The sequence below is a fragment of the Microbacterium sp. NPDC055312 genome, assembly GCF_053645675.1.
In genome coordinates, this window is record NZ_JBSHMU010000003.1 from 1 (window position 1) to 329,073 (window position 329,073).

At 69.5% G+C, this 329,073-nt stretch carries 284 protein-coding genes, 9 tRNA genes and 2 pseudogenes; 187 read left to right on the forward strand and 108 right to left on the reverse strand.

All coding sequences use genetic code 11. The features are described from left to right. Positions 1-199 precede the first annotated feature (199 nt). Complete coding sequence (recQ, locus tag ACWIDW_RS08645; protein WP_454124526.1) at positions 200-2,242, forward strand: DNA helicase RecQ; 2,043 nt, start codon at positions 200-202, stop codon at positions 2,240-2,242. A 46-nt stretch (positions 2,243-2,288) separates the two neighbouring features. On the opposite strand, the gene ACWIDW_RS08650 is transcribed toward recQ, so the two are convergent. Continuing rightward, on the reverse strand, positions 2,289-2,615 hold the full coding sequence (locus ACWIDW_RS08650) for a hypothetical protein (RefSeq protein ID WP_454124528.1): 327 nt from the start codon (positions 2,613-2,615) through the stop codon (positions 2,289-2,291). Between the two features lie 299 nt (positions 2,616-2,914). Further along, the gene (locus ACWIDW_RS08655; RefSeq protein ID WP_454124530.1) at positions 2,915-3,328 is read right to left on the reverse strand and encodes an OsmC family protein; all 414 of its coding nucleotides are present in this window, start codon (positions 3,326-3,328) and stop codon (positions 2,915-2,917) included. Between the two features lie 96 nt (positions 3,329-3,424). Here ACWIDW_RS08655 and ACWIDW_RS08660 point away from each other — a divergent pair, with 96 nt between their 5' ends. From ACWIDW_RS08660 to ACWIDW_RS08860, 41 genes are all read left to right on the forward strand, one after another. Continuing rightward, positions 3,425-4,237: a methionine ABC transporter ATP-binding protein gene (locus tag ACWIDW_RS08660; protein WP_454124531.1), complete on the forward strand. Its 813-nt coding sequence runs from the start codon at positions 3,425-3,427 to the stop codon at positions 4,235-4,237. Beyond that, the gene (locus tag ACWIDW_RS08665; RefSeq protein WP_454124532.1) at positions 4,234-4,905 is read left to right on the forward strand and encodes a methionine ABC transporter permease; all 672 of its coding nucleotides are present in this window, start codon (positions 4,234-4,236) and stop codon (positions 4,903-4,905) included. Before ACWIDW_RS08660 ends, ACWIDW_RS08665 begins: the two co-directional genes overlap by 4 nt. 38 nt (positions 4,906-4,943) lie before the next feature. Further along, entirely contained in the window at positions 4,944-5,762 is an 819-nt protein-coding gene (locus ACWIDW_RS08670) for a MetQ/NlpA family ABC transporter substrate-binding protein (protein ID WP_454124534.1), read from the forward strand. A gap of 151 nt (positions 5,763-5,913) precedes the next feature. Further along, positions 5,914-7,980, forward strand: a complete 2,067-nt coding sequence (locus tag ACWIDW_RS08675) for an acyl-CoA dehydrogenase family protein (RefSeq protein ID WP_454124536.1) — start codon at positions 5,914-5,916, stop codon at positions 7,978-7,980. Positions 7,981-8,086: 106 nt separating this feature from the next. After that, complete coding sequence (locus ACWIDW_RS08680; RefSeq protein ID WP_454124537.1) at positions 8,087-8,656, forward strand: DNA-3-methyladenine glycosylase I; 570 nt, start codon at positions 8,087-8,089, stop codon at positions 8,654-8,656. A gap of 101 nt (positions 8,657-8,757) precedes the next feature. Beyond that, positions 8,758-9,879 (forward strand): serine/threonine-protein kinase, encoded by a 1,122-nt coding sequence (locus ACWIDW_RS08685; protein WP_452322469.1) that lies wholly within the window; start codon positions 8,758-8,760, stop codon positions 9,877-9,879. Beyond that, on the forward strand, positions 9,879-15,797 hold the full coding sequence (locus ACWIDW_RS08690) for an Ig-like domain-containing protein (RefSeq protein WP_454124539.1): 5,919 nt from the start codon (positions 9,879-9,881) through the stop codon (positions 15,795-15,797). Before ACWIDW_RS08685 ends, ACWIDW_RS08690 begins: the two co-directional genes overlap by 1 nt. 46 nt (positions 15,798-15,843) lie before the next feature. Next, complete coding sequence (locus ACWIDW_RS08695) at positions 15,844-16,809, forward strand: AAA family ATPase (RefSeq protein WP_452322467.1); 966 nt, start codon at positions 15,844-15,846, stop codon at positions 16,807-16,809. Continuing rightward, a complete protein-coding gene (locus ACWIDW_RS08700; RefSeq protein ID WP_454124541.1) occupies positions 16,806-18,179 on the forward strand; it encodes a DUF58 domain-containing protein in 1,374 nt (457 codons plus the stop codon). The genes ACWIDW_RS08695 and ACWIDW_RS08700 overlap by 4 nt, the downstream gene beginning before the upstream one ends. Beyond that, positions 18,176-20,716: a transglutaminase domain-containing protein gene (locus ACWIDW_RS08705; RefSeq protein ID WP_454124543.1), complete on the forward strand. Its 2,541-nt coding sequence runs from the start codon at positions 18,176-18,178 to the stop codon at positions 20,714-20,716. Before ACWIDW_RS08700 ends, ACWIDW_RS08705 begins: the two co-directional genes overlap by 4 nt. Further along, a complete protein-coding gene (locus ACWIDW_RS08710) occupies positions 20,713-22,266 on the forward strand; it encodes a DUF5684 domain-containing protein (RefSeq protein WP_454124545.1) in 1,554 nt (517 codons plus the stop codon). The genes ACWIDW_RS08705 and ACWIDW_RS08710 overlap by 4 nt, the downstream gene beginning before the upstream one ends. Next, entirely contained in the window at positions 22,263-23,090 is an 828-nt protein-coding gene (locus ACWIDW_RS08715; RefSeq protein ID WP_454124546.1) for a PP2C family protein-serine/threonine phosphatase, read from the forward strand. The genes ACWIDW_RS08710 and ACWIDW_RS08715 overlap by 4 nt, the downstream gene beginning before the upstream one ends. 1 nt (position 23,091) lies before the next feature. Continuing rightward, a complete protein-coding gene (locus tag ACWIDW_RS08720) occupies positions 23,092-23,691 on the forward strand; it encodes a hypothetical protein (RefSeq protein WP_454124548.1) in 600 nt (199 codons plus the stop codon). A gap of 198 nt (positions 23,692-23,889) precedes the next feature. Further along, positions 23,890-29,919, forward strand: coding sequence for an Ig-like domain-containing protein (locus ACWIDW_RS08725; protein WP_454124549.1), 6,030 nt, complete (start codon positions 23,890-23,892; stop codon positions 29,917-29,919). A gap of 63 nt (positions 29,920-29,982) precedes the next feature. Beyond that, complete coding sequence (locus ACWIDW_RS08730) at positions 29,983-30,954, forward strand: AAA family ATPase (protein WP_454124551.1); 972 nt, start codon at positions 29,983-29,985, stop codon at positions 30,952-30,954. Beyond that, on the forward strand, positions 30,954-32,216 hold the full coding sequence (locus ACWIDW_RS08735; protein WP_454124553.1) for a DUF58 domain-containing protein: 1,263 nt from the start codon (positions 30,954-30,956) through the stop codon (positions 32,214-32,216). Before ACWIDW_RS08730 ends, ACWIDW_RS08735 begins: the two co-directional genes overlap by 1 nt. Continuing rightward, on the forward strand, positions 32,213-34,600 hold the full coding sequence (locus tag ACWIDW_RS08740) for a transglutaminase domain-containing protein (RefSeq protein ID WP_454124555.1): 2,388 nt from the start codon (positions 32,213-32,215) through the stop codon (positions 34,598-34,600). The genes ACWIDW_RS08735 and ACWIDW_RS08740 overlap by 4 nt, the downstream gene beginning before the upstream one ends. Next, positions 34,597-35,862 (forward strand): RDD family protein, encoded by a 1,266-nt coding sequence (locus ACWIDW_RS08745; protein ID WP_454124557.1) that lies wholly within the window; start codon positions 34,597-34,599, stop codon positions 35,860-35,862. The genes ACWIDW_RS08740 and ACWIDW_RS08745 overlap by 4 nt, the downstream gene beginning before the upstream one ends. Beyond that, on the forward strand, positions 35,859-36,668 hold the full coding sequence (locus tag ACWIDW_RS08750) for a PP2C family protein-serine/threonine phosphatase (protein ID WP_454124559.1): 810 nt from the start codon (positions 35,859-35,861) through the stop codon (positions 36,666-36,668). The genes ACWIDW_RS08745 and ACWIDW_RS08750 overlap by 4 nt, the downstream gene beginning before the upstream one ends. Further along, entirely contained in the window at positions 36,665-38,035 is a 1,371-nt protein-coding gene (locus ACWIDW_RS08755) for an FHA domain-containing protein (RefSeq protein WP_454124561.1), read from the forward strand. Before ACWIDW_RS08750 ends, ACWIDW_RS08755 begins: the two co-directional genes overlap by 4 nt. Continuing rightward, positions 38,032-39,675, forward strand: a complete 1,644-nt coding sequence (locus tag ACWIDW_RS08760) for a serine/threonine-protein kinase (RefSeq protein WP_454124563.1) — start codon at positions 38,032-38,034, stop codon at positions 39,673-39,675. Before ACWIDW_RS08755 ends, ACWIDW_RS08760 begins: the two co-directional genes overlap by 4 nt. Beyond that, positions 39,672-40,385 carry a hypothetical protein gene (locus ACWIDW_RS08765; RefSeq protein ID WP_313358298.1) on the forward strand — a complete coding sequence of 238 codons (714 nt, stop codon included), beginning with the start codon at positions 39,672-39,674 and terminating at the stop codon, positions 40,383-40,385. The genes ACWIDW_RS08760 and ACWIDW_RS08765 overlap by 4 nt, the downstream gene beginning before the upstream one ends. Next, positions 40,382-41,740, forward strand: a complete 1,359-nt coding sequence (locus tag ACWIDW_RS08770; protein WP_454124565.1) for an RDD family protein — start codon at positions 40,382-40,384, stop codon at positions 41,738-41,740. Before ACWIDW_RS08765 ends, ACWIDW_RS08770 begins: the two co-directional genes overlap by 4 nt. Positions 41,741-41,762: 22 nt before the next feature. After that, positions 41,763-46,271, forward strand: coding sequence for an FtsK/SpoIIIE domain-containing protein (locus ACWIDW_RS08775; protein WP_454124567.1), 4,509 nt, complete (start codon positions 41,763-41,765; stop codon positions 46,269-46,271). 165 nt (positions 46,272-46,436) lie between these two features. Beyond that, positions 46,437-46,724 (forward strand): WXG100 family type VII secretion target, encoded by a 288-nt coding sequence (locus ACWIDW_RS08780; RefSeq protein WP_083428829.1) that lies wholly within the window; start codon positions 46,437-46,439, stop codon positions 46,722-46,724. A 73-nt stretch (positions 46,725-46,797) separates the two neighbouring features. Next, complete coding sequence (locus tag ACWIDW_RS08785) at positions 46,798-47,136, forward strand: hypothetical protein (protein ID WP_454124568.1); 339 nt, start codon at positions 46,798-46,800, stop codon at positions 47,134-47,136. Next, a complete protein-coding gene (locus ACWIDW_RS08790) occupies positions 47,133-48,380 on the forward strand; it encodes a hypothetical protein (RefSeq protein WP_454124570.1) in 1,248 nt (415 codons plus the stop codon). Before ACWIDW_RS08785 ends, ACWIDW_RS08790 begins: the two co-directional genes overlap by 4 nt. Positions 48,381-48,400: 20 nt before the next feature. Beyond that, complete coding sequence (locus tag ACWIDW_RS08795; RefSeq protein ID WP_454124572.1) at positions 48,401-48,907, forward strand: hypothetical protein; 507 nt, start codon at positions 48,401-48,403, stop codon at positions 48,905-48,907. Next, the gene (locus tag ACWIDW_RS08800) at positions 48,904-49,482 is read left to right on the forward strand and encodes a hypothetical protein (protein ID WP_454124573.1); all 579 of its coding nucleotides are present in this window, start codon (positions 48,904-48,906) and stop codon (positions 49,480-49,482) included. The genes ACWIDW_RS08795 and ACWIDW_RS08800 overlap by 4 nt, the downstream gene beginning before the upstream one ends. A 47-nt stretch (positions 49,483-49,529) precedes the next feature. After that, the gene (locus tag ACWIDW_RS08805; protein ID WP_454124575.1) at positions 49,530-50,036 is read left to right on the forward strand and encodes a hypothetical protein; all 507 of its coding nucleotides are present in this window, start codon (positions 49,530-49,532) and stop codon (positions 50,034-50,036) included. 192 nt (positions 50,037-50,228) lie between these two features. Further along, positions 50,229-50,516, forward strand: a complete 288-nt coding sequence (locus ACWIDW_RS08810) for a WXG100 family type VII secretion target (protein ID WP_083428829.1) — start codon at positions 50,229-50,231, stop codon at positions 50,514-50,516. 89 nt (positions 50,517-50,605) lie between these two features. Further along, positions 50,606-50,977 carry a hypothetical protein gene (locus tag ACWIDW_RS08815; protein ID WP_454124576.1) on the forward strand — a complete coding sequence of 124 codons (372 nt, stop codon included), beginning with the start codon at positions 50,606-50,608 and terminating at the stop codon, positions 50,975-50,977. A gap of 12 nt (positions 50,978-50,989) precedes the next feature. Next, positions 50,990-52,234, forward strand: coding sequence for a hypothetical protein (locus ACWIDW_RS08820; protein ID WP_454124578.1), 1,245 nt, complete (start codon positions 50,990-50,992; stop codon positions 52,232-52,234). After that, positions 52,231-52,866, forward strand: a complete 636-nt coding sequence (locus ACWIDW_RS08825) for a hypothetical protein (RefSeq protein WP_454124580.1) — start codon at positions 52,231-52,233, stop codon at positions 52,864-52,866. Before ACWIDW_RS08820 ends, ACWIDW_RS08825 begins: the two co-directional genes overlap by 4 nt. Then, the gene (locus ACWIDW_RS08830) at positions 52,863-53,678 is read left to right on the forward strand and encodes a hypothetical protein (protein WP_454124581.1); all 816 of its coding nucleotides are present in this window, start codon (positions 52,863-52,865) and stop codon (positions 53,676-53,678) included. The genes ACWIDW_RS08825 and ACWIDW_RS08830 overlap by 4 nt, the downstream gene beginning before the upstream one ends. Further along, positions 53,675-54,316 carry a hypothetical protein gene (locus ACWIDW_RS08835; RefSeq protein WP_454124583.1) on the forward strand — a complete coding sequence of 214 codons (642 nt, stop codon included), beginning with the start codon at positions 53,675-53,677 and terminating at the stop codon, positions 54,314-54,316. The genes ACWIDW_RS08830 and ACWIDW_RS08835 overlap by 4 nt, the downstream gene beginning before the upstream one ends. A 117-nt stretch (positions 54,317-54,433) precedes the next feature. After that, a complete protein-coding gene (locus ACWIDW_RS08840) occupies positions 54,434-54,622 on the forward strand; it encodes a hypothetical protein (protein ID WP_454124585.1) in 189 nt (62 codons plus the stop codon). Next, positions 54,619-54,900, forward strand: coding sequence for a hypothetical protein (locus ACWIDW_RS08845; protein WP_454124587.1), 282 nt, complete (start codon positions 54,619-54,621; stop codon positions 54,898-54,900). The genes ACWIDW_RS08840 and ACWIDW_RS08845 overlap by 4 nt, the downstream gene beginning before the upstream one ends. A gap of 3 nt (positions 54,901-54,903) precedes the next feature. After that, entirely contained in the window at positions 54,904-56,463 is a 1,560-nt protein-coding gene (locus ACWIDW_RS08850) for an EI24 domain-containing protein (RefSeq protein WP_454124589.1), read from the forward strand. Beyond that, positions 56,463-56,960, forward strand: coding sequence for a hypothetical protein (locus ACWIDW_RS08855; protein ID WP_454124591.1), 498 nt, complete (start codon positions 56,463-56,465; stop codon positions 56,958-56,960). Before ACWIDW_RS08850 ends, ACWIDW_RS08855 begins: the two co-directional genes overlap by 1 nt. A 2-nt stretch (positions 56,961-56,962) precedes the next feature. Then, on the forward strand, positions 56,963-57,607 hold the full coding sequence (locus tag ACWIDW_RS08860) for a hypothetical protein (protein WP_454124593.1): 645 nt from the start codon (positions 56,963-56,965) through the stop codon (positions 57,605-57,607). A gap of 11 nt (positions 57,608-57,618) precedes the next feature. Here the strand turns inward: ACWIDW_RS08860 and ACWIDW_RS08865 are convergent, their stop codons facing one another. Together ACWIDW_RS08865 and ACWIDW_RS08870 are read right to left on the reverse strand one after the other, a co-directional pair. Continuing rightward, positions 57,619-58,077, reverse strand: a complete 459-nt coding sequence (locus ACWIDW_RS08865; RefSeq protein ID WP_454124595.1) for a recombinase family protein — start codon at positions 58,075-58,077, stop codon at positions 57,619-57,621. A gap of 77 nt (positions 58,078-58,154) precedes the next feature. After that, positions 58,155-59,144 (reverse strand): malate dehydrogenase, encoded by a 990-nt coding sequence (locus ACWIDW_RS08870; RefSeq protein ID WP_454124597.1) that lies wholly within the window; start codon positions 59,142-59,144, stop codon positions 58,155-58,157. A 98-nt stretch (positions 59,145-59,242) separates the two neighbouring features. Between ACWIDW_RS08870 and ypfJ the strand changes: the two genes are divergently transcribed. Further along, entirely contained in the window at positions 59,243-60,121 is an 879-nt protein-coding gene (gene ypfJ, locus ACWIDW_RS08875; protein WP_454124599.1) for a KPN_02809 family neutral zinc metallopeptidase, read from the forward strand. A 2-nt stretch (positions 60,122-60,123) separates the two neighbouring features. Here the strand turns inward: ypfJ and ACWIDW_RS08880 are convergent, their stop codons facing one another. Further along, on the reverse strand, positions 60,124-61,893 hold the full coding sequence (locus tag ACWIDW_RS08880; protein ID WP_454124601.1) for an aldehyde dehydrogenase family protein: 1,770 nt from the start codon (positions 61,891-61,893) through the stop codon (positions 60,124-60,126). A gap of 37 nt (positions 61,894-61,930) precedes the next feature. Further along, on the reverse strand, positions 61,931-62,194 hold the full coding sequence (locus tag ACWIDW_RS08885; protein ID WP_454124603.1) for a glutaredoxin family protein: 264 nt from the start codon (positions 62,192-62,194) through the stop codon (positions 61,931-61,933). Positions 62,195-62,329: 135 nt separating this feature from the next. On the opposite strand from ACWIDW_RS08885, the gene ACWIDW_RS08890 reads away from it, so the two are divergent. Further along, positions 62,330-63,523, forward strand: a complete 1,194-nt coding sequence (locus ACWIDW_RS08890; protein ID WP_454124605.1) for a glycosyltransferase — start codon at positions 62,330-62,332, stop codon at positions 63,521-63,523. Positions 63,524-63,526: 3 nt separating this feature from the next. Here ACWIDW_RS08890 and ACWIDW_RS08895 read toward each other — a convergent pair whose 3' ends face one another. Next, a complete protein-coding gene (locus ACWIDW_RS08895; RefSeq protein WP_454124607.1) occupies positions 63,527-63,904 on the reverse strand; it encodes a hypothetical protein in 378 nt (125 codons plus the stop codon). 130 nt (positions 63,905-64,034) lie between these two features. Here ACWIDW_RS08895 and ACWIDW_RS08900 point away from each other — a divergent pair, with 130 nt between their 5' ends. Both ACWIDW_RS08900 and ACWIDW_RS08905 read left to right on the forward strand, forming a co-directional pair. Next, positions 64,035-64,544 carry a MarR family winged helix-turn-helix transcriptional regulator gene (locus ACWIDW_RS08900; protein ID WP_454124608.1) on the forward strand — a complete coding sequence of 170 codons (510 nt, stop codon included), beginning with the start codon at positions 64,035-64,037 and terminating at the stop codon, positions 64,542-64,544. Between the two features lie 113 nt (positions 64,545-64,657). Further along, a complete protein-coding gene (locus ACWIDW_RS08905; RefSeq protein WP_271638677.1) occupies positions 64,658-64,915 on the forward strand; it encodes a DUF6458 family protein in 258 nt (85 codons plus the stop codon). Positions 64,916-64,997: 82 nt separating this feature from the next. On the opposite strand, the gene ACWIDW_RS08910 is transcribed toward ACWIDW_RS08905, so the two are convergent. The 6 genes from ACWIDW_RS08910 to ACWIDW_RS08935 form a co-directional block, all read right to left on the reverse strand. Beyond that, a complete protein-coding gene (locus tag ACWIDW_RS08910; RefSeq protein ID WP_454124610.1) occupies positions 64,998-65,918 on the reverse strand; it encodes an NADP-dependent oxidoreductase in 921 nt (306 codons plus the stop codon). A gap of 131 nt (positions 65,919-66,049) precedes the next feature. Then, entirely contained in the window at positions 66,050-67,525 is a 1,476-nt protein-coding gene (locus tag ACWIDW_RS08915; protein ID WP_454124612.1) for a deoxyguanosinetriphosphate triphosphohydrolase family protein, read from the reverse strand. A gap of 38 nt (positions 67,526-67,563) precedes the next feature. Next, the gene (locus ACWIDW_RS08920; RefSeq protein WP_454124614.1) at positions 67,564-69,330 is read right to left on the reverse strand and encodes a sulfatase-like hydrolase/transferase; all 1,767 of its coding nucleotides are present in this window, start codon (positions 69,328-69,330) and stop codon (positions 67,564-67,566) included. 40 nt (positions 69,331-69,370) lie between these two features. After that, positions 69,371-70,624 carry an MFS transporter gene (locus ACWIDW_RS08925; protein WP_454124616.1) on the reverse strand — a complete coding sequence of 418 codons (1,254 nt, stop codon included), beginning with the start codon at positions 70,622-70,624 and terminating at the stop codon, positions 69,371-69,373. A gap of 152 nt (positions 70,625-70,776) precedes the next feature. Beyond that, entirely contained in the window at positions 70,777-72,162 is a 1,386-nt protein-coding gene (locus ACWIDW_RS08930; RefSeq protein ID WP_454124617.1) for an aldehyde dehydrogenase family protein, read from the reverse strand. Next, entirely contained in the window at positions 72,159-72,803 is a 645-nt protein-coding gene (locus ACWIDW_RS08935) for a TetR/AcrR family transcriptional regulator (RefSeq protein ID WP_454124619.1), read from the reverse strand. The genes ACWIDW_RS08930 and ACWIDW_RS08935 overlap by 4 nt, the downstream gene beginning before the upstream one ends. Before the next feature lie 132 nt (positions 72,804-72,935). Here ACWIDW_RS08935 and ACWIDW_RS08940 point away from each other — a divergent pair, with 132 nt between their 5' ends. After that, a complete protein-coding gene (locus ACWIDW_RS08940) occupies positions 72,936-74,135 on the forward strand; it encodes an alanine racemase (protein ID WP_454124621.1) in 1,200 nt (399 codons plus the stop codon). After that, on the forward strand, positions 74,132-75,475 hold the full coding sequence (locus tag ACWIDW_RS08945) for a D-arabinono-1,4-lactone oxidase (RefSeq protein ID WP_454124623.1): 1,344 nt from the start codon (positions 74,132-74,134) through the stop codon (positions 75,473-75,475). The genes ACWIDW_RS08940 and ACWIDW_RS08945 overlap by 4 nt, the downstream gene beginning before the upstream one ends. Positions 75,476-75,543: 68 nt before the next feature. Here ACWIDW_RS08945 and ACWIDW_RS08950 read toward each other — a convergent pair whose 3' ends face one another. After that, positions 75,544-76,977, reverse strand: a complete 1,434-nt coding sequence (locus tag ACWIDW_RS08950) for a glycoside hydrolase family 1 protein (RefSeq protein ID WP_454124625.1) — start codon at positions 76,975-76,977, stop codon at positions 75,544-75,546. Between the two features lie 218 nt (positions 76,978-77,195). Here ACWIDW_RS08950 and ACWIDW_RS08955 point away from each other — a divergent pair, with 218 nt between their 5' ends. After that, positions 77,196-79,289, forward strand: a complete 2,094-nt coding sequence (locus tag ACWIDW_RS08955; protein ID WP_454124627.1) for a galactose-binding domain-containing protein — start codon at positions 77,196-77,198, stop codon at positions 79,287-79,289. 8 nt (positions 79,290-79,297) lie between these two features. Here ACWIDW_RS08955 and ACWIDW_RS08960 read toward each other — a convergent pair whose 3' ends face one another. Continuing rightward, complete coding sequence (locus tag ACWIDW_RS08960; protein WP_454124629.1) at positions 79,298-79,924, reverse strand: cyclodeaminase/cyclohydrolase family protein; 627 nt, start codon at positions 79,922-79,924, stop codon at positions 79,298-79,300. A gap of 321 nt (positions 79,925-80,245) precedes the next feature. Here ACWIDW_RS08960 and ACWIDW_RS08965 point away from each other — a divergent pair, with 321 nt between their 5' ends. Next, a complete protein-coding gene (locus ACWIDW_RS08965; protein WP_452322421.1) occupies positions 80,246-80,728 on the forward strand; it encodes an Lrp/AsnC family transcriptional regulator in 483 nt (160 codons plus the stop codon). A gap of 122 nt (positions 80,729-80,850) precedes the next feature. Here ACWIDW_RS08965 and ACWIDW_RS08970 read toward each other — a convergent pair. From ACWIDW_RS08970 to ACWIDW_RS08980, 3 genes are all read right to left on the reverse strand, one after another. Beyond that, positions 80,851-80,923: transfer RNA gene (locus ACWIDW_RS08970), tRNA-Phe, on the reverse strand. 69 nt (positions 80,924-80,992) lie between these two features. Next, positions 80,993-81,066: transfer RNA gene (locus tag ACWIDW_RS08975), tRNA-Asp, on the reverse strand. Positions 81,067-81,092: 26 nt separating this feature from the next. Beyond that, positions 81,093-81,165 (reverse strand) — tRNA-Glu (locus tag ACWIDW_RS08980). A gap of 227 nt (positions 81,166-81,392) precedes the next feature. Between ACWIDW_RS08980 and ACWIDW_RS08985 the strand changes: the two genes are divergently transcribed. Beyond that, positions 81,393-82,793 carry a M23 family metallopeptidase gene (locus ACWIDW_RS08985; protein ID WP_454124630.1) on the forward strand — a complete coding sequence of 467 codons (1,401 nt, stop codon included), beginning with the start codon at positions 81,393-81,395 and terminating at the stop codon, positions 82,791-82,793. Between the two features lie 106 nt (positions 82,794-82,899). Here ACWIDW_RS08985 and ppa read toward each other — a convergent pair whose 3' ends face one another. Continuing rightward, entirely contained in the window at positions 82,900-83,391 is a 492-nt protein-coding gene (gene ppa, locus ACWIDW_RS08990) for an inorganic diphosphatase (protein ID WP_454124631.1), read from the reverse strand. 43 nt (positions 83,392-83,434) lie between these two features. Continuing rightward, complete coding sequence (locus ACWIDW_RS08995; RefSeq protein WP_454124633.1) at positions 83,435-84,055, reverse strand: TMEM175 family protein; 621 nt, start codon at positions 84,053-84,055, stop codon at positions 83,435-83,437. A 52-nt stretch (positions 84,056-84,107) separates the two neighbouring features. Here ACWIDW_RS08995 and tilS point away from each other — a divergent pair, with 52 nt between their 5' ends. Then, complete coding sequence (gene tilS, locus ACWIDW_RS09000; protein WP_454124634.1) at positions 84,108-85,100, forward strand: tRNA lysidine(34) synthetase TilS; 993 nt, start codon at positions 84,108-84,110, stop codon at positions 85,098-85,100. Positions 85,101-85,103: 3 nt separating this feature from the next. Here tilS and ACWIDW_RS09005 read toward each other — a convergent pair whose 3' ends face one another. Then, entirely contained in the window at positions 85,104-85,640 is a 537-nt protein-coding gene (locus ACWIDW_RS09005) for a DUF937 domain-containing protein (RefSeq protein WP_454124636.1), read from the reverse strand. An 84-nt stretch (positions 85,641-85,724) separates the two neighbouring features. On the opposite strand from ACWIDW_RS09005, the gene hpt reads away from it, so the two are divergent. From hpt to ACWIDW_RS09055, 10 genes are all read left to right on the forward strand, one after another. Continuing rightward, the gene (gene hpt / locus ACWIDW_RS09010; RefSeq protein WP_454124638.1) at positions 85,725-86,276 is read left to right on the forward strand and encodes a hypoxanthine phosphoribosyltransferase; all 552 of its coding nucleotides are present in this window, start codon (positions 85,725-85,727) and stop codon (positions 86,274-86,276) included. Between the two features lie 198 nt (positions 86,277-86,474). Then, positions 86,475-88,481 carry an ATP-dependent zinc metalloprotease FtsH gene (ftsH, locus tag ACWIDW_RS09015; protein WP_454124639.1) on the forward strand — a complete coding sequence of 669 codons (2,007 nt, stop codon included), beginning with the start codon at positions 86,475-86,477 and terminating at the stop codon, positions 88,479-88,481. A 1-nt stretch (position 88,482) separates the two neighbouring features. Next, positions 88,483-89,127: a GTP cyclohydrolase I gene (gene folE / locus ACWIDW_RS09020; protein WP_454124640.1), complete on the forward strand. Its 645-nt coding sequence runs from the start codon at positions 88,483-88,485 to the stop codon at positions 89,125-89,127. Further along, on the forward strand, positions 89,124-89,918 hold the full coding sequence (gene folP / locus ACWIDW_RS09025) for a dihydropteroate synthase (protein ID WP_454124641.1): 795 nt from the start codon (positions 89,124-89,126) through the stop codon (positions 89,916-89,918). Before folE (ACWIDW_RS09020) ends, folP (ACWIDW_RS09025) begins: the two co-directional genes overlap by 4 nt. A 1-nt stretch (position 89,919) precedes the next feature. Continuing rightward, positions 89,920-90,288 (forward strand): dihydroneopterin aldolase, encoded by a 369-nt coding sequence (gene folB, locus ACWIDW_RS09030; RefSeq protein WP_454124643.1) that lies wholly within the window; start codon positions 89,920-89,922, stop codon positions 90,286-90,288. Further along, positions 90,288-90,827 (forward strand): 2-amino-4-hydroxy-6-hydroxymethyldihydropteridine diphosphokinase, encoded by a 540-nt coding sequence (gene folK / locus ACWIDW_RS09035; RefSeq protein ID WP_454124645.1) that lies wholly within the window; start codon positions 90,288-90,290, stop codon positions 90,825-90,827. Before folB ends, folK begins: the two co-directional genes overlap by 1 nt. Continuing rightward, complete coding sequence (locus ACWIDW_RS09040) at positions 90,824-91,288, forward strand: DUF3180 domain-containing protein (protein WP_454124647.1); 465 nt, start codon at positions 90,824-90,826, stop codon at positions 91,286-91,288. The genes folK and ACWIDW_RS09040 overlap by 4 nt, the downstream gene beginning before the upstream one ends. Continuing rightward, positions 91,272-91,850 carry a PH domain-containing protein gene (locus tag ACWIDW_RS09045; RefSeq protein ID WP_454125300.1) on the forward strand — a complete coding sequence of 193 codons (579 nt, stop codon included), beginning with the start codon at positions 91,272-91,274 and terminating at the stop codon, positions 91,848-91,850. Before ACWIDW_RS09040 ends, ACWIDW_RS09045 begins: the two co-directional genes overlap by 17 nt. Next, positions 91,847-93,634: a PH domain-containing protein gene (locus ACWIDW_RS09050; protein ID WP_454124648.1), complete on the forward strand. Its 1,788-nt coding sequence runs from the start codon at positions 91,847-91,849 to the stop codon at positions 93,632-93,634. The genes ACWIDW_RS09045 and ACWIDW_RS09050 overlap by 4 nt, the downstream gene beginning before the upstream one ends. Next, positions 93,631-94,332: a DUF2520 domain-containing protein gene (locus ACWIDW_RS09055; protein ID WP_454124650.1), complete on the forward strand. Its 702-nt coding sequence runs from the start codon at positions 93,631-93,633 to the stop codon at positions 94,330-94,332. The genes ACWIDW_RS09050 and ACWIDW_RS09055 overlap by 4 nt, the downstream gene beginning before the upstream one ends. A 19-nt stretch (positions 94,333-94,351) precedes the next feature. On the opposite strand, the gene ACWIDW_RS09060 is transcribed toward ACWIDW_RS09055, so the two are convergent. After that, entirely contained in the window at positions 94,352-96,160 is a 1,809-nt protein-coding gene (locus ACWIDW_RS09060; protein ID WP_454124651.1) for a DUF2207 domain-containing protein, read from the reverse strand. 91 nt (positions 96,161-96,251) lie between these two features. Between ACWIDW_RS09060 and lysS the strand changes: the two genes are divergently transcribed. Beyond that, positions 96,252-97,775 carry a lysine--tRNA ligase gene (lysS, locus tag ACWIDW_RS09065; RefSeq protein ID WP_454124653.1) on the forward strand — a complete coding sequence of 508 codons (1,524 nt, stop codon included), beginning with the start codon at positions 96,252-96,254 and terminating at the stop codon, positions 97,773-97,775. Between the two features lie 13 nt (positions 97,776-97,788). Next, the gene (locus ACWIDW_RS09070; protein WP_454124655.1) at positions 97,789-98,976 is read left to right on the forward strand and encodes a MarP family serine protease; all 1,188 of its coding nucleotides are present in this window, start codon (positions 97,789-97,791) and stop codon (positions 98,974-98,976) included. An 11-nt stretch (positions 98,977-98,987) separates the two neighbouring features. On the opposite strand, the gene ACWIDW_RS09075 is transcribed toward ACWIDW_RS09070, so the two are convergent. Beyond that, positions 98,988-100,100 carry a DUF4192 family protein gene (locus ACWIDW_RS09075; RefSeq protein ID WP_454124656.1) on the reverse strand — a complete coding sequence of 371 codons (1,113 nt, stop codon included), beginning with the start codon at positions 100,098-100,100 and terminating at the stop codon, positions 98,988-98,990. Between the two features lie 163 nt (positions 100,101-100,263). On the opposite strand from ACWIDW_RS09075, the gene ACWIDW_RS09080 reads away from it, so the two are divergent. The 3 genes from ACWIDW_RS09080 to ACWIDW_RS09090 are packed head-to-tail and all read left to right on the forward strand — an operon-like array spanning position 100,264 to position 102,719. Continuing rightward, a complete protein-coding gene (locus tag ACWIDW_RS09080) occupies positions 100,264-100,437 on the forward strand; it encodes a hypothetical protein (RefSeq protein WP_452322401.1) in 174 nt (57 codons plus the stop codon). 53 nt (positions 100,438-100,490) lie between these two features. Continuing rightward, positions 100,491-101,945 (forward strand): cardiolipin synthase, encoded by a 1,455-nt coding sequence (cls, locus tag ACWIDW_RS09085; RefSeq protein ID WP_454124658.1) that lies wholly within the window; start codon positions 100,491-100,493, stop codon positions 101,943-101,945. A gap of 60 nt (positions 101,946-102,005) precedes the next feature. Continuing rightward, the gene (locus ACWIDW_RS09090) at positions 102,006-102,719 is read left to right on the forward strand and encodes a hypothetical protein (RefSeq protein ID WP_454124660.1); all 714 of its coding nucleotides are present in this window, start codon (positions 102,006-102,008) and stop codon (positions 102,717-102,719) included. Between the two features lie 13 nt (positions 102,720-102,732). On the opposite strand, the gene ACWIDW_RS09095 is transcribed toward ACWIDW_RS09090, so the two are convergent. Beyond that, on the reverse strand, positions 102,733-103,731 hold the full coding sequence (locus tag ACWIDW_RS09095) for a diacylglycerol/lipid kinase family protein (RefSeq protein ID WP_454124661.1): 999 nt from the start codon (positions 103,729-103,731) through the stop codon (positions 102,733-102,735). 75 nt (positions 103,732-103,806) lie between these two features. On the opposite strand from ACWIDW_RS09095, the gene serS reads away from it, so the two are divergent. From serS to ACWIDW_RS09125, 6 genes are all read left to right on the forward strand, one after another. Beyond that, positions 103,807-105,123, forward strand: a complete 1,317-nt coding sequence (gene serS / locus ACWIDW_RS09100; protein WP_454124663.1) for a serine--tRNA ligase — start codon at positions 103,807-103,809, stop codon at positions 105,121-105,123. Continuing rightward, positions 105,120-105,914 carry an HAD family hydrolase gene (locus tag ACWIDW_RS09105; protein WP_454124665.1) on the forward strand — a complete coding sequence of 265 codons (795 nt, stop codon included), beginning with the start codon at positions 105,120-105,122 and terminating at the stop codon, positions 105,912-105,914. The genes serS and ACWIDW_RS09105 overlap by 4 nt, the downstream gene beginning before the upstream one ends. Before the next feature lie 121 nt (positions 105,915-106,035). Then, a tRNA-Ser gene (locus tag ACWIDW_RS09110) sits at positions 106,036-106,120 on the forward strand. A gap of 23 nt (positions 106,121-106,143) precedes the next feature. Further along, on the forward strand, positions 106,144-107,412 hold the full coding sequence (locus ACWIDW_RS09115) for an LCP family protein (protein WP_454124667.1): 1,269 nt from the start codon (positions 106,144-106,146) through the stop codon (positions 107,410-107,412). A gap of 55 nt (positions 107,413-107,467) precedes the next feature. After that, positions 107,468-109,027: a sialidase family protein gene (locus ACWIDW_RS09120; protein ID WP_454124669.1), complete on the forward strand. Its 1,560-nt coding sequence runs from the start codon at positions 107,468-107,470 to the stop codon at positions 109,025-109,027. Between the two features lie 76 nt (positions 109,028-109,103). Then, positions 109,104-109,192, forward strand: a tRNA-Ser gene (locus ACWIDW_RS09125). 118 nt (positions 109,193-109,310) lie between these two features. On the opposite strand, the gene ACWIDW_RS09130 is transcribed toward ACWIDW_RS09125, so the two are convergent. After that, positions 109,311-109,619, reverse strand: coding sequence for a DUF222 domain-containing protein (locus ACWIDW_RS09130; protein ID WP_313355249.1), 309 nt, complete (start codon positions 109,617-109,619; stop codon positions 109,311-109,313). Between the two features lie 57 nt (positions 109,620-109,676). Then, positions 109,677-110,831, reverse strand: a complete 1,155-nt coding sequence (locus tag ACWIDW_RS09135) for an ROK family protein (RefSeq protein ID WP_454124671.1) — start codon at positions 110,829-110,831, stop codon at positions 109,677-109,679. A gap of 209 nt (positions 110,832-111,040) precedes the next feature. On the opposite strand from ACWIDW_RS09135, the gene ACWIDW_RS09140 reads away from it, so the two are divergent. The 6 genes from ACWIDW_RS09140 to ACWIDW_RS09165 are packed head-to-tail and all read left to right on the forward strand — an operon-like array spanning position 111,041 to position 117,175. Next, entirely contained in the window at positions 111,041-112,318 is a 1,278-nt protein-coding gene (locus ACWIDW_RS09140; protein WP_454124673.1) for an extracellular solute-binding protein, read from the forward strand. 34 nt (positions 112,319-112,352) lie between these two features. Beyond that, positions 112,353-113,330, forward strand: a complete 978-nt coding sequence (locus ACWIDW_RS09145) for a carbohydrate ABC transporter permease (protein WP_454124674.1) — start codon at positions 112,353-112,355, stop codon at positions 113,328-113,330. Further along, positions 113,330-114,241, forward strand: coding sequence for a carbohydrate ABC transporter permease (locus tag ACWIDW_RS09150; RefSeq protein WP_454124676.1), 912 nt, complete (start codon positions 113,330-113,332; stop codon positions 114,239-114,241). The genes ACWIDW_RS09145 and ACWIDW_RS09150 overlap by 1 nt, the downstream gene beginning before the upstream one ends. Beyond that, complete coding sequence (locus tag ACWIDW_RS09155) at positions 114,238-115,464, forward strand: family 20 glycosylhydrolase (RefSeq protein ID WP_454124678.1); 1,227 nt, start codon at positions 114,238-114,240, stop codon at positions 115,462-115,464. The genes ACWIDW_RS09150 and ACWIDW_RS09155 overlap by 4 nt, the downstream gene beginning before the upstream one ends. After that, positions 115,461-116,951: a sulfatase family protein gene (locus tag ACWIDW_RS09160; RefSeq protein ID WP_454124679.1), complete on the forward strand. Its 1,491-nt coding sequence runs from the start codon at positions 115,461-115,463 to the stop codon at positions 116,949-116,951. The genes ACWIDW_RS09155 and ACWIDW_RS09160 overlap by 4 nt, the downstream gene beginning before the upstream one ends. A gap of 2 nt (positions 116,952-116,953) precedes the next feature. Continuing rightward, on the forward strand, positions 116,954-117,175 hold the full coding sequence (locus tag ACWIDW_RS09165) for a multidrug transporter (RefSeq protein ID WP_454124681.1): 222 nt from the start codon (positions 116,954-116,956) through the stop codon (positions 117,173-117,175). Between the two features lie 63 nt (positions 117,176-117,238). On the opposite strand, the gene ACWIDW_RS09170 is transcribed toward ACWIDW_RS09165, so the two are convergent. Next, on the reverse strand, positions 117,239-117,745 hold the full coding sequence (locus tag ACWIDW_RS09170) for a fasciclin domain-containing protein (protein WP_454124683.1): 507 nt from the start codon (positions 117,743-117,745) through the stop codon (positions 117,239-117,241). On the opposite strand from ACWIDW_RS09170, the gene ACWIDW_RS09175 reads away from it, so the two are divergent. From ACWIDW_RS09175 to ACWIDW_RS09215, 9 genes are all read left to right on the forward strand, one after another. After that, complete coding sequence (locus ACWIDW_RS09175; protein WP_454124685.1) at positions 117,690-118,214, forward strand: anti-sigma factor; 525 nt, start codon at positions 117,690-117,692, stop codon at positions 118,212-118,214. The two genes, ACWIDW_RS09170 and ACWIDW_RS09175, sit on opposite strands and share 56 nt — an antisense overlap. 79 nt (positions 118,215-118,293) lie before the next feature. Next, positions 118,294-119,913: a sodium-dependent transporter gene (locus tag ACWIDW_RS09180; protein WP_454124686.1), complete on the forward strand. Its 1,620-nt coding sequence runs from the start codon at positions 118,294-118,296 to the stop codon at positions 119,911-119,913. Next, positions 119,910-120,044: a methionine/alanine import family NSS transporter small subunit gene (locus ACWIDW_RS09185; protein WP_313355270.1), complete on the forward strand. Its 135-nt coding sequence runs from the start codon at positions 119,910-119,912 to the stop codon at positions 120,042-120,044. The genes ACWIDW_RS09180 and ACWIDW_RS09185 overlap by 4 nt, the downstream gene beginning before the upstream one ends. Positions 120,045-120,113: 69 nt before the next feature. Then, a complete protein-coding gene (locus tag ACWIDW_RS09190) occupies positions 120,114-120,773 on the forward strand; it encodes a GntR family transcriptional regulator (RefSeq protein WP_454124688.1) in 660 nt (219 codons plus the stop codon). Between the two features lie 54 nt (positions 120,774-120,827). Then, a complete protein-coding gene (locus ACWIDW_RS09195; protein WP_454124690.1) occupies positions 120,828-121,460 on the forward strand; it encodes an asparagine synthase in 633 nt (210 codons plus the stop codon). A gap of 73 nt (positions 121,461-121,533) precedes the next feature. After that, positions 121,534-121,606 (forward strand) — tRNA-Arg (locus ACWIDW_RS09200). Positions 121,607-121,938: 332 nt separating this feature from the next. Next, entirely contained in the window at positions 121,939-123,603 is a 1,665-nt protein-coding gene (locus ACWIDW_RS09205; RefSeq protein ID WP_454124692.1) for an L-serine ammonia-lyase, iron-sulfur-dependent, subunit alpha, read from the forward strand. 44 nt (positions 123,604-123,647) lie between these two features. Next, positions 123,648-124,406 carry an ABC transporter ATP-binding protein gene (locus tag ACWIDW_RS09210; RefSeq protein WP_454124693.1) on the forward strand — a complete coding sequence of 253 codons (759 nt, stop codon included), beginning with the start codon at positions 123,648-123,650 and terminating at the stop codon, positions 124,404-124,406. Next, entirely contained in the window at positions 124,403-125,137 is a 735-nt protein-coding gene (locus ACWIDW_RS09215; protein ID WP_454124695.1) for an ABC transporter permease, read from the forward strand. Before ACWIDW_RS09210 ends, ACWIDW_RS09215 begins: the two co-directional genes overlap by 4 nt. A gap of 5 nt (positions 125,138-125,142) precedes the next feature. On the opposite strand, the gene hrpB is transcribed toward ACWIDW_RS09215, so the two are convergent. The 3 genes from hrpB to ACWIDW_RS09230 all read right to left on the reverse strand — a co-directional run bounded on the left by hrpB (position 125,143) and on the right by ACWIDW_RS09230 (position 130,311). After that, the gene (gene hrpB / locus ACWIDW_RS09220) at positions 125,143-127,698 is read right to left on the reverse strand and encodes an ATP-dependent helicase HrpB (RefSeq protein WP_454124697.1); all 2,556 of its coding nucleotides are present in this window, start codon (positions 127,696-127,698) and stop codon (positions 125,143-125,145) included. Between the two features lie 508 nt (positions 127,699-128,206). Further along, complete coding sequence (locus ACWIDW_RS09225; RefSeq protein ID WP_454124699.1) at positions 128,207-129,826, reverse strand: SPFH domain-containing protein; 1,620 nt, start codon at positions 129,824-129,826, stop codon at positions 128,207-128,209. Positions 129,827-129,882: 56 nt separating this feature from the next. Next, positions 129,883-130,311 (reverse strand): MarR family winged helix-turn-helix transcriptional regulator, encoded by a 429-nt coding sequence (locus tag ACWIDW_RS09230; protein ID WP_454124701.1) that lies wholly within the window; start codon positions 130,309-130,311, stop codon positions 129,883-129,885. Positions 130,312-130,624: 313 nt separating this feature from the next. Between ACWIDW_RS09230 and ACWIDW_RS09235 the strand changes: the two genes are divergently transcribed. Further along, positions 130,625-131,785, forward strand: coding sequence for a polysaccharide deacetylase family protein (locus tag ACWIDW_RS09235; protein WP_454124703.1), 1,161 nt, complete (start codon positions 130,625-130,627; stop codon positions 131,783-131,785). Positions 131,786-131,836: 51 nt separating this feature from the next. Here ACWIDW_RS09235 and ACWIDW_RS09240 read toward each other — a convergent pair whose 3' ends face one another. The 8 genes and pseudogenes from ACWIDW_RS09240 to ACWIDW_RS09275 form a co-directional block, all read right to left on the reverse strand. Next, positions 131,837-132,502: a response regulator gene (locus tag ACWIDW_RS09240; RefSeq protein WP_454124705.1), complete on the reverse strand. Its 666-nt coding sequence runs from the start codon at positions 132,500-132,502 to the stop codon at positions 131,837-131,839. Next, complete coding sequence (locus tag ACWIDW_RS09245; protein WP_454124707.1) at positions 132,499-133,782, reverse strand: sensor histidine kinase; 1,284 nt, start codon at positions 133,780-133,782, stop codon at positions 132,499-132,501. The genes ACWIDW_RS09240 and ACWIDW_RS09245 overlap by 4 nt, the downstream gene beginning before the upstream one ends. A gap of 17 nt (positions 133,783-133,799) precedes the next feature. Next, positions 133,800-134,645, reverse strand: a complete 846-nt coding sequence (locus tag ACWIDW_RS09250) for an ABC transporter permease subunit (protein WP_454124709.1) — start codon at positions 134,643-134,645, stop codon at positions 133,800-133,802. 109 nt (positions 134,646-134,754) lie between these two features. Continuing rightward, positions 134,755-135,391 (reverse strand): annotated as a pseudogene (locus tag ACWIDW_RS09255) (ABC transporter ATP-binding protein); the annotation flags it as partial. Between the two features lie 119 nt (positions 135,392-135,510). Next, positions 135,511-137,247: a malto-oligosyltrehalose trehalohydrolase gene (treZ, locus tag ACWIDW_RS09260; RefSeq protein WP_454124711.1), complete on the reverse strand. Its 1,737-nt coding sequence runs from the start codon at positions 137,245-137,247 to the stop codon at positions 135,511-135,513. Continuing rightward, entirely contained in the window at positions 137,247-139,595 is a 2,349-nt protein-coding gene (gene treY / locus ACWIDW_RS09265; RefSeq protein ID WP_454124713.1) for a malto-oligosyltrehalose synthase, read from the reverse strand. The genes treZ and treY overlap by 1 nt, the downstream gene beginning before the upstream one ends. A gap of 1 nt (position 139,596) precedes the next feature. Then, positions 139,597-141,801 (reverse strand): glycogen debranching protein GlgX, encoded by a 2,205-nt coding sequence (gene glgX / locus ACWIDW_RS09270; RefSeq protein ID WP_454124715.1) that lies wholly within the window; start codon positions 141,799-141,801, stop codon positions 139,597-139,599. Further along, positions 141,798-142,112 carry a hypothetical protein gene (locus ACWIDW_RS09275; protein WP_454124717.1) on the reverse strand — a complete coding sequence of 105 codons (315 nt, stop codon included), beginning with the start codon at positions 142,110-142,112 and terminating at the stop codon, positions 141,798-141,800. The genes glgX and ACWIDW_RS09275 overlap by 4 nt, the downstream gene beginning before the upstream one ends. Positions 142,113-142,322: 210 nt before the next feature. On the opposite strand from ACWIDW_RS09275, the gene folE (ACWIDW_RS09280) reads away from it, so the two are divergent. Genes folE (ACWIDW_RS09280) through ACWIDW_RS09295 form a run of 4 tightly spaced genes read left to right on the forward strand, consistent with a single transcriptional unit; the run spans position 142,323 to position 145,809 of the window. Beyond that, positions 142,323-142,976, forward strand: a complete 654-nt coding sequence (gene folE, locus ACWIDW_RS09280) for a GTP cyclohydrolase I (protein WP_454124719.1) — start codon at positions 142,323-142,325, stop codon at positions 142,974-142,976. 29 nt (positions 142,977-143,005) lie between these two features. Then, the gene (locus ACWIDW_RS09285; RefSeq protein ID WP_454124721.1) at positions 143,006-144,145 is read left to right on the forward strand and encodes an NAD(P)/FAD-dependent oxidoreductase; all 1,140 of its coding nucleotides are present in this window, start codon (positions 143,006-143,008) and stop codon (positions 144,143-144,145) included. Positions 144,146-144,164: 19 nt separating this feature from the next. Beyond that, the gene (gene folP, locus ACWIDW_RS09290; protein ID WP_454125302.1) at positions 144,165-145,043 is read left to right on the forward strand and encodes a dihydropteroate synthase; all 879 of its coding nucleotides are present in this window, start codon (positions 144,165-144,167) and stop codon (positions 145,041-145,043) included. A gap of 16 nt (positions 145,044-145,059) precedes the next feature. Next, on the forward strand, positions 145,060-145,809 hold the full coding sequence (locus tag ACWIDW_RS09295) for a dihydrofolate reductase family protein (RefSeq protein WP_454124722.1): 750 nt from the start codon (positions 145,060-145,062) through the stop codon (positions 145,807-145,809). Here the strand turns inward: ACWIDW_RS09295 and ACWIDW_RS09300 are convergent. The 3 genes from ACWIDW_RS09300 to ACWIDW_RS09310 form a co-directional block, all read right to left on the reverse strand. Continuing rightward, positions 145,794-146,951, reverse strand: coding sequence for an FUSC family protein (locus ACWIDW_RS09300; RefSeq protein WP_454124724.1), 1,158 nt, complete (start codon positions 146,949-146,951; stop codon positions 145,794-145,796). The genes ACWIDW_RS09295 and ACWIDW_RS09300 overlap by 16 nt on opposite strands. A 177-nt stretch (positions 146,952-147,128) precedes the next feature. Next, a complete protein-coding gene (locus tag ACWIDW_RS09305; RefSeq protein WP_454124725.1) occupies positions 147,129-148,031 on the reverse strand; it encodes a sigma-70 family RNA polymerase sigma factor in 903 nt (300 codons plus the stop codon). Positions 148,032-148,062: 31 nt separating this feature from the next. Continuing rightward, the gene (locus ACWIDW_RS09310; RefSeq protein ID WP_454124727.1) at positions 148,063-148,521 is read right to left on the reverse strand and encodes a carboxymuconolactone decarboxylase family protein; all 459 of its coding nucleotides are present in this window, start codon (positions 148,519-148,521) and stop codon (positions 148,063-148,065) included. A 141-nt stretch (positions 148,522-148,662) separates the two neighbouring features. Between ACWIDW_RS09310 and thrC the strand changes: the two genes are divergently transcribed. Next, complete coding sequence (thrC, locus tag ACWIDW_RS09315) at positions 148,663-150,081, forward strand: threonine synthase (RefSeq protein ID WP_454124729.1); 1,419 nt, start codon at positions 148,663-148,665, stop codon at positions 150,079-150,081. 105 nt (positions 150,082-150,186) lie between these two features. Here thrC and ACWIDW_RS09320 read toward each other — a convergent pair whose 3' ends face one another. Together ACWIDW_RS09320 and ACWIDW_RS09325 are read right to left on the reverse strand one after the other, a co-directional pair. Then, a complete protein-coding gene (locus tag ACWIDW_RS09320) occupies positions 150,187-150,594 on the reverse strand; it encodes a VOC family protein (protein ID WP_454124731.1) in 408 nt (135 codons plus the stop codon). Positions 150,595-150,854: 260 nt separating this feature from the next. Continuing rightward, positions 150,855-151,622, reverse strand: a complete 768-nt coding sequence (locus ACWIDW_RS09325) for a siderophore-interacting protein (RefSeq protein ID WP_454124733.1) — start codon at positions 151,620-151,622, stop codon at positions 150,855-150,857. Positions 151,623-151,706: 84 nt separating this feature from the next. On the opposite strand from ACWIDW_RS09325, the gene ACWIDW_RS09330 reads away from it, so the two are divergent. From ACWIDW_RS09330 to ACWIDW_RS09345, 4 genes are read left to right on the forward strand one after another with little or no spacing between them, the layout of a single operon-like run. Continuing rightward, on the forward strand, positions 151,707-152,699 hold the full coding sequence (locus ACWIDW_RS09330) for a siderophore ABC transporter substrate-binding protein (RefSeq protein ID WP_454124735.1): 993 nt from the start codon (positions 151,707-151,709) through the stop codon (positions 152,697-152,699). Between the two features lie 52 nt (positions 152,700-152,751). Continuing rightward, a complete protein-coding gene (locus tag ACWIDW_RS09335) occupies positions 152,752-153,768 on the forward strand; it encodes an ABC transporter permease (RefSeq protein WP_454124737.1) in 1,017 nt (338 codons plus the stop codon). Between the two features lie 10 nt (positions 153,769-153,778). Continuing rightward, entirely contained in the window at positions 153,779-154,819 is a 1,041-nt protein-coding gene (locus ACWIDW_RS09340; protein ID WP_454124739.1) for an iron chelate uptake ABC transporter family permease subunit, read from the forward strand. Next, on the forward strand, positions 154,816-155,571 hold the full coding sequence (locus tag ACWIDW_RS09345; protein ID WP_454124740.1) for an iron ABC transporter ATP-binding protein: 756 nt from the start codon (positions 154,816-154,818) through the stop codon (positions 155,569-155,571). The genes ACWIDW_RS09340 and ACWIDW_RS09345 overlap by 4 nt, the downstream gene beginning before the upstream one ends. 155 nt (positions 155,572-155,726) lie before the next feature. On the opposite strand, the gene ACWIDW_RS09350 is transcribed toward ACWIDW_RS09345, so the two are convergent. Then, entirely contained in the window at positions 155,727-156,668 is a 942-nt protein-coding gene (locus tag ACWIDW_RS09350) for a DNA-3-methyladenine glycosylase family protein (protein ID WP_454124742.1), read from the reverse strand. Between the two features lie 165 nt (positions 156,669-156,833). Then, positions 156,834-157,523, reverse strand: a complete 690-nt coding sequence (locus ACWIDW_RS09355) for a winged helix-turn-helix domain-containing protein (protein ID WP_454124744.1) — start codon at positions 157,521-157,523, stop codon at positions 156,834-156,836. A gap of 337 nt (positions 157,524-157,860) precedes the next feature. Between ACWIDW_RS09355 and ACWIDW_RS09360 the strand changes: the two genes are divergently transcribed. The 3 genes from ACWIDW_RS09360 (at position 157,861) to ACWIDW_RS09370 (ending at position 162,481) form a co-directional block, all read left to right on the forward strand. Then, positions 157,861-158,169, forward strand: a complete 309-nt coding sequence (locus tag ACWIDW_RS09360) for a GNAT family N-acetyltransferase (RefSeq protein WP_454124746.1) — start codon at positions 157,861-157,863, stop codon at positions 158,167-158,169. Between the two features lie 74 nt (positions 158,170-158,243). Beyond that, positions 158,244-159,404 carry an exonuclease SbcCD subunit D gene (locus ACWIDW_RS09365; RefSeq protein ID WP_454124748.1) on the forward strand — a complete coding sequence of 387 codons (1,161 nt, stop codon included), beginning with the start codon at positions 158,244-158,246 and terminating at the stop codon, positions 159,402-159,404. Next, on the forward strand, positions 159,404-162,481 hold the full coding sequence (locus ACWIDW_RS09370) for an AAA family ATPase (RefSeq protein ID WP_454124750.1): 3,078 nt from the start codon (positions 159,404-159,406) through the stop codon (positions 162,479-162,481). Before ACWIDW_RS09365 ends, ACWIDW_RS09370 begins: the two co-directional genes overlap by 1 nt. Here the strand turns inward: ACWIDW_RS09370 and ACWIDW_RS09375 are convergent, their stop codons facing one another. Continuing rightward, positions 162,482-163,039: a phosphorylase family protein gene (locus ACWIDW_RS09375; RefSeq protein ID WP_454124751.1), complete on the reverse strand. Its 558-nt coding sequence runs from the start codon at positions 163,037-163,039 to the stop codon at positions 162,482-162,484. 49 nt (positions 163,040-163,088) lie between these two features. On the opposite strand from ACWIDW_RS09375, the gene nadE reads away from it, so the two are divergent. Continuing rightward, complete coding sequence (gene nadE, locus ACWIDW_RS09380; RefSeq protein ID WP_454124753.1) at positions 163,089-163,907, forward strand: ammonia-dependent NAD(+) synthetase; 819 nt, start codon at positions 163,089-163,091, stop codon at positions 163,905-163,907. A 76-nt stretch (positions 163,908-163,983) separates the two neighbouring features. Next, positions 163,984-167,505 (forward strand): TM0106 family RecB-like putative nuclease, encoded by a 3,522-nt coding sequence (locus ACWIDW_RS09385; protein ID WP_454124755.1) that lies wholly within the window; start codon positions 163,984-163,986, stop codon positions 167,503-167,505. 88 nt (positions 167,506-167,593) lie between these two features. On the opposite strand, the gene upp is transcribed toward ACWIDW_RS09385, so the two are convergent. The 3 genes from upp to ACWIDW_RS09400 all read right to left on the reverse strand — a co-directional run bounded on the left by upp (position 167,594) and on the right by ACWIDW_RS09400 (position 169,764). Further along, positions 167,594-168,226, reverse strand: coding sequence for a uracil phosphoribosyltransferase (gene upp, locus ACWIDW_RS09390; protein ID WP_454124757.1), 633 nt, complete (start codon positions 168,224-168,226; stop codon positions 167,594-167,596). 99 nt (positions 168,227-168,325) lie between these two features. After that, a complete protein-coding gene (gene tadA / locus ACWIDW_RS09395) occupies positions 168,326-168,781 on the reverse strand; it encodes a tRNA adenosine(34) deaminase TadA (RefSeq protein WP_454124759.1) in 456 nt (151 codons plus the stop codon). Positions 168,782-168,792: 11 nt separating this feature from the next. Beyond that, positions 168,793-169,764: a cation diffusion facilitator family transporter gene (locus ACWIDW_RS09400; protein WP_454124761.1), complete on the reverse strand. Its 972-nt coding sequence runs from the start codon at positions 169,762-169,764 to the stop codon at positions 168,793-168,795. A gap of 77 nt (positions 169,765-169,841) precedes the next feature. Here ACWIDW_RS09400 and proC point away from each other — a divergent pair, with 77 nt between their 5' ends. After that, entirely contained in the window at positions 169,842-170,681 is an 840-nt protein-coding gene (proC, locus tag ACWIDW_RS09405) for a pyrroline-5-carboxylate reductase (RefSeq protein ID WP_454124763.1), read from the forward strand. Positions 170,682-170,908: 227 nt separating this feature from the next. Here proC and ACWIDW_RS09410 read toward each other — a convergent pair whose 3' ends face one another. Together ACWIDW_RS09410 and ACWIDW_RS09415 are read right to left on the reverse strand one after the other, a co-directional pair. Beyond that, positions 170,909-171,571, reverse strand: coding sequence for a potassium channel family protein (locus ACWIDW_RS09410; protein ID WP_396654444.1), 663 nt, complete (start codon positions 171,569-171,571; stop codon positions 170,909-170,911). Position 171,572: 1 nt separating this feature from the next. Next, the gene (locus ACWIDW_RS09415; RefSeq protein ID WP_454124765.1) at positions 171,573-173,003 is read right to left on the reverse strand and encodes a TrkH family potassium uptake protein; all 1,431 of its coding nucleotides are present in this window, start codon (positions 173,001-173,003) and stop codon (positions 171,573-171,575) included. 76 nt (positions 173,004-173,079) lie between these two features. Here ACWIDW_RS09415 and ACWIDW_RS09420 point away from each other — a divergent pair, with 76 nt between their 5' ends. The 13 genes from ACWIDW_RS09420 (at position 173,080) to ACWIDW_RS09480 (ending at position 181,442) form a co-directional block, all read left to right on the forward strand. Then, positions 173,080-173,496 carry an ArsR/SmtB family transcription factor gene (locus ACWIDW_RS09420; protein WP_454124767.1) on the forward strand — a complete coding sequence of 139 codons (417 nt, stop codon included), beginning with the start codon at positions 173,080-173,082 and terminating at the stop codon, positions 173,494-173,496. Positions 173,497-173,595: 99 nt separating this feature from the next. Further along, positions 173,596-173,787 carry a helix-turn-helix domain-containing protein gene (locus ACWIDW_RS09425; RefSeq protein ID WP_313356687.1) on the forward strand — a complete coding sequence of 64 codons (192 nt, stop codon included), beginning with the start codon at positions 173,596-173,598 and terminating at the stop codon, positions 173,785-173,787. A gap of 113 nt (positions 173,788-173,900) precedes the next feature. Then, entirely contained in the window at positions 173,901-173,999 is a 99-nt protein-coding gene (locus ACWIDW_RS09430; RefSeq protein ID WP_003792170.1) for a 30S ribosomal protein bS22, read from the forward strand. An 81-nt stretch (positions 174,000-174,080) separates the two neighbouring features. After that, on the forward strand, positions 174,081-174,374 hold the full coding sequence (locus ACWIDW_RS09435; RefSeq protein ID WP_454124769.1) for a rhodanese-like domain-containing protein: 294 nt from the start codon (positions 174,081-174,083) through the stop codon (positions 174,372-174,374). Next, a complete protein-coding gene (locus tag ACWIDW_RS09440) occupies positions 174,371-174,634 on the forward strand; it encodes a glutaredoxin family protein (protein WP_454124771.1) in 264 nt (87 codons plus the stop codon). Before ACWIDW_RS09435 ends, ACWIDW_RS09440 begins: the two co-directional genes overlap by 4 nt. Beyond that, entirely contained in the window at positions 174,631-174,930 is a 300-nt protein-coding gene (locus ACWIDW_RS09445) for a Dabb family protein (protein ID WP_454124772.1), read from the forward strand. The genes ACWIDW_RS09440 and ACWIDW_RS09445 overlap by 4 nt, the downstream gene beginning before the upstream one ends. 127 nt (positions 174,931-175,057) lie before the next feature. Further along, on the forward strand, positions 175,058-175,864 hold the full coding sequence (locus tag ACWIDW_RS09450) for a basic amino acid ABC transporter substrate-binding protein (RefSeq protein WP_454124774.1): 807 nt from the start codon (positions 175,058-175,060) through the stop codon (positions 175,862-175,864). A gap of 28 nt (positions 175,865-175,892) precedes the next feature. Beyond that, the gene (locus ACWIDW_RS09455; protein ID WP_454124776.1) at positions 175,893-176,684 is read left to right on the forward strand and encodes an amino acid ABC transporter permease; all 792 of its coding nucleotides are present in this window, start codon (positions 175,893-175,895) and stop codon (positions 176,682-176,684) included. Next, complete coding sequence (locus ACWIDW_RS09460) at positions 176,681-177,436, forward strand: amino acid ABC transporter ATP-binding protein (protein WP_454124778.1); 756 nt, start codon at positions 176,681-176,683, stop codon at positions 177,434-177,436. Before ACWIDW_RS09455 ends, ACWIDW_RS09460 begins: the two co-directional genes overlap by 4 nt. 61 nt (positions 177,437-177,497) lie before the next feature. Then, positions 177,498-178,322 carry a TSUP family transporter gene (locus ACWIDW_RS09465; RefSeq protein ID WP_454124780.1) on the forward strand — a complete coding sequence of 275 codons (825 nt, stop codon included), beginning with the start codon at positions 177,498-177,500 and terminating at the stop codon, positions 178,320-178,322. 157 nt (positions 178,323-178,479) lie between these two features. Beyond that, positions 178,480-179,724: an ABC transporter substrate-binding protein gene (locus ACWIDW_RS09470; protein WP_454124782.1), complete on the forward strand. Its 1,245-nt coding sequence runs from the start codon at positions 178,480-178,482 to the stop codon at positions 179,722-179,724. Between the two features lie 12 nt (positions 179,725-179,736). After that, on the forward strand, positions 179,737-180,621 hold the full coding sequence (locus tag ACWIDW_RS09475; RefSeq protein ID WP_454124784.1) for a carbohydrate ABC transporter permease: 885 nt from the start codon (positions 179,737-179,739) through the stop codon (positions 180,619-180,621). Further along, complete coding sequence (locus ACWIDW_RS09480; RefSeq protein ID WP_454124786.1) at positions 180,618-181,442, forward strand: carbohydrate ABC transporter permease; 825 nt, start codon at positions 180,618-180,620, stop codon at positions 181,440-181,442. Before ACWIDW_RS09475 ends, ACWIDW_RS09480 begins: the two co-directional genes overlap by 4 nt. Positions 181,443-181,463: 21 nt before the next feature. Here ACWIDW_RS09480 and ACWIDW_RS09485 read toward each other — a convergent pair whose 3' ends face one another. The 6 genes from ACWIDW_RS09485 to aspS form a co-directional block, all read right to left on the reverse strand. Next, positions 181,464-181,976 (reverse strand): N-acetyltransferase family protein, encoded by a 513-nt coding sequence (locus ACWIDW_RS09485; protein WP_454124788.1) that lies wholly within the window; start codon positions 181,974-181,976, stop codon positions 181,464-181,466. An 81-nt stretch (positions 181,977-182,057) separates the two neighbouring features. Then, positions 182,058-183,149: an ABC transporter ATP-binding protein gene (locus ACWIDW_RS09490; RefSeq protein WP_454124790.1), complete on the reverse strand. Its 1,092-nt coding sequence runs from the start codon at positions 183,147-183,149 to the stop codon at positions 182,058-182,060. Next, the gene (locus ACWIDW_RS09495; protein WP_454124792.1) at positions 183,146-183,940 is read right to left on the reverse strand and encodes an ABC transporter permease; all 795 of its coding nucleotides are present in this window, start codon (positions 183,938-183,940) and stop codon (positions 183,146-183,148) included. The genes ACWIDW_RS09490 and ACWIDW_RS09495 overlap by 4 nt, the downstream gene beginning before the upstream one ends. Next, entirely contained in the window at positions 183,937-184,854 is a 918-nt protein-coding gene (locus ACWIDW_RS09500; protein ID WP_454125303.1) for an ABC transporter permease, read from the reverse strand. Before ACWIDW_RS09500 ends, ACWIDW_RS09495 begins: the two co-directional genes overlap by 4 nt. 5 nt (positions 184,855-184,859) lie before the next feature. Continuing rightward, positions 184,860-186,002, reverse strand: a complete 1,143-nt coding sequence (locus tag ACWIDW_RS09505; protein ID WP_454124794.1) for an ABC transporter substrate-binding protein — start codon at positions 186,000-186,002, stop codon at positions 184,860-184,862. A 213-nt stretch (positions 186,003-186,215) separates the two neighbouring features. Then, positions 186,216-187,991, reverse strand: a complete 1,776-nt coding sequence (gene aspS, locus ACWIDW_RS09510) for an aspartate--tRNA ligase (protein ID WP_454124795.1) — start codon at positions 187,989-187,991, stop codon at positions 186,216-186,218. Between the two features lie 200 nt (positions 187,992-188,191). Between aspS and ACWIDW_RS09515 the strand changes: the two genes are divergently transcribed. From ACWIDW_RS09515 to ccsB, 5 genes are read left to right on the forward strand one after another with little or no spacing between them, the layout of a single operon-like run. Further along, positions 188,192-188,833 (forward strand): histidine phosphatase family protein, encoded by a 642-nt coding sequence (locus tag ACWIDW_RS09515; RefSeq protein ID WP_454124796.1) that lies wholly within the window; start codon positions 188,192-188,194, stop codon positions 188,831-188,833. 51 nt (positions 188,834-188,884) lie between these two features. After that, entirely contained in the window at positions 188,885-189,505 is a 621-nt protein-coding gene (locus ACWIDW_RS09520) for a TlpA family protein disulfide reductase (protein ID WP_454124798.1), read from the forward strand. After that, positions 189,502-190,278, forward strand: coding sequence for a cytochrome c biogenesis CcdA family protein (locus ACWIDW_RS09525; RefSeq protein ID WP_454124799.1), 777 nt, complete (start codon positions 189,502-189,504; stop codon positions 190,276-190,278). Before ACWIDW_RS09520 ends, ACWIDW_RS09525 begins: the two co-directional genes overlap by 4 nt. Beyond that, positions 190,259-191,989 (forward strand): cytochrome c biogenesis protein ResB, encoded by a 1,731-nt coding sequence (resB, locus tag ACWIDW_RS09530; protein ID WP_454124801.1) that lies wholly within the window; start codon positions 190,259-190,261, stop codon positions 191,987-191,989. The genes ACWIDW_RS09525 and resB overlap by 20 nt, the downstream gene beginning before the upstream one ends. A 2-nt stretch (positions 191,990-191,991) precedes the next feature. After that, positions 191,992-192,981 (forward strand): c-type cytochrome biogenesis protein CcsB, encoded by a 990-nt coding sequence (gene ccsB, locus ACWIDW_RS09535; RefSeq protein ID WP_454124802.1) that lies wholly within the window; start codon positions 191,992-191,994, stop codon positions 192,979-192,981. A 272-nt stretch (positions 192,982-193,253) separates the two neighbouring features. Here the strand turns inward: ccsB and ACWIDW_RS09540 are convergent, their stop codons facing one another. Together ACWIDW_RS09540 and ACWIDW_RS09545 are read right to left on the reverse strand one after the other, a co-directional pair. Continuing rightward, a complete protein-coding gene (locus tag ACWIDW_RS09540) occupies positions 193,254-195,308 on the reverse strand; it encodes a YhgE/Pip domain-containing protein (RefSeq protein WP_454124804.1) in 2,055 nt (684 codons plus the stop codon). Then, positions 195,305-198,046 carry an efflux RND transporter permease subunit gene (locus ACWIDW_RS09545; RefSeq protein ID WP_454124805.1) on the reverse strand — a complete coding sequence of 914 codons (2,742 nt, stop codon included), beginning with the start codon at positions 198,044-198,046 and terminating at the stop codon, positions 195,305-195,307. Before ACWIDW_RS09545 ends, ACWIDW_RS09540 begins: the two co-directional genes overlap by 4 nt. Positions 198,047-198,150: 104 nt before the next feature. Between ACWIDW_RS09545 and ACWIDW_RS09550 the strand changes: the two genes are divergently transcribed. Beyond that, complete coding sequence (locus ACWIDW_RS09550; RefSeq protein WP_454124806.1) at positions 198,151-198,762, forward strand: TetR/AcrR family transcriptional regulator; 612 nt, start codon at positions 198,151-198,153, stop codon at positions 198,760-198,762. Here ACWIDW_RS09550 and ACWIDW_RS09555 read toward each other — a convergent pair. Beyond that, positions 198,759-199,745: an o-succinylbenzoate synthase gene (locus tag ACWIDW_RS09555; protein WP_454124808.1), complete on the reverse strand. Its 987-nt coding sequence runs from the start codon at positions 199,743-199,745 to the stop codon at positions 198,759-198,761. The two genes, ACWIDW_RS09550 and ACWIDW_RS09555, sit on opposite strands and share 4 nt — an antisense overlap. 104 nt (positions 199,746-199,849) lie before the next feature. Here ACWIDW_RS09555 and ACWIDW_RS09560 point away from each other — a divergent pair, with 104 nt between their 5' ends. After that, positions 199,850-200,185 carry a PadR family transcriptional regulator gene (locus ACWIDW_RS09560; RefSeq protein WP_454124810.1) on the forward strand — a complete coding sequence of 112 codons (336 nt, stop codon included), beginning with the start codon at positions 199,850-199,852 and terminating at the stop codon, positions 200,183-200,185. A gap of 1 nt (position 200,186) precedes the next feature. After that, positions 200,187-201,143 (forward strand): permease prefix domain 1-containing protein, encoded by a 957-nt coding sequence (locus ACWIDW_RS09565; protein ID WP_454124812.1) that lies wholly within the window; start codon positions 200,187-200,189, stop codon positions 201,141-201,143. A 26-nt stretch (positions 201,144-201,169) separates the two neighbouring features. On the opposite strand, the gene ACWIDW_RS09570 is transcribed toward ACWIDW_RS09565, so the two are convergent. After that, a complete protein-coding gene (locus tag ACWIDW_RS09570; protein ID WP_454124813.1) occupies positions 201,170-201,865 on the reverse strand; it encodes a peptidylprolyl isomerase in 696 nt (231 codons plus the stop codon). 70 nt (positions 201,866-201,935) lie between these two features. Here ACWIDW_RS09570 and ACWIDW_RS09575 point away from each other — a divergent pair, with 70 nt between their 5' ends. The 8 genes from ACWIDW_RS09575 to ACWIDW_RS09610 all read left to right on the forward strand — a co-directional run bounded on the left by ACWIDW_RS09575 (position 201,936) and on the right by ACWIDW_RS09610 (position 209,984). Then, positions 201,936-202,847, forward strand: a complete 912-nt coding sequence (locus tag ACWIDW_RS09575; protein ID WP_454124815.1) for a 1,4-dihydroxy-2-naphthoyl-CoA synthase — start codon at positions 201,936-201,938, stop codon at positions 202,845-202,847. Beyond that, positions 202,847-203,962: an AMP-binding protein gene (locus ACWIDW_RS09580; RefSeq protein WP_454124817.1), complete on the forward strand. Its 1,116-nt coding sequence runs from the start codon at positions 202,847-202,849 to the stop codon at positions 203,960-203,962. Before ACWIDW_RS09575 ends, ACWIDW_RS09580 begins: the two co-directional genes overlap by 1 nt. Positions 203,963-204,555: 593 nt before the next feature. Next, positions 204,556-205,770 carry a sensor histidine kinase gene (locus ACWIDW_RS09585; RefSeq protein ID WP_454124819.1) on the forward strand — a complete coding sequence of 405 codons (1,215 nt, stop codon included), beginning with the start codon at positions 204,556-204,558 and terminating at the stop codon, positions 205,768-205,770. A 27-nt stretch (positions 205,771-205,797) separates the two neighbouring features. Next, on the forward strand, positions 205,798-206,433 hold the full coding sequence (locus tag ACWIDW_RS09590) for a response regulator (protein ID WP_454124821.1): 636 nt from the start codon (positions 205,798-205,800) through the stop codon (positions 206,431-206,433). 102 nt (positions 206,434-206,535) lie between these two features. Beyond that, positions 206,536-207,297, forward strand: coding sequence for an ABC transporter ATP-binding protein (locus tag ACWIDW_RS09595; protein WP_454124822.1), 762 nt, complete (start codon positions 206,536-206,538; stop codon positions 207,295-207,297). Between the two features lie 80 nt (positions 207,298-207,377). Next, complete coding sequence (locus tag ACWIDW_RS09600; RefSeq protein ID WP_454125305.1) at positions 207,378-208,763, forward strand: FtsX-like permease family protein; 1,386 nt, start codon at positions 207,378-207,380, stop codon at positions 208,761-208,763. Positions 208,764-208,785: 22 nt separating this feature from the next. Beyond that, on the forward strand, positions 208,786-209,457 hold the full coding sequence (locus ACWIDW_RS09605) for a 2-phosphosulfolactate phosphatase (RefSeq protein WP_454124823.1): 672 nt from the start codon (positions 208,786-208,788) through the stop codon (positions 209,455-209,457). A gap of 152 nt (positions 209,458-209,609) precedes the next feature. Then, complete coding sequence (locus tag ACWIDW_RS09610) at positions 209,610-209,984, forward strand: DUF3054 domain-containing protein (protein ID WP_454124824.1); 375 nt, start codon at positions 209,610-209,612, stop codon at positions 209,982-209,984. Positions 209,985-209,990: 6 nt separating this feature from the next. On the opposite strand, the gene ACWIDW_RS09615 is transcribed toward ACWIDW_RS09610, so the two are convergent. The 4 genes from ACWIDW_RS09615 to ACWIDW_RS09630 all read right to left on the reverse strand — a co-directional run bounded on the left by ACWIDW_RS09615 (position 209,991) and on the right by ACWIDW_RS09630 (position 213,328). Further along, on the reverse strand, positions 209,991-210,479 hold the full coding sequence (locus tag ACWIDW_RS09615; protein WP_454124826.1) for a SprT-like domain-containing protein: 489 nt from the start codon (positions 210,477-210,479) through the stop codon (positions 209,991-209,993). A gap of 34 nt (positions 210,480-210,513) precedes the next feature. Continuing rightward, entirely contained in the window at positions 210,514-211,044 is a 531-nt protein-coding gene (locus ACWIDW_RS09620) for a hypothetical protein (RefSeq protein WP_454124828.1), read from the reverse strand. Between the two features lie 105 nt (positions 211,045-211,149). After that, complete coding sequence (locus tag ACWIDW_RS09625) at positions 211,150-212,019, reverse strand: spermidine synthase (RefSeq protein WP_454124829.1); 870 nt, start codon at positions 212,017-212,019, stop codon at positions 211,150-211,152. A gap of 70 nt (positions 212,020-212,089) precedes the next feature. Continuing rightward, positions 212,090-213,328 carry an LCP family protein gene (locus ACWIDW_RS09630; protein WP_454124830.1) on the reverse strand — a complete coding sequence of 413 codons (1,239 nt, stop codon included), beginning with the start codon at positions 213,326-213,328 and terminating at the stop codon, positions 212,090-212,092. 162 nt (positions 213,329-213,490) lie between these two features. On the opposite strand from ACWIDW_RS09630, the gene ACWIDW_RS09635 reads away from it, so the two are divergent. The 4 genes from ACWIDW_RS09635 to ACWIDW_RS09650 all read left to right on the forward strand — a co-directional run bounded on the left by ACWIDW_RS09635 (position 213,491) and on the right by ACWIDW_RS09650 (position 218,980). Continuing rightward, positions 213,491-215,167: an ABC transporter substrate-binding protein gene (locus ACWIDW_RS09635; protein WP_454124832.1), complete on the forward strand. Its 1,677-nt coding sequence runs from the start codon at positions 213,491-213,493 to the stop codon at positions 215,165-215,167. A gap of 119 nt (positions 215,168-215,286) precedes the next feature. Next, positions 215,287-216,291: an ABC transporter permease gene (locus tag ACWIDW_RS09640; protein WP_454124834.1), complete on the forward strand. Its 1,005-nt coding sequence runs from the start codon at positions 215,287-215,289 to the stop codon at positions 216,289-216,291. After that, on the forward strand, positions 216,291-217,238 hold the full coding sequence (locus tag ACWIDW_RS09645; RefSeq protein ID WP_454124836.1) for an ABC transporter permease: 948 nt from the start codon (positions 216,291-216,293) through the stop codon (positions 217,236-217,238). Before ACWIDW_RS09640 ends, ACWIDW_RS09645 begins: the two co-directional genes overlap by 1 nt. Then, positions 217,235-218,980: an ABC transporter ATP-binding protein gene (locus ACWIDW_RS09650; protein WP_454124838.1), complete on the forward strand. Its 1,746-nt coding sequence runs from the start codon at positions 217,235-217,237 to the stop codon at positions 218,978-218,980. The genes ACWIDW_RS09645 and ACWIDW_RS09650 overlap by 4 nt, the downstream gene beginning before the upstream one ends. A 12-nt stretch (positions 218,981-218,992) precedes the next feature. Here the strand turns inward: ACWIDW_RS09650 and ACWIDW_RS09655 are convergent, their stop codons facing one another. Further along, a complete protein-coding gene (locus ACWIDW_RS09655) occupies positions 218,993-219,496 on the reverse strand; it encodes a hypothetical protein (RefSeq protein ID WP_454124840.1) in 504 nt (167 codons plus the stop codon). Positions 219,497-219,700: 204 nt separating this feature from the next. Between ACWIDW_RS09655 and rpoB the strand changes: the two genes are divergently transcribed. The 4 genes from rpoB to ACWIDW_RS09675 all read left to right on the forward strand — a co-directional run bounded on the left by rpoB (position 219,701) and on the right by ACWIDW_RS09675 (position 228,298). Further along, on the forward strand, positions 219,701-223,201 hold the full coding sequence (gene rpoB, locus ACWIDW_RS09660) for a DNA-directed RNA polymerase subunit beta (protein ID WP_454124841.1): 3,501 nt from the start codon (positions 219,701-219,703) through the stop codon (positions 223,199-223,201). 46 nt (positions 223,202-223,247) lie between these two features. After that, positions 223,248-227,123, forward strand: a complete 3,876-nt coding sequence (gene rpoC, locus ACWIDW_RS09665) for a DNA-directed RNA polymerase subunit beta' (RefSeq protein WP_454124843.1) — start codon at positions 223,248-223,250, stop codon at positions 227,121-227,123. 102 nt (positions 227,124-227,225) lie between these two features. Next, on the forward strand, positions 227,226-228,131 hold the full coding sequence (locus tag ACWIDW_RS09670) for a carbohydrate kinase family protein (protein WP_454124845.1): 906 nt from the start codon (positions 227,226-227,228) through the stop codon (positions 228,129-228,131). An 86-nt stretch (positions 228,132-228,217) separates the two neighbouring features. Beyond that, positions 228,218-228,298, forward strand: a tRNA-Tyr gene (locus ACWIDW_RS09675). Between the two features lie 71 nt (positions 228,299-228,369). On the opposite strand, the gene ACWIDW_RS09680 is transcribed toward ACWIDW_RS09675, so the two are convergent. Next, positions 228,370-228,687 (reverse strand): DUF2249 domain-containing protein, encoded by a 318-nt coding sequence (locus tag ACWIDW_RS09680; protein ID WP_454124847.1) that lies wholly within the window; start codon positions 228,685-228,687, stop codon positions 228,370-228,372. Between the two features lie 56 nt (positions 228,688-228,743). On the opposite strand from ACWIDW_RS09680, the gene ACWIDW_RS09685 reads away from it, so the two are divergent. The 14 genes from ACWIDW_RS09685 (at position 228,744) to ACWIDW_RS09750 (ending at position 245,204) form a co-directional block, all read left to right on the forward strand. Beyond that, the gene (locus ACWIDW_RS09685; protein ID WP_454124848.1) at positions 228,744-229,403 is read left to right on the forward strand and encodes a helix-turn-helix transcriptional regulator; all 660 of its coding nucleotides are present in this window, start codon (positions 228,744-228,746) and stop codon (positions 229,401-229,403) included. 155 nt (positions 229,404-229,558) lie between these two features. Next, a complete protein-coding gene (locus ACWIDW_RS09690; protein ID WP_454125307.1) occupies positions 229,559-230,737 on the forward strand; it encodes a hypothetical protein in 1,179 nt (392 codons plus the stop codon). Continuing rightward, entirely contained in the window at positions 230,734-233,400 is a 2,667-nt protein-coding gene (locus ACWIDW_RS09695) for a multicopper oxidase domain-containing protein (RefSeq protein WP_454124850.1), read from the forward strand. The genes ACWIDW_RS09690 and ACWIDW_RS09695 overlap by 4 nt, the downstream gene beginning before the upstream one ends. 208 nt (positions 233,401-233,608) lie before the next feature. Further along, positions 233,609-234,100, forward strand: coding sequence for a nucleoside deaminase (locus ACWIDW_RS09700; RefSeq protein ID WP_454124852.1), 492 nt, complete (start codon positions 233,609-233,611; stop codon positions 234,098-234,100). A 9-nt stretch (positions 234,101-234,109) separates the two neighbouring features. After that, positions 234,110-234,601 (forward strand): FBP domain-containing protein, encoded by a 492-nt coding sequence (locus ACWIDW_RS09705; RefSeq protein WP_452322184.1) that lies wholly within the window; start codon positions 234,110-234,112, stop codon positions 234,599-234,601. A gap of 68 nt (positions 234,602-234,669) precedes the next feature. After that, complete coding sequence (locus tag ACWIDW_RS09710) at positions 234,670-235,461, forward strand: enoyl-CoA hydratase/isomerase family protein (protein WP_454124854.1); 792 nt, start codon at positions 234,670-234,672, stop codon at positions 235,459-235,461. A 74-nt stretch (positions 235,462-235,535) separates the two neighbouring features. After that, complete coding sequence (locus ACWIDW_RS09715) at positions 235,536-236,849, forward strand: hypothetical protein (protein WP_454124856.1); 1,314 nt, start codon at positions 235,536-235,538, stop codon at positions 236,847-236,849. Further along, the gene (locus tag ACWIDW_RS09720; RefSeq protein WP_454124857.1) at positions 236,846-237,640 is read left to right on the forward strand and encodes an inositol monophosphatase family protein; all 795 of its coding nucleotides are present in this window, start codon (positions 236,846-236,848) and stop codon (positions 237,638-237,640) included. The genes ACWIDW_RS09715 and ACWIDW_RS09720 overlap by 4 nt, the downstream gene beginning before the upstream one ends. A gap of 200 nt (positions 237,641-237,840) precedes the next feature. Then, positions 237,841-239,085: a M23 family metallopeptidase gene (locus ACWIDW_RS09725; protein WP_454124859.1), complete on the forward strand. Its 1,245-nt coding sequence runs from the start codon at positions 237,841-237,843 to the stop codon at positions 239,083-239,085. Positions 239,086-239,151: 66 nt separating this feature from the next. After that, a tRNA-Thr gene (locus ACWIDW_RS09730) sits at positions 239,152-239,223 on the forward strand. A 32-nt stretch (positions 239,224-239,255) separates the two neighbouring features. Then, positions 239,256-239,329, forward strand: a tRNA-Met gene (locus ACWIDW_RS09735). Between the two features lie 238 nt (positions 239,330-239,567). Continuing rightward, a complete protein-coding gene (locus ACWIDW_RS09740; protein ID WP_454124861.1) occupies positions 239,568-241,037 on the forward strand; it encodes a DUF3375 domain-containing protein in 1,470 nt (489 codons plus the stop codon). Then, the gene (locus tag ACWIDW_RS09745; RefSeq protein ID WP_454124863.1) at positions 241,030-241,860 is read left to right on the forward strand and encodes a DUF4194 domain-containing protein; all 831 of its coding nucleotides are present in this window, start codon (positions 241,030-241,032) and stop codon (positions 241,858-241,860) included. The genes ACWIDW_RS09740 and ACWIDW_RS09745 overlap by 8 nt, the downstream gene beginning before the upstream one ends. Further along, complete coding sequence (locus ACWIDW_RS09750; RefSeq protein WP_454124865.1) at positions 241,857-245,204, forward strand: ATP-binding protein; 3,348 nt, start codon at positions 241,857-241,859, stop codon at positions 245,202-245,204. The genes ACWIDW_RS09745 and ACWIDW_RS09750 overlap by 4 nt, the downstream gene beginning before the upstream one ends. 188 nt (positions 245,205-245,392) lie before the next feature. Here the strand turns inward: ACWIDW_RS09750 and ACWIDW_RS09755 are convergent, their stop codons facing one another. Beyond that, a complete protein-coding gene (locus ACWIDW_RS09755; protein ID WP_454124867.1) occupies positions 245,393-246,781 on the reverse strand; it encodes a DUF222 domain-containing protein in 1,389 nt (462 codons plus the stop codon). A gap of 172 nt (positions 246,782-246,953) precedes the next feature. Between ACWIDW_RS09755 and truA the strand changes: the two genes are divergently transcribed. Beyond that, positions 246,954-247,802, forward strand: a complete 849-nt coding sequence (gene truA / locus ACWIDW_RS09760; RefSeq protein ID WP_454124868.1) for a tRNA pseudouridine(38-40) synthase TruA — start codon at positions 246,954-246,956, stop codon at positions 247,800-247,802. A gap of 63 nt (positions 247,803-247,865) precedes the next feature. Next, entirely contained in the window at positions 247,866-248,534 is a 669-nt protein-coding gene (locus tag ACWIDW_RS09765; protein ID WP_454124870.1) for an endonuclease/exonuclease/phosphatase family protein, read from the forward strand. Positions 248,535-249,133: 599 nt separating this feature from the next. Here the strand turns inward: ACWIDW_RS09765 and ACWIDW_RS09770 are convergent. Next, a complete protein-coding gene (locus ACWIDW_RS09770) occupies positions 249,134-250,279 on the reverse strand; it encodes a hypothetical protein (RefSeq protein WP_454124872.1) in 1,146 nt (381 codons plus the stop codon). 207 nt (positions 250,280-250,486) lie between these two features. Here ACWIDW_RS09770 and rplM point away from each other — a divergent pair, with 207 nt between their 5' ends. The 3 genes from rplM to glmM are packed head-to-tail and all read left to right on the forward strand — an operon-like array spanning position 250,487 to position 252,827. Then, positions 250,487-250,933, forward strand: a complete 447-nt coding sequence (gene rplM / locus ACWIDW_RS09775; protein ID WP_454124874.1) for a 50S ribosomal protein L13 — start codon at positions 250,487-250,489, stop codon at positions 250,931-250,933. A gap of 26 nt (positions 250,934-250,959) precedes the next feature. After that, positions 250,960-251,445: a 30S ribosomal protein S9 gene (gene rpsI / locus ACWIDW_RS09780; RefSeq protein WP_071640480.1), complete on the forward strand. Its 486-nt coding sequence runs from the start codon at positions 250,960-250,962 to the stop codon at positions 251,443-251,445. A 17-nt stretch (positions 251,446-251,462) separates the two neighbouring features. Continuing rightward, positions 251,463-252,827 carry a phosphoglucosamine mutase gene (gene glmM, locus ACWIDW_RS09785; protein WP_454124876.1) on the forward strand — a complete coding sequence of 455 codons (1,365 nt, stop codon included), beginning with the start codon at positions 251,463-251,465 and terminating at the stop codon, positions 252,825-252,827. A gap of 281 nt (positions 252,828-253,108) precedes the next feature. Here the strand turns inward: glmM and ACWIDW_RS09790 are convergent, their stop codons facing one another. After that, positions 253,109-253,711: an acyltransferase gene (locus tag ACWIDW_RS09790; RefSeq protein WP_454124878.1), complete on the reverse strand. Its 603-nt coding sequence runs from the start codon at positions 253,709-253,711 to the stop codon at positions 253,109-253,111. A 487-nt stretch (positions 253,712-254,198) separates the two neighbouring features. Here ACWIDW_RS09790 and ACWIDW_RS09795 point away from each other — a divergent pair, with 487 nt between their 5' ends. The 8 genes from ACWIDW_RS09795 to ACWIDW_RS09830 are packed head-to-tail and all read left to right on the forward strand — an operon-like array spanning position 254,199 to position 262,998. Continuing rightward, entirely contained in the window at positions 254,199-255,248 is a 1,050-nt protein-coding gene (locus ACWIDW_RS09795) for a Gfo/Idh/MocA family protein (RefSeq protein ID WP_454125308.1), read from the forward strand. Further along, on the forward strand, positions 255,245-256,264 hold the full coding sequence (locus ACWIDW_RS09800; RefSeq protein ID WP_454124880.1) for a dTDP-glucose 4,6-dehydratase: 1,020 nt from the start codon (positions 255,245-255,247) through the stop codon (positions 256,262-256,264). Before ACWIDW_RS09795 ends, ACWIDW_RS09800 begins: the two co-directional genes overlap by 4 nt. 17 nt (positions 256,265-256,281) lie before the next feature. Continuing rightward, positions 256,282-257,406, forward strand: a complete 1,125-nt coding sequence (locus ACWIDW_RS09805) for a DegT/DnrJ/EryC1/StrS family aminotransferase (protein WP_454125309.1) — start codon at positions 256,282-256,284, stop codon at positions 257,404-257,406. Then, complete coding sequence (locus tag ACWIDW_RS09810; RefSeq protein WP_454124882.1) at positions 257,403-258,029, forward strand: NeuD/PglB/VioB family sugar acetyltransferase; 627 nt, start codon at positions 257,403-257,405, stop codon at positions 258,027-258,029. Before ACWIDW_RS09805 ends, ACWIDW_RS09810 begins: the two co-directional genes overlap by 4 nt. Then, on the forward strand, positions 258,026-259,135 hold the full coding sequence (locus tag ACWIDW_RS09815; RefSeq protein WP_454124884.1) for a DegT/DnrJ/EryC1/StrS family aminotransferase: 1,110 nt from the start codon (positions 258,026-258,028) through the stop codon (positions 259,133-259,135). Before ACWIDW_RS09810 ends, ACWIDW_RS09815 begins: the two co-directional genes overlap by 4 nt. A 35-nt stretch (positions 259,136-259,170) precedes the next feature. Further along, a complete protein-coding gene (locus ACWIDW_RS09820; protein WP_454124886.1) occupies positions 259,171-260,376 on the forward strand; it encodes a glycosyltransferase family 4 protein in 1,206 nt (401 codons plus the stop codon). After that, complete coding sequence (locus ACWIDW_RS09825) at positions 260,360-261,832, forward strand: oligosaccharide flippase family protein (protein WP_454124888.1); 1,473 nt, start codon at positions 260,360-260,362, stop codon at positions 261,830-261,832. Before ACWIDW_RS09820 ends, ACWIDW_RS09825 begins: the two co-directional genes overlap by 17 nt. Then, positions 261,829-262,998 (forward strand): glycosyltransferase family 2 protein, encoded by a 1,170-nt coding sequence (locus ACWIDW_RS09830; RefSeq protein ID WP_454124890.1) that lies wholly within the window; start codon positions 261,829-261,831, stop codon positions 262,996-262,998. Before ACWIDW_RS09825 ends, ACWIDW_RS09830 begins: the two co-directional genes overlap by 4 nt. A gap of 17 nt (positions 262,999-263,015) precedes the next feature. Here the strand turns inward: ACWIDW_RS09830 and ACWIDW_RS09835 are convergent, their stop codons facing one another. Both ACWIDW_RS09835 and ACWIDW_RS09840 read right to left on the reverse strand, forming a co-directional pair. Continuing rightward, the gene (locus ACWIDW_RS09835) at positions 263,016-264,263 is read right to left on the reverse strand and encodes a rhamnosyltransferase WsaF family glycosyltransferase (RefSeq protein ID WP_454124892.1); all 1,248 of its coding nucleotides are present in this window, start codon (positions 264,261-264,263) and stop codon (positions 263,016-263,018) included. Positions 264,264-264,309: 46 nt separating this feature from the next. Further along, positions 264,310-265,584: a hypothetical protein gene (locus ACWIDW_RS09840; RefSeq protein WP_454124894.1), complete on the reverse strand. Its 1,275-nt coding sequence runs from the start codon at positions 265,582-265,584 to the stop codon at positions 264,310-264,312. Positions 265,585-265,776: 192 nt separating this feature from the next. Here ACWIDW_RS09840 and ACWIDW_RS09845 point away from each other — a divergent pair, with 192 nt between their 5' ends. From ACWIDW_RS09845 to ACWIDW_RS09855, 3 genes are read left to right on the forward strand one after another with little or no spacing between them, the layout of a single operon-like run. Continuing rightward, positions 265,777-266,508 (forward strand): hypothetical protein, encoded by a 732-nt coding sequence (locus tag ACWIDW_RS09845; protein ID WP_454124896.1) that lies wholly within the window; start codon positions 265,777-265,779, stop codon positions 266,506-266,508. Next, positions 266,505-267,302 carry a hypothetical protein gene (locus tag ACWIDW_RS09850; RefSeq protein WP_454124897.1) on the forward strand — a complete coding sequence of 266 codons (798 nt, stop codon included), beginning with the start codon at positions 266,505-266,507 and terminating at the stop codon, positions 267,300-267,302. The genes ACWIDW_RS09845 and ACWIDW_RS09850 overlap by 4 nt, the downstream gene beginning before the upstream one ends. Further along, on the forward strand, positions 267,299-268,726 hold the full coding sequence (locus ACWIDW_RS09855; protein ID WP_454124898.1) for an O-antigen ligase family protein: 1,428 nt from the start codon (positions 267,299-267,301) through the stop codon (positions 268,724-268,726). Before ACWIDW_RS09850 ends, ACWIDW_RS09855 begins: the two co-directional genes overlap by 4 nt. A gap of 17 nt (positions 268,727-268,743) precedes the next feature. On the opposite strand, the gene ACWIDW_RS09860 is transcribed toward ACWIDW_RS09855, so the two are convergent. The 6 genes from ACWIDW_RS09860 to ACWIDW_RS09885 are packed head-to-tail and all read right to left on the reverse strand — an operon-like array spanning position 268,744 to position 274,068. Continuing rightward, complete coding sequence (locus ACWIDW_RS09860) at positions 268,744-269,604, reverse strand: glycosyltransferase (protein ID WP_454124899.1); 861 nt, start codon at positions 269,602-269,604, stop codon at positions 268,744-268,746. After that, the gene (locus ACWIDW_RS09865; RefSeq protein WP_454124900.1) at positions 269,601-270,365 is read right to left on the reverse strand and encodes a PHP domain-containing protein; all 765 of its coding nucleotides are present in this window, start codon (positions 270,363-270,365) and stop codon (positions 269,601-269,603) included. The genes ACWIDW_RS09860 and ACWIDW_RS09865 overlap by 4 nt, the downstream gene beginning before the upstream one ends. Continuing rightward, entirely contained in the window at positions 270,362-271,549 is a 1,188-nt protein-coding gene (locus tag ACWIDW_RS09870) for a hypothetical protein (RefSeq protein ID WP_454124901.1), read from the reverse strand. Before ACWIDW_RS09870 ends, ACWIDW_RS09865 begins: the two co-directional genes overlap by 4 nt. Beyond that, complete coding sequence (locus tag ACWIDW_RS09875) at positions 271,546-272,238, reverse strand: polysaccharide deacetylase family protein (protein WP_454124903.1); 693 nt, start codon at positions 272,236-272,238, stop codon at positions 271,546-271,548. The genes ACWIDW_RS09870 and ACWIDW_RS09875 overlap by 4 nt, the downstream gene beginning before the upstream one ends. Continuing rightward, positions 272,235-273,233, reverse strand: coding sequence for a glycosyltransferase (locus ACWIDW_RS09880; RefSeq protein ID WP_454124905.1), 999 nt, complete (start codon positions 273,231-273,233; stop codon positions 272,235-272,237). Before ACWIDW_RS09880 ends, ACWIDW_RS09875 begins: the two co-directional genes overlap by 4 nt. Then, complete coding sequence (locus tag ACWIDW_RS09885; protein WP_454124907.1) at positions 273,214-274,068, reverse strand: glycosyltransferase; 855 nt, start codon at positions 274,066-274,068, stop codon at positions 273,214-273,216. The genes ACWIDW_RS09880 and ACWIDW_RS09885 overlap by 20 nt, the downstream gene beginning before the upstream one ends. Before the next feature lie 45 nt (positions 274,069-274,113). On the opposite strand from ACWIDW_RS09885, the gene ACWIDW_RS09890 reads away from it, so the two are divergent. Continuing rightward, positions 274,114-274,557: a VanZ family protein gene (locus tag ACWIDW_RS09890; protein ID WP_454124908.1), complete on the forward strand. Its 444-nt coding sequence runs from the start codon at positions 274,114-274,116 to the stop codon at positions 274,555-274,557. Here the strand turns inward: ACWIDW_RS09890 and ACWIDW_RS09895 are convergent. The 5 genes from ACWIDW_RS09895 to ACWIDW_RS09915 all read right to left on the reverse strand — a co-directional run bounded on the left by ACWIDW_RS09895 (position 274,554) and on the right by ACWIDW_RS09915 (position 281,159). Then, complete coding sequence (locus ACWIDW_RS09895) at positions 274,554-275,375, reverse strand: WecB/TagA/CpsF family glycosyltransferase (RefSeq protein WP_454124910.1); 822 nt, start codon at positions 275,373-275,375, stop codon at positions 274,554-274,556. The genes ACWIDW_RS09890 and ACWIDW_RS09895 overlap by 4 nt on opposite strands. Continuing rightward, entirely contained in the window at positions 275,375-276,907 is a 1,533-nt protein-coding gene (locus ACWIDW_RS09900; protein ID WP_454124911.1) for a sugar transferase, read from the reverse strand. Before ACWIDW_RS09900 ends, ACWIDW_RS09895 begins: the two co-directional genes overlap by 1 nt. A gap of 812 nt (positions 276,908-277,719) precedes the next feature. Further along, the gene (locus ACWIDW_RS09905; protein ID WP_454124913.1) at positions 277,720-278,178 is read right to left on the reverse strand and encodes a VanZ family protein; all 459 of its coding nucleotides are present in this window, start codon (positions 278,176-278,178) and stop codon (positions 277,720-277,722) included. Positions 278,179-278,246: 68 nt separating this feature from the next. Further along, complete coding sequence (locus tag ACWIDW_RS09910; RefSeq protein ID WP_454124915.1) at positions 278,247-279,701, reverse strand: polysaccharide biosynthesis tyrosine autokinase; 1,455 nt, start codon at positions 279,699-279,701, stop codon at positions 278,247-278,249. A 66-nt stretch (positions 279,702-279,767) separates the two neighbouring features. Then, on the reverse strand, positions 279,768-281,159 hold the full coding sequence (locus tag ACWIDW_RS09915; protein WP_454124917.1) for a polysaccharide biosynthesis tyrosine autokinase: 1,392 nt from the start codon (positions 281,157-281,159) through the stop codon (positions 279,768-279,770). Between the two features lie 118 nt (positions 281,160-281,277). On the opposite strand from ACWIDW_RS09915, the gene ACWIDW_RS09920 reads away from it, so the two are divergent. From ACWIDW_RS09920 to ACWIDW_RS09960, 9 genes are all read left to right on the forward strand, one after another. After that, a complete protein-coding gene (locus tag ACWIDW_RS09920; protein WP_454124919.1) occupies positions 281,278-282,513 on the forward strand; it encodes a hypothetical protein in 1,236 nt (411 codons plus the stop codon). A gap of 122 nt (positions 282,514-282,635) precedes the next feature. After that, on the forward strand, positions 282,636-284,075 hold the full coding sequence (locus tag ACWIDW_RS09925; protein ID WP_454124920.1) for a sugar transferase: 1,440 nt from the start codon (positions 282,636-282,638) through the stop codon (positions 284,073-284,075). Between the two features lie 106 nt (positions 284,076-284,181). After that, positions 284,182-284,895: a WecB/TagA/CpsF family glycosyltransferase gene (locus ACWIDW_RS09930; protein ID WP_454124921.1), complete on the forward strand. Its 714-nt coding sequence runs from the start codon at positions 284,182-284,184 to the stop codon at positions 284,893-284,895. Then, on the forward strand, positions 284,892-286,019 hold the full coding sequence (gene wecB / locus ACWIDW_RS09935) for a non-hydrolyzing UDP-N-acetylglucosamine 2-epimerase (protein ID WP_454124923.1): 1,128 nt from the start codon (positions 284,892-284,894) through the stop codon (positions 286,017-286,019). The genes ACWIDW_RS09930 and wecB overlap by 4 nt, the downstream gene beginning before the upstream one ends. Positions 286,020-286,551: 532 nt before the next feature. Next, entirely contained in the window at positions 286,552-287,121 is a 570-nt protein-coding gene (locus ACWIDW_RS09940) for a glycosyltransferase (RefSeq protein WP_454124924.1), read from the forward strand. An 8-nt stretch (positions 287,122-287,129) separates the two neighbouring features. Continuing rightward, a complete protein-coding gene (locus ACWIDW_RS09945; protein WP_454124926.1) occupies positions 287,130-288,491 on the forward strand; it encodes a hypothetical protein in 1,362 nt (453 codons plus the stop codon). Between the two features lie 52 nt (positions 288,492-288,543). Beyond that, on the forward strand, positions 288,544-289,542 hold the full coding sequence (locus tag ACWIDW_RS09950) for a polysaccharide pyruvyl transferase family protein (protein WP_454124928.1): 999 nt from the start codon (positions 288,544-288,546) through the stop codon (positions 289,540-289,542). Continuing rightward, on the forward strand, positions 289,526-290,443 hold the full coding sequence (locus tag ACWIDW_RS09955) for a beta-1,6-N-acetylglucosaminyltransferase (RefSeq protein ID WP_454124930.1): 918 nt from the start codon (positions 289,526-289,528) through the stop codon (positions 290,441-290,443). Before ACWIDW_RS09950 ends, ACWIDW_RS09955 begins: the two co-directional genes overlap by 17 nt. Before the next feature lie 143 nt (positions 290,444-290,586). Then, the gene (locus ACWIDW_RS09960; protein ID WP_454124931.1) at positions 290,587-291,636 is read left to right on the forward strand and encodes a hypothetical protein; all 1,050 of its coding nucleotides are present in this window, start codon (positions 290,587-290,589) and stop codon (positions 291,634-291,636) included. 437 nt (positions 291,637-292,073) lie between these two features. Here the strand turns inward: ACWIDW_RS09960 and ACWIDW_RS09965 are convergent. The 6 genes and pseudogenes from ACWIDW_RS09965 to ACWIDW_RS09990 all read right to left on the reverse strand — a co-directional run bounded on the left by ACWIDW_RS09965 (position 292,074) and on the right by ACWIDW_RS09990 (position 299,394). Further along, positions 292,074-293,374 (reverse strand): annotated as a pseudogene (locus ACWIDW_RS09965) (ISL3 family transposase). 719 nt (positions 293,375-294,093) lie between these two features. Beyond that, a complete protein-coding gene (locus ACWIDW_RS09970) occupies positions 294,094-294,876 on the reverse strand; it encodes an arsenate reductase/protein-tyrosine-phosphatase family protein (protein ID WP_454124933.1) in 783 nt (260 codons plus the stop codon). A gap of 24 nt (positions 294,877-294,900) precedes the next feature. Beyond that, the gene (gene galE / locus ACWIDW_RS09975; protein ID WP_454124935.1) at positions 294,901-295,926 is read right to left on the reverse strand and encodes a UDP-glucose 4-epimerase GalE; all 1,026 of its coding nucleotides are present in this window, start codon (positions 295,924-295,926) and stop codon (positions 294,901-294,903) included. 224 nt (positions 295,927-296,150) lie between these two features. Continuing rightward, positions 296,151-296,528: a response regulator transcription factor gene (locus ACWIDW_RS09980; protein WP_454124937.1), complete on the reverse strand. Its 378-nt coding sequence runs from the start codon at positions 296,526-296,528 to the stop codon at positions 296,151-296,153. A 59-nt stretch (positions 296,529-296,587) separates the two neighbouring features. Further along, positions 296,588-297,748 (reverse strand): hypothetical protein, encoded by a 1,161-nt coding sequence (locus ACWIDW_RS09985; protein ID WP_454124939.1) that lies wholly within the window; start codon positions 297,746-297,748, stop codon positions 296,588-296,590. Then, positions 297,745-299,394 carry a sensor histidine kinase gene (locus tag ACWIDW_RS09990; RefSeq protein ID WP_454124941.1) on the reverse strand — a complete coding sequence of 550 codons (1,650 nt, stop codon included), beginning with the start codon at positions 299,392-299,394 and terminating at the stop codon, positions 297,745-297,747. The genes ACWIDW_RS09985 and ACWIDW_RS09990 overlap by 4 nt, the downstream gene beginning before the upstream one ends. Positions 299,395-299,479: 85 nt before the next feature. Between ACWIDW_RS09990 and coaA the strand changes: the two genes are divergently transcribed. Next, positions 299,480-300,430 carry a type I pantothenate kinase gene (gene coaA / locus ACWIDW_RS09995; RefSeq protein ID WP_454125310.1) on the forward strand — a complete coding sequence of 317 codons (951 nt, stop codon included), beginning with the start codon at positions 299,480-299,482 and terminating at the stop codon, positions 300,428-300,430. A 36-nt stretch (positions 300,431-300,466) separates the two neighbouring features. On the opposite strand, the gene ACWIDW_RS10000 is transcribed toward coaA, so the two are convergent. Beyond that, on the reverse strand, positions 300,467-301,495 hold the full coding sequence (locus tag ACWIDW_RS10000) for an LCP family protein (RefSeq protein WP_454124942.1): 1,029 nt from the start codon (positions 301,493-301,495) through the stop codon (positions 300,467-300,469). 248 nt (positions 301,496-301,743) lie between these two features. Here ACWIDW_RS10000 and ACWIDW_RS10005 point away from each other — a divergent pair, with 248 nt between their 5' ends. After that, on the forward strand, positions 301,744-306,960 hold the full coding sequence (locus tag ACWIDW_RS10005) for a DUF7927 domain-containing protein (protein WP_454124944.1): 5,217 nt from the start codon (positions 301,744-301,746) through the stop codon (positions 306,958-306,960). A 72-nt stretch (positions 306,961-307,032) separates the two neighbouring features. Here the strand turns inward: ACWIDW_RS10005 and ACWIDW_RS10010 are convergent, their stop codons facing one another. Continuing rightward, positions 307,033-308,667, reverse strand: coding sequence for a response regulator transcription factor (locus ACWIDW_RS10010; RefSeq protein ID WP_454124946.1), 1,635 nt, complete (start codon positions 308,665-308,667; stop codon positions 307,033-307,035). 94 nt (positions 308,668-308,761) lie between these two features. Between ACWIDW_RS10010 and glmS the strand changes: the two genes are divergently transcribed. Next, the gene (gene glmS / locus ACWIDW_RS10015; protein WP_454124948.1) at positions 308,762-310,609 is read left to right on the forward strand and encodes a glutamine--fructose-6-phosphate transaminase (isomerizing); all 1,848 of its coding nucleotides are present in this window, start codon (positions 308,762-308,764) and stop codon (positions 310,607-310,609) included. Positions 310,610-310,750: 141 nt separating this feature from the next. On the opposite strand, the gene ACWIDW_RS10020 is transcribed toward glmS, so the two are convergent. Beyond that, the gene (locus tag ACWIDW_RS10020; protein WP_454124949.1) at positions 310,751-311,584 is read right to left on the reverse strand and encodes an endonuclease domain-containing protein; all 834 of its coding nucleotides are present in this window, start codon (positions 311,582-311,584) and stop codon (positions 310,751-310,753) included. Positions 311,585-311,846: 262 nt separating this feature from the next. Between ACWIDW_RS10020 and ACWIDW_RS10025 the strand changes: the two genes are divergently transcribed. From ACWIDW_RS10025 to tsaE, 3 genes are all read left to right on the forward strand, one after another. After that, the gene (locus ACWIDW_RS10025; RefSeq protein ID WP_454124951.1) at positions 311,847-312,209 is read left to right on the forward strand and encodes a holo-ACP synthase; all 363 of its coding nucleotides are present in this window, start codon (positions 311,847-311,849) and stop codon (positions 312,207-312,209) included. A gap of 145 nt (positions 312,210-312,354) precedes the next feature. Beyond that, the gene (gene alr / locus ACWIDW_RS10030; protein ID WP_454124953.1) at positions 312,355-313,464 is read left to right on the forward strand and encodes an alanine racemase; all 1,110 of its coding nucleotides are present in this window, start codon (positions 312,355-312,357) and stop codon (positions 313,462-313,464) included. Beyond that, positions 313,461-313,943, forward strand: coding sequence for a tRNA (adenosine(37)-N6)-threonylcarbamoyltransferase complex ATPase subunit type 1 TsaE (gene tsaE / locus ACWIDW_RS10035; RefSeq protein ID WP_454124954.1), 483 nt, complete (start codon positions 313,461-313,463; stop codon positions 313,941-313,943). Before alr ends, tsaE begins: the two co-directional genes overlap by 4 nt. A gap of 571 nt (positions 313,944-314,514) precedes the next feature. Here the strand turns inward: tsaE and csrA are convergent. From csrA to ACWIDW_RS10115, 16 genes are all read right to left on the reverse strand, one after another. Next, positions 314,515-314,760: a carbon storage regulator CsrA gene (gene csrA, locus ACWIDW_RS10040; RefSeq protein ID WP_454124955.1), complete on the reverse strand. Its 246-nt coding sequence runs from the start codon at positions 314,758-314,760 to the stop codon at positions 314,515-314,517. A 4-nt stretch (positions 314,761-314,764) separates the two neighbouring features. Next, a complete protein-coding gene (locus ACWIDW_RS10045) occupies positions 314,765-316,840 on the reverse strand; it encodes a flagellar biosynthesis protein FlhA (RefSeq protein WP_454124956.1) in 2,076 nt (691 codons plus the stop codon). Positions 316,841-316,883: 43 nt separating this feature from the next. Next, complete coding sequence (locus ACWIDW_RS10050) at positions 316,884-317,966, reverse strand: EscU/YscU/HrcU family type III secretion system export apparatus switch protein (RefSeq protein ID WP_454124958.1); 1,083 nt, start codon at positions 317,964-317,966, stop codon at positions 316,884-316,886. Then, positions 317,963-318,724: a flagellar biosynthetic protein FliR gene (locus ACWIDW_RS10055; RefSeq protein ID WP_454124959.1), complete on the reverse strand. Its 762-nt coding sequence runs from the start codon at positions 318,722-318,724 to the stop codon at positions 317,963-317,965. Before ACWIDW_RS10055 ends, ACWIDW_RS10050 begins: the two co-directional genes overlap by 4 nt. Before the next feature lies 1 nt (position 318,725). Beyond that, positions 318,726-319,001 (reverse strand): flagellar biosynthesis protein FliQ, encoded by a 276-nt coding sequence (gene fliQ, locus ACWIDW_RS10060; RefSeq protein WP_313356730.1) that lies wholly within the window; start codon positions 318,999-319,001, stop codon positions 318,726-318,728. Further along, positions 318,998-319,948: a flagellar type III secretion system pore protein FliP gene (fliP, locus tag ACWIDW_RS10065; RefSeq protein ID WP_454124961.1), complete on the reverse strand. Its 951-nt coding sequence runs from the start codon at positions 319,946-319,948 to the stop codon at positions 318,998-319,000. Before fliP ends, fliQ begins: the two co-directional genes overlap by 4 nt. Continuing rightward, positions 319,945-320,457 carry a flagellar biosynthetic protein FliO gene (locus ACWIDW_RS10070; RefSeq protein ID WP_454124963.1) on the reverse strand — a complete coding sequence of 171 codons (513 nt, stop codon included), beginning with the start codon at positions 320,455-320,457 and terminating at the stop codon, positions 319,945-319,947. The genes fliP and ACWIDW_RS10070 overlap by 4 nt, the downstream gene beginning before the upstream one ends. Continuing rightward, complete coding sequence (gene fliN / locus ACWIDW_RS10075; RefSeq protein WP_454124965.1) at positions 320,414-321,073, reverse strand: flagellar motor switch protein FliN; 660 nt, start codon at positions 321,071-321,073, stop codon at positions 320,414-320,416. Before fliN ends, ACWIDW_RS10070 begins: the two co-directional genes overlap by 44 nt. Next, positions 321,070-321,984, reverse strand: coding sequence for a flagellar motor switch protein FliM (locus ACWIDW_RS10080; protein ID WP_454124967.1), 915 nt, complete (start codon positions 321,982-321,984; stop codon positions 321,070-321,072). Before ACWIDW_RS10080 ends, fliN begins: the two co-directional genes overlap by 4 nt. A gap of 48 nt (positions 321,985-322,032) precedes the next feature. Next, the gene (locus tag ACWIDW_RS10085) at positions 322,033-322,842 is read right to left on the reverse strand and encodes an OmpA/MotB family protein (RefSeq protein ID WP_454124968.1); all 810 of its coding nucleotides are present in this window, start codon (positions 322,840-322,842) and stop codon (positions 322,033-322,035) included. Next, on the reverse strand, positions 322,839-323,678 hold the full coding sequence (locus ACWIDW_RS10090; protein ID WP_454124970.1) for a motility protein A: 840 nt from the start codon (positions 323,676-323,678) through the stop codon (positions 322,839-322,841). The genes ACWIDW_RS10085 and ACWIDW_RS10090 overlap by 4 nt, the downstream gene beginning before the upstream one ends. Further along, the gene (locus tag ACWIDW_RS10095) at positions 323,678-323,902 is read right to left on the reverse strand and encodes a flagellar FlbD family protein (protein WP_313356737.1); all 225 of its coding nucleotides are present in this window, start codon (positions 323,900-323,902) and stop codon (positions 323,678-323,680) included. Before ACWIDW_RS10095 ends, ACWIDW_RS10090 begins: the two co-directional genes overlap by 1 nt. Before the next feature lie 996 nt (positions 323,903-324,898). Beyond that, the gene (locus ACWIDW_RS10100) at positions 324,899-326,476 is read right to left on the reverse strand and encodes an MFS transporter (RefSeq protein WP_454125311.1); all 1,578 of its coding nucleotides are present in this window, start codon (positions 326,474-326,476) and stop codon (positions 324,899-324,901) included. A gap of 105 nt (positions 326,477-326,581) precedes the next feature. Next, on the reverse strand, positions 326,582-327,034 hold the full coding sequence (locus ACWIDW_RS10105) for a DUF2871 domain-containing protein (RefSeq protein WP_454124972.1): 453 nt from the start codon (positions 327,032-327,034) through the stop codon (positions 326,582-326,584). 28 nt (positions 327,035-327,062) lie between these two features. Then, positions 327,063-327,680 carry a response regulator transcription factor gene (locus ACWIDW_RS10110; protein ID WP_313358033.1) on the reverse strand — a complete coding sequence of 206 codons (618 nt, stop codon included), beginning with the start codon at positions 327,678-327,680 and terminating at the stop codon, positions 327,063-327,065. After that, a complete protein-coding gene (locus ACWIDW_RS10115; protein WP_454124974.1) occupies positions 327,677-328,927 on the reverse strand; it encodes a sensor histidine kinase in 1,251 nt (416 codons plus the stop codon). Before ACWIDW_RS10115 ends, ACWIDW_RS10110 begins: the two co-directional genes overlap by 4 nt. Positions 328,928-329,073: the final 146 nt, after the last annotated feature.

The window sequence follows — 329,073 nt, forward strand, 5'->3', positions numbered from 1 at the left end:
ACACTCCAGATGTCGGACCGTTTCCGCGAGAACGTCCGACATCTGGAGTGTCGGCCCCCGAAGTGGCACGGCCCGCGGGCGGTTCCTGGGCGGTATCGGGCGGTATCGGGACGGTTCCGGCGGGCGGAGCCGGCGGCGGTCCGCGCGGCGGCTGTGGACGGCCGGCCACGGTGTCGGCGCCGGTGGCTACGCTGGAGGGATGCGTCGATCGAATGGGGTCCCTGAGCCTGTCGAGGGGCCGTATGACGACGTGCCCTACCCCGACGACCCCTATGACGACCTCCCGCCCGAAGAGCTCGACTGGGTGCCGCCGGAAGACGGCTGGGAGCCGCCGCTCGACTGGGGCTCGGGTCCGATGACGCCGGCCGCGACAGGCGGACGCGCCCCGGCATCCGGAATCGCGCCGTCGAAGTTCCCGACGCCGATCGAGGCGCTGCGCACGGTCTTCGGGTACGACGCGTTCCGCGGCGATCAGGCCGCGATCGTCGACCACGTCGTCGGCGGGGGAGACGCCGTCGTGCTCATGCCCACCGGCGGCGGCAAGTCGATCACCTATCAGGTGCCGGCGCTCGTGCGCGAGGGCACCGGGCTCGTGATCAGCCCGCTCATCGCGCTCATGCACGACCAGGTCGACGCGCTGCGCGCGAACGGGGTGCGGGCGGCGTATCTGAACTCGACGCAGGCGCCCGACGAGCGCCGCGAGGTCGAGCGCGCGTACGTCGCCGGCGAGCTCGACTTGATCTACGTCGCCCCCGAGCGGCTGTCATCGGCACAGACCACGCAGCTGCTGCAGCGCGGCGCACTCAGCGTGATCGCCATCGACGAGGCGCACTGCGTGTCGCAGTGGGGGCACGACTTCCGACCCGACTACCTCGCCCTCGGTGATCTCGCCGAGCGGTTCCCCGGAGTGCCGCGCATGGCGCTCACCGCCACCGCGACCCGCGCGACGCACCGGGAGCTCACCGAGCGCCTGCAGCTGCCGACGGCGCAGCACTTCGTCGCGAGCTTCGATCGCCCGAACATCCAGTACCGCATCGTGCCCAAGGTCGAGGTGCGCCGGCAGCTCGTCGACTTCATCTCCTCGACCCTTCGACCGGCTCAGGGGCCCAGTCCTCAAGGCTCAGGTATCGTCTACGCCCTCAGCCGCAAGTCGGTCGAGCAGACGGCCGAGCATCTGGCATCCAAGGGTTTCGACGCACTGCCCTACCACGCCGGCCTTCCCGCCGAGGTGCGCGCGGCGAACCAGGCCCGGTTCCTGCGCGAGGACGGCGTCGTCATGGTCGCGACGATCGCGTTCGGCATGGGAATCGACAAGCCGGATGTGCGCTTCGTCGCGCACATCGATCTGCCGAAGTCGGTCGAGGGGTACTACCAGGAGACCGGTCGTGCCGGGCGCGACGGCGAACCGTCGGTCGCGTGGATGGCGTACGGGCTGGGCGACGTCGTGCAGCAGCGCCGGATGATCGACCAGAGCCCCGGCGATCGCACCTTCAAGATGCGGATGGGGCAGCACCTGGATGCCATGCTCGCGCTGTGCGAGACCGTCGCCTGCCGGCGGCAGAACCTGCTGCGCTACTTCGGGCAGGACAGCGACGCCTGCGGCAACTGCGACACCTGCCTCGAGCAGCCCGACACCTTCGACGGACTGGTTCCCGCGCAGAAGCTGCTGTCGACGATCGTGCGGTTGAAGCGTGAGCGCAACCAGGCGTTCGGTGCCGGGCACCTGATCGACATCCTGCGCGGAGCCTCGAACGACCGCATCCGCAAGATGCGCCACGAGCAGCTCGCCACCTACGGCATCGGCGCCGACCTGTCCGACCAGGACTGGCGCAGCGTCGTGCGGCAGCTGCTGGCGAGGGGCATCCTCGTCGCGCAGGGCGAGTACGGCACGCTCGCGCCGGGGGAGGCGGCGGCCGGCGTGCTGCGCGGCGAGACCGCCGTGCCGCTGCGAAAAGACACCATGGGGCGCGCAGGCGGTTCGTCGCGCGTGCGCAAGGCGCCGGCATCCGCCTCGCTGGATGCCGAAGACCGCGACCTCTTCGAGGCGCTGCGCGCCTGGCGTGCGGCGACCGCCCGCGAGCAGGGTGTGCCCGCGTACATCGTGTTCGGCGACGCGACGCTGCGCGCGCTAGCGGAGCATCGACCGACCACCGTGTCGGGTCTGGGTGGCATCAGCGGCATCGGCGAGAAGAAGAGGGATGCCTACGGCGCCGCCGTGCTCGAGGTGATCGCGGCGCACTGACAGGGTCGTGGCCGGAGTCGCGCGGTCGATGTCGGAAGAAGTGCGCTCATTTCGTGTTGATCTGACCGGCCAGCAGCACGACCCCCAGCCCCACAAGCAGCAGGGAGAGCGGCAGCAGCACCCAGCGACGTGTGATCGCGGCGGCGACGGTCGTCGCGCTGCACACCAGCGTGATCACCAGAGCCGCCGCGCGCATCGCATCCGCCGCTTCCTGCTCCATCCCCTGCCCGGTGAGCGCCAGCCGCAGCCCGGAGCTGAACAGCTCGAGGACGATGAGCACCCAGCCGATCGCACCCAGCGCGACGGCGGTCCAGCAGATCGAGACGCACCACCGTCTGAGCCGCTGCGTGCGCACCGCGCGCTCGTCGTCCATGCGCACACCGTAGCCGCCGTCACCCGGTGCCCGGGCTCGCCTGGCTCGGAGAGCGTCGTCGTTCGTTATCGTGTTGTGATCTTTTGTGCCGGGATCGACCCACCACCCCGACGCTACAGACCGGCCATCGCATGACCAGGTGTGCTGGAGCACGGACCCGGATCTGCGCACACGCGATGCGCTGATGCGGCGATGTCGCGAGCACCGCTGGATGCTTCACTCGCCTCGCAACTCGAACGCCCAACCGAACCGGCGCACACCGGGGCGCGCCAGCACACCCGAATCCGGCGGGCACGCCTTCAGCCGGCGAACTCCTCCGCGTGCACCCGCGCCGTCGTCGCTCCGCGCAGCAGCTTCGACACCGGGCAGCGCGCATGCGCGCGAGCCAGCAGATCCGCCGTCTCGTCCAGCGTCAGATCCTCCGCCGACAGAAACGTGTCGACGTGGAATTCGTAACCCGGCCCCTCCGACGCGTCGTGCAGCTCGACCTCGATCCGCACCGCCGTGCGGCGCTCGCGCTTCACCAGCGCCTGCGCCGTCGCGTTCAAGCACGTCGACCACGCCAGCGCCAGCAGCTGCTCGGGGTTCGAGGCATCCGGGTCGGGGTCCGGCGCCAGGGGTGACGCCACAGCGACCTCCATGCCGCCGGTCACGCGCGCCGTGCCCGTGCCGCCGTCGCCGTTGATCGCTTCCGTCCGGTACCTGAGGCTCATAACCCAACTATAATTTGGATCACGTACAGAAAAGGCCGCTCGGCCTGCCCTGGGGCCCTGACAGACGGCCCGCCACCACCGCACCTGAAAGACACGATGGCCACCGACCTGCCTGCGATCGTGGAGTTCCGCCACGTCACCAAGCGGTTCCGCCCCGCCACCGACGAACGCCCGGCGCTCGACGACGTGACCCTCAGCATCCGGTCCGGCGAGATCTTCGGCATCATCGGCGAGAGCGGCGCGGGCAAGTCGACCCTGCTCGAGCTGATCAACGGACTCACCCGCCCGACCGGCGGCGACGTGCTCGTCCGCGGCGCGTCGGTCGCGGACCTCGACGGCGCGGCCCTGCGCTCCCTCCGCCGCGGCGTCGGAGTCGTGTTCCAGGGCGTCCACCTGCTCAGCAACAGCACCGTGCGCGACAACGTGCGCCTGCCGTTGCGTCTCGCCGAACGCGCCGCGCCGGGCAGCGCCGAACGCGCCGCGCCGCGCTTCCCGAAACGCATGACGGCGGCGCGACAGCGCGATGCCGTCGACGAGATCCTCTCGTTCGTCGGCCTCGCACACCGCGCCGACCACTTCCCCGCCCAGCTCTCCGGCGGCGAGCGCCAGCGCGTCGGCCTCGCCCGCGCCCTCGTCTCGAAGCCGCCGCTGCTGCTCTGCGACGAACCCACCTCATCCCTCGATGCGTCGACGACCGCCGACGTGCTGCGCGTGCTCGCCGACGCCCGCGACCAGCTCGGCACCACGGTCATCGTCATCACCCACGACCTCGACGTCGTCAAAGCGATCTGCGACCGCGCCGCACTGCTCGAGAACGGACGCCTGCGCGAGCTCTTCGAGATCGACGCCGCCGGGCCCCGCTCGCTGCCGAGCTACTACGAGCAGGTCAAGCGAGAGCTGACGGCATGACCTGGCTGACCGACCTGCTCGCCGAATACGGTGCCGACATCGCCGAGTCGATGGCCGAGACCGGATACATGGTGCTCGTCTCGCTGCTCGCCGCGGTGCTCATCGGCCTGCCGCTCGGCACCGTCGTGTACCTCACCGAACGCGGCGGCATCGCCGAGAACCGCGCCGTCAACACCGTCGCGAACCTGTACATCAACATCGTCCGCTCGTTCCCGTTCCTGCTGCTCGTCGTCTTCCTCATCCCGTTCACCCGTGCGGTGATCGGCACGAGCTTCGGCACCCAGGCGGCGACCCTGCCGCTCTGCTTCGTCGCCGTGGCGATCTACGCCCGCCTCACCGAGCAGATCCTGCGCGAGATCCCCGCGGGCATCTCGAAGGTCGCCGTCGCGTCGGGCGCGACGGTGCCGCAGGCGGTGTTCCGGATGCTGCTGCCCGAGGCGCGCTCGGGACTCGTCTACGCCCTGACCTCGGCCGCGATCAGCCTGCTGTCGTACTCGACGGTGCTGGGCGTCGTGGGCGGCGGCGGCATCGGCGACTTCGCGATGCGCTACGGCTACCAGGTCTACAACGACAACCTCATGTACCTCACGATCGTCATCATCATCGTCTGCGTGCTCGCCATCCAGGCCGTCGGGCACCGCACCTCGGTGCGGCTCGACCACCGCTGAATCCCGCATCCGGAACCTCATTGAAACGGAAGACACCCATGAAGAAGTCACGCCTCGCCTTCGCCGCCGCCGGTCTCGGCCTCGCGCTCGCCCTCACCGCCTGCGCGCCGGCAGCAGATGAGAAGACGGATGCCGGTGCCGGCGAGCCCACCGTCCTCACGGTGGCCGCCGTGCAGGCGCCGATGACCGACGTCGTGAAGGCTGCGGGCGAGGCGATCGACGACGGCTACGAGATCAAGCTCGTCGAGGTCGCCGACTACATCACCGCGAACACGATCCTGAACGGCGGCGACGTGTACGCGAACTTCTCGCAGCACGTGCCCTACATGCAGACGTTCAACGAGGGGAACGACGCGAACCTCGTCGGCGTGCAGCCGGTGTACAACTTCGTCATCGCCTTCTACTCGAAGACGCTCGACGACATCGCCGACCTGCCCGAGGGCGGCAAGGTGGCCATTCCCGACGACCCGTCCAACACCGGCCGCGCGCTCAAGCTGCTCGCCGCGAACGACGTCATCACCCTCGACCCCGAGGTCGACCCGTATGCGGCGACCGTGAAGGACATCACCGAGAATCCGAAGAACCTCGAGTTCGTGCAGGTGCCCATCGCATCGCTGAACGCCGCGTACGAAGAGGCCGACCTCGTCTTCCAGTGGCCCTCGCACATCAAGGCGCTCGGCCTCAACCCCGACGACGACGGCCTGATCACCGAGCTCGACGACCGGTTCGCGCTGAACCTCGTCGTGCAGCAGAAGGACGCCGATTCGAAGGCGACCAAGGCCCTCGCGAAGGCGTTCACGAGCGACGCGGTGCGCGAGGTCATCGAGGGCAACGGCACCATCACGACCGCCTGGTGATCCCCGGAGACGGTCGCCGACTGTCGCCAGGTGACAACGGGAGGCGCGGTCGGCGCCGGATGCCCTTGTGCATCCACCACAGTCGACTTCGCCTCTCGTTGTCGGACTCCTACGGTTGAAGGACACCTGCTCCTTTCTGAGAGGAACCGCCATGGTCGACGCAGCCATCCGTCCCACCCCTGCCGCTGACGCCCCCACCGCGGCGCCGGCGCCCCACACGATCGACGTCGATCGAGTGAACGAGCTTCTTCTCGGCACCTGGGCCGAGACCCGCCGCGAGGCCCGCGAGATGATCAAGGACCCGGCCTTCTGGCGCGACGACAGCCTCGCCAAAGACGCGCACCGCGAGCGCGTGCTCTCGCAGCTGCACCTGCTCGTCGAGAACCGTGCCGTGCACCGCGCCTTTCCGAAGCGCTTCGGCGGCGAAGAGAACAACGGCGCCAACATCGCCGGATTCGAAGAGCTCGTCGCGGCCGACCCGAGCCTGCAGATCAAGTCGGGCGTGCAGTGGGGACTGTTCGGCTCGGCGATCCTGCAGCTCGGCACCGAGCAGCACCACGAGAAGTGGCTGCCCGGGGTGATGGACCTGTCGATCCCCGGCGCCTTCGCGATGACCGAGATCGGTCACGGCTCCGACGTCGCCGCGGTGGGCACCACCGCCACGTACGACCCCGAGACCGAGGAGTTCGTGATCAACACGCCGTTCCGCGCGGCGACGAAGGAGTACCTCGGCAACGCCGCCCTGCACGGCATCGCGGCGACGGTGTTCGCGCAGCTGATCACCAACGGCGTCAACCACGGCGTGCACTGCTTCTACGTGCCGCTGCGCGGAGACGACGGCAACGACCTGCCCGGCATCGGCCGCGAGGACGACGGGCTCAAGGGCGGGCTGAACGGCATCGACAACGGCCGCCTCAGCTTCGACCACGTGCGCATCCCACGCACCAACCTGCTCAACCGCTACGGCGACGTCGCCGCCGACGGCACGTACACCAGCGAGATCGAGAGCCCCGGACGCCGGTTCTTCACCATGCTCGGCACCCTCGTGCAGGGGCGCGTCTCGCTCGACGGCGCAGCGTCGTGGGCATCCGCCCTCGGTCTGCACATCGCGATCACGTACGCCACCCAGCGCCGCCAGTTCGACGGCGCGAACGGCGAAGAGACCGTGCTGCTCGACTACGGCAAGCACCAGCGCCGGCTGCTGCCGCGCCTCGCCACCACATACGCGCAGATCTTCGCGCACGACGAGTTCCTGCAGAAGTTTGACGGCGTCTTCTCGGGCCGCACCGACACCCCCGAAGACCGCGAAGACCTCGAGACCCTGGCCGCCGCGCTCAAGCCGCTGTCGACCTGGCACGCGCTCGACACCCTGCAGGAGGCACGCGAGGCCTGCGGCGGCGCCGGGTTCATGTTCGAGAACCGTCTGGTCGGCCTGCGCGCCGACCTCGACATCTACGTCACCTTCGAGGGCGACAACAACATCCTGCTGCAGCTGGTCGGCAAGCGTCTGCTCACCGACTTCGCGAAGCAGTTCAAGGGCGCGGATGCCAGGAAGCTCGCCCGCTACGCCGTCGGTCAGACGGCCGGCAAGGTGTTCCACGGTGCGGGGCTGCGCGCCCTCGGCCAGGCCGTCGCCGACTTCGGCCAGGTCGCCCGCTCGGTCGAGCTCGGCCTGCGCGAAGAGCAGCAGCACGAGCTGCTCACCGAGCGCGTGCAGCAGATGGTCGCCGACATCGCCGGACGCCTGCGCGCCGCGGGCAAGGACAAGGTGCTCGGCGAGAAGCTGTTCAACGAGAACCAGGCCGAGCTGATCGAGGCCGCCCGTGCCCACGGCGAGCTGCTGCAGTGGGAGGCGTTCACCGACGCCATCCGCAGGATCGACGACGCCGGCACCCGGCAGGTGCTCACCTGGCTGCGCGACCTGTTCGGCCTGTCGCTGATCGAGAGGCACCTCGCCTGGCACATGATCAACGGCCGCCTGTCGACGCAGCGCGCCGCCGCGGTGTCGAGCTACATCGACCGCCTCTGCGCGCGCCTGCGTCCGCACGCCCTCGAGCTCGTGCAGGCCTTCGGTTACGAGCCCGAGCACGTGCGCGCCCCGATCGCGAGCGGCGTCGAGCAGCAGCGCCAGGACGAGGCCCGTGCGTACTACGCCGCGCTCGAGGCGTCCGGCGAGGCGCCCGTGTCGGAGAAGGCTCTCAAGCAGAAGAAGCGCTGAGCCAGAAGAAGCGCTGAGCGCCTCGCGCGCAGATGTGCGCCTGCCGCGGACGGATTCTCGGATCCTGTCCGCGGCAGGCGTCTTCCTCCGCCGGTAACGTGGCGGCATGGCATCCCTCCTCACGGCGTCTGACGGACGCGCCCGTTGCGCCTGGGTCGGCGACGACGCCGAGTACCGCCGCTACCACGACGAGGAGTGGGGCCACCCGCTGCACGGCGACCGCGCACTGTTCGAGAAGATGGCGCTCGAGGGGTTCCAGGCCGGGCTCAGCTGGATCACGATCCTGCGCAAGCGCCCGCGGTTCCGCGAGGTGTTCGCCGGGTTCGACCCCGCAGCGGTCGCCGCATTCGGCCCCGACGACGTCGATCGGCTGATGACGGATGCCGGCATCATCCGCAACCGGGCCAAGATCGAGGCCACGATCTCGAACGCCGCGCTGGTGCGAGACATGGCCGAGGGGGAGCTGGATGCCCTGATGTGGTCGTTCGCGCCGCAGGCATCCCGCCCCCGACCGCGCGACTTCGCCGACGTGCCCGCGGTCACGGCGGAGTCGACGGCGCTCAGCACGGCGCTGCGCGCCCGCGGCTTCCGGTTCGTGGGGCCGACGACGATGTACGCGCTGATGCAGTCATCCGGGATGGTCGACGATCACGTCGAGGGGTGCTGGCGAGCCTGACTCGCCCTCCGTCTCCGCAGCCGGAGCGCGGAGTGCCGACCGGATATGATCAACGCCGGGGGGTGTCTTCCTGCGCCTCGCGCCTAGTGAGGGAGGGACTCGTGGCGAAGCGCATCACGTCGCCGCCTCCCACGCTGGCCGGCTACAGCTACGTGCGGCCCCTCGGCTCGGGCGGGTTCGCCGACGTGTTCCTCTACGAGCAGGACATGCCCCGTCGCGTCGCCGCCGTGAAGGTGCTGCTCGCCGACGCCGTGAACCCCGATGTGCTGCGCGCGTTCAACGCCGAAGCCGACATCTCGGCGCGGCTCAGCGCGCATCCGTCGATCGTCACGATCTACCAGGCGTCGATCTCGGCCGACGGACGCCCGTACTTCGCGATGGAGTACTGCCCCGACACGATGAGCGCCCGCTACCGCACGGCGCCGCTGCCTCTGGCGGAAGTGCTCGACACCGGCGTGCGCATCGCCGGCGCGCTCGAGACCGTGCACCGCGCGGGCCTGCTGCATCGCGACATCAAGCCGTCGAACGTGCTGATCAACTCACTCGGCTCTCCGGTGCTCGCCGACTTCGGCATCGCCGCCGCGGTGGTGGATGCCGGTGAGAGCGACGTCTTCGCGATGTCGGTGCCGTGGAGCTCGCCCGAGGTGCTGCAGGAGCGTGTGACCGGGTCGGTGCCGAGCGAGGTGTGGAGCCTCGCGGCGACGCTGTACACGCTGCTCGCCGGGCGCAGCCCGTTCGAGCTGCCCGACCGCGAGTCGAACTCCCGAGACCAGCTGCGCCAGCGCATCATCCGCGCGCGCTACACGCCGATCCCGGGTATGCCGCCGATCATCGATCAGGTCCTCGCCACGGCGATGCATCGCGACCCCGCGCAGCGCTTCCCGACCATGGCTGCCTTCGCCGATCGCCTGCGCTGGGCCCAGTACGAGCTCGGCATCGCCCCGACCGCCTTCGAGGCTGCATCCGCCGAGTGGGCGGCCGCGGCTCCCGTCAGCTTCGCGGATGCCGGTCACCGCGGACCCGTCATCACCACCGTCGCCCCGGACTCCCGACGCGCCGCGCGCGCCGAGAAGCAGCGCACGAGCCTCCGCGACCGCGACGATCTTCCGGCCCCGACCCGCACGCGCTCGCCGTGGACGGCGGGCGTCATCGGCGCGCTCGTCGGGGCGGCCGCGATCGCGACGATCGGCGTCGTCGTGCTCACCGTGACCGGGATCCTCTGATGGCGATCGGCAGACAGGCGCAGCCGGCTGCGCCCGCACGCTCCCGCGGGCGTCTCATCGCCTGCATCGCCGGGGCCGTCGCCGTGCTGGTCGTCATCGTGCTCGCCGTCACCGCGCAGGGCTACCAGGCGCAAGAGGTCCCCCGCCTGGAGTCGTCGGTGTGGGTGATGCGCGAATCGGGCCAGTACGCACGCGTCAACACCGAGCTCGCCGAGATCGACACGGTCCGGTCGGCGGATTCGCCCGAAGCGGTCTGGCAGAGCGGGCAGTCGGCAGTGCTGTTCAGCCAGGGCGGCCGGCAGCGCTGGGACATCGATCCGGCGAGTCCCGGCGATCTGCTCGCGGATGCCGGAGACGACGGGGCCCCGTCGGCATCCGTCCCCACTCCGGCCGGCACCCGCCAGATCGTCTCGGCCGGGTCTTTCGTCGCCTACCGCACCGACACCGGCCAGGTGTCGGTGTCGTCGCTCGATCCCGGAGCGGCGACGGCGCTGGTCGACCCGTTCGCCGAGGTCGAGGTCGAACAGGGGGAGGACCGGCCGACGTACGTCGCCGATGCGATCGGTCTCTCACCCGCCGGCCTGCTCGCGCTGTACTCCGCCGACGAGGGCGCCGTGCGCCTCTTCGACGTCGGCGAGCATCGCTTCATCGGCGCGCAGTCGCCGCTCGCTGCGGCTCCGGACGGCGACGCCGACCTGGCCATCGCGGTCGTCGGCGAGCGCTGGGCGCTGCTGCAGCGCGGTGCCGGCAGACTGTGGATCGCGGGCCGTGACGACGCCGTCGAGGTCGACATCGCCGAAGACGCGGTGCTGCAGGGTGGCGCCGCACGCGGCGACGACGTGCTGATCGCCGACTCGAACGGGCTGGTGTCGGTGACGCTGCGCAGCGGTGAGGTCGAGCGCCTCGCCGACGCCGACGGCGTGCCCGCCGCCCCCGTCGTGGTCGGCTCGACGCGATACGCGGCGTGGGTCGATACGGGTTCGGCGACGCTGTGGTCGGACGGCGACGTCACCGCGCTGACCGTGCCCGGCGCGGCGCTCGAATCGGCTGACATCCAGCCGGTCTTTCGCGCCAACGGCGATCGCGCGGTGCTCACCGAGCTCGCGACCGGGCTCATCTGGACGGCTCCCGACGGCCGGCTGGTGCCGCTCGAGCAGTGGGATGTCGACGACGAGACGCAGGAGCAGGAGGGCCGGGTCGTCGTCGAGGACGTCGCCGAGCAGCTGCCGCCGAACGCGGTCGACGACACCTTCGGGGTCAGGCCGGGGGAGCAGGTCGTGATGCCCGTGCTGCTGAACGATCACGATCCGAACCGCAAGGACGTGCTCACGATCGACGCGTCCTCCATCGAGGGCGGACTCGCAGACCCCGCGTTCGGCGAGCTGTCACTGGTGGGCAACGGTCAGTCGCTCGTGGTCGACGTGCGGGCGACATCCGGCCAGACCACCTTCAGCTACACGGTGACCGACGGCGCGGCGGTGTCGCAGCCGGCGACGGTCACGCTCACTGTGGCCGCAGACGACGCGAACACGGCGCCCGTCTGGTGCGGCGTCGACGGCTGCCGGCAGGACTGGCCGTCTCCCGAGCTGCTGCCCGGGGGCAGCACGATCGTGCCGGTGCTCTCGGGATGGGTCGACCCCGAGGGCGACCCGTTCGTGCTCAGCGACGCGTACGAGGTCGACAGCGCCGCTCCCGTCATGGTCGTGCCGACCGCAGACGGGCGCGTCGCGATCCGGCACACCGACCCCAACGCGGCGGATGCCGTGATCCCCGTCACGGTCATCGTCGCCGACTCCCGTGGTGCCGCCACCGAGAAGACACTCGAGGTGCGGGTGAGCAGCAGCCCCGCGATGCAGGCCTCGCCGGTGGCGATCACGGCGCGCATCGGCGAGCCGCAGGTCGTGCGCATCGGCGATCATCTCACCGGGGGATCCGGCTCGTACCGGCTCGTCGACGCGGTGCAGACCGCCGCGACCGCCGAGGGGATGACGGTGGTGCCGAACACGGCATCCGGCGACGTCGAGGTGATCGTCCCCGAAGCGGGCCAGTACGTCGTGACGTACACCGCGCAGGACACGACGACCCAGGCCGAGCAGTCGGCGGTCATCCGGATCACCGCCGTCGACGGTGCCGCGTCGCTGAGCATGGCGCCGGTGACCGCCTTCGTCCGCGAGGGTGAGGACACGACGGTCGACGTGCTGCGCGCCGTGCAGAACACGAGCGGACGCGTGCTGATTCTGGCCGGGGCGGTGAGCGCGACCCCGCAGCTGACGACGAACGTGGTCGGCAACGAGCGTCTCCGCGTCAGCGGCACGACCCCCGATGGCGAGCCGGGTGTCATCGGCAAGGCCACGGTGACCGTGGCCGACGGGTCGGGGGCCGCGGTCGAGGGGACGGTGACGGTCTTCCTCGCTGCGCCGTCGACCGTCATCCGGCCGATCGTGTTCCCCGACGCCGTCACGGTGCGCGCCGGTGCCCTGACGCGGATCGACGTCACCGCGAACGACGTCGCGCCGCGCGGAGAGCCGCTGATCGTGCGACCCGACGTCGGCGGATCCGACCAGGAGGGCGAGCTCGTGTTCGCCGACGGCGGTGCGTTGCGCTACCTCGCACCGGCCACCCCCGGCACGTACCGCCTGACCTACGCGGTGTCGCTCGAGCGCCGCCCTGAGCTCTTCGACAGCGGATCGGTGACGGTGACCGTCGTCCCCTCCGGCACCAACCGCGCACCGAATCCGCCGCCGCTCACCGGACGCGTGCTGAGCGGGCAGACCGTGTCGCTCACCGTGCCGGCGAACGGCGTGGATCCGGACGGCGACCGCGTGACCCTCGCGAGCGTGGATCAGCCCGATCGCGGCCGGGGGACGGCCACCATCTCCGCCGCCGGTGACGCGATCGTCTATCGCGCCCCTGCCGGCGGGGTGGAGGGCGGGCAGGTGACGTTCCGGTACTCGGTCCGCGACTCGCAGGGCGAGACAGGCTCGGGCCGGATCCGCATCGGCGTGCTCGACGCAAGGGTGACGGATGCCGCGCCCGTCGCGTACAGCGACTACGTCCGCGTCGAGGCGGGCTCGGCGACGCCCGTGGTGCTGCACCCCGCGGCGAACGACTCCGACCCGGGGCAGGGTGAGCTCGAGATCGTCGATCTCGTGCCCAACGCCCCCGCGGTGCCCGGCAACCCGCTGCACGCGCGACTCGACGCGCTCATCGACCCCGCCACGTCGCTCGACGACGGACGGATCGTGCTGCGCGCGGGTGACATCGCGGGCACGAATTCGTACCTCTACACGGTGCGCTCGACCCGCACGGCGAGCACCGCGCAGGGACTCATCGTCGTGTCGGTCACCGACGGCGCCGTCGTCGATCAGCCGGTCGTCTCCGACACGGTGCTCACCGCCCGCGACCGGGCCGAGCTGGCGTCGGGCGGCATCGACGTGCTCGGCGACCGCGTGCAGTGGGCGTCGGGCGACGTGCGGTCGCTGAAGCTGAGCCTGTGGGGCGATGCCCGCGGATACACGGTGAAGGGCAGCCGGATCATCGGCACGGCCCCGCAGGACGGCGATCTCGTGCCGTTCCAGGTCACCGGCACGTCGCCTGCCGGGCGCGACGTCGTCGGGTACGGGTTCCTGCACATCCCCGCGTTCGACGACATGCGCGTGCAGCTGAAGCAGGGTGTGAAGCCGGTGGTGGTCGACGAGGACGCCTCGAAGACCTTCGACGTGCGCGAGCTGCTCGATCTGCCGGCATCCGACGATGTCGACCTCGGCGACGGACCGTTCCTCACCCAGCGTGCGGCCGCCGGCTGCACCGCCGGTTCCGGCACGACGGCGGTGTACGCGGCGGGACGCGACGCCCCGTGGTCGGACAGCTGCCTCGTCTCGGTGCGCCTCGACGGGCAGCGCGCCTGGTCGTACGTCGACGTGCCGGTGGGCATCCGCCCGTCGGCGCCGCAGCTCGTGCTGTCGTCGATCTCGCACACGGTCGCTCCGGGTGCCACGACCGACATCGACCTGTACACCGGGATGGCCTCGTGGGAGGGCGGACGCGAGGGCGACCGCTCGTCGCTGCAGTACCGGATCGCGTACGCGGGACCGTCCTTCATCGTCACCCAGCAGGGTGCGACGCTGAGCGTCGAGGCGCGAGCGGATGCCCGCTCCGGCGCCGTCGAGCAGGTCACCGTGACGGTCCCGTCGGACGGCGAGCCGACGGCCGTGCTGCGACTCGTCGTCGGCGCTGCGCCCCCCGACGCCCCGCGTGGCGCCACCCTCACCCGGCAGTGCGTGGTCACCAGCGGCGGATGCTCGATCGACGTCGTCGATGTCGCCGGCGAGTACGACCCGTTCGCGGGCAAGCCGGGAGCCGGACTGCAGCTGGTCTCGCTGGGCGCCGGAGCCCGTTGCGACGTCGCCGCTCTCACGGCGGCGAACAGCCGAGCCGTCACCGTCAGCTGGCCGGCCGGCGGCCAGGCGCCCGGCGGCCAGTGCACCGTCCCGTTCACGGTGGCCGACGCCCAGGGCCGCACCGGCGGGGGCACTCTCACCCTCGACCTGCAGGGCTTCCCCCAGCCGCCGGCGAGCCTGACGACGATCGGCTTCGGCCGATCGAGCGTCGAGCTGGAGGTCGCGCTGGGCGAGGCGGCGCGTGCGCATCCGTCACTGACCGGCGTGACGATCCTGCGCGACGGCGCACCGGCGGGCGCCGCCTGCCGGCCGGCGGGCAGCGCATACCGGTGCACGGTGAACGGCCTGGTGAACGGGGTGCCGCACGCGTTCACGGCAGCGGCGGTCAACGCCGTCGGAACGTCGGCGACCACCTCGGCGCACACCAGCTGGGCGTACCAGGCGCCCGAGATCTCGAACGCCACCGCGACCCCCGTGTACCGGCACGGCAGCAGCGACCGCGGCAAGGGAGTGGTCTCGCTCGCCGTCACCGCGGCGAACGACGCCCGCGCGTTCCGGGTGGCCGAGACCGGTGACGTGATCCAGCGCACCGGGGCCACCACGACCGCCGAGCTGAAGCTGGCTCCCGGAGCGCAGACCATCACGCTCGTGCCGGTCAGCCAGTTCCAGCCGCCCACCGGCGGTGGCAACGAAGGGGCCTCGTACCCCGTCTCGGTCACGGTCGCCGGCGCCCCGTACTTCGATCCCGCTCAGACCCAGGCCACCGCCGTGTCGAACACGGCCGTGAACGTGTCGGGCATCGCGCCGCAGGCCAACGGCAGCGCCGAGCCGCTCGAGGTCGTGTACCTGGCGTGGCGATCGGGCAGGGTGACATGCAGCGCCGACGATTCCGGTGCCCTGCAGGTCTCCGGAGCGGACGTCACCTCGTCGTCGCCGTCGCTGCAGGGTCTCGAGGCGTACCAGGCGTACAACGTGAAGGCCTGCGTGTCGAACGGCTACGGCGTCGCCGAGTCGACCACCGCGCGGGTGTTCACCTTCACCTTCGTCGACGGCCCCGGCGGCGACACCACGTACAAGGTCGGCGAGAACCCCACCCGTCACGGTGATCGGTACTCGTACCCGCTCGCATCGGCACCCGCGATCGACGTCGAGCCGGGCTTCGTGGCCCAGTACCAGATGTACGGGTCGTGGCGCGGCGACTTCACGCTGAGCGCGGACGCCTCCCCGGGGCAGGTCCGCGCCCGGGCCTGCCACGCGACCGAGACCGAGCGATGCTCCAACACCGTGAACATCACCGCCACCACGGCGCCCACCATCGTCGAGGTCGACTTCGCACAGTGCCTGCCGGTCGCCGACCCGTCCGCCGCCGTGCGGGTCTCGTCCGCCGCGCGCGGCTCGTACCGGGTGATGTCGGTCGAGCTCGCCGACGAGCCGGGCTCGTTCGACGTGACGCTCTCGTGGAACGGCGCGTACGCGACGCTGTCTCCGATCACCCAGAGGATGACCGGATGCCCGTGACCTTCGGCGGCGCACCCGCCGCCCGCCCCCGTCGAGAGGATGCTGCATGACCATCGCCCCCGAACAGGCCTCCTGGTTCGCCGAGACGTTCTCGCTCCTCTCCGAGAACGTCGAGCAGGCCATCCTCGGCAAGCGGCACGTGATCGAGCTCGTGCTCGCGACCGCGGTGACCGGCGGCCACGTGCTGCTCGAGGACTTCCCCGGCACGGGCAAGACCGCGCTCGCACGCTCCATCGCCCAGACGGTCACGGGCACGAGCACGCGGATCCAGTTCACCCCCGATCTGCTGCCCGGCGACGTGACCGGCATCACGGTGTACGACCAGAAGGCGGGCGAGTTCGAGTTCCACGCCGGTCCCGTGTTCGCCAACATCGTGCTCGCCGACGAGATCAACCGGGCGAGCCCGAAGACCCAGTCGGCTCTGCTCGAGGTGATGGAGGAGGGAACGGTCACGGTCGACGGTGTCAGCCGGGCCGTCGGCTCGCCGTTCGTCGTGCTGGCCACGCAGAACCCGATCGAGCAGGGCGGCACGTACCGACTGCCCGAGGCGCAGCTCGACCGCTTCATGATCAAGACCTCGATCGGCTACCCCGACGACGCGGCCACGATGCGGATCCTGCAGGCGGCCCCCGAGGCGCAGAAGAAGCTCGCGCCGCTGGTCGGCACCGACACTCTGCTGACGATGGGCGAGATCGCCAGGGGCGTGTACGTGAACCCGCTGATCTCCGACTACATCATGCGCATCGTCGATGCGACCCGCCGGGCATCCGAGGTGCGCCTCGGTGTCAGCGTGCGCGGCGCGCTCGCCCTGTCGCGGCTCGTGATGACCTGGGCGGCGAAGAGCGGACGCACGTTCGTCACCCCCGACGACGTGCGCGAGCTGGCTGTGGTGGCGCTCGCCCACCGCCTCGTGCTCGAACCCGAGGCGGAGTTCGACGGGGTCACGGCGGTCGCGGTGATCGGGCAGATCCTGCTCGACGTCGACCCCCCGCGCGAGAACGGCACTGCGTGAGCTTCAGCACCGAATCGCGGATCACGAGGACGGCGGCGCGCACCAGCACGTCGACCCGCACCTCCACGGTCACGCGGTACTCCACCACGACGCAGCGCGGTGCCGTCCGCGGTGCGGTGTCCGGCCTGCGCCGGACCGCGCGCGCCCTGGGTCGGGCAGGCCGCATGGCCACCGCGTGGGTGCAGGAGACGGTGACCGCCGCGGGCGCGCTCGTCGTGTGCGCACTCGTGCTCGGGGTCGCCGCCGGACTGGCCTTCGGATGGGTGGAGGCATGGGCGGTCGCCGCGATGTCGCTCACGCTGCTCGTGCTCTGCATCCCGTTCGTGCTGGGTGCGCACGACTACCGCATCGGACTCGCGCTCGACCGTGACCGCGTGGTGGCCGGCTCCGAGATCGCGGCGACTCTCGATGTGCACAACCACGGCACGCGCCTGTCGCTGCCCGGCGTCGTCGACGTGCCGGTCGGCGACGGGCTGATCGAAGCGCATGTGCCGCTGCTGCGGCCGGGCGCGCAGCACGGGGAAGAGCTGACGATAGCCGCACACCGCCGCGGGGTGATCGACGTCGGCCCGATGACCATCACTCGCGGCGATCCGATCGGACTGCTGCGCCGTGAGCTCAGCTGGCCCGACGTGCAGCGCATCCACGTGCATCCGGTGACCGTCGCCATCCCGAGCACCGCAGCCGGTCTCATCCGCGATCTCGAGGGCACGCCCAGCACCACGCTCGTCGATGCGGATCTCTCGTTCCACGCGGTGCGCGAGTACGTGGTCGGCGACTCTCAGCGCCACGTGCACTGGAAGTCGACGGCCAAGACCGGCCGGCTGATGGTGCGTCAGTATGAGGAGTCGCGCCACGCGCGCATAGCCGTCCTGCTCGACCTCGCCGCCGACTCGTACGACGGCGACGACGAGTTCGAGAACACGGTCAGCGCCGCGGCGTCCCTCGCCCTGCAGGGCGTGTTCGAGGGCCGCGACGTGCTGTTCGCCGTCAGCGGGATCGTGTCCGAGCACGACGCCACGACGACGCAGTCGATCCGGACGCTGTCGACCCTCACCCCGCGCACGCTGCTCGACGGCACGTCGACGCTCGATCTCGCCGACGACGTGATGCGCCTCGAGGCGGTCACCGCGCTGACCGCCCAGGCCTACCCCGACCTGTCGATCGCCTTCCTGCTGACCGGATCGCGGATGCCGACAGACCGGCTCCGCCGTGCCGCCGTGCGGCTGCCCGCGGCGGTCGAGGCGGTGGCGGTGCGCAGCGAGCCGGGCGCGGAGCCGACGCTGCGCAACGCCCGCGAGCTCTCGGTGCTCACGCTCGGCGCGCTGGGCGACCTGCCGAAGATGCTGGCCAGGGGAGCGCTGCGATGAGCGGGACGGATGCCGCCCCGCGGGCCCGCCGTCGACCGCCGGCCTCGCGTGCCCTGACCCTATGGGCTCTCGCCTACCTGCTCGTCGGAGTGGCGCTGACGACCGCCGCCGCATGGCCGGTCTACGAGTCGCCGCGAGCGATCGTCGTGACCGCGACGGGTGGACTGATCGGCATCGCCGTCGGGCTGCTCGTGCGCACGCGCCGGGTCGGGCCGGTGCTCGGCACCATCGCGGTGGTCGGCGCCTACCTGGTGCTCGTCGTGCCCCTCGCGGTGCCTTCGGGCCTGACCTCAGGTGCCGCGTTCGGTGCGGCGCTGCGTGACGCGGTGCTGGGGGTCGTCGTCGGCTGGAAGCAGATCCTCACCCTCGCGCCACCGCTCGGCGACTACCAGGCCGTGCTCGTCCCGCTGCTGGTCGTCAGCCTGTTCGGCGCGTTCCTCGCGAGCCTCCTCGCGCTGCATCCCGGTCGGCGCGCGGCGGCTGCGGTCGTCGTGGTCGCCGGGATGAGCGTGTTCGGTATCGCGTTCGGCCTCTCGGCGCCGAGCCCGACGATGACGCTGGGGCCCGTCTCGATCCCCGCGCCGCGGGAGCTGGCCGTCGGTGTCGCGCTCTTCACGGCATCCCTCGCCTGGCTGATCGGACGAGCCCGGCTGCAGCGTGCTGCCGCTCTGCGCGCTGTCGCCGCTCGCGGCGTCGCACGCCGCGGCACGCCGCTCTGGCCGACCGTGCGTCGTCGTCTGCTGGCCGGCTCTCTCGTGGTCGTCGCGCTCGCCGCGGGCGCGCTCGTCGCCCCTGCGGCGGCCGACTGGTCGGATCGCTCGGTGCTGCGCGATGCGGTCGAGCCGATGATCGTCGTGCGCGAGCAGCCCAGCCCGCTCGCCGCGTACCGGTCGTGGTTCGCCGGCGATCGCCTCGACGCGACCGTGCTGAGCGTCGACGGCGCCGCGGGCGCGATCGACCGCATCCGGCTGGTGACGCTCGACCGGTACGACGGTCAGGACTTCCACGTCTCACCCGAGGCCCGCTTCAGCCGCCTGCCGCGCACGAGCGCGCCGGGGCCGGGCAGGTCCGAGCTGGAGATCACGATCGGCGACGCGTACCGCGGCATCTGGATGCCGGTGCCGGGCGCCCTCGTCGCGGCGCCGCAGTTCGCGGGAGCGCGTGCGGACGTGCTGGCCGACGGCTTCCACATCGACGACGGCGGCGACACGGCCATCACGATCGCCGACGCGCCCGACGGCGGCAGGGGTCTGGTGCCCGGAGATCGCTACACCGTGCTCGCCGAGGCCACCACCGCAGATCGTGATCGCTTCTCGACGGCACAGGGTGGCGAGTCGCTGCTGGATGCGCAGGCGCACCCCGAGCTCGTCGACTGGGCCCAGCTTCAGAAGCAGCCGCGCACCGGCGCGGGGTATCTCGAGCTGATCGACCGGCTGCGCTCGCGCGGCTACCTCAGCCACGCTCTGCTCGACGACGCGGCCGCCGCCGGGTGGATCACCGACCTGAAGTCGGAGGGGTACTCGTTCGCGGCCAGCTACGCGGGGCACTCCTCGGCCCGCGTCGAGGAGGTGTTCGCCTCGCTGCGCCGGCAGGAGGTGAAGGTCGGCCCAGATGCGTCGCCCGAGATGCTCGTCTCGGCGGTCGGCGACGACGAGCAGTTCGCCGCAGCGGCGGCCCTGCTGGCGCGGTACTGGGGTCTGGAGTCGCGGGTCGTCATCGGCGCGCGCCTCGCCACCGCCGAAGAGGTTCCCGGAATCGCACCGTGCACCGATGTCTGCACCGGCGCCAGCATGAGCGCCTGGGTCGAGGTGCGCGCACCGGGAGCCGAGTGGGTCGCCGTCGACGTCACACCGCAGTTCGCGCTGCTGCCCAGCACGATCACCGAGGGCGAGCAGCTTCCCGAGCATCCGACGATCCCCGAGCAGCCCCGCAGCGAGGCCCTCGACCCGCCCCAGGCGCAGAACGACTCGCAAGCCGATGCGGCGCCGCTCGAGCACAGCGACTCCCCGCTGCTCGGCGGGTTCCTGCCCGTCATCCGCACGATCGCGATCAGCCTCCTCGCGGTGCTGCTGCTCGCGCTGCCCCTGCTGACCCTGCTCATCGCGAAAGCGGTGCGTCGGCGCCTCCGCCGCACCGTTGACGATCCCGAGCTCGGTCTCGTCGGCGCCTGGGAGGATCTGGTCGACCTCTACGTCGACAACGGTGTGGCGATGCCGGGTGACGGCACGCGGGTGCAGCGTGCCCGGTCCGCGGGACGGCCGGCGGCCGAAGAGCTCGCCCGACTCGTCGACACCGCCGTCTTCGCTCCGCATCCGCCTGCCGAGGCCGATGTCGCGAGCGCGTGGGCGATCGTCGACCGCGAGCGGTCGGAGATCGAACGGGCCGCCCGACGGTGGCAGCGGCTTCGCAGCCGTCTGCGCATGCGGTCGCTGCTCGAGCGGATCCGGCCGCGCCGGGGATCCGTGTTTTCGGTTCGCAGGCCGGTGCTCGATACGCTCACAGTGGCCGGCGCGCGCCGGCAGGAGGAGGACGCATGATTGCGCTCGCAGACCCGCGCTCGTTCGCGACGGTGGCCGGGCCGGGGACGCCGTTGCCGATCGTCGTGATCGGCATCGCTCTCATCGTGGGTCTGGGCTGCTACCTCTGGTACGCGATCGCCCTGTCGAAACTGTTCGCGCGGCTGGGCGAGGAGGGCTGGAAGGGCTGGATCCCCGTCCTCAACGAGGCGACGATCCTCACGCTCGGCGGCAAGCCCGCCTGGAACGCCGTGCTGCTGTTCATCCCGATCGTGCAGCTGTACGGGCTGTACGTGAAGATCGTCGCGGTGCACCGCATCAACAGGCGATTCGATCGCGGAGCCGGCCTGACGGTGTTGGCCGTGCTGCTTCCCCCGGCGTGGGCCACCGTGCTGGTCGTCGGGCCGCTGCCGTACCCCGAAGGTGATCGGCTGGCGGGAATCCGTCCTGGTCCTCTGCGCAAGCCCGCGGATGCCGGATCCGCCGATTCGCACGAGTTCCTGGCGCCGCCGATCCTGCCGCCCGGGTCGGTCGCCCCTCCCGCACCCGCCTATGGCGGGGGTGGGGCCGTGCCGGGCGTCTCCGGGGCGCCCGCTCATGCGTCGTCGTCGGTCGTCCCGCCGCTTGCGCCTCCGCTCGAGCCCGCTTCGGCGGCTGGCGCGGCTGCCCCGGCCGGTCGGCCGCCGGCACCTGAGCCCGTCGGCGGCTCGGCGCCTCTGATCGAGTCGGTTCCGTGGACGTCCGGGCAGCCGGGGGTCACGGCACCCGCACCGCCGCCTCCTGCGGCAGCGCCTGGGGCACCCGCACCGCCTGCCGCATCCATCCCGCCGGCTGCTCCGGCTCCGGCTCCTGCGGCATCGGCTCCGGCTCCGGCACCCGCGCCGCCTGCCGCATCCGTCCCGCCGGCTGCTCCGGCGCCGGCTGCCGAGGCCGCACCGGCCACGCCTCTCGTCCACCCGGCGCCGGCGGCTCCTGCCGCTCCCGCGGCAGGTTCCGTGCCGTCCGACTTCGCGACGGCCGACACGGTCGACGCACCGCCCGCCGTGCTGCGCACCAGAGGCACCGCCTCGTCCTTCGCGCCCCCGGCGGATGCGTCGAGTCGTTCCCCGGTCACCCGGGCCGACCTGGCCGCGCAGGTCCGCCCGGCGCCGCTGACGACCCCCGCCCCGCCTGCACCAGCCGCAGCAGCAGAAGACGACGACGAGGAGTTCGACGCCACGGTCGTCGTGTCCCGCCGACGCGGAGCACGACGCGTGCTCGTGCTCGACGATGGTCGGCGTTTCGCGCTGTCGGCGACGAGCATCGTGATCGGCCGCAACCCGGAAGGACAGCCGGGCGAGCAGCGCCTGCCGATCCCCGACCGCACGCGCACCCTCTCGAAGACGCACGCCCGGCTGGTCGTGCAGGGCGACGAGTGGCGCCTCACCGACCTGCAGTCGACGAACGGCGTCGTCGTCGTGGCGGACGACGGCGCCGAGACGCTGCTCGATCCCGGTGAGAGCGTGATCGGCGCCGGGCGCTTCATCCTCGGCGAGGTCGGGATGCACGTGGCCGTGGAGTCCGCTTCGTGACGACCGGCGTGGTGCTCAACGTCGCCGCGCTCACCGACGTCGGCCTGAAACGGGCGATCAACGAAGATGCGGTGCTGGCGCAGTCGCCGGTGTTCCTCGTGGCCGACGGCATGGGCGGGCACGAGGCCGGAGATCAGGCCAGCGCCGCCGTGGTCGAGGCGTTCGCCCCGCTGGCGGGATCCCCCGTCTCGATGGAGGGGATCGGCGCGGCGCTGGCTCGCGCGAACGAGTCGGTGTCGGCGATCTCGGCGCAGCACGCCCGCGGTGCGGGAAGCACCGTGGCGGCGGTCGCGCTGGTCGAGCACGACGGCGCGCCGCACTGGCTGGTCTTCAACGTCGGCGACTCCCGCGTGTACCGCCATCACGGCTCGACCCTCGATCAGCTGACCGTCGACCATTCCCTCGGGCAGGAGCTGGTGGATGCCGGCGAGCTGCGCCCCGAGCATCTCGCGAACTTCTCGAAGCGCAACGTGATCACCCGCGCGGTGGGCGCGGCCGACAGCGTCGCCGACAGCTGGCTGGTGCCGGTGGTCGACGGCGAGCGGCTGCTGATCTGCTCCGACGGGCTGAGCGGCGAGATCAGCGACGAGAGCATCCGCGCCACCCTGACGATGTGCGGCCGGCCCGAGACGGCGGCCGATGCTCTGGTGCGCCGCGCGAAGGAGGCCGGTGGCCGCGACAACATCTCGGTGATCGTGATCGACGTGGTGGCGGGCGGCGCGGTGGGCGCGTCGGACGGCACGACCGACAGCCGCCTGCCGTCCGGACCGCACACCGAGTCGATGCTCGAGAGCACCACGGTTCCCGTGCGGAGACGCAGCTGACATGGTCGAACGCGATCCCGACTCCGCGACGGCCGGAGGGCTGACCCGCCGCGCGCGTCGCGGACGCGACGCCGACGTCGACCCGCGCGAGGCCGAGGCCCCCGCTGCGCCGCCGGAAGAAGACGCGCCCGACGAGCGCACCGTGGTGATCGACCGCGGCGAGGCCGACGAGCGCACGGTCGTGATCGAGCGCGGCGGCGCAGACGAGCGCACCGTGGCGATCGACCGCCGGGCGACGTCGCATGCCGCCCCCGCGGCATCCGGAAACGATCTGTCGACGGCCGACACGGTCATCGTCAGACAGCGGCATCCGCACTCCGAACCCGATCTGTCGACCGCCGACACGGTCGCCGCACCGCCGCGTCGCAGCCAGACCGAACCGGCACCCGCGATCTACAAGCCGCGTCCCGCACCGATCGTGCCGCGCCGGCCGCCGGCCGTCGTCGGCGGCGCGGCACCGACGCGCGACACCGACGCCGTTCGGGCCTCGGTCATGCGCCGCGACCGCCGGACGGGGATGGTCGCCGTGGCCGCGGTGGCCGTCTCCTGCGTGGTCTCCGTGGCGGGTCTCGGCGGCTTGGCCGTCGCGCTGCTGAGCTGACGCACGCTCGGCGCATGGGGATCTCTCCCCATGGGGAGCCGGAACACGCCCGAGTTAGGATGAACCGGTATGCCCGCCACGCGGTGACGCGGGGGCGGACCAGAGCTGTGATTCCGGGGGAAATTCATGAGGGCGCTGTCGTGGGTGCGATCTCGACCGAAAGCCGCAGCATCTGTGGCCGGTGTGGCGATCGGGGCGGTGGCGCTGACGACCATGGCGATGGCGTACGACGGACTGCCCACCACGAAGGTCGACCTCAACGATGCCGGCGTCTGGCTCACGAAGTCGTCGAGCTTCCTCGTGGGGCACTTCAACCACGAATCCACCGTGCTCGACGGCGGCATGCGCGCGGCGAGCGACGACTACGACATCCTGCAGGACGGCGGCACGGTGCTGGTGGCCGACAAGGGCGCCGGCACGCTCACGGCGGTCGACCCCGCGCGGATGGCACTGGGCGACAGCGCATCGGTGCCGGGCAGCGCGAAGGTCGCACTGGGAGCTGCGACCGTGGCGATCCTCGACCAGAAGTCGGGTGACCTGTGGGTGACCGCGGCGAAGGCGCTGTCGGGATTCGACATCAAGGGAGCCGATCCGACGGCCGAGCTCGGCAAGGGCGCCGACGTGACGGTCGGGCGCGACGGCACCGTGTTCGCCCTGTCGGGTGAACGCGGCGAGGTCGTCGAGGTACCCGTCGACCCGGACGGGCTGCCCCAGGAGCCGACGTCCCAGTCGGTCGGTGAGATCGACATCAGCAAGACACCCAGCATCACCGCGGTGGGCTCGACGCCGATCGTGCTCGACGCCGCTGCCGGCATCCTGACCACACCGGGCGGGTTCCGCACCGAGATCGATCAGGCCGCCGACGCGGTGCTCCAGCACGCATCCGCGCAGTCCGACGCCGTCGCTCTCGCCACGCCCACCGCGCTCGTGCAGGTGCCCCTCGACGGCGGCGAGCCGGTCGAGACGCAGGCCGACGGCACCGGCAACCCCGCCGTCCCCGTGCAGCTGCGCGGCTGCACCTACGGCGCGTGGGCCGTCTCGGCGACCTTCATCCGGGACTGCTCCGGTGACTCCCTCGACGTGAAGGAGACCATCCCCGGCGCGGAGGATGCCGCCGCGCTGACGTTCCGCGTGAACCGCGACGTGATCGTGCTCAACGACATCATCGGCGGCGCGGCGTGGCTCGCGAACAAGAGCCTGCAGCGCGTCGACGACTGGAGCGTGCTGGTCCCGCCGGAGGGCGACAGCGAAGACGACGAGAACACCACGCAGGAGACCGTCGAGACCTCGCTGCCCGACCGCAAGGAAGAGAACACCCCGCCGACGGCGGAGGACGACCCCGATCTCGGGGTGCGTCCGGGCGGCACGACCCTGCTGCCCGTGCTCGACAACGACAACGATCCCGACGGTGACGTGCTGGTCGCGTCGCTCGTGGGCAAGCAGCCGTCGGTGGGCGAGGTGCGTCCCATCCTCAACGGCGCAGCCCTGCAGATCTCCGTTCCCGACGACGCGACGGGCACCGCGTCGTTCGAGTACGAGATCGACGACGGTCGCGGCGGCAAGGACACGGCGATCGTCACCGTCTCGGTGCACGACGAGAAGACCAACGGCGCACCGCGAGCGAAGCGGGCGAGCAAGCTCGCGGTCGAAGCCGGCGGCACCGTGTCGTACAACGTGCTGCCCGACTGGAGCGATCCCGACGGCGACGACCTGTATCTGAGCGGCGTGGTCGCGGCCGAGGGCGACGAGGTCGAGTTCACCACCGACGGCAAGATCACCTACCGCGCCGTGGCCAGCCTGCAGGGGCGCAAGGAGATCACCGTTCTGGTGTCGGATGCCATGGGTAAGGGCACCGAGGGCAAGATTCTGCTCGACGTCAAACCCGAGGGCTCGACGAACCCGGTCACCAACGCCGATCACGTGGTCACCCGCGTGGGCGAGTCGGTGACCGTGTCGCCGCTGGCCAACGACACGAGCGCGGGCCGGGAGCAGCTGCGTCTGGCCCGCGTAGAGGACACCCCCGGCGCGGAGCTGGATCGCGACTACGCCAACCGCAAGTTCACGTTCAAGGCGCAGGCGGCCGGCACCTACTACGTGCAGTACCTGGCGACCGCCGGCCCGAAGCCGGCGAAGGGGATCGTGCGGGTCGACGTGCTCGACAAGCAGCAGAGCGAGCTGCCGCCTGTCGCGGTGCGCGACGTCGCCATGCTGCCCAGCGGCAGTGAGGCGCTCGTCGGCGTGCTCGGCAACGACAGCGATCCGGCCGGCGGTGTGCTGGTCGTGCAGTCCGTCACCGTCCCGCCCAGCAGCGGGCTCAACGTCTCGGTGCTCAACCACGAGACGCTGCGCATCAGCGATCAGGGAGGTCTCGAGGATCCGGTGCGCATCACCTACCGGATCTCCAACGGCACCGCGTCGGCGGAGGCCGATGTCGTCGTCATCCCGATCCCCGCGCCGACCAAGCTGCTCGCCCCGGTCGCCAAAGACGACGAGGCCGTCGTGCGTGCCGGTGACGTCGTGACGATCCCGGTTCTCGACAACGACGTGCACCCCAGTGGCGACAAGATGCACGTCGCTCCCGACCTGGTCGAGCCGCTGGTCGAACCCGAAGACGGCGAGGCGTTCGTCTCGCAGGATGCCGTGCGCTTCCGTGCGAGCGAGAAGCCGGGCACCGTGTACCTCACCTACGAGGCCGTCGACTCCCGCGGACAGAAGGCCGGAGCGCACGTCGCCGTGCAGGTGCTGCCGGTCGACGAGGACGGCACCAACGCCGCGCCGCGTCCGCGCGACCTGACGGCCCGCACGCTCGCGGGGTCGAAGATCAACATCCCCGTGCCGCTCGACGGCCTCGACGCCGACGGCGACTCGGTCGAGCTGATCGGCGTCGACAGCGCACCCGCCAAGGGCCGCATCGTCGAGCAGGGTGCGAACTACCTGACATATGAGGCGTACGACGACGCCAAGGGCGTCGACGCCCTCAGCTACCGCGTGCGCGATCGCCTCGGGGCAGAGGGGCGCGCGACCATCCGCGTCGGCATCGCACCGCCCGAGGCGACCAACCAGGCCCCGTACGCGGTGAACGACTCGGTCGTGGTGCGACCCGGCCGCTCCGTGGCCGTGCCCGTGCTCGCGAACGACTCCGACCCCGAGGGCGATCAGATCGGTCTGATCAAGTCGGGCCTGACGCTGCCGCCCGACGTCGACGGGATGTCGGCGAAGATCTCCGGCGACCGGATCATCGTCACCGTGCCGGACAAGGCCATGGAGACCTCGCTGCAGTACACGATCAGCGACGCGAAGGGCGCACGGGCGACCGCGGCGATCTTCGTGAAGGTCGACGAGGACGTCCCGCTGATGAACCCGATCGCGCGCGACGACCGCGTGCAGGTCGAGGACGTCGAAGAGGATCTCACCGTCGACCTCGACATCCTCCGCAACGACGAGGATCCCGACGGCACCATCGAGGGCGTCGACGTGACCCTCGAGGACGGCGCCCGGATGCTCGGCGACGGCAAGGTCCGCGTGACGGTGGGGGAGCAGCGGCAGCTGCTGCGCTACGTGATCACCGACCAGGACGAGCTCAGCTCGTCGGCCTTCATCTTCGTTCCCGCGCTGAACGAGCTGCGCCCGCGGCTGAAGTCGACCAAGCCGCTCGAAGTGAAGAGCGGCGAGACCAAGGAGATCCCGCTCGACAAGTACGTCGTCGTCGCGGGCGGTGGCGATGTGCGTCTGACGGAGGCATCGAAGGTGAGCGCCTCGTTCGCGAACGGCGACTCCCTCATCAAGGACACCACGACCCTGGTGTACACCTCGAAGGACCGCTTCTTCGGTGAGGACGCGCTGACGTTCGAGGTGACCGACGGCGACGGGCCCGAGGATCCGAACGGGCGCAAGTCCACCCTGACCATCCCCATCACCGTGCTGCCGCCCGATAACCAGCCGCCGACGCTGAGCAGCGCCGAGATGCAGATCGCACCGGGCGAGAAGGCGACCGCGCTCGACCTGTCGGGCCTCGCGACGGATCCCGACCCGAAGGACGACGGCAAGCTGCGCTTCTCGGTGACGTCGAAGCCGGGCAAGGGCATCGATGCGCGCATCGACGGCACCACGCTGTACGCCGAGACCGGCTCGGACACGCCCAAGGGCACGACGGCGACGATCGGCATCAGCGTGACCGACGGAACCACCGAGCCTGTGCAGGGCACGGTGCAGGTGGCCGTGACCGCGTCGACGCGCTCGCTCGCCGTCGCCAGCCCCGACTCGGTCGACGAGGCCGACCAGGGCGAGACGATCACCGTGCCGGCCCTGGCCAACGACATCAACCCGTTCCAAGCCGAGGGCAAGGCGCTGAAGATCCTCTCGGCGACCGTCGAGAGCGGCGAGGGGCAGGCGAAGGTCGCCGGAGAGGGCGTGCAGGTCACGTCGAGCAAGTCGTTCGTCGGCGTGATGGTCGTGCGGTACCGCGTTCAGGATGCCACCAAGGATCCCGACCGGGAGGTCGACGGGCGCATCACCGTCACCGTGCAGGGCGTCCCCGATGCGCCCGGCCGGCCCACGGTGACAGCCGTCGAGGACCGCACGGTCGTGCTCAACTGGTCGGCGCCCTCGAACAACGGCGCAGACATCTCGGGGTACACCGTGAAGTCGGTCTCGGGCAACCCGTACACGAAGACGTGCACGTCGACGACGTGCACCCTCGACGGACTCACCAACAACGTCGAGTACACCTTCGCTGTGACGGCGACGAACCGCGTCGGCGACGGGCCGGCGTCACCGGCATCCGGGATCGCGCGTCCCGACACCCGTCCCGACACCCCGCTGCCGCCCAAGCTGAAGTTCGGCGACCGCGCATTGGACGTGACGTGGACGACGCCGACGTCGAGCGGCTCGCCGGTCGAGTCGTACACGCTCGAGATCTCCCCCACTCCGCCGTCGGGGATGGGCCAGAAGACCGGCGTGTCCGGTAACTCCCTGCGCTGGGAGGGACTCGAGAACGGCACGAACTACACCGTGCGCATCCAGGCGCACAACCGAGCTCCCGACCCCTCCGGCTGGAGCATGTACTCAGCGCCCGAGATCCCCGCAGGCCCGCCGGCCGCGGTCGCGGCGCCTCGCGTCAGCAGCGCTCCGTCGGTCGGCTCCGAAGCGCAGATGACCGTCAGCTGGGACCAGCCCGACACGAACGGTGCCCCCATCGAGCAGTACGAGCTGGTGACGTACCGCGGCGGCGCGGAGGTGTCGCGGACGGCGACGGGCACGGCGACCTCGCAGGCGGTGCGCGTGCCCACCAGCACAGCCGACTACACGTACGCGGTGCGCGCGAAGAACAAGGCGCCGCAGTGGGGCCAGCTGGGGCCGCGATCGGCTCCGCAGCGCGCGTTCGGCCAGCCGGGCGCACCGTCGAGCGTCACGGCGACGCCGAAGGACCGCGCGATCGCCGTCAGCTTCACCATGACGGACGCCGCCCGCAACGGTGCCTCTCCCGGCGAGATGCGCTACCAGTACCAGCTGAACTCGCAGGCCTGGCAGGCGTGGGACGGCCGCTCCGACATCAGAGCCGACAACGGCAGCCCCTACACGGTGCGCGTGCGCGCCTACTCCGTCGTCGGCGGGCAGCAGTCCAACACCGGGCCGTCGACCGCGTCGAACTCCGTGACCCCATTCGGCGCGCCGTTCGCCCCGACCGGAAACGCGACCCCATCGGGCGACCGGTCGGTGCAGGTCACCTGGAACGCCAAGGGGTCGTACAACGGACGACCCATCACCACGTACATCAGCGTGGACGGCGGCGGCTGGCAGAAGGTGGCCGAGAGCGGCAGCAAGATCGTCGGCGACACCTACAGCACGCAGCACACCATCAGAGTGCGCGCGACCGCCTCAGAGGGCGGCTCCGCGGAGTCCGGCACCTACAGCGCGACCTCGGGCCCCAAACCCGACACCACTCCGAAGGCGTGGCTCTCGGCCGGATCGGTGGTGCCCGGATGCAGCGCGGTCGGCGGCGGTGCATGCCACTACTACAAGGTGTCGACCAACCAGTACTTCAAGGCCGGCAGCTACAACATCGAGTGCCGTGTGGGCGGCAAGTTCCTCGGCAACAACGCCGGTTACCCCGTCGATATCCCCTCCGGCGGCAGCAAGGAGCTGCAGTGCTACTCGGGGTACTCCAATGACAAGCATCTCGTCATCAAGGGCGGCAACCCGGGCAACGCCTACGGCACGTTCTACTGACGGGCGACGACCTCTCCCCGCCAGATCTCGACACGACGCACGAACAGAAGGACATCGACGCACATGAGCATGACCCCCGAACAGGCAGCCTGGTTCCAGGGCACCTTCCACCGCCTCGTCGAGAACGTCGACAAGGCACTGCAGGGCAAGAGCGAGATCGTCAGCCTCGTCGTCGCCGCGATGCTCGCCGAAGGACACGTGCTGCTCGAGGACGCACCGGGCACGGGCAAGACCAGCCTGGCGCGGGCGCTGGCCGCGACCGTGCAGGGCACCAGCTCGCGCATCCAGTTCACGCCCGACCTGCTGCCGTCCGACGTCACCGGCGTGACGATCTACGACCAGCGCGAGCACCGCTTCGAGTTCCACAAGGGGCCGATCTTCGCGTCGATCGTGCTCGCCGACGAGATCAACCGCGCGTCTCCGAAGACCCAGTCGGCGCTGCTCGAGGTGATGGAGGAGTCGCGGGTCACCGTCGACGGCGTGACCCACGAGGCGGGGCGCCCGTTCCTGGTCATCGCCACGCAGAACCCCGTCGAGCAGGCCGGAACGTACAAGCTCCCCGAGGCCCAGCTCGACCGCTTCCTGATCAAGACGTCGATCGGGTACCCCGACCTGGAGGTCACCGAGCGGATCCTCGCCGGCGCCTCGCAGCGCAACTCCTCGGCCGGGCTGGCCGCGGTGATCACCACCAGCGCGGTCGCCGACATGGCGGATCTGGGCGCCAGCGTGCACGTCGAGCCCGCGGTGCTGCGCTACACGGCCGAGCTCGCCGAGGCGACGCGCGCCGACTCCGCCATCCGTCTGGGCGTGTCGGTGCGCGGGGCGATCGCGATGATCCGCATCGCGAAGGTGTGGGCCGCAGCGCACGGCCGGCACTACGTCCTGCCCGACGACATCAAGTCACTCGCCCGCCCCGTCTGGCAGCACCGTCTGCTGCTGGATGCCGAGGCGGAGTTCGCCGGAACGACGGCCGACAGCGTGATCGGCCGCGTTCTCGAGAACGTCGCAGCTCCCCAGGCCCGCGCCGCGGTCTGATGTCGCAGGCGACGGTGACGGAGGGGCGGGCCTCCGCAGGGCGGCAGGCGGGCTGGCGGGATGTCGCCGCCGTGCTCGGCGTGCGTGCGCTGCAGCGACTTCGGGTCGTCGCGCGCGTCGTGCGTCCGCTCGGATGGATGCTGATGGCGCTCACGCTGCTGTTCTGGATCGTCGGCGCCGCGCAGGGCTGGCGCGAGCTGGTCGTCGCCGCCTGGGTGATGGCGTTCGTGCTCGTGATCTGCGCGCTGTTCCTCATCGGCCGCACGCAGTACGACGTGTCGCTCGACCTCGCACGCACCCGCGTCGTCGTCGGCGAACGCGCGATCGGCGCGTTGAAGCTCGAGAACCGCGGCACCAGGGCGATCCTGCCGTCGCGCGTGGTGCTGCCCGTCGGCGCCGGCCGCGGGGAGTTCTCGATCCAGCGCCTCGCCGCCGGTCAGAGCGCCGAAGAGCTGTTCGCCATCCCCACGCAGCGCCGCGGTGTGGTCGAGGTGGGGCCGGTGAGCGTGGTGCGCGGCGACCCTCTGGGCGTGTTCGAACGCGCCCACCGCCGCGACGACCCCGTCGACCTGTTCGTGCACCCACGGACGGTGCTGTTCGGCGGGCAGTCGCTCGGCTTCCTGCGCGACCTCGAGGGTCTTCCGGCCGCCGACCTCTCGCGCGACGACGTGTCGTTCCACGCTCTGCTCGAGTACCAGCCGGGAGACGACCTGCGGCACGTGCACTGGCGCTCGACGGCGCGCACCGGCACCATGATGGTGCGTCAGTTCGAAGAGACGCGCCGGTCGCACTTCGTGATCGGGCTCTCGCGCTCGCGTGGCGACTACCGGGACGACGACGAGTTCGAGCTCGGCGTCTCGATCGCCGGCTCGATCGGCCTGCGCGCGCTGCAGGACTCGCAGCGCGTCGACGTGCGCGTGCAGGGCCGCGAACTGGCATCCGGCACCGGAAAGCAGCTGCTCGACTCGCTCTCGACCGTCGAGCAGTCCAAGGCGCGCGAGGGAGGCATCGCCGAACTCGCCGGCGTGGTCTCGGCCGCGATGCCGCTGGCCAGCGTCGTCGTGCTCGTCTGCGGCGATGCCGTCGACGTCGAGGATCTGCGCCGCGCCTGCGCCCGGCTCCCCTTCGGTGCGCGCGCCCTCGCCGTCGTCGCCCGGTCGGGTCTCGACAGTCCCGAGCTGCGCCGCATCGGCGACGCGGATGTCGTGACCGTCGGGGCCCTCGACCAGCTCCCCGCCGCACTGCAGAGGGTTCTCGCATGACCGCTCCGAAGACCGTCCCCTCCCGCCTGCACCGCGGCTGGATCATCGACATCGCCGCGGTCGGGACGCTGCTGATCGCCGCGCTCGTCGGCTTCTGGACCACCTTCGCAGGTCCCAGCTTCCTGCTCGCCGCCATCGGCGGGGTCGTGCTCGGGCTCGCCGTCGCGGCTGTGTGCGCGTGGCGCGGCTGGGGCATCCTGATCGTCACCGGCGCGACGGTCGCCGTCTACTTCGTCTTCGGCGGCGCCCTCGCGCTGCCGCACACGGCGCTGCTCGGCGTCATCCCCACGGTCGACACCCTGGTGGGCCTGGCGACGGGAGTGGTCACCTCGTGGAAGCAGCTGCTGACCACCGTCGCTCCCGTCTCGGCCGCCGACGGCCACCTGCTCGTGCCCTTCCTGATCGGCCTGGTCGCGAGCGTGCTCTCGGCGTCGCTCGCGCTGCGGCTGCGCCATCTCGCGTGGTCGCTGCTGCCCATCGTCGGCGCGCTGTTCCTGGTGATCGCGCTCGGGGTGCCGACCGCCGCCTTCCCGCTCGTGCAGGGCATCGTGATCGCCGGCGTCGCGGCCGGCTGGCTGTCGCTGCGCTCGTGGTGGGCGCCGCAGTCGTCGGCGGTGAACGTGAGCGAGGCGGATCCCGCTCGTGCCAGGTACATGCGCACGCGCCGGCTCGTGGGCGGCCTGGCGGTCGTCGCCGTCGCCGCGGGCGCCGGTGCGGGGGTGAACGCCGTCGTCGCCGATTCGGCGCCGCGCCACGTCTTCCGCGACGCGATCATCCCGCCGTTCAACATCCGCGACTACGCGAGTCCGATGCAGGGCTTCCGCAAGACGGTGCGCGACCAGAAGACCAAGACGCTGTTCACCGTGACCGGGCTGCCCGAAGACGGCCGGGTGCGGCTGGCGGCGATGGACGGCTGGGACGGCGTGGTCTACAACGTGACCGACGGCGGACCCGGGTCGTCCAGCGCCTTCCTGCCGTTGCGCAGCGACATGGCGACCGAGGTCGAAGGTGTTCCCGCCCGGCTTCACTTCGAGATCGCCGACTACTCGGGGGTGTGGCTGCCCGGCACCACGATCGTCGACGACGTCACCTTCGAAGGTGCGCGCGCAGATGAGCTGCGCCGCAGCGCGTACAGCAACCCGGCCACCGACACGACGGTCGTCACCGCGAGGCTCAAGAAGGGTGACGCGTACACCGTCGACGCGATCATCGCGCCGAAGGTCGGCGACGAGCAGCTCAAGGACGCGAAGTTCGCGAACATCACGCAGAAGGTCTCGTCGTACTCGCCGGAGGATCTTTCGGCGACAGCGGCCGACATCGTCACCGACGCCGAGACTCCCATCGAGCAGGCCAGGGCGCTCGAGACGTACTTCGCCGAAGGCGGGTTCTTCAGCCACGGGCTCGAGGGTGAGGTGCTCTCGCGGGCCGGGCACACCGCCGAGCGGATCAGCACACTTCTCGGCGGCGACCAGATGATCGGCGACGACGAGCAGTACGCGGTCGCGATGGCGCTGGCCGCACAGGAGGTCGGCATCCCCGTGCGGGTGGTGATGGGCTATTACCCGGATGCCGATCGCAAGAAGGAACCGGTGTTCGCGGCGACCGGCGACGACGTGCACGCCTGGGTCGAGATCGCTTTCGAGGGATTCGGCTGGATCCCGTTCGACCCGACGCCTCCCGAGGACAAGGTTCCTCAGGACCAGAACACGAAGCCGCGCGTCGACCCGAAGCCGCAGGTGCTGCAGCCGCCGCCTCCGCCGCAGGAGCCGGTCGATCTGCCGCCGACGGTGCCCGACGACCGCAAGCCGGAGGACGACAGCCTCAACGTGCTCGGCATCATCGGCATGATCCTCGCGATCGCGGGCGTCTCGCTCGGCGTGCTGCTGCTGCTCGCGTCGCCGTTCATCGTGATCGGGGCGTGGAAGGCGGCGAAGCGTCGTGCCCGGCGCAACGCCGAGCGCCACTCCGACCGGATCAGCGGCGGCTGGGACGAGCTCACCGATCGCGCGATCGACCACGGGGCACGCATCCCCCCGGGCGGCACCCGTGTCGAAGAGGCCGGCGTCGTGTCATCCGCCCTCACCGTGCCGGCTGCCACCGCCCTGGCCGAGCGGGCCGACGGCCAGGTCTTCGGACCGGGCGAGCCGACCGCCGAGGAGGTCGAGGCGTTCTGGCGCGAGGTCGACGAGGCGGTGAGCGGCATGCGCGGCGCGACCACCTTCTGGGGTCGGATGAGGGCGCGGCTCAGTCTGCGGTCGCTGACCGGAGACGGCCGGATGAGCGAGCGCCTGCAGGATCTCAGGGATGCGGCGGCCGCGCGCGTGCGCCGTGAACCTGGCAACATCGACAAGAACAGCCCGACGTCCGAGAGCGAGACCCCATGACGACGATTCCCCTCGGCGGTGTGGCGCCGATCTCGCGACGGGTCATCGCCTACATCATCGATGCGCTGATCGCCGGCGTGCTGCCCGTGCTGGCCATGATCGTGACCGTGACCCTGACGGTCGGCGCGCTGCAGAACCCCGAGTCGGCCGCCGGGGCGATGCTCTCGGTGGCGGTGGCCTCCGGTGTGTTCGGTCTTCTCATGCTCGCGTGGTTCGTGGTCTACACCCTGATGCAGACCGGACGCGGGTCGATCGGCATGCGCGCGCAGCGCATCCGTCTCGTCGGAGCCGACGACCTCGCCCCGATCTCGTTCTGGCGTGCGCTGCTGCGCAACGTCGTGTTCGCGGTGACCGGAGCGTTCGTGGTGGGGATGTTCTCGCCGCTGTTCGACGGGTCGGGTCGCTATCAAGGCTGGCACGACAAGGTCGGCGGGGCGGTGATGCTGGATGCCGCGGCCGTGCCCGCGCGCGACGCCGCAGCGCCGGCGACCGCCGCCGATCTGCCGCTCCCGAGTCCACCGGCTGCCGGCGGACGCACCGGCTTCGCGACGCCTCCCGCGACGCCTGCGCCGGGTGCCGCGCCGAGCGCCGTGCGGCTTCCGGATGCCGTCGACGAGACGGTCGTCGCACCCCGGCCGTCCCCCGCGGCTGCCCCGCAGCCGGCGGGCGCCGTGGCGGCGGAGCAGACGATCGCCGCGCCGCGCCCGGGGAGCGATGCGTCCGGCGACCCGCTGATCTCGTTCGTCCCCGGAGTGACTCAGCCCGGCACCCCTGCCGCCGCGGCCCCGCCGGCGCCGCCGTCGGCTCCTGCTCCGGTCGCGCAGCCGACTCCGGTCGCGCAGCCCGCCGCGGTCGCGCAGCCCGCCCCGGTCGCGCCTGCCGCTCCGGCGTCCGCACACGCGGACGACGACGTGGAGTCGACGCGGATCAGCATCCCCGGCCACCGCCTCGTGTTCACCTGGGACGACGGGCAGCGCGTGACGGTGTCGGGTCGCACCGTGTTCGGACGCAACCCCGAGCAGGAGCCGGGAGCGGTGGTCATCTCCGTGCGCGACGAGACCCTGTCGCTGTCGAAGACCCACTTCGAGGCGGCATCCGCACCGTCCGGCGGCTGGATCATGGACCGGCAGTCGACCAACGGCACCGTGGTCGTGCGCGAGGGCGTGCGCATCGCCTGCCCGCCCGGACAGCGCGTGCCGGTGCGGCTGGGAGATGCCGTCGAGATCGGCGACCGGATCCTCACGATCGGCGGCTTCGCATGACCGCCCCCGTGCTCGTCGCCTCCGGCTCGGCGACCCACACCGGCCGCCGCCGCGTGCTCAACGAGGACGCTCAGCTGGCATCCGCCCCCGTCTTCATCGTCGCCGACGGGATGGGCGGTCACGAGGCGGGGGAACGCGCGAGCGCGGCCGTCGTCGACGAGTTCGCGACGCTCGTCGGCCGGGAGTCGCTCAGCCTCGACGACGTCCGCCATACGCTGGCCAGGGCCCGCCAGGTGGTCGAGCATCTCGCGACGACCGGCGAATCGCGTGCGGGCACGACTCTCAGCGGTGTCGTCATCTCGTCGGTGGACGGCCTGGGGTACTGGCTCGCCGTCAACATCGGCGACTCGCGCACGTACCGGTTCTCGGACGGCGAGATGGAGCGCATCACCGTCGACCATTCGGTCATCCAGGAGCTTCTCGATTCGGGTGAGCTGAGCCCGGACGACGCACCGCACGACACCAGGCGCAACATCATCACGCGGGCGATCGGCGCCGGCAGCACCGGCGACGCCGACTTCTGGCTGTTCCCCGCCGAGCGCGGCGACCGGATGCTCGTCTGCTCGGACGGCCTGACATCCGAGATCGGCGAAGCGCGCATCTGCGAGGTGCTGCGAAGCGAGCCCGACCCGCAGCGCGCGGCCGCGCAGCTCACCGCCGAGGCGGTGCAGGCCGGCGGCCGCGACAATGTCACCGTCGTGGTCGTCGACGCCATCTCGGTCGCCTCACGGCCGGGCACGACCGTGCTCTCGGACGTCGACGACGACACCCGGCCGCGGGAATCATTGAATGGAGGGGTTCGATGAACCAGTTCGCGTACCGACCCGGCAGCTGGCAGGTGATCGCGGAGCAGCACGGGATGATCGCCGTGCCGGGCGACACCCCGGCCGAGAGGATCGCCGTCCTGACCGCGATGATGCGCGACGGCGCACCGCAGCTGACCGAGGTCATCGACGTCCTGACGGGCGGAACCATCTCGACGCTCGGCTCGTTCGCCGTCGCTCTGCTCGGCGAGGGCTTCGCCCGTGTCGCCGTGCGCGGCGACATCACCGTGGCCGTCACCGGCACGGACGGCGACGAGGTCGTCTCGGGAGCCGAGATCAGCACCTGGACCGAGCGGTACATCACTCACCCGCGCTCGTTCGCCGTGTCGCTCGAGCAGGCGCGGTCGACACCGTCGCTCATCGTGCGGTCGGGCACGGTCCTGGCGTCGTCGGTCGTGTTCCCCGTCGCCGAAGGGCTGTCCGCGGATGGTGAGGATGCCGCTGCCGCACCCTCACAACCGGTGCCGGCCGGGCCCGCAGATGAGGATGGCGGCGTGCCCACCGCGGAAGCGCCGGCAGCGGAGGCATCCGCCGTCGAGACGCAGGCCGACGAGACGCAGGCTGACGAGACGCCTGCTGACGAGCCTCCCGCAGACGAGGCGGACGCCGTCGAGCCGCCCGCCGACGAGGCGGCAGCCGAGACAGACGAGGAGAGCGCGGAGCACGCCGGGCTCGCCGCGACCGAGGCGATGCCGATCGCGGCCGCGCACGATGCGTCGGGAGCCGATGCCGGGTTCCCCACGCTGATCCCCACCGAGTACACCTTCGCGCCAGCCCCGCCACCGATGCCGGACGACGACGCGCTCGACGCCACCGTCCACTCCGCGCCGAGGGGCCCCGCCGCACCCCCTGCCGCGCCCGAGGGCGACCACGACGGCTCGACGATCTCACTCGCCGAGCTGCGACGCATGCGCGAAGAGGCCGGCGAGGCGCCCCCGCAGGCGACCGCGACCGCCGGGCCGGACACCCCGACCGAGATCCTGTCCGCCGTCGAGAATCCCACCGCCGCGCACGGATCCGCCCGCCTGTCGACCGGTCAGGTCGTCACGCTCGATCGCATCGTGATCATCGGCCGCCGCCCGCGCGCCACACGGGCGAGCGGAGACGACCTGCCGCACCTGGTCGCCGTCGACAGCCCGCAGCAGGACATCTCGCGCAGTCACCTCGAGATCCGTCCCGAAGGCGATTCGGTGGTGGTCATCGATCTGCACACCACGAACGGCTCGACGCTGCTGCGCCCCGGCGCCGACCCGATGCGCCTGCACCCCGGCGAGCACACGCTCGTGCTCAGCGGCGACGTCGTCGATCTCGGCGACGGGGTCACCGTCACGTTCGAGGGACTCACATGAATCGCACGCCGTCGCCTCCGCCGCAGCTGCCCGGCTTCACGTTCCTGCAGCCGCTGGGAGCAGGCGGGTTCGCCGACGTGTTCCTGTACGAGCAGGAGATGCCGCGCCGCAAGGTGGCGGTCAAGGTGCTGCTCGCCGATCGCATCACGACGGGGGCGGCGCAGGAGTTCACCGACGAGGCCAACGTGATGGCCATGCTGTCGACCCACCCCGCGATCGTCACGATCTACCAGGCGGGGGTCGCCGGCGACGGCCGGCCGTACCTCGTGATGGAGTACTGCCCGCGACCCAACCTGCAGGCGCGCGCGCGACGCGAGCCGTTCTCGGTCGCCGAGGCGCTGCGCGTGGGCATCCAGGTCGCCGGAGCCGTCGAGACCGCGCACCGCGCCGGGGTGCTGCACCGCGACATCAAGCCGGCGAACATCCTCGTCACCGAGTACAACCGTCCCGCGCTCACCGACTTCGGGATCGCATCGACCGCCGGCGCCGTCACCGAGGCGGCCGGCATGTCGATCCCGTGGTCGCCGCCGGAGTCGTTCGCCGAGCCGCCGCGCAGCGGACCGCGCACCGACGTGTACGCCCTCGGCGCCACGGTGTACACGCTGCTCGCCGGACGCTCGCCCTTCGAACGTCCGGGGGAGCGCAACACGAGCGCCGACCTCATCGAGCGCATCGAGCGCATGGCCGTTCCCGTGCTCGCGCGCGCAGACTCGCCGGGCAGCCTGCAGGCGACGCTCGCGCGAGCGATGGCGAAGAACCCCGACGATCGCTACCCGAGTGCGGTGGCCTTCGCCCGGGCGCTGCAGAAGGTGCAGATCGAGCTCGCGCACTCCGTCACGCCGATCGACATCGTCGACGAGCATCCGTCTGCCGACGAGCTGCGCGATGACGACGACGGCCTCACCCGCGTGCGGGAAGTGCAGTCCATCAGCCCCGACACACCGGCCGCGACCCGCCCGTCGGCGGCGACCGAGCCTCGGCTCGCCGGCGGCGGCATGATCGGCGTCCCGCGATTCGACAGCCCCGCTCTGCAGTCCGCCGACGAGCACACCGTGCGGCGCGCTGCCACTCCGGCGACACCGGTCGTCGACGACGACGAGCGCACCCTGCTGCGCCCGCCCACGATCCTCACCCCCAACGCGCCCAGCACAGCGGGCGTCCCTCCGCAGACGCCCGCGGAGACCGCCGACGCGGCGCCCGCCGACGAGGCCGCGCCACCGCGCCGTCGGCGAGTCGGCCCGTGGCTGTGGGTCGCGGCGGTCGCCCTCGTCGTCGTGATCGGCGGCGGGATCTGGGTGGGTGGCAGCCTCAGCACGGCCGCGCGCCCCAGCGCCGCACCGGCCGACGACGAAGAGCCCGCACCGCAGGACGTCATCTCGGGCATCGTCCCGCCGGTCGACGATCTCACCGGCACGCGCAGCGGTGATGCGGTGACGTTCACCTGGAGCAACCCGAGCCCGGAAGAGGGCGACTCGTACATCTGGGCCGAGGTGACGCTCGACGGCACGATGCAGGCGCAGACCACCGAGAAGACGACGGTGACGCTCGAGGGGCCGCATCCCGGCCGCACGTGCATCGACGTCAGCCTGGTGCGCGCTGATCGCCGATCCGCGCAGGAAGTGAGGGGGTGCGTCGAATGACCGCCGTGACCGTGGAATTCGCAGGAGAGTACTTCCCCGTCGACACGTCGACGGCGTTCACCGTGGGCAGGGAGGGCGACCTCGAACTCGACGACAACCTCTTCCTGCACCGTCACTTCCTCGAGATCGCGCACGACGACGGTCTGTGGTGGCTCACGAACATCGGCAGCCGCCTCTCGGCGACCGTGACCGACTCGGCGGGCGGCGTGCAGGCCTGGCTGGCGCCGGGTGCGCGTCTGCCGCTGGTGTTCGAGCGCACGACGATCGTCTTCACCGCGGGTCCCACCACCTACGAGATGACCGTGCACTCCGCCGAGCCGGCGTTCCGCGCGATCCGCCGCGAGACCGAGGGCGACGGCGCGTCGACCATCGGCGCCGTGCCGCTGACCGAGAGTCAGAAGCTGCTCATTCTCGCCCTCGCCGAGCCGCAGCTGCGTCGCGACGGAACCGGGATGAGCGAGATCCCCAGCTCGTCGAAGGCGGCGGAGCGCCTGGGCTGGACCGTGACGCGCTTCAACCGCAAGCTCGACAACGTGTGCGACAAGCTCGACCGGATCGGCGTGCCCGGTATGCGCGGCGGACAGCGCAGCTTCGCCACCAACCGGCGCGCCCGGCTCGTCGAGCACGCGGTCGCGTCGCGACTGGTGACGCGGGAGGACCTCGTCATGCTCGACGCGCCCCAGAGCGAACCCGAAGGAGAGCTGGATTGATCTGGGAGATCGACGACGGCGAGAAGCAGGTCGAGGGACTCGACGCCGCCGGGCATCCCGACCCCGCGTACGCTGCTTCACTCGGCCTGCTTCCCGCGCCTTTCGGGCGCCGGACGATGGCCACGGTGATCGAGCTGCTCATCCTCATGCTGTTCGCGCTGCCGGCCATGCTGGTGGCGACGCCGGCGCTCATCGAGATCGTCAGCGGCACCGGCGATGCCGGGACGATGCTGTCCGACGGCGCGCTGGTCTGGCCGATCGTCACCCTCGCCGTCGGCAACGTGCTCGCGACCGTGTTCATCGTGCTGCAGCTGGTGCTGCTGGGACGCAAGGGCGTGACCGCGGGCAAGGCCGTCTTCGGTCTGCGCGCGGTCAACGTGCGCACCCTCGAGCGCCCCGGCTTCTGGCGTGGTGCGGTCGTGCGCTACCTGGTGCTGTCGCTGTCGTTCCTGCTGCCGCTGCTCGGACCGCTGCTGGTGGTGGCGCTCTCGCCGTTCTTCGACTCCGAGCGCCGCGGCCGCAGCTGGCTCGACCAGGCCGGTGCGACATGGCTGGTCGACGCGCGCCGCGGACTCAACCCGTACGACGTGAAGCGCATGCGCATCGCCCGCAAGTCGGTGCGGATCACCGAGCACGAGCGCGGGCCCGCGCTTCCCTCTCTCGCCACGCCCGTCGAGCGCGACGCCCCGGCCGAGTACACGCCGTCGGGACGACTGTCGGGCGGGGTGATCGGCGCGCACCGCCGGACGACGCCGCCCCAGCCTGCCGCGCCGGGGGCGGCACCCGTCGCCCCTGCGGCCCCCGCCGCCGCGGCGCCGTTCGCACCCGCTGTCGCGCCGAGCGGGATGGTGGATGCCGTGCCGCCCCCTCTCGTGGCCGGCCAGCTGCTCGATTCCTTCGCCCCGAGAGGCGCGCCGGCGGCCTCTGCTGCGCCCGCCCCTGGTGCGCCCGCGGCGGCGGAACCCGCTGCGCCGGTCGCGCAGCCCGAGGTGCCCGCCCCCGCAGCACCCGAAGCCGCGGCCCCGGCCGTGCGCGCCGTGCTGCGACTCGACGACGGAAACCGCATCGAGGTGCGCGGTGCCACCCTGATCGGCCGTGCGCCCGCGCCGGTCGCCGGGGAGGGCGCCGTGCAGCTCGTCGCCGTCGCAGACGACACCCGATCCGTCTCGAAGACCCACCTCGCGATCCTCCCCGCACGACGCGGAGTGCTCGTCATCGATCGCGGATCCACGAACGGCAGCGTCATCGCCCGCGACGGCGCCGAGCTGCCCTTGACGCCCGGCGACCCGGCACCCGTGCAGACCGGCGATGTGGTGCGCTTCGGCGACCGCACGCTGACGGTCGAGCGGGCATGAGAGTCGACAACCAGGAGAACCGATGAGAATCAAGCTGACGCTGCGGCGCCCGGGTGTCCCTCTGACCGACATCGTCGTCATGGCCGACTCGACGGCCACGGTCGCCGACGTGGCAGGGCAGATCGCCGGCACCGACCCGCTGCGCTCGGTCATGGCGTCCGGCGGCGATGTGCTCAGCCTGTCGGTCGCGCCCCCGACCAGCGACGAGCTCGTCACGCTCAACCCCGACCTGCTGATCGGCGATGCGCCGGTCGGCTCGGGATTCCTCACCGAGGTCGTCAACCTCGGTCCCAACCGTGCGGCCACGCCCATGCTGTCCAGTCGCGCAGCGGCACTGCTCACGGTCGTCTCGGGGCCGGCCGCCGGTCAGGAGTTCCCGCTGCCGGTGGGGCACTTCTTCATCGGCCGTGACACCGCGAACGACGTGGTGCTCGCCGACCCGCTCGTCTCGAAGCGGCACGCGCGCATCGAGGTGGCATCCACCTTCGTCGAGATCGTCGATCTCAACTCCGCGAACGGCATCCTGGTCGACGGCGGACTCGTGCAGCGCCTGAGGGTCATCCCCGGTCAGAAGTTCACCCTCGGCGACTGCGAGCTGGTCGTGCACCTGGTCAGCGACTACGACGGCTCGGCGGCCGCCGATCCGGTTCTCGAGCGGGGCGGGGCGCTGCTGTTCAACCGCAGCCCGCGCGTCGAAGAGCGCTACACCGGCGCCGACCTCGACGAGCCGCGCTACCCGAAGGACCAGGTGCAGAGGCTGTTCCCGTGGCCGATGCTGATCGCCCCGATCCTGCTCGGCGCCGCGATGTTCTTCATCTTCGACAACCCGCGGTCGCTGCTGATCATGGTCATGTCGCCGATGATGATGTTCGGCAACTTCATCTCGCAGAAGACGAACATCGGTCAGCGACTGCGCAAAGAGGTGGAGTCGTTCGAAGAGCAGTTCGAGCGACTCGAGGAGAAGCTCTACCACGCCCAGCCGCGCGAACGCGCGGTGCGCCAGGCAGAGGTGCCGGCCGTGGCGATCGTCTTCGACGAGTCGATGCGCCTGGGGCCCATGCTGTGGACCCGGCGCCCCGAGCACTGGAACTTCCTCGCCGTGCGCCTGGGCACCTGCGAAGACGAATCTCGCACCAAGGTCAAGCGGGCCGAGGTTCCGGAGGCGCTGGTCGAGTACGTCGAGCGCGTCGACCGGCTCGAAGACCGCTACCGGATGATCAGCGACGTGCCGATCCTCGAGTCGCTGCAGAGCGTCGGCTCGATCGGCGTCGCAGGTCCCACCTCGTCGGCGAGCGACGCCCTGCGCGGTCTCGCCGTGCAGCTGTTCGGCATGCACTCGCCCAACGAGCTCGTCACGGTGGCGATCACCGAACCCGGCTGGGCGAACGAGCTCGACTGGCTGAAATGGCTGCCGCACACCTCGAGCGAGCGCAACCCGTTCAAGGACGTGCCACTGGCAGACTCGGCCTCGACGGGCGCTGCGCTGCTGAACGGGCTGGAAGAGCTCGTCATGCGCCGGGCGAAGGCGGCATCCGCTCCCCGCCCGCCCTACGGCGACGACTGGGACCCGACCCTCTTCGGCACGGACGTGAAGCGCGCCGCCGAAGAGGCGAGCTTCCCCGGGCAGACCGCGGTGCTCGTCATCATCACCGACGACGCGCCCGTCGACCGCGCCCGGCTCACCCAGATCCTCGAGCGGGGCGCCGACGTGGGTGTATACGCGCTCTTCGTCGCGCCCGTGGTCGAGGCGCTGCCGGCCGCGTGCCGCAGCTTCATCGACGTCACCGGCGGACTCGAGAACGCGCGCGTCGGCACGGTGCGCAACGGCGCCTCGTACACCGGCGTGCAGGTCGAGGGCGTCTCGCACGCGTACATGACCATGTTCGCGAAGCGCCTCGCACCCGTCGTCGACTCGAGCACGGTCGTCGAGGACTCCTCCGACATCCCGAACTCGGTCATGTTCCTCTCGCTGGTCGGCGGCGAGGTGGCATCCGACCCGACCGCGGTCATCGACCGCTGGCGGCAGAACAACACGATCATCGACCGCTCCGGCGCCCCGCAGGCGCGGCTGAAGAAGGCCGGCAACCTGCGTGCGATCATCGGCCAGTCGCAGACGGATGCCATGACACTCGACCTGCGCACGCAGGGCCCGCACGCCCTCGTCGGCGGCACCACGGGAGCCGGAAAGAGCGAGTTCCTGCAGGCGTGGGTGCTCGGCATGGCCGCGGCGCACAGTCCCGACCGCGTCACGTTCCTGTTCGTCGACTACAAGGGCGGATCGGCGTTCGCCGACTGCGTCGACCTGCCGCACACGGTCGGGCTGGTCACCGACCTCAGCCCGCACCTCGTGCGCCGGGCGCTCACCAGCCTGCGCGCCGAGCTGCACCACCGCGAGCACCTGTTCAACCGCAAGAAGGCGAAGGATCTGCTCGAGCTCGAGAAGCGTCGCGACCCCGACACCCCGCCCGCGCTCGTGCTCGTGATCGACGAGTTCGCCGCGCTCGCCGGAGAGGTGCCCGAGTTCGTGGACGGCGTGGTCGACATCGCCCAGCGCGGGCGCTCTCTCGGCATCCACCTGATCATGGCCACCCAGCGGCCCGCCGGCGTCATCAAAGACAACCTGCGCGCCAACACCAACCTGCGCGTCGCGCTGCGGATGGCCGACGAGTCCGACTCGAAGGACGTCGTCGACGACCCGATCGCGGCATCCTTCCCGCCGTCGATCCCCGGTCGCGGCATCGCCAAGACCGGGCCGGGGCGTCTCGTGCCCTTCCAGTCGGCGTATGCCGGCGGCTGGACGACCGACGAAGAGCAGGTCGCCGAGGTGAAGGTTGCCGAGCTGCGCTTCGGGTCGACCCAGCTGTGGGAGGCCGAGCAGGCGCCCGAGTCCGATTCGCACGACGAGGACCTCGGCCCCACCGACCAGAAGCGCATCGTCGCAACCCTGGTGAGGGCATCCGCGCAGGCGGGCATCCCGGCACCGCGCCGACCCTGGCTCGACGACCTCGAGCACGCCGTCGACCTGCGCGACCTGCCGCTGCGCGGTGACGGCGAGATCCTGCTCGGCAAGATGGACGTGCCCGCCCGTCAGCTGCAGGAGCCGACGTACTTCGTGCCCGACAAGGACGGCTCGCTGCTGGTCTACGGCACGAGCGGCTCGGGCAAGTCGACCGTGCTGCGCACTCTGGCCATCGCGGCCGGGCACGATCCGAAGAGCAGCGTCGAGGTGTACGGGCTCGACTTCGGCTCGGGGTCGCTGCGCAGCCTCGAGGTGCTGCCGCACGTCGGATCGATCATCGCGGGCGACGACGCCGAGCGCGTGCAGCGCATCCTGCGCTCGCTCGCGCGCGTGCTCGACGACCGCGGCAAGCGCTTCAGCGCGGCGAACGCCGCGAGCCTCACCGAATACCGCGAGATCACCGGGCGCGACGAGGCGCGCATCCTCTTCCTGATCGACGGCTTCCCGCAGTTCCGCTCGGAGTGGGAGTCGACCACCGCGCGGATGCCGTTCTACCAGACGTTCATGCGGATCCTCGGCGAGGGTCGCCCGCTCGGCGTGCACGTGGTCGCCACCGCCGACCGCTCGGGGTCGGTGCCCACGGCGGTCAGCGCGAACGTGTCGCGACGCGTGGTGCTGCGCCTGGCCGACGAGTCGGCGTACGCGATGCTCAACGCACCCAAGGACGTGCTCGACGAGCGCTCCGCCCCGGGCCGCGCCATCATGGACGGGCTGGAGACGCAGATCGCCACCCTCGGCGGCACGCCCAACGTCGCCGAGCAGACCAAGCTGCTCGAGAAGCTGGCGGCCGAGCTGCGTGCGGCCGGAGCACGCGAGGTCGCCGAGATCGGCGCGCTGCCGACGCGCCTGTCGGTGCGCGATCTGCCCGAGCGGGTGGCGGAGTTCCCCGTGCTCGGCGTCGCCGAAGACACCCTGTCGGCGCGCGACTTCGACCCCGTCGGCACCTTCGTGGTGGCGGGACCGCCGCTGGCGGGCAAGACGAACGCGCTCAAGGCGCTGATCACCGCGATGCGCCGATTCGACCCGGCCGTGAAGCTGTTCCACTTCGGTGGACGCCGCTCACAGCTGAAGGAGTACGCCGACTGGACGCGCAGCGCCGTGACAGCCGACGATGCCAAGGAGCTCGCGAAGGAGATCGCCGAGCTGGTCGCCGACGACGCCCTTCCCGTGCGCGTGATGATCGTCGTCGAAGACGTGCCGCAGTTCGCCGACAGCCCGGCCGAGCGGGAGATGAAGGCGCTGTTCCAGGCGATCAACCGCAGCGACCACTTCCTCGTCGGCGACGCCGACGTGACGCAGGTGACCAGCGGCTTCGGGTTCATCGGCGACTTCAAGGCGGGCCGCAAGGGCATCATCCTGAAGCCCGACTCGTTCGACGGCGACGCGGTCTTCAAGGTGCCCTTCCCCAAGGTCAAGCGCACCGACTTCCCCGAGGGCCGGGGCATCTTCGTGCAGGCAGGGCGCCAGGTGACCGTGCAGCTGCCGCTGGTCGAGGGAGAGCTGCTCGCATGAGAGAAGCCGAGTTCGGCGGCGCATGGCCGACAGCCGCCGCGGGCTGATCGCCGGGCGGACCGGTGATGGGGAGTTGTGCCCATCGACGGTTTCTGGGGGTGTTGTTAGTTTGGGGGTGTCGGGCCGGGGTGGTCCGGTTCGATCGATTTATCGGAGGTGTTGACGATGGCCGATTTCGGTGCGTCTTATGCGGAGATGGAGCAGGTGGCGTCGTCGCTGTCGCAGGCTCGTGATGACATTCAGGGGCAGTTGGACACCCTGAAGGGTCAGGTGGACACGCTGCTGGGTGAGGACTTCAAGACGCAGCACGCGTCGGGCAAGTTCGGTGAGGGCTACGGGGAGCTGACCACGGGTCTGAAGACCGCGGTGGACGGCATCAACGACATGTCGGAGTCGCTGCTGGGCATGATGCGTGCGATCCAGGATCTGGATCAGCAGCTCGCCGGCGGCTGAACCCGCACGAACCACGCGGAGGGGCCGGGCGACGTCCGGTCCCTCGTTCGAATGACACGGAGGGACTGCAGCAGTGGTCGACATCATGCTGGACCTGGAGAGGCTCCGGAAGACCAAGAGCGGTTTGAAGGAGTCCGTCGACGCGTTCGAGGCCGCAGCCGCCACCAACGACCAGCTCGAGCAGGCCATCGGCAAGCCCGACGGCCGCTCCGAGCTGAGAAGCCGCGTCTCGGATTTCGAGTCCGACTGGAAGTCGAACCGCGGCAAGCTGCAGAAGAACCTCGATGAGATCCTCAAGCAGCTCACCGGCATCATCGACGGCTGGGACGAGTGGGACACGAACACCGCTGCTGACTTGGAGACGCCGACAAGCACGACCGGGGTCTCTGTCGGAAAGGCGACGGCGCGATGAGGTCACCTTTCACGTCGAATGAACTGCGTCCGCTGGAGGGCGAACCCGGCACGATCTGGGCCGACGGTCAGGCATTCGTCGAGCTCGCCACCACGATGGACGAGACCGCGGAGATGCTCGTCGAGGTGGGCGATTCCAGCATCCACAAGAGCAAGGGCACCGACAAGCTCGCGGAAATGGCCAAGGACTCCTCCGCAGACCTCTCCGACGCCGCTGTCCGCTACGAAGGAACCGGAAAGGCGCTGCGCACCTACGCCGACGCTCTGAGGAAGGCCCAGAACTGGCTCTCGCTGCACCAGGATGAGGTCGAGAGGGCCGAGAACGAGTACCAGACCGCTCTGGAGGCCAAGGAGTCTGCCGACCGCCAGCTGGCGTCGGTGGAGCACCAGTGGCCCTGGGAGGACGAGCCGAGCCAGGAGGACAAGGATGCCGCTTCCGGTGCCGCGTCGTCCGCGCAGACCTCGCTGAACAGCGCCGAAAACGAGCGGAACAGTCAGTGGCGCAGCTTCGACCACGTGTTCGAGGAGTGGTCGGACGCCTACGACGACGCCGTCGCGGGCGTGCAGAAGGCGATGGATGCCGCCGACAACGGCGACGGATTCTGGGGCCTCGTCGACGACCTGCTCACGGTCATCTCCGTGGTTCTCGTCGTGCTCACCGTCGTGGCACTGATCATCGGCGCGCCGTTCACCGGTCTGCTGGCCGCGGTCATCCTCGGGCTCACGCTTCTCAGCCTCGGGCTCACCGCCCTCAAGTGGGCCGACGGCCGCGCCACCCTCGGCGATGTGGGGCTCGCGGCTCTCGGGCTGCTGCCGTTCGGCATCGGCAGAGTGCTCTCGAAGGGCGTTCCCGCGCTGAGCGCAGTCGTCAAGGGCGGGCGGGGCGTAGTGACCTCGGTGATCCGCTCGGGACTGCCGCGTGTTCGACTGCTGCATCCGTCCACCTGGGGAACACCGTTCCAGTGGCTCGCCGCGCCCATCCGCTCGATGAGCGGACTGCCCAAGCCGGGCATGTTCGTCAACCCGCTGCGCACCATCGCCAACGGCGGCCCCGAAGTCCAGCAGATCCAGCGGTTCCTGACGACCATGAAGGGCTCGGGGTGGGGCTCCAATCCTGCCGTGCAGCAGTTCGTGACGCAGACCGCCACTCAGCTGCCGGGAAAGTTCACCCAGTTCCTCAACGCGGTGTCCTGGACCGGGGCTGCCGGATTGACCGGATACGGCGCTGCCACGGCACCGTGGTGAGAGGCCGTAGGTTAGGGGATATGTCTTCAGCCCGCGCCCGTCTGCAGAAGAGAACCACGACGCTCTACCTGCTGCTGAGGATGCTGCAGGCCGCTGTGCTCATCGTGTATCTGCTCGCCTCCCTTCTGCTCGCCGGGGGTCAGGTCAGCGTTCACGGTTCGCCCATCTGGGACGCCGCCGTGGACTTCCCGCTGTTCTCCCTTCCGGGGTGGCTGATGCTGACGCTCTCGGCCACTGGCGTCCTGCTCGCGGTGGTCGTCCTCGTGCTGTCGCGAGTGGATGACGCCGGTCGCGTCGTCGGCGCCTTCTCGGCGACCGCCGCGGCCACCGTCGCCTCGTTCTTCTTCGCGTGGGCGCTGCCCGAGGGGTCGGGAGCGGATCTTTCGCTGCGGTGGGCGGCGGCGTTCACCGACGCTGCGGTTCTGCTCGCCCTGCTCGTCACATCCGGCACCCTCGCCCTGATGTCGGATCGCCGACGTGCACGGCAGGGTCTGCCGCTGTGGTCGGGGATGGACGACGAAGCATGACCGACGAGCAGCCCGGGGGCTTCAGCATCCTCTTCCCGCCGGGCTGGACCCGGTACTTCGTCGATGACGAAGGTCGCAAGGCGCTCACGTCGCGCCTGTCCGCACAGATCCGCGCCCTCGGACGTCCCGACCTCGACGTCGAGGCGCGGATGCTCATCAACCAGCAGTGGAAGCAGCTGCAGGGCCGCCGGGTCGGAGCCGTCTACCTTCCCGACACGACTCACGACGATTCCGCCCCGCTGCCGATGTCGTTCGCGCTGATCCAGCATGTGGCGCAGGCGGGAAGCGATTTCGAGTCGTCGTTCCGCGGGATGGCCCACGGCCGCGTCGAGGCCTTCGACACGGTCATCGGGCGAATCCTGCGCGCAGACAGCGAGCGGCGCGGCAAGGAGGAGCTCGCCGAGGTCATCGGGCGCCAGATCGACTACGGCATCCCGCTGCCCGGGCAGGGCGAGGGGCGCGGGATGATCATCTCGGTCTCGATCACCACGCTGGACGAGACCGATCCCGCTCTCGTCGCGGGTCTGGCGGAACTCAGCGACACGATCGTGGAGACGTTCCGATGGCGGCAGTGAGCGGCTTCAGAGCGCGGCCGGACCAGGAAGCCTGGCTGACTCTGCCCATGACCTTCCCCTTCAACGATCTCGCTGACGATCTGGCCTGGGCGGCCGAGGTCGCGCAGGACCGGGCCGCTGAGGGCGCGCCCGCCGCAGTGCGCACCGCCATCGCCGAGAGCGCGCTCGCCCTGGTGCGCGCGGATCCTCCGCTTCCCGGCGTGCAGGAGCGGTTCTGGTGGATGCCGTCGATCGGCCGTACTGCCGTGGTCGCGCACCTGACTGCCGTCGAGCTCGACGACTCCCTCAGTGCAGAGCCGCTCGACTCCTTCGCACAGCTGGGCGTGGGCGGGTTGGTGCAGGTGATCGCGCCGATCGAGGGCTCCCCGTTCGAGGAGGCGCTCGACTGCGTGCTCATCATCCCCTTGGGGGAGGAGAGCATCGCACTCCGACGGCAGATCGGCCGGCAGGCCGGGACGCTCGTGCTCATGGACGTGTTCGTCGAGGACGGCGTCGCGCTGTATGTCGCGGAGCAGGATGTCTCCTCGCTCTTCGCATCCATTCAACTGCGTTGAGACCGCAGCTCGCCGGCGAGTCGCATCGCCAAAGCAATCGCATGGCTGCATCGCCGACAGCCGCCGCGGGCTGATCGCCGGGCGGACCGGTGATGGGGAGTTGTGCCCATCGACGGTTTCTGGGGGTGTTGTTAGTTTGGGGGTGTCGGGCCGGGGTGGTCCGGTTCGATCGATTTATCGGAGGTGTTGACGATGGCCGATTTCGGTGCGTCTTATGCGGAGATGGAGCAGGTGGCGTCGTCGCTGTCGCAGGCTCGTGATGACATTCAGGGTCAGCTGGACACCCTGAAGGGTCAGGTGGACACGCTGCTGGGTGAGGACTTCAAGACGCAGCACGCGTCGGGCAAGTTCGGTGAGGGCTACGGGGAGCTGACCACGGGTCTGAAGACCGCGGTGGACGGCATCAACGACATGTCGGAGTCCCTGCTGGGCATGATGCGTGCGATCCAGGATCTGGATCAGCAGCTCGCCGGCGGCTGAACCCGCACACGCAGTCTCGAGGGGCCGACCGATGATCGGTCGGCCCCTGTTCTGTTCCACGAGGGGTCGACACGACGGGAGGGGGCGCAATGGCCGACGGGATCTGGGTCCGCTACACCGAACTGAGCGAGGTCAACGACCAGCTGAAGTCGATCGTGCAGGAACTGACCGACGCGGCATCGCGTACCGCCGCGGTGCAGGCGGCGATCGGGTCGCCCTACGGCAAGACCAATCTGGGTCGCCGGGTGCACGACTTCGAGAGCCGCTGGGATGACAAGCGCAACGAGCTCAGCACCGACATCGACAAGGTGCAGAAGCATGTGCAGGGCGTGCTCGACGGCCTGCGGGACTGGGATGTCGAGACCGCTTCCCAGATGGAGATCGATGTGACCGGCGAGCAGAGCGAGGCGCGCCCGGCCGCACACGCCCCTGCCGGCGGCGCCCCCGCGTCGGCGCGGTGACGGGAGACGGACATGCTTTCACCCAAGGGACGCCAGGTCGTCGCACTCGTGGGCGAGTCAGGCGCGATCCGCGCACGCGGAACCGAGATCACGACACTGGGCGAGCAGATGCAGACCAGCGCCGCGTTCCTGCGGCGACTGGCCGACCAGGCATCGGGGATGAAGGGGGAGGCCGTCGAGAAGCTGCAGGAGATCGTCGGCGACACCCACATCGAACTGGGTCGCGCCGCAGCCCTCTATCAGCCGACCGGCCCCATCCTCGTCGAGTACGCCGACGCGCTCGGCGAATACCAGCCGCGCATTCTCGTGCGCGTACGCACGTGCGAAGAGGCGAGAGCCGCGTATGACGCGGCTCCCGGCTACCTCGACCGGCCGTTCTGGGCGGAGCCTGCTCCCTGGCGCAGCGACGACGAGAAGCAGAGCATGGGCGAGCAGAACGACGCCGACGACCGCGAGAAGCAGCGACTGCACGACGAGTACCAGAGCGCCCTGAAGGACTTCGACACCGACGTCGACTCGTGGGAGGAGGTCTTCGACAGCACCGCTGACCGGATCGAAGACGCTTTCGACGGCAAGATCGAGGACAGCACCTGGGACGACATCGACGGCGGCGTCGCCGTATTCGTCCAGGTGCTGCAAGTGGCCGGCACCGTGCTCGCCGTCGCCGCCATCGTCATCGGCGGCCCGGTGATCGCCGCGATCAGCGCCGTCGTCGCCATCGCGACCCTCGCGGCGGTCGCCTACCAGTTCTTCCGCGACGATGCGAGCGGGATGGATCTCGCACTCGCGATCGTCGGCGTCATCCCGTTCGGCAGCGCGGGCAAGCTCTTCCAGGGCCGCAGCGGAATGCTCAGCTTCGCCGGGGACACCTTCGCCGCCTTCAAGCCCGCCACATGGAGCGCCGCCGGAGCACAGCTGCGCAGCGTCGCGATGGCCGGGCGGTTCGCGGGCGGCGGCATGAGCGGGTTCGTGCAGGGCGGGCGCACGTTCTGGCAGCTGAACAACCCGGCCGGCGTCGGCGACGTGTTCAGCCGCTTCCTGCTCGGCAAGGACACCACCAAACTCACCGGGGTCGTCGAGACCATGACGGCGGGCTCGCAGGGCTGGGCGCGGTCGACCACCCTGCCGGCCGCATGGGAGTTCACGCACATGATGATCGCGGGGCCGATCAAGATGACAGACAAGATCGCGAACTGGACCGGGCACGGCGACCAGGCGATCAGCAAGCGCGTGCCGTGGCTGGGAGCGGTGCTGTGATCTCGTTCCCCTCCGGATGGTCGCCAGGAACCTGGCGCATCACCGGCACCTCGCTGGATGCCGGCTGGCTCGCCCTCCCTGCTCTCGAGACGCCGGCTGAGACCGGGGCCTGGGTGGCGGAGAACACCGCGCTGCTGCGGGCGGCATGGGCGCAGCACTGGACCCCGGATGCCGAGCAGCTCGTTCCCGATATCCTGCGCGCCGGGCTCGGGCACCGTCGCAGCGACGATGCGCTGGCCTTCCAGGTGTGGCCTGCGCAGCATCCGCTCTGCGTTTTCGTGCACGTCGTGATGGCGCGCGGCGACGGCGAGTTGCCAGGACCCGGCGACGGCATCCTGTTCGAGTCCGAGGGGCTGGGGCCAGGCGTTCTCGTGCCACGAGTGGAGCGGCTCGGCGACGCCGACGCGCTCGGCTACGACATCGTCTTCGCGTTCGACGACGACGTCGTGGTGATCGTGTCGGTCGAACCCACCTTCGCGGACCTGCTGGGCATCACCTCGCCGTCGATCCAGGCGTTCACGGCATCGCTGCAGCTCGTCGATCCCGACGAGCGCATCCGCCGGGCGCGCGCACCGCGCCTGCGGGAAGCGCAGCCCGCCGACACCTGGGTTGATAGCCTGACCGCATCATGACGCTCACTCATCCGGATGCACGATCCTGGGCCCGCGCGCGCTCGGCCGCTGAGGAGCCGAGGCTCGGGATGCTGGAGGCGGTGGCCTTCCAGCAGCATCCCGACCTCGTGGCGACGTTCGGCAGCGACGGCGCGGCGGTCGCCGAGATCCTCACCCGGCGCACGCAGAGCCCAGCACGGCGCGGCTCCACCGCGGTGCTGGCGGTGCTGGCGATCCTCGGCGTGATCGCTCCGGTCGCCGGCATGACGGTGCTGGGGGCGGAGTCGTATCTCATCGACCGGGTGCCGGCGGCGACCTCGGTTCCCGTGGCCGCGGCTGCGTTCGCCGTCGGAGCGGTCATGCTGCTCGTCACCGGAGTGCTGTGGCTGCGCAGCGGCGCCCGCTGGTCGGGCCTGGTGTGCGGCATCGCGGTCGTCAGCGCCATCGCCGCGGGCTTCGCCACGGCCAGCATGCCGACCGTCGCCGCGCGCGACGACTACCCGCTCGACCAGGTCATGCTCACACCCGTCTGGGGTGCGCTCGCGCTCGGTGCGCTGCTCGCCGTGGCAGTGCTGCTGCGCTTCCGGGTGCGCCCCGCTGAGGCGGCCACCGAACCCACCCTGCCCGTGACCATCACGGACCGCGAACGCGCAGCGCGGTCAGTCGCCGCGCTGCCCGCCGACCAACGCCACTCCATCCAGCATGACCGCGACACCGCCCTGCAGATCCTTCATGAACGCGGCTTTCTCGACGACACCGCGCTGGAGCAGGCGCTGGCCGCGCCGTTGGGCACCCTGTTCACGCTCGACCCGATCCGGAGGAGCTCGCCGTGACCGACGTCCCACAGGGCTCCGCGACGCGCGTCGGCCTGCGCGAGCTGCTCGGCGGCGAACCCGACCCCGACTTCTCTCTCGTGCTTCCGCCCGGCTGGATGCGCCGCGGCGTCGACGAGGACGAGCAGGCGCGGATGCTCGCGAAGATCCGCACGCGCACGATGCAGGCGCACCGCCCCGACCTGCTCGCCCGCCTGCGGGTGATGATAGACCAGGCGTTCGCCCAGATGCGCAAGGTGTCGACCGTGGCGATGTTCACGCCGACGGACGAGGCGCCCGAGAGCGCCCACCTCCCGGCGTCGCTCACCGCGAGCATCCAACACGCCGAACCGGGCCAGACGCTCGACTCGTACGTTCGGACAGCGATCCTCACCGACGGTGCCACGCCGCTGCTCGGCGACAAGCGCATCATGCGCATGGAACGGGAGACGACCGACGCGCTCGACGGTGAGCAGCTGCGGGTCACCACCGTCGCCTATCTCACTCCGGTTCCCGGCAGTGGACGTCGACGCGCGCTGCTGCTGACCCTCGTCCTGCTGCGCGGAGCGGATGTGCCCGCCGACGATCCACCGCTGCTGCAGATGAAGTCACTGTTCGACCTGTGCGTGTCCACCCTCACCTGGCATCCTCGGCACTGAAGCAGAGGTGCGGCGACGCCTGACGTGCCGGAATGGGGAGTAATGCCCATCGACTGCCGGATGCCCGCTCCAGTAGCGTCGAGCCACGGCAGAGGGGCCGGTGCCGGAGGGGGAGACATGTCTGACGACGACCTGCGGGCAGCGCTGGCCGGATTGCGTGTGCGCATTCCGCAGTCGGCGCAGGATGCCGTTGCTCTGCGCGCCGAGGTGCGCGCGGCCGACGCCGCACTCGGGCGTCACCTGCGGGCCGCGGCGGCGCAACGCCAGGCCGGCAGCGGTGACCGGCGCGGCAAGGACTCACGATGACCGACGTCAGGATGGACCTCGCGCGGCTGGAATCGACCGCGCACACGGCGAAGACGCTTGCGACCACGTTCGACGAGGCCGAGGACTTCGCCGACGACATCGGCGGCCTCACCGGTCACGGTGGCCTCGCCGGCACCATCGACGACTTCGGAGGCAAGTGGGACATCGCTCGAGAGGATCTGCGCGACAACTTGCGCTCTCAGGCCGACTTCATGCAGGCCATCGTCGACACGTTCCGCGACCTCGACGCGACGATGGCGCAGGAAGGGGAGAGGTGAGCCGTGAGTGTTCTTCCCGGGCATCCGGCCGAGCTCACCTCCCGCGCGGCCGACCTCGTCTCCTCCGCCGAGGCGATCCTCGACGTCATCCAGGAGCTGCGGGGCATCGTCGCCGATGACGAGGGGAAGGCCGTTCAGGCGCTCTACGAGCAGAACGAGGAGATCTCGTCGCAGCTCGAGCGGATCCATCCGCGGTACAAGGGCACGGCAGACGCCATCACCGAATACGCCGTCGCACTCACTGCAGCGCACGACGATGCAGAGCGCGCCCAGGACGACCTCGACGATGCCCTGCTCGCTCAGGGACGCGCCGACCGCGCGCTGGCGGATCTCTCCGACCAGGTGAAGACGGCCGACACCCCGTCGCCCGCCCTCACCGACCAGGTGCCCGGTGCGCAGCGCGCGGCCGACGACGCAGCCGCCGCGGTCGGCGCGGCGCGGGCTCGGATCGACGCCGCCCGCGAGGCGATGAACGAGGCTGCGGAGAGAGCGATCAGTCGGATCGATGCGGCGATCGCCACCACGAACGAGGGATTCTGGGACGGCGTCGGCGAGTTCTTCTCCGACATCGGCGACTTCCTCGCCGGGATCGGCGAGTGGATCGGCGACTTCCTGCAGGACGTCGTCGACCTGCTCAAGAGCATCGCCGACACGATCGTCGCGATCCTCGGCGCGCTCGTCGTTCTGCTGCTCGTCGTGGCCATCGGAGCGCTGTTCGGCACGATCGGCCTCATCATCGGCGCCGTGATCGCCGGCGTGCTCGCAGCCTTCCTGATCTGGAGCGTCCTGTCGGATGTGGTCAAGGGCACGCCGGACGTGAGCCGCACCGACCCGTACCCGCATCCCGAGGATCGGCCGCAGGACCCGACCCTCGCCACCGTTCTCGACGGCACGGGTGAAGTCGACAGCCTGGGCAAGGAGACCGACAGTGTCGTGAAGATCACGAAGGTGCTCGGCCCCGACGGCTGGTACTACACGGTCACGCTGCCCAGCACCCAGGAGTGGCTCTCACGATTCGGCGACCAGGGCGCGGTGAACGATCTCGACAGCAACCTGGCGCTGATGCTCACCCCGGCACTGCAGACCCAGTACGAGCGGGCCGTGCTCGAGGCGATGGACCAGGCCGGAGTCGGTCCGGATGATCCGGTCATGCTCGTCGGGTTCAGCCAGGGCGGAATCATGGCCGGTCACCTGGCGGCGTACAACTCCGACTACAACTGGCGGGCCGTCGTGGCATCCGGCGCACCGATCGACCACATGCCCATACCGAGCGACATCGACGTCGTCTCCGTCCAGCACAACGGCGACCCCGTGCCGCGGCTGGATGCCATCGCCGGCGACTTCGACAGCATCGAGCACGGGTCGAACTGGACGTCGATCCGCGTCGATCCGCCGGAGCCGAACCCGGTGCTCGGGATCGATGCCGGCGCGCACAACGCCGACGACTACGCGGGGACGCTCGAGCAGCACCTCGCGCAGGTGCAGCAGAATCATCCGAGCCTCGTGAACTTCTTCGACGAGGATGGGTATGTGAACACCTCCTACTATCACTGGACGGAATGATGGTCAGTCGCAGAGCGGGAAACCACGGACTGCTCGCCGTCGCCCTGGCGGGAGTGCTCATGACGGGGACGCTCGGAGGGTGCGCAGCCCTCTCGCAGGGCCCCGACCGATCAGAGGAGATGACGACGGTGAACTTCGGAGACGTGTCGGATGCCGTGACGGCGGCCGCGCCGAGGGTTGTGGACGTGCGCGACCCCGAACGTTCTCAGAACGGTCTCGGGTACCGGTTCAGCCTCGGGCTCGTCACGGATTCGGCAGAGCCGTTCACCGCAGACGAACTCGACGCGGTGGTCGAGGCCATCTGGACCTCCCTGCCCTGGGAGCCGAACACGATCAAGCTCACCGCCGGGACGGACGCCGGTCAGGAGCACGAGATCGTCGACCTTCGTGGTGCTGCGCAGCAGCTGGAGCCTCTTCGGATGCGCGGTGCGGGCCAGGCGGGCGTCAGCCTGACCGGGATGTCGTCTCGCTACGGGGAGTGGACGGAACCGGAGTGAGCGTGCCGGAACTGCGATTCCGGCTGCCGGGGCGGTGGTACTCGGTCGATCTGTCGAGCGCTGCGGCAGCCACGGCATCCATCCGCCGCATAGCGAAGGAGTCCGTCGGCCCGGCCGACGACCGCGCGCCCGAGCGCGCGCGGGTGCGGCAGCAGCTGCAGGATGCCGTGGCCGCCGGCTCCCGCGGTGACATCCGGGCGATCATGTTCTCGACCGAGATCGCGCTCGGTGCGCCGCTGCCGGTCACCCTGCTCGTCTTCGAGCCCACCGACCTGCGGATGAGCCCGGCGATCGGCACCGCACCGGAAGTCGTTCTCGCGGTCATGGCCGAGGGCCTGAAAGAGCTCGATCCCGCGGCGCACGTGTCGATGACCGAGGTGCGCGGTCCCGGTGTTCCGGCACTGCGCACGTACCGCACCGAAGCCGTCGCCGACGGCAGCGAGGCCGACGGAACGCTGCGACTGATCGCGGACTACTGGATCCCCGTTCCGGGGACGAAGCAGATGCTGCTCGCGCGCTTCTCGACCCCGCTCGGCGAGCTGGAGAACATGATGTGCGCCCTGTTCGACGAGTTCGTGGCGGCCGCGTTCTTCTCGAGCGAGCGCCCGCCGTCGCTGCGCGAGCAGCTGCTGGCCGCGAAGGGCTGACAGCGACCCGTTCAGCGGGGCGCGTCGGCCAGGTGCCGGGCGTGATGCCCGAGCACCTTGACCATGATCCCGCGCCGACGCAGCTCGGAGACCGTGCGCGACTCTTCGTCGCGATCGCGGCCCAGCGCGTGCACGTTCGCCACCACGAGCACATCTCCCGGGCGCAGCGTCTCGATCAGCCGGGCCAGGCGATCGCCCCAGCTCTCCAGGATCTCGGGGGCGGGGTGGCGGAAGCCCTCGATCGGCACGCCGAAACGGGTCAGATCATCGCGCTGCTGGGTCACCGAGGGCATCCCGTCGCGCGCGACGACGAGCCCCACCAGACGCGTCCCCTCGGGCCGTGCCGACCACCAGCCGTGATCGTCGTTCGCCAGGCACTTCGGGCAGTTCGCAGCCGCATGCGGCAGGTGCAGCGGGCTGGTCAGCGTAATCTCCGCCTCGCCGCCGTTCGGGTTCATCGCATCGGTCATCGCCGCACCTCCGGCATCCATTCTGCCCGAGTCCCGCGTCAGCGGCGGCCGCACTCCGTGCAGTGGAGCCGGCGCGCTCAGAGCAGTCCGAGCGAGCGCACCGTCTCGCGCTCGTCGACCAGCTCCGCCACCGATGCGTCGATGCGGGCCCGAGCCCAGGCATCCAGCTCCAGCCCCTCGACGATCCGCCACTCGCCGGCGATCGACTGCACGGGGAACGACGAGATCAGACCCTCCGGCACGCCGTACTCGCCACGTGAGACCACGCCCGCACTGGTCCAGTCGTCGGTGCCGTGCACCCAGTCCCGCACATGATCGATGGTCGCGCTCGCCGCGGATGCCACCGACGACGACCCGCGCACCTCGATGATCTCGGCGCCGCGCTTCGCCACCCGGGGGATGAACGTCTGCTCCTGCCAGGCGCGGACGTCCTTCACCGCCGCGGTGAGAAACTCGGCGACCGGCTCGCCGTCGAGGGTGGCGTGCGAGATGTCGGGAAACTGCGTCGCGGAGTGATTGCCCCAGATCGGCACCCGACGCACGCGGTCGACCGGGGCGCCGAGCGTCTGCGCGAGCTGCGCCCGGGCGCGGTTCTCGTCGAGCCGGGTGAGGGCGGTGAACCGCTCGGCGGGAACCCCGTCGGCCGACGACGCGGCGATCAGGGCGTTCGTGTTGGCGGGGTTGCCCACGACGGTGACGCGGATGTCGGATGCCGCGGCCGCCGCGATCGCGCGGCCCTGCGGGCCGAAGATGCCTCCGTTCGCCGCGAGCAGGTCGCCGCGCTCCATGCCTGGGCCACGCGGGCGGGCGCCGACGAGCAGGGCGAGGTTCGCGCCGTCGAACCCGACCTCGGCGTCATCGGTCACCTCGACGTCGTCGAGCAGAGGAAACGCGCCGTCCTGCAGCTCGAGGGCCGCGCCTTCGGCTGCGCGCAGTCCCTGCGGGATCTCGAGCAGTCGCAGTCTGACGTGCTCGTCCGGTCCGAGCATGTCTCCCGCCGCGATGCGGAACAGCAGCGCGTAGCCGATCTGTCCGCCGGCACCTGTGATCGTGATCGTCGTCGCCATGATGATGAGCCTAAGCCCCGCCTCCCGGTCGGATGAGGGGTGTGCGCCGATTCGTCAAGCCCTCAACGCCGGATCCCGCGGCGCGCTACCTTTTCAGCATGACTTTCAATCCGGATGCCGACATCTCGGGCAACACCACGCGCCGCCGCGGGCGGGGCGCCGCGATCGCCGGTGGTGGCGTGGGCGTGCTCGGACTCGTCGCGCTGGTCGTCGCCATGCTCGGCGGTCCCGACCTCACCGGGCTGGTCGGCGGAGCACCCGGCGGCGGGAACGCACCCGCCTCCGGCGGGGAGAGCACCCTCGCCGAGTGCGACACGGGCCAGGACGCGAACACCGATGACGACTGCCGCATGGCAGGGGCCCAGGTGCTGCTCGACGACTACTGGCAGAAGCACGTCGACGGATACCAGCCGCCCACGATGAACGTGGTCGACGGTGCGACCTCCACCCAGTGCGGCACGGCCTCGAACGCCGTCGGGCCGTTCTACTGCCCGCCCGAGCAGGGCGTCTACATCGACCCGGCCTTCTTCCAGCTCATGCGGGAGCAGTTCGGCGCCTCGGCCGGCGAGCTCGCGCAGCTGTACATCGTGGGGCACGAGTGGGGGCACCACATCCAGAACATCACCGGCACGATGGACAAGCACCCGAACAACGGCACCGGCCCCGACAGCAACGGGGTGCGCACCGAGCTTCAGGCCGACTGCTACGCGGGCGCGTGGCTGGGCGACGTCGCCGATCAGAAGGACGGCAACGGCGTCGCGTACGTCAAGAAGCCGACCGAGGAGCAGATCGCGGATGCCCTGAACGCGGCGTTCACGGTCGGCGACGACCACATCCAGGAGCAGCAGGCCGGCCGGGTGAACCCGGAGAGCTTCACGCACGGCACCAGTGAGCAGCGCCAGGCGTGGTTCGCCGACGGCTATAAGAACGGTCTCGGCGTGTGCGACACCTTCGCCGTCGCGGGCGACAAGCTCTGAGATCAGGCGCGCAGCGCCCGCAGCAGGGTGCGCACGAGCGCCGGGATGCCGCCGTGCGCGCGGAACCGGGTGAGGCCCTCGCACACGGCAGCGCCCGTGCGGGCGGAGACGAACCACGGGGGCTTCGGCAGGATCGTCACACGGCCGCCGTTGAGCACGGGCAACGACCGCGGGAACGGGCGGAACGGCCCGCGCACCACCGATCGCTCCACCTCGTCGAGCAGCAGGGCGTTGTGCACCACGCCGATGCCGCTGCCCACGTCGTCGAGGGTGTTGCCCGGGAACGCGCCCCAGGTCAGCGTCGGTGTGATGAACCCGAAGGCCGTCCACGAGTTGATCGCGATCGATCCGTAGCGCAGCTCGGCGATCGCCCGTTCGAACCCGGTGCCGAGCGACTTCTCGGTCACCGGATCGATGAGCAGGTTCGCGCCGAGGGTGCCCTGCAGCTCGTCGTTCGCGTGGGCGATCGCGGCATCCAGGAACTCCTGTCCGGTGCCGGGCAGCTCGACGACACCCAGCACCGGGGCGAAGTACTCGGTCGACTGCATTGCCGCGGCATCGTCGCCATCGCCGATCTCCACCAGCAGGCGGTCGGCCAGCACCAGTGCATCCGGATAGTCATCCGCCGCCTGCCGGATGCGCGACGGCGAGCCGGGGTACCAGATGGGCCGCTCGGGGGCGGCCGCGTACGCGCGCCGCAGGGCGGCACGGAACTGCTCGGCCTGCGCCCACTCCGACGAGATGATCACGACCTGGCCGGCGATGCAGTTGTGCCCGGCGTTCTGCAGGCGCATGGTGGCGATGTGCTCGGCCTGGAAGGCGATGTCGGCGGCGCTCCACTCGCCCGGCACGACGATGATCGGCGAGACGCCGCCGAGCTCGGCCGTGATCGGCTTCGTCAGCAGCGGACGGTTCTCTCGCCGACGTCGTGTGGTCGCCTGGGCTGCTGAGCCCGTCGACGCACCCCACACGATCGCGTCGAACGTGGCGGCCGAGCCGGTGATGTGCACGTGCACGAGGTCGCGATGTGCGGTGAGGTACGAGCCGACGGTCGGCCCGCCGCGCACGATCCGCAGGAAGCCCGGGGCGATCAGCGGCGCCAGCGCGCGCTCATACACGGGCACGAGGGCGTCCTGCGTGGGGTTCACCTTCAGCAGGGCCACACGATTGTGCGCGAGAAGCTCGTACAGCACGTCGAGCACGGGGATCGCAGTGATGTTGCCGGCGCCCAGCACCAGGCCGACGCCGCCCGCGGCATCCGTCGACCGCTGCGCCAGGCCCGCGTTCGCACGGGCCGTGTTCGGGGTGACACCCGGTCGCAGCCACACCTCGCCGCTGAACCCCGACAGCAGAAGACGATCGAGACCGGTGAGAGGGAACGCGCTGACCCGGGTGCGCCCGCCGGGTGCGCGACCGACCGTCACACCGTCGAGCGGTGAGCGTCCATCGGCCAGCTTCGCGAGGGTGTCGATGTACGCGTCGAGCGCGCCGAGCACCGAGTACGGCCCGCTCAGCCACTCCTCGCCGCGCAGCGGATGCCGGCGGTCGAGCCCCTTGGAGTCGGCCGCCGTGTTCGCCCAGTCGTCCGCCGCCGCGGCGACGCTCGTGCGCAGCGCTCGCAGCAGGGTCGCGCGCTGACCCACGGTGAGGTGCGCCCACGTGCGCGAACCCTGCTGCAGCACATCGACGTCGGCGTCCAGTGCCTCGCGCTGCACCTCATCGAGTTCGGCGTCGAGAGTCGTCTCCCGAGCCATCGTCGTCTCCTGAGTCATCGTCGTCTCCTGGGGGCGTGCGGCGGCCGAACCGTGGTCAGATCAGCGAGAGCTCGCGCAGCTTCGTCTCGACGTCGTCGTTGCTCGGCTCGACGTGGTGACTCGCGTCGGGGTAGACGACGACGGGGATGTTCATGCGGCCCGAGATCTCCTTGGCGACGTCCGCCGCCGCCGGATCGGCCACGAGGTCGATGTAGGTGTACTCGACGCCCAGCTGGTCGAGCTGCCTCTTCGTGCGGACGCAGTCTCGGCACCAGTCGGCGCCGAACACGGTGATGGTGTCGGATGCGGGAGTGCTCATGCTCCCAGCCTACGGTGACGCACCCGAGCGGGCGCCGAGTGGAGCCGCGGCCGGGCGTCCCATGAAACGATGGATGCTGGATCGCCGCATCACCGCGCGACACCCGGACTCGGAGGACACCGTGGAGGACATCACGTGAGCGCTCCCTCCCTCCCTCCCGTCACAGTCATCGTGCCGACCTTCAACGAGCGCGACAACGTCGCCGAACTCGTCGCGCGCACCTCGGCCGCGCTCGCCGGGATCACTGCCGAGATCCTGTTCATCGACGACAGCGTCGACGGCACGATCGACGAGATCGCGCGCGTCGGGGCATCCGCTGCCGTCGCGGTGCGCGGCATCCACCGAGACCGCAACACCGGTGGGCTCGGCGGCGCCGTCGCCCTGGGCCTCGCCGAGGCCGCACACGACGTGTGCATCGTCATGGACGGCGATCTGCAGCATCCGCCCGAGCTGCTGCGCGCCATGCTGGCACGGTTCGCCGAGGGCGGGGTCGACGTGGTCGCCGCCTCGCGCTACATCGGCGGGGGCGATTCCGCCGGGCTCGGCACGGCCGTGCGCTACGGGGTGTCGAAGGCGGCGACCCTCGTCACCAAGGCGATGTTCCTGCGGCGCCTCTGGCGCAGTACCGACCCGATGACCGGGTTCTTCCTCATCGACCGCTCGCACATCGACCTCGACGAGCTGCGGCCGCAGGGATTCAAGATCCTGCTCGAGATCCTCGTGCGCGGCGGGGAGCGGCGCGAGCTGCGCATCGCGGAGGTGCCGCTGGAGTTCGGCGCCCGCCGGCACGGCGACTCGAAGGCGAGCCTGCGTCAGGGGGCGACCTTCCTCGCGCACCTCGCGCGCCTGCGGTTCGGCAAGATGGGGCGCTTCGCCCTGATCGGCGGCATCGGCGCGGTCGTGAACATCGGCATCATGTGGGCGCTCACCCACCTCGGCGTGGACTACGTGCTCGCGGCGATCGTCGGCGCGGCCGTCACCATCGTCGGCAACTTCGTGCTGCAGGAGCTGTTCGTCTTCCGCGACGACCGCCACGACGCTCCGCGACTGTGGGTGCGCTTCGCGGCATCCGTCTCGTTCAACTCGGTCGAGGCGGCCCTGCGCATCCCGCTGATGGCGCTGATGGTCGAGACGTGGCACATCTCCAGCGTGATCGCCACGGCGATCTCGCTGGTGGTCGCCTTCTTCGCCCGGTTCCTGTTCCACGCGCTGGTCGTCTACGCACCGCGCCGGCGCGCGGGTGTCGCGGATGAGCCGCCGGTGGACACCGCGGCGCTCCGGGTCATGCGCGCCATCGACGCCGAGGCGATGCGACCCGGAGAGCTCTGAGGCTTAGGCGTTCTCGGCCGTCGCGTCGTCGTCGGCCGGCGCGTCATCCGGCTGCTCGTCGTGTCCGATGCTGCGGGCTTCGAGATACGAGCACAGCTCGGCGGCGACCGCGAGCTCGCTGGCGAGCGAGTGCAGCTGGTGGCTGGTGAGGACGGTGTCCTCACTGCTCGGCTCGAGGGTGACGTTCCACCGAGCCTCGCCCATGTGGATCGGCTGCATGAAGATGCTGACTGCCGAGTGCTTCACCGGCACGATCACCAGTCCCGTGTCGGAGCCGTCGGAGCCGTCCTGGATGATCACCCGGATGAGATCACCCGCCTCGCGCTCGGAGCGGAACTCCGCGAGCCACGTCTCCAACGTCTCCTTGCTTCGAAAACTCACAGATTCCCTCCGTTGCTGTGTCTGGCGGTCGTCTCGACCGTCCGGCGTTCGTTTCCGATCGCCCGGATCCCCATGTCCTCTCCTATCATTGCTTATGCGAGTAGTGCAGGCGCTCGCTGAAGGAGCGAGTGTGGCGGAATCACAGGCGGACGGCTACTGGTACGACGAGCGGAGCGAGCGAGAACGCGCACGCGAGGTGCTCGAGGCGCTGCGCACGTATCGCGCGGCGGAGCGGGCCATGCGTCGACGCACCCGCGACGAGATGTCGATGGGCGAGAACGAGCTGCTCGCGCTGCGTTACCTCTTCCGTCAGCCGGGGCACGTGGCCCAGCTGGTCGCCCTGGTCGAGTATCTCGGCATCTCACCGGCCGCGGCCTCCGTGCTGATCGATCGACTCGAGCGTTCCGGGCACGTGCAGAGAGAACAGGACGCCCCGGGCCAGCCGATCGCGGTTCGAGCCACCGCCCATGCCGACCAGGATGTGCGGCAGACGCTCGGTCGCATGCACGAGCTGATGTACGCGGTGGCGGCGGGGATGGATGCCCAGGCGCAGGCGAACGTGACCGACTTCCTCCGCGCGATGGCCGACGCCGTCGACGGAGTCGAGTCCGCCGTCGCGGAGCGGTCTGCGCAGGTCTGAGACCCGACCCTGACGGGCGCCGGTGTTGTCAACCCCATTCTTCGGCGGGCTGCCGCTTGGGAGTCTTGGCACCAGGCAGGCCGAACGGCCCGCCCTTTCGAAGGGAGCAAGAGATGACCATCGGCACCGGAGTCGTTCTGTTCGTCATCGGAGCGATCCTCGCTTTCGCGCTCAACATCGATGTCGGCTGGGCTGACCTCACCATGATCGGCTACATCCTGATGGGTGCGGGTGTCGTCGCCTTCATCGTCGGGCTGCTGCTCATGGCGCGTCGCCGCCGCACCGACGTGGTCACCCGCACCGAGGCCGCTCCCGGCGCGTACGAGACGCGTCGCTCCACGCGCGCGGCGGGAGACGAAGAGGTCTTCTGACCGGAGAAGCGTTCGCGCCCGGGTCCCGAGTGAGGCCCGGGCGCGAACTCTGTCCGCGCCCGTCTCGCGGCGCCTCACACGATCAGGGGACGATGACGAGCTTGCCGCGGGTGTGACCGCTCATGCTGGCCTGGAACGCGTCGGCGACACCGTCGAGCGGGAACGTCTCGGCGACCTCGACCCGCAGCACCCCCTCGTCGACGAGCTCAGCGAGACGCGCGGTCTGCGAGCCGTCGGGGCGCACCCAGATGTACCGGCCGTCGTGCGACATGACCTTCGGGTCCGCGGTCGAGACATGCGTGCCGCCCTCGCCGAGCACGTCGAGGGTGGTGTCGAGCTGCCCGCCGATGAAGTCGGCGACCGCGTCGACGGCTCCGCCGGCGATCTCGCGCACGCGTGCGGCCAGTCCCTCGCCGTAGGTCGTCGGCTCGCCGCCCAGCGCGCGGATGTACTCGTGGTTGCGTTCGGATGCCGTGCCGATGACCTTCGCGCCCCGGGCCGCGGCGATCTGCACGGCGAAGCCGCCCACGCCGCCTGCCGCGCCGTGGATCAGCACGGTGCGCCCGGCCAGCTCGCCGAGGGCGTCGATCGCCCGCAGCGCCGTGCCGCCTGCCAGCGGGAGAGCACCGGCCTCCTCCCACGAGAGCGATGCCGGCTTGCGCGCGACCGCCGAGACGGGAACGGCGACCCGCGCCGCGAAGGTGCCGGCGCTCACCGTGTCCTTGCGGGCGTAGGCCATCACCTCGTCGCCGACGGCGAACTCCGGGGTGTCCAGGCCGACGGCGACGACGACGCCGGCGACGTCCCATCCCGGGATCACGGGGAAGTGCACGGGCATCAGAGCGTCGAGCCCGCCCGCCATCACCTTCCAGTCGACGGGGTTCACGCCCGCGGCGCGCACCTCGATGAGCACCGATGCCGGCGGCAGCTTCGGCTCGGGCACTTCACGCACCTCGAGATCATCGAGATCCGTGGAATACCGGTCGTACACGACAGCGCGCATGATTCCTCCTCAGAGTGGGGCGAATGGCATCCACTCTTCCACGCGCCGCGCCTGCGGGCGCGGGACTTCTCTGTCAGCGTGAGACCTGCGCTGCGGCGCGCGGTCTCGTGGCGGAACCGCCTCTCGCGAGCTCACAGTCCTTGGCCGGCGTCCCAGAGCCGCTCGGTGCGCCCGGCAAGCAGCGCGTCGAGCGAGATCGCCTGGGCGTCGGTGAGCGAGGCGACGTAGTCGATGATGCCGCGTCCCCGGCCGAGCGTCTCGACGTCGGAGCCCGGCCCCACGTCGTCGAGGCGGCGGTGGTCGTCGGTGGCGAGCTCGACGAGGTCGATCAGCCGGCGCGGCGCGCGCCGCGCGTCGCGCGGATCGTCGAGCCAGGCCGTGAACCCGTCGACGAGGCGCTCGAGCACGCTGGCCTGACCGCGCTGGTAGACCGCGAGATCGGGCCGCTCGAGGATGAACCTCTCGTGCAGGAACTTCAGCACCGCCACCTCGTGCCAGGCCTGCCGGTTGAGGCTGACGTGGCCCGAGCGGATGTCGGGATGCCGGTGCACCTCGATCGACGACTGCAGCCGCGCGATCCACGCGGTGGTGAACCGGGCGAGAGCGCGCTCGCTGGCGAGGGATCCGTCGAACGGCTCGGCGACGAGCCCGTCGATCACCTCCGTCGACACCTTCGCGACCGCTTCGCCGAACGCGTCGGGGTCGGCGATCCAGCCGTCCCTGGTGTGCATCCGGCGCCACAGCAGCTCGAGCGAGTGTCCCGGTGTGCGGGTGTCGGCGGCGAGCGTCGCATGGTCGGCGGCACGCAGCTGGGCGAGATCGCGACGCCACGACCGGAACTCCGCCGACAGGGTCGCCGGGTTCAGCAGACCGGCGCGGTAGAAGTCGTCGAGGTCGTGCAGCGAGTACGCGATGTCGTCGGAGATGTCCATGATCGAGCACTCGACGCTCTGCTGCCCTGCGGCGATCGCCGGATACGGCGAGAGGGCCTGCCGGGCATCCGGCTCATCGATCGCGTAGAAGCTGAACTTGCTTGCGCCGCCGCGCCGCGGCCCGCCCTCGCCGCGCCGCCACGGGTACTTGAGCACCGCCGCGCGCACGGCCGCGGTGAGATTGAGACCGACACCGGGGCGGTCGTGCTCGTCGAGGCGGGTGAGGATGCGGTACGTCTGCGCGTTGCCCTCGAAACCCTCGGCCAGTCCGAAGCGGGTGCGGGCGAGCCGGTCGAGCGTCTGCTCGCCGAGGTGGCCGAACGGCGGATGCCCGAGGTCGTGCGCCGCGGCAGCCGCCTGCACCACGACGGGGTGCGCGCCGCCGAGCTCGGCAACGATGCGATTCGCCTCGTCGGTGCGGGTGGAGAGATGCGTCGCGATCGCACGCGCGACCGCGGCGACCTTGATCGAGTGCGTGAGCCGGTTGTGCACGGCGAGACCGGCGCCGGCCTGCGAGATGACCTGCGTCACCGCCGAGAGGCGCGAGTAGTACGGCGAGAAGCGGATGCGCTCGACGTCGACCCGGAAGTGCGGATGCCCTTCCGCGCGCTGGAACTCGTCGAGCGTCTCGGGCAGTCGTCGCATCTGGCGGGGATCATCCGGCTGCTGGGGCATGGATGCCAGTGTGCCACGCGCGCATCCCGGGTCGAGGTTCACAGACGCGCGGCGATTCTGTGCAGCGCGTCGTGCGGCACGAGCCCCGCGGTCACCGTGGCGATCTGCACCAGCGACATCCCCATCGCCTCCTCGGGCAGCGGCCCGTCGACGATCGGACCGAGCTCGTCGCGCAGCACGCCGCGGGCGTGCTCGTCGGCGAGCAGCTCGCGCACCGAGCGCATCGCCACCGCCGAGTCGCCGAGCGCCGACAGATCGGCACCTCCCACCGGACCGGCTTCGCCTTCCGCCTGCTGTCGTGCGAGCATCAGGTGCTCGGCGGTCGGGGCCGCCGACGCGGGCAGTCCGAGCCGTTCGTACTGATCCGCCGGTGCGTCGCTCTGGCGCATCAGCTCGACGAGCAGGCCGATCATGCGCAGCTCGAGCTCGTCGTCGACGAGCGGGTTCAGCTGCTGCGGGTCGCTCTCGAGATCGAACAGCTGCGACCCGAACGCCGCCGGGTTGGTCGGCGCGATGGCCGGCACCTTCAGCACCGGCATCCCCTTCGTGAACGGCAGCGGATCGACGAGCTCCGCGTGACGGAGGGCGTCGGCGCCGAAGCGCCCGCGCATGCTGGTCGGCATCAGCGTGTAGTCGAACAGGGGCTGATTGTCTGCGGTCACGCAGGCGCGCATGTACACGTAGCGTCCGTCGGTGACGTTCGCGTGTCCGCCGTGCAGGCCGAACAGCGCCGCCTCGTGCAGCGGACGCTCGGAGTCGAGCACCGGCAGAATCGACCGGCCCTGCATATCGGGGGTCAGCTCGAGCCCGAAGTGATCGAGCAGGGTGGGCCCGAAGTCGATCGTCTGCACCAGGGCATCCCGGCTCTCGCCGGAGACGCCCGAGCGGGGATCCCACACGAACAGCGGCGTGTGGATCGTCTCCTCGTAGAACGGCGGCACGTTCTTGCCCAGCCAGCCGTGCTCACCCAGCAGCAGACCGTGATCGGTGCACACGATCAGCATCGTGTCGTGCCACAGGTCATGCTGATCCATCGCGTCGAGCACGCGCCCGAGCGACCGGTCGCACATCGACAGCAGCGCGAGGTAGCGGTCGCGCAGGTGGGTGAGCTCGGCCTCGCTCTCGGTCACCTGCTTGTAATCGGGCCAGTCGAAGTCGGCGCCCTCGGTGACCGTGGGGGTGCCGTACAGCTCGTGGTACTGCGCGTAGCTGAAGAACGGCTCGTGCGGATCGAAGGTCTCGATCTGCAGCATCCAGCCGTCGTCGGCGTGGTTGGTCTCGATGAACTCCAGCCCGGCGTCGAACGTCCGCGTCTGCGGGTGGTCGGCCTCGTCTGTCAGGTGCTGTCGGTTGACGGCGTCCTGCCGGCGCAGGGCGTGGTTGCTCGCGTGCGGGGTGACGTTCGACATGTCGGGATCGGCCACCTGCCCCTTCCACTCGTCGCCCTCCTGGCCGCGGAAGAACTCGAAGGTGCGAAAGCGCGGGTGATACGTCGCCCCGCCGTCGAGCCAGTAGTGCTGGTGGTCGGTGACGAGGTGGGTGTGCACGCCCGCCTCGTCGAGCATCTGCGGCACCGAGTCGTCGAAGGGCTCGAGCGGCCCCCAGCTGCGGTGCAGGAAGTTGTACCGACCGGTGTGCATCTCCCGCCGCGCGGGCATGCACGGCATGCTGCCGCCGTAGCAGCGGGTGAAGCGCGCGCTGCGCGCGGCGAGGCGTTCGAAGTTCGGCGCGTGCACCCCCTCGGCGCCGTAGGGCGGCAGGAACGCGCGGTTGAGGGTGTCGAACAGCACGACGATGGCTTTCACGGGTCTCCTTCGGCGGCGGCGGACGGTGGGGCGGCGGTGCTCAGCGCACCGAGCGGATGCGGTACACGGCCAGGCCGCCGAGGGCCATGATCACGGCGGCGATGACGTACAGCTGGGTGTACCCCGCCACGCTCAGCACGAGCCAGCCCACGAGGGCGGCGATCGGGAGATGCTGCGCGGCGTTGACGATGCCAAGATCGCGGGCGCGCGTGGTGACATCGGGCAGCACGTCGGTGAGCAGAGCCTGGTCGACCGAGAGGAACACGCCGTATCCGATGCCGAGCAGCACGGCCGCGACGATCGCGGCGCTCCAGGTGGGCACGAACGCGAGGGTGAGCGCGGCCGCGACCTGCAGGCCCGCGGAGGCGGCGACGAAGAAGCGTCGCGAGCGCAGCCGGTCGGTGAGCGCGCCGCCGCCCCACGACCCGAGACCGCTCGCGACGAGGTACACGAGGATCAGCACGGTGAGCGCCGATTCCGGGTTCGCCAGCTGCAGCGAGTCGGAGAGGAAGTAGAGCAGGTAGGTGGTCCCCACGAGGTTGCCGGCGTTGACGAGCACGCGCGACACGCCGGCCCAGCCGAGGTCGTGGTACACCCGGGCGATCTGGCGGATGCTGCGGGGCGGCTGCGTCGAGCGGGCGTCGCCCGCGCGGGCGGGGGCGGGCAGGGCGGGTTCGGGATGCCCGAGCAGGAAGGGAAGCGGTACGACCAGCGCCAGGACGGCTATCACCGCCCAGCTCCACCCGACGTCCTTGACCAGCTCGGTCACGATGATCATGCCGCCTGCGAGGGCGATCACCTGCGGCACGCCGGCGGCCGCAGACGCGCGGCCGCGCTGCGCGGGCGGCACCTGATCGGCGATCATCGCCGACAGCGACACGAGCACCGCGGACTGCCCGACCGCGACGATCGCGAGCAGAACCGCGGCCAGCTGCCAGGACGGCTGGAAGCCGACCAGGGCGAACGGCACGGTCGCGGTCACGAAGCCGCCCAGTGCCCAGGTGCGGCGGCGACCGAACCGCGGGTTGCTGCGATCGCACAGCCAGCCGATGATCGGCACCGAGACGACGATGACGATCGCCATCTCGGCGATCAGGAACGAGCCGACGCCGATCTTCTCGGCCGGATCCAGTGTGCTCGCCAGCTGCACCAGCATGAACTGCCCGGGAAGCATCACGAGCAGCCAGAAGCCGAACCAGGCGAGGCCGAACGTCCACAGCCAGCTGCGGCTCACCGGGGTCTGCGCCGGGGGAGCGGATGCCGTATCGACCGTCGGTCGGGCGTCGGCGCTCATGTCGTCGTCCGAGGGGTGCGGCTGCGCGGGTGCGGGTGGAACATCATCGTCTCCTCGGCGGACCGCATCGTCCGCCCGTCAGAAGTGGGACGACTGCCCCACTTCTGGCGATGATAGGACCGCCGGGCACCGGATGCAAGTCGGCAGACGTGTCAGCGCCCGCGCATCAGCATCTGGGGCAGCAGGCTCTTCACCCACCCGCGATAGGGCGGGTAGGCGAGGCGCATCGTGTCGGGGCGCAGCGGCTTGTCGAGCACGCTCTTGAGGTGGCTGAAGGTGCGGAACGACGCCTCGCCGTGGTACGCCCCCATCCCGCTGGTGCCGACCCCGCCGAACGGCAGCTGCGGCGCGCCGAGGTGCGCGGCCGGGGCGCCGAAGCTCAGCCCGCCCGAGCTGGTCTCGGCGAGGAAGGCGCGGCGCACGCGACGTCGACGGCTGAAGACGTAGGCGGCCAGAGGCTTCGGCCGTGATCGGATGAAGGCGCGGGCCTCCGCGGCCGATTCGACGTGCACGATCGGCAGGATCGGCCCGAAGATCTCCTCCTGCATCAGGGGCGAGTCGGCGCCGACGCCGTCGACGACGGTCGGAGCGACGTAGCGCTGCTCGACCGAGACCTCGCCGCCGAACGCGGGCGCGGCATCGGCCAGCATCCGTGCGAGGCGTTCGGTGTGCCGAGCGGTGACGATGCGGCCGTAGTCGGGGCTCGCCGCGGCATCCGCTCCGTACATCTCTCGCGTCGCGCGCTCGAGGTGCGGCACGAGCGCCCGAGCGGTCGCCGGGGTGGCGAGCAGGTAGTCGGGCGCGACGCAGGTCTGACCGGCGTTGAGCAGCTTGCCCCACATGATCCGCCGCGCGGCCACCGCGAGGTCGACCGAATCGTCGATGTACGTGGGCGACTTGCCGCCGAGCTCGAGGGTGACCGGCGTCAGCGTGCGCGCGGCCGCGGTGGCGACGATGCCGCCCACCTTCTCGGATCCGGTGAAGAAGATGTGGTCGAAGCGCTGCTCGAGCAGCCGGCCGGTGACCTCGGCGCCGCCCTCGACGACGGCGACCGCACGCTGATCGAGGTAGAGCGGCAGCAGCTCGGCGAGCAGCGAGCTGGTCGCGCCGGCCAGTTCGCTCGGCTTGACGACGGCGGCGTTGCCCGCAGCGAGGGCGCCCACCAGCGGATTCAGCACGAGCTGCAGCGGATAGTTCCACGGGCCGATGATGAGCACGACGCCGAGGGGCTCGGGCGCGATGCGCCCGCGCGCGGGTGCGAGCACGAGCGGCAGCGGCACGGTTCGCGCTCGCATCCAGCGGCGCAGGCGCGGCAGCGCGTAGTCGATCTCGGCGATCACCATCCCGATCTCGGTGATCACCGCCTCGAGGGGGTGCTTGCCGAGGTCGGTGTGCAGGGCCTGCTCGATCTCGGGTCGGTTCTCGATCAGCATCCGCCGCAGCGCCCGCAGCTGGTCACGTCGCCAGCGGCGCGAGCGGGTGATGCCGGCGTCGAAAGCGGCTCGCAGCTCGTGGGCGGTCTGCTCGGCGGGGCTCACGACGCCGCCTGTCGGGTGCGGCGCTGCGGGGTGCCCGTCTCGTCGTCGTCCGGAAGCGGCTCGGCCAGACTCGCCACGGCTCGCGCGGCGGCGCGCACGGCGTCGCGGCTGGCCGCGTCGTCGCGGTTGACCAGCCAGTTCAGCGTGAGGCCGTCGGTGAGGGCGACCAGCAATTGGGCGGCCGTCGCCAGCGGCACCGTCCATCGCGACCCGGAGTGCGCCGCGGCGAGGGTCAGCGACTCGCGTGCGATGCGCAGGTACTGGTCGTACTGCTGCTGCGCGAGCGGGCGGCGGGTGCGCAGCGCGTGCTGGGTCAGCTCGAGCATGGCCTGCTCGCGGGTCGGCTCGGCCTGCAGGTGCTCGAGGTAGCCGGTCAGCCCGTCGGTGAGCAGCTCGGTGAGGTCGCGCCCCTCGAGGTCGGCCGGCAGCACGGCCTTCTCCTCCGTGGCGAGCACGTCGAGGATGAGCCGGTCGATCAGCTCGTCCCGGGACTCGAACGCGTAGTGGAAGCTCGCCAGCGACATGCCCGCCTCGGCGACGATCGCGCGGGTGGATGCCTCGTGCAGCCCGCGAGAGGCGACCACCCGCAGGGCGGCGGCGATGAGTTCTCGGCGGCGTACGTCGACGGGTGTGCGGACCATGTCTCCTCCTTAGCACGGATGTTTTCGCGCAGGTTGCTCGACGCCGGCGCAGATCCACTATATTCGTGATGTGGGACACTTGTCCCACTTTTCCTGTTCTGCGGTCGTCGACGCCCGCGAGAGAGGTCGAGGATGACCGTCACGCACACACCCTGGTGCGAATGGGCGCAGGCCACCGCCGACGAGCCCCCGCCCTACGCGGTGCTCGACCGGCAGGCCCTGCTCGCCAACGCGGCCGACCTCACCCGTCGAGCCGGAGGCGTGCCGCTGCGCATCGCCAGCAAGTCGCTGCGGGTGCGCCCGGTGATCGAAGAGCTGCTCACCCTGCCCGGCTTCGCCGGAGTGCTCGCCTTCACCCTCGCCGAGGCACTGTGGCTCTCGCGCACCTGCTCCGACGTCGTCGTCGGCTATCCCACCGCCGATCGCCGCGCGATCGCCGCGCTCGCGCGTGACGAGCAGGCGACGCGCGCGGTCACCCTGATGATCGACAGCGTCGCGCAGCTCGACCTCATCGACGCCGTCGTCCCTCCTGCGCAGCGCCCGCCCATCCGGGTCTGCCTCGAGCTGGACGCGGCGTGGCAGGCCCCGCCGCCGCTGGGGGGCCTGGGCGTGCTGCGCTCCCCGGTGCGAACGCCGCAGCAGCTGCGCGCGCTCGCCGTCGCGGTGCAGCGGCGGCCGGGATTCGAGCTGGTCGGGGTGATGGCGTACGAGGCGCAGGTCGCCGGGGTGGCCGATCGCGTGCCGCAGCGTGCGCCGATGAACGCGATCGTGTCGTGGGTCAAGCGGCGCTCGCGCGTCGAGATCGCCGAGCGACGGGCGCGGGCCGTGGCGGCGGTGCGCGAGATCGCCGACCTCGAGTTCGTGAACGGCGGCGGCACGGGGTCGATCGAGAGCACGGCGGCAGACGCGTCGGTGACCGAGATCGCCGCCGGCAGCGGGTTGTTCGCGGGTCACTACTTCGATGACTACGCCGCCTTCCGTCCGCGACCGGCGACCGGCTTCGCGCTCAGCGTGGTGCGCAAGCCCCGGGCCGATTGCGTGACCCTGCTCGGCGGCGGCTGGGTGGCATCCGGACCACCCGGCCGCGACCGTCTGCCGCGGGTCGTGCACCCGGCCGGGCTCCGGATGCTGCCGCGCGAGAGTGCGGGAGAGGTGCAGACCCCGCTGCGGGGCAGCGCCGCGCGCAGCCTGTCGGTCGGCGACGTGGTGTGGCTGCGCCACGCGAAGTCCGGCGAACTGAGCGAGCACGTCAACGAGTTCCTGGTCGTCGACGCGGGGCGCGTCGTCGACCGGCATCCCACCTATCGAGGCGAAGGGAAGGCCTTCCTGTGACCACCACCAGCAACAACGTCGGCACCAGTACCGGCTCGCGAACCACCTGGCAGAACTGGGGCCGCACGGTGCGTGCGCATCCCCGCGACGTCGTGTGCCCGACATCCGTCGAGCAGGTGTGCGAGATCGTCGTCGCCGCCGCCCGGTCGGGTCGACGGGTCAAGGCGGTCGGCGCGGGCCACAGCTTCACCGCGATCGCCCGGGCAGACGACGTGCAGATGAGCCTCGACGGGCTGACCGGACTGCGCAGCGCGGACCTCGCGCAGCAGACCGTGACGCTCGGCGCCGGAACCCGCCTGCACGAGATCCCCGCACTGCTCGCACCGCTGGGGCTTGCGATGGAGAACCTCGGCGACATCGACACGCAGTCGATCGCGGGTGCCGTCTCGACCGGCACGCACGGCACGGGCGCGCGCTTCCGCGGCATCGCCGCGCAGATCGCCGGCGTGACGCTCGTCACCGGTCAGGGCGAGGTGATGCGGGTGGATGCCGATCACAGCCCGCAGCTGCTGCCTGCGGTGGCCCTCGGGCTCGGGGCGCTCGGCATCCTCGTCGAGGTGACGGTGCGGTGTGTCCCGGCGTTCGATCTGCGGGCTCGCGAGCGCGCCGAGCCGCTCGCGGCCGTGCTCGACACGATCGAGAGCCGGGTGCGTGACGCCGATCACTTCGAGTTCTTCTGGTTTCCGCACACCGAGATCGCCCTGACCAAGACGAACACCCGTCTGCCCGCCGGCGACGGCCGCGCGCCCCTGCGGCCGGTGGGCCGCTGGTTCGACGAGACCCTGATGGCCAACGGGGTGTTCCGCGCCACGTGCGCACTGGGGCGGCTGGCGCCCGCGGCGGTGCCGACCATCAACCGCGCGGCGGCGCGGCTCTCGGGCGAGCGCACCTTCAGTGACGTCTCCTCTCGCGTGTTCGCCACCCGGCGCACCGTCCGCTTCACCGAGATGGAGTACGCGATCCCCGCCGATCAGGTGGTGGCCGCGTTCGTCGAGGTGCAGGAGGCGATCGCGAGAGGCGGCTGGCGCATCACGTTCCCGGTCGAGGTGCGCTTCGCCGCGGCCGACGAGCTGTGGATGTCGACGGCGTATCAGCGACCGTCGGCGTACATCGCGGTGCACCGGGCCGTGGGTGAGGACCCGCAGCCATATTTCCACGCCGTCGAGCAGATCATGCGCGCGCGTGGCGGACGGCCGCACTGGGGCAAGCTGCACGGCCGCACGGCGGCCGACCTCGCCGAGGCGTACCCGCGGTTCGCGGACTTCCGCGCGGTTCGCGACGACCTCGATCCGCAGCGGGTGTTCGCGAACCGGCATCTGGAGCGGGTGCTCGGCAGCTGAACAGCGGAGACGAGAACGCCGAGGCCCGGCATCCGATCAGCGGATGCCGGGCCTCGTGCGGTCGTGGGTCAGCGCGCCTCGGCGCGCGCCGCGATCAGCTGCTGCAGCCACCGGAACGACGACTTCGGGGTGCGCTCGCCGGTGGTGAAGTCGACGTGCACCAGGCCGAAGCGCTGCGTGAACCCGGCCGCCCACTCCCAGTTGTCCATCAGCGACCATACGAACCAGCCGCTCAGATCCAGACCCTCCGCGGGCCCGCCGGGCGCGACGGCCGCCAGTGCCGCCGCGAGGTGGTCGCGCAGGAAGGCGACCCGCTCGGTGTCGTCGACGGTGCCGTCGGGGCCGACCTCGTCGGGGAAGCTGGCGCCGTTCTCGGTGATGTACACCGGCGGCAGCACGTCGCCGTAGCGCTCCTGCATCTCGGTGAGGGCGCGGGCGAATCCGGCGGGCTGGATCGGCCAGCCGAAGCCGGTCGTCGGCACGCCCTCGAACTCGAGCAGCCGGAACGGCAGATCGGCCATCGCCGCGCTCGTGCCGTCGGGGCTCTCCCCGTCGCCGGCGCCGGCGACGACGAGCGTGGGCATGTAGTAGTTGAGTCCGTAGAAATCCAGCGGCTGATGGATCTGCGCGAGGTCCTCGGACGGGACCTCGTCGAAGACCGCCAGCGCGTCGCCGAGGAAGTCGGGAGCCTCGGGGTAGCGGCCGAGCAGCACCGGGTCGGCGTAGATCCGGTTGTGCACGAGGTCGAACAGGGCGGCCATCGCGTGATCCTCGGGGGAGTCGGATGCCGGGATCACCGGGCTGTGCGTGTTCGTGATCCCGATCCGGCCGGGAACCCCCGCCGCGCGCAGCGCCTGCACGGCCAGCCCGTGACCGAGCAGCTGATGGTGCACGGTGGGCAGCGCGTCGAAGAGCAGGCTGTGCCCGGGGGCGTGCAGACCCAGCGCATAGCCGTTGAGGGTCACCGTGGCCGGCTCGTTGATGGTGATCCACGAGTCGATCCGGTCGCCGAAGCGCTCGCCGAGCAGGCCGGCGAGGTCACCCAGGCGCTGGGCGGTGTCGCGATCGAGCCAGCCCTGCGCGTACTCCACCGGCAGGTCCCAGTGCGAGATGGTCGCGAAGGGGCGGATGCCGGCGTCGTGCAGGCGGTCGAGCAGCCGGTCGTAGAAGTCGGCTCCCTCGCGGCTCAGGCCGCCCGAGCCGCCGGGCTGCACACGCGTCCACGAGAACGAGAAGCGGTACGCGTCGGCGCCGAGCTCGCGCATCAGCCCGACGTCCTCGGCGTAGCGGCGGTAGTGATCGGCGGTGCGGGAGGTGTCGCTGCCGTCGATGACCCGGCCGGGGTCGGCCGCGAAGCGGTCCCACACGCTCGGGGTGCGGTCGCCCGCGGTGGTCGCCCCCTCGATCTGCGCCGCCGCGGTGGCGGTGCCGAGGACGAATCCTTCGGGCAGCGCGCGGGCGAGGGCGTGCGGGGTGGCGGCGTCAGTGGCGTCAGCGAGCATCGTCGTCTCCTGGTGGGCGAAAGTGGGACACTCGTCCCACTTCGACCGATACTAAGCCGCGGAGGCGTCACGGTGCAAGGGTGAAGACTGCTGGACGATTGACTGGGACGCTCGTCCCACAGTACGGTGCTGGACACAGAGCAAGGAGGCTCATCGTGCATCAGGCATCCGTCCGTCCAACCCCCTCCCCGCGCGGGTGGCGATCCCCGACTTTCCGGATGCGACGGCGCCGATCTGTCGGCGCTGCGCTCGCCGCCGCGGCTGTCGTCCTCGGCCTGGCGGCCGCACCGGCCGCCGCGGCCGCACCCGATGCGACAGCCGTGACGACGGCGCCGGGCGCCGGCGCCGTGGCATCCGCTTCGGCATCCGACGGCTGGTGGGATGCCCCGAATCGACCGGCCGAGGAGGTCGAGCTCAACGTCTCCGGCGCGCCGACGACCTCCGGCCCCGGCGAGCCGGTGCGCGGGTACATCGACTCGCACACGCACCTGAACTCGAACGAGGGCTTCGGGGGCCGGCTGATCTGCGGTGCACCCTTCTCCCCAGCGGGCGTCGCGGATGCCCTGAAGGACTGCCCCGACCACTACCCGAACGGCGAGCTGGCGATCTTCGAGAACCTCACCGGGGGTGCGAACGGCACGCACGATCCGGTGGGCTGGCCGACGTTCGCGCACTGGCCGAGCACCACCTCGCTCAGCCATCAGGCCGCGTACTACGCCTGGGTGGAGCGCGCCTGGCGTTCGGGACAGCGCGTGCTGGTGAACGATCTCGTCACCAACGGCGTGATCTGCTCGCTGCCGATCATGGCCAAGGATCGCTCGTGCGATGAGATGACGGCGATCCGGCTCGAGGCGAAGAAGGTGCGTGAGATGGAGGCGTACATCGACGCCCTCTACGGCGGGCAGGGCAAGGGCTTCTTCCGCATCGTCACCGACCCCGCGCAGGCGCGTGAGGTGATCCAGCAGGGGAAGCTGGCGGTGGTGCTCGGCGTCGAGATGAGCGAGCCGTTCGGCTGCAAGATGATCCTCGACGTCGCGCAGTGCTCGAAAGCCGACATCGACCGCGGGCTCGACGAGTTCCAGGGGCTCGGCATCTCGAGCATGTTCCTCTGCCACAAGTTCGACAACGCGCTGTGCGGCGTGCGCTTCGATCCCGGCACGATGGGCACGATCATCAACGTCGGGCAGTTCTACTCGACGGGCACGTACTGGAAGACCGAGGCGTGCCGCGGGGCGCAGCACGACAACCCGATCGGCAACGCTCCGGTGCCCGACGGGCTCGAGGGCGCCGATCCGCCGACCTACCCGTCCGGCGCGCAGTGCAACGTGCGCGGCATGACGAAGCTGGGCGAATACGCGCTGCGCGCGATGATGGATCGCAACATGATGGTCGAGCTCGACCACATGAGCGTGAAGGCGGCAGGTCAGGCGCTCGACGTGCTCGAGGCCGAGCAGTATCCCGGCGTGCTGTCCAGCCACAGCTGGATGGATGCCGGATGGACCGAGCGCCTGTACCGCCTCGGTGGCTTCAAGACCTCGTACCCGCATGCGGCCGAGGAGTTCGTCGCCGACTGGCGCGACGAGAAGGCGCTGCGCGAGAAGTACGACAAGGGATACGGATTCGGGCTGGACTTCAACGGGCTGGGCGGGCACCCCGCCGGCGGCTCGGCGCCCGTCGAGGTGCAGTATCCCTTCACCGCGGCCGACGGCTCGACCGTCGTCGAGCGACAGGTCAGCGGGCAGCGCACCTTCGACATCAACGTCGACGGCTTCGCCCACACCGGTCTCACGCCCGACTACCTCGAGCAGGTGCGCCTCGCCGGCGGCGGTGCCGAGATCGTCGACAGCATGATGGGCGGCGCGGAGTCGTACCTGCAGACCTGGGAGGCGACGCGCGGGTTCCAGAGTGCGACGAACATCGCCACCGGCAAGGGCGCGTACGCCAGCTCGAACGAGAACAACCCGTTCACGAGCTACGCCGCCAGTCGCGCCGTCGACGGCAAGGCGTCGACCCGATGGGCGAGCGGCAACTGGGGCGCGAGCCCGCAGTGGATCCGCGTCGACCTCGGCGAGCAGCACCGCATCGACCGGGTCAGCATCGACTGGGAGAAGGCGGTGGCGAAGTCGTACGAGATCCAGGTGTCCGACGACGCCGCCGCCTGGCGCACGGTGTGGTCGACGACGACCGGTGACGGCGGCCTCGACACGGCGACGTTCGACGCGGTGACGACGCGGCACGTGCGCGTGCTGTGCACCGAGCGCACGACGACGTACGGCTATTCGATCAAGGAGATCGGGGTGTACCCCGGCTGAGGCTGCGGTCAGTCCAGCCCCGCGGAGATCTCCTCGATCATCTGCGTGATGCGGTGGCGGGCCTCGAGCAACCGGCGGACGTCGGTCTCGAGGCTCGCCAGCCGTGTGGTGGTTGCGTCGTGCCTGCCGGCGATGTGCAGGTTCGCACGGATGCTCATCGCCGCCCCTGACAACCCCGCGGCGAGCGATTCCATCGCCACCGCCAGGTCGACTGCGATGTGCGGATTGCCTGCCGAGGCGAGCACCTGCGCGTCGGAGGTGAGCAGGATGCCGATCGCCCCGAGCCTCGCCACCGACTCGGCGGCGTCGACGGCGGCGGCGCTGACCTGCTCGTCGCGCTGCGGGTCGTCGGACGGCAGTGCCAGTGCCGCCCCGAATCGCACCGACAGCACCCCGTCGGCCTCGACGGCCTGCAGCACATCCGCGCGATGGCGCTCGAGCCGCGCCGCGCAGGCCGACGCGGCAGCGCTGTCGGGCGTGTACCCCGCCACCATGCCCATCAGGGCGGCGGCGACTCCGAGCAGCACGCCGGTCGCCGCCCCGCCGCCGGGGGAGCCGTTGGGCTGGCTGAGGGCGTCGAGCCAGGCATCCATCGGTCGGGATGTCGGAACGTGTGCGGAGTCGGGATCGGCCATGCGGGCCACACTACGACGGTCTCATCCATGACGCCGCTGTTGACGACTTCTTCACGCGCGACGTCGTCGGCGGTGCGATGCGCGAAGCGCACTGCACCGCCGACGTCGCAGAGCTGTGTGGAGGATGGTGCTGCGTGCTGAGCTTGTGACCCGCGCGCATCGGGTCGCGACGTTCGTGGGCCGACCCGACCATTCCGCTCCTCTGTGATGAACGTTCTGTTTGCTCAGTAAAGACCGATGACCATGCGTGCGCAACCGATGCGTCACCGGCTGGACAATATGACTAGTGTTGTGAGCGAACAGACGTCAGGAGTGAACACCATGACCGCTTCGCTCGACGCGACCGATCGACGCATACTTCTCGCAATGGATGACGACCCGCGGATGCCGGTGGCGATCCTGGCGCAGCGTCTGAACCTCGCACGCGGAACCGTCCATGCCCGGCTGGAGCGGATGAAGACGGCCGGCCTGCTGCGCCCGCATTCCACCCGCCTTCGCCCGGAGGCGCTCGGCCGACCGGTCGCCGCGTCCGTCCGCGCGGAACTCGACCAGCACCAGATCGCCGAGGCCATCGACGCGCTGAAGAACATCCCGGAGGTTCTCGAGTGCTTCGCTCCTGCGGGCGATGATGATCTGCTTCTGCGCGTCGTGGCGGCAACACCGGATGACCTGTACCGAGTCAGCGAGGAGATCCGGCTCTGCCCCGGTATCGTGCGCACCTCGACGAGTCTGTTCCTGCGCGAGGTCATCCCGTACCGAGTCACCGGTCTGCTGAGCACGCCCGAGACGCCCGAGAAGAGGTAGCGGTGTCTATCCCCGCGAGAGATGAGGCGGGCAGCCGGTTGGGTGCTGTCAGGGCAAAGCAAAACCCCCGCCATGTAGAAGCTAGGCGAGGGTTTCTGGGCTGATTGTAATGATCAGCCGTGTGGCTCCGACCGGCATCGATCCGGTGACCTTTCGATTTTCAGTCGAACGCTCTACCAACTGAGCTACAGAGCCGTGCGGCACATCGTGATCTGCCGCATCTTAGACGAAGAGCCTCCTCGAAAGAAGGCTCATCGCTCAGAGCGACCCTGACGGGACTTGAACCCGCGACCTCCGCCGTGACAGGGCGGCACGCTAACCAACTGCGCTACAGGGCCATAACTTTTCAATTGTATCGGAAGAGTGACCCCAACGGGATTCGAACCCGTGCTACCGCCGTGAAAGGGCGGCGTCCTAGGCCGCTAAACGATGGGGCCGAAGAGATTCCCGGGGGTTTCCCTTGCCGACGCTCAAGCATAAGGGCTGTCGCGGAGAAAAACGAAATCGAGGGCGAGTCGGCTTACATCCCGGGCGTTTCGGGAGGACTATGGACAGACGAGAGGCGCGTCTCGTCTTCCCGCATGGCTGCGGTGAGGCCGGCACCTGGTGCGACTGTGACGAATGTTGTTACTGTTACAGCTGTGAATCCGGCGGAAGGAGCCGAGTGAACGAGGACATTACTGCGGATGCCCGGTCCGCAGGGGCCGACTGCGGCTGCGCCCCGACTGCTGCAGAACGCGAGGCCCTCTGGTCGCGCTCGAAGCTCACCCGCCGAAGCGCTCTGGCCGTCGGCGCCCTGAGTGCCGTCGCCCTCTCGGCATTCGGCATCTCTGCGACCACGCCGCCGGCCTACGCCGCCGGCTACCCCAGCTGGGATGACGTGCAGCGCGCCAAGGCCAGCGAAGCGGCGAAGGCGTCGGAGATCACGCGCATCGAAGCGCTGATCCAGCAGCTCACCGATCAGGCAGCCGCCGCCGAAGCCGCCGCCCGCACCGCCGGCGAGGAGTTCTTCGCCGCGCAGCAGGCGTACTTCGACCAGGCCGCCAAGGCGGACGACCTCCAGGCGCAGGCCGACGAGCAGGCGAAGATCGCCGCCGACAGCGCCCGTAAAGCCGGCCAGGTCGCCAACCAGCTGTACCGCAGCGGCGGTGACGAGGCGGCCCTCGAGCTCTTCCTCTCCGAGTCCTCTACCGGAGCCGACGACCTGCTCGCTCGCCTCGGCAGCATGGACAAGCTCGTCGAGTACAACCGCACGGTCGCTGAGCGCGCGGCATCCGCTCGCGACACCGCCCAGTCGCTGAGCAACCAGGCATCCACTGCCCGCGACGAGCGCGACCGGCTGCAGAAGATCGCCGAAGAGAAGATGCAGGCCGCGCAGCGCGCCGCCGACGCGGCGGAGGCCGCGCTCGAGGAGCGCAAGACCAACCTCGTGACGCTGCAGGCGCAGCTCGCCGCGCTCAAGGACAACACCACCGCGACGGTCGCCGGCTATCAGGAGGGCGAGCGCATCCGGAAGGAAGAGGAAGCGCGTCGTCGCGCCGAAGAGGCCGAGCGTGCGCGTCGGGCTGCTGAGGAAGCCGCCAAGAACAACCAGGGCGGCGGCGGCGGCGGTGGCGGCGGTGGGACCGGCGGCGGTGGCGGCGGCGGGACCGGATCCGGTGCCTGGCGACGTCCGCACGGCGGGTACATCTCGTCGCACTTCGGCCCGCGCCCGCCGGTGTGCACCGGCGGCGTCTGCCGCTCGACCAACCACGGCGGCACCGATTTCGCCAACGGATGCGGCGCGCCGATCTACGCGGCATCGTCAGGGCGGGTGGATGCCGCGTTCTACAACGGTGGCTTCGGCAACTGGGTGCGCATCCAGCACGGCGGCGGCATCTCGACCAGCTACGCCCACATGTCGGGCTACGCCGTCTCGCACGGCCAGCAGGTCAGCGCCGGTCAGGTCGTCGGGTACGCGGGCAACACCGGCGCTTCGCAGGGATGCCACCTGCACTTCGAGGTGTACATCAACGGCGGCCGCACCAACCCGTACAACTTCCTGGCTGCCCGCGGCGCGATCTGATCCGCAGCGCAGCTGAGAACGACAGAACCCCCGGCCGCGCGGCCGGGGGTTCTCGCTTCGACAGGCTCAGCGACCCAGGGGACGGCTCAGCCGACCCGGGTAAGGGTCAGTGACCGTCGTTCGCGAAGCGCTCGATGGCCTCGTCGAGGATGCGCTGCGCCTCCGCGGCGTCGCCCCATGCGTCGACCTTGACCCACTTGTTGGGCTCGAGGTCCTTGTAGTGCTCGAAGAAGTGCGCGATCTCCTTCTTCGTGTACTCGGGCAGGTCGTCGATGTCCTGGATGTGCGCCCAGCGCGGGTCCTTCGACAGCACGGCCACGAGCTTGTCGTCGCCGCCGGCCTCGTCGCTCATCTTGAGCACGGCGACCGGTCGCACGTTCACGACGACGCCGGGGAAGATGGCGTGGTCGAGCAGCACGAGCACGTCGAGCGGGTCGCCGTCCTCGCCGAGCGTGTTGTCGAAGTAGCCGTAGTCGGCCGGATAGCCGAACGTGGTGTACAGGACGCGGTCGAGGTGGACACGACCGGTCTCGTGGTCGACCTCGTACTTCACGCGGCTGCCGCGCGGGATCTCGATGACGGCGTCGTGTGCGCCCATGTGCTGTTCTCCTTGGAATGACGGTCGGATGCCGGGCACCAGCCTACCCGCGCAGCCGCAGCAGCCCTCGCTCGAGCGGCCCGACCAGCACGAGCAGCAGCAGCGCGAGATAGCCGATCGGGTGCACGAACGCCGCAAGGACGAGCGCGACGAAGAACAGGATGACGGCGGCGATGTCTCCGGCGCAGCCGCGTCGCAGGACCTCGGCTGGGATGTCGGCGAGGTCGTGATGGCGCAGCAGGTAGAGCTTGCCGGTGAGCGTGGTGACCTGCGTGAGGATCAGTGTGCCGATGTATACGGCTGCCTGTGCTGCATCCATCGACAGCTGACCCAGCATCGCGGTCGGCACCGGCAGCCACACGATGGTCAGCAGCCAGCCGGTGTTGACCCACAGCAGGGCCGGCGAGACCGCCGTCACCCGGCGATAGACCCGGTGGTGCTCCATCCAGAAGGTCGCGATGAGCACGAAGCTGAGTATGAAGCTGATCAGCTGTCCCGATGTCTCACGAAGGAACTCAGCCGTTCCGATGCCGCGTCCGGCCGCGTCCGTGACCGACTCCAGCAGCGGCAGGATCAGCAGTGTCATGGCGATCGCGACCACCGCGTCGGTGAACGCCGTGAAGCGCTCTGGCGCGAACCGGGTCGGCAGCATCGCCTTGCTCACGGCCCCAGGGTAAGTCCGCACGCGCTGCGCGCGCCACCGCTAGCGTGGAGTCGTGCCCTCGCTCGATCCCGCCATCGCCGAAGTCCGACGCGCCGTGCGCGCCGCCCTCAGTGTGCTGCCCGACGGGGCTACGGTCATCGTCGCCCTCTCCGGCGGTGCCGATTCGCTTGCGCTGACCGCCGCCACCGTCTTCGAGGCGCGAGCCCGTCACATCACCGTGCTGAGCCTGACCGTCGACCACCAGCTGCAGGACGGCTCGGACGTGGCTGCCGCATCCGCAGCCGTCGCCGCCGAGAGCATCGGCGTGCACGACGCGCTGCAGACGAAGGTCTCGGTCATCAGTGGCGGCGAGGGTATCGAGGCCGCCGCGCGAGAAGCCCGCTATGCGGCGATCGGAAGCATCGCTCGCGCGGAGGGCGCCGCCGCCGTGCTGCTCGGTCACACCCTCGACGACCAGGCTGAGACCGTGCTGCTCGGCCTCGCACGCGGCTCGGGGGCGGCGAGCCTGCAGGGCATGGCGCCGGTGCGCACGAGCGACGACGGGATGCTGTGGATGCGCCCGCTGCTCGGCGTGCGCCGCGAGACCACGCGACGGGCCTGCGCGGCATCCGGGGTCGAGGTGTGGGACGACCCGCACAATCTCGACAGCCGCTACGCGCGCGTCCGCACCCGCGAGCGCGTGCTGCCGGTGCTGGAGGCCGAGCTCGGCCCCGGCATCGCCGAGGCGCTCGCGCGTACGGCCGAGCAGCTGCGCGAGGATGCCGAGGCGTTCGAGGAGATGATCCACGAGACCATCGAAGACATCGTCGAGCACGCCGAGGCGGGCATCGCCGTGAGCGTCGCGGCGCTCGCCGCGAACCCCGCGGCGCTGCGCAACCGAATCATCCGCCTCGTCGTCGACAGCGAGTTCGGCGTCGGCCTGACCCGCACGCAGACGCTCGAGGTGGCGCGTCTGGCCATCGACTGGTCGGGTCAGGGACCGATCGATCTGCCCGCGTGCACCGCTCGGCGGGCGGGCGGGCAGATCGTCTTCAGCGCGCGGTAGCCGCTACTTCCGGCCGCCGAGCAGTCCGCCGAGGATGTCGCCGAGGCCACCGAGCCCGCCGCCGGACGATCCGCCGCTCGAGCCACCCGAGCTGCGGCCACCGCCGAGCAGACCGCCGAGGATGTCGCCCAGGCCGCCCCCGCCCGAGCCGCCCTTGGTCTTGTTCGCGATGATGCCCATGATGATCGGCGCGAGGATCGGCAGCAGCTTGCCGAAGTCGATGCCGCCCGCCGTCTTCTCGCTCTTGTTGAGCTTCTCAGCTACCTCGCCTTTGCGCTCGCCGAAGACGTGCTTCACGATCTTCTCGCCGTCTGCCTGATCGACATCGTCGACCGTGGACGCGCCGGCGAAGCCGCCGTGCCGGTTCAGCGCCTTCTCGATCGCCGCAGACCCCTCCCCGCTCTCGGCGTTCTTGGCCAGTCCGCCCAGCAGAGTCGCGCCGCCCTCCTTCACCGCCTGCCGCGCGATTTCGGGGCTGACGCCGAAGCGCTTCGCGATGTCATCCACCGGCACCTGGTTGAGAATCTCGTCGACGTTCATGTCTTCCCTCCCTGCAGGACGGATGCCCCGCTTCACCGCTCACAGTAGTGGGGACGCATAAGCGGATCGACCTAAGATCGATCCATGCGCGCTGCCGACATCCAGGACGACCTCAGCCAGATCCTCGTCACCGAGGAGGAGATCCTCGCGAAGCTCGATGAGCTCGCAGCCCGGGTCGCCGAGGATTACGCGGGCAAGGACCTCATCCTCGTCGGCGTGCTCAAGGGCGCCGTGATGGTGATGGCCGACTTCTCGCGCGCGCTGCCGATGGACGCCTCGATGGACTGGATGGCCGTGTCGAGCTACGGCGCGAGCACCAAGTCCAGCGGCGTGGTGCAGATCCGCAAGGACCTCGACACCGACCTGCACGGCAAGCACGTGCTCATCGTCGAGGACATCATCGACTCGGGTCTGACGCTCAGCTGGCTGCTCGAGAACTTCGAGTCGCGGGGTGCGGAGTCGATCGAGGTGCTCGCTCTGCTGCGCAAGCCCGAGGCGGCGAAGGTGCAGATCGACTGCCGGTACGTTGGCTTCGACATCCCGAACGAGTTCGTCGTCGGCTACGGACTCGACTACGCCGAGAGCTACCGCAACCTGCGCGATGTCGCCGTGCTGGCGCCGCACGTCTACAGCTGAGTCTCGGTGGGCTCAGGGACCCAGGGTGGGCTCGGGCCCTTCGGCAGGCTCAGGGACCCAGGGGGACTCAGGGACCCAGGGGGGACTCAGGGACCCAGGGGGACTCAGGGACCCAGGGGGACTCAGGGAGCCAGGGCGGTACGCCTGTGGTGAACGTTCAGCGGACGCCTGAGTGCCGAGCGGTACGCTGAACGCATCATGGACGTCAAGAAGGTCTCCCGCAACCCGCTGATCTACATCGCGTTGATCGGCGTGCTGCTCTTCGCCGGCTTCCTGCTGATCTCGAACCTCTCGGCGCCCGCGCAGGTGACCGTGCAGCAGGGTCTCCAGCTGCTCGAGGGCGACACGGTGACGAAGGTCGTCAACACCGACGGTGACCAGCGGGTCGACCTCACGCTCTCGAAGGAGTTCGAGGGCGCGAAGAACGTGCAGTTCTACTACGTCGAGGCGCGCGCCGACCAGGTCGTGAAGGCCATCGACAGCGCCGACATCAAGGCGAAGGACGTGACCGACGTCGTGCCGCGCGCGACATGGTTCGACGGCTTCCTCTCCCTCCTGCTGCCGCTCGTGCTGCTGGGTCTGCTGTTCTGGTGGCTGCTCTCGTCGATGCAGGGCGGCGGCAGCAAGGTCATGCAGTTCGGCAAGTCCAAGGCCAAGCTCGTCAACAAGGAGACCCCGACGGTCACCTTCGCCGACGTCGCCGGCGCGGAGGAGGCCATCGAGGAGCTGCACGAGATCAAGGAGTTCCTGCAGGATCCCGCCAAGTTCCAGGCCATCGGCGCCCGCATCCCGAAGGGCGTGCTGCTGTACGGCCCTCCCGGTACCGGCAAGACGCTGCTGGCCCGCGCCGTCGCGGGTGAGGCCGGAGCGCCGTTCTACTCGATCTCCGGATCTGACTTCGTCGAGATGTTCGTCGGCGTGGGAGCCTCCCGCGTGCGCGACCTGTTCACGCAGGCGAAGGAGAACGCTCCCGCCATCATCTTCATCGACGAGATCGACGCCGTCGGACGTCACCGCGGCGCCGGCATGGGCGGCGGCAACGACGAGCGCGAGCAGACGCTCAACCAGATGCTCGTCGAGATGGACGGCTTCGACCCGAACGCGAACGTCATCGTGATCGCGGCGACGAACCGCCCCGACATCCTCGACCCCGCCCTGCTGCGCCCCGGACGCTTCGACCGCCAGATCGGCGTCGACGCGCCCGACATGAAGGGCCGCCAGCAGATCCTCGAGGTGCACGCCAAGGGCAAGCCGCTCGCGCAGTCGGTCGACCTCGAGGTCGTCGCGCGGAAGACCCCGGGCTTCACGGGTGCCGACCTCGCGAACGTCCTCAACGAGGCCGCCCTGCTGACCGCTCGCTCGAACGCGCAGCTGATCGACAACCGCGCGCTCGACGAGGCGATCGACCGCGTGATCGCAGGTCCGCAGCGGCGCACCCGGGTGATGAAGGACAAGGAGAAGCTCATCACCGCGTATCACGAGGGCGGCCACGCCCTCGCCGCGGCGGCGATGAACTACACCGACCCCGTCACGAAGATCACCATCCTGCCGCGCGGCAAGGCGCTCGGCTACACGATGGTCATGCCGCTCGACGACAAGTACTCCGTCACCCGCAACGAGCTGCAGGATCAGCTGACCTACGCCATGGGCGGCCGTGTCGCCGAGGAGCTCGTGTTCCACGACCCCACCACCGGCGCGTCGAACGACATCGAGAAGGCGACCAGCATCGCCCGCAAGATGGTCATCGAGTACGGCATGACCACGCAGCTCGGCCCGGTCAAGCTCGGTTCCGAGGGCGGCGAGCCGTTCGCCGGTCGTGACATGGGCCGCGGACGCGAGTACTCCGAGACGATCGCCGAGCGCGTCGACGCCGAGGTGCGCGCGCTGATCGAGCAGGCGCACAACGAGGCGTACCAGGTGATCAGCGAGAACCGCGACATCCTCGACCGCCTGGCCCTGGCGCTGCTCGAGGAGGAGACCCTCGACCACAACCAGATCGCCGAGATCTTCACCGAGGTGCGCAAGCTCCCCGAGCGCCCGCTGTGGCTCTCGAGCGAGGAGCGCCCGGTGTCGACCCTGCCCCCGATCGCGGTGCCCCGTCGCGTCGAGGAGGGCGTGGCCGCGCAGAGCGTGCATCCGACCGACTCGGCCCGCACCTCCAGCGCGCCCGCGACCGGCGGGCAGGCCCGACCGGCGACGGCGTGACGTGAGCGTCGACAGGGCGCGCATCGAGCGGCTCACCCGCGAGCTGCTCGAGGCGATCGGCGAGGACCCCGACCGTCCCGGGCTCACGCAGACCCCGAGTCGCATGGCCGAGCTGTACTCCGAGTTCTTCGCCGGCGTCGGCGAGGATCCGGCGGCGCACCTCGCGCGCACCATCAGCGTCGCGCGAGGGCCGGCGCCCGACACGCTGCCCTCCGGTGCGGTGCTGCTGCGCGACATCCGCTTCCGCTCGGTCTGCGAGCACCACCTGCTGCCCTTCGCCGGCGTCGCGCACATCGCGTACCTGCCGGGCGAGCAGGTGGTCGGACTGGGCGCGCTGGTGAAGGTCGTCGAGACGCTCGCCACCCGCCCGCAGGTGCAGGAGCGGCTGGGCGAGCAGGTGGCGGATGCCATCGCCGGCAGCCTCGACACCCGCGGCGTGCTCGTCGTGCTCGACGCCTCGCACGGCTGCGTGACGATGCGCGGCGGCCGGCAGCCGCTCGCCACCACGGTGACCATCGCGGCGCGTGGCGAGTTCGTCGAGCCGGCGGCGCGGGCCGAGCTCATCGCGCTGATCGGCGGCCCTTCGGCAGGCTCAGGGACCCAGGGTGTGGGCTCAGGGAACCGGGGCGGCGGGGAGCACGGATGACGGGCATCTGGGGCATCCTGAACATCACCCCCGATTCGTTCAGCGACGGCGGCCGGTACGTCGAGCTCGACATCGCCATCGCCCGCGCCCGCACCATGCGGGCGCTCGGCGCGACCATGATCGACGTGGGCGGCGAGTCCACCCGGCCCGGTGCGGAGCGCATCGGCAGCGTCGAGGAGCAGCGGCGCGTGCTTCCGGTGATCGAGGCGCTCACCGCCGGCGGCATCCCGACATCGATCGACACCCTCAACGCCGACACCGCCGCCGCGGCCGTGCGCGCAGGTTCCCGCATCGTGAACGACGTCTCGGGCGGGCTCGCCGACGAGCGGATGCTCGCGACGGTCGCCGATCTCGATGCCGACATCGCCATCGGACACTGGCGCGGACCGTCGGCCGACATGTACGCCCGTGCGCAGTACGTGCGGATCGCCCGCGAGGTCGCATCCGAACTGCGCGAGCGCGTGACCGCGGCGGCCGTCGCCGGGATCGCCCCGTCGCGCGTCATCCTCGACCCGGGCATCGGCTTCGCGAAGTCGGGGGAGCAGAACTGGGACGTGCTGCGCGGGCTGGACGAGATCGTCGGGCTCGGACACCGCGTGCTGATCGGCACGTCGCGCAAGCGCTTCCTCGCCGAGACCCTCGACGGCGAGGCCGACCAATCGCGCCGCGACCTCGCGACGGCGGTGACGAGCGCCCTCGCCGCCCGAGCGGGAGCGTGGGCGGTGCGGGTGCACGACGTGGGCGCGACCCGCGACGCCCTCGCCGTGGCGAGTGCGTGGGATGGAGCCTGACATGAGCGAGCTCGACGAGATCACCCTCACCGGACTGACCGTGTTCGGCTATCACGGCGTGTTCGACTTCGAGCGCCGGCAGGGCCAGGAGTTCACGATCGACCTCACGCTGCAGCTGTCGCTCGCGGCTGCCGCCGCGTCGGACGACGTGGCCGACACCGTGCACTACGGCGAGCTGGCCGACAGGATCGCGGGGATCGTCGCGGGCGAACCGGTGAACCTCATCGAGACTCTCGCTCAGCGCATCGCCGATGCGACGCTGGACGACCCGCGGGTGCAGAACGTCACGGTCACCGTGCACAAGCCGCACGCGCCGATCGAGCAGGCCTTCGCCGACGTGTCGGTCACTCTCCGGCGGGGGAGGCGATGATGGATCGACGTCTCACCCACCTCTCCGACCTGCCCGACCCGCGGCCAGGGCGCGAGCCGCAGGTCGCGGTGATCGCACTCGGCTCCAACGAAGGTGACCGGGGGGAGATGCTGCGCGCCGCGGCCGAGCGGCTGCGCCGTCTGCCGCTGGTCGACGAGCTCGTGATGTCGGACCCCATCGAGACGGTGGCGGTGAAGCTCGACGGTCCCGACCCCGACGCACCTGCGTATCTCAACGCCGTCGCGCTGATGACCACCCGTCTCGCACCGCAGGTGCTGCTCGGCATGCTGCATGCGGTCGAGGAGGAGCAGGGCCGGGTGCGACGCGCGCGCTGGGGCGACCGCACGCTCGACCTCGACCTCATCGCGTACGGCGACTTCACCAGCGACGCCGAGCATCTGCAGGTGCCGCATCCGCGGGCGGCCGAGCGGCTCTTCGTGCTCGAGCCGTGGCTCAGCATCGACCCCGACGCCGTGCTCCCCGGGGCAGGACGCGTCGACGAGCTGGTGCGCAGGCTGCGCACATCGGACGATCGATGAAGCGCACCTCCGCAGCGTCGCTGCTCGTGCTCGCGCTGCTGGCGACCGGCGCGGGCTTCGCCTTCGACCACATGCTCACCGTCACCGGTCGCGCCACCTTCACCCCCTCCGGCTTCCTGCCCGTGCTGCTCGCGCTCATCGCGGTCACCGTGCTGCTGCTGGCCCTGCCGGTGCGACGCAGCACCCGCGGCGGCCGGCGGATCGATCCGTTCCGCGCGCTGCGCGCCGCGACGCTCGCACGCGCGTCGAGCCTGCTCGGTGCGATCATGCTCGGTTTCGGAGCCGGCCTGCTGCTCTTCCTCTCCACCCGCCCGGTGCCGGCGCCGGTAGGGTCGGTGGTGGCGATGATCGCCCTCATCATCTGCGCAGCGCTGCTGGTCGGGGCGGCCCTCATCGCGGAACAGTTCTGCACCCTGCCGAAGGATCCTGATGAGCGACAGCCAGATGACACCGCCTCGTGAACCGAGCCTGACGCCGCCCGCTCCCGCGGCGGCCGACGTGCTCGACGAGGGCACGTACTCGGGCATCCGCACCCCGCGCGGCCGCGGTGCCCTCGCGCTCGACGGCACGTGGCATCAGATCTCACCGCGTTACGTGACGTCGCAGTTCGTGCAGAACGCGATCATCATCGTCCTCGTCGCGATCGCCGCGGCGGTCGCCGCCTTCGCGCTCGACATGACGTGGGTCTGGATCCCCGCCGGTGTCGTCATTGCGATCGACCTCGTCACGCTCGCCATCCTGCCCCGCCAGGCCAGGGCACTGGGCTACATGATGCGCTCCGACGACATCGTCTTCCGCCGCGGCATCCTGTGGCAGCGGATGGTGGCCGTGCCCTACGGGCGCATGCAGCTCGTCGACATCACGCAGGGTCCGCTCGACCGTGTCTTCGGGCTCTCGCAGCTGAAGATGGTCACCGCCGCTGCCGCCACCGGCGTGCAGATCCCCGGGCTCACGCAGGCCGCGGCCGAGGCGCTGCGCGACGCCCTCATCGAGGTCGCCGAGACTCGACGGACCGGTCTGTGAGCACTCCCGAGCATCCCGCAGCCGCGCCCGGCGCTCTGCCGCAGGGCGGATCATCGTCGCTCGCCGACGGCGACTGGCACCGGATGCATCCGCTCACGCCCCTGTTCAAGGGCGGCCTCACGCTGCTGGTCGTGGCGGGCATCATCATCACCAACATGCGCGACAAGCTGATCGACTGGGTCGTGCGGCTCTTCGCTCCCGACTCGGGCTTCCGCACCAGCGGGGGTGACCCCGTCGACTGGGTGCTCGAGAACAACCTGGTGCTGCTGGCACTGCTCGCCGTGCTCGGGCTGGTGGTGCTGCTCATCGCCGTCTTCTGGTTCCTCTGGCGCTTCCAGCAGTTCCGCATCACGGGCGAGCATGTCGAGATGCGCAAAGGGCTGCTGTTCCGGTCGCACCGGCGCGCCCCGCTCGACCGTGTGCAGGGCGTCAACCTCACCCGTCCGTTCCCCGCGCGACTGATCGGCCTGGCGAAGCTCGAGGTCGTCGGCGCGGGCAACGACGCCAACGTGCCGCTCGAGTACCTGTCGACCGGGATCGCCGAGGCCGTGCGCGCCGACATCCTGCGGCTGGCGGCCGGTGCCCGCAGCGCGCGCCTGCAGGCATCCGGAGCGACGCCCGCCCCCACCGCTCGCGAGGCGCTCATCGGGTCGATGAACGCGGGAGTCTCGGGACTGATCGAGGGCGTCGACCTCGCCGACGTCGCACCCGAGAGCGTCGTGAAGATCCCCGCCGGGCGGCTGATCGGATCGCAGCTCGTCTCGGCGGTGCTGTGGGTGCTCTTCTTCGGCGCCATCTACGTCGTCTCGATCATCGCCATGTACCTCGGCATGACGGCCGACGGCGAGAATCCCGCCGACATCGCGCTCGCGGTCGTCGCGCTCAGCCTCGGCATGGGCATCCCGCTGATCATCGCCGTGGTCGGCATCACCTGGGCCCAGATCTCGAAATCCCTGCGCTACTCGATCGCGTCGACGCCCGACGGCGTGCGCATCACCTTCGGTCTGCTGACGACCATCACCGAGACCCTGCCGCCGGGACGGATCTTCGCCGTCGAGGTGTCGCAGTCGCTGCTGTGGCGACCGTTCGGCTGGTGGACGGTGAAGATCAACCGCATGACCGGCAAGAGCGCCGCGCAGCAGTCCACCAGCAACGCGCAGCAGTTCAACATCGTGCTGCCGGTCGGCCGCCGCGCCGACGTGGAACGCGTGCTCGCTCTCGTGCTGCCCGGGATGACACCGACCGAGGTCTCCGAGCTGTGGGAGAGCGGGGTCATGGGTCCGGCGGCCGACGACCCGTACCGCACCATTCCGGCGCGGGCCGCCTGGCGGCGCCCCCTGTCGTGGAAGCGGCACGGATACCGCCTCTCCGAGCACGCCGTGCTGGTGCGCCGCGGGTTCCTGTGGCGACGGCTGTCGGTGTTCCCCCTCGCGCGGCTGCAGAGCGTGTCGATCTCGCAGGGGCCGATCGACCGGCTGCAGCGTGTCTCGCACGGGCAGATCCACTCGGTCGCCGGTCCCGTCACGGGCACCCTGTCGGGTCTCGAGCGGGATGACGCGATTGCGCTGCTCGACGGCGTCAGCCGGGCGGCCGCGCTCGCCGCATCCGCCGACCGCACGCACCGCTGGGCCGAGCACGACGCGGGACCGGCGTCGTCCGTCGTCGAAGCGGAGCAGCCGCGCGACGCGGCCGTGCGTGCCGACGGCGCGACCGTGCGGCCGGGCGACGAGGCCGTGCGCGCCGACGTCGAAGCGGTGCAGCCGCCGGGATGGGGGCAGCGATGACGCGAGACGGACGGCTGGGCATCGGCATCATCGGCGCAGGCCGGGTCGGACCGATCATCGGGGCCGCGCTCGCCGGCGCCGGCCACGCGATCACCGGCATCACCTCCGGCTCGGATGACGACCGCGCGGCCGCCGTCCTGCCCGGCGTGCCCGTGCTCGACGGCCTGGAGGTCACCCGGCGCAGCGAGCTCGTCATCGTCGCCGTGCCGCACGACGAGCTTCCCCGACTGGTCGGCGGGCTCGCCGAGTTGGGCGGATGGCAGATGGGCCAGCTCGTGCTGCACACCGACCCCGCGTACGGCACCGACGTGCTGCGCCCGGCTGCGGAGCGCGGGGCGATCCCGCTCGCCGTGCATCCGGCCATCTCGTTCACCGGCACCACGATCGACCTGCGCCAGCTTCAGGCCGCCTTCGCCGCCGTGACCGCACCCGCGGCCGTGCTGCCGATCGCGCAGGCCCTGGCGGTGGAGATGGGCTGCGAGCCGGTCGTCATCACCGAGGAGGATCGCCCGGCCTACGCCGAGGCGATCGCCACGGCATCCGAGTTCTCCCGCTCGATCGTGCAGCAGGCGACGAGCCTGCTGCGGGGCGTGGGAATCGACAACCCCGGCGGCTACCTCTCGGCGCTGGTCGGCTCGACCGTCGAGCAGGCGCTGCGCGCGGCATCCGACCCGCTCGCCCCACCCGCCGAGTACTGACCGGCGTCCGGGGGACCGGTCAGCGTCCGCCGGAGAACCCGCCGCTTCCGCCGCCGCCCGAGAACCCGCCGCCGGTCGATCCGCCGGAGGAGCTCGATGACGTCGTGTAGGTCGCCGAGGCCTTCACCGACTTCGAGTAGCCCGACAACCGCGACGAGATCGAGACGCCCGCGGCCGTGTCGATCCATCCCGGCCCGCCGCCGGCGTTCGAGTACGCGGTGTCGAGCACCCGGCTCCAGCTCTTCTCCTCGCCGAACAGCATGGCGTAGGGCAGCAGCTTCTCGTACACGTGGATGACGTCGACAGTGCCGTCGCTGCGGCGCTCGGCGCCTTCGGCCGACTGCAGCATGCGCAGCCGGTCGGCCTCGGCGACGCGGATGAACTCCTTCACACCCAGCAGGTACTCGTGCTGCTCTGCACCCGAGGGGGTGAGCACGGTGTGCCTGCTGAAGGCGACGATCGACGAGAACAGCACGACGATGAACGCGAGCGACAGGGCGACGACGCCCAGCGGCAGCAGGTCGCGATCACGCGTGATCGCCCAGATGAACAGCGCGCCCGCAGCGACGAACCCGGCGATCGCGGCCCACCCGAACGCCATGGCACCGCGACTTCGCTCCTTGGTCGTCCAGCCGCGCGAAGCGGCCGCGTTTACGCCGCGACGCACCAGCTTCTCCATGCGCGTGGCGAACTTCGTGCTCTTGCGGGGGATCGTGCGCACGGTGCGCTGACCGCCGACGACCGCATCCATCATCGCGCGGTCCAAGGTCGTCACGGCGGCGTCGCGATCGACCCGGCGCACCACCGGTCGCGCACTGCCGGGCTCGTCCTCCAGGCGGATCGCGCCGCCCACGGCCAGGTGCACCAGCTGCGCGGGCACCGGGTTCGGGGCGCCGGGAATCAGCGGCGCGACGAGCAGTGGGGGCATGTCGGCGGGGACGTCGAACTGGGCGACGATGATGCCCGTCGCCTTGCGACGGCGCCGCACGAACAGGCTGAGCGAAACCCACGCGCCGGCAGCGAGGACGATCGCGCCCGCGCTCGCGACGGCGGGGCCGAAGTCGGCGAGGGCGTCGGGTCGACGGGCCGGCGGCTGGGTCGTCGTGCCCGCGGTGAACCCGATCGCCACGGTCACGCCGTCGCCGGCCGCGCGCTCGCCGGAGGTGACGGTGAACACCTGCGCGCCGTCTTCGGAGCGGGGCCCGGAAAGCGTGCAGGGATCGTCGCTGCCGTAGTACCCCTGATAGCACGCGACATCGCCGGTCAGAGCGGCACCCAGCTCGCCGGAGAAGGCGAGGTCGGCGCGGAAGCGCCCGATGGGCTGCGTGCTGCGCAGCGGCAGCAGGTCCCAGTAGAACTCGTCGTTGCCCGAGGCCGAGCCGATGACCATGAAGTCGCGCATCGTGTACTCGATCACGTAGGTGGTCGAGCCGTGCACGTAGTCGTCGGTTCCGGTCAGCACGAGCAGCATGCCGTCCTCGGTCTCGGTCTCGAACGGAACCGGCTGCCCGTCGGCATCCGTCACCGAGACGATGTGCAGGCTCAGCCCGGCGCCCTCGTACCGCTGCGGATACCCGCGGATGATGCCCTTGTTCTGATCGTGCTGCGGGAACTCGGCCACCAGCGTCTCGGTGACCTGCGCGACCGCGCGACCCTCGTCGTCGAGCGAGACGTCGTAGCGCGCGTCCCACGACGAGTAGGAGAAGTCGTCCGCATCGGCGGTGGCCGGGGCGACCGGCAGCAGCGCGGCGAGCAGCCCGACGGCGAGCGCGAGCGCGACGAGCGCTCTCCGGGCATCGAGCAGGGCGGGGATTCGCTGAGCACGCATGTCGAGAGGCTACCCCGGGAGCCGTCGGCAGCTCTCAGGGCAGCGGGGCGTGCGCCGGTAGACTCGAGAGGACTTCCAAGGAGCCACACCCATGACTGACGCGCCCGCGCCGACCCCCGCATCCGCCGAGCTCGAAGACGATGTGTTCGAACAGAAGGCGGTTCGCCTCGCGAAGCGCGAGCGGCTGATCGAGAAGCGGATGGATGCCGGTGGCGGCGCGTTCCCCGTGTCGGTGCCGGTGACGCACAGCATCCCGGCGCTGCGCGCCGAGTACGGCGAGCTCGAAGCCGACACCGCGACCGGGGTCGTCGCCGGCGTCGCCGGTCGTGTGGTGTTCAGCCGCAACACGGGCAAGCTCTGCTTCGCGACGCTGCAGGCCGGCGACGGCTCGCGCATCCAGGCCATGGTGTCGCTGGCGAACGTGGGTGAGGAGTCGCTGGCCGACTGGAAGGCGCTCGTCGACCTCGGTGACCACGTCTTCGTGCGCGGCGAGGTGATCTCGAGCCGTCGCGGTGAGCTGTCGATCATGGCGGATGCCTGGCAGATCGCGTCGAAGGCGATCCTGCCGCTGCCGAACGCGTACTCGGAGCTCAGTGAGGAGGGCCGCGTGCGCAGCCGCTTCCTTGACCTCATCGTGCGCGACCAGGCCCGCACCACCGTGCGCGCCCGCGCGGCCGTGAACGCCAGCCTGCGTGCGACGTTCACCTCGCACGGGTTCCTCGAGGTCGAGACCCCGATGCTGCAGGTGCAGCACGGCGGAGCCTCGGCGCGCCCGTTCATCACCCACTCGAACGCGTTCGACACCGAGCTGTACCTGCGCATCGCTCCCGAGCTGTACCTCAAGCGCGCGGTCGTCGGCGGCATCGAGCGGGTCTACGAGATCAACCGCAACTTCCGCAATGAGGGCGCCGACTCGACGCACAGCCCCGAGTTCGCGATGCTCGAGGCGTACCAGGCGTACAGCGACTACAACGGCATCGCCGATCTCACCCAGGAGCTCGTCCAGAATGCGGCGATCGCGGTCGCCGGCTCCACGACGGTCACCTGGGCCGACGGCACCGAGTACGACCTCGGTGGGGAGTGGGATCGCATCTCGATGTACGGCTCGCTGTCGGCCGCCGCGGGGCGCGAGTTCACCCCCCAGGACGATGTGGAGGGTCTCATCGCGTTCGCCGAGGCGCACGGCGTCGACATCCCCCCGCACCCCACGCACGGCAAGCTGATCGAAGAGCTCTGGGAGCACTTCGTGAAGATCGATCTCACCCGCCCGACCTTCGTGATGGATTTCCCGGTCGACACCTCGCCTCTCGTGCGCGAGCACCGCTCGATCCCAGGCGTCGTCGAGAAGTGGGACCTGTACGTGCGCGGTTTCGAACTGGCCACCGGATACTCCGAGCTGGTCGACCCGGTCATCCAGCGCGAGCGCTTCATCGAGCAGGCGAAGCTCGCCGCCCGCGGTGACGTCGAGGCGATGCCCGTCGACGAGGAGTTCCTGCGCGCGCTCGAGCACGGCATGCCGCCGTCCGGCGGCATGGGCATGGGCATCGACCGCCTGCTGATGTCCATCACCGGCCTCGGCATCCGCGAGACCATCCTCTTCCCGCTGGTGAAGTGACCGGAGCCCGGGCATGACGCCGAACGTCGTCGACCTGCTGATCGCCGTGCTGCTGATCGCGTCGGTCGCGACAGGTCTCGGCGCGGGGCTGTTCGCCGTGCTCGGGTCGGTGTGCGGTCTGGTGCTCGGAGCGCTCGCCGCACCGTGGGTGCTGCCTCTCGTGGCGCGCGCCGTTCCCGAGAGCGGGCCGAGAGGGCCCCTGCTCGCGCTCACGGCCGTCGCGCTGCTCGTCGTGGGCGCGAGCATCGGGGCGGCGATCGGCCGTGTCGTGCGCCGGGGCGCCGACCGTCTGCGGCTGCGGCTGGCGGAGCGGCTGCTCGGCGGGCTCACCGGCCTGGCCGCCGCCGCCCTGGCGATCACGATGGTCGGCTCGGCGATCGCGTCGGCGGGTGTTCCCGTGCTGTCCGCCACCGTCGCGTCGTCGAGCGTGCTGCGCACCGTCGAGCGGTACATCCCGTCGCCTCTCGCGGAGGCGGCCGCCCGGCTCAACGCGTTCGCGTTCGGCGAGACGGTGCTTCCCACTCTCGAAGGGCTGCTGCAGCCCGGGCAGCTGGATGCCGCTCCCGAGGCGACGCCGATCGAGCTCGCCACACCCGAGCTCGAGCGCGCGGCCGGCTCTGTCGTGAAGGTCTCGGGCGCGGCGGACGGCTGCGGGGTCATCTCGACGGGAACCGGGTTCGTGATCGCCGAAGACCGGATCATGACCAACGCGCACGTCCTCGCCGGTGTGCAGGCCCCGATCGTGGAGGTGCCGGGCGAGCCGGCACGTGACGCCACCGTGGTGTACTTCGACCCGATCGACGACATCGCCGTGATCGCCGCCGACGTGCAGGCGCCGCCGCTCGGGCTGGCCGAGGCGCTGGCTCCAGGCCAGAGCGGTGCCGTCATGGGGTACCCGTTCGGCGGCCCGTTCCGCGTGACGGCCGCCGGAGTGGTCTCGTCGTCGAGCGCACCCGTGAGCGACATCTACGGCGACAGCACGGCTCCGCGCAGCGTCTACGCGCTGCGGGCGCAGGTCGAACCAGGCAACTCCGGCGGCCCGCTGCTCACCGCCGGAGGGCAGGTCGCCGGGATGGTGTTCGCGAAGGACGCCGCCACGCCGAACGTCGGCTACGCGATGACGAACGAGGAGCTGCTGCCCGTGCTCACCCAGCTCGGCACCGCCTCGGCGCCTGTGCCGGTCGGCGCCTGCATCCGCTGACCGACAGGCGGTCACGGCCGGCGCAGCGCCCACTCGGGCAGCATCGCCGCCGCGAGGATGCTCGAGATGAGCGACGCCATGCTGTGGCCGGGCTCGAGGCGCAGCGCTTCGTCGACGTACGCGCCCGCGTGCGACGAGCGGCCCATGGCCCACGCCAGCCACGCTGCGGCGGTGAGCGCCCCGGCCTTCGCGTGACGCGGTGCACGCGCGGCGGCCGAGCGCACCACCTGCAGCGCGCATCCGAGCCGGTCGAGATCCGGCCGCGGGCCGCGGCCCATGAACACCTCGCCGATGGCATCCGGCACCGTCGTGCGATCGCTCGAGAAGGCGAGCTGGGCGTCGAACGCGCGATACCCGAAGTCGAGGTCGGTGGCCCACTGCACGAGAATCGCGTCTCGCAGCGGCGGGCGGCTCAGGCACCACAGCAGCGCGGCGCAGGTGAACGGGTCGTCGTCGAGCGGCGAGTCGAGGAGATGCTCGACGAAGTGCGGCAGGTCGTCGAGCATCACCTCGGCGGCCACGATCGCGATGGGATTCCCGGTGCCGCCGTCTGTGCCGTGGGTTCTGTGCTCGATCGCGTCGCCGAGGTCGCGCAGGGCCCGACCCACGCTCTCGCGCTCGACGAGATCACTGCGCGGCAGCTCGGCGCCGGCGAGCTGATCGCCGCTCACGTCGCCGACGCCCGGCACGGCGGGAGCGGCGGGGATGTCGGCGAGCGGGCGGATCTGCGGGACGTCGTCGAGGTAGTCGCCCCAGCCGTGCGGGGTGACGCACAGCGCCTCGACCACCCGCAGCCCGGCACGGGCGCACACGTCGACGATCGCCTCGGCGACGGAGAGGTGCGGCAGCAGCAGGCCGTCGGGCACCTGCGCCGCCCCGTCGTCGGTGTAGGCGACCACGGCGACCGCGTCGGTGTCGGGCACCTGCAGCAGGGCGCGCAGCGCGACGTCGGCGAAGTCGTCGGGATCGACGTCGCCCGTCGGCAGGTCGATGCGCATCGCGCCCTGGGTGCGTGTGCCGCGGAAGGGCAGCATGACGATGCTGTTGCGCGGGGTGAAGCCGGCGAGCGCCGGTACGAGGCCGAGGAACTCGGCGGGATCTGTGGCGTGGATGATCGTGGTCATGAACGGGAGTGTGCTCGACGCGACGTACCACGCGATCGGCGGCTGGTGCGCTCTCCCCGGCTGCGGTGCACAGGTGCCGGCAGACGCCACGGGGTGGAGGAAGAATGCCCGCGCATGCGCCCCGGGCGGCCGGTTCACAGACGCGGGCGGTACGATTGGGATCGTGGAGAGTTTCTGGGTTGCCGTGGCGTGGTCACTTCTGCCGACCGTCGCCGTGAGCGTGGTCTTCGTGATCGTGCTCCGCGGCATCCTGCGTTTCGATCGCACGGAGCGCAAGGTGCACGCCCAGATCGAGGCCGAAGAGCGCGCTGCTCGCGGCCTGCCGCCGCGCGTCTGAGGCACCGGCTACGCTGAGCCGAGGCTATCGGCAGGGGAGGGTCTGTGCTCGACGTGAACAGCTGGCCCTGGTGGGCGGTGCTCGGCTACGTCATCATCGACCTCAGCGTCCGCGTCTTCGCGGTGATCGTCGTGCCCCGCAATCGCCGCCCCACCGCGGCGATGGCGTGGCTGCTGGCGATCTTCTTCATCCCCGTCCTCGGCATCCTCCTCTTCCTCCTGATCGGAAACCCGAAGCTGCCCCGGGTGCGCCGGCGCAAGCAGGAGCGGATCAACCAGTACATCGCCGACACCGCCAGCAATCTGCGTCTCGGCTCGCTGCGCCCGGACCCGCCGGAGTGGTTCCCGCCGCTGGTCACGATGAACCAGGCGATGGGCGCGCTGCCGCTCTCGGGTGACAACTCGGCGCATCTGATCAGCGACTACCAGACCTCGCTCGACGCCATGGCCGAGGCGATCCGCAGCGCCGAGGACTACGTGCACGTCGAGTTCTACATCCTGCAGGCGGACTCCTCGACCGACAACTTCTTCCGAGCCATGGAAGAGGCGGCGGCCCGCGGCATCCCGGTGCGGGTGCTGCTCGACTACTGGGCCAACCGGTGGAAGCCGAAGTACCGCGAGACCGTCCGGCGCCTCGAGAAGATGGGGGCCGACTGGCACCTGATGCTGCCCGTGCAGCCGTTGCGCGGCCGCATCCAGCGACCCGACCTGCGCAACCACCGCAAGCTCGTCGTCATCGACGGCACGGTCGGCTTCCTCGGTTCGCAGAACATCACCGACTCCTCGTACAACCTGCCCAAGAACATCCGTCTGGGTCTGCACTGGGTGGACCTCATGGTGCGCGTCGAGGGGCCGGTCGTCGCGAGCCTGAACGCCGTGTTCCTCAGCGACTACTACGCCGAGACCGACACCGTGCCCGAGGGCATCGACATCACGCGCATCGAGACCAGCCACGGCGACCTGGACTGCCAGATCGTGCCGTCGGGCCCGGGCTTCGAGGTCGAGAACAATCTGCGCCTGTTCCTCGGCCTGCTGTACGCCGCGCAGGAGCGGATCATGATCGTCAGCCCCTACTTCGTGCCCGATGAGGCGCTTCTCGCGGCCGTCACCTCGGCCGTGGACCGCGGCGTGCAGGTCGAGCTGTTCGTCTCCGAGCAGGGCGACCAGGCGATGGTCTACCACGCGCAGCGCAGCTACTACGAGGCGCTTCTGCGCGCCGGCATCCGCATCTGGATGTACCCGAAGCCGTACATTCTGCACACCAAGAGCCTCACGATCGACGATCAGGTCGCGGTGATCGGGTCGAGCAACATGGACATGCGCTCGTTCGGCCTGAACATGGAGGTGTCGATGCTCGTGCGCGGCGAGGAGTTCGTCGACGAGATGCGGGTCGTCGAAGACGACTACCGCTCACTCAGTCGCGAGCTGACGCTGGACGAGTGGATGCAGCAGCCGCTGCGCTCGACGGTGCTCGACAACCTCGCCCGGCTCACCTCCGCGCTGCAGTAGGGCGCGCTTCGGCATGACGTCGCTTTGGGACGATCATCTCCGCCGTGACACCATCAGGACATGAGACTTCTTCGCGCATCCTCCGCCGTCGCGGCGCTCGCCGCCGTCGCCCTGCTGGCCACGGCGTGCGCAGGAACCCCCGGTTCGGGCGCGCCGACGAGCTCCCGCACGCCGAGCGTGGGCTCGACCCCGCCGATCGCAGACGGTGTCAGCGAGGTCGAGGTGGCGTGGCTCGACGGCGGTCGCGCGATCGCGGTGCTGACCTGGGGCTCGTCGTCGTGCGCCCCGACGCTGGGCGATGTCGTGAAGGCCGAGCAGGGCATCCGGGTGACCCTCGCCGCGAGCGGCGAGAAGGCGTGCACCGACGACCTGGCACCGCGAGCGCTGATGGTTCCGGTGCCCGAGGGAGTCGATGTCACCTCGGACGTCGAGGTCGAGATCGTGCACGGACAGCGCACCGACACCGCCGACCTGCACGCTCTCGCCGAGGCGCCGCAGGGCCAGACCGAGTATCAGCCGTCGGCGAGCTGGTACGACGACGGCGGCATCGTGCTGCTGACGTGGGGATCGAGCTCGTGCCCGCCGGTGGTGAACGACGTTCAGACGACCGATGCCGGTGCGACCGTCACTCTGCAGGACATCGATCGCCCCTGCACGATGGATCTCGCCCCGCGCCTGACGCCCCTGTCGATCCCGGAAGCTCACGACGACGGCCCCTTCGAGCTGACCCTGGTCGGCGGAGGTCTCGACGGAAAGGTCGCCGTCGAGGGCTGACCGTCACCCGCGCTCAGAAACCGGACGTGTCGTGTCCGTCGGGCAGCACGATCGTGAGACCGCCGCGCTGCACGCGGCACACCATCCGCACCGCGACGCCCAGCTCGTCTCCGTCGAGTTCGATCGAGGTCGGCCCGATCATGGCGGCCTCGGCCTCGGCTCCGCGCAGGTAGCGGATCGACGCGTCCCTGCCGCGTCGCTCGAGCACCCGCCGTCCGGCGCGTGTGCGCCGCAGCACGGAGTTGTCCCACCACACCTTGCGCCAGATGCCCAGCCAGCCCAGCGGGCCCGTCGCCTGGATGAGCGCGATGTCCATCGCGCCGTCATCGAGCGAGGCGTCGGGCAGCAGAGCGATCCCCGCCGGCAGCGCACCGCAGTTGGCGAACAGCATGCTGTGCACCTTGGTCGAGTGCAGCCGGCCGTCGTCGACCTGATAGACCACGCGGAACGGCTTCGCGCCCCGAAGCGAGCGTGCGGCGCCGTCGAGATAGGCGACCCAGCCCACCGATCGCTTCAGATCGGCTCGCGTGTTGGCGATCATGTCGGCGTCGAGCCCCATCCCCGCGAGCACGACGAAGCCGTGCTCGGTGATGGTGCCGTCGGGCCGGTTCAGCCGAGCCCATCCCATGTCGACCGGGTAGGTGAACCCGGTGAAGACGGCCTGCATCACCTTCTCGATGTCGAGCAGCGGCAGGCCCAGGTTGCGGGCGAAGAGATTGCCCGTGCCGCCCGGAAGCACGGCGAACGGGATGCCCGTGCCGGCCATGCTCTCGGCGACGGCCCGGATCGTGCCGTCGCCACCTGCGGCGATGACGGCGGCGGCGCCTTCCTCGATCGCGGTGCGGGTGATGCCCTGGCCGGGATCCTCGATGCTCGTCTCGTAGAAGCGCGGGGGAGCCCACCCGTGCGCCCGGGAGAGCGAGAGGAGTCCGGAGCGCAGCCGCTCGACGTCCACCTTCACCGGGTTGAGCACGAGAGCCGCGTGCGCGTGATCGCTCCCGGATGCCGACATGCCGCCACTCTACGACCTGTGCGCGATGTGTCCTCGCCTCCGGAGCGCGTCGAACGCGCTCGATAGACTGGGCCCATGATCGATCTCGCCCTCCTCCGCGACGAGCCCGAGCTCGTGCGACGCTCACAGATCGCGCGCGGAAACGCGCCCGACACCGTCGACGCGGCGATCGAGGCCGACCGATCGCGCCGCGATGCGCTGAACGCCTTCGAGACGCTGCGTGCCGAGCAGAACGCCTTCGGCAAGACGGTCGCCAAGGCACCCAAGGATGAGAAGGCGGCACTGGTCGCCCAGGCCAAGGAACTCGCCGACCGCGTCAAAGCCGCACAGCAGGCGGCGAACGAGGCAGCGGATGCCGCAGCCGCAGCGCTCGAGCGCATCGAGAACGTCATCATCGACGGTGTTCCCGCCGGCGGCGAGGAGGACTTCGTCGAGCTGCGACGTGTCGGCGAGGTGCCCTCATACGACTTCGAGCCGCGCGACCACCTCGAACTCGGCGAGATGCTCGGCGCCATCGACATGGAACGCGGCGTGAAGGTGTCGGGCTCGCGCTTCTACTTCCTGACGGGCATCGGCGCCCGCCTCGAGATCGCGCTGATGAACCTCGCGCTCGACAAGGCGCTCGCGAACGGCTTCACGCCGATGATCGTGCCGACCCTCGTGCGGCCCGAGATCATGCGGGGAACCGGGTTCCTCGGCGAGCACGCCGACGAGGTCTACCACCTCGAGAAGGAGGACCTGTTCCTCGTCGGCACGAGCGAGGTTCCGCTCGCCGGATATCACAAGGACGAGATCCTCGATCTGAGCCAGGGGCCGCACCGGTACGCCGGCTGGTCGACCTGCTATCGCAGCGAAGCCGGCTCGTACGGCAAGGACACCCGCGGCATCATCCGCGTGCACCAGTTCAACAAGCTCGAGATGTTCGTCTACACCACTCCCGAAGACGCCGAGGCCGAGCACGATCGCCTCGTCGCCCTGCAGGAGGAGATGCTCACCGCTCTCGGCCTCGCGTACCGCGTGATCGACGTGGCCGCGGGCGACCTCGGTTCGAGCGCCGCACGCAAGTTCGACATCGAGGCGTGGGTGCCCACGCAGGGCGCGTTCCGCGAGCTCACCTCGACCTCGAACTGCACGACGTATCAGGCGCGCCGCCTCGACATCCGGTACCGCCCGGAGTCAGACGATGCGGCGCCGGCGAAGACGCGCACCGTGGCCACGCTGAACGGCACCCTGGCTACGACGCGCTGGATCGTCGCGATCCTCGAGACGCATCAGCAGGCCGACGGCTCGGTCACCGTGCCGGAGGTGCTGCGGCCGTATCTCGGCGGCATCGACGTGCTGCGACCCATCGGCTGGTCGGAGCAGCCGAGCGCCGCGCAGGGCACCGAGTGAGGTCGCGGGGCCTGGTCGGGCTCGACGTCGACGGCACCATCCTGCTGCAGGACGAGACGCTCAGCCCCGGGGTCGCCGAGGCGATCGCCGAGGTGCGCGATGCCGGGTACGAGGTCATGATCGCGACGGGACGCAGCTGGGGCGGCACCAAGAGGTACGTCGACGAGCTCGGGCTGACAGCCGACTACGTCGTGTGCTCGAACGGTGCGGTCGTGATGCGCCGTGCGGGCGAGGGATGGGAGCGCTGGCGCGTCGAGGTCTTCGATCCCGCTCCGGTGCTCGCGCTGCTGAGCGAGACCTTCCCCGAGGCGCGGTACATGGTCGAGCTCGGATCCGGTGAGCGGCTGTATACCGATGTGCTCGACGACTGGACCCTCGATGCCGGTCGTCGGGTCGAGTTCGCCGAGCTCAGGCAGCAGCCCGTGTCGCGCATCGTGGTGGTCTCTCCCGAGCACGATGAGGCCGACTTCCAGCGCATCGTCGCCGAGGTCGGACTGAACGAGGTCTCGTACGCGGTCGGCTGGACGGCCTGGCTCGACATCGCCCCGAAGGGCGTCGACAAGGGCACCGCACTCGAGCGCGTGCGTGAACAGCTCGGGGTGCGGCGCGAGAACGTGCTCGTGGCGGGCGACGGCCGCAACGATCTCGGCATGTTCGCGTGGGCCCTCGCCGGCGGCGGCCGGGCGGTGGCCATGGGGCAGGCGGTGGAGGAAGTGCAGGACGCCGCCGGGGAGCTCACCGGCGCCGTGGAGGACGGCGGTCTGGCCTCCGCCCTCCGCACGCTGCTCTGACCGCTGATCCCGACCGCCCCCCAGAAGATCCCCAGCCGGCCGCGCAACAATGAGTCGTCCTGATGGGCTTTGCTGAAACCGATAGACTCGACGACTGACCGTCCGGTGCGAACCGGTGTCGGGAGGGTTGTCCGAGCGGCCGATGGACCTGGTCTTGAAAACCAGTGGGCAGCAATGTCCCGTGGGTTCGAATCCCACACCCTCCGCTTCCTGTCGAAAGGCCACCCGAGTGAGCACGTCCGTCAAACGGCGCCAGCCCGTGGCGCGCCATGGTCAGCTGCGGTCGCCGAGTGCGGTGGGGCAGCTGCTCAAGATCGTCGGCGTCGTGCTCGCGGTCGTGCTCGTGAGCGGCGTGGGCGTCGCCGGATACGTGCTCAGCAGCTTCACGACGACGGTGAGCGCGAACGCGGTCGAGCTCGAGGACAGCAAGGAGCTTCCGCCGGACATCGGCGCGTACCCGGGCGGATTCGACATCCTCCTCGCCGGCGTCGACACGTGCGAAGAGAAGTACGCGCATCTGTTCGGCGCGCGCTGCACCGGCAAGGACTCCGGCGGAACGCTCAACGACGTCAACCTGCTCGTGCACGTCTCGGCCGAGCCGCGCCGCGTCACCGCCGTGAGCTTCCCCCGAGACCTGATGCTTCCCATCCCCGCCTGCACCGACGCGAACGGCCGCACCAACTCGGCCATGAGCAAGCAGCCGCTCAACGTCGCGTACGAGCACGGCGGAGAGGGCGGCGGGCTGAACTGCGTCGCCCAGACGATCTCGAAGCTCACCGGCGAAGACATCGAGTTCGCCGCGAAGGTCACCTTCGGCGGAGTGATCGAGATCACGGATGCCATCGGCGGCGTCGACGTGTGCCTCGCGAACCCCATCAAAGACAAGTACACCGGTCTCGACATGCCGGCCGGCACGCACACCATCCAGGGCATGCAGGCGCTGCAGTTCCTGCGCACCCGCCACGGCGTCGGCGACGGGTCGGACCTGGGCCGCATCGGCAATCAGCAGCAGTACATGTCGAGCCTCGCTCGCAAGATGATCAGCGGCGAGGTGCTGGGCAACGTGCCCACCATGCTGCGCCTCGCCGACACCGGACTCAACAACCTCGAGGCGTCGACCTCGCTGGCCGACCCGATGAAGATCGTGCAGATCGCGCTGGCCGTGAAGAGCGTGCCGTTCGAGGACATCGTCTTCGTGCAGTACCCGACCGCGACCGACCCCAGCGACCCCAACAAGGTCGTGCCGGACAAGCAGGCGGCCACCGCGCTGTGGGATGCGATCGCCGCCAACAAGCAGCTGCAGATCACGCACGAGAACACGACGGACGACGGCGTGGTCGTGCAGCAGCCGGAGGCTCCCGCGGCTCCGGAGACCGCCGCACCCGACCCGGCCGCGACCGAGGCACCGGTGCCCGACGACGTCGCCCAGCTGCCCAGCTCGATCAAGGGCAACTCGGCCGCGGTGCAGACCTGCTCGAACGGCAACGTGCGCCGCTGATCGCGAGCCCGCTCGCCAGGCGGATGGGGCGCACCGCGGTCGGTAGGATCGTCAGGTGACCACCCTCTCCATCGCTCGCCGCGGCGAGGGCGGCTACGCGCAGTACCGCATTCCCGCGCTCGCCGTGACCGCCCGCGGAACTCTGCTCGCCGCCTACGACGGCCGTCCGAACCTCGACGACCTGCCCAGCCCGATCGACCTGCTGGTGCGGCGCAGCGCTGACAACGGCGTGACGTGGGGGCCGCAGCAAGTCGTGCGCACCGGCACCGGGCTGCAGGGCTTCGGCGACCCGTCGCTGCTGGTCGACACCGAGACCGAGCGCATCTTCATGTTCCACGCCGCCGGCACGCGGGCCGGCTTCTTCGAAGCCGTCGAGGGCACCGAGCCCGTCGACGAGGTGCAGCACGTCGACGTGTCGGTGTCGGACGACGACGGACTCACCTGGACGCACCGGCGCCTCACCGCGCAGCTCAAGCGGCCGGGCATCACGGGCATCTTCGCCGCATCCGGCACGGGCGTGCGCGTCGACGAGGGCCGGTACGCTGGGCGTCTCGTGCAGCCCATGGTGCTGCTGGACGGCGGTGAGATCACCGCGGCCGCCGCGTACAGCGATGATCACGGCGACACCTGGACGCTGGGAGCCGCCGTGGGCGGAGGCACGAACGAGTCGTCGATCGCGGCGCTGCTCGACGGGTCGCTGCTGCTGCACTCCCGAGGCACGCCGCACCGGCTGGCGTCGCGCTCGACCGACGGCGGCGCGACGTGGAGCGCTGTCGAGCAGGTCGCCGGTCTGCCCGACCCCAGCGACAACGGGTCGCTGCTCGCCCTCACGGACGCGTCCTCAGCGCCCGGAGCGCTGCTCGTCACCTCGAACCTCGACCCCGAGATGCGCCGCAACACCGCGGTGAGCCTGTCGTTCGACGGTGGGGCGACCTGGCCGCATCAGCACGTGATCTGCGAAGGCAGCTCGGGTTACTCGTGCGCGGCCGCCCTGCCTCACGGCCGCATCGGCGTGCTGTACGAGCGTGAGGGATACTCCGAGATCGTCTTCACCACCGTGAGCCTGCCGCAGATCCAGGACGCCGGCCCGATCGACCCCGAAGCCGCCCGGGTCGGTGCACCGCCCGTGCCCGCCCTCGAGGTCATCCTGCGTTCGATCACGCCCGGACTGCCCGACGAGTGGGTGCACGTCGGCGAATATCACGTCTATCCCCTCGACGCCGGAGACGTCGCCGCGAGTGCGTGGAAGGAGGTCGGCCAGGCCTACGGGGCGGCCGGGGGCATGATCCTCGGCACCCGCGAGGCGCAGCTGCGCAACTACGGGCCTCCGCGACCGGGGCTGCGCGCAGGGGACATCCTCGCCTTCCACGTGCGCGTGCGCGTGCCCGAGGGTGCGGGTGCACGCAACGTCGTGCTCGAGCATCCGGGCGGGAGCACCCCGCCGCAGGACATCCCCGCCGGCGGCCGGACGCTGTTCTCGGCGCCCTACCCCGCGCTCACCGTGACGGACGCCGACATCGCCGCGGGGGTCGTCACGGCGCAGTTCGCTGTGCCCGTACTCGGGCTCGCGTGTGAGCTGCGCTTCGACTGCGCGACGGGTCAGCCGATCGGCTGAACGCGTCGGCTCGATTCGTGGGAGCCTCGCAGAACCGTTATGATTGCAAGGCGCATCCGGTGCAAGCCGGATGCCTGGAGACGTCGCATAGTCAGGCCTAGTGCACCACCCTGCTAAGGTGGAGTCCTCGCAAGGGGACCGAGGGTTCAAATCCCTCCGTCTCCGCAAAACAAAACGAGCCCCGGACGAAGTCCAGGGCTCGTTTTGTTCACCGGCGACGGGTGGCACTTTTCCGCAGCGGGGGATCAAATCCCCTCTGTCTCCGGTGAAGAATCGCTGGTCGTCAGCTGCTGCCTCCGCTCATGGCGTCGCCGAGGCGGTTGACGAGGACGGAGAGGGCGTCGGCGGCCCGCTGCTCTTCTGTGCGTCTGTTGGGCGCTGCGCCGGGGAGGAAACTGCGCATGTCGTCGGCGTGCAGCTCCGCCGTGACCCTCCCGAGCGCGTGCACGAGCGCCGCGCCGCTGTCGCCCGCCAACACTCCTTCGACCCTGATCATGCCGTCGACTTCTTCGGAACTCTCCATGAGGGCCCTCAGTGCTTCGAGGAGCAACCCGGCTGGTTCGCCTTCTACGAGGACATCAGTGTTCGTCATGACGCGACGCTACGTCGCGCCACCGACATTCCTGCATGCTCGCGCGACGCGCAACGCTCAGACGTGTATCGCCTCGGTCACCACGTCTTCGATCGCCCGCAGCGACTCGATTCCGGCGCGCGCGCTGGCCGCGTGCTCGTAGCCGAGCTCGGCCAGGCGCACGGAGATGTTGCGAGCGACGAGGGGCAGCGCGTGGTCTCGAAGCTGCTCGGCGACGACGTCGGCGAAGCCTGGAAGCGCGCGCGGGATCTCGCCGCTGAGCACCACAATCTCGGGGTCGATCATGTGGCAGGCGTTGATCAGCACCCGGCCCAGCACGGTCGCGGCCCGGCGGGTGATCGCCGCCACCGCAGGGTCGCCCTCGCGTGCGAGAGCGACGAACTCCTCCCAGTCGGGAGTCCGGCCGGTGCCGGTGCCGGCGTCGCGCAGCATCGCCGGGACGGATGCGTACTGCATCAGGCATCCGGAGTTGCCACAGGTGCACAGCGGGCCGTTCCAGTCGTAGATGGTGTGACCGAGCTCGCCCGATCCGCCCCTGGCACCGGTCTGGATCTGACCCTTGATCATGTGCCCCGAGGTGACGCCGTGACTGACCTCGACGTACAGCACGTTGTCGTGGCCGCGCCCCGCGCCCCACAGGTATTCCGCGAGACCCTCGAGGCGGGCGGTGTTCTCGGTGTGCACCGGCACGGCGAAGCGCTCGGTGAAGTACCGCTTGGGGTTCACGCCGTACCAGCGGCTCGAGGCGCGCTGAGCGTAGACCTCGCCGGATCGGGCATCCATCTGCGTGTCGACGGCGAGGTGCAGTGCGCGCAGGTCGGCCGGCTCGAGCCCGAGCTCCGCAAGCAGACGGCCGACGAGGTCGGCGCCGGCTGTGAGCCGGGCGTCGGCGGTGACGTCGATCAACTGGCCAAGTGTCAAACTCTTTAACACAGTGCCATCGAGAGTTGCGATGCTGGCAGTGCAGGTGTCGACGAGGAACATCACCGAGGCGAGCACGCCCAGCTTCGGCGTCGTGCCGATCAGGTTCTTGAGTGCGCCGGGTTCCGGATCGGTCTCTTCGATGAGTCCGTCGGAGCTCAGGCGATTGGCGAGGTTGGTCACCGTCGCGCGGGAGACGCCCAGTGTCCGGGCGAGGTCGGCGCGGTAGGCCGGCCCGTCGGCGACGAGTGTGCGCAGCAGTCGCTGCGCATTGGGGGTCAATGCTGTCACGCGAGGTCACTCCTTTGGCCTGGGCTGAGCGCACCGGTGCCGCCTGCCGCAGCGCCACGCTCGGTGCCAGTCTAATACTGTTCAGAATATTGACACTTTCGATTTCTGCAGGCATTCTTGGGGACGGCTCACAATCTCAACGCCGAGACCCTACACAGCGCTCCACACCGGCAGTGAGCCTCACGGAGCACGATTCCATCGGAGGGATCATGAAGTTTCGCAGAATCCTGGCAGGTGCGGCAGCAGCGTCGACCGTCCTCGCACTTGCCGCGTGCAGCTCCGAGGCCGGAGACGCCGCCACCACCGACGAGGCTGAGACCGGCACCGTCCGCATGTGGGTCATGGAGGGTTCGCTCTCCGAGGAATCGCAGCAGTACCTCGCCGACGAGTTCGCGAAGGAGAACCCCGGCAGCGAGCTGAAGATCGAGGTGCAGCAGTGGGACGGCATCGTCTCCAAGCTGCAGACCTCCCTGGCATCCAAGAACGAGAGCCCCGACCTCGTCGAGATCGGCAACACGCAGACCACCACGTTCACCACGGTGGGCGCCTTCGCCGACGTCACCGACATGAAGAAGGCTCTCGGTGGCGACGACCTGATCGGCTCGTTCGTCGACGCCTCCACCGTCGACGGCAAGATCTACGCCTACCCGTTCTACGCCGGCGCCCGCGGTGTCTACTACCGCACCGACCTGTTCGAGAAGGCCGGCATCGAGGTGCCGAACACCATCGGCGACTTCACCGACGCGGTCATCGACCTGCAGGCGAAGAACCCCGACGCCGTCGAGGACTTCTCGGGCATGTACCTCGCCGCCGTCGACCCGCACGGCGTGGAGTCGTACCTCTTCGCCCAGGGCTTCGAGTACGCGAAGAAGGACGGCGACAAGTGGGTCGGCCAGGCCTCGTCGAAGGACTCGCTCGCGGCGCTGGAGAACCTCCAGAAGCTGTTCCAGAGCGGCACCACCTACGGTCTGGACTCGCAGGCCGGCCAGAAGTCGTTCGAGCGCTACTTCAACGAGAACAAGACCGGCGTGCTCATCGGCACCGGCAACATCGGCACCAAGATCGACCAGGCGCTGTGGGACGAGGACAAGGTCGGCGTGTTCGCCATCCCGTCCGAGAAGCCCGGCGTGCCCGGAGCCACCTTCGCGGGCGGCTCGAACATCGGTCTGGCGACCAACTCGCAGAACCCGGCGCTGGCCAAGAAGGCGCTGGAGACCGTCTTCAGCAAGGGCTTCCAGACGCGTCTGGCCGAGGAGGGCTGGGTGCCCGGCAACACCTCGTACGGCGACGCGGTCTCGGGCCCCTTCGTTGAGATTGCCGCCGAGATCGTCGCCAACTCCAAGCTGACCCCGAACAGCCCCGAGTGGGGCGTCGCGTTCGGCAGCACCCAGCTCAACGAGTTCTTCACGCGGATCGCCAAGGGCGAAGACGTCGCCGCCGTCGCTAAGGCGTTCGACGAGCAGCTCGACACCGCGCTGAACAAGTGACGACCGCTCCGCGAACCGAGGCGCACGCAAGAAGATGACACAGACGACAGACCGGCCCACTCGCGCGTCGAACCGACGCTCGCTGTGGAGCCAGCCCATGAGCCGCACGGTGCGCACCAAGCGCCGCGGGCTCGCGCCCTGGATGCTGCTCGCCCCCGCGAGCATCATGGTCCTGGTCGCTCTCGGATACCCCCTCATCCGGCAGCTGATCATGTCATTCCAGCACTTCGGGCTGGAACAGCAGTTCGGCAAACCCGCCGAGTGGGCCGGCCTGTCCAACTATCAGACCATCCTCACCGACCCGTACTTCTGGAGCGTGTTCCTGAAGTCGGTGCTGTTCTGCGCGGTCACCGCAGGCATGACGATGCTGCTCGGCATCGCCTTCGCCGTGCTGATGCTGCGCCTGAACACCCTGGTGCGAGCCATCTTCAACACGACCCTCATCGTCGTGTGGGCGATGCCCGCCCTCGCCTCCCTGACGGTGTGGCAGTGGCTGGTCGACCCGCGCTCGGGGCTGCTGAACTATTTCCTCACCTCGATCGGCCTGGAGGGCTTCAAGAACTTCCACTGGCTGGGTGAGAACTTCTGGACCTTTTACCTGATCGCCTCGGCGGTCATCGTCTGGGCATCCCTTCCCCTCGTCGCGATCACCATCTACGCCGCGCTGGCGCAGGTGCCCGGTGACGTGCTCGAGGCCGCCGAGATCGACGGCGCCTCCAGCTTCCAGCAGATCCGGCGCATCATGCTGCCGATGATCGCCCCCGTCATCTCGCTCATCGGGGTGCTGCAGGTGATCTGGGATCTGCGGGTCTTCACGCAGATCTACGTGCTGCAGCAGGCCGGCGGCATCGCCAGCGAGACCAACCTGCTCGGCACCTACGTGTACGAGACCGGCATCGCCAAGGGCGACTACGGCGTGGCATCTGCGCTGGCCATGGTCATCCTGCTGCTCACCCTGATCCTCACCGGCCGCTATCTGCAGATGCTCTACCGCCAGGGAGGCATGGACTGATGACCACCCAGCTCCTCACCACGCAGGACTTCGCCGCCACCGCACAGGCCGAGGCCAGGCGGACCCGGCGCGCGGCCAAGCGCAAGGCGTTCTTCGCCCACCCGCTCGCGAACGTCGGGGGCGTCCTGCTCGCCCTGCTCTGGCTCATCCCCGTGTACTGGATGGTCAACTCCGCCTTCCAGTCCGAGTCCGAGCTGATGTCGTGGCCGCCGCACCTGCTGCCGCAGGAGTTCACCTGGGACAACTTCTTCACCGCGTTCACGAACAAGAACTTCTGGCCCGCGCTGGGGGCGTCCCTCACCGCCGGAGTGCTGACCGTCGTGTTCGCGTCGGGCGGCGCGCTGCTGGCATCCTTCGCCCTCTCGCGCTTCCGCTTCCGCGGTCGCACGGCGATGATCATCGCGATCCTCGTCGTGCAGATGATCCCCGCCGAGGCGCTGTTCATCTCGCAGTACCGGATGCTCGACGGCTGGGGCCTGCTGAACTCCGTCCTCGGCCTGTCCATCCTCTACATAGGAACGATCGTGCCGTTCATCGCCTGGATGATGCGCGGCTTCGTCGACGGCGTCCCGATCGAGCTCGAAGAGGCGGCGATGGTCGACGGCTGCTCCCGCGTCGGCGCCTTCTGCCGGGTCACCCTGCCGCTGCTGGTGCCCGGGATCATCTCCACCTCGGTGTTCGGCTTCCTGTTCGCCTGGAACGAGTACACCCTCGCCCTGATCGTGCTCTCGAAGGACTCGTCGGTCACCCTCCCGATCTGGCTGCAGTCCTTCCAGCAGGGTCTGAAGGCCACCGACTGGGGTGGCGTGATGGCCGGCGCGACGCTGATCGCGGTACCGGTGATCATCATCTTCGTGCTCGTGCAGAACAAGATCTCGAAGGGCATGGTCGCGGGGGCGGTCAAGGGATGAGTCTGCACAATCTCCCCGAGGTCGGCGTCGGTCCCGTCCCCGGGCGCTCCGCCCGTGCCGAGTGGCGGGGACTGCTGATCGACTCGGCGCGCACCTGCTACCCGGTGGCCGTGATCAAGCGCGTCATCGAACTGGCCGCCCGGTACGGTTTTAATCGACTGCACTGGCACCTCACCGACGACCAGGGATGGCGCTTCGAGGTGCCCGAGTACCCGTTGCTCACAGCCGACGCGGCCTTCCTCCCGCGTGGACGATTCGACGACTACGACTCGCTGCTCGGCGACACCCGTGAGCGCGCGATCGCCGAGCAGGACGAGAAGTGGACGAACGGCTTCTATTCCGACGCCGAGATCGCCGAGGTCGTCGCCCACGCCGAAGAACACGGTGTGGTGATCGTGCCCGAGGTCGACGTGCCGGGCCACATGATGGCCGCCATCGGCGTGTACCCCCATCTGGGGCGGCCCGCAGAGCTGCCGCTGCCTGAAGGCTCGATGCGCGAGCACATGTGGTGGCCCGCACGTAACGACCTGCTCTGGCCGACCGACGAGGCAAGCGACTTCGTGGCTGCGATCATGCGGCGCATCGCGCAGCTCTTCCCCGGTCCGTACGTGCACATCGGGGGCGACGAGTGCGCCTTCCAGCAGTGGGCGTCGGATCCGGACATCGGGGAGTGGATGCGACTGCGGGGCGTCTCGCGGGTCGAGCAGCTGCAGAACTGGTTCATGGACATCGCCGCCGGGGTGCTGCGTGAGAACGGCAAGCGGGTCGCCGTGTGGGACGAGGCGTGCGAGATCTGGGGCGACCAGGACGCGCTCGTCGTGGCATGGGATGAGTCGCGCGGCATGCAGCGCATCGCTGCGGCCGGACAGCGCTTCGTGTTCGCCGACGCGCGCACCCTGTATCTGAACCGCATCGACCCTGACGCCGAGCCATCGCAGAAGGGCATGGTGCCCGGGATCTCGGTCACCGACATCCTCACCGCGCCGTGGGACGAGGCGCAGAACCCGCGCTGCATCGGCGTGCAGGCGGGCGTGTGGTCGGAGTTCGTGCTCGACGGCAACGACCTGATGTCGATGCTCTTCCCGCGGCTGCTGGCGGTCGCCGAGCGGCTGTGGAACCCCGACCTCGACCCGGCGGATGCCGGTGCTCGCATCGCGCAGGAACACGCTGCGCTCCGATCAGCGGGAGCCCTGGACGCTCTCGCGGAGGAGAGGACGCCATGACCACCGCACACAAGCGCCCCAACATCGTCATGATCCTCACCGACGACCACGCCAGTCACGCGATCGGGGCGTACGGGTCGATCGTCAACGAGACGCCCCGGATCGATGAGATCGCGGCGGCCGGGCGCCGGATCGATCACTGCTACTGCACGAACTCGCTATGCACGCCCAGCCGGGCGAGCATCCTCACCGGCACGTACGGCCACGTCAACGGCGTGACGACGCTGGTCACGCCGATCGACGCGAGCCAGCCGACCTTCGTCTCGCTGCTGCGGGATGCTGGCTACCGTACGGGCATCGTCGGCAAGTGGCACATGGGCGAGGGTGAGGGCCACAACCCGCAGGGCTTCGACTACTGGGCGGTGCTGCGTGATCAGGGCGAGTACTTCGACCCGCAGATCCTCACCGAGGACGGCGTGCACATCGAGAAGGGCTACGCGACCGACATCATCACGGACCTGTCGCTGCGCTGGATCGAGTCGCTGGAAGGCGACGAGCCGTGGTGCCTGCTCATCCACCACAAGGCCCCGCACCGCTCGTGGGAGCCCGACGAGGCGCACGCCGACATGTACAGCGACCCCATCCCGGTGCCCGCCACGTTCGACGACGACTACGCCGGTCGGTCCGCGGCAGCCAAGCACGCGACCATGCGCATCGCCGAGCATCTGACCATGCAGGACCTCAAGGCCGCCCCGCCGGAAGACCTCGCTCCCCACGAGCTGGCGCTGTGGAAGTACCAGCGCTACATGGAGGACTACCTGCGCTGCGTGGCATCCGTCGACGACAACGTCGGCCGGGTCATCGACTTCCTGCGCGACCGCGGCGAGTTCGACAACACGCTCATGGCGTACAGCTCCGACCAGGGGTTCTTCCTCGGCGATCACGGCTGGTTCGATAAGCGGTTCATGTACGAGGAATCGATCAGGATGCCGCTGCTGATCTCGTGGCCGGATCGGATCGCCCCCGGCGAGCCGATGCGCCAGATCGTGACGAACGTCGACTTCGCGCAGACGTTCCTCGACGCAGCCGGCGTCGAACCGCATGAGCGCATGCAGGGGATGAGCTTCCTGCCGCAGCTCACCGAACAGCCCGACAAGCCCACGCGCGACGGGTTCTACTACCGGTACTACGAGAACGACGACGAGAACCATCACGTGCTCGCGCACTACGGCATCCGCACCGAGCGCTACAAGCTCATCTACTTCTACAGCGACGGCATGGGCCTGCCGGGCACGTCTCCGTTCACGTACGTGCCGGAGTGGGAGCTGTACGACATGCACACCGATCCCGATGAGCTGGTGAACGTGTATCACGATCCCGATTACCGCGAGATCCGTGAGCAGCTGAAGGTGAAGCTGTGGAAGCTGCAGGCCTCACTCGGCGACGAGCCGCACCCCGCGCAGCCCGCCCCGGAGCTGGTCCCTACCACTCACGAGGACGACAGGCCAGGGTCTCCCGGCCGCGACGCCGTGCGACCATCATCCTGACCATGTCTGACAGCACACACGAACCCGGCGACATGTCGCACGAACAGAAGCTGCGCGATCAGTTCCTGCGTGCAGAGCACTCCACCGAGGTCGACGCCGCCCCGCGCATCGCCGTGTCGGAGCACGACGGGAACGTGCGCATCGACATAGCTGAGACCGCGGCTGTACGGCCTGGCCCCGGCCCCGGCATGGATGGGGCCGACGGCGTGGATCACACCGACTGAAGGGTGGTCCGCCCCGTCGCGACTGGGGAGGGCGCGCACGGGGCGGACGTCATCCGCAGGGCATCAGCCTGCGGGAACAAGGACGCGATCGATGGTGTGGATCACGCCGTTCGTGGCCTGGATGTCGATCTGCCACCACACCAGGCGCGGATCGCGCAGTTGCGGGCTCTCGTCACGAAGCTTGATGCCGCGGGGCTGCACCGTGCCCCCGTTGGCCATGGTCAGAGAGCGCGACTTCAGCACGGCCAGCGGTGCGAGCTTCTTGCCCGCCACAACGTGGTACAGAAGGATGTTCTTGATCTGACCGGCCGAGAACGCCGTCGTGATGGTGTTCAGCGCGTCGGCCTCGCTCGCCGGTGCGGTGCCGGGGAGATCGGTGACCAGCCGCAGGAACGCGCGGTCGTTGGGGGCGAAGACGGTGTAGGTCTGCGAGGTGTCGGCGAGCGCGCCGTCGAGCCCGGTCGCCAGCACCGCCTGTACGAGGATGTCGTAGTCGCCTGCATCCTGATCGGGGGTGCCTCCGCCGGACGACGCAGCGGACGGCGAACTCGCCGCACCCGCGGGGCGCACCGAGACCGACCCCGGCGGAGGCCGTCCGCGGCGCCCGCGGCCGCGAGCTGTGTTCGCGCTCGCTGCGGCGATCGTGCTGATCGCCGGCATCGGACTGACGGCGTGGGGCGTGGCGCGCATGAGCGCGCCGACCGTGCTCGCGGATGCCACACTGTCGGCGTTTCCCGCCCACGCCGGGGCGAGCGGGTCTGCCGATCTCGAGCGTGCACGAGACGGAGCGCTCAGCCTCGTCGTGACGGCCACGATCGCGCCGGCCACGGATGGCTTCCGCGAGGTGTGGCTCATCCGCAGCGACGGCGGCGCCCTCATCAGCCTCGGTGTTCTCGACGGCACTACGGGCACCTTCGCCGTTCCCGCTGACATCGACCTCGCCGAGTACCGCCTCGTCGACATCTCCGCGGAACCGGCGGACGGCGACCCCGCGCACTCCGGCGACTCGATCGTGCGCGGCGAGCTGCGCGGCACCTGACCCGCGCCGGGTCGCCACCGGCGGGGCCGGTCGGCGGCATCATCCCATCACCGTCGCGCGGCTCCGGTAGCCTCGGAACATGGCGAATGCAACGACGCAGACCAAGAAGCGCGAGGCCTTCGGGTCGCGCAACGTCTTCATCATGTCGGCGATCGGATCTGCGGTCGGGCTCGGCAACATCTGGCGGTTCCCGTACGTCGCATACGAGGGCGGCGGCGGGGCATTCCTCATCCCCTACCTGTGCGCGCTGCTGACCGCCGGCATCCCGCTGCTCTTCTTCGACTACGCGATCGGCCACCGCTTCCGCGGGTCGGCACCGCTCGCCTTCCGGCGGATGAGCCGCGCAGCCGAGCCGCTCGGCTGGTGGCAGGTGCTCATCTGCGTCGTCATCGCCACCTACTACGCGGTGATCATCGCCTGGGCTGCCATGTACACCTGGTTCTCAGCCCAGATCAGCTGGGGCAAGGGCAACGAGCAGGACTACTTCTTCTCGGACTTCCTCGAGATGGGCAACATCAAGAACGGCATCTCGCTCGAGTTCGTGCCGCAGGTCGGCATCCCGCTCATCGGCGTGTGGCTCGTCGTGATCACCATCATGGCGCTGGGCGTCAAGCGCGGCATCGGCGCGGCCAACATGATCCTCATGCCGCTGCTGACGCTCATGTTCGTCACCCTCGTCGTGCAGGCGCTGTTCCTCCCCGGCGCCATGGACGGGCTGAACGCGTTCTTCACCCCGAACTGGCAGGCGCTCGCCGACCCGGGCGTGTGGGCATCCGCCTACGGCCACATCTTCTTCTCGCTGTCGGTGGCGTTCGGCATCATGGTCACCTACTCGTCGTACCTGAAGCGCAAGACCGATCTGACCGGATCCGGTCTCGTCGTCGGCTTCGCGAACTCCGGTTTCGAGATCCTCGCCGGCATCGGCGTCTTCGCAGCTCTCGGCTTCATGGCGCAGGCCCAGGGCACCGACGTCTCCGGCGTCGCATCCTCGGGCATCGGCCTGGCGTTCATCGCCTTCCCGACGATCGTCTCGCAGGCGACCGGCGGCTCGATCTTCGGCGTCCTCTTCTTCGGCGCCCTGGTGTTCGCCGGCATCACGTCGCTCATCTCCGTGCTGGAGGTGGTCGTCGCCGCGCTGCAGGACAAGCTCGGGTGGGGCCGGGTGCGTACCACCCTCACCGTGGCGATCCCGGTGGCGCTGATCTCGATCGCGTTCTTCTCGACCACCACCGCATTGCAGGTGCTCGACACGACCGACGCATTCATCAACGCGTTCGGCATCATGGCCGTGGCCCTGGTCGCTGTCATCCTCGTCGCATGGATCCTGCGCAAGCTGCCGGTGCTGCGCGAGCACCTGAACCGTCGGTCGAGCTTCCGGCTCGGCTGGGCCTGGATGCTGCTGGTCGGCGCGCTCGCCCCGATCGTGCTCGGCTACCTGTTCGTCAGCGAGATCGTCGCCAAGGTCGCCGCGCCGTACGAGGGCTACCCGCTGTGGTTCCTGGCGATCTTCGGCTGGGGGACGGTGGTCGCGATCATCGTGTTCGCGATCCTGCTGTCGTTGCTGCCGTGGAGCCGACGCTCGCATGCGAAGGACGATCCCGAGTACGACGAGTTCCTCGACGTGGAGAACTACGAGCCGGATGCCGAGACCGCGAGCATCGCCGTGGCGGATGCCCGACCGAAGGGAGCACGACCATGACCCCCACCGCTGTCGTCATGATGATCGTCGCGATGGTCACCGTGTGGGGTGGGCTCGCCGTCGCCGTGGTGAACCTGGTGCGTCACCCCGAAGTGGCGGAAGACGAGCCGGCGCCGCCGGTTGAGCTCTGACGGATCCGCCGGAACAGGCAGAATGCCGGAACACTGGCTGAATCGGCCTGGTGGTGGTTGAATCCGATCATGCCGTCAGATGCAACGTCGGGCCTCGAATCGGAGCGTGTCGCCGATGCGCTCCGAGAGGACATCATGTCGGGTCGACGCCTTCCGGGCTCCCGACTGGTCGAGCGCGACATCGCCGCTGAGCTGCAGGTGTCTCGCCTGCCGGTGCGCGAGGCGATCAAAGCGCTGGTGGCTGACGGGATCGTCGTGGCACGGCCGCGCAGCTGGGCGACGGTCCGCGAGTTCTCACCGCACGACCTGCAGGGCTTCTTCGAAGTCCGAGAGGCGCTCGAGACACTGTCGTTCGTGCTCGCCGCCCAGCGCGTCGACGAGGTCGGCATCGCGCTGCTCGAGTCGCTCGTCGCGCAGGAGGCCGCTGCCGCGGCGCTCGACGACGTCGAATCCGCGCGGCACGCGTCGACGGCGTTCCACATGGCCGTCGTCCGGCTGTCGCAGAACGCCATGCTGGTCGAGTTGGCGGGCTCTCTGCTCACCAGGCTGCGCTGGCTGTTCGGGCAGCACGACGACCTCGCCGACATGGCATCCACTCACCGTGAGATCCTCGACGCGATCCGCGCGCGAGACATCGAGGCCCTGCGGCGGCTGGTTCCCGCGCACCTGGCGGAAGGGCGGACAGCCGCTCACGAGCGCATGTTCGGGGCATCCGCTCCGCGCGAATGAACCCACCCCACCGCTGTCGGTGGGGTGCCGGTACGCTCGACTCGGGAGGTACTCGTGGGACGAACAGCTGATGCCGTCGCCGAGGGCGTCGCGATCGCCACGGCGGCCGTTCGGCTGACCGTGAAGAACCAGATCCTGGTCGGTACGATCGCACAGGGCGGTGCCTTCGAGATCGACCACTACATGGACGAGGCACGTGCCGCGCTGCGTGCCATGGCCGACGAATCCGAGCAGGCCGCCGAGCACCTCACGGCCCTGCGCAAACGGGCCCGGGGTCGGCACTCCGACCCGCACGGCACGCACGACTACCGCGATCGCGACGTGCGCAATCTGCGTCGTCGCGCGAAGCAGTCGCTCGGGGTCGCCAACCACCTGCGCGAGATGACCGAAGACCCCGAGAGGCTGCGCGCCCTTGTCGAAGAGGCGAGGGCGGCGGCGTGGACCGACGTGCGCAGCAACCTCGATCGCCGGCTGCGCGTCGAGGGGATGCGGGCGGATCAGGATCCCGAGTACGAGCAGATGCGCGAGGCGCGGATGCAGGCCCTCAAACTCGTCGACCTGCAGGCGCTCTCGTCGGAGCAGCGCGCTCGCCGCAAGCGCGAGAAGGCGGCCGAGAAAGTGGCGGAGAAAGACGACTCGCGCGCCGAGCGAGACGGCAAGCGCGCGCTCTGGACGCGCCGGGCGTGAGCCCGCCCTGCCCGGATTTCGCTTCTCGTCGAAACGTGTTGTAGGCTGTTCTTCGGCCCGCTGAGCGGGTCGTGCGCCCCTAGCTCAATGGATAGAGCATCTGACTACGGATCAGAAGGTTGGGGGTTCGAGTCCCTCGGGGCGCGCACTGTGTTGAGACAGTAGTGAAACCCCCGTCGCGAGAGCGGCGGGGGTTTCGCCTTTCCTGCGGGATCCTCCGCGCAGCGCGGGGCGAGAGGATGTCGGTATGGATCTCGACGACGCGTGCACCTGCGCGCGGCGCTCGGCGAGCTGGACCTGCAGAGCGCACCGATCACCTTGCCGCCCAGCGCGTTCGATCCGGCCCGGCAGCGGTACCTGCAGAGGGTGACCGACCGGGCGGCTGCTCGGCAGCGCAGACCCTTCTGGAAGCTCTGGGGCTGAGCCGGCTCCCGGTGGGGGCGGCCCGGAAGAGCCCGGACGGACGTAGGCTGGAGGCGTGACTGCGTACGTCTCGGCTTTCGACCTGTTCTCCATCGGTGTGGGACCGTCGAGTTCGCACACCGTCGGTCCGATGCGCGCCGGCGTCGATTTCGCCGATCGTCTGACGGCCGAAGGGCTGCTCGGTCGCGTCGCCCGCGTGCGGTGCGAGCTGTTCGGCTCGCTGGGAGCGACCGGGCTGGGCCACGGCACTCCGGATGCCGTCGTCGCCGGTCTGCAGGGACTGCACCCCGAGAGCTGCGACCCCGACGAGGTGCGCGAGCTGTGGAGCCGCTGGCCCGAGGGCCGCGAGCTGATGCTGGCGGGGGAGCACCGCATCCCGTTCGCGAAAGACGACATCGCGTTCGTGCCGCGCACGCGGCTGCCCGGCCACCCCAACGCGATGACCCTGCATGCGCTCGACGCCGAAGGCGCGCCGGTGCTCGAGCAGACCTATTACTCGATCGGTGGCGGCTTCATCCGCCGCGACGGCGAGGAGGCGCGGGTGGCCGCGGCCCCGCAGCCGTACCCGTACGACACCGCCGAAGAGCTGCTCGCGCTGTGCGACGAGACGGGCATGTCGATCGCCGAGATCGCCCGCGGGAACGAGATGGCGGTGCGCTCCGAAGAGCAGGTCGCGACGGGTCTCGACGCGATCTGGGATGCCATGGCGTCGTGCGTCGATGCGGGACTGCACTCCGGGGGCACACTGCCCGGCATCCTGAAGGTGAAGCGCCGCGCGGGCGACATCCGTCAGCAGCTCGAGGCGGTCGAAGCCGACGGGCATCCGGCGCTTCCCGGCGAGTGGTTGGGTGCCTTCGCACTCGCCGTGAACGAGGAGAACGCGGCGGGCGGTCGCGTCGTCACCGCCCCGACGAACGGCGCGGCCGGCATCCTGCCCGCGGTGGCGATGTACTGGTGGCGCTTCCTCGCCGACTCCGGCCTCGGCGTGGGCAACGCGGTCACCCCGCACGGCGAGCTGGTCGGCAGTGCCCTGCTCGGCTTCCGCCCGCCCGCAGCTGAATCGACGACCCCTCCAAATGGGTCCCTGAGCCCAGATGGGTCCCTGAGCCCAGATGGGTCCCTGAGCCCGTCGAAGGGCCCGACCGCCCCCGCTGAATCGATGAACTCTCCAGCTGGGTCCCTGAGCCCAGATGGGTCCCTGAGCCCAGATGGGTCCCTGAGCCTGTCGAAGGGCCCGACCACCCCCGATGGCGAGGACGCGGTAGCCGAGGCGAATCGGCGCCGCGGCATCCGGCGATTCCTGCTCACCGCGACGGCGCTGGGCTCGCTGTTCAAGGCGAACGCGTCGATCTCGGGTGCCGAGGGCGGCTGCCAGGCCGAGGTCGGCTCGGCCTGCGCGATGGCGGCCGGCGGTCTCACCGCGGTGATGGGCGGCACGGTGCGGCAGATCGAGAACGCTGCCGAGATCGCGATGGAGCATCATCTGGGGCTCACCTGCGACCCGATCGGCGGCCTCGTGCAGATCCCGTGCATCGAGCGCAACGCGATCGCCGCGTCGACCGCAGTGACGGCGGCGCGTCTCGCGCTGCGCGGTGACGGGCACCACTACGTCTCGCTGGATGCCGTGGTCGAGACGATGCGGCAGACCGGTCTCGACATGTCGACGAAGTACAAGGAGACCAGCGAGGGCGGCCTGGCGGTGAACGTCATCGAGTGCTGATGATCGCTCACCCGTGAGCGCGTGCGCGGGTGAATAATCGACGCATGATGAACCCGGCCGACGCCGTCGTCATCGACGGATTGCGCGTGCGACGCGGACACCACGAGGTGCTCGATGGACTGTCGCTGCGCATTCCGCGTGGCCGGGTGATCGGCCTGCTCGGGCCGTCGGGGTGCGGCAAGACGACGATGATGCGCTCGATCGTCGGCGTGCAGCGCATCCACGGCGGCACGGTGACCGTGTTCGGCGAGCAGGCCGGTTCGCCCGGGCTGCGGCACCGCGTCTCGTACGGCACGCAGGGCTCGGCCGTCTACGACGACCTGAGCGTGCGCGAGAACCTCCGCTACTTCGCATCCGTCGTCGGGGCATCGCGCTCTGAGGTCACCGGCGTGATCGATCGGGTGGGGCTCGCACATCACGCGCAGCAGCGGGTGGCCGATCTCAGCGGCGGTCAGCAGAACCGCGTGTCGCTCGCGGTCGCGCTGCTCGGCGAGCCCGAGCTGGTCGTGCTCGACGAGCCGACCGTCGGTCTCGACCCCGTGCTGCGGGCCGAGCTGTGGGGGCTCTTCCGGCAGATCGCCGACGCGGGCACGACCATGCTCGTCTCGAGTCACGTCATGGACGAGGCGCTGCGCTGCGACCGGCTGCTGCTCATGCGGGACGGACGGCTGATCGCCGACACCACGCCACAAGAACTGCTCGACGACACCGGGCAGACCGACGCCGAGAACGCGTTCCTCATCCTGATCGAACGCGACGCCGGTTCCGAGACGCGTCGCTCCCGGCGAGGGGTCGAGCGATGAGCATCCGCCGTACGATCGCCACCGCCGGGCGGGTGCTGCACCAGCTGCGCCACGACCCCCGCTCGATCGCTCTCATGCTGATCGCGCCGAGCCTGCTGGTCGGGCTGTTCGCCTGGCTGTTCGCCGATCAGGAGGGTGTCTTCGACCGGTTCGGCGGAGCGATCCTCGCGCTCTTCCCGTTCATCGTGATGTTCCTGATCACCTCGATCACCACCCTTCGCGAGCGTCGCTCCGGCACGCTCGAACGGCTGATGACGACACCGCTCGGCAAAGCCGACGTGATCATCGGCTACGCGCTGGCCTTCGGGCTGATGGCCGTCGTGCAGGCGGTCATCACGGTGGCCTTCGCCGTGTACGCGTGCGGTCTGCAGGTCGACGGCCCGCTCTGGCAGCTGGGTCTGGTCGCCGTGGTCGACGCTGTTCTCGGCACGGCACTCGGGCTGCTGGCCAGCGCGTTCGCGCAGACGGAGTTCCAGGCGGTGCAGTTCATGCCGGTGCTCGTGTTCCCGCAGATCATCCTGGGCGGGCTGTTCATGCCGCGCGACCAGATGCCCGATGTGCTGTACGCGATCTCCGACTGGCTGCCGCTGAGCCACGCGATCGACGCGATCCAGGCTGTCACGGCGGGCGACGAGGGGTGGGACGTCGGCTCGCCGCTGCTGATCGTCGGGGCGTTCGCGGTCGGTTGCCTGGTGCTTGCGCCCCTGACGCTGCGCCGACGCACGCCCTGAACCCGTCACGCTCGGGCGGCGCGCTTCGTGGTGTGCCGGGTGGGTGCGGCGGCCCAGGGGTCTTCCGGCCACGGATGCTTCGGATACCGGCCGCGCATCTCCGCTCGCACCTGCGCGTACGGCCCCGACCAGAACGAGGCGAGATCGCCGGTCACGGCGAGGGGCCGCCCGGCGGGCGAGAGCAGGTGGAACAGCACCGGCACGCGCCCGCTCACGAGTCGGGGCGTCTGCGCCCAGCCGAAGCACTCCTGCAGCTTGACCGACACCACGGGTTGCGCATCGGGTTCGTCGAGCGGGGGATACCCGATCCGGATGCGCGAGCCGCTGGGCACCTCGAGCCGTTCGGGAGCGAGCGCGTCGAACTCGCCTGCGGCGGGCCACGGCAGCAGCCGGCGCAGCGGCGCCACGAGGTCGATGCGATCGGCCGGAGCGCCGTCCGCGAGGGCCTCGAGCTCGGGATCGAGCCACTCGTCGAGCCGGGCCAGCAGGGCAGCGTCTGAGACGTCGGGCCAGGGCTCGCCCGCCTCACGGTGCAGCAGGGCCATCCGTCGGCGCAGCCCCTCGGCGGCATCCGACCAGGTGAACACGTCGAGACCGTCTGCCTGCACGGCGCGCTGCACGGCATCCCGGCCCTCAGCAGCCGACGCACGCACCGGGACGGACGAGCGCACGATCGCCCCGACGCGCCGCTCGCGGCGGGCGCTGACACGGCCGCCGATCAGCTGCGCCTCGACGCGGTCGGTGATCAGGTGATCGGCGGCGCGCTCGACCTGCTGCTCGGTGACGGCCGCGGCCGCGCGGATCACCGCGCCCGAGCCGGCGGCGACGCGACCGGAAGCCCGCGCCACATCGGCCACGGCCAGCCATTCGGCGTCGGCGAGAGGGCCGCTGATCCCCGCTCGGGTTCCGGATGCCAGCAGGAACGTCGCCCCGTCTGACGAGCGCTCGACCCGCTTGGCGATCCGTGCGGGGAAGGCGAGCGCGACGACGAGTCCGACGTCGTCTGCGCGTCCACAGGCAGACCCTTCCGGTGGCAGGAGACGCACGAGACGGTCGACCTCGCGAGCCCAGCGCTGGGCATCCGGGCTTCGGCCGTGACGCAGCGCGCCGATGGCGGCGGCGATGTCGGCATCCCGCACGCGGATGTCACCGCCGACCAGCGCGACGACCTCGGCGGCCGCTCGTGCGCCGACCAGGCTCGAGCCGTCGCGCAGCGCTCGGGCAAGGCGCGGATCGGCCGGGATGCGCGCGAGTGCGCGCCCCTCGTCGGTGGCGCGGCCCGTGTCGTCGATCGCGCCGAGGGCGTGCAGCACCGCGGTCGCGTCGCTCAGGCTGTCGGCCGGCGGCGGGTCGATGAGCCTCAGCCCCACGCCGCCCGGGGCGCCCCAGCATGCGAGCAGCAGCGCGGCGTCGGCGAGGTCTGCCGTCGCGATCTCGGGAGCAGGGCGAGCCGGGGCGGTGGCGTAGGTGCGCTGGTCGACGCACCGCACGACCGTGCCGGGACCCTGCCGGGTGGCGCGTCCGGCGCGCTGCACACACGACGACCGGGACGCCGCCGCCGTCACGAGTCCGGTCATGCCGCGGGCAGCATCCCGCTGCGGCTGGCGGGCGAGGCAGCTGTCGACGACGAGGCGCACGCCCGGCACGGTCACCGACGACTCGGCGAGCGACGTCGTGACGATGATGCGCGGTCGGCCACCGGCGTCGCGGCCGCGGATCACCGCATCCTGGGCTGCCGACGACAGCTGCCCGTGCAGTTCCCGCACATCGAAGTCCGGCGCCATGTCGGCGATGCGGCGGGCGATCTCGGCGACCTCTCGGGCACCCGGGGCGAAGACGAGGGTGTCGGCGCCCGGGGCGCTGCCGACGAGATCGCGAGCAGTGGATGCCGCGGTGCCGGCGACATGGTCGAGGAAAGACCGAGTGACGCCGCGCTCGTCGAGCCGCGGTGCCGGGCTGGGCGCCCACCGCTCGGTGAGCGGATGCGCGGGAACGGCGTGCTCGACGACCGGTGCGGGCGAGGTGTGCGTGCCGATGACGGCGGCGATCCGCTCGGCATCGAGCGTGGCCGACATCGCGACCAGTGTGAGGTCGTCGCGCAGCTGGCGCACCTCGCCGAGCAGCCCGATCAGCAGGTCGGTCTCGAGCGCGCGCTCGTGCACCTCGTCAATGATCACGGCATCGATGCCGTCGAGGCCGGGGTCATCGAGCATCCGGCGCAGCAGCACTCCCGCCGTGACGAACTCGACGCGCATCTCGGGGCTCGTTCGGCGCTCGCCGCGCACGGTGAAGCCGACGCGGCTGCCGAGCGCTGAGCCGTCGAGTTCGGCGAGGCGCCGGGCGGCGGCGCGGGCTGCCACCCGGCGCGGCTGCGTGACGATCACCCGGCCGCGGGTGCGCGTCGCCAGCAGGGGAGGCACGAGCGTGGTCTTGCCCGTGCCCGGCGGGGCGCTGATGACCAGCGCCGTGCTCGTGTCGAGGGTGCGGTCGACGTCGTCGAGCGCTGCCGCGAACGACAGCCCCGCGCTGATGCGGGCGAGGTCGAACGAGCGGGAGGTCACGGTTCCAGTCTGCCCGCTCGATTCCGTCGGTTCGGGACCCTCCCGGCCGCTGCGAGGTCGACTGTGTACGCGTACAGGGCGAGAACCGTACGAAAGTGACCCCGGATGATGTGCGCGTCGGGTCGGTGAACCCACCGGGCCTGCGAGGTCGATCGTGTACGTGTGCGGAGCGGGAACCGTACGAAAGTGACCCCGGACGACGGAACGCGGATGCCGGATGCCGGATGCCGGGTGCCGGTTGCCGGGTGCCGGGTGCCGGGGCGCCCGCGTCCCGAGGTGCGCCCGTGTGGCCGGTGCCTCCCGAGGCGGCGAGACGAAACGGGGGCCGACACGCCACATGTCGGCCGGATCCCGTGCATCCGGCCGACATCTGGAGTGTCGGCCCCCGATGTGTGTGCGCTGGAGGAGACGCGAAGAGCCGCCTCGCACGGCGAGACGGCTCTTCGAGGCGGCCTGGGCGACGGGCGCCGCGGCGGCGGGCATCGCGCCGGCAGCCGAGGGCGGCGGGCTACTCGCCGACCGGGGGCTCCGCCGGGTCGTCGAGGGTGCGCTCGACGACCGCGGTGGAGGTGGCCGGGGCAGCGGATGCCGCAGGCGAGGCATCCGTCGCCTGGGCGACACCGGCGCCGAAGCCGCGGCCGACGGCCTGACCCTGGATGATCGCGGCGAGGTCGAGACCGGTCGCGGCGCTCACGCTGTCGAACACCGACCGCATCGCCTTGGCGTTGTCGCCGCCGACGACGCTGGATGCGCCGTCATCGCCGTTGCCGCCGATGATCGACACGTTGCCGATCGCGGAGTATCCCTTGGCGAACTCCGCCATGATCTGTGGCAGCACCTCGAGCACGCGCTGCGACAGGAAGGCCTCCTGGTTCGAGGCGATGGCCTTGGCCTCGGCTTCGACGGCCGCGGCGCGGGCCTCTCCCTCGGCGCGGATGGCCTCTGCCTCGGCGTTGGCGCGCAGACGGCGGGCCTCGGCTTCGGCGTCGGCCTGAGCGCGCAGCGCGTTCGCGTCACCGGTGGCCTTCGCCTCGGCGGCGGCCGCCTCACCGGCAGCGCGGGCCCGGTCGGCCTGGGCCTGCTGCTCGGCGATGCGGGTGCGGGCCTCGGCCTGCTTGACCTGCTCGATCGCGGCGGCCTCCGCCGCCTTCTCGCGGGTGAACAGGTCTGCCTGGGCGCGGGTCTCGGCCTCGTACCGCTGTGCGTCGGCCACGCGCTTGACGTCGGCGTCGAGCTGAGCCTGCTTGTTCTCGGCCTGCTGCTGCAGCACGGCCTGCTCGGCCTGGGCGCGGGCCAGCTGCTCGGCCTGCTCGGCCTCGGCGCGAGCGCGACCGATGCCGGCGTTCGCGTTGGCGGTGTTCGTGTCGAGCGCGGTCTGCTCGATCAGGTTCGCCTCCTGGTTGGCGATGTACTTCTGGTTGATCGCGCGGTCAGCGTTGGTCTGCGAGATCTCGGCCGCCTGACGCTTCGCCTGGATCTCGGGCGCACCCAGCGACTGGATGTAGCCGACCTTGTCGGTGATTCCCTTGATCTGGAACGAGTCGAGGATGAGGCCCTGCTCGGCGAGCTCCTGCGAGACGTCGGCGGCGATCTGGTCGGAGAACTTCTTGCGCTCGCGCATCAGCTCGACGACCGAGAGGGTGGCGACGATGCCGCGCAGTGCGCCTTCGAGCTGCTCGGTGGTGAACTGTTCGATCGCCTTGTCCTGCGAGGCGAAGCGCTCGGCGGCGCGGCGCACATACAGGGGGTCGGAGCCGATCTTGACGATCGCGACGCCGTCGACGTTGAGCGTGACGCTGTCGAGCGACTGCGCCTCAGCGTTCAGCGACACCTGGCGCGAGCGCAGCGAGATGATCTCGTGACGCTGCGTGATCGGGTTGACGAGCGACTTGCCGTTGACGATCACCGTCACCGGCGACTCCGCCATCTCGGAGCTGGTGCTGCCGTCGGCATTGATGACGGCGCGCTGCACCTTCTGCTTGCGACCCGAGATGACGAGCGCTTCATCGGCTCGAGCGACCTTGATCCAGCTGCGGGCGAACAGCAGCAGGATCAGCGCGATGACGATGGCGGCGACGACCGCGATTCCGATGACGACCAGGATGCCGATTGCTCCGGCGATCTCCATGGTGACCTTCCTTCCCCCTTGTAGGTTTCAGGTACACCCTGCCAGAGTCTCGGCGGTCACACCCCGCGCAGCTTCTTCGTCAGCTGCAGCAGCGTCGCGAGTTCGGCGTCGTCGAGGGGCGACATCTTCTCGGCGATGGTGCGCCCGTGCACCGTCGCCAGTTGACGGAACGCTTTGGCCCCGGCGTCCGTCGCGGTGATCAGCGCACCGCGCCCGTCGTCGGGATCGATCGCCTTCGTGATGAGCCCGCGCGACACCATGCGATCGATGAGCCGCGAGACGCTCGGCTGGCTGATGAGCGACTTCGCGGTGATGTCGCGCAGTCGCGAGGTCATTCCGGGAGCACGCACGACGGTGAGCAGCACGTCGTACTCGCCCTGGGCCAGGTCCGATCCCTCGAAGTCGACGGCCATCTCCGCCAGCAGCTGGTGCTGCGCGCGGAACAGGCTCTCCCACGCCTGCAGGGCGAGCTCGCGGTCGGTCATGTTCTCAGCGTACTGTCGCGCGCCGACCTCGGATGGCAGCAGTAAGGGCCGGTCGGAGAGGCTTCCGACCGGCCCTTGTCCCTTGCACCAAAGAGAGTCCTGCAATCACATGCGGTGGATGCCACAGCAAACATTCACCGTGCGATGAGTGTATAACGGCGAGGTAACGAATGCAACGGTTTGGTTACGAAGATTCCGTGGTGGACGGCCTGACGATCTGAACGACGGGGATCCCAGGAGGGAAGGCCACAAGGATCGGCCGTGTGCGGCAGGATCTCAGCGGCGTGCGAGTCCGTCGCTACACTCGGGAACCGTGAGCGCAGCACCATCGAACGGTCGAGGATCTCGAACGTCGTCGAAAGCCGTCCGTCGTCTGCTGATCGGCCTCGTCGCGATTCTCGCGATCGCGCTCGTCGCCATCATCGCGGTCCCGTTCGTGCGCGCGCTGGCCGGCGAGGCGCAGGAGCCGCCCGCAGAGATCGATCCGACCGTCAGCGTCGCTCCGACCCCGAGTCCCAGCCCGCTGACGCCAGCCCAGCAGCTGCTGGAAGACGCCGCTGACCCGGCAACCGCCTGCGCTGTGACGTTCTTCGGCGAGGGTGTCGAGCTGGCGCCGATTCTGCAGACGGAGGGGATGCTGTACTCCGGGCTGCCGATCCCTGAGCGTGCCGGGGCGGTGTTCGCCGGCTGGTATCCGACGTTCGAGACGGCGCAGGCTCAGGCGCAGACCGACCGGGTCAACGGATCGCGGCCTGCCGTCTGCGTCAACCACGAGAGCGCTCTGTACGCAGCGTGGACCACACCCGAGCAGAATCTTGCGACAGCCACGAAGATCCCGATCCTGATGTACCACCAGTTCACCACCAAGCCAGAAGGCGAGTCCGGATGGCTGCGCGGCAACTTCGTGTATGTCGAAGACTTCAGAGCGCAGATGGACTACGTGGCAGCGCAGGAGTTCTACCTGCCCACGTGGGACGAGCTGGATGCGTTCATCGACGGCAGGCTGTTCCTGCCGCGGCATTCGCTCATCATCACGGACGATGACGCCGATCCGACGTGGCTCGAACTCGCCGTGCCCGTCGTGACCGAGCGGCAGCTCCTTACGACGTCGTTCGTCATCACATCTGCCCGCCAAGACCCCACGCCGTCACCGTTCGTCCTGCAGCGGTCGCACACGAACGACATGCATCGAGCGGGAGATGATGGCCGAGGGCGGATGGTGAACCTGTCAGCCGATGAGGTCGCGGCCGACCTGGAGGAATCAGCGCGCATCCTCGGCAGCAGAGAGGTCGTCGCCTACCCTTATGGTCACCACAGCCCGACAGCCGAGCAGGGCGTCACGCAGGCCGGATACCTACTCGCGCGCACGATCGAGCACGGGTACGTGCAGGTGGGGACGAACAAGCTCCAGCTTCCCGTCATCCGCATGAACTACGGGGACACGGTCTCGAAGCTGCAGAAGGACATCGGCTGACGCTGCGGTGGGTGTCTTGGGAAAGTGACCGCCGTGCGGTCGGTGCGCACCTCAGCGCCCGACCACTCCGAGCTCGTAGGCGCGGATCACGGCATCCACGCGGTTGCGCAGCTCGAGCTTCGACAGCACCCGTCCGACGTGGGCCTTCACGGTCGAATCGCTCAGATGCAGGGTGGCCGCGATCTCGCCGTTCGTCTGCCCCTGGCCGATGAGCTGGAAGATCTCGCGCTCTCGCGCGGTGAGATCAGCGAGGGCGCGCTCGGCATCGGCCGTCTGCCGGCCACCCAGGTGCGGCGCCGCGGTGGCGATCAGGTGCGCGGTGATCCGCGGCGAGACCACGGCGTCGCCGGCGTGCACGGCCTCGATCGCGGCCACGAGCTGCTCGGGGCGGGTGTCCTTCAGCAGGAAGCCGGCGGCGCCAGCGCGCAGCGCGCCGAAGGCGTAGTCGTCGAGATCGTAGGTCGTGAGCACGAGAACGCGCGTGGCCGGACGTCGGGCGAGAACACGCCTGGTCGCCTCGATGCCGTTCATCCCCGGCATCCGCACGTCCATCAGGATCACGTCCGGCTGCAACCGCTCGGTCGCCCCGACCGCACGTTCCCCGTCGTCGGCTTCACCGACGACGACGATGCCCGGCGTCGCGTCGAGCATGAGCCGGAAGCCGTATCGCACGAGCTCCTGGTCGTCGACGAGCAGCACGCGGATGTCGTCGCTCAACTCTCGTTCCCTTCGCTCGCGTCCCAATGCAGTCGGGCGGCGACCCGCCACCCGAGGCGCCGCGGACCCGCCTCGAGCGTGCCGTTGTACAGCGCCACTCTCTCCTGCATGCCGAGCAGCCCTCGGCCGACGGCGTCGGTGATCGCAGGTGCGGAGGGGGACGGCGATGTGTCCTGCACGACGATTTCGACTCGTTCTTCGAGCCAGTCGACGTGCACCTCGACAGACTGCAGGTCCGTGGCGTGGCGGAGCGAGTTGGTGAGCGACTCCTGCACGATCCGGTACACCGTCAGCCCCAGGGCGGCATCGGCGGGCGGCCGCCCGGTGACGGTCAGCCGCACCGGCAGACCCGCGTCTGCGAACTCCTGCACGAGCGCCGGCAGTCGGCCCGCATCGGGCTGCGGCGCATGCTGCAGCTCTGCCTCGCGGGCGGTGCCGTGCGACGCCTCGACGATGCCCTCGCTCTCGCCGTCGCGCACCGTGCCGAGCAGCCGCCGCACCTCGCCGAGAGTTCGGCGCCCGGTCTCCGCGACGCGGGCGATGGCCTCCTTCGCCTGCTGCGGGTTCTCGTCGGCCGCCAGCCGCGCGCCGTCGGACACGGCGATCATCACGGTCAGGCTGTGGGCGATCACGTCGTGCATCTCCCTTGCGATGCGCTCCCGCTCGCGGGCACGCGCCGTCTCGGCCTGCTGATCGCGCTCTCGGGCGAGCTGCTCGGCACGATGCTGCAGTTCGCGCAACTGACGTCTACGGTGTCCGGCGTTGATGCCGAGCAGGGTCGCGATCAGCAGAAGCGCGGCGATCAGGCTGAAGAAGTTCAGCCAGTCCAGCAGCGAGTCGCGCGCCTCGACCGGCGGCTGCAGCCCGAGGATGTGCGGCAGCCGGGTGCCGCGCTGAGTGAGCACGAGTGCAGCTGCGGCCGCGCACGCGAGTGCGGCGGCCAGCGCCGACCAGGCGACGCTCGCCCGGGCGCGCAGCCCCACCAGGTACATCGCGCCGATGGGAAGCATCCCCTCGGCCCCTGAGCCAAGCGCGGCCGATACCAGCGCCAGCGCGAGCGCACCGGCGAACGCCGCACGAGGATGTCGGTGGCGCACGACCACCACCACGATCCCGCCGAGGGTGAGTGCGATGAGCGCCCCCAGCGGCGTGACGTACGGCGGCTCCAGCGAGAGCACCGCCATCGCGGCGGCCACGATGACGTACCCGCCCAGCAGCACGGCATCCGCCATCCACAGACGGCGCGCCCCGCGCGGCGCCTCGGAGGAGGCGCCGCGCACGGCGGCCGGTGCGCTGTTCAGACGTCCTCCCGTCGCAGGCGCAGAAGACCGAGGAGCAGGAACATGAGCGCCCACGCGGCGGCGATCGTCCAGCCGGCGCCCCAGCTGATGTATCCGTCGATGAGGTTCACGAACCCTCCCAGGCTCTCCGGGGCGTTGCTCATGGCATCGCCCGCCTTCGACATCGTCAGCAGCTGCACGTTGCGCACCGTCTGCGACGCCGGCAGCGCCGACAGCACGATCGGCACCAGCATGCTCAGGCTGATCGCGCCGGCGATGCTCGGTGCCACCCCCCGCAGCAGAGCGCCGATGCCCACCCCGAGGATAGCCGACAGGCCGAGGTACACCGGGGCGCCGAGCAGGGCCGGCAGCACGCCGGGCGCCGTGAGCCCCACGGCGAGCCCGAGCGCATCGAAGAGCGGATAGCTCGACGCCCACGACCCGAGGGTGGTGACGAGTCCGGCCACAGTCGCGGTCGTGAACACGACGCAGGCCTTCGCCAGCAGCACCGGGCTGCGGGTGGGGACGGCGGTCATGGTCGACTGAATCGACCCGCTCGCGTATTCGCCGCTGATCGCCAGCACGCCGAGCACGACGGCGATGACATGGCCGAACAGCACGGTGCCGATGGTGACCTGGTCGAGCATGAAAGCCGCCGATGGCTGATCCGGCACCCCCGCATCGGCCATCGTCATCGCGAGCGCGAGGCTGACCCCCACGCCGAGCACGGCGATCGACGCGAGCATCGCCCGGTTCGAGCGCAGGCTCAGGAGCTTGATGTACTCCGACCGGAGCACACCGGAGAAGCTCAGCCCGGCGCGGGAGGGGATGAAGGTCGTGCGCTTGTGATCGATGGCGGTCATCGGACGGCTCCTTCGGTCGAGGTCGAGGTCGAGGCCGAGCGGTACTCCACGTCGCCTGCGGTGAGGGCGAGATAGGCGTCTTCCAGCGAGCCGGACGAGCCGATGACGTCGCCGACCGTGCCGTCGGCCAGGATCCGACCGCGGCCGAGCACGATCAGCCGATCGGCCGTCTGCGACATCTCGCTCATCAGGTGCGACGACAGCAGCACGGTGCGTCCTTCGGCGGCGAGCGTGCGCATCAGGGTGCGCACCCACCGCACGCCCTCAGGGTCGAGACCGTTGACCGGCTCGTCGAGGATGACGGTGCCGGGGTCGCCGAGCAGCGCCGCAGCGATGCCGAGCCGCTGGCCCATGCCGAGCGAGAACCCGCCCACCCGCTTGCCGGCGACGGACTCCAGGCCGGCGAGCTCGAGCACCTCGCGTACCCGTGAGGCGCCGATGCCGTGCGTCGCCGCGATGCCGCGCAGGTGCTGGTAGGCCGTACGGCCACGGTTCGCCGCCTTCGCGTCGAGCAGCACGCCCACCTCGTGCAGCGGCGCCGGGTGCCGAGCGTAGGAGCGACCGTTCACGCGCACCGACCCCGAGGTCGCACGATCTAGGCCGACGATCATTCGCATGGTGGTCGACTTGCCGGCGCCGTTCGGGCCGAGGAACCCGGTCACCTGACCGGGTTCGACGATGAAGTCGATGCTGTCGACGGCGGTTCTGGAGCCGTAGCGCTTGACGAGCGCTTCGGCGGAGATCACTGGTTTCCCTTTCGCATGTCATCGACAGTACGAACGGCGCTCCCTCCCTCACATCGGACGTGAGTGCACCCTTCCCCGGCGACCGGTACCTGGGTACCGGTCGCCCCGCGAAGGTGCGGTCAGCGCCGGATGATCGCCGCCGACTCTGCGAGCAGAGTCGTGCGCTCTGCGGTCGTTGCGGTCTCTCGCGTCGCGAGCAGGACCTCGCCCGCGACGTCGAACGCGACATCGTCGGAGGTCAGATTGATCAGGATGCTCAGCCCGCCGCGGTCGATGCGGAAAGCACGCCGCTGCGGCTCGTCGCTCGGCACGACGAGATGCACCGACGGCTCCCGGATGCCGGGCTCGGTCAGCTCCGGGAGCTCCCGTCGCAGCGCCGAGAGCCGACGGTAGAGATCGAGCAGCCGCCCATGGCGGGCGATCGCGAGCTCATCCCAGTCGAGGTGGGATCGCTCGAAGGTCTCCGGATCCTGCGGATCGGGGACGACCGCGGCGTCCCACCCCATCCGGGCGAACTCGGCGATGCGCCCCTCGGCCGTCGCGCGGCCGAGCTCGGGTTCGGGATGCGAGGTGAAGAACTGCCACGGTGTGGACGCGCCCCACTCCTCGCCCATGAACAGCATGGGCGTGCCGGGCGCGGTGAGCGTCAGCACGGCCGCGACCGCGAGCCGGTCGTCTGACAGGGACTGGCTGAGCCGGTCGCCGGTGGCCCGGTTGCCGATCTGGTCGTGATCCTGCGCGAAGGTGACCAGTCGCCAGGCGGGCACCTCGTGCGGGATCGGCGAGCCGTGCACCCGGTCGCGGAACGACGAGAACGTGCCGTCGTGGAAGAAGCCGCCGTCGGTGACCTTCTCGAGGGCATCCGGGGCGGCGAAGTCGGCGTAGTAGCCGGATGTCTCACCGGTGAGCGCGACGTGCACCGCGTGGTGCCAGTCGTCGGACCACTGGGCGGTCAGTCCATATCCTCCCGCCTCACGCGGCAGGATCAGAGCCGAATCGTTCAGATCCGACTCCGCGATGAGCGTGAGCGGCCGGCGCTCGTGCGCCGAGAGGGCGTCGACGCGCTCGGCGAGCTCCTTCAAGATGTGCACGCGGCTGTCGTCGTGCAGCGCGTGCACGGCATCCAGCCGCAGACCGTCGACGTGCCGGTCGCGCAGCCACATCAACGCGTTCTGGATGATGTACTCGCGCACGGGCGTCTGGTCGAGGTCGATCGAGTCGCCCCACGTGTTGCGGCTGCCCTCGCGAAGATACGGACCGAACTCCGGCAGGTAGTTGCCGCTCGGACCGAGGTGGTTGTACACGACGTCCTGGATCACGGCGAGCCCGTGCGCGTGGGCGGCGTCGACGAACCGCTGGTAGCCGCGCGGGCCGCCGTACCCCTCGTGCACCGCGTACCAGAGCACGCCGTCGTAACCCCAGTTCCACTGCCCGTTGAACGCGTTCACCGGCAGCACCTCGACGTGCGTGACGCCGAGGTCGACCAGGTGCCCCAGCCGCTCGATCGCCGCGTCGAAGGTGCCCGCCGGGGTGAACGTGCCGATGTGCAGCTCGTAGATGAGCGCGCCCGCGAGCTGCCTTCCCGTCCACCCGCTGTCGGTCCAGGTGAACGCCGTCTCGTCGAACGCGGCCGATGCGGCGTGCACGCCATCGGGCTGGTGACGAGATCGCGGATCCGGCCGCAGCTGGTCGCCGTCGTCGATGACGAACCCGTAGCGCTCGTCGTCGGCGAGCTCGACGTCGGCCTGCCACCAGCCGCCGGCACCCGCCGTCATCTCCCGGTCGTCGGCGGTGGAGCCGTCGTCGTGCAGGCGGCGCAACCGCATCCGCGACGCGCGGGGCGCCCAGACCTCCATCACCGCACCTCCCGCAGCAGCGCGACCGGGTAGTGCTCGAGCAGCTCGGCCAGGCGCACGGGGCCGCCGGGGAAGCGCCGGCCGGTGAGCACGTCGACCGACGGCATCTCCGACCGCATCAGCATCGTCTCGCCCCACCCGCCGCGTCGTTCCAGCCCGACGGGCAGGCGCGTGGCCACGACGGTCACCCCGCCCCGGTCGACGGCGACCGCGTGCGATGCCGCGGAACCTGCGACCGTCTGCGGGCGGTACACGGTGAACAGCTCGGGGTGGTCCCGGCGCAGCCGCAGCGCGCGCGACGTGACCAGCATCTTCGCCGCGCCCGAATCGTCGATCGCGGGCAGGTCGCCCTCGGCGACGGCCGCGTCGAGTTCCGCCAGCATGCGCCCACGCCGTGCGAAGTCCACCGGGCGGCGGTTGTCGGGGTCGACGAGCGACAGATCCCATAGCTCGGTGCCCTGATACACGTCGGGAACGCCGGGGCCGGTGAGCTGCAGCACCTTCGCCGAGAGCGAGTTCGACCGCCCGTAGCCCATGATCTCCGCCACGAAGCGCTCGAGAACCGGTTTCGCGGCGCCGTTCGCGGCGTCGGCGATCGCCGTGAGACCCTTCTCGAACTCGGCATCCGGATGCTGCCAGGCGGTCGACTCCGCCGCCTCGCGGGCGGCTTTCTGCGCGTACGCGAGCAGCCGCTCCGACGAGATCGGCCAGGCGCCGACGGTCGCCTGCCACAGCAGGGCGTCGAGCGGGCCGTGCCCGGTCGACGCGATCCCCCGCAGCTCGCCGAGCACCTCGGCCCAGCGCTCGGGCACCTCGGCGAGCACGGCGAGGCGGGCGCGCACGTCTTCGGAGCGCTTGGTGTCGTGCGTCGACAGTGTCGTCATCGAGCACGGCCAGGCGGCGAGACGCCGCTGCTGCGCGGCGTGGAACTCCGCCACGCTCAGCGAGGCGACCGACGGGTCGCCGCCGACCTCGGTCAGCGTGCCGAGGCGCGTGTGCCGGTAGAACGCGGTGTCCTCCACGCCCTTCGCCATGATCGCGCCGGAGGTCTGCTGAAAGCGCCGGGCGACCGGCAGCGTCGGGTCGGCGAGCAGCGGCTCGAGCTCGTCGATCGCGGATGCCAGGTCGGGGCGTCGACGCCTCGCCTCGACGGACGCAAGGCGGAGGTGCTCGCGACCGGCGGGCAGGTACGAGCGGTAGACGGGAAAGCAGGCGAGCAGTTCGGCCAGCGCATCCCACGCCCGCACGATGCCGAACGGCAGGTCGCGCACCAGACGGCGCACCTCCGACTGCAGCAGCCCGTCGGCCATCGCGCGCTTGGTGTCGTGGATGAGGTCGTGCCAGTCCTGCGCCGCGGGAAGGCCGCTCTCGGCCCGCAGCGTGGCGTCGAGTGCGTCGAGCTCGTCGACGCCCGCCGGGTCGATCAGCACCCGATCGATCTCGCCGAGCGCGTCGTACCCGGTGGTGCCGTCGGTGCGCCACCAGGGCGGCAGGTCCTCACCGTGCTCGAGGATCTTCTCGATCAGCGTGTACACGCCGCCGGTGGCATCCGCGAGCCGCTCGAGGTAGCCCCCCGGGTCGTCGAGCCCGTCGGGGTGGTCGACCCGGATGCCGTCGGCGAGACCGTCGCGGATCCAGCGCACGATCTCCTCGTGCGACCGCGCGAAGACGTCGGGAAGCTCGACGCGCAGGGCGGCGAGCTCGGACACGGCGAAGAATCGCCGGTAGTTCAGTTCGTCGTTCTGGTCTTCCCAATGGCGCAGCTCGTAGTGCTGCCGCTCCAGCAGAGCCGCGAGGTCGTCCTGCAGCCGTGCGGTGCCCGGCGCCAGCGGGAGGACGTGCTCGAAGTACGACAGCGTGCCGTCAGGGGCATCCGGTGCCGGGGTCGGGTCGACCGCGATCTCGCCACGCGCGATCACCTCGGCGGGTGTGCCGCCGAGGATCGGCAGGCGCACCCTGTCGCGCCCGCGCTCCCAGTCGATGTCGAACGCGATCGCGTGAGTCGAGCCGCGACCGAGGCGCAGCACATCCCACCACCACGGATTCTGCCGCGGCGCGGCCACTCCCACGTGGTTCGGCACGATGTCGACCAGGATGCCGAGGCCCGCCGCGCGCGCCGCGGCCGAGAAGGCCGCGAGGCCTGCCGCCCCGCCTCGAGACTCGTCGATACGGGAGTGGTCGACGACGTCGTAGCCGTGGTCGGAGCCCTCGGTCGCCGCCAGCAGCGGAGACAGATACGCCCAGTCCGCGCCGAGTCGATGCAGGTAGTCGGTCACCTGCGCCGCCTCCGCGAGGGGGAAGCGCGAGGTGATCTGCAGTCGGTAGGTGGAGTCCGGCCGGCTAGTCATCTCACACCTCGGGTTTCGGGGCGGGGGAGCGGGTCGTGGCGTTCTCGAGCTGCATTCGCAGCGACGCCTCGACGGAGTCGTCGGTCGGCTCGTCGGCGGTGTCGGCCTCGCGCAGCACGAGCATCGATCCCGCTTCGAGCTTCACCTTCGCCTCGGCCGGCAGCGGGTCGGCCCGGGTGAGCTCGCCGGCCGTGTCGACCACGGCCTCCCAGGCGGCGCCGCGCCTGGCATCCGGAAGCACGACGTCGACGGGGTCGTCGCCGCTGTTGAAGTACACCAGGAAGTTCACGTCGTCGACGGGCCTGCCCTGGCGGTCTTTCTCGCGGATGCCTCGGCCGTTGAGGAACATCCCGATCGACAGTCCGAAGCCCGACTCCCAGTCCTCCGGCTGCATGGTGCGCCCGTCCGGACGCAGCCACTCGATGTCGGGAACCGGCGAGCCCTCCTCGGTGCGCACGGGCTTGCCGTCGAAGAATCGGCTGCGCCGGAACGTGGGGTGCAGGGCGCGCAGGCGGGTGATCGCCGCAGTGAACTCGACGAGCGGCAGATCGGCGGACTCCCAGTCGATCCACGTGATCTCGTTGTCTTGCGCGTAGCCGTTGTTGTTCCCGTTCTGGGTGCGCCCCAGTTCGTCGCCGTGCGAGATCATCGGCACACCCTGTGACAGCAGCAGCGTCGCCAGCATGTTGCGCTGCCGCATCGCCCGGCGGCGGTTCACATCGGGATCGTCGGTGTGCCCCTCGACACCGAGATTGTCGGAGCGGTTGTGCGATTCACCGTCGTTGTTGTCTTCGCCGTTGGCCTCGTTGTGCTTCTCGGCGTAGCTGACGAGGTCGCGCAGCGTGAAGCCGTCGTGGGCGGTGATGAAGTTGACAGATGCCACCGGACGGCGCCCGGAGTGCTCGTAGAGGTCGGCGGATCCGGTGAGTCGTGAGGCGAACTCGCCCAGCGCCTGCGGCTCGCCGCGCCAGAAGTCGCGGACCGTGTCGCGGTACTTGCCGTTCCATTCCGACCACTGCGGCGGGAAGTTGCCCACCTGGTATCCGCCGGGGCCGATGTCCCACGGCTCGGCGATCAGCTTGACCTGCGAGACCACCGGATCCTGCTGCACGAGCTCGAAGAACGTCGCCAGCCGGTCGACGTCGTAGAACTCGCGGGCGAGGGTCGAAGCGAGGTCGAATCGGAACCCGTCGACGTGCATCTCGGTGACCCAGTAGCGCAGCGAGTCCATGATCAGCTGCAGCGCGTGCGGGTTGCCCACGTTCAGGCTGTTGCCGGTGCCCGTGTAGTCGGTGTAATACCGGCGGTCCTCTTCGAGGCGGTAGTACGCCTCGTTGTCGATGCCGCGCATCGACAGAGTGGGTCCGAGATGGTTGCCCTCTGCAGTGTGGTTGTAGACCACATCGAGGATCACCTCGATGCCGGCGGCGTGCAGCGCGCGCACCATCGCCTTGAACTCCTGCACCTGCTGGCCGTGCTCGCCGCTCGACGAGTACGTGTTCTGCGGTGCGAAGAACGCCAGGGTGTTGTAGCCCCAGTAGTTCGACAGCCCCTTCTCCTGCAGCGTGCTGTCGTTCACGAACTGGTGCACGGGCATGAGCTCGATCGCGGTCACCCCGAGCCGGGTGAGGTGGTCGATGATGGCCGGGTGAGCGACGCCGGCGTAGGTGCCCCGCAGCTCTTCGGGCACGTCGGGATGCCGGATGCTGAGGCCCTTCACGTGCGCCTCGTAGATGACCGTCTGCGCATAGGGGGTCTTCGGAAGCCGGTCGCCGCCCCATTCGAAGAACGGGTTGATCACGACGCTCTTCGGCGTGCTGGCCGCCGAGTCGTCTTCGTTGTACGAGTCGGGGTCGCCGAAGTCGTACGAGAACGGCGCCTGCCCCCACTCGACCTGTCCGGCGACGGCCTTCGCGTACGGGTCGAGCAGCAGCTTGCTGGGGTTGAAGCGCTTGCCGTTCGCCGGGTCGTACGGGCCGTGCACGCGGTAGCCGTACAGCTGCCCCGGCTGAACCGACGGCAGGTAGCCGTGCCACACGTACGCGTCGACCTCGACGAGATCGACGCGGGTCTCTTCGCCGGCATCGTCGAACAGGCACAGCTCGACTCGCTCGGCGCACTCGCTGAACAGCGCGAAGTTCGTGCCCTGACCGTCGAAGGTCGCACCGAGCGGATGGGCGGATCCGGGCCACACGTCGACGGTCATGCCGCGGAACGCCCGTTGCCGTTCGGGGCGGACGAGTGCGATGCGATTTCGCGCACCAGGCGCACGGCCTGCTCGAAGTCGAACATCTGCGCCACCTCGACCGCCTTCGGGTACGGGTGACCCGAATAGCAGATGAACAGGGGCGGGATCACCTCGACGTAGCCTACCGGCCCGTCGTCGAACACCTCGTAGCGATCGATGTCGACGAGTTCGTATGCGGGTGCGGAGGGAGCACCGGCGGGAGGTGGCGGGGAGGTCGGCGCGGCGGGCCGATCGATCGCGTGTCCGGTGGGTGTGCGTGCGGCAGACATGAGGACTCCTGTCTCGACTGCCTTCCGGCGAAGCGCCTCGAGGTCACTGCTGTCGGAGAAGAAGTTACGCGGATGGCGCCCGTACGGCTACGGGGTTGTCACACGGCGACGTTCGGGGTAGCGAGCAGACGGACGCATTCTAAAAGACGTGATGCTTGCTTTTAGAGTGCGTCGGGTGTCTCATGGAAGGAGGCGGCACAGGAGGTCGAAATGACGATGACAGCGATCCACGACCACGGCGAGCTCGCGGCGGTGCCGCCGGCGCCCCGGCGAGTGCGGATCGAGGCGGCTCCGCAGCCCGTGGATCTCGTCGCGGCCGAGCGTGCGGCGCATCTGCTGCTCACGGCACTGGGGGTCGACCCCGACGCGATCGACACCCCCGACCTCGCGCGCACACCGCGGCGCTTCGCCGAGGCGTATGCCGAGCTGCTCTCACCCCAGCCGTTCGACTTCACCACGTTCGCCAACACCGAAGGCTACGACGAGCTCGTGCTCATCCGCGACATCGCGGTGCGCTCGGTGTGCGAGCACCACCTGCTGCCGTTCACGGGCATCGCCCACGTGGCCTACCTTCCGGGTGAGAGCGTGGTCGGGCTGTCGAAGATCCCGCGCATGGTCGATCACTATGCACGCCGCCCGCAGACGCAGGAGCGCCTGACGGTGCAGATCGCCGACGCCCTCGCCGCGCGCCTGCAGCCGCGCGGCATCGGCGTCGTCGTCGAGGCCACCCACACCTGCATGACGCTGCGCGGCGCTCGCGCCGTCGGCTCGACCACCACCACGTCCGCCCTGCGGGGCACGCTGCGCGAAGACGCCCGCTCGCGAGCCGAGTTCTTCGCGCTGACCGCCGACCGCAGCCGCTGAGAACCATCCACGTCGAAGGAAGGAACACCATGAGCATCGCCATCGTCGGCGGCGGCCTCGCCGCCGCCACCGCGGCCGCGGAACTGCGAGAGCGCGGATACGACGGCGACGTCGTGATCTACGCGAGCGAGGACCACCTGCCCTACGAGCGTCCCCCGCTGTCGAAGGACGTGCTGCTCGGCAAGAAGGACATCGATACCGCGATCGTCCACGACGACGCCTGGTACGCCGCTAACCGCGTGCGTCTCGAACGCGGCGTCTCGGTCACCTCGATCGATCCGGCGGCGCACACCCTGCGCACCGAGCCGACCGGCGGCGGTGAGAGCACCGAGCACCACTACGACCGACTGCTGCTCGCCACCGGAGCCACCGCGCGCCACTTCCCGCTGGCCGACCGGGTGGCCGATCCGGTCTACCTGCGCACCGTCGAAGACAACACGCGCCTGCGCGCGGCGCTGCGGCCCGGGGCGAATGTCGTGATCGTCGGCGCCGGGTGGATCGGCTTGGAAGTGGCATCCGCCGCCCGGCAGAAGGGCGCCGAGGTGACGGTCTACGAGATGGCCGAACTGCCCCTGGTCGCCGTGCTCGGGCCCGAGATCGCACGGCTGTTCGCCGACCTGCACCGTGCGCACGGCGTGGATCTGCGGCTCAGCACCGCCGTAGACGAGGCCGCGCTCGCCGACGCTGACGTGGTGGTCGTCGGCATCGGGGCGATCCCGTCGACACAGCTCGCCGAGCAGGCCGGCCTCGACGTCGACAACGGCGTGCTCGTCGACGAGCGGCTGCGCACGTCCGACCCCGACATCTACGCGATCGGCGATGTCGCGAATCACCGGCATCCGGTGCTCGGGCGCCGCATCCGCGTCGAGCACTGGGACACGGCCATCGAGCAGGCCAAGGTCGCCGCGCACAACCTGATGGGCGGCGACGAGCCGTACACCCACCTGCCGTACTTCTTCACCGATCAATACGATCTCGGCATGGAGTACTTCGGCAGTGTCGGGCCCGACGGCTGCGACCGCGTCGACATCGAGGGCGACACCGACGTCGCGAACGGCGGCGCGTTCCGCGCGTACTGGGTGAAGGACGGCACCGTGCTCGCGGCCATGCACGCCAACGACTGGGATTCCTCCGACGCGGTGCGCGACAGCGTGGGCAGCGAGCGGTGACGGGCCGGTGACCGCGGCGATGCGCCGCCGCATCGGCGCCCGTGAATTCGACTTCGCACGGCAGGTCGCGGTCATGGCCGTCGTCAACCGCACGCCCGACTCGTTCCACGACCGGGGAGCGACGTTCGTCCTCGACCGCGCGGTCGCCAGCGCGCTGCGCGCCGCCGACCTCGGCGCCGACTGGATCGACATCGGCGGTGTGCCGTTCGGCCGCGGACCGGCGGTCAGCATCCGGGAGGAGATCGACCGCGTGGTTCCTGTCGTCGAAGCGGTCGCCGCCGAGCGACCCGAGCTGGTCATCTCGGTCGACACGAACCGCGCCGATGTCGCCGAGCGGGCGATCGCGGCCGGCGCGGCGGTGATCAACGACACCAGCGGTCTCGGCGACGCACGCATGGCCGAGGTCATCGCCGCCGGCGGGGCGCACATCGTCATCACCCACAGCATCGGCCCGCCGCGGGTCGAGAAGCCCGCGGCGACCTACGACGACGTGGTCGCCGAGGTGCGCGGCTTCCTCGCCGAGCGCCTGCAGCGGGCCGAGGCCGCCGGCATCGCCCGGGAGCGCCTGATCATCGACCCGGGCCACGACCTCGACAAGAACACGCTGCACTCCCTCGAGCTCACCAGGCGACTCGACGAGATCGCGTCGCTCGGGGCGCCGCTGCTCGTCGCCGTGTCGAACAAGGACTTCATCGGTGAGGCGATCGACCGGCTGCGGGGCGAGCGGCTGGCAGGCTCGCTCGCGGCGATGACCGCGTGCATCCTCGCCGGCGCGCGCATCGTCCGGATGCACGATGTGGCCGAGACCGTCGACGCGGTCCGCATGATCGAGGCGATCCTCGGCTGGCGTGCTCCGGCCCGCCTCGAGCACAACACCCACCCGACCCGCAACGTCTGAGAAAGGCATCCCGAGCATGCACACCCCCATCGACCGCATCTGGCCCGACCCGGCAGCCGCCCTCGACGACGAGGCGCTGCTCGACGCGACCCGCTTTCCCGCCGAGGGCACCTGGATGCGGGCGAACTTCGTCTCGAGTCTCGACGGCGCGGCCTCCCGCGACGGCGTCTCCGGTGGCCTCGGCGACGATGCCGACCGTCGCCTCTTCGCCCTGCTGCGCCGCGCGTCCGATGTCGTTCTCGTCGGCGCCGGCACCCTGCGCGACGAGGGGTATGACGGACTGCGTGTCGACGACGCCTCTGTCGCCTGGCGCGAAGCGGCCGGGATGCCCGCGCATCCCACCCTCGCGATGATCAGCCGCAGCCTGTCGGTCGACCCGGAGTCGCCGCTGCTCGCCGACGCGCCCGTGCGGCCGATCGTCTACACCGTGGCATCCGCTCCCGCCGCGCGCCGGCAGGCGCTGCAGCAGGTCGCCGACGTGGTGACCGTCGGCGAGATGGATGCCGATCCCCGGCGCATCCGCGACGACCTGACGGCGCGTGGCCTGCGGCGGATCCACGCCGAAGGCGGCCCGCACGTGTTCGGGATGCTGCTGGCCGCCGGCGTCGTCGACGCGCTGCACCTCACCCTCGCGCCGACGCTGGAGGCGGGGGATGCCGGGCGCATCGTCCGCGGGGATGCAGCAGGGGCGCTCCCGGTCGGGGCCCGGCTCGAGACGGTGCTGCGCGCCGGCGACGAGCTGCTGCTGCACTACGTGCTGCGCTGAGCGCTCGCCTCCGGCGGCTGACTGCGCTGAACGTCGGCCTCGGCCTCGGCCTCGGCCTCTTCGTCGGCCGGCACCGGCTCGAGCATGCCGAGGATGCGCTGCAGGTGCATCGCGCTGAGAACGCCGGGGCCAGCGACGGCGTCCGTCTCGACCGATCGGGCGTGCACGGCGCGATACAGCTGACCGACGGCCTCGGTCGCTCGGGCGTGCAGATCATCGATCTCCTCCGGACCGCGGCCGACGACGTCGGCGACCGCGCTGCAGGCGTTCGACAGCGGTTCGACGAGATCGGGGTCGAGAGGGAAAGCCGAGGGCCGCTCGTTGATGGTGTCGCTCAGGCACCCTGAGACGTCACGGATCTGGTGCGCCACCTCGACCAGCAGCTCGAGGCGGGCGTGCTCCGCGCTCGTGTCGGCTCGACCCCGCCACGCCCGCGGATTGCCGCGCAGGCTGTCGTCTGCCTCGGCGAGCGCGTCGCGCAGCGAACGGCTGGTGTCGGCGAGCGCACCGGCATCCTGCATCCACCCGTCTCGCTCCGGTGGCCACTTCTCGGTAAGGGCGGCCGCGATGTCATCGAGGTGCGCGGCCAGCCGCTGCTGGAAGGCGTCGATCCGGGCGGCCGCGTCTGAGACCAGGGGCGCCGGCGGGATGATCGCGTTCACGACGAGTCCGACCACCACGCCCACCGCCGTCTGGGTGACGTACCCGAGCGAGTAGTCCTCGGCATCCGCCCCTCCGATGATCAGCACGAACAGCGCCGCCATCGGGATGTACTCGCGCCCGATTCCGAACCACCCCGTGCCCGAGACCAGCACGCCGACCCCGACGACCGCGATGATCGACCACAGGCTCGGGCCGACGGTCAGCAGCACGAGCGCCGCCAGGCCGACCCCGGCCGCGAGCCCGAGCAGCGTCTGCAGGCCCGACCGCACCGAGGTCATCAGTGTGGGGTACATGCTGATCAGCGCACCGAACGGCGCGTAGTACGGGTAGTCGTTCGTCACCCCTGGCATGTGCGGGGCGATCAGCCATGCGACTCCGACGGCCAATGCGGCCTTCGCGGCGAACAGCAGGCGGGCGCGCGTCAGCGCGCCGCGGACGGAGGGCTGAAGGGCGCTCAGCGACGACCGCACCCGGTTCATGGACCCTTCGAATCTCCGTGGGCGCATCCCGATCACCTCCTCCGTCCCCTGCTCAGCCGACACCTTCGCAGGCCGTGGCGGAAGGGGGTTCCCCCGACGCACGCCCTTTGCGACAATCGCGGCGATCGTTCGTCGGCGACCCGGATCGCTGCCTGCGGCACGTGCTCGATCGAACGGCTACGCGATCGCCGGCGGGAAGGCGCGGGTCAGCTTGTGCGGATTCGACACCTGCCGGATGCCGCGGATCCGGCCCTCCGGATCGAACTCGAGCGTGAGCACGTCGGTGCGTCCGCTGTGGGTGAGCGCCAGCGCGAACTCGCCGTTGACCTCGATCGGGCTGATCGCGAAGGGCAGGTCAGGGGCGAGGTTCGCGGTCTTCTCCCGCACGCCGACGTAGAAGCGGTGCACCTTGTCGGCACCGAAGATCGGGTTGCGGGTCGCGGCGACCACCCCTCCGCCGTCGGTCCACAGGATCGCCTCGTCAGTCAGCAGGTCGAGCAGCGTGTCGAGATCGCCCTGCTGCACGGCCGACATCAGCGCGGCCAGAGCCTCGGGGTCGGCCGCATGCGGGGCGGGGGAGTGCTCGTCGATCTGCAGCCGACGCTCCGCGCGCGAGATCAGCTGGCGCACCGAAGCGGGCGATCTCTCGAGGATCTCGCCGATCTCGACCGCCGTCATCGCGTAGGCGCGGTGCAGCACGACCGCCGCTCGCGCCTCGGGGGAGAGCTGCTCGGCGAGGTGCAGCAGTGCGAGCGAGAGCATCTCCCGGTCGGCGACGGCGTCCTCCGGCAGGCGCTCGGTGGCGACCGGCTCGGGAAGCCAATGGCCGGTGTACTCCTCGCGCACCGCGACGAGCGCCCGCACGCGGTCGATCGAGCGGCGGACGCACGTGGTGGTGAGCCACGCGGGCCACGAACGCACTGCAGCAGCATCCGCCCGCTCGGCTTTCAGCGCCTCGATCGCGACTTCCGAGACGACGTCCTCGGCGTGGCCGAATTCTCCCAGCATCCGGTACGCGATCCCGATCAGCCTGCCCCGCTCCGCCTCCCACGCCCGTGCGGCGGGGGAGGCGGCGGTCATGACGCTCACGCTACCGGCTCCGACGGGTGCGTCACGCGATCGGGTGCTTGTCGTCGACCGGCGGGGCCATCTCGGTCGCGATCGCGATGCGGTTCCACACGTTGATGGTCGAGATCGCCATGACGAGTCCGCCGAGTTCGCCGTCGCTGAAGTGCTGCGCGGCGGCATCCCAGATCTCATCCGTCACGGTGTCCGGTCCGAGCTTCGTCAGCGCATCGGTCAGGCCGAGAGCCGCGAGCTCCTTCGGCTCGAACAGGTTCTTCGCATGCTGCCAGGCGCCGACCGCGTGCAGGATGCGCTGCGGGATGCCGTGCTTCGCCCCCGCCGTGGCGTGCATATCGACGCAGAACCCGCAGCCGTTGAGGATCGACGCGCGCAGCTTGATGAGCTCGTACAGCCGCTTCTCGACGCTTCTGCTCGCATACGCCTCCATGCCGATCACCGCGGCGTAGCCGAGCTTGTTCGTGCGGGTCATGTCGATCCTGGTCATGATGTCCTCTCTTCGGGCATCCGCTCGACGCCTCTGACTGTGTGTCGGAGCCGCCCGCCGAAGTGTGACAGGCGTCATCCGGCTCTCCCGCCGTGGCGACCCTGCGAGAATGGAGAACCCGCGACGACCCGAGGAGCCCCCGTGCGCTACATCTCCACCCGCGGCGGCATGCAGCCGCAGCCGTTCAGTGAGACGCTGCTCGAGGGGCTCGCGCCCGACGGCGGCCTGGCCGTGCCCGAGCAGCTGCCCCAGGTCGATGCCGAGACACTCGAGCGCTGGCGGGCCCTCACCTACCCGCAGCTCGCCACCGAGGTGCTCTCGCTGTTCGCGACCGACATCCCCCGCGAGGACCTCGCGCGGATGACGGCGGCCGCCTACGCCGACTTCCCGGACGCGGTCGTGCCGCTGCGGTCGATCGGCGGCGGTCTCACGCTCGTCGGGCTCTCCGAGGGGCCGACGCTGGCGTTCAAGGACATGGCGATGCAGTTCCTCGGCCAGGTGATCGAGTACGTGCTCGAGAAGAAGGACCGTGTGCTGAACATCGTCGGTGCGACCTCGGGCGACACCGGTTCGGCGGCAGAGCACGCCTTGCGCGGCAAGGAGCGCGTGTCGGTGTTCATGCTCTCGCCCCAGGGGCGGATGAGCTCGTTCCAGCGAGCTCAGATGTACTCGCTGCAGGACGAGAATGTGCACAACATCGCGGTCGACGGGGTCTTCGACGACTGCCAGAACCTCGTGAAGAAGCTCGCCGGCGACCTCGAGTTCAAGCGGGCGCAGAACCTCGGCGCCGTCAACTCCATCAACCTCGGCCGCATCGCGGCCCAGGTCGTCTACTACTTCTGGGCGTGGCTTCGGGTGACGGATGCCGTCGAACCGGAGTTCCGTGAGGGTTTCGAGGTGTCGTTCACCGTGCCGTCGGGCAACTTCGGCAACATCCTGTCGGGTTTCTTCGCCAAGGGCATGGGCGTGCCGATCCGCCGGCTGGTGCTCGCCGCGAACGAGAACAACGTGCTCGACGAGTTCTTCCGCACCGGCATCTATCGTCCGCGCTCGGCCGCCGACACGCACGCCACGTCGAGCCCGTCGATGGACATCTCGAAGGCGTCGAACCTGGAGCGGTTCATCTTCGACCTCGTCGGCCGCGACGCGGCTCGAGTCGTCGCGGCGTGGGATGCCCTCGACGCCGTCGGTGCCATCGACTTCTCGGCCGAGCAGGCTCGCTTCGAGAGCGAGTTCGGCATCGTCAGCGGCACGTCGACCCACGACGACCGGCTCGCCACGATCCGCTCGGTGTACGACGAGACCGGCGAGATCATCGACCCGCACACCGCCGACGGTGTGAAGGTGGCCCGCGAGTACGTCGAGCCCGAGGTGCCGATGCTCGTGCTCGAGACGGCGAAGCCCGAGAAGTTCGCCGAGACGATCACCGAGGCGATCGGCGTCGAGCTGGAGTTCTCGCCCGAGCTGCGGGCGATGATGGCCGCCCCACAGCGGGTGACCGAGATGGCCGACGACGAGCAGACTCTGCGCGCCTTCGTCGCGGAACACGCGCTGCGCTGACCTTCCCGTCTGCGCCGCCGCGAGACTTCTCTTCCCGCACGAGACGAAGCTCAGAAACGTCGGTCTCGTGCTGAAAGCGACGTCTCACCGGGTCGGCGAGGGTCGTCAGGTGTCGATCGAGAGCATCCAGGCGACGCCGAACCGGTCGACGAGCATGCCGAACTCGCCGCCCCACGGGGCGTCACCGAGCGGCGCGGTCGCCGCGCCGCCGTCGAGCAGCCCGTCCCAGATCGCGCGCAGCCGGTCGACCTCGTCGCCGCTGATCGAGATGGAGACGCCCTGCGGTTGCTGGTGCTCCATGTGCGCCGGCGTGTCGGAGGCCATCAGGATCAGGCCGTCGTCGGTGGTGAGCTGGCCGTGCAGGACGAGTTCGCTCTCGCTCGGGTCCTGAGGCAGGTCGGGCATCGAGCCGAACGTCATGATCTGCAGCTCGCCGCCGAGCACGTCGCGGTAGCGCTCGAGAGCCTCGCGGGCGTTGTCGCGGAACGAGATGTACGGGTTGAGAATGGGCATGGTTCACCTCTCACAGGCGGATGCCGGACGCCCCGGCGCCGACAAGTCTTCGCCGCACCACCGACATCCGCAACGGGTCGTGGCGTCGTCAGCGATCGCGGTGGTCTTCGCGGCGAGGCGGGCGCCGCGGCGCGGCTTCAGCCCGGCGTGCGGCGCGCGCCGACATCCGTCCCGGCGCGCCGGGGTGGGGGAGGGATCCCGTGCACCCTTCTGCTTTTCGCGAGATCTCCCGCGCTTCGCGCGACGGTGGGGCAGCGCGATCAGTGCGGGGCGTGGTATTCCGCCTCGTCGCGCTTCCAGTAGCCCTTCACAACGGCCTTCGACACGTCGACGCCCCAGCGGGCGAGCAGTGCGCGGCCCGGCTTGACGATCTGCTGCTCGGCGGCGATGAACACGAAGGGGTCGGCGCCCACGGCATCCGTCTCGTCGAGGGTGTCGAGGAAGGCGATCAGCGATGAGCCCGCCAGCGCGTTGCCGCGATGCAGCCACTCGACGGCGACCGGCGCGTCGATCTCGACCTGGTCGGCATCCGAGACAACCTCGACGACGATGCGTGCCGGCGCATCGGCGGGGATCATCGCCGCGAACCGCCGGATCGCCGGGATCGCGGTCTCGTCGCCGACCAGCAGCCACGAGTCAGGCGTACCGGTCAGCACGGCAGAGCCGCGCGGTCCGCCGACGCCCACGAACGAGCCGATCGGAGCGGATGCCGCCCACCGGGCGCCCACGCCCTCGCCTCCGTGCACGGCGAACTCGACGTCGAGCCAGTCCTCACCCCACACGAGCGGGGTGTACTCGCGGCTCGGCGAGGCGCGCAGCTCGTCAACCGAATCGGTCGGTTCGGATGCGAAGAACAGGCGCATGTGGTCGTCGGCGCCGAGCGATGTGAAACCGGCGAGCTGGTCGCCGGTCAGCCGCACGCGCACGTAATCGGGGGCGAGCCACTCGCGCGATGCGAGGGCCGCGGCACGGAAGCGCAGATCGAGTCCCTGGCGTTGGATCGAGAAATCGGATTTCACATCGCTCATAAAGTAAGGCTAACCTAAGTCGCGGCGAGATCGTTTCGCCGTCGCGCAACTCGCGCACCCTCCCCGCAGAACAGGAGCTTCTCCATGTCCGTGCCCCGAATCCTCGGCGGAACCGCCCTCGGTCTCGTCAGCGTCCTCGCGCTCGCCGGCTGCGCCGCCGGCCCGGCCGCCGAAGCCGAAGAGGCCATGCCCACCAGCGGCACCGTCACCATCGAGGACAACAACGGCACGCAGAAGATCTCCACCCCGCCGAAGTCGGTCGTCGCCACCGACAACCGCACCTTTCAGACGCTCAGCGACTGGGGCATCGAGCTCAGCGCCGGAGCCGTCGCCCTCATGCCCACGACCGTCGACTACAAGACCGACGACAGCATCATCGACCTGGGCAACCACAACGAGCCCGACCTCGAGTCGATCGTCGCCGTCGAGCCCGATCTGATCATCAACGGTCAGCGCTTCACCCAGCACCACGACAAGATCGCGAACCTCGTGCCCGACGCCACCATTCTCGAGCTCGATCCCCGCGAAGGCGAGCCGTTCGACGACGAGCTCAAGCGTCAGGTCACCGTGCTCGGTGAGGTGTTCGGCAAGCAGAAGGAGGCCAAGAAGCTCGTCGACGACTTCGACGCCGCCGTCGCCCGCGTGAAGGACGCCTACGACGCCGCCGACTCGGTCATGGCCGTCACCACGTCCGGTGGCGAGATCGGCTACATCGCCCCGACCGCAGGCCGCACGCTCGGCCCGATCTTCGACATCCTCGGCCTCACCCCCGCGCTCGAGATCGAGGGCGCCACCGACGACCACCAGGGAGACGACATCTCGGTCGAGGCGATCGCGAAGTCGAATCCCGACTGGATCCTCGTCATGGACCGCGACGCCGTGTTCGCCGACCGGGAGCCCGGCTACGTGCAGGCCGCCGAGATCCTCGAGAGCTCCGAGGCGCTGGCATCCGTCACGGCGGTCAAGGACGACCAGATCGTCTACATGCCCACCGACACGTACCTCAACGAGGGCATCCAGACGTACACGGCATTCCTCAACGACTTCGCCGACGCGCTCGAGAAGTCCGCGAAGTGACACCAGCGCGGTGGCATCCGCTCGATTCCGGATGCCACCGCGCACTCGCACCATGACACGCACTCCTCCTCTTTCTGAACCCGCCTCGGCTCGCGCCGGGCGCGGGAGCGCGGCGACCCGCGGGCGTCTCTTCGACGGCAGGCTGCTGATCGGCATCCTGGTCGTCGCGGCCCTGCTCGTCGCCTCGCTGTTCACCGGCGTCTACGACATCTCAGGCAGCCCCGACGGGGCCGCGATGTTCCAGATCACGCGCATCCCGCGCACCATCGCGCTCGTGCTGGCCGGAGCATCGATGGCCATGGCCGGACTCGTCATGCAGCTGCTCACGCAGAACCGCTTCGTCGAGCCGACCACGACCGGAACCACGGAATGGGCCGGGCTCGGCCTGCTCGCCGTCATGGTGCTCGTGCCCCAGCCCTCGCTGCCGCTGCGCATGGCCGGCGCGGTCGTCGCGGCGTTCATCGGCACGATGATCTTCTTCCTCTTCCTCAAGAGGGTCTCGCTGCGCTCGTCGCTCATCGTGCCGATCGTCGGCATCATGCTCGGCGCCGTCGTCGGCGCGGTGTCGACCTACCTGGCGCTGGCGACCAACACGCTGCAGAGCCTGGGCGTCTGGTTCGCCGGCAGCTTCACCTCGGTGCTGCGCGGCCAGTACGAGATGCTGTGGATCGTCGCCGTGGTCGGCGTCATCGTCTTCGTCGTCGCCGATCGACTCACCGTCGCCGGCCTCGGCGAGGAGGTCGCCACCAACGTCGGGCTCGACTACGACCGGATCATGCTGCTCGGCACGGCGCTCATCGCCGTCGTCACGGGTGTCGTCACCGTGGTCGTCGGCAACCTGCCGTTCCTGGGGCTGATCGTGCCGAACATCGTCTCGATGCTGCGCGGCGACGACCTGCGCAGCAACCTGCCCTGGGTGTGCCTGCTGGGCATCGGGATCGTCACGGTCTGCGACCTGATCGGCCGCACGATCGTGATGCCGTTCGAGGTGCCGGTCTCACTGATCCTCGGCATCGTCGGTGCCGTCGTGTTCGTGCTTCTCCTGCTCAGGCAGCGTCGCCGTGCTTAGGCGGGTGACGATGCACGAGCGGGCGGACGAGGTGCAGCCGGCGCCGGTGCGTGCCGCCGCGGGCTGGTTCGCGGATGCCCGTGCCCGGCGCCGCTATCTGATCGCCCTCACGATCCTGATCGTCCTCTCGAGCGGATTCGGCATCGGACTGCTCGCCTGGGACAACCCGATGCCGTTCGGCAGCGACGGATTCTGGCGCATCGCCGAGCTGCGCTTCACCAACGTGGTGGTGATGGTCATCGTCGCCGTGTGCCAGGCGGTGGCGACGGTGAGCTTCCAGACCATCGCGACGAATCGCATCGTCACGCCTTCGATCCTCGGATTCGAGTCGCTCTACCGGGCCGTGCAGACCTCGTCGGTCTACCTGTTCGGCATCGCCGGCCTCGTCGCGATGCAGGGCCTGCTGCAGTTCGGCATCCAGATCGCCGTCATGGTCGCTCTCGCGATGCTGCTCTACGGCTGGCTGCTCACCGGACGCTACGCCAACCTGCAGATCATGCTGCTGATCGGCATCGTGATCGGCGGGGGACTCGGCGCCGTCGCGACGTTCATGCAGCGTCTGCTCACCCCGAGTGAGTTCGACGTGCTCGCCGCGAGGCTCTTCGGCAACATCTCCAACGCCGACGCCTCATACCTTCCGCTGGCCGTGCCGCTGTGCGTCGTGGCATCCGCTCTGCTCTGGATGCGCGCCCGCCGGCTCAACGTGATGTCGCTGGGTGCCGACACCGCGAACGCGCTCGGGGTGAATCACCGGCGCGAGCTTATGATCACCCTCTTCCTCATCGCCGTGCTGATGGCCACGTCGACGGCGCTGGTGGGGCCGATGACCTTCCTCGGCTTCCTCGTGGCGACGCTGGCGTACCAGTTCGCCGGATCCGACGACCACCGCCTCGTGTTCCCGGTCGCCGTGCTCACCGCCTTCACGATCCTGTCGGGCGCGTACTTCGTGATGCGCAACGTCTTCTACGCGCAGGGCGTCGTCTCGATCATCATCGAGCTGGTCGGCGGGGTCGTGTTCCTGATCGTCATCCTCAAGAAGGGCCGCCTGTGATCACCATCGAGAAGGTTCGCCGCGAGTACGCGACCGACGTCGCGATCGGGCCGGTCGACCTCGTCATCCCCGAAGGGGGTATCACCGCCCTGATCGGGCCGAACGGTGCCGGCAAGTCGACGCTGCTGACGATGGTGGGGCGGTTGATGGGGATGGATGCCGGTTCCATCGCGATTGCGGGACTCGACGTCGCATCGACGAAGTCGGCCGATCTCGCGAAAGTCGTGTCGATCCTGCGGCAGGAGAACCACTTCGTCACCCGGCTGACCGTGCGCCAGCTGGTCGGCTTCGGGCGCTTCCCGCACTCGAAGGGACGGCTGAGCAGGGCCGATGAGGACATCATCAGTCGCGCGATCGACTTCCTCGACCTCGGTATGCTCGAGCACCGCTACCTCGACGAGCTCTCAGGCGGTCAGCGTCAGCGCGCGTACGTGGCGATGGTGCTCGCGCAGGACACCGATGTCGTGCTGCTCGATGAGCCGCTGAACAATCTAGACATGAAGCACGCGGTCACGATGATGGCGCAGCTGCGCCGCGCGGCCGACGAGCTGGGTCGCACGATCGTGATCGTGCTGCACGACATCAACTTCGCCGGGCACTACGCCGACCGCATCTGCGCGATGAAGGACGGCCGCGTCGTCGAGTTCGGCACCCCCGCCGAGATCATGACCGACGAGGTGCTCACCCGGGTGTTCGAGACGCCGGTGCAGGTGATCGACGGCCCGCACGGCCCGCTCGCCGTGTATTACTGACGCGCTCCCCGCGTGGTGTCCCGGGCAGATGTCGGCGAGAATCACGGATGTCGGTCCGAACCGCTTGTTTCCGCCGACATTCGTGCGGTCCGCCGACATCCGTGCCGCGGCACGCCGGCACCCCTTCCGGAGGGGCGCGGATGACGGCACAGTCGTCAGCGGTCGCGGTGATCCTCGGGGGCGAGGCGGGCGCCGCGGCGCGGCTCGCGTGAGCCGGATGCCCAGATCAGCCGGATGATGCGCTGCCGGTGCCCGCTCCACGGGGCGAGCAGCTCGAGCATCCCGTCGTCATCGGTGCGGTGACCGGTGAGCGCGAAGCCGACCTCGTGCGCCAGGTGGTAGTCGCCCACGCTCACGGCGTCGGGGTCGCCGAGGGCCCGGATGCGCGTCTCGGCGGAGGTCCACACGCCGACCCCGGGCAGGCTCGTCAGCACGCGATCCCGGTCTGCCCCGTCGACCGCGCCGAGCGTCGCGCGCTCGACGCTCGCGCCGCGGCGTGCAGCGGCGACGATCGTGCGCGACTGCGGCGGCTCGACGGCCGCGCGGTGCCACTGCCACGACGGGATGCCCCGCCACACCTCATGCGAGGGTGAGGCGAACATGGGCCGCGGAGTCGGGCCGGGTGCGCGTTCGCCGAAGCGGCTGACGAGATACCGCCAGGCGCCGAACGCCTGCATCCCCGTCACCTTCTGCTCGATGATCGCGCACACGAGAGCGTCGAAGACGCGGTCGGTGCGGGCCATCCGGATGCCCGGATGCCGCCGCGCCACGTCCTCGAGCTGCGGATGCCCGATGACGAAACCGTCATTATCGTCGTCGGCGCCGCACAGCCGCGGAACGGCGTCGATGGCCTCATCAGCACCCGGGCCCCAGGCCGAAGCGTGGATCCCGTCGGCGCCCTGACGAAGGCAGAGCGTGGCGATCCCGGCATCCGTCCGGAAGGCCATCCAGATCCGGCCGCCGTCGATGACCATCGTGGGATCGCCGCCGCCACGTCGCAGCATCCCGACCGTGCGGCCGAGATGGAGCGGATGCGGCGGACGATAGACGGACTCGCGCGCCGGTGCGGGCGCGGCGGCATCCGTCATCAGGGTCATGCAGGAACTCTACGTGCCGTCCCTGACATCTCCTCCGGGATGAGTCCCTCTGGCCGGCGACACCCCCATCTGCTGCCGACACCCCTGTCTGCGTACGTTCTTATCCGGGGGTGTCGGCGGCAAGTGGGGGTCTCGGCGAAAGGGTCGACGGCGGAAGAGGTGGGCTCAGAAGCGGTCGGGCGAGGGGGTGCCGTGGCCGTAGCGGATCGACACGTCTGCGTGACGGTCGAAGCGGTAGCCGACGCCGCGCACGGTGCGCACGATGTCTTCATGGCGGCCGAGCTTGGCGCGCAGGCGACGCACGTGCACGTCGATCGTGCGCTCGCCGGGGGCCTCCTCGTCGGACGACGCCTGCCACAGGGCCGAGACGAGCTCGCTGCGCTCGATCGTGCGGCCCTCGCGCAGCACCAGGTACTGCAGCAGCTCGAACTCCTTGTAGGTGAACGAGGCGGACTCGCCGTCGAGCAGCACGCGCTTGCGGGAGATGTCGACGACGACACCCGACTCCTCGTCCTTCTCCTCCTCGACAGCGGCGTTGGCGCGGGCGATCGCGCCGGGCTCGTGCAGTGCGAGGCGCACCACGTCGAGGTCGCGGCCGCCGGCCGACTGGGGGGCGAGGGCGACGGTGGCGTGCGTCTCGGCGGTCGGCGCGAGCTCGGCGAGCGTGCGGCGCAGCGCGTCGACCAGCACGGGAAGGCTGACACCGGCCGACGCCGCCTTGATCTCGTCGATGCCGACGTAGAGGGCGAAGCCGCGCGGCGAGCGGACGGAGGGGAGGTCGGCGGCGGCGTCAGCTGCTGAGATGGCGCGGACGGGAGCGGTGACGGGACGGTCGAGAAGAGCGGTGGTCGACATGATGATGGATCCTTGCGTGAGCCGAGGAACTCGGAGAGCGTTGCACGAATGACCGGTCGGAGCCGGTGGGGTGATGCGCGCGAAGGGTGGGCGCGCTCAGAGACTCGTCCTCAGATCGAGGAGAATTCAGCGAGTCAGGCTGGGTGGTTGCGCCTTAGCAACACATTCGGCAACACATGCCAACGCGACCGGGCATCATCATCCCGGCAGTCCCGTTCGCCTCCTGGGCGGACAGAGGGCTTGCGCTGGTGGTCATGGGGGTGATTATTTCCCACCGTGACCCGCCGTGTCAAAACGTGACGCTCCTGCGTGCGAAACACGACGTAACGTTGACGAGATGAGCTCACCCGCCGATGCCGCTGATTTCGTGTTCCGCGATGACCAGGATGCCGGGCGCTGGACCCTCACCCGCGACGGCGAGCTGCTGAGCGTGCTCGACTACCGCGATGACGGCACGACCGTCGCGATGACGCGCGCCTACACGATTCCCGCGCATCGCGGACACGGGTACGCTGCCCGTGTGGTGGCGGGTGCGGTCGCCGAGATCGAGGCTCGCGGCGACCGCCGCATCGACCCGGTGTGCTGGTACGTCGCCGACTGGTTCGACGCGCATCCCGACAGGCGGCATCTGCTGCGCCACCGCTGAGGCGATGCGGGGCAGTGCGCCGGAGCGCGGCACGCCTCGGACGCGATGTCGGAGGCCCCGCATACCGTGTGGATATGCGCATCCTGCACACCTCCGATTGGCACATCGGCCGCACGTTCCACGGGCACTCCACGCTCGCGGCGCTGGCCGAGGTGCTCGACGCGCTGGTCGCACAGGTGCGCGAGCACGCGGTCGACGTGGTGATCGTCGCGGGCGACGTGTTCGATTCCGCCACGCCCGCGGCATCCGCATACACGCTGCTCGATGACGCCCTGCTGGCGCTGCATGAGACGGGCGCCACCGTCGTGATGACGAGCGGCAACCACGACTCCGCCGCCCGCCTGGGCTTCCACTCCCGCCTGCTGCGCGACGGCATCCACGTGCTCACCGATCCACTCGCGATCTCGACGCCCGTCACCGTGCACGATGAGCACGGCCCGGTGCACTTCTTCGGCATCCCGTACCTCGAGCCCGCCATCGTCCGCCAGCATTGGAACGACGACGAGCGCCCGCTGCGCACGCAGGCTCAGGTGATGCAGCACGCCATGGATCTGGTGCGCGAGGGCATGTCGGCTCACACCGGCCGGTCGGTCGCGATCGCGCACTGCTTCGCAGCCGGGGTCGACCCGACGGCGGGGCTCGAGCGCGAGGTCCGCCAGGGCGGGCTCGACATGGTGTCGCTGGCCGGCTTCGACGGGCCCGACTACGTGGCACTGGGGCACATCCACGGCCGGCAGCAGCTGAGCGACCGGGTGCGCTATTCGGGCGCACCCCTGCACTACAGCTTCGGCGAGCAGCACAAGCAGCGCGGATCGTGGCTGGTCGACCTCGACGCGGCCGGCCTCGCGGCGGTCACCTGGCTCGATCTTCCGATCCCGCGCGGTCTCGTGACGCTCACCGGCGCCCTCGACGAGATCCTCAGCGACGAGAACGCGACCCGTCACCACGACGACTGGGTGTGCGCGGTCTACACCGATGCCGTGCCGCAGCACGAGCCGATGCGTCGGCTGCGCGAACGGTTCCCGTTCTGCGCGCTCGTGCAGCACCAGCCCGAGGGGGTGGATGCCGCGGACGAGCGCTCGTACACGCAGCGGCTGCGGGGCGCCGTCAGCGACGCCGACCGCATCGAGGCGTTCCTGGAACACGTGCGCGCGGGCCAGGGTGCGACCGAGCGCGAGTCCGAGCTGATCCGTGAGGTGCTCGACGACCGGGTGCGCGCCGAGGCGCTCGTCTGATGCAGCTGCACCGCCTCGAGATCGAAGGGTTCGGGCCGTTCCGCGAGCGGCAGAGCATAGACTTCGACGCCTTCGCAGACGACGGCATCTTCCTCATCGCCGGGCGCACCGGCGCGGGCAAGTCGAGCATCCTCGATGCCGTGTGCTTCGGTCTGTACGGTGGAGTGCCGCGTTACGAGAAGGGCGGCGAGAAGCGCCTGCGCAGCGACCACTGCGAGCCCGACGACATCACCGAGGTGGTCGTCGAGTTCAGCACGGTCGCCGGCCGGTATCGCGTGACGCGCTCGCCGGAGTACCAGCGCCCGGCCAAGCGCGGTGGCGGGCTCACCAAGCAGCCGGCGGCGGTCTCGCTGGACGAGCTCACCGATGCCGGGTGGGTGGGGGTCGCGGCCCGTGCCGTCGACGTCGCGAACGAGATGGACGAGATCCTCCAGCTCAGCCAGGAGCAGTTCCTGCAGGTCATCCTGCTCGCCCAGAACCGGTTTGCCGACTTCCTGCTCGCCGACAGTCGCGAGCGTCAGGCGCTGCTGCGCCGCCTGTTCGGCACCGAGCGGTTCGCCGACTATCAGGCCCGTTTCGACGAGCGCCGCCGCGAGGCCGAGCAGGCGCTGGGCGGCAGCAGGGCGACGGTCGACGCGCGCCTCGACGAAGCCGAGCGGATCATCGGCGACGCCGAGCTGTGGGGCGACGACGCCGACGACGTTCCGGATACGACGGACGCCCGGATCGAACGCCTTCGCCGCGCGATGGCCCGCGCCGACTACCGCGTCGAGCGGCTCGGCACCGAGCGGGCTGCCGCGGAGAAAGCGCTCGCGTCGGCCGACGGCGCGCTCACCGTGCTCAGGGAGCAGCGTCAGGCGCAGTCCGACCGCGACCGCGCGCGCTCGGCGCTCGCCGCGTTGGATGCGCAGGCCGGCCAGATCGCGGATGCCACGACCCGACGCGACCGCGCCCGCGCGGCCGACGCGCTGCGCACCCTCATCGCCGCCGCGGCCCGGGCATCCGCCGCCCGCGCCGTCGCCGCGCAGGTAGAGGCGGGCGCCGTCATCGCCTGCGCCGGCCTCGTTCGCGCGGATGCGACGACGTCGAGCGCCCATCCCGACAGCACAGCTCCCGACAGCACGGCTTCCGACGGCACGGCTTCCGACGGCACGGCTCCCGACCGCTCGCGCGCTGCCGTCTACCGCGACCTGGCGTCCGAGCGCACGCGCGAGAGCGGTGCCTGGCAGCAGGCCGCCGAACTCGAAGCCGGCGCAGCGTTACGCGCCACCGAGCTCCAGGCGGCACAGACCGCAGTGCGCACGGCATCCGACGCGCTCGCCGCCCTCGACGCCGAGCGTGAGGCGCTCCCCGCGCGAATCGACGAGCTGACCGCCGAACGCGACCTCGCACGTCGCGACGGCGACCGGCTCGACAGCGCCGCGCAGGGCGTTGCGCTCGCCGAGAAGCAGCACGCGGGTGCCCTGGATGCCGAGCGCCTGACTGCGGCGGTGGTCGCAGCGGCCTCCGCCGAGTCCGACGCATCCGATGCGCACACCCGTGCCCAGGCTGAGCTCGCACACCTGCGGCGACGCCGTCTCGACGGGTACGCCGGCGAACTCGCGACCGCTCTCGTCGAAGGCGAGCCCTGTGCCGTGTGCGGCTCGACCGCGCATCCGGCGCCGGCCGCGCACGCCGACCCGGTGTCGGCCGACGACATCGACGCCGCCGAGGTCGCACGCGACGCGACCGCGGCCGCCGAGCGCGCCGCATCGCGCACCCTCGCCGAACGCACCGCCGAACTCGCCGCCGCCGTCGAGCGCTCCGGCGGTCTCAGCGCCGACGACGCGAGTGAACGTCTCACCCAGGCCGTCGCCACCCGCGATGCCGCCGACACCGCTGCCGCTCGTGCGCGGCAGCTCACCGCCAGGCTCGACGAGCTGCGGCTCGGCCTCGCCGACCTCGAGCAGCGCCGAGCGGCGGCATCCGAGGCACTCGCCACCAGCCGCACCGACCTGTCCCTGATCGAGCAGCGCAACGCCGACGCAGACGCAACCGTGGCGCGGGCGCGGGGCGAGCACGACACGGTCGCCGACCGGCTCGCGGCGGCGCGAGAGCAGATCGCCCTCGCCACCGCTGCGGCCGAGGCGATCGAGGCGCACGCCGAGGCCGCCGGGCGAGACCGCGCGGCTAGCACCGAGCTCACCGAGGCGCTCGATGCCTCTGTCTTCGACGACGTCGCCGATGCCGAGCAGGCCATGCTCAGCCCGACCGAGCTCTCAGCTCTCGACGATCGCATCACGGCGTACGCGGTCGACGTGAAGAAAGAGCGCGCGCTGCTGCTCGACCTCGAGATGCGCATGCTTCCCGACGAGCCGATCGACCTCGCGCCCGCCGAGCAGGCCGCGCAGCATGCTCGCGATGCCTGGCAGAGTGCCGTCGACGCCCACAGCCGCGCGCGCAGCGTGCAGCAGAGCCTCACAGCGACCGTCGACTCCGCCGCGCGCGCCCACGAGGCGTCGGCGGAGCAGGCCGCCGAGTTCGAGGTGATCCGGGGCCTCGCCGATGCGCTCGCCGGCCGGTCGGGGAACACGCACAAGATGAACCTCGAGACGTTCGTGCTAGCCGCCGAGCTCGAAGAGATCGTCGCCGCAGCCAACCTGCGCCTGCACGACATGTCCGATGGCCGCTACCAGCTGCGCCACTCCGACGCGCTCGCGGCGCGCGGCGCGGCCTCCGGCCTCGGCATCGTCGTGTTCGACGCGTTCACCGGGCAGACCAGACCCGCCAAGTCCCTCTCCGGCGGCGAGACGTTCCTGTCGTCGCTCGCGCTGGCCCTGGGGCTGGCCGAGGTCGTCACGGCGCGAGCCGGAGGCATCCGGCTCGACACCCTCTTCATCGACGAGGGATTCGGCTCACTCGACGCCGACACGCTCGAGACGGCGATGCGCACCCTCGACGAGCTGCGCCAGGGCGGGCGCACGGTCGGGGTCATCAGTCACGTCGAGGCGATGCAGGAGCAGATCCCCGCCCAGCTGAGCGTGCGCACGGTTCCCGACGGGCACAGCGTCATCGACGCGCCGCGTCGCGCGGGCTGATCAGACCGGGTACTCGGTGCGCATGTGCTCCCAGAGCTGCGCGCTGCACGCCGCGACGACGTCGTCCCACACCTGCGTCGCGCCGTCCTGAGCACGGTCCGAGACCACGCGCATCACCCGGATCGGCACACCGAACTGCTGCGCCACCCAGACGAACGAGAACGTCTCCATGTCGACCAGCACGCCGCCGAGGCCGCGGATCCGGTCCACCGCATCGGCGTCGTCGACGAAGATGTCGCCCGTCGCGATCGTGACCCCGTCGCGACCGGTCTCTACCCGCGACGGCAGCGACACGTGCTGCCCGATCACGCCGTCGAGATCCTGCACGTCGTGCTGGATCGCCGCGCTCACGTCGTAGATCCCCGACTCGACCGAGTCGTCCACCGCGCCCGCGGTGCCGACCACGACGATCTCGTCGTACCGCTGGGCATCGAGCGCCCGGGTCAGCCCGTACGCGGCCATGAGCTTGCCGGGGCCGGTCACCAGTCGGTCGAAGCCGGGCAGCTCGGCGGGGAAGGCCTGAAGTTCGGATGCCAGGGCGGCGACGAGAAGTCTCACGTCTCCATCCTCTCAGCTGGGGGAGACTGGTACCGACGAAGGAGGCACCATGAGCATGCAGCAGCGGATCATCGAGGACCTGGGCGTGAAGCCCGAGATCGACCCGGCGGCCGAGAACGAGAAGAGGATCGGCTTTCTCGTCGACTACCTGCGCGCCACCGGTGCGAGCGGGTTCGTGCTCGGCATCTCGGGCGGACAGGACTCCACGCTCGCCGGTCGCCTTGCGCAGCTCGCGGTCGAGCGGGTGCGCGCCGACGGCGGCGAGGCGACGTTCGTCGCGGTGCGCCTGCCGTTCCGGGTGCAGGCGGATGCCGCCGACGCGAAGGCCGCGATCGACTTCGTCGGCGCCGACCGGTCGGCGACCATCAACATCCAGCACGGCGTCGAGGGTCTCGAGCGGGATCTCGAGGAGGGCCTGGGCGAGAGCATCACCGACTTCAACCGCGGCAACATCAAGGCGCGTCTGCGCATGGTGGTGCAGTACGCGCTCGGCGGTCACGACCGGCTGCTCGTGATCGGCACCGACCACGCCGCCGAGGCGGTGACCGGCTTCTACACGAAGTTCGGCGACGGGGCGGCCGACCTGCTGCCGCTGTCCGGGCTCACCAAGCGGCAGGGCCGGGCGATGCTCAAGCAGCTCGGCGCGCCCAGGCACCTGTACATGAAGGTGCCCACGGCCGACCTGCTCGACGGCATGCCGGGTCGCCCCGACGAAGACGAGCTCGGCCTCACCTACGAGCAGATCGACGACTACCTCGAGGGTCGGCAGGTCGAGCCCGCTGTCGCGGCGATCATCGAGCAGAAGTACCTGGCATCCCGTCACAAGAGGCATCTGCCGGTCACACCCGCCGACGGGTGGTGGCGCTGACGCGCGCACCCCACCCGCGCCGGGTGATGTCCGAGCCTGCGGATAGTGTCGAGAGCAGGCAAGGGAGAGGGGCATCGTGCGGGTCATCGCAGCGGAGAACCGGGTCGTCTGGAGTGCCAGCGACCTGAAGCTGGCGGCGGAGTGCGAGTTCGCGTGGGCGCGCGCGCTCGACGCGAAGCTCGGCCGCGTCCCCGCGGTGGAAGAGCCCGAAGACGCCACGCTCGAACGCGCCGCTCGTCTCGGTGACCGCCACGAAGAGAAGGTCCTCGAGCGATACCTCGGCGAGCTGGGGGAGTCGGTCGACGGCGGCCCCGGCGTGGTGGTGCTGCCGAAGGTCTCGTCGGCGGATGCCGGTGAGCTGGCGGCCACGGTCGACGCGACCGAACGCGCGCTGCGCTCGGACGCGTCGCTGGTCTTCCAGGCCGCGTTCTCGACTCCGGAGTTCGTCGGCTTCGCGGATTTCATCGCCCGCGACAAGCCGCTGCCGGGGGAGAGCGGGGGCCGTTGGCGGGTGCAGGACTCGAAGCTCGCCCGCACCGCGCGGGCGACCGCGCTCATGCAGCTCGGAGCATATGTCGATCAGCTCGACCGGCTCGGCATCCCTCGTTCCGACGAGGTCGATCTGATCCTCGGCGACGGCTCGATCAGCACGCACCGGGTCGACGACCTGCTGCCGCTGTTCCACGTGCGTCGTGCGCGCCTGCGCAGCCTGATCGCCGACCGCCGTGTCGCCGACGGCGCCACGGGCGCACCGCTGGCGTGGGGCGATGATCGCGGCGACCTGCAGATCACCGCGTGCGGGCGCTGCACGACGTGCGACGAGCAGGTGACCGCGCACCGCGACCTGCTGATGGTCGCCCGCATGCGCCCGGTGCAGCGACAGCGGCTTCGCGCGGCGGGCATCCACTCGGTCGACGATCTCGCCGGCGCCGCGGATGCACCCCACGGCATGAACGCCGACACCTTCACCGCGCTGCGCGCGCAGGCCCGACTGCAGGCCGGAGCGCCGACCGAACCGGGCGCCGTTCCGCCGTTCGAGCTCGTGTCGGCGAACGCCATCGGCCTGATGCCGCGACCCAGCCGGGGTGATCTGTTCTTCGACTTCGAGGGCGATCCGCTCTACACCGAGGCCACCGCGCCCGGTGAGAGCCCGCGGTGGGGCATCGACTATCTGTTCGGGTGGACCGACAACGCCGAGCAGTACTCGGCGCTGTGGGCGCACACCTTCGCCGACGAGAAGACGGCGCTGCTCGACTTCCTCGAGTTCGTGAAGCTGCGGCGGCAGACGCATCCCGACATGCACATCTACCACTACGCGCCGTACGAGACCTCGCACCTCGCGGCGATGGCGGCGCGGCACGGGGCCGGTGAGGCCGATGTCGACCGGCTGCTGCGTGAGGGCGTCTTCGTCGACCTGTACCCGATCGTGCTGCGCTCGGTGCGCATCGGGTCGCGCTCGTACTCGATCAAGAAGCTCGAGCCGCTGTACATGGGCGACGAGGTGCGCACGAGCGAGGTGCAGAAGGGCGACGACTCGATCGTGCAGTACGTGCAGGCGCGCGAGCTGCGCGCGTCAGGTCGCGATGCCGAGGCGCAGGCGATCCTCGATGACCTCGCCGACTACAACCGCTACGACTGCGTGTCGACCAGGCGACTGCGCGATTGGCTGATCGGGCTCGCGCGCGAGGCCGGAGTGGTTCCCGCCCCGCCGGACGACCCCGAGACCCGCGCGTACGAGCCGTCGCCGCTGTCGCTCGCACTGCAGACCGAGGCCGCCCGCGCCGGCGATGAGGCGTCCGCGACGTCGTACCGGGTCGCCGCCGCGGCGATCGACTACCACCCGCGTGAGGCGAAGAGCTTCTGGCAGGGGCACTTCCAGCGACTGCGCGAGCCGGTGTCGATCTGGGAGTCGACCCGCGACGTGCTGCGCGTCGATCAGGCCGCCAGCCGCGTCGACGCCGACTGGGCGGTCGACGAGGGGCGACGTGCCCAGACCCGGCTCGTGCGACTGCGCGGCGAGGTCGCACCGGGCAGCACGCTGAACGTCGGCGGCCGCCCGTTCGCGCTGTACGGAGTGCCGACACCCTTCGACGTGCCCGCGCCCTCGCGTGTCATCCACGTGCCGCACGAGGTCGAGATCATCGAGGTGCTCGATGACGGCTACGTGGTGCGCGAGCGCACCGTGCAGGGTCAGGTGTGGGACGAGCTGCCCGTCGCGCTCGCACCGGCCGCGCCGCCGAACGTCCTCTCCCAGCAGGGCGCCATCGAGGAGTGGGCGGCGTCGCTGCATCATGCCGCGCCGGTGTTCCCGAATGACGCCGCCACCGACATCCTGCGCCGCATCCCGCCGCGCACCGTCTCCGGTTCCCCGCTGCCGTCGGTGGAGCGTGCGGGCGACGTCGTCGACGCGATCGTCCGCGGGATCCTCGACCTCGACGACAGCTATCTCGCCGTGCAGGGCCCACCCGGCACCGGCAAGACGTACACCGGATCGCATGTGATCGCGCGCCTCGTGCGCGAGCACGGCTTCCGCATCGGGGTCGTTGCGCAGTCGCACGCCATCGTCGAGAACCTTCTCGAGCGCGTCGTGGCGGACGGGGTTCCGGCAGCGCAGGTCGCGAAGGCGCCGAAGGATCCGGATGCTGCCGAACCGGCGTTCACGGTCATCCGCAAGGACGGCATGGCGGCCTTCCTCGCCGAGCACGCCCACCACGGAGCGGTCGTCGGCGGCACGGCATGGGACTTCAGCAACACCCGGCGGGTCGACCGCAAGGGTCTCGATCTGCTGGTGATCGACGAAGCAGGGCAGTTCTCACTCGCCTCCACCATCGCGGTCGCCTCAGGCGCGAAGCGCCTTCTGCTGCTCGGCGATCCGCAGCAGCTGCCGCAGGTCAGCCAGGGCACGCATCCCGAGCCTGTCGACACGTCCGCGCTCGGCTGGGTGATGGACGGCTCGTCGGTGATCGACCCGCGGTACGGCTACTTCCTCGCCGAGTCGTGGCGCATGCATCCCGCGGTCGCCGCGCCCGTCTCGCGCCTGTCGTACGCGAGCCGGCTGGCGTCGGCGGCGGGTGCGGAGCGTCGCCTGGTCGACGGCGTCGACCCGGGCCTGCACGTCGTGCCCGTCCGGCATCGCGGCAATGCCACCCAGTCGACCGAGGAGGCCGCAGAGGTGGTGCGCATCGTGCGCGAGCTCATCGGCCGCACCTACGTCGACGGCATGTGCGACGACCCGCCGCGCCCGCTCGAGCAGAGTGACATCATCGTCGTCGCTCCGTACAACGCGCAGAAGCAGCTCATCCACGACGAACTGTCGGCGGCGGGATACGGCGCTGTCGCGGTCGGCACGGTCGACAACTTCCAGGGCAAAGAGGCGGTCGTCTCGATCACGTCGCTCGCTGCATCCAGCGGGCGCGACGCCCCGCGCGGACCGGAGTTCCTGCTGCTGCAGAACCGGCTCAACGTCGCCATCTCACGCGCGAAGAGCGTCGCCTACCTCGTGCACTCGCCCGCCCTGCTCGACGACCTGCCGTGGACTCCCGAGGGCGTCGCACGGCTGAGTGCCTTCGCCCACCTGGTGGGCGCGGATCGCGAATGAGAAACCACGTCGCGCTCAAGAAACCCGCACACCACCGGTTTCCCTTGCTGGATGTGGTTTCTCAGCGGGGCGATGGGCCGGGCGGCGATCAGACCGTGCCGTAGAGGCGGTCTCCGGCGTCACCGAGTCCGGGCACGATGTAGCCCTTCTCGTTCAGACGCTCATCCAGCGCGCCGAGCACGAGGGTCACGTCGGCATCGCCGACCATCTTCTCGATCGCGGCGACGCCCTCGGGCGTGCCGAGCAGGCAGATCGCCGTGACGTTCTTCGCGCCGCGGTCGAAGAGGAACTGAATGGCCGCGGCCAGCGAGCCGCCCGTGGCGAGCATCGGATCGATGGCGAAGCACTGCCGGTCGCTGAGGTCGTCGGGCAGACGCTCGGCGTAGGTGGTCGGCTCGAACGTCTCCTCGTCGCGGAGCATGCCGAGGAATCCGACCTCGGCGGTGGGGATCAGCTTGACCAGGCCTTCGAGCATCCCGAGACCGGCACGCAGGATCGGCACGACGATCGGACGCGGCTCGGCGATCTTCACGCCCGTCGTCGTCGTGACAGGGGTCTTCACCTCGATCGGCTCGACCTTCACGTCGCGGGTCGCCTCGTAGGCGAGCAGCGTCACCAGCTCCTCTGTGAGCTGACGGAAGACCGGCGACGAGGTCCTCTCATCCCGCAGCACCGTGAGCTTGTGAGTGATGAGCGGGTGATCGGCCACATGAACGCGCATAGGTACAGATTACTTGGCGACCGTCCGCGCACCAGCACGGGCCGCCAGATCGCGGCCTCCGCCTCGCGGCGGACGGATGACGGATGCCGCAGACGCGCCTCAGCGCCGCGACTCGAAGAACGCGTGCAGTTGAGCCGTCGCCTCGGCGGCCCGGATGCCACCGATCACCTCCGCGCGGTACGGCAGGCGCCGATCGCGCAGCACGTCGTACATCGAACCGGCGGCGCCGGCCTTCTCGTCCCAGGCGCCGAACACGACACGGCCGATGCGCGCCTGCAGGATCGCGCCCGCGCACATCACGCACGGCTCGAGGGTCACCACGAGGGTGTGGCCCTCGAGGTTCCAGCGACCGTGCGCCTCGGCCGCTGCGCGCAGCGCGAGCACCTCGGCATGGGCCGTCGGGTCGTGCGTCTGCTCGCGGAGGTTGCGTCCCTCGCCGACGACGGCGCCGCGGGCATCCAGCACCACGGCCCCGACCGGGACGTCGCCGGCCGCACCCGCCTCCGCGGCGAGTTCGAGAGCGCGACGCATCGCGGTGTCGTCCGAACCGATCATGTCAGCCGGGATCAGTCCGACGACGGGAAGACGAACGCGTCGGTCGAGGGCTCGGGGTCGAGCGACGGGCGGTACACGTCGGGTTCGAGATAGATCACGCGCGCGGCGGGAACGGCATCCCGGATCCTGCTCTCGATCTCGTCGATGTCGGCCGCAGCCTCGCGCACGGTCTTGTCGGAGGTGAGAGCCACCTTCGCGGCGACCATCAGCTCGTCGGGGCCGAGATAGAGGGTCTTGATGTGGATCAGCTTCTCGACGTCGGGGCCCCCGACGATGGCGTCGACGATGCGGTCGTGATCCGCGCGGTTCGCTCCCTCTCCGACCAGCAGGCTCTTCGTCTCGATCGCCAGGACGACCGCGATCAGGATCAGCAGCAGGCCGATCATCAGCGTGCCCAGCGCGTCGTACAGCGGGTCGCCGGTGATGAGGGTCAGCCCCACGCCGAAGAGCGCGAAGGTCAGGCCGATGAGTGCGCCGGTGTCCTCCAGCAGCACCACCGGCAGCTCGGGCGCCTTCGACCGGCGGATGAACGAGATCCACGACTGGCCGGGCTCGCGCACCGCGTTGCTCTCGCGTACGGCAGTGCGAAGCGACATCGACTCGAGCACGATCGCGATCAGCAGCACGGCGAGCGGCAGCCACCACCAGGTCTGGTCGATCTCGTGCGGGTCGACGATCTTCTGCACGCCCTCGTACACCGCGAACAGGCCACCGAGCGAGAACAGGATGATCGACACGACGAAGGCCGACACGTACCGTTCGCGGCCGTACCCGAACGGGTGCGCGCGGTCGGCATCGCGGGTGGCCCTGCGATTGCCGAGCATCAGCAGCAGCTGGTTGCCCGAGTCGGCGACCGAGTGGATCGCCTCGGCGAGCATCGATGCCGAGCCCGACAGCGCCCACGCGACGAACTTCGCCAGCGCGATGCCCAGGTTGGCCAGGAGAGCCGCGATGATCGCCTTGGTGCCGCCGGATGCGCTCATGGCCCGAGTCTACGACGACGGCGTGCGCGGGTCGCGAGGGCACGACACGCCGCCGGGTGCGCTCGTAGGATGGCGGCATGACCGATTCCCTCCCCGCACTCGCGTTCCTCGGAGCAGGCTCGATGGGAGGTGCGATCCTGCAGGGCGTCGTCGCGTCCGGCGTCCGGGTCGACGGCGGGATCGTCGCGACCAACCGCACGCGCGAGAAGGCGGATGCCCTGGCATCCCTGCCCGGCGTGACCAGCATCGCCCTCGAAGAGAACCCCGCCGGCAACACCGAGGCGGCGGCAGCGGCGCGGATCATCCTGGTCGGCGTGAAACCGGCGATGGTTCCCGATCTGCTGCGCGAGATCGCCCCCGCGCTGCGCGACGATGCGATCGTCGTGAGCCTCGCCGCCGGCGTCACCCTCGCGACCTTCACCGAGGCGCTCGGCGAGACGGCGCACACGGTGCGGTCGATGCCGAACACCCCGGCGACGGTCGGCCGGGCCGTGACCGGCATCGCCGCGGGGCCCGCGGCGACAGACGACGACATGGCGCTCGTGCGTGCGCTGTTCGAGAAGGTCGGTGCGGTCATCGAGGTGCCCGAGTCGCAGATCGACGCGCTGTCGACCGTCTCCGGCTCCGGCCCCGCCTACGTCTTCCTGCTGATCGAGAAGCTGGCCGAGGCTGCGCGCGGGATGGGATTCTCGGATGTCGACGCCCGGCTCATGTCCGAGCAGACCTTCATCGGCGCGGCCGCTCTGCTGGCGGCATCCGGCGAGGACCCGGCCGAGCTGCGCCGGCGCGTGACCAGCCCGAAGGGCACCACCGAGCGGGCAGTGGCCGTGCTGCAGGACGCCCGCCTCGACGACGTCTTCGCAGAGGCGACCGCCGCCGCGCTGGCGCGCGCGAAGGAGCTCGCCGCCGGCGCCTGAGCCTGTCCCCTTGGGTCCCTGAGCCTGCTCTCCTTGGGTACCTGACCCTGCTCTCCTGGGTCCCTGAGCCTGTCCCCTTGGGCCCCTGAGCCTGCTCTCCTGGGTCCCTGAGCCTGCTCTCCTGGGTCCCTGAGCCTGCTCTCCTGGGTCCCTGAGCCTGCTCTCCTGGGTCCCTGAGCCTGTCGAAGGGTCACGCTGCTTCGACAGGCTCAGCAACCCACTCGCCGCTACCGGTCGAGGCCCGCGAACCGCTCGATGTCGACGCTGGTGCCCGACACGATGATGAGGTCGTGGTTGGTCACCACGGTGTTCGCCTCGGCGTAGCGGAACGGCTTGCCTGGGCTCTTCACGCCGACGACGGTGACGTTGTACTTGGTGCGCACGCCCGATTCGTTCAGCCCCACGCCGCGGATGAACTTCGGCGGGTACATCTTCGCGAGCACGAAGTCGTCGTCGAAGCGGATGAAGTCGAGCATCCGTCCGCTGACCAGGTGCGCGACGCGCTCGCCGGCCTCGCGCTCGGGGTAGATGACGTGGTTCGCGCCGACGCGGGCGAGGATCTTGCCGTGCGACTGCGAGACGGCCTTCGCCCAGATCTGCGGCACCTTCAGGTCGACGAGGTTCGCGGTGATCAGCACGGATGCCTCGATGAGCGACCCGACGGCGACGACCGCGACCTGGAAGTCCTGCGCGCCGATCTGCCGCAGAGCGTCGATGTTGCGCGCATCCGCCTGCACGGTGTGCGTGACCCGCTCCGACCACTTCTGCACCAGGGCGAGGTCGCCGTCGATCGCGAGCACCTCGCGGTCGAGGCGGTCGAGCTCCCCGGCGCAGGCGGCGCCGAAGCGGCCGAGTCCGATCACGAGCACCGGGGCGTCGCCCCGCACCATCTCAACCAACGATCGGCCTTTCGACGGGCAGCGAGTAGAGCTGCGAGCGGGACGTCGCGGCGACCGCCGCGGCGAGTGTCACTGTACCAACGCGTCCCATGAAGATCGTCGCGGCGAGGACGTAGCTGGCCGAGTCCGGAAGCTGGGCGGTGAGACCCGACGAGAGGCCGACGGTGCCGAACGCGGAGATCACGTCGAAGAGCACGTCGATGATGTCGGCCTTGGTGATCTGGGCGATGATCACCGTCGAGAGGGCGACGACGGTCGCGCCCCAGGCGACGACCGACAGGGCGACGCGCTGCACGTCCGACGGGATGCGGCGGCCGAACACCTCGACCGACGGCCGGCCCTTCGCCTCGGACCACACCGCGATGGCGAGGACGGCGAGGGTGGTCACCTTGATGCCGCCGGCGGTGGATGCCGAGCCCCCGCCGACGAACATGAGCATGCACGCCACGAGCATCGACGACCCGTTCAGGTCGGACATCTCGATGACGTTGAACCCGCCCGAGCGCGTCATCGCCGACAGGAAGAGGGCGTTCATGGTCGTCTCGCCGGCATCCATCGATCCGAACGTGGCCGGGTTGTCGAACTCGAGCAGCAGGAACGCCGCGGCCCCGAGAACGAAGAGCAGCCCGGTGGTGATGAGCGTGAGCTTGGAATGCAGCGACCAGCGCTTCACATGCCACACGTGCTTGGCGAGCGTGTAGATCACCGGGAAGCCGATGCTGCCCAGGAACATGCTGATCATGAGGATGGTCAGCACGAGGTAGTCGTCGGCGAAGATGGTGACGCCGCCGGCGTTGGGTGTGAAGCCCGTGTTGGTGAACGACATGGCCGCGTAGTACGGCGCCTCCCACAGGGCGGCGAACGGGTCGATGCCCGCCCACACGAGCGCGGGGTAGAGCAGAATCGCGACGCTGAGCTCGATCACGAGTGTCGACAGCGCCACCGTGGTGAGCAGCTGGCCGACCTCGCCGAGCCGCACGGTCTGACTCTCGTTCACCGGACCGCCGTGCGCGCGCATGGGGTTGGTGTCTCCGGCCGCGAGCAGCTTGGCACGCAGTCCGAGGCGCTTCGAGATCACCATGCCCATCACCGACGCCAGGGTCAGCACGCCCATGCCGCCGATGTTCACGCCGATGAACAGCAGCACGTTGCCGAACGGCGACCAGTGGCTGGCCATGTCGACCGTCGAGAGCCCCGTGACGCAGATCGTCGACATCGCCGTGAAGAGCGCATCGCTCAGCGGTGTGATCGTGCCGTCGGCCGACGAGAGCGGCAGCGACAGCAGAACGGTGAAGAGCAGGATCAGCGACGCGAAGATGATGATCGCGAAGCGCGACGGCGATGAGGTCACCAGGTGCTTCGCCCGCCGGCCGAAGCCGCGTAGCGTGTCCTGCGGGGACGATGCCGACACGATGCCCGACATCGCTCCCCTCTCCGCCGGCGCCGTTCGCCGAGCCTTCGTCATGGTACTCCCGTGCGGTGCCTACTACCCTGAGGGCATGACCGACATCTTCGACGTGATCGCGGACGGCACCAGGCGAGACATCCTCCGGCTGCTGCTGAGCGAATCCGCCGAGGGCGACGGCGGCACGAGCGTGACGCAGATCGTGAGTGGTCTGGGCATCAGCCAGCCGACCGTGTCGAAGCACCTCAAGGTGCTGCGGGAAGCGAACCTGGTGACGGTGCGCGAAGAGGGCCAGCGCCGCTTCTACAGTCTGTCGGTCGGTCCGCTCGAAGAGGTCGACGACTGGCTCGTGCCGTTCCTGATCGATGCCTACGGCGACCAGGCGCCGCTCGTCGACATCCCGTTCGCGCCCCTGCCGGCCAAGACCGCGCACGCGGCAGAGGTCGTCGGCCGGGCCGCAGCCTCGGCGAAGCACGTCGTCACCTCGGCGCTCAAGAAGCTCGGCACCTGACGAAGCGCGGCACCTGGCCGCGAGTCACATCCGTCCCACGTGTTTACAGCCGTCGCAGCAACCCCATATGCTGTGCTTTATCAGAAAGGGGTGCTGGGGATGCCCGACGTTCACGACGTTCGATTCCTGACGGTGGCCGAGGTCGCCGAGATCATGCGTGTGTCCAAGATGACCGTGTACCGGCTCGTGCACGCGGGCGAGCTGCCGGCTATCCGCTTCGGGCGCAGCTACCGCGTACCCGAATCCGCGGTCGCCGATGCCCTGCGCACCCCCGACGCCGACGTCGGCTGACGGTCGGTTCGGGCGGGGTGCGACCGTTTGCTAGAATCGTCCGAGGCATTTTTTCCCTGCCCGTACCCGGGTGTCGTTTCCTGGCACCCAACCCCTGACTTAGTGAGGTTTCCGTGGGTTCAGTCATCAAGAAGCGCCGCAAGCGCATGGCGAAGAAGAAGCACCGCAAGCTGCTTCGCAAGACTCGCCACCAGCGCCGCAACAAGAAGTAAGCGGCACGACACCGAGCGCCCCTCTTGGCTCCTGAGCCTGTCGCAGGGGCGCTTCGTGTCTGCGCCGACAGAAGGAGAACCGTGAAGACGATCACCGTCGAGCAGCTCGCCCAGCGTGAGGGCGTGCCGCTCATCGACGTGCGCGAGCGCGATGAGTTCGACGCGGGGCACGTGCCCGGCGCGATCAATCTGCCCATGTCGGAGCTGGGCGGGCGCCTGGACGAGCTGCCCGGCGAGCCGTTCGACGTGATCTGCGAGCTGGGCGGACGCTCGGCGCGGGTGGTCGAGGCGCTGTCGGACCGCGGTCACGACGCGACGAACATCGAGGGCGGCACCGCCGCCTGGGTGGCCCAGGGGCGCCCGGTCGCGCAGTGACCACGCTCACGATCATCGGCAAACCCGACTGCCACCTGTGCGACGTCGCGAGCGAGGTGGTCGACGCCGTCGTCGCCGAGATGCCGGATGCTGCCGCCGAGCAGCTCGAGATCGTCGAGCGCTCCATCGTCGACGATCCCGCGCTCTACGAGCGCTGGTGGGAGAAGATCCCGGTCGTGCTGATCGACGGTGAACTGCACGCGCACTGGCGCGTCTCGCCGGATCGGCTTCGCCACGCACTCGAGGAGGCCATGAAGTGATCCGTCACGTCGTCAGCTGGAAGCTGGCCGCGGAGGATGCCGCCGTGCGCGCCGAACAGGCTGCCGAGGTCGCTCGTCGCCTGAACGCGCTCATGGGCGTTGTCCCCGAGCTGCGCGCGGTGTCGGCCGGCGCCAACGTCGCGCATTCCGATGTCAACTGGGATGTCACGCTGGTCGCCGATGTCGACTCCCTCGACGCGCTCGAGGCGTACCAGGTGCATCCGGCCCACAAAGAGGCCGGCGCGTACATCAAGTCGGTCGTCGCGTCCCGGGTCGCCGTCGACTTCGAGATCTGAGCGCACCGACAGTGCAACGCAAATGTGATCGCGCGACGTGCCGTCCTTCACCGCAGGGTCTCGGGTCGCGTGCCAAGATGAGTTCAACCCGCACCCGGGCGCAAGCCCCTGTCACGAAGGAGTGGCCATGAAGCGCCGTCCACTGATCCTCGGCACCGCAATCGCCGCCGCTGCCGTCCTCGCTCTCTCCGGCTGCGCGAGCAGTTCGGACGGCGACAACTCCGCATCCGGTTCCGAGTACGGCCTGGTCGCCGACGGCACGCTGACCATCTGCTCTGAGGTCCCGTACCCGCCGTTCGAGATGGAGGGCGGCGACAACGGAAGCGGCTACACGGGCTTCGACATCGATCTCGCCGCCGCCATCGCGAAGAAGCTCGACCTCAAACTGAGCGTGCAGGACGTCGGCTTCGACGGACTGCAGTCGGGAACCACGCTCGTGGCGGGCACATGCGACTTCGGCGCATCGGCGATGACCATCACCGATGAGCGCAAAGCCAACATCGACTTCTCCGACCCGTACTACGACTCGCTGCAGTCCCTGCTCACGAGCACGGATTCCGGCATCAAGAGCATCGCCGACCTCAAGGGCAAGAACGTCGGCGTTCAGCAGGGCACCACGGGCGAGAGCTACGCGCAGGAGAACGCCACGGGCGCCACCCTCGTCCAGTACCCCGGCGACGCGGAGCTCTGGCCGGCACTGCAGGCGGGCCAGATCGATGCGATCCTGCAGGACCAGCCGGTGAATCTCGAGCACGAGAAGGCAGACGACACGTACAAGATCGTCGAAGAGTACGACACCGACGAGTCCTACGGCTTCGCCTTCGCGAAGGGCGAGAAGAAGGAGCTGCGCAAGGCGGTCAACGATGCGCTCGCCGAGCTGCGTGACAGCGGCGAGTACGACAAGATCTACGACAGCTACTTCACGGCGAAGTGATCGCCGCACCTGATCGGAGCCCGTGGCGATGGCATTGAAACGCAGGACCAAGAGCAAGATCTATCGCTACACGATGTACGGGATCTTCCTCGTCGCCGTGCTGCTGGTGGTTCTGCTCACCGACTGGCCGAAGATCGGCAAGCAGTTCTTCAACCTCGAGGTCGCGGCGAAGCTGTTCCCGGACATCATCGTCCTGGCGCTGCGCAACACCATCCTGTTCACGCTCATCGCGTTCACCGGAGGGCTGCTGCTGGGCATCCTCTTCGCGCTGATGAAGCTGTCGGTCATCGCTCCGTTCCGGTGGTTCGCAACGGCGTGGATCGAGCTGTTCCGTGGGCTTCCCGCCCTGCTGACCATCTTCGCGATGGCGTTCATCCTCCCGATCGCCTTCGGCGTCAAGCCACCAGGCGGCCCGGTGGGAGCGGGATTGATCGGTCTCATCCTGGTGGCGTCCGCGTACATGGCCGAGGTGATCCGGGCCGGCATCCAGGCCGTTCCCAAGGGGCAGGCCGAGGCGGCGCGCTCGCTGGGCATGTCGCCGATGAAGACGATGTTCTGGATCGTCCTTCCACAGGGGTTCCGGATCATCATCCCGCCGCTGACCAATGAGTTCGTGCTGCTGCTGAAAGACACCTCGCTGCTGTTCATCGCCGGCACCTTCATCTGGTCGAAGGAGCTGACGAGCTTCGCCCGTGACGCGAACACCATGTACGCGAACGCGACGCCGCTCATCATGTCGGCGCTGCTGTATCTGGTTGTGACGATCCCGCTCACACGCTTCACGGCGTGGCTGGAGCGGCGGATGGCGAGGGAACGATGAGTACGGATCTGATCGATGTGCACGCACCGGCGATCGACATCCAGGGCCTGGCGAAGAGCTTCGGAGACAACGAAGTGCTCAAGGGCATCGACCTCACCGTGCACAGCGGTGAAGTCGTGTGCATCATCGGTCCGTCCGGGTCGGGGAAGTCGACGCTGCTGCGGTCGGTGAACCTGCTCGAGCAGCCGACAGGCGGTCACATCTTCATCGAGGGCATCGACGTCACCGACGAGGACACCGACATCGACCGTGTGCGCCAGCGCATCGGCATGGTCTTCCAGAGTTTCAACCTCTTCCCTCACATGTCGGTGCTGGGCAACCTCACGATCGCGCAGCGGCGGGTGAAGAAGCGGAGCAAGGAGGAGGCCGAGCAGGTCGCCCGCGAGATGCTCGATCGCGTGGGACTGGCCGAGAAGGCGGATGCCTTCCCGAGCCATCTCTCCGGCGGTCAGCAGCAGCGTGTGGCCATCGCGCGTGCCCTGTGCATGAACCCCGACATGATGCTCTTCGACGAGCCGACTTCGGCTCTCGATCCCGAGCTGGTCGGCGAAGTGCTGCAGGTGATGCGCACGCTGGCAGACGAGGGGATGACGATGCTCGTCGTCACGCACGAGATGGGCTTCGCCCGTGAGGTCGGCTCCAGGCTGATCTTCATGGACGACGGGCACATCGTCGAGCAGGGCGACCCGCGCGAGGTGCTGGCGAACCCGCAGCACCCGCGCACGCAGGACTTCCTCTCGCGCGTGCTCTGAGCTGCGGAGCGGAGTCGGTCGTGTCGGGCGAGGGCGCTCCGATCTGGCATCCTGAACGGTGATGGAGATCGGCGCGTTCCTCGGCCTCGAGCAGCTCACCTGGGGCATGCTCATCCTCGTCGTCATCGCCGCATTCGGCGCCGGATGGATCGATGCGGTCGTCGGCGGCGGCGGCCTGCTGCAGTTGCCCGCGGTGCTGCTGATCCCCGGCATCACCCCGGTGCAGGCACTGGCGACGAACAAGCTCGGCTCGATCTTCGGCACGGCCACGAGCAGCGTCACGTACTACCGCCGCGCCAGGCCCGACATCCGCACCGCACTGCCGATGGCGGCGATCGCCCTGGCAGGCTCGTTCGGCGGAGCCGCCGTGGCGACCGTGCTTCCGGCATCCGCCTTCAAACCCATCATCGTGGTGGCCCTGCTGGCCGTCGCGCTGTTCACCGCGTTCAAGCCGCAGCTGGGCGCGGCGACCGCGCTGCGCTTCTCGGGCCATCGCCATCACATCACAGCCGGCGTGGCAGGCCTGGTGATCGGCTTCTACGACGGGCTGATCGGGCCGGGCACGGGAACGTTCCTCGTGATCACCCTCGTCGCGCTGCTCGGATACGACTTCCTGCAGTCCAGCGCGAAGGCGAAGATCGTGAACTTCGCCACCAACGCCGGTGCGCTCATCCTGTTCATCCCGCACGGCGCGGTGCTGTGGGTGCTGGGCCTCATCCTCGGCGTCGCGAACACCGCCGGCAGCTACCTCGGCTCCCGCATGGCGATCTCGCGCGGATCGGGCTTCATCCGCGTCGTGTTCCTCGTCGTCGTCATCGTGCTCATCGCCAAGCTCGGCATCGACGTGTGGAACGAGAACGTCGCGCCCCTGCTCGCCCCCCGCTGATGCCCAGGCGCGAAACCGGTCATCCGGCAGATCCAACGGATGCGACCCTTGCCACGACCGAGGTCTTCCCGCGTAGACTCCGAATTGCGCTCGATCGGGCGCGCCAGTGCTCCCAACGGAGGAGGGGACGATGAGGTCACTAGGCACGATTCGGATCATGGTCGGATTCGCCGGTCTCACCGCGGCAGCGGTCGCGCTGAGCGGATGCTCGGGATCCGGGGATCCGGGCGACGGCGACAAAGTCACCCTCGAGGTGCAGTCGGCGATGGCCGAGGGGACGCCCCGCTACGAGGCGCTCAGCGCGCTCGCGAAGGCATACGAGAAGGACAACCCCGACGTCAAGGTCGACGTCGTGGCGATGGGCAGCGACTACGAGGGCGACATGAAGGTGCGGATGGGGTCCGGGGATCTGCCCGACATCTGGGCCACGCACGGATGGTCGCTGCTGCGCTACAGCGAGTTCCTCGAGCCGCTCGACACGCAGCCGTGGGCCGACCAGCTCAACCCCGTGCTCGACTCGACCATGAAGAACGGCGACGGCGAGTTCTTCGCGCTTCCGCTGACGACCGACGTCGCCGGCATCCTGTACAACAAGACCGTGCTCGAGGATGCCGGGATCGACCCCGCATCGCTCGGCACCATCGAAGCGTTCGACGCTGCGCTCGCCAAGATCAAAGAGGCAGGAGTCGTGCCCATCTCGAGCTCGGGCAAGGACGACTGGTTCGCCGGCAACGTCGCCGACTGGCTCGGCTCGGGCTCGTACGACGAGGCGCAGTCTGAGAAGCTGGCCGACGGCGAGTTCGTCGACAGCGGCTTCGAGGCCATGTTCACCACGCTCGACGAGTGGGCCAAGGCAGGCTACTTCAACCCCGACTTCTCATCGGCCACCAGCGACGACATCGCCACCGCGCTCGGGCAGGGCACGACCGCGTTCGTGATGATCCAGAACACCCTCGCGCTCAGCGCCAAGGAGTTCGTGCCGGACGCGGAGATCGGGTTCATCCCGGTGCCCGCGATCAACGGCGACGACGAGTACCTGATCGGCGGCGAAGGCGTCGCGCTGGGTGCCTGGCGCGACGGGGAGAACAAGGAGGAAGCGCTCGACTTCCTCGCCTTCCTCGCCGAGCCGGAGAACATCAGCCAGTTCGCCAGCGAGGACGGCAACCCGGCTGGTCTCACCGACATCGACGTCGATCTCGGCGACCTGTCCGACAGCTACGAGCAGTTCTTCACCCCGGGAGAGGTGCGCATGGTGCCGTACTTCGACCGGGCGTACCTGCCCAACGGCATGTGGAACACGCTGATCTCGACGACGTCGGGTATCGTCACCGGGCAGAACACGGTCGACTCGGCTGTGAAGCAGGTCGAGGCGGAGTTCGGCACGCTGTACGGGCAGCAGTAGGTCACGCGAGAGGTGGCTTCACGCTCGACGGGGATCTTCCCGCGCCGACTCAACTGGTTCTACGTGCCGGCGCTCGTGCTGTTCGCGGTGTTCTCGATCTACCCGCTGATCAGCGGCATCAGCCTGTCGCTGACCAACTGGAACGGGTACAGCCGCAGCAAGGCGTTCGTCGGGTTCGACAACTATCTGCGCCTGCTCGACGACGAGGTGTTCCGCACCGCCCTGGTTAACACGCTGATCTACGGTGTCGGCAGCACGGTCATCCAGCAGGTGCTCGGTCTGGGGCTCGCCGTCGTGCTCGACCGGATCGTGCGCGGGGCGGCGCTGCTGCGCGCGGTCATCTACCTGCCGGTGATGGTGTCTCCGGTGGTGCTGGGCACGATGTACTACCTGATCTTCCGTTACAACAACGGCGCCCTGAACGATGCGCGGGCGCTGTTCGGCGCCGACAAGGTCGCGTGGCTGTCGGATGCCGGGTTCGCCATCACCGCGATCGTCATCGTCAACTCCCTGCAGTTCGTCGGCATCTCGATGGTCATCTACCTCGCGGGTCTGCAGAGCGTGCCGACCGAGTACTACGAGGCAGCGCAGCTCGACGGCGCGACCTGGTGGCAGAGCTTCCGCAGCATCACGCTTCCTCTGCTGCAGCCCGCCTTCGCCACGAGCATCGTGCTGAACCTGATCGGCGGGCTGAAGCTGTTCGACATCGTGCAGGTGCTCACCGGCGGCGGGCCGGGTCAATCCACTCACTCGGTGTCGACGCTGATCGGCGAGACGTACTTCTCGAATCAGGCGGCCGGCTACTCGGCCGCGATCGGCGTCGTGCTGTTCGTCTTGATCGTCGCGGTCACGTTCGTGCTGAACTCGCTGCTCAACCGGAAGCGGGTCGAGCTGTGAAGAACACCTCCGCGCCGTCGAAAGCGTTCATCTACGCCGGCCTGGCGTTCATCGCCGTGCTGCAGCTGCTGCCGTTCTACTTCGGGCTCACCACTGCATCCAAGCCCAAGACCGACCTGTCGTCGCCCTGGATCTTGCCCGGCGAGATCCACTGGGCCAATTTCGCCACGGCGATGCAGCAGGGCAACATCCTGCAGGCGATCGGCAACAGCGCACTGGTGACGGTCGTGTCGACGGTGCTGGTGTGCCTGCTCGGCGCGCTCACCGCGTACCCCCTCGCGCGACGGGTCACGCGCGGCAACAGGCTGATCTACGCGTGCATCATCAGCCTCATCATGATCCCGCCGCTGTCGGTGCTCGTGCCGCTGTACACGCTCATGAAAGACCTCGGCGGGCTGAACACGCACTGGGGCATCATCGTGCTGATGGTCACCGGCAACCTGCCGCTCGCCGTGTTCCTGTACACGGCGTTCATGCGCAGCCTGCCCGTGTCGATCGAAGAGGCGGCGACCGTCGACGGTGCGGGCCCGCTGCAGGTGCTGTTCCGGATCGTCTTCCCCATGCTGCGACCCGTCACGGCCACCGTCGCGATCCTCGCCGGGATCGGCATCTGGAACGAGTTCGCGCTGAGCACGTACTTCCTGCGCACCGACGAGACCCGCACGATCGCCCCGGCCGTGGCGGGGTTCTTCGCGGCGCAGGGCAGCAACCCGGGTGCCGCCGCCGCGGCATCCGTGCTCTCGGTCGTGCCGGTGCTGCTGGCCTACCTGTTCCTGCAGCGCAGCTTCATCAGGGGGATGGTCGCCGGATCGCTGAAGTGAGCTTTCTCGCGGTGAACGCGATCAGCGAGGCAGGTGATACTTGAACCCTACGTGCGAGCCGGTGTAGCCGAGGCGCTCGTAGAACCGGTGCGCGCCGGCGCGCGCGGCATCCGAGGTCAGCTGCACCATCGCCGCGTCGAGCGCGGGGGCAGCCTCGTCGGCCACCCAGCGCATCACGGCCGACCCGATGCCGCTGGATCTCAGATCGCTGTGCACCCGCACCGCCTCGACGAGCAGCCGGCGCGCTCCGCGCCTGGCCATCCCGGGGATCGAGGTGAGCTGCAGGGTGCCGACGATCGCTCCGTCGAGCTCGACGACGAGCAGGTCGTTCGACGGTTCGGCGAGGATGTCGTCGAGAGCGGTCAGGTAGGCCGGGCGGTCGGCATCCGACGCCTGATCCCCGCGGGATGCACTGATCGGGTCGTCGGCGAGCAGCGCGATGATCCCGTCCGCGTCGGCCCGGGTCGCACGCCGCAGCACCGCATGCCCCGCGCGCGAGTCGATCGGGTGGGGAAGGAGGATGGAAGCCAGCATCCAGCCAGTCTCCCAGCATCCCCTCCCCGCAGCTCCGCGCCGCCGCCCGGCGGGAAGTGAGGCGTCAGCGGGCAGGCCGGGTCAGACCTTCGCACGTATGGCGACGGGGACGGGATCGACGGTGAGGAAGACCCGCTCGCCGAAGGACGCATGCGCGTGCGCATCGTGCTGCACGCGCACCCGTTCGCCCGAGTCGGTTCGAACCAGAGTGCGGCGGATGCTGCCCAGGAATGTGCTCTCCTCGACGACGCCGGCGGTCGCGGCATCCGCCTCGCCGGTGAACCGCAGGTTCTCGGGACGCAGGTGCACGTCAACAGCGCCGGTGGCGGACACGTTCATGGGAAGCGACCGCCCCCACACGGTGACCGTGTCGCCCGAGGCCACACCCGAGACGAGGCTCGACAGCCCGATGAACGACGCGACGTGCGCGGTCGCGGGGCGCAGGTACAGCTCCTCCGGTGTGCCGATCTGGTCGATGCGACCGGCATCCATCACTGCGATCCGGTCGGAGACGGCCAGGGCCTCCTCCTGATCGTGCGTCACGAAGACGGTCGTGATTCCCAGGCGCAGCTGGATGCGGCGGATCTCGTCGCGCAGCTGCACTCGCACCTTGGCGTCCAGCGCCGAGAGCGGCTCATCGAGCAGCAGCACGCGCGGCTCGGTGACGAGGGCTCGGGCGAGCGCGACCCGCTGCTGCTGCCCGCCGGAGAGCTGGTGCGGGAACCGGTCGGCGAAAGCCTCCAGACCGACGAGGGCGAGCGCGTCGAGCGCCCGGCGCTCGGCCGCGGCCTTGCCCACGCCGCGCCGACGCAACCCGAACGCGGTGTTGCCGGCGACGTCGAGATGCGGGAACAGCGAGTACGCCTGGAACACCATGCCGATGTCGCGCCTGTTGGTGGGGACGCGCGACACGTCCTGACCGCCCAGCAGCACGGCGCCGGCATCCGCATGCTCCAGACCTGCCAGCACCCGCAGGGCGGTGGTCTTGCCGCAGCCGGAAGGCCCGAGCAGCGACACGAACTCGCCGGGCGCGATGTCGAGGTCGACACCGTGCAGCACCCGGTGCGCACCGTAGCGCTTCTCGATGCCCTGGAACTGCACACGCGTGCCCTCGCCCGCCTCGGCGAGCAGCACGTTGTCCGCGGTGGCGGGAAGGGGGCTCGGGGAGGTCATTGGTCAGCCTTTCGGTTGCCGCGCGCGGCGCGGCCGATGATGAGCAGCAGCAGGAAGCAGAACAGCAGCGCGAGCAGCGTGAAGATCGCCGGCACGTAGGCATCCTGCTTCTGCACGACGATCATCGCGGTCTGGAACACCTGCCGGTTCAGCAGCGACGCGATCGTGAACTCGCCCAGCACGACGGCGATCGAGATGAGGGATGCCGAGAGCAGCCCCTGGCGCAGGTTCGGCGCCAGCACCCTCACCACCACCGTCGGCCAGTTCGCGCCGAGCGAGCGGGCGGCTTCGGAGAGCGTGCGCAGGTCGGCGGCGTCGATCGATGCCTGGATCGAGCGGTACGCGAACGGCAGCACGGTGATGCCGTAGGCGAAAGCGAGCGTCCAGGTGCCGGTGCCGAATGCGCGACCGATCTGGAGGTAGATCGGAGAGAGGCCGACGACGAGCACGATCGCGGGGATCGAGATCGGCAGGAGCGCCGTGAACTCGAAGGCCGGCTTCAGGTTCAGGAAGCGCAGGTTCACGAGGATCATCGTCGGCGCGAGCAGCACCAGCACGATCACCACGGTGACGATCGCGAGGATGAGTGAGTTGCCCAGGCCGGTCCAGATCGGCTTGATCGCTGCCGACGCTGCAGGATCCACCACCGCCGCCCAGCGCGCGAAGGACAGGCCGCCCTCGCCGTCGCGCAACGTGTAGAAGAAGGTCGCGACCAGCGGGATCGCGAAGAAAGCGCCGATCAGGATGGCGATGATCCACCGCATCGCGGGGGAGGGCGCGATGCGGTTCACGATCGCCACCTCGCCGCGCGGCGCTGGATGAGCGAGTACAGCCCCATCACGGCTCCGACGATGACGATCATGCCGAGCGCGAGCGCTCCGGCGAGATTCTCGCGGCCGAGCACGGTCTCGCTGGTGAGCGCCGCGCGGATCTGCAGCGGGACGATCTGCGATCCCTGGCTGGCCAGCGCCGCGGCGGTCGCGTACGACGAGAACGCGTTGGCGAACAGCAGCAGCAGGCTCGCGAGGAACGACGGGGCGAGCACCGGGATGCCGACGCGCACCCAGAATCCGAGCCGGGTGCCGCCGAGAGTGAGGTTCGCCTCCGCCCACTGCGGCTTGAGCGCCGCGAGAGCCGGCATGAACGTGATCACCATGAGGGGCACCTGGAAGTAGATGTAGGGCAGGACGAGGCCGGGGACGTCATAGAGCCACACGCCGTCCGCGAAGATGTCCACCCCGAAGGCGTCTTCGAGCAGCACGGTCACGACGCCCTGCAGGCCGATCGTCGCGATGAACGCGAACGCGAGCATGACGCCGCCGAACTGCGCGAGGACGCCCGCCGCGGCATCCACAGTCTGGCGCACGGCGCCCTGCGGGTTCATTCCCAGCATGGCGTAGCAGACCACGGCGCCCGCCAGTGCGCCGACGACGGCGGTCAGCAGCGACAGCCATCCGGAGTTCGCGAACGTGTTCAGAACCACCGGGTCGACCAGCGCCGTGATGTTCGTCCAGGTGAAGACGCCATCCCCGTCGAAGAAGCCCGATCCGATCGCGAGGAGCGTCGGCACGGCCAGGAACAGCACCACGTAGACGCCGAAGGGAACCAGTCCCAGCCACGCCCAAGACAGACCCGACCGCCGGGCCGTCGGAGACGGCCCGGCGGTGGTGGAGGCGGACGCCGCGGCATCCGCCCCCGTGATCAACGCGGTCACTGAACCGCCACGGCCCACTTCTCGCCGAGCAGCGTGCCGGCGTCCGTCGACTGCTTCTCAGCAGGGACGACCGTCTCGGCGGGGACCTCGGGCAGCGCGGCCGCGAGCTTCTCGTCGATCGTGCCCGCTGCGGTCATGGCCTCCATGCGGGCCGGACGGGCGCCGCCCTTCAGCCACAGGTTCTGCACGTCGTCGCTGTAGAGGAACTCCTGCCACAGGCGCGCCGCAGCCGGGTGCGGGGCGTCCTTGTTGATGGCCTGGTTGTAGTACGAGGCATAGCCGACGCCGTCGAGCACGACGACCTCCCAGTCGGGGTTGTCCTTGCCCGCCGCGGCGTTCAGGTAGTCCCAGTCGAAGACGACCGGGGTCTCGCCGCTGGTGATGGTCGCGGGGGTCACATCGACCTTCAGGAAGTTGCCCGCCTTCTGCAGCTCCCCGAAGAACTCGATTCCGGGCGTGTAGTCGTCCAGGTCCCCGCCGGACTGCACGGTGGCGAGGCCCACGGCGCCGAAGGCGGAGCCAGCCTGGGTCGGGTCGCCGTTGATGGCGACGGCGCCCCTGAAGTCTGCGCCCTTGAGGTCGTCGAGCGAGGTGGGCTCGGAGAACTTCGAGGAGTCGTAGCCGATCGACATGTACCCGCCGTAGTCGCCGACGAACAGCCCGGTGGGCTCCTTCAGTGCGTCGGGGATCTCGTCGAAGTTCTCGACCTTGTACGGCGCGAAGGTGTCTGTGCTCTGCAGCGCGACGGCAAGTCCGAGGTCGAACACGTCGGGGGCGGTGTCCAGACCCTTGTTGGTCTCTGCGGCCTGGATCTCCTCGGCGCTGGAGACGTCGGGCGACGCCTCATTGATGGTGATCTCGGGGTAGCGCTCGGCGAACAGGTCGAGGATCTCGCCGTAGTTGGCCCAGTCGCGCGGCAGCGCGATCACGTTCAGGGCGCCCTCGGCCTTGGCCGCCGCCTCGAGATCTTCAAGGGTGCCGAAGTCGGCAAGCGACGTTGCGGTCGCCGCGTCGACGGACGAGCCGCCGTCGCTGTCGCCCGCGCTGCTGTCGGCGGCGCAGGAGGTCAGGGCCAAGGCGGCCGTGGCCACGAGGGCGATGCCGGCGACGAGGCGCGCACGGCGGGTGATGCTGGTCATCAGGGTTTCCTCTCGGATTTCCCGCGCTCGCGCGCAGGAGTCGGGTTACGAGAGGAAGCTACGGAGCGCGAGTTACGGGGTGGCGGGAGTCCGGTGAACGCGAGGTGTCCTGAGGGCGAATCGGTGAGAGTCCGGCTGCCCTGCTCTTACGTCGAGACCCCCGGCTGCAGACATCAGCAGCCGGAGGTCTCGACGGTAGGCGGGGCCTCGGTGTCAGGCGTCCTCCGGCTCGGCGTCGACGCCGGCCTCGGCGCGCTGCTCGGGCGTGATCGGCGCGGGCGCCTCGGTCAGCGGGTCGAAGCCGCCCCCCGACTTCGGGAAGGCGATGACCTCGCGGATCGACTCCGTCTTCGTCAGGTGCTGCATGACGCGGTCCATGCCCAGCGCGATGCCGCCGTGCGGGGGAGCGCCGAACCGGAACGCCTCGAGCAGGAAGCCGAACTTCTCCTCGGCCTGCTCCTCGGTGATCCCCATCACGTTGAACACGCGCTTCTGCACGTCTTCGCGGTGGATGCGGATCGATCCGCCGCCCAGCTCCGAGCCGTTGCAGACGATGTCGTACGCGTAGGCGAGAGCGGATGCCGGATCGGTGTCGAACGTCGCCTCGAACTCGGGCTTCGGCCCGGTGAACGCGTGGTGCACCGCCGTCCAGGCGCCGGAGCCCACCGCGACATCACCGGATGCCACCGCGTCGCCTGCGGGCTCGAACATCGGTGCGTCGACGACCCAGGTGAACGCGAACACGTCCGGGTCGAGCAGCTCGAGTCGGCGGCCGATCTCGACGCGGGCGGCGCCGAGCAGCGCGCGGCTGGCCTTCGTCTCGCCCGCGGCGAAGAACGCGCAGTCGCCCGGCTTGGCTCCCACGAGCTCGGCGAGGCCCGCCTGCTCGGCCTCCGACAGGTTCTTGGCGACGGGGCCGCCCAGCGTGCCGTCCTCGTTGAAGAGCACGTAGGCGAGGCCGCGGGCACCGCGCTGCTTGGCCCAGTCCTGCCAGGCATCCAGCGTCTTGCGCGGCTGCGACGCACCGCCGGGCATCAGCACGGCGCCGACGTACTCCGACTGGAACACCCGGAACGGGGTGTTCACGAAGTACTCGGTCGCCTCGACCAGCTCGAGCCCGAAGCGCAGGTCGGGCTTGTCGGAGCCGTACTTGGCCATCGCGTCGGCGTAGGTGATCCGCGGCAGCGGCGTCTGCACGTCGACATCGATGGTCTTCCACATCGCGACGATGAGCGACTCCATCATCTCGATGACGTCTTCCTGCTCGACGAAGCTCATCTCGATGTCGAGCTGAGTGAACTCCGGCTGCCGGTCGGCGCGGAAGTCCTCGTCGCGGTAACAGCGCGCGATCTGGAAGTACTTCTCGACGCCGCCGACCATCAGCAGCTGCTTGAACAGCTGCGGCGACTGCGGCAGCGCGTACCAGCTGCCCGGATGCAGGCGCGCCGGCACGAGGAAGTCGCGGGCGCCCTCAGGCGTCGACCGCGTCAGGGTCGGCGTCTCGACCTCGACGAAGTCCCGTGCGTGCAGCTCGTCGCGGATCGCCTTGTACACGTCCGAGCGCAGGCGCATCGCGGCAGCCGGGGTCGGGCGGCGCAGGTCGAGGTAGCGGTGCTTCAGACGCACCTCCTCGCCGATCGGGTCGGACTCGGCCAGGCCGCTCGAGACCTGAAAGGGAAGGGGCGCCGACTCGTTGAGCACGACCACCTCAGCCGCGATCAGCTCGATCTCGCCGGTCGGCAGGTTCGGGTTCTCGTTGCCCGCGGGGCGGCGCGAGACCTCGCCGGTCACCTGCAGCACGAACTCCGAGCGCAGCGGGTGCGCCACCTCCTCGTCGCGGATGACGACCTGCGCGATGCCCGACGCATCGCGAAGATCGATGAACGCGACGCCTCCGTGATCGCGGCGACGATCGACCCAGCCCGAGAGGGTGACGGTCTGACCGATGTGCTCGGCTCTCAATGAGCCTGCCGTGTGTGTGCGAAGCACGGAGAGTCCTTCTGATCGGGGAAATGTGAACCCGCCCAGTCTACGTGGCGGGTCGCGACGGCCGATCCGTACCGGGCTGGCGCCAGATACCGCGAGACTTCCGTTCCAGCACGAGACCGGATGCATAGAGCGAAGTGTCGTGCTGGAACAGAAGTCTCGCGAAGTGCGATGTCGTGGAACTGCCGCGATACGGTGGGCGGGTGACGGCACGACGACTCCACCTGGTGCGCCATGGCGAAGTGCACAATCCCCGGCGGGTGCTCTACGGGCGCCTTCCCGACTACCACCTGAGCACGGCCGGGCGCCGAATGGCGCGTGATGCCGCCGAGTATCTGGCATCCACCGGCCGGCCCGTGAGCGAGCTGCGCTGCTCGCCGCTCGAGCGCACCCAGGAATCCGCCGAGCCGTTCACCGAGCTGTTCGGCCTCGACGCGACGCACGACGCGCGCATCATCGAGCCTGCCAACGTTTTCGAGGGGCAGCGGATGTCGCGCGCCCTGCGCAACCCGTTCAACTGGCGCCACCTGCGCCGACCGTCGGTGCCCAGCTGGGGCGAGCCGTACTCGTCGATCGCGACGCGCATGCGTGCGGCGATGGACGAGTCGTGGGATGCCGCCGAGCGGGCCAATCCGGGGCACGACGGCGACATCGTGTTCGTCTCGCACCAGGCGCCGATCTGGATCACGCACCTCTCGGTCGCCGGCATCAGGCTGCAGCACGACCCGCGCACCCGCCGCTGCGCGCTGTCGAGCGTCACCTCGTTCGAGCGCGTCGGCGACGTGTGGCGCGAGGTCGACTACGCAGAGCCGGCGGCCAAAGGCATCGACCTCGGCGCGGTCTGACCCGCCCGGCGTTTCAGAGCGCGCATAGGAACCGCGCGTACGATTCCCAGCGTGTCCGTGCCTGCTCGTTCTCCTCGCGGCGCCTGGCGTATCGGCGCCGCAGCGCTCGCCGCGACGCTCACCATCGGTCTGAGCGCGTGCGCGCCCGACCCCATGGTCGAGGCGTACAAGAACGGCGATCAGAAGGCGTACACCTCGGCTGACTTCCGCGTCGAGTCGATCCCCGCAGCCGAGCGCAAAGCGCCGGTCGAGTTCGGCGGAGTCACCGAAGACGGCGAGAAGTTCTCTAGCGACGACATCCGCGGCGAGGTCGCCGTCGTCAACTTCTGGTACGCCGGATGCGGCCCGTGCCGCATCGAAGCCGAAGACCTCGAGGCCACGTGGCAGAAGCACAAAGACGACGGCGTGCAGTTCATCGGCGTGAACATCTACGACCAGGCCGACACCGCGAAGGCCTTCGCGAAGACGTACGGCGTGACCTACCCGAGCCTCATGGACGCCACCACCGGCGAGGCCAAGCTCGCCTTCGCCCGGGTGACGCCGATCCAGGCGCCGCCCACCACCCTCGTGCTCGACAGGCAGGGCCGCGTCGCCGCGCGCATCATCGGACCGATCGACGGCACCTCGATCCTGTCGACGCTCATCAAGGACGCCCTCGAGGAGAAGGCGTGACCCCGGATGCCGTGATCGGAGCGGGAGCGCTCTGGATCGCCATCCCGCTCGCCCTCCTCGCGGGGCTCGTGTCGTTCCTGTCGCCGTGCATCCTGCCGCTCGTGCCGGGTTATCTCGGATTCCTCGGGGGAGCGGCGGGCGTGGGGGGCCCTTCGGCAGGCTCAGGGGCCCAGGTGGGCTCAGGGACCCGGGCGCAGCGCCGCCGGATGCTTCTCGGCGTACTGCTCTTCATCGCCGGGTTCACGGTGGTCTTCGTCGCCTACACGGTGATCGGCGGCGCGGCATCCGTCTTCTTCCTCGAGTGGGGCGACCTGATCACCCGCATCCTCGGCGGGGTCGTCGTGCTGATGGGCCTGATCTTCCTCGGACTGTTCGGCTTCGCTCAGCGGCAGTTCAAGATGCAGGTCGACTCGACGACGGGCCTGATCGGCGCCCCCCTTCTCGGGTTCACCCTCGCGATCGGCTGGGCGCCGTGCACCGGCCCCACGCTCGGCGCGATCATCAGCGTCGGCTGGACTCTGGGCGATCCGTGGCGTGCCGGTCTGCTCGGCGTCGCTTACTCGCTCGGCCTCGGCATCCCGTTCCTGCTGGTCGCGCTCGGCTTCGGCTGGGCGACCAGCGCGACGGCGTTCATGCGCCGCCACATCCGCACCGTCAACATCGTCGGCGGCGCGCTGCTGATCGTGCTCGGCCTGCTGATGGTCACCGGCGTGTGGACCCAGATCATGTCTCGACTCACGGCGGTGATGAGCAGTGTCATCCTCCCCCTCTGATCGCTCCGAGGGCACGACGGCGGCGTCCGACCCGCTGCGTCCCTCCGACCACATCGACTCGACCCCGGTCGACGACGAGATCACCCAGCCCAGGCTGGGTGTCGTCGGCTGGCTGCGGTGGGGCTGGCGTCAGCTGACATCCATGCGCGTCGCCCTGGTGCTGCTGCTCCTGCTCGCGATCGCGGCGATCCCCGGATCGGTGTTCCCGCAGCGCACCGCCGACCCCAACGGCGTGGTGCAGTACAAGCAGAACAACCCCGAGATCTTCCCGGCGCTCGACGCTCTCAGCATGTTCGACGTGTACTCGTCGCCGTGGTTCTCGGCCATCTACCTGCTGCTGTTCATCTCGCTGATCGGCTGCATCATCCCGCGCATCAAGCACCACGCCAAGGCGCTGCGCGCACTGCCGCCACGCACCCCGGCACGGCTCGGCCGGCTCGAGCACCACCGGGCCACCGTCTGGGCCACTGAGCGTGCCGAAGAGACGGGCGACGCGGCCGCCGCGATCGATGTCGCCGAGAAGCAGCTGAAGTCCCTCGGCTACCGCGTCGCGCGCTACGACCGCGGCCGGACGTGGTCGGTCTCGGCCGAGCGCGGCTACTGGCGCGAGACCGGCAACCTGCTCTTCCACATCGCCCTCGTGGGCGTGCTGGTCACGGTCGGCGTCGGCGGTGGGTTCGCGTACACCGGTCAGCGCGTGGTCATCGAGGGCGCCAGCTACGTCAACACCCTGATCGACTACAACTCGATCAACCGGGGCCGTTTCGTCGCCGACGACTCGTTCCAGCCGTACGCGCTGACCCTCGACTCGTTCGACGTCACCTACGAGGACTTCGGCACCCCCGGCGCCGGTCAGGCGGGCAACTTCGCGGCCAACCTCTCGGTGCGAAACGTCGACGGATCGACGAGCAAGGGCACCGTGCGCGTCAACCACCCGCTGCACATCGGCGGCGACAGCATCTACCTGCTCGGCAACGGTTACGCGCCCACCATCACCGTGCGCAACGCCGAGGGCGAGAAGGTGTTCAGCGGCCCGGTGGAGTTCCTGCCGCAGGACAGCGCGATGACCTCGCTCGGCGTGGTCAAGATCACCGACGGCATGCCTGAGCAGCTCGGCATGATCGGCTTCCTCTATCCGACACCGCTGAAGATGAAGAGCGGGGCGTACACCTCGGTGCACGGTGCACTGAACCTGCCGCTGCTGACTCTCGACGTCTACCAGGGAGACCTCGGCGTCGACGGCGGCAAGCCGGTCTCGGTGTTCGAGCTGAACACCGACGGCCTCGAGAAGCTCAACGGCCGCACCACCGACACGAAGTCGATCGAGCTGCAGCCCGGCGAGACGGCCGACCTGCCCAACGGCCTCGGCACGGTCACGTTCGAGAACGTGTCGCCGGAGGGCGCGCAAGACACCCTGCAGTCGGTCAAGCGCTACGTCTCGCTGCAGATCCACCACGACGCCTCGGCGCCGTGGGTGCTCGCGTTCGCGCTGCTGGCCATGGCGGGCCTCGGGCTCGCGCTGTTCGTGCCGCGTCGGCGCATGTGGGTGAAGGCCACCGCCGCCGACGACGGCATCCACCTCGAGTACGCCGCGCTCGCGCGCGGTGACGATCCCACCCTCGCCGCCGCCGTGGACGACCTCGTCCGCGGACACGAGCGGCTTCTCGAAGCGGCCGTGCCCGAAGGCTCGACCCCCGCACAGGGAGCATGACAATGCCCGACCTCGATTCGATCTCGATCCTCACGCTGTGGACGGCCATCGCCGTCTACGCCGGCTCGTTCATCGCCTACGCCTTCGACCTCGCTCGTCGCTCCTCGGCGACGACCGCCGAGGTCGAGACGCCGGTGCTGGTCGCGGCCGGCGGAGCGGATGCCCGCGGCGCCGGCTCACCGGCATCCGGAACCGCCGCGGGCGGAACAGGGAAGAGCGGCGCGCCGCGCTACATCTTCGCCCGCATCGGCACGGCGCTGGCCATCCTCGGATGGCTGTTCCACCTCGTCTCGACGCTGACCCGCGGTTTCGCCGCCGGCCGCGTGCCGTGGGCGAACCTGTACGAGTTCGCGATGGTCGGCACGCTGCTGATCATGGCCGTGTACCTGGTGGTGCTCACCCGCATCGATCTGCGCTACCTGGGCACGTTCATCTCGGGCCTCGTGGTTGTGCTGCTCGGCGCCGCCGCGGCGAACTTCTACGTCTCGGTCACGCCGCTGGTCGACCCGCTGAAGTCGGTGTGGCTGGTGATCCACGTGTTCGTGGCGTCGCTGTCGACAGCGCTGTTCGCCCTGGCGTTCGCGCTTTCGGTCATGCAGCTCATGCAGTCGCGCCGCGAGCGTCGCATCGCAGAGGGAGTTGAGAACGCCGGCCCGGGGTTCCTGCGCACGCTGCCGAACACGGTGCGCCTCGAGAACATGGCGTACCACTTCACGGTCGTCGGATTCATCTTCTGGACCTTCACCCTGATCGCCGGCTCGATCTGGGCGCAGGACGCGTGGGGCCGCTACTGGGGCTTCGACGTGAAGGAGACCTGGACGTTCATCATCTGGGTGCTCTACGCCGGGTACATCCACGCCCGTGCGACGCGCGGCTGGCGCGGCAACCCCTCGGCCTGGCTGTCGATCACCGGCTTCACTGCCGTCATCTTCAACTTCGCCATCGTGAACGTCTTCTTCAAGGGACTGCACGCGTACTCCGGCCTGAGCTGAGCCCTGGCGCCACTTGATGGCGGCCCCGCTCGCGCGGAGGTAGGCGAACACGCGGAGTCGGAAGATATCCACTGATTCGTCCTACCTGGGCGCGTTCGCCTACCCCGGATGAGTGCGGCTCCGCGCAACCCGCTTTCCCAGGAGGCGGGAGTCCGAGCGCGAGGCCGCACGCAGGTAGGTCAACACACGAGGGTAGGACGGGAATCCGGGGATCCGTCCTACCCTCGTGTGTTCGCCTGCACACGAAGAGCCAGGCGGACAGCATCCGGATGCTAGGCCGCGGCCAGCACGGCCTTCGCCGACGTCGTGCGCCGGGTCGCCACGGCGATGGTCGCGGCGACGAGCGAGAGCACCGCCCACACGATCAGGCCGGCGAAGGCGGCGCCGCTCGGTTCGATCAGGCCGCTCAGCGCGGGTGCTGTCGGCATCGCGGCGCCGAGACCCGCGAGCCAGTCGGGAACCGTCGAGATGAGGCTCGTCGCGAATGCCAGCACGCCGACCAGCGCGCTGATCCAGCGACCGATGCCGCCGAGTACGGCGACGAGCGCCTGGTTGATCGCCGCGAACGTCACCCCGGCGACCAGCGCGAACCCGGCGAAGCCCCACCATGTCGGGGCGTCGTACTCCACGACGAACTGCACCACCAGCGCCACGAGCAGACCCTGCGCTGCGCCGATCGCGGCCGCGGGCCAGAAGCCGCGCAGCACCATGCCGCCCGATGAGCGGCGTGAGGTGAGGGCGCTGCCCGGAACGGCTCGCAGCACGACGAAGGTGGCGAGCGCGCCGAACCACAGCACGACCGCCGACAGCAGCGGCACCGTCGCCGGTCCGAAGAAGCCCTCCGAGTCGGAGTTCGAGGTGACCGGGTCGGCGATCACCGCGGCGAGAGACGTCGACTGCTCGTCGTCGAACGACGGCAGCGAGGTCGCGGCGGTGTGCAGGCCCTCGGCGAGATCGCCGGTGCCGGATGCCAGCTGATCGAGTCCGCTGGTGAGCTCGGTCGCCCCGTCGCCGAGTGCGGTGATGCCCTCCTGAAGCTGCGATGCGCCCGAGGCGAGGCCGGATGCCCCGGTCGCCGACTGCCCCACGCCGTCGGCGAGCTGCCCGAGTCCGCCGCCGAGCTGGGATGCCGCCGTGCCGGCCGTGCGCAGCTGCCCGGCGATGGCCTTCGGCGCTTCGGCGCTCAGCTGTGTGAGTCCGTCCGCTGTTCCCTCGGCTGCCTGCGCCGCAGGCCCGGCGTACTGCGACGCGGCGCCGGCGGCCTGTGCGGCCAGTCCGGCAGGCTTGACCAGACCTCCCGCGATTCCAGCGGCACGGTCCAGGTCGCCGCAGAAGTCAGGGCTCGCTGTGCGATCGCACTGCGCAGCGAGGCTGGCGAGCTGCTGGGAGAGTCCGCCGACGCCGGTCTGCACACCGGCGGCCGCCTCCGCAGCACCGTCGGCCGCCTGCTTGACCCCGGCGGTGGCCTGCTTCGCTCCGTTCGCGGCATCCAGCAGCTGACTCGGCACCAACCCGCCGCTCTCCAGCGCCGCCGCACCCGAGATCAGACCCTGCCCGAGCTGCGTCGCGCCAGTGCCGGCCTCGCGCGCCTTGCCGGCGATCGTGTTCAGCCCACCCGCCAGCTCGCCCGCACCGTCCGCGAGCTTCCCCGCGCCGTCGGCGAGCTGCGCCGCGCCACCGGGGATCTCGGCCGCGCCCTCGGCTGCGGAACGCGCACCGTCGGCGAGCTGGTCGGCGCCGTCGGCGGCATCGCCGATCTGGTCGCCGATGGTCTTGAAGCCGATCAGCACGTTGCCGACCGTCGCCTCGCTCAGCATCGTGCCGAGGGTCGACGCGGCGACCGAGGCGATCTGCTGGCTGATCAGCCCGTCGGCCACGCGGCCGTCCGGCGGTGTCGTGACGCTGATCTCGGCCTGTTCGGCCTGATCAGCGGCTCCGTCGCCCTCCTGCAGAGCCGCTCCCGCCGAGGTCGCGTCCTTCGAGAACGATTTCGGAATCGTCACGACCGCCTGATAACGGCCGTCGGCCATGCCCTCGGCGGCGTCGTCCTCGTTCGAGATGACCCATGTGAGGTTCGAGTCGAGCTCGTCGGAGCCCTCCACGAGACCGGCGGCGAGCTGGCGGCCGAGCGGGGTGTACTGCCCGTCGATCGTGACCGGCTTGTCGAGGTTGACGACCGCGGCGGTCATCTCCTCGAGCCGGTCGGTCGGATTGTGCAGGGCCGCCACGAGGATCCCGCCGATCATCGCGGGCAGCAGCAGCACCCCGATCAGCGTCAGCCAGGTGATCGGCCGGCGCGAGCGTGCGCGTTCGATGGGGAGAGTCATGCGGTCACCTCGGTCGAGTCGGAGGTCGGGATGTGTGTGCTCTCGCGCAGATCCGAGACGGATGCCACGGATCGGCCGGCGTCGGCGAGCAGGCGCTGCGCGGCATCCGGGTCCGTCGTCGTGAAGACGACCGCGAGGTCGTCGCCGGCGTCGCGCAGCCGTGCGGTGAGCTGGTCGCGATCGGATGCCGGGATGCGCTCGACTCCGTCGAGGATCACCAGGCCGGTCCGTCCGCGCAGTGCTTCGCCGAGCTGCGCGCGGGCGTCCGGTCCGTCGAGCAGCGCGACGCCGACGTGCGCGCGCACCCAGGCCGCGCGGCCCGGCAGCAGATGACCGGTGACGCGCAGCTTTCCGGCATCCGGTTTCACGCGCCCTGCCAGCACGAGAGCGAGGGTGCGCAGGGTGCGGGGTGACCCGCCGGCGACGATCAGCGCGCCGCCGGGCGCGAGCCGCAGGTGCGCGCCGCGGATGCCGACGTCGTCGACCACGAGGTCGTCGGCGGCGAGGATGCTGTCGTCACCCGGCCACGCGTCGAGCGCGCGCTCGCGCTCGACCGCCTCGCCCTCGATGTCGACGTGCGGCAGGATGCGCTGCATCCACCGCGGGATGCTCCATGCGCGGTCGCCGAGGATCGCCATCACCGCGGGGATCAGCGTCATGCGCACGACGAACGCGTCGATCGCGATGCCCGCCGCGAGGCCCAGGGCGATCGGCTTGAGCGACGAGTCGCCTTCGGGCACGAACGCGACGAAGACGGCGAACATGATCAGCGCCGCGGCGGTGACCACGCGGGCGGTGCCGGCGAACCCGGAGCGCACGGCCTCGACGGCAGCGGCCCGGGGCCCCTGAACCTGGCGAAGGGCGCCGGAGTGCACGAAGTCCTCCCGCATCCGCGAGACGAGGAACACCTGATAGTCCATCGCCAGGCCGAACAGCACGCCCATCAGCACGATCGGCATGAAGCTGATGATCGGACCGGTGCGGGCGACATGCAGGGCATCGGCGAACCAGCCCCATTCGAAGACCGCGGCGACGACGCCGAACGCGGCGAGGATCGAGAGCAGATAGCCGACCGCCGCGGTGACCGGCACCCAGATCGAGCGGAAGACGATCGCCAGCAGGATCAGCGACAGGCCGATCACGAAGATGCCGAACGGAAGCAGCGCCGAGCCGAGCTGATCGGAGATGTCGATCGCGACGGCGGTGAAGCCGGTGACCTTCAGGTCGATGCCGTACTCGTCGAGCCACTCGTCGTGGTGCGAGCGCAGTTCGCGCACGAGGTCGCTGGTGGCGGGGTCGTCGGGGGCGGTCTCGGGGATGATCTGCACGATGCCGGTGTCGGCCGTCTCGTTCGGCGTGGCCAGGGCGACCTCGCGCACGCCGGGCAGCTTCTCGACCTCGTCGCCGAGATCCTGCATGAGGTTCAGCGGATCGGTGGAGGTGACGATCGTGCCGGTGAGGATCAGCGGGCCGTTGAAGCCGGGGCCGAACTCCTCCGCAGTGAGGTCGTAGTTGACGCGCGCCTCCGACCCCTTCGGCAGCACGCCCGCGTTGGGCAGCGCGAGATCGAGGCTGAGGGCGGGGATCGCCACGATGCCGAGGCCGACGATCACCGCGGTCGCGACGGCGACCGGGCGCTTCGTGACCGCATCGACCCAGCGGCGGGAGAAGGTCGGCCGGGATGCGGCATCCGGCTTCCGGCGCGCGCGACGCGGGCGCCCCGCGACGCGACCCTTCAGGAAGCCGAGCATCGCCGGGGTGAGCGTCACCGAGATGGCGACGGCGATCGCGACGGCGACCGAGGCGGCGATGCCCATGGTCGTCAGGAACGGGATGCCCGCGAAGCCGAGTCCGATCAGGGCGATGAGCACCGTGACACCGGCGAACACCACCGCCGAGCCTGCGGTGCCGACGGCGCGGGCCACGGACTCCTCGGGATCGATGCCGTCGCGCACCTGATCCTGATGGCGCGCGACGATGAACAGCGCGTAGTCGATGCCGACCGCGAGGCCGAGCATGAGCGCGAGCAGCGGAGTGGTCGACGAGACGGTCGCGAACGCGGTGGCCGCGAAGATGCCGGCCATCGAGATGCCCACCCCGAGCACGGCGGTCAGCAGCGGGAGTCCTGCGACGACGAACGAGCGGAAGGTGACGATCAGCACGAGCAGGGCGATGAGCAGGCCGATCGCCTCGGTGATCGTGACGGTGGGGATCGAGGTCGCGAACAGGTCGCCGCCGAGAGCGGTCTGCGATCCCTCGGGCAGCGCCGCGGCGAGGTCGTCGACCTGCTGCTGCAGATCGTCCGTCACGCTCTCGGGCACATCGGTGGCCTGCCCGTCGAACTGCAGGCGCACGATCGCGGCGGTCTTCTCCTGGTTGACCATGCCGGTGATGCTCTCGTCATAGGGCGAGGTCACGGCGAGCACGCCGTCGATGCGCCCGAGACTGCGCACAGTGCTCTCGATCTCGTCGCGGTAGGAGGCGTCGGTGACGTCATCGCCGTCGGCGGCGACCACGATGAACTGCGCGTTCGTGCCGCTCACCTGCGGAAAGGTGCGCTGCAGCTGCTCGAGGCCTGCCTGCGATTCCGTGCCGGGGATCGAGAACGTGTTGTCGGTTCCCGCGCCCAGCCCCACCGCAGCGCCGCCGGCGACGCCGAGCACGATCAGCCAGGAGACGAGCACACGCCAGGGGTGGCGGAACGACCAGCGGCCGAGCGAGGAGAGAAGGGTGGACACGCGGCCTCCGCAGAATCTCGATACACAGATGTATTGAATACGTAGATGTATCGTAAGGGCATCGGGATGCCGGATGCTGTGCGCCCGATGTGAAGGAGGAGTCGATGTCGACGACGCGGAGCCGTGAGAACACCCGCGCGCGCCTGCTCGAGGCGGCCGCGCAGGTGTTCGCCGAGGTCGGTCTCGAGGGGGCCACCGTCGAGGCGGTCTGCGAGCGCGCCGGATTCACCCGCGGCGCGTTCTATTCGAACTTCGAGTCGAAGGACGCGCTGTTCCTCGAGCTCGCGGCATCGGTCGGCGAGGCCCGCCTGCAGGCCGTCCGCGAGCGCGTCTCGGCCCTCGTCGGCCAGAACGCCATCGACGACTGCGACCCGGCCGATCTCGTGCAGCAGATCATGGATTCCGGGGCCGATGACCGCATGGGCGTGATGATGATGAGCGAGATCCGCATCCGCGCGCTGCGCGACCCGTCGTTTGCCGCGGCCTACCTCGCGCAGGAGAACGAGATGATGCAGAGCATCGTCGCGATCATCCAGGACATCGTCGACTCCGGGCAGATCACCCTGCGCATCGATGCGGAAGCGGCGGCCCGGCTGCTGATGATCGTGTGGGAGGGGATGAGCGTGCGCAGCGCCATGAACGGCGACGATTCCCACCGACTGCGCCGCGCGGGCAGCGAGGCCCTCGGCCGGATGGTCGAGCTGATCCGGGTCTAGTCGTCGCCGCGGGCAGCCAGCACCGCGTGGCAGCGCCCGAGACGAGCCAGCCACCACTCGCGTCGGTCGTCCGGTGCGTTCAGGCGCGTCAGCGCATCGGCATGCGGAGTCACTCGCGCGGCCGACACCGACCCGCCGACCGGGCGGGCGTCGGCGACGTCATCGACGAACAGCGAGGCGGTGCCGAGCCCGCAGTCGAACTCGAGTGCGGGGAGGGATGCCGCGAGCGCGGCCCCCTGCGACAGGCCCACTGCGGTGTCGAGCGCGCTCGAGACGACAGCGGGCAGGCCGGCCTGCGCGACGATGTCGAGCGCTCGCCGGATGCCGCCGAGCGGCTGAGCCTTGATGACGACGAGGTCCGCGGCGCCGGCGCGGGCGACCGCCAGTGGGTCGTCGGCCTTGCGGATGCTCTCGTCGGCGGCGATCGGGATGCCCATGTGCTTCACGCGTCGACGCAGATCCGCGAGCTCGTCGACCGACGCGCAGGGCTGCTCGGCGTACTCCAGATCGAATTCGGCCAGGGCGTGGATCGCGCGCTCGGCCTCGTCGACGTTCCAGCCGGCGTTCGCGTCGATGCGGATCCGGCCCTCGGGTCCCATCTGCTCGCGCACGGCGCGCACGCGGGCGATGTCGTCGGCGAGCACCTGGCCGTGTTCGGCCACCTTCACCTTGGCGGTGCGGCATCCGTCGAACCTGGCGAGCACCTCCGGCACGCGCGCCGCCTCGACGGCGGGCACGGTGGCGTTGACCGGGATCCGGTCGCGAAGAGCTGCGGGCTGCTCGTGCCAGGCGAAGTCGATGGCCGCGGCGAGCCAGGTCGCGGCCTCGGCATCCGCGTACTCGACGAAGGGGGAGAACTCGGCCCAGCCCTGCGGACCTTCGAACAGCACCGCCTCGCGCACGTCCACCCCGCGGAAGCGGGTGTTCATCGGCAGGGCGACCACCCGGGCGGTGGCGAGCAGGTCGGCGAGCGGCGGGTTCATGCGTCCATCATGCCCGCCCGGGTCTCGACCGGCAGCGTTCTCGAGACGTTGGGGTATGACTGTGCCATTGACAATGGTGTGTGTCGCACAATATAGTGACCGACATGGGCGAGAACGAGTTCGACGGTCACCTGCAGGAGCTGCGGCGCGGCACGATCGTGCTCGCCAGCCTGCAGCTGCTGCGCACACCCGGATACGGGTACGGGCTGCTCGAGCAGCTGGCATCCGCCGGTTTCCCCACCGACGCGAACACGCTCTACCCGCTGCTGCGCCGACTCGAGAAGCAGGGCTATCTCGACAGCGAGTGGAACACCGACGAGGCGCGGCCTCGCAAGTTCTACCGCACCTCCGAGGCGGGCATCCGTCTCGCCACGACACTGACTCAGGAGGTCGCGGCCATCGCCGCCGCGACCGCCGCGCTCCGCGACGAGGAGAACTGACATGACCGCCACACTGACCGACCGGTACATCGCCGCCACCGTGCGCAGCCTTCCCGCAGGGCTGCAGACCGAGGTGCGCGACGAACTGCGCGCCTCGATCGCGGATGCCGTCGATGCGCGCACCGAGAACGGTGAACCGCTCGAGCACGCCGAGCGCGCCGTGCTCACCGAGCTGGGCGACCCGGCGGCGCTCGCCGCCGGCTACGCCGACCGGCCGCTGCACCTGATCGGGCCGAAGTACTACCTGACCTGGTGGCGGCTGCTGAAGATCCTGCTCGCCGTCGTGCCCGCCTGCGCAGCCGGGGGAGTCGCGATCGCGCAGGCGCTGGCGGGTGCCGGCATCGGCGAGATCATCGGCCAGGTCGTGGTTGTGGTGCTGTCGGTGATCGTGCACGTGTCGTTCTGGACGACGCTGGTGTTCTTCGTGCTCGAGCTCACGGGCGCCGACACCGGCGTGAAGTGGAGCGTCGACCAGCTGCCCGAAGACGCGCACGACGGCACGGGTCGCGCCGACCTGATCGTCTCGCTCGTCATGCTCGCGCTGTTCGCGGGAGCGGTGCTGTGGGATCAGCTGCGCGGCTGGGCACCGTCAGATGGTGCACCGCTGTCGATCCTGAACCCCGAGCTGTGGCCCTGGGGCATCGGCGCTCTGCTCGTTCTGCTGGTCGCCGAGGCGGCTCTTGCCGTCGCCGTCTACGCCCGCGGGCACTGGACGATGATCTTCGCCTGGATGAACGCGGCGCTCGCCGCCGTCGTGATGGTGCTCGGACTGACCGCTCTCGTGCAGGGGGCGCTGTACAACCCGCGCTTCGTCGACGAGGTGTTCGCAGGCAACGGCGTGAATGACGATGCGCTGATGGTGCTCGCGGTGCTCACCGGCTTCGCGATCGTGGGCATCACGCTCGGCGACATGATCGACGGCTGGCGCAAGGCCGCCCGCGCCCGCCTCGCCGTCTGAGCGCGGCGGGGCGGCGGAGGCCGGGGTCAGCCCGTCATGACGCTCTCGATCACGACGGGCGTCTTCGGTGCCCCGTCGGATCCGCCGTTGACGGTGCCGGCGGCGGCGACGTCGGCCACGACCGCGGTGGATGCCTCGTCGAGGTGACCGAACACGGTGTAGTCAGGCGCCAGCCGGCTGTCGGCGTAGACGATGAAGAACTGCGAGCCGTTCGTGTCGGGGCCGGCGTTCGCCATCGCGAGCGTGCCGGCCTCATACGTCTCGGAGCCGTCGAGCTCGTCGGCGAACGAGTAGCCGGGGCCGCCCGTTCCCGTCGCGCTCGGGTCGCCGCACTGCAGCACGAAGATGCCGTCGGTGGTGAGGCGGTGGCAGGTGGTGCCGTCGAAGTAACCCTGCTCGGCGAGCGAGAGGAAGCTGTTCACGGTGCACGGCGTCTTCGCCGCGTCGAGCGTCATCTTCAGCTCGCCGACGCCCGTCGCGACGCTGACAGGCACCTCGTCGGTCTCGGTGGGTTCGGCCGAGGGGGTCTCGACGTCCTTCGACGCGGGGCGGCCGCCGGTCGGGTACGAACAGGTTCCGGATGCGTCCGTCGCCGACGACGGAGCGGGGGCCGATGAGCTCGGCTCTGCGGCATCCGGATTCGACGCGCAGCCCGTCAGGGCGAGCGCCGCGGCGGCGGTGAGGGCGAGCACGGAACGGCGAAGGCGAGTTGTCAGGCGCACGCCACGATCGTACGCGAGCCGGCCGTGCGAGCCGGACGAGCGGACCCTCAGGGTGATTAGGCTGAGAGCCGTGACCGCCGACTTCGTCTCTGACATCTTCGACCCGTCCGAGTGGCAGCTCGCCCCCGGTGCCGAGGACTACACCGACATCACCGCGCACGTGTCGCGCGATGGAGGCGTCGCGCGCATCGCGTTCGACCGGCCCGAGGTGCGCAACGCGTTCCGCCCGCACACGGTCGACGAGCTGTACCGCGCGCTCGACATCGCCCGGCAGGATCCCCGCATCGGCGCCGTGCTGCTCACCGGCAACGGCCCGAGTCCGAAGGACGGCGGCTGGGCGTTCTGCTCGGGCGGCGACCAGCGCATCCGCGGCCGCGACGGGTACAAGTACAGCGACTCCACGACGGAGGTGCACGACACCGCGCGCGCCGGGCGCCTGCACATCCTCGAGGTGCAGCGGCTGATCCGCTTCATGCCGAAGGTCGTCATCGCGGTCGTGCCCGGCTGGGCCGCCGGCGGCGGGCACTCGCTGCACGTCGTGTGCGATCTGACGATCGCGAGCGCCGAGCACGGCCGGTTCAAGCAGACGGATGCCGATGTCGGCAGCTTCGACGCCGGGTACGGCTCGGCGTACATGGCGCGCCAGACCGGACAGAAGATCGCGCGCGAGGTGTTCTTCCTGGCCGAGGAGTACTCGGCGCAGCGCGCCTACGAGATGGGCGCCGTCAACCGGGTCGTGCCGCACGTCGAGCTCGAGCGCGAGGCGCTGGCGATGGCGCGCACGATCCTGACCAAGTCGCCCACCGCCATCCGGATGCTGAAGTTCGCCTTCAACGCTGTCGACGATGGACTCGTCGGCCAGCAGGTGTTCGCCGGCGAGGCCACCCGCCTCGCGTACGGCACCGACGAGGCGGTCGAGGGGCGCGACTCGTTCCTGCAGAAGCGCGACCCGGACTGGTCGCCCTTCCCGTATCACTTCTGATGAGACTGCGTCCGGTCGAGAGCGCCGATCCCGGCGCGGTGCGGGATGCCCTGCCCGCCGCGCTCGACGGCGCTCGCCCGCTCGCCCTCGGCTTCGACCCTGCACCCGATGACATCGTGCCGGCGGGTACCGCCGTCGTCATCGCGACATCGGGATCCAGCGGCATCCCCAAACGCGTGGTGCTCAGCGCCGCCGCCCTGCGCGCGAGCGCCGAGGCGACCGCGGTGCGGATCGGTTCGGGGCAGTGGATGCTCGCGCTGCCCGCCGGGTACATCGCGGGCGTGCAGGTGCTCGGGCGCTCGCTGCTCGCGGGCCTGGTGCCCGTGCTGCTGGAGGGCCGGTTCACCCCGGATGCCTTCGTGCATGCCACGTCGGCGATGAGCGGTGACGGGTTCACCTCGTTGGTGCCCGCGCAGCTGGCGACGCTGCTCGACGCGGCGGACTCCCGTGCGGCCGTGCGCGACGCGCTCGCCGCATACCGGGCGATCCTCGTCGGCGGGCAGGCTCTGCCCGAGTCGATGCGCGAGCGCGCGTCCGGTGCGGGCGCGCGGATCGTACGCACCTACGGCTCGAGTGAGACCGCAGGCGGGTGCGTCTACGACGGCATGCCGCTCGACGGCGTGCGCCTGACGGCGGTCGACGGCGAGGTGCGCATCAGCGGACCGATGCTCGCCGACGGCTACCTGGGTGACGACCCACTCACCGCACGCGCCTTCACGAACGACATGCACGGCACCCGCTGGTACCGCACGGGAGACGCGGGCACGCTCGCGCCGGACGGACGCCTCACCGTCACCGGCCGCGTCGACAACGTGATCGTCTCCGGCGGCATCAACGTGTCGCTCGATCGGGTCGAGCGCGTCGTGCGCAGCATCCCGGGGCTGGAGCATGCGGTTATCGTCGGTGTCCCGGATGAACGCTGGGGTGAGGCATCCGTCATCTTCGCCGACGTGGCAGCCGACGACGCGCGGCGCCTGCTCGACGCCGCCCGCGCCCGAGTCGAGGTCGAGATCGGCCGGCACGCCAGGCCCGCACGTCTCGAGACCGGGAACGTGCCGCTGCTGGCATCCGGCAAACCCGACCGGCAGGCGCTGCGCCGGATGGCGCGGGACTGACCGCGTGCCCCGACGCCCGGGTCGCGCGCCGGCGCACGCCGGCTGGTCCCGAATGGCGGCGTCGGATGCCGGGAGGCGACCATTCGGGCCCGCTCGGCAACTCGCAGGGGCCCGGGAGCACGCCGGCTGGTCCCGAATGGCTGCGTCGGATGCCGGGAGGCGACCATTCGGGCCCGCTCGGCAACTCGCAGGGGCCCGGGCGCACGCCGGCTGGTCCCATATGGCGGCGTCGTATGCCGGGAGGCGACCACTCGGGCCCGCTCGGCAACTCGCAGGGGCTGGGGAGCACGCCGGCTGGTCCCATATGGCGGCGTCGGATGCCGGGAGGCGGCCACTCGGGCCCACTCGGCAACTCGCAGGGGCCCGGGAGCACGCCGGCTGGTTCCGAATGGCTGCGTCGGATGCCGGGAGGCGACCACTCGGGCCCACTCGGCAACTCGCAGGGGCCCGGGAGCACGCCGGCTGGTCCCGAATGGCTGCGTCGGATGCGTGGATGCGGCCACTCGGGCCCACTTGGCTGCCCTGCGCAGCGACGATCCGGGATACATCTGCAGACGGACGCGCCTCGCCACGCCCTCCCGTAGCGTGAAGGGGTGATCCGCCGCATCCCGACGACCTGGCTCGTGCTCGACATCGTCGGCGCGGTCGTCGGCGCGCTGGTCACGATCCCGCTGTCGCTGGCCTTCAGCACGGGGCAGCTCAGCTTCTGGCTGCCTGAGATGTCGGCGACGCTCATGCTCGTCGTCACGTCGCTGCTGATCTGGGGAGCCGCGGCGGTCAGCCGGCTGTCACCCCCGATAGCCCTCATCCTCGCCTGGGCGGGCGCCCTTCTGCAGATGGGAGCCGGCCTTTCCCCGCTGCCGATGGACATCGCGATCTTCGGGGTGCTGTTCGCGACGTCGGCGTGGGGCACGAAGCGGATGCTCTGGCTCGGCGGCGCCTCTGCTCTCGGCGGCGGCATCCTCGGCGGACTGTACATCGGCCTGATGCAGTACGACCTCGCCGTGGTCACCGCCCCCGCCCAGCTCGAGATCCGCCTGCTGCTGCTCAGCGTCACGATGGGGCTCACGATCCTGCTGTCGCTGGCCCTGTCGTGGGGCGCCGGTCTGCTGTGGCGGCTGGTGCGGCAGAGCAGCGCGAACCGCGAGGCGCAGCAGCGCGCCGAGAGGGCCGCCGCCGAAGAGCAGGAGCGGGTGCGCATCGCCCGCGACATGCACGACATCGTCGCGCACTCCCTCGCCGTCGTCATCGCGCAGTCCGACGGGGCGCGCTACGCCGCGGCCGCGAAGCCCGAGCTCGCGCAGGAGGCGCTGGTCACGATCGCGCAGACTGCGCGGTCGGCGCTGTCGGACGTGCGGATGCTGCTCACCCAGCTGCGACATCGGCAGGGAGACGGTCCGCAGCCGACGCTCGCCGACCTCGAAGCGCTGTTCGCCCAGGTGCGTCACGCCGGCGTCGAGCCGCGGGTGACGGTCGACCCGATGCCGCCGAGCGAGCCGCCGGGAGCGATCCAGCTCGCCGTGTACCGAATCCTGCAGGAGGCGCTCACCAACGCCATCCGCCACGGTGGCCGAGACGTCGATGTGCGTCTGTCGTGGTTCCCGGATCGGGTCGATATCGTCGTGCGCAACCACATCCCGCCGTCGAAGCAGGCCGTCCCGGGAGCCCCGCCCGCGAATCCCGGTGGGCACGGACTCATCGGCATGCGCGAGCGCGCGCAGTTGGTCGGCGGGTGGATCACGGTGCAACATGAGCCGACCCGGTTCACGGTGCGCGCTACGCTTCCGATCGGCCCCTCGGCGAACTGAGTGGCCGACGACGACCAGGAGGTCCGGATGATCAGGGTCGCGCTGGTCGACGATCAGGCGCTGTTCCGCGCGGGAGTGCGGATGCTCGTCTCGTCGCAGCCCGACATGGACGTCGTCGGCGAAGCCGGCGACGGCCGTGAGGCGCTCGAGGTCATCGGCCGCACCCGTCCCGACGTGGTGCTGATGGACATCCGGATGCCCGTGATGGACGGACTGACGGCCACCGCCGAGCTGCTGGCCCAGCCCGACCCGCCGCGGGTCGTCATGCTCACCACCTTCGACCTCGACGAGGCGGCGGCGCGGGCGATCCAGCGCGGAGCCAGCGGCTTCCTGCTCAAGGACGCCGATCCCGAGTTCCTGCTCGCAGCCATCCGCACAGTCGAGTCCGGATCGAGTGTGATCGCGGCATCCGCCACCCGCGAACTGTTCGCGCACTTCACCCCCGAGACGAAACCGGTGCCCCCGGAGTACGCCGATCTCACCGACCGCGAGCGCGAGATCTTCGCCCTTGCCGCACGGGGGCTGTCGAACTCCGAGATCGCCGCGCGCGAGTTCCTCAGCGAAGCGACCGTGAAGACGCACATCAGCCGCATCCTCGGCAAGCTGCGCCTGCGCGACCGGGTGCAGCTGGTGGTGTTCGCCTTCGAGCACGGCCTGGCCTGACCCGACGTGCGCCGACGGCCGCCGCAGATCATCCTCTCGATGTATCCGGATGCCACCCTCGGGCCGATGTGCCGGGGCGGGCGCGGAAAATAGCGTCGAAGCATGCAGATCACGACCTCGGACCTCGGCCTCGCCGCACGCGTCCAGCACCTCACCAAGACCTACGGGGCGGGCGCCGCGGGCGTCCGCGCGCTCGACGACGTCAGCGTCGGCATCCGGCGCGGCCAGTTCACCGCGATCATGGGCCCGTCCGGATCGGGCAAGTCCACGCTCATGCACATCATGGCCGGGCTGGACGCACCCACCGAGGGTCGCGCCTGGATCGGCGACACCGAGATCACCGGCCTCGGCGACCTCGAGATGACCGTTCTGCGCCGCCGGCGCGTGGGGTTCATCTTCCAGGCGTTCAACCTCGTGCCGACCCTCGACGCCCTCGGCAACATCCTGCTGCCGTTCGAGCTCGACGGGCGCCGGCCGACGGCCATCGAACGGGCGCGCGTCGAGGGACTCGTCGAGCGCCTCGGGCTGGCATCCCGCCTCACCCACCGCCCGCACGAGCTCTCGGGCGGCCAGCAGCAGCGCGTCGCGATCGCCCGCGCGCTCGCCACCGCACCCGACCTCGTGTTCGCCGACGAGCCCACCGGAAACCTCGACTCGCGCAGCGGACGCGAGGTGCTCGGGCTGCTCGCGAACGCGAGCCGCGAGCACGGCCAGTCGATCGCGATGGTCACGCACGACGCCATCGCCGCCAGCCACGCCGACCGTGTGCTGTTCCTCGGCGACGGCCGCATCACCGCCGATCACCCGAAGCAGACCGCCGAGCAGATCGCCGCGCACATGCTCGCCGCGGAGGTGGCGGCGTGAGCGCGCCCGCAGCGACGATGTCGCCTCTCGAGCAGAACCGCCCGGCCGCGGGCCGCCTCCGCTGGCTGCGCGAGCGGGGGATGGGAGCGAGCATCCTGGTGTCGGCGCTCGCCGCCGCCTTCGGCGTGATCCTCGTCGAGGTGACCGCCTACATCGGCGTGGTGCTGCAGTCCGACCCGTTCATCGGCGACAGCGAGGTGCTCGCGATCGTCGTGTCCATCCTGTCGGTGCTGCTGGTCGGGGTCGCGATGTACGTGGCGGCGATCGTCACCGCGAACACCTTCTCGACGATCATCGCCGGCCGCACCCGGCGCATCGCTCTGCTGCGCCTGATCGGCGCCTCAGCCCGCTCGCAGCGTGCCGAGGTCACCGGACAGGGGTTCGTGGTCGGCCTGATCGGCGCGGGAATCGGTCTGGTGATCGGCGTCGGCTTCTCGGCAGTCGGGATGCTGGTCGGCGATGCCGTGCTGGCCGGCGCTCCGGCCGACGTCACCCTCGTGCAGCCCGGCGTGCTCTTCCCCGTGGTCGGTGTCGCGCTGACGACCTGGCTGGCGGCCTGGATCGGATCGCGCCGAGTGCTCACCGTCACACCCTTGCAGGCGCTCGGCGGCTCGGTCGAGCGCACGCACGACGAGGAGGCGAGCCGGCGCGGCAAGCACGTCGGAGCCCTGGTGCTGATCGTGGCCGGAGTGGCGCTGCTCGTCGCGGGTGTGCTGCTCGGTCTCGTCACACCGCTCGGCGTGGTCGTGGCGTTCTTCGGCGGACTGTTCTCGTTCACCGGCCTGGCGACCGCGTCGCCGCTGTTCATGCCGCCCGTGCTGCGCCTGGTCGGGCGTCTCTTCGGCACCGGGCCGACCGCCCGACTCGCGGCGGAGAACGCGCTGCGGCATCCCGAGCGGTCGAGCCGCATGGCGATCGGCGTGGTCATGGGTGTGGCGCTCGTGACGATGTTCGCCGTCGCTCTCGAGTCGGTGAAGGCGCTGCTGCTGCGCCAGAGCGAAGGAGAGTTCGTCGAGGGGTTCTTCGCCCCGATGGACGCGTTCGCGAGCATCATGATGGTGCTGGTCGCCGTGTCGGCGGTGATCGCGGCCGTCGGCCTGGTCAACCTGCTCACCATCGGGGTGGTGCAGCGCCGCCGCGAGCTGGGGCTGCTGCGCGCGATCGGCCTGACCTCCACGCAGGTGCGCCGGATGGTGCTGCTCGAGGCCGTGCACATCACGGTCGCCGCGACTCTCACCGGCCTCGTGCTCGGTGTGGCCTACGGCTGGATCGCCGCGCAGTCGCTGCTCGGATCGGTGCCGGTGCTGCCCGACTTCGAGCCGGCCGGGCTCGTGTACCCGGCGGTGCCGTGGATCCCCGTGGCGATCATCGTCGCCGCGACCGCCGTGCTGACCGTCGTCGCCGCCGTGACTCCGACTCGGCTGGCGACCCGGGTGGCTCCGGTCGAGGCGCTCGCCGCCGACTGAGCTCCCGGATTAGGCTTGGCGGATGCCTTCCCCGTTCGACCAGTCCTCGTACCAGGTGCGCCTCGACTGGGGAGCGCAGGGGCTCGCCCGCCTCGCGCCCGCCGACGTCGTGATCGTCGTCGACGTGCTCCGCTTCTCGTCCACACTCGCCGACGCGGTGGCGGCCGGGCAGCGGATCGCGCTGACGGATGCCGTGTCGTGGTCGACGAACGGCGCGGCGGTCGCCTCGGCGGCGGCTGCTCCGGATGCCCGTCCCGCGACCGTCCTGGTCGGCGGCATCCGCAACGCGGCGGCCACCGCGCACGCGGTGATGAGCGTGCAGGAGAGCCAGGGCGCGCGCGCTTCGGTGTCGATCATCGCGGCGGGCGAGCTCGCACCCACCGGCGAGCTGCGCTTCGCGGTGGAGGATCAGCTCGGCGCCGGGGCGATCATCGCCGCTCTGTGCGACCTCGGCATCGACCACTCGTCGCCCGAGGCGGCTGCGGCGGCCGAGGCGTTCCGCGCGCTGAGGCCGGGGCTGCGGCACATGCTCATCGGCAGCGGCTCCGGTCGCGAGCTGGTCTCCGGCGTGGCATCCACTGCCCGCATGGAGGCTGCCGGTGTGCGCCCGACGACCACGGCCGAGGCGGCGGAACTGGATGCCGTCGACACCGTCCCCGTGCTGCGCGAAGGCGTGTTCGAGCAGTTCAGCTGACCGGGCCGTCGGCGATCTCAGGCCGTTCGGTCGTGGCCGGCGTGTCGCGGGAGCGGCTCGCCGCGGGCATCCGGTTCGGTCTGGGATTCCCGACACGCAGGAGCCGCGCGCGCCATCGGCGGCGCCGACATGCGGCGGCATAGGGTCGGAGTATGAGGTTTCTCCCCGCGGTCATCGTCGACGCCGTGTTCGTGCTCGTGTTCGCGGCGATCGGCCGGGCATCGCACGACGAGAATCCGCTCGGATTCCTGCTCACGGCGTGGCCGTTCCTCATCGCGCTCGTCGTCGGGCACGCCCTCGCGGCGCTCGTTCCCGCCCGCCCGCAGCGACCGTGGTCGCTCGGCTGGGGCGTGATCGTCTGGATCGTGACGGTGGCCGGCGGGATGCTGCTGCGCATCGCCGCCGGCGACACCGCCGAGACCCCGTTCATCATCGTCGCCTCGCTGGTGCTCGCCGCCCTGCTGCTCGGCTGGCGGCTGATCGCCCTTCTCGCGCGACGCTACCGCTCATCGCGGCCCGCGGACTGAACCCGCTCAGCGGGGCAGCTGCGCCGCGAGCCGATCGGCGTCGGTGATCTCGCGACGGCGCCACTCGAACAGGAAGCGCCGGTCGAAGCGGCGAGAGCACTTCGCGCACGACGTCTCGCGCGCGGGGCGGCGATGACGATATGCGACGTGACCCGCGGGGCACCGCCCGATCCACGGGGCGAGCTCGGTCGCCGTCTCGCCCTGGTGAGTGGCGCCGCCGACGTAGCCCAGCGACCGGGCGACTCGCTTCCACGCCGGGCCGTGCCCGGCCGCGTGACCCGCCAGGGCGTGCGCGACCTCGTGCAGCAGGGTCTGATGGATCTCGTCGTCGTCGAACCGCGCGGCCAGATAGCGCGACACCGAGATGCGTCGCCGCTGGTAGTCGCACAGCCCCGCACGGCGCTTGGCGTTGTCGAAGTCGAACGACCACGATTCGTCGAGGTGCATCCGGATCAGCGCGTCTCCCCAGACGCGGACGCGATTCAGATCGGCCATGTGATCAGAGTAAGACCAGGCGCCGACATCGGCTCTAGACGAACGCGTCGGCTTCCATCGCGCTGCGCCGCTCGGCGGCCTCGATGGCGCGCAGCGCCTTCTCGAGATCCGAGTCGTCGGCGCCTGCCTCCCGGCGCAGGAACAGCGAGCGCTTGAAGCTCTCCCGCGCCTGCTCGAAGTCGCGCACCTCGTACGCGTTCTTGCCGTGGTGCTGATGCGCGAAGGCGGCGATCCCCGCCCAGCCCTGCCCCTCGGCCTCGTTGGCGCACGTCGCGAGCTCCTGCGCCGCCGCCGCGTGCGCGCCCCGGTTCTGCAGCACGGTGGCATGCAGCACGCGGGCGCGCAGCAGGTCTTTGCGGGTGCCGGCCATGCGAGCCTGACGCACCGTCTCAGCGGCCAGCTCGAGCGCCTCGTCGAGCCGGTCGAGCACCTTCAGCAGCCAGACGCGCTCGAGCAGCACAGGCAGGCTGCGCTGGTTCTCGATCTCGGTCAGGCGGGCCAGGCACTCGCGCGGATCCACCAGTTCCCGGAGGGTTTCTGGGTCGTAACCCTGGATCAAATTCACGACTGCTGGCTCCCTTCTGCGACCGTCGTCCCAGTCTGCCTCGCCGACCTGAGAACCGGGTCGAGGCTCGCCCTGAGACGGCGGGATCGACCCGGCCCACGAGCCTCAGCGCAGGAAGATGCTCGCGTCGGGGCGGGGGGATGCCACGGCATCCGCGTCGGTGACGATCGCCGCGCCCTTCGCGAACGCCGCGACCTCGGCATCCTGGGCGATCTTCGCCGGGTGCGGGCCTGCGGCCAGCAGCCGGGGCAGCCACTCGGTCGGCATCGGCGTGCGAGACGCGGCCAGCACGAGGTTGCCGAACCGGCGGCCCTTCAGCACCTGCGTGTCGGCGAGCAGCGCGACCTCGTCGAACACGCTCATGGCCGTCGCCACCTGGCGGCGCGCGAACGCGAGGCCCGGCCCGTCGGCGATGTTCACCAGCAGCACGCCCGACGGCGCGAGCAGGTCGGCGATCTCGCGGTAGAACTCGACGCTGGTCAGGTGTGCGGGCGTCTGCGCGCCGGAGAACACGTCCGAGACGACCAGATCGCAGCGTCCGGTGAGTGCGGGCGGCAGCCGGCGCAGACCGTCGCGCGCGTCGCCGATCCGGATGCGGATCGCCGCCGACCGCGGCAGGGGCAGGTGCTCGCGCACGAGCGTCACCAGCGGGCCCTCCAGCTCGATCACCTGCTGGCGCGACCCGGGCCTTCTCGCCTCGATGTAGCGGGGGACGGTCAGGGCCCCCGCGCCGAGGTGCACGACGCTGAGCGGGGCGGATGCCGACGAGCCGAGCTGATCGATCACCGCGCCCATCCGCACGATGTACTCGAAGTGCAGGTGGGTCGGATCATCGAGGTCGACGTGCGACTGCGGCGTTCCGTCGACGATCAGCTCGAATCCGCCGGCGAACTCGCTCGGCGCCACCTCGGCGATGCCGCCGTGCTCGAGGCGCACCTGCGGGTTCGCCGCATCCCGCGCGCGTGCTCGTCCCATGCTCATCTCCTGTGTCGTGCGGTCTGTGGGGTGCAGATCGCCTGGTCGTCGTCGTGGCGAAGAATATCCGTCAGCGCCGCTTGCCACCCGAGCAGGTCTGCTGGTTCAGGTCGATGCCGCTGATCTGCTCCGACAGCACCACGCCCTCGGTCGCAGACGGGGCGGGACTCGGCGCCTCGGAGGCGGGGGCTGACGGCTCCGCGGGCGCAGCCGTCGCCTCCTCGGCGACCACACCGCCGTGATTGCTGGCCTCGCCGGTGATCTGCATCGACTCGCCGGCGCGGATCGCCGCCCACATCGGCTCCGCGGCGCTCTCGTCGGTCACGACACGGTTCGGGTCGGACGGCGCCTCGACGGTGGGCAGCTGCAGGAACTTGAACTCCTCGAACGGGACGTCCTTCAGCGCGAGTGCGAGCTGTGCGAGCCGCACCGGGTTGGCGAGATCCCTGCTGGGCTCGACGTTGTCGGCGACGACGTTCGCCAGGCGCAGCACCTTGGGCACGTCGGTGAGGGTCTCGCTGCTGAGGATCTTCTTGGCCAGACGCGACATGTACTGCTGCTGGTTCGAGATGCGGGCGAGGTCGCTGCCGTCGCCGATCCCCTTGCGCACGCGGATGAACTGCAGCGCGTCGTAACCCGACACGGTGCGCAGCCCCGGGGGCCAGTCGATCCCGGTGTCGCGGTCGCGGATGCCCGTGCCGCCGATGCAGATCTCCACGCCGCCGATCGCGTCGGTGATCTTCATGACGCCGTCGAAGCTGAGCTTCGCGGCGAAGCCGATGTCGATTCCGCTCAGCGCGGCGACCGACTTCACCACGCACGACAGCCCGGCCCGCTCGAAGACGGTGTTGATCGCCGCGGCGGACGACGCGGATGCCACCGAGCCGTCCTCCCGGGTGCACTCGGGCACCTCGAGCATCAGGTCGCGAGGCAGCGAGACGACGCTCACCTTGCGCGGTTCGGCTGAGACGTGCACGAGCAGGTTGACGTCGTTGCGGATGCCGTCTTCGCCGACGCACCGGGGACCGAGCTTCTGCGTCGACACCTCGCCGCACTCGTCCGTTCCGACGAGGAGGATCGCGAACTCGCCCGGGTACGCCGCCAGCGACGGGGGAGCGACCTCCGGTGCGTCCTCCAGATCGACCGCACCCTGATTCACGCGCAGAGTGAGGTCCGCGGCGATGAACCCGCCGATCCCGAGCGCCGAGACCGACACGACGGCGAGGCCGATGCCCAGCATCCGCAGCGCCGACCCCCATGCCGAGGGTGTGCGGTGCGGGGCGTGCTGAGCGACGGGGGTGCGCGTCATGGCATCCGACCCTACAGCGCTCACCCCGGGCCGACCCGATACCGGATCGCAACATGCGAAAGTTTGGCGATCGGCCGGGGCGCTGAGTAGCGTCAAGACATCATGTGCGGATGCGATGGGGCATCCGGTTCATGCGAGGAAGCATTCACAGAGAGGCACACCATGCTCCACAGCACCCGCAGGCGAGGCATCGCACTCGCCGCCGGCACCGCCGTCGCAGCAATGCTGCTGACCGGCTGCGTCGCCAGCCAGCGCGACGACGACAACGGCTCGAAGTCCTCCGGTGACGTCGACAGCACCTTCGTCTTCGCCGCATCATCCGACCCGCAGGGCCTCGACCCCGCGCTCGCGCAGGACGGTGAGACCTTCCGCGTCTCGCGCCAGATCTTCGAGGGACTGGTCGGCACCAAGCCCGGCACCGCAGACCCCGCCCCGCTGCTCGCCGAGTCGTGGGAGTCGTCCGAAGACGGCATGACCCACACGTTCGACCTGAAGACGGGGGTGACGTTCCACGACGGCACGCCGTTCAACGCCGAAGCCGTGTGCTTCAACTTCGACCGCTGGTACAACTGGACCGACCTGCTCGCCTCCGAGGCGCTCGGCTACTACTACAACAAGCTGTTCCGCGGCTACGCGTCGAACGCGGCCGACGCCGTCTACAAGTCGTGCACGCCCGACGGCGACGACAAGGTCACCATCGAGCTGAACAAGCCGTTCGCCGGTTTCATCGCGTCGCTGTCGCTGCCGGCGTTCAGCATCCAGAGCCCGTCGGCGCTCAAGGAGTTCAAGGCCGACGAGGTCGGCGGCACGGCTGCGGCGCCGACGCTGTCGGAGTACGCGAAAGCGCACCCCGCCGGCACCGGGCCGTTCCAATTCGACTCGTGGGCTCCGGGCGAGAACGTCACGCTCAAGGCCTTCGGCGACTACTGGGGTGAGCAGGGGCAGATCGACGAGGTCATCTTCCGCGTGATCGACGACCCGACCGCTCGGCGCCAGGCGCTCGAAGCCGGCGACATCGACGGTTACGACCTGGTCGGCCCGGCCGACACCAAGGCCCTCGAAGAGAAGGGCTTCACGATGGTGTCGCGCAAGCCGTTCACCATCCTCTACCTCGGCTTCAACCAGGCCGTGCCCGAGCTGCAGGACATCAAGGTGCGCGAGGCTCTCTCGTACGCGATCGACAAGGACGCGCTCATCAAGCAGGTGCTGCCCGAGGGCACCGAGAAGGCCACGCAGTTCGTGCCGCCGGTGGTCACCGGCTACAACAAGGACGTCACGACCTTCGAGTACGACCCCGCCAAGGCGAAGTCGATGCTCGAGGAGGCCGGGTACACGGCTGACAAGCCGCTCACGCTGACCTTCAACTACCCGGTCAACGTGTCGCGTCCGTACATGCCCAACCCCGAGCAGATCTTCACCGTGCTGGCGAAGCAGCTCGAGGAGGCGGGTGTGAAGGTCAACCCGCAGACCGACGCCTGGAGCCCGGACTACCTGGAGAAGATCTCCAGCACGCCCGACCACGGCATCCACCTGCTCGGCTGGACCGGCGACTACAACGACACCGACAACTTCGTCGGCGTCTTCTTCGGACAGCAGAGCGCGGAGTGGGGCTTCGACAACCCCGAGCTGTTCTCGGAGCTGGCGGATGCCCGTGGCATCTCGAACATCGACGACCAGACGAAGGCGTACGAGAAGATCAACGAGGATGTGGCGGAGTTCATCCCCGGCGTCCCGCTGGCGCACCCGGCACCGACGCTCGCGTTCGACAAGCGGGTGAAGAGCTACCCGGCCAGCCCGGTGAACGACGAGGTCTTCTCGGAGATCGTCCTCACCAAGTAATGCCCGCCGCGTCGTCCGCCCTCACGTGATGCGCTTCGGCAGGTTCAGCGTCCCAACCTGGGTCCCTGAGCCTGTCGAAGGGCCCGTGAGCGCGGACGACGTGCACCGACGGAGAACTCGTGCTGCGAACTATCGGCAAGCGGCTGCTGCTGCTCATCCCCACGCTCTTCGGCCTCAGCATCCTGCTGTTCGCCTGGGTCCGCGCTCTTCCCGGCGGACCCGCGGTCGCCCTGCTCGGCGAGAAGGCCACACCTTCCGCGATCGAGCAGGTCAACCAGCTGTACGGCTTCGACCGGCCGCTCATCGAGCAGTACGTCACCTGGATCGGCAGACTGCTGCAGGGTGACTTCGGCTCATCGATCGTCACCTCCCGGCCCGTCGTGGAGGAGTTCTTCCGCCGCTTCCCTGCCACGATCGAGCTCAGCGTCGCGGCGCTCATCTTCGCGGTCGGCGTGGGCATCCCGCTCGGCTACTGGGCGGCTCGCCGCCACGGCAGGTGGACCGACCACAGCGCGGTGATCTTCAGCCTGATCGGAATCACCATCCCGGTGTTCTTCCTGGCCTTCATCCTGAAGTACATCTTCGCCGTGCAGCTGGGCTGGCTGCCGTCGGACGGCCGCCAGAGCCCGCGGATCAACGCCACGCACGTGACCGGGTTCTACGTCTGGGACGGCATCATCACCGGCGAGTTCGACGCGTCGTGGGATGCCATCCTGCACCTGCTGCTGCCGGCGCTCGCGCTGGGCACCATCCCGCTGGCGATCATCGTGCGCATCACCCGGGCCAGCGTGCTCGAGGTGCAGAACGCCGACTACGTCCGCACCGGCAAGGCGAAGGGCGTGGCCCCCTCGACCCTGCGCAACCGATTCATCCTGCGCAACGCGATGCTGCCCGTGATCACCACGATCGGCCTGCAGACCGGCCTGCTGATCTCGGGCGCGGTGCTCACCGAGACGGTGTTCGCCTATCCCGGCATCGGGTCGTTCCTCGCGCAGTCGATCTTCGCGCGCGACTTCCCCGTGCTGCAGGGCTTCATCATCTTCATCGCGATCGCGTACGCGCTGATCAACCTGGCTGTCGACGTGTCGTACAGCCTGATCGATCCGAGAGTGAGGGTTCAGTGATGAGCGCAGTGCTCCCACCCGCACAGGGCGGCGAGGTGCTCGACACCGTCGCCGTCGCACAGGCCGATCTGAAGTCCGGCGGCGGCTTCTGGCACGACGTGTTCCGGCGCCTGCGACGCAATCCTGCGGCGTGGTTCGGCGCCGTGATCGTGTTGCTGTTCCTGCTGGTCGCGGCGCTCGCGCCGCTGCTCGCGCCCTATCCCGAGCGTGCGCTGCCGGGCACCGAGTACATCACCCCCACCGGCATCCCCGGCATCGGAGAGATCGACGGGTTCCCGCTCGGCCTCGACCGCTTCGGCGGCGACGTGCTGTCGAAGCTGATCTGGGGTGCGCAGGCGTCGCTGCTCGTCGGCGTGGTCTCGACCGCGCTGGGACTGGTCGGCGGCATGCTGCTCGGACTCCTGGCCGGCACGTTCGGCGGCTGGGTCGACACGCTGATCATGCGCATCGTCGACATCATCCTCTCGGTGCCCAACCTGCTGCTGGCGGTGTCGATCGCCGCGATCCTCGGGCAGACGCCGTCGGCGGTGATGATCGCCATCGGAGCATCCCAGGTGCCGATCTTCGCCCGCCTGCTGCGTGCGTCGATGCTGCAGCAGCGCTCGGCGGAGTACGTGCTCTCGGCGCAGACGCTCGGTCTCGGGCGCGGCCGCATCACCATGTCGCACGTGCTGCCGAACGCCATCGGCCCGGTCATCGTGCAGGGCACCCTGACCCTCGCCACCGCCGTCATCGACGCGGCCGCGCTGTCGTTCCTCGGTCTCGGCGGCGGACGACCCGAGACCGCCGAGTGGGGGCGGATGCTGACCTACGCGCAGAACGAGCTCGCGATCGCACCGCAGCTGGCCTTCCTGCCCGGCATCTGCATCGCCGTGACCGCGCTGGGCTTCACGCTGTTCGGCGAGGCGCTGCGCGAGGCCATGGACCCCCGGACGCGTGCGCGATGAGGAACGAGAAGATGAACACGAATCCGGATGCCGTGCGCCAGCCGCTGCTGCAGGTGTCGAACCTGGCGGTCGACTTCAGCACCATGGACGGCGTCGTGCACGCGGTCGAGGGTGTCGACCTCGAGATCGCCCCGGGCGAGACCGTCGCGATCGTCGGCGAGTCCGGCTCGGGCAAGTCGACCACGGCGATGGCCGTGATCGACCTGCTCGCCTCCGGCGGGCGGGTCACGGGCGGCAGCATCACCCTCGACGGGCGGGAGCTGGTCGGCATCTCGGAGAGCGAGATGCGCAAGATCCGCGGACGCGACATCGGCATGGTGCCGCAGGACCCGATGTCGAACCTGAATCCCGTCGCCAAGATCGGCACGCAGGTGGCCGAGACGCTGCTCGCGCACGGCCTCGCCACCCGTGGCGACGTGCAGCAGAAGGTCATCGAGGCGCTCTCGGCCGCCGGCCTGCCCGACCCCGAACGTCGTGCCAAGCAGTACCCGCACGAGCTGTCGGGCGGTCTGCGCCAGCGGGCCCTCATCGCCATCGGTCTGGCCTGCCGCCCGCGCCTGCTCATCGCCGACGAACCCACCAGTGCGCTCGACGTGACGGTGCAGCAGACGATCCTCGACCAGCTCGACGAGATGACGCGAGAGCTCGGCACCGCCGTGCTGCTGATCACGCACGATCTCGGCCTCGCCGCCGAACGCGCGCAGCGTGTGGTCGTCATGCATCGCGGGCGGGCGGTCGAGCAGGGCCCGGCGCGGCAGATCCTCGAGGATCCGCAGCACCCGTACACGCAGAGCCTGGTGAAGGCGGCGCCGTCGATCGCCGCAGCCCGCCTGCAGCCGGAGGCGTACGACGCTTCGGCAGGCTCAGCGGCCCAGGATGTCGATGGGTCCCTGAGCTTGTCGAAGGGTGCTTCGACAGGTGCTTCGACAGGCTCAGCAACCCAGGGCGGGACAGCCGACAACATCGTCGAGATCGAGGGGCTGCGCAAGGTCTACCCGATCCGCGGGCAGGCCGAGGACTTCGTCGCCGTCGACGACGTCTCGCTCGCGATCCCGCGCGGCAGGACGGTGGCGATCGTGGGGGAGTCCGGCTCGGGCAAGACCACCACGGCTCGCATGCTGCTCAAGCTCATCGAGCCGACCGCCGGCACGATCCGCTTCGAGGGCAACGACATCGCCACGCTCGACCGCGCGCAGTCGCGCGAGTTCCGCCAGCGCGTGCAGCCGGTCTTCCAGGACCCGTACTCGAGCCTGAACCCGATGTTCACCATCGAGCGGCTGATCGCCGAGCCGCTGGAGTTCTACAAGCGCGGCAACCGGGCCGAGCGCCGCGCGCGGGTGCGCACGCTGCTCGATGACGTCGCGCTGCCGCACTCGATGCTGCAGCGCTACCCGTCGGAGCTGTCGGGCGGTCAGCGTCAGCGCGTCGCCATCGCGCGGGCCCTCGCGCTCTCGCCCGACCTCATCGTCTGCGACGAGCCGGTCTCGGCGCTCGACGTGCTCGTGCAGGATCAGATCCTCACGCTGCTCGGCGACCTGCAGAAGGAGTACGGACTCAGCTATCTGTTCATCTCGCACGACCTCGCGGTGGTGCGTCTGATCAGCGACTACGTGTGCGTCATGAAGGACGGCGCGCTCGTCGAGGCGGCGAGCTCGGAGGAGATCTTCACGAACCCCCGCCATCCGTACACGCGCCGGCTGCTGGCATCCATCCCCGGCAACGAGCTGGGCATCGCGTCCTGACGCGGCGGCGGGTCACTCTCGCAGCGCAGGGTCGCGCGCCCAGCGCCGAGCCAGCGCGCGCACGCGAAGAGCGCGCGCCTGCCACGAGACCCACAGCACCGGCCACAGCAGCGCTGCGGTCGGTCCGCCGAAGGTGAGCCGGTCCCGCCACAGCGTGCGGTCGGGTCGTCCGGGTTGAGCGGATACCGCCATCTGGTGGTCCCACACGTCGAGCCCAGCGAGAGGGCCGGTGAGGGGGATGCCGCTGTCGCGGAGGATGCGCACCGCGCCGTCCGGCGCATCGACCGTGCGATCGCTGATGTGGATCAGCTGCGTCCCGACCGGGATGCGGCCGAACGCGGCCAGCCGCACCGGCACCTCGTCGCCGGGCGTCCACCGCTCCGGCAGCCCCTGCGGCAACAGGGGCTGCATCTGCAGCAGGGGAGCGTACAGCTCGCCGACCACGCGCGGCGAATGCAGCGCCCGCCAGGCGGTGTCGGCGTCGCAGTCTATGGTGAACTTCAGCACGATGCGCATACTGCAGTGTCGCTCATACCCCAGCATCCGGCATTGGTCAAGGATTCCGCTTGCCATGTCGTGAAATCGTGCGTATAGTCGGTAGTTGCGCTCGCTTCTCCGTGCCCTCATATGGTGGTCGGCATCCGTTGAGCTCTCGAGCGCGTTCTCCACCGACGTCTAGGAATCGACCAGCCCCTGCCCGGGCTCACGGAGGTTACTCCCTTGGCTGCTGCTCGCAACGCATCCACATCCACCACCAACAAGAACGGCCGCGGAGTCTCCCGCCTCTCGTTCGCCAAGATCTCCGACACGCTGACGGTCCCCGACCTGCTCGCGCTGCAGACCGAGTCGTTCGGCTGGCTCGTCGGCAACGACGACTGGAAGGCGCGCGTCGCCGAGGCCAAGAAGGCCGGACGCAGCGATGTCTCCGAGGTCTCGGGTCTGGGCGAGATCTTCGAGGAGATCTCCCCGATCGAGGACCTCGGCGAGACGATGCAGCTCTCGTTCACGAACCCGTACCTCGAGCCCGAGAAGTACTCGATCGACGAGTGCAAGGAGCGCGGCAAGACCTACGCCGCCCCGCTGTACGTCGAGGCCGAGTTCATGAACCACCTCACCGGTGAGATCAAGACGCAGACCGTCTTCATGGGCGACTTCCCGCTGCAGACCGACAAGGGCACGTTCATCATCAACGGCTCCGAGCGCGTCGTCGTCTCGCAGCTCGTCCGCTCGCCCGGCGTCTACTTCGACAAGACCCCCGACAAGACCAGTGACAAGGACATCGTCACCGCTCGCGTCATCCCCAGCCGCGGCGCGTGGCTCGAGTTCGAGATCGACAAGCGCGACCAGGTCGGCGTGCGCATCGACCGCAAGCGCAAGCAGTCCGTCACCGTCTTCCTGAAGGCGCTGGGCATGTCGAGCGAGCAGATCCTCGCCGAGTTCGCCGGCTTCCCCTCGATCGAGGAGACCCTGGCGAAGGACACCATCCTCACCCAGGAAGACGCGCTGCGCGACATCTACCGCAAGCTGCGTCCGGGCGAGCAGGTCGCCGCCGAGGCCGCGCGCTCGCTGCTCGACAACTTCTACTTCAACCCGAAGCGCTACGACCTGGCGAAGGTCGGTCGCTACAAGATCAACCAGAAGCTCGGTCTCGCGGCTCCGCTCACCGACTCGGTGCTGACCGTCGACGACATCGTCGCGACGATCAAGTACCTGGTGCGCGTGCACCGCGGCGACGAGACGTTCGAAGGCATCCGCGGCGGCAAGAAGGCCGAGATCCGCATCGCGACCGACGACATCGACAACTTCGGCAACCGTCGCATCCGCGCCGTCGGCGAGCTGATCCAGAACCAGGTCCGCACCGGTCTGTCGCGCATGGAGCGCGTCGTCCGCGAGCGCATGACCACGCAGGACATCGAGGCGATCACCCCGCAGACCCTGATCAACGTGCGCCCCGTCGTGGCCGCGATCAAGGAGTTCTTCGGCACCTCGCAGCTGTCGCAGTTCATGGATCAGAACAACCCGCTCGCGGGCCTGACCAACAAGCGCCGCCTGTCGGCCCTCGGCCCCGGCGGTCTCTCGCGTGACCGCGCCGGCGTCGAGGTGCGCGACGTGCACCCCTCGCACTACGGCCGCATGTGCCCGATCGAGACCCCGGAAGGCCCGAACATCGGTCTGATCGGTGCGCTCGCGACGTTCGCGCGCATCAACTCGTTCGGCTTCATCGAGACCCCGTACCGTCGCGTCGTCGACGGCGTCGTCACCGACCAGATCGACTACCTCACGGCAGCCGAGGAGGTCGACTTCAACATCGCCCAGGCGAACGCGCCGCTCGACGCGAAGAACAAGTTCCGCGAGAGCCACGTGCTGGCACGCCCCCGCGGCGGATCGGGTGAGGTCGACCTGTTCCTGCCCGAGGAGATCGGCTACATGGACGTCTCGCCGCGCCAGATGGTGTCGGTCGCGACCTCGCTCGTGCCGTTCCTCGAGCACGACGACGCGCAGCGCGCCCTGATGGGCGCCAACATGCAGCGTCAGGCCGTGCCGCTGCTGCGCTCGGACTCGCCGCTCGTCGGCACCGGCATGGAGGGCTACACCGCCATCGACGCCGGTGACGTGGTCACCGCGCTGAAGGCCGGTGTGGTCAGCGAGGTCTCGGCGGACCGCGTCGTCGTCATGCTCGACGAGGGCGGCACGCAGGAGTACCACCTGCGCAAGTTCGACCGCTCGAACCAGGGCACGTCCTACAACCAGCGCGTGATCGTCAGCGCCGGTGAGCGCGTCGAGGTCGGCGAGGTCATCGCCGACGGACCCGCCACCGAGAACGGCGAGCTCGCACTCGGCAAGAACCTGCTCGTCGCGTTCATGCCGTGGGAGGGACACAACTTCGAGGACGCCATCATCCTCAGCCAGGAGCTGGTGAAGGACGACACCCTCTCGTCGATCCACATCGAGGAGTACGAGGTCGACGCCCGCGACACCAAGCTGGGCAAGGAGGAGATCACCCGTGACCTCCCCAACGTCAGCCCCGAGCTGCTGAAGGACCTCGACGAGCGCGGCATCATCCGCATCGGCGCCGAGGTCCGCCCCGGCGACATCCTCGTCGGCAAGGTCACGCCGAAGGGCGAGACCGAGCTGAGCGCCGAGGAGCGCCTGCTGCGCGCCATCTTCAACGAGAAGAGCCGTGAGGTCCGCGACACCTCGCTGAAGGTTCCGCACGGTGAGCAGGGCACCATCATCGCCGTCAAGGAGTTCGACGCCGAAGAGGGCGACGACGAGCTGGGCTCGGGCGTCAACCGTCGCGTCGTGGTCTACATCGCTCAGAAGCGCAAGATCACCGAGGGTGACAAGCTCGCCGGCCGCCACGGCAACAAGGGCGTCATCGCGAAGATCCTGCCCGTCGAGGACATGCCGTTCATGTCGGACGGCACGCCGGTCGACGTCGTGCTGAACCCGCTCGGCATCCCGGGTCGAATGAACTTCGGCCAGGTGCTCGAGACCCACCTCGGCTGGATCGCCAAGACCGGATGGAAGGTGGAGGGCAACCCCGAGTGGGCCGCCCAGCTGCCGGAGAACGGTCGCGACGTCGCCCCGAACACCAAGGTCGCGACCCCCGTGTTCGACGGTGCCAGCGAGTCCGAGATCTCGGGCCTGCTCGACTCGACCCTGCCGACCCGTGACGGTGTGCGCCTGATCGACTCTTCGGGCAAGACGCTGCTGTTCGACGGCCGCTCCGGCGAGCCGTTCCCGGCTCCCGTCTCGGTCGGCTACATGTACATCCTGAAGCTGCACCACCTCGTCGACGACAAGATCCACGCTCGCTCGACGGGCCCGTACTCGATGATCACCCAGCAGCCGCTCGGCGGTAAGGCGCAGTTCGGTGGACAGCGCTTCGGTGAGATGGAGGTGTGGGCTCTCGAGGCCTACGGTGCCGCGTACGCACTGCAGGAGCTGCTCACGATCAAGTCCGACGACATCCTCGGCCGCGTCAAGGTGTACGAGGCGATCGTCAAGGGCGAGAACATCCAGGAGCCCGGCATCCCCGAGTCCTTCAAGGTGCTCATGAAGGAGATGCAGTCGCTCTGCCTGAACGTCGAGGTGCTCTCGGCTGACGGCACCGCCGTCAACCTGCGGGACACCGACGACGAGGCCTTCCGCGCAGCGGAAGAGCTCGGCATCAACATCTCCAGCCGCTTCGAAGCCGCGTCGATCGACGAGATCTGATCTCGGCAATCGACAAGCGACAGATTTTTTCTACACAGGAGAACTAGTGCTCGAATCAACCACTTTCGATGAGCTTCGAATCGGCCTGGCCACCGCTGACGACATCCGCGGATGGTCCTTCGGTGAGGTCAAGAAGCCCGAGACGATCAACTACCGCACGCTGAAGCCTGAGAAGGACGGCCTCTTCGGCGAGCAGATCTTCGGACCCTCCCGCGACTGGGAGTGCGCCTGCGGCAAGTACAAGCGTGTCCGCTTCAAGGGCATCGTCTGCGAGCGCTGCGGCGTGGAGGTCACCAAGAGCTCCGTCCGCCGTGAGCGCATGGGTCACATCGAGCTCGCCGCTCCCGTGACGCACATCTGGTACTTCAAGGGTGTTCCCTCGCGCCTCGGCTACCTGCTCGACATGGCGCCGAAGGACCTCGAGAAGGTCATCTACTTCGCCGCCTACATGGTGATCTCGGTCGACGAGGATGCTCGTCACCGCGACCTCGCCACGCAGGAGAACAACATCCGGCTCGAGCTGAAGACGCTCGGCGACCGCCGCGACGCGAAGATCGCGGAGCGGATGGCGAAGCTGGAAGAGGAGCTCGCCGCTCTCGAGGCGGAGGGTGCCAAGGCCGACGCCAAGAAGAAGGTCAAGGACGCCGCCGAGAAGGAGATGACTCTCACCCGCAAGGGTGCCGACGAGGCGATCGCCAAGCTCGAGCGCGTGTGGGAGGACTTCCGCACCCTCGAGGTCGGCGTGCTGCGCCCCGAGGACGACGTGTTCCACGAGCTGCAGGACCGCTTCGGCCAGTACTTCGAGGCGCACATGGGCGCCGAGGCGATCAAGCGTCGCCTCGAGACCTTCGACCTGAAGGCCGAGTCCGAGAGCCTGCACCTGCAGATCTCGGAGGGCAAGGGCCAGCGCAAGATCCGCGCGATCAAGCGCCTGACCGTCGTCAACTCGTTCCTCGAGACCGGCATGAGCCCGGCCGCGATGGTGCTCGACGTCGTGCCGGTGATCCCGCCGGAGCTGCGTCCGATGGTTCAGCTCGACGGTGGCCGCTTCGCGACCAGTGACCTGAACGACCTGTACCGCCGCGTCATCAACCGCAACAACCGTCTTCGCCGTCTGATCGACCTCGGCGCCCCCGAGATCATCGTCAACAACGAGAAGCGGATGCTGCAGGAGGCCGTCGACGCGCTGTTCGACAACGGCCGCCGTGGTCGCCCCGTCACCGGAACCGGCAACCGCGCCCTGAAGTCCCTCAGCGACATGCTGAAGGGCAAGCAGGGTCGCTTCCGTCAGAACCTGCTCGGCAAGCGCGTGGACTACTCGGGCCGTTCGGTCATCGTCGTCGGCCCGCAGCTGAAGCTGCACCAGTGCGGTCTGCCCAAGCAGATGGCTCTGGAGCTGTTCAAGCCGTTCGTGATCAAGCGCCTGATCGACCTCGGTCACTCGCAGAACATCAAGGCTGCCAAGCGCGCCGTCGAGCGCACCCGCCCCGAGGTCTGGGACGTGCTCGAGGAGATCATCCGCGAGCGTCCGGTGCTGCTCAACCGCGCACCCACGCTGCACCGTCTCGGCATCCAGGCGTTCGAGCCGCAGCTCGTCGAGGGCAAGGCCATCCAGCTGCACCCGCTCGTCTGCGCGGCCTTCAACGCCGACTTCGACGGTGACCAGATGGCCGTGCACCTGCCGCTGTCGGTCGAGGCTCAGGCCGAGGCCCGTGTGCTGATGCTCGCCTCGAACAACATCCTCAAGCCGTCGGACGGCCGCCCGGTCACCCTGCCCTCGCAGGACATGATCATCGGTCTGCACCACCTGACCACGGTCAAGGAGGGCGCTGCCGGTGAGGGTCGTGCGTTCGGCTCGGTCTCCGAGGCGATCCTGGCCAAGGACGAGGGCACCCTCGACCTGCAGGCGAAGATCCGCATCCGCATCCCGGGGCTCACCTTCCTCGAGGGCGAGGCACCCGAGGGCTACGAGCGTCACGGTCTCGTCGACGCGTCGCTCGGTCAGGCGATCTTCAACGACGCACTGCCGAAGGGCTACCCCTTCGTGCGCGGTGTCGCCGACAAGGGCAAGCTGTCGCAGATCGTGAACAAGCTGGCCGAGGAGTACCCCAAGGTCGAGACGGCCGCCACGCTGGACCGCATCAAGGATGCCGGTTTCCATTGGGCGACCCGCTCGGGTGTCACCGTCGCGCTCAGCGACATCCTCACCCCGCCGAACAAGGCCGAGATCGTCGCCACCTACGAGAAGCAGGCAGCGAAGGTCCAGTCGCAGTACGACAAGGGTCTGACCACCGACGCCGAGCGTCGCCAGGAGCTCATCAAGATCTGGACCGAGGCGACCGACGAGGTCCAGGCCGCGATGCGCGAGAACTTCCCCGAGGACAACACCATCAACCGCATGGTGTCGTCGGGTGCTCGCGGTAACTGGCTGCAGATCCGCAACATCGCGGGTATGCGCGGTCTGGTGAACAACCCCAAGGGTGAGATCATCCCTCGTCCGATCATCTCCTCGTACCGCGAGGGACTGTCGGTGGCGGAGTACTTCATCGCGACGCACGGTACCCGCAAGGGTCTGGCCGACACCGCTCTGCGCACCGCCGACTCGGGTTACCTGACCCGACGTCTGGTGGACGTCTCGCAGGACGTCATCATCCGCGAGCAGGACTGCGGCACGTCGAAGGGCCTCGAGCTCCCGATCGCCGCTCCCAACTCGCAGGGTGTGCTGACGCGCGACGCGAACGTCGAGAACTCGGTGTTCGCCCGCACCCTGGCATCCGACGTCGTCACCGAGGCCGGCGAGGTCGTCGCCACCGCCGGTGAGGACGTGGGTGACGTGCTGATCGACAAGCTCGTCGAGGCCGGCATCGAGACCATCAAGGTCCGCTCGGTGCTGACCTGCGACTCGGCCGTCGGCGTCTGCGCGCAGTGCTACGGCCGTTCGCTCGCGACCGGCAAGACCGTCGACATCGGCGAGGCCGTCGGCATCATCGCCGCTCAGTCGATCGGTGAGCCCGGTACCCAGCTGACGATGCGCACCTTCCACACGGGTGGTTCGGCCTCGGCCGACGACATCACCCAGGGTCTGCCGCGTGTGCAGGAGCTGTTCGAGGCTCGTACCCCGAAGGGTGCCTCCCCGATCGCCGAGGCCGACGGCCGCATCACGATCGAGGAGACCGAGAAGGCCAAGAAGGTCATCCTCACGCCCGACAACGGCGACGAAGAGGTGGTCTACCCGGTGCTGAAGCGTGCGACGCTTCTCGTCGAGGACGGCCAGCACGTCACCGTCGGTCAGCCGCTGCAGGTCGGCACGCTCGACCCGAAGGAGGTCATGCGCGTCATGGGTGCCCGCGAGGTGCAGAAGTACCTCGTCGGCGGCGTGCAGGGCGTGTACCGCTCGCAGGGTGTGCCGATCCACGACAAGCACATCGAGGTCATCGTCCGCCAGATGCTGCGCAAGGTCACCGTGGTCGACCACGCTGACACGACGTTGCTTCCGGGTGAGATGGTCGACCTGAAGCGCTACCAGCAGATCAACCGTGAGGCCGTGGCAGAGGGCAAGCGCCCCGCGTCGGGTCGCCCGGAGCTGATGGGTATCACGAAGGCGTCGCTTGCGACCGAGTCGTGGCTGTCGGCGGCATCCTTCCAGGAGACGACCCGCGTGCTCACGCAGGCCGCCATGGAGGGCAAGCGCGACCCGCTGGTCGGTCTCAAGGAGAACGTCATCATCGGTAAGCTCATCCCGGCCGGAACCGGTCTGTCGAAGTACCGCAACATCACGGTCGAGGCGACGGAAGAGGCCAAGAGCGAGCGCTACCCGAACCGGATCTTCGCATCCGACGGGGCGTACGCCGACGGCGACTTCGGCTACGTCGACTTCGACGCGTTCTCGACGGACGACATCACCCCCGGCACCTACAACTGATAGGTCCTGAGTGAGTTGAAGGCCCCGGCCCCTCTTCGGAGGGCCGGGGCCTTTCCCGTACCGCGGGTCCCGTCGGCCGACCGCCCGCGGTAACCTCGCAGCATGACTGCTGTGGTGATCGGGGATGCTCTGATCGATGAGATCCATGATGCTTCGGGCGTGCGCGAACTGGTCGGCGGAGCGGCGCTGAACGTCGCCGTCGGGCTGCGCCGACTGGGCGTGCAGACGACGCTCATCGCGATGGTCGGCGACGACGAGGCAGGGGACCACATCCGCGAGTACGTGCGCGACCACGGCGTGCGACTGATCGAGAGCCCATCTCCGCTCGGGTCGTCGAGGGCGGTCGTGACGTGGTCGCCCGCGGGCGAGCCGCAGTACGACTTCAACGATGCGGCTCGCGGCCGCAGCATCCGGTACGGCGACGAGGCGCGCGAGGCGATCTCGGCGGCGGACGTGGTCGCGATCAGCTGCTTCCCGTTCGATCGGACCGTCGAGGTGGATGCGCTGGTCGACGCGCTGGGGGATGCCCGCATCGCCGTCGACCCGAATCCCCGCAGCGGCATGATGGGCGATGTCGCGGAGTTCGTGCGCGGGTTCGAGCGGCTCGCCGCCAGGGCGGCCCTGGTGAAGGTGGGCGCCGACGATGCGGCGATGCTGTACGACGGAGGTCTCGACGCGCTGCGCGAGCGTCTGCGTCGGCTCGGTGCCGGCGCCGTGCTCGCCACCGCGGGCGCCGACGGAGCGGTGCTCGAGTCGGACGCCGGCGTGTTCCGGGCGCCGATCGCGACGCTTCCCGGCCCGGTGATCGACACCGTCGGCGCGGGGGATGCGACCCTCGCGGCGGTCGCTGCAGGGCTGTCGCAGGGCGAGCCGAAGACGGATGACGAGTGGCAGCAGCTGCTCGATGGCGCGATGCTCATCGCCGCGGCGACCTGCCGCGCCGAGGGCGGCCTGCTGCGCACTCCGGAGTCGCTGCGGGAGTCGGAACGGGGCGTGTTCGGCAGCTGACCGTTCGATTTCTCACCGCCGCCGACGACCGGTATGCTTGATCTTCGCGCCCCCGGTTGGCTGAGAAAGCCGGACGGGTGTGCACTGGCAAGTTGCCCGAGCGGCCAAAGGGAGCTGACTGTAAATCAGCCGCGTAAGCTTCGGGGGTTCGAATCCCTCACTTGCCACATCCAGACCGAAGGCCCTCGCATCGCGAGGGCCTTCGTCTTTCCCCGGGTGCTGAACGCGCCGCCGCCGATCAGCCGGCGTTGCGCACCAGGATCCGCCAGCGCTCCGGCCCCTCGTCGAGGTAGCGGGTGTGGAACGTGTCACCGTGCTTTCCGCGCAGCTGGGTGAGCAGGGGAACCGGGTCGTGCGTGGCCGAGATCACCAGTGCCGCGCCGGGCTGCAGCGACTCGATCGCGCCGAAGATCGCCGCGTGGCGCACCGCGTGCGGGATGGCCTGCGCGTCGAGCTCGGGCAGCTGCTCGTCGTGAGCGCCGCAGGCGCAGCCGGTGCCGCCGGCGGTCTGCGAGGTGGCTTCTGAACGCGACCGGTGGATCTCGATGCTTCCCATGATGTTCTCCGTTCCGAGGGTGGGGGTACGTCCCCGATTTTATTACACTGGAGACCGTGGAAAATGTAGAGGTTGCCGGAGACGAACCCGTGCGCCGCGGCGCGGACGGCCGCCGGCACTCGTCCACGCGCGAGCGCATCCTGCGCGAGGTCGAGTCGCGCACCTCGGCATCCATCTCCGACATCGTCGTCGCGACCGGACTGCACGAGAACACCGTCCGCGAGCACCTCGATCGGCTCCGCCGCGACGGACGCGTGCGCCGGGTGCGCGCCGAGGCGCAAGGGCGGGGTCGACCGGCGTGGCGCTGGCAGACGCCTCCGGCCGACGCCGTCGATCCGTACGCGGGCCTCGCGCTCGCGCTCGCCGACACCCTCACCCGGGTCGCCGCCGACCCGGTCGCCGAGGCCCGCGCCTCGGGTGAGCAGTGGGGCGATGAGATCGCGACCCGGCATCCGGATGCCGCAGCCTCCCCCCGCGCGATGATCCTCGACGTCATGCGCGAGCAGGGCTTCTCGCCGACCGACGACGGCGATGAGATCCTGCTGCACCGGTGCCCGCTGCTCGCCGCGGCCGCCCGCCGCGCCGACGTCGTCTGCGCGGTGCACGAGGGGATGATCGCCGGCATCCTGCGCTCCCGCGACGAGACGGCGGATGCCGAGCTGCTGCCGTTCCGGGCCGATGGCGCCTGCGCCCTGCACCTGCGGAGCGCCTCGTGACCGCCGGCCCGCGCCCGGCCGCCGCCGGCCCGGCCGCTCCCGCCGAGAACCCGGATTCTGCGAGAGAAACCCCGCCGCACGTGGTTTCTCATGCCGAACGTGGTTTCTCACGACGCCCGGCACGGGGTCGCCGGCCGGGGGCGCGGCTGGTGTGGATGGTGCCCGCCGGGGTCGCCCTGCTCGCCGGGCTCGACGCCGGGCTGCTGCTGCTCGGGCTGCCCGCCCCGGTCACCGCCGAGCGGCTGCCCGCGGTGCACGGGATGCTTCTGGTGCTCGGCTTCGTGGGCACGCTGGTCAGCCTCGAGCGCGCGACCGCCCTCGCCCGGCCGCTCGGCTACGCCGCGCCCGCGCTGCTCGGCGCCGGCGGGGTCGTGCTCGTCGTCCCGGTCGTGCCGCTGGTCGCCGCGAAGATCGTGCTCGCCGCGGGCGCGGCATGTCTCGTTGCGCTCTACGCCCCGCTGTGGCGTCGGCAGTACGACCACGCGCTGCTCACGCAGCTGCTCGCGGCGGGTCTCGCGCTCGCCGGGGCGCTGATCTGGATCGGGCAGGATGCCCTGACCCGCGTCATCCCGTGGCTGATCGGCTTCCTCGTGCTGACCATCGCCGCCGAGCGCGTCGAGCTCGCCCGCATCACGATGGGACCGCGGGCGGGCATCCGGCTGCTCGTGCACGGCTGGGCGGTGACGGGCGCGCTCGTCATCGGTCTCGTCCTCCCCGACGCCGGGGCGATCCTGCTCGGCGGCACTCTGCTCTCGCTCACCGGCTGGCTCGTCATGCACGATGTCGCTCGCCGCACGATCCGCGGCACGGGTGTGACGCGGTACATGGCCGCGTGCATCCTCGCCGGATACGTCTGGCTCGCGATCGCCGGCTTGGTGCTGCTGCTCGGCATGCCCGCCGCGCAGCCGGCGTACGACGCGGTGGTGCACGCCGTCTTCCTCGGCTACACGTTCTCGATGATCATGGCGCACGCCACGACGATCCTTCCCGCGGTGCTGCGGGTGCGCCTGCCGTACCGGCCGGCGTTCTGGGCGCCGATCGCCCTGCTGCAGGCCGCGCTCGTCGTGCGGGTGTGGCTGGGCGACGGGCTCGGGATGCCGGTGGCCTGGCGCATCGGGGGAGTGCTGGGCGTCGTCGCCCTGCTGCTGTTCGTGCTGACCGCTCTATACAGCGCGATGCGCGGGCCCGCCGCTCCGGCTCGCGCCCACGCTCCGGCTCCCGCTCGGGAGGAGGACGCGGCCGACGGCGGAGGGATGCTGCGCGGGGGCCCTCCGACACGTGCGATCTCCTCCCGAACGCGTGGGCAGAGCGCAGGCGAGGGGAGCACGTCATGACGAAGAACCGCGGATTCTGGCCCCTGCGCGACATACCGACGGTGGTGTGGCTGCTGCTCACGGTGACCGCCGCCCTCGCGCACCGCTCGCTGCCGATGCCCGGCTGGCTGATGATCCACCTTCTGCTGCTCGGCGCCGTCACGCACGCGATCCTCGTGTGGAGTCAGTACTTCTCGTTCGCGCTGCTGCGCAGCGCCGCCACCGACCGTGACCGCCGGCACCAGAGCATCCGGCTGATCCTGTCGAACTCGGCCACGGTGCTGGTGATCGCCGGCGTGCTCAGCGGGGTCTGGGCGGTGACGGTCGTCGGTGCCGCCGTGCTGATCGTCGCGGTCGGCTGGCACGCCCTGTCGCTCGTGCGGCGCGTGCGCGGCAGCATGCCGGGCCGCTTCGGCGGCACGATCCGGTACTACATCGCCTCCGCCGCGCTGCTCACGATCGGCGCCGCGCTCGGTGCGTGGCTCGCCCGCGGCGACTCCGAACCTCACGTCGTCGTCGCGCATGCGCTGATCAACGTACTCGGCTGGATCGGTCTCACCGTGGCGGGCACCGTGGTGACGCTCTGGCCCACGATCCTGCGCACCCGCGCCGACGAGGGCGCCGCGGCCGGGGCATCCCGAGCCCTTCCCGTCCTCGCCGGCGGCGTGCTCGTCGCGGCGGCCGGCGCCGCCGTCGCGCAGATGCTCGTCGTCGCCGCGGGCCTCGCCGGGTACGTCGTCGGGCTTGTGATCATCTTCGTCTCGCTGTTCCGCGCGGCGCGGCAGAAGGCTCCGCGCACGTTCGCCGCGCTGTCGGTCGGGGCGGCGCTGATCTGGTGGGCAGGCGCGGTGGCCATGATCGCGGTCGGGGCGGTCGCCGCCGCGCTGGACGGCGGCTTCACGGCACTCGGCGCGCTCGTCGGCCAGGTCGTGCCGTACCTGGCCGCGGGATTCGCTGCGCAGGTGCTCGTCGGTGCGCTGAGCTACCTCGTCCCCGTGGTGCTGGGCGGAGGCCCGACCCCGGTGCGCGTCGGCACGGCCGCGTTCGACACGGCCGGCGTGCTGCGGGTCACCGTGGCCAACGCCGCGCTCGCCGTGTGCGCCCTACCCGTGTCGAGCCTGATGCGCGTGGTCGCCTCGGTGCTGTACCTGGTTGCGATGGCATCGTTCCTGATCGTCATGTGGCGCGCGATGCGCGCCCAGCGGCACGCGAAGACGGCCGAGCCGGTCGACGCCGGCGAGGGCCCGCGCCGCCGCGGTCCGATCGTTCCCGAGGGGGAGCAGGCGCCGGGGCGGCGTGCCGGTCAGGCGGTGGCGGGACTGCTCGCCGTGGTGCTCGTCTCGGCCGGTCTCGCCGCGATCGATCCGGTCGGTCTGGGCTGGAGCGCAGCTCCCCCCGGAGCCGCGGATGCACCCGTGCAGACGGTTCGGGTCGAAGCGGCGAACATGCGCTTCACCCCGAATCGCATCGAGGTGCCCGTGGGCACCCGCCTGGTGATCGAGGTCGCGAACACCGACGACGAGCAGGTGCACGATCTCGTCTTCGCCAACGGCGTCGCCGGCCGGCGACTCGCCCCCGGCGAGAAGCAGACGATCGACGTCGGCGTCATCACCGCCGATCTCGACGGGTGGTGTTCGATCCTCGGGCACCGGCAGATGGGCATGACCCTGCAGATCGTCGCCACCGGTGCCGAGGCGGGTGGCGACTCGAACGCGACGCCGGATGCAGGTGCGCACGACATGAGTCACATGGGCGGCAGCTCTTCCGGCTCGGCACCCGGGGCGACCGATCCCACCCGTGCCGCTCCCGACCTGATGGCAGAGCCCGGGCCCGGATTCACGCCCCGCGATGCCGTGCTGCCCGCCCTTCCGGCATCCGATGCCCCGGTCACGCGCGAGATGACCCTCACCGTCCGCGACGAGAAACGCGAGGTGGCGCCGGGGGTGACGCAGACGCTGTGGACGTACAACGGCACCGCCCCGGGGCCGCTGCTGCACGGTCGGGTCGGCGACCGGTTCGTGATCACCCTCGAGAACAAAGCCACGATGGGGCACTCGATCGACTTCCATTCAGGCTCCCTCGCCCCCGACCGGCCGATGCGCACCATCCCTCCCGGTGCGAGCCTCACCTACACGTTCACCGCGACGCGCGCCGGCATCTGGATGTACCACTGCTCGACGATGCCGATGACCGCGCACATCGCGAACGGGATGTACGGCGCGGTGGTCATCGAGCCGCGCGATCTGCCCGCCGTCGATCGCAGCTACGTGCTCGTGCAGGGCGAGTACTACCTCGGCGACCACGACGGCGGCACGGCCGATCCCGATCGCATCGCCACCGGCGACCCCGACCTCGTCACCTTCAACGGATACGCGAACCAATACGACCACGCGCCGCTTCAGGCAGCGGTGGGCGAGCGCGTGCGGGTGTGGGTTCTGGATGCCGGGATCGAGCGCCCGAGCAGCTTCCACGTCATCGGCGGCCAGTTCGACACCGTCTGGTCGGAGGGCGCCTATCTGCTCGACCGCTCGGCCGACACCGGGTCGCAGGCTCTGGCGCTGCAGCCGGCGCAGGGCGGTTTCGTCGAGCTGACGTTCCCCGAGAAGGGCACGTACCCGTTCGTGTCGCACCTGATGATCGACGCCGAGCGGGGAGCGCACGGCCGCTTCGCGGTGCGCGACTAGCACCGCGCCCGCCGCGACCGGGGCGGCCGGGGCGGCCCGGGGTTCGGGGCGGCCCGGGGTTCCCGGGGTTCCCGGGGTTACGAATCGGGGGCCGACACTCCAGATGACGGACGTTTCACGGGGATCGGGCCGACATCTGGAGTGTCGGCCCCCGAAGTGTAAGCGGTGCAGCCGGTGCAGCGGCGCAGCCGGATGAGAAGGTGGAGCCATGAGTGCCATGGATGCCACAGACCTGACCCACCTGCGCCGTTGCGTCGACCTCGCGCGTGAGGCGCTCGACGCCGGCGACAAGCCGTTCGGCTCGCTGCTCGTCTCCGCCGACGGAGACGTGCTCTTCGAGGAGCGCAACCGGGTCGCCGGCGGCGATCACACCCGGCATCCGGAATTCGAGATCGCGCGGTGGGCGGCGGCGCATCTGACCCCGCAGGAGCGGGCGGATGCCACGGTGTACACCTCCGGAGAGCACTGCCCGATGTGCTCGGCCGCGCACGCCTGGGTGGGCCTCGGGCGCATCGCGTACGCCACGTCGTCTGCGCAGCTGTCGCAGTGGCGGGAGGAGTGGGGGCTCGGACCCGGGCCGGTGGCGGCGCTGCCGGTGCAGACGGTCGCCCCCGGCATCCCGGTCGACGGGCCCGTAGACGACCTCGTCGACGAGGTGAAGCAGCTGCAGCGACGCCTCGCCGAGCGCCAGTCTTCTTAGACTGGATCGATGCGACCACTCACCGAGGCCCAGGTCCGCGAGGCGATCAAGAACGCCGATGCCGATGAGATCGAGCAGATCGGGATGCCCCACGACTTCGTCCTGACCGACTGGGACTACATCGACTTCCTCGCCTGGCGAGACCCTGAATCGAGCCGTCGCGCGGTCGTGATCGTCGAGCACGACGGGCATCCGATGGGCATCGTGCTGCGCTCGACCGACCCGGCGCGGGTGCGCTCGGGCATGTGCAACATCTGCCGTACCATGCAGCCGGGCAGCCAGGTGGCGCTGCTGACCGCGAGACGCGGCGGGGCGAAGGGGCGCCGCGGCGACAGCGCCGGCACGTACATCTGCGCCGACCTGTCGTGCCACGACAACGTGCGTCTCGCGCATCCGCTCGCGCCGAGCGAAGTGCGCGCCCCCGGCCAGATCGACCAGCGGCTCGACGGCACGAAGCACCGCATGGAGGACTTCGTCGTGCGCGTCCTGTCGGAGGACTGACGGCACCAGCGGTGTGACGCTCAGTACCAGCTAGGCTGAAACCCCGTCTTGCGCATCGAAGGAGAGCCATGTCCGAGCCGCTTCAGCTCACGATCGACCAGGGCCTCGCCCGGCTCACGCTCAACCGCCCGGCGAGCCTGAACGCCTTCGACGCCGACCTGGCCCACGCCTGGCGGGATGCCACGGCCGAGGCCGTCGCGCGCGACGATGTCGGGGCCATCCTCATCGATGGCAACGGCCGCGCCTTCTGCGCCGGCGGCGACGTGGTCGCGATGTCGGCGAGCATGTCGGGCGGCCACGAGATCACCGCCCTCGCGCACGTCATCAACGCGGGCATCCTGTCGCTGACCACCTCGGCCATCCCCGTCGTCGCGGCCGCACACGGCACCACGGCGGGGGGCGGACTGGGCATCCTGATGTGCAGCGACTACGCGGTCGTCGGCGCGAGCTCGAAGATCGGCAGCCGCTACGCGAACATCGGACTCACGCCCGACCTGTCGGTCTCGGCGCAGCTCGCACGCGCGGTGGGCGAACGTCGGGCGCTGCAGCTGCTGCTGCAGGACCGGATGCTGACCGCCGAGGAGGCCGTCGACTGGGGCCTCGTCGCCGAGGCCGTCTCCGGCGCCGACCCGGAGGCGGAGGCGGATGCTGTGCGCGAGCGCGCCGAGCAGGTCGCCCGCTTCTGGCTGGCCGGTGCATCCGCCGCGTACGGGCAGGCGAAGCGCCTGGTGCGCTCGCAGCCGTCGCGCTCGTTCGAGCAGCAGCTGAGCGCCGAGGCCGACTCCATCGGCGCGGCCTTCGACACGGCCGATGCGCAGGCGCGCATCGCCGGATTCGCGGCCGCCTCGCGCAAGCGCTGAGGCTTATCCACAGCATCCGATCGTCCCCACGGGCGCGTGGGAGGATGAGACCACCGACCGGGGAGGATCTCACCATGTCCGACGCCACACCGTCAGCCGAGCATCCGGTGACCGCCGATGCGAACAAGCCCATGTCGTCGAAGCTGCTGCGCGGCGCCATCTGGATCGCGATCGGCGCTCTGATCGCCGCCGCCCTCGTGTGCGTGGTCTGGGTTCTCGTCGGCGACCAGGACGGCCTGATCGGGCGGGCGTTCCTCACGATCCTGCTGCTCGCCCTGTTCGCCGGCGTCGCGATCGCCGAGGCGCATCTGGCCGAGCGACGCCCCGACTGGCTCGCCCTGTCGAGCATGATCAGCTGGATCATCGTTCTGCTCGTCGGCGCCGTGAAGATCTGGCTGCCGCGTGACATGTCGGAGACCTTCGGCTGGGCGGGCGCGAGGTTCTTCCAGTTCCTGCTCGTGATCGCGATCCTGCAGCTCGCGCTCGTGCATGTGCGCCTGTTCACGAAGGCATCCCGCCGCTACGTCACGACCTTCACGCGGGTGATCGTCATGGTCACGTTCGCGATGCTCGCCGGCCTGGTCGCGCTGCTGGTGTTCCACCTGACCTTCCCCGACCAGTTCAGGTACGACGACCTGTACTGGCGCATCGTGGTCGCGCTGGCGATCCTCACCGCCGTCGGCACCACGCTGATCCCGCTGCTGAACGCCCTGTTCGCGCCCCGTGCGCCTCGCCCCGCGCGTCCCGTGGTCGCGGTCGCTCCGCAGCAGATGTGGCCCACCTACGCCGACGGTCGCACGCCGCTGCCTGCGCTTCCCGATGGCAGCCCCGACGTCAACGCGTACTACACGGGCCGCCCGACGTACGCGCCGCAGCAGGCGTCGTCGACCTTCCCGCAGCTCGAGGATCCGCATCACGCGCACGGGCAGGCTGCTCCCGCCGGTGCTCCGGCGGGGTCGCCGCCCGTGGCGCCGCGCGTCGAGCAGACGCGGGACGACAGCGCGCCGTTCGCGCATGTTCCCGGGCGCCACGGGGGCGCGCCCGCAGCGGGTGCGCCTTCGGCTCCGCCTGCTCCGCCGGCGCCGCCGGTGTGGCCTGCGCCCGCCGCTCCGGGGATGCCGTCGGGGCCGGGTGCTCCGGGTGCGCACTCCGCGCCGGGGGCTCCGGGGACGCACCCGGTGCCGGGTGCAGCGCACGGCGGACCTGGCGTTCCGGCGGCACCGCCCGCGCCGCCCGTTCCCCCGGCGCCCCCCGTCCCGCCGGCCGCTGGGCACCAGACCCCCGCGGCTCCGTCTGCCGGTCCGGTGCCTCCGGCGCCGTCCGCCGACGCGCAGCATCCGCCGGCCCCTGAGCCGCACGCGCCGCAGAGCTCCGAGGATCAGCGGTGATCGCAGCCGATCTGGGGGCGCTCGCCGCGGAGATCGCCCGCGAAGCCGGTGAGCTGGCTCGCCGTCGGCGCTCCGAGGGTGTGGCGCTCGCCGCGACCAAGTCCACGATCGCCGACATCGTGACCGAGGCCGACCGCGAGGTCGAGCAGCTCATCCGCGAGCGAGTGCGGGCCGAGCGTCCGGACGACGGGTTCCTCGGTGAGGAAACCGGCGCCGAGCGCTCTTCGAGCGGGTGCACCTGGGTCGTCGACCCGATCGACGGCACGGTCAACTACGCGTACGGCATCCCCGGATACTCGGTGAGCATCGCCGTGGTCGAGGGTGAGCCCGACCCCGAGCGCTGGCAGGGTGTCGCCGCAGCCGTCTGCGCGCCCGCGCTGGGTGAGCTGTTCACCGCGGTCCGCGGCGAGGGCGCATGGCTCGACGGCGCCCGTCTGGCCGTCACCACCGAGACCCCGGCAGGGGCGCTTCTCGCAACCGGCTTCGGATACGACCCGTCCACCCACGACGGCGACCTGGCCACGGTCAGACGCGCGATGGCCATGGCTCGCGACGTGCGACGCATGGGTTCTGCGGCGATCGACCTCGCCTACCTCGCGGCCGGACGCCTCGACGGATTCTTCGAGCGCGGTCTGAAGCCCTGGGACTTCGCCGCCGGGGCGCTCCTCGTCGAGGAGGCCGGGGGAGTCGTCACCCGTCTCGATCCCGCCGCCGCCAGGCCGATGCTGGTCGCAGGCGGCCCCGATGTCCACCGTCGGCTGTGCGAGTTGATCTCCGACCCGCGCGGCTGAACGGTATGTTCGGACTCATGGCTTTTTCAGCCTGAGCACGATAGCGTTTACCCGATCGTTACTTTTGCCGCCCGAACGGCGAGAGTGACCAAGCCCTTCCCCAGCTTGACCAGAAACCCGAAAGATCCGTTTTGCCCCCTGAGCACACAGAGAACGCCGCTGCCCCGACGCGTCGTTCGAATCGACTTCGCGCCGCTTCGGTGGTCCCCGCGGATTCGACGACTCCGAATGCAGACCAGGTCGTCCCGTCTTCGGCATCCGCTGTCGCCGCCGCTGCGGCCGTGACCGCCGCCGCCGTCTCGGCCGCCGCTACCAGCCGCCGCGCCCGCCGGATGGCCGCGGGCGGAAGTTCCGAGGCGCAGACCATCGCCGAGCCCGAGACCGTCATCGCCGCGCCGGCTGCGGTCATCGCCGAGGTCGTCGCATCCGTGGCATCCGCCGCCGCACCCGCCCCCGCGCCCGCTGTGCGCGAGGAGCCGGCGGCGATCGTCGATCCCGTCGCCGTCTCGGCCCCCACGAACTCGTCCGCTGCGGCATCCGCCGGCGCAGCCCCGACCGGAGCAGCCCCGACCGGCACCGACCCGTTCGCGGCCGCATCGCAGGCCTTCGGCTTCCGTCCCGTCGATGACCAGCCCGTCGACGAGGTTCCCGTCGCCGCTGAGCCCGTGTCTGCGGGCGTCGTGGTCTCGCATGTCGCTCCGCGGCGGCCGCGCGTCTCGCGGTTCGTCGCCGCGGGCGCGAGCCTCGGCATCATGGGCGTCGCCGGCCTCATCGCCGTGTCGATGACGCTGCCCGTCTCGGCCGTCGCCGCCACGCAGGGTGGCGCATCGGCATCCCTCGTCGCCGGCACGTCTGCCGCTTCGTCCTCGACGAAGAAGGCCGATGGCGAGATCCAGGCGTTCGTCGCCCCCGCCGACGTGCAGGGCGAGTCGCTCGTCCGCTCCGACTCGTACTCGACGATCTCGCTCGCGCAGGTCGCGGCCGAAGAGGGCATCAAGTTCTCCGAGAGCCTGTACACGAATGACCCCGAGGCGGCCATCCAGTGGCCGTTCAAGGTCGGCGTGGCGATGAGCTCGCCCTACGGGCCGCGCTGGGGCCGACTGCACGCCGGCATCGACCTCGTGCCCGGCGAAGGTGCCCCGATCCAGGCGATCGCCGACGGCACGGTGCGCACCGCCACCGAATCCGGTGGCGCATACGGCGTGACGATCTACATCGACCACGTCATCGACGGTCAGGTCGTGACGAGCCACTACGCGCACATGCAGCACGGCTCGATGCAGGTCAAGACCGGAGACAAGGTGAAGGTGGGCGACGTCATCGGCAAGGTCGGCAACACCGGCCGTTCGTACGGCGCGCACCTGCATTTCGAGATCATCATCAACGGCTCGACCGTCGATCCGCTGCCGTGGATGCAGCGAAATGCCGGGCGTTACGAGTACTAGGCCTCGATTTCGCGCGAGACACCGTGAGGTGATAATCTCATCTGGTTGCCCGGAGACGGGCAGCACGCCCCGATAGCTCAGTGGCAGAGCACTTCCATGGTAAGGAAGGGGTCGTCAGTTCAATCCTGACTCGGGGCTCGCAGCATTCGCATTTCGATCGGATGCCCTGCGGCAGGGTAGCTCAGTTGGTGAGAGCGCACGACTCATAATCGTGAGGTCGCGGGTTCAAGCCCCGCTCCTGCTACAGATGAAGACCCCCGGCTCGTGCCGGGGGTTTCGTCGTCTCCGGGTGCGTTTCGCGGGGCGGCGACGTCGAGACTTGTGTTCCAGCACGGGACTTGGCCGCCGAGGGTCGGTTTCATGCTGGAACGCAAGTCTCGCGGGGCCGGCGCGGACGCGGGGTCGGTGCGGACGCGGGGCCGGCGGTGGCCAGCGGGCCGGCGAAGACGGGCAGCATCGCACTGCCCGATAAACTGGAGGCGATGACTGGCGCGCGTGCCGAGGCGGCATACTCTCGCTCCCTCGCGGCGTTCCGCACGCCGACGCTGGGGCTGCTTCACGGTCGCCAGGCGCCGTTCGTCATCGCCGCGCTGTCGATGCTGTTCTCGGCCGAACGGCCCGCCGTTCCCGTCGCGGATGCCCACGCCGAGGTCGCCGAGGCTCTCGACGAGCTGCGTGCCGCCGGCCACGACGATGACGACCGCCGCATCCCCTCCGGCAGTGGCCGCGAGGTGTGCCGCACGTGGGCGAAGCAGGGCTGGCTCGTGCAGCAGATCGACGACGACGTCGAGGTGTACCGGCTCTCGGCGCATGCGGTCGAGGCGCTCGAGATCACCGGCCGCACAGGCGGCGGCCGTACCCGCGTGTCGAACTCGCGCGTGCGCACCCTGCTCGACGCGGTCGAGCGGCTGGCCGACGAGGCCGAAGCCGACCCGGTGAAGCGGATCGCGCGTCTCACGGCCGAGCGGGATGCACTCGATGCCGAGATCCTGCGGGTGCAGGCGAACGGCACGGTTCCCGTCGACGACGAGGAGCTGTACGAAGAGGCCGAGAACATCCTGCACCTGGCGCGTGAGCTGCCCGCCGACTTCACCCGCGTGGCCGAGTCGCTCAAGGCGATGCAGCGCGATGTCGTCGCGCACCTGCGCCGTGACGAGCGTCCGACCGGCGAGGTGCTGCGCGAATACCTGCAGCGCGCGAAGGATGTCATGCAGTCGACCCCGGAGGGGCGGGCCTTCGCCGGAGCGCTGCGGCTGATCGGCGATCCGGACCGCATCGACGCTCTCGCCGAGCAGCTGCACGACCTGCTCGCGCATCCCTTCGCCCGGCACCTCGATCAGACGCAGCGGGCGGAGTTCGACGCGATCGGCCGCCGGGTCGAGCTGGGCGTCGAAGAGGTGCTCGCCGCTCAGCGCCGCGCCTCGCACGTGATCACCGGCCAGGTGAAGACGCACGACCCGCTGCGCGATCGGCAGATCGACGACCTGCTGCGCGATGTCATCTCCGGCCTTCATCAGTGGGCGCAGACCGCGCCGGCGAACGCGGTGGTCGAGCCGGTGCGCAGCCTGCCGCTGATCGACCTCGGGCGGCTGCGCCAGACGGTGGGCGACGTGCGCCCGCCCGGCGCGCCCGCCCCGCTGACGGATGCCGACGACGTCGAGTACCTCGAAGCCGACTCGCGCTCGTGGGGCGGCCCGAGGTACGCCGAGCTCGAAACGTACGTCGCGGGTCTCGGCGAGCAGTTCGACCTGGCGGATGCCTTCGCCCACGCCCCCGACGACACGCGCCGCCCGGTCGACCTGGTCGGTCTGCTCGAGATCGCGCACCGCAACGGCATGAACGAGACCGACGGTCTGTCGACCGTCGAGACGCTGCGCCCCGACGGCACCACGAGGCGCTTCGCGTTCGTCTCGGCGACCGCTCGCGCAGCCGAGGAGGACGACGATGACTGACGAGACTTCTGCTTCCGGTGCGGCCGGGGGCCCGGCATCCGGATCGGGGATGGTAAACGCCGGTGCGGATGCCGGGGAACCGGCGTTCGGCATCCCCGAGCGAACCGACGACCACGACACCGCTGACGAGACCGAGGCGCCGTTCATCGCGCCGGTGGCGATGGAGGACGACCCCGACGAGCTCTTCCCCGGCGATCGAGGCACCCTCGATCCGGAGGTGCGACGTGTGCTCGTGCACGTGCTGCAGCGGCGGTTCCTCAGCGCCGACAGCCGCGCCGAGTGGGCGCTGCTGCTCGAGCACCAGCAGCTGATCGAGTCGCGCATGCACGACCTGTATCTGCGCCTGGTGGTCGACCTCGGCCGCGGTGTGGCGTACAAGCAGCAGGTGCGCTCCGACGAGTTCGAGGTGCCGATCCTGCTCAAGGACGCCCCGTACAACCGCACCGAGACGCTCGTGCTCGTGCACCTGCGCACGGTCTTCCAGCGCGAGTCCGCTGCGGGCGAGCCGGCCCCTCGAATCGACATCGAAGACGTCGAGCAGACCGTGCTCAGCTATCTGACGGATGCCGACGGCAGCATCGCCCGCCAGCAGAAGGCGATCCGCGCGGCGCTCGATCGGCTCGACCGCGAGGGCGTGATCGACGAGGAGACCCTCGGCCGCTACTGGATCAGCCCTCTGGTCGAGGTGGTGCTGAGCGCCGAGAAGCTCGCCGAGCTGCGCGCGTGGCTGCGCGAGCAGGCGGCGCAGCAGGCATCCCGAGCCGCCACTGCCGAGAAGCAGACCGCACAGACGACGACCGCCCAGAAGGAGGCAGCGCTGTGACGATGCTCGACACGCTCTTCGGGCTGATCCCCGCCGACTCCCGCGGCCAGCAGTGGGTCGCCGAAGACCTGCAGCTGATCAACTGGGGCGGCTACGACGGCGGCCCGCACCGGGTGCGGTTCTCACCCAACGCGACCATGCTGTGCGGCGGCTCCGGATCGGGCAAGTCGACGCTGATGGATGCCTACATCGCCCTGATGATGCCGCACACCACACCGTTCAACGGCGCCTCCAACGGCGGGATCACCGGCCGCCCGCGCGGAGATGAGCAGCGCAACATCCTCTCGTACGGCCGCGGCAAGATCGACGAGTCGCGCACCGACGAGGGCACCCGGCTGCGCGTGCTGCGCGGCGACGGCGAAGACACCTGGACGGCGATCGCGATGACGTGGCTCGACCACGACGGCTCGCGCTTCACGGCGCTGCGCGCCTGGTACATCCCGGCGGGCGCACGCATCCTCGAAGACACCGTGCGGGTGCGTGCCACGACCGACGGGTTCTTCGACCTCGCCCGGCTCGAAGAGGCCGCCTCGCAGCGGCTCGCCGACTCGGCGCTGCGCGCCCTCGGACTCGACACCCTCGGCACCGACCGCGAGTTCTCGGCGCGCCTGCACGCCGTGCTGGGCATCGGCGCGGCGGGTTCCGGTGCGAAGGCGATGAGTCTGCTCGCGCGCATCCAGGCCGGTCAGCAGATCACGACGGTCGACGACCTGTACAAGCGGCTGGTTCTCGAAGAGCCCGAGACGATGGCGACGGCGGATGCCGTGGTCGCGCACTTCGACGAGCTCGAGAGCACCCGCGCGAGCATGATCACCGCGCGACAGCAGGTGAGTGCCCTCGAGCCGATCCCGGGCATCCGCGACCGGATCACCGCAGCCGCGGAGCAGGTGCGCCTGATCGACGAGGTGGGCGACTTCGCCTCGCCCGATTCGCGCGCGAGGCTGTGGCGGGCCCAGCGCCGCCTCGATCTGCTGCGCGAGGTCGAGGATGAACTGCGCGACCGCACGCACGCGCTCGATCTGACCCTGCGTGAGAAGAAGGCGCTCGTCGACGCCGCCGAAGCCGAGCGCGACGGCCTGCTCGACCTGCTGCGCCAGTCGGGCGGCGACCGGCTCGAGACCGCGCAGCGCGAACTGCGCGCGGTCGAGCGGCGCCTCGCCGAGGTGCAGCGCGAGCGCGACCGGTTCGACGCGGTGCTGATCGAGCTCGGACTGTCGGCCACGACGGCCGAGGAGTTCGCCGAGGTGCAGGCCGCCGCGCGTGCGGCCCAGTCGGAGGCATCCGCTCGCCGCCAGGCGCGGGCGACGTTCGCCGAGGCCGAGTCGGCCCGGCAGGCGCTCGCGAAGCGCCGTCGTGCGCTCGCCGAGGAGCGCGCGGAGGCGGATCGGTTGCGCGGCAGCATCCCTTCCGCCCTCGACCGGGCGCGCGTGCTGCTGGCCGAGGCGGCCGGTCTCGACGTCGACGACCTGCCGTTCGTCGGCGAGCTGATCGAGGTGCGCACCGAGTTCGAGCCGTGGCGCGAGGCGTTCAATCTCGCCCTCGGCGGGTTCGCGACGACGATCCTGCTCGACGACGCGCACATCGACCGGTTCCGCGCCGCGATCGACGAGGTGCGCCTGCCGATCCGGCTGCGCTACGAGGGTGTGCAGACCGGTCTGGCGTCGGCCGATCTCGCCGACACGCGTACGCTCCCCGGCCGGCTCGACCACCGCCCCACGCCGTTCACCGGCTGGCTGCAGCAGCGTCTCGACGAGCGCTTCGGGTTCGTGTGCGTCGACTCGTCGGCCCAGCTGGGGGCGCACGCGATGGCGCTCACCATCGCGGGTCAGATGTCGCAGGGCAGTCGCGGCGCGCACGGCGGGCACGGGCGCGAGAACGTGCTGGGCTTCTCGAACGAGCGGCGCCTGCGTGCGCTCGACGAGCAGGCCGCGGCTCTCGAGGCGGAGGTCGGGGCGGCCACCGCCGCGGTGACCGACGCCGAGGCGGCGATGGATGCCATCGAGCAGCGTTCGACGGCCTTCGCGATGATCCACGACCTGACCTGGGAGCAGATCGACGTCGCGTCGCTCGTGGCTGAGGTCGAGCGGTGGCAGGCCGTCGAGGCCGAGGTGACGACCGCGAGTCCCGAGATCGCCGATCTGCGCGAACGGGCCGAGAGCCTCAAGGTGCGCGCCGCCGTGCTGCGCGATGAGATCGGCGCGCTCGGCGCGCAGTGCGCGGACGCCCAGGAGCGGTGGGGCGCGGTGACCGACGACGTCGACGAGTGCCAGAGGGTGGTCGACGACGCGTCGGAGATGTCGGTCGACGATGCGCAGGCGGCGTTCCTCGATGAGCGGTTCATGCTCGCGGCGTCTGGCGACGGCGAGGGCGCGTCGGCGAGCGACCGCCTCGCCCGGCTCGACCTCGCTTTGACATCGGCGGCGGCACGTCTGGCATCCGACCGCCGTGCCGCGGTCGAGGCGCACGACGAGCAGCGCGAGCGGATGCGGCAGCTGATGTCGTCATTTCTCGAGAGGTGGCCGAACCTCAACCTGCTGCCGGACCCGGATGCCTCGGTGCCGGAGTTCCTCGGCATCCTCGAGGCGCTGCGCACGAACGGGCTGCACGAGCTCGAGAGCGAGTGGCGAGACAGTCTGCTGGGGCTCTCGGGCAACGACCTGACCAGCCTCGATTCGACGCTGAGCCGGTCGGTGCGCGAGATCAGGGAGCGCATCGAGCCGATCAACAGCATCATGCGCGAGCTGCCGTTCTACGACGACCGGCATCGCCTGCAGATCTCGCCGCGCGAGAACCAGTCCGAGGCCCGTAAGCGCTTCCGCCGCGAGCTGCGCGAGGTGCGCGGGCTGATCGAGGCGGCGTCGACCGACGACGAGCGCGAGCACGCGTACAAGCGGATGAGCCGGCTGATCGGGCGGATGCGCCGCACCGCTCCCGACTTCGCCGAGCTGATCGACGTGCGCAACCACGTGCGCGTGTCTGCCGAGCGGGTGCTCGCCGAGACGGGCGAGCACGTCGCCCTGTACGACCACATCGGCGAGAAGTCGGGTGGCGAGTCGCAGGAGCTGGTCGCGTTCATCGTCGGTGCGGCTCTGCGATACCAGCTGGGGGATGCCGGCGCGTCGCGTCCGCGGTACGCGCCGGTGTTCATGGACGAGGCGCTGATCAAGGCCGACGCGCACTTCACCAAGCGCGCGATCGGCGCGTGGCGGGGGCTGGGATTCCAGCTCGTGATCGGCGCACCGAACGACAAGTACAGCGCCATCGAGCCGCACGTCGACGTGGAGTACACGATTCTCAAGGACACCCGCGGGCGATCGTGGGCGAAGCCGAAGGTCGCGGTCTGAGCGTGTGGTCTGAGCGTGTGGTCTGAGCGTGTGGTCTGAGCGAGCGATGGCGGGGCAGCCCGGGTGAGGCGGCACTGCGCGGTCGAGTCGCACGGCAGGTCCGAGTCGCACGGCAGGTCCGGGTCGCACGGCAGGTTCGGGTCGCACGGCAGGTTCGGGTCGCACGGCAGGGGGCAGAGCTGCTGTGCTCAGGCGGCGATGTCGTAGCGGGCTCTGCCGCCGAGGCGGGGTGCGCGGGTGCGATCGATGTGTGGTGGTGGGATGAACCACACTCGTCCCCTGATGCCCGAGCGCGCATCGGTGTTCTCGATCCGGATCTCCCACCCGTTGTCGTGGATGCGATGGTGACAGGTCGAGCAGAGCAGGATCCCGTTGGCGAGGTCCGTCGGCCCGGTGTCTCGATTCCACCAGTCGATGTGGTGCACTTCGGTCATGTTCGGTGGGAGTCCGCACATCGCGCATCCGCCGTCTCGGTCGACGAGGGCGAGTTTCTGCTGTCGGGTGAACAGGCGCTTCTCGCGCCCCCAGTCGAGGATGTCCCCGGCGCTGTCGAGCACGCAGGGGATGACGCCGCCGCTGGCGGCCATCCGCCGGATCGCGGTGACGGAGATAGGCTGGTCGATCCCGTCGATGCTTCCCGCGCCCGTGCCCGCTTCGAGATCCGATGCGTTGATGCGGACGATGACGGTGGCACCGCTGACGGGCATCCGGCTGTCGCAGTCGAGCATGTGGGCGCAGAACAGGGCGAGGGCGTCGGCGCGCATCATGGTGACGGTGCGCTGATCGGCATCCGCCCCACTCGCACCAAGGACGCCCGCGTCCGCGATGCCCGTGTCGGCCATGTCTTTGCGGGCCTGGAACTGTGCCGACACGTACCCGTCGATCGCCGCTTTGATCGGTGCGCCTTCTTCGACCGGGGTGACGAGGTTGAGGTGCAGCATGCCGTCGCGTTCGAACATGCTCAGCGCCCGCGCCATGCGGCGCTCTTCTTCTCGCGCTTCGAGCTTGTCGGCTTCGAGCACCGCTTCGGCGCGCTTGACGAGGCGGCGCACGTCATCCAGCGACAGTCCGACGGCTCGCTCCACCAGCTGCTGCTCGACATCCGCCACAAGGTCTTTGTCGGCCCCGATCCGCGCCCGGTCGAGGAACTCCACGATCACCGCCGCCCCGGCACCACCCAACTGGACGGAGGTCACCGCGGTCTGCACGGCCGGGTACTTCGCCGGCGCGGGCTCGCCGAGCAGATTCTGCCGGGGTGCGATCGCCTCGCCGACTTTCACCAGCCGCGCCGCGTCTCCCGCGCTCGTGCCGGTGGTGGTCGCGATGAGCTGGGCGGTGCTGCGGAATCCTTGCTGCTTCGCCAGCGACTCGGCACCCAGTTCCGGTCGGGATTCGCGCGCGATGGCCGCGGCGACGTCGGCCTGCAGGGCATCCAGCGCCCGCCGCGCGGAACCGATGGCGCGGGTCAGCGACACGAGGTCCGACCGGTCGAGGTCGGCCGCGGTCGAGGCATCCGCCCACACCCCGGCGAGAGCCGTGACGGCTTCTCGCAACGGGTGCAGAGCGGATGCTGACATGTGAAAAGCCTAAACGCCGGCCAGTCACAAGTCAAGCAAAACTACGAAGACAACCGTAGCAGTTCTCCACAGAACTCGAAACTATATGCGACTTGATGGAATGCGTCGGTCAGGCATCCTGGGCCATCAACCGCCGACATCCGCGGCCGGCGCTCGCGTCTAGGCTGAACACGTGCGCATCCGTCTCGACATCGCCTACGACGGCACCCACTTCCGCGGCTGGGCGAAGCAGCCGGGCCTGCGCACGGTGCAGGGCACGATCGAGGCGGCGCTCGCGCGCATCCTCGGCTCCGAGGCGCAGCTGGTCGTCGCCGGTCGGACCGATGCCGGGGTGCACGCCTCCGATCAGGTCGCGCACGTCGACCTTGATGACGCCCAGCGGGCTCGGCTGCAGACGCGCCACGGCCATGCGGCGACTGATCCTGCGGGGTCGCTCGCCCGTCGCATCCGGGGCGTGCTCGGCAGCTATCCCGACGTGACCGTCACCCGCACCAGCCTCGCGCCGGACGGTTTCGACGCGCGCTTCTCGGCGGTGTGGCGGCGGTACGGCTACCGGCTCGCCGACGCGACGGTGGGCTACGACCCGATGCGCCGCAACGACACGACGACGATCCGCGCCGCTCTCGACGTCGAGCGGATGGATGCCGCAGCGCACACCCTCATCGGTCTGCACGACTTCGCGGCGTACTGCAAGCCGCGCGAGGAGGCGACCACCATCCGCACCCTGCTCGACTACCGCTGGACGCGCGATCGCGACGGCGTGCTCGTCGCGGAGGTGAAGGCCGACGCGTTCTGCCACAGCATGGTGCGCGCACTCGTCGGGGCGTGCGCGGCCGTCGGGGAGGGCAGGCTCGAGGTCGACGACGTCGCGCGACTGCGTGATGAGCTCACTCGCACGAGCGCATTCAAGGTGCTGCCGGCGAGGGGGCTCACTCTCGTCGAGGTCGGGTATCCGGCCGACGAGCTGCTGGCATCCCGCGCCGAGCAGACTCGCGCCCGACGCGACCGCGACGACGATTAGTCCGGCGGGCGCCTCGAGCGCAACCCCGTCGCGCGGTCAGATCGCGGCGGTAACGTGGCCGGCATGAGGGTGATCTCGTACAACCTGCGCAAGCATCGCGCCGCAGCCGAGTTGACGGCGCTCGTCGCCCAGCACGATCCCGACATCCTCTGTCTGCAGGAGTGCGACACCACCGCCCTCCGGGATGCCATCGGCGGACTGTCGCTCGTGCACACCACCAGTGGCAATCGTCTGGGGCTCGCGATGTACCTGCGGCGCAACCTGTTCCAGGTCGAGCAGGTGCGCACGATCGGGCTGAAGAAATCGCTTCACGACCGTGTGCTGAAGCCGGCGAACGAGCGCGTGCTCGGCGCGCGGCTGCGTGACATCGACACCGGGCGGGGGCTGATCGTCGCCTCGTTCCACGCAGCGCCGCTCACCGCGCTCAACTCGCTGCGGCGGAACCAGATCAGGGCGGGACTCGACGCCCTGCAGGAGCTCGGACCCGGGCTGCCGCTGCTCATGGTCGGCGACTACAACTACCCCGTGTTCAAGGAGAGCCTCGGCCAGACCGTGCGCGAGCACGGGTACACCCTGACCCTCAGCGACGACCGCACGTATACGCGCTACCGCGTGTTCCGCGGGCACTACGACTTCGCGACGTCAGTCGGCTTCGACATCTCGAAGATCACGACCCTGCCGCAGGCCACGAGCGATCACCGTCCCATCCTCGTGACGGCCGAGGCGGCGTAGTCCGGGCTCGGCCCCGCGTGTGGTCGGGTGGTCCCATATGGCCGCTTCGGCGCGGGGGATGCCGCCATGTGGGCCCACCTGCGAGGGGTCGTGGCTCTGTGAGGTGGCGCTGCGTGGTCGGGTGGTCCCATATGGTCGCTTCGGCGCGGGGGATGCCGCCATGCGGGCCCACTCGAGAGGGGCGTCCGGCTGTGACGTCGGCCTCACTTGGCCGGGTGGTCCCATGTGGTCGCCTGCGGACGCGGGATGCCGCCACTTGGGCCCACCCGCGAGGGTGTCGGCTCCATGATGTCGACCTCACTTGGCCGGGTGGGCCCATGTGGTCGCCTGCGGGCGAGGGATGCCGCCACTCGGGCCCACCCGCGGGGTGTCGCGGCCCTGTGAGGTGACACCGCGTCGTCGGGTGGTCCCATGTGGTCGCCTGCGGGCGAGGGATGCCGCCATGTGGGCCCACGCGCGAGGGTGTAGTGCGCTCAGAGGTCAGGGCGCCAGCCCCGCCGCATCAGCACCTCGCGCACGATGCGAGCAGCCGTCTTGCGGGTACGGATGTCGAGGGCGGTCAACCGCACGACCTCCCAGCCGGCGTTCGCGTAGTCGCGTTATTTCTGCAGGTCTCGATTCCACTGCTGCTTCGACGAGCGATGGTGATCGCCCTCTATCTCGACCGCGACGCGGTATTGCCGGTAGGCGAACTCCGAGATCCCCAGCCTGCGGCCTCGATCGTCGCAGATGTCGACATCCAGTTCCGGCTCGGGCAGACCGGCGTCCTCGCTGTCGAGCCGGTAATCCGTCTCGAGCGGCGATGAGCAGCCGACCCGGATTCGATCGAGCGCGGTTCGCAGCTTCTTCAGCCCCGGCCGTGAACCGGCGTCGATCACGGCCTGCAGCTGCTCGATCGTCGCCCCGGCCCGCTCCGGATGCGGAATCCCGTGATCGTCGCGCGGAATTCTGACCATCGCATCCCCGAGGATGATCAGCTTGCGCACGCTGAGGTCGCGTCCGAGCATCGCCCAGGTGCTGGCCGGAGAAGAGGTCGGGATGCCATCGAGTTCGTCGATGACGACCAGATGCGGCCTGATGGTGCGCCCCTTGACGCCGCGCCCCTTCGGCGCCCTGCGCGGTGCGAAGACCGCGACGTCGAGTGTGTCGGGGGGATCGACCGGATAACCGCGCAGCACGGCGGCGCTGACGCCGCAGATGAAGCTGCCGGAAGCGGCGACCTGCAGATACGACAGCGCTTTCGAACGCATGAGGCGTTTGCTCGTCCGCGTGAGGGCCAGCGGCTCGGTGTCGCGGGTGATCTCGTCCTGCTCTGCGGCGATGTCGGCGACGGTGCGGCGCGCGCCGTGGAACGGCCGGTCGAGGTCTTTTGCTCGCATCCGGCCGCGGGTCAGTCCTGCCTCGCGACCGCTCCCGACGTTGAAACGCACGCCGAGTGCGCTCGGCAGGCTGTTCGGTGTGATGGGCATCCGTCCACTCTCGCCTCTGCTCCCGACTCGCGATTGTGCCGGATCCACGACCGGGGGAGTATCCGATGTGGCCGGCACATGTGCAGGACGATTGCGGCGCTTCGGGTGGGCCCGTGCGGAGACAGGGCGCCGCACCCCGGGTGGACCCATATGGTCGCCTCGCTCGAAAGGATGCAGCCATTCGGGACCGCCGGCCGACAGGGCGGGGGACGCGAGCGAGGGCGCCGCACATCGGGTGGGCCGATATGGTCGCGTCGTGCGCGAGGAGGCAGCCATGTGGGACCACCGGCCGATGACGAGGCCGCCGTTCGCCCCTTGACTCCGGATGCTGTAAGCTTGCCCCTTGGTGTGTGATCAACTGCGGTCGCACCCGCGAACGTGAGCCCTCCACTGGCGCGTGTTCCCCTCGGATCCTCGAGATGGAACCCACCCCGGAGTGGGATTCACGAACCTCTCCGTTCGAACTAAGAAAGCAGCACTATCGTGACGCGCACTTACACCCCGAAGGCCGGGCAGGTCCAGCGTGACTGGATCGTCATCGACGCCACCGACGTCGTTCTCGGCCGCCTGGCATCGCACGCAGCAGCAATCCTGCGTGGCAAGCACAAGGCCACCTTCGCCCCGCACGTCGACGTGGGTGACTTCGTCATCATCGTCAACGCCGAGAAGGTCGCCCTCACGGGCCAGAAGCTCCAGAAGAAGATGGCCTACCGCCACTCCGGCTACCCGGGCGGCCTGACCGCCACGAGCTACGCCGAGCTCCTCGAGAAGCACCCGGTTCGCGCCGTGGAGAAGGCCGTCCGCGGCATGCTCCCGAAGAACACCCTGGGTCGTCAGCAGCTGTCGAAGCTCAAGGTGTACGCCGGTGCCGAGCACCCGCACGCCGCTCAGCAGCCCACGCCGTACACCCTCGACCAGGTCGCCCAGTAAGCGCCGTAAGACTTAAGGACATACTCGTGGCTGAAATCCAGGACACCACCGAATTCCCGCAGACCTTCTCGACCTCGAGCCCTGAGGCTGAGGTCCAGGAGTCGGCTCCCCGCCCCGTGCTCTCCGTTCCCGGCGCAGCTGTCGGCCGTCGCAAGCAGGCCATCGCCCGCGTGCGTCTGGTTCCCGGCTCGGGCACCATCACGATCAACGGTCGCACGCTCGAGGACTACTTCCCGAACAAGCTGCACCAGCAGCTGATCAACGACCCCTTCACGGTGCTGAACCTGCAGGGTGCGTACGACGTCATCGCCCGCATCTCGGGCGGCGGCGACTCGGGTCAGGCCGGCGCGCTGCGCCTCGGCATCGCCCGTGCGCTGAACAACATCGACGCCGAGAACAACCGCCCGACCCTCAAGAAGGCCGGCTTCCTCTCGCGCGACGCTCGCGTCATCGAGCGCAAGAAGGCCGGTCTCAAGAAGGCCCGCAAGGCTCCTCAGTACTCGAAGCGCTGATCCGCGCAGTTCCTCTCATGGCACTGTTCGGAACGGACGGCGTGCGGGGGCTGGCCAACGGTCAGCTCCTCACCGCCGAACTTGCGCTCCACCTGGCCCAGGCGACTGCCGTCGTCCTGGGCCAGGGCCGTATCGCCGATGCGCGTCGCACCGCCGGCAAGCGGCTCACCGCCGTCGTCGCGCGTGATCCGCGCATCTCGGGGCACTTCCTCAGCGCCGCTGTCGAGGCGGGTCTCGCCTCGTCGGGCGTGGATGTTCTCGACGCGGGCATCCTGCCCACGCCGGCCGCGGCGTTCCTCATCTCGGACATCGACGCCGACTTCGGCGTGATGATCTCGGCCTCGCACAACGCAGCGCCCGACAACGGCATCAAGATCTTCGCCCGCGGCGGAGTCAAGCTGCCCGATGTCGTCGAGCAGCGCATCGAAGAGCACATCGCCTCGCGCGAGAAGCTGCAGCCCACCGGCGGTGACGTCGGTCGCGTCATCCGGTTCTCGGATGCCGAGGATCGCTACGTCATGCATCTGCTGGCCTCGCTGCCGCACCGCCTCGACGGCATCCACGTCGTGCTCGACTGCGCCAATGGCGCGGCATCCGGAGCCTCTCCCGAGGTCTTCGCCGCGGCGGGCGCCAAGGTCACCGTCATCGGGGCGGATCCCGACGGACTGAACATCAACGACGGCGTCGGATCGACCCATCTCGACAAGCTCGCGGCAGAGGTCATCCGCGTCGGAGCCGACATCGGCATCGCCCACGACGGCGACGCCGACCGCTGCCTCGCTGTCGACGCCGACGGGAAGGTCGTCGACGGCGACCAGATCATGGCCATCCTGGCCGTGGCGATGAAGAGCCGCGGCAAGCTGGTCGACGACACGCTCGTCGCCACCGTGATGAGCAACCTCGGTCTGCACATCGCCATGCGCGAGCAGGGCATCACCGTGCGTCAGACCGCGGTGGGCGACCGTTACGTGCTCGAGGACATGAACGCCGGCGGCTACTCGCTCGGCGGCGAGCAGTCGGGTCACGTGATCATGAGCGACTTCGCCACCACCGGCGACGGCCTGCTCACGGGGCTCCACCTGGTCGCCGAGATGGCGCGTCAGAAGAAGTCGATCGCCGAACTGGCCTCGATCATGACGGTCTACCCGCAGGTGATGATCAACGTGAAGGACGTCGACAAGGACGCCGTCTCGGATCACGCCGGCGTGCAGGACGCGGTCAAGGACGTCGAAGCGCAGCTGGGCTCGACCGGCCGGGTGCTGCTGCGCAAGTCGGGCACCGAGCCGCTCGTGCGTGTGATGGTCGAGGCGGCGGATGCCGATACCGCGAACTTGCACGCCGAGTCGCTGGCGCGCACCGTGCGCCAGCACCTCGCGCTCTGAGACGCCCTCAGGTCGGAAAGGCGGTCACCCTCGCGGGTGGCCGCCTCTTTCGCGTTCACGGCCGCGGATGGCCTGGAAGACGGGCGCGGCCCCAGCGAGTGGGGACTCAGCAGGGGCCGCTGACACGGGCCGCTGGGGACGGCTCCGCATCTGACGCGAGGCACTGGGGATGCCGGACGCGCCAGCGACGCATGTGACAGCGTCGCGCTTCGAGTCTAGTCGGGTGCCCGCGCGGGAGCGCCGACGGCTGGCCCCACCAGACGAAATGGTCGTGCCCGCGCTCAGCCGGTCGGCAGCAGAGCACCGTTCTCTTCGCGATAGCGCTCGCCGGTCGTCCCGCAGACCCACTCGTCGCCATCCCGCTCGAGCGGACGACCGGCACGTCCGACCCAGCCGATGCGCCGCGCCGGCACACCCACCATCAGGGCGTGTGCGGGCACGTCCTTCGTCACCACCGCTCCGGCCGCGACCAGCGCCCACGCTCCGATCCGCACGGGAGCGATGCACACCGCCCTGGCGCCGATGGACGCCCCCTGCTCGATGATCACGCCGACGGCCTGCCAGTCGTCGCCGGACTTCAGCGAGCCGTCCGGGTTCACCGCCCGGGGGAACTCGTCGTTCGTGAGCACCGCGGCGGGCCCGATGAAGACGCCGTCAGCGAGACGGGCGGGCTCGTAGACCAGTGCGTGGTTCTGCAGCTTGCAGTTGTCGCCGATCCGCACGCCGGGGCCGACGTACGCGCCGCGGCCGATGTTGCAGTCCACGCCCACCTGCGCGAACTCGCGCACCTGAGCCAGGTGCCAGATGCGGGTGCGATGGCCGATCCGCGCGCGAGGGTCGACGTCGGCCGTGGCCGAGATGCGTGCGGAATCGATGCTGCTCATGTCGGTCCTCCGGACGGGTGGTTGAGCTCAGCATAGGGTGCAGACGCGATCGGCATCCTTCTCGGATGGGCTGCTGCGAGGGCTACAGCTGGCTGCGGGTCTCCGTCGCCGACACTTGAGAGTCGAGTGAGTGACCTCCCCTGTTCCGGAGGTTGTCGCCGGCGGGCGGTGAAGGCTACTATGCGAGCGGGACGACTTCGATTCGCCGCTCGTGCATGAGCACGACGCCGACTCGAGTCGATTAGAGGGATCCTCTGCGATGAAGCGGAAGATCCCATGAGCGGGGACTTGGGGAGATGCAGCGTGCTGGGGATTCGCGTATTCGGGTGCAGCAACGCCATGTGGCGCTGTCTCTTGTGAGCCCGAAGGTCGCCATCGGACGCCGCGTCTGAGAGCTTCGGTCGCGGAGATCGGGTTGGGCCGCCGGGGAGGGCGGCCACAAATGGGAGAAACAGAAAACTGGGGAGGAAGCGTGAGCTCATCGCGCATGCGCGTCGGCGTTGTCGGCGCAGGGTACTGGGGACCGAATCTGGCGAGGAACTTCGCCGTCAGCCCGGATTGGGAGCTCGGGGTCATCTGCGACCTCGACGCCGAACGGGCGCAGCGTGTGGCCGATCGCGTCGGAGGTGTGCCGATCTCGACGAGCCTCGACGAGGTGCTCGCTGATCCGAACATCGACGCGATCGCTGTCGCCACACCGGCCAGAACACACTATCCGGTGGTGATGGCCGCGCTCGCTGCGGGCAAGCACGTCACAGTCGAGAAGCCGCTTGCCGACGATCGGCATCGCGGGGCGGAGATGGTCGACGCGGCCAAGGCCAACGGTCTGGTGCTGATGGCAGATCACACATACTGCTATACGCCGGCCGTGCTCAAGATCCGCCAGCTGATCGCCGACGGCGAGCTCGGCGACATCCTTTTCCTCGACAGCGTGCGCATCAACCTCGGGCTCATTCAGCCCGACGTCGACGTGTTCTGGGATCTGGCGCCGCACGACCTGTCGATCATCGACTTCGTACTGCCCGGGGGCATCGACGCGGCGACCGTCGCCGCCCAGGGGGCCGACCCGCTACGCACCGGGAAGTCGTGCGTCGGCTATCTGACCCTGCCGCTGGCCGGAGGCGCCATCGCGCACATCCACGTGAACTGGCTGAGCCCGACCAAGATCCGTCAGATGGTGATCGGGGGCACCAAGCGCACTCTCGTCTGGGATGACCTCAACCCGCAGCAGAGGCTGAGCGTGTACGACCGCGGGGTCGACCTCGCCGAGCAGTCCAAGGCGACGACGAGCGATGCGCGTGCCGCGCACATCTCCTACCGACTCGGCGACACCTGGTCGCCCGCGCTGCCTGAGACCGAGGCGCTCTCGAACATGACCGCTGAATTCGCCTCAGCCATCCGCGAGAAGAGGGAGGCACGCACAGACGGAGCATCCGGCCTTCGCGTGCTGTCGGTTCTCGAGGCGGTCCGGGGCAGCCTCGAGAACGGCGGAACCCCGCATCCGGTCGGCGCCGAGCGTGAGCTGGTGCTGTCATGACTCAGATCGAAGGCTCCCGAGTTCTGGTGACCGGAGGTGCCGGATTCATCGGCAGCCACCTCGTCGACGCCCTCGTCGAGCAGGACGCCGCATCCGTCGTGGTCGTGGATAACCTCGTCACCGGCGCAGCGGACAACCTCGAGGGCGCACTCAACGACCCCCGGGTGCGCCTAGACACCGTAGACGCGCGCGAATCGGAGCATCTCGAGGCGCTGCTGGCGGAGACGGACCTCGTCTTCCATCTCGCCTGCCTGGGTGTGCGGCACAGTCTGCACGACCCGCAGGAGAACCACGCCGTCAACGCGACCCTCTCCCTCTCCCTCGTCGAGCAGGCCCGCCGTGCCGGCGTGCGGCGGTATGTGCATGTGAGCTCGAGTGAGGTGTACGGCTCTGCTCAGTACGCGCCCATGGACGAGGGGCATCCCACGTTCCCTGAGACCGTGTACGGCGCGAGCAAGCTCGCCGGAGAAGCCTACGCCCGCGCCGCCTTCCGCACGCACGGGTTCCCCGCGCTGGTGGTGCGCCCGTTCAACGCCTACGGGCCGCGCAGCCACTTCGAGGGCGACAGTGGCGAGGTGATCCCCCGCACCATCGTGCGGGCACTGTGCGACGAGGCTCCGATCATCTACGGTGACGGCGAGCAGTCCCGCGACTTCACCCACGTGACAGACACGGCGCGGGGGATCATCGCGCTGGCCGAGTCCGACGAGGCGATCGGGCAGACGGTGAACGTCGGCTCGGGGGCCGACATCACGATCAACCGGCTCGCATCGGTGGTCACCGCTGCGGCCGGCCGTGAGGATCTGCTGCCGATGCACCTCGACCCCCGCCCGGGTGACGTCCGGCGGCTGCTGGCCGAATCGTCGCAGATGACCGCGATGACCGGCTACGCGCCGCGGGTCGACTTCGCCGACGGGGTGCGCGATCTCGTGGAGTGGTTCCGGAGTCGGCCGACTTCGCCCCAGGAGATGCTCGCGCGCATCGAGGACCGCAACTGGGAGAAAGTGCCGCGGTGAGCGAACGCATCAACGTCATGGTCCCCTGGCTCGGCCAGGAGGAGATCGACGCGGTGGCCGAGGCGATCGGCAGCGGCTGGGTTGCTCAGGGGCCGCGGGTGGCCCGGTTCGAGGAGGAGTTCGCCGCCGCCATGCAGGCGCCGTACGCCGTCGCGACCACCAGCTGCACCACCGCCCTGCACCTGGCGCTGATCGTCGCCGGGATCGGCCCCGGGGATGACGTCGTCGTCCCGTCGTTCTCGTTCATCGCCACCGCCAACGCCGTCCGCCATGCCGGTGCGAACCCGGTGTTCGCCGACGTCGATGCCCGCACCGGCAACGTGACCGGTCAGACGGTGCAGGCTGCGCTCACCCCGACCACCCGTGCGGTGATCGCCGTCGACCAGGGCGGCGTGCCGGTCGATCTCGACGATGTGCGCGCCGTGACGGATCCGCGCGGCATCGTGGTGATCGAAGACGCCGCGTGCGGCGCCGGTTCGACCTACCGGGGGCGTCCGGTCGGAGCCGGGGCCGAGATCACGGCGTGGTCGTTCCACCCCCGCAAACTGCTCACCACCGGCGAAGGCGGGATGCTCACCACCGCGCACGAGGAATGGGCTGCCCGGGCCCGGCACCTGCGCGAACATGCGATGAGCGTCTCGGCCACCGAGCGGCATCGCTCAGTGCTGCCGCCGGCGGAGGAGTACACCGAGGTCGGGTACAACTTCCGCATGACCGACCTGCAGGCCGCGGTCGGTCTGGTGCAGCTGGGACGGCTGTCGCGCATCGTGGCCAGGCGCCGCGAGTTCGCCGACCGCTACCGGCGCAGCATCTCCGACGTCGCCGGCCTGCGCGCGATCGAGGACCCGGACTACGGCACCGGCAACGTGCAGTCGTTCTGGGTGGAGGTCGAAGACGAGTACCCCCTCGAGCGGGAGGGACTGCTCGAGGCGCTGGCGGATGCCGGCATCTCCGCCCGCCGCGGCATCATGGCCGCGCACCGGCAGCCGCCGTACCGCACTCTCACACCGGCCGGCGGCCTTCCGGTGACCGAGCGGCTCACTGACCGCACGCTCATCCTGCCGCTGTACCACTCCTTCAGCGAGGCCGATCAGGATCGCGTCATCGCGGTGCTGCGCGGCGCGGGCGGTCGATCGGCATGACACAGGGGCTGCTGCTGCTCGGCGCCAGCGGACTGGCCCGTGAGGTCCTCGCGGCGGGGATCGCGGGGGTGACCGGCATCCTCGACGACGACGGCGCCATGCACGGCACCGAGATCGCCGGCGTGCCGGTGATCGGTCCGATCGCGCTCGCCGCGCAGCGCGACGAGCAGCTGCTGGTGACGATCGGCCCCAGTGCATCCCGACGGGCCGTCGTGAGCCGGCTCGCCGACGCCGGTGTCGCCGACGACAGATACGGCGTCTTCGTGGCCCGCTCGGCCCGCATCGGACGATCGAGTGATCTCGGCGCCGGCAGCATCCTGCTGGACTGCACCGTCGTCACCGCCGACGCCAGGGTGGGGTGCCACGTGGTGGTGATGCCGAACTGCACCATCACGCACGACGACGTGCTCGACGACTTCAGCACGCTTGCCGCCGGCGTAGCCCTCGGCGGCGGCGTCCACGTCGGCGAGGCGGCGTACATCGGCATGAATGCGTCGGTCAGGCAGGGACTGACGGTCGGTGCGGGGTCCACCGTCGGCATGGGAGCAGCGGTGCTCGCCGACGTACCGCAAGATGAGACGTGGGCAGGGGTGCCCGCACGAGCACTGGGGAGAAGCACATGAAGGTTCCGTTCCTGGATCTGGCCGCGCAGCAGGCCGAGATCGTCGACGAGGTGCTGCCGGTGTGGCAGCACCAGCTCGCCTCGGCCGCGTTCATCGGCGGGGAGCAGATCGACGCGTTCGAACGTGAGTACGCCGACTACATCGGCGTCGCGCACGTCGTGGGCGTCTCGAACGGAACGGATGCCCTCGAGCTGGCGTATCGCGCCGCGGGCGTGAGCCCGGGCGACGAGGTCATCATGCCCGCCAACACGTTCATCGCCACCGCCGAGGCGGCGTCGCGCATCGGTGCGGTTCCCGTGTTCGTCGACGTCGACGATGAGCATCTGCTGATCGACCCGGATGCCGTCGACGCGGCGATCACCGAACGGACCAGGGCCATCGTGCCGGTGCACCTGTTCGGTCAGACCGCACCCGTCGAGCGGATCCTGCCGATCGCTCAGAAGCACGACATTGTGCTGATCGAGGACGCGGCGCAGTCGCAGGGCGCGTCCTCGTCAGCCGGCCGAGCCGGCGCGTTGGGACGGATCGCCGCCACCAGCTTCTACCCCGGCAAGAATCTGGGCGCCGCCGGTGATGCTGGCGCAGTGATGACTGACGACGCTGATGCTGCAGCGTTGATTCGCACTCTCGCTGCGCACGGGAGCACCGTCAAGTACGCGCACGATCACATCGGCATGAACGCCCGAATGGATGCCCTGCAGGCGGCCGTGCTGCGTGCCAAGCTGCGCAGGCTCGATGGTTGGAACCACGCACGCCGGGTCGCCGCCGCGCGCTATGGCGAGCTGCTCGAGAACCTGCAGGGGATGCGTATTCCCGCACAGCGCATGGGAAGTGAGGATGTCTGGCATCTCTACGTCGTGAGAGTCGATGAGCGTGATCGGGTGATGAACAGCATGACAGCGGCGGGGATAGCCGTCGGTATCCACTATCCGACCGTCGTGCCGCTCACGAGAGCATACGCAGGGCTCGGCCACCGGACGGGCGAATTCCCCGTCGCTGAAGCCGCGGCCGCGCAGATTCTCTCCTTGCCTATGTTCCCGCATGTGACCGAGGAGCAGCAGGCACGCGTGGCAAGATGCCTCACTCAGCTGCTGAAGTCGAGATGAGCAGCACGAGCCCCGCGGACTCGGGACGCGCGAAGATGCTTCGAGTCCTCGTGTGCCCGCACGACCTCATCACGGGGGGCAGCCAGCTCAACGCAATCGATCTCGCCGCCCGCCTGCGCGACCGTGGCCACCTAGTGCGCATCTACGCGCCTCCGGGAGAGCTCCAGCACATGATCGAGCGGCGTGGTCTCGCATATCACGCCGCACCTCCGTTTCGGGGAGACTCTCTCAGGCCCCGCTCCGTCCTCGCGATGGCTGCTCAGATACGGTCTTTCGCGCCGGACGTGGTGCACACGTTCGAATCCCCTCCGGCGCTGCTGTCTGCAGCCGCGGCGCTGCTGGTGCCTCATCAGAACGTGACCACGGTGATGTCGATGTCGCTGTCCGATCACCTTCCGCGCAGTGTGCCTCTGTTCGTGGGAACGAACGATCTCTTGGCCGAAGCCGAGCGGCGGTCCGGACCGGTGCACTTGATGGAACCGCCGGTAGACACCCACCATGATCGGCCGGCGGACACGAGGGCAGCTCGGGAGCGTCTTGGACTCTCACCCTCGGATTTCGTCATCTCTGTCGTGGGTCGGCTGTCTGCAGAGCACGAAAAGGCAAAAGGTATCGCCTCTGCTGTTCGTGAGCTCGGCGCACATGTCGACGCCTCGAACCCGGTGGTTCTTCTTATCGCTGGGCAGGGAGACGAGTCGCAACGAGTGCATGCAGCAGCGGATGCTGCATCGAACAATTCGAATCTGCGCGTTCACATCCTGGGAAACGTAAAGGATCCGCGGGATGTCTACGATGCTGCAGACATCGTGTTCGGCATGGGAAGCTCGGCGTTGCGGGCCATGGCTCACGGCAAGCCCCTGATCGTTCAGGGCGCGGGAGGGTTCTGGAAGCTTCTCACGCCGGAAAGCGCGCCCATCTTCTTCGCTTCTGGTTTCTTCGGTCGGGAGGCGACCGAGGAGTCGTTCTTCTCGCTTGTCGAACGGTTGCGGAAAAGTCCTGCAGCGAGAGATGAGCTCGGTCGCTATGGTGTGTCACTGATCAATGAGCGCTACTCGCTCGACCTCGCGGTATGCCGCGTTGAGCAGGAGTATCTGCGAACCGTCGAGCACGCGTCGACCTACTCGATATCCGCCGTCACGGCATCGCTGGGACGATACGCGCGGTTCCGGGTAGCTACAAAACTGCCGGGAGTGCGCGCACGCTACCGAAAGATCGTCGGGCGACATGGCACACATCGATGACTCGGTAGCGGAGGGGCTTTCGATAGCAGGCCGGGTGGCCCGCGGAGCAGCGTGGAGCGGCGCGAGCACGATCGCCCTGCGGATGGGAAGCCTCATCGTCGGGATCGTCATCGCCCGCCTGCTGACGCCTGAGCAGTTCGGTGTCTTCGCCGTGGCGCTGACGGTACAGGGGATCCTGATGACCATGGCGGACCTCGGATTGTCAGCGGACATCATCCGCACAGACGATCCGGAGAGAATCGCTCCGACCGTGGCCACTCTCGGTCTGATCAGTGGCGCCACACTCACGGTGATCACAATCCTGAGCAGCGGCGGTCTGGCCGAGATGATGGGCAGTCCGAAGGCAGGGCCCACGCTTGCGGTGCTCGCGATCACCCTCTTCCTCGGCGGGGCCGGCGTCGTGCCCTTCGGCCTTCTCACCCGTCGGTTCCAGCAGCGCCAGCTCTTCGTGGTGAGCTGCGCCGACTTCGTCGTCTCGACAGCCGTCACCCTCGGGCTGATCTCGCTCGGCATGGGAGCCATGGCGCTGGCCATCGGTCGAGTTCTGGGACAGGCTGTCTCAGTTTTCATGCAGTTCGTCATCGCTCGCGTTCGGCCACGGTACGCCATCGACCGCTCCGTCCTACGGCCGGTTCTCGCCTTCGGCCTGCCGATTGCGGCGGCCAACTTGCTTTCCTGGGCCGTATTGAACGTCGACAACGTCGTGCTGGTCAGGGTCGTCGGCGCCACCGGCCTGGGATTCTACGTACTGGCATTCAACATCTCGAGCTGGCCGATGACAGCACTGGGCCAGGTGGTGCGGTCGGTGACTCTGCCCTACTTCTCTCGAGCGGGGGCCAACACGCGCGCGATCGCCGAGGTCACCGCGCTCGCATGGGCTGGCGCTCTTCCGATCGGCGCCGTCCTCGCGGCGCTCTCCACCCCCCTGATCGAGGTCGTCTACGGCAGCAAGTGGCTACCTGCTGCGCCCGTTCTCGCGGCTCTGGGGATCTATGGCGCGTTTCGGGTGGTCTTTGATGCATTCGCGGGATTTCTGTACGCCCAAGGCAGGTCGCGTCCCGTGCTGGTGATCCAGATCGTCTCCCTGGTCGCATTGACCGTGGGAATGATCGTCGGGACGTCCGCGTACGGGATCGTCGGCGCCGGATGGGTCCACGTCGGGATCGGACTCATTGTCATCCTTCCCTTGTATCTTGTGGCGCTGGCGAGGGGAGGCGTGACGAGCCGCGCAATAGTGCGAGCTTGCCTCTGGCCGACGATCGCCACAATTCCGGCTACAGCCGCCGCGCTGGGAGCAGCACTGTGGCTCGATGGTCCGATCCTCGTGCTCTTGGCAGGTGGTGGGGCCGCCGTGGTGGTGTACCTGATGTGCATCGCGCCCTGGGTATTGCGACGGGTTCGCACTCTGCGTAGAGGACCGGCGCCGATGACGGATGATGCCCAGGGGAGGAAATGATGAAGCTGAAGAGCCGGGCTGCTCATAACCGGTTGCGGGCAAGCCGTCTGCAGCCCGCTCCTGGTTTGCCCGGGGCGACTGTCAGCGTGGTGATCCCGTGCTTCAACTATGCGCGGTACCTTCCGTTCGCGATCGAGAGTGTGCTGACTCAAGAGGGCGTCGACGTCGATGTCATCGTGGTCGACGACGCGTCCACTGATGACAGCCGGGCTGTCGCGCACCGTTTCGCCGTGACCGACGCGCGCGTCCGCGTCATCGAGAACAGCCTGAATCGAGGCGCGGTGGCCACCTTCAATCGTGGGCTCGAAGCGGTGACCGGAGAGTTCGTCGTCCGCCTCGACGCCGATGACATGCTCACGCCCGGGTCACTTCAGCGCGCGGTTGCGCTGATGCAGCGGGTGCCATCTGTCGGGCTGGTATACGGCCACCCCCTGCATTTCACGGGGCAGGAGCTGCCCACTCCTCGAATGGAAGTCGAATCGTGGACGCTGTGGAAGGGGGACGATTGGTTCGCTGCTCGGTGCGCCGATGGCACGAACACGATCACCTCGCCGGAGGCCGTGATGCGCCGCAGCGTCGTCGACATGGTGGGCGGCCAGAGGGAGCTTGCGCATACTCACGACATGGAGATGTGGTTGAGGATCTCCACCTGCTCGGACATCGCACATGTGAACGGCGCCGACCAAGCGTGGCACCGCGAGCATCCGGGGAGCCTGTCGACATTCGCCGAAGAACCGCTGATCATTCTCCGGGAGATCCGGGATGCTTTCGATCTGGTGTTCGATCAGGCGCCGCGTCCGATCGCATCTGCTGGGGTTCTTCGCAGACGCGCGAGGTCCGCCGTGGCGCGCAGCGCGGTTGAACAGGCACTGCGGCTCCTCGATCGCGACGCCGCGCTGTCGGACATCATGGCATTGCGGGACTTGGCCTCAGCCATCTGCCCTGCGGTCGTGCGCAGTCCGAGCTGGCAGAGGCTTCAGCTCGGACTGCGGTTGAGCGGGTGGCTGCCTTCCGGCTTGACGCGGATGGTGGGCGTGCTCCCTCGGTTGCTGCGTCGCGTCCGATACCACATTCGCCATTCCCGGTGGGAGGCGACCGGCGTCTACGAACGCATATGGTTCTGCCGCGATGACGGCTCGACACTGCAAACGCGGAATCGTGACTGAGCCGTAGGCCGTCGCTGCTACTCGTCGAGGCTTGTGGTGATGACTCTGGCGAACCTCGCGCCCGTCTCAATCCAGGAGGGGGTGGACACGCTGCGCGCGACCCGCTCGGCGTGAAGGTCGCGGTCGGGTCGTGACACGGCCGCGCCCAATGCGCCTGCCAGTCCCGCCGGGGTCGCCGCCGCCCACAGCGCGTGCGGGTTCGACAGATCCGCCCGCGCCAGCGGCGAGTCGTTCACGACCGGCACTGCTCCGGCTGCCAGCATCTCCTCGGCGACGAGCGAGATATTCGTGAACGACAGTGCGAGTCCAGCCACCACCATGTTGTAGAGCTCGTTCAGTTCGGCCGGACGCAGGCTGCCATGATCGATCACCGGCACATCGAGATCACCGATCCGGTCGCCGTAAACGTGAATCGGTTCGTCTGGATGCATGCGATGGAACTCGCGCAGCGCGAGAACAGCCAGGCGATAGCCGCGGCGATCATTGCCCTTCTTGGCGTAGAACAGCACCCCTGCTCGCGGTCGCGTGCCGGGGAGTATCCGGTACACCTCGCGGTCGACCCCGAAAGGGATCATCGTCGAATGCACGCCGGTGTGGTCGCGGATACTGTCCTGCACCATATGGCCCAACGAGACGATGTGCAGACCGAGGCGATAGCTGTCTTCGGCCATCGCGTATTCACCACCCCGCGGGTAGAAGAAGGGTTCGAAATCCTGGGCGAAATAGAACCCGCGGGTTCCGGGAGCCATGCGTTGCACTGCGACGTGCGCGGTCGACCACGCCGAAGCGATCACGGCATCGAATCCGTCAATGCGCTCGGGCACGAAGTCGATGTCGCATTGCAGCCAGGGCCAGGCGCGGCGCACGGTCGCGGTGCTATCGGCGAGGTCGTTGTCGTAGCGGTTGTACAGCAGCAGCGTGTTGACGAATCCCGCAGCGCGGCACGCCTCCATCATCCGGAACAGGGTGGTGTGTCCGCCGGATCCGGACTGCGGAGGAAACGCCAGCCACGCGATGCGCCGCCTGTCGCCACTCGGGTCGGTCACGGCCGACCCCGGCCCGGGCATCCCGCGCTCTCCCGCCCGTCCGCGCTGCGAATCCGCGAGGTCACCGTCGAGCAGCGGGAAGGATAGCTCATCGAGATCCAGCCGGCGGGCGACCCGCTGCACGGCACGCTGCGCGACCTGACGCGGGGACTTGCCGATGAGTTCTCGCCACATTGCTGGAAACCCTTTCCTGACGGGGATCGCCGTCGCGATCTTCAATCTAGAGGATGCCCGGCGGCCGCGAGCAAGACGTTCGGAGAACCGATCAGAGGGTGATCCGGTAGATGCGGAAATCGGATTCCGCGGCGAACTCATCGGTGAAGACGCCGTCGCGCAGCTCGAGCGTGCGGTCTTCGCCGACGACCTCAGCGCGGTTGCCCCGGATGCCGTCGGGCAGCGCCAGCGTGCGCTCGCCGTCGCCACCGTCGGTCATGGCGAACACGTAGGCGTGCCCGTCGTGCACCTTCAGCATCGTGTCGAGCCCCTCGCCGAAGTCCCAGACGTACGACTGAGTGTTGAGAACCGGGGCCAGCCGATGGATGAGCCGGTTGACCTCTCCCATGGCTTTCACCTGTGCGGCACCGCAGAAGCCGTCGCCTTCGGTCTGCGCCTGGCGCAATACGCCTGAGCTCTCGCAGTCGCCGGTGAACGACTGGTTGAACCAGAGCAGACCGCGCGCCTCATTGATGATCGAGCTCATGGCAGCGCCCTTCAGCTGGTTCGGGGTGATGTCACGGACGTGGTCGGCCCCGGACAGGCCGTTGAGATTCTCGATCACGCCCCAGCGCGGGCGAAGCCGTCCGTCGGACTCGTCGCGCACGCCCAGCCCGGTGAGGGTCCGGCCGTAGCTGGATGCGGTGCGGCAGGTCTGCTCGGGCACGGGGTCGACGTACGCCTCTCCCCGGTACGGCCGCCAGTCGCAGAACGGGATCGTGTACCAGTACATGTCGACGGAGATGACGTCCGGGATGCTCACGTACTGCTCCTGCGCCGGCACGTCGAGGTCTTCGCCGATGACTAGCTGTGTGAAGTTCGCCCAGGTGAACTTGTCAGCCCCACCGTGCTGACGCTGCAGCTCGCCCAGCAGCGCCAAGCCCTCGTCGGGGGAGTAGCGGCCGTCGACCTCGTCGTCGAGAAAGACGCCGGGCCAGTGCGACGAGCCCGGGTCGAAGGTGTCATTGAGGCCCGCCCCGATCCAGTAGACGTCGTTGCGGGGGAACAGCGCGAAGTCGGTTCCTTCCCACATGCCCGCGTAGGTGTTGATGCCGTGCGCCTTGTCCCAACGCACCTCGGAATCGTCGCTGACGCCGTTGAACCAGATCACGATGGGAAAGAACGATGGGGCGGTCCAGTCGACGGCATCCGGGAACTGCGACCAGTATGCCGGTCCCCCCTCCCAGGGCACGCGTGGCAGGTCCAGCGCGTCGGGGGCTGCGGTCGGATTGCTCGGAAGCGCCATCGGCGTGCAAGCCGTCGCCGCCGCGCAGATGACCAGCGCGAGGCTCGTCATCATGAGTCTTCCGACGTCACGTCTTCTCATTGCCCGATGCTCCCCAGCTCGAACGGACAGCCCCGCCACCAGTGAACCACGAGCGCGCATCGGCGTCGAGCGCCGGGGGCTGTCGCTGCTGGGCGAGCGTTGATACGATCCTCGATAAGGGGAAGCTCGGTGACGGGCTGCCCTCAACTCAAAGCACCAGTGGGGACTGTTTGGGTTGGGGAAGGGGATCGCGTGATCATGCGCGATATGAAGGGGACGCCGCGCCGACGGTGGATCATCGTCGTGCTCATCGCGGTGGGGACGGTCGCCGCGGGATGGCAGCTGCTCTCGTCGTCGGGTCTGTACACATCGCGCACGATGATCGCGTTCACACTGCCCACCGGCACCGCTCTCGACGAGGGTGGTTCGGTCGAGCCGGGGATCATCACTTTCGCCGCCACCGTCGCCAGTGAGGTCGATCAGAACACCACGCGCGTGCGGTACTCGAACGCGGATGCCAGGCCGTACGGGATCGGGGTGCGTCAGGGCGTGTTCGTGGGGGTGCCCGACGTGGGTGGGCAGTGGTCGGTGTCGTACCGCACCGCCGAAGTCGTAATCGACGTCGTCGGGCCCACCGACGACTGGGTGCGTCAGCAGCAGACGCTCGCCATCGACCGCGTGTTCGCCGCCGCGGATGCCCAGCAGCAGGCGATCGGCATCGACGCGGATGCCCGCGTGCAATACGAGGTTGAGCCGCTCTCGATGGACATCGAGCATGTCGCCCCGAGCCGCGGCGCGCAGCTGCTCGCACTGGGCGCACTCAGCGCCGCCGGCGCCATCCTGATCGGTCTGGTTGTCGCCTGGCGCGGCGACCGAAGCGCCGAGCACCGAAGCGCGGAGCACCGAAGCACCGAGCACCGACGTGCCCAGCACCGAAGTACCGGATACCGCAGCATCAGCACGGAGAGGGCAGCGAACGTATGAACACCGCCGACATGATGGGTGCGCTGCGCAGGCGTTGGTACGTCCTCGTCGCCGGTCTGCTCGTGGCCGTGGCCGCGGCCTGGGGAGCCTGGACCGTCGTGAAGGTCGACTACACGCGCACCGCCACCCAGCTCATGCTGCCCGGGCCGGGGACGATCCCCGAAGACGCGAATCCCTTCCTCTACGTCGGGGGACTCTCGCAGGCGGCCGACGTGCTGACGCGCAAGATGGGGTCGCCCGACGTGCTCGCCGATGTGACCGACGCGTATCCGGATGCCGGGATCACCATCATGCGCGACCCGCTCAGCTCGGGCCCCGTGCTGCTGATCACGGCGGTCTCCGAGAGCGACGCCGACGCCGGGCGGGCCGTCGACGAGCTGGTGATGCTGACCGACACGACCCTGCGTGACATCCAGAGCGCCGAGGGCATCCCCGACGAGGAGCGCATCACCCTGGTCACTCTGACGCGGGACGGCGAGGGCGAAGTCGGCTCGAAGAACCGGATGGTCGCCGCGGGCGGGGCGGGGGTGGGGGTATCGGTGCTCACTCTGCTGCTGGTCGCTCTCATCGACGGTCTCGCACGCTCGCGCTCGCGCCGCCGCGGTCGTAAGCGCCCGGTGCCACCCGGGTTGGTGCTGCCCGACGACGGCTCCCACTCCGCAGAGGTGATGGCTCCGCAGATGGAGGAAGACGCCGTCGAGGAGGACGCCGTCGAGGTCGATCACGACGCCCCGGAGACGGTCGACGACCCCCAGGACGACCGCGTTCCCCAACCGGTGGTGAGGGGGCCGTGAGCGCAGGTGTGCAGGCCGCCGTCCCGATTCCGATCTCGGCCAGCACGCACCGCGGCATGCGCAGCCGCCGCGGTGTGTCGGCGGTGACCATGCTGACGGTCTACCTCGTGCTGTTGGTCGTATTGCCGTCGAACCTCGCTCTCAGCGCTCTGGGTGCCTACGGGCGACCACAGTTCGTCTGGGGCATCATCCTCTTCCTGTGGTGGGGGTTCACCCGCGTGCAGTCGCCGACCGTAGACCTCGACCCGGTACGCCAGCCGGTGCGCGTTGCACTCGCGGCCTTCTTGGTCGTAGTCCTGATCGGCTTCGCGGTCGCGCTGCTGCGGGGGCAGCCCGCTGATCAGATCAGCCCGGCGATGTCCGCCGTGCTGCGGCTGGTGTCGTGGAGTGGGGTCGTGTTTGTGGCCATCGATGGCATCCGTTCGATGAACGAGCTGCTGGTGATGGTGCAGCGCATAGTGATCGTCTGTTCGCTGCTGGCCGCACTCGGCGTCGCCCAGTTCGTGACGGGCCAGAGCTTCCTCGAGCCCTTCACGGCTCTGCCCGGGTTCTCGGAATCGGGGGGTGGAGTCGACACGCGAGGGATGTTTCTGAGGTCGTCGGGCACGGCCACGCACCCATTGGAGTACGGCACCGCTCTGTCGATCGCGGTGCCGCTGGCGCTAGCGGTGGCCACGCTGCGCGTGAGCCGTCGTCAGGAGTCGCAGCGGCTGCGCTGGTGGCTCTTCCTCGGCCTGCTGGCGGCCGCGTCGTTCCTCGCGGTGTCGCGATCGACGCTGATCGGGTTCGTCGTCGCAATCGTGCTGATGATCCCCGCCCTGCCCAAGCGCTTCCGCATCGTGATCGTCATCGGCGGCGTGCTGCTGGGCGGCGCGGTGATGGTGGTGACACCGGGGCTGTACGGCACGATCGTGGGCATGTTCGCCGGTGTGGGCACCGACACGAGCACGCTCTCGCGCCAGGCGGGACTCGAGATGGCGCCGGTGTTCCTCAGCGCCTCGCCACTGATCGGCGTGGGGGTGGGTACGCTGCTGCCGCGCTACTTCATCTTCGACAACCAGTGGCTGGGCATCTTGATCGAGACCGGCGTCATCGGTGCTGCGGCCTTCGCCACGCTGCTCGCCGCGGCGATGTGGAGCGGCGCGACAGCCGGACGAGGCGCCGCCGAGGACGTCCGTCTGATGGGCCGCGCGCTCGCTGCATCCGTGGCCACGGCGGGCCTGCTGTTGGCGTTCTTCGACGGGCTCGCTTTCCCGATAGCCGCAGGGCTGCTTTTTCTCGTGGTCGGCCTCTGCGGCGCGGTGCGCACCATCGGATGCGCCGATGCGCAGCAGTTCCCCGTATCGGTGCCACCGCGCCGGCTTCGCGATCGCTTCCTTCGCCTGGCGGCCGCGCCACGCCGCGCCACGGCGGCCGTGCGCTGATCGCGCGTCGGCATCCACTAGCCGAAGCGCCGCACCGCCTGCTTGACCCGGTCGAGCGAGTCCTTCCCGCCGATCCGCAGGATCACCCGCTTGCCGATCGCCCGGCTCGAGTCGCGCAGCTCGCGCAGCGGACGCAGCACCGAGCGATCCAGCCAGAGACGCCCGGGTCGGGTGTCGGTGACGCCGTCGAGCTGAGCGGGGAACGCTGCGCGGTGCTGCGCAGCCTCGGTGCGCACGCCGCGCACGCGGTTGCTGACGTTCTGCCCATGGATCACCTGCAGCCAGGCCGGGGTTCCGGTGAAGCTGACCACCGGCAGATGCTCGTGAAGCAGGTTGTGCCAGTCCCGCCAGGCCGTGACCGGCGCATCCCAGCTCTCGCTGACGCTGCAGAATGCGTTCTCGGGGTCGTCGCGCAGGTACAGCGCGTCGCCCTGAAGGATCAGCCCAGTACGCAGATAGATCGCGTGGTCCGGATGCCGGCGAGCGGCCTGCTGCAGGCGTGCGATGAAGTCGACGGCGACGGCATCGTCGTTGTCGAGGTTGGTTGTCAGCAGCAGCTCGCCGTGCGAGTCGCCGAAGACGTCGCGGGCATCGGCGACGACGTCGGTCCACTCCACCCGCTCGCGGTACAGCGGCACGAACAGCCCCTCATCGACGAAGGGCGCGAGCCGCTCGAGCAGCCACCCGGGCGACTGCGGGTCGAGGTAGACAATCCACGTGTACGATCGCTCGGTCTGACGACGCATGGTCGGCACGGTGTGCCGCTCGAACAACGCCACCCGGTTCTGCAGCCAGCGATCCTGCGCCCGCACCAAGCTCTCGGGCCCTGGGGTGGGCAGGTTGAATCGGGTGAGCACCAAGTGGTCGACGGCGGTCATGACGCCCTCCTGATCAGCTTCTCGACTCGCCGAACACGCGGCGCCATCCACTGACGCGCCGACTCGAATCCGCGTGACGACTGCCCGAGTAGCCCGTGCGAGAAACGTTGCACATCGACGCCGAACGCCGTGGCGTGCGTCCGGCCGGCGAGCATCGCGGCGACGACGGCGTCGCCGCGCTCGCGATTGCTGCCACGTTGAGTCGACGGCACCCGCAGCGCGAGGGGGTACAGCTGTCGGGTGCCGTGCCAGTCCAGGGCGACGGTGGCGGCGAGCCGATGCTGCTCGGCCTGCTGCAGCGCCCACTCGTTGGGACGCACGCCGTCGTATTTGCGATTCCACACTTCCATGCCGCTCAGATGCGCAGCCCACGCCGGGTCGAAGTGCTGCCAGGCATCGCGTCTGCGCGGGTGCGCGAAGATCGCCGCAGCCCCATCAGCACGAGCCTGGCGCACCAGGTCGTCGATCAGCGGCGAGCGGCCATAGAAAGCGGCTCGGCCGAACACCGGCATGTGCACGACGTGATCCGGATCCTGATATTCGATGCCGGGCACGAGCAGGAATCCGGTCTCGTCGCCCAGTCTGTCGCACTCCTGCTGCACGCGCGTCCACAGCTCGGCATCCATGGTGCGGTCGTGATCGCACACCAGGGCGCCGTCGAACCCCGCCGCGCGCAGCACGCGCACCAGACGTGTCAGTGGCCAATCCGAGTCATCGGAGAACGATGAGTGGATGTGCGGGGCGAGGCGCAGCGCGCTCATCGTGTCCTCTTCCGTCCGGCGGCGAGGTCCCGCAGCGTGTCGAAGGTGTCGCCGACGAGCACCGACGGCCGGTGCGGGTTCCAGTTGTACAGCCGGTCGCCGCGCTCCACGCGCGCGAGCTGACGCAGAGTGCTCCAACGGCCCGGCCACGCCGTGACCGCCTGAGACTGGGGGCCGCGGAGTACGAACAGCAGATGCGCGATCTCCCGCCCGAGGTGGCGGGCGGTGATGTCGGCCGGCGCGGTGGGCGCCGCAGGGCTCTGCGGAAGGCCGAGCGCGTGCTGCGTCGCCCAGGCCGGATACTCGAACCCGCGGCGGCGGGCGAGCGCGAGGCTGCCCCACGCTCGTCCGTTGAGCTCCATGAACCACGGCACCCCTTCATGATCGCGCAGCAGCTCGACCATGAACAGACCCCGCCACTGCAGATCGTCGATGAGTTCACGCACCCACAGCTCGAGCAACGGATCGACCTCTATTGACGTGCACGCCGACGATGCCGATCCATGAGGGTTGACCATGCGCACCCGACGGTGGGCGCTGAGCGCGGCGACACCGTGCTCGTTCACGTAGCCGAACACGCCCTCGCCGACGCCGGTCAGGTAGGGCTGCACCAGCAGCGGCCCTGCGCCGAGGCCGGCGCGCGCGGCATCGAGCTCCTGCTGATCGGCGACGATGGCGCCCCTCGGCCGAGTGAGCCGGTCGCCCTCGACACGCACGGCCTCGGCGGGCTTGATCACCATTGGCCGATCCAGGTCGGTCAGCTCGTCAACTGAATGCACCAGCTGCGTGTGCGGCACGGGCATTCCGGCCGTCTGCGCAGCCTGCACCTGCGCGTTCTTGTCGAGGGCGACGGCGACGGCATCGGGCGACGGCCCGACCAGTTGGGCGTGCTCGAAGACCAGGCACGAAGTCAGCCACAGCGAGGCATCGTCGAGAGGCAAGATGCCGTCGGGCTGCACGAGCTCGACGAGTGCAGCCAGATCCGACAGGCACCGGTCGATGCTGTCTTCGGGAGCGGTCACCTCGTGCACGACGACATCGCGCAGTCGGCGCAGTGCGCTGCGCGTTCCGCGCCGGGTGAACGCCACCACCTGCATGCCTGCTTGCTGCAGCGACCATGCCGCCTCGATCGCGGCGAACGCCTGCCCGAAGCCGAGCAGCACTGTGGGCTTTGGTGTTTTCATCGCCATCTCTTCACCGCCTGTTTGATCGGCCGCACCGGCCACGAGCCGGCGGTGCGGTTGGGAGAGTCGAGCAGACGTCGGATGCTGCCTGCCGTGTCGGTGCGGATGACCGAGTACCGGGTGCGCAGCCATGGCCGGGCGCGAGACCAGCCCTCATCGACCGAGTAGACGCGCAGAAAGTCGTGCGCTCGCAGCTCGGAGAGCACCGCGCGGTCGTACAGACCCTGAGGGAAGGCGGCGTGCCGGGTCGGCCGACCGACGATCTGCTGCAGGATCTGGCTCGATCCGATCAGCTCGTCCCGAAGCTCGCCGTTGCGGGCGAGCTCGGTCCATGGCCGGTGGCTCGCTCCGTGCGTGCCCACGCCCATACCGGACTGGGCGAGGTCGAGAATCTGCGCAGAGCTCAGTGAGCCCGGTGTGTCGATGCGGTCGGTGATGACGAAGAACCGCGCGAACGCATGCCGTGCGAGCAGGGCAGGCAGTCCGATGCGGTGGTCGGACTCGTTGCCGTCGTCGAAGGTGAACTCCACGTATCGGCGGTGAGCGATGGCAGCATCGAGGATGCGATGGAAGTTCTCTGGTGTGATCCAGAAGCGCTCCTCACCCGGTTCGAGAGTGCGGCTCGGCTCACCGATGCCGTGAAAGTTCAGTGTGATGACCCGCGGTGCCGTCACGGCTTTGGCGGTCATGATCGTTCCTCAGCTGCGAGGTCGGTGGCGCGGATGCCGGTGCCGCAGCTCACACGCAGCGTGATCGGTACCCGGTCACCGGCGGGCAGCTCCCTCCACCGCGAGCGGTCGAGGACGATGGGGAGCGAGTAGCGGTGGCGGGGATCCCGCACCCGCAGCGCGTGCTGCAGTGCCACTGCGGCGTGGAACAGGCTGGTGTGCACGCGCCCGTGCAGGCGCTGGAAGTAGCGGATGCGATTCACCGAGATCAGCGCGACGAGCGCCGCCGGCTGACCAGAGCCCGACCCCTCGTGATGCGCGCGGGCCTCGGGCGTGTAGCGCACCCGGAATCCGACGTCGCGAGCTCGGCGGGCGTAGTCGGTCTCCTCCGAATAGAGGAAATACGTATCGGCGTCCCAGGCCCCCACCGCACGGTCGCACGCCGCAGAGATGAGCAGGGCGGCTCCGCCCGCCCATGCAACGTCGCGGGGGTGAGCATAACCGGCATCCGTGCGCAGGGTCTCGGCCAGCCACGATGGGCGGGCACGCCACCGGTTGCCGAAGACCGAGTCCCCGAGAGCGCGCAGAACGCCGGGCTCGCGGCGCAGGCTGTCGAAGCGACCTCCGTCATCGAGGTCGCGCAGCTGCGGCACGGCGATGCCCACCTCGGGGTCTGCGTCGAGAACGGAGAGAAGGCGCTCGAGCATGTCGGGTTCGACGGTGAGGTCAGGGTTGAGGATGGCGACGTGCTCGCCCGCGCGCACGTACGCTCGCCCGACGTTGATGCCGCCCGAGTAGCCGAGATTCGCTCGTGTGGCGATGGTCAGCGCACGCGGTTGGGCCGCAGCGACCTCGAGCGTGTCGTCGGCGGAGCCGTTGTCGACGACGATCGCGCGCACCCCCACCGTGCTCGCGTCGAGAGAGGCGAGCAGCGACCCCAGCGTTGCTGCGCTGTTGTAGGTGACGATGATGGCGGCGATGCGCGCCGCCCGGTCGTCAGCGTCGAGAAGTGTCATCACGCTCCCAGCGTCGGCTTCGGCGGGGGAGACGCGCGCTGAGCGCGACTGCGATGTACACGAGTGCATCCAGCGCAGTCAGCGGTGACCGCACGGTGCCGAACAGCTCGCGCAGCACTCCACTGGGATCGTGTTCCGTCGTCGCCGCGATGGCTGCGGGCGACGACGCTGCGGGAGCGTCCTCACGCGCGCCGCTGACGTTGCGACGACTGATCGCCACCAGGGAGCCGAATGTGCGCGGCACCTGCACGGCGACCGGCCCCGTGGTCACCACGGTCTTCTCATGAGCGGCGAACAGTCGGTCGACCCAGAGATCGTCGCCCGTGACCTCAGGGAAGCGTCCGAGCCGCCGGTGTCCCTCTTCCGACAACCCGTACACCCCGGCGCCCCACATGGCCGTGTGCAGAGAGGGTATGCGCGAACGGGCCCGGTAGTACGAGCGCACGATCGGGCCGGTGTCGGTGGTGACGAACTGCGACTGAGGGCGGGCGGCCTGCCAGCGCTGCGCACGGAGGACGGCCGCTGTCTCTCGGATGCTCTGCTCGTCGGCAACGATGTCCGCGTCGAGGTAGATGCGCGGCCACACCGTGGCGCTCGCGTCGCCGAGGTTGAGCGCATGGGTCTTCGAAGCGACGTCTGTCTCGATGACCGACACTCCCACGAAGCCACGAGCGATGCCAGCGGTGTCGTCGGTGCACGCGTTGCACACCACGATGATCTCCAGGTCGCCCCGCTCGGCCGCGCGGGCGAGGGGAGAGAGGGTGCGTCTGATCACAGCCGCCTCGTTGTGTGCAGGGATGATGACGGATGCCGTCGCCGTCGAGACCGGATTCATGAGTGCGCCCCTCTGGCCTGGCGGTCCGTGTGCGAGACTCGTCGCATGCCGACGCCCGAGCCCCGCCCGCGGTGGGCAGCCTGGGCGCTGGCCGCGTATCTGCTCGCCGCCTGTGCGCTGCTGCTCTCGCCCATCGGGCCCGGGCGCATCCTCGGCGCGCTGGTGGCGTGGGTGCAGCATGATCTCGGCGTCGAGGACTTCCGCCAGGGGTGGCTCGAGGTTCCGGCGAATGTGGTGCTGTTCATTCCGTTGGGCTTTCTGCTTGCGCTTCTGCTGCGTCGCGCCTGGGTTGCGGTGCTGCTCTCAGTGACCGTGTCGTTCGTCGCCGAGCTGCTGCAGCTGCAGCTGTCGGATCGGCTGTCGAGTGTTCGCGATATCGCGGCCAATGCGGCTGGTGCCGTGATCGGTGCGGCAGTGGCGTGGATGCTGATGAAGAGGAGTCGTCGCCTGCACGGTGATCGTGCGGGTGAGACCAATCGCTCCGACTAGGCGGCGGATCGGCGCACGGCGAGGTAGGCCGGCGGCCCCTCGATGAGGTAGCGCCGGGCGAGTCGCTTCGGTTCGAGCATGAGCCGCCAGGCCCACTCCATGCCAGCATCCGAGATCCACGACGGGGCGCGCGAGACGCGCCCGGCGAGGAAGTCGACGACGGCTCCGAAGGCGAGCAGGGTGCCGGCGCCGGTGGTCGCCCCGTACCGGGCGATCCACTGCTCCTGTCGCGGCTTGCCCAGGCATACGAGTACGACATCGACGCCGGCTCGACGCATCTCGGCAGCGATCCGCATCGACTCGACGGGTGAGGCGAGTTCTTCGCGACTGGGCGTCCAGTGCCCGGCGAAGCGCAGCTGCGGCCAGTCGACGTCGAGGCGACGCTGAAGCGCATCCGTCACCTCGGGCATCCCGCCGATCACCCCGACCGAGAGTCGGGCATCGGCGGCATCGTCGAGCACCGGACCGATGAGGTCACTGCCCGAGAGCTTCGGGCACGGAACTCCGCTGATGCGCCGCACGTGTGCGGCGATCGGCGCACCGTCGATGAGGTTCAGCCATTCCAGCTCAGGTGAGACGGGTTCAGCATCCAGGTGTCGCGCGCGCAACTGCGACAGACCGAAATGATGCACATGGTCGAGGTTGATCGACACCACCGCGAGCGGGCGGGTGCTGAGGTGGCTCGCTGCATCGGCGATGATGCCACGGGCATCTTCGTCGTCGACGATGTGCACCGGGGTGCCGTCTATGTCGATGTAAGGGATGCCGGTGATCAGCGACCCGACGACGGATCCGCTGACGCGGTCGATGAGAGTCATCAGTACGCCCCCTTCGATCCGAACATCACGCGCGCCGTGCGCCACATGATCTGCAGATCGGTGATCACCGACCAGTTCTCGACGTAGCGAAGGTCGAGGCGGATGCTCTCGTCCCAGCTGAGGTCGCTGCGGCCCGAGACCTGCCACAGGCCGGTGATTCCGGGCTTGATGTAGAGCCGGCGCGAGATCGTGCCGTCATAGTCGCCGACCTCGCTGGGCAGTGGCGGGCGGGGACCGACGACGCTCATCTCGCCGGCGAGCACGTTCCAGAACTGCGGCAGCTCGTCGAGCGAGAGCTTGCGCAGCACCCGGCCCACGCGGGTGACACGCGGGTCGTTCTTCATCTTGAAGAGCAGGCCGGAGCCCTCGTTCGCGGCCTTCAGCGCGGCGAGCTTCGCCTCGGCATCCGGATGCATCGAGCGGAACTTCACCATCTGGAACCGCCGGCCGTCGCGGCCGACGCGCTCCTGGAAGAAGAACACCGGACCGGGCGAGTCGATCTTGATCAGCAGAGCGAGCAGCGGCGTGATGACGACGATCGGCACGAGGGCGAAAGCGGCGACCACGATGTCGAGCACGCGCTTGAGCGCATGCCGGCCACCCTCGTAGGTCGGGATCTGCATCTTGATGAGAGGCAGCCCGTCGACAGGGGCGAACGACAGCCGCGGGCCGGCGACGTCGGCGAGCCGGTTCGACAGCACCAGCTCGGCCGCAGTTCCCTCGAGCTGCCAGCCCAGGCGCTTGACGAAGTCGGGGTCCCGTTCGGGGCGTCCGGCGACGATGATCGTGTCGGCGCTCAGGTCTGAGGCGACCTGCGCGACCGTGTTGAGGTTGCCAAGCACCGGAACGGGGGCGCCGCCGAAGCTCAGCTCGCGAGCGTTCTCGTCGAGCAGCGTGGCGCCCACCACCTGGTAGCCGGCGGCTGTGCCCAGCGGTGCGAGCACCGAGGCGACGTACTCGACCTCGTCGCGGTTGCCGACGACGAGGGTGCGCGAAGTGAGTCGGCCATGGCGGCGCTGGCTGCGAAGCCAGCGCCGCCACGCCCACCGACTCATCAGCAGGCCGGGCAGCCCGCAGGGGAGGGTGACGAGCACGGTGAGTCGCATCGAGTCCCAGTCGAAGAGCACGGCTGCGACGGCCACCAGGCCGATCGCGAGCCCCGAAGCATGCGCGATGCCGCGGTACTCTTCTGCGCTCGTGCGGAACAGCGCCGCGTGCGGGGTGCGCATCACCAGCAGCATGGCGAACCACGCCACTGCGATGAGCGCACCATGCAACACGACATGCGCGGGCGGTTCACCCAGTTGGAGCTGGGTGCCGGCCGTGATGCCTGCGGCGATCACGATCACGGCGGCATCGGTCGCTCCGAGGCGGACGCGGTACGCCCGTTCCCATTGCAGACGATGCTCCAGCGATGGCGAGACGCGCGGCATGGCCGCGGTGCTCGTCTCGACCCGAACGCGAGGGACCGGCGTCGAGACGACGACCGTTTCTTCTCGCGTGTAGCTCAGGGCGTTCTCCACGGACGTCATGTCCGTGCACCCTGAGCAATGCATGCACGCATACCCCAGTGCGACATTGCTTCCCCAGTTTCATTCCCCAGTAACCGTGTGCGAGCGCGCACGGGCATCCGTCATCACAACCCCTTGTGACGTCGTAGAACACGTGATCCCACATCACGCTGTGTTCATCGCCCCAGACGATGTTCACTGTCCTGCAGTTCGGATGTCGCTCACAGTAGCGCACAGTGCAGATGCTGCATAGACGTCTGAGAGCACTTTTTTCGTGCGTGTCGCGCGGCGTCCGCGCAGCACGAAGCGCTTGGCGCGCGCGGTGCCACGACGACGTCGGGCACCGCGCGCAGGCTCGTGACTCGGTGCAGGCTCGAGGGCCTGCACCGCTGCGGGTCGGCGGCGTCGCCGGCGCGGCTGAGCCGGCGACGCGGCGCTGCGAGCCGCTTATGTTCGCATACCCCAGTGCGACATTCTCCCCAGATTTCCTCGGAGCTCACCGCCGCAGACGGCGTGCTCGATTCAGCGCCGACGGGCCGGCGCTGCTCCGCGACCTCGGTCGCGGTACGGGTGACGCTCCCCAGCGGCACCCGCGGTCTGTGCCGGCTGTGTCAGCCGGTGTCAGGCGGGGCGCGGAGCGTGGGGTAGGGACGTGCGAAAGGCGCAACCAGTGCCGGATGCTCGACTCGACGGTCGATGTCTCCGGCGGCGCAGCCGACGTTCAGCGTCCCCATGATCTCCCCAGATCATCCCCAGTTGAAAGTGGATCCCCATCCACGTGCGGTTCCCATGCCGCGTCTGCAGTCTACCGGGTTACCCGCGTAACGCAATCACTATTTCGCCAGATTGTCTCGCGTCGAGCGCGGCGCACGGCGTGGAACGAAAACGCGCGCGATAAGGCACCCGATCATAGTCCCGAGCGTATTCGCGATCACGTCGGAAAGAGTCGGATACCTGCTGGGCAGCAGGGTCTGCACCAGCTCGATCGTCGCACTCGCCGAGTACCCGATCAGCAGCACGACCCAGGCGTTCGCGCGGGGGAAGGCCGCGACCAGAAGCAGGCCGAGCGGCACGAACAGGGCGATGTTCGCGAGAAACTCGAACACCGCGTAGCTGGTGGTCAAAGAGACGTCGGTGTGTGCGCTCACGAACCGGGCGATGCGGAACACCACGCCGGTGACCTTCGACGCCGCGGTGGCCGGCAGCCAGACGATCAGCGTCAGCGCGACCGTGTACGGCACGAGCAGCACGCGAGCGAGGACCGTCAGAAGCGACAGGCGCGGGCGGGGCATGTGCCCGAGTCTAAGAGGTCGTGCTCGACGGAAGGTCGCGCTCGCGGGGCTCGTGCCGTGACGCCTGTTCAGCGCGCCCCTGCCCCGGCTTTCGCCCGCGCCCGCCGCTTCGGCTTCGCCTGCTTCTTGCTCAGCGTCGGCTTCGCCTGGTCGACGACATGCGTCGCACCATAGGTGTACGCGCCGTAGCCGTAGCTGTCGGGTCCCTTCGTCGGCAGCATGGTTACGACGGTGCCCAGCAGCTCCACGCCGGCGGTGGCGAGACTGCGCACCGCGCCCGTGAGCTCCTGCTTCTTCGTCTTGCCGGATGCCGCCACGAGGATCACTCCACGCGTCTTCTTGCCCAGCACGGCGGCGTCGGTCACGAGCAGCAGCGGGGGAGCGTCGATGAGTACGTAGTCGAAGTACTCGCCGAGAGGATCGAGCACCTGGCTCATCGCGGCCGAACCCAGCAACTCGCTGGGGTTCGGGGGAACGCGTCCGCTCGTCAGCACGTACAGTTCATTCGTTCCCCACTTCTGCAGGGCATCGGCGACATCCATGCGGCCGATGAGCACGTCGGTGAGGCCGACGCCGCCCTCGAGGCCCATGTAGTCGGCCACGCGCGGCAGACGCAGGTCGCCGTCGATCAGCGCGACGCGCGCGCCGGTCTCGGCGAGCGCGATCGCGAGGTTGGCGGTGGTGGTCGACTTGCCCTCGCCCGGCCCGGCGCTCGAGACGACGAAGGTGCGTGCGCCGCCTTCGACGTCAAGGAACTGCAGGTTGGTGCGCAGCGTGCGGAACGATTCCGAGCGCGGGCTGCGCGGGTCGGCGTGCACGATGAGCGGACGCTTCTGCGCATCCGGGTCGAACGCGATGCCGCCGAGCATCGGGCGGTCGGTGATGTCTTCCAGGTCGTGCAGCGTGTGGATGCGGTTGTCGAGCACCGTACGCAACATGGCGAGTCCGACGCCGAGCGCCAAGCCGAGCAGACCCCCGAGCAGGATGAGCATGCGCACGTTCGGGCTGGTCGGCTCGATGGGCGCGACGGCAGGCTCGGTGATCGTGATGGTGACCGGGCTGCTCGCCTCCGCGCCGGTGGGCTGCTCGAGCGTGCCCTGCACGACGCTGCCGAAGCTCTCGGCGATTGCGTTGGCGATCTCGGCCGCCTCGTCTCGATCGCCCTCTGTGACGGCGATGTCGATCAGCACGGTGTTCAGGGGCGTGCTCGCCGAGACCCGCGCGGCCAGCTGCGCGACCGTGAGGTCGAGACCCAGCTCCTCGATCACAGGCTCGAGCACGAGCGCGGTGTCGACGACGTCGACGTAGCTGGTCACCATCTGCCGGGCGAAGGTGGTGCCCTGCACGAGGTCGCCAGTCGCGGCGCCCTCTGTGCGCACAGACACGTACAGCTGCGTCGAGGCGGTGTACTTGGGTGCCTGCATGAGCGCATATCCGGCACCGCCGGCGAGCCCCACGAGCAGCAGGACCACCAGGAGGATCCAGTTCTTGTGCAGGATGCGGACGTAATCGCGAAGCTCCACGCGAATGTTCTCCTTGGTTCTTTTCCCCAGCTCAGTCGATTGTCACACACCGGGGAAGGTGAAAAATCAGGCTTTGGCGTCGGCCCGGTCGCTGTGCGCGCCGTAGCCGTAGGTGCCGTAGGCGGTCTTGTCTGGCCCGCGCACCGGCAGCATGGTGATCACTGTTCCGACGACCTTGGCATCGGTGGCTTCGATGCGGTCGGCGGCGGCGACCAGCTGATCGGTGGTGGTCACCTCTGCGGCTGCGACCAGCAGCACTCCGGTGGCGAGCTGGGCGACGACGGCAGCGTCGGTGACGGGCAGCACGGGCGGCGCATCGATGAGGATGACATCGAAAGCCGCCTGGAGATCGTCGATGAGCACCTGCATGGCGTGCGACCCCAGCATCTCGGCGGGGTTGGGCGGCGTAGTGCCTGCCGGCAACAGGAACAGAGTGTTCCGCCCCCATCGCTGCATGACTTCATGCGCGGCGACCCGCCCGATGAGCACCTCGGTGAGGCCGACCGCTCCTTCGATGCCGAACAGCTTCGCAAGGCGCGGCTTGCGAAGGTCGGCGTCGAGGAGGGCGACTCGGTAACCGGCGTCGCTGAGCGCGAGAGCGAGGTTGCCGGCGGTGGTCGACTTTCCTTCCGACGGACCGGCGCTGGTCACGACGAACACGGCGCTGGTGCCGTCGGTGGGGAAGAGGAAGCGCAGGTTGGTGCGCAGCGACCGGTAGGCCTCGGCGCGTGGATCGTTCGGCGCCGTGGCGACCAGCAATGGGCGCTTACGAACCTCGGGGTCGTAGGTGATGCCGCCGACGACCGGTGCCGCGACCGCACGATCGACGTCATCGAGTGTGCGAATGCGACGGTCGAGCACCGTGCGCAGCACCGCGAGACCCACCCCCGCGGCGATGCCGAGCGCAGCGCCCAGCGCGATCGAGAGCGGGAGGTTGGGGGCAGCAGCAGAGGTAGGCACGACAGCCGGCTGCACGGTGACCATACGGATGCTGAACGCGGTCGCCTGCTCGCGACGCTCGAGCTCATCGGTGATCGCACTGCTGAAGCTCTCGGCGATGGCGTTGGCGATGCGCGCAGCCTGACCCGGGTTCGGGTCGCTGACCGTGGTGGTGATGAGCGCGCCCTGTGTGCCGATGCTCGTGCGCACATTAGTGGCGAGCTCGGCAGGGGTGAGGTCGAGGCCGAGGTCGTCGACCACGGGCTGCAGCACGAGCGTGCTGGTGATGATGCTGCGATAACTCTCGCTGACCTGCACCGCATAGCTGCTCGCCTGTGCGAGTTCCCACGAGGTCGCCGCGGTTCCGGGGTCGACGGAGACCAGTTGTCGCACCGACGATTCGAAGCGCTGCGGGGTCAGCAGCGCTGTCACTGCCCCGGCGCACACACCGATGACGGTCGCGGCGATCACCACGATCAACTGGCGTCGCAGCGCGCGAACGATGTCATGAAAGTCCATGAAGCTCCCGAATGGGCACGAAGAGGCTGTCTCCCCGGGTAACCTAGAGACTATCGGCTCGCCCGCGCCGCTCTGACGCGCGCTCGGACGTTTTCACCACCGACCCGAGGCATGCTTCATGGCGACACTGCGCGATCTCTTTCCCGACGGGAAGCGCACGAGCGACTCCGGAAGCCAGCGAGGTGTAGAGCAGCTCGGTGCGGTAGGGGACAAGCTCGAGGCGCTGCTGGGTGATCGCCGCGGCGACCTCGAGGTGACGCACCGGGTGTCAGATCGCCACGCGCTCTCTGCTCTCGTTGACGAGTCCGCTCGACGCCCGGCAGGGGTGGCGGCCACTGCAGCAAAATCGGCCGGCGGTTCGCGAGCCCGCCGACGCGTAGATCTGCTGAACGTCGCAGTTGCGGGCCTGGCCGCCGTTGCCGTGGCGACGACGGCCGTCGTCGGAGCGGTGCAGGCGGCGACGGCGAGCCCCGCGGACGACGCGCTGCAGGCGCTCGCCGCCGACGAGAAGACGATCTCCAGCGCTGAGGCCACCCTTGCTGCCGCTCGACAGCAGATCGCCGACGACGTGGCCGAGGCGGATTCGCGCGCCGAGGCGCTGCGTGCGGCGCTGCCGACCGTCGCCACAGCACCCGACCCCGCCGACATCCCGCCAGGTGAGACCGAGGTGCCCGACGCTGCCGGACGTATCGACATCATCGACCCCGCTGCGCTCGAGAAGGTGTCAGCGTCGATCGACACGTATCGCAGCGAGCTGGCTGCGATCGCACTGCCTTCACTGCCGGAACCTTACGAACACAGCACCGTCGATGACGACTCACTGGTGGATGTCGGCGCCGCCATCGATCGGGCGCAGCAGCACCTGGCCGATGTCGATAGCGCGACCGCCGCGCTGCGAGACGTACGCTCCCATCTGCGCGATCATGAGGCTGCCTTCGCGGCGCAACTGGGAGTGTTCGCGGGGAGCTTTCGCACCGCGGCGGAGAGGATGATCGCCGATCATCCCGACGCTTCGCCCAAGTACAAGGATGCTGTCACCGCAGCCGCCAGCGCTGTCGCTGCAGCTGACCTGCGAACCGACCTCGGCCGGCAGGCACTGGCGCAATACCGTGACGCCGTCTTCGCGCTGGTTGGCGCTCAGGTATACGCCGATCGCGTCCGCGAAGAGCAACGTCAGAGGGTAGAGCGCGAGCAAATCGAGGGCGAGTCCCGCCCGCAGCGGCCATCGATTCCCGGGCCCGCACCGACGCAACCTCCGCCAGATGAGCCGATGCCGAGTGAGCCGGAGCCAACGCAGCCGCCTTCCGGTCCCGGTGGCGGCGACGGAACTGGCGCCGAGGGCGCCAGCGGCTGAACTTTCTGTTCTCAGACTTGAGAGACCTTCGGGGGAGTACGACGTGGGGGAGAGTGTTATGAGCTCGGAGTTGAGCGCGTGATCGTGGACGCTGACCGTTTGACCGCTGACGGTGTTCACCGATGAGCGTCGGCACCCCAGCTTGGGAGGTCCGGTACGGACGCAAGCTGCTGGTCACGGACGTCGTCGTCGTCACTATCGCTGTATTCGGCGCACAAGCAGTGCGGTTCGGGTCGACCCTCGCGGAACTGCAGGTGCCGCTTCCGCGATACGACGAGTTCGCGGTGACCTACGCGATGGTCTCCGCCGGGCTCGTCACAGCGTGGCTGTTCTCGCTCACTGTTGGTGATACCCGACATCCGACGGTCTTCGGCGTAGGGCCCACAGAGTACAAACGAGTGGTCAACTCGACGCTGTTTCTGTTCGGTGCACTCGCCATAGTCGCCTACTTGTTGAAGGCAGACATCGGACGCGGGTACCTGCTGATCGCGTTGCCTCTCGGCCTAGTGCTGCTGCTGCTGTCACGCTGGTTTTGGCGACGCCGCCTGCACTCGCAGCGCGGTCGGGGGAAGAACATGCATCGTACCGTCGTCGTCGGCGAGCGCAACAAGGTCGAGCACGTCATCTCCTCATTGACGCGCGACACTTTCGTCGGTTTTGACATCGCGGGTGTCGTGACCGAGCACGGCACACCGACGGCGCTGCCCGGCGGCGCCCCGGTACTCGGTTCATACGAGGACATCCTTGACGTTGTTCAGGCGGAGGGGGCAGACACGCTCATCATGGTGAGTGCAGACCGCATCTCTCCCCGGCGCCTACGCGAAATTGGCTGGGAACTCGACCAGCGTCGGGTGGACTTGATCGTTGCGGCCTCGCTGACGGATGTCGCCGGTCCGCGGATTCACGCGCGGCCTGTGGCAGGGATGCCGCTCATTCATGTGGACCATCCGCGCTTCACCGGAGGGCGACGCGTCGTCAAGAGAGCATCCGACATCATCGCCAGTTTGATCGGGCTGATCATACTCAGCCCGGTCTTTCTGATCCTCGCCGTCGTGGTGAAGCGCGACAGCGCCGGCCCCGTCCTATTTCGCCAAGACCGCGTTGGGCTCGGCGGAAAGAGCTTCAAAATGCTCAAGTTCAGATCCATGGTGGCCGACGCGGAGGACCGCCTGCCGGGCCTACTGGATCAATCAGACGGAAACGGGGTCTTGTTCAAGATGCACGCAGATCCTCGCGTGACAGCCGTCGGCGCGTGGCTACGCAGATACAGCCTGGACGAGCTACCGCAACTCCTGAACGTCCTGCGCGGCGAAATGTCGTTGGTCGGACCGCGCCCGCCCTTGGCTCACGAGGTCGAACGATATGATCAATGGACGCGCCGTCGTCTGCTGGTTAAGCCTGGCATCACAGGGCTGTGGCAGGTGAGCGGCCGTAGCGATTTGTCTTGGGATGACAGCGTCAGGCTCGATCTTTACTACGTCGAGAATTGGTCGCTAGTGGGCGACATCCTCATCATCGTACGCACAATTCGAGTCGTGGCCTTTCCTTCTGGCGCATATTGAGGTTGTTGCGCTACGTCTTGTCCCTGCCCCAACGACTAAGGCTAATCTTCAAATGACCCCCCCTTCCCGCGTTCGCGTTCTAGATGTTCCCATATCGCCGCTAGACATGTCTGCGACTCTTGGTCTTGCAGAACAATACATTGAGAGTGGACAATTCGCGCACCTGATGGGTGTCAATGCCGATAAGCTATTGCAGATTCGAGCGATGCCTTGGATGGCTGATGTCGTAGAGCGATCAGAAGTTGTGAACGCCGACGGCGCGTCGATGGTGCTAGCCGCCAAATGGCTGGGCGTGAACGTACCGGAGAGGGTGGCCGGGATTGATTTGATGCAGCACCTCTGCGCGTTAGCAGTCGAGCGGCAATACTCGATATTCCTGCTGGGCGCGCGACCCGATGTGGTTCACGGGGCCCGCCAAAACCTAGAGTCACAATACGCTGGCATCCGAATAGTAGGTGCTCGTGACGGATACTTCGAGGAAGGCGAGTACCCGCAAGTCGCACAGATGCTTCGCGCGCTCAAGCCAGATATCGTCTTCGTCGGGGTCACCTCGCCCAAGAAAGAGCAGCTGATCGAGTTCTTTCGGCGAGAAAACATCAGCTCTGTCTTCATGGGGGTTGGCGGCTCTTTTGATGTCATCTCCGGCTTGATCCCGCGCGCGCCAGCTTGGATGCAGCGGACGCACTTAGAATGGCTCTTCCGAATGCTCAGAGAGCCTAGAAGGCTAGGTAAGCGCTACATCATTGGTAACATCAGATTTCTGATCATGCTAACGACGGCAAAGATCGCAAATATCAAGGATCTAGGAGAAAAGGCATGATGAAGATTTTGCTCGTGTTCGGTACTCGACCAGAGGCGATCAAGATGTGCCCCGTGGTCAACGAGCTGAAATCCAGGTCGGATGTCTTTGATGTAGTAGTGTGCGTCACCGGCCAACATCGTCAGATGCTCGATCAGGTCTTGGACGTTTTCGGTGTCATCCCGGATCATGATTTGTCGATAATGAAACACGGGCAAGATCTTCTCGACGTTACCACCGAAGTGATGAAGGGCATTCGCCCGATTTTGGCCAGTGAACAGCCCGACTTGGTTCTCGTCCATGGCGACACCACGACCAGCTTCGCAGCGGCGCTTGCGGCATTCTATCTTCGGCTGCCCGTTGGGCATGTCGAAGCGGGATTGCGCACCGGTGACCTGACCGCGCCGTTCCCCGAAGAATTCAACCGGCTTGCCGTTGATGTCGTCGCCGAGTACTACTTTGCGCCGACGGGAACCGCGAAGGAGAACCTGCTCCGAGAAGGCAAACCAGAGCATAATGTGTTCGTCACGGGCAACACCGTGATCGACGCTTTGAAGACCACGGTCGACGTCAACTACGCTCACCCGTTGCTGGAGTGGGTAGGTCAATCACGGATGATCCTCATCACGGCGCATCGGCGCGAGAACCTGGGTGAGCCGATGCGGGCGATGTTCCGGGCGATTCGACGCTTGGCCGATGCGACGCGCGACGCCAAATTCATATTTCCGGTGCACATGAACCCACGCGTGCGGCGCGATGCAGATGACATCCTCGGCAACCACGATCGCATCCGCGTGATAGAGCCCCTGGACGCCGTCGACTTTCACAACTTTATGGCACGGAGTGTGCTTATCCTCACCGACTCAGGTGGAATTCAGGAAGAAGCACCGTCGCTGGGTGTGCCAGTGCTAGTTATGCGCAGCACAACGGAACGCCCAGAAGGCGTCGAGGCCGGTACGCTGCGCCTGGTGGGTACGAACGAAGAATCGATCTTCTCTACTGCCTGGAAACTACTCCACGACGCGGATGCATACGCCGCTATGAGTGGAGCTACCAACCCCTATGGTGACGGCTCCGCGTCCCGAAAGATCGCCGACATCATCTCCAGCCAAGGAACCGCACGTCATGCCCAGACGCCGCTATGACCGTATAGTCGCGCATCAGATCGATCCGGATAGTCCTGCCGCCGGTGGCGTAGACTCTGTGCTCCGAGACTTGCTTGCCGGAGCACCCGACGACCAACGTGTGCTTGTACTAGGAGTCAGCAGAGCGAGCCCGCTTTTTCGGATAGTTTCTAGAACGATCGGCGATCGTACTTTCGATTTTATGCCGGTGGCACGCTTGCACACTATGGACCGCCGGGCGATAGTTCCTCACTCAGTACGTGTGGCTATAGGAGCATTGTTGCCGCTCCTGCTGCTCTCTACGCGATCAACGACCATCGAGGCGCATCGTTTCGAATTAGCTTTCGTTGCTTCTTTCGTTCGTCGGAAGAAGCATGTGATGTTCGCCCACACTCATCCGCTCGCGTACACGGGTTCGACCAGCGACAGCTTCTGGCGTCACGCACCTCGCGCTTACCGACTAGTCGAATCACGAGCATTGAAACGATCCGGAACTACAGTCGTGTTCAGCGGAGTAGGCGCAAAGTACTACAGTGCGAGATACCCCAACGTGATGCGAGCATTCACCTGGTACAACGACAAAGAGTTTTTTCTGCGCAGTAGCGAGCGACGTGAGAAACAGATCTTGTGGGTAGGGCGTCTGGAAAGCCCGAAAGACCCTCTGCTCGCGTTGGAGGTCCTGAGCGAACTCCTTCGGCGTACCCGACAAGACTGGCAACTGGTGATGATTGGAGACGGCTCATTGCTCTCTCAAGTGGATGCGTCGGTTCGATCCCGTAACCTGGAAGAGAGGGTACGACTGTTGGGCGCTATGACACGGGCTGAGGTTGCCGCGCAACTGGAGCAATCGACGGCGCTTTTGATGACCTCCCGATTTGAGGGTAGCCCGGTAGTCCTGTATGAAGCAATGGCAGTTGGAACTCCTGTCGTTGCTTCGCCTAACGCTGATCCAGATCAAGTCATCGTTCACGGATTGAATGGAATGCGGTGTGAAGACAGCGCTTCAGGACTAGCGGATGGACTCTCCAACCTACGCGCTTTGAGTCCCGAGGAAATCGCACGATCGGTTGCGCATCGATCAATGGCTCAGTCGGTTCCTCGCATCTGGGCCGCCACTCGATGATGTTGGCTATGATCATCGCAGCCGCAGTGGCCTGCTTCGTCCTCGCGGCGAAATGGCCGAAACAGTTTGTCTTATTGGGAGTCCTGGTGTCGGTATTCAGTGACACCATTGTGCTTCATACCGGTCTCGAGCAAGCGAGTCTGCTAGACGAGGCTTTCGTCTCGTTCGCTCTGACGGTGTTCCCAATAAAACGACTTGCCAGCGGACGGCCGTTGCGCGTCATGAATGAGTTCTCTTGGTTAGGTCTGGTTGTCGTCGCCGGAATTGCAGGCTCTATCATCCATGCCGTGCCGCCAACGGTCGCTGCCCTGGGTGGAATTCTTCTCCTGAAATGGTTCTTGCTGAGCTATGCCGTTGCGCAGGTAGATTGGAATCCCCAGGACATCAGAGTCGCGTTGCGGGCCGGATCCATTATTGCCGTCGCTGTCCTCTCTATGGGATTTGTCAACCTGTTGGCGCCGGAATCGTGGACTGCTACCTTCTCAGGTACAGGGAGAGCCGATAATCGTTTCGGCCAAGCGTCGCTAATAGGGCCATTCACTCACCCTTCCACGTTTGCCTCGGTAACCGCATTGATTGCGATTGCGGCTGCGGCGTACAATAGCGTGGTGAAACGCCGATGGGGGGCATCGCTGCTCCTAGTCGCCTCAGTGGTTTTTTCCGTTCTTGCGTTCCGAAGGAGACTCTGGGTGGCGCTGGGCACCGGACTAGCAAGCATTTGGGTCCGGGGTCGCTCAAGGGTTGGGTTCGTCATCGCCGTTGTTCTCATACTGCCGATCGTTGCCGTGGTCAGCGGCGATTTCTTCGGTGGCGTCGTTGCTAGAATAGCGTCTGACTACTTGACTGATGCTGCCGAGCTGGCCACGGCCCGGACTGTCATGACTGTGGACGCTTTCAGCATCGCTGCAGCAAGTTTTCCCTTTGGGGTGGGGCTTGGACGTTTCGGTAGTTACACCGCGGCCCTCTTTTATAGCCCCGAATACGTTGCCCGCGGGTATTCCTTCATCTATGGCCTTTCGCCGGAAGGTCACGGCAGTGGGGCATTCCTAACTGACACATTCTGGCCTTCGCTCATCGGCGAGACAGGCTGGAGCGGAGCAATCGCATTCGGTCTTGCGTTGTTCTGTTCCTGGAATAGATTTCGTAGGCTCCAGCGCCACCGGTTCGAGGCCCACGTTCGCTGGGTAGGCACTGCTGGCGCTGGGGCGCTCCTCTTCTTCCTGGTGGACTCCATCGCGAGCCCCGCGTTTACTGCAGTCTTGGCCTCAATCTTGTTCAGCATCGTCGGCGTCGCGGTCAGCTTAGACTCGCGAGGCCCGGGATCACCGGTGTCAAGCCCGGAGCAAGAACTGGTTCCCGTGCGCCGGTGACGGTCAAAAGCCCAGTGTCGGTCCGCCCGTCCAAAAGTCTCCTGGAGAGTATATGAGTAGTAAGACTGTACTTGAGCAGATCCGAGCAGAGTCGAGAGCGGCTCTGTCTTCAGCTCTCGGCTTTCGGCCTCGAAAGTTGATTTTGTTGGACATTCCGCGCCATCGCAATTTGGGCGACTCCCTGATTTGGGCGGGACAGCTCCAGTACTTTTCCGAACTGGGTTGTGAGGTCATATATGAAGCGGATCACTCGCAGTACTCATTGCGCGAAATTTCGAGATTGGATCCTTCTGCAGTCATCATGCTGCAAGGCGGCGGCAATTTTGGCAGTCTTTATCCAGAACACCATCAGTTTCGTCTTCGTGTAATCCGGGAGAATCCCAGTAGGGAGATAGTCCAGCTACCTCAATCCGCGTATTTCGGGGGTGAGGTCGACGAGGTCACGGCCGCGACGATGGAGAGCCACCCCGCCCTCACAGTGTTCGTCCGTGATGGACAGAGTCTTCGTCTCCTCAATGAGCAGCTACCCGGCACTCGGATCCGATTCTGTCATGACATGGCGCTAGGGCTTCGGGCTTCGGAGCGTCCTGAGTGGATCGGGCCTGGCAGTAGAATAGTGTGCGTTGCCCGCAATGATAAAGAAGCGACTGCCGCAGACTCCAAGTTCGCTGGCCTGCCAGACTGGTCGAATGGCGGGTGGATGAATAATTCGCTCTGGCACAGCGCGAGACTCGTGGGAGGGCTTTTTCGACGTCTACCTACTCCGATCTCTATCAGGAACCGCGTGCTTCGGGGCCTCAACCGTGTGCTTCTTGAACTTAACCTTCGTGCTGCTATTCGCGGGTATCAGGAATCACGAGCGGTCGTTACCAATCGTTTACATGGTCACGTTCTCGCCTGCTTGCTGGGCTTGCCGAGCTTCATTTCTGACAACAGCTACGGAAAGATTTCGGCGCTCATTGATGCGTCAACTGCTCGCCTCAACGCGGCGAAAGTTTTCGATTCTCTAGAGTCCGCTATGTTGGCTGCGAGGAATGATGCAGAATCATAACGTCACCTATGTGGTGCTAGCTCACCAAGATCCGAGGACGCTCAACTTTCTCCTGTCATTATTGCACGATCGTCGTGTCCTCGTCTGCGTTCCTCAAGGAGCAAGGCTGTCGCCGAAGGACGTGGACGCGCGTCCTTCTCACGTCGTTCGTCGATCCGCGGTTCGCGCCCGCTGGGGAGGGTTCAGCCTGGTGCGGCTGACACTGGATGCGATTAGCATGGCTATGCGTGAATTCGGCGAGCCGGATCAGCAAATTGTGTTGCTCTCGGGTCAATGTGTCCCCGTTCGACCGATTGCCGATTTTGAGGATTGGCTTTTCAGCACGCCAATGCGTGTGATAGCAAACTCGGTGCCCCTGACGTCTGATGCACGTGCGTGGAGTCTTTCGAGCCGCCGGCTCTCCCGTCGCTACTTTTTTGATGCGGGCATGGGTGCATTACTATCCCTGTCCAAAGGGCGTGTGCATAAAGCTATCAAGCGTATTGCGTTACGCGCGTACGTACCGGTACGTCACCCGGACAACCTTCCCGCCTTCGCTGGCTCACAGTGGATCAGCCTGCCATTCGCTGCCGCGAAGGACCTACTGCGGGCGCATGAGGCCGGAGAATTGTCTCGATACCACCACATTTTCGCGCCCGACGAGGTGGCACTGCAAACCTGGTTGCGGCAGAGCCGTTGGTCTCGTGCTCGTCGGGTTATAGAGACTTCGCCGGAGCCCAGGTCCATCGCGGAGGTTGCAAATTTCCACTATCTCCGAACGTCGATGGCGGGCTACTTGACAGTGGAGGAGTTGCAGACTGCGAGTGCGCAGGGTTTTTATTTTGCGCGTAAAGTCTCTGTGCCTCAGGATGCACGCATCGCGTCTGCAATTAGATTGCTCGTCTCGTCGGAGACACCGTGATGTGTCCTGAGAGGGCGAGGACCTCCTCATCTCGGAACGGGATTGCAGTATTTGGTGACGTCGCGACTGTCGCTCTCGCGTCCTTGGCCGCAACGTGGTCCGCCGCACAAACGCTGTCTCCCGCAGAGTTCGGTGTCTTCGGAGTGGCGTTCACGCTGGTTTCCATTTTGCAAGCCTTCTTTCAAGGCGGCCTAGGAGATTTGGTACTTCGCACTGACGGTCGAGTTGGAGGCCGCGAGATGCGACGCCTCGAGTGGGTTTCCCCTTTTGCCGCTGCGTCGAGCGTGAGCGGCGTTCTGCTTATCGACTTTGGCAAACAGGAGATATTGGGCAGTGTGCTGCTCGGGGTTGGCTTGGCATGGTTTTTTTCACGCTTGGCTCTATGTCGGTCGATCTTCGCCTCGCAAAATCAAACTTGGCGAGCAGTCGTTATGAATGTTGCGTTTCTTGCGGGATCGACGGCATCTGTTCTTGCGGTGACATTGGGAGGCGCCACTTTCGCCGAGTCTATGGCACTTGTTGTCGTTGGATTTATTGTTAGTTGGTTGTTGAGTATCGGCCCGATTCGGCGGTGGACACGGAGCACCTCTGAGTCCAAGCAGGCCGGTGCGATTCGGCTGGGTCTCGAAGCGGCATTGATCGGAGGTAGTGCTCAGTTAGCGAACGTGCTGGTTGTGATCCCTCTGGGTCTTGACTTCGCAGCAGCCATGCGAGTAGCGTCAATGCTGCTTGGTCCTGCTAACTCCTTGCTGACAGCGAGTCGCTATATTCTTTTCCCGACGTTTCGGAAGGCGAGCAATTCGCAGCTATTTGGCAAAGCTCTACGCATCGCGCTCTCACTGGCCTCGTTGACCGTTCTGTGGGTGGCTTTATCGGGAACAGTTCTTGCCTTGGTGCCGGATTTAGTCGCGGGCGCCAGCGCGTCGGTTGCGCAGTCTTTCTTTCTGTGGTTCGGTATCGGTGCTGGTCTGCAAGGTTTCTATTGGGGACTATTTCTTGCGTGTAGGAGTCGATTCCTCGATCTTGCTATCACGCGAGGTAGGGGTGTCATTCTCGTTTCAACTGTCGGGGCGGTTGCTGTGGTTATGGTATTTCCCCAGCCGTGGATATTCTTCGCTGGTATGTTCATGGGGCAGTTGGGGTCTTCACTGATCCTGCTCTTAGCTCTCCTGCGACAGCGGCGAGCGCGATAGCGCCCCTCATTGGTGCATATCCGACGGTTTGTGGATCTGTCCAGCTGTCCAAAGGTCCAGCTCGCCAAAGGGTGTGGCCATCGAGAATGGTGCGAGCCCGTCCTCTACCAATGTCGTTCTGAAGTGTGCCTACGAACCATCCACTCTCTGAAACAAGGATGCACGACATGTGTTGTCGACCCCATCACGCGCGTGTCGCCGGTAAGCGGGCGCTCGGCCGTCCTTGGATGAAGCTGAGAAGCGATCGGCGCGGATCCTGCATTGAAGTGTTGTCGATGCTGCGCGAACGGTCCCTGGTCCAGGGGAGGGTACTAGGACGGCGCGAGATCGTCGGGTCTGTAGCTGCTCCAGCGAGATGGTGACGGGGATCAAAGCCGTTAGGGATCGTCTGGGCTGTCGAGGACGTTGGAAAACCCGGCCAAAACGACGTTTGAAAACTAGGCCACCCAGAGCAGATTGGGGGCTCTTCGGACATTCGGTGGGGGGTCATGGGGGAGGCCGCCTGCGGCGAGGAGCATGCGGAGGCGGTAGTTGTCGCGGTTGCGGTAGCCGCGGGCGAGGCGTCGGTGGAGCTCGATGATCCCATTCACGGCTTCGGTGCCACCGTTCGATGAGCGACCGGTGGTGAAGTAGGCCAGGAACGCGTCGCGCCAGCGGCGGAGAGTGCGGCCGAGGCGGGCGATCTCCGGGATCGGGCAGGTGTGGAACGTGTCGATGACCTTCTGCGCGATCCGCCGCCCCTCGGCGAGGTCCTTCACGTGGTAGGCGGCGCGGAGCTGCTGTGCGCACTGCCAGGCGACGAACACCTCGTCGTGCGCAGGGTCGGTTTCGATCGCGGCGGTGAGCCTGCTGCGCTGTTTGTCGGTGAGATTCTCGGCTCCGGCGCGGAGGATGGTCTGGATCCCGTAGAGTGGGTCGCCTTGCGGCCGCGATGGCCGAGCGTGTCTTGCTGGATGCGGCGGCGGACCTCGTCAACGGCGGCGATGCCCAACTTCACTACGTGGAACGCGTCGAGCACGGCGACGGCGTCGTCGAGCTTGTCGTCGATCGCGGTCTTGTAGCCGGCGAACGGATCCAACGCGGCGACCTTCACGTTCCTCCGAAACGCATCGCCTCGACCCTCGAGCCAGGTCGCATACGCCTTCCCGGAGCGGCCAGGCACCAGATCCAGCAGTCGCGCTCTGGTCTCCCCGTCGCTGTCGCGGCTCAGGTCGACCATCCCGGTCAGCTCCTTCGGTCCGCGCTTGCGGGGGTCGACGTGATGCCACACATGCTCGTCGACGCCCAGCGTGGTGACGTTCTCGAACCGGGACTCGTCGGCGGCGAGCTTCACGAGCTCTGGTTCGACGGCCCGCCACACCGTCTTCCACGATGTCCCGAGCTGACGGGCGAGTCCGGCGATGGTCGCGTGCTCGCGACGCAGTTGCCCGATCGCCCAGCTGATGGCTCGCTTGGTGATCGACCCGCGGGCGGCGACCAGCCCAGGGATCTGCTCGACGAACGTCTTTCGCGGATAGTCGGCGTCGCCACACCGGAAGACGCGTTGCCGCCACACGACCCGCACCCGGAACACACCGGGCACGTCATGCAACACCCGCCGGCGTTGCCCCCGACCGACAGCGACAACTCCGCGTCCCGGGCACCCGGCTGGCACCGGCGGGCTCGAGACCGTGACGACGAGCAGATCATCGCGGCGATCGACGCGCTCAACATGCATGCCCTCCAGGCCGAGCAGCAGGTCGCAGCGGGAACACGGACAGGTCGCGGGGCGCGCATCAGCGCACCCCGAAGTAGGGTGAAGCTCGTCGAGGTCCTCGGGGTCGATCAGGTTGTTAGCGCTTCTGATCCTCGAGGACCTCGACCCCTACCCGCCGACCATCACCCGGCGCACCTCACCCCCACCGGATGTCCGAAGAGCCCTCAAAGGAGCCAGCTACCGGCTCCGCGGACGAGGCATCGACAGCCTCCCCAGCATCAAGACGCAAGATCCGGCAGACTGACAACACGACAACATGGTGGCCTAGATTTCGCCCGTCGTTTTGGTCGGCTCTTCAACCGTCGTCTACATGGGCAACAGCATTCGAAACAGGTTCGTCGGTAACACTTACTACGGAGCTCAAGAGCGCCACGCACGAAGGCCGAAGACGAGGCGTGGGGAATGGTTAGAGGAGCCCGAGCGGCACGGAAAGCACGATGTTGGTGAGAACTCGAAGATGGTTGCGCCCGAGGTCGCTTTGATGCCGGTGAGGTCGCTGTTGTAACGGGCTATCGCCAAGACGACGCCCGTCGCTCTCGGCGCCCTGGCTGCCGGCAGCCAGACGATCAGACCCAGGGTGATGGCGTAGGGGGTGAGGAGGAGGCGGGCGGCAAGGGTCGTCCGTATCCGGGGTGGCCGGGGCTCATCGGGGTCTTCATCTCGACTCGCTGCGCTCACTCAACGACCGGGCAGGAAGTCGCTCAACGACCGGGGGAGAGTGCGGCACGGATCACACGCGCCGCTTCGTTCACCGCGGGCACGAGCTGCGACGCCGACAGGTCGTACGTCTTCTGCGAACGGCGGTAGGGGTCGATCACGTCGTCGTTGTCGGGTTCGGCGGGCACCAGGCCGCGCTGGCTTCCGATCAGGCGCGCCAGGGCCTGCAGGCGCGCTCCGGCAGCCGGGCCGGCCGAAGCGACGCCCTCGCGCACCTCGTCGTCGGTGAGGGCTACCGCCAGCCGGGCGAACTCGCGCAGCGTGAAGGTGCGGTGCAGCAGGGCCGGCATCATCTGCACCACGTGCGAGCGGTGCTCACGCGCCATCGTCAGCACGAGGTCGGTCTCGGTCAGCAGCGGCCCGGTCAGCAGCCGGGCTCGGTGATCGCCCGACGCCGTGGCATCCGCTCCGTGCCCGATCGCGAGCTGCAGCGCCTGCTCGGTCATACCCTCGTCGACCAGCGCGTGGGTGCCGGCGCTGTGCACGCGCACGCCAAGGTCCGCCAGCGCGGATCGCAGCAGCACCTCGGCCATCGGCGAGCGGCAGATGTTGCCTGTGCACACCGTCATGATCGTCCCGCCGTCACCGCCGGGCGCGACCGGTGGGGTGGGACGGGCGGCGGCAGCCGGGGGAACGGTCCGCGCGGGCGCGGGCGCGGGTGAGACGGTGCCGGGAACGTCGGCCTGGCCTCTCGTCAAAGCCTCGCGCAGGCGTCGGAGATCCGCGCGCCGCAGGCCAGGACGCTTGCTGCTCTCAGAGTCGGACACGGCATCGCCTCTTCGTGAACAGGGTCACGCCTGCGCCCCGAAGCCGTTCGGATTCTTGACCTGCCATGCCCACGAGTCGCGGCACGCGTCGGCCAGCGAGCGCGTGGTGCGCCAGTCGAGCTGCTTGTTCGCCTTCGCCGGGTCGGCGACCGTCGTGGCGAGGTCTCCGGCGCGGGGCGCGACGATCTCATACGGGATCTCACGCCCGCTCGCCTCGGCGTACGCGCGCACCACCTCGAGCACGCTCGACCCCTCGCCCGACCCGAGGTTGTACGCCTCGACACCGGGGGAGAGGTGCGCGAGCGCGGCGACGTGGCCCTCGGCGAGGTCCATCACGTGGATGTAGTCGCGCACCCCGGTGCCGTCGACCGTGGGGTACTGGTCGCCGAACACGGCGAGCTTCTCGCGACGGCCCACCGCCACCTGCGCGACGAACGGCATGAGATTGTTCGGGATGCCCGCCGGGTCTTCGCCGATCTCACCCGACGGGTGCGCGCCGACCGGGTTGAAGTAGCGCAGCAGCACCGCCTCGAGCTCGGGCCACGCGACCTGCACGTCGGCGATGATCTGCTCGATGAACGCCTTCGTGCGGCCGTACGGGTTCGTGATCCCGACCCCGACCGGCTGGTTCTCGTCGAGGCGCTCGACCCCGGCATCCGGAGTGCCGTAGACCGTCGCCGACGAGCTGAAGACGAGCTTGCGCACATCCTTCTCGCGCATGATGTCGAGCAGGTTCAGCGTCGAGTTGAGGTTGGTGCGGAAGTACCGCGACGGCTGGGCCACCGATTCGCCGACGGCCTTGAGGCCGGCGAAGTGGATGACGGCGTCGAAGTCGACGTCGGCGAGCGCGGCATCCGCCGCCGCCCGATCGGCCAGATCCGCTTGGATCACCTGCACGCTCCTGCCGGTCAGCTTCTCGACCCGCCGCAGCGACTCGGGACTGCTGTTCGAAAAGTCGTCGACGACGATGACGTCGTCGCCGCGCTCGAGCAGCACGAGAGCGACATGGGAACCGATGTAGCCGGCACCGCCGGTGAGGAGTACACGCACGACTCCGATGCTACCGGGCGGCCCGCCGCGGCTCAGGATCACCGCAGGTTCCCTCAGATCACCGCAGTTCTCACCGCGGGCCCTCGGCGAGAGCAGAGACCTCACTAACGTGAGTGGTGCGTTGCGGAATACCCGAACGCATCGGGCCTCTGCCCGGCTCAGCGTGCCGCCCGAACGGTGACGCGGGGCCCCATGGGGACGCGCAGAGGCCCGACCTCTTCTCGTCAGCGGGCCAGCAGGGCGTCGATCCGGGCGCGCAGCTCACGAGGCCGGAACGGCTTGGTCAGGTAGTCGTCGGCCCCCGCCTCGAGACCGCGGGTGACGTCGGCCGCGTCGCCGAGGGCGGTCAACATGATGATGTGCGCGTCGCTCACCGCACGGATGCGCCGGGCGGCCTCGAGCCCGTCGATCCCCGGCATCGTGACATCCAGCGTCACCAGCAGCGGGTGATGGGCTTGCACCGCCGTCACGCCGTCGAGTCCGTTGTCGGCCGTCACGACGGTGAACCCTGCGGCGCGGAGTATCTCGGCCACCAGGTCACGCACGTCACGATCATCATCTACGACGACAGCGGTCGACGAGAATGCGTTCACATCAGTCATCTCAGAGTCCCCACTCTGGAAGGGAGGGACGCCGATTCCCCAGGGCGCCCGCTGACATGCTACAGCTCGACGCGACCACGGTCGACAAGTCCGGGTTGATCGGCATCGGCCCGCACCCGCTCCCACCGGTCGCCGCCCTCGGCGTGCGCCCGCCGCGCGGCCTCGCCGGCCGTCGCCGTGAGTGCGTCGAACCCGTAGCCGACCGTCGAGACCGGGGCCCAGCCGATGCTCGCCGTCAACCGCAGCGGCAGCGACCGGTCGTGCTCTGATCTCGCGACACGTTCGAGCAGCTCGGTGAGCAGCTCACGCACGCCGCCCTGCGCGCGAGGAACGAGAGCGAGGAAGCGGGCCGGGTCGATCTTCTCGATGTCGGCGTCGGCGGGCAGCACGCTGTCGACGTCGCGCGCGAACTTATGCGCGACGGCGTTGAACTCGGCCGTACTCGACGCCGTGCGGATGTCGTCGGGATCGTCGAGGCGGATGTCGAGCAGCGACCACAGGTCGTCGTCGGCGGCGCGCGCACGCTCGAGGCGGCCGCGTGCCGTGCGCTCGAACGCGTCTCGTGGAGACACAGCGACCTCTTCACCGCGAATCGTCAGCAGCAGCGTGGTGATCAGCGCGCACACCACGTACACCGACATCCCGACCATGTTCATGGTGCGCACGAGAGACAGCGCGTCGGAACCGACGACGAGGCCGCGCATCACGAGCAGCCCGTTGACGTCGATGATCACCGCGAACACGATGAACGCCGACGAGCCCCCCAGCAGCGGCAGAGCCTCGTCTCGCACGCGCGGCCCCAGCCCGACCAGCTCGACGATGATCAGGGCGGCGAACACGGCCGTCGCCGTGAAGAGCACACGCACCGCCACGCCGTACACCCCCGCGAAGCTCGACAGCAGCAAAATGACCGGTGAGAGCAGACCGAACAGGCAGCCGATCACCAGGTGCTGCCGTGCGCGCCCGCGATAGGCGCGCAACCCCGACCACAGCAGCGGCATGGGGGCGATGATCAGACCCGAGCCGAGCGCTCGCAGCGGCTCGGAGGCGACGTGATCCTGCGCCAGCCACACGTACGCCCCGACCATCGCGATCGCGAAGGCGGCCGACCACAGTGCCGTCGCCCGCGACGGCCGAGGCAGGAAGCCGAGCCCGATGAACAACACCGTCGCGAGCGTGGTCAGGGCCACGACCGGCAGCATGAGCGTCGTATTGATCATCCGTGGGTCCGTTCGCGTGCAGGTTCGGGGCAGGGGAGAAGGATGCTGACGCGCGTGCCCTGCCCGAGCTCGCTCGCCACCTCGAACCGGCCGCCCTGCGCCGCCACGATGTCGCGCGAGATGCTGAGGCCGAGGCCGGTGCCCGGGATGCCGCGCTGCCGCGCGAGTTCGGTGCGGAACTCGCGGTCGAAGATGCGGGGCAGATCCTCCGGCGAGATCCCGATGCCGTTGTCGCTCACCAGCAGGCGCACCTCACCGTCGCCTTCGCGCTGGCCGTGCACCACGACCCGGCCGCCGCGCTGGGCGTACTTGATCGCGTTGCCGAGAACGTTGTCGACGACCTGCCGCAGCCGGAACGCGTCGCCGTTCAACGGCAGGTCCTCGAAGAGGCGCGCTTCGATGGCCACCCCCGACGCCTCTGCGGCCGGCGTGAACCCCTCGATCGATGCGGTGGCGACGTCGGCGAGGTCGAACGGTGCGTCGCGGTCGTCGTTGCGTGCCTCGGGCACGCTCAGCGTCTGGTCGATGAGCTGCTGCATCCGCGTGCCGGCGTGATCGATGACGCCGAGCTGACGTCGGGTGCTCTCGTCGACGGTGCCGCGCTCGAGCAGAAGGTCGACGTGACCGAGGATCGCGGTGAGCGGGTTGCGCAGCTCGTGCGCGATCGAGCGGCGCACCGCCGCCTCGCCGGCCTGCGGATCGATGCTCTCGGTGACGTCTTCCACCCGCAGCAGCACCCCGTCGGCCGGGTCGTCCGGTTCGAGCACCTGTGTCGACGCCCGCAGGGCCCGCCACCGGCCGTCGAGACCGAACAGCCACACGAGCTGGTCGTGGAAGAGCTCACCGCGACCCGCCCGGGCGATCATCGTCTCGCCGGCGGGAACGGGTTCGCCGCGCCGGGTGCGGTACTCCACTGCGCGCGAGGGATGCAGCCGCGCTGACGCGTCGAGCGCGTACAGCGTGCGGAAGGCCGCGCTCGCCACCTCGACCACACCACCGGGGTCGACGCGGGCGACGCCGATGTCGAGCGCATCGAGCACCCGCAGGGTGCGCGCCTTCTGCTCCTGCACCCGCTGCAGAGCGTGGACGAGGCGGTCGGACTGTGCACGGAGCAGACGCCGTGACGAGCGGTTGCGCGCCGAGCCGACCCGCATGAACACCCCCACGAAGCAGAGCGAAAGCATCGAGATGACCACGCCCGTCGTCGCGGTGGCGGTCACACCGTCCCACAGCAGCATCACCAGCTGGATGGCCGCGATCAGCGCGAGCATCGTCACCAGCGTGAGCGTGCGGAAGTAGGTCGCGACCCACGCGACCGGAAACACCCACAGGAACATCGCCGCGGGAGTGTGCCCCGCCACCATCAGGCCGATCATGGTGGCGTCGATCACCGGCAGCACGAGCACGACCGTCGAGGGCAGGCGATGCCAGGGCGCCGACAGGGCGACCAGGGTGACCGCGATGATGGTCACGGTGCTGACGCTGAAATGCCAGTCGACGAAGCGGGCCGGCTCGAGGGCGGCGACGCCGACGGCCATCGCGACGGTCGTGAAGGCGATCACGAGCTGCCACTGCCAGATCGAGCGGTCGCGGCCGTCGCCGAAATGGCGGCGCGCACGGGGAGACAGTGCGGATCCCCTCAGCATGAGCGCCAGTGTAGCGGGGCGGGAATCGTGCGGCGGGCCGCGTGGCATCCCGCCGCGACGGGACGTGTGCTGCGCGGTGGATACGATTGGCTCCGTGAGCGTCGCCCCGAACCAGCCGCTGTCTCCGTACCGTGAGATCGACCGCGCCGACTGGGCGCGCCTGGCGGCGGGGATCGATCAGCCTCTCACCGAGACCGAGGTGGTCGGCATCCGGGGCATCGGCGACCGCCTCGACATCACCGAGGTGCGCGAGGTCTACCTGCCGCTGAGCCGCCTGCTCAGCCTGTACGCCAGCTCGACCCGCGAGCTGGGCGCGGCCACCAGCGCGTTCCTGCAGGAGAGCGACACGACGACCCCGTTCGTCGTCGGGGTCGCAGGCTCCGTCGCCGTCGGCAAGTCGACCATCGCCCGCCTGCTGCGCGAGCTGATGAGCCGGTGGCCGGGCACGCCCCGGGTCGAGCTGGTGACGACCGACGGGTTCCTCTACCCGAACGCCGAGCTCGAACGTCGCGGGCTGATGGACCGCAAAGGCTTTCCCGAGTCGTACGACCGGCGCGCGCTCATCTCGTTCCTCACCGAGGTGAAGAGCGGCGCCGTCGAGGTGCGCGCCCCGTTCTACTCGCACATGCGCTACGACATCGTGCCCGACGCGCACGTCGTCGTGCGACGCCCCGACGTCGTGATCGTCGAGGGCCTCAACGTGCTGCAGCCTCCGCCCGCCCCGAACGACGTCGCGGTCAGCGACCTGTTCGACTTCTCGATCTTCGTCGACGCCGACACCGCCCACATCGAGCGCTGGTACATCGACCGCTTCCTCGCGCTGCGTCAGAGCGCGTTCAGCAACCCGTCGTCGTACTTCAACGTGTTCGCGCACCTCAGCGACGACGAGGCGGTCACGACGGCGCTCGGGTTCTGGAACGAGATCAACATGCCCAACCTCGTCGAGAACGTGATGCCGACGAAGCACCGCGCCACGCTCGTGCTGCGCAAGGGCGCCGAGCACGCCGTCGAGAGCGTGCGGCTGCGCAAGGTCTGAGCGGGCGGCCGCCTGCTCGCGGTCACCCGCCGGCGGTCACTTCGCCGGATGCTCGGCGACGTACTGCGGCACGGAGTCGTTCTTCAGCGCCTCTGACAGCGCCGCAAGGCCATCCCAGTCGGGCTGCACGATCGACTGGTCGCCGACCATGCCGGTGCCGAGCGTCGGCGAGGTGAGGAAGACGATCTCGCTCTTGTCGACCTCGCGCAGGCTCAGCCCGAGCGAGGCCACGGTGCCGGCATCCAGCCCCGCGTCGACGGCGAGGAAGGGAGCCAGAGCGGCGACCGACGCCGAGATGCGGCCCGGGTCGGTCAGGGTCTCGCGGCTGACCAGCTTGTCGAGCATGCCCTTGATGAACGCCTGCTGGTTGCGCACGCGCTGGTAGTCGCCGTCGGTGAACGGGTAGCGGGCACGCACGTAGGCGAGTGCCTGATCTCCGCGCAGCTCGATGGGTCCCTGGGCGAACGAGTACTTGCCCTCGCTGAACGCGATCGAGTTGTTCACGGTCACGCCGTCGAGCGCCTCGCTCAGGCCCTTGAACCCCTCGAAGTCGGTGATCGCGACGTGGTCGATGCGCACGTCGGTGATCTCCTCGAGCGTCTGCACGAGCAGCGGGGTGCCGCCGAACGCCAGCGCCGAGTTCAGCTTGCCGTTGCCGTAACCGGGGATCGGCACCCAGTTGTCGCGCATGAACGAGATCACCTGCACACCCGAGCGGTCGGCGGGGATGTGCACGAGCAGCATCGTGTCGGCGCGCTGCCCGCGGATCTCGTCCACCGAGCCGCCCAGCCCTTCACGCGAGTCGGAGCCGAGCAGCAGGATGTTCAACGCATCGGGGTTGCTCTGCGTCGGCCGTGCCGCGTCGGTGGGGAACACCTCCGCCGACGGCAGCGTCTCGGCCTTGTTGTACGACGAAGCCAGGCTGCCGAGATAGACCACGGCGGTCACCGCGACGACGATGAGCACGGCGACGATGCCGAAGACGATGCCCCAGATCCATCGGCGCGCCCGACGGGAGCGCGGCTCGGTGGCGGTGGCGGCCCCATCGGGGTCGGAGATCTGCATAGGGGGAATTATCCCGTGTGCCGCTGGGAGTTCTGACCAGGGGGAGGCAGAGCGAGCGTCGAGGGGTGATTTCGGGGGTGAAATCCTCGGAAGCCGTCGTGAGGCGACCCGCGTAACCGACACGCTGGCAGAGACCCAGAAATGCGGGCGCGGCGTCCACCCGAGGACGTGCCGAACGGCCATGCCGCCCGCATCGCCTGGGTCATCCGCGCGCGCGAACGCCGCGGGTCACACCAGGGGAGACGATCTTGATATTCCGTGCTGGGCAGACGCAGCATCTGCCTGATTCGAACCGACCACGATCCGAGCGCCGCTGGCGATTCGGCCTGAAGCGCCTCGTCGCGGGTGCGGCGAGCACAGCCGTCGTGGCGTCGTCGCTCGTCATCGGCGGTATCGTCGCCGCGCCGCCTGCGGCCGCCGCCGATCCGTTCGTCTGCGACGCGGGGTCCGTGTACGTGCAGAGCACCAGCCAGGTGCGCGAGTTCAAGGTGAACAAGAGCGGCACCGGCGGCTCGCTTGACATGAGCGGCGACGGGATCGGCACCGGCCACCGGAACAACGGCCTCGGAATCTCATCGAACGGGCGCTACGCCTACACGGTGACCAACACGGACACCGCGAAGTTCGTGTCCAAGCACGACCGCACCGCGAACCGTACGACCACCTCTTCGCAGATCCCCGCCGATGCCGGGCTCGACAGATCGATCCTGCGTGGCGCAGTGCACCCCATCACGGGTGTCTACTACTTCTCCAGCGGCACCAGCAGCAACGGCATCAAGCTCTACGCCTGGAACGAGAAGACCGCCACGCCGACAGCCGTGCAGGTCGGCACGCTGAGGCCGGCCAGCGGCAGCGCCGCTTTCGGAAGCAACGGCGACATGGCGTTCAGCGCCTCTGGCCAGTTGCTCCTGGTCGCCGACCACGTCATCTACTCCGCGGACCTGCCAAACGTCGATTCGATCGAGCAGAGCTCGGCCGACATCGCGGCCAAGCAGGTCTTCGCGATGGACTCGACCGTCAAGGGCAACGGCATCGCATTCGGCAACTACGGGCGCATCTTCATCTCCGCTGGCGCCGCCGACGGCACCGGGCTCATCATCGAGGTCGACCTCGCCAAGGGAACGACCGTCAGCACGACGCCGATCGACTTCTCGCCGACCGACATGTCGAGCTGCACCTTCCCCAACACGATCACCCTGAAGAAGGACCTGCCGGCAGGCCGGCAGGCGGCGACCGACCAGTTCGCTCTGCACGTCGACGCACCCCCCGCCTACAAGACCCCTCACACCGAGGCGACCACGCGAGGCAATGCCACCGGCCTGCAGCCCGACTACGTCGGCCCCGTGTTCGTCAACCAGGGCGACACATTCACGCTCACCGAGCAGGCATCCGGCACCACCAAGCTCGACCAGTACGCGTCGTCGCTCGCCTGTGAAGAGATCACACCCACCGGCACCAAGCCGGTCGCAGTGACCGGCAGCACGGTCGTGCAGCCGCGTGGTGAGCTGGGCACCTCGATCGAGTGCGCGTTCACCAACGCCAAGCTCACGCCCGGTCTGACTCTGCGAAAGACGGCTGATCCGGCATCCGGCACCGCCGTCAATGCGGGCCAGAAGATCACCTACACCGTCGAGGCGCAGAACACCGGAGACACCGCACTCGACCCCGTGCGCGTCACCGATGACCTGACTGACGTGCTCGCCCACGCGGCGTACTCCGGCGACGTGACGACGCGCATCGACGGCACGGATGTCACCTCCGGCGCCGCGGCCGTCGACGGCACCACGCTGGCATGGACGGGATCGCTGAAGCCCAGCGAGGTTCTCACCATCACGTACTCGGCGATCGTGAACGACGACGTCGCGGGCGAGACAATCGCCAACCGCGTCACCGCATCCGGTACGCCCCCGGGGTCTTTCGAGCCCATCGTTCCCCCCGCCGTGACCACCGAGCACCCCGTCGCCGGCTTCGTCATCGACAAGACCGCGAACCCGGCAGCCGGCACCGTCGTGCAGCCCGGCCAGAAGATCAGCTACACCGTCACCGGCACCAACACCGGTGCCACCACCCTGAACCCGGCGCGCATCGGCGACGACCTCAGCAAGGTGCTCGCCGGCGCCGCCTACAACGACGACATCGCCACACGGATCGACGGCGCCCCCGTCGCCACCGGTGCGGCGACGATCACCGGCGACAAGCTGGCCTGGACCGGCCCTCTGGCCGCCGGCGCGACCGTCGAGATCACCTACTCGGTGACCGTCGCGCAGGGCGCATCCGGCACGGTCATCAGCAACACGGCATCCGGAGAGGCGACGCCCACCACGCCCGACCCCGCCAACCCCGACGGGCCGCCGATCCCCGGCACGCCCATCACCCCGCCCTCGGTCACGACCGAGCACCCGGCGATCGGATCCGGCTTCACGATCAGCAAGTCCGCTGACCCCGCATCCGGAACCGCGGTCGAGGCCGGTGACACCATCACCTACACCGTCACCGGCACCAACACCGGAGACACCGAACTGCGCCCCGCCGAGATCGTCGACGACCTGTCAGCCGTGCTCGACGACGCGCGCTACAACGACGACGTCACCGCCAGCCGCGGCGCCGCCGAGGTGAAGAACGGCACGCTCACCTGGACGGGAACGCTCCCGAAGGGGGCGTCCGTCACCATCCGCTACAGCGTCACCGTCAAGGCGGGCGTCAAGAGTGCGCTGCTGAAGAACAGCGCCGAGGGCTCCGCCACCCCGCGGATTCCCACCGACCCGTCCGACCCGCAGAGCCCGACCACTCCGGGCACTGCGATCACGCCGCCGCCGGCGACGACGACGCACCCCGTCGTCGACAACGGCTTCACCGTGAGCAAGACGGCCTCGCCCGCCTCGGGCACCGCTGTGCGTGCGGGTGACACGATCACCTACACGGTCGTCGGCAAGAACACCGGCAACACGGCGCTCGACCCGGCCTCGCTCTCCGACGACCTGTCTGCGGTGCTCGGTTCCGCTCAGCTCACCGGCGACATCACCGCGTCGACGGGCACGGCCACGCTCGACGGGCAGGTGCTCCGCTGGACGGGCGCGCTGGCCGCGGGCGCCTCGGTCACCCTCACCTATGCGGTGACGGTGAACGACGACGCCACCGGCGTGCTGCTGCGCAACACGGTCGCCGGCCAGGGCACGCCCCTGATCCCGTCCGACCCGACCAACCCCGAGAGCCCGACTACGCCGGGCACCCCGGTGAGCCCACCCTCGACCAGCACCGAGCACCCCGTGGCGAACCCGGGCTTCACCGTCGTGAAGTCGGCGAACCCGGCATCCGGAACGCGCGTCGACCCGGGCAGCGTCATCGAGTACACCGTGACCGGCACCAACACCGGTGACACCGTGCTCGACCCCGCGACGATCACCGACAACCTCGCGAACGCACTCGCGAACGCCGCGTACAACGGCGATGTCGCAGCGAACCGCGGAACGGCGAAGGTGGCGGGCACCGCTCTCACCTGGAACGGCTCACTGAAACCTGGCGATCAGGTCATCATCACCTACTCGGTGACCGTCGACGGCGATGCCGGGGGAGAGACGATCCGCAACTCGGTGACCGGCTCTGCGACCCCGCTGCTGCCGGAGGATCCGAGCGACCCCGACAGCCCGACGACGCCCGGAACCCCCGTGACGCCGCCGACGGTTACCACCGAGCACCCGGTCAACGCGCCGGGCTTCACGTTCGCCAAGACCGTCGATCCGGCAGCCGGCACCGCCGTCGACCCGGGTGAGACCGTGACGTACACGCTCACCGGTGTGAACACCGGCCAGACGGCGCTGCCGCTCGTCGAGATCGCCGACGACCTGTCGGGCGTGCTGTCGCACGCGTCGTACAACGGCGACGCGGTGGCGAAGGTGAACGGCACCACTGCGACGGCCCCCGCTGTCGCGGACGGCACGCTGTCGTGGACGGGGGCGCTCGCGGTCGGTCAGAGCGTCGTCGTCACCTACTCGGTGACGGTCGGCGCGGATGCCGTCGGCGAGGTGCTGAGCAACTCCGCCACCGGCTCCGCTACCCCTCCCGGTGGCGAGAAGATCACTCCGCCGCCCAGCACCACCACCAACCCGGTGAACCTGCCCGGATTCTCGGTCTCGAAGAGCGCCGACCCGGCCGGCGGCGACGTCGACCCGGGCGACACCATCACCTACACGGTGACCGGTGCGAACACCGGCGAGACGGCCCTGGACCCGGTCACGATCGTCGACGACCTGTCGGGCGTGCTCTCGGGCGCCTCGTACAACGACGACGCGACCGCGACGATCGACGGGGCGGCCGCTGCTGCTCCCGCGGTCGCCAAGGGCAAACTGTCGTGGAGCGGTGCGCTCGCGGTCGGTCAGACGGTCACGATCACCTACTCGGTGACCGTGAACCCGGATGCCGGCGGCACGCTGCTGAAGAACTCGGTCACCGGCACCGCCACGCCTCCGGGCGGGGTGCCGCCGATCGAGACGCCTCCGGCGATCACCGAGCACCGTGTCAACGAGCCCGGCTTCTCGGTCGAGAAGACCGCTGATCCGGCATCCGGCAGCCGGGTCGATCCGGGCAGCGTCATCACCTACACGGTGACGGGCATCAACACCGGTGAGACGGTGCTCGAGCCGGTCACGCTCGGCGACGACCTCTCGGCCGTGCTCGCCCACACCGTCTACAACGACGACGCGGTCGCCCGCATCGGCGAGGCGGATGCTGTGGCTCCCACCCTCGTCGACGACGAGCTGTCGTGGCAGGGAGCTCTCGGCATCGGCGAGCGGGTCACGATCACCTACTCGGTGACCGTGAACGGCGACGCCGGCGGCGAGACGCTCAAGAACACCGTCTCGGGAGTGGCGGTGCCTCCGGGAGGGGCCGAGCTGACGCCTCCGCCGGCGACCACCGAGAACCCCGTCGGAAAGCCGGGCTTCACGTTCGCGAAGACGTCGGATCCGGCATCCGGCACGGCGGTCGCCACCGGAAGCGTCGTGACCTACACGCTCACCGGCGCCAACACCGGTGAGACGGCACTCGACCGGGTCGTCATCACCGACGATCTCTCGGGCGTGCTGCGTCTGGCCGCTCTGCGCGGTGAGGTCACCGCCACCGTCGGTGATCGCGAGGTCGCCGCCCCGGTCATCGAGGGCGATGAGCTCTCGTGGCACGGCGCCCTGCGAGTCGGCGAGTCGGTGACGATCACCTACGCGGTGACGGTGCGCGACTCGGCGGCCGGCGCGACGTTGAAGAACGTCGCCAAGGCTCACGCCACTGCACCCGGCGGCGCACCGATCACGCCCCCGGCGAGCGCGACAGAGCACCCCGTGCTGACGCCGCTGGCGCTGACGGGCATGCAGCTGGCGCCGTGGCTGCTGGGTCTGTCGCTGCTGCTGGTGATCGGCGGTACAGCGCTGCTGCTGCTGCGACGTCGAGACGCAGAATCGACGCTCGAGGGCTGACACCTGAGAGGACGAGCCCCGAATCGCCTACGCGGTTCGGGGCTCGTCCTCTTTTCGGCTTGTCGGCGACGCTCAGATGATTCCGTGCGAGTGCGCGCGAGCGAGCAGCTCTGAGCGATCGGTGACACCGAGTTTGCGGTAGATGCTCGACACCTGGGTCTTGATCGTGTTGACCGAGACGAACAGTCGCGCGGCCATGTCCTTCCGGCTGGCGCCCTCGGCGATCAGACGCAGTACATCCAGCTCACGCGCGGTGAGGGTCAGCGCGGTGCTCTGCGGGCCAGACAAGGTCTCGCCCCGCAGCAGGGCGTCGAGCTGCTCTCGCACCACGCCCGCGACAGGTAGCGAGAAGCTCTGCAGGCCCTCCGCCAGCCGAAGCGCCTGACCCTGCACGGTGTCGGCTGCGGCGCACTCTCCGAGCGCCCGATGTGCGAGCAGCAGAACAGCCACCCGCCACAGTTCGAGTTGACGAAATCCTGCTGTGTGCTCTGCCACGCGCAGCGCCGTGGAGCGGGCCTTCGCAGCTGCACCGCACTCGAGCGCGAGCCCGGCTTCAGCGAGCCTGACCAGCACGGTCTTCGCATCTGCTGCGGCCAGGGCGGCCCGGGCAGCCGCGATGTTGCCGTCGCGGTTCGCCTGCGCGGCCCGCACCAGCGCGAAAGCGCTTCCGGTGAGGCCTTCGCCCTTCTCCGCACCCGGAAGGGCAGAGGACTCCAGAGCATCCAATATCCGTCCGGCCTGGCGGTCACCGGCGAGGACAGCTGGAGCGAGGGCGAGAACGAAGACCGGCCACATCTCTCCGATGGCGGTACGCGGCATGCCCGCCAGTAGTGCGACCCCCGCGGGCTCGTGCGCTCCGCTGAGCAGAACCTCAGCCGTCCGCACCGTGGCGTCGACCAGCGGCTCCGCCCAGCTCTCGGTGCGCGCGATCCGGTTTGCCTCAGCCAGTTCGGTGCGCGCATCTGCGGGGTCGCCGACCAGAGCGCAGATGAGCGCCGCCTTGGCGTGCGCGTCTCGCACGAGAAACGTGAGGCCCGCAGGGGGAGACGTCCACTTGGCCCGCTCGAAGGCGCCGGAGGCTCCTGCGAAGTCGCCGCCGAGCAGGCGCGTGACACCCGCCTGGACGAACATGAACGACGCGTTGCCCTGCGACGGGTCTACGAGCGCATTCGCCGGCGGGGCGTCCTGTGCGATCCGTTCCGAGAGCGCCAGAGCCGTGCGCAGCTCGCCCCGCAGTCGCGCCTCGAGAATCGCCGTGGCCACCATGGTGGTGTGCACGACCGCGTTCGATGCCTTGAGGCCGCCTTCACGGGCATCGCCGAGCAGTGGCACGGATTCGCCGTTGAGCATCGCGCGGATGTACGCGAACACCGGATACCGCTGCGGTTGCGCATCGGTAGCCGCCAGCAGGACGCCCTGCAGCTCAGCGGGCGGCAGCGTGAACCACACCTCGATGTAGTGCTGCTCGAACACGGCAGCGATGCGCTCGCGGGGGCCCTCGTCGCGCAACCGGCGCAGCAGCGTCGAGGGGTCGGTGCCGAGGTGTGCGTCCGCCTCCCAGGCCAGCTCATCGGCATCGCCTATCCCGGGATGGCGAACATCGAGACGTGCTTCCTCAGTCGACGGCACGGGCTCTCCGGGTGTCGGCTCGACCCTCCCATCGGGTGTGGATCGTCGGCCGAGCCCCCCGCCTCCGTGCGTGCTCACTGTGCGTTCCTCCTTCGGCGCTCGAACCAATCTATCCGGCGCCTCGCCGTTTCGTTCAGAACCCTCGCAAAACTGCGCGTTTATTGTGGTGACCATGTGTGGAATCGTCGGATACGTGGGCCCGCGGCCCAGCCAGGACATCCTTCTCGCGGGCCTCGCCCGTCTCGAGTACCGGGGCTACGACTCGGCGGGCATCGCCGTGATCGATGAGCGCGGCGACCTGGGCATGCGCAAGAAGGCCGGCAAGCTCGCCGTGCTGCGCGACTCGCTCGCCGAGAACCCGCTCGATGACGGTACGACGGGCATCGGGCACACCCGGTGGGCAACCCACGGCGGACCCACCGACGTGAACGCCCACCCGCACCTCGCCGATGACGACAAGCTCGCCGTCATCCACAACGGCATCATCGAGAACTTCAGCGCGCTGCGCGACGAGCTGCTCGCCGACGGCGTCACCTTCCGCAGCGAGACCGACACCGAGGTCGCTGCGGCTCTGCTGGGGCGCGAGTACCGGGCATCCGGCGATCTGGCATCCGCCTTCCGCGCCGTCGTGAACCGCCTCGAGGGCGCTTTCACGCTGCTCGCGATGCACCAGGACCAGCCGGGCGTCGTCGTCGGCGCCCGCCGCAACTCGCCGCTGGTGATCGGCCTCGGCGACGGCGAGAACTTCCTCGGCTCCGACGTCGCCGCGTTCGTCGAGTACACCCGCAAGGCGCTCGCGATCGGGCAGGACCAGATGGTCTCGATCACCCCGTCGTCGGTCGAGGTGACCGACTTCGACGGCAACCCCGTCGAGGCGCAGCCGTTCGACGTCTCGTGGGACGCCGCCGCGGCCGAGAAGGGCGGCTGGCCGTCGTTCATGGCCAAGGAGGTCGCCGAGCAGCCCGACGCGGTCGCCAACACTCTTCGCGGGCGGATCGCCGACGGCCAGGTGATCATCCCGGAACTCGACGGACTCGACGAGCTGTTCGTCGGCATCGACCGCGTCATCATCACCGCCTGCGGCACCGCCGCGTACGCGGCCCTGGTCGGCAAGTACGCCATCGAGCAGTGGGCGCGCGTGCCCGTCGACGTCGAGCTCGCGCACGAGTTCCGCTACCGCGACCCGGTGATCGGCGACCGCACGCTGGTCGTCTCGATCAGCCAGTCGGGCGAGACGATGGACACGCTGATGGCCGTGAAGTACGCCCGTGAGCGCGGTGCGCGCACCCTGTCGGTGTGCAACACGCAGGGCGCGACGATCCCGCGGGAGTCGGATGCCGTCGTCTACACCCACGCCGGACCCGAGGTCGCCGTCGCGTCGACGAAGGCGTTCTCGGCGCAGATCACCGCGCTGCTGCTGCTCGGCCTGCACATGGGCCGGGTGCGCGGCACCCTTGCTGATTCTGCTGCTGCGGATGTCGCCGAACTGCAGGCCCTGCCCGAGAAGATCGCCCAGGTGCTCGCAGAAGAGAACGACCACGTCACCCAGCTGGCCGGCTGGATGGCCGACACCCGCTCGGTGCTTTTCCTCGGCCGGCACGTCGGCTACCCGATCGCTCTCGAGGGGGCGCTCAAGCTCAAGGAGATCTCGTACATCCACGCCGAGGGCTTCGCCGCCGGCGAGCTGAAGCACGGCCCGATCGCGCTGATCGAGCCCGGCCAGCCGGTGTTCGTGATCGTCCCGTCGCCGCGGCATTCGGCGCTGGTGCACTCGAAGGTCGTGTCGAACATCCAGGAGATCCGCGCCCGCGGCGCTCGCGTGATCGTCGTCGCGGAAGAAGGGGACGCCGCCGTGCTGCCCTTCGCCGACGAGGTCATCCGCATCCCGCTCGCCGGCGCGATGTTCGAGCCGCTGCTGGCTGTCGTGCCGCTGCAGATCTTCGCGATGGCGCTCGCCACCGCGAAGGGCCTCGACGTCGACCAGCCGCGCAACCTCGCGAAGTCGGTCACTGTGGAGTGAGCCCGGGCGGCACGGCGTTACGTTTGATCTCCGTACGGATGTCGGCAGGCTTCACGGATGTCGGCCGGAATGGGCGGATGCTGCCGGCATCCGTGCTTCTCGCCGACATCCGTACATGGTGTGGGGTGCGGGGTGAGGGCTTCAGCCGCCGATTCGACCGAGCGCCGCGATGATCGCCGATACGACCTCGTCCCAGTGGTGCACCACGAGCGCGTAGTCGAAGCGCAGCGTCTCGTACCCCAGGGCGGATGTCGCCGCGTCACGCGCAAGATCGATGTGGCGCCGCTCCGCGCTCTGGTGGTTCTCGCGACCATCCACCTCGAGAATGAGTCGGCCGCCCACGACGAAGTCCACCCGTCCGACCTGCCCGATCTGCACCTGACACTCCAGCCGGATGCCGAGCAGGTGCAGTCGGAATCGCAGCAGCGACTCCAACCCGCTCTGGGCGTCGGATCGGGCGAACTGCAGCATCCACTGCGCCGCCTGAGGCAGCTCCTCGGCGATGCGCCGGCGGTCGGATGCCGAGATGAGTCGGCGGTTCCACGCGGACTCGTAGGCCGCGAAGAACTCCTCGGCGGGCATGCACCGATAGGCGTGGATCAGCGCCGTCGCGACCGACGCGTACCCCACGCGGGACGTACCCGGCGAACGGTGCGCGACGCACGCGCAACCCGGATGCGGATGCCGCCGGCCGGCGCGTCCCAGCCAGACGTGCACCCCCTCGTCGGGGTCGGAGAGCACCCACACTCGCCGTGCGCGCAGGGCATCCGCGCACGTCAGCTCGCCCCCGTGTGCCGCCGCGCTGGCGATCTTCAGGTCGACCGTGGGCAGCGCGAAGACGCCGGGGCGGATGCGGCGGATGCTGCCCGCATTCACCGCGTCGGCGAGGACGCGCCGACTGCATCCGTACTGCTGCAGCAGCGTGCCACGAGCGATGCCGTCGAAGCGGGAGAGCAGGTCTGCGGGCGCCAGCATCACTCGAGCATCGCCGGGCGCGGGGGACACGCGCACTGGATTCAGGCAGATTGTGGACGAACGGGACGAATCGCGTTCTGTGGAGGAAGAGTGCACGGCGCACCGGCCGCACAGATGTCGGCGGGATGGACGGATGTCGACGCAGACCGGAGTTTCCGGCCTGCATCCGTGGTCTGAGCCGACATGTGTGCTGGCGGGGCGTTTCCGGGGCGGGCGGAGTGACAGCCCCAGCTCGCCGGATGCCGCCGAGTAGGCTGAACGGGTGATCATGGGCACCGGCATCGACCTCGTCGACATCGCACGGTTCGAGCGTTCGGTCGCCCGCACGCCCCGGCTGCTGCAGCGCCTGTTCACCGAGGCCGAGCAGCAGCTCAAGCTGCATTCCCTCGCCGCGAGGTTCGCCGCGAAGGAGGCGCTCATCAAGGCGCTCGGCGGCAGCGACGGGGTGCACTGGACCGAGATCGAGATCGGCGCCGAGCCCTCGGGCAAGCCGCTCTTCGTGCTCAGCGGCTCGACCGCGGCGGTCGTCGCCGAGCGCGGCATCACCACCCTGCACCTGAGCATGACGCACGACGCGGGCCTGGCCATCGCGTACGTGATCGCCGAGGGGACGGATGCCGCATGACCGCCGCTCCCTTCTCCGCCGACACCCCCACTTCCTGCCGACACCCCCACGTGCGGGCGTCTCTACCTGGGGGTGTCGGAGCGAAGTGGGGGTCTCGACCCACCGGGCGCGGGCGAACGCGGGGGCGATGTGAGGAGGAGACAGCATGACACCGGGCACTCCGTTCCGTGAGGCATCCATCGACCTGGGCGCGATCGCGCACAACGTCGGGCGCCTGCGCTCGCTCACCGGGGTCGATGTGATCGGCGTGGTCAAGGCGAACGGGTACGGGCACGGCGCTGTCGAGGTCGCCACGGCGGCGCTCGCCGGCGGGGCGGCCCGGCTCGGCACGGCCACCCTCGAGGAGTCGCTCGCCCTGCGCCGTGCCGGCATCACCGCACCGTTGATGGCGTGGCTGCACGCCCCCGACCGTCGCTTCGACGACGCCGTCGAGGCCGGCATCGAGATCGGCGTCTCGTCGTATCAGCAGCTGCTCGCGGCATCCGAAGCGGCGCGGCCACCGGCATCCATCCATCTCAAGGTCGACACCGGCCTGTCCCGCAACGGCCTCGCACCCGCCGAGTTCGATCGCGTCTTCGCCGAGGCCGCCCGCCTCGAGCGCCTCGGGCGCGTCCGCGTGCTCAGCATCTTCAGCCACCTCTCCGGCGCGAGCGGCGACGACGACCGCGCGCAGCTGGCCCGGTACGAGCAGATCGTCGCGCAGGCCGAGAGTCACGGCGTGCGCCCCGAGGTCCGTCACCTCGCCGCGACCGCCGGCGCGATCGACATCCCCGAGGCGCGGCTCGACGCGGTGCGCATCGGGATCGGGATGTACGGACTCTCGCCCTTCGCCGACCGCACCTCGGCCGACCTCGGCCTGCGCCCGGCGATGACGCTGCGCGCGGGTGTCGCGGCCGTCCGCCGTGTGCCCGCCGGCACCGGCGTCTCGTACGACTACGCCTACCGGTGCGAGAACGAGACGACGCTCGCGCTCGTGCCGCTCGGGTACGCCGACGGGGTTCCGCGGCAGGCATCCGGGGCCGGTCCGGTGATGATCAACGGCCGCCGGTACACCGTCTCGGGACGCGTCGCGATGGACCAGTTCGTCGTCGACGTCGGCGACGACGAGGTGCGCCCCGGCGACGAGGTGGTGCTGTTCGGCGACCCGGCGGCGGGGCTGCCGAGCGCGACCGAGTGGGCGGATGCCGCGGGCACGATCAACTACGAGATCGTCACGCGCATCGGCGACCGGGTGCCGCGGAGGTCGCACTCATGACGGTGGACCCGGCCTTCCTCGGTCGACACGAGATCCGCACGTCGGATGCCATGGAGACTCTCGGTCTGCGCATCGGCGAGCAGCTGCGACCGGGCGATCTGCTGATCCTCACCGGTCCGCTCGGCGCCGGCAAGACGACGTTCACGCGCGGGCTCGCTGAGGGGCTGGGCGTGCGCGGACCGGTGCAGAGCCCCACGTTCGTGATCGCGCGCACCCACCCGTCGCTGGTCGGAGGAGCGCCGCTCGTGCACGTCGACGCCTACCGGCTCGGCTCGGCCGCCGAGCTCGACGACCTCGACATCGACTTCGCACGGTCGGTCGTCGTGATCGAGTGGGGTCGGCCGATGGCATCCGCCGTGGCCGACGCGTGGTGGGACATCGAGATCGAACGACCCGTCGGGGGCGACGACGAGCTGGCCGACGAGGACCTCGACGCCGACGCCCCGCGGTTCGTGACGGTCACGCGCGTCGAGGCCTGACGCGGGGCTGGCCTGGCATTCGGCCCGTCGAGTGGGCCCATATGGTCGCGTCGTGGGCGTGGAGGCCGCCATTCGGGCCCAGCGGGCGAGGGATGCGAGGGTCGGGCTGGGGGCGATTCTGTCGAGTGGGCCCATATGGTCGCGTCCTGGGGGCTGAGGCGACCATTCGGGCCCAGCGGGCGGGCGCGGGCGAGAGGCGCGACGGGCGGGCTGAGGGCCGAAGCTGTCGAGTGGGCCCATATGGTCGCGTCCTGGGGGCTGAGGCGCCCATTCGGGCCCAGCGGGCGGGCGCGGGCGAGAGATGCGAGGGTCGGGCTGAGGGCCGACGTTGTCGAGTGGGCCGATGTGGTCGCGTCGCGAGGGGTGAGGCGACCATTCGGGCCCAGCGGGCGGGCGCGGGCGAGGGGCGCGAAGGGCGGGCGGGCTGGGGGCCGATGCTGTCGAGTGGGCCCATATGGTCGCATACTGGCGGATGAGGCAGCCATTCGGGCCCAGCGGGCGCGGGGGCGGGGGGCGACAGCGGCGCGACGGCGGGCGAGTGGTGCAGACCCTCAGAGCGACCCGCCCGGGGTCAGGACTCGGGGTCGCGCCGGCGGGTGAGCGCGGCGAGGATGTCGTCGGCCGCGTTCGCTCCGGATGCCGCTGCCGAGACGTTCTCGGCCTCTACGGCCTGCACGATCTCGGAACGCTGGATGCGGGTCGTGCGCGGCGCGTTGATGCCGACGCGCACGCTGTCGCCCTTGACGTCGAGGACGGTCACCTCGATCTCGTCGCCGATCAGCACGCTCTCGCCGATACGCCTCGTCAACACCAGCATCCGATCAGCCTACCGGCGCAGGCGGCACCGAGCCGCTGACGGCGGGCTGGGCCGCATCGCGCACCACTCCGACCGTCTCGATCGTGAACGAGCCGCTCGCCTCGGTGTACGACAGCACCGGCAGTCCGTCGGTCTGCGCCGACACGAGGCGCCGCACCGCCGAGCGCAGCGACGGCGCGCAGACGAGCACGGGCTCGCCGCCGTCTCCGGCTGCGGCGGCGGTGACCGCGGCTCGCACCGAGTCGATCACGGCCTCCATGCGCTGCGGGTCGAACACGATCTGCGGACCGTCGTCGCCCATGCGCAGGCTCTCGAGCATCGCCTGCTCGAGCAGCGGGGTGATCATGATCACGCGCAGCACCCCGTCTTCGGCGAACCGCGCGGCGATCGCGGGGCCGAGCGCGGCCCGGGCGGCCTCGATCAGGCCCTCCGGCTCGGTCGACGTCTTCGCGCGCAGCGCGAGCGCCTCGTAGATGCGGCTGAGGTCGTTGATCGGCACGCGCTCGGCCAGAAGACCCTGCAGCACGCGCTGCACCTCGGCGAGTGACAGCAGCGCGGGGGTGAGCTCTTCGACCGCGGCGGGCGAGACCTGCTTGAGAGCGTCGGTGAGCTGCCGGACGTCCTCTCGGCTGAGCAGCCTCGCCGCACCGGCGTGGATCACGCTCGACAGGTGCGTGATGACCACGCTCGCCCGGTCGACGACGGTGGCGCCGGCGAACTCGGCGCTGTGCCGCATCTCGACCGGGATCCACTTGCCCTCCAGCCCGAAGACCGGGTCGTGCACCGCGGTGCCGGGCAAGGTGTCGAGGCCCGCGCCGAGGGCGAGCAGCCGCCCGGGCGGCACGATGCCGCGTCCGGCCTCGACGCCGGCGATGCGGATCACGTAGGTCGACGGGGCGAGGTCGATGCTGTCGCGCGTGCGCACCGGCGGCACGACGAGCCCGAGGTCGAGCGCGATGCGCCGGCGCAGCGCCTTCACCCGCGCGAGCAGGTCGTCCGGCCCGCCGGTGACGAGGTCGACGACATCGGAGGCGAGCTGGATCTCGAGGGCGTGCACCCGCATCCGCTCCATCAGCTCCTCGGAGCTGTCGGATGCCGTCGGCTGCTCCGCCTGCTCGGCGGCGTCCGCCGCCGCGGCATCCGCCTGCGTCGCCCTGATGCGCTGCGCAGCGAGGATCAGCAGCGCTCCGACCACCATGAACGGCAGCATCGGCATCCCGGGGATGAACGCCATCACGATCGCGGCGCAGCCGGCGATGTTCAGCGCGTTCACCGACTGCCCGAGCTGCGCGAACGCCTCGCTGCCCATCTCGGTCTCGGCGTTCGAACGGGTCACGATCATGCCCGTCGACACGGCCATCAGCAGGGCGGGGATCTGCGTGACCAGGCCGTCGCCGATCGTCAGCAGGCTGTAGGTGCTGACCGACTCCTCGATCGCCATGCCGTGCGAGACCATGCCGATCGCGATGCCGCCGACCAGGTTGATGATGATGATCACGAGACCCGCGATCGCGTCGCCCTTGACGAACTTCGAGGCTCCGTCCATCGCGCCGTAGAAGTCGGCCTCGGCGGCCACCTCGGCACGGCGCTCGCGCGCCTGCGCGTCGGTGATGAGTCCGGCGTTGAGGTCGGCGTCGATGGCCATCTGCTTGCCCGGCATCGCGTCGAGGGTGAAGCGCGCGCCCACCTCGGCCACGCGCTCGGCGCCCTTGGTGACCACGACGAACTGGATCACGACGAGGATGAGGAAGACGACCGCACCGATGATCAGCGACCCGCCCACGGCGATGGCGCCGAACGCCTCGATCACCTGCCCGGCGTACGCCTCGCCGAGCACGAGACGGGTGGATGCCACGTTCAGGCCGAGCCGGAACAGCGTCGCCACGAGCAGCAGCGACGGGAACACCGAGAAGTCGAGCGGTCGCCGAATGAACATGGTCGTCAGCAGGATCACCAGGGCGAACAGGATGTTCAGGATGATCAGCAGGTCGAGCAGCACCGGCGGCACCGGCACGACCAGCAGCATGATGATCCCCACCACGGCGATGGGCACCGCGATCCGGTTCAGCATTCCGCGCATGCGCTTCTCCTCCACATCGAACTCATCGACCTCGTCGAACTCATCAGGCGGTCCTCTCCGGGATCGCGTGCACGCCGCGCGCCGACCCCCGCTTGCGCAGCATGTCGACGAACACGAGCACCCGGGCGACCGCCGTATACAGCTCTGCGGGGATCTCCTGCCCCAGATCGCACGCCGCGTGCAGCGCGCGGGTGAGCGTGACATCGCGCACCATCGGCACGCCGGCCTCGATCGCGCGCTCGCGGATGCGCTCGGCGACGACGCCCTTGCCCTTCGCGACGACCTTCGGGGCGGATCGGCCGACTTCGTAGCGCAGCGCAACGGCGACGTGCGTGGGGTTGACCAGCACCACGTCCGACCCGCTGACGGCGGCGATCATGCGGTTGCGGCTCATGGCCAGCTGACGCGAGCGGCGCTGCTGCCGGATCAGCGGGTCGCCCTCGGAGTTCTTGTGCTCGTCGCGCACCTCCCGCTTGGTCATGCGGGTGTGCTTCATGTTGCGGCGCATCACCACGAACACGTCGAGGGCAGCGAGCCCCAGGCCGACCGCGACGGCAACCTGCAGCAGCGTCGCGGTTCCGCCCGCCGCGGTGCTGAGCAGGCGGGTGATCGAGTGCGCGCCGCTGACCGAGAGCACGGGCACCAGCGACGCGATCACGGCCCACAGTGCGACGGCGATCGCCGCGGTCTTCAGCAGCGCCTTCGCGCCCTCCCACAGCGCCTGCATGCCGAACAGGCGCTTCACGCCCGAGACGAGGTTGAACTGCTCGTAGCGGCCCGACAGCTTGCGCATCCGCACCCCGCCCTGCACGACTGCGCCGATCAGGGTGACCACCGCGACGCTGACGAGCAGCGTGCCGAGGGTGGGCAGCACCGACCCGAGGCCGAGCCCGAGCACGCTCAGCGCCGCCTGCGGCGACGGGTCGCGCATGATCGACGGCAGCGTGATGAGCTGCTCGGTGCCGGCGGCGGCGCCGGCCGCCATCGCCGCGGGCATCGCGATGCCGGCGGCGGCGATGCCCAGCCAGGCGGTGAGGTCCTGGCTGCGTGAGAGCTTGCCCTTCTGCCGGGCCTCGCGCAGGTGCTTGTCGGTCGCCTTCTCACTGCGCTCGCCGCTGTCGCTCATCGCCCCACCCCCTGCATCATGCGCAGCGCCTGAGTGGCGAGGGCGTCGACGATCCCGGGCAGCGCGATGAAGGTGAACCCGGCGAGCACGAGGGTGAGCAGGATCTTGATCGGGAAGCCCATCGCGAACGCGTTCAGGGCGGGTGCGACGCGGGTGATGAGGCCCAGACCGGCATCCGCGAGGAAGAGCACGAGCAGCAGGGGGCCCGCGATCTGCACCGCGCCGAGGAACATCTGCACCACCCCGTCGACGAGCATCTCGGCGGGCGAGGCGAGATCGAGCAGACCGTCGACGGGCACCGCGGCGAAGCTGCGGGCGAGGCCGCCGAGCACGATCTGATACCCGCCCGAGGCGAACAGCAGCGCGAAGGCGGTCATGTGCAGCAGGCGGGTGAACTGCGCGCCGTTGACCAGCGACTGCGGGTCGAACGCCTGCGCGAGCTGGAAGCCGCCGAAGATGTCGATCAGTCCGCCCGCGGCCTGCACGGCCGAGAAGCACAGGAAGACGAGGAAGCCGAGCACGGCGCCGGTGAGCACCTGCACGACAAGAGCACCGAGGAACGCCGCGGTGTCGAGGGTCTCGTACCCGGGTGCGACCACGCCCGACACGGCCAGGGCCAGGGCCATGGCCAGCATCGCCTTGATGCGCACCGGGAACCCGCCGTACGAGAAGGGTGGGGCGATCATGACGAACGCCGTGATGCGCACGCCGGCGAGCATCGTCGCCTCGAGCCAGGCGAAGTCGATCGGGATGTGCACGTCAGCCGCCGCTCAGCAGCTGCGGGATGCGGTCGAACATCATCTCGGTGAACTGCACGATCTCGGAGATCATCCAGTTGCCGGCGATGAGCAGCGCGATGCCGACCGCGACGATCTTCGGCACGAACGACAGCGTCACCTCCTGCACCTGGGTGATCGACTGCAGCAGCGAGATGGCGAAGCCCACGACGAGCGCGGTGATCAGCAGGGGAGCGGCGAGCTTCGCGGCGACCAGCAGACCCTGCGTGCCGATGTCGAGGACGGCCTCGGGACTCATCCCACACCCCCGTAGCTCTCGATCAGCGTGCGGATGATGAGTCCCCACCCGTCGACGAGGATGAACAGCAGGATCTTGAACGGCAGCGAGATCATCACCGGCGGCAGCATCATCATGCCCATCGACATCAGCGCCGCGGCGACGACGAGGTCGATCACGAGGAACGGCACGAAGATGACGAACCCGATGATGAATGCGGCACGCAGCTCCGAGATCATGAACGCGGGGATCAGCGTGTACAGCGGCACGCTCTGCGGATCCTCCGGGTTCGGCAGCGAGGCGATCCGGGTGAGCAGCGCGAGATCCTCTTCGCGGGTGTAGCGCAGCATCCAGTCACGCAGCGGCGGCTGGCCGAGGTCGACCGCCTGGGTGAAGGTGACGGAGCCGTCGATGTACGGCTGCACGGCGACGGTGTTGATGTCGGCCAGCACCGGCCACATGATGAACATCGACAGGAACAGCGCGAGCCCGGCGAGCACCTGGTTGGGCGGGATCGTCGGCAGCGACAGCGCGTTGCGGGTCATCGCGAGCACGACGAAGATCTTCGTGAACGACGACATCATCAGCAGCAGCGCGGGCGCGATCGACAGCAGGGTGATGCCCAGCAGCGTGAGGATCGACGACGACGGCGACCCGTCGACGCCGTTGATGTCGATCGTGATGCCCTGCTGATCCGAGCCCGGTGCGGTGGGAGGGGTGGGCGCCTCCGGATCGTCGGGCTGGTCGACGGTGGTCGGGACCGAGACGGATCCGGATGCGGTGGGTGCGGATGCCGGGGAGGCGAGGGATGCCGAGACGGCCGCCGACCCGGCCGCGGTGACGGATGCCGGATGCCCGATACCGGCGTGCGCGGCGGCGCCGGTGCCCAGCACGGATGCGACGACCAGCGCGGCGCCGATCAGCGCGAGCACGGTGGCACGCCGCGCGATCGTCAGGGCGGCGCTCATCGCGCGCGACGCAGGAACTCTGCGGTCTGCCGCCAGGTCTGCGGGGAGAGGATCGATCCGCCCAGCGGGTCGGACGGGCTGGGGCGGCGGTGGCGACGCAGCGGCGGCTGCTCGGCCGCGCGTTCTTCGGCCAGCAGCGCATCGAACGTGCCGCCGGACGTCTCGCCCGCGACCGGCTCGCCGGCCACCCGGTGCACGACGGGGCGGGTGATGTGCTCGGCCGCCGTCCGCTCGATGAGATTCACGCCGTGCTCGGTGACCGCGAGCATGTACCGCGCGTCGTCGGTCTCGACCACCACGAGCTGCGCCTTCGAGCCGAGCGCGCGACGCGCGACCACGGTGATCTCGGCGCCGTCGCGTCGCTGCTGCACCCGCTTGCCGACCCGGCGCTGCACGTACCAGAGCAGCCCGAGCACCGCCGCCAGCGAGAGGGCGACGCGCAGCAGCAGGAGCAGCTCGTCCAGATCAGGCCTCGGCGTTCTCGAGGATGCGGGTGATCCGCACCGCATAGTCCTGGTCGACGACGACGATCTCGCCGTGCGCGATCACGCGCCCGTTGAGCAGCACGTCGGCGGGAGCGCCGGCCGAGCGGTCGAGCTCGACGATGCGCCCCGGCTCGAGATCGAGCACGTCGCGCACGGCCATCCGGGTGCGTCCCACCTCGACGGTGAGATCCATCTCGACACCCGCGATGCGCTGCAGACGGCGGGATGCCGCCGGTGCCGCCTGCGGGGCGTGGGTGATGCGCACGGCGAGGCGGCCGAGCACGCGGCCCGCGTCGTCCTGCAGGTCGAATACCTGAGCCGCCGGGTGCGCGAACACGGCAGACGCGTCGCCAAGGGTGGCCACGTCGAGCCGGCCCGCGCCGAGCGCGCCGACCGCGAGCTCGAGGGGGCCCTGCAGGCGTTCGGTCAGCGGTGCGTCTGCGAGGCCGTCGATCAGGGCATCCGGTTCGAAGATCTGCACCGCGAGCTGCGCGCTGGCCTCGCCGACGTACCCGACGATCACCGCGTCGCCGGTGTCGCCCGACGCCTGCGACGCGACGGCCGTCGCCGGCGCCGCGGTGGGCAGACGCGCGGCGAGGGCGGCGGCGATGGCGGATTCGTAGGCGATGCTGCTGGTCACGAAGGCTCCTGAGCGGTGACGGACGTCGTCGCGGTGACGACGCAGGCGAGACGGGCGCCGCTGGCACCCACGGCGGCGGTGGCGACCGACTGGTCTCCGACCATGAGGTCGAGGGGACGGTCGGCGGCGTGCGGAAGGGTGAGCAGATCGCCGACGGCGAGATCGAGTACCTCGTGCGGGCGCACTCTGCGGGGGGTGAGCCGCAGCGCGATCTCGACCGGCGTCTGCTCGACCTGCCGGTCGATGGCGCCGGGGGAGGCCGTCTCGGGCGCCCCCGTGGCAGCCGCCGACAGCGCCCGCAGGATCACGGATGCCGGAAGCATGACGCTCGCCCCGAGTGCCCGGCCGCCGGAGCGGATCGAGAGCTGGGCGACGATCACCGGTTCGTTGGCCGCGGCGACCTGGGTGAACTGCGAGCTGTGCTGGATGCCCGCGATCGTGATGCCGTCGGGCAGCAGCCCGTCGAGCGAGCGCGTGAGGTGCTCGATGGCATCCTTCATCACCGCACCGACCAGAGCCTGCTCGATGTGGGTGAGGGGACGCGCCTCAGCGGTGTCGACCGGACGGCCGCCCACCATCTGCACCACCCAGGCTGTCGCGAGCGACGCGGGGAACTGGATGACGGCGCGGGCGTCGGTGCCGGGCAGCGCGCAGACGACGAGTGTCGTCGCGGGTGGCAGCGAACCGCCGTACTCGTCGTAGGTCTGCATCGAGACCGCCTCGACGGCCACATGCGAGCGCCCGTGGGTGCGCGCGGACAGCTGCGAGCCCCACTGCCGGGCGAACGTCTCGAACGACATCTCGAGGATGCGGGCGTGCTCGCGAGAGAGGGTCGTCGAACGACCGAAGTCGTACAGCTCGACGCTGCTCTCTGCACGCACGGCTGAACGCGCGCTGTCCTCGATCACCACGACCCCGACTATCGGGCGGTGATCGGCGCGCGTAAGCAGGACGATCGATCAGCGGGAGGGCGCCTTCGCCTGCAGGCTCGGAAGCAGCTGTCGCACCCCCTCTTCGGCATCCGAGAGGACGACGACGTCGACCCGTCTGTTCTGTGCCAGAGCCTCCGGCTCGGCACCCGGCACGAGCGGTCGCGCGTCGCCGAAGCCGACCGACTGGATGATCGCGGGGTTGATTCCGGCGCCCTCGACGAGGTGGCGCAGCACCTGGGTCGATCGGCCCGACGACAGCTCCCAGTTGGTCTCGAACGGGGCGACCGACTGCCGGCTGTCGGCGTGGCCCTCGACCGAGATCTGGTTCGGGATGCTGACCAGCACCGAGCCGAGCGCATTCAGGATGTCGACGGCGACGGGGGTGAGCTCGGTGCTGTTCGTGGCGAAGAAGGTCTCGGCGCTGACCAGGCTGATCGTCAGGCCGCGGGCGTCGATCGTGAAGGTGGCGGCGTCGGCCAGCCCCTGCTGGGCGAGGGCGTCGCGGATCCGCTCGCGCAGCGCTGAGAGGTCGTCGAACTCCTTCTGCGCGGTCGACAGCTCGACGTCGGCGAAACCCTCGCCCTTCTCGTCGAGCAGATTCGCCGGCACGACCACGCCCTCCGACACGTCGACCTCGTCGGTCTTCTCGTGCCCGAATCCGGTCGCCAGCGATGCGCTCAGCGCTTCGAACTTCTCCTGATCGACGGTCGACATGGCGAAGAGCACGATGAACATGCACATCAGCACGGTGATCATGTCGAGGTACGACGCCATCCATCGCTCGTCGGGGCCGGAGTGGGCCTCGGGCTCGATGCGCCGGCGGCGCCGGACGCTCACAGTCCGACCTCGGAGAGCGGTGACGTGACGTCGCTTCCTTCTCGGCCCTTCTTCTCGGCCTTGTCCTTGCTCTTGCCGTCTCTGCCGGGCTTCGCGTCCGACACGAGCGCGCCGAGGCGCTCTTCGACGTGCGCCGGCGCGGCGCCGGCCTGCACGGCCAGCATCCCCTCCATGAGCACGGTCATGCGCTCCAGCTCCAGCTCGCCGAGCCGCTGCAGGCGGCCGCCGATCGGGAGCCAGATGAAGTTCGCCGAGAGCAGGCCCCACAGCGTGGCGACGAACGCGGCGGCGATCATCGGGCCGAGCGTCTCGGGCTGGTCGAGCTTCTCGAGAGTGTGGGTGAGCGAGACGACCGTGCCGATGATGCCGACGGTCGGGGCGAAGCCGCCGAGGGTCATGAAGAACCGCGAGGCGGTGCGGTTGCGGGCGGCAGCGGAGGCGATCTCGTCTTCGAGCAGGATGCGCAGGTCCTCGGCGTCGATGCCGTCGGCGATGCTCTGCAGCGCCTGCCGCAGGAACGGATCCTTCTCGTCGGCGACGCCGTGCTCGAGCGACAGGAGCCCTTCGGTGCGTGCCTTCTCGGCGTGACCGACGACCGTGCTGATCATGCTCTGCGCGGTGCGCCGCTCGCCGCGGAACGCCCGCGGAAGCGCCTTCACCGCATGCAGGAAGTCGCGCAGCGTGCCGCTCGCGATGCCGACGGCGATGGTGCCGCCGAAGACGAGCATCATCGGTGCGGGCAGCAGCAGGGCCGAGACCGACGCGCCCTCCATGCTGATCATGGCGAGCAGCGAGCCGAACGCGAGGACGAGCCCGAGGATGAGTCCGATATCCATCAGAGACCCTCGGTCCGAGCGGCGGCGGAGAGCCGGGATGCCTGCGCCAGAACACCCGCGCGGAACGCGGTGATCTGCCCGATGAGCTCTTCCATGGTCTCGCGGACGACGAAACGCGCGCCGTCGACCATGACGATCGTGGTGTCAGGGGATTCCTGCACCCTTTCGATCAGGTCGGGGTTGACCGCGAACCTGCTGCGGTTCAGACGCGTGACGACGATCATGAGCTCCATCCTGGAAGATCGGCCCCGGCGCGAAGCCGGTGCGACGACGGCCCATCCTGGTCCGTCCCTGGGGACTGTCGGCAGACCGGCCCGTCCCGTTAGCCGCGGACCGGGTGGGGGTGGGGTCGTCCCCTGTTGCTGACTGGGCCCATTTGGTCGCTTCGGATGCGGGGATGCCGCCCTTCGGGCCCACCGGCGTGCGGGTCGGCGGGTGCGCTGCCTCCTCCTGATCCGCATCCATCCCGCCGACTGGTCCCGTATGGTCGCTTCGGATGCGGGGATGCCGCCGTTCGGGCCCACCGGCGTGCGGCTTGGCAGTGCGTGCGGCTTCCTGCTCGGCATCCCTCCCGCCGACTGGTCCCGTATGGTCGCCTCGAATCCCGGGAGGCGGCCATTCGGGCCCACCGGCGCGCGGGCTCGGCGCGCGCCGAGACTACGTGCGCTCTGCCGCAGGCTCGGGCATCCTGCTCGGCATCCCTCCCGCCGACTGGTCCCGTATGGTCGCTTCGGATGCGGGGATGCAGCCATTCGGGCCCACTGGCGTGCGGCTCGGCAGTGCGTGCGGCTTCCTGCTCGGCATCCCTCCCGCCGACTGGTCCCGTATGGTCGCTTCGGATGCGGGGATGCCGCCGTTCGGGCCCACCGGGCGGGGAGCGGGTGTGCGCGCGCCCTTCGCTCGGCATCCCTCCCGCCGACTGTTCCCGTATGGTCGCCTCGGATGCGGGGATGCAGCCATTCGGGCCCACCGGCGTGGGGCTCGGCTGCTCGCGCGCCCTCCTGCTCGGCATCCTCCCGCTGACTGGTCCCATATGGTCGCCTCGGATGCCGGGATGCCGCCGTTCGGGCCCACCGGGCGGGGAACGGGGGTGCGTGCTGCCTCCTGATCGGCATCCCTCCCGCCGAGTGGGCCCAGATGGTCGCCTCGGATGCGGGGAGGGGACCATTCGGGACCAGCGGGCGGGAACGGGGCGCGAGCCGAGAGCGCGCGGCCGCGGGCTACGCGCGCTCGGCCGCGCGCTTCAGGCGCAGTGCTCCCACGAACCCGAGCACGAGGAACACCACCGCCACGAGCAGGGCGCCGCGGGTGGCGTCGGCGAACCCGCCGGCCAGGGCGTGGATCACCGTGGGCGTCTGCTCGCCGTACGCCGAACCGGCGCCCTGCGCACGCAGCTGGGCGATCGTCGTCCCCGCCGACAGCCGCGTGGATTCGGCCAGCTGATCGCCCGCGGCTCCGGTGATCCCCGCCCCGTCCAGCGCGGCGGGCAGCGAGACGGCGAGCCACACCGACAGCACGGTGCCCGCAACTGCCGTTCCGAGGGCGGAGCCCACCTGGCGAACCGTGCTCTGGGTCGCCGAGCCCTGGCCCGAGACGGCCACCGGGATGTCCTGCAGAACGGTGCCGGTCAGCTGCGCCGAGGCGAGTCCCAAGCCGAGCCCGTACACGACCAGGGGCAGGGCGACGACCCAGCCGGCGCTGTCGGCGTGCAGCAGCAGTGCGAGAACCAGCGTCCCGGCGATCTCGAGGCCGAGGCCGAGCAGCACGGTGCCGGGTGCGCCGAGACGCGCGGCGAGGTGGCGGGCTGCGGCGCCGGAGACGAATGCGCCCACCGCCATGGCCGCGAGCACGAGGCCGGCTCCCATCACGTCGAGGCCGAGCGCGTTGATGAGGAACAGGGGCAGGACGAAGATGATCGCGAACTCGCCGATGGCGACCATCGCGGCGGTGAGATTGCCCCACGAGAACGTCGAGAACGTGAACAGCCCGAGATCCAGCAGCGCCTCGCGCTGCACCTTCTCGCGGTGCCGCTCCCACACGACGAACAGCACGAGGGCGACGATCGCGATCGCCAGTGCCACGGGGACGGCCGAGATCGGAGCATCCTCCGACCACGTCCAGCCGAACAGGGTGAGGTCGCTCTTCGGCTTCCACCACCCGAGGTCGGGGCCTTCGACGACGGCGAAGACCAGCGCGCCGAAGCCGATCGCACTGAGCAGCGCGCCGTCGACGTCGACACCGGGCTTGGTCTTGCGGCCGCGCGTCTCGGGCACGACGATCGCCGCGGCGAAGAGGAGCAGCAGGCCGACGGGCAGGTTCACCAGGAAGATCCAGTGCCACGAGGCCCACTGCGTCAGAGCGCCACCCGCGAGCGGCCCCACCGCGGCCGCACCCGAGATGACCGCACCCCACACGCCGAAGGCGGCCGCGCGATAGCGGCCGCGGAACACGGCGTTCACCGTCGACAGCGTGGAGGGCATGATCAGCGCCGCGCCGACGGCCTGCACGGCGCGGGCGCCGATGAGGGCGCCCGCGTCGGCGGAGACGGCGGCGAGCAGACTGCCGCCCATGAAGACGACGAGCCCCGCCAGGAACAGCCGCTTGCGCCCCCAGCGGTCGGCCAGGCTGCCCGTCGAGAGCAGCAGCGCCGCGAGCACCACCGCGTAGAGGCTGTTGACCCACTGCGCGTCGGTGAGGTTGAGACCGAGATCGCTGATGATGGCAGGCAGCGCGACGCCGACGATCGTGCCGTCGAGGACGATCAGACCGAGCCCGATCGAGAGCACCGCCAGCGCGATCCACTCGCGTCGGGTGGGCGCCGCCGCCTCGGGCACGCCGCCTCCGAGGTCGCCCTCGCGACCCGCCTTCTCGATCTTCTCGTCACTCACGAGCCTGCGCCTCTCTCAGCCCTGCACGGTCACCGGCGACTGTACGCCTGCTGCGCGTGCGACGACGACAGCCTTGCGCAGCAGCACGAAGAAGACGATCAGCGCCGCCGAGAGCAGGATGTGCCCGAGACCGGCGATGCCGGCGATCATGCTCGTCGAGGGCTCGCCGAGCACCGTCAGCGAGCCGTGCCAGACCATCATCGCCGAGGTGAGGATCACGCCGGCGTTGTACAGCCAGAAGAACCAGGTGAACAGCTTCGGGCTGCGCGAGAGCACGAACACCTTCTCGAGCACGAGCACGATCAGCAGCACGATGAACCCGAGCGTGAGCAGGTGGGTGTGCACGAGTCCGAGCTGCGTGAACGCGCCTTCGGCGAAGTCGTTCGCCTTCGTGAACTCGCGGTAGAACAGGCCGGAGGCCACGCCCGCGAACATGTAGGCGAAGGCGGCGTAGAACAGTTTCGTCATGATCGGTCCTTTCGAAGGGGTGGGCGGGTCAGAGCAGACCCACCTGCTGGGCGACGTGGATCGCGCGGGAGCGGCTGTCGACGTCGAGTTTGGTGAAGATGTGGGCGATGTGGCTCTTCACGGTCGCCTCGGTCACGAAGAGCGCCTTGGCGATCTCGCGGTTCGCGGCTCCGGTGGCCAGCAGGCGCAGCACCTCGACCTCACGGTCGGTGAGCTTGGGCAGCGGGTTGCGCATGCCCTTCAGCACCCGCGCGGCGAGTTCGGGGGAGAGGATGGTCTCGCCCGCGTGCGCACGGTGGATGCCGTCGATGATCACCTCGGGAGCGACATCCTTGAGCAGGTAGCCGGCGGCTCCCGCCTCGATCGCGCCGAGGATCTCGGCGTCACGGTCGAAGGTCGTGAGGATCAGCACCGCAGGGGCCGGATCGAGCGCGCGCAGCGCGGCCGTGGTGCGGATGCCGTCGATGCCGGCTCCGAGGCGCAGATCGCACAGCACCACGTCGGGGCGCAGATGGCCGGCCAGCGCGATGGCCTCCTCGCCGGTCGCCGCCTCGCCGATCACGCGGACGGTGTCGGTGTCGAGCACGCTGCGCAGACCGGTGCGGACGACCGGGTGGTCGTCGACGAGCAGGACGGTGGTGGTCACGGAGTCTCCTTCGTCGTGGGCTGAGCGGATGCCGTCGGCGTGGTCTGCGCGGGCGCCGGTCGGGCGGATGCCGGCAGCACCTGCTCGGGATGGGTCGGCACGGACACCGAGATGGCGGTGCCCTCGCCGGGTGCGCTCTCGAGGTCGAGGACGCCGCCGAGCTCGCGCAGCCGCGCGCGGATGAAGCGCAGCCCGTAGCTCGACGAGCCCGACTCGACGTCGCGCTCCCAGCGGGGGAGATCGAATCCGACGCCGTCATCGATGATGTCGAGTCGCACCGATCCGTCGTCGTCGATCAGGCTGACCACGACCCGGGATGCCTGTGCGTGCAGCCGCACGTTGGCCAGCGCCGACTGCGCGGTGCGCAGCAGCGCGACCTCGACGGGCGTCGGCAGCGTCGGCAGCGACTCGTCGACGTGCAGCTCGCAGCGCACCCCCGCCTCCTTCTGGGTGCGCTCCAGCATCCGCTCCAGCGCGTCGGCGAGCCCGCTCTGATCGAGCTCGGCGGGCGCGAGAGCGGCGACGATGCGCCGCACGTCGGCCAGGCTGTCGCCCGCGAGGCCCTCCAGCTGCGTGAGTGTGCGCGCGGCCTCTGCATCGGTGCTGCGCGCTGCGCCGGCGTGCGCGAGCAGCCGGATCGATGAGAGCCCCTGCGCGACGGTGTCGTGGATGTCGCGCGAGATGCGGGTGCGCTCGGCGACCGCACCGGCCTCGCGCTGGGCGAGGGCGAGCTCGTCCTGCAGGCCTGCCATCTCGTGCTGCGCGCGGGTCAGCGAGTCGAGCAGTCGCTCTCGCTCGGCGGCATCGCGCAGCAGCTGCACGTATCCGCGCGAGATGCCGAAGGCGAAGATCCCGCCGATGAGCGGTCCGAAGATGTTGGCGTAGCTGGTGACGCCGTGGTGCACTATCGGCCCGACGACGACGACGGTGAACACCACGCCCGAGAAGACGAGGCCCCACCGCAGCGGCAGCAGGTGGCCGGCGAGCAGCCAGAGCAGGAAGGCCACCCAGACGAACTCGGACGACACGGCGACCGCGGCGATCCACACCACGGCGAAGCCCACGAGCCACCAGGCCGCGGCGCTGAGCGCCCGTGACCGCGGCGGCAGCAGCGCGCCGGCGGTGTGCCAGGCGAGGATCGCGACGCCGGCGATGATCGCCGCGGCGATCGGCGTGCCCGCGGCGACGGCGCGGATCACGCCGATCGCGGCGAGCCCTGTGGCGATGACGTGCTGGCCGATCTCCATCGCCCGCACCGTCGGGGCGGCGGATGCCGGACCCCTCCGGTCGTGGGGGGGGGGGGGGCGGGGGCGGCCGCCCCGGCCCGGCGGGGGCGCCGGGGGCGGGGGGGCGCGCCGCCGCCGCCCGGCGCGCGGGGGGCGGAGGGCCCCCC

Coding starts and splice junctions, on each gene's coding strand:
- recQ (WP_454124526.1), top strand. CDS start 200: ATGCGTCGATCGAATGGGGTCCCTGAGCCTGTCGAGGGGCCGTATGAC.
- ACWIDW_RS08650 (WP_454124528.1), bottom strand. CDS start 2,615: ATGGACGACGAGCGCGCGGTGCGCACGCAGCGGCTCAGACGGTGGTGC.
- ACWIDW_RS08655 (WP_454124530.1), bottom strand. CDS start 3,328: ATGAGCCTCAGGTACCGGACGGAAGCGATCAACGGCGACGGCGGCACG.
- ACWIDW_RS08660 (WP_454124531.1), top strand. CDS start 3,425: ATGGCCACCGACCTGCCTGCGATCGTGGAGTTCCGCCACGTCACCAAG.
- ACWIDW_RS08665 (WP_454124532.1), top strand. CDS start 4,234: ATGACCTGGCTGACCGACCTGCTCGCCGAATACGGTGCCGACATCGCC.
- ACWIDW_RS08670 (WP_454124534.1), top strand. CDS start 4,944: ATGAAGAAGTCACGCCTCGCCTTCGCCGCCGCCGGTCTCGGCCTCGCG.
- ACWIDW_RS08675 (WP_454124536.1), top strand. CDS start 5,914: ATGGTCGACGCAGCCATCCGTCCCACCCCTGCCGCTGACGCCCCCACC.
- ACWIDW_RS08680 (WP_454124537.1), top strand. CDS start 8,087: ATGGCATCCCTCCTCACGGCGTCTGACGGACGCGCCCGTTGCGCCTGG.
- ACWIDW_RS08690 (WP_454124539.1), top strand. CDS start 9,879: ATGGCGATCGGCAGACAGGCGCAGCCGGCTGCGCCCGCACGCTCCCGC.
- ACWIDW_RS08695 (WP_452322467.1), top strand. CDS start 15,844: ATGACCATCGCCCCCGAACAGGCCTCCTGGTTCGCCGAGACGTTCTCG.
- ACWIDW_RS08705 (WP_454124543.1), top strand. CDS start 18,176: ATGAGCGGGACGGATGCCGCCCCGCGGGCCCGCCGTCGACCGCCGGCC.
- ACWIDW_RS08710 (WP_454124545.1), top strand. CDS start 20,713: ATGATTGCGCTCGCAGACCCGCGCTCGTTCGCGACGGTGGCCGGGCCG.
- ACWIDW_RS08720 (WP_454124548.1), top strand. CDS start 23,092: ATGGTCGAACGCGATCCCGACTCCGCGACGGCCGGAGGGCTGACCCGC.
- ACWIDW_RS08730 (WP_454124551.1), top strand. CDS start 29,983: ATGAGCATGACCCCCGAACAGGCAGCCTGGTTCCAGGGCACCTTCCAC.
- ACWIDW_RS08735 (WP_454124553.1), top strand. CDS start 30,954: ATGTCGCAGGCGACGGTGACGGAGGGGCGGGCCTCCGCAGGGCGGCAG.
- ACWIDW_RS08740 (WP_454124555.1), top strand. CDS start 32,213: ATGACCGCTCCGAAGACCGTCCCCTCCCGCCTGCACCGCGGCTGGATC.
- ACWIDW_RS08745 (WP_454124557.1), top strand. CDS start 34,597: ATGACGACGATTCCCCTCGGCGGTGTGGCGCCGATCTCGCGACGGGTC.
- ACWIDW_RS08750 (WP_454124559.1), top strand. CDS start 35,859: ATGACCGCCCCCGTGCTCGTCGCCTCCGGCTCGGCGACCCACACCGGC.
- ACWIDW_RS08755 (WP_454124561.1), top strand. CDS start 36,665: ATGAACCAGTTCGCGTACCGACCCGGCAGCTGGCAGGTGATCGCGGAG.
- ACWIDW_RS08760 (WP_454124563.1), top strand. CDS start 38,032: ATGAATCGCACGCCGTCGCCTCCGCCGCAGCTGCCCGGCTTCACGTTC.
- ACWIDW_RS08765 (WP_313358298.1), top strand. CDS start 39,672: ATGACCGCCGTGACCGTGGAATTCGCAGGAGAGTACTTCCCCGTCGAC.
- ACWIDW_RS08775 (WP_454124567.1), top strand. CDS start 41,763: ATGAGAATCAAGCTGACGCTGCGGCGCCCGGGTGTCCCTCTGACCGAC.
- ACWIDW_RS08780 (WP_083428829.1), top strand. CDS start 46,437: ATGGCCGATTTCGGTGCGTCTTATGCGGAGATGGAGCAGGTGGCGTCG.
- ACWIDW_RS08790 (WP_454124570.1), top strand. CDS start 47,133: ATGAGGTCACCTTTCACGTCGAATGAACTGCGTCCGCTGGAGGGCGAA.
- ACWIDW_RS08795 (WP_454124572.1), top strand. CDS start 48,401: ATGTCTTCAGCCCGCGCCCGTCTGCAGAAGAGAACCACGACGCTCTAC.
- ACWIDW_RS08800 (WP_454124573.1), top strand. CDS start 48,904: ATGACCGACGAGCAGCCCGGGGGCTTCAGCATCCTCTTCCCGCCGGGC.
- ACWIDW_RS08805 (WP_454124575.1), top strand. CDS start 49,530: ATGACCTTCCCCTTCAACGATCTCGCTGACGATCTGGCCTGGGCGGCC.
- ACWIDW_RS08810 (WP_083428829.1), top strand. CDS start 50,229: ATGGCCGATTTCGGTGCGTCTTATGCGGAGATGGAGCAGGTGGCGTCG.
- ACWIDW_RS08815 (WP_454124576.1), top strand. CDS start 50,606: ATGGCCGACGGGATCTGGGTCCGCTACACCGAACTGAGCGAGGTCAAC.
- ACWIDW_RS08820 (WP_454124578.1), top strand. CDS start 50,990: ATGCTTTCACCCAAGGGACGCCAGGTCGTCGCACTCGTGGGCGAGTCA.
- ACWIDW_RS08830 (WP_454124581.1), top strand. CDS start 52,863: ATGACGCTCACTCATCCGGATGCACGATCCTGGGCCCGCGCGCGCTCG.
- ACWIDW_RS08840 (WP_454124585.1), top strand. CDS start 54,434: ATGTCTGACGACGACCTGCGGGCAGCGCTGGCCGGATTGCGTGTGCGC.
- ACWIDW_RS08845 (WP_454124587.1), top strand. CDS start 54,619: ATGACCGACGTCAGGATGGACCTCGCGCGGCTGGAATCGACCGCGCAC.
- ACWIDW_RS08855 (WP_454124591.1), top strand. CDS start 56,463: ATGGTCAGTCGCAGAGCGGGAAACCACGGACTGCTCGCCGTCGCCCTG.
- ACWIDW_RS08865 (WP_454124595.1), bottom strand. CDS start 58,077: ATGACCGATGCGATGAACCCGAACGGCGGCGAGGCGGAGATTACGCTG.
- ACWIDW_RS08870 (WP_454124597.1), bottom strand. CDS start 59,144: ATGGCGACGACGATCACGATCACAGGTGCCGGCGGACAGATCGGCTAC.
- ypfJ (WP_454124599.1), top strand. CDS start 59,243: ATGACTTTCAATCCGGATGCCGACATCTCGGGCAACACCACGCGCCGC.
- ACWIDW_RS08880 (WP_454124601.1), bottom strand. CDS start 61,893: ATGACTCAGGAGACGACGATGGCTCGGGAGACGACTCTCGACGCCGAA.
- ACWIDW_RS08885 (WP_454124603.1), bottom strand. CDS start 62,194: ATGAGCACTCCCGCATCCGACACCATCACCGTGTTCGGCGCCGACTGG.
- ACWIDW_RS08905 (WP_271638677.1), top strand. CDS start 64,658: ATGACCATCGGCACCGGAGTCGTTCTGTTCGTCATCGGAGCGATCCTC.
- ACWIDW_RS08910 (WP_454124610.1), bottom strand. CDS start 65,918: ATGCGCGCTGTCGTGTACGACCGGTATTCCACGGATCTCGATGATCTC.
- ACWIDW_RS08915 (WP_454124612.1), bottom strand. CDS start 67,525: ATGCCCCAGCAGCCGGATGATCCCCGCCAGATGCGACGACTGCCCGAG.
- ACWIDW_RS08925 (WP_454124616.1), bottom strand. CDS start 70,624: ATGAGCGCCGACGCCCGACCGACGGTCGATACGGCATCCGCTCCCCCG.
- ACWIDW_RS08935 (WP_454124619.1), bottom strand. CDS start 72,803: ATGGTCCGCACACCCGTCGACGTACGCCGCCGAGAACTCATCGCCGCC.
- ACWIDW_RS08940 (WP_454124621.1), top strand. CDS start 72,936: ATGACCGTCACGCACACACCCTGGTGCGAATGGGCGCAGGCCACCGCC.
- ACWIDW_RS08950 (WP_454124625.1), bottom strand. CDS start 76,977: ATGCTCGCTGACGCCACTGACGCCGCCACCCCGCACGCCCTCGCCCGC.
- ACWIDW_RS08955 (WP_454124627.1), top strand. CDS start 77,196: ATGCGACGGCGCCGATCTGTCGGCGCTGCGCTCGCCGCCGCGGCTGTC.
- ACWIDW_RS08960 (WP_454124629.1), bottom strand. CDS start 79,924: ATGGCCGATCCCGACTCCGCACACGTTCCGACATCCCGACCGATGGAT.
- ACWIDW_RS08965 (WP_452322421.1), top strand. CDS start 80,246: ATGACCGCTTCGCTCGACGCGACCGATCGACGCATACTTCTCGCAATG.
- ppa (WP_454124631.1), bottom strand. CDS start 83,391: ATGGGCGCACACGACGCCGTCATCGAGATCCCGCGCGGCAGCCGCGTG.
- ACWIDW_RS09005 (WP_454124636.1), bottom strand. CDS start 85,640: ATGAACGTCGACGAGATTCTCAACCAGGTGCCGGTGGATGACATCGCG.
- hpt (WP_454124638.1), top strand. CDS start 85,725: ATGCGCGCTGCCGACATCCAGGACGACCTCAGCCAGATCCTCGTCACC.
- ftsH (WP_454124639.1), top strand. CDS start 86,475: ATGGACGTCAAGAAGGTCTCCCGCAACCCGCTGATCTACATCGCGTTG.
- folP (WP_454124641.1), top strand. CDS start 89,124: ATGACGGGCATCTGGGGCATCCTGAACATCACCCCCGATTCGTTCAGC.
- folB (WP_454124643.1), top strand. CDS start 89,920: ATGAGCGAGCTCGACGAGATCACCCTCACCGGACTGACCGTGTTCGGC.
- folK (WP_454124645.1), top strand. CDS start 90,288: ATGGATCGACGTCTCACCCACCTCTCCGACCTGCCCGACCCGCGGCCA.
- ACWIDW_RS09040 (WP_454124647.1), top strand. CDS start 90,824: ATGAAGCGCACCTCCGCAGCGTCGCTGCTCGTGCTCGCGCTGCTGGCG.
- ACWIDW_RS09045 (WP_454125300.1), top strand. CDS start 91,272: ATGACACCGCCTCGTGAACCGAGCCTGACGCCGCCCGCTCCCGCGGCG.
- ACWIDW_RS09055 (WP_454124650.1), top strand. CDS start 93,631: ATGACGCGAGACGGACGGCTGGGCATCGGCATCATCGGCGCAGGCCGG.
- ACWIDW_RS09060 (WP_454124651.1), bottom strand. CDS start 96,160: ATGCGTGCTCAGCGAATCCCCGCCCTGCTCGATGCCCGGAGAGCGCTC.
- lysS (WP_454124653.1), top strand. CDS start 96,252: ATGACTGACGCGCCCGCGCCGACCCCCGCATCCGCCGAGCTCGAAGAC.
- ACWIDW_RS09070 (WP_454124655.1), top strand. CDS start 97,789: ATGACGCCGAACGTCGTCGACCTGCTGATCGCCGTGCTGCTGATCGCG.
- ACWIDW_RS09075 (WP_454124656.1), bottom strand. CDS start 100,100: ATGACCACGATCATCCACGCCACAGATCCCGCCGAGTTCCTCGGCCTC.
- ACWIDW_RS09090 (WP_454124660.1), top strand. CDS start 102,006: ATGAGACTTCTTCGCGCATCCTCCGCCGTCGCGGCGCTCGCCGCCGTC.
- ACWIDW_RS09095 (WP_454124661.1), bottom strand. CDS start 103,731: ATGTCGGCATCCGGGAGCGATCACGCGCACGCGGCTCTCGTGCTCAAC.
- serS (WP_454124663.1), top strand. CDS start 103,807: ATGATCGATCTCGCCCTCCTCCGCGACGAGCCCGAGCTCGTGCGACGC.
- ACWIDW_RS09130 (WP_313355249.1), bottom strand. CDS start 109,619: ATGACGAACACTGATGTCCTCGTAGAAGGCGAACCAGCCGGGTTGCTC.
- ACWIDW_RS09140 (WP_454124673.1), top strand. CDS start 111,041: ATGAAGTTTCGCAGAATCCTGGCAGGTGCGGCAGCAGCGTCGACCGTC.
- ACWIDW_RS09145 (WP_454124674.1), top strand. CDS start 112,353: ATGACACAGACGACAGACCGGCCCACTCGCGCGTCGAACCGACGCTCG.
- ACWIDW_RS09150 (WP_454124676.1), top strand. CDS start 113,330: ATGACCACCCAGCTCCTCACCACGCAGGACTTCGCCGCCACCGCACAG.
- ACWIDW_RS09155 (WP_454124678.1), top strand. CDS start 114,238: ATGAGTCTGCACAATCTCCCCGAGGTCGGCGTCGGTCCCGTCCCCGGG.
- ACWIDW_RS09160 (WP_454124679.1), top strand. CDS start 115,461: ATGACCACCGCACACAAGCGCCCCAACATCGTCATGATCCTCACCGAC.
- ACWIDW_RS09165 (WP_454124681.1), top strand. CDS start 116,954: ATGTCTGACAGCACACACGAACCCGGCGACATGTCGCACGAACAGAAG.
- ACWIDW_RS09180 (WP_454124686.1), top strand. CDS start 118,294: ATGGCGAATGCAACGACGCAGACCAAGAAGCGCGAGGCCTTCGGGTCG.
- ACWIDW_RS09185 (WP_313355270.1), top strand. CDS start 119,910: ATGACCCCCACCGCTGTCGTCATGATGATCGTCGCGATGGTCACCGTG.
- ACWIDW_RS09190 (WP_454124688.1), top strand. CDS start 120,114: ATGCCGTCAGATGCAACGTCGGGCCTCGAATCGGAGCGTGTCGCCGAT.
- ACWIDW_RS09210 (WP_454124693.1), top strand. CDS start 123,648: ATGATGAACCCGGCCGACGCCGTCGTCATCGACGGATTGCGCGTGCGA.
- ACWIDW_RS09215 (WP_454124695.1), top strand. CDS start 124,403: ATGAGCATCCGCCGTACGATCGCCACCGCCGGGCGGGTGCTGCACCAG.
- ACWIDW_RS09225 (WP_454124699.1), bottom strand. CDS start 129,826: ATGGAGATCGCCGGAGCAATCGGCATCCTGGTCGTCATCGGAATCGCG.
- ACWIDW_RS09230 (WP_454124701.1), bottom strand. CDS start 130,311: ATGACCGACCGCGAGCTCGCCCTGCAGGCGTGGGAGAGCCTGTTCCGC.
- ACWIDW_RS09250 (WP_454124709.1), bottom strand. CDS start 134,645: ATGACCGCCATCGATCACAAGCGCACGACCTTCATCCCCTCCCGCGCC.
- treZ (WP_454124711.1), bottom strand. CDS start 137,247: ATGGAGGTCTGGGCGCCCCGCGCGTCGCGGATGCGGTTGCGCCGCCTG.
- treY (WP_454124713.1), bottom strand. CDS start 139,595: ATGACTAGCCGGCCGGACTCCACCTACCGACTGCAGATCACCTCGCGC.
- glgX (WP_454124715.1), bottom strand. CDS start 141,801: ATGACCGTCGACGTGTGGCCCGGATCCGCCCATCCGCTCGGTGCGACC.
- ACWIDW_RS09275 (WP_454124717.1), bottom strand. CDS start 142,112: ATGTCTGCCGCACGCACACCCACCGGACACGCGATCGATCGGCCCGCC.
- folE (WP_454124719.1), top strand. CDS start 142,323: ATGACGATGACAGCGATCCACGACCACGGCGAGCTCGCGGCGGTGCCG.
- ACWIDW_RS09285 (WP_454124721.1), top strand. CDS start 143,006: ATGAGCATCGCCATCGTCGGCGGCGGCCTCGCCGCCGCCACCGCGGCC.
- folP (WP_454125302.1), top strand. CDS start 144,165: ATGCGCCGCCGCATCGGCGCCCGTGAATTCGACTTCGCACGGCAGGTC.
- ACWIDW_RS09295 (WP_454124722.1), top strand. CDS start 145,060: ATGCACACCCCCATCGACCGCATCTGGCCCGACCCGGCAGCCGCCCTC.
- ACWIDW_RS09300 (WP_454124724.1), bottom strand. CDS start 146,951: ATGAACCGGGTGCGGTCGTCGCTGAGCGCCCTTCAGCCCTCCGTCCGC.
- ACWIDW_RS09305 (WP_454124725.1), bottom strand. CDS start 148,031: ATGACCGCCGCCTCCCCCGCCGCACGGGCGTGGGAGGCGGAGCGGGGC.
- ACWIDW_RS09310 (WP_454124727.1), bottom strand. CDS start 148,521: ATGACCAGGATCGACATGACCCGCACGAACAAGCTCGGCTACGCCGCG.
- ACWIDW_RS09320 (WP_454124731.1), bottom strand. CDS start 150,594: ATGCCCATTCTCAACCCGTACATCTCGTTCCGCGACAACGCCCGCGAG.
- ACWIDW_RS09325 (WP_454124733.1), bottom strand. CDS start 151,622: ATGAGCGATGTGAAATCCGATTTCTCGATCCAACGCCAGGGACTCGAT.
- ACWIDW_RS09330 (WP_454124735.1), top strand. CDS start 151,707: ATGTCCGTGCCCCGAATCCTCGGCGGAACCGCCCTCGGTCTCGTCAGC.
- ACWIDW_RS09335 (WP_454124737.1), top strand. CDS start 152,752: ATGACACGCACTCCTCCTCTTTCTGAACCCGCCTCGGCTCGCGCCGGG.
- ACWIDW_RS09340 (WP_454124739.1), top strand. CDS start 153,779: ATGCACGAGCGGGCGGACGAGGTGCAGCCGGCGCCGGTGCGTGCCGCC.
- ACWIDW_RS09350 (WP_454124742.1), bottom strand. CDS start 156,668: ATGACCCTGATGACGGATGCCGCCGCGCCCGCACCGGCGCGCGAGTCC.
- ACWIDW_RS09355 (WP_454124744.1), bottom strand. CDS start 157,523: ATGTCGACCACCGCTCTTCTCGACCGTCCCGTCACCGCTCCCGTCCGC.
- ACWIDW_RS09360 (WP_454124746.1), top strand. CDS start 157,861: ATGAGCTCACCCGCCGATGCCGCTGATTTCGTGTTCCGCGATGACCAG.
- ACWIDW_RS09365 (WP_454124748.1), top strand. CDS start 158,244: ATGCGCATCCTGCACACCTCCGATTGGCACATCGGCCGCACGTTCCAC.
- ACWIDW_RS09370 (WP_454124750.1), top strand. CDS start 159,404: ATGCAGCTGCACCGCCTCGAGATCGAAGGGTTCGGGCCGTTCCGCGAG.
- nadE (WP_454124753.1), top strand. CDS start 163,089: ATGAGCATGCAGCAGCGGATCATCGAGGACCTGGGCGTGAAGCCCGAG.
- upp (WP_454124757.1), bottom strand. CDS start 168,226: ATGCGCGTTCATGTGGCCGATCACCCGCTCATCACTCACAAGCTCACG.
- tadA (WP_454124759.1), bottom strand. CDS start 168,781: ATGATCGGTTCGGACGACACCGCGATGCGTCGCGCTCTCGAACTCGCC.
- ACWIDW_RS09400 (WP_454124761.1), bottom strand. CDS start 169,764: ATGAGCGCATCCGGCGGCACCAAGGCGATCATCGCGGCTCTCCTGGCC.
- proC (WP_454124763.1), top strand. CDS start 169,842: ATGACCGATTCCCTCCCCGCACTCGCGTTCCTCGGAGCAGGCTCGATG.
- ACWIDW_RS09410 (WP_396654444.1), bottom strand. CDS start 171,571: ATGGTGCGGGGCGACGCCCCGGTGCTCGTGATCGGACTCGGCCGCTTC.
- ACWIDW_RS09415 (WP_454124765.1), bottom strand. CDS start 173,003: ATGTCGGGCATCGTGTCGGCATCGTCCCCGCAGGACACGCTACGCGGC.
- ACWIDW_RS09420 (WP_454124767.1), top strand. CDS start 173,080: ATGACCGACATCTTCGACGTGATCGCGGACGGCACCAGGCGAGACATC.
- ACWIDW_RS09425 (WP_313356687.1), top strand. CDS start 173,596: ATGCCCGACGTTCACGACGTTCGATTCCTGACGGTGGCCGAGGTCGCC.
- ACWIDW_RS09450 (WP_454124774.1), top strand. CDS start 175,058: ATGAAGCGCCGTCCACTGATCCTCGGCACCGCAATCGCCGCCGCTGCC.
- ACWIDW_RS09455 (WP_454124776.1), top strand. CDS start 175,893: ATGGCATTGAAACGCAGGACCAAGAGCAAGATCTATCGCTACACGATG.
- ACWIDW_RS09460 (WP_454124778.1), top strand. CDS start 176,681: ATGAGTACGGATCTGATCGATGTGCACGCACCGGCGATCGACATCCAG.
- ACWIDW_RS09465 (WP_454124780.1), top strand. CDS start 177,498: ATGGAGATCGGCGCGTTCCTCGGCCTCGAGCAGCTCACCTGGGGCATG.
- ACWIDW_RS09470 (WP_454124782.1), top strand. CDS start 178,480: ATGGTCGGATTCGCCGGTCTCACCGCGGCAGCGGTCGCGCTGAGCGGA.
- ACWIDW_RS09485 (WP_454124788.1), bottom strand. CDS start 181,976: ATGCTGGCTTCCATCCTCCTTCCCCACCCGATCGACTCGCGCGCGGGG.
- ACWIDW_RS09490 (WP_454124790.1), bottom strand. CDS start 183,149: ATGACCTCCCCGAGCCCCCTTCCCGCCACCGCGGACAACGTGCTGCTC.
- ACWIDW_RS09505 (WP_454124794.1), bottom strand. CDS start 186,002: ATGACCAGCATCACCCGCCGTGCGCGCCTCGTCGCCGGCATCGCCCTC.
- ccsB (WP_454124802.1), top strand. CDS start 191,992: ATGCCCGACCTCGATTCGATCTCGATCCTCACGCTGTGGACGGCCATC.
- ACWIDW_RS09540 (WP_454124804.1), bottom strand. CDS start 195,308: ATGACTCTCCCCATCGAACGCGCACGCTCGCGCCGGCCGATCACCTGG.
- ACWIDW_RS09550 (WP_454124806.1), top strand. CDS start 198,151: ATGTCGACGACGCGGAGCCGTGAGAACACCCGCGCGCGCCTGCTCGAG.
- ACWIDW_RS09555 (WP_454124808.1), bottom strand. CDS start 199,745: ATGAACCCGCCGCTCGCCGACCTGCTCGCCACCGCCCGGGTGGTCGCC.
- ACWIDW_RS09560 (WP_454124810.1), top strand. CDS start 199,850: ATGGGCGAGAACGAGTTCGACGGTCACCTGCAGGAGCTGCGGCGCGGC.
- ACWIDW_RS09565 (WP_454124812.1), top strand. CDS start 200,187: ATGACCGCCACACTGACCGACCGGTACATCGCCGCCACCGTGCGCAGC.
- ACWIDW_RS09580 (WP_454124817.1), top strand. CDS start 202,847: ATGAGACTGCGTCCGGTCGAGAGCGCCGATCCCGGCGCGGTGCGGGAT.
- ACWIDW_RS09590 (WP_454124821.1), top strand. CDS start 205,798: ATGATCAGGGTCGCGCTGGTCGACGATCAGGCGCTGTTCCGCGCGGGA.
- ACWIDW_RS09595 (WP_454124822.1), top strand. CDS start 206,536: ATGCAGATCACGACCTCGGACCTCGGCCTCGCCGCACGCGTCCAGCAC.
- ACWIDW_RS09600 (WP_454125305.1), top strand. CDS start 207,378: ATGGGAGCGAGCATCCTGGTGTCGGCGCTCGCCGCCGCCTTCGGCGTG.
- ACWIDW_RS09605 (WP_454124823.1), top strand. CDS start 208,786: ATGCCTTCCCCGTTCGACCAGTCCTCGTACCAGGTGCGCCTCGACTGG.
- ACWIDW_RS09610 (WP_454124824.1), top strand. CDS start 209,610: ATGAGGTTTCTCCCCGCGGTCATCGTCGACGCCGTGTTCGTGCTCGTG.
- ACWIDW_RS09615 (WP_454124826.1), bottom strand. CDS start 210,479: ATGGCCGATCTGAATCGCGTCCGCGTCTGGGGAGACGCGCTGATCCGG.
- ACWIDW_RS09625 (WP_454124829.1), bottom strand. CDS start 212,019: ATGGGACGAGCACGCGCGCGGGATGCGGCGAACCCGCAGGTGCGCCTC.
- ACWIDW_RS09630 (WP_454124830.1), bottom strand. CDS start 213,328: ATGACGCGCACCCCCGTCGCTCAGCACGCCCCGCACCGCACACCCTCG.
- ACWIDW_RS09635 (WP_454124832.1), top strand. CDS start 213,491: ATGCTCCACAGCACCCGCAGGCGAGGCATCGCACTCGCCGCCGGCACC.
- ACWIDW_RS09645 (WP_454124836.1), top strand. CDS start 216,291: ATGAGCGCAGTGCTCCCACCCGCACAGGGCGGCGAGGTGCTCGACACC.
- ACWIDW_RS09650 (WP_454124838.1), top strand. CDS start 217,235: ATGAGGAACGAGAAGATGAACACGAATCCGGATGCCGTGCGCCAGCCG.
- ACWIDW_RS09655 (WP_454124840.1), bottom strand. CDS start 219,496: ATGCGCATCGTGCTGAAGTTCACCATAGACTGCGACGCCGACACCGCC.
- ACWIDW_RS09670 (WP_454124845.1), top strand. CDS start 227,226: ATGACTGCTGTGGTGATCGGGGATGCTCTGATCGATGAGATCCATGAT.
- ACWIDW_RS09680 (WP_454124847.1), bottom strand. CDS start 228,687: ATGGGAAGCATCGAGATCCACCGGTCGCGTTCAGAAGCCACCTCGCAG.
- ACWIDW_RS09690 (WP_454125307.1), top strand. CDS start 229,559: ATGGTGCCCGCCGGGGTCGCCCTGCTCGCCGGGCTCGACGCCGGGCTG.
- ACWIDW_RS09695 (WP_454124850.1), top strand. CDS start 230,734: ATGACGAAGAACCGCGGATTCTGGCCCCTGCGCGACATACCGACGGTG.
- ACWIDW_RS09700 (WP_454124852.1), top strand. CDS start 233,609: ATGAGTGCCATGGATGCCACAGACCTGACCCACCTGCGCCGTTGCGTC.
- ACWIDW_RS09705 (WP_452322184.1), top strand. CDS start 234,110: ATGCGACCACTCACCGAGGCCCAGGTCCGCGAGGCGATCAAGAACGCC.
- ACWIDW_RS09710 (WP_454124854.1), top strand. CDS start 234,670: ATGTCCGAGCCGCTTCAGCTCACGATCGACCAGGGCCTCGCCCGGCTC.
- ACWIDW_RS09715 (WP_454124856.1), top strand. CDS start 235,536: ATGTCCGACGCCACACCGTCAGCCGAGCATCCGGTGACCGCCGATGCG.
- ACWIDW_RS09740 (WP_454124861.1), top strand. CDS start 239,568: ATGACTGGCGCGCGTGCCGAGGCGGCATACTCTCGCTCCCTCGCGGCG.
- ACWIDW_RS09745 (WP_454124863.1), top strand. CDS start 241,030: ATGACTGACGAGACTTCTGCTTCCGGTGCGGCCGGGGGCCCGGCATCC.
- ACWIDW_RS09755 (WP_454124867.1), bottom strand. CDS start 246,781: ATGTCAGCATCCGCTCTGCACCCGTTGCGAGAAGCCGTCACGGCTCTC.
- ACWIDW_RS09765 (WP_454124870.1), top strand. CDS start 247,866: ATGAGGGTGATCTCGTACAACCTGCGCAAGCATCGCGCCGCAGCCGAG.
- ACWIDW_RS09770 (WP_454124872.1), bottom strand. CDS start 250,279: ATGGCTGCCTCCTCGCGCACGACGCGACCATATCGGCCCACCCGATGT.
- glmM (WP_454124876.1), top strand. CDS start 251,463: ATGGCACTGTTCGGAACGGACGGCGTGCGGGGGCTGGCCAACGGTCAG.
- ACWIDW_RS09790 (WP_454124878.1), bottom strand. CDS start 253,711: ATGAGCAGCATCGATTCCGCACGCATCTCGGCCACGGCCGACGTCGAC.
- ACWIDW_RS09795 (WP_454125308.1), top strand. CDS start 254,199: ATGCGCGTCGGCGTTGTCGGCGCAGGGTACTGGGGACCGAATCTGGCG.
- ACWIDW_RS09800 (WP_454124880.1), top strand. CDS start 255,245: ATGACTCAGATCGAAGGCTCCCGAGTTCTGGTGACCGGAGGTGCCGGA.
- ACWIDW_RS09805 (WP_454125309.1), top strand. CDS start 256,282: ATGGTCCCCTGGCTCGGCCAGGAGGAGATCGACGCGGTGGCCGAGGCG.
- ACWIDW_RS09810 (WP_454124882.1), top strand. CDS start 257,403: ATGACACAGGGGCTGCTGCTGCTCGGCGCCAGCGGACTGGCCCGTGAG.
- ACWIDW_RS09815 (WP_454124884.1), top strand. CDS start 258,026: ATGAAGGTTCCGTTCCTGGATCTGGCCGCGCAGCAGGCCGAGATCGTC.
- ACWIDW_RS09820 (WP_454124886.1), top strand. CDS start 259,171: ATGCTTCGAGTCCTCGTGTGCCCGCACGACCTCATCACGGGGGGCAGC.
- ACWIDW_RS09825 (WP_454124888.1), top strand. CDS start 260,360: ATGGCACACATCGATGACTCGGTAGCGGAGGGGCTTTCGATAGCAGGC.
- ACWIDW_RS09830 (WP_454124890.1), top strand. CDS start 261,829: ATGATGAAGCTGAAGAGCCGGGCTGCTCATAACCGGTTGCGGGCAAGC.
- ACWIDW_RS09840 (WP_454124894.1), bottom strand. CDS start 265,584: ATGAGAAGACGTGACGTCGGAAGACTCATGATGACGAGCCTCGCGCTG.
- ACWIDW_RS09850 (WP_454124897.1), top strand. CDS start 266,505: ATGAACACCGCCGACATGATGGGTGCGCTGCGCAGGCGTTGGTACGTC.
- ACWIDW_RS09860 (WP_454124899.1), bottom strand. CDS start 269,604: ATGACCGCCGTCGACCACTTGGTGCTCACCCGATTCAACCTGCCCACC.
- ACWIDW_RS09865 (WP_454124900.1), bottom strand. CDS start 270,365: ATGAGCGCGCTGCGCCTCGCCCCGCACATCCACTCATCGTTCTCCGAT.
- ACWIDW_RS09870 (WP_454124901.1), bottom strand. CDS start 271,549: ATGAAAACACCAAAGCCCACAGTGCTGCTCGGCTTCGGGCAGGCGTTC.
- ACWIDW_RS09875 (WP_454124903.1), bottom strand. CDS start 272,238: ATGACCGCCAAAGCCGTGACGGCACCGCGGGTCATCACACTGAACTTT.
- ACWIDW_RS09880 (WP_454124905.1), bottom strand. CDS start 273,233: ATGACACTTCTCGACGCTGACGACCGGGCGGCGCGCATCGCCGCCATC.
- ACWIDW_RS09885 (WP_454124907.1), bottom strand. CDS start 274,068: ATGAATCCGGTCTCGACGGCGACGGCATCCGTCATCATCCCTGCACAC.
- ACWIDW_RS09890 (WP_454124908.1), top strand. CDS start 274,114: ATGCCGACGCCCGAGCCCCGCCCGCGGTGGGCAGCCTGGGCGCTGGCC.
- ACWIDW_RS09895 (WP_454124910.1), bottom strand. CDS start 275,375: ATGACTCTCATCGACCGCGTCAGCGGATCCGTCGTCGGGTCGCTGATC.
- ACWIDW_RS09900 (WP_454124911.1), bottom strand. CDS start 276,907: ATGACGTCCGTGGAGAACGCCCTGAGCTACACGCGAGAAGAAACGGTC.
- ACWIDW_RS09905 (WP_454124913.1), bottom strand. CDS start 278,178: ATGCCCCGCCCGCGCCTGTCGCTTCTGACGGTCCTCGCTCGCGTGCTG.
- ACWIDW_RS09915 (WP_454124917.1), bottom strand. CDS start 281,159: ATGGACTTTCATGACATCGTTCGCGCGCTGCGACGCCAGTTGATCGTG.
- ACWIDW_RS09920 (WP_454124919.1), top strand. CDS start 281,278: ATGGCGACACTGCGCGATCTCTTTCCCGACGGGAAGCGCACGAGCGAC.
- ACWIDW_RS09925 (WP_454124920.1), top strand. CDS start 282,636: ATGAGCGTCGGCACCCCAGCTTGGGAGGTCCGGTACGGACGCAAGCTG.
- ACWIDW_RS09930 (WP_454124921.1), top strand. CDS start 284,182: ATGTCTGCGACTCTTGGTCTTGCAGAACAATACATTGAGAGTGGACAA.
- wecB (WP_454124923.1), top strand. CDS start 284,892: ATGATGAAGATTTTGCTCGTGTTCGGTACTCGACCAGAGGCGATCAAG.
- ACWIDW_RS09940 (WP_454124924.1), top strand. CDS start 286,552: ATGCGAGCATTCACCTGGTACAACGACAAAGAGTTTTTTCTGCGCAGT.
- ACWIDW_RS09945 (WP_454124926.1), top strand. CDS start 287,130: ATGATCATCGCAGCCGCAGTGGCCTGCTTCGTCCTCGCGGCGAAATGG.
- ACWIDW_RS09950 (WP_454124928.1), top strand. CDS start 288,544: ATGAGTAGTAAGACTGTACTTGAGCAGATCCGAGCAGAGTCGAGAGCG.
- ACWIDW_RS09955 (WP_454124930.1), top strand. CDS start 289,526: ATGATGCAGAATCATAACGTCACCTATGTGGTGCTAGCTCACCAAGAT.
- ACWIDW_RS09980 (WP_454124937.1), bottom strand. CDS start 296,528: ATGACTGATGTGAACGCATTCTCGTCGACCGCTGTCGTCGTAGATGAT.
- ACWIDW_RS09985 (WP_454124939.1), bottom strand. CDS start 297,748: ATGATCAATACGACGCTCATGCTGCCGGTCGTGGCCCTGACCACGCTC.
- ACWIDW_RS09990 (WP_454124941.1), bottom strand. CDS start 299,394: ATGCTGAGGGGATCCGCACTGTCTCCCCGTGCGCGCCGCCATTTCGGC.
- ACWIDW_RS10000 (WP_454124942.1), bottom strand. CDS start 301,495: ATGCAGATCTCCGACCCCGATGGGGCCGCCACCGCCACCGAGCCGCGC.
- glmS (WP_454124948.1), top strand. CDS start 308,762: ATGTGTGGAATCGTCGGATACGTGGGCCCGCGGCCCAGCCAGGACATC.
- ACWIDW_RS10020 (WP_454124949.1), bottom strand. CDS start 311,584: ATGCTGGCGCCCGCAGACCTGCTCTCCCGCTTCGACGGCATCGCTCGT.
- alr (WP_454124953.1), top strand. CDS start 312,355: ATGACACCGGGCACTCCGTTCCGTGAGGCATCCATCGACCTGGGCGCG.
- tsaE (WP_454124954.1), top strand. CDS start 313,461: ATGACGGTGGACCCGGCCTTCCTCGGTCGACACGAGATCCGCACGTCG.
- csrA (WP_454124955.1), bottom strand. CDS start 314,760: ATGCTGGTGTTGACGAGGCGTATCGGCGAGAGCGTGCTGATCGGCGAC.
- ACWIDW_RS10045 (WP_454124956.1), bottom strand. CDS start 316,840: ATGCGCGGAATGCTGAACCGGATCGCGGTGCCCATCGCCGTGGTGGGG.
- ACWIDW_RS10050 (WP_454124958.1), bottom strand. CDS start 317,966: ATGAGCGACAGCGGCGAGCGCAGTGAGAAGGCGACCGACAAGCACCTG.
- fliQ (WP_313356730.1), bottom strand. CDS start 319,001: ATGAGTCCCGAGGCCGTCCTCGACATCGGCACGCAGGGTCTGCTGGTC.
- fliP (WP_454124961.1), bottom strand. CDS start 319,948: ATGAGCGCCGCCCTGACGATCGCGCGGCGTGCCACCGTGCTCGCGCTG.
- ACWIDW_RS10070 (WP_454124963.1), bottom strand. CDS start 320,457: ATGCGGTGCGGATCACCCGCATCCTCGAGAACGCCGAGGCCTGATCTG.
- ACWIDW_RS10090 (WP_454124970.1), bottom strand. CDS start 323,678: ATGGATATCGGACTCATCCTCGGGCTCGTCCTCGCGTTCGGCTCGCTG.
- ACWIDW_RS10095 (WP_313356737.1), bottom strand. CDS start 323,902: ATGATCGTCGTCACGCGTCTGAACCGCAGCAGGTTCGCGGTCAACCCC.
- ACWIDW_RS10105 (WP_454124972.1), bottom strand. CDS start 327,034: ATGACGAAACTGTTCTACGCCGCCTTCGCCTACATGTTCGCGGGCGTG.
- ACWIDW_RS10115 (WP_454124974.1), bottom strand. CDS start 328,927: ATGGAGATCGGCCAGCACGTCATCGCCACAGGGCTCGCCGCGATCGGC.